General features: G+C 60.3%; 427 protein-coding genes, 5 tRNA genes, 7 pseudogenes and 1 riboswitch (1 of these 440 only partly in view). Of the genes and pseudogenes, 253 read left to right on the top strand and 186 right to left on the bottom strand.

The annotated features are described in order from the left end of the window. Positions 1-408: 408 nt before the first annotated feature. The 6 genes and pseudogenes from AB4N64_RS20135 to AB4N64_RS20110 form a co-directional block, all read right to left on the bottom strand. Positions 409-1,353 (bottom strand): chromosome segregation protein SMC, encoded by a 945-nt coding sequence (locus tag AB4N64_RS20135; protein ID WP_460117771.1) that lies wholly within the window; start codon positions 1,351-1,353, stop codon positions 409-411. A 93-nt stretch (positions 1,354-1,446) separates the two neighbouring features. Continuing rightward, a pseudogene (locus tag AB4N64_RS20130) lies at positions 1,447-2,871 on the bottom strand (DUF927 domain-containing protein); the annotation flags it as partial. Next, positions 2,868-3,038, bottom strand: a pseudogene (locus AB4N64_RS20125) (helix-turn-helix transcriptional regulator); the annotation flags it as partial. The pseudogenes AB4N64_RS20130 and AB4N64_RS20125, both read right to left, overlap by 4 nt. Before the next feature lie 85 nt (positions 3,039-3,123). Beyond that, positions 3,124-4,044 carry a hypothetical protein gene (locus AB4N64_RS20120; RefSeq protein WP_460117769.1) on the bottom strand — a complete coding sequence of 307 codons (921 nt, stop codon included), beginning with the start codon at positions 4,042-4,044 and terminating at the stop codon, positions 3,124-3,126. A gap of 244 nt (positions 4,045-4,288) precedes the next feature. Next, positions 4,289-5,530 (bottom strand): tyrosine-type recombinase/integrase, encoded by a 1,242-nt coding sequence (locus tag AB4N64_RS20115; RefSeq protein WP_064392086.1) that lies wholly within the window; start codon positions 5,528-5,530, stop codon positions 4,289-4,291. Positions 5,531-5,694: 164 nt separating this feature from the next. Continuing rightward, positions 5,695-5,779: transfer RNA gene (locus tag AB4N64_RS20110), tRNA-Leu, on the bottom strand. Positions 5,780-5,886: 107 nt separating this feature from the next. On the opposite strand from AB4N64_RS20110, the gene queA reads away from it, so the two are divergent. The 6 genes from queA (at position 5,887) to AB4N64_RS20080 (ending at position 11,986) form a co-directional block, all read left to right on the top strand. Continuing rightward, a complete protein-coding gene (gene queA, locus AB4N64_RS20105; RefSeq protein ID WP_460117767.1) occupies positions 5,887-6,936 on the top strand; it encodes a tRNA preQ1(34) S-adenosylmethionine ribosyltransferase-isomerase QueA in 1,050 nt (349 codons plus the stop codon). A gap of 14 nt (positions 6,937-6,950) precedes the next feature. Further along, the gene (tgt, locus tag AB4N64_RS20100) at positions 6,951-8,066 is read left to right on the top strand and encodes a tRNA guanosine(34) transglycosylase Tgt (RefSeq protein ID WP_162130405.1); all 1,116 of its coding nucleotides are present in this window, start codon (positions 6,951-6,953) and stop codon (positions 8,064-8,066) included. A gap of 43 nt (positions 8,067-8,109) precedes the next feature. Continuing rightward, positions 8,110-8,448 (top strand): preprotein translocase subunit YajC, encoded by a 339-nt coding sequence (gene yajC / locus AB4N64_RS20095; protein ID WP_007916913.1) that lies wholly within the window; start codon positions 8,110-8,112, stop codon positions 8,446-8,448. Between the two features lie 63 nt (positions 8,449-8,511). Beyond that, positions 8,512-10,380, top strand: coding sequence for a protein translocase subunit SecD (secD, locus tag AB4N64_RS20090; RefSeq protein WP_460117765.1), 1,869 nt, complete (start codon positions 8,512-8,514; stop codon positions 10,378-10,380). 9 nt (positions 10,381-10,389) lie between these two features. Next, a complete protein-coding gene (gene secF / locus AB4N64_RS20085) occupies positions 10,390-11,304 on the top strand; it encodes a protein translocase subunit SecF (RefSeq protein WP_460117763.1) in 915 nt (304 codons plus the stop codon). 133 nt (positions 11,305-11,437) lie between these two features. After that, complete coding sequence (locus tag AB4N64_RS20080) at positions 11,438-11,986, top strand: glycine zipper 2TM domain-containing protein (RefSeq protein WP_371049206.1); 549 nt, start codon at positions 11,438-11,440, stop codon at positions 11,984-11,986. Positions 11,987-12,248: 262 nt separating this feature from the next. On the opposite strand, the gene suhB is transcribed toward AB4N64_RS20080, so the two are convergent. Continuing rightward, positions 12,249-13,067, bottom strand: coding sequence for a type III secretion system regulator SuhB (gene suhB, locus AB4N64_RS20075; RefSeq protein WP_007941397.1), 819 nt, complete (start codon positions 13,065-13,067; stop codon positions 12,249-12,251). Positions 13,068-13,213: 146 nt separating this feature from the next. Between suhB and trmJ the strand changes: the two genes are divergently transcribed. The 21 genes from trmJ (at position 13,214) to AB4N64_RS19970 (ending at position 32,205) form a co-directional block, all read left to right on the top strand. Beyond that, positions 13,214-13,984: a tRNA (cytosine(32)/uridine(32)-2'-O)-methyltransferase TrmJ gene (gene trmJ / locus AB4N64_RS20070; protein WP_460117761.1), complete on the top strand. Its 771-nt coding sequence runs from the start codon at positions 13,214-13,216 to the stop codon at positions 13,982-13,984. A 3-nt stretch (positions 13,985-13,987) separates the two neighbouring features. Continuing rightward, on the top strand, positions 13,988-14,767 hold the full coding sequence (cysE, locus tag AB4N64_RS20065) for a serine O-acetyltransferase (protein WP_460117759.1): 780 nt from the start codon (positions 13,988-13,990) through the stop codon (positions 14,765-14,767). Positions 14,768-15,042: 275 nt separating this feature from the next. Continuing rightward, positions 15,043-15,534 carry a Fe-S cluster assembly transcriptional regulator IscR gene (iscR, locus tag AB4N64_RS20060; RefSeq protein WP_192302621.1) on the top strand — a complete coding sequence of 164 codons (492 nt, stop codon included), beginning with the start codon at positions 15,043-15,045 and terminating at the stop codon, positions 15,532-15,534. Between the two features lie 51 nt (positions 15,535-15,585). Further along, positions 15,586-16,800: an IscS subfamily cysteine desulfurase gene (locus AB4N64_RS20055; protein WP_460117757.1), complete on the top strand. Its 1,215-nt coding sequence runs from the start codon at positions 15,586-15,588 to the stop codon at positions 16,798-16,800. An 82-nt stretch (positions 16,801-16,882) separates the two neighbouring features. Beyond that, positions 16,883-17,269: a Fe-S cluster assembly scaffold IscU gene (gene iscU, locus AB4N64_RS20050; RefSeq protein ID WP_003443374.1), complete on the top strand. Its 387-nt coding sequence runs from the start codon at positions 16,883-16,885 to the stop codon at positions 17,267-17,269. Between the two features lie 33 nt (positions 17,270-17,302). Then, positions 17,303-17,626 carry an iron-sulfur cluster assembly protein IscA gene (gene iscA / locus AB4N64_RS20045; RefSeq protein ID WP_028620147.1) on the top strand — a complete coding sequence of 108 codons (324 nt, stop codon included), beginning with the start codon at positions 17,303-17,305 and terminating at the stop codon, positions 17,624-17,626. Between the two features lie 8 nt (positions 17,627-17,634). Then, complete coding sequence (hscB, locus tag AB4N64_RS20040) at positions 17,635-18,156, top strand: co-chaperone HscB (protein WP_460117754.1); 522 nt, start codon at positions 17,635-17,637, stop codon at positions 18,154-18,156. Positions 18,157-18,207: 51 nt separating this feature from the next. Next, complete coding sequence (gene hscA, locus AB4N64_RS20035) at positions 18,208-20,070, top strand: Fe-S protein assembly chaperone HscA (protein WP_460117752.1); 1,863 nt, start codon at positions 18,208-18,210, stop codon at positions 20,068-20,070. 2 nt (positions 20,071-20,072) lie between these two features. Continuing rightward, positions 20,073-20,414 (top strand): ISC system 2Fe-2S type ferredoxin, encoded by a 342-nt coding sequence (gene fdx / locus AB4N64_RS20030; protein ID WP_368557202.1) that lies wholly within the window; start codon positions 20,073-20,075, stop codon positions 20,412-20,414. A 14-nt stretch (positions 20,415-20,428) separates the two neighbouring features. Beyond that, positions 20,429-20,629 (top strand): Fe-S cluster assembly protein IscX, encoded by a 201-nt coding sequence (iscX, locus tag AB4N64_RS20025; protein WP_368557203.1) that lies wholly within the window; start codon positions 20,429-20,431, stop codon positions 20,627-20,629. 88 nt (positions 20,630-20,717) lie between these two features. Next, the gene (gene ndk, locus AB4N64_RS20020; protein ID WP_192302616.1) at positions 20,718-21,143 is read left to right on the top strand and encodes a nucleoside-diphosphate kinase; all 426 of its coding nucleotides are present in this window, start codon (positions 20,718-20,720) and stop codon (positions 21,141-21,143) included. 29 nt (positions 21,144-21,172) lie between these two features. After that, complete coding sequence (gene rlmN, locus AB4N64_RS20015) at positions 21,173-22,315, top strand: dual-specificity RNA methyltransferase RlmN (protein ID WP_460117749.1); 1,143 nt, start codon at positions 21,173-21,175, stop codon at positions 22,313-22,315. A gap of 14 nt (positions 22,316-22,329) precedes the next feature. Next, a complete protein-coding gene (gene pilW, locus AB4N64_RS20010) occupies positions 22,330-23,088 on the top strand; it encodes a type IV pilus biogenesis/stability protein PilW (protein WP_460117747.1) in 759 nt (252 codons plus the stop codon). Beyond that, positions 23,088-24,125, top strand: coding sequence for a RodZ domain-containing protein (locus tag AB4N64_RS20005; RefSeq protein WP_460117745.1), 1,038 nt, complete (start codon positions 23,088-23,090; stop codon positions 24,123-24,125). The genes pilW and AB4N64_RS20005 overlap by 1 nt, the downstream gene beginning before the upstream one ends. A 3-nt stretch (positions 24,126-24,128) precedes the next feature. Continuing rightward, positions 24,129-25,238, top strand: a complete 1,110-nt coding sequence (gene ispG / locus AB4N64_RS20000) for a flavodoxin-dependent (E)-4-hydroxy-3-methylbut-2-enyl-diphosphate synthase (protein WP_460117743.1) — start codon at positions 24,129-24,131, stop codon at positions 25,236-25,238. 32 nt (positions 25,239-25,270) lie between these two features. Further along, positions 25,271-26,560: a histidine--tRNA ligase gene (gene hisS / locus AB4N64_RS19995; protein ID WP_460117741.1), complete on the top strand. Its 1,290-nt coding sequence runs from the start codon at positions 25,271-25,273 to the stop codon at positions 26,558-26,560. A 41-nt stretch (positions 26,561-26,601) separates the two neighbouring features. Further along, positions 26,602-27,243: a YfgM family protein gene (locus AB4N64_RS19990; RefSeq protein WP_460117739.1), complete on the top strand. Its 642-nt coding sequence runs from the start codon at positions 26,602-26,604 to the stop codon at positions 27,241-27,243. Next, complete coding sequence (gene bamB / locus AB4N64_RS19985) at positions 27,236-28,387, top strand: outer membrane protein assembly factor BamB (RefSeq protein ID WP_460117737.1); 1,152 nt, start codon at positions 27,236-27,238, stop codon at positions 28,385-28,387. The genes AB4N64_RS19990 and bamB overlap by 8 nt, the downstream gene beginning before the upstream one ends. A 280-nt stretch (positions 28,388-28,667) precedes the next feature. Further along, a complete protein-coding gene (gene der / locus AB4N64_RS19980; RefSeq protein ID WP_460117735.1) occupies positions 28,668-30,137 on the top strand; it encodes a ribosome biogenesis GTPase Der in 1,470 nt (489 codons plus the stop codon). 140 nt (positions 30,138-30,277) lie between these two features. Continuing rightward, positions 30,278-31,426: a pyridoxal phosphate-dependent aminotransferase gene (locus AB4N64_RS19975; RefSeq protein WP_460117733.1), complete on the top strand. Its 1,149-nt coding sequence runs from the start codon at positions 30,278-30,280 to the stop codon at positions 31,424-31,426. Continuing rightward, positions 31,414-32,205: an amidohydrolase gene (locus AB4N64_RS19970; RefSeq protein WP_460117731.1), complete on the top strand. Its 792-nt coding sequence runs from the start codon at positions 31,414-31,416 to the stop codon at positions 32,203-32,205. Before AB4N64_RS19975 ends, AB4N64_RS19970 begins: the two co-directional genes overlap by 13 nt. A gap of 175 nt (positions 32,206-32,380) precedes the next feature. Here the strand turns inward: AB4N64_RS19970 and leuA are convergent, their stop codons facing one another. From leuA to xseA, 3 genes are all read right to left on the bottom strand, one after another. Next, positions 32,381-34,060, bottom strand: a complete 1,680-nt coding sequence (leuA, locus tag AB4N64_RS19965; protein WP_460117729.1) for a 2-isopropylmalate synthase — start codon at positions 34,058-34,060, stop codon at positions 32,381-32,383. 459 nt (positions 34,061-34,519) lie between these two features. Next, positions 34,520-35,341, bottom strand: a complete 822-nt coding sequence (locus AB4N64_RS19960) for a peptidoglycan DD-metalloendopeptidase family protein (protein WP_460117728.1) — start codon at positions 35,339-35,341, stop codon at positions 34,520-34,522. Between the two features lie 3 nt (positions 35,342-35,344). Further along, on the bottom strand, positions 35,345-36,724 hold the full coding sequence (gene xseA, locus AB4N64_RS19955; RefSeq protein ID WP_460117726.1) for an exodeoxyribonuclease VII large subunit: 1,380 nt from the start codon (positions 36,722-36,724) through the stop codon (positions 35,345-35,347). Positions 36,725-36,787: 63 nt separating this feature from the next. On the opposite strand from xseA, the gene AB4N64_RS19950 reads away from it, so the two are divergent. From AB4N64_RS19950 to guaA, 4 genes are all read left to right on the top strand, one after another. Continuing rightward, positions 36,788-37,555, top strand: coding sequence for a sulfite exporter TauE/SafE family protein (locus tag AB4N64_RS19950; RefSeq protein ID WP_460117725.1), 768 nt, complete (start codon positions 36,788-36,790; stop codon positions 37,553-37,555). 154 nt (positions 37,556-37,709) lie between these two features. After that, entirely contained in the window at positions 37,710-38,258 is a 549-nt protein-coding gene (locus AB4N64_RS19945) for a sugar ABC transporter ATPase (protein WP_460117723.1), read from the top strand. A gap of 129 nt (positions 38,259-38,387) precedes the next feature. After that, on the top strand, positions 38,388-39,857 hold the full coding sequence (guaB, locus tag AB4N64_RS19940; protein WP_460117721.1) for an IMP dehydrogenase: 1,470 nt from the start codon (positions 38,388-38,390) through the stop codon (positions 39,855-39,857). A 126-nt stretch (positions 39,858-39,983) separates the two neighbouring features. Further along, a complete protein-coding gene (gene guaA / locus AB4N64_RS19935) occupies positions 39,984-41,561 on the top strand; it encodes a glutamine-hydrolyzing GMP synthase (RefSeq protein ID WP_460117719.1) in 1,578 nt (525 codons plus the stop codon). A gap of 95 nt (positions 41,562-41,656) precedes the next feature. On the opposite strand, the gene AB4N64_RS19930 is transcribed toward guaA, so the two are convergent. Continuing rightward, a complete protein-coding gene (locus tag AB4N64_RS19930; RefSeq protein ID WP_460126813.1) occupies positions 41,657-41,968 on the bottom strand; it encodes a hypothetical protein in 312 nt (103 codons plus the stop codon). Between the two features lie 95 nt (positions 41,969-42,063). Continuing rightward, positions 42,064-42,954, bottom strand: coding sequence for a LysR family transcriptional regulator (locus AB4N64_RS19925; RefSeq protein ID WP_460117717.1), 891 nt, complete (start codon positions 42,952-42,954; stop codon positions 42,064-42,066). Between the two features lie 132 nt (positions 42,955-43,086). Between AB4N64_RS19925 and AB4N64_RS19920 the strand changes: the two genes are divergently transcribed. Beyond that, on the top strand, positions 43,087-44,184 hold the full coding sequence (locus AB4N64_RS19920; RefSeq protein ID WP_460117716.1) for an aldo/keto reductase: 1,098 nt from the start codon (positions 43,087-43,089) through the stop codon (positions 44,182-44,184). Between the two features lie 14 nt (positions 44,185-44,198). Here AB4N64_RS19920 and AB4N64_RS19915 read toward each other — a convergent pair whose 3' ends face one another. Next, positions 44,199-44,696, bottom strand: a complete 498-nt coding sequence (locus tag AB4N64_RS19915; RefSeq protein ID WP_460117715.1) for a lipocalin-like domain-containing protein — start codon at positions 44,694-44,696, stop codon at positions 44,199-44,201. Between the two features lie 109 nt (positions 44,697-44,805). Here AB4N64_RS19915 and AB4N64_RS19910 point away from each other — a divergent pair, with 109 nt between their 5' ends. Continuing rightward, entirely contained in the window at positions 44,806-45,705 is a 900-nt protein-coding gene (locus tag AB4N64_RS19910) for a LysR family transcriptional regulator (protein ID WP_460117713.1), read from the top strand. A 39-nt stretch (positions 45,706-45,744) separates the two neighbouring features. Here the strand turns inward: AB4N64_RS19910 and AB4N64_RS19905 are convergent, their stop codons facing one another. The 5 genes from AB4N64_RS19905 to AB4N64_RS19885 all read right to left on the bottom strand — a co-directional run bounded on the left by AB4N64_RS19905 (position 45,745) and on the right by AB4N64_RS19885 (position 56,060). Next, entirely contained in the window at positions 45,745-47,028 is a 1,284-nt protein-coding gene (locus AB4N64_RS19905; RefSeq protein WP_460117711.1) for an MFS transporter, read from the bottom strand. A gap of 40 nt (positions 47,029-47,068) precedes the next feature. Then, a complete protein-coding gene (locus tag AB4N64_RS19900) occupies positions 47,069-48,208 on the bottom strand; it encodes a mandelate racemase/muconate lactonizing enzyme family protein (RefSeq protein WP_460117710.1) in 1,140 nt (379 codons plus the stop codon). A 287-nt stretch (positions 48,209-48,495) separates the two neighbouring features. Then, positions 48,496-52,785: a membrane-targeted effector domain-containing toxin gene (locus tag AB4N64_RS19895; RefSeq protein ID WP_460117708.1), complete on the bottom strand. Its 4,290-nt coding sequence runs from the start codon at positions 52,783-52,785 to the stop codon at positions 48,496-48,498. Positions 52,786-52,983: 198 nt separating this feature from the next. Next, the gene (locus AB4N64_RS19890; RefSeq protein WP_460117706.1) at positions 52,984-54,339 is read right to left on the bottom strand and encodes a membrane-targeted effector domain-containing toxin; all 1,356 of its coding nucleotides are present in this window, start codon (positions 54,337-54,339) and stop codon (positions 52,984-52,986) included. 23 nt (positions 54,340-54,362) lie between these two features. Beyond that, positions 54,363-56,060, bottom strand: a complete 1,698-nt coding sequence (locus AB4N64_RS19885; protein ID WP_460117705.1) for a dermonecrotic toxin domain-containing protein — start codon at positions 56,058-56,060, stop codon at positions 54,363-54,365. A gap of 196 nt (positions 56,061-56,256) precedes the next feature. Here AB4N64_RS19885 and AB4N64_RS19880 point away from each other — a divergent pair, with 196 nt between their 5' ends. After that, positions 56,257-57,630 (top strand): multicopper oxidase family protein, encoded by a 1,374-nt coding sequence (locus AB4N64_RS19880; protein ID WP_460117703.1) that lies wholly within the window; start codon positions 56,257-56,259, stop codon positions 57,628-57,630. Then, positions 57,630-58,127, top strand: coding sequence for a tRNA adenosine(34) deaminase TadA (gene tadA / locus AB4N64_RS19875; RefSeq protein WP_460117701.1), 498 nt, complete (start codon positions 57,630-57,632; stop codon positions 58,125-58,127). Before AB4N64_RS19880 ends, tadA begins: the two co-directional genes overlap by 1 nt. A 44-nt stretch (positions 58,128-58,171) precedes the next feature. Here the strand turns inward: tadA and cmoB are convergent, their stop codons facing one another. From cmoB to AB4N64_RS19835, 8 genes and pseudogenes are all read right to left on the bottom strand, one after another. Continuing rightward, entirely contained in the window at positions 58,172-59,128 is a 957-nt protein-coding gene (gene cmoB, locus AB4N64_RS19870; protein ID WP_460117699.1) for a tRNA 5-methoxyuridine(34)/uridine 5-oxyacetic acid(34) synthase CmoB, read from the bottom strand. Continuing rightward, positions 59,125-59,904, bottom strand: coding sequence for a carboxy-S-adenosyl-L-methionine synthase CmoA (gene cmoA, locus AB4N64_RS19865; protein WP_460117698.1), 780 nt, complete (start codon positions 59,902-59,904; stop codon positions 59,125-59,127). Before cmoA ends, cmoB begins: the two co-directional genes overlap by 4 nt. A gap of 74 nt (positions 59,905-59,978) precedes the next feature. Next, positions 59,979-60,614: a lysoplasmalogenase gene (locus AB4N64_RS19860; protein ID WP_460117696.1), complete on the bottom strand. Its 636-nt coding sequence runs from the start codon at positions 60,612-60,614 to the stop codon at positions 59,979-59,981. A gap of 2 nt (positions 60,615-60,616) precedes the next feature. Continuing rightward, entirely contained in the window at positions 60,617-61,009 is a 393-nt protein-coding gene (locus AB4N64_RS19855) for a protease inhibitor I42 family protein (protein ID WP_460117694.1), read from the bottom strand. Between the two features lie 129 nt (positions 61,010-61,138). Beyond that, complete coding sequence (locus tag AB4N64_RS19850) at positions 61,139-61,549, bottom strand: hypothetical protein (protein WP_460117693.1); 411 nt, start codon at positions 61,547-61,549, stop codon at positions 61,139-61,141. A gap of 176 nt (positions 61,550-61,725) precedes the next feature. Then, positions 61,726-64,143 (bottom strand): endopeptidase La, encoded by a 2,418-nt coding sequence (gene lon, locus AB4N64_RS19845; RefSeq protein ID WP_460117691.1) that lies wholly within the window; start codon positions 64,141-64,143, stop codon positions 61,726-61,728. A gap of 248 nt (positions 64,144-64,391) precedes the next feature. Continuing rightward, positions 64,392-66,803 carry a glucose/quinate/shikimate family membrane-bound PQQ-dependent dehydrogenase gene (locus tag AB4N64_RS19840; protein WP_460117689.1) on the bottom strand — a complete coding sequence of 804 codons (2,412 nt, stop codon included), beginning with the start codon at positions 66,801-66,803 and terminating at the stop codon, positions 64,392-64,394. 94 nt (positions 66,804-66,897) lie between these two features. Then, positions 66,898-68,279: pseudogene (locus AB4N64_RS19835) on the bottom strand (carbohydrate porin). A gap of 283 nt (positions 68,280-68,562) precedes the next feature. Here AB4N64_RS19835 and AB4N64_RS19830 point away from each other — a divergent pair. Together AB4N64_RS19830 and AB4N64_RS19825 are read left to right on the top strand one after the other, a co-directional pair. Beyond that, positions 68,563-68,793, top strand: a complete 231-nt coding sequence (locus tag AB4N64_RS19830; RefSeq protein ID WP_460117687.1) for a VF530 family protein — start codon at positions 68,563-68,565, stop codon at positions 68,791-68,793. Positions 68,794-68,795: 2 nt separating this feature from the next. Further along, positions 68,796-69,428, top strand: a complete 633-nt coding sequence (locus AB4N64_RS19825; protein ID WP_460117685.1) for a Pr6Pr family membrane protein — start codon at positions 68,796-68,798, stop codon at positions 69,426-69,428. Between the two features lie 57 nt (positions 69,429-69,485). Here the strand turns inward: AB4N64_RS19825 and AB4N64_RS19820 are convergent, their stop codons facing one another. Together AB4N64_RS19820 and AB4N64_RS19815 are read right to left on the bottom strand one after the other, a co-directional pair. After that, a complete protein-coding gene (locus AB4N64_RS19820; protein ID WP_460117683.1) occupies positions 69,486-70,271 on the bottom strand; it encodes a siderophore-interacting protein in 786 nt (261 codons plus the stop codon). Then, the gene (locus AB4N64_RS19815; protein ID WP_460117681.1) at positions 70,268-70,837 is read right to left on the bottom strand and encodes a PadR family transcriptional regulator; all 570 of its coding nucleotides are present in this window, start codon (positions 70,835-70,837) and stop codon (positions 70,268-70,270) included. Before AB4N64_RS19815 ends, AB4N64_RS19820 begins: the two co-directional genes overlap by 4 nt. A gap of 466 nt (positions 70,838-71,303) precedes the next feature. Here AB4N64_RS19815 and AB4N64_RS19810 point away from each other — a divergent pair, with 466 nt between their 5' ends. The 5 genes from AB4N64_RS19810 to AB4N64_RS19790 all read left to right on the top strand — a co-directional run bounded on the left by AB4N64_RS19810 (position 71,304) and on the right by AB4N64_RS19790 (position 77,040). Next, entirely contained in the window at positions 71,304-71,804 is a 501-nt protein-coding gene (locus AB4N64_RS19810) for a CS1 type fimbrial major subunit (RefSeq protein ID WP_460117679.1), read from the top strand. A gap of 119 nt (positions 71,805-71,923) precedes the next feature. Further along, positions 71,924-74,443, top strand: coding sequence for a TcfC E-set like domain-containing protein (locus AB4N64_RS19805; RefSeq protein WP_460117678.1), 2,520 nt, complete (start codon positions 71,924-71,926; stop codon positions 74,441-74,443). Positions 74,444-74,492: 49 nt separating this feature from the next. Further along, entirely contained in the window at positions 74,493-75,248 is a 756-nt protein-coding gene (locus AB4N64_RS19800; RefSeq protein WP_460117676.1) for a molecular chaperone, read from the top strand. Between the two features lie 5 nt (positions 75,249-75,253). After that, positions 75,254-75,742 carry a CS1 type fimbrial major subunit gene (locus AB4N64_RS19795; RefSeq protein WP_460117675.1) on the top strand — a complete coding sequence of 163 codons (489 nt, stop codon included), beginning with the start codon at positions 75,254-75,256 and terminating at the stop codon, positions 75,740-75,742. A 44-nt stretch (positions 75,743-75,786) separates the two neighbouring features. Further along, positions 75,787-77,040 (top strand): hypothetical protein, encoded by a 1,254-nt coding sequence (locus AB4N64_RS19790; protein ID WP_460117673.1) that lies wholly within the window; start codon positions 75,787-75,789, stop codon positions 77,038-77,040. Positions 77,041-77,043: 3 nt separating this feature from the next. On the opposite strand, the gene AB4N64_RS19785 is transcribed toward AB4N64_RS19790, so the two are convergent. Together AB4N64_RS19785 and AB4N64_RS19780 are read right to left on the bottom strand one after the other, a co-directional pair. Next, on the bottom strand, positions 77,044-80,160 hold the full coding sequence (locus AB4N64_RS19785; protein ID WP_460126811.1) for a transglycosylase domain-containing protein: 3,117 nt from the start codon (positions 80,158-80,160) through the stop codon (positions 77,044-77,046). Between the two features lie 154 nt (positions 80,161-80,314). After that, positions 80,315-81,940, bottom strand: coding sequence for a glucan biosynthesis protein D (locus tag AB4N64_RS19780; protein WP_460117672.1), 1,626 nt, complete (start codon positions 81,938-81,940; stop codon positions 80,315-80,317). Positions 81,941-82,355: 415 nt separating this feature from the next. Between AB4N64_RS19780 and AB4N64_RS19775 the strand changes: the two genes are divergently transcribed. Further along, entirely contained in the window at positions 82,356-82,541 is a 186-nt protein-coding gene (locus AB4N64_RS19775; RefSeq protein WP_460117670.1) for a hypothetical protein, read from the top strand. 67 nt (positions 82,542-82,608) lie between these two features. Here the strand turns inward: AB4N64_RS19775 and AB4N64_RS19770 are convergent, their stop codons facing one another. From AB4N64_RS19770 to AB4N64_RS19735, 8 genes are all read right to left on the bottom strand, one after another. Then, positions 82,609-84,090, bottom strand: coding sequence for an APC family permease (locus AB4N64_RS19770; RefSeq protein ID WP_460117668.1), 1,482 nt, complete (start codon positions 84,088-84,090; stop codon positions 82,609-82,611). Positions 84,091-84,317: 227 nt separating this feature from the next. Then, positions 84,318-85,742, bottom strand: a complete 1,425-nt coding sequence (locus AB4N64_RS19765) for a gamma-aminobutyraldehyde dehydrogenase (RefSeq protein ID WP_460117666.1) — start codon at positions 85,740-85,742, stop codon at positions 84,318-84,320. Between the two features lie 83 nt (positions 85,743-85,825). Continuing rightward, positions 85,826-86,635, bottom strand: a complete 810-nt coding sequence (locus AB4N64_RS19760; RefSeq protein ID WP_460117664.1) for an ABC transporter permease — start codon at positions 86,633-86,635, stop codon at positions 85,826-85,828. Then, positions 86,625-87,572, bottom strand: coding sequence for an ABC transporter permease (locus tag AB4N64_RS19755; RefSeq protein WP_460117663.1), 948 nt, complete (start codon positions 87,570-87,572; stop codon positions 86,625-86,627). Before AB4N64_RS19755 ends, AB4N64_RS19760 begins: the two co-directional genes overlap by 11 nt. Before the next feature lies 1 nt (position 87,573). Then, a complete protein-coding gene (locus AB4N64_RS19750; RefSeq protein ID WP_460117661.1) occupies positions 87,574-88,608 on the bottom strand; it encodes an ABC transporter ATP-binding protein in 1,035 nt (344 codons plus the stop codon). 248 nt (positions 88,609-88,856) lie between these two features. Continuing rightward, positions 88,857-90,008, bottom strand: a complete 1,152-nt coding sequence (ydcS, locus tag AB4N64_RS19745; RefSeq protein WP_460117660.1) for a putative ABC transporter substrate-binding protein YdcS — start codon at positions 90,006-90,008, stop codon at positions 88,857-88,859. Positions 90,009-90,118: 110 nt separating this feature from the next. Next, positions 90,119-91,606, bottom strand: coding sequence for a gamma-aminobutyraldehyde dehydrogenase (locus tag AB4N64_RS19740; protein ID WP_460117658.1), 1,488 nt, complete (start codon positions 91,604-91,606; stop codon positions 90,119-90,121). Between the two features lie 100 nt (positions 91,607-91,706). Continuing rightward, on the bottom strand, positions 91,707-92,621 hold the full coding sequence (locus tag AB4N64_RS19735; protein WP_460117656.1) for a LysR family transcriptional regulator: 915 nt from the start codon (positions 92,619-92,621) through the stop codon (positions 91,707-91,709). A gap of 236 nt (positions 92,622-92,857) precedes the next feature. Between AB4N64_RS19735 and AB4N64_RS19730 the strand changes: the two genes are divergently transcribed. From AB4N64_RS19730 to AB4N64_RS19655, 16 genes are all read left to right on the top strand, one after another. Next, on the top strand, positions 92,858-93,541 hold the full coding sequence (locus tag AB4N64_RS19730; RefSeq protein ID WP_460117655.1) for a tellurite resistance TerB family protein: 684 nt from the start codon (positions 92,858-92,860) through the stop codon (positions 93,539-93,541). A 113-nt stretch (positions 93,542-93,654) separates the two neighbouring features. Continuing rightward, the gene (locus AB4N64_RS19725; protein ID WP_460117653.1) at positions 93,655-95,277 is read left to right on the top strand and encodes a methyl-accepting chemotaxis protein; all 1,623 of its coding nucleotides are present in this window, start codon (positions 93,655-93,657) and stop codon (positions 95,275-95,277) included. Next, a complete protein-coding gene (locus AB4N64_RS19720; protein ID WP_460117651.1) occupies positions 95,277-95,807 on the top strand; it encodes a chemotaxis protein CheW in 531 nt (176 codons plus the stop codon). The genes AB4N64_RS19725 and AB4N64_RS19720 overlap by 1 nt, the downstream gene beginning before the upstream one ends. After that, entirely contained in the window at positions 95,804-97,063 is a 1,260-nt protein-coding gene (locus tag AB4N64_RS19715; RefSeq protein ID WP_460117649.1) for a CheR family methyltransferase, read from the top strand. The genes AB4N64_RS19720 and AB4N64_RS19715 overlap by 4 nt, the downstream gene beginning before the upstream one ends. Further along, positions 97,060-97,743: a chemotaxis protein CheW gene (locus AB4N64_RS19710; RefSeq protein ID WP_460117647.1), complete on the top strand. Its 684-nt coding sequence runs from the start codon at positions 97,060-97,062 to the stop codon at positions 97,741-97,743. The genes AB4N64_RS19715 and AB4N64_RS19710 overlap by 4 nt, the downstream gene beginning before the upstream one ends. Next, positions 97,740-100,007 carry a response regulator gene (locus AB4N64_RS19705; RefSeq protein ID WP_460117645.1) on the top strand — a complete coding sequence of 756 codons (2,268 nt, stop codon included), beginning with the start codon at positions 97,740-97,742 and terminating at the stop codon, positions 100,005-100,007. Before AB4N64_RS19710 ends, AB4N64_RS19705 begins: the two co-directional genes overlap by 4 nt. After that, a complete protein-coding gene (cheB, locus tag AB4N64_RS19700) occupies positions 100,004-101,014 on the top strand; it encodes a chemotaxis-specific protein-glutamate methyltransferase CheB (protein WP_460117643.1) in 1,011 nt (336 codons plus the stop codon). The genes AB4N64_RS19705 and cheB overlap by 4 nt, the downstream gene beginning before the upstream one ends. Before the next feature lie 45 nt (positions 101,015-101,059). After that, positions 101,060-102,064 (top strand): diguanylate cyclase domain-containing protein, encoded by a 1,005-nt coding sequence (locus AB4N64_RS19695; protein ID WP_460117641.1) that lies wholly within the window; start codon positions 101,060-101,062, stop codon positions 102,062-102,064. 131 nt (positions 102,065-102,195) lie between these two features. Further along, positions 102,196-103,291 (top strand): peptide chain release factor 2 gene (gene prfB / locus AB4N64_RS19690; protein WP_099093329.1). Its coding sequence is split into 2 segments (ribosomal slippage): positions 102,196-102,267 and positions 102,269-103,291, totalling 1,095 coding nucleotides; the frame shifts between segments, so codons are not numbered across the junction. A 112-nt stretch (positions 103,292-103,403) separates the two neighbouring features. Then, complete coding sequence (lysS, locus tag AB4N64_RS19685; RefSeq protein ID WP_460117639.1) at positions 103,404-104,906, top strand: lysine--tRNA ligase; 1,503 nt, start codon at positions 103,404-103,406, stop codon at positions 104,904-104,906. 123 nt (positions 104,907-105,029) lie between these two features. Beyond that, positions 105,030-105,731 (top strand): TetR/AcrR family transcriptional regulator, encoded by a 702-nt coding sequence (locus AB4N64_RS19680; protein ID WP_460117637.1) that lies wholly within the window; start codon positions 105,030-105,032, stop codon positions 105,729-105,731. Between the two features lie 22 nt (positions 105,732-105,753). After that, on the top strand, positions 105,754-105,888 hold the full coding sequence (locus tag AB4N64_RS19675; RefSeq protein ID WP_460117635.1) for a hypothetical protein: 135 nt from the start codon (positions 105,754-105,756) through the stop codon (positions 105,886-105,888). After that, positions 105,885-106,439, top strand: coding sequence for a hypothetical protein (locus AB4N64_RS19670; RefSeq protein ID WP_460117633.1), 555 nt, complete (start codon positions 105,885-105,887; stop codon positions 106,437-106,439). The genes AB4N64_RS19675 and AB4N64_RS19670 overlap by 4 nt, the downstream gene beginning before the upstream one ends. A 33-nt stretch (positions 106,440-106,472) precedes the next feature. After that, positions 106,473-107,750 (top strand): flavohemoglobin expression-modulating QEGLA motif protein, encoded by a 1,278-nt coding sequence (locus AB4N64_RS19665; protein WP_460117631.1) that lies wholly within the window; start codon positions 106,473-106,475, stop codon positions 107,748-107,750. Between the two features lie 143 nt (positions 107,751-107,893). Next, a complete protein-coding gene (locus AB4N64_RS19660; RefSeq protein ID WP_460117629.1) occupies positions 107,894-108,808 on the top strand; it encodes an alpha/beta hydrolase in 915 nt (304 codons plus the stop codon). Further along, positions 108,805-109,134 (top strand): hypothetical protein, encoded by a 330-nt coding sequence (locus AB4N64_RS19655; protein ID WP_460117627.1) that lies wholly within the window; start codon positions 108,805-108,807, stop codon positions 109,132-109,134. The genes AB4N64_RS19660 and AB4N64_RS19655 overlap by 4 nt, the downstream gene beginning before the upstream one ends. Positions 109,135-109,189: 55 nt before the next feature. Here AB4N64_RS19655 and AB4N64_RS19650 read toward each other — a convergent pair whose 3' ends face one another. The 4 genes from AB4N64_RS19650 to AB4N64_RS19635 all read right to left on the bottom strand — a co-directional run bounded on the left by AB4N64_RS19650 (position 109,190) and on the right by AB4N64_RS19635 (position 112,758). Further along, positions 109,190-110,611: a metallopeptidase domain-containing protein gene (locus AB4N64_RS19650; RefSeq protein WP_460117625.1), complete on the bottom strand. Its 1,422-nt coding sequence runs from the start codon at positions 110,609-110,611 to the stop codon at positions 109,190-109,192. Between the two features lie 211 nt (positions 110,612-110,822). After that, complete coding sequence (locus AB4N64_RS19645; protein WP_460117624.1) at positions 110,823-111,617, bottom strand: OmpA family protein; 795 nt, start codon at positions 111,615-111,617, stop codon at positions 110,823-110,825. Between the two features lie 45 nt (positions 111,618-111,662). After that, entirely contained in the window at positions 111,663-112,073 is a 411-nt protein-coding gene (locus AB4N64_RS19640) for a DUF4398 domain-containing protein (RefSeq protein ID WP_460117622.1), read from the bottom strand. Between the two features lie 340 nt (positions 112,074-112,413). Further along, positions 112,414-112,758 carry a pilin assembly protein gene (locus AB4N64_RS19635; RefSeq protein ID WP_460117620.1) on the bottom strand — a complete coding sequence of 115 codons (345 nt, stop codon included), beginning with the start codon at positions 112,756-112,758 and terminating at the stop codon, positions 112,414-112,416. Between the two features lie 214 nt (positions 112,759-112,972). Between AB4N64_RS19635 and ppc the strand changes: the two genes are divergently transcribed. The 7 genes from ppc (at position 112,973) to AB4N64_RS19600 (ending at position 120,285) form a co-directional block, all read left to right on the top strand. Continuing rightward, positions 112,973-115,603, top strand: coding sequence for a phosphoenolpyruvate carboxylase (gene ppc, locus AB4N64_RS19630; protein WP_460117618.1), 2,631 nt, complete (start codon positions 112,973-112,975; stop codon positions 115,601-115,603). A 288-nt stretch (positions 115,604-115,891) separates the two neighbouring features. Continuing rightward, positions 115,892-116,539: an adenylate kinase gene (gene adk, locus AB4N64_RS19625; RefSeq protein WP_460117616.1), complete on the top strand. Its 648-nt coding sequence runs from the start codon at positions 115,892-115,894 to the stop codon at positions 116,537-116,539. Positions 116,540-116,632: 93 nt separating this feature from the next. Then, positions 116,633-117,307, top strand: a complete 675-nt coding sequence (gene tsaB / locus AB4N64_RS19620) for a tRNA (adenosine(37)-N6)-threonylcarbamoyltransferase complex dimerization subunit type 1 TsaB (protein WP_460117614.1) — start codon at positions 116,633-116,635, stop codon at positions 117,305-117,307. A 259-nt stretch (positions 117,308-117,566) separates the two neighbouring features. Beyond that, on the top strand, positions 117,567-117,872 hold the full coding sequence (locus AB4N64_RS19615; RefSeq protein WP_460117612.1) for a hypothetical protein: 306 nt from the start codon (positions 117,567-117,569) through the stop codon (positions 117,870-117,872). Beyond that, positions 117,872-118,732 (top strand): DUF72 domain-containing protein, encoded by an 861-nt coding sequence (locus AB4N64_RS19610; RefSeq protein WP_460117610.1) that lies wholly within the window; start codon positions 117,872-117,874, stop codon positions 118,730-118,732. Before AB4N64_RS19615 ends, AB4N64_RS19610 begins: the two co-directional genes overlap by 1 nt. Positions 118,733-118,765: 33 nt before the next feature. After that, the gene (locus tag AB4N64_RS19605; RefSeq protein ID WP_460117608.1) at positions 118,766-119,587 is read left to right on the top strand and encodes an isocitrate lyase/PEP mutase family protein; all 822 of its coding nucleotides are present in this window, start codon (positions 118,766-118,768) and stop codon (positions 119,585-119,587) included. A 2-nt stretch (positions 119,588-119,589) separates the two neighbouring features. Further along, positions 119,590-120,285, top strand: coding sequence for an extensin-like domain-containing protein (locus AB4N64_RS19600; protein WP_460117606.1), 696 nt, complete (start codon positions 119,590-119,592; stop codon positions 120,283-120,285). Between the two features lie 3 nt (positions 120,286-120,288). Here AB4N64_RS19600 and AB4N64_RS19595 read toward each other — a convergent pair whose 3' ends face one another. Beyond that, entirely contained in the window at positions 120,289-120,909 is a 621-nt protein-coding gene (locus AB4N64_RS19595; RefSeq protein ID WP_460117605.1) for an energy transducer TonB, read from the bottom strand. Between the two features lie 93 nt (positions 120,910-121,002). On the opposite strand from AB4N64_RS19595, the gene AB4N64_RS19590 reads away from it, so the two are divergent. Continuing rightward, a complete protein-coding gene (locus AB4N64_RS19590; RefSeq protein ID WP_460117603.1) occupies positions 121,003-121,785 on the top strand; it encodes a class I SAM-dependent methyltransferase in 783 nt (260 codons plus the stop codon). A 39-nt stretch (positions 121,786-121,824) separates the two neighbouring features. On the opposite strand, the gene AB4N64_RS19585 is transcribed toward AB4N64_RS19590, so the two are convergent. Beyond that, the gene (locus AB4N64_RS19585; protein ID WP_460117602.1) at positions 121,825-122,478 is read right to left on the bottom strand and encodes a TetR/AcrR family transcriptional regulator; all 654 of its coding nucleotides are present in this window, start codon (positions 122,476-122,478) and stop codon (positions 121,825-121,827) included. A 94-nt stretch (positions 122,479-122,572) separates the two neighbouring features. On the opposite strand from AB4N64_RS19585, the gene AB4N64_RS19580 reads away from it, so the two are divergent. From AB4N64_RS19580 to AB4N64_RS19570, 3 genes are all read left to right on the top strand, one after another. After that, on the top strand, positions 122,573-123,673 hold the full coding sequence (locus tag AB4N64_RS19580) for an efflux RND transporter periplasmic adaptor subunit (protein WP_460117600.1): 1,101 nt from the start codon (positions 122,573-122,575) through the stop codon (positions 123,671-123,673). A gap of 6 nt (positions 123,674-123,679) precedes the next feature. Then, positions 123,680-126,745, top strand: coding sequence for an efflux RND transporter permease subunit (locus tag AB4N64_RS19575; protein ID WP_460117598.1), 3,066 nt, complete (start codon positions 123,680-123,682; stop codon positions 126,743-126,745). A gap of 102 nt (positions 126,746-126,847) precedes the next feature. Then, positions 126,848-128,194, top strand: a complete 1,347-nt coding sequence (locus AB4N64_RS19570) for a Fic family protein (protein ID WP_460117596.1) — start codon at positions 126,848-126,850, stop codon at positions 128,192-128,194. A gap of 45 nt (positions 128,195-128,239) precedes the next feature. Here AB4N64_RS19570 and AB4N64_RS19565 read toward each other — a convergent pair whose 3' ends face one another. From AB4N64_RS19565 to plsB, 3 genes are read right to left on the bottom strand one after another with little or no spacing between them, the layout of a single operon-like run. Beyond that, complete coding sequence (locus tag AB4N64_RS19565) at positions 128,240-128,929, bottom strand: DUF4197 domain-containing protein (protein WP_460117594.1); 690 nt, start codon at positions 128,927-128,929, stop codon at positions 128,240-128,242. A 26-nt stretch (positions 128,930-128,955) separates the two neighbouring features. After that, a complete protein-coding gene (locus AB4N64_RS19560; RefSeq protein WP_460117592.1) occupies positions 128,956-129,354 on the bottom strand; it encodes a YbaY family lipoprotein in 399 nt (132 codons plus the stop codon). Positions 129,355-129,405: 51 nt separating this feature from the next. Further along, a complete protein-coding gene (gene plsB / locus AB4N64_RS19555; RefSeq protein ID WP_460117590.1) occupies positions 129,406-131,910 on the bottom strand; it encodes a glycerol-3-phosphate 1-O-acyltransferase PlsB in 2,505 nt (834 codons plus the stop codon). Between the two features lie 234 nt (positions 131,911-132,144). Here plsB and AB4N64_RS19550 point away from each other — a divergent pair, with 234 nt between their 5' ends. After that, positions 132,145-132,354, top strand: a complete 210-nt coding sequence (locus tag AB4N64_RS19550) for a cold shock domain-containing protein (protein WP_192302536.1) — start codon at positions 132,145-132,147, stop codon at positions 132,352-132,354. 100 nt (positions 132,355-132,454) lie between these two features. Here the strand turns inward: AB4N64_RS19550 and AB4N64_RS19545 are convergent, their stop codons facing one another. From AB4N64_RS19545 to AB4N64_RS19530, 4 genes are all read right to left on the bottom strand, one after another. Further along, positions 132,455-132,832 (bottom strand): hypothetical protein, encoded by a 378-nt coding sequence (locus AB4N64_RS19545; protein WP_460117588.1) that lies wholly within the window; start codon positions 132,830-132,832, stop codon positions 132,455-132,457. Between the two features lie 75 nt (positions 132,833-132,907). Beyond that, complete coding sequence (locus AB4N64_RS19540) at positions 132,908-133,717, bottom strand: putative RNA methyltransferase (RefSeq protein ID WP_460117586.1); 810 nt, start codon at positions 133,715-133,717, stop codon at positions 132,908-132,910. Further along, a complete protein-coding gene (gene dapE / locus AB4N64_RS19535) occupies positions 133,717-134,868 on the bottom strand; it encodes a succinyl-diaminopimelate desuccinylase (RefSeq protein ID WP_460117584.1) in 1,152 nt (383 codons plus the stop codon). The genes AB4N64_RS19540 and dapE overlap by 1 nt, the downstream gene beginning before the upstream one ends. Before the next feature lie 211 nt (positions 134,869-135,079). Beyond that, positions 135,080-137,671: a glycosyltransferase gene (locus AB4N64_RS19530; protein WP_460117582.1), complete on the bottom strand. Its 2,592-nt coding sequence runs from the start codon at positions 137,669-137,671 to the stop codon at positions 135,080-135,082. Positions 137,672-137,889: 218 nt separating this feature from the next. On the opposite strand from AB4N64_RS19530, the gene tcdA reads away from it, so the two are divergent. Beyond that, positions 137,890-138,699, top strand: a complete 810-nt coding sequence (gene tcdA / locus AB4N64_RS19525) for a tRNA cyclic N6-threonylcarbamoyladenosine(37) synthase TcdA (protein ID WP_460117580.1) — start codon at positions 137,890-137,892, stop codon at positions 138,697-138,699. Between the two features lie 124 nt (positions 138,700-138,823). Here the strand turns inward: tcdA and AB4N64_RS19520 are convergent, their stop codons facing one another. From AB4N64_RS19520 to AB4N64_RS19505, 4 genes are all read right to left on the bottom strand, one after another. Then, positions 138,824-139,228, bottom strand: coding sequence for a SufE family protein (locus AB4N64_RS19520; RefSeq protein WP_460117579.1), 405 nt, complete (start codon positions 139,226-139,228; stop codon positions 138,824-138,826). After that, on the bottom strand, positions 139,225-140,430 hold the full coding sequence (locus AB4N64_RS19515) for an aminotransferase class V-fold PLP-dependent enzyme (protein ID WP_460117577.1): 1,206 nt from the start codon (positions 140,428-140,430) through the stop codon (positions 139,225-139,227). The genes AB4N64_RS19520 and AB4N64_RS19515 overlap by 4 nt, the downstream gene beginning before the upstream one ends. Positions 140,431-140,586: 156 nt before the next feature. After that, a complete protein-coding gene (gene dapD / locus AB4N64_RS19510) occupies positions 140,587-141,621 on the bottom strand; it encodes a 2,3,4,5-tetrahydropyridine-2,6-dicarboxylate N-succinyltransferase (protein WP_460117575.1) in 1,035 nt (344 codons plus the stop codon). Positions 141,622-141,653: 32 nt separating this feature from the next. Beyond that, the gene (locus AB4N64_RS19505) at positions 141,654-142,016 is read right to left on the bottom strand and encodes an ArsC family reductase (protein WP_460117573.1); all 363 of its coding nucleotides are present in this window, start codon (positions 142,014-142,016) and stop codon (positions 141,654-141,656) included. 171 nt (positions 142,017-142,187) lie between these two features. On the opposite strand from AB4N64_RS19505, the gene AB4N64_RS19500 reads away from it, so the two are divergent. Then, positions 142,188-143,819 carry a Na+/H+ antiporter gene (locus tag AB4N64_RS19500; RefSeq protein ID WP_460117571.1) on the top strand — a complete coding sequence of 544 codons (1,632 nt, stop codon included), beginning with the start codon at positions 142,188-142,190 and terminating at the stop codon, positions 143,817-143,819. 112 nt (positions 143,820-143,931) lie between these two features. On the opposite strand, the gene dapC is transcribed toward AB4N64_RS19500, so the two are convergent. The 3 genes from dapC to map all read right to left on the bottom strand — a co-directional run bounded on the left by dapC (position 143,932) and on the right by map (position 148,822). Beyond that, the gene (dapC, locus tag AB4N64_RS19495) at positions 143,932-145,131 is read right to left on the bottom strand and encodes a succinyldiaminopimelate transaminase (RefSeq protein ID WP_460117569.1); all 1,200 of its coding nucleotides are present in this window, start codon (positions 145,129-145,131) and stop codon (positions 143,932-143,934) included. Between the two features lie 144 nt (positions 145,132-145,275). Continuing rightward, the gene (locus AB4N64_RS19490) at positions 145,276-147,978 is read right to left on the bottom strand and encodes a [protein-PII] uridylyltransferase (protein ID WP_460117567.1); all 2,703 of its coding nucleotides are present in this window, start codon (positions 147,976-147,978) and stop codon (positions 145,276-145,278) included. A gap of 61 nt (positions 147,979-148,039) precedes the next feature. Continuing rightward, a complete protein-coding gene (gene map / locus AB4N64_RS19485) occupies positions 148,040-148,822 on the bottom strand; it encodes a type I methionyl aminopeptidase (protein WP_460117566.1) in 783 nt (260 codons plus the stop codon). Between the two features lie 372 nt (positions 148,823-149,194). Here map and rpsB point away from each other — a divergent pair, with 372 nt between their 5' ends. The 23 genes from rpsB (at position 149,195) to ispD (ending at position 175,302) form a co-directional block, all read left to right on the top strand. Then, positions 149,195-149,932: a 30S ribosomal protein S2 gene (rpsB, locus tag AB4N64_RS19480; RefSeq protein ID WP_460117564.1), complete on the top strand. Its 738-nt coding sequence runs from the start codon at positions 149,195-149,197 to the stop codon at positions 149,930-149,932. A 189-nt stretch (positions 149,933-150,121) separates the two neighbouring features. Beyond that, entirely contained in the window at positions 150,122-150,985 is an 864-nt protein-coding gene (tsf, locus tag AB4N64_RS19475) for a translation elongation factor Ts (protein ID WP_460117562.1), read from the top strand. 209 nt (positions 150,986-151,194) lie between these two features. Next, positions 151,195-151,938, top strand: a complete 744-nt coding sequence (pyrH, locus tag AB4N64_RS19470; RefSeq protein WP_024779012.1) for a UMP kinase — start codon at positions 151,195-151,197, stop codon at positions 151,936-151,938. After that, a complete protein-coding gene (frr, locus tag AB4N64_RS19465; protein ID WP_460117561.1) occupies positions 151,935-152,492 on the top strand; it encodes a ribosome recycling factor in 558 nt (185 codons plus the stop codon). The genes pyrH and frr overlap by 4 nt, the downstream gene beginning before the upstream one ends. A 13-nt stretch (positions 152,493-152,505) precedes the next feature. Further along, entirely contained in the window at positions 152,506-153,261 is a 756-nt protein-coding gene (uppS, locus tag AB4N64_RS19460) for a polyprenyl diphosphate synthase (RefSeq protein ID WP_460117559.1), read from the top strand. Next, positions 153,261-154,067: a phosphatidate cytidylyltransferase gene (locus tag AB4N64_RS19455; RefSeq protein WP_460117557.1), complete on the top strand. Its 807-nt coding sequence runs from the start codon at positions 153,261-153,263 to the stop codon at positions 154,065-154,067. Before uppS ends, AB4N64_RS19455 begins: the two co-directional genes overlap by 1 nt. Then, complete coding sequence (gene ispC / locus AB4N64_RS19450) at positions 154,064-155,254, top strand: 1-deoxy-D-xylulose-5-phosphate reductoisomerase (protein ID WP_460117556.1); 1,191 nt, start codon at positions 154,064-154,066, stop codon at positions 155,252-155,254. Before AB4N64_RS19455 ends, ispC begins: the two co-directional genes overlap by 4 nt. Positions 155,255-155,307: 53 nt before the next feature. Further along, positions 155,308-156,660 carry a sigma E protease regulator RseP gene (gene rseP / locus AB4N64_RS19445; RefSeq protein WP_460117555.1) on the top strand — a complete coding sequence of 451 codons (1,353 nt, stop codon included), beginning with the start codon at positions 155,308-155,310 and terminating at the stop codon, positions 156,658-156,660. A 74-nt stretch (positions 156,661-156,734) separates the two neighbouring features. Then, positions 156,735-159,110 carry an outer membrane protein assembly factor BamA gene (gene bamA / locus AB4N64_RS19440; protein ID WP_460117553.1) on the top strand — a complete coding sequence of 792 codons (2,376 nt, stop codon included), beginning with the start codon at positions 156,735-156,737 and terminating at the stop codon, positions 159,108-159,110. A gap of 44 nt (positions 159,111-159,154) precedes the next feature. Then, positions 159,155-159,658 (top strand): OmpH family outer membrane protein, encoded by a 504-nt coding sequence (locus AB4N64_RS19435; protein WP_368557317.1) that lies wholly within the window; start codon positions 159,155-159,157, stop codon positions 159,656-159,658. 2 nt (positions 159,659-159,660) lie between these two features. After that, positions 159,661-160,716: a UDP-3-O-(3-hydroxymyristoyl)glucosamine N-acyltransferase gene (gene lpxD, locus AB4N64_RS19430; protein ID WP_460117551.1), complete on the top strand. Its 1,056-nt coding sequence runs from the start codon at positions 159,661-159,663 to the stop codon at positions 160,714-160,716. Positions 160,717-160,824: 108 nt separating this feature from the next. Further along, the gene (gene fabZ, locus AB4N64_RS19425) at positions 160,825-161,265 is read left to right on the top strand and encodes a 3-hydroxyacyl-ACP dehydratase FabZ (RefSeq protein WP_110966659.1); all 441 of its coding nucleotides are present in this window, start codon (positions 160,825-160,827) and stop codon (positions 161,263-161,265) included. Then, positions 161,262-162,038 carry an acyl-ACP--UDP-N-acetylglucosamine O-acyltransferase gene (gene lpxA, locus AB4N64_RS19420; protein ID WP_460117549.1) on the top strand — a complete coding sequence of 259 codons (777 nt, stop codon included), beginning with the start codon at positions 161,262-161,264 and terminating at the stop codon, positions 162,036-162,038. Before fabZ ends, lpxA begins: the two co-directional genes overlap by 4 nt. A 2-nt stretch (positions 162,039-162,040) precedes the next feature. Then, complete coding sequence (lpxB, locus tag AB4N64_RS19415; RefSeq protein WP_460117547.1) at positions 162,041-163,171, top strand: lipid-A-disaccharide synthase; 1,131 nt, start codon at positions 162,041-162,043, stop codon at positions 163,169-163,171. Positions 163,172-163,182: 11 nt separating this feature from the next. Beyond that, a complete protein-coding gene (gene rnhB / locus AB4N64_RS19410) occupies positions 163,183-163,809 on the top strand; it encodes a ribonuclease HII (protein ID WP_460117546.1) in 627 nt (208 codons plus the stop codon). Positions 163,810-163,886: 77 nt separating this feature from the next. After that, entirely contained in the window at positions 163,887-167,408 is a 3,522-nt protein-coding gene (gene dnaE / locus AB4N64_RS19405; RefSeq protein WP_460117544.1) for a DNA polymerase III subunit alpha, read from the top strand. Positions 167,409-167,545: 137 nt separating this feature from the next. Then, positions 167,546-168,493 carry an acetyl-CoA carboxylase carboxyltransferase subunit alpha gene (locus AB4N64_RS19400; protein WP_368557323.1) on the top strand — a complete coding sequence of 316 codons (948 nt, stop codon included), beginning with the start codon at positions 167,546-167,548 and terminating at the stop codon, positions 168,491-168,493. 134 nt (positions 168,494-168,627) lie between these two features. Continuing rightward, positions 168,628-169,956: a tRNA lysidine(34) synthetase TilS gene (tilS, locus tag AB4N64_RS19395; RefSeq protein ID WP_460117542.1), complete on the top strand. Its 1,329-nt coding sequence runs from the start codon at positions 168,628-168,630 to the stop codon at positions 169,954-169,956. Positions 169,957-170,230: 274 nt separating this feature from the next. Next, positions 170,231-171,862, top strand: coding sequence for a CTP synthase (locus AB4N64_RS19390; RefSeq protein ID WP_460117540.1), 1,632 nt, complete (start codon positions 170,231-170,233; stop codon positions 171,860-171,862). Positions 171,863-171,867: 5 nt separating this feature from the next. Further along, positions 171,868-172,713 carry a 3-deoxy-8-phosphooctulonate synthase gene (gene kdsA, locus AB4N64_RS19385; RefSeq protein ID WP_460117538.1) on the top strand — a complete coding sequence of 282 codons (846 nt, stop codon included), beginning with the start codon at positions 171,868-171,870 and terminating at the stop codon, positions 172,711-172,713. 157 nt (positions 172,714-172,870) lie between these two features. Then, a complete protein-coding gene (eno, locus tag AB4N64_RS19380) occupies positions 172,871-174,160 on the top strand; it encodes a phosphopyruvate hydratase (protein WP_460117536.1) in 1,290 nt (429 codons plus the stop codon). Positions 174,161-174,319: 159 nt separating this feature from the next. After that, positions 174,320-174,598 (top strand): cell division protein FtsB, encoded by a 279-nt coding sequence (gene ftsB / locus AB4N64_RS19375; protein ID WP_008028992.1) that lies wholly within the window; start codon positions 174,320-174,322, stop codon positions 174,596-174,598. Next, positions 174,595-175,302 (top strand): 2-C-methyl-D-erythritol 4-phosphate cytidylyltransferase, encoded by a 708-nt coding sequence (gene ispD, locus AB4N64_RS19370; RefSeq protein ID WP_460117534.1) that lies wholly within the window; start codon positions 174,595-174,597, stop codon positions 175,300-175,302. The genes ftsB and ispD overlap by 4 nt, the downstream gene beginning before the upstream one ends. A 162-nt stretch (positions 175,303-175,464) precedes the next feature. Here ispD and AB4N64_RS19365 read toward each other — a convergent pair whose 3' ends face one another. Next, positions 175,465-176,364, bottom strand: a complete 900-nt coding sequence (locus AB4N64_RS19365; RefSeq protein WP_460117532.1) for a LysR family transcriptional regulator — start codon at positions 176,362-176,364, stop codon at positions 175,465-175,467. Between the two features lie 107 nt (positions 176,365-176,471). On the opposite strand from AB4N64_RS19365, the gene AB4N64_RS19360 reads away from it, so the two are divergent. From AB4N64_RS19360 to rpoS, 8 genes are all read left to right on the top strand, one after another. After that, complete coding sequence (locus tag AB4N64_RS19360) at positions 176,472-177,584, top strand: S-(hydroxymethyl)glutathione dehydrogenase/class III alcohol dehydrogenase (protein WP_460117530.1); 1,113 nt, start codon at positions 176,472-176,474, stop codon at positions 177,582-177,584. 91 nt (positions 177,585-177,675) lie between these two features. Then, a complete protein-coding gene (gene fghA / locus AB4N64_RS19355) occupies positions 177,676-178,521 on the top strand; it encodes an S-formylglutathione hydrolase (RefSeq protein WP_460117528.1) in 846 nt (281 codons plus the stop codon). A gap of 43 nt (positions 178,522-178,564) precedes the next feature. Continuing rightward, positions 178,565-179,038: a 2-C-methyl-D-erythritol 2,4-cyclodiphosphate synthase gene (gene ispF / locus AB4N64_RS19350; protein WP_010462780.1), complete on the top strand. Its 474-nt coding sequence runs from the start codon at positions 178,565-178,567 to the stop codon at positions 179,036-179,038. Next, the gene (truD, locus tag AB4N64_RS19345) at positions 179,035-180,093 is read left to right on the top strand and encodes a tRNA pseudouridine(13) synthase TruD (protein ID WP_460117526.1); all 1,059 of its coding nucleotides are present in this window, start codon (positions 179,035-179,037) and stop codon (positions 180,091-180,093) included. The genes ispF and truD overlap by 4 nt, the downstream gene beginning before the upstream one ends. After that, positions 180,081-180,830 (top strand): 5'/3'-nucleotidase SurE, encoded by a 750-nt coding sequence (surE, locus tag AB4N64_RS19340; RefSeq protein ID WP_460117525.1) that lies wholly within the window; start codon positions 180,081-180,083, stop codon positions 180,828-180,830. The genes truD and surE overlap by 13 nt, the downstream gene beginning before the upstream one ends. Positions 180,831-180,868: 38 nt before the next feature. Further along, on the top strand, positions 180,869-181,504 hold the full coding sequence (locus AB4N64_RS19335; RefSeq protein ID WP_371049381.1) for a protein-L-isoaspartate(D-aspartate) O-methyltransferase: 636 nt from the start codon (positions 180,869-180,871) through the stop codon (positions 181,502-181,504). A 211-nt stretch (positions 181,505-181,715) separates the two neighbouring features. After that, positions 181,716-182,573: a peptidoglycan DD-metalloendopeptidase family protein gene (locus tag AB4N64_RS19330; protein WP_460117523.1), complete on the top strand. Its 858-nt coding sequence runs from the start codon at positions 181,716-181,718 to the stop codon at positions 182,571-182,573. Positions 182,574-182,678: 105 nt separating this feature from the next. Continuing rightward, a complete protein-coding gene (gene rpoS / locus AB4N64_RS19325; protein WP_460117521.1) occupies positions 182,679-183,686 on the top strand; it encodes an RNA polymerase sigma factor RpoS in 1,008 nt (335 codons plus the stop codon). Positions 183,687-183,911: 225 nt separating this feature from the next. Here rpoS and AB4N64_RS19320 read toward each other — a convergent pair whose 3' ends face one another. The 3 genes from AB4N64_RS19320 to mutS all read right to left on the bottom strand — a co-directional run bounded on the left by AB4N64_RS19320 (position 183,912) and on the right by mutS (position 187,493). Then, entirely contained in the window at positions 183,912-184,049 is a 138-nt protein-coding gene (locus AB4N64_RS19320; protein WP_460117519.1) for a hypothetical protein, read from the bottom strand. A 410-nt stretch (positions 184,050-184,459) separates the two neighbouring features. Further along, positions 184,460-184,783, bottom strand: a complete 324-nt coding sequence (gene fdxA / locus AB4N64_RS19315; RefSeq protein WP_123465120.1) for a ferredoxin FdxA — start codon at positions 184,781-184,783, stop codon at positions 184,460-184,462. Positions 184,784-184,925: 142 nt separating this feature from the next. After that, complete coding sequence (mutS, locus tag AB4N64_RS19310) at positions 184,926-187,493, bottom strand: DNA mismatch repair protein MutS (protein ID WP_460126808.1); 2,568 nt, start codon at positions 187,491-187,493, stop codon at positions 184,926-184,928. 210 nt (positions 187,494-187,703) lie between these two features. Here mutS and AB4N64_RS19305 point away from each other — a divergent pair, with 210 nt between their 5' ends. The 24 genes and pseudogenes from AB4N64_RS19305 (at position 187,704) to recX (ending at position 205,339) form a co-directional block, all read left to right on the top strand. Beyond that, positions 187,704-188,438 carry a LexA family transcriptional regulator gene (locus AB4N64_RS19305; protein ID WP_460126806.1) on the top strand — a complete coding sequence of 245 codons (735 nt, stop codon included), beginning with the start codon at positions 187,704-187,706 and terminating at the stop codon, positions 188,436-188,438. Between the two features lie 519 nt (positions 188,439-188,957). After that, a complete protein-coding gene (locus AB4N64_RS19300) occupies positions 188,958-189,158 on the top strand; it encodes a Com family DNA-binding transcriptional regulator (protein ID WP_460117517.1) in 201 nt (66 codons plus the stop codon). Beyond that, positions 189,155-189,718 carry a DUF642 domain-containing protein gene (locus AB4N64_RS19295; protein WP_460117515.1) on the top strand — a complete coding sequence of 188 codons (564 nt, stop codon included), beginning with the start codon at positions 189,155-189,157 and terminating at the stop codon, positions 189,716-189,718. The genes AB4N64_RS19300 and AB4N64_RS19295 overlap by 4 nt, the downstream gene beginning before the upstream one ends. Positions 189,719-189,818: 100 nt before the next feature. Next, entirely contained in the window at positions 189,819-190,166 is a 348-nt protein-coding gene (locus AB4N64_RS19290) for a phage holin family protein (protein WP_368557338.1), read from the top strand. A 20-nt stretch (positions 190,167-190,186) separates the two neighbouring features. Further along, on the top strand, positions 190,187-190,711 hold the full coding sequence (locus AB4N64_RS19285; protein ID WP_460117513.1) for a hypothetical protein: 525 nt from the start codon (positions 190,187-190,189) through the stop codon (positions 190,709-190,711). Positions 190,712-190,714: 3 nt separating this feature from the next. Continuing rightward, positions 190,715-191,326, top strand: coding sequence for a phage baseplate assembly protein V (locus tag AB4N64_RS19280; RefSeq protein WP_460117512.1), 612 nt, complete (start codon positions 190,715-190,717; stop codon positions 191,324-191,326). Positions 191,327-191,336: 10 nt separating this feature from the next. Next, positions 191,337-191,669, top strand: coding sequence for a phage baseplate protein (locus AB4N64_RS19275; RefSeq protein ID WP_460117510.1), 333 nt, complete (start codon positions 191,337-191,339; stop codon positions 191,667-191,669). Beyond that, a complete protein-coding gene (locus tag AB4N64_RS19270; protein ID WP_460117508.1) occupies positions 191,666-192,661 on the top strand; it encodes a baseplate J/gp47 family protein in 996 nt (331 codons plus the stop codon). The genes AB4N64_RS19275 and AB4N64_RS19270 overlap by 4 nt, the downstream gene beginning before the upstream one ends. After that, positions 192,658-193,293 carry a phage tail protein I gene (locus AB4N64_RS19265; protein ID WP_460117506.1) on the top strand — a complete coding sequence of 212 codons (636 nt, stop codon included), beginning with the start codon at positions 192,658-192,660 and terminating at the stop codon, positions 193,291-193,293. The genes AB4N64_RS19270 and AB4N64_RS19265 overlap by 4 nt, the downstream gene beginning before the upstream one ends. Beyond that, a pseudogene (locus tag AB4N64_RS19260) lies at positions 193,294-194,499 on the top strand (phage tail-collar fiber domain-containing protein); the annotation flags it as partial. 284 nt (positions 194,500-194,783) lie between these two features. Next, positions 194,784-195,485 carry a tail fiber assembly protein gene (locus AB4N64_RS19255; RefSeq protein ID WP_460117504.1) on the top strand — a complete coding sequence of 234 codons (702 nt, stop codon included), beginning with the start codon at positions 194,784-194,786 and terminating at the stop codon, positions 195,483-195,485. 95 nt (positions 195,486-195,580) lie between these two features. After that, positions 195,581-195,790 carry a hypothetical protein gene (locus tag AB4N64_RS19250; RefSeq protein ID WP_460117503.1) on the top strand — a complete coding sequence of 70 codons (210 nt, stop codon included), beginning with the start codon at positions 195,581-195,583 and terminating at the stop codon, positions 195,788-195,790. Between the two features lie 2 nt (positions 195,791-195,792). Continuing rightward, complete coding sequence (locus AB4N64_RS19245; protein ID WP_460117501.1) at positions 195,793-196,959, top strand: phage tail sheath protein; 1,167 nt, start codon at positions 195,793-195,795, stop codon at positions 196,957-196,959. Further along, on the top strand, positions 196,959-197,465 hold the full coding sequence (locus AB4N64_RS19240; RefSeq protein WP_460117499.1) for a phage major tail tube protein: 507 nt from the start codon (positions 196,959-196,961) through the stop codon (positions 197,463-197,465). Before AB4N64_RS19245 ends, AB4N64_RS19240 begins: the two co-directional genes overlap by 1 nt. Positions 197,466-197,656: 191 nt before the next feature. Next, complete coding sequence (locus tag AB4N64_RS19235) at positions 197,657-198,226, top strand: phage tail assembly protein (protein ID WP_460117497.1); 570 nt, start codon at positions 197,657-197,659, stop codon at positions 198,224-198,226. Positions 198,227-198,354: 128 nt separating this feature from the next. Then, positions 198,355-200,412 (top strand): phage tail tape measure protein, encoded by a 2,058-nt coding sequence (locus AB4N64_RS19230; protein WP_460117496.1) that lies wholly within the window; start codon positions 198,355-198,357, stop codon positions 200,410-200,412. Beyond that, positions 200,412-200,795 carry a phage tail protein gene (locus AB4N64_RS19225; RefSeq protein WP_460117494.1) on the top strand — a complete coding sequence of 128 codons (384 nt, stop codon included), beginning with the start codon at positions 200,412-200,414 and terminating at the stop codon, positions 200,793-200,795. The genes AB4N64_RS19230 and AB4N64_RS19225 overlap by 1 nt, the downstream gene beginning before the upstream one ends. Next, positions 200,788-201,000: a tail protein X gene (locus tag AB4N64_RS19220; RefSeq protein WP_460117492.1), complete on the top strand. Its 213-nt coding sequence runs from the start codon at positions 200,788-200,790 to the stop codon at positions 200,998-201,000. The genes AB4N64_RS19225 and AB4N64_RS19220 overlap by 8 nt, the downstream gene beginning before the upstream one ends. 9 nt (positions 201,001-201,009) lie before the next feature. Continuing rightward, positions 201,010-202,062 carry a phage late control D family protein gene (locus AB4N64_RS19215; protein ID WP_460117490.1) on the top strand — a complete coding sequence of 351 codons (1,053 nt, stop codon included), beginning with the start codon at positions 201,010-201,012 and terminating at the stop codon, positions 202,060-202,062. Continuing rightward, positions 202,059-202,622 carry a glycoside hydrolase family 19 protein gene (locus AB4N64_RS19210; RefSeq protein ID WP_460117488.1) on the top strand — a complete coding sequence of 188 codons (564 nt, stop codon included), beginning with the start codon at positions 202,059-202,061 and terminating at the stop codon, positions 202,620-202,622. Before AB4N64_RS19215 ends, AB4N64_RS19210 begins: the two co-directional genes overlap by 4 nt. Continuing rightward, entirely contained in the window at positions 202,604-203,140 is a 537-nt protein-coding gene (locus tag AB4N64_RS19205; RefSeq protein WP_460117486.1) for a lysis protein, read from the top strand. Before AB4N64_RS19210 ends, AB4N64_RS19205 begins: the two co-directional genes overlap by 19 nt. Before the next feature lie 80 nt (positions 203,141-203,220). Then, complete coding sequence (locus tag AB4N64_RS19200; protein ID WP_460117484.1) at positions 203,221-203,721, top strand: CinA family protein; 501 nt, start codon at positions 203,221-203,223, stop codon at positions 203,719-203,721. An 83-nt stretch (positions 203,722-203,804) separates the two neighbouring features. Continuing rightward, positions 203,805-204,863, top strand: coding sequence for a recombinase RecA (recA, locus tag AB4N64_RS19195; protein WP_460117482.1), 1,059 nt, complete (start codon positions 203,805-203,807; stop codon positions 204,861-204,863). Between the two features lie 8 nt (positions 204,864-204,871). Next, positions 204,872-205,339: a recombination regulator RecX gene (gene recX, locus AB4N64_RS19190; protein WP_460117480.1), complete on the top strand. Its 468-nt coding sequence runs from the start codon at positions 204,872-204,874 to the stop codon at positions 205,337-205,339. 41 nt (positions 205,340-205,380) lie between these two features. Here recX and AB4N64_RS19185 read toward each other — a convergent pair whose 3' ends face one another. Continuing rightward, positions 205,381-206,499 (bottom strand): LOG family protein, encoded by a 1,119-nt coding sequence (locus AB4N64_RS19185; RefSeq protein ID WP_460117479.1) that lies wholly within the window; start codon positions 206,497-206,499, stop codon positions 205,381-205,383. 336 nt (positions 206,500-206,835) lie between these two features. Here AB4N64_RS19185 and AB4N64_RS19180 point away from each other — a divergent pair, with 336 nt between their 5' ends. Then, positions 206,836-207,030, top strand: a complete 195-nt coding sequence (locus AB4N64_RS19180) for a hypothetical protein (RefSeq protein ID WP_460117477.1) — start codon at positions 206,836-206,838, stop codon at positions 207,028-207,030. 1 nt (position 207,031) lies between these two features. Here the strand turns inward: AB4N64_RS19180 and AB4N64_RS19175 are convergent, their stop codons facing one another. Beyond that, positions 207,032-207,457 (bottom strand): PA3611 family quorum-sensing-regulated virulence factor, encoded by a 426-nt coding sequence (locus tag AB4N64_RS19175; RefSeq protein ID WP_460117475.1) that lies wholly within the window; start codon positions 207,455-207,457, stop codon positions 207,032-207,034. Between the two features lie 186 nt (positions 207,458-207,643). On the opposite strand from AB4N64_RS19175, the gene AB4N64_RS19170 reads away from it, so the two are divergent. The 3 genes from AB4N64_RS19170 to AB4N64_RS19160 all read left to right on the top strand — a co-directional run bounded on the left by AB4N64_RS19170 (position 207,644) and on the right by AB4N64_RS19160 (position 209,674). Next, positions 207,644-208,387, top strand: coding sequence for a tRNA-uridine aminocarboxypropyltransferase (locus AB4N64_RS19170; RefSeq protein ID WP_460117473.1), 744 nt, complete (start codon positions 207,644-207,646; stop codon positions 208,385-208,387). A 197-nt stretch (positions 208,388-208,584) separates the two neighbouring features. Continuing rightward, positions 208,585-209,235: a response regulator transcription factor ErdR gene (gene erdR, locus AB4N64_RS19165; protein WP_460117471.1), complete on the top strand. Its 651-nt coding sequence runs from the start codon at positions 208,585-208,587 to the stop codon at positions 209,233-209,235. Between the two features lie 76 nt (positions 209,236-209,311). Then, the gene (locus tag AB4N64_RS19160; protein ID WP_460117469.1) at positions 209,312-209,674 is read left to right on the top strand and encodes a diacylglycerol kinase; all 363 of its coding nucleotides are present in this window, start codon (positions 209,312-209,314) and stop codon (positions 209,672-209,674) included. Here AB4N64_RS19160 and AB4N64_RS19155 read toward each other — a convergent pair. Next, the gene (locus tag AB4N64_RS19155) at positions 209,671-210,597 is read right to left on the bottom strand and encodes a LysR family transcriptional regulator (RefSeq protein ID WP_460117468.1); all 927 of its coding nucleotides are present in this window, start codon (positions 210,595-210,597) and stop codon (positions 209,671-209,673) included. The genes AB4N64_RS19160 and AB4N64_RS19155 overlap by 4 nt on opposite strands. Positions 210,598-210,733: 136 nt before the next feature. Between AB4N64_RS19155 and fpr the strand changes: the two genes are divergently transcribed. After that, positions 210,734-211,513 (top strand): ferredoxin-NADP reductase, encoded by a 780-nt coding sequence (gene fpr, locus AB4N64_RS19150; protein WP_003184787.1) that lies wholly within the window; start codon positions 210,734-210,736, stop codon positions 211,511-211,513. 176 nt (positions 211,514-211,689) lie between these two features. On the opposite strand, the gene tsaA is transcribed toward fpr, so the two are convergent. From tsaA to rimO, 6 genes are all read right to left on the bottom strand, one after another. After that, complete coding sequence (gene tsaA / locus AB4N64_RS19145; RefSeq protein ID WP_460117465.1) at positions 211,690-212,385, bottom strand: tRNA (N6-threonylcarbamoyladenosine(37)-N6)-methyltransferase TrmO; 696 nt, start codon at positions 212,383-212,385, stop codon at positions 211,690-211,692. A gap of 166 nt (positions 212,386-212,551) precedes the next feature. Then, positions 212,552-213,322, bottom strand: coding sequence for an SDR family oxidoreductase (locus AB4N64_RS19140; RefSeq protein ID WP_460117463.1), 771 nt, complete (start codon positions 213,320-213,322; stop codon positions 212,552-212,554). A gap of 172 nt (positions 213,323-213,494) precedes the next feature. Continuing rightward, positions 213,495-213,962: a YehS family protein gene (locus AB4N64_RS19135; RefSeq protein ID WP_460117462.1), complete on the bottom strand. Its 468-nt coding sequence runs from the start codon at positions 213,960-213,962 to the stop codon at positions 213,495-213,497. A 73-nt stretch (positions 213,963-214,035) separates the two neighbouring features. Continuing rightward, positions 214,036-214,746, bottom strand: a complete 711-nt coding sequence (locus AB4N64_RS19130; protein WP_460117460.1) for an rRNA pseudouridine synthase — start codon at positions 214,744-214,746, stop codon at positions 214,036-214,038. A gap of 148 nt (positions 214,747-214,894) precedes the next feature. Next, positions 214,895-215,368 (bottom strand): GNAT family N-acetyltransferase, encoded by a 474-nt coding sequence (locus tag AB4N64_RS19125; RefSeq protein WP_460117458.1) that lies wholly within the window; start codon positions 215,366-215,368, stop codon positions 214,895-214,897. 111 nt (positions 215,369-215,479) lie between these two features. Next, positions 215,480-216,817 (bottom strand): 30S ribosomal protein S12 methylthiotransferase RimO, encoded by a 1,338-nt coding sequence (gene rimO, locus AB4N64_RS19120; protein WP_460117456.1) that lies wholly within the window; start codon positions 216,815-216,817, stop codon positions 215,480-215,482. A 275-nt stretch (positions 216,818-217,092) separates the two neighbouring features. Between rimO and AB4N64_RS19115 the strand changes: the two genes are divergently transcribed. Beyond that, on the top strand, positions 217,093-218,994 hold the full coding sequence (locus AB4N64_RS19115; RefSeq protein ID WP_460117454.1) for a potassium transporter Kup: 1,902 nt from the start codon (positions 217,093-217,095) through the stop codon (positions 218,992-218,994). Between the two features lie 423 nt (positions 218,995-219,417). Beyond that, positions 219,418-219,708, top strand: coding sequence for a type II toxin-antitoxin system Phd/YefM family antitoxin (locus AB4N64_RS19110; RefSeq protein ID WP_460117452.1), 291 nt, complete (start codon positions 219,418-219,420; stop codon positions 219,706-219,708). A gap of 187 nt (positions 219,709-219,895) precedes the next feature. Here AB4N64_RS19110 and AB4N64_RS19105 read toward each other — a convergent pair whose 3' ends face one another. From AB4N64_RS19105 to AB4N64_RS19080, 6 genes are all read right to left on the bottom strand, one after another. Next, the gene (locus AB4N64_RS19105) at positions 219,896-220,195 is read right to left on the bottom strand and encodes a DUF3077 domain-containing protein (protein WP_460117450.1); all 300 of its coding nucleotides are present in this window, start codon (positions 220,193-220,195) and stop codon (positions 219,896-219,898) included. A 511-nt stretch (positions 220,196-220,706) separates the two neighbouring features. Beyond that, entirely contained in the window at positions 220,707-221,996 is a 1,290-nt protein-coding gene (locus AB4N64_RS19100) for a virulence factor family protein (RefSeq protein WP_460117448.1), read from the bottom strand. Continuing rightward, positions 221,996-224,638 carry a bifunctional lysylphosphatidylglycerol flippase/synthetase MprF gene (gene mprF / locus AB4N64_RS19095; RefSeq protein WP_460117446.1) on the bottom strand — a complete coding sequence of 881 codons (2,643 nt, stop codon included), beginning with the start codon at positions 224,636-224,638 and terminating at the stop codon, positions 221,996-221,998. Before mprF ends, AB4N64_RS19100 begins: the two co-directional genes overlap by 1 nt. Continuing rightward, positions 224,619-224,879: a hypothetical protein gene (locus AB4N64_RS19090; protein WP_460117444.1), complete on the bottom strand. Its 261-nt coding sequence runs from the start codon at positions 224,877-224,879 to the stop codon at positions 224,619-224,621. The genes mprF and AB4N64_RS19090 overlap by 20 nt, the downstream gene beginning before the upstream one ends. A gap of 35 nt (positions 224,880-224,914) precedes the next feature. Next, a tRNA-Met gene (locus AB4N64_RS19085) sits at positions 224,915-224,991 on the bottom strand. A gap of 194 nt (positions 224,992-225,185) precedes the next feature. Beyond that, positions 225,186-225,262, bottom strand: a tRNA-Met gene (locus AB4N64_RS19080). A 301-nt stretch (positions 225,263-225,563) separates the two neighbouring features. Between AB4N64_RS19080 and dinB the strand changes: the two genes are divergently transcribed. Then, entirely contained in the window at positions 225,564-226,625 is a 1,062-nt protein-coding gene (gene dinB / locus AB4N64_RS19075; RefSeq protein WP_460117442.1) for a DNA polymerase IV, read from the top strand. 100 nt (positions 226,626-226,725) lie between these two features. Here the strand turns inward: dinB and AB4N64_RS19070 are convergent, their stop codons facing one another. From AB4N64_RS19070 to AB4N64_RS19055, 4 genes are all read right to left on the bottom strand, one after another. Then, on the bottom strand, positions 226,726-227,679 hold the full coding sequence (locus AB4N64_RS19070; protein ID WP_460117440.1) for a hypothetical protein: 954 nt from the start codon (positions 227,677-227,679) through the stop codon (positions 226,726-226,728). A gap of 17 nt (positions 227,680-227,696) precedes the next feature. Next, complete coding sequence (locus AB4N64_RS19065; RefSeq protein ID WP_460117438.1) at positions 227,697-229,412, bottom strand: proline--tRNA ligase; 1,716 nt, start codon at positions 229,410-229,412, stop codon at positions 227,697-227,699. Positions 229,413-229,555: 143 nt separating this feature from the next. Next, positions 229,556-231,115 carry an AmpG family muropeptide MFS transporter gene (locus tag AB4N64_RS19060; protein WP_460117436.1) on the bottom strand — a complete coding sequence of 520 codons (1,560 nt, stop codon included), beginning with the start codon at positions 231,113-231,115 and terminating at the stop codon, positions 229,556-229,558. Positions 231,116-231,157: 42 nt separating this feature from the next. Then, positions 231,158-231,511: an MGMT family protein gene (locus tag AB4N64_RS19055; RefSeq protein WP_460117434.1), complete on the bottom strand. Its 354-nt coding sequence runs from the start codon at positions 231,509-231,511 to the stop codon at positions 231,158-231,160. Between the two features lie 163 nt (positions 231,512-231,674). On the opposite strand from AB4N64_RS19055, the gene AB4N64_RS19050 reads away from it, so the two are divergent. Then, a complete protein-coding gene (locus AB4N64_RS19050; RefSeq protein WP_460117432.1) occupies positions 231,675-232,682 on the top strand; it encodes a DUF481 domain-containing protein in 1,008 nt (335 codons plus the stop codon). A 120-nt stretch (positions 232,683-232,802) separates the two neighbouring features. On the opposite strand, the gene AB4N64_RS19045 is transcribed toward AB4N64_RS19050, so the two are convergent. Then, positions 232,803-233,012: a cold-shock protein gene (locus AB4N64_RS19045; RefSeq protein ID WP_002554837.1), complete on the bottom strand. Its 210-nt coding sequence runs from the start codon at positions 233,010-233,012 to the stop codon at positions 232,803-232,805. A gap of 352 nt (positions 233,013-233,364) precedes the next feature. On the opposite strand from AB4N64_RS19045, the gene dcd reads away from it, so the two are divergent. Next, entirely contained in the window at positions 233,365-233,931 is a 567-nt protein-coding gene (gene dcd / locus AB4N64_RS19040; protein WP_192302454.1) for a dCTP deaminase, read from the top strand. Between the two features lie 103 nt (positions 233,932-234,034). Continuing rightward, positions 234,035-234,244: a hypothetical protein gene (locus AB4N64_RS19035; RefSeq protein WP_017336784.1), complete on the top strand. Its 210-nt coding sequence runs from the start codon at positions 234,035-234,037 to the stop codon at positions 234,242-234,244. A 92-nt stretch (positions 234,245-234,336) separates the two neighbouring features. On the opposite strand, the gene pdeM is transcribed toward AB4N64_RS19035, so the two are convergent. The 10 genes from pdeM to AB4N64_RS18985 form a co-directional block, all read right to left on the bottom strand. Further along, positions 234,337-235,002, bottom strand: a complete 666-nt coding sequence (gene pdeM / locus AB4N64_RS19030; protein WP_460117430.1) for a ligase-associated DNA damage response endonuclease PdeM — start codon at positions 235,000-235,002, stop codon at positions 234,337-234,339. Beyond that, positions 235,002-237,488: a ligase-associated DNA damage response DEXH box helicase gene (locus AB4N64_RS19025; protein ID WP_460117428.1), complete on the bottom strand. Its 2,487-nt coding sequence runs from the start codon at positions 237,486-237,488 to the stop codon at positions 235,002-235,004. Before AB4N64_RS19025 ends, pdeM begins: the two co-directional genes overlap by 1 nt. Before the next feature lie 205 nt (positions 237,489-237,693). Next, complete coding sequence (locus AB4N64_RS19020; RefSeq protein WP_368557388.1) at positions 237,694-238,458, bottom strand: ABC transporter ATP-binding protein; 765 nt, start codon at positions 238,456-238,458, stop codon at positions 237,694-237,696. Between the two features lie 13 nt (positions 238,459-238,471). After that, positions 238,472-239,590: a succinylglutamate desuccinylase/aspartoacylase family protein gene (locus AB4N64_RS19015; protein WP_460117426.1), complete on the bottom strand. Its 1,119-nt coding sequence runs from the start codon at positions 239,588-239,590 to the stop codon at positions 238,472-238,474. 9 nt (positions 239,591-239,599) lie between these two features. Beyond that, a complete protein-coding gene (locus AB4N64_RS19010; protein ID WP_460117424.1) occupies positions 239,600-240,310 on the bottom strand; it encodes an ABC transporter permease in 711 nt (236 codons plus the stop codon). Then, the gene (locus tag AB4N64_RS19005) at positions 240,307-241,035 is read right to left on the bottom strand and encodes an ABC transporter permease (RefSeq protein ID WP_460117422.1); all 729 of its coding nucleotides are present in this window, start codon (positions 241,033-241,035) and stop codon (positions 240,307-240,309) included. The genes AB4N64_RS19010 and AB4N64_RS19005 overlap by 4 nt, the downstream gene beginning before the upstream one ends. Positions 241,036-241,091: 56 nt before the next feature. Continuing rightward, on the bottom strand, positions 241,092-241,874 hold the full coding sequence (locus tag AB4N64_RS19000) for a transporter substrate-binding domain-containing protein (RefSeq protein ID WP_460117420.1): 783 nt from the start codon (positions 241,872-241,874) through the stop codon (positions 241,092-241,094). Positions 241,875-242,080: 206 nt separating this feature from the next. After that, positions 242,081-243,769: an ATP-dependent DNA ligase gene (locus AB4N64_RS18995; RefSeq protein WP_460117418.1), complete on the bottom strand. Its 1,689-nt coding sequence runs from the start codon at positions 243,767-243,769 to the stop codon at positions 242,081-242,083. Next, positions 243,766-244,788: a ligase-associated DNA damage response exonuclease gene (locus tag AB4N64_RS18990; protein ID WP_460117416.1), complete on the bottom strand. Its 1,023-nt coding sequence runs from the start codon at positions 244,786-244,788 to the stop codon at positions 243,766-243,768. Before AB4N64_RS18990 ends, AB4N64_RS18995 begins: the two co-directional genes overlap by 4 nt. 193 nt (positions 244,789-244,981) lie before the next feature. After that, positions 244,982-247,432 (bottom strand): penicillin acylase family protein, encoded by a 2,451-nt coding sequence (locus AB4N64_RS18985; protein WP_460117414.1) that lies wholly within the window; start codon positions 247,430-247,432, stop codon positions 244,982-244,984. 171 nt (positions 247,433-247,603) lie between these two features. On the opposite strand from AB4N64_RS18985, the gene AB4N64_RS18980 reads away from it, so the two are divergent. Continuing rightward, a complete protein-coding gene (locus AB4N64_RS18980; RefSeq protein ID WP_460117413.1) occupies positions 247,604-248,161 on the top strand; it encodes a cysteine hydrolase family protein in 558 nt (185 codons plus the stop codon). A 184-nt stretch (positions 248,162-248,345) separates the two neighbouring features. Here AB4N64_RS18980 and AB4N64_RS18975 read toward each other — a convergent pair whose 3' ends face one another. The 4 genes from AB4N64_RS18975 to AB4N64_RS18960 are packed head-to-tail and all read right to left on the bottom strand — an operon-like array spanning position 248,346 to position 250,077. Continuing rightward, a complete protein-coding gene (locus tag AB4N64_RS18975; RefSeq protein ID WP_460117412.1) occupies positions 248,346-248,561 on the bottom strand; it encodes an SEC-C metal-binding domain-containing protein in 216 nt (71 codons plus the stop codon). Further along, positions 248,558-249,052, bottom strand: coding sequence for an LEA/WHy family protein (locus AB4N64_RS18970; RefSeq protein ID WP_460117411.1), 495 nt, complete (start codon positions 249,050-249,052; stop codon positions 248,558-248,560). Before AB4N64_RS18970 ends, AB4N64_RS18975 begins: the two co-directional genes overlap by 4 nt. A gap of 46 nt (positions 249,053-249,098) precedes the next feature. Next, the gene (locus AB4N64_RS18965) at positions 249,099-249,575 is read right to left on the bottom strand and encodes a YchJ family protein (protein ID WP_460117410.1); all 477 of its coding nucleotides are present in this window, start codon (positions 249,573-249,575) and stop codon (positions 249,099-249,101) included. Between the two features lie 4 nt (positions 249,576-249,579). Continuing rightward, positions 249,580-250,077 (bottom strand): DUF6231 family protein, encoded by a 498-nt coding sequence (locus AB4N64_RS18960; RefSeq protein ID WP_460117409.1) that lies wholly within the window; start codon positions 250,075-250,077, stop codon positions 249,580-249,582. Positions 250,078-250,266: 189 nt separating this feature from the next. Between AB4N64_RS18960 and AB4N64_RS18955 the strand changes: the two genes are divergently transcribed. From AB4N64_RS18955 to AB4N64_RS18940, 4 genes are all read left to right on the top strand, one after another. After that, positions 250,267-250,962: an OmpA family protein gene (locus AB4N64_RS18955; protein WP_460117408.1), complete on the top strand. Its 696-nt coding sequence runs from the start codon at positions 250,267-250,269 to the stop codon at positions 250,960-250,962. Positions 250,963-251,051: 89 nt separating this feature from the next. Continuing rightward, positions 251,052-251,771 carry an OmpA family protein gene (locus tag AB4N64_RS18950; RefSeq protein WP_460117407.1) on the top strand — a complete coding sequence of 240 codons (720 nt, stop codon included), beginning with the start codon at positions 251,052-251,054 and terminating at the stop codon, positions 251,769-251,771. A 147-nt stretch (positions 251,772-251,918) separates the two neighbouring features. Next, entirely contained in the window at positions 251,919-252,197 is a 279-nt protein-coding gene (locus tag AB4N64_RS18945) for a DUF1145 domain-containing protein (RefSeq protein ID WP_460117406.1), read from the top strand. Then, a complete protein-coding gene (locus tag AB4N64_RS18940) occupies positions 252,190-252,948 on the top strand; it encodes a collagen-like protein (RefSeq protein ID WP_460117405.1) in 759 nt (252 codons plus the stop codon). The genes AB4N64_RS18945 and AB4N64_RS18940 overlap by 8 nt, the downstream gene beginning before the upstream one ends. A 371-nt stretch (positions 252,949-253,319) precedes the next feature. Here the strand turns inward: AB4N64_RS18940 and AB4N64_RS18935 are convergent, their stop codons facing one another. After that, positions 253,320-253,784, bottom strand: coding sequence for a CopD family protein (locus tag AB4N64_RS18935; protein ID WP_460117404.1), 465 nt, complete (start codon positions 253,782-253,784; stop codon positions 253,320-253,322). Between the two features lie 366 nt (positions 253,785-254,150). On the opposite strand from AB4N64_RS18935, the gene dinG reads away from it, so the two are divergent. From dinG to pdxH, 5 genes are all read left to right on the top strand, one after another. After that, positions 254,151-256,295 carry an ATP-dependent DNA helicase DinG gene (dinG, locus tag AB4N64_RS18930; RefSeq protein ID WP_460117403.1) on the top strand — a complete coding sequence of 715 codons (2,145 nt, stop codon included), beginning with the start codon at positions 254,151-254,153 and terminating at the stop codon, positions 256,293-256,295. A gap of 95 nt (positions 256,296-256,390) precedes the next feature. Continuing rightward, on the top strand, positions 256,391-258,871 hold the full coding sequence (locus tag AB4N64_RS18925) for a beta-agarase (RefSeq protein WP_460117402.1): 2,481 nt from the start codon (positions 256,391-256,393) through the stop codon (positions 258,869-258,871). 153 nt (positions 258,872-259,024) lie between these two features. Continuing rightward, complete coding sequence (locus AB4N64_RS18920) at positions 259,025-260,170, top strand: serine hydrolase domain-containing protein (RefSeq protein ID WP_460117400.1); 1,146 nt, start codon at positions 259,025-259,027, stop codon at positions 260,168-260,170. A gap of 113 nt (positions 260,171-260,283) precedes the next feature. Further along, positions 260,284-261,381: an OmpA family protein gene (locus AB4N64_RS18915; RefSeq protein WP_460117398.1), complete on the top strand. Its 1,098-nt coding sequence runs from the start codon at positions 260,284-260,286 to the stop codon at positions 261,379-261,381. A gap of 24 nt (positions 261,382-261,405) precedes the next feature. Next, positions 261,406-262,053 carry a pyridoxamine 5'-phosphate oxidase gene (gene pdxH, locus AB4N64_RS18910; protein WP_460117397.1) on the top strand — a complete coding sequence of 216 codons (648 nt, stop codon included), beginning with the start codon at positions 261,406-261,408 and terminating at the stop codon, positions 262,051-262,053. Positions 262,054-262,058: 5 nt separating this feature from the next. Here the strand turns inward: pdxH and AB4N64_RS18905 are convergent, their stop codons facing one another. After that, positions 262,059-262,295: a hypothetical protein gene (locus AB4N64_RS18905; RefSeq protein ID WP_460117396.1), complete on the bottom strand. Its 237-nt coding sequence runs from the start codon at positions 262,293-262,295 to the stop codon at positions 262,059-262,061. Between the two features lie 167 nt (positions 262,296-262,462). Between AB4N64_RS18905 and AB4N64_RS18900 the strand changes: the two genes are divergently transcribed. Next, entirely contained in the window at positions 262,463-262,927 is a 465-nt protein-coding gene (locus tag AB4N64_RS18900; RefSeq protein WP_460117395.1) for an outer membrane lipoprotein, read from the top strand. A gap of 152 nt (positions 262,928-263,079) precedes the next feature. On the opposite strand, the gene nhaA is transcribed toward AB4N64_RS18900, so the two are convergent. Then, a complete protein-coding gene (nhaA, locus tag AB4N64_RS18895; RefSeq protein ID WP_460117394.1) occupies positions 263,080-264,270 on the bottom strand; it encodes a Na+/H+ antiporter NhaA in 1,191 nt (396 codons plus the stop codon). Positions 264,271-264,505: 235 nt separating this feature from the next. Between nhaA and AB4N64_RS18890 the strand changes: the two genes are divergently transcribed. Further along, positions 264,506-265,603, top strand: coding sequence for a PLP-dependent cysteine synthase family protein (locus AB4N64_RS18890; protein WP_460126804.1), 1,098 nt, complete (start codon positions 264,506-264,508; stop codon positions 265,601-265,603). A gap of 116 nt (positions 265,604-265,719) precedes the next feature. On the opposite strand, the gene AB4N64_RS18885 is transcribed toward AB4N64_RS18890, so the two are convergent. The 3 genes from AB4N64_RS18885 to AB4N64_RS18875 all read right to left on the bottom strand — a co-directional run bounded on the left by AB4N64_RS18885 (position 265,720) and on the right by AB4N64_RS18875 (position 268,753). Continuing rightward, the gene (locus tag AB4N64_RS18885; protein WP_460117393.1) at positions 265,720-267,333 is read right to left on the bottom strand and encodes an NAD(P)/FAD-dependent oxidoreductase; all 1,614 of its coding nucleotides are present in this window, start codon (positions 267,331-267,333) and stop codon (positions 265,720-265,722) included. A 95-nt stretch (positions 267,334-267,428) separates the two neighbouring features. Continuing rightward, on the bottom strand, positions 267,429-268,094 hold the full coding sequence (locus AB4N64_RS18880) for a COG3650 family protein (RefSeq protein WP_460117392.1): 666 nt from the start codon (positions 268,092-268,094) through the stop codon (positions 267,429-267,431). Between the two features lie 59 nt (positions 268,095-268,153). Beyond that, the gene (locus tag AB4N64_RS18875; RefSeq protein WP_460117391.1) at positions 268,154-268,753 is read right to left on the bottom strand and encodes a short chain dehydrogenase; all 600 of its coding nucleotides are present in this window, start codon (positions 268,751-268,753) and stop codon (positions 268,154-268,156) included. Between the two features lie 105 nt (positions 268,754-268,858). Here AB4N64_RS18875 and AB4N64_RS18870 point away from each other — a divergent pair, with 105 nt between their 5' ends. After that, positions 268,859-269,767: a LysR family transcriptional regulator gene (locus tag AB4N64_RS18870; RefSeq protein WP_460117390.1), complete on the top strand. Its 909-nt coding sequence runs from the start codon at positions 268,859-268,861 to the stop codon at positions 269,765-269,767. Positions 269,768-269,842: 75 nt separating this feature from the next. Here the strand turns inward: AB4N64_RS18870 and AB4N64_RS18865 are convergent, their stop codons facing one another. The 5 genes from AB4N64_RS18865 to AB4N64_RS18845 form a co-directional block, all read right to left on the bottom strand. Beyond that, positions 269,843-270,544, bottom strand: coding sequence for an ABC transporter ATP-binding protein (locus AB4N64_RS18865; RefSeq protein ID WP_460117389.1), 702 nt, complete (start codon positions 270,542-270,544; stop codon positions 269,843-269,845). After that, positions 270,545-271,312, bottom strand: a complete 768-nt coding sequence (livG, locus tag AB4N64_RS18860) for a high-affinity branched-chain amino acid ABC transporter ATP-binding protein LivG (RefSeq protein ID WP_460117388.1) — start codon at positions 271,310-271,312, stop codon at positions 270,545-270,547. After that, positions 271,309-272,562, bottom strand: coding sequence for a high-affinity branched-chain amino acid ABC transporter permease LivM (locus AB4N64_RS18855; protein WP_460117387.1), 1,254 nt, complete (start codon positions 272,560-272,562; stop codon positions 271,309-271,311). The genes livG and AB4N64_RS18855 overlap by 4 nt, the downstream gene beginning before the upstream one ends. Further along, positions 272,559-273,482, bottom strand: a complete 924-nt coding sequence (gene livH / locus AB4N64_RS18850; RefSeq protein ID WP_060753800.1) for a high-affinity branched-chain amino acid ABC transporter permease LivH — start codon at positions 273,480-273,482, stop codon at positions 272,559-272,561. The genes AB4N64_RS18855 and livH overlap by 4 nt, the downstream gene beginning before the upstream one ends. A gap of 228 nt (positions 273,483-273,710) precedes the next feature. Then, complete coding sequence (locus AB4N64_RS18845; RefSeq protein WP_460117386.1) at positions 273,711-274,838, bottom strand: branched-chain amino acid ABC transporter substrate-binding protein; 1,128 nt, start codon at positions 274,836-274,838, stop codon at positions 273,711-273,713. A 339-nt stretch (positions 274,839-275,177) separates the two neighbouring features. On the opposite strand from AB4N64_RS18845, the gene AB4N64_RS18840 reads away from it, so the two are divergent. Further along, a complete protein-coding gene (locus AB4N64_RS18840; protein WP_460117385.1) occupies positions 275,178-275,483 on the top strand; it encodes a DUF2288 domain-containing protein in 306 nt (101 codons plus the stop codon). Positions 275,484-275,758: 275 nt separating this feature from the next. On the opposite strand, the gene AB4N64_RS18835 is transcribed toward AB4N64_RS18840, so the two are convergent. After that, entirely contained in the window at positions 275,759-277,957 is a 2,199-nt protein-coding gene (locus AB4N64_RS18835) for a hypothetical protein (protein WP_460117384.1), read from the bottom strand. A gap of 197 nt (positions 277,958-278,154) precedes the next feature. Here AB4N64_RS18835 and AB4N64_RS18830 point away from each other — a divergent pair, with 197 nt between their 5' ends. Continuing rightward, entirely contained in the window at positions 278,155-279,051 is an 897-nt protein-coding gene (locus tag AB4N64_RS18830; RefSeq protein ID WP_460117383.1) for an NAD(P)-dependent oxidoreductase, read from the top strand. On the opposite strand, the gene AB4N64_RS18825 is transcribed toward AB4N64_RS18830, so the two are convergent. Then, positions 278,942-281,218, bottom strand: coding sequence for a putative bifunctional diguanylate cyclase/phosphodiesterase (locus tag AB4N64_RS18825; protein WP_460117382.1), 2,277 nt, complete (start codon positions 281,216-281,218; stop codon positions 278,942-278,944). The two genes, AB4N64_RS18830 and AB4N64_RS18825, sit on opposite strands and share 110 nt — an antisense overlap. A gap of 144 nt (positions 281,219-281,362) precedes the next feature. Then, positions 281,363-281,728 carry a YkgJ family cysteine cluster protein gene (locus tag AB4N64_RS18820; protein ID WP_460117381.1) on the bottom strand — a complete coding sequence of 122 codons (366 nt, stop codon included), beginning with the start codon at positions 281,726-281,728 and terminating at the stop codon, positions 281,363-281,365. Between the two features lie 275 nt (positions 281,729-282,003). Between AB4N64_RS18820 and AB4N64_RS18815 the strand changes: the two genes are divergently transcribed. Further along, positions 282,004-283,353, top strand: coding sequence for a spinster family MFS transporter (locus AB4N64_RS18815; protein ID WP_460117380.1), 1,350 nt, complete (start codon positions 282,004-282,006; stop codon positions 283,351-283,353). Positions 283,354-283,506: 153 nt separating this feature from the next. Here AB4N64_RS18815 and rapA read toward each other — a convergent pair whose 3' ends face one another. Then, on the bottom strand, positions 283,507-286,353 hold the full coding sequence (rapA, locus tag AB4N64_RS18810; RefSeq protein ID WP_460117379.1) for an RNA polymerase-associated protein RapA: 2,847 nt from the start codon (positions 286,351-286,353) through the stop codon (positions 283,507-283,509). Positions 286,354-286,573: 220 nt separating this feature from the next. On the opposite strand from rapA, the gene AB4N64_RS18805 reads away from it, so the two are divergent. The 3 genes from AB4N64_RS18805 (at position 286,574) to ccoM (ending at position 287,457) form a co-directional block, all read left to right on the top strand. Next, positions 286,574-286,915: an aspartate-semialdehyde dehydrogenase gene (locus tag AB4N64_RS18805; RefSeq protein WP_460117378.1), complete on the top strand. Its 342-nt coding sequence runs from the start codon at positions 286,574-286,576 to the stop codon at positions 286,913-286,915. Between the two features lie 118 nt (positions 286,916-287,033). Beyond that, the gene (locus tag AB4N64_RS18800; RefSeq protein ID WP_460117377.1) at positions 287,034-287,198 is read left to right on the top strand and encodes a hypothetical protein; all 165 of its coding nucleotides are present in this window, start codon (positions 287,034-287,036) and stop codon (positions 287,196-287,198) included. A 142-nt stretch (positions 287,199-287,340) separates the two neighbouring features. Beyond that, entirely contained in the window at positions 287,341-287,457 is a 117-nt protein-coding gene (ccoM, locus tag AB4N64_RS18795) for a cytochrome c oxidase subunit CcoM (RefSeq protein ID WP_460117376.1), read from the top strand. A gap of 267 nt (positions 287,458-287,724) precedes the next feature. Here the strand turns inward: ccoM and AB4N64_RS18790 are convergent, their stop codons facing one another. Both AB4N64_RS18790 and AB4N64_RS18785 read right to left on the bottom strand, forming a co-directional pair. Further along, a complete protein-coding gene (locus tag AB4N64_RS18790) occupies positions 287,725-289,200 on the bottom strand; it encodes an inorganic phosphate transporter (RefSeq protein ID WP_460117375.1) in 1,476 nt (491 codons plus the stop codon). A 375-nt stretch (positions 289,201-289,575) separates the two neighbouring features. Beyond that, positions 289,576-289,776: a hypothetical protein gene (locus AB4N64_RS18785; RefSeq protein WP_460117374.1), complete on the bottom strand. Its 201-nt coding sequence runs from the start codon at positions 289,774-289,776 to the stop codon at positions 289,576-289,578. A gap of 670 nt (positions 289,777-290,446) precedes the next feature. On the opposite strand from AB4N64_RS18785, the gene pcaR reads away from it, so the two are divergent. The 7 genes and pseudogenes from pcaR to pcaD all read left to right on the top strand — a co-directional run bounded on the left by pcaR (position 290,447) and on the right by pcaD (position 296,725). Beyond that, the gene (pcaR, locus tag AB4N64_RS18780) at positions 290,447-291,289 is read left to right on the top strand and encodes a pca regulon transcriptional regulator PcaR (protein WP_368557436.1); all 843 of its coding nucleotides are present in this window, start codon (positions 290,447-290,449) and stop codon (positions 291,287-291,289) included. 218 nt (positions 291,290-291,507) lie between these two features. Next, positions 291,508-292,365: a CoA transferase subunit A gene (locus AB4N64_RS18775; RefSeq protein WP_460117373.1), complete on the top strand. Its 858-nt coding sequence runs from the start codon at positions 291,508-291,510 to the stop codon at positions 292,363-292,365. Further along, positions 292,365-293,144 carry a CoA-transferase subunit beta gene (locus tag AB4N64_RS18770; RefSeq protein WP_460117372.1) on the top strand — a complete coding sequence of 260 codons (780 nt, stop codon included), beginning with the start codon at positions 292,365-292,367 and terminating at the stop codon, positions 293,142-293,144. Before AB4N64_RS18775 ends, AB4N64_RS18770 begins: the two co-directional genes overlap by 1 nt. Next, complete coding sequence (gene pcaF / locus AB4N64_RS18765; protein ID WP_460126802.1) at positions 293,141-294,346, top strand: 3-oxoadipyl-CoA thiolase; 1,206 nt, start codon at positions 293,141-293,143, stop codon at positions 294,344-294,346. Before AB4N64_RS18770 ends, pcaF begins: the two co-directional genes overlap by 4 nt. A 115-nt stretch (positions 294,347-294,461) precedes the next feature. Continuing rightward, positions 294,462-295,766: an MFS family transporter gene (locus AB4N64_RS18760; protein ID WP_460117371.1), complete on the top strand. Its 1,305-nt coding sequence runs from the start codon at positions 294,462-294,464 to the stop codon at positions 295,764-295,766. 69 nt (positions 295,767-295,835) lie between these two features. Continuing rightward, a pseudogene (locus AB4N64_RS18755) lies at positions 295,836-295,922 on the top strand (hypothetical protein); the annotation flags it as partial. 11 nt (positions 295,923-295,933) lie between these two features. After that, positions 295,934-296,725, top strand: a complete 792-nt coding sequence (gene pcaD / locus AB4N64_RS18750; RefSeq protein ID WP_460117370.1) for a 3-oxoadipate enol-lactonase — start codon at positions 295,934-295,936, stop codon at positions 296,723-296,725. A gap of 130 nt (positions 296,726-296,855) precedes the next feature. Here the strand turns inward: pcaD and emhC are convergent, their stop codons facing one another. The 3 genes from emhC to emhA are packed head-to-tail and all read right to left on the bottom strand — an operon-like array spanning position 296,856 to position 302,638. Further along, positions 296,856-298,316 (bottom strand): efflux RND transporter outer membrane subunit EmhC, encoded by a 1,461-nt coding sequence (emhC, locus tag AB4N64_RS18745; RefSeq protein WP_460117369.1) that lies wholly within the window; start codon positions 298,314-298,316, stop codon positions 296,856-296,858. Beyond that, a complete protein-coding gene (gene emhB, locus AB4N64_RS18740) occupies positions 298,313-301,477 on the bottom strand; it encodes an efflux RND transporter permease subunit EmhB (RefSeq protein ID WP_460117368.1) in 3,165 nt (1,054 codons plus the stop codon). Before emhB ends, emhC begins: the two co-directional genes overlap by 4 nt. Before the next feature lie 3 nt (positions 301,478-301,480). Continuing rightward, positions 301,481-302,638 (bottom strand): efflux RND transporter periplasmic adaptor subunit EmhA, encoded by a 1,158-nt coding sequence (emhA, locus tag AB4N64_RS18735; RefSeq protein ID WP_460117367.1) that lies wholly within the window; start codon positions 302,636-302,638, stop codon positions 301,481-301,483. Between the two features lie 265 nt (positions 302,639-302,903). Between emhA and emhR the strand changes: the two genes are divergently transcribed. Then, positions 302,904-303,536, top strand: coding sequence for an efflux system transcriptional repressor EmhR (gene emhR, locus AB4N64_RS18730; RefSeq protein WP_460117366.1), 633 nt, complete (start codon positions 302,904-302,906; stop codon positions 303,534-303,536). Positions 303,537-303,831: 295 nt separating this feature from the next. Here emhR and AB4N64_RS18725 read toward each other — a convergent pair whose 3' ends face one another. Genes AB4N64_RS18725 through AB4N64_RS18715 form a run of 3 tightly spaced genes read right to left on the bottom strand, consistent with a single transcriptional unit; the run spans position 303,832 to position 306,393 of the window. After that, positions 303,832-304,881 (bottom strand): alkene reductase, encoded by a 1,050-nt coding sequence (locus tag AB4N64_RS18725; RefSeq protein WP_460117365.1) that lies wholly within the window; start codon positions 304,879-304,881, stop codon positions 303,832-303,834. 21 nt (positions 304,882-304,902) lie between these two features. Beyond that, positions 304,903-306,066: an MFS transporter gene (locus AB4N64_RS18720; RefSeq protein ID WP_460117364.1), complete on the bottom strand. Its 1,164-nt coding sequence runs from the start codon at positions 306,064-306,066 to the stop codon at positions 304,903-304,905. 24 nt (positions 306,067-306,090) lie between these two features. Further along, positions 306,091-306,393 (bottom strand): ArsR/SmtB family transcription factor, encoded by a 303-nt coding sequence (locus AB4N64_RS18715; RefSeq protein ID WP_460117363.1) that lies wholly within the window; start codon positions 306,391-306,393, stop codon positions 306,091-306,093. A 169-nt stretch (positions 306,394-306,562) separates the two neighbouring features. Between AB4N64_RS18715 and AB4N64_RS18710 the strand changes: the two genes are divergently transcribed. Then, positions 306,563-307,141, top strand: a complete 579-nt coding sequence (locus AB4N64_RS18710) for an acyl carrier protein phosphodiesterase (protein WP_460117362.1) — start codon at positions 306,563-306,565, stop codon at positions 307,139-307,141. Between the two features lie 117 nt (positions 307,142-307,258). Here the strand turns inward: AB4N64_RS18710 and AB4N64_RS18705 are convergent, their stop codons facing one another. Both AB4N64_RS18705 and olsB read right to left on the bottom strand, forming a co-directional pair. After that, on the bottom strand, positions 307,259-308,050 hold the full coding sequence (locus AB4N64_RS18705; RefSeq protein ID WP_460117361.1) for a lysophospholipid acyltransferase family protein: 792 nt from the start codon (positions 308,048-308,050) through the stop codon (positions 307,259-307,261). After that, entirely contained in the window at positions 308,050-308,805 is a 756-nt protein-coding gene (gene olsB / locus AB4N64_RS18700; protein WP_460117360.1) for an L-ornithine N(alpha)-acyltransferase, read from the bottom strand. The genes AB4N64_RS18705 and olsB overlap by 1 nt, the downstream gene beginning before the upstream one ends. Before the next feature lie 155 nt (positions 308,806-308,960). Here olsB and AB4N64_RS18695 point away from each other — a divergent pair, with 155 nt between their 5' ends. The 5 genes from AB4N64_RS18695 (at position 308,961) to AB4N64_RS18675 (ending at position 313,266) form a co-directional block, all read left to right on the top strand. After that, complete coding sequence (locus AB4N64_RS18695; RefSeq protein ID WP_460117359.1) at positions 308,961-309,848, top strand: acyl-CoA dehydrogenase; 888 nt, start codon at positions 308,961-308,963, stop codon at positions 309,846-309,848. Positions 309,849-310,029: 181 nt separating this feature from the next. Continuing rightward, positions 310,030-311,124: a serine hydrolase domain-containing protein gene (locus tag AB4N64_RS18690; RefSeq protein WP_460117358.1), complete on the top strand. Its 1,095-nt coding sequence runs from the start codon at positions 310,030-310,032 to the stop codon at positions 311,122-311,124. After that, a complete protein-coding gene (locus AB4N64_RS18685) occupies positions 311,121-311,450 on the top strand; it encodes an amidase (RefSeq protein ID WP_460117357.1) in 330 nt (109 codons plus the stop codon). The genes AB4N64_RS18690 and AB4N64_RS18685 overlap by 4 nt, the downstream gene beginning before the upstream one ends. 57 nt (positions 311,451-311,507) lie before the next feature. Continuing rightward, positions 311,508-312,107, top strand: a complete 600-nt coding sequence (locus tag AB4N64_RS18680; protein WP_460117356.1) for a YceI family protein — start codon at positions 311,508-311,510, stop codon at positions 312,105-312,107. Position 312,108: 1 nt separating this feature from the next. After that, positions 312,109-313,266, top strand: coding sequence for a phospholipase D-like domain-containing protein (locus tag AB4N64_RS18675; RefSeq protein WP_460117355.1), 1,158 nt, complete (start codon positions 312,109-312,111; stop codon positions 313,264-313,266). A 172-nt stretch (positions 313,267-313,438) separates the two neighbouring features. On the opposite strand, the gene bglX is transcribed toward AB4N64_RS18675, so the two are convergent. After that, entirely contained in the window at positions 313,439-315,730 is a 2,292-nt protein-coding gene (gene bglX / locus AB4N64_RS18670) for a beta-glucosidase BglX (RefSeq protein ID WP_460117354.1), read from the bottom strand. A 248-nt stretch (positions 315,731-315,978) separates the two neighbouring features. On the opposite strand from bglX, the gene AB4N64_RS18665 reads away from it, so the two are divergent. From AB4N64_RS18665 to AB4N64_RS18650, 4 genes are all read left to right on the top strand, one after another. Then, positions 315,979-316,587, top strand: coding sequence for a LemA family protein (locus tag AB4N64_RS18665; RefSeq protein ID WP_460117353.1), 609 nt, complete (start codon positions 315,979-315,981; stop codon positions 316,585-316,587). 91 nt (positions 316,588-316,678) lie between these two features. Then, complete coding sequence (locus tag AB4N64_RS18660; RefSeq protein WP_460117352.1) at positions 316,679-317,428, top strand: TPM domain-containing protein; 750 nt, start codon at positions 316,679-316,681, stop codon at positions 317,426-317,428. 28 nt (positions 317,429-317,456) lie between these two features. After that, positions 317,457-318,074, top strand: coding sequence for a TPM domain-containing protein (locus tag AB4N64_RS18655; RefSeq protein ID WP_460117351.1), 618 nt, complete (start codon positions 317,457-317,459; stop codon positions 318,072-318,074). A 227-nt stretch (positions 318,075-318,301) separates the two neighbouring features. Further along, positions 318,302-319,519 (top strand): class I SAM-dependent methyltransferase, encoded by a 1,218-nt coding sequence (locus tag AB4N64_RS18650; RefSeq protein ID WP_460117350.1) that lies wholly within the window; start codon positions 318,302-318,304, stop codon positions 319,517-319,519. 146 nt (positions 319,520-319,665) lie between these two features. On the opposite strand, the gene AB4N64_RS18645 is transcribed toward AB4N64_RS18650, so the two are convergent. After that, positions 319,666-320,556 (bottom strand): DMT family transporter, encoded by an 891-nt coding sequence (locus tag AB4N64_RS18645; protein WP_460126800.1) that lies wholly within the window; start codon positions 320,554-320,556, stop codon positions 319,666-319,668. 280 nt (positions 320,557-320,836) lie between these two features. Here AB4N64_RS18645 and AB4N64_RS18640 point away from each other — a divergent pair, with 280 nt between their 5' ends. Both AB4N64_RS18640 and AB4N64_RS18635 read left to right on the top strand, forming a co-directional pair. After that, complete coding sequence (locus AB4N64_RS18640) at positions 320,837-321,418, top strand: DJ-1/PfpI family protein (RefSeq protein WP_460117349.1); 582 nt, start codon at positions 320,837-320,839, stop codon at positions 321,416-321,418. Positions 321,419-321,431: 13 nt separating this feature from the next. Beyond that, positions 321,432-321,737, top strand: coding sequence for a ribbon-helix-helix domain-containing protein (locus AB4N64_RS18635; RefSeq protein ID WP_460117348.1), 306 nt, complete (start codon positions 321,432-321,434; stop codon positions 321,735-321,737). Between the two features lie 183 nt (positions 321,738-321,920). On the opposite strand, the gene AB4N64_RS18630 is transcribed toward AB4N64_RS18635, so the two are convergent. Further along, the gene (locus AB4N64_RS18630) at positions 321,921-322,940 is read right to left on the bottom strand and encodes a DUF4917 family protein (RefSeq protein ID WP_460117347.1); all 1,020 of its coding nucleotides are present in this window, start codon (positions 322,938-322,940) and stop codon (positions 321,921-321,923) included. Between the two features lie 156 nt (positions 322,941-323,096). On the opposite strand from AB4N64_RS18630, the gene yiaY reads away from it, so the two are divergent. The 10 genes from yiaY to AB4N64_RS18580 all read left to right on the top strand — a co-directional run bounded on the left by yiaY (position 323,097) and on the right by AB4N64_RS18580 (position 332,008). Continuing rightward, entirely contained in the window at positions 323,097-324,245 is a 1,149-nt protein-coding gene (gene yiaY / locus AB4N64_RS18625) for an L-threonine dehydrogenase (RefSeq protein WP_460117346.1), read from the top strand. Between the two features lie 70 nt (positions 324,246-324,315). Beyond that, positions 324,316-325,224: a LysR family transcriptional regulator gene (locus AB4N64_RS18620; protein WP_460117345.1), complete on the top strand. Its 909-nt coding sequence runs from the start codon at positions 324,316-324,318 to the stop codon at positions 325,222-325,224. A 175-nt stretch (positions 325,225-325,399) separates the two neighbouring features. After that, positions 325,400-326,593 carry a CaiB/BaiF CoA transferase family protein gene (locus tag AB4N64_RS18615; RefSeq protein ID WP_460117344.1) on the top strand — a complete coding sequence of 398 codons (1,194 nt, stop codon included), beginning with the start codon at positions 325,400-325,402 and terminating at the stop codon, positions 326,591-326,593. Next, complete coding sequence (locus tag AB4N64_RS18610; protein WP_460117343.1) at positions 326,590-327,516, top strand: hydroxymethylglutaryl-CoA lyase; 927 nt, start codon at positions 326,590-326,592, stop codon at positions 327,514-327,516. The genes AB4N64_RS18615 and AB4N64_RS18610 overlap by 4 nt, the downstream gene beginning before the upstream one ends. Before the next feature lie 78 nt (positions 327,517-327,594). Then, a complete protein-coding gene (locus AB4N64_RS18605) occupies positions 327,595-328,926 on the top strand; it encodes an MFS transporter (RefSeq protein ID WP_460117342.1) in 1,332 nt (443 codons plus the stop codon). Between the two features lie 30 nt (positions 328,927-328,956). Continuing rightward, positions 328,957-329,088 (top strand): hypothetical protein, encoded by a 132-nt coding sequence (locus tag AB4N64_RS18600; RefSeq protein WP_460117341.1) that lies wholly within the window; start codon positions 328,957-328,959, stop codon positions 329,086-329,088. A gap of 95 nt (positions 329,089-329,183) precedes the next feature. Then, on the top strand, positions 329,184-329,801 hold the full coding sequence (locus AB4N64_RS18595) for a LysE family translocator (RefSeq protein WP_460117340.1): 618 nt from the start codon (positions 329,184-329,186) through the stop codon (positions 329,799-329,801). A gap of 3 nt (positions 329,802-329,804) precedes the next feature. Continuing rightward, positions 329,805-331,154 (top strand): sensor domain-containing protein, encoded by a 1,350-nt coding sequence (locus AB4N64_RS18590; protein WP_460117339.1) that lies wholly within the window; start codon positions 329,805-329,807, stop codon positions 331,152-331,154. 116 nt (positions 331,155-331,270) lie between these two features. Then, a complete protein-coding gene (locus AB4N64_RS18585) occupies positions 331,271-331,429 on the top strand; it encodes a KGG domain-containing protein (protein WP_460117338.1) in 159 nt (52 codons plus the stop codon). Positions 331,430-331,504: 75 nt separating this feature from the next. After that, positions 331,505-332,008: a DUF4142 domain-containing protein gene (locus tag AB4N64_RS18580; RefSeq protein WP_460117337.1), complete on the top strand. Its 504-nt coding sequence runs from the start codon at positions 331,505-331,507 to the stop codon at positions 332,006-332,008. Between the two features lie 60 nt (positions 332,009-332,068). On the opposite strand, the gene AB4N64_RS18575 is transcribed toward AB4N64_RS18580, so the two are convergent. Then, positions 332,069-332,479 (bottom strand): low affinity iron permease family protein, encoded by a 411-nt coding sequence (locus AB4N64_RS18575; protein WP_460117336.1) that lies wholly within the window; start codon positions 332,477-332,479, stop codon positions 332,069-332,071. 141 nt (positions 332,480-332,620) lie between these two features. On the opposite strand from AB4N64_RS18575, the gene tam reads away from it, so the two are divergent. Continuing rightward, on the top strand, positions 332,621-333,391 hold the full coding sequence (gene tam, locus AB4N64_RS18570) for a trans-aconitate 2-methyltransferase (protein ID WP_460117335.1): 771 nt from the start codon (positions 332,621-332,623) through the stop codon (positions 333,389-333,391). A 626-nt stretch (positions 333,392-334,017) separates the two neighbouring features. Here the strand turns inward: tam and AB4N64_RS18565 are convergent. From AB4N64_RS18565 to AB4N64_RS18510, 12 genes are all read right to left on the bottom strand, one after another. Continuing rightward, positions 334,018-334,308 carry a DUF3077 domain-containing protein gene (locus AB4N64_RS18565; protein ID WP_460117334.1) on the bottom strand — a complete coding sequence of 97 codons (291 nt, stop codon included), beginning with the start codon at positions 334,306-334,308 and terminating at the stop codon, positions 334,018-334,020. Between the two features lie 539 nt (positions 334,309-334,847). Continuing rightward, positions 334,848-334,921, bottom strand: a tRNA-Gly gene (locus tag AB4N64_RS18560). A gap of 138 nt (positions 334,922-335,059) precedes the next feature. Then, complete coding sequence (locus AB4N64_RS18555; protein WP_460117333.1) at positions 335,060-335,944, bottom strand: alpha/beta fold hydrolase; 885 nt, start codon at positions 335,942-335,944, stop codon at positions 335,060-335,062. 314 nt (positions 335,945-336,258) lie between these two features. After that, a complete protein-coding gene (locus AB4N64_RS18550) occupies positions 336,259-336,951 on the bottom strand; it encodes a pseudouridine synthase (protein WP_460117332.1) in 693 nt (230 codons plus the stop codon). Positions 336,952-337,007: 56 nt separating this feature from the next. Further along, positions 337,008-337,202, bottom strand: coding sequence for a cysteine-rich CWC family protein (locus AB4N64_RS18545; RefSeq protein WP_460117331.1), 195 nt, complete (start codon positions 337,200-337,202; stop codon positions 337,008-337,010). Between the two features lie 6 nt (positions 337,203-337,208). Continuing rightward, positions 337,209-338,696: a sensor domain-containing diguanylate cyclase gene (locus AB4N64_RS18540; RefSeq protein WP_460117330.1), complete on the bottom strand. Its 1,488-nt coding sequence runs from the start codon at positions 338,694-338,696 to the stop codon at positions 337,209-337,211. Between the two features lie 141 nt (positions 338,697-338,837). Continuing rightward, on the bottom strand, positions 338,838-342,518 hold the full coding sequence (uca, locus tag AB4N64_RS18535) for an urea carboxylase (protein ID WP_460117329.1): 3,681 nt from the start codon (positions 342,516-342,518) through the stop codon (positions 338,838-338,840). Between the two features lie 318 nt (positions 342,519-342,836). After that, the gene (locus AB4N64_RS18530; RefSeq protein WP_460117328.1) at positions 342,837-343,478 is read right to left on the bottom strand and encodes an urea amidolyase associated protein UAAP2; all 642 of its coding nucleotides are present in this window, start codon (positions 343,476-343,478) and stop codon (positions 342,837-342,839) included. An 11-nt stretch (positions 343,479-343,489) separates the two neighbouring features. Continuing rightward, a complete protein-coding gene (locus AB4N64_RS18525; RefSeq protein WP_460117327.1) occupies positions 343,490-344,215 on the bottom strand; it encodes an urea amidolyase associated protein UAAP1 in 726 nt (241 codons plus the stop codon). 13 nt (positions 344,216-344,228) lie between these two features. Beyond that, on the bottom strand, positions 344,229-345,017 hold the full coding sequence (locus AB4N64_RS18520) for an ABC transporter ATP-binding protein (RefSeq protein WP_460117326.1): 789 nt from the start codon (positions 345,015-345,017) through the stop codon (positions 344,229-344,231). Continuing rightward, positions 345,014-345,829 carry an ABC transporter permease gene (locus AB4N64_RS18515; protein ID WP_460117325.1) on the bottom strand — a complete coding sequence of 272 codons (816 nt, stop codon included), beginning with the start codon at positions 345,827-345,829 and terminating at the stop codon, positions 345,014-345,016. Before AB4N64_RS18515 ends, AB4N64_RS18520 begins: the two co-directional genes overlap by 4 nt. Before the next feature lie 15 nt (positions 345,830-345,844). Next, the gene (locus AB4N64_RS18510) at positions 345,845-346,912 is read right to left on the bottom strand and encodes a putative urea ABC transporter substrate-binding protein (protein ID WP_460117324.1); all 1,068 of its coding nucleotides are present in this window, start codon (positions 346,910-346,912) and stop codon (positions 345,845-345,847) included. 60 nt (positions 346,913-346,972) lie between these two features. Beyond that, a riboswitch (guanidine-I (ykkC/yxkD leader) is annotated at positions 346,973-347,073 on the bottom strand. Between the two features lie 338 nt (positions 347,074-347,411). On the opposite strand from AB4N64_RS18510, the gene AB4N64_RS18505 reads away from it, so the two are divergent. Then, complete coding sequence (locus tag AB4N64_RS18505) at positions 347,412-347,861, top strand: hypothetical protein (RefSeq protein ID WP_460117323.1); 450 nt, start codon at positions 347,412-347,414, stop codon at positions 347,859-347,861. A 308-nt stretch (positions 347,862-348,169) separates the two neighbouring features. After that, the gene (locus AB4N64_RS18500) at positions 348,170-348,397 is read left to right on the top strand and encodes a hypothetical protein (protein ID WP_460117322.1); all 228 of its coding nucleotides are present in this window, start codon (positions 348,170-348,172) and stop codon (positions 348,395-348,397) included. A 34-nt stretch (positions 348,398-348,431) separates the two neighbouring features. Here the strand turns inward: AB4N64_RS18500 and AB4N64_RS18495 are convergent, their stop codons facing one another. Then, on the bottom strand, positions 348,432-349,544 hold the full coding sequence (locus tag AB4N64_RS18495) for an enoyl-CoA hydratase/isomerase family protein (protein WP_460117321.1): 1,113 nt from the start codon (positions 349,542-349,544) through the stop codon (positions 348,432-348,434). Positions 349,545-349,676: 132 nt separating this feature from the next. On the opposite strand from AB4N64_RS18495, the gene ung reads away from it, so the two are divergent. After that, positions 349,677-350,369, top strand: coding sequence for a uracil-DNA glycosylase (gene ung / locus AB4N64_RS18490; protein ID WP_460117320.1), 693 nt, complete (start codon positions 349,677-349,679; stop codon positions 350,367-350,369). 151 nt (positions 350,370-350,520) lie between these two features. On the opposite strand, the gene AB4N64_RS18485 is transcribed toward ung, so the two are convergent. Genes AB4N64_RS18485 through AB4N64_RS18470 form a run of 4 tightly spaced genes read right to left on the bottom strand, consistent with a single transcriptional unit; the run spans position 350,521 to position 354,564 of the window. Beyond that, positions 350,521-351,561 carry an AbrB family transcriptional regulator gene (locus AB4N64_RS18485; RefSeq protein WP_460117319.1) on the bottom strand — a complete coding sequence of 347 codons (1,041 nt, stop codon included), beginning with the start codon at positions 351,559-351,561 and terminating at the stop codon, positions 350,521-350,523. Then, the gene (locus tag AB4N64_RS18480) at positions 351,554-353,068 is read right to left on the bottom strand and encodes a tripartite tricarboxylate transporter permease (RefSeq protein WP_460117318.1); all 1,515 of its coding nucleotides are present in this window, start codon (positions 353,066-353,068) and stop codon (positions 351,554-351,556) included. Before AB4N64_RS18480 ends, AB4N64_RS18485 begins: the two co-directional genes overlap by 8 nt. Position 353,069: 1 nt before the next feature. After that, a complete protein-coding gene (locus tag AB4N64_RS18475) occupies positions 353,070-353,528 on the bottom strand; it encodes a tripartite tricarboxylate transporter TctB family protein (RefSeq protein WP_460117317.1) in 459 nt (152 codons plus the stop codon). 58 nt (positions 353,529-353,586) lie between these two features. Continuing rightward, positions 353,587-354,564, bottom strand: coding sequence for a Bug family tripartite tricarboxylate transporter substrate binding protein (locus AB4N64_RS18470; protein ID WP_460117316.1), 978 nt, complete (start codon positions 354,562-354,564; stop codon positions 353,587-353,589). Positions 354,565-354,969: 405 nt separating this feature from the next. Between AB4N64_RS18470 and AB4N64_RS18465 the strand changes: the two genes are divergently transcribed. Both AB4N64_RS18465 and AB4N64_RS18460 read left to right on the top strand, forming a co-directional pair. Further along, entirely contained in the window at positions 354,970-355,641 is a 672-nt protein-coding gene (locus tag AB4N64_RS18465) for a response regulator (protein WP_460117315.1), read from the top strand. After that, entirely contained in the window at positions 355,634-357,019 is a 1,386-nt protein-coding gene (locus AB4N64_RS18460; protein ID WP_460117314.1) for a sensor histidine kinase, read from the top strand. The genes AB4N64_RS18465 and AB4N64_RS18460 overlap by 8 nt, the downstream gene beginning before the upstream one ends. Positions 357,020-357,031: 12 nt before the next feature. Here AB4N64_RS18460 and AB4N64_RS18455 read toward each other — a convergent pair whose 3' ends face one another. Together AB4N64_RS18455 and ygfZ are read right to left on the bottom strand one after the other, a co-directional pair. Then, complete coding sequence (locus AB4N64_RS18455) at positions 357,032-357,853, bottom strand: HDOD domain-containing protein (RefSeq protein WP_460117313.1); 822 nt, start codon at positions 357,851-357,853, stop codon at positions 357,032-357,034. 34 nt (positions 357,854-357,887) lie between these two features. Beyond that, positions 357,888-358,829: a CAF17-like 4Fe-4S cluster assembly/insertion protein YgfZ gene (ygfZ, locus tag AB4N64_RS18450; RefSeq protein ID WP_460117312.1), complete on the bottom strand. Its 942-nt coding sequence runs from the start codon at positions 358,827-358,829 to the stop codon at positions 357,888-357,890. A gap of 149 nt (positions 358,830-358,978) precedes the next feature. On the opposite strand from ygfZ, the gene AB4N64_RS18445 reads away from it, so the two are divergent. Both AB4N64_RS18445 and AB4N64_RS18440 read left to right on the top strand, forming a co-directional pair. Next, a complete protein-coding gene (locus AB4N64_RS18445) occupies positions 358,979-359,233 on the top strand; it encodes an FAD assembly factor SdhE (protein ID WP_003184348.1) in 255 nt (84 codons plus the stop codon). Further along, a complete protein-coding gene (locus AB4N64_RS18440) occupies positions 359,217-359,669 on the top strand; it encodes a protein YgfX (protein WP_460117311.1) in 453 nt (150 codons plus the stop codon). Before AB4N64_RS18445 ends, AB4N64_RS18440 begins: the two co-directional genes overlap by 17 nt. On the opposite strand, the gene nadB is transcribed toward AB4N64_RS18440, so the two are convergent. Then, positions 359,638-361,254 carry an L-aspartate oxidase gene (gene nadB, locus AB4N64_RS18435; RefSeq protein ID WP_460117310.1) on the bottom strand — a complete coding sequence of 539 codons (1,617 nt, stop codon included), beginning with the start codon at positions 361,252-361,254 and terminating at the stop codon, positions 359,638-359,640. The two genes, AB4N64_RS18440 and nadB, sit on opposite strands and share 32 nt — an antisense overlap. Before the next feature lie 553 nt (positions 361,255-361,807). Here nadB and rpoE point away from each other — a divergent pair. The 4 genes from rpoE to AB4N64_RS18415 all read left to right on the top strand — a co-directional run bounded on the left by rpoE (position 361,808) and on the right by AB4N64_RS18415 (position 365,573). Further along, positions 361,808-362,389, top strand: a complete 582-nt coding sequence (rpoE, locus tag AB4N64_RS18430) for an RNA polymerase sigma factor RpoE (protein ID WP_003172477.1) — start codon at positions 361,808-361,810, stop codon at positions 362,387-362,389. A gap of 31 nt (positions 362,390-362,420) precedes the next feature. After that, a complete protein-coding gene (locus tag AB4N64_RS18425) occupies positions 362,421-363,008 on the top strand; it encodes a sigma-E factor negative regulatory protein (protein ID WP_460117309.1) in 588 nt (195 codons plus the stop codon). Between the two features lie 8 nt (positions 363,009-363,016). Further along, positions 363,017-363,973, top strand: coding sequence for a MucB/RseB C-terminal domain-containing protein (locus AB4N64_RS18420; RefSeq protein WP_460117308.1), 957 nt, complete (start codon positions 363,017-363,019; stop codon positions 363,971-363,973). A gap of 175 nt (positions 363,974-364,148) precedes the next feature. Then, on the top strand, positions 364,149-365,573 hold the full coding sequence (locus tag AB4N64_RS18415; protein WP_460117307.1) for a DegQ family serine endoprotease: 1,425 nt from the start codon (positions 364,149-364,151) through the stop codon (positions 365,571-365,573). Positions 365,574-365,737: 164 nt separating this feature from the next. On the opposite strand, the gene AB4N64_RS18410 is transcribed toward AB4N64_RS18415, so the two are convergent. Continuing rightward, positions 365,738-367,171 carry a M48 family metalloprotease gene (locus AB4N64_RS18410; protein ID WP_460117306.1) on the bottom strand — a complete coding sequence of 478 codons (1,434 nt, stop codon included), beginning with the start codon at positions 367,169-367,171 and terminating at the stop codon, positions 365,738-365,740. A 98-nt stretch (positions 367,172-367,269) separates the two neighbouring features. Between AB4N64_RS18410 and AB4N64_RS18405 the strand changes: the two genes are divergently transcribed. Both AB4N64_RS18405 and AB4N64_RS18400 read left to right on the top strand, forming a co-directional pair. Next, on the top strand, positions 367,270-367,509 hold the full coding sequence (locus AB4N64_RS18405) for a sulfurtransferase TusA family protein (RefSeq protein WP_028621876.1): 240 nt from the start codon (positions 367,270-367,272) through the stop codon (positions 367,507-367,509). Positions 367,510-367,540: 31 nt separating this feature from the next. Further along, positions 367,541-368,611: an AI-2E family transporter gene (locus tag AB4N64_RS18400; RefSeq protein ID WP_460117305.1), complete on the top strand. Its 1,071-nt coding sequence runs from the start codon at positions 367,541-367,543 to the stop codon at positions 368,609-368,611. 114 nt (positions 368,612-368,725) lie between these two features. Here the strand turns inward: AB4N64_RS18400 and AB4N64_RS18395 are convergent, their stop codons facing one another. Then, on the bottom strand, positions 368,726-369,199 hold the full coding sequence (locus AB4N64_RS18395) for a peroxiredoxin (RefSeq protein WP_460117304.1): 474 nt from the start codon (positions 369,197-369,199) through the stop codon (positions 368,726-368,728). 10 nt (positions 369,200-369,209) lie between these two features. Then, the gene (locus AB4N64_RS18390; RefSeq protein WP_460117303.1) at positions 369,210-369,770 is read right to left on the bottom strand and encodes a glycine cleavage system transcriptional repressor; all 561 of its coding nucleotides are present in this window, start codon (positions 369,768-369,770) and stop codon (positions 369,210-369,212) included. Between the two features lie 328 nt (positions 369,771-370,098). On the opposite strand from AB4N64_RS18390, the gene dapA reads away from it, so the two are divergent. From dapA to AB4N64_RS18350, 8 genes are all read left to right on the top strand, one after another. Next, on the top strand, positions 370,099-370,977 hold the full coding sequence (dapA, locus tag AB4N64_RS18385) for a 4-hydroxy-tetrahydrodipicolinate synthase (RefSeq protein WP_460117302.1): 879 nt from the start codon (positions 370,099-370,101) through the stop codon (positions 370,975-370,977). A gap of 17 nt (positions 370,978-370,994) precedes the next feature. Then, a complete protein-coding gene (gene bamC / locus AB4N64_RS18380) occupies positions 370,995-372,110 on the top strand; it encodes an outer membrane protein assembly factor BamC (RefSeq protein ID WP_460117301.1) in 1,116 nt (371 codons plus the stop codon). Between the two features lie 4 nt (positions 372,111-372,114). Then, positions 372,115-372,873, top strand: coding sequence for an MBL fold metallo-hydrolase (locus AB4N64_RS18375; RefSeq protein WP_460117300.1), 759 nt, complete (start codon positions 372,115-372,117; stop codon positions 372,871-372,873). 28 nt (positions 372,874-372,901) lie between these two features. Continuing rightward, positions 372,902-373,615 (top strand): phosphoribosylaminoimidazolesuccinocarboxamide synthase, encoded by a 714-nt coding sequence (gene purC, locus AB4N64_RS18370; RefSeq protein ID WP_110966859.1) that lies wholly within the window; start codon positions 372,902-372,904, stop codon positions 373,613-373,615. An 83-nt stretch (positions 373,616-373,698) separates the two neighbouring features. Beyond that, positions 373,699-373,788 (top strand) — tRNA-Ser (locus AB4N64_RS18365). Positions 373,789-373,982: 194 nt separating this feature from the next. Further along, entirely contained in the window at positions 373,983-374,177 is a 195-nt protein-coding gene (locus AB4N64_RS18360; protein ID WP_460117299.1) for a hypothetical protein, read from the top strand. A 113-nt stretch (positions 374,178-374,290) separates the two neighbouring features. Beyond that, positions 374,291-374,473: a hypothetical protein gene (locus AB4N64_RS18355; protein WP_460117298.1), complete on the top strand. Its 183-nt coding sequence runs from the start codon at positions 374,291-374,293 to the stop codon at positions 374,471-374,473. A 103-nt stretch (positions 374,474-374,576) separates the two neighbouring features. Further along, on the top strand, positions 374,577-375,284 hold the full coding sequence (locus AB4N64_RS18350) for an SOS response-associated peptidase family protein (RefSeq protein ID WP_460117297.1): 708 nt from the start codon (positions 374,577-374,579) through the stop codon (positions 375,282-375,284). A 32-nt stretch (positions 375,285-375,316) separates the two neighbouring features. Here AB4N64_RS18350 and AB4N64_RS18345 read toward each other — a convergent pair whose 3' ends face one another. After that, entirely contained in the window at positions 375,317-375,649 is a 333-nt protein-coding gene (locus AB4N64_RS18345; protein WP_460117296.1) for a type II toxin-antitoxin system HicB family antitoxin, read from the bottom strand. Continuing rightward, positions 375,646-375,816 (bottom strand): type II toxin-antitoxin system HicA family toxin, encoded by a 171-nt coding sequence (locus AB4N64_RS18340; RefSeq protein WP_460126798.1) that lies wholly within the window; start codon positions 375,814-375,816, stop codon positions 375,646-375,648. Before AB4N64_RS18340 ends, AB4N64_RS18345 begins: the two co-directional genes overlap by 4 nt. Here AB4N64_RS18340 and AB4N64_RS18335 point away from each other — a divergent pair. The 4 genes from AB4N64_RS18335 to AB4N64_RS18320 all read left to right on the top strand — a co-directional run bounded on the left by AB4N64_RS18335 (position 375,752) and on the right by AB4N64_RS18320 (position 378,048). After that, positions 375,752-376,009, top strand: a complete 258-nt coding sequence (locus AB4N64_RS18335) for a hypothetical protein (protein ID WP_460126899.1) — start codon at positions 375,752-375,754, stop codon at positions 376,007-376,009. The genes AB4N64_RS18340 and AB4N64_RS18335 overlap by 65 nt on opposite strands. A gap of 372 nt (positions 376,010-376,381) precedes the next feature. Continuing rightward, the gene (locus AB4N64_RS18330) at positions 376,382-376,573 is read left to right on the top strand and encodes a YegP family protein (RefSeq protein WP_368557531.1); all 192 of its coding nucleotides are present in this window, start codon (positions 376,382-376,384) and stop codon (positions 376,571-376,573) included. A 125-nt stretch (positions 376,574-376,698) separates the two neighbouring features. After that, complete coding sequence (locus AB4N64_RS18325) at positions 376,699-377,625, top strand: LysR substrate-binding domain-containing protein (RefSeq protein ID WP_460117295.1); 927 nt, start codon at positions 376,699-376,701, stop codon at positions 377,623-377,625. 57 nt (positions 377,626-377,682) lie between these two features. Further along, complete coding sequence (locus tag AB4N64_RS18320) at positions 377,683-378,048, top strand: 5-carboxymethyl-2-hydroxymuconate Delta-isomerase (RefSeq protein ID WP_460117294.1); 366 nt, start codon at positions 377,683-377,685, stop codon at positions 378,046-378,048. A 2-nt stretch (positions 378,049-378,050) separates the two neighbouring features. Here the strand turns inward: AB4N64_RS18320 and AB4N64_RS18315 are convergent, their stop codons facing one another. Then, the gene (locus AB4N64_RS18315) at positions 378,051-378,986 is read right to left on the bottom strand and encodes a LysR family transcriptional regulator (RefSeq protein ID WP_460117293.1); all 936 of its coding nucleotides are present in this window, start codon (positions 378,984-378,986) and stop codon (positions 378,051-378,053) included. Positions 378,987-379,072: 86 nt separating this feature from the next. Beyond that, on the bottom strand, positions 379,073-380,257 hold the full coding sequence (locus tag AB4N64_RS18310) for a cyanate transporter (RefSeq protein WP_460117292.1): 1,185 nt from the start codon (positions 380,255-380,257) through the stop codon (positions 379,073-379,075). A 424-nt stretch (positions 380,258-380,681) separates the two neighbouring features. Here AB4N64_RS18310 and AB4N64_RS18305 point away from each other — a divergent pair, with 424 nt between their 5' ends. The 5 genes from AB4N64_RS18305 to AB4N64_RS18285 all read left to right on the top strand — a co-directional run bounded on the left by AB4N64_RS18305 (position 380,682) and on the right by AB4N64_RS18285 (position 386,502). After that, entirely contained in the window at positions 380,682-382,064 is a 1,383-nt protein-coding gene (locus tag AB4N64_RS18305) for a glutamine synthetase family protein (RefSeq protein ID WP_460117291.1), read from the top strand. A 169-nt stretch (positions 382,065-382,233) separates the two neighbouring features. Next, positions 382,234-383,883 (top strand): phosphoethanolamine transferase, encoded by a 1,650-nt coding sequence (locus tag AB4N64_RS18300; RefSeq protein WP_460117289.1) that lies wholly within the window; start codon positions 382,234-382,236, stop codon positions 383,881-383,883. Between the two features lie 143 nt (positions 383,884-384,026). After that, positions 384,027-385,160 (top strand): ribonuclease D, encoded by a 1,134-nt coding sequence (gene rnd / locus AB4N64_RS18295; RefSeq protein WP_460117288.1) that lies wholly within the window; start codon positions 384,027-384,029, stop codon positions 385,158-385,160. Beyond that, a complete protein-coding gene (locus AB4N64_RS18290; protein ID WP_460117287.1) occupies positions 385,157-385,450 on the top strand; it encodes a YcgL domain-containing protein in 294 nt (97 codons plus the stop codon). Before rnd ends, AB4N64_RS18290 begins: the two co-directional genes overlap by 4 nt. A 119-nt stretch (positions 385,451-385,569) precedes the next feature. Beyond that, positions 385,570-386,502: a D-2-hydroxyacid dehydrogenase gene (locus AB4N64_RS18285; RefSeq protein WP_460117286.1), complete on the top strand. Its 933-nt coding sequence runs from the start codon at positions 385,570-385,572 to the stop codon at positions 386,500-386,502. A gap of 144 nt (positions 386,503-386,646) precedes the next feature. On the opposite strand, the gene AB4N64_RS18280 is transcribed toward AB4N64_RS18285, so the two are convergent. Continuing rightward, positions 386,647-387,240 carry a nitroreductase family protein gene (locus tag AB4N64_RS18280; RefSeq protein ID WP_460117285.1) on the bottom strand — a complete coding sequence of 198 codons (594 nt, stop codon included), beginning with the start codon at positions 387,238-387,240 and terminating at the stop codon, positions 386,647-386,649. Positions 387,241-387,395: 155 nt separating this feature from the next. On the opposite strand from AB4N64_RS18280, the gene AB4N64_RS18275 reads away from it, so the two are divergent. Then, positions 387,396-387,845: a YcgN family cysteine cluster protein gene (locus AB4N64_RS18275; RefSeq protein ID WP_460117284.1), complete on the top strand. Its 450-nt coding sequence runs from the start codon at positions 387,396-387,398 to the stop codon at positions 387,843-387,845. Positions 387,846-387,863: 18 nt separating this feature from the next. Next, positions 387,864-389,093: a hypothetical protein gene (locus tag AB4N64_RS18270; RefSeq protein ID WP_460117283.1), complete on the top strand. Its 1,230-nt coding sequence runs from the start codon at positions 387,864-387,866 to the stop codon at positions 389,091-389,093. Positions 389,094-389,270: 177 nt separating this feature from the next. Here AB4N64_RS18270 and AB4N64_RS18265 read toward each other — a convergent pair. The 4 genes and pseudogenes from AB4N64_RS18265 to AB4N64_RS18250 form a co-directional block, all read right to left on the bottom strand. Next, positions 389,271-389,647: pseudogene (locus tag AB4N64_RS18265) on the bottom strand (YgaP family membrane protein). A gap of 86 nt (positions 389,648-389,733) precedes the next feature. Beyond that, a complete protein-coding gene (locus AB4N64_RS18260; RefSeq protein WP_095171660.1) occupies positions 389,734-390,204 on the bottom strand; it encodes an RNA methyltransferase in 471 nt (156 codons plus the stop codon). Positions 390,205-390,392: 188 nt separating this feature from the next. Beyond that, positions 390,393-390,764 carry a YajD family HNH nuclease gene (locus AB4N64_RS18255; RefSeq protein WP_007944009.1) on the bottom strand — a complete coding sequence of 124 codons (372 nt, stop codon included), beginning with the start codon at positions 390,762-390,764 and terminating at the stop codon, positions 390,393-390,395. 49 nt (positions 390,765-390,813) lie between these two features. Beyond that, positions 390,814-391,500, bottom strand: a complete 687-nt coding sequence (locus AB4N64_RS18250) for a spermidine synthase (protein ID WP_460117282.1) — start codon at positions 391,498-391,500, stop codon at positions 390,814-390,816. Positions 391,501-391,593: 93 nt separating this feature from the next. Here AB4N64_RS18250 and AB4N64_RS18245 point away from each other — a divergent pair, with 93 nt between their 5' ends. Then, positions 391,594-391,887 (top strand): hypothetical protein, encoded by a 294-nt coding sequence (locus AB4N64_RS18245; protein WP_460117281.1) that lies wholly within the window; start codon positions 391,594-391,596, stop codon positions 391,885-391,887. Here AB4N64_RS18245 and AB4N64_RS18240 read toward each other — a convergent pair. Continuing rightward, on the bottom strand, positions 391,884-392,357 hold the full coding sequence (locus AB4N64_RS18240; RefSeq protein WP_460117280.1) for a Crp/Fnr family transcriptional regulator: 474 nt from the start codon (positions 392,355-392,357) through the stop codon (positions 391,884-391,886). The two genes, AB4N64_RS18245 and AB4N64_RS18240, sit on opposite strands and share 4 nt — an antisense overlap. A 192-nt stretch (positions 392,358-392,549) precedes the next feature. Then, positions 392,550-394,589, bottom strand: coding sequence for a S9 family peptidase (locus AB4N64_RS18235; protein ID WP_460117279.1), 2,040 nt, complete (start codon positions 394,587-394,589; stop codon positions 392,550-392,552). Between the two features lie 125 nt (positions 394,590-394,714). Here AB4N64_RS18235 and AB4N64_RS18230 point away from each other — a divergent pair, with 125 nt between their 5' ends. Genes AB4N64_RS18230 through AB4N64_RS18220 form a run of 3 tightly spaced genes read left to right on the top strand, consistent with a single transcriptional unit; the run spans position 394,715 to position 396,570 of the window. Then, positions 394,715-395,212 carry an MFS transporter gene (locus tag AB4N64_RS18230; protein ID WP_460117278.1) on the top strand — a complete coding sequence of 166 codons (498 nt, stop codon included), beginning with the start codon at positions 394,715-394,717 and terminating at the stop codon, positions 395,210-395,212. A gap of 24 nt (positions 395,213-395,236) precedes the next feature. Beyond that, positions 395,237-396,013 carry a class II glutamine amidotransferase gene (locus AB4N64_RS18225; protein WP_460117277.1) on the top strand — a complete coding sequence of 259 codons (777 nt, stop codon included), beginning with the start codon at positions 395,237-395,239 and terminating at the stop codon, positions 396,011-396,013. 11 nt (positions 396,014-396,024) lie between these two features. After that, complete coding sequence (locus AB4N64_RS18220; protein WP_460117276.1) at positions 396,025-396,570, top strand: DUF2937 family protein; 546 nt, start codon at positions 396,025-396,027, stop codon at positions 396,568-396,570. A 111-nt stretch (positions 396,571-396,681) separates the two neighbouring features. Here AB4N64_RS18220 and AB4N64_RS18215 read toward each other — a convergent pair whose 3' ends face one another. Further along, the gene (locus tag AB4N64_RS18215; protein WP_460117275.1) at positions 396,682-397,596 is read right to left on the bottom strand and encodes a LysR family transcriptional regulator; all 915 of its coding nucleotides are present in this window, start codon (positions 397,594-397,596) and stop codon (positions 396,682-396,684) included. A gap of 199 nt (positions 397,597-397,795) precedes the next feature. Between AB4N64_RS18215 and AB4N64_RS18210 the strand changes: the two genes are divergently transcribed. The 3 genes from AB4N64_RS18210 to AB4N64_RS18200 are packed head-to-tail and all read left to right on the top strand — an operon-like array spanning position 397,796 to position 400,172. Beyond that, a complete protein-coding gene (locus tag AB4N64_RS18210) occupies positions 397,796-398,548 on the top strand; it encodes a 5-oxoprolinase subunit PxpA (RefSeq protein WP_460117274.1) in 753 nt (250 codons plus the stop codon). Then, a complete protein-coding gene (locus tag AB4N64_RS18205; protein ID WP_460117273.1) occupies positions 398,545-399,249 on the top strand; it encodes a 5-oxoprolinase subunit B family protein in 705 nt (234 codons plus the stop codon). Before AB4N64_RS18210 ends, AB4N64_RS18205 begins: the two co-directional genes overlap by 4 nt. Then, the gene (locus AB4N64_RS18200) at positions 399,246-400,172 is read left to right on the top strand and encodes a 5-oxoprolinase subunit C family protein (protein WP_460117272.1); all 927 of its coding nucleotides are present in this window, start codon (positions 399,246-399,248) and stop codon (positions 400,170-400,172) included. The genes AB4N64_RS18205 and AB4N64_RS18200 overlap by 4 nt, the downstream gene beginning before the upstream one ends. A gap of 93 nt (positions 400,173-400,265) precedes the next feature. On the opposite strand, the gene AB4N64_RS18195 is transcribed toward AB4N64_RS18200, so the two are convergent. Both AB4N64_RS18195 and AB4N64_RS18190 read right to left on the bottom strand, forming a co-directional pair. Further along, a complete protein-coding gene (locus AB4N64_RS18195) occupies positions 400,266-401,444 on the bottom strand; it encodes a vWA domain-containing protein (protein ID WP_460117271.1) in 1,179 nt (392 codons plus the stop codon). Between the two features lie 24 nt (positions 401,445-401,468). Continuing rightward, a complete protein-coding gene (locus AB4N64_RS18190) occupies positions 401,469-402,314 on the bottom strand; it encodes an AAA family ATPase (RefSeq protein ID WP_260522592.1) in 846 nt (281 codons plus the stop codon). Between the two features lie 236 nt (positions 402,315-402,550). Between AB4N64_RS18190 and AB4N64_RS18185 the strand changes: the two genes are divergently transcribed. Together AB4N64_RS18185 and AB4N64_RS18180 are read left to right on the top strand one after the other, a co-directional pair. After that, positions 402,551-402,745: a DUF4160 domain-containing protein gene (locus tag AB4N64_RS18185; RefSeq protein WP_460126796.1), complete on the top strand. Its 195-nt coding sequence runs from the start codon at positions 402,551-402,553 to the stop codon at positions 402,743-402,745. After that, the gene (locus tag AB4N64_RS18180) at positions 402,733-403,236 is read left to right on the top strand and encodes a DUF2442 domain-containing protein (protein WP_460117270.1); all 504 of its coding nucleotides are present in this window, start codon (positions 402,733-402,735) and stop codon (positions 403,234-403,236) included. Before AB4N64_RS18185 ends, AB4N64_RS18180 begins: the two co-directional genes overlap by 13 nt. Here the strand turns inward: AB4N64_RS18180 and AB4N64_RS18175 are convergent. Further along, complete coding sequence (locus AB4N64_RS18175; protein WP_460117269.1) at positions 403,233-404,309, bottom strand: AsmA family protein; 1,077 nt, start codon at positions 404,307-404,309, stop codon at positions 403,233-403,235. The two genes, AB4N64_RS18180 and AB4N64_RS18175, sit on opposite strands and share 4 nt — an antisense overlap. 126 nt (positions 404,310-404,435) lie before the next feature. Between AB4N64_RS18175 and cysK the strand changes: the two genes are divergently transcribed. Further along, entirely contained in the window at positions 404,436-405,410 is a 975-nt protein-coding gene (cysK, locus tag AB4N64_RS18170) for a cysteine synthase A (protein ID WP_460117268.1), read from the top strand. Positions 405,411-405,615: 205 nt separating this feature from the next. Beyond that, positions 405,616-406,554, top strand: coding sequence for an aspartyl/asparaginyl beta-hydroxylase domain-containing protein (locus AB4N64_RS18165; RefSeq protein WP_460117267.1), 939 nt, complete (start codon positions 405,616-405,618; stop codon positions 406,552-406,554). Between the two features lie 948 nt (positions 406,555-407,502). Here the strand turns inward: AB4N64_RS18165 and AB4N64_RS18160 are convergent. The 4 genes from AB4N64_RS18160 to AB4N64_RS18145 all read right to left on the bottom strand — a co-directional run bounded on the left by AB4N64_RS18160 (position 407,503) and on the right by AB4N64_RS18145 (position 411,634). Then, entirely contained in the window at positions 407,503-408,444 is a 942-nt protein-coding gene (locus AB4N64_RS18160) for a LysR family transcriptional regulator (RefSeq protein ID WP_460117265.1), read from the bottom strand. Positions 408,445-408,508: 64 nt separating this feature from the next. Continuing rightward, positions 408,509-410,035 (bottom strand): tripartite tricarboxylate transporter permease, encoded by a 1,527-nt coding sequence (locus tag AB4N64_RS18155; protein WP_460117264.1) that lies wholly within the window; start codon positions 410,033-410,035, stop codon positions 408,509-408,511. Next, positions 410,032-410,565: a tripartite tricarboxylate transporter TctB family protein gene (locus AB4N64_RS18150; RefSeq protein WP_460117263.1), complete on the bottom strand. Its 534-nt coding sequence runs from the start codon at positions 410,563-410,565 to the stop codon at positions 410,032-410,034. Before AB4N64_RS18150 ends, AB4N64_RS18155 begins: the two co-directional genes overlap by 4 nt. 52 nt (positions 410,566-410,617) lie before the next feature. Beyond that, positions 410,618-411,634, bottom strand: coding sequence for a Bug family tripartite tricarboxylate transporter substrate binding protein (locus AB4N64_RS18145; protein WP_460117262.1), 1,017 nt, complete (start codon positions 411,632-411,634; stop codon positions 410,618-410,620). Between the two features lie 376 nt (positions 411,635-412,010). On the opposite strand from AB4N64_RS18145, the gene AB4N64_RS18140 reads away from it, so the two are divergent. The 6 genes from AB4N64_RS18140 (at position 412,011) to AB4N64_RS18115 (ending at position 419,455) form a co-directional block, all read left to right on the top strand. Further along, complete coding sequence (locus AB4N64_RS18140; RefSeq protein WP_460117261.1) at positions 412,011-413,351, top strand: MFS transporter; 1,341 nt, start codon at positions 412,011-412,013, stop codon at positions 413,349-413,351. Then, positions 413,344-414,300, top strand: a complete 957-nt coding sequence (locus AB4N64_RS18135) for an amidohydrolase family protein (RefSeq protein WP_460117260.1) — start codon at positions 413,344-413,346, stop codon at positions 414,298-414,300. The genes AB4N64_RS18140 and AB4N64_RS18135 overlap by 8 nt, the downstream gene beginning before the upstream one ends. Then, complete coding sequence (locus AB4N64_RS18130; protein ID WP_460117259.1) at positions 414,297-415,301, top strand: 4-hydroxythreonine-4-phosphate dehydrogenase PdxA; 1,005 nt, start codon at positions 414,297-414,299, stop codon at positions 415,299-415,301. Before AB4N64_RS18135 ends, AB4N64_RS18130 begins: the two co-directional genes overlap by 4 nt. A gap of 326 nt (positions 415,302-415,627) precedes the next feature. Continuing rightward, a complete protein-coding gene (locus tag AB4N64_RS18125) occupies positions 415,628-416,803 on the top strand; it encodes an L-rhamnonate dehydratase (protein WP_431756532.1) in 1,176 nt (391 codons plus the stop codon). Positions 416,804-416,855: 52 nt separating this feature from the next. Further along, entirely contained in the window at positions 416,856-417,851 is a 996-nt protein-coding gene (gene araD1 / locus AB4N64_RS18120; protein ID WP_460117258.1) for an AraD1 family protein, read from the top strand. 23 nt (positions 417,852-417,874) lie between these two features. Next, a complete protein-coding gene (locus AB4N64_RS18115) occupies positions 417,875-419,455 on the top strand; it encodes an aldehyde dehydrogenase (NADP(+)) (RefSeq protein ID WP_460117257.1) in 1,581 nt (526 codons plus the stop codon). Positions 419,456-419,584: 129 nt separating this feature from the next. Here AB4N64_RS18115 and AB4N64_RS18110 read toward each other — a convergent pair whose 3' ends face one another. Together AB4N64_RS18110 and AB4N64_RS18105 are read right to left on the bottom strand one after the other, a co-directional pair. Then, positions 419,585-420,472 (bottom strand): DMT family transporter, encoded by an 888-nt coding sequence (locus AB4N64_RS18110; protein WP_460117256.1) that lies wholly within the window; start codon positions 420,470-420,472, stop codon positions 419,585-419,587. Positions 420,473-420,544: 72 nt separating this feature from the next. Continuing rightward, positions 420,545-422,170, bottom strand: coding sequence for a methyl-accepting chemotaxis protein (locus AB4N64_RS18105; RefSeq protein WP_460117255.1), 1,626 nt, complete (start codon positions 422,168-422,170; stop codon positions 420,545-420,547). 412 nt (positions 422,171-422,582) lie between these two features. Between AB4N64_RS18105 and aceK the strand changes: the two genes are divergently transcribed. From aceK to AB4N64_RS18090, 3 genes are all read left to right on the top strand, one after another. Then, a complete protein-coding gene (gene aceK / locus AB4N64_RS18100; RefSeq protein WP_460117254.1) occupies positions 422,583-424,301 on the top strand; it encodes a bifunctional isocitrate dehydrogenase kinase/phosphatase in 1,719 nt (572 codons plus the stop codon). An 83-nt stretch (positions 424,302-424,384) separates the two neighbouring features. Then, positions 424,385-428,281, top strand: a complete 3,897-nt coding sequence (gene hrpA / locus AB4N64_RS18095) for an ATP-dependent RNA helicase HrpA (RefSeq protein WP_460117253.1) — start codon at positions 424,385-424,387, stop codon at positions 428,279-428,281. A gap of 333 nt (positions 428,282-428,614) precedes the next feature. Beyond that, complete coding sequence (locus AB4N64_RS18090; protein ID WP_460117252.1) at positions 428,615-429,736, top strand: beta-ketoacyl-ACP synthase III; 1,122 nt, start codon at positions 428,615-428,617, stop codon at positions 429,734-429,736. A gap of 122 nt (positions 429,737-429,858) precedes the next feature. Here the strand turns inward: AB4N64_RS18090 and AB4N64_RS18085 are convergent, their stop codons facing one another. After that, a complete protein-coding gene (locus tag AB4N64_RS18085; protein WP_460117251.1) occupies positions 429,859-431,175 on the bottom strand; it encodes a putative porin in 1,317 nt (438 codons plus the stop codon). A 283-nt stretch (positions 431,176-431,458) separates the two neighbouring features. On the opposite strand from AB4N64_RS18085, the gene AB4N64_RS18080 reads away from it, so the two are divergent. Next, complete coding sequence (locus AB4N64_RS18080; RefSeq protein ID WP_460117250.1) at positions 431,459-432,583, top strand: GNAT family N-acetyltransferase; 1,125 nt, start codon at positions 431,459-431,461, stop codon at positions 432,581-432,583. 14 nt (positions 432,584-432,597) lie between these two features. On the opposite strand, the gene aqpZ is transcribed toward AB4N64_RS18080, so the two are convergent. The 5 genes and pseudogenes from aqpZ to AB4N64_RS18055 all read right to left on the bottom strand — a co-directional run bounded on the left by aqpZ (position 432,598) and on the right by AB4N64_RS18055 (position 437,882). After that, complete coding sequence (gene aqpZ, locus AB4N64_RS18075; protein WP_460117249.1) at positions 432,598-433,293, bottom strand: aquaporin Z; 696 nt, start codon at positions 433,291-433,293, stop codon at positions 432,598-432,600. Between the two features lie 302 nt (positions 433,294-433,595). After that, complete coding sequence (locus tag AB4N64_RS18070) at positions 433,596-435,428, bottom strand: ABC transporter ATP-binding protein (RefSeq protein WP_460117248.1); 1,833 nt, start codon at positions 435,426-435,428, stop codon at positions 433,596-433,598. Between the two features lie 149 nt (positions 435,429-435,577). Beyond that, a complete protein-coding gene (locus AB4N64_RS18065; RefSeq protein WP_368557584.1) occupies positions 435,578-436,135 on the bottom strand; it encodes a peptidylprolyl isomerase in 558 nt (185 codons plus the stop codon). Positions 436,136-436,138: 3 nt separating this feature from the next. After that, positions 436,139-436,944, bottom strand: a pseudogene (locus AB4N64_RS18060) (alpha/beta fold hydrolase). Between the two features lie 14 nt (positions 436,945-436,958). Further along, positions 436,959-437,882 (bottom strand): LysR family transcriptional regulator, encoded by a 924-nt coding sequence (locus tag AB4N64_RS18055; protein ID WP_460117247.1) that lies wholly within the window; start codon positions 437,880-437,882, stop codon positions 436,959-436,961. Positions 437,883-437,932: 50 nt separating this feature from the next. Here AB4N64_RS18055 and AB4N64_RS18050 point away from each other — a divergent pair, with 50 nt between their 5' ends. From AB4N64_RS18050 to AB4N64_RS18040, 3 genes are all read left to right on the top strand, one after another. Next, complete coding sequence (locus tag AB4N64_RS18050) at positions 437,933-438,247, top strand: 3-phosphoglycerate kinase (protein ID WP_460117246.1); 315 nt, start codon at positions 437,933-437,935, stop codon at positions 438,245-438,247. Between the two features lie 162 nt (positions 438,248-438,409). Continuing rightward, a complete protein-coding gene (locus tag AB4N64_RS18045) occupies positions 438,410-439,009 on the top strand; it encodes an FMN-dependent NADH-azoreductase (protein WP_460117245.1) in 600 nt (199 codons plus the stop codon). A 314-nt stretch (positions 439,010-439,323) separates the two neighbouring features. Continuing rightward, a complete protein-coding gene (locus tag AB4N64_RS18040) occupies positions 439,324-440,190 on the top strand; it encodes a carboxylate/amino acid/amine transporter (protein ID WP_460117244.1) in 867 nt (288 codons plus the stop codon). A 109-nt stretch (positions 440,191-440,299) separates the two neighbouring features. Here the strand turns inward: AB4N64_RS18040 and AB4N64_RS18035 are convergent, their stop codons facing one another. Beyond that, positions 440,300-441,598, bottom strand: a complete 1,299-nt coding sequence (locus tag AB4N64_RS18035) for a mechanosensitive ion channel family protein (RefSeq protein WP_460117243.1) — start codon at positions 441,596-441,598, stop codon at positions 440,300-440,302. A gap of 192 nt (positions 441,599-441,790) precedes the next feature. On the opposite strand from AB4N64_RS18035, the gene AB4N64_RS18030 reads away from it, so the two are divergent. Further along, positions 441,791-443,137, top strand: coding sequence for a DEAD/DEAH box helicase (locus AB4N64_RS18030; protein WP_460117242.1), 1,347 nt, complete (start codon positions 441,791-441,793; stop codon positions 443,135-443,137). 51 nt (positions 443,138-443,188) lie between these two features. On the opposite strand, the gene AB4N64_RS18025 is transcribed toward AB4N64_RS18030, so the two are convergent. Beyond that, positions 443,189-443,464 (bottom strand): hypothetical protein, encoded by a 276-nt coding sequence (locus AB4N64_RS18025; RefSeq protein WP_460117241.1) that lies wholly within the window; start codon positions 443,462-443,464, stop codon positions 443,189-443,191. A 120-nt stretch (positions 443,465-443,584) separates the two neighbouring features. Here AB4N64_RS18025 and AB4N64_RS18020 point away from each other — a divergent pair, with 120 nt between their 5' ends. After that, positions 443,585-444,013, top strand: coding sequence for an Sbal_3080 family lipoprotein (locus tag AB4N64_RS18020; protein ID WP_460117240.1), 429 nt, complete (start codon positions 443,585-443,587; stop codon positions 444,011-444,013). Beyond that, on the top strand, positions 444,010-444,426 hold the full coding sequence (locus AB4N64_RS18015) for a DUF2846 domain-containing protein (protein ID WP_460117239.1): 417 nt from the start codon (positions 444,010-444,012) through the stop codon (positions 444,424-444,426). The genes AB4N64_RS18020 and AB4N64_RS18015 overlap by 4 nt, the downstream gene beginning before the upstream one ends. 64 nt (positions 444,427-444,490) lie before the next feature. On the opposite strand, the gene AB4N64_RS18010 is transcribed toward AB4N64_RS18015, so the two are convergent. Then, the gene (locus AB4N64_RS18010; RefSeq protein ID WP_460117238.1) at positions 444,491-445,225 is read right to left on the bottom strand and encodes a DUF899 domain-containing protein; all 735 of its coding nucleotides are present in this window, start codon (positions 445,223-445,225) and stop codon (positions 444,491-444,493) included. 177 nt (positions 445,226-445,402) lie between these two features. On the opposite strand from AB4N64_RS18010, the gene AB4N64_RS18005 reads away from it, so the two are divergent. After that, positions 445,403-445,792, top strand: coding sequence for a transcriptional regulator (locus AB4N64_RS18005; protein WP_460117237.1), 390 nt, complete (start codon positions 445,403-445,405; stop codon positions 445,790-445,792). A gap of 113 nt (positions 445,793-445,905) precedes the next feature. On the opposite strand, the gene AB4N64_RS18000 is transcribed toward AB4N64_RS18005, so the two are convergent. From AB4N64_RS18000 to AB4N64_RS17990, 3 genes are all read right to left on the bottom strand, one after another. After that, positions 445,906-446,775, bottom strand: coding sequence for a DUF6279 family lipoprotein (locus AB4N64_RS18000; protein ID WP_460117236.1), 870 nt, complete (start codon positions 446,773-446,775; stop codon positions 445,906-445,908). Between the two features lie 65 nt (positions 446,776-446,840). Beyond that, the gene (locus tag AB4N64_RS17995; protein WP_460117235.1) at positions 446,841-447,563 is read right to left on the bottom strand and encodes a TorF family putative porin; all 723 of its coding nucleotides are present in this window, start codon (positions 447,561-447,563) and stop codon (positions 446,841-446,843) included. 189 nt (positions 447,564-447,752) lie between these two features. After that, entirely contained in the window at positions 447,753-447,932 is a 180-nt protein-coding gene (locus AB4N64_RS17990; protein ID WP_460117234.1) for a hypothetical protein, read from the bottom strand. A 356-nt stretch (positions 447,933-448,288) separates the two neighbouring features. Between AB4N64_RS17990 and AB4N64_RS17985 the strand changes: the two genes are divergently transcribed. Both AB4N64_RS17985 and AB4N64_RS17980 read left to right on the top strand, forming a co-directional pair. Further along, a complete protein-coding gene (locus AB4N64_RS17985) occupies positions 448,289-449,125 on the top strand; it encodes a CvfB family protein (protein WP_460117233.1) in 837 nt (278 codons plus the stop codon). 44 nt (positions 449,126-449,169) lie between these two features. Then, the gene (locus AB4N64_RS17980; protein WP_460117232.1) at positions 449,170-449,559 is read left to right on the top strand and encodes a DUF2177 family protein; all 390 of its coding nucleotides are present in this window, start codon (positions 449,170-449,172) and stop codon (positions 449,557-449,559) included. A gap of 2 nt (positions 449,560-449,561) precedes the next feature. Here the strand turns inward: AB4N64_RS17980 and AB4N64_RS17975 are convergent, their stop codons facing one another. Further along, the gene (locus tag AB4N64_RS17975) at positions 449,562-450,743 is read right to left on the bottom strand and encodes an MFS transporter (RefSeq protein ID WP_460117231.1); all 1,182 of its coding nucleotides are present in this window, start codon (positions 450,741-450,743) and stop codon (positions 449,562-449,564) included. A gap of 104 nt (positions 450,744-450,847) precedes the next feature. On the opposite strand from AB4N64_RS17975, the gene ptrR reads away from it, so the two are divergent. After that, positions 450,848-451,741: a putrescine utilization regulator PtrR gene (gene ptrR, locus AB4N64_RS17970; protein WP_460117230.1), complete on the top strand. Its 894-nt coding sequence runs from the start codon at positions 450,848-450,850 to the stop codon at positions 451,739-451,741. Between the two features lie 139 nt (positions 451,742-451,880). Next, on the top strand, positions 451,881-452,009 hold the full coding sequence (locus tag AB4N64_RS17965; protein ID WP_257737111.1) for a PA1414 family protein: 129 nt from the start codon (positions 451,881-451,883) through the stop codon (positions 452,007-452,009). A 97-nt stretch (positions 452,010-452,106) separates the two neighbouring features. Here the strand turns inward: AB4N64_RS17965 and AB4N64_RS17960 are convergent, their stop codons facing one another. From AB4N64_RS17960 to AB4N64_RS17945, 4 genes are all read right to left on the bottom strand, one after another. Then, positions 452,107-452,358 carry an acyl carrier protein gene (locus AB4N64_RS17960; RefSeq protein WP_460117229.1) on the bottom strand — a complete coding sequence of 84 codons (252 nt, stop codon included), beginning with the start codon at positions 452,356-452,358 and terminating at the stop codon, positions 452,107-452,109. Between the two features lie 44 nt (positions 452,359-452,402). Continuing rightward, positions 452,403-453,128 (bottom strand): MBL fold metallo-hydrolase, encoded by a 726-nt coding sequence (locus AB4N64_RS17955; protein WP_460117228.1) that lies wholly within the window; start codon positions 453,126-453,128, stop codon positions 452,403-452,405. An 85-nt stretch (positions 453,129-453,213) separates the two neighbouring features. Further along, positions 453,214-454,593, bottom strand: a complete 1,380-nt coding sequence (locus tag AB4N64_RS17950) for a sodium:solute symporter family protein (protein WP_460117227.1) — start codon at positions 454,591-454,593, stop codon at positions 453,214-453,216. A 77-nt stretch (positions 454,594-454,670) separates the two neighbouring features. Then, positions 454,671-455,616: the 3' portion of a purine-cytosine permease family protein gene (locus tag AB4N64_RS17945; RefSeq protein ID WP_460117226.1), read on the bottom strand. The gene runs 560 nt beyond the window's last position; the window shows 946 of its 1,506 coding nt (coding positions 561-1,506); its start codon lies beyond the right edge, outside the window — the gene reads right to left on this strand; its stop codon occupies positions 454,671-454,673.

The raw sequence follows: 455,616 nt of genomic DNA, 5'->3' as shown, positions 1-455,616 counted from the left end.
GGATCCATATTACACACTGGCCAGAAGTAAGCGCTACATGGAGAACCGAACGTCGTTATCAAATGATTTGGGACTGGGAGTCTAAGTTGTATAAAGGGAGCCGCTTTCGTGGTGGAAAGTAAACGTACCGGCATGAGCGGAAAGTGGTGCGAGCTGAGGGGGAATGCCAATTTAATCAAAAGCCTGACTCTGAGAAGGGTGCGACTGAACCCTTCTCAGGTAAGGTAAATCACATCGTAAACCACGGTCTCGACGGACTATGTTCGTCGCTGGAGTTGACCTTCGATGTGCGCCATTTCTGCTTTAATCGCCTTAATGGTGAGCGTTTGTATCGGACTGGTTTTGCCCGTCCCTGCGCTGATGGTCTTCAGCAGGGCATTGAGGTGCGCCTTCCGAGTTTTGAGCGTGTCAGACCAACTGGCGCTGTTCTGTATCGGCTTTTTCATTGCGTTCGTCCTTAGGTTGTTCCAGGTTGCTCATGAATTCAGGTTGGTGCGGTGTCGGTATGCCGTCGAGCAGGATTAAGTCCCGCGCGCGGTATTGGCGGGAGCGAGCTGATAGCTCTTCCCATGTCCACCTCCCAAAGTTCTCGCCTTGCTCTGGAACCACCAGCTTCATGAGTCCAATCTGGTCGCGGCCAAGAAGGTTGTAGTTCGCCCACAGTTTTCCGCCCGCCTCAAACAACGCTTTAGCAGCCTCGTTCCACTTCTCTTCAAGCACTGTTTGCGAGAGCAACAGGGCGGTACGCTCCATCTCTTCATGCTTTGCCTGAGCCTCTGCGATGTATTTATCTACGGCGACCAGCTCCTGCTCCAGCGCGGCCATGATCAAGTGTTGCCGACGGTTATGTTCGGCGGCAGTTGTCAGGTTCTTTGCGGCCTTTTGTGCGTCGGCGTTCGCGGTTTTCTCGCCTTCGGTATCGCCCCATGCAACGGCCTGCGCGTACGCAGTGGCAGCGTCCGTTTCGGCCTGACGGGCTTTGGCCATATCCTCTTCCGCTTGTTGTTGAATCTGCTCCAGGCGGGTGCTGAGGCTCTGGCGCTTTTCGTTCAGCTCCTGCTCATCAGCCTTCCAGTTATCCATTGCCTCGATGTAAGACGTCATCAAGGATTCGCAATTGGCGAGGTTTTCACTGCGACTGATCCTCCGATCCAAAAGGTCAGCATTGAGATTGCGCGAATCGAAATTCCGTTTCAGCTCGTTGTACTTGTCGCGCAGTTCGCGCTCCTGAGTCGGCTCGATGGTTTCCTCACTTTCCAGCACCGCCTCAAGGGGCAGCAGTTCGGCGCGCAGTTGTTCTGCCTCGCTGCGCAGACGGTCGCGACGGTCTTTCAGGTCTTGAATCTCGTTCATGTGTTTAGTCTCTGTTCAATTCGATTGTGGGTTGGTTGATTGGCTGGCGAGGCCGGGATTTAGCCGGCGCTACCTCGATCAGCAGAGGTGCCATCAGGCAGCCCGAGCCTCGCTCTCATCCATTCCCGGAATCGTCTTCACGATGTAGCAACGTTGCGTGCCCAGACCGGGTAACCGGATCAGGCTCGACGCCTTACCATCCTTGCCCGGCTCCAGAACACCTCGCTGCAACAGTTCCTTGTTCACCGCGTTGATGTTCATGCCTCGGAAAATCTCCGAGCGCCATAATTCGGGGAGCACGTAGTAAGTGTTGGTGGTGTGCAGGGAATCCCCCAGACCGTGCTCCAACGTCTTACGAAAACCGAGTCGGTCGATAGTGCGCGGACCGTGTTCGTCGATCTTTGCCGCCGTCGATTCCCAACGCGTGAAGCGGCTTTCACCGAAGCGCTCGATGATCTGTCTAAGTCGCGCCACGATTGCATCGCCCTCGAAGTTACCGGCGCCGCCGCGCTCGTTCATCCATGCGTTGAGGCACACGCGAGCAGCGGTGGTGGCGGTTCCGTCAGGCCAGCCGGTGATTCCCATCGCGGTGGCCAGCTCGCCTGCTGCAGCGGCGAGACCGAAGCGAGCAGCGGCACGGTGCGCTTGTCCACTGGCCGATGCTGGTAACGACTGGGCAATAAAACCTTCCAGCGTGCGGCGAAGGATGGCGGACCATCCGTGGCGCTTGCCGGGTTCACATAGCGCCGTCAGGAAGGCAGTGAGTGGTGTGCCGTAGTACTTCGCTACGCGAGCCTTGAGCGCGTCGGACAGGGCTGCGGCATCTTCAAAACCGTTAAGCGTGTCGAACATGCCGAGGCCTTTGCTGGCATCGGCAGGAACGGCAAGCATGCGTACTTCCATACCCGCTTTCAGTTCCTTGTTGGCTTCGGCCATGTGCTGGGCCAAGGTCTTCTCGCCGGTGGAGAGAAACAACAAGCGCCACTCTTGTACCTGTCGGCCAGCTTGCCCTCGATCGTTGGCGCGTGCCTTGCCGGTGCCGTTGCCGAGCATGTACACCGTTTCGCCGATGATGCGCGGGTCACACATGCCGATTTCATCCAAGACCAGAAGGCCGTCCGAATGCGCGGCGGCGATGGATTCGAGAGCGTTGTCAGTGGAACGCCAGGAACGCACCAAGCGTGGTCCACCGTATATCGAGGCGGCAACTTGCAGGTGCGTGGTCTTGCCGCCGGAGCTGTCGCCATACAGATGAAAGCCGCCTGATTCATGGCCGAGCATGTGCAGCAGCGGCCCTGCGAAGGCCACTCCAACGACAAATGCCAAACGATGGTTACCGACGCAAAGCGCGCCAATCTGCTCCTGCCATTGCTCAAGCGTGCCCGCTTCGCTGATAGGCGGAAGTTGGGAACCGGCCTCGTAGAAGTGCAGGTGCTCGCTGTGCGCGCCTACCTGCTGCTCGGGCAGTAGAAAGGCGGTGTCATGCCAGCCCAAGCGGGTGACCAGTCGTGCCCGTTGCTTAATTTTACGGGGCGCGGAAAGCCGCTTTCAGCGCACTGCATAAGCTTGTAGATGGTGGGGCGAGCTAAGCCAATGATGGCCATGACCTCAGATATTCTGATCAGGGTCGTGGCTGGGTCGCGATGAGAAAGGGAGTTTGTTTCAGTAGCAATAGAGATAGTCATAGTCGTGCCTTTATGGTGAGAGACAGGCACAGACTAGGGGGCGAAAAAAAAGCAAACATGGTTTGCTTTTTGTGAACTTGAAAAATTATCGAGGAATAAATCCACCTTTCCTTAAGTGCTTCCTAACGGTCGGCGCAGATGCTTTGCCCTGCGCGACTATCGTTTTGACTAGCTCGGTTTCGGATATTTTTGGATTGCTGGATATTTGGCTTCTCGCGGCTGTACTAATTTCCTCGAAAAGTTTGTGGCTGTTTTCCTGCTTTATTGCGCCTGGATTTCTATTCGCCTTTCCAGCAGCTTGGGCTCTTGCTGAAGCTTTAGCCGCAAAGGCCTTATCCAAAGCACTTCTTAGAAAACTTGATGCCGCGAAATCGTTACGCAGACCATCGCTGAAATCAGCCTGTTGATAGAGAGAAGCTAGCATCAAGATCTTGGAGGCCTCGCCATTGAAAATGGCGAAGTCTTCCCGAGCAATGATTTCTGAGCTGCTATCTCGTCTTCGCGCTCGGTTTACGAGTGCAAGGTACTGCTGAGGATCAGTTTGTCTTAGCTGCTCTATCAGATCGACATCCAAGTCGTATAGAGATAGCTCTAAATCAAATAGCCAGTTTGCAAGGGCTTCGACCGCCTGAACTGCTTGTATGAGAGCGTAAGTCGCTACGAGCTGAGTGTCGCTTACCGGATGATCAATCCCGAGGAAGCGGCGGACGACTCTCGGTAGTGACGTGGTTTCGGAAAAACTGAAGTGCTCTTCAATTGTGGTGCGGAGATGAAACATTGCTTTTGTCACTGAATCAGCACAATCAGCATACCGACCATCCTCTAGCCAGAAGAAGGTTGCGTTATCGACACACGCAAAAGCGTCGCGAAAGCTCTCAGCAAAATGGCTATACAACGCTAGCTCGCGGACGGCTTGCTCGACCTCCTCAAGATCCCAAAGAAGACTGGTCACATCTGCTCCGGCGATTTCAAGTTCCAGATCTCTGGTGCCAAGTGTGTGTTCCATCAGAGCGCCCCTCGCCCCCACAAAGTATGACTGACCCTGCGAGCAATGCCCTGGTAAGAGGTTGCCGACAGGGAGCATGTGGCTCCGTGTCCGTTACACACCCCGCCGACGTAACACGCGGTTGATGGGGGCGTCAGATACGGTGTAACTCGATATAAGTTCAACGTTTTCAATGGGTTGATGTGGGGCGTTACACGCGTAACACCGGTTACACCGGTTTTAGGTGGGGTGCGTGTTTTTGCTCTCATACAACCTTTCCAAACTGTACCTGCGATACATTCCCTGCCTCTAATGCATCAAGATGATTCGCGTACCACTGCATCATTTTTACGCGTTGCTCAAGATATTGGGCTTTGTTGTACACGCCTGAGATTCCTTCTTCTTTGTGAGCAAGCTGTGCCTCAACATGTTCTTTCGGCCAACCATGTTCTCGAAGCAATGTGCTCGCTGTATGGCGAGTTCCATGCCCAACAAGGCGCCCCTTATAGCCAATGGTGGCGAAGACCTTGTTGATCGTGTTTTCACTGATGGTTGGATTTTTCGCTCCGACTCCGGGGAATAGCCAACGACTCCGTCCGGTTAAGCAGTGCAGCTCTTTAAGCGCAGCAACAGCTTGGTGAGGAAGGGGGCATACGAAATCCCGACGCATCTTCATCTTGGCGGCTGGTGTGGTCCAAATGGCTTTATCAAGGTCGAACTCCTTCCATTCAGCCAGGCGGACCATCCCCGGCCTTGATGCAGTCCATACACAAAGCCATGCAGCAGTGCGGGCCGTCAGCCTACTTGGAGTGTTTTTGAGTGCTTGGAGAAATTCAGCCAGCTCAGGCTCCAGCAGATGTGGGTGCTGTTGAGTCTTTGGGGCTTGGGCCGCAATATCGCGAAGGCGACTGCCAGGATCGTTTTCGGTAAGACCCAAGCCGATGGCCCGCCCGAATATCTGATTTATCCATGTGCGGCACTTCTCTGCCACGTTGTGTGCGTCTCGGGCTTCGATTGATGCTTGGAGTTCTGCGCAGTCGGTACGGGTTATTTCGTCTAGCGGCTTATCTCCCAGTGCCGGGAGTATGTCTTTGTCGAGGTAGGTGCGGATTTTGTTGAGAGTGGAGGGTGCGAGACCCTTTTCCTCTTTTGCCTTCAGCCAGGCATCAGCGGCAGCTCGAAAGGTACGAGTCTTGGCCGCGTCGATAGCAGCTTTCGCTGATCTCTTCTGTTCAAGTGGGTCGGCACCGCTACTAACTACTTTGCGTAGATCAGCGGCTTTGTCTCGTGCCAGCGCGCCACTTACTTCCGGGTAACCCCCGAGCCCCATCCAAGCCCAATTGCCCGCCGGACGTTTGTAGCGAAGTTGCCAAGACTTGCCTCCATCAGGTTTGACCCTGAAATAGAGGCCGTTTCCGTCCAGCTCTCGGTATTCCTTTGATTCCGGCTCCAATCCCGCGAGTGTCGTGTCAGCGAGAGGGCGGCGCTTGATGTCTGCGCGCTTCATCCTTGTATCCCAAAGTTCGGTATTTTTCTCAGGATACAAGCAGGGATACAGGGATACAACGGATAGGGGGAGACTGGCATAAACAGACAAGCACAAAAAAACCGGCCAAGTGGCCGGTTTCTCTGGGTCTGAAAGTCTGATAGAGACTTTCAGATACTGCTATATGGTGCCCCGAGGGAGACTCGAACTCCCACTCCTTTCGAAAACGGATTTTGAATCCGCCGCGTCTACCAATTCCGCCATCAGGGCTCAATGGCGGCGAAGTATAGAGAGGTGAATACCGCTGGTCAATCAGGTACATGGAGAATTTTCGATAATTCCGCTAGACTTCCCGGCCCTGCTAGACGAACCCCATCATGCGTGTTTCCGACTTTACTTTTGAGCTCCCCGATTCGCTGATTGCCCGCCACCCGTTGGCCGAGCGTCGCAACAGCCGGCTGCTGACCCTCGATGGGGTCAGCGGTGCCCTGGCACACCGTCAATTCACTGATTTGCTCGAGCATTTGCGCCCGGGCGATTTGATGGTGTTCAACAATACCCGGGTGATTCCGGCGCGGCTGTTTGGCCAGAAGGCGTCTGGCGGCAAGCTGGAGATTCTGGTGGAGCGGGTGCTCGACACCCACCGCGTGCTGGCCCATGTGCGCTCCAGCAAGTCGCCCAAGCCGGGGTCGACGATTCTCATCGACGGCGGTGGCGAAGCGCAGATGGTGGCGCGCCATGATGCGTTGTTCGAGCTGGCATTTGCCGAAGACGTGTTGCCGCTGCTTGATCGCGTGGGGCACATGCCGTTGCCTCCTTATATAGACCGCCCGGATGAAGGCGCCGACCGCGAGCGTTATCAGACGGTGTACGCCGAGCGCCTGGGCGCGGTGGCGGCGCCGACGGCGGGGCTGCATTTTGATCAGCCGCTGCTGGAGGCGATTGCCGCCAAGGGCGTCGAGACGGCGTTCGTGACCTTGCACGTGGGGGCAGGGACCTTTCAGCCGGTGCGGGTCGAGAAACTCGAAGACCATCACATGCACACCGAATGGCTGGAAGTCGGCCAGGACGTGGTGGATGCCGTGGCGGCCTGCCGCGCTCGCGGTGGGCGAGTGGTGGCGGTGGGGACCACCAGCGTGCGTTCCCTGGAAAGCGCCGCGCGCGATGGCGTGCTCAAGCCGTTCAGTGGCGACACCGACATCTTTATCTTCCCGGGCCGGCCGTTTCATGTGGTCGATGCCCTGGTGACCAATTTCCATTTGCCCGAATCCACGCTGTTGATGCTGGTTTCGGCGTTCGCCGGTTATCCCGAAGCCATGGCCGCCTACAAGGCCGCCGTTGAGCATCAATACCGCTTTTTCAGCTACGGTGATGCGATGTTTATCACCCGTAACCCCGCACCACGTGGCCCCGAGGACAAAGAATGAGTCGCCAATGTCGTATGTCGTTTGAGTTGCTGGCCACCGACGGCAAGGCTCGTCGGGGTCGCCTGACCTTCCCCCGTGGCACCGTCGAGACCCCGGCCTTCATGCCGGTGGGCACCTACGGCACGGTCAAGGGCATGCTGCCGCGTGATATCGAGGCCACTGGCGCCGAGATCATCCTGGGCAACACCTTCCACCTGTGGCTGCGCCCGGGCACTGAGGTGATCAAGAAGCACGGCGACCTGCACGATTTCATGCAGTGGAAAGGCCCGATCCTGACCGACTCCGGCGGTTTCCAGGTGTTCAGCCTGGGCGCCATGCGCAAGATCAAGGAGGAGGGCGTGACCTTCGCCTCCCCGGTCGACGGCGCCAAGGTGTTCATGGGCCCGGAAGAGTCGATGCAGGTCCAGCGCGACCTGGGCTCCGACATCGTCATGATTTTTGACGAATGCACGCCGTACCCGGCCGACGAAGACGTCGCGCGTGTCTCCATGGAGCTGTCGCTGCGTTGGGCCCAGCGCTCCAAGAACGCCCATGGCGACAACACCGCCGCGCTGTTCGGCATCGTGCAGGGCGGCATGCACCAGGACCTGCGCATGCGCTCGCTCGAAGGCCTGGACAAGATCGGCTTCGATGGCCTGGCCATTGGCGGTCTGTCGGTGGGCGAACCCAAGCATGAAATGATCAAGGTGCTGGATTATCTGCCGGGCCAGATGCCCGCTGACAAACCTCGTTACCTTATGGGCGTTGGCAAACCGGAAGATCTGGTTGAGGGTGTGCGCCGCGGTGTGGACATGTTCGATTGCGTGATGCCAACCCGTAATGCCCGCAATGGGCATCTGTTCATTGATACTGGCGTGCTGAAGATCCGTAACGCGTTCCATCGCCATGATGATTCGCCGCTCGATCCGACCTGCGATTGCTATACCTGCCAGAACTTCTCCCGCGCTTATCTGCATCATCTGGACAAGTGCGGCGAAATGCTGGGGAGCATGCTCAATACCATCCATAACTTGCGCCATTATCAAGTGCTTATGGCTGGTTTGCGCGAGGCTATTCAACAGGGTACATTGGCCGCCTTTGTCGATGCCTTCTACGCCAAACGCGGGCTACCTGTTCCGCCTTTGGACTGAGTTTTCTGACCCCAAGATTCAACATTTGCAACTGGAGTGCTAAATGAGCTTTTTTATCTCGAATGCCATGGCTGACGCTGCTGCACCGGCTGCTGCCGGCCCAATGGGTGGCGGTTTTGAGTGGATTTTCCTGGTCGGCTTCCTGGTCATCTTCTACCTGATGATCTGGCGTCCACAGGCCAAGCGCGCCAAAGAGCAGAAGAACCTGCTGAGCAGCCTGCAAAAGGGTGACGAAGTCGTGACCACTGGCGGCATCGCCGGCAAGATCACCAAAGTGGCCGACGATTTCGTGGTTCTGGAAGTTTCCGACACCGTGGAAATGAAGTTCCAGAAAGGCGCCATCGCCGCCACCCTGCCCAAGGGCACGCTGAAAGCGATCTAAGTTTCAACTTCTACTCAATCGACGGGGCGCGCAAGGCGCCCCGCGTTCTAAACGGGCGGCGTGATGCTGAACAAATACCCTCTGTGGAAATACATTCTGATCCTGGCGGTGCTAGCGATCGGTCTGATTTATTCCGCTCCCAATCTTTATCCTGATGACCCGGCCATTCAGATCAGTGGTGCCAGCACGGCGTTGCAGGTCAATCAGGCTGACCTGGACCGCGTGAGCACGGCGCTCAAGGAATCCGGGATGGCGGTCAAGGCGACTTCGCTGACAGCCGGTGGCAAGGGCGGCTTGATTCGCCTGGTCAAGGCTGAAGACCAGTTGCCTGCCAAGGATGTCGTACGCAAGGCGCTGGGCGATGACTACGTCGTGGCCCTGAACCTGGCACAAACCACCCCGCAATGGCTGCGCAGCCTTGGCGCGCACCCGATGAAGCTGGGTCTGGACTTGTCCGGTGGTGTGCACTTCCTGCTGGAAGTGGACATGGAGAAAGCCCTCGATGCCCGCCTGAAAGTCTACGAAGGCGACGTCAAGAGCCTGTTGCGCAAAGAGAAACTGCGTTATCGCAGCCTGCCGCAACTCAACGGTGCCATTCAGCTGGGTTTTGCTGACGAAGCTTCCCGCGAACAGGCCCGTGCACTGATCCGCAAGAGCTTTACCGATTTTGACATCGTGCCGGCCGACCTCAATGGTCAGGCGGTACTGCGTCTGGCGATGACCCCGGCCAAGCTGGCGGAAATCCGCGAATACTCCATCAAGCAGAACTTGACCACGGTACGTAACCGCGTCAACGAGCTGGGTGTTGCCGAACCGATCGTCCAGCGCCAGGGCGCCAACCGCATCGTGGTTGAGCTGCCGGGCGTGCAGGACACCGCAGAAGCCAAGCGTATCCTCGGCAAGACGGCCAACCTGGAGTTCCGTCTGGCCGCTGAGCCGGGTGCTTCCAAGGCCACTTCCGAAACCTTCGAGTTCCGAGAAGGCAAGCGTCCGCCAGCCCAGATCGAGCGTGGCCTGATCATCACCGGTGACCAGGTGACTGACGCCAAGGCCGGCTTTGGCGAGCACGGCACGCCAGAAGTGAACATCCGTCTGGATGGCCACGGTGGTGAGCTGATGAGCCGCGCAACCCGCTCCAACGTCGGCCGCAGCATGGCGGTGATCTTCATCGAGCAGCGCCCTGTCACCACTTACACCAAGCAAGTGGTCGATGGCGTCGAGAAAGACGTGGCGGTGCAGACCTTCAAGGAAGAGAAGAAGATCATCAGCCTGGCGACCATTCAATCGCCACTGGGTGCTCAGTTCCGTATCACCGGCCTGAACGGCCAGGGCGAATCGTCCGAGCTGGCACTGCTGCTGCGTGCCGGTGGTCTGGCGGCGCCGATGTACTTCGCTGAAGAGCGCACCATTGGCCCAAGCCTGGGTGCCGACAACATCACCAAGGGTATCGACGCGTCCCTGTGGGGCATGCTGTTCGTGTCGCTGTTCATCATCGCCATCTACCGCTTCTTCGGCATCATCGCCACGGTCGCGCTGGGCGTGAACATGGTGTTGCTGCTGGCGCTGATGTCGTTGCTGGGCGCAACGCTGACCCTGCCGGGTATCGCCGGTATCGTGTTGACCATGGGTATGGCGGTCGACGCCAACGTTCTGATCTTCTCGCGGATTCGTGAAGAGATCGCGGCGGGCATGACCGTTCAGCGGGCGATCAACGAAGGTTTCAGCCGGGCATTCACGGCGATTCTCGACGCCAACCTGACCACCTTGCTGGTGGGCGGTATCCTGTTCGCCATGGGCACCGGTCCGGTCAAGGGCTTTGCGGTTACCATGTCCCTCGGGGTTTTGACTTCGATGTTCACGGCCATCATGGTCACTCGCGCGATGGTCAACTTGATCTTCGGCGGTCGTGACTTCAAGAAGTTGTGGATTTAAGGGGCTGCCATGTTACGTACAATCAACTTCATGGGCGTCCGCAACGTTGCGTTCGGCGTCACAGTGTTCCTCACCCTGCTGGCGTTGTTCAGTTGCTGGCACAAGGGCATGAACTGGGGTCTGGACTTCACCGGCGGTACGCTCATCGAGCTGACCTACGAGCGTCCGGCTGACGTTACCAAGGTGCGTGAGCAGTTGGTTTCGTCGGGCTACCACGAAGCCATCGTGCAGAACTTCGGTGCGACCACCGACCTGTTGGTGCGCATGCCGGGTGAAGACCCGCAACTGGGCCATCAGGTGGCGGAAGCGCTGCAGAAGGTCGGCGGCGATAACCCGGCGACCGTCAAGCGCGTCGAGTTCGTGGGCCCGCAGGTGGGTGAAGAGCTGCGCGACCAGGGCGGCCTCGGCATGCTGATGGCGCTGGGCGGCATCCTGATCTACCTGGCGTTCCGCTTTCAGTGGAAATTCGCGGTCGGTGCCATCGTGTCGCTGATCCACGACGTGATCGTGACCATCGGTATCCTGTCGTTCTTCCAGATCACCTTCGACCTGACGGTGCTGGCGGCGGTACTGGCGATCATCGGTTACTCGCTCAACGACACCATCGTCGTATTCGACCGGGTTCGTGAGAACTTCCGTGTACTGCGCAAGGCCAGCCTGATCGAGAACATCAACATCTCGACCACGCAGACCCTGCTGCGCACCATTGCGACCTCGGTGTCGACCTTGCTGGCCATCGCTGCGCTGTTGTTCTTCGGCGGTGACAACCTGTACGGCTTCTCCCTGGCGCTGCTGGTGGGTGTATTGGCGGGTACTTACTCGTCGATCTATATCGCCAACGTGGTGCTGATCTGGCTGAATCTGAGCTCCGAAGACTTGATCCCGGCGGTGAACACCGAGAAGGAAGTCGACGACCGTCCTTGAGTGGCTTTGCAGACCAAGGCTGACCTCAGCGGTGTGATCAAAAAAAGGCGCGAGTTGAACTCGCGCCTTTTTTTATGCTCCAAGGCTGGGAGAAGCGCGGGCGCGTCCCGCATGTGATGGTCAGGAGGTTCATGTGAACAAGTCGTTACTGGTTGGTGCGGTATTGGGTGCTGTCGGTGTGACTGCCGGGGGTGCTGTTGCCACCTACAGCCTGGTTAAAAGCGGCCCTGAGTATGCGCAAGTGCTGGCCGTCGACCCGGTCAAGACCCAGATCAAAACCCCACGTGAGGTCTGCAAGGACGTCACCGTCACCCGGCAAGCGCCGGTGAAAGATCAACACCAGATCGCCGGTACGGTGGTGGGTGCGCTAGCTGGTGGCCTGCTGGGCAACCAGATCGGCGGCGGCACCGGCAAAAAGATTGCCACCGTGGCCGGCGCAGTCGGCGGCGGCTATGCCGGCAACAAGGTGCAGGAAGGCATGCAGGAGCGTGACACCTACACCACCACTCAGACTCGCTGTAACACTGTGAATGACATCAGCGACAAGGTTGTGGGTTATGACGTGCGTTACTCGCTGGACGGCAAGGAAGGCAAAGTGCGCATGGATCGTGACCCTGGGAACCAGATCCCTGTGGACAAGGAAGGCAAGCTGATCCTGTCGCAGGCGCAGCCTGGGCAGTAAGGCTCAGAGTTGGATCGAAGGGGGGCACTCCATTGGGGTGTCCCCCTTTTTTTGTGCCTGGAATTTCATTCTGAATCCACCGCAAATCCCCTGTAGGAGCGAGCTTGCTCGCGATGGTCGTCAACGATAACGCTGGGAATCTGATGCCCTGCGGTGTCTGAGCCACCATCGCGAGCAAGCTCGCTCCTACAGGGGGAGGGTGTGGGGATTTGCGGGCATAAAAAAAGCACCCCGAAGGGTGCTTTTTGGTATCGCGGGAAGCTTAGCGCTTCAGCGATGCCGGCAGGTGCGGCTGGATGGCGGTCAGCACGGCTTTGAAGCATTTGGTGTTGCCGGCAACGACGTGGCCTTTTTCCAGGAAGTCGTGACCGCCGGTGAAGTCGCTCACCAGGCCGCCGGCTTCCTGGATCAGCAGGGCGCCTGCTGCCATGTCCCACTCGGACAGGCCCGACTCCCAGAAGGCGTCGAAACGGCCTGCAGCCACGTAGGCCAGGTCCAGGCTGGCGGAACCTGCGCGGCGGATGCCGGCGGTCTGGCCAACCAGGGCGCGGAACATGCCCAGGTAGTTGTCGAGGTTGTCCATCTGGTCGTCACGGAACGGGAAACCGGTACCCAGCAGGGCGCCGTCCAGGCTGGTGCGGCCGCTGACGCGCAGGCGACGACCGTTCAGTTGGGCGCCACGGCCACGGCTGGCGGTGAATTCTTCCTGGCGAACCGGGTCCAGAACAACGGCGTGTTCCAGGCGACCACGGTATTTGCAGGCGATGCTGACAGCGAAGTGAGGGATGCCGCGTAGGAAGTTGGTGGTGCCGTCCAGCGGATCGATGATCCACAGGTATTCTTCGCCTTCGATCCCGGTGCCGGCGTGCAGGCCGGTCTCTTCACCCATGATCGAGTGGTTCGGGTAGGCCTTGCGCAGGGCATCGATGATTTTCTGTTCGGCAGCGCGATCCACCTCGGACACGTAGTCCTTGGCGTCTTTTTCGTCAACCTTGATGGTATCCAGGCGCTCGATGGAGCGGAAGATCAGTTCACTGGCGCTGCGGGCGGCGCGCAGCGCGATATTCAGCATGGGCTGCATGGATGTGTCACCTAAGGTTGTTAAAGAAAGCCGCGCATTCTATCAGAAACTTTCTACAGGTGAAGGTCAGTAATCGCATTCATGGCTTAACGGTCGCTTGGGCTGTAGTATTTGCCTCCCGATTATCGTGTTCGAGAGCGCCTCCCTTGCTGCAAAACATTCGTGTCGTCCTGGTCAATACCAGTCATCCAGGCAATATCGGCGGGGCTGCGCGTGCCATGAAAAACATGGGGCTGTCGCGGCTGGTGCTGGTCGAACCACGCGTGTTCCCGCATCACGAGGCCGACGCCCGTGCTTCCGGTGCCGGCGATATCCTTGAAAAAGCGCAAGTCGTCGCCACGTTGGAGGATGCCCTGGTCGGCTGCAACTTGGTGCTGGGCACCAGCGCCCGCGACCGTCGCATCCCCTGGCCGTTGCTGGATCCTCGCGAGTGCGGGACGAAAGTGGTCGAGGAAGCCGGGCAGGGCGCAGAAATCGCCCTGGTCTTTGGTCGTGAAGATTCCGGCCTGACCAATGAAGAGCTGCAGCGATGTCATTATCACGTGCACATCCCATCCGACCCTGAGTTCAGTTCGCTGAACCTCGGGGCGGCGGTGCAGGTGTTGAGCTATGAAGTGCGCATGGCCTGGCTCGCGGCACAAGGGCAGCCGAGCAAGGTCGAGAAGGAAGAAGTGGCTTCGGTCAAAAGCGCGGAGCTGGCGACCATGGACGAGTTGGAGCGATTCTATGAACACCTGGAGCAGACCCTGGTGGCCATCGAGTTCCTCGACCCGGAAAAACCACGGCACTTGATGGCGCGCCTGCGTCGGTTGTACGGACGCAGCTCGGTCAGCCGGGCGGAAATGAATATATTGCGTGGCATCCTCACGGAAACCCAGAAAGCGGCCCGTGGCGAGCTTCTTAAGCGGAAGGATTGAAAGATGTTCGAGCGTTTGCGTGAAGATATCCAGAGTGTTTTCCATCGTGACCCGGCGGCGCGTAACGCTTTTGAAGTCCTGACCTGCTACCCGGGCATGCATGCCATCTGGATTCACCGTTTGTCTTCGGTGTTGTGGCGTGCGGACCTGAAATGGCTGGCGCGCCTGGTGTCGAACTTTGGTCGTTTTTTGACCGGGATCGAGATCCATCCGGGCGCCAAGGTCGGCCGTCGATTCTTTATCGACCATGGCATGGGCATCGTGATCGGCGAAACCGCCGAGATCGGCGATGACGTGACGATTTACCAGGGTGTGACCCTGGGCGGCACCAGCTGGAACAAGGGCAAGCGTCACCCGACCCTGGAAGATGGCGTGGTGGTGGGGGCGGGCGCCAAGGTGCTCGGCCCGTTCACCGTGGGCGCCGGGGCCAAGGTCGGTTCCAACGCCGTGGTGACCAAGGCAGTACCGGCCGGGGCGACCGTGGTCGGCATTCCGGGACGGATCATCGTCAAGTCGGACGAAGAACAGGACGCCCGGCGCAAGGCCATGGCCGAGAAGATCGGCTTCGATGCCTATGGCGTTGGCGGCGAAGACATGCCGGACCCGGTGGCGCGCGCCATCAACCAATTGCTCGATCACTTGCAAGCCGTCGATGGTCGCCTGGAGGGCATGTGCGGTGCGCTGACCGAACTGGGCAGCAACTATTGTGCGAAAGACCTGCCTGAGCTGCGTGAAGAAGACTTCGCATGCGTGAAGGACAAGGACCAGACCCAGGCGAGCTGATCACCACCAGCCTGTAGGAGCGAGCATGCTCGCGATGGAGTCTCCGGCACCGCTGGGTGTCAGGTGTCCAGCGTTATCGTTGGCGACCATCGCGAGCCTGCTCGCTCCTACAGAGGAATGGGTTGAGCATTCGCTGGCCCTACACCCCCAGCCTTTGCTATGATTTGCGCGCTGTTTTGCGGGTAAACCTGACTAAAGTACTAGGTCTTATAGTTGACTTAAATACTCGGGAATTGCATACTCGCCTCAATTCCGAAACTCCGTGGTAACTGTCCATGCGACTGACTACAAAAGGCCGATACGCCGTGACCGCCATGCTTGACCTGGCGTTACATGCGCAGCACGGGCCTGTGTCCCTCGCCGATATCTCCGAGCGCCAAGGCATCTCCCTGTCCTACCTCGAACAGCTTTTTGCCAAGTTGCGCCGCAGCAATCTGGTGTCGAGCGTGCGGGGTCCGGGCGGCGGCTACCAACTGTCCCGCGACATGCAGGGCATCCAGGTGGCCCAGGTGATCGATGCGGTGAACGAATCGGTGGATGCCACCAAGTGCCAGGGCCAGGGCGATTGCCATTCCGGTGACACCTGCCTGACTCACCACTTGTGGTGCGACCTGAGCCTGCAGATTCACGAATTTCTGAGCGGTATCAGCTTGGCTGATCTTGTCACTCGCCGTGAGGTACAAGAAGTAGCCATGCGTCAGGACCAACGCCGTTGCAACAGCAAGGCGCCACGCCTGGACAAGATTGAAGCGTCCGCCGTCGAATGACAGCCATTAGAGCTAACGGCGTGCCAGCCAGCCTGATTTAGGAGAAAGTCCATGAAATTGCCGATTTACCTTGATTACTCTGCGACCACCCCGGTTGATCCGCGTGTTGCGCAAAAAATGAGTGAATGCCTGCTGGTCGACGGAAACTTCGGTAACCCAGCGTCCCGCTCCCACGTGTTTGGCTGGAAAGCCGAAGAATCGGTCGAAAACGCCCGTCGCCAAGTGGCTGACCTGGTCAATGCCGACCCGCGTGAAATCGTCTGGACTTCCGGTGCCACCGAGTCCGACAACCTGGCAATCAAGGGTGCGGCACATTTCTACGCCACCAAAGGCAAGCACCTGATCACCTCCAAGATCGAGCACAAGGCTGTCCTGGACACCATGCGCCAACTGGAGCGTGAAGGTTTCGAAGTGACCTACATCGAACCTCAGGAAGACGGCCTGATCACCCCGGCGATGATCGAAGCCAACCTGCGTGATGACACCATCCTGGTTTCGATCATGCACGTGAACAACGAGATCGGCACCGTCAACGACATCGCGGCCATCGGCGAGCTGACCCGCTCCAGGGGTATCCTGTTCCACGTCGACGCCGCACAGTCCACTGGCAAGGTCGATATCGACCTGCAGAAGCTGAAAGTCGACATGATGTCGTTCTCTGCCCACAAGACTTATGGCCCTAAAGGCATCGGCGCGCTGTACGTGAGCCGCAAGCCTCGCGTGCGCATCGAAGCGACCATGCACGGCGGCGGTCACGAGCGCGGCATGCGTTCGGGCACCCTGGCGACCCACCAGATCGTCGGCATGGGTGAAGCGTTCCGTGTGGCCAAGGAAGACATGGCTGCCGAAAACGTGCGCATCAAGGCCCTGAGCGACCGTTTCTTCAAACAGGTCGAAGGCCTGGAAGAGCTGTACGTCAACGGCAGCCTGACCGCCCGCGTTCCGCACAACCTGAATCTGAGTTTCAACTACGTTGAAGGCGAATCGCTGATCATGGCCCTCAAGGACCTGGCGGTTTCCTCCGGTTCGGCCTGCACCTCGGCCTCCCTGGAGCCTTCGTACGTGCTGCGCGCCCTGGGCCGCAACGACGAACTGGCACACAGCTCGATCCGTTTCACCTTCGGTCGTTTCACCACCGAAGAAGAAATCGACTACGCCGCGCAGAAAGTCTGCGAGGCCGTTACCAAGCTGCGCGCACTGTCGCCGCTGTGGGACATGTATAAAGACGGTGTCGACATTTCGAAAATCGAGTGGGCGGCACACTGATTTCAAGTCGCCGCGAACCAGCCCCGCGACCGATGTTCCGGGGCCCAAAGAGCGACTCTCTGATGAGTGAGGAATAAGTACCATGGCTTACAGCGAAAAGGTCATCGACCACTACGAAAACCCGCGCAACGTCGGCAAGATGGACGCGGAAGATCCGGATGTTGGCACTGGCATGGTCGGCGCCCCGGCGTGCGGCGATGTGATGCGCCTGCAGATCAAGGTCAACGAACAAGGCATCATCGAAGACGCCAAGTTCAAGACTTACGGCTGCGGTTCGGCCATCGCCTCCAGCTCCCTGGCGACCGAGTGGATGAAAGGCAAGACTCTGGATGAAGCAGAGACCATCAAGAACACTCAGCTGGCCGAAGAACTGGCCCTGCCGCCAGTGAAAATTCACTGCTCCGTACTCGCCGAAGACGCCATCAAGGCCGCCGTCCGCGACTACAAGCAGAAGAAAGGCTTGATCTGATTTTCCAGGTTTGCGACGAGTAAGGAGTCACCGATGGCTATCAGCATGACAGAAGCGGCTGCTCGACACGTGCGACGCTCCCTCGACGGGCGCGGCAAAGGTGAAGGGATTCGTCTGGGTGTTCGCACCACAGGCTGTTCCGGCCTTGCCTACGTGCTGGAGTTTGTCGACGAGGTGGTTGCGGAGGATCAGGTTTTCGAGAGTCACGGCGAGAAAGTGATTATCGATCCCAAGAGCCTCTCGTACCTTGACGGTACCGAGCTCGATTTCGTCAAGGAAGGGTTGAACGAAGGCTTCAAGTTCAACAACCCCAACGTGCGCGGTGAATGTGGCTGCGGCGAAAGCTTCAACATCTGAGGCTTGTCGTGGGTACTCCTTGTCATTTCGCTTTATTCGACCTGCAACCGAGTTTCAACCTGGACCTCGATCAGTTGGCTACGCGCTACCGTGAGTTGGCGCGCAATGTTCACCCGGATCGTTTTGCGGACGCTTCCGAGCGCGAGCAGCGCCTGGCGCTGGAGCAGTCGGCAAGCCTCAATGAGGCCTACCAGACGCTCAAAAGCCCTCCCAAACGCGCGCGTTACCTGCTCGCGTTGAACGGTGGCGAGCTGCCGCTGGAAGTCACGGTGCATGATCCGGAGTTTCTCCTGCAACAGATGGAGTTGCGCGAAGAGCTTGAAGACCTGCAGGACAGCGCCGATCTAGCCGGTGTTGCCGCGTTCAAGCGTCGCCTCAAGTCCGCCCAGGAAGAACTGAACCAAAGTTTCGCCGCTTGCTGGAACGATGCCGAGCACCGCGAGCGCGCCGAGCGCCTGATGCGACGCATGCAGTTCCTCGACAAGCTGACCTACGAAGTGCGCCAGTTAGAAGAGCGCCTCGACGATTAACCCAGTGCCGCTCCGGTCGCACGCCTGATATACAGATAAGTCCTGATCACGATGGCCCTACTGCAGATCGCCGAACCCGGCCAAAGTCCTCAACCGCACCAGCGTCGCCTGGCTGTGGGGATCGACTTGGGTACTACCAATTCGCTGGTCGCTGCATTACGCAGTGGTCTTTCCGAGCCGCTGGCCGATGCTGACGGGCAGGTCATCCTGCCGTCCGCCGTGCGCTACCACGCCGACCGCGTCGAAGTCGGCGAGTCGGCCAAGCTTGCCGCCTCTGCCGATCCGCTGAACACCGTGCTGTCGGTCAAGCGCTTGATGGGTCGTGGTCTGTCCGACGTCAAGCAATTGGGCGAGCAACTGCCGTATCGCTTTGTCGGCGGCGAGTCGCACATGCCGTTCATCGATACCGTGCAGGGTCCAAAAAGCCCGGTCGAAGTCTCCGCCGATATCCTCAAGGTGCTGCGCTTGCGCGCCGAGGCCACCTTGGGTGGTGAATTGGTCGGTGCGGTGATCACCGTGCCGGCTTACTTCGATGACGCTCAGCGCCAGGCCACCAAGGACGCGGCGAAACTCGCCGGCCTGAATGTGCTGCGCCTGCTCAACGAGCCGACCGCTGCTGCCGTGGCGTATGGCCTGGATCAACATGCCGAAGGCCTGGTCGCGATCTACGACCTGGGCGGCGGCACCTTCGATATTTCCATTTTGCGCCTGACTGGCGGCGTCTTCGAAGTGCTGGCCACCGGTGGCGACAGCGCCCTGGGTGGCGATGACTTCGACCACGCCATCGCTGGCTGGATCATCACCAGTGCCGGTTTGTCCGCGGACCTCGATCCGGGCGCGCAACGCAATCTGCTGCAAACCGCTTGCGCGGCCAAAGAGGCGCTGACCGATGCGGCGTCGGTTGAAGTCGTCTATGGCAACTGGAAGGCCGAACTGACCCGCGAAGCCTTCAATGCGCTGATCGAGCCGATGGTCGCCCGCAGCCTCAAGGCCTGCCGACGCGCCGTGCGTGACTCCGGTGTGGAGCTGGAAGACGTGCACGCCGTGGTCATGGTCGGTGGCTCCACCCGCGTACCTCGTGTGCGTGAAGCGGTCGCCGAAGCCTTTGGTCGTCAGCCGCTGACCGAAATCGATCCGGATCAAGTGGTGGCCATTGGGGCCGCGATCCAGGCCGATACGTTGGCTGGCAACAAGCGCGATGGCGGCGAATTGCTGCTGCTCGACGTGATTCCGTTGTCCCTGGGGCTGGAAACCATGGGCGGCCTCATGGAGAAGGTGATTCCGCGCAACACCACCATCCCCGTCGCCCGTGCCCAGGACTTCACTACCTACAAGGATGGCCAGTCGGCCATGGCGATTCACGTGTTGCAGGGCGAGCGGGAGTTGATCAGTGACTGCCGTTCCCTGGCGCGTTTCGAATTGCGCGGCATTCCTTCCATGGTGGCGGGTGCGGCGAAAATCCGCGTGACCTTCCAGGTCGACGCCGATGGCCTGCTCAGTGTTTCGGCCCGGGAAATGGGTTCGGGCGTTGAAGCCAGCATTCAGGTCAAGCCGTCCTACGGTCTGACCGACGGCGAAATCGCCAAGATGCTCAAGGATTCGTTCCAGCACGCCAATGATGACAAGGTCGCTCGTGTGTTGCGTGAGCAGCAGGTCGACGCCCAGCGCCTGATCGAGGCGGTGCAGGCTGCGCTTGAGGCGGACGGCGAGCGTCTGCTCGATGCCGAGGAGCGCATGGTCATCGACATGCAGGTGCAGGAACTGACCGAACTGATGAAAGGCACCGATGGTTATGCCATCGAGCAGCAGACCAAGCGTCTGTCGCAAGTGACCGACGCCTTTGCCGCCCGCCGCCTGGATTCGACGGTGAAAGCCGCGCTGGCGGGGCGCAACCTGAATGAGATTGAGGAATAACGATGCCGCAGGTCATTTTTCTGCCACACGAAAAGTTTTGCCCCGAAGGCATGGTTGTGGAGGCTGAGCCCGGTACGTCTATCCTCGATCTGGCCCATGAGCACCATATCGAGATGGAAAGTGCCTGTGGTGGCGTCTGCGCCTGCACCACCTGTCACTGTATCGTTCGCGAAGGGTTCGATTCGCTGGAAGAGGCGGATGAGCTCGAGGAAGATTTCCTCGACCGCGCGTGGGGCCTGGAAGCGCAATCGCGCCTGGCCTGTCAGGCCATTGTCGGGACTGAAGACCTGACCGTCGAGATTCCGAAATACTCGCTCAACCACGCCGCCGAAGCGCCGCACTGATTCAAGGAACTATCATGAGTCTCAAGTGGACTGATGTGCTGGAAATTGCTATCCAGCTGGCTGAAAGCAAACCTGAAGTTGATCCAATGTCGGTCAACTTCGTCGATCTGCGTAAATGGGTGATGGAATTGCCCGAGTTCGACGACAAGCCTGAACATTGTGGCGAAAAGATCCTCGAGGCCATTCAGGCCAACTGGATCGAAGAACGCGACTGAGCCACGCTGCAGGTTAGGCAATACCCAAGAACCCGCGTATAATTCGCGGGTTTAATTTTTCACAAATTACCGTTTCTGGAGTTACACCATGGCTGTTCAACGCACTTTCTCCATCATCAAGCCTGACGCCGTTGCTAAAAACGTGATCGGCGAGATCACCACCCGTTTCGAAAAAGCCGGCCTGCGCGTTGTAGCTTCGAAACTGAAGCAACTGTCCAAAGCCGAAGCTGAAGGCTTCTACGCTGAGCACAGCGCTCGTGGTTTCTTCGGCGACCTGGTTGCCTTCATGACCTCCGGTCCGGTTGTCGTTCAGGTTCTGGAAGGCGAAAACGCCATCGCTCGCAACCGTGAGCTGATGGGCGCTACCAACCCTAAAGAAGCGGCTGCCGGCACTATCCGTGCTGACTTCGCTGAATCGATCGACGCCAACGCTGTACACGGTTCGGACTCCGAAGCCGCTGCTGCTCGCGAAATCGCATACTTCTTCGCAGCTACTGAAGTAACCACTCGCTAAGCATTGGCTTAAAGAGTGAAGGTGAATCCATGACGACATCGACTGTAAAAACCAACCTGCTGGGGCTTACCCAGCCGGAAATGGAGAAATTCTTCGACTCAATCGGGGAGAAGCGTTTCCGTGCCGGTCAGGTAATGAAATGGATTCACCACTTTGGCGTCGATGATTTCGACGCCATGACGAACGTCAGCAAGGCCCTGCGCGAAAAGCTCAAGGCTGTTGCTGAAGTTCGCGGCCCCGAAGTGGTCAGCGAGGACATCTCCAGCGACGGCACCCGTAAATGGGTGGTGCGCGTGGCGTCCGGCAGCTGCGTCGAGACCGTGTACATTCCCCAGGGCAAACGCGGCACCTTGTGCGTTTCGTCCCAGGCAGGCTGTGCCCTGGATTGCAGTTTCTGCTCCACCGGCAAGCAAGGCTTCAACAGCAACCTCACCGCCGCCGAAGTCATCGGCCAGGTGTGGATTGCCAACAAATCCTTTGGCAGCGTCCCGGCGACCGTCGACCGTGCCATCACCAACGTGGTGATGATGGGCATGGGTGAGCCGCTGCTGAACTTCGACAACGTCATTGCGGCCATGCACCTGATGATGGACGACCTGGGCTACGGCATTTCCAAGCGCCGCGTGACCCTGTCGACCTCCGGCGTGGTGCCGATGATCGATGAGCTGTCCAAGCACATCGACGTCTCGCTGGCGTTGTCCCTGCACGCACCGAATGACGCATTGCGTAACCAATTGGTGCCGATCAACAAGAAATATCCGCTTAAGATGTTGCTCGAATCCTGTCAGCGTTACATGTCCGCCCTCGGCGAGAAGCGTGTGCTGACCATCGAGTACACCCTGCTCAAGGACGTCAACGACAAGCTTGAGCACGCCGTGGAAATGATCGAGTTGCTCAAGAACATTCCGTGCAAGATCAACCTGATTCCGTTCAACCCGTTCCCGCATTCCGGTTACGAGCGTCCGAGCAACAACGCGATTCGTCGTTTCCAGGATCAGCTTCATCATGCAGGTTTCAACGTCACCGTGCGCACCACCCGTGGTGAGGACATCGACGCCGCCTGCGGTCAATTGGTAGGGCAGGTGCTGGATCGCACCCGTCGCAGCGAACGTTATATTGCCGTGCGCGAATTGAGCGCCGACAGCGATATGGCGCAAAACGCCGCGAAATAATAGAGAGGATCTCCATGTCCCTGCGCTTCGCGCTGCTTGTGCTGTTGGCCAGTCTTTGCACTGGCTGCGTCCTGTCGGGCGATTACAACCCGATGAAGACCAGCAAGGGGCGTGACGAGGCGCGGGTTGCCTATGTGCAATTGGGCCTGGGCTACCTCCAGCAGGGCATGACCGAGCGCGCCAAGGTGCCGTTGAAGAAGGCGCTGGAGCTGGACAGTTCGGATCCGGACGCCAATGCGGCGCTGGGGCTGGTGTTCCAGGCCGAACGGGAGCCGGAGCTGGCGGACGAGCACTTTCGCAAGGCGCTGTCGGCCAGCCCCAAGGACGCACGAATCCTCAATAACTACGGCAGTTTCCTCTACGAGCAGAAGCGCTTCAAGGAGGCGTACGAACGCTTCGAACAAGCCGCCGCCGATACCTTGTATCCTGAGCGATCGCGGGTGTTCGAGAACCTGGGGATGACCGCTTCCATGATGGGCCAGCGTGAGTTGGCCCAGCAGCAACTGGATAAAGCCCTGCGTTTGAATCAACAACAACCCCGTGCCTTGCTGGAAATGGCTGAGTTGTCTTACGAAGATAGGCATTATGTGCCGGCGCGTGACTACTACGACCGTTTCAGCCAGCTCACCGAGCAAAATGCACGTAGTCTGTTGCTTGGCGTTCGGTTGGCAAAAGTATTTGAAGATCGCGACAAGGCCGCCAGTTACGGCCTGCAACTCAAACGACTCTATCCCGGTACGCCGGAATATCAGCAATACCTGTCGGAGCAATGATGAAAGCGGCGCATCCTGAAGTTGTAGCAGCGAATCGCGTTAACCCCGGTGAGACTTTGCGCCAGGCCCGCGAAAGCAATGGCTGGTCGCTGGCCGAAGTGGCCCTCAAGCTCAACCTCACGGTTACCTCATTGAGCAACCTTGAAGCAGGCGCTTTCGACAAGCTGCCTGGGCATACTTTCGCTCGCGGTTACATTCGCGCTTATGCCAAATTGCTGGGCATGGACCAGACCGTTCTGGTCCAGCAGTTCGACCAATCCACCGGCACCGACTCCCAAGGCAGCAGTGTCCACGCCTTGGGGCGAATCGAAGAGCCGGTGCGGGTTTCCCACACCATTTTGCGTATCGTCAGCCTGTTGCTGCTGATCGCCGTGATCGGCGGCGGTTTTGTCTGGTGGCAGGATCAGACATCGCTGCGCACCAAGGACCTGATCAGCCTGACCCCGGAACACGTTGAAGTCGAAGGCGCGGACGGCACTACTCAGATTCACCCGCTGGACGAGCCGGAAGACCAGGCTGTTGCCGAAGCCCAGACTGACAACTCCACCGCCCTTGCATTGCCGCAAGCCGAGACCTCGGCTCAAGCGCCGGCAGAAGCGGCAACCCCTTCCGCTGAGCCGACTGCTCCGGTTGCGCCAGCAGCGCCGGCCCCTGCCGCACCGACACACAACGCTGCACCAGCGGTCACCACGCCGGTTGCGCCTGCTCCGACCGCTCCAGTGGTCTCGACGCCGCCTGCGACGGCTGCGGTGACGCCGACCATTCCAGCCCAGACAGCCGCTGCCACCACCGCAGGCCAGGGTCAGGTGCAACTGCAATTCACCGCCGATTGCTGGACGCAAGTCACCGATGGCGCAGGCAAGGTGCTGCTCAGCGGTCTCAAGCGTAAAGGCGACAGTGCCAGCCTCAGCGGCAAGCCACCGTTTACCGTGCGTCTGGGGTATGCCCGTGGCGCGCAGGTCAGCTACAACGGTCAGTCGGTTGATGTCACTCCGTTCACCAGTGGCGAGACTGCTCGCCTGAAGTTGGGTCAATAAGTCATGCACGGCGAATCTCCAATCAAACGTCGCGAATCACGCAAGATCTGGGTGGGTAACGTGCCCGTGGGCGGCGATGCGCCTATCGCTGTGCAAAGCATGACCAACAGCGACACCAACGACGTAGCGGCTACCGTCGCCCAGATCAATCGTCTGGAGGCCGCTGGCGTCGACATCGTGCGCGTGTCCGTGCCGGACATGGATGCCGCCGAGGCGTTCGGCAAGATCAAACAACTGGTCAAAGTGCCATTGGTGGCCGACATTCACTTCGACTACCGCATTGCCTTGCGCGTGGCCGAACTGGGCGTCGATTGCCTGCGGATCAACCCCGGCAACATCGGTCGTGAAGACCGTGTGCGTGCGGTGGTCGATGCCGCCCGCGACCGCGGCATTCCGATCCGCATCGGCGTCAATGCCGGTTCGCTGGAAAAAGACCTGCAAAAGAAATACGGCGAGCCGACCCCGGCCGCGCTGGTCGAGTCTGCGCTGCGTCACGTCGAGCACCTGGAACGCCTGAATTTCCAGGACTTCAAGGTTAGCGTGAAGGCCTCCGACGTGTTCATGGCCGTCGAGGCTTATCGCCTGCTGGCGAAGGAAATCGTCCAACCCTTGCACCTGGGCATCACCGAAGCCGGTGGTTTGCGTTCGGGCACGGTGAAATCCGCGGTGGGCCTCGGTATGCTGCTCGCCGAAGGGATTGGCGATACTATCCGCATCTCGCTGGCCGCTGACCCGGTCGAGGAAGTGAAAGTCGGGTACGACATCCTCAAATCGCTGCACCTGCGTTCCCGTGGCATCAACTTCATCGCCTGCCCGAGCTGCTCGCGGCAGAACTTCGATGTGGTCAAGACCATGAACGAACTGGAAGGACGTCTTGAAGACCTGCTGGTGCCGCTGGATGTGGCGGTGATCGGTTGCGTGGTCAACGGGCCGGGCGAAGCCAAGGAAGCCCACGTGGGCTTGACCGGCGGCACGCCGAACCTGATTTACATCGACGGCAAGCCGTCGCAGAAACTGACGAATGACAATCTGGTGGATGAGCTCGAACGCTTGATCCGCGAGAAAGCGGCCGAAAAGGTCGAAGCTGACGCTGCGCTTATCGCGCGCGGCTGAGCCCGACGGCCCAACGAATTTAAGGATTGATAGTGAGCAAGTCTCTGCAAGCCATTCGTGGCATGAACGACATCCTGCCCGAACAGACTCCCCTGTGGCGTCACTTCGAAGGCACCGTTGCGCGCCTGCTGGATAACTACGGTTACAAGCAGATCCGCATGCCGATCGTCGAGTTCACCGAGCTGTTCAAGCGCTCGATCGGCGAAGTGACCGACATCGTCGAAAAGGAGATGTACACCTTCGACGACCGCAACGGCGATTCCCTGACCCTGCGCCCTGAAGGCACGGCGGCCTGCGTGCGTGCCGTGCTCGAGCACGGCATCACCGGCGGTGGCCAAGTGCAGAAGCTGTGGTACATCGGTCCGATGTTCCGCCACGAGCGCCCGCAAAAAGGCCGTTATCGCCAGTTCCACCAGATCGGTGTCGAAGTGTTCAACCTCGACGGTCCGGACATCGACGCCGAACTGATCGTATTGACCTGGCGCCTGTGGGGCGAGCTGGGCATCCGTGATGCGGTCAAGCTCGAACTCAACAGCCTGGGCACCAGCGAGTCCCGTGGCCGTTATCGCGAGGCGCTGGTGGCGTTCCTGTCCCAGCACATGGACAAGCTCGACGAAGACAGCCAGCGTCGTCTGAAGACCAACCCACTACGGGTCCTGGACACCAAGAACGCTGACACGCAGGCCATCCTGGTCGATGCGCCGAAAATGGCCGACTACCTGGACGACGAATCCCGCGCGCATTTCGAGGGCCTCAAGGCTCGTCTCGATGCAGCCGGCATTCCGTATGTGATCAATCCGAAGCTGGTACGCGGGCTGGATTACTACAGCAAGACCGTTTTCGAATGGGTCACCGACCAGTTGGGCGCCCAGGGCACCGTGTGTGCCGGCGGCCGTTACGACGGTCTGGTAGAGCAGATGGGCGGCAAGCCGACCCCGGGCGTAGGTTTCGCCATGGGCATCGAGCGCCTGGTGCTTCTGCTGGAAACCCTGGAGCAGATCCCGCAAGAGATCTCCCGCCAGGTCGACGTTTACCTCTGCGCCTTCGGTGAAGAAGCCGAATTGGCTGGGCTGAAACTGGCCGAGCGTGTGCGTGATCAACTGCCCAACCTGCGCCTGCAAGTGAATGCCGGCGCCGGCAGCTTCAAAAGCCAGTTCAAGAAAGCCGACAAGAGCGGTGCGCTGTTTGCATTGATTCTCGGTGACGACGAAATGGCCCAGCAAGTGGTAGGTTTCAAACCCCTGCGTGGCCAGGGCGAACAACAAAGCATTGCCTGGGATGCGCTTGCCGCACACCTGGCCACCTGCGTCGTGCAGGGTTGAAGCTGTCTAAACAGCCGATTTAGCGATTAAGGAGTATTGGGGTGTCGAGTACCGAAGACGAACAGCTGGCGGATTTGAAGGACTGGTGGTCACGCAACGGCAAGCCCCTGGTCACTGGCGGCCTGTTGGCGCTGGTCATTGTGTTCGGCTGGCAGGCTTTTCAGAAGTATCAGAGCAACCAGTCGCAAGGCGCTTCGGTGCTCTATCAGCAATTGCTCGAAACCACGCTGACGCCTGACGGCAAACCGGATGCGGCACGTGTTTCGGACCTGGCCGGCAAGCTCAACAGCGAATTCGGCGGCAGTGCCTACGCGCAGTATGGCAGCCTGTTCGTGGCGAAAGTCGCGGTCGACAGCGGCAAGCTGGACGACGCAGCCAGCGAGCTGAAAGCCATTGTTGCCAAACCCGCCAACCCGGCACTGGGTGAAATCGCCCGTCAGCGCCTGGCGCAGGTGCTGGGTGCGCAGAACAAGGCCGATGAAGCCCTGAAACTGCTCGAAGGCGATGCCGACAAGTCGTTCCTGGCCACTCGCGAAGAGCTCAAGGGCGACTTGCTGGTGCAGCTGGGTCGTACCGACGAAGCGAACACGGCGTATCAAAAAGCCAAGGCGGCACTGTCGGATGAAGCGGCAGTCGGTGGCCTACAAATCAAGCTGGACGACCTGGCCAAAGGGGATGCGTGACGTGATCCGTTGGAAACATGCAGCATTGCTGGCTCTGGCCATTCTGGCCGCGGGTTGCAGCAGCAACAGCAAAAAAGAATTGCCACCGGCTGAACTGACCGACTTCAAAGAAGAAGTGGTTTTGCAGAAGCAGTGGAGTCGTTCGATCGGTGACGGTCAGGGCGAAACCTACAACATGCTCGTTCCGGCAGTTGAAGGCAGCACTATCTACGCCGCCGACGTAACGGGCGTGGTGGTGGCGATGGACCGCATGAACGGTGATGTCATCTGGAAAAAAGATCTCGAACTGCCTGTTTCCGGCGCCGTTGGCGTGGGTTACGGCTTGCTCCTGATCGGTACGACCAAAGGCGAAATCGTTGCGCTGGATTCGGTCAACGGTGAAGAGAAATGGCGCGCTCGCGTGTCCAGCGAAGTACTCGCGCCACCGGCCAACAACGGTGACGTTGTCGTGGTGCAGACCCAGGACGATCGCGTGATCGGCCTGGACGCCGCTACCGGTAACCAGCGCTGGTTGTATGACAGCACTCCGGCGGTCCTGACCCTGCGCGGCACCAGTGCGCCGATCGTCACCAACCGCATGGCGGTAGCCGGTCTGTCGACGGGTAAAGTCGTCGCCCTGGACATTTCCAACGGCGTGCCGGTATGGGAACAACGGGTTGCGGTTCCACAAGGTCGTTCGGAACTGGAACGCGTGGTGGACATCGATGGTGGCCTGCTGCTGTCCGGCGGTACGTTGTATGTTGCCAGCTACCAGGGTCGCGTAGCGGCCATCGACCTGGAAAGCGGCCGTCCGCTGTGGCAGCGTGATGCTTCCAGCTACGCCGGCCTGGCCCAGGGTTTCGGTAACGTCTATGTCAGCCTGTCTTCGGGCACGGTAGAAGGCATCGACGAGCGTTCGACCACCGCGTTGTGGAGCAACGACGCTCTGGCTCGCCGTCAACTGTCGGCGCCGGAAGTGTTCTCCAGCTACGTTGCAGTGGGTGACCTGGAAGGTTACCTGCACCTGCTGAGCCAGGTCGACGGCCGTTTCGTTGGTCGCGAGCGTATCGACAGCGACGGCCTGCGTGCCCGTCCGCTGGTGGTAGATAACATGATTTATGTGTATGGCAACAGCGGCAAACTGGAAGCCCTGACCATCAAGTAACAACTATGCTTGGGGGTGATACCCCAGGCGGCTATACCTGTCGGCACGACTGTAGCTGTAACTGTCACTGCAGGAGCGAGCTTGTCGAGGCGTCGAACCGTCGCGATGGACGTCAGGATAATGCTGGCGTCCTGGATGAACGCGGTGTCTGTGCGTTCATCGCGAGCAAGCTCGCTCCTACAGGTACAGGGATCGCAGGCGTGCCGGGGAAGCCCACGAGCACCAGCCGCTGCCTAGCAGCGGCTTTTGTATTTTCTGAAATAACGAAGTGGAGAGCCGCATGGTTCCCGTAATCGCCCTGGTGGGTCGACCGAACGTCGGCAAGTCCACCTTGTTCAACCGCCTGACCAGGACTCGCGACGCCATCGTCGGCGACTTGTCCGGTCTGACCCGTGATCGCCAGTACGGTGAGGCCAAGTGGCAAGGGCGTTCCTACATTCTGATCGACACCGGCGGTATCTCTGGTGACGAGCACGGTATGGACGAAAAAATGGCCGAGCAGTCGCTGCTGGCCATTGAAGAAGCGGATGTTGTCCTGTTTCTGGTCGACGCCAAGGCGGGTTTCACCGCCGCCGACCAGATGATCGCCGAGCATCTGCGCAAGCGTAACAAGCGTTCTTACGTGGTAGCCAACAAGGTCGACAACATCGACCCTGAGATGGCCCGCGCCGAGTTCGCCCCGCTGGGCATGGGGCACGCGATCCCGATCGCCGGTGCCCACGGTCGCGGTATCACGCAGATGCTGGAAACAGCCCTGAGCGACTTCCCGAAAGACGATGACGAGCAGGAAGAAGGTGAGGAAGAGGAAGTAGCCGAAGGCGAAGAAGCCAAGCGCATTCCTGGTCCGAGCGAAAAAGACGGGATCAAGATCGCCATCATCGGTCGCCCGAACGTCGGCAAGTCGACGCTGGTCAACCGTATGCTCGGTGAAGATCGGGTCATCGTCTATGACCAACCCGGCACCACTCGCGACAGCATCTACATTCCCTTCGAGCGTAACGAAGAGAAGTACACGCTGATCGACACCGCTGGTGTGCGCAAGCGCGGCAAGATCCACGAAGAAGTCGAAAAATTCTCCGTGGTCAAAACCCTGCAGGCGATCAAAGACGCCAACGTGGTGATCTTCGTCATGGACGCCCGCGAAGGCGTGGTGGACCACGACCTCAACCTGCTGGGCTTTGCCCTGGAAGCGGGTCATGCGCTGGTCATCGCGATCAACAAGTGGGACGGCATGACGCCGAGTGAACGTGATTTCGTGAAGATCGAGTTGCAACGTCGGCTGTTCTTCGTCGAATTTGCCGACATCCACTTCATCTCGGCGCTGCACGGCACGGGCGTGGGTAACCTGTACGCCTCGGTACAGAACTCGTTCAAGTCGGCGGTGACCCGCTGGCCAACCAGTCGCCTGACCCAGATTCTCGAAGACGCGGTCACCGAGCACCAGCCGCCGATGGTCAACAGCCGCCGGATCAAGCTGCGTTATGCCCACTTGGGTGGCGCCAACCCGCCGATCATCGTGATTCACGGTAACCAGATCGAGAAGGTACCGAAGTCTTACGTGCGCTACCTGGAAAATACTTATCGCCGTGTCTTGAAGCTGGTCGGTACGCCGATTCGCATCGAGTTCAAGGGCGGTGAGAACCCGTACGAAGGCAACAAGAACTCGCTGACCGACCGCCAGGTCAACAAGAAGCGTCGTTTGATGTCGCACCACAAGAAGGCTGACAAGAAGCGCCGCGATAAGAAATAGGGGCAGCTTCGAGCGGCAAGCTTCAAGTGAAAGCAAAAGAGGGTCCTCAGCGGGGGCCCTTTTTTGTGGGTGGGACTTTGAGGCTTGACCGCTTGCGGCTTGTCGCTTGAAACTTGGGGCTCACCTGCCGAGGCCCACCGATGATCACCAGTAAGTTGCCGAATGTCGGCGTCACTATTTTCACGCAGATGTCTCAGCTCGCGGCGCAGACCGGGGCGATCAACCTGTCCCAGGGTTTCCCCGATTTCGACGCACCGCAGGCGTTGTGCGATGCGGTCGGCCGGCACATTGCCCAAGGCCATAACCAATATTCGCCCATGACCGGTTTGCCGGCGCTGCGTCAGCAGGTATCGGCCAAGATCGCTCGCAGCTATGGCGTGGCTGTCGATGCCGACGCCGAGGTGACCATCACCCCCGGCGCCACCCAGGCGATCTTCTGTGCGATTCAGGCAGTTATCCACAGCGGCGACGAAGTGATTGTGTTCGACCCTGCCTACGACAGCTACGAGCCGTCGGTGGAGCTGGCCGGCGGCCGTTGCGTGCACGTGCAACTGGGCCTGAATGACTTTTCCATCGACTTTGAACGGCTCGCGGCAGCCATCACCCCGCGCACTCGCATGATTGTGCTGAACACGCCGCACAACCCGAGCGGTGCGTTGATCAGTCGTGCCGAGTTGGACCAGTTGGCGGACCTGATTCGTGATCGCGATATCTATCTGGTCAGCGATGAAGTCTACGAACACCTGGTGTTCGATGGCGTGCCCCACGTCAGTGTGTTGAACCATGAAGAGCTCTATCAGCGCGCCTTCGTGGTCAGTTCGTTCGGCAAGACCTATCACGTTACCGGTTGGAAAACCGGTTATGTGGTCGCGCCGCCGGCCCTCACGGCAGAGCTGCGCAAGGTCCATCAATACGTGAGCTTCTGCGGCGTGACGCCGCTGCAATTCGCCCTCGCCGATTTCATGGCCGAGCACCCGGAACACATCGATGAGTTGCCGGGCTTTTATCAGGCCAAGCGCGACCTGTTCTGTGATCTGTTGACGCCGTCGCGTTTCAGCTTCACCCGGGTGACCGGCACCTACTTCCAATTGGTCGATTACTCGCAGATTCGCCCGGACCTCAATGACGTCGAGATGTCGTTGTGGATGACCCGCGAGCACGGCGTGGCGAGCATCCCGATCTCGGTGTTCTACCAGACCCCACCGCAAGGCCAGCGCGTGGTGCGCTTGTGCTTTGCCAAGCGCGAGGAGACCCTGCGAGAAGCAGCGGCAAAACTATGCGTGATCTGAGTGCATTGCCCAACCTGAACATTGCGCTGATCCAGACCACCCTGGCCTGGCATGACCGGCAGGCGAACCTCGATCACTTCGAACTGTTGCTGGAGCAGGCACGGGGTGCGGACCTGATCATCCTGCCCGAGATGTTCACCACGGGTTTCTCGATGGAATCTGAAACACTCGCCGAAGCGGAAAACGGCCCCACCAGCAAATGGCTGCGCGCCCAGGCCGCAAAGCTCGATGCTGTGATCACTGGGAGTGTGATCGTTCAGGCTGGCGACGGCAGCCATCGCAACCGGCTGCTGTGGGCTCGTCCGGACGGCGAAGTCTGGCACTACGACAAGCGCCACTTGTTCCGCATGGCGGGGGAGCACAACCACTACACCCCAGGTGAACGCCAGGTGCAATTCGAGCTAAAGGGTTGGCGGGTGCGGCCCCTGATTTGCTACGACCTGCGCTTCCCTGTGTGGAGTCGCGATGCCCAGGACACCGATCTGTTGTTGTACACGGCGAACTGGCCGGGAGCCCGGCGCCAGCACTGGAATCGCTTGCTGCCGGCCCGTGCGATTGAAAACCTGTGTTATGTGGCAGCGGTGAACCGCATTGGCACCGATGGCAAGGGCTTTGCCTACACCGGCGACAGCCAGGTGCTGGACTTCCAGGGAGAAACCTTGCTCAGCGCCGGGGATGCGGATGGCGTGTTCAAGGTGGTGCTGGATGCGGCAGAGCTGCAGGCGTACCGGACTCGGTTTCCAGCGAATCTGGACGCTGACACGTTCGAATTCACCTGAGATTCTGGTTGTCTGACGGGCCGCCATCGCGGGCAAGCCCGCTCCTACAGGTTATATGAGTACCCTGTAGGAGCGAGCTTGCTCGCGATGAGGCCTTCAAGGCCACCGAAATCACCCGCCCAACAAAAAGGCCCCAAGGTTCACACCCAGGGGCCTTTTGTATTACAGCGACTGCTTACGCCGCCTTCGCCTCAGTCTGGCTCAGCGAACGGTTCAGCGCGCTGAACAGTGCCTTGAAGCTGGCCGTGGTGATGTTTTCATCGATGCCAACGCCATGCACCGCGCGCTCGCCGTTCACCCGCAGTTCGATGTAGGCCGCCGCCTTGGCGTTGGTGCCCGCGCCGATGGCGTGTTCGTTGTAGTCCATGATCTCCACCGGTACCGGCAAGCCGGCCACCAGGGCTTCCAGTGCACCGTTGCCCTTGCCGCGCCAGTGCAGATTGGTCTCGCCCTGGCCTTTGCTGGACACTTCCACTTCCACGGCGCTGTGACCGTTTTCCTCCTGCAGGCGATGGCTGACCAGCGCATACGGAGTGTTGGCCTGCAAGTATTCGCTGTGCAGCAGACCGTGGATTTGCTGGGCCGTCATTTCCAGGCCCAGGCGATCGGTTTCGCGCTGCACGACCTGGCTGAACTCGATCTGCATGCGACGTGGCAAACTGATGCCGTATTCCTGCTCCAGCAGGTAGGCGATACCACCCTTGCCCGACTGGCTGTTGACGCGGATGACCGCCTCGTAGCTGCGACCGATGTCGGCCGGATCGATCGGCAGGTACGGCACTTCCCAGAGGGCGTCCGGTTTCTGCTGGGCGAAGCCCTTGCGGATGGCGTCCTGGTGCGAGCCGGAGAACGCGGTGTGAACCAGGTCGCCGACGTACGGGTGACGTGGGTGCACCTGGATCTGGTTGCACTCTTCGACGACCTTGCGCACGCCGTCGATGTCGGAGAAGTCCAGCTCAGGATTCAGGCCCTGGGTGTACATGTTCAGTGCTACGGTGACCAGGTCGACGTTACCGGTGCGCTCGCCGTTGCCGAACAGGCAGCCTTCGACGCGATCGGCGCCGGCCATCAGGCCCAGCTCGGTGGCTGCAACGCCAGTGCCACGGTCGTTGTGGGTGTGCAGGCTGATGATCACGCTGTCACGACGGTTGATGTGACGGCCGAACCATTCGATCTGGTCGGCGTAGATGTTCGGGGTCGCGCATTCCACGGTGGCCGGCAGATTGAGGATCATCTTGTGCTCAGGCGTCGGGTTCCACACCTCGATCACCGCGTCGCAGACTTCCTTGGCGAATTCCAGTTCGGTGGCGCTGAAGGTTTCCGGCGAGTATTCGAACGTCCACTCGGTTTCCGGCTGCTGGGCGGCGTATTTGACGAACAGCTTGGCCGCGCTCACGGCGATTTCCTTGATGCCGTCCTTGTCCTGGTTGAAGACGATGCGACGGAAGGAAGGGGAGGTGGCGTTGTACAGGTGAACGATGGCTTTCTTCGCCCCGCGCAGGGACTCGAAGGTGCGCGCGATCAGGTCTTCACGGCCCTGGGTCAGCACCTGGATGGTGGTGTCGTCCGGGATGTGGCCGTCTTCGATCAGAGTGCGCACGAAGTCGAAGTCGGTTTGCGAAGCGGCCGGGAACGAGGCCTCGATTTCCTTCACGCCGACCTGCACCAGGGTTTTCCAGAAGCGCAGTTTCTTCGCCGCGTCCATCGGTTCGATCAGCGACTGGTTGCCGTCACGCAGGTCGGAGCTGCACCAGATCGGCACCTCGGTGATGGTTTTCGACGGCCAGGTGCGGTCCGGGAGGTTGATGGCCGGGAACGCGCGGTATTTCGAAGACGGGTCTTTGAGCATGCTCATCGCAGTAATCCTTGTTGTGTGGGCCGAGAAGAGGCGGCCTGCCCGGTGGAACTGTTCTTGGGGAAAAGCGTAGGACGAGGCGTCGCGATTCAGCCCGGCAGTCGTGCGCTGACTAGGCACAGGCTGCGGTGCTGGCGAAGCTGAATGAGGGTGTGAGAGGTTTTCATGCCCTCAACCCTAACCGCGAGGGGAAAGGATGGCAAGCAGTGGAAAAAAATTGGGATAATTTCTGCTTTTAGGGTTTTTGTCGCGATTTTATCGCGGCTTGGAGGGTTTGGGGCGTGGATGATTGCGCTGATGATCTGGCGTCCGCAATTTGGTTTTTGCGTGAGCCTGCAGGCCTCATCGCGGGCAAGCCCGCTCCTACAGTGGTCGGTGGTGGGCACAACTCTTTTGTTCACCCGGCCCCCCTGTAGGAGCGAGCTTGCTCGCGATGAGGCCTGCAAGCTCACCCACAAACTAAGGCTGGAAAGCCCCAATAAAAATCGCCGGATCCACCCGCGCATCATTCAGGCTGACATTCCAGTGCATGTGCGGCCCGGTCGCTCGCCCGGTAGCCCCGACCTTGCCCACCACGCCACCGCGAGCCAGCTGTTGGCCGACCTTCACGTCGATTTTCGACATGTGGCAGAACATGCTGATGAAGCCCTGGCCATGGTCGACGAACACGGTGTTGCCGTTGAAGAAGTAATTGCCGATCAGGATCACCTTGCCAGCGGCCGGGGTTTTGATCGGTGTGCCGGCGGGCACCGCGAAATCCAGGCCGGAGTGCGGGTTGCGTTCTTCGCCGTTGAAGAAGCGGCGCACGCCGAACTTGCTCGACAGCGGGCCGTTGACCGGCTTGTCCAGCAGCAGGTTGCTCGGTGTGTTCGGGCTGAAGGTGCGATAGGCGGCAATCTGCTCGGCCAGTTCGCGCTCGATGCGCTTGAGGTTGCTCTGGTCTGGATTGACCTGCTGGGTGTTCTTCAGGGTGATGCGCTGTTCCGGGTACTTCTTGCTGCCAACGCTGAAGTTGAGGGTGCGACCGCCGCTGCTGATGGACTGTATGCCCGGCTTGACCGTCAATGGCACACCGACGATGGCGCGCCAGTTGTCCTGTTCCTTGACCACCAGTACCGGTTTGCCCTGATAACTGGCGGTTGGTGTCGGCGCAGCGGTGCCCAGATCGATCACGGCCACGCCGCCCGGCACCGGTTTGTTCAACAGGCGGGTGATGTAGCTGTCGGCATGGGCGTTGAAGGTCAGGCACAGCAAGAGCAGCGAAGCTAAAAAGCGCGGCATGGATCAGTCCAGTAAAGAAAGGGTGACGGGCGTCAGGTGATTGTCTTCGACCCGCACTTGCAGTTCGCCTTCGCCGAGTTTGGCTTTCAGGCGCTGGCCGTTGTGGGTTTGCGCGGCGTTGCGGATGGCATTGCCGCGCTCGTCCAGCAGAATGCTGTAGCCACGGCCCAAGGTCGCCAACGGGCTGACCACGTGTAGCGTCTGCATCTGCGCGTGCAGTTGTTGACGGCGATCCTTGAGCCCTTCGCGCATGGCCCGAGGCAAACGTTCGGCGAGGCTGTCCAGGCGTTGGCGCAGCATCGCCAGCTGGCGTCCTGGGTGTTGCCCGGCGAGGCGGGTTTCCAGGCGCATCAGCCGTTCGCGACGGGTATTGAGGCTGCGCTCGAAGGCGCGGCGCATGCGCATGTCCAGATCATCCAGGCGCTGAGCCTGCTGGCGAAGGCGTTCGCCAGGGTGGCGCAGGCGGCGGGAAACGCCTTCGAGGCGCAAGCGCTCACGCATCAAGCGGTCGCGCATGCGCATCACCAGCCGGCGATGCAGGCTTTCGACCTGACGCACCAGATGGCTGGAGTCCGGGGCGAGCAGCTCGGCGGCAGCCGACGGCGTCGGGGCGCGAACGTCGGCGACGAAGTCGCTGATGGACACATCGGTTTCATGGCCGACGGCACTGACAATTGGCGTCACGCAGGCACCCACGGCGCGGGCCACGGCTTCTTCGTTGAAGCACCAAAGGTCTTCCAGCGAGCCGCCGCCACGGGCCAGGATCAAGGCATCGAAACCACGGGCGTCCGCCAGCTTCAGCGCGCGGACGATCTGCGCGGTGGCTTCGCGGCCTTGCACGGCGGTGGGGATCAGCGTCAATTGCACCTGCGGCGCGCGGCGGCGGAATACGCTGATGATGTCGCGAATTACCGCGCCGGTGGGCGAGCTGATGATGCCGATGCGTTGCGGATGCGCGGGCAGCGGCACCTTGCGTTCGGCACTGAACAGGCCTTCGGCGCTGAGCTTTTCTTTCAGGGCATCGAAAGCCAGGCGCAGCGCACCGTCACCGGCGGGTTCCACGGTGTCGAGGATCAACTGATAATCGCCACGGCCTTCGAACAGCGAAACCTTGCCGCGCACCTTCACCGCCAGGCCATCCTTCAACGCCTGGCGCACGCGCTGTGCGTTCTGGCGGAACAATGCGCAACGCACCTGGGCGCCGCTGTCCTTGAGGGTGAAGTACACGTGCCCGGACGCCGGGCGGGCGAGGTTGGAGATTTCGCCTTCGACCCAGATATTGCTGAACACATCTTCCAGCAACACCCGCGCGCGGCCATTGAGCTGGCTGACGGTCAGGACTTCCCGGTCCAGGCCGAGTCTTGCAAAGGGATCTTTAATCATGGGCGCAGTTTAAAGGATTCGCTGAACGGGTAAAGTAGGCGCCGAACTCAAGGATGACACCCAATGAATCTGCTCGAACTGTTACAGCAATGGCCCTTCGGCCTCACGGATTGGCTGGTGATCGGCCTCGGCATTGCCCTGGCCTACATCGTGTTCGGCATCGCTGGTTTTGGCACCGCGCTGGTGGCAGGGCCGATTCTGATTCTGTTCATGCCGTTGTCCAAGATCGTGCCGTTGCTGGTGCTGCTGGATTTCATCGCGGCATTCGGCAACTTGCTGCCTTCGCGCAGGGATGTGGCACGGCCCGAGTTGCTGCGGCTGCTGCCGTGCATGGCGATCGGGTGCACGCTGGGGGTAATTTTCCTGCTGAACCTGCATTCTGATGTGTTGCTGCTGTTGATGGGGCTGTTCATCAGTGCCTACGCCATTTACAGCCTGTGGGTCAAAGCCCGCCCGGCCGAGCTCTCGGCCGCCTGGGCGGTGCCGATGGGCACGATCGGCGGGATGTTTGGTGCGCTGTTCGGCAGTGGCGGGTTTCTCTACGCGATCTACCTCAACAGCCGCCTGTCGAAAGAAGCCGCGCGGGCCACCCAGAGTGCGCTGATCAGTTGCAGCACCGTGGTTCGGTTGAGTCTGTTCGTCGTCGCGGGGGTGTATGCCGAGCTACGCTTGTTGGTGTTGGCGGTGTGCTTGCTGCCGGCCATGGCGCTGGGCTTGTGGATCGGGCGACGGCTGACCATGCGCCTGTCCCGCGAGGCGTTCGTGCGGCTGGTGACCTGGTTGGTGCTGGCCAGCGGGATTGCCTTGATCGGGCGGTACCTGAGCACTTGACCTCTGGGTGTCAGGGATTAAGCTGCCGGCCTTTAGGGCCTCATCGCGGGCAAGCCCGCTCCCACAGGTTTTGTGAACGCCGCTGAACCCTGTGGGAGCGGGCTTGCCCGCGATGGCGTCAGTCCGAACACTGCAAATGCGCCAGGCCCACCCCATGAACTCCCAAAGCATCATCGTCCCGAAAATCTCCACCTTGCCGGTTCACGAGCCCCGGGCTCGGGCAATCGTGCGCTGGCTGGTGCGCAAGAACATCATCCACGAAGAGTTGACCACCTGTGGGCGTACCGGCAACCGCATGGGGCACGCCATTGCCGAGGGGGCCCGCGCCGTGGTGCTGCACCCCGAGGCGCTTCCGTTTGGCGAGCCGGTCAATGGCCTGGAGATCGTCACCAAACGCTGCATTTACACGCCGGCCAAGGGGTTCCTGGGGGAGGCGGGCTGCGCCGAGTGCCGCCAGGAAGTCGGCGAGGCGCTGTTCGAAAGCCTGGAAGACTGGATGCCGGGGCGCACCGATAACTTCACCTGCCCCGAATGCGGTCATGAAGACGACATCAATGGCTTTCTGTTCCTGCAGGAATGCGGGTTTTCCAACCTGGGTTTCATCTTCAACAACTGGGCCGAGGCCGGGTTCAAGCAAAGCTTTCTCGACGAGTTTGCCGACTGGCTGGACCAGCCTGTCAGTTGCGTCAAGGTCGAGCTCTAAACAGGCGCTTTGGGCCGGGAAAAGCTCCGTCGATCACCACATCGAATATAGACAGAGTTTTACATTGAACAGGGCAGGGTGTCTGACTATAATGGCGCGCTTCCATTTTCCCGCTCGGGAGCCCCCGCGATGCTGCGTATCAGCCAAGAAGCTCTGACATTCGACGACATTCTCCTAGTGCCCGGTTATTCCGAGGTGCTTCCTAACGAAGTCAGTCTGAAGACCCGCCTTACCCGTGGCATCGAGTTGAACATTCCTCTGGTTTCTGCCGCCATGGACACCGTTACTGAAGCCCGTCTGGCAATCGCCATGGCTCAGGAAGGTGGCATCGGCATTATCCACAAGAACATGACCATCGAGCAGCAAGCTGCTGAAGTGCGCAAGGTCAAGAAGTTCGAAGCCGGCGTTGTCAAGGACCCGATCACCATCGAGGCAGATGCCACGGTTCGTGACCTGTTCGAATTGACCCGCCTGCACAATATTTCCGGCGTACCGGTGCTGCACGATGGCGACCTGGTCGGCATCGTCACTTCCCGTGACGTGCGTTTCGAAAGCCGCCTGGACGTCAGCGTCCGTGAAGTGATGACGCCGAAAGAGCGCCTCGTCACGGTCAAGGAAGGCGCCAACAAGAACGACGTTCGCGAGCTGCTGCACAAGCACCGCATCGAACGCGTCCTGATCGTCGACGACAAGTTCGCCCTCAAGGGCATGATGACCGTCAACGACATCGAAAAAGCCAAGGCTTACCCGCTGGCCAGCAAGGACGATCAAGGTCGCCTGCGCGTAGGCGCTGCCGTCGGTACCGGTAAAGACACCGGTGACCGCGTTGCCGCCCTGGTCAATGCCGGTGTGGACGTGGTGGTGGTCGACACCGCCCACGGTCACTCCAAAGGCGTGATCGACCGCGTTCGCTGGGTCAAGCAGAACTTCCCTGACGTGCAGGTCATTGGCGGCAACATCGCCACCGGCGCTGCCGCCAAGGCCCTGGCCGAAGCCGGCGCTGATGCGGTCAAGGTCGGTATCGGCCCTGGCTCGATCTGCACCACCCGTATCGTCGCCGGTGTCGGCGTCCCGCAAATCAGTGCCATCGCCAACGTTGCCGCTGCCCTTGAAGGCACTGGCGTTCCGTTGATCGCCGACGGCGGCATCCGTTTCTCCGGTGACCTGTCCAAGGCCATCGTTGCCGGTGCCTCCTGCGTGATGATGGGCTCGATGTTCGCCGGTACCGAAGAAGCACCGGGCGAGATCGAACTGTTCCAGGGCCGTTCGTACAAGGCTTACCGTGGCATGGGTTCGCTGGGCGCCATGTCCCAGGCTCAAGGCTCCTCCGACCGTTACTTCCAGGACTCCTCGGCCGGCGCCGAGAAACTGGTTCCGGAAGGCATCGAAGGCCGTGTGCCTTACAAGGGCACCCTGAGCGCGATCATCCACCAGTTGATGGGCGGCCTGCGTTCCTCGATGGGCTACACCGGCAGCGCCGACATCGAGCAGATGCGCACCATCCCTGAATTCGTGCGGATCACCGGCGCAGGCATGGCCGAGTCGCACGTACACGACGTACAGATCACCAAGGAAGCGCCAAACTACCGGGTCGGCTGACGCCTCCAGCTAGAAGCCACAAGTTACAAGCTGCAAGCGGTGCTGTGTTTGTGCAGCCACCGCGCAGCCTCCGATTACTTGCAGCTTGCAGCTTGAAGCTTGCAACTGCTTTGAGAGTTTTTTTCCATGGCCCTCGATATTCACGCTCACCGCATCCTGATCCTCGACTTCGGTTCCCAGTACACCCAACTGATCGCCCGCCGCGTGCGCGAAATCGGCGTGTACTGCGAACTGCATCCGTTCGACATGGACGACGAAGCGATCCGCGAATTCGCGCCAAAGGGGATCATCCTCGCGGGCGGCCCGGAATCGGTACACGTGGCCGATAGCCCACGCGCACCACAGGCCGTCTGGGACTTGGGCGTACCGGTTTTCGGCATCTGCTACGGGATGCAGACCATGGCCGAGCAACTGGGCGGCAAGGTTGAAGGTTCCGAGCTGCGTGAGTTCGGTTACGCCCGTGTCGACGTGGTCGGCAAGAGCCGCCTGCTGGATGGCATCGAAGACCACATCGACGCCGACGGCCTGTTTGGCCTCGACGTGTGGATGAGCCACGGCGACAAGGTCACCAAAATGCCTGGCGACTTCCACATCCTCGCCAGCACCCCAAGCTGCCCGATCGCCGGCATGTTCAGCGACGAGCGCGGCTACTATGGCGTGCAATTCCACCCGGAAGTGACTCACACCAAGCAGGGCGGTCGCATCCTGTCGCGCTTCGTCCTCGACATCTGCGGCTGCGAAGCCCTTTGGACCCCGTCGAAAATCGCAGAAGACGCCATCGCCCAGGTGCGCGCTCAAGTGGGCACCGACAACGTGCTGCTGGGCCTGTCCGGCGGTGTCGACTCCTCGGTCGTTGCTGCATTGCTGCACAAGGCCATCGGCGACCAGTTGACCTGCGTGTTCGTCGACAACGGCCTGCTGCGCCTGCACGAAGGCGAGCAAGTGATGGCCATGTTCGCCGAGAACATGGGCGTCAAGGTCATCCGCGCCAACGCCGAAGACCAGTTCCTGAACAACCTGGCCGGCGAAGCCGACCCGGAGAAGAAGCGCAAGATCATCGGCCGTACCTTCATCGATGTGTTTGATGCCGAATCCTGCAAGCTGGACAACATCAAGTACCTGGCGCAGGGCACCATCTACCCGGACGTGATCGAGTCGGCTGGCGCCAAAAGCGGCAAGGCCCACGTGATCAAGTCGCACCACAACGTGGGTGGCTTGCCGGAAGAAATGAACCTGAAACTGGTCGAGCCCCTGCGCGAACTGTTCAAGGACGAAGTGCGTCGTCTGGGCCTGGAACTGGGCCTGCCGTACGACATGGTCTACCGCCACCCATTCCCGGGCCCGGGCCTGGGCGTGCGTATCCTGGGTGAAGTGAAGAAGGAATACGCCGACCTGCTGCGTCGCGCCGACCACATCTTCATCGAAGAACTGCGCAAGGCCGATTGGTACCACAAGGTCAGCCAGGCTTTCGTGGTGTTCCAGCCCGTGAAATCGGTAGGCGTGGTCGGCGACGGCCGCCGTTACGCCTGGGTCGTGGCCCTGCGTGCGGTGGAAACCATCGACTTCATGACTGCCCGTTGGGCACACCTGCCTTACGAATTGCTGGAAACCGTCAGTGGCCGCATCATCAACGAAATCGAAGGCATCTCGCGCGTGACGTACGACGTGTCGAGCAAGCCGCCGGCGACGATTGAGTGGGAATAACCCGCAGCGCTGCATGAAAGAACCGGCTCCGGCCGGTTTTTTCATGCCCGCGTAAAGTGCGACTTCTTGCGCAGCAGCGGCATGCTATGAGCGGTCTACCGGCGACCTTCGCACACGGGTGATTCGCCAATGCGGCCTTCTTTGCACAGGTCAATGTTATCTGTGCGCGAGAACCCGGCGTCCTTCATGCAATAGAACCGCGTGAGTACCTGGTCAATCGGCGTCTTGTCTCCCGTCCCCACCAGGTTGGTATAACCACAGGCGGTCATGGCGCTCTTGACGCCGTCTTGCGAGACTCCGCTTTTTTTCCAACTGGTAAATTCCGGCGGCGGCGGTTGAAAGCCCCTGCCCGTGCAGCCAACCAGTAACAATGTGCAAAAACTTATCAACAGCGTCCTTGTGAACATGGTGTTCTTCCCTAGGATCAGTGTGGCATCGGCCGACGGGTCAATCCCTGTCGGCGTGCCCATCAAATGGTGGGCGTTGAATCGCTGGTGGAAAATCATCGCTGATCACGGATGTATTCAAGAAAAGCCCGCACGGCTGCGCTTGGGTGTCGCCGGCTTGGGTAGTACAGGTACCAGCTCGGTAGCGTCTGCTGCCAGTCGTTGAGCAATTCGACCAGCCTGCCGTGCTCGATGTCTTCACGCACATAATCCTCGAACAGGTGGGCGATTCCCGACCCGGCCAGCGCGGCCTGGCGTTCCTGATGCGCTGAACCCAGCGTCAGCCGGCCCTCGGGGGCGATTTCCACTTTGTCGTCATCCTTCTCGAATGTCCACGTCACCAGGGTACCGCCGGGGAAACGGCGACGGATGCAGTCGTGTTGCAGGAGATCTTGCGGAACCTGCGGCTGACCGCGCTGCTGGAGATAATCGGGCGCGGCCACGATTGCATAGCGCAGGGCCGGGCCCAGGGGCACGGCGATCATGTCCTGAGCGAGCTGGTTGCCAAAGCGAACGCCGGCATCAAAACCTTGTTCCACGATATCGATGATCGCGGCATCGCTAACGATCTCAATGTTGACCTCCGGGTAGCGTTTCATGAACTCAAAGGCCAGGGGACACAGCACGTGATCGGCCGCCGGCCCCGGCGCATTGATGCGCACGGTGCCGGAGGGGCGCTCGCGAAGCTGATTGAGGTCGTCCACCGCCGCTCTTATTTCGTGTAAAGCGGGCCCCAGTCGCTGCAGAAGTTGCTCGCCCGCTTGAGTCAGCGCGACGCTGCGTGTGGTTCGGTTCAGCAGCCGGATGCCCAGCGCTTCTTCGAGGGCGCTGATCGATTGGCTGATGGCGGATGACGAAACACCCCTGCCCAGCGCTGCGGCTCTAAAACCACCCGAGCGAACGACGTCCTCGAGGATTTCCAGGCTGTCCAGGCGTAATGGCGGCATTGTTAAGGCCTGCTTATCAAGTTGATCTATTTTGATCAGCTTATCTGTGCAGTCGATGTGTGTCACTTATAGGCAAACGGCAAGCGGGCGCAAACGTGTCCCGTGCATGAAGACACAACAGGAGACTGACGGATGAGTGAACAACAGCAGCCCGGCCTTCATCGGCGCGGCTTCATAGGGGCCATGGGTGCAGGCGCCACACTACTGGCGGCAACCCGCTTGTTTCCCGCCGAGGCTCACGCTCAGGCCCCAGCAGGTTCGCCGGTAGCGGCGGCCGCCACACCTGTGCGGACCCGCACGATTGCGCGAACCCAGCAGACGCTGACTTCGCTTGGCCTGGGCACGTTCCTGACGTTTGACGCTCGCCCGGGTGGCGACCGCAGCCATCTACGCGAAGTCTTCCGGCGCTATGTCGCGGGCGGTGGTCGAGTGGTCGACACGTCGCCCCTCTACGGTTCGGCGGAAGTCTCGGTGGGGGCGTTTCTGGCCAGCACACCACAGGCCTCCGAGATCTTCATGGCCAACAAGATCTGGTCGACCGGCGAATACCTCGGCGACGAAAGCCATGCAGTGGCAAGTTTCGAGCAGTCGAGGCTGCGTGTCTGGCGCGATACGATCGACCTCATGCAGTGCCATACCCTCATCAATGCACCGGTAATCGTCCCGCTCATGCAGGCGTGGAAGAAGGAAGGTCGCATTCGCTACGTTGGTGTCACCCACCACGAAGCCGGGGCGCAGGATCAGCTTGCCCAACTGGTTGAGGGAGGCGGTGTCGATTTCGTCCAGACGAACTATTCGATCTTCGACCGCAGCGCCGAGCGGCGCCTGCTGCCAGCCGCCGCAGCCCATGGCGTCGGCGTCTTCATCAATCTTCCGCTCGAGAAGGCGCGCCTGATGAAGGTGGTGGAAGGGCGTCCGCTGCCTGCCTTCGCCCGGGAGTTCGAAGCCGCGACCTGGGCGCAGTTTTTCCTCAAGTGGGTCATGGCCCATCCGGCGGTCACGACGGTATTGTGTGGCACATCAAATCCTGATCATGCCGAAGATAACGTGCAGGCCATGTACGGCCCCTTGCCGGACGAGGCGATGCGCCGGCGCATGGTGCAGCACATGGAGACTATTCCAGGTTTTTCGCAAATAGGCCGGATGCCCTGGTACCCGGGCAAGGATGACCAATACCAGGGGCTGATCCGTGGGGCCCAGGCCAATGCGCGCGCTCGTAGCTCGACGTGAGCCCATCGCTGGCCTCACTTGACCCGCTGGAATTCGATCTGGATTGCAGTGCCCTCCGGGCGTCGAAAGTGTTCGGTCATGCGATCGCCATTCACCACCAGTGTGAGCTGCTCGCGGGTGCGGGTGCTGCCGACCCAGTTGGGAAACGTCGCCGCTTGGACGTGATTGCCGCTGAACTGACCTTCTTCATCGACGGTATAGGTGCCGAAGAAGCCGATACTGCCTGACATCGCCCTGCGGTTCTCCTCATCGGTTCCTTCGCCCCGGGCATCGGAGGCAAAGCGCGGGGTGCTGGCATCGGTCAGCACTTCGATGAAATGCATGTCCGCGGTGAACACGAGAAGACCGTTGGGCCTCTCGCCATACGCAGGGATATTACGGCCACCGGGATCGATCGTTGCCGAAACCACTCTCCAGGTTCCAACCACCTGGTTTTTTGCTGCTGTCTGCGCGAATGCGGGGAGAGCCGGGAGACAGATGACGAGTGCGAAGATGGCTGAACGGATGAGCATGAGCAGGTCCCTGGTCAGTTCGTTGTGGGTAGTGCTCCTCACGTTAAATCAGTTCGAAGGGTGGTATAAGACGGCCAATATGAGTTGAGCTGGTGAGGATATTTCACGAATGCCCCGTCCAAGCCTGAATGATTTGGCGGCATTTGCTGCCGTAGCGAGCCACCGCAGCTTTCGCAAGGCGGCGGACGCGATGGGCGTGTCACGCTCGGCACTCAGCCACGCTGTGATCGGGCTGGAGGAAAAACTGGGCATACGGTTGCTCAATCGTACGACGCGCAGCGTGTCGCTGACCCCGGCGGGATCGCAGCTGCTCGCACGACTCGAGCCGGTGCTCCAGGACCTCGATCAGGCTTTGGATACGCTGTCTGACGCCCGCGGAACGCCCAGCGGCCATTTACGGATCAATGCGAACAAGAGTGGGGCGCGTATCCTGTTGCGGGATGTCGTGCCCCGTTTTCTGGACCTGTACCCTGAGGTTGAACTCGACCTTGTCTCGCAAGGCCAGCTAGTCGACATCGTGGAGCAAGGTTTTGATGCCGGCGTTCGCCTTCTCGAGACAGTCCCTCAAGACATGATTGCCGTCAGCTTCGGCGGCGACGTGCGTTTCATCGCCGTCGCTGCTCCCGCCTATCTGCAAGACCGTGGCATTCCCGAAACGCCCGACGATCTCCAGGCGCATTCCTGCCTACGCCAACGTCTGCCGGGTGGAAGGCGCTATCGGTGGGAGTTTTCCCGACGCGGCGCGCACGTGACGGTCGATGTGCCCGGCAACCTCACGCTTGATGACAACGATCTGCTGGTGGAAGCGGCGGCGGCTGGACGCGGCATCGCCTACGTGCCGGAACACTTTGCGCAGCCTGCGCTGAAGGCGGGGCGACTGGTGACGGTTCTGGCGAACTGGTGCCCGCCGATACCTGGGCTGGCGCTTTACTACCCGCGCAATCGGCACATGCCATCACCGTTGCGTGCGTTCATCGACCTCTTGAAAGAGGCCGATGAACAGCGATGAATGCGCCGTCTGCCGTCGTCTTTGGGTGACTCGAAATGCTCAGTGCACCGCCGCTGCCGCAGCCGGGCCCTGCTGACTCTGCCCCCGCACCGCCAACACCACCACCAACATCCCCAGGCCACAGACCGCCGCCGAGATGATGAAGGCCACGTTGTAGCCGCCGCCGTACTGGACGACCAGCCCGGTCAGCGTGGGCGCGATGATGCCGGCCAGGTTGGCCAGCAGGTGGACGAAGCCACCGGTGCCGCCGACGCGGTTTTTCGGCACGATGTCCTGAATCAGGGCCCAGCAGATTTGCGGGGTCACGAACAGGAACACGCTGGAAATGGTGATGCACGCCACGGCCATGCTCAGCGAAGTCACCTGGGTGGTGATCAGCACGCAGGTGGCGGCGACGCCAAGGCCCAGGATGAGCATGATTTTACGGGCAAGGATGACGTTGTTGAGCTTCTTGGTCAGGGCATCGGTGAGGAAGCCGCCGCCGAGGAAGCCCACCGCCGCACCGAGCCACGGGATCACGCCGATGATGCTCATGCTCTTGATGTCCAGGTGCTGGTAGTCCATCAGGTAGCTGGGCAGCCAGGTCAGGAAGAAATACAGCACGTAGTTGAAGCAGAAGAACGCGGTCGCGACGGCCAGTACCGGTATGGAAAAAATGTAGCTGAACAGGCTGCGGCCTTCTTCGACGTTCTCCACCAACACTTCTTCGCGCCCGGCACGGATCAGTTCACGTTCGGCCTGGGAGACACTCGCGTGCTGGTCCGGGGTGTCCTTGAAGATCATCAGCCAGGCCAGTAGCCACAACGCGCCCAGCACGGCGATGACCACGAAGGAAATGCGCCAGCCGAAGTTGAACGCCACCAGCCCGACCACGGGACCAGCCAGAGCTGCGCCCAGCGGTTGCCCGCAGTTGGTGAAGCCCAGGGCGCGTCCGGCTTCCTGGCGTGGGAACCAGTTGGTGATGGCCTTGTTGGTCGTGGTGCCCATCGGCCCCTCGCCCATGCCAAACAATACGCGGAAGATCAGCAGTTGCAGGTAGCCGGTGATGACGGCGGTCAGGCCGCAGAACACCGACCAACTGCCGGCGGCCCAGGCGAACACCTTTTTCGGCCCGTACTTGTCCGCCGCCCAGCCGCCGATGAAGCACAGCGCGCAGTAGCCGAAGAAAAACGAGCTGAAGATGAAGCCCATTTGCGCATCGTCGATGTGCAATTCGGTCTTGAGCAGTGGCGCGACGACCGAGAGGGCCGCGCGGTCGAGGTAGTTGAGCATGCCGGCGAAAAACAGCAGGCCGGCAATGTTCCAGCGGTAATAGCCTTTCATTCTTTTATGGCCTTTATTATTGACAGAAAACAGGGATGGCTCAGTCGATCAACGTACGTTCCAGGCAGTAGTCTTCGAGCACTTGCAGGTCCGGGTCGAAGCCCAGGCCGGGGGCGGTTGGCAGTTGCATGTGCGGCTTGAAGGCCAGGGCAGGGTAGAGCAGGCGTTCGAACTCGATGAAGGGCACTTCCACCGCCACATTCGGCGGCAGCAACGTGCACAGGTGCGCCACGGCCAAAAGGCCTGGGCCGAAGTAGAAGCAGTGCGGCACGACTTTCACGCCATGCTGTTCAGCGAGGGCAAATACCTGAAGCATGGCGCCGATGCCACCGATTTTCGCCACGCTGGGTTGCACCACATCGATGGCTTGTTGTTCGAGCAAGGTCTTGATGCCCTGTACTCCGGCAGCATTCTCGCCCGCGGACAACGGCACGCCTTGTTGACGCACCTGTGCCAGTCCGGCGACGTCATCGGGCGGCCAGACCGGTTCTTCCAGCCAGGTCAATTCCAGGGTTTTCAGGCGTTCGGCGATTTCGCTCGCTTCGGTAACCGACCATGGGCAATTCACGTCCACCATCAACTCGCCCGCAGAGACAGGCAGAGCCCTGCGAGCGGCGGCAATCGCGTCGACGTGGGTTTCGTGCAGTTTGATCTTGCGAAAGCCCAGATCGCGGGCGCGGCTGACCTGGCGATAGACCTCGTCGGGATCGTTGCCGTAGCTGACCAGGCTGGCATACAGCTCCAGCTTGCGAGGCGTGCCGCCCAGCAGTTGATGCAGCGGAGCGCCGGCCACCTGGGCCGCGAGGTCCCACAGGGCGATGTCGATACCGGAGAGGGCGTAGACCATGGCACCGGTCGAGCCGAAACCATGCACGGCGCGGCGGACCTTTTCCATCGTCTGCTCGCGATGCTCCAGCGAAGTGCCGATGAACATCGGGCCGACCACGGCCGTCAACGCCTGGAACGTCACCGGATTGGAGCCGTGTCCGAACGCTTCACCCCAGCCTACCAGCCCGGTGTCCGTGGTGACTTTGAGCATCAGGCTTTGCATGCGCTGATGGCTGGGCGAGGCGGCATTGAAGGCGTCGTCGTCCTTGGCCTGGCCGTGGTTTTGCCGCTGGCTGGCGCCCGTACTGAACGGGATGCTGATGCGGATAACTTCGATACTGCGAATGATCAAAAGTCGCTCCTTGCCCATTTTATTAAAATTGTGGGTCTGTCATGAAGCACAGGTACGTCATCGTACAACATAGAAAATGACAGTGAAACATTTTGTGACATCGCATTTTGCCTGCAGCGGGAGGCTCTAGCACGGGGCAGGGGGCTTTGGTGTAGGAGCGAGCATGCTCGCGATGGCCGTCCAGACACCGCTGGCATCCAGACAACCAGCGTCATCGTTCACCACCATCGCGAGCATGCTCGCTCCTGCAGAGGGGGGCGATCTGTGCGGCATCCGTGCGTTGCGGATCAGCTCGCTTCGGTCAGTTTCAGTTCTTCCAAAGTCCTGCGCAGTGCTCCCATGTTGGAGAAGCGTTTTTCATGCAGTGATAGCCACGCCGGGCGTTGAATATAAAAATGCCCGGACTCATACCAGATAGGCGTTTTCACGATCACGCCATCACGCCCACGGTGTACGAGAAAAACGCGGTCCGGTCTGCGTTGGAGGGTGTACATGCCGGGGCGGCTCAGTAACTGTTCGAGCTCCTCGTCCGTTCGGCTCAGCCATGGCGTTTCCATCTGTAATCGGAGATCGCTTTTCACCGTCCCCTCCGGCTTGCCCGTGATATCGATATAGGTTCTGCCAGGATCAGGTTCAAAGCCGTGCGACTGGCCCTTGCCCACATCTTCGATGCGCAGCCCCAGCGCATTCTCCAATTCACTGACCCCAGGCACACCTTCAAATGTACTGGCGTGGGAGTTCCCCACTAGCGACACCCATTTGCCTGGCCCGCGAGTCGTCAGGTCGGCGTCGATGACGGTCTGGGCGTAGAAATTCATCATCGCCTGGCGTGTGGTCTTTTGCAGGCCCTGCATGCCGTTCAGCCGGTAACTGGCCATGCAGTCGATGGCCTGGACCCGGACGCCGTAGCGGGTGGCTTCCCTCACCAGTTCGAGGAAGTTGAAGGTGAGTGACGGATCGGTCATGTGGCCCGTATCCAGGCTCTGCAGGTACATTTCAAGGTCCCTGGGCATGACGCCGCTCCTGGCAAAACTGTCCAGTGACGCCTGGTGAAAGTCAGTGAGCAAATGCTCCATGTAGAGTGTTTTCACACCCTTGCGGGCCATCAGTTCCATATTTTCGATCAGCCACTGCTTGCTGCCGATGTCGGCATGACTCTCACCAATGACCAGGCCGTCGTAATGCACCAGCCACCACTCGATGAACGATTCGGCATTCCAGGCGGGATCGATCGGCGGCAGCGGTGGTCGCTTGGCCAGGACCAGGTCGGCGAAAAACGCTTTGGTCGCCTCAAACAAGCGTCGACGTGAAGCCTGGAAGACCGACAGTGAGGAGCCTTCTTCGTCAAGTTCAGCAAAAACATCCCCCAGCAGTCTCCCGTCTGGGTTGTTGACGGCGTCCTTGAGACTCCCGCGAAGCTCCCGTGGAATCTCGTAGGGTGAGGTAAACAGCGGATTATCGGGCAGCTCGATATCCGGGTTCGGCACCTGGCCCGTACCTCCGGCAGCCGGCAGCGGCTTGATGTGCGGCTCTGCAGCCAGGGGATCGATGCGCACATGCGCTTGGGTCAGGCCTTCGTCTCCCAGCGCCAGGGCCAGTTCATTGAGGCTGGCGTAGCGACGTCCGCTGACCAGCCTCCACCGTGGACGTATCAGGAAATATCCACCGGCATCGCGCTGCAACGGTGTGCGCACCAGAGTCCCGTCACTGCTGCGGTGGATCAGGGTTGCATTGTCTTCAATCATGAACATGCCACTTCTGGGCAAGGCTTTCTCGACCGTCTTGAACGTGACAATGGGTGTGTTGGCTTCCACTTGCAGGCGCAGGTCGCCCTTGAGCAGGTCGATAGCGCGATCCAACTCATCGAGCACTTCTCTTCCTGGATCGACGGTCAACCCGGCAGCGCCGGTGGGCACGTCTTCAATGCGCAACGAGACGGCGCCCCTCAGCTTGCCGATGCCCGCGACGTTGTAAAGGCTACCGGCGCGATCGTCATCCACCAGCGCCACCCAGCGATTGGCCCCTCGTGCGGTCTGGTCGGCGCGGATGGTTTCGTCCGAAAAGTAGTTCAGCATTTTCCGGGCACTGGCGTCCGTCGTGCGCTCCATGCCTGGAAATCGCCGGCTGGCCATGCAGTCGATGGCTTGCACGCGAATGTGGTTTTTCTGCGCGGCCGTCACCAGCTCGATGTAACTGTGGGGGCCGGCCGGATCGGTGCCCATCTGCAGGTCCATGGCCTTCAGCGAATCTTCCAGCGTTGGGGACATTTCGCCGATCTGGTGGAACAGATCGAGGTCGGCCTGGTGGAAATCGGTCATCAGGCGATCCACGTACAACGTCCTGACCTTCTGCTTGTTCAGCACTTTGAAGTTCTTGATGAGGAGGCGTCGGGCGGTGGTGCTGGCGTTCGGCTGCCCGAGCACCAGGCCAGGCCCATCCTTGAGCACGCCTTTGCTCAAGTCGGCAAAGGTGGTCGACGATTTTACGGCAGGCACTGCCGGCCGCGCGGGCAAGACGGGGTCGCGATAGAAGCTGCTCGCGTCGGCATAAAGGCGACGACGCAGCGATTTGAAGTTCTGGTAAAGGCCATCGGTTTCAGGCCCGATGTCCAGTGGGAAATCATCGGTACGGGCCTCGGCCACGGGTCGCAGTTCGGCTTTTACCGATTCCGCCACGTCGTAGGGCATGGGTTCTGTGGCGATTTCCGGCAGCGGTGTGGTCGTATGCCCCCAGGGCCAGTCGCCGAAGATCTTCATGCCGCCGCGCAAGCCGGGGCGGGCGACCGGCTCCCATTTCAACGCTTCGTTCAGGCGCACCGGCACATTGCGATAAAACGAGTAGGGGTGCACCGGGTCGATGATCACCCACCCACGCATCTGCTCGACATAGCGCACCTCGTAGAAGGCATCGGCGCCGGCGCGGCGCATCAGGATGTAGGTCTTGCCGGACGGTGTCCTGAAGATTTCCTGGAATTTGGGGTTGTCGGCCTCCAGGAGAGTCGGTTCGGTGAGGGTGGTTTTGAACGAGTCGAGGAAATTCTCCGGTGCCTTGGGCAATACTTGCGTCGGTGCGATATCCTCGATCGGCGGCAGCGGAGTACGCGCCTTCGCCGCTTCAAACAGTAGCGCCTCTTCCTCTTCTATGAGCACCGAGGTCTCGGCAATTTCCGGCAGGGCGCCTTCACCCGCCAGGAACGTGGCGTTGAACAGCGTGTCGATGGCGGTGAAGATTGCCGCGGTCACTGCTGACTTGCGCGCGCCCGGTGTCTTGCCGTTGACCGCCTGATCGATCTCCAGTCCGACGTTGGCGATGCCCGCACCCACCACCGCCAGCGCGACTGGCCAGCCCACAGCGGCCATCGGACCAAACATCTTGTTAAAGGCGTTCAGGTAACCGATCCACAGTTTTTTACGCAGCTCGCCATTGGAGTGCAGCATGAACTCGGCGTCGCTGATCATGCGCGCATGGGTCGCGTACCCCAGGAACGTGAAGGCATCGCCTTCCACCGCTTCGGCCGACAGTGCGACCAACTTGTGATCATTGGTGTGCCAGGTTGTGGTCAGCAGATCGAGCACATGGGTGAGGCCGACGTTCTGGTTGTTTGGCTCACTCAGTATCTTTGCCGCGAGTGCCGCGCCCGGGTTCAGTATTTCAAGCCACTCAAGCTTTGCACTCTTGCGCGAGGAGGTGTCCCCCGTAATGTCGTGATCGGCAACCTGGAAGTGCGCCATGAAACGCTTGCGACCGGACGGCGTCTTGATTTTCGACAGGATCCACCAGTGCACATGGCGGTCGGACTGCAAGGCATGCACGCCCCAAACTTCGCCAGGGGTGTAGATCATTTTCCTGCCATGGGCGTCGACGATGCACAGGATGTCGGTGGCGATGAAGTCGCCGACTTTCAACAGGCTGATGCGTACGCCCTTGGCAGGTGGTGCTTGCTCTTCGAGCATCTGGCGCGTCACAGGCCAACGGACGTTGCCGGCCACGGCGTTGACGGCCGTCCGGAAGTTATCGTCGGAAAGCCGCCCGCTTTCACGGTCCTCCATGGCCTTGGCGAGAAAAGTACATTTGGCCAACATGCGGAACGTCTTGCGGTGGTTGTACCAGAACGCCTTGATCTTTTTCCGGTACTTGTCGGCGAAGTTGAGGTCCCAGAACACCTTCAGCACATCCTTGGCGTGCAAACGTATTTCGTTGGTCTGGTCGTAATTGCCGGCGTCCGGGCCGTCGGTGTAGAAGCCGGCGTCGGAGTCGAGCAGGTCGGCGTTGTCCTGGTCGTGCACGCTGAATCGCTGGATGACCAGTTGCGGCAGGGTCATCGATTCGCGGGGGACTTCAACACGATGCTCCCAGCCGGTGAAGGTCAGCGGGCTACTTTGCGCGGCGTGAAATCGATGGAAGTAAACCTGTTCGGGTTCCAAGTGGCTGAGGTGGTGTTCGGCAAGAATATCCCGGGAGATGGCGCAGGCCATTTCGTACATGTCGGGGCAGGAGGCGACGAGTGTCGGAACCAGTTGCTTGAGCGCCTCTCTGTCGGCGGAATTGGGCAGTGCATCGTCTTTTGGAGTGTCCACAGGCTTTCCTTGATCGTGGTGGGTTGAAAACAGCCAGGATCATTTCAGGCGCAAGGGTGAGGGGTCTGTCAGAAGACAGGGCAGTGCGATGTCGGAACATGGATGGTATGCGTACGAAAAAACCGCAGCGTGCGAGCGCATCGTGAACCCGCGCGGGTCGATGTGGCCCGCGGGGGCATCGATAGGCTGACGGCCAGATCAGCTCGGGATGCGACTCTGCAACACCATGCCCATGCCGTTCAGCGCCCGCGACAGCAGCTCGACGGAAGGAAACGGAACGCCGCTGACCTCTGTCCATGCGGGGCGGATGATGCACAGGTTACCGTGCGCCAGTGGCTCCACGGCGGTGTGGACGATGGAGCCCTCGCCGCTGCGATGGACGAGGGTGTATGCACCTTCGGCTTTCTGGAACAGGTACATGCCCTTGCGGAACAGCAGGCGTCTGATTCGCTCTTCGGTCCAATTCACCGGCGACGCTTCCACTTGCAGGCGCAGGTCGCTGTAAAGGATGTCGGTCCTGCCCTTGAACACGCTGGTCACGGAGGGGCCGCGATCCATTTCAATGCCGGGATCGATTTCCAGGCCATGCCCTTGTCCTGGGTCCACCTCCTCAATGCGTACGCCCAGGCCTCCTTCCAACTCGCTGAGGCCTGCCATCCCCCTGAACGTGTTGGTGCTTTGCGCTCCGGTCAGTACCAACCATTTCCCGGCGCCATTGAGCACCCTGTCCGAGAACATGATTTCGCTCGCCAGGTGGTTGGCCATCATCTGCTCATCGTGGGGGATCATGGCGACGGGTTTTCGATAGTTGGCCGCGCAGTCCAGAGCCTGCACGCGGATACGCTGGGCTCGGGCTGCCTTGACCAGCTCCAGATCATTGAAGCGCCCAGCCGGATCGGTGCCCAGTTGAGTCAGGTATTTTTCCAGGTCCTCGGACATCACGCCGGTGTTGAAATATTGATTGAGGTCCTCCTGGGCAAAGTCGGCGAGCAGGCGCCGCATGTAGATGGTTTTCACGCCCTCGGCGGCCAGCGTTGGCATGTCCTTGATCACCAGTTTCATGCTGGTGATCCGGTCAAGTGTTTCGCCGATGACCAATCCGGGAAAGGCGCTGAACGTGCGCTTGATCAACGTTGTGAACGTCATCGAACTGTCGACCGCCGGAATGTGCGGACGTGAAGGCAAAGAGCGCCAGTCGAGGTTCTGGTAGAAACGCCGTGCGGACGTCAACAGCGACTGGTGTTTCTGGGCGAAGTTAAGTGCGTAGCGATCCTGGGAAAGCAATTCGCCGCTGGGGCCTCTCTGTATCCGGACGTGGGTTTCAGGGAGGTCCAATGCCCAGCGCTTCAAACCGTACGCTTTATAGGGATCGACGTCGTAGGACGTCACAATTCGTCTGGGTCCGGTGGAAATGGGCGGCAGAGCGCTCGAATGGGGTTGTTCCGGGGCGGGCGGTGCGGGCTGGGCGGCTGCTTGTTCAGTCAACTCCAGTTCGACCACGCAGGCGGTCTTGCCCATGCATTGCCCACCGGCCGCCAATCGCAGTTTGGGCATCCGTTCCCATTGTCCTTCGGCATTCAGGCGCACGGGCAGGGAGTGGATAAACTGGTTGGGCCGGGTCGGGTCGACGATCGCCCAGTAACCGCCCCCCTGGAGTCGGGGAAGTAGCGCACGTAGTAGGCGTTGTCGTTGATCATGATGGCGTACGGCGGGTCGCCATCGAGCTGATAGATACCCTGGAATTTACCGGGTTCGCTGACGGGCGTCTTGCTGTCCAGCAGTTCGTTGGTTTGAAATTTTTCCGGTATGTCGGTGCGCGAAGCCGGCTTCGGCGACGGCGCTTCTGCGGCTGTTGGCAGCCCTTCGGATGGTTTATCGGGCACGGCCGATTCGTCCGGGGTTCGTGACGACTCGGCGTACTCGTCCCACTCTGCCGCTTCCGCCGCATCGACCTCGGCACCGACCTCCGCCACCGACCCGACACCCTTGAGAAACGGCAGATTGAACAGCGCGTCGATGGCATTGAAGATCGCCCCGATCACGCCTTCCTTGCGCTCACTGGCGGTCTTGCCGGTTACCGCCTGATCGATATTCAGGCCCATGCTGGCAATGCTCGCGCCAATCACCGGCAGTGCCACTGGCCAGCCCACCGCGGCCATCGGGCCGAACACCTTGAGGCCGGCGCTGAGGTAACCGATCCAGAGTTTCTTGCGCAGATCGCCATTGGAGGTCAGTGACAGGTTGGCTTCTTCGGTCATGGCGTTGCGGGTCGAGTCGCGGAGCCAGCCAAAGGCGTCCCCGGTAATCGTCTGGTCTTTCTGGTTGATCAGGTGATGATCGGAATGGCCCCAGGTGCTTGTCAGGCGATTCATCAGGTCGACGAGGTTTTCGCTGATGGCCTGGCGTTCCGCCAATGGGAAATGAGTCATGAGGGCTCGGCGAGCGGATTCATCGTTCATTTGATTGAGGATCCACCAGTGCAGGTCCGAGGGTGTCTCGAACACCTGCAAAGGTGTGTCCTCACCCGGTACATAGAGAATCTGCTGGCCCTTGGCATCGATGATTCGCAGGATATTCGTGGCGGCGTGGCCGGCGATATCCAGGGCGGCGACGCGCAGGTACGAGACGGGTGACGCATCGGCTTGCAGCATTTTCAACGTGGCCGGCCAGGTGATCGGACCGATCACCGCCTCCAGCGCCATGTTGCAATCTTCGAGGTTCAATCGCCCGCTCTCATGGGCCTCGATGGTTTTGCCCAGGAGCGTGCATTTGGTCAGCGTGCGGAAGTCACCGGCGTAGGCGTCCCAGAAGGCATGCAGTTTGTTGCGGTAAATGTCACTGAAGTTGAGGTCCCAGAAGTGCTTGAGCACCTCATTGCCATGCAGTGGCACTTCATTGCTGGCGTCGAAGTTTTCCACCTCGGGGCCTGCGGTGTAGAAGCCGCCGTAGGTGTCCAAAAGGTCGGCGTTGTCCTGGTCGGTAGCGCGGAATCGGTAGATCACCAGTTGCGTGAGGGTCAGGGATTCGTAGGGTTTTTCGCCGTAATGCTGCCAACCGGTGAAAGACGACGCCAGACTTTGTGCGGTCTTGAACCGGTGGAAATACACCTGATCGGGGTCGAGATCATGGATGCCGTATTTCACCAACAGGTTGGCGGCAACTTCGTGGGCGGTATCGTGCAGGCTCGGGCAAGTCCGGACCACATGGGCGGCAATCGCCTTCAGGGCCGCCTTGTCGGCGGCATTGGGCAAGGGAGGGGTCTGGTCAGTGTTCATTGACTCGGTGCCTTGAGAATAGGGACCTCGAGGGTGAACCCTTCAATTGTCGCCGGGGCGGTACATATGTACCGCACAGACGTGCGCACATGCGTCCATCCGCCGCGCTGCCCTTACCGTTTCGCAACCGCAGGTGTATCGTATTCGCCTTTTGCAGGCCGCTGGGTTTGCGCTGGACGTTAAGGTGGTTGAGTTCATGTCTTTTACCCGTCGCCAAATCCTCGGTGGCCTGGCCGGTCTTGTTGTCGTTGGTGTCGGTGCGGGCGGCGCCTCGCGTTACTGGCTGGGCAAGATGGCCGATGCCGACGCGGGTCATGACTACGAGTTGATCGCCGCGCCCCTGGATGTGGAGCTGGTTGCCGGGCACAAGACTCCGGCCTGGGCGTTTGGCGCATCGGCGCCGGGCACCGAGTTGCGCGTGCGCCAGGGCGAATGGCTGCGGGTTCGGTTTATCAACCATCTGCCGGTCGCTACCACCATTCACTGGCACGGCATCCGCCTGCCGCTGGAGATGGACGGCGTTCCCTATGTGTCCCAACTTCCGGTGCTGCCGGGCGAATACTTCGACTACAAATTCCGTGTGCCCGACGCCGGCAGTTACTGGTATCACCCTCACGTGAACAGCAGCGAGGAACTGGGGCGCGGGCTGGTTGGGCCGTTGATTGTCGAAGAGCGCGAGCCGACCGGGTTCAATTACGAAAAAACCGTGAGCCTGAAGAACTGGCACGTCGATGAGCAAGGCAATTTCGTCGAGTTCAGCATTCCCCGTGAAGCCGCCCGTGGCGGTACGGCCGGGCGTCTGGTGACCATCAACGGTGTGCCATCGCCGGTCATCGACTTGCCGGCGGGGCAGATTACACGGGTGCGCCTGCTCAACCTCGACAACACCCTGACCTATCGCCTGAACATTCCCGGCGTCGAAGCGAAGATCTACGCCCTGGACGGTAACCCCATCGAACCGCGCCCGCTGGGCAAGGAATACTGGCTGGGACCTGGCATGCGCATTTGCCTGGCGATCAAGGCGCCGCCGGCCGGCGAAGAGTTGTCTCTGCGCAACGGCCCGGTGCGTTTGGGCACACTGCGCTCGGTGGCCAACAATGACGAACCGACCACCTGGCCACCGGCACTGCCGGCCAACCCGGTAGCCGAGCCGGACCTGGCCAATGCCGAGAAACTCAACTTCAATTTCGAGTGGGTCGGTTCGGTGTCGGTCAACGTCGACAACAGACCGCCGAGCCTGTGGCAAATCAACGGCAAGGCCTGGGACATCACCGACAAGACCTGTGCTGACCGGCCGATTGCCAAGCTTGAAAAGGGCAAAAGCTACATATTTGAATTGAAGAACCTGACCCAGTATCAACACCCGATTCACCTGCACGGCATGAGCTTCAAGGTCATCGCCTCGAACCGGCACAAGGTGATTCCGTATTTCACCGATACCTATCTGCTGGGCAAGAACGAGCGTGCACAGGTGGCGCTGGTGGCGGATAACCCGGGTGTGTGGATGTTCCATTGCCATGTGATCGACCACATGGAAACCGGCCTGATGGCCGCCATCGAGGTGGCGTGATGCGTCAGATTCGACCTGCTGCGATCATCGATCGCAGCCGTGACCGCGACTTCATGCGTGAAGCCCTGGCACTGGCCGAACAAGGCGCGGCGCTGGGTGAGGTGCCGGTGGGCGCGGTGCTGGTGCAGGACGGTGAAATCATCGGCCGTGGCTTCAATTGCCCGATCAGCGGCCACGACCCCAGTGCCCACGCCGAAATGGTGGCGATCCGCGCAGCGGCGTTGGCTGCCAGCAACTACCGGCTGCCGGGCAGTACGCTCTACGTGACGCTGGAACCGTGCAGCATGTGCGCCGGGCTGATCGTGCATTCGCGCATTGCGCGGGTGGTGTACGGCGCGCTGGAGCCCAAGGCCGGGATCGTTCAGAGCCAGGGGCAGTTTTTTACCCAGGGCTTCTTGAATCACCGGGTGCTGTTTGAGGGCGGGGTGCTGGCAGAGGAGTGTGGGGCGGTGTTGAGTGAGTTCTTCAAGGCGCGACGGGCCAAATCGGCAGATTAGAAAACTGACACCGCTCCCACAGGGTTACTGGTTGTTTTCAGAACTTACTTTTTAGCCACTATGACCGCCCGCATCGGCGCCGGCAGCCCTTCGATCGTTTTGCTGTGATCCTCAGGATCGAGGAAATCGCTGAGCGACTGGTACTTCATCCACTCCGTCCCGCGCTGTTCCTCGACCGTGGTCACGCTCACATCCACGCACTTCACATCGCTGAAACCGGCACGTCGCAGCCACAATTCCAGCGCCGGCACGGACGGCAGGAACCACACGTTGCGCATCTGTGCGTAGCGATCTTCCGGTACCAACACCTGATGCTTGTCGCCTTCGACCACCAGGGTTTCCAGTACCAGTTCACCGCCCTTGACCAGGCAATCCTTCAGCGCCAGCAAATGCTCGATCGGCGAGCGGCGATGGTAGAACACGCCCATGGAAAACACTGTATCGAAACCTTCCAGGTTCGCTGGCAAGTCTTCGAAAGGAAACGGCAGGTGCCAGGCATTGGGTTGCGACAGGTAACGCTGCACCGCCTGGAACTGGCAGAAGAACAGCCAGTTCGGGTCGACGCCGATCACGCTGTCGGCACCGGCGCCGAGCATGCGCCACATGTAATAGCCGTTGCCGCAGCCGACATCGAGGATGCGCTTGCCCTTGAGATCCAGGTGCGGAGCGACCCGCGACCACTTCCAGTCCGAACGCCATTCGGTGTCGACGTGCACGCCAAACAGATCGAACGGTCCCTTGCGCCATGGCGACAGGCCCATCAAGGCGCTGCGCATCTGCGCGCGGGTGGCGTCGTCGCAATCGGTATCCAGTTTCAGGCCATTGAGCAGGTCGACTTTGCTGGGCTGGATGTTCGGCAGGGCATCCAGCGCACTCTGCCAGCGCTCCAGGTCGCCGTGACCCTTTTCCATTTTCTTGTCGAGTTGCGCTTGCAGGGTGTTGGCCCATTCGGCCAGCGGTGTACCCGCCAGATGGCGGGCGAGGGGGGACAGATCGATCATGGCAAGGCAATCAACGAGGCAAAGTTAAGGCACTGGAACCACGGCACGACTTTCGAGAACCCGGCAGCCAGCAGGCGTTCGCGGTGTTCTTCGAGGCTGTCGGGCTTCATGACGTTTTCGATGGCGCTGCGCTTCTGGGCGATTTCCAGTTCGCTGTAGCCGTTGGCGCGTTTGAAGGCGACATGCAGGTCGGTGAGCAGCGCGTGCTCCTGCTCGTCTTCAAAACGCAGCTTTTCCGAGAGAATCAGGGCGCCACCGGGCAGCAGCGACTGGCGGATGCGCGCGAGCAACTCGGTGCGCTGCGGCCGGGCAATGAATTGCAGGGTGAAGTTCAGCGCCACCACTGAGGCTGGCTGGAAGTCGAGAGCCAGAATGTCGCCTTCGATTACCTCCACCGGCAACAGCTCCTGGAACATCGAGTCCTGGCCGTTGAGGTATTCACGGCAACGCTCGACCATCGCCGCGGAGTTATCCACAGCGATGACGCGGCAACCGTCGGTGCGCACATGGCGGCGCAACGCCTGGGTCACGGCGCCGAGGGACGAACCGAGGTCGTAGAGCACACTGTTCGGCTGGGCGAACTGCGACGCGAGCACGCCGAGGTTTTCGACGATGGTCGGATAACCTGGCACCGAGCGCTTGATCATGTCCGGGAACACCCGCACCACGTCCTCGTTGAAGGCGAAGTCGGGCACCTGGGCCAACGGCTGGGCGAATAGGCGATCGGGTTCTTTGCTCACGGCGGTTCCGGCGGTGTCGGTGGAAAAGGCCGGCATTTTAGCCAAGTTGGCGTGGGGATGCGCGGTTTGTCTGATAAACCGCCGGGAATGGTGTGGTGCGAATACAAGAGCTATCGCGGTTTGTGTGCAAACGCCGAAGCCGTGATGCCCCACTGCCCCAGCCAGTAACTGAGGATGATCACATACGGCGCGGCGTTGAACGGCGCAACGAAGCGGTTGATGCCGATCACGCTGTCGGAAAACACGAACGCCACGGCGCCGCCGGCTGCCAGTAATGCCGAACGCCTGGGCACGTCGGTGCCCAGGCGGGCCAAGGCGCGCCACAGCATGGCGCTGATAGCCACGCCGTAGACGATCACTGGCACGGTCAGTGGGCCCAGGCCGTTGGCCAGCAGGATGCCCAGCAGGACCGCGCCCACCACGAGGGCGAAGATCAACGGCAGCAGCGCCAGCCGACGGCAATCGCTCAGGTAAGCCTTGAGGTACGCCAGATGCGCGACGAGGAACGCCCCGAGGCCGAATACGAACAAATCCCCCGGCCACGCCAGCAGCACATCGCCGAGCAGCGAGAAGATCAGGCCCAGGCTGATCCAGCGTCGATAATCGCTGGGCGGCGCGTCGTGCAGCCAGCCGAGCAGGGCGAGCACCGGTAACGGCTTGACCAGCAGGCACAGCAGTGCGGCATGCACACTGAGGCCATAGAGAAAGGTCACTGCGCCCATCAACGCCAGAATCAGCCAACCCATGATCAGTTGACCGAAATTGCGCAGTCAAAGCTGTCCACCGGCAACACTTCCGGTGCCCAGGGTTGTTGCGAGGTCAGGCGCAACCGCCCGGTGCCCGCGGCAAAAGCCTGGAACCGCCAGGTCGAAACCCCGGCAGCCCCCACCACGCCGGCATCTTCAGGGTTGCGATACACCTCTGGCCCCAGCGCGCGCAGCACGCCCCCGGCCGAATCCTGGATGGCCCAGCGATAGCCCGTGGTCGGGTTGCTCGGCAGGCTCAGGATCAGGTTTTGCCCGTTGCTCATCTTCACCGGGCATTCGCTTTGTTTTTCCACTGTCACGTTCTGTTTGGGCTGCGAAGCGCAGGCGGCCAGCAGGGCGAGGGCGAGGGGGACAAACAGGCGGCTGGGGGACATAAGGGCGGAGGCTCCGGCGTTCACGACGAACGGCGAGCATAACTTAAGATGAGACAAATTGTGACAGCGTCGCCCGGTGAAGACTATTCCCTGCCTGTGCAGGCAATAGTCTTCAAGTGTCTGCGACTTCTAACTCTCCGTAATGTCAACGTTGCCCAGGACATCGATGAGTTTGCCCGAGCGATCAAGCAGGTCTGCATGGAAGCCAATTTTGTAATTGCCTTCATGGAACTCAACGGTGAACGTACCTTTTTCAATGGTAGCGCGGGTCACTTCTACGTTATCTACACGCTGGGAATACAATACCGTTTGGATTCCATCGGGGCCTGAGGGAAATTCGTGTTTCCCGTTGGGAATGTCCCGGCTTGTGATGATGTAGAAAACTCGATGATCGTGGTCAGTTGGATTGGCGCGATAGGTTCCGGAAAAGTGTTTTTTGCCGTCAGGATCTGTATAGACCTGGACCTGAGTCGCGTTGAAGTCTGGCTCCGGGGGCAGTTTGGCGGTGAACGTTCCGGAATTTTTGGTGGTTGCGACCATTTCATTCTCCCTGCATGACGCTGATTGATGAGCTGAACGACGTTCGTCACCAGTATCTGGAAGCAGTTGGAGAAGCGTTACTATCAGAACTGACAGTTTTTAGAACGATTGGTTGTTTAGGTCGCGTGAATGGATGAGAAGGCGCTGTAAACAAGAGATCTACAGCGCCTTCAACGTTAGAACAGGACTTTCGCCACATCCGCAAACCGCTTGGCGAAATGCACCGTAATCCCTTCCTTCAGGTAATCGGGCAACTCTTCGAAGCTGCCACGGTTGGCCTCTGGCAGGATCAATTCGAAGATCTTCTGCCGACGCGCCGCGATCACTTTTTCGCGCACCCCGCCAATGGGCAGGACATGCCCGGTGAGCGTCAGTTCGCCGGTCATGGCCACGCCTTTTTTCGCCGGTTGGTTGCGTGCGAGCGAGAGCAGGGCGCTGGCCATGGTCACACCGGCACTCGGACCGTCCTTGGGGGTGGCGCCTTCCGGCACGTGCAGGTGAACGAAGGCTTCGTCGAAGAACTTCGGATCACCGCCAAACGACTTCAGGTTCGAGCTGATGTAGCTGTAGGCAATTTCCGCCGACTCCTTCATCACGTCACCCAACTGCCCGGTGAGCTTGAATCCTCGGTTGTGCGTGTGAATGCGTGTGGCTTCGATCGGCAGTGTGGCGCCGCCCATGCTGGTCCACGCCAGGCCCGTGATGACGCCGGTGCCGGACAATACCTGTTCGTTACGAAACACTGGGTGGCCCAGCGACGCTTCGAGGTCTTTCGGGCCGAGCTTGATCACCGCCTTCGGATCGTCGATCAGCTTCATCACCGCCTTGCGCACCAGCTTGCCCATCTGCTTTTCGAGCTGGCGCACACCGGCCTCACGGGCGTAACCGTCGATCAAGGTTTTCAAGGCGCTGTCGCTGATCGACAGGCTGCCCTTCGAAACACCGGCCTTTTCCAGCAGCTTGGGCCACAAGTGGCGCTTGGCAATGGCAACTTTTTCTTCGGTGATGTAACCCGACAGGCGAATGACTTCCATGCGGTCGAGCAACGGGCCGGGGATGGAATCCAGGGTGTTGGCGGTGCACACGAACAGCACTTTGGACAGGTCCAGGCGCAGGTCGAGGTAATGGTCGAGAAACTCGACGTTCTGCTCCGGGTCCAGCGTTTCCAGCAGCGCCGAAGCCGGGTCGCCCTGGTAGCTCTGGCCCATCTTGTCGATTTCGTCGAGCATGATCACCGGGTTCATCACTTCAACGTCTTTCAACGCCTGGACGAGTTTGCCCGGTTGCGCGCCAATGTACGTGCGCCGGTGGCCCTTGATCTCGGCTTCGTCGCGCATGCCGCCGACACTGAAGCGGTAGAACGGCCGCCCCAGGGACTCGGCGATGGATTTGCCGACGCTGGTTTTGCCCACGCCCGGCGGACCCACCAACAGCACGATGGAACCGCTGATCTCGCCCTTGTAGGCGCCAACGGCGAGGAATTCGAGGATGCGATCCTTGATGTCGTCGAGCCCGGCATGGTGTTTGTCCAGCACCTTGCGCGCGTGCTTGAGGTCGAGTTTGTCATCGCCATATACCCCCCACGGCACCGAGGTCGCCCAGTCGAGGTAGTTGCGGGTGACGGCATACTCCGGCGAGCCTGTTTCGAGGATCGACAGCTTGTTCATTTCCTCCTCGAGGCGTTTTTGCACCTGCGCCGGCAACACCTTGCCTTCCAGGCGCTGCTCGAACTGCTCGATGTCGGCGCTACGGTCGTCTTTGGTCAGGCCGAGTTCCTGCTGGATGACCTTGAGCTGTTCCTTGAGGAAAAATTCGCGCTGGTGCTCGCCGATCTTGCGGTTTACCTCGGCGGAAATCTCCTTTTGCAGACGCGCGACTTCGACTTCCTTGCGCAGCATCGGCAAGACTTTTTCCATGCGCTTGAGCATCGGCACGCAATCGAGCACTTCCTGCAACTCGCTGCCGGTCGCCGAGGTCAGCGCAGCGGCGAAGTCAGTCAGGGGCGAGGGGTCGTTGGGGCTGAAGCGGTTGAGGTAATTCTTCAGCTCTTCGCTGTACAGCGGGTTGAGCGGCAGCAGTTCCTTGATCGCGTTGATCAACGCCATGCCGTAGGCCTTGACCTCGTCGGTCGGCTCGCTCGGCTGGTGCGGATACTCGACTTCCACCAGGTAGGGTGGACGATGGTGCTTGAGCCAGGTCTTGAGGCGTACGCGAGTGAGGCCCTGGGCAACGAATTGCAACTTGCCATTTTCGCGGCTGGCGTGGTGCACCTTGACGAGCGTGCCGTACAGCGGCAAGGCGGAAGTGTCGAAGTGGCGCGGGTCTTCCTGGGGCGTGTCCATGTAGAACAGGGCCAGGGAGTGATGGTCGGACTTGCTCACCAGATCCAGGGTTTCGGCCCAGGGTTCTTCGTTGACGATGACCGGCAACACCTGGGCCGGGAAGAACGGGCGGTTGTGGATCGGGATGATGTAGACCTTGTCCGGCAGGTTTTGGCCAGGCAACGCGAGGCCTTTGCCGGCCGTACGGCTCGGGGCATTTTCTGGATCAGCGTATTCGCTCAGGTCTTCGGGAAAATCTTGCTGGTCGCTCATTGGGACACCTGCGCAATGGGTATGGGTCTTAGATGGGGCAGGTTAATGGTGGTTTCAATGATACCTGGGTGTTAATTCGGCCCCGCCCCCTCTAGGAGCGAGCTTGCTCGCGATGGCGGTGCATCAGTCAGCGAACATGGCGCCTGACACACTGCCATCGCGAGCAAGCTCGCTCCGACAGGGGATGGGGTGACAATAAAAAAGGCGACACCCCTGAGGGTGTCGCCTTTGTTTATTGCCGCTACAGCTTACTCAGCCAATTTGTAAGCAATAACATAGTCACCTTGCTTGGTGCCCAGCGAACCATGACCACCCGCCACGACCAGCACATATTGCTTGCCGTCCTTGCCGGTGTAGGTCATCGGTGTGGTTTGCGCACCGGCGGGCAGGCGGCCTTCCCACAATTGTTTGCCGTTTTTCACGTCATAAGCGCGCAGGTACTGATCGAGGGTGCCGCTCAGGAAGCCCACGCCACCGGCGGTGGTGAAGGTGCCGCCCAGGCTGGGTACGCCCATGCTCAACGGGATCGGTACCGGCGAGCTGTCACGCACGGTGCCGTTCTTGTGTTTCCACAGCACTTTGGACGTGGTCAGGTCGATGGCAGCCACATAACCCCAGGCTGGCGCCTGGCATGGCAGGCCCATTGGAGAGAGCAGCGCTTCCAGCACCACACCATAAGGCGCGCCCTTGTTCGGCTGCACGCCTTCGGTTTCGCTTTTGCGCGGGCCTTGGGCTGCAATCTCTGCCGCCGGGATCATCTTCGATTTGAACGCCATGTAGCTAGGGTTCACGAAGGCGATCTGACGGATCGGATCCACCGAGATACCACCCCAGTCGAACACGCCGAAGTTGCCTGGATACACGATCGACCCCTGCAGCGACGGCGGGGTGAACGGGCCTTCATAACGCATGGATTTGAAGTCGATCCGGCAGATCAGTTGGTCAAACGGCGTCACGCCCCACATGTCGTGCTCCTGCAGCGGTGGCGGCATGAGGTTCAAGTCAGACTTGGGCTGGGTCGGCGAGGTGTGATCCCCTTCGACTGCGCCTTGTGGCACCGGCACTTCGTTGATCGGCACAATGGCCTGGCCCGTGCTGCGATCGAGCACGTAGATGCTGCCTTGCTTGGTGGAGGCCAGTACTGCTGGCTTCACGCCGTCAGCGGTTTTCAGGTCCATCAGGGTAGGCTGGCCACCCACGTCCATGTCCCACAGGTCATGGTGGGTAAACTGGAAGTGCCAGCGCACCTGGCCGGTGGCGATGTCGAGGGCGGTCAGGCCCGCGGCATGCAGCTCCGATTCGGGCGTGCGGGCACCCCCGAACTGGTCCGGGGTCTGGTTGCCCATCGGCAGGTAGAGCATGCCGAGTTTTTCATCGACGGCAAACATGGACCACATGTTCGGCGAGTTACGGGTATAGGTCTTGCCCTCGGCAATCGGCGTGGTGTCGTCCGGATTGCCGCTGTCCCAGTTCCACACCAGCTTGCCGGTGTGCACGTCGAATGCGCGGATCACGCCGCTCGGTTCGTCGGTAGAGACGTTATCGGTGACGTGGCCGCCAATCACGACCAGGTCCTTGGTGACGGCTGGCGGCGAAGTGGAGTAGTAACCACCGGCGGCGAACCCGCCGATGTTGGCGCGCAGGTCGACCTGGCCGTTGTCACCGAAGTCTTCGCACATCTTGCCGGTGTCGGCGTTGAGGGCGATCAGGCGGGTGTCGGCGGTCGGCAGGAAAATCCGGCGTGGACAGGCGTTGGCTGCCGGCGCAGGGCTGGCGCTGCCGGTAGGGCTCTGCTCGGACGCATAAACAGCGTCATCGTGGTAGGACACGCCACGGCAGGTCATGTGCGCCCAACCCTTGAAGTTCGCCGCATTCTGCGTCGACAGCTTCGGATCGAAACGCCAGATTTCCTTGCCGGTGTCCGGGTCCAGCGCGATCACCTGGCTGTGCGGCGTGCACACGTAGAGCATGCCGTTGACTTTCAGCGGGGTGTTTTCGGCGGTGGTTTCGCCCGGGTCATTCGGCCCCGGCAAGTCGCCGGTGCGATAGCTCCAGGCCTCGACCAGCTTGTGCGCATTTTGCGGCGTGATCTGCGCCAGAGGCGAATAGCGATCACCATGGGCGCTGCGACCGTATGAATTCCAGTCACCGTCGGGCATTGCCGGGGCGGTGTTAACCATGCCCGCAACGCTGTCGCGGTCCAGTTGACCCTTGATTTCACCCGGGTTGGTGAATTGGCTGGCCAATGCGGTTACGCCTGCCAGCACCACGGCGACGCCCAACGCGCCCGTGCCCAACGGCGCTGCGCCCTCACGCAGGATCGGGCGACGGAACCAAGGCAACAACATGACGATGCCCAGGGCAAACAGCAGCGCCAAACGCGGCACCAGTTGCCACCAGTCGAGACCGACTTCCCACAAGGCCCACACGGTGCTGGCAAACAGCACCAGTGCATACAGGCCCAATGCCGCACGGCGCGCCATGATCAGCAGCACCCCGGTCAATGTCAGGCCAATACCGGCCAGCAGGTAATACAGCGAGCCGCCGAGCAGGCTCAACTTGATCCCGCCGGCCAGCATGGCCAGGCCCATTAGTAGAAGCAGTAGGCCGAGCAGCGTCGGTAGCAGACGGCCTCGACTCAAAGCACCATCAGTGCTCATAGTGTGATTCTCCGTAAGGTTTCATGTATTCCTTCGCAGGTTCACTGTAGATGACGATCCCACGAAGGCATTGGTTCAGTTGCAAGGGCGATGGTTAGAACGACGACTGGATCTTGATCCCGCCAATCAGCGCGTCGTCGACCTTGTCCACGCCACCGGGGTGGCGGATGTATTGCAGATTTGGACGCACGGTCAGCCAATTCGTGACGTGCACGCCGTAATAGAGCTCGGCGCTGTACTCGGTGTCTTGCGGGGGCAGGAAGGACGGGTCGTCGTAGTCGTACACCGCCCGTGCCTCGTTGTGAGCTTCGGCATTCTTGCGATAGGCCGGGTTGACGTGAACCCGTGCCAGGGCAAACCCGATGTCGTCTTTGGTGCGAGCATCAAACAGGCCCTTGTAGACGACCCCCCCTGGACATAGTTGTCGATGGCGTTGGTCTTCTTGTCATGCATCGTGCCGTTGGCGAAGACGCTCAGGCCGCGAGAATTATCGCTGGCGCGGCGGGTGATCTGCTGCTGCACGCCCAGCCACACGCCATGCTTGCTCGAAGCGCTTCGGTAGGCCTCGCCGCTCAGTGCCGCTGGCTGACCGTTGCGGTCCTTGTAGGCGTCCGTGGCATTGGCATTGCTGTAGTAGTAACCGGCGCGGTATTCGCCCGGCAGGCCATTGAGTTTCGGCGTCCACACCAGCTCCACCGGCAGGATCGCGCCCTGAGTGCCGCTGCCGCTGAGTTTGAAACCGTTGCCGCGATCGAGGTTCGACGGGTTTTGCTCATAGGCGCCGACTTGCGCATACAGCTCGGGCGTCAGGTGATACTTGACCCGCATCGCCCACTGGCTGACGGGCCAGTTGTACCAGATGCCGCCCACCCAGTTGCCGACCTGCGAGCCGCAGAACGCCAGGTTCTGGAAATCGCAGGGGAAGCTGTTGAAGTCCTCGCCTTCACCAAACCGGCCGACCTTGATGTCGAGCTGCTGGTCGAAGAATTTCTGCTGGTACCACATCTGCGTCAGGCGCCAGGTTTGTCCGCGGCCCCAGACTTCCTGGGCCGACGTGAAACCGCCGACCCGTGGATCGTTGATCCTGTCATTGCTGATGTTGTTACCGCTGCGTTCGGTGATGGTCAGCTGAAATTCTGCGTCGCGCCAACCCAGGATTTTCTGCAGGTCCAGATGTGCGCCCAGACCGAACTGATCGCTATAGCGGGCAGTGCGATCGTGGTCGTAGCCACCGTGCAGATTGCTGCCCATTTCGCCGGTGTAATCGAGTTTGAAGTCGTAGCCTTTTTCCGAAAGCTCGCTGCGCGTGCCGTTCCAGTCGCCGAGCATCCAGGGGGAATCGTTATCGAAGGCGGGTGCGGCCTGAACACACGTGGCAAGGCTTAGGGCGCCAAGGCCTGTTATCAGGCTCAAGGTGTTTTGATGGCTGACGGGCGCGAAGACAGCGCTGTCTCGCAAAAATCGAAAATAAGGCATGGGAAGTTTCTAGATCTTTTTCTGGGGATGAACTGCGAACCGCAAGGATGCAACGCGAATGGATGAAGCGTTTCAGCTTTTCGGGCGCAAGGATAATGTTCTGTTACAAATAGAGAAAGGCCTTTTCCCGACATGAATTCTTTCGAAATCGGTAACAGTGTCGCGCGGCGATATGTCGCGCTTCACCTACATTTAATCCATGGCGCCACACAAGTCTTCCACCCGGACAGGCCCTCGGCTAAGGTGCGCGACTTTCCACTCATTCATTGCTCGAAGGCCCGGCATGACCGAACAGAACAACAACCCGCTGCACGGCGTGACCCTGGAGCAAATCCTCAACGTGCTGGTTGAACACTACGAATGGTCGGGCTTGGCCGAGCGCATCGACATTCGCTGTTTCAAGAGTGATCCAAGTATCAAGTCCAGCTTGACGTTCCTGCGCAAAACGCCGTGGGCGCGGGAGAAGGTCGAACGCCTGTACGTGAAGTTGATGCGTACCAAGCGACCGATCTGAACATGCTTAAATCACCGGCTTTTGTGGCGGTAGCCGCTTGCCTGGGCTGGGCCGGGCTGAGCATCCAGATGTACCTGATCTTCCACTCGCGCTGGACACTGGGCGCCAGTCTGCTCGGTGGGTTGGTCAGCTTTTTCAGCTACTTCACCGTCATTACCAATACGCTGGTGGCAACCGTCCTGACCTGTCATCTGAGCGCTCGCGAATCAGCGGCCAGACGCTGGTTTCTGCAACCGGGGGTCAGCAGCGCGATTGCCGTGAGCATTGTCATCGTGGGCGTGGCCTACAACGTCTTGTTGCGCCATCTGTGGCATCCCGAAGGCTGGCAGTGGGTGGCGGATGAGCTGATGCATGACGTGATGCCGTTGCTGTTCCTGGTCTGGTGGTGGCTCTGCGTGCCCAAAGGCACCTTGCGATTGCGGCATATTGGGCTGTGGGTGATCTACCCGGTGGTGTATTTCGCGTATGTGCTGCTGCGTGGGCATTTGCTGGCTGTTTATCCGTATCCCTTCATCGATGTCGACAGCCTGGGTTATCCACAGGTGTTTCTGAATGCGGGGGGATTGCTGGTGGGGTTTTTGGTGATATCGCTGGTGTTGATCGGGGTGGATCGATGGCGGGGGCGGGTTTTGTAGTTTCTGGGCAATAGCCATCGCGAACGGGCTCGCGATGGGTTCCAGCCCTATAACCGGTCACTCTTCTTCAGAGTCATCCAGCCGCCAATACCCCACGGCCTTCAAGAACTGCTCATCCACCCCATGCTCATCCAGCAGCACTCGGCGAATCTGTCGTGACGCCTTGCTCTCGGTGGCGACCCACGTGTACAGGCTGCCGCTGGGGATTTGCAACTGCTTCACGGTGGCCAGCAGATTATCCTTGCCACCTTCGCGCAACACCCAGATCACGTTGACCTGCGCCGCGCTTTCCAGCTTCTGCTGTTCGGCGCCGCTCTCCACTTCGACCACCACCAGCGCCCGGCGATTGGCCGCCAGGCCTTCCAGGCGACGGGCAATGGCGGGCAGGGCGGTTTCGTCGCCGATCAGCAAATAGCTGTCGAACATGTCCGGCACAATCATCGAACCCCTGGGCCCGCCGATGTGCAGGAACTGTCCGGGCCGGGCCTGTTCCGCCCAGGTCGAGGCAGGGCCATCGCCGTGCAGCACAAAGTCGATGTCCAGTTCCAGGGCGTCGAGGTCGTAGCGGCGTGGCGTGTAATCACGCATCGCGGGCATCGGCCCGTTGCCCTTGCCGGCGCCCAACACCAGGGTTTCCAGGGCGGCTTGCTCGGCTGCGTTCTGCGGGAACAGCAGTTTGACGTGATCATCAGCGCCCAGGCTGACGAACCCCGCGAGTTCCGGCCCACCCAGGGTAATGCGACGCATGCGTGGTGTCAGGTCAACCACGCGCAGCACTTGCAGGCGACGGCGTTTGATGTCGTGCATGACGCGGTGAATGGATTGTTCGATCACTTGGGTCATTCGGTGTTCTCCCGTATGGACGCCACGGCAGGGCCGTCGACAATGGCTTTGGCGGTGTCATTGAGCAATGCGGAAACCCGCAGGATTTCTTCCGGGCTCCAGCGCCCGTGATGCAGTTGCAACGCATGGCGCAGGTTATGCACAGCCTCGTGGATCTCGGCCGGCCGATCATGGCCGCGCAATGATCGCTTGCTCACATCGATGCGCATGCGCACGCCTTCCAGGGCAATCGCCTGCTCGCTTAAAGACAAACGTCCGGCGTCGGTCACGCTGTAACGTTTTTTTCCGCCTTCGGCATCGCCCTGGATCATTTCGCTTTCTTCCAAAAACGTCAGGGTCGGGTAAATCACGCCCGGGCTGGGGCTGTAGGCGCCATCGAACATGCCTTCGATCTGGCGGATCAGGTCATAGCCGTGGCAGGGCTGTTCGGCGATCAATGCCAGCAGCAACAGCTTGAGATCTCCCGGGGCGAACACTCGTGGGCCGCGACCGCCGCGTTCGCGGCCGGGGCGTTTTTCAAAACCGTCGCCAGGATGTTCGCGATGGGGGGAATGATGGTCTCTCATGGTGTTTTCTCTCTTCATTTCTAGATACAACGTAAGATATATCTTAATGATGGGCAATCAGTTTTTTTCCTAGCCGATGGACCTCACGACGAGCGGCACGGCGCAGACAACCCTGCGACTTGACCCCGTGCCTGAGGAAAAAACTGTGGACGAAAACCTGTTTAAAGTGGGCGATAAGCAAACTTTAGTTAAACAAGTTGTTAGTTAAAGTTTCAAGAGGGGTCGCGGTTAATGTTGTGTGTAGGAAGACGGCTTTATAAATAGTGGGTTTATATCGTATTTCATGTTTTCAACAAGTGAATTGGTGCAGCTAACTACACGCTTGGATGAAATTTCCTACTTACTTGTGATCTGGGATGGATGATCATGCGCACCGTTGAAAGTTGGGCTATGGCGCGCTGCAGTGAGCCGTTAACTGGTCTGACTTTTAATCAGAAACTTATCCTTCCCAAACAGGTGTTGAGTAATGTTCAGAAAAATTCTAGTCGGTACTCCATTGGTTGTCCTGGCACTGACTTCCTCCATGGCTTTTGCTATCGGAGAAGCGCGCCACTCCGTGAATATTGTCGCGGCAGTTCCATCCAGTGTTTTCTATGTGGTGCCTGTGGACCCCAGTTTGATCGACAAGGATCAGCGTCTGCATTTCGATCCGATCAGTGAGCAATTGAGCACGCTGCGTGCGCAGTTCGATACCAAGAACACCAACGGTTCGATCGAGGCGATGCTTGAAAGCGAGGCCTTCTTGTCAAACGGGGTTGTCGCAGAGAAGATCCCACTGGTCGTCACGTTTAACAACGTTGCTTTGAATCATACCGCGGCAGTGGAAGTTCTTAGTGACGCCGAGTCGACGCCAGGCAAGCGTGTGGATTTTGTCGTTACACCGACCAAACCAACAGGTGGCTATAAACCTGGCGATTACACGGGCGTAGTTGCCATGCGTTTTGACGCAGTACTTCCCACTCCATGATGTGAATCAAGCCTGATTGGACTGGGTTCCATTTGGCACACTTGACCGGTCGACGGGTTATCGCACCTGTCGACTCGGATGTTTACCGTCTCAATATCCAAAATACCGAGTATTCGTTCATGTTCCCGATGACTCCCATCGCGACTGCGCTCGCCTTTATGTTTTGCGCAGGTGCATTGGCTGCGCCCAACAATGGCACGACGCCCCGCAGTCTACTGGCTCAGGCCGAAGGTTTACCGGCGGACTTCGAAGAACACTTTTTTGATGTGCCCCTGGCCGTTCGCGTGGAACTTGATCAGCAATTGATGGGCGAGGCGATGATTGTGTTGTCTCGAGATGATCGCGTCACCCTGCTTGATTTTGCCGATGTCGCTGACAGTCAGGTGTCGGCTGGCCAGCGGGAAATCTGGGCCACTTACCTTAAGCAAGGTATCGCGCTGGGTGCCTGTGAAGGTAATTGCCCGGAGCAGATGGTGGCTGCGCATTACAACCTGAACAATTCCCTGCTCTCGATTGCAACGGCAAACGCCGAGCGCAATACGCAAGACAAGCGTTACTACGAGCTGCCCGAGGGCGGCAGCAGTGGGCTGATCGTGCGCAATCAGTTGAATATCAACGGCGGTCAGGAGCAAGACACGGGCGGACGGTTGGGTCTGGAGGCAAGTGGCAGCCTGGGCAACTGGACCCAGAGCGTGAATGTCCAGTTGGCACGGCAAGGGGGCTCGGACGACAAGCTCCATCATGCAGTACACGAGCTTTACAGCCAGCGTGAACTGCAAGGCAGCTTTTTGCGCCTGGGCTATTTCACGCCCAACTCCGAGGGCTTGGCCCGCCAGATCCGTACATTCGGGGCCAGCCCGGACACTGCTGCCGGCCTGATGGTTGGAAGCTCCGACAGTCTGGCGATCAACAGTCCGAAACCAAGCATCTATCCCCTGTACGTCACGGCCAACCGTCAAGCCTCGGTGGAAATCCTGCGCAACGGTACGTTGATCAATAGCCAGGCGGTAGAGGCTGGCTTGCAACCCCTGGATACACGTTCTTTACCGGGAGGGATCTATGAAGTGGAAGTGCGCCTGATCGAAGATGGGCAGATCACCTCCACAACCCGGGAATTGGTGTACAAGCCCACCAACTGGCACAACCAGGACAGCCGCTGGCGCTACAACCTGTTCGCCGGTCGTGAAAGCAAATTGCTCAGCAACTGGGAGGAGCAGGATTCCGGCGACATGACCGCAGGTGCCGCGTTCAATTACCTTCTGCATCCACGGGTCATTCTGGGTGTATCGGGGCGCCGGGTGCGCGAAAGGATGCAATACGGCACGTCGGTCGACTGGACCCTGGCCAGCCACACGAGCCTGTTCGCCAACGTCTACCAAACCGAGGACCACGGAACCGGGCTCGATGTGCAGGCGATTTACAGTTATGGAATCGGCAGTATTTTCCTGACCCACAACCGTAGCTGGCTCGACACCACCCGAACTTACGAAAGCCTTTCGGACGGTACCCGAGTGCGTCAGCGAAACGTTTTTGTCGGTCGCACGAGCAGTTCGTCGGTGTCGCTCAATCACCGGGTCAGCAGCAAAAGTTCGGTCAACGCACGGGTGTCGCACAGCGCCGGAAATGTCGACGGCACGGGGGTGGACCTGGGGTGGACCCAGCGAGGCTCATTGTTTGGCAGCGATGCCAACTGGCGCTTTTCGGTGTTTGATCGACCGGGCAGTTTCAGCAGCGGCGACAAGCGCAACCGCGGCGTCGATCTAAGCGTCAGTGTGGCGCTGGGAGGACCGGGTGAGCAGTGGTCCGGCAGCATCGGTACACGCACGTCCCGCGACGGTGGTCGTGACCACAACGCCACTGTCAGTTACCGCAAGGACTTGCAGGGGCATGTGCTGCAAAGCGTGTCAGCCACGGCACTCGCCGATACCTATGGAGCCGGCCTTTCCGGCACCGCGAATTTCGCCAACGACGCACTCAATGGTGATGTATTCCTCCAGCGTTCTTCCTTCAACGACAAGTTCGCCGGCGGTTTGAATCTGGACAGCACCGTAGCGGTCGGTGGCGAAAAAATCGTCATGACCAGCCAGAGCCATGGGGCAGGGGCGGGGATGATCGTCGACGTTGAATCGGATGTCGATGGCATCGCGCTACGGGCCGACGATTCGAGCGGTGGCAGTACGAGCCTGCGACCGGGGCGCAACTTCATCCCGATGACCGCTTACAAAAGCAGCGTGGTGAGCTTCGACTTCGAGGGTAACCACCCACCGGCAGCGAGCATCCAGCCGCCGCGCAGCCTTTACCACTTGAACAAGGGTGGCGTCGGTTACCGCAAGATCACCGTCAACAAAACCCTCACCGTTCTGGGACGCCTGATCGATCCCCAGGGCAGGCCGCTCAAGGGCCATCACGTGATCAATCACGCCAGCCGCGGAGTGAGCGAGGTCGATGGCTTCTTTTCAATGGAAATGCAGGCCGGTTCGCCGACGCTGGAAGTTCGCCATGGCGATCAGTTGTTGTGTCAATTGCGCCTCGACACCGCCAATGCGCGCAAGGAAGACAACGTGTTGATGATCGGGGATCAGCGCTGCTCCGCGGATACGTTGGCGGACGCAACCTACAGCGACGCAAGCGCCGGTTGACCCGTGCGCAAAACACTCTTCGATAAAACTCTTTATCAGGTTGAACATGATGAAACGCTGGTTGGCAATCCTTGGCTTTACCCTTTTACCGCACGTCGTCCTGGCAGGGCCTCAGATAAATGTCGGCGTGGTGTTCGACTACCTGGATGGCGATAAAAGTACCTACCTGAAACGGTTATTCAACAGCGGGGACAGCACGGCATTCGTGCGCGTCAACATTCTCGAAATTCTCTACAACGAGGATGGCACCGCTCGGGAAGTTCCGTTGACCAACCAGGCGGGTGCCGTCGCTCGCGACGGTCTGATGGCCAGCCCCGCACGATTGATCGTGCCAGCCAATGGCGTGCAGGGCACGCGTTTGCTGTACATCGGCGAGCGGGATAAAGAACGTTATTTTCGCGTGCGCTTCGTACCGGTCGTTCCCGAAAAGGAAGATGAGTTCGCGGTGTCTGCCGAAGAGCGCGAGCAATACAGGAAAGGGTTGTCGGCGGGGATCAATGTGTTGGCGGGATACGGGACGATATTTTTCGTTCGACCTTCCAATACACGATTTGACAGTGTGATCACGGATGCGCCTGGCAAGTACGCGATTCGCAATGATGGCAACTCGGTCGTGATCATCGACGAATTCAAGGATTGCGCTTCGAAAAGCGAAAGCGACTGCCAACCCACTACCAAACATCACATTCTGGCGGGTCGAACGTTCCAGTTCGACAAGCAGGCCGGCCGTGAGTATCGGTTCACTCTCATTGAAGGGACCGTGTCGAAAAAGCTTGAAGTCAAGGGCCAGGTCAACCGCGAGTGAACAACATGATCAAAGCGATTAAAGCGGTGACGGCCTTGATGGTGCTGACGCTGGCCAGTACCAGTGCGTTTGCCATCAGATTCAGCGAGAGCTTCTACGTCTCGGTCACCTTGCCGACGTCCGCGTTTCACGTGATACCCGCCGACCCTGACTGGATTCACCTGGAGCAACGGCTGCACTGGAACCCGATGACTTCCAGCTTCAGCGTCCTGCGCAAACAGTTTGATGTGAAGAACGAAAACGGTGCGATTTCCGCGCGGCTGTCTTTTGAGCCGTATTTGAGTAACGGCCGGGACCGTGACGACATCGCACTGAATGTCACCTTCAACGACAAGCGACTCACCCTGGACGCGCAGGAAGTCATTACCGAGGCCGATGGTCGTGCCGGCAAACGGGCAGCCCTGGAAATCGCGGCTGCAAAACCCCCGGCGGGTTATCAGCCCGGAAATTACTACGGCAGCGTTCACCTGCTGTTTGAAGCCATCGTCCCTTGATCATTGGGAAAATCGGGTCGCATTGGCGGCTGAATGGAACCTGCATGAACCAGTTCAATAGATGTAAACCACGGATCCACCCTTTTATAAGCGCTTGGCTGCTGGTGTTTTCGGCCAGTGTCAGTGCAATGTCACAGGACATAACCGCCAGGTTCATCCCGGATCCGGCCAACCCCATGAGGAATGAATTTGTTAATACCACGCCCCAGAGTGGTGTATGTGAGTGGCATGGTCCTGCGATCCCTCGGTGCAAGGCCGAAGGTATTTTCTCTATTCGGGTCAATGATTTTTTCGCCGAGAGCAATGGAACGATTCGCGCAAATCATGCAAACCCTCGGGAAGGGGCGATGTGGAAAGTGCCCTCGGAGTGGCGCGACTTGCAGGTTACCCATCGCGAGACCGGCGAAGTCGAGACGGTTCAAGTCCGCATTGCCGGCATCGGCCATCGCTGGAACCTCAATCGCCCCCCTGGGGTAGGCGCCTGGCAGTTGCCAGATGTTCACTGGTCTCATCAGTGGCGAGACGCGCCGAGTCCTTGCAGGGGCATCAACTATCTGGCGGCGGCGACCAGCTTCGCGTTGTTTTTCTGGATCGTTCCCGAAAACGCGGGGGTCTGCCATCGGACACCCGGCCTGGACATTCCGAAGCTCTGGTACAGCTCTCTGGAATACGCCTACGCGATCAAGACGCCCAAACCGCTGACCATGTCTACGGGACAGTACACGGGGAGCATCACCTACAGCATGGGACCGATGGGGGACTTTGATTTTGGTGATGTGATGATTCCCAGGGACAAAGAGTTCATCTTCAACTTCATCCTCGATGTGCAGCACTCGCTCGACATCAAGATTCCACCTGGCGGTCATCGAGTGGAACTGGTCCCTCAAGGCGGCTGGCAGGGGTGGTTGAACCAGGGGCGCAAGCCAGTGCGACTGTTTCGTGACCAGACGTTCAATATTTCGTCTTCCAGCCGATTCAAGATGCACCTGGAATGTGGATACTCCACGGGCGGCAACACCTGTGCCTTGTTGGAGCCCAACTCCGGCCACGCCGTGCCGCTGAATGTCAGTGTCTCCTTGCCTAACGGGCTGGTGGATGCCACGCAGCAGCCGGTCAATCGCCGGCCTCTATTGGTCGATGGCAGTGGCACGCCGCTCATCCAACCGACTTTTTACGTTGATCGAAAGCCGGGCACCTTGCACTTCGAAATCGTCAGGGAGCAAGTCGAGCAAATGCTCACTGGCGAAGAAAAAACCTACTCCGGCAACGTCACCGTCGTCTGGGATTCTGAAGTGTAAGACTCATCGTTGTGAGACCTGCAACGGGAGGCATTGCGTATGGGCACCCGGCTGCAGGTAAGCGTTAAGGATCGGCGCCATGCCCTTGAGTACCTGGACCGGCAGCGCAGAAGTGAATTTGTAGGTTTCGGCGCTGCGCCCGGGTACGAAAGCCGTCAATGTGCCGAAATGGCTATCTCCAATGTAGAACACGAACGTTGCGGTGCGGTTGACCGACTTCGAACTGATGATCCGCCCCCCTGAACCAAATGATTCGATGCGGTTATCCCCGGTCCCGGTTTTTCCACCCATGGCCAGGGATTTGCCGTCTGGCGTCATGAAGGTGCCAGCCACCCTTTTCGCCGTGCCCGCATCCACCACCTGGGACAACGCCTCGCGCATCGCGGTGGCGACCTCCGATGGCATCACCCGCTTGCCGACGTCCGGGTCATTGATCAGTTTGGTTTCATAAGGGGTGTTCGCTGCAAAGTGCAGGCTATCGATGCGTAGCGTCGGCATGCGTACGCCGTCGTTGAGGATCGTACCGATCAGCTCGGCCAGCGCCGCCGGACGGTCGCCGGAACTGCCGATGGCGGTCGCCAGTGACGGCACCAGGTGATCGAACGGATAGCCGACTTTCTGCCAGCGCTGGTGAATGTCCAGGAACGCTTCGATTTCCAGCATGGTACGGATTCGATTGTCCCGGGCGCCCTTGTGCCGGCTCTTGAACAGCCAACTGTAGACTTCCTGACGTTCGAACTGGCTCGCCTTGACGATCTCGCTCCATTTCGCGTCCGGGTGGTTGAGCAGGTAACCCATCAGCCACAGGTCCAGCGGGTGCACCTTGGCGATGAAACCCTGGTCCGGCAGGTCGTAAATGCCGGGGCTGTAGTTTTCGTACAGACGTTGCAGACGATCGTCGGTGAGTTTTTCGGTGAGCTTGGTGCCGCTGAGGTGCGAGCGTACGAAGCTGTTGAAGCTTTCCTGGCTGGCTTGCGGCAACAGATAGCGATGCACCGCCGCCATGCGGATAGGGGTCGGGCGCATGCCATCAAGGAAGGTTTCCAGGCGTTCCTGGGTGTCCTTGTTCTTGTACTTTTTCCAGAACCGCAGCAGGAACGAGGTGCCTTCGCGGTCGGCGAAGGAGGCCAGGTATTCCTGGCGTCTTGGGTCGCGGTCATCCTTTAACAGCTCGGCGCTGCTGCTGGGTCCAGAGTAAGTGGTGTAACGCACCAGGTCGCGCATCAGGCGAATGAACGGCAGGTTGATCGATTCACGCAGGGCATCGCGCAGGGTCGGGTTGCGTCCGTTGTCCTCCTTGCGAAAGTTGTTGAACACGTGAAGCCCGCCACCGGTGAAAAAGGCTTCGCCGGGGCTGGCGGAGTATTTACGATCCAGTGCGGCACCGAGCATCGCCGGCAGGTTGCGGTCCTTGTTCTGGATCAGGTAGTCGACGGCCCAGCGGCTCAGGCGATCCTGTTCCGGAACTTCGAGTTTCTTCAGGTCCGCAACGCTCATCTGGGCGTATTTGTCATGCAGCTCGGCGATGATTTGCAGGTAGGTGGTGAGCACGCGCATTTTGGCGGTGGAGCCCAGCTCCAGCTTGCTGCCTTCGTTGATGTCGAAGGGCTGGTCTGTACTGTCGGTCTGGATCCGCACTCGCGAGCCATCCGGGGTCAGCTCGAACAGGGTAAAACTGTAGCGCACTTGCGTGGTGCTGGTGGGGGTGAGCAGGCGTTCGCCCATCAGTCCGATTTGCGTCGCGAATTCAGGGTCCGAGAGGTGCTTGAGGTACTCGGTGGTCTGCGCCTGCAAGTCGCCCTGCAAGGTACTGGTGGCCGAGAGGTCGAGACGATCGAGGTCGTACAGCGGGCGATTGAGCAGCCCGCCCAGGCGGCTGCGCGCGACGCTGATGCCTTTGTTGGTTTCGATGGGTTGAATGGTCGGCTGGGTCTGCCAATCGCGGTAAGTCACCTTGCTGGCCAATGCGGCCGCTGCGAACTGCGCATCGATCACGTTGTTCTGCGCCAGCAGGCGAATATGGCTGTCGGTCAGGCTGGCCAGTTCATCCCGGCCTTTGGTCAGGTAATGGGAAGGGCGACGCTGGGCGATCATCAAGGACAGCATTTCGCGCAGGGCCAGGCCTTTCTCCGCCATGGTCTTCGGATCCGTGTCAGCGCTGGCCAGCCGTGCGTTGGCCTCATTGAAGTCAGCGCCATACCAGACGCGCAACCCTTCGGCCATGCCGTGTACCTCGCCGTGGCCTGGTACGGCGGACAGCGGCACGCTATTGAGGTAATCGCGGACCACGTTTTTGCGCGCCTCAAGCGTGTTGGGCCCAGCCTGGTAAGCGCGAACACTGGCGGAAATCATCTGTCGGATTTTTTCCCCGCCCGACACCGTCAGCCCGTCGGGCGAATGGCGGTATTTTTCCAGTTGAGTGGCCAGCGTGCTACCGCCGGCGGACTGCCCGGGCATATGCAGCATTTTCGCCACCTGCGACCAAGCGGCCATGCCGAATCGCGGCCAGTCGACGGCGGGGTTGGCCCTGGGCAGATCAGGGTCGAGCAGGAAGCGGTTTTCGATGAACAACAGGCTGTTAACCACCACGGGGGGAATGGCGTCGAAGCTTGCATAGAGTTGTTGTGGGTACTTGTACTGGAACAGGGGGGTTGCCCGGCAATCGGTGATCAACAACCCAGCCTGGATTTTCTCGGGGTAAGGCACGAAAAAGCCTTTGTCGCTGTAATCCATCAAGGCCTGGGAAAACCGGGTCTGGGCAGAAATGACGTAATCGCGCTTGATCAGTCGTGGCAGGAACTCACCCAGCGAGCTGTAGCCCAGGCGCAGGTCGAAAGGCCCGGCGCCTGGGTAGCGGATGGCGTCGGTGGGGCCCGGTTGCAGTTCATAAGTCAGGGTTGCGGCGAGTTTGCTGGCTTCACGGGATTGAAACTTCGACGTGCGCATTTCCCTGATGGCCGCCAGCCCTAGCGCAATCAGGATAATCAGCAGCAGTAAGAAAAACGCCTTCCATCCATGTCGGGTACGACTGCGACGGGGTTTTTCAGGCAAAGGCGCTTCATCCACACGTTCGGTCGGAACCACATTTTTACTCGAATCGGTTTGCCACAACGCGCCCATAGTCGATTGATCCATTCACGCAGATTGATCGGACTTGTCTGAAGCTTAGTCGGTGGTTGGCGATGGTGAAAAAATTGTGGGGACGGGAGATGTTGCTGAAGCTTGTGGGAGCGAAGGTTCTACGCCTCGCTCCCACAGGCTATTGCGGTAATTGTCAGGTGTACTTGCGCTTGTCCGGTGCCGGTGGGAAGTACTGATACAACCAGGTCTCGCTCAGCGTCCGCTCGTTGGTGCGGATGAACAGGCGCAGCTCAACCGGGTCGACGCTGTCGGTGGTCGGGTACCAGTCGAACAGAATCCGGTAACCCTTGATGTCGTCGAGCACCAGCACGCTGAAATCCTTGACCTCGCCGTTGGAGCAGGTGACGACCGGCTCGATCCCGGTGCCGTCCGGCAATCGTTCCAGCCCGCCACCGGTGAAGTCCACGGCAAACCGGCGTGCCCAGACCGGCGGGTAATGCTCGCCCGGTGCCCAGCCCTCGGTGAAACCGCCCATGCCTGAACGGGTCGCGTGCACCCGCGCCAACGGTGTGCCGACAGGCGGCAGCGCGCTCCAGTACAGTTTGTAGCCGTAATTGAGCGAATCACCGGCCGCCACCGGTTTTTTCGGGGTCCAGAAGGCGACGATGTTGTCCATGGTCTCGCCAGTGGTAGGGATCTCCAACAAGTCGATCGAGCCTTCGCCCCAGGCGGTTGTGGGTTCTACCCACAGGCTCGGGCGCCGGCTGTACCAGTCCACCGTGTCCTGATAGCTGGCGAACTCGTGATCGGTTTGTACCAGGCCGAAACCTTTCGGGTCTGTGTCGGAGAAGGCGTTGAACTGCAGGGTCGCCGGGTTGTTGAGCGGGCGGCAGATCCATTCGCCGTTGCCGCGCCACATCGCCAAGCGATCGGAGTCATGGATCTGCGGGTGAATGGTGTCGCACATGCGCCGCTCATGGGTTCCGCAGCTGAACATGCTGGTCATCGGCGCGATACCCAGTTGATCGATGGCGGTACGGGCGTTGATGTGGGCGTCAATTTCCATCACCACGCGCTCGGCCTGGCAATCGATATCAAAACGATAGGCACCTGTCGCGCTGGGCGAGTCGAGCAGGGCATAGACCACGAACCGCGTGCTATTGGCGTCGGGGGTCTCGAACCAGAACTTGGTGAAGTCGGGAAACTCTTCGCGCTTTTTGGCGTAGGTATCGACCGCCAGCCCGCGCGCCGACAAGCCGTATTGGCCAGTGGCGTCTACCGCGCGGAAATAACTGGCGCCGAGGAACGACACGACATCATGCCGGTCCAGCTCCGGCGCCTTGAACAGCTTGAAGCCGGAAAACCCCAGGTCACCCTTGAGCTGCTGGGTATCAACCGAAGTGTTTTCATAGTTGAACAGCGAAGGGCGGAAATGCACCTCTCGCGCCTGTCGCGACTTGGGGTCGACGCTGTACATGCGCACCGGCTGCTTGAACCCCATGCCCACGTGGAAAAACTGCACATCCAGCTGACCTTTGAGGTCTTTCCACAGGGAATGATTGGCGTCGTAGCGAATGGCGTTGAAGTTTTGCGGCGTCATGGTTGCCAGGGTCGGTGGCAGCACCTGCTTGGTGTCCTGATACCCCTTGCCAGCCAATTGCTTGGCCTGGGCTTTGAGCCAGTCGAAATCAAAGGTTTGAGCCTCGCCATCTGCCGTGGCATTACTCGCCCAGGCCCGGGCGGCGATTAGGCCAGAGGCAGACAGACCGGTGTAGGCAGCGATGGCCATGGACGCTTTGAGCAAATTCCTGCGGTGCATAAATACAACCTGTCGTGAGCAATCCCGTGCCGTTCCTGGCGCGTATTGGATCAAAAATGGGGTTCGGACATGCCTTCGGCCAAACGCAGCGGACTTAGAACAGATGCCAAATAGCTTAAACGGTTCGCTGGAAGAGCAAAATTGCTTGATGTCAGAGCGATGGCCCTGCAATGAAACAAGACATTTCCGGGTAACGTTTCCCACAGAGACTTCTGAATTACAGGGCATTTCTGCTTTTTTCGACTAATTACTCTAAAAACCACTTTTCAGCGCCCGGATAGTTTCTATTCTATGGACATGACCGGTTTCTGCCCTCAGGCCGGTGGGATTCAGTTGGCACAAGGAGGCGGCTGAAAAAGGGAAGGGCGATGCGGTAAGTGCAGTTTTCTTTGACGTTAAGAGAAGGACATCGTCCATGTCGAAAGTACAAGGCATCACCGAAATCTTGGGAATCTTCCCTTGCCTGGGTATCGGGCGGCGAAGGCGGCGTCTCAATTCCGAGGAATTGAAACTGGTGGAGCGCTATCGCGAGCTGTCGGAGACCGACCGGATTGCCATGCGGTATCTGGTGGACGCGATGAGGAGTGTTTCGCGGTTTTGAGCAGGTGAAGCGACAACGGGGCTGACCGTGAGGTCGGCCCCTTTTTGTTTTGGGAATTTATCGATGCTTAGCGACCCACCTTCCACGCATCCCCCGCTGGCGCGGTCCCGTGGTCATATGGCTTGCCAATCCACATGTACAGCAAGCCCAGGCCGATCACGATGGCGGTACTCAGTACCATGGCGTAGTTGATGTACCACTCGGCGTCCGGGGTTCGCGGCCAGGCCATATTGACGATAGCGCCGATGCCATAGACCAGGGCGCCGATGTTGACGAGCCAGCCCCAGGCGCCGAGGGTGAATTTTCCGCTGGGTTTCCAGCCCTTCGCCCGTGCATAAAGGGCCGCAAGGACGATCATCTGGAACGCCAGGTAGATCCCGATGGCGGCGAAGCTGACGATGGTGGCGACAGCGTCCTGCAGGAAGAAACCGAGAATGATGATCAGTGCCGGCAGTACGCCGGAGACGAACAGCGCGGCCACGGGGACCTGGGTGTTGGGCGAGATTTTTTTCAGCACCCCGCTGCCGATGACCATTTCATCGCGGGCGTAGGAGTACAGCAGACGACTCGCCGCCGCTTGCAGGCTGATGACACAGGAGATGAAGGAAATCATCACCACGCCCATGACCATTTTCGAGCCGACCGGGCCGAAAGCGTTGCCAAGGATGGTGCCGACCGGGTCCTTGTCGGTGCCGTCGATCACCGCCCGCATGTCCGGCACGGCGAGGATCAGCGCCAGGCAGGCGAACATCGCGGCGATGCCGCCGATGTAGATGGTCATGCGCATGGCCACTGGGATCTTCTTGCTCGGGTTCGGGGTTTCCTCGGCGACATCACCGCAGGCCTCAAAGCCGTAGTACAGGAACATCCCCGCCAGGGACGCGGTGAGGAATGCTGGCAGGTACGAGCCGTTGATGCTGATGTCGAAGGTGTTGAAGAGCACGCTGATCGGCTGATGGCGCTCGAAGATCAGCAGGTACACACCCACGATCACCGCGCCGATCAGTTCGCAGAGAAAACCGAACATGGCGATGCGCGCCAGTGTCTTGGTGCCGCTGAGATTGACCAGGGTGGCAAACAGTGTCAGCACCAAGGCGATGACGATGTTGGTGTTGTTGCTCGGCTCGAAGCCCATCATTGCAGCGAGGTAAGGGCCGGCGCCGACCGCTACGGCAGCGATGGTCACACACAGGGCGATGGAGTAAATCCAGCCGACCATCCACGCCCAGCGTTTGCCCACCAAACGCCGGGCCCACGGGTATACGCCGCCGGAAATCGGAAACTGCGAAACCACTTCACCGAAAATCAGGCACACCAGCAACTGGCCGCAACCGACCAGCAGGTAGGCCCAGAACATCGGTGGCCCGCCGGCCGCCAGGCACAGGCCGAACAGGGTATAAACCCCAACGACCGGAGAGAGGTAGGTAAAGCCCAGGGCGAAGTTTTCCCATAGGCTCATGCTTCGGTTGAAGTTGGAGGTGTAACCCAGTTGGCGAAGTTGCTCGGCATCGCTGTCAGCAGCGCTCGAGAATTCAGGTTGTGCACTCATGGTGTGTTAGCTCCGCAAAATCGGCAGATTTCGGTTGGCCGAACCCATGGTGGGGCCGAGAGGGCGCCGCCAGGGTCAGTGGTTATTGTTTTTGTGGCTGTGGAGCCTGGTGGAGCCTAATGCCGGTTTCTGCCCTGAAACCGAGGTGAATTCATCGCGGGCAAGCCCGCTCCCACATGGGGTACGGTGAACCTGTGGGAGCGGGCTTGCCCGCGATGCTTTTGTACTTAATGCTTGAACATCACATGCCGAACCACGGTGTAGTCCTCCAGCCCATACATCGACATGTCCTTCCCGTACCCGGACAGTTTCTGACCGCCATGGGGCATTTCGCTGACCAGCATGAAGTGGGTGTTCACCCAGGTGCAGCCGTATTGCAAGCGGGAAGACAGGCGATGGGCGCGACCGACGTCGGCGGTCCACACCGAGGAAGCGAGGCCGTAATCGGAGTCGTTGGCCCAGGCCAGCACCTGCGCTTCATCGGTGAACTTGGTCACCGACACCACCGGCCCGAACACCTCGCGACGGACGATCTCGTCGTCCTGCTGCGCATCGGCCAATACCGTTGGCTCGAAAAAGAAGCCATTGCCTTCCACCGCTTTACCACCAGTGATCAGGCGAATGTGCGACTGTGCCACGGCGCGCTCGACAAACCCGGTCACCCGGTCGCGATGTTGTGCGGTGATCAGCGGCCCGAGTTCGGTCGCGGGATCATCCTGCAAACCGTATTTGATGCTGCTGACCGCCGCCCCGAGTTTCTCGACGAATTTCTCGTAGATGCCAGCCTGCGCGTAGATACGGCACGCGGCAGTGCAGTCCTGGCCGGCGTTGTAGAAACCGAAGGTGCGGATGCCTTCCACGGCGGCGTCGATGTCGGCGTCATCGAAGATGATCACCGGCGCCTTGCCGCCCAGTTCCATGTGCATGCGTTTGACACTGTCAGCGGTGCTGGAAATGATGTTCGAACCCGTGGCAATCGAGCCGGTCAGCGACACCATGCGCACTTTGGGGTGAGTGACCAATGGGCTGCCGACCGTTGGCCCACGACCAAACACCAGGTTAAGCACGCCAGCCGGGAAGATCTCCGATGCCAGTTGCGCCAGGCGCAGGGCGGTCAGCGGGGTTTGTTCCGACGGCTTGAGCACCACGGTATTACCGGCGGCGAGGGCCGGGGCGATCTTCCAGGCGACCATCATCAGTGGGTAGTTCCACGGTGCGATGGAAGCGATCACACCCACCGGATCACGGCGGATCATTGAGGTGTGTCCAGGCAGGTATTCACCGCCAGCCGAACCGCTCATGCAGCGGCTGGCGCCAGCGAAAAAGCGGAACACATCGGCAATCGCCGGGATCTCATCGTTCAACGCGGCGCTGTAGGGCTTGCCGCAATTGTCCGATTCCAGCTTGGCCAGCTCTTCGCCGTGGGCTTCGATCGCATCGGCGAGTTTGAGCAACAGCAGCGAACGGTCCTTCGGCGGCGTTTGCGACCAGCTGTCGAACGCCGCATCGGCGGCCCGCACGGCAGTATCGACCTGGGCTTCGCTGGCTTCATTGATCTCCACCAGCACGCGGCCCAGCGCCGGGTTGAATACCGGTTGAGCGGGGCCTTCGCCGTCGAGCAGTTGGCCGTTGATCAGGAGTTGGGTTTGCATGGCATTGTCCTCTTCACAATTTTTGTTTTTCCTGAAGAAACCGGCTTTCATTGTGCGACCCGGTTCCTCCAGTTGGAATCGAGTTACTTCCCACCACTCCCCGCCACGCTCTCACCCCCACGAGTCAGGTAGTAGGCGCCGAGAATCGGCAGCATGGTCGCGATCATGACCAGCATCGCCACGACGTTGGTCACCGGCACATCCCGAGGGCGGCTGAGCTGGTTGAGCAGCCACAGCGGCAGGGTGCGTTCATGACCGGCGGTGAAGGTGGTGACGATGATTTCGTCGAAGGACAGTGCGAACGCCAACATGCCGCCCGCCAACAATGCCGAACCGAGATTGGGCAGGATGATGTAACGGAAGGTCTGCCAGCCATCGGCACCGAGGTCCATCGACGCCTCGATCAGGCTGTGCGAAGTACGACGCAGCCGGGCGATGACGTTGTTGTAGACGATCACCACGCAGAAGGTCGCGTGGCCCACGATGATGGTGAACATGCCGGGCTCGATTCCCAGCGACTTGAAGGTCGCCAGCAACGCGATCCCGGTGATGATCCCTGGCAAGGCGATGGGCAGGATCAGCATCAGGGAGATGCCCTGTTTACCGAAGAAGTCCCGACGGTATAGCGCCGCCGATGCGAGTGTGCCGAGCACCATGGCAATCAAGGTGGCGATGGCGGCGATCTGCAGCGACAGCTTGATCGCTTCCAATACATCGGGACGCGAAAACGCGATGCTGAACCACTTCAGGGTGAAGCCCTTGGGCGGAAAGCTGAACGCGGCGTCCTCGGTGTTGAAGGCATAGAGGAAGATGATCAGGATCGGGAAATGCAGGAACACCAGCCCGCCCCAGGCAGCTATTTTCAGGCCGATAGACGCTTTATCAGAGTGCATCGAAGGCCCCCAGTCGTTTGACGATGGTCAGGTAGATGGCGATCAGCACAATCGGCACCAGGGTAAAGGCGGCGGCCATTGGCATGTTGCCGATCGCACCTTGCTGGGCGTACACCATGCTGCCGACGAAGTAGCCGGGCGGGCCCACCAGTTGAGGCACAATGAAATCGCCCAGGGTCAGGGAAAAGGTGAAGATCGAACCGGCTGCGATGCCCGGCACCGACAGCGGCAGGATCACCTGCATGAAGGTCTGGCGCGGCTTGGCGCCGAGGTCGGCGGAGGCTTGCAGCAGCGACGGCGGCAGGCGTTCCAGCGATGCCTGGATCGGCAGGATCATGAACGGCAGCCAGATGTAGACGAACACCATGAAGCGCCCCAGGTGCGAGGTGGACAAGGTGCTGCCGCCCACGCCGGGAATGCCCAGCACGAACTGCAACAGCGGCTCCAGGCCCAGGTGTTGCACGAACCATTGCGCCACGCCGCCCTTGGCCAGCAGCAAGGTCCAGGCATAAGCCTTGACGATGTAGCTGGCCCACATCGGCAACATCACTGCGATGTAGAAAAACGCCTTGGTCTTGCCGGTGGTGTAGCGCGCCATGTAATAAGCAATGGGGAATGCGACGATGGCGCTGGCGATCGACACGACGATGGCCATGCTCAGGGTGCGCAGGATGATGTCGAAATTCGACGGCTGGAACAGTGCTGCCAGATTCGCCAGGGTCAGGTCCGGGGTGACCGCCATGGTGAAGTCATCGAAGGTGTAGAAACCTTGCCACAACAACACCAGCAGCGAGCCCAGGTAGATCGCGCCGAACCACAACAGCGGCGGCACCAGCAGCAGCGACAGGTAGAAATTCGGCCGCCGATACAGCAGGTTGGAGAACCTGCGCAGCGGCGAGCCACTGCCCGGAGTTTGAGTGATTGCCACGCTGTTCATCTCACACCCCGCCCGCGGTGTCGTGCAACGGGATCATCGCTTCACGGGCCCAGCGTGCGCTGATGCGTTGCCCGGTCTGGTGCTGGGCGCTGACGTCCAGCCACTGATTGTTCGCTTGGCTGATGTTGAGGGTCTGGCCGTTTTCCAGCTTCAATTCGTAGCGGGTGGCGCTGCCCTGGTACTGGATGTCGTGGAGCAAACCGCTGACTTCGATTTCATGGCTGGCCAGCGGGCCTTCGGCGAACCGCACGTGCTCGGGACGGATCGAAAACGGCTGTGGATTGCCGCTGAGTTGTGTGGCCAGGTCACCGCGAATCACGTTTGAGGTGCCGACGAATTCTGCGACGAAGGTGGTCGCCGGTTTCATGTAGAGGTTGCGCGGCGTGTCGACCTGCTCGATGCGACCCTTGTTGAACACAGCCACGCGGTCGGACATCGACAGCGCCTCTGTTTGATCGTGGGTAACGAAAATGAAGGTGATACCGAGCTGGCGTTGCAGCTTTTTGAGCTCACTCTGCATTTGCTCGCGCAGCTTCAGGTCGAGGGCACCCAGGGGTTCGTCGAGCAGCAGTACCCGAGGGCGATTGACCAGCGCGCGCGCCAGGGCCACACGCTGGCGTTGACCGCCAGAAAGCTGCACAGGTTTGCGCTGACCATAGCCACCCAAGGCAACCATCGCCAGGGCTTCTTCGGCGCGGCTGTTGCGTTCACTTTTGCCAACGCCTTTGACTTTCAAACCATACGCCACATTGTCCAGCACGTTCATGTGCGGGAACAGCGCGTAGTCCTGAAAGACGGTATTGACGTCGCGTTCATAGGGGGGCAGTCCGGCGGCTTCCTCGCCGTGGATGCGGATGGAGCCGGCGCTGGGTTGTTCGAAACCGGCGATCAGGCGCAAACAGGTGGTTTTGCCCGAGCCGGAAGGGCCCAGCATGGAAAAGAACTCGCCGTCCTGGATGTCGATGGAAACCCGGTCTACGGCTTTCACTTCGCCGAACAGACGGGAAACGTTGGTGAATTGGACTGCAAGCGTCATGGTGCGGTGCTCCAAAAAGCGGAGGCCGTTGCAACGGCCCTGCCTGGACTTCTGAAAAAACGGTCGTTCGACAATCAGCTTTTGCTTTTTGATAAGCGTCAATCACAGAAAGTCGTTTCGGGAGCGTAGCGAGCGGCGATCAGCCGTGTCCGGCCAGCGCGCAGCCCCCGGAGCGTACTTCAGTACGTGAGGAGGCGAGCACTGCCCGGGCGCGGCTGGTCGTCGCGCAGTAGCTACCGGAATGACTTTTAGCGGCCGCCCATGATCGCGATGTAGTCCTGGGTCCAGCGGCTGTACGGCACGAACTTGCCGCCTTCAGCCTGTGGGGTTTTCCAGAAGGCGATCTTGTCGAACTGGTCGAAGCCGTTGGTCTTGCAGCCCTCGGCGCCAAGCAGTTCGCTCTCCTTGCACGCCGCGGGCACCGCTGGCAGCGAGCCGAACCAGGCGGCTACGTCACCCTGCACTTTGGGTTGCAGCGACCAGTCCATCCACTTGTAGGCGCAGTTTGGATGCTTGGCATCGGTGTGCAGCATGGTGGTGTCGGCCCAACCGGTGGCGCCTTCTTTCGGGATGGTCGAGGCAATCGGCTGCTTCTCGTTGACCAGGCCATTGACCTGATACGGCCAGGCGCCGGAGGCGACCACGCCTTCGTTCTTGAAGTCACTCATTTGCACGGTGGTGTCGTGCCAGTATCGGTGGATCAGCGGCTGCTGGGCGCGCAACAGGTCGAGCACGGCCTTGTACTGCGCTTCGGTCAGTTCGTAGGGGTTCTGGATGCCCAGTTCCGGCTTGGCTGTCTTGAGGTAGAGCGCCGCGTCGGCGATGTAGATCGGACCGTCGTAGGCCTGCACACGGCCCTTGTTCGGTTTGCCGTCCGGCAGGTTCTCGGCGTTGAACAACACACCCCAGGTGTCAGGCGGGGACTTGAACACATTGGTGTTGTACATCAGCACATTCGGGCCCCACTGGTACGGGGTGCCGTAGGTCTGTTTGTTGACCACGTACCACGGTGCATCCTTGAGGCGTGGGTCGAGGTTCTTCCAGTTCGGGATCAGCGACGTGTTGATCGGCTGCACACGCTTGCCGACGATCAGGCGCAGCGAGGCATCGCCGGAGGCGGTCACCAGGTCGTAACCGCCCTTGGCCATCAGGCTGACCATTTCATCGGAGGTGGCGGCGGTTTTCACATTGACCTTGCAGCCGGTTTCCTTCTCGAAACCGGTTACCCAGTCGTAGGCCTTGTCGCTTTCGCCACGCTCGATGTAGCCCGGCCACGCCACGATGTCCAACTGGCCCTCGCCAGCACCAACGGCCTTCAATGGTTCGGCCGCCTGGACGCCGACACTGGCCAGCAACGCGGTAGTGATTGCACTCAGCAGTGCGGTCTTGTGCATGAACATGGAATACCCCTGGTTTTTTTAGATTGTTGTTAAGAGTAGCTGTCAGCTTCGAGCCGCAAGCTGCAAGACACAGCGGTCCGCTTTTCAACTTGACGCTTATAGCTTGTAGCTCAAAGCTCCCGTCCATGGCGGGCCATGATGTGCCGCACCACGCTGTAGTCCTGGAGCGAATCGCTGGACAGGTCTTTGCCGTAGCCCGAGCGTTTCAGGCCGCCATGGGGCATCTCGCTGACCAGCATGAAATGGCTGTTGATCCAGGTGCAGCCGTATTGCAACCGGGCCGCGACCTGCATCGCCTTGTCCAGGTTCTGGGTCCAGACCGATGACGCCAGGCCGTATTCGGAATCGTTGGCCCAATCCACCGCTTGTTCCAGCCCTTCGAAACGGGTGACGGTCACCACCGGCCCGAACACCTCGCGCTGGACGATTTCATCGTTCTGTTTGCAACCGGCCAGCAAGGTCGGCTGATAGTAGAAGCCGGCGCCGGAATGCACGGCGGCACCGGTGACACGCTCGATGTGCGGCTGGCCCAGAGCGCGTTCAACGAAACTGGCCACGCGGTCACGTTGGCGCGTGCTGATCAGTGGACCGATTTCGTTGTCGGCGTCGCGTTTGCCGGCAAAGCGCAGGCTGCTGACCGCCGCGCCGAGTTCGGCCACCAGCCGGTCGTGAATACCGGCCTGCGCATAAATGCGGCACGCGGCTGTGCAGTCCTGGCCGGCATTGTAGTAACCGTAGCTGCGTACACCCTCGACCACCGCTTGAATGTCGGCATCGTTGCACACGATCACCGGCGCCTTGCCGCCAAGTTCCAGGTGCGTGCGCTTGAGGGTTTTCGCGGCGGCCTGGAGGATTTTCTGTCCGGTGACGATATCGCCGGTCAGCGACACCATGCGTATTTTTCCGTGACTCACCAGATGGCTGCCGACCCCGTCGCCGCCACCGCATATGATGTTGATCACGCCAGGCGGCAGGATCTCCGCCAGCACAGGCGCCAGAGCCAGAATTGACAGTGGCGTATGCTCGGACGGCTTGAACACCAGCGTGTTACCGGCCGCCAGGGCCGGGGCGATTTTCCACGCGGCCATCATGATCGGGTAGTTCCACGGCGCAATGGATGCAACGACACCGATGGGATCGCGACGCACCATGCTGGTGTAGCCGGGCAGGTATTCACCGCTGAGCTGCCCGGTCTGGCAGCGCACGGCACCGGCGAAAAAGCGAAATACGTCGACGGTGGCGGTCAGGTCGTCCTGACGGGCCAGGTGCAATGGCTTGCCACAATTGAGCGACTCGAGACGGGCGAGCAGGTCAGCCTGTTTTTCCACGGCGTTGGCGATGTCCAGCAGCAGGTTGGCGCGTTGCTGCGGCGTGGTCCGTGACCAACTGGCAAAGGCACGATTCGCTGCCAGGATGGCGGCTTCGACTTGTTCGATACTGGCTTCGGCGATGTGGGTCAATACCTCGCCGGTGGCAGGGTTGAGGATGGGCTCGACAAAACCTTGCCCCGCGACCAATTCGCCATCGATCAACAACGCGGTGAACAACGGAGTCTGCGCGCCAGCCATCTTTCGGGTTCTCTTTTCTTGTGTGGCCATGGGACTCCCTGTGACTGGGGCCGGCCGTCTTTATAGATGAATCAAGACTAGTGCCCGGGCCCGAGGTCGACAAATACTAAATACTGAAGGTGGCGTTCGATTAAATAGATGGCTTGCGTCCGCCGTGAGGTTGTTCCCGGGCGACGGTCAGGAAAGGGTCAACCAGCGCCGGTCTTGCGGTGCCTCGGCGCCAAGCCAGGCCGACGTCGAGGGTCTGGCTCAGGTCGGCGATGGTCCGTGCCTCGATGATGTCCCCCTCCAGCGACCACGGCCTGTAAGTCATGTCCGGCTGGATCGAAACGCCCAGGCCCGCCGCCACCAGGCTTCGCACCGCTTCGGTCGAAGCGGTTTTGAGGGTGATGCGCGGTTGCAGCGAGGCCGCCGACCACATGCGCTGGGCGTTGCGGTCCATCTCGTCGACGTTCAATTGAATCAATGGCTCGCGCGCCACGTCGGCGAGGTTGATGCTGTCGTGCTCCAGCAGCGAATGCTGCGCCGGCAGCCATAGTCGATGGGGTGAGTGAGTCAGCACTTCCGTCTGTAAGGCATGACGGTCTTCGAGGTTGGACAGGATCAACACGCCGACATCGATTTCACCACTGACCAGCAAGTGCTCGATGTAGGGCCGCTCGTCCTCCATGACGCGAATTTCGACGTTGGGGTAGGCTCGCTGGAAGCGGGTGAGCAAGTCGGCGAGGTAGTAGCCGGCGACGAGGCTGGTCACGCCGACGATCAACTGGCCGGCTACCTGGTCGGTGCTTTGTTGCAGGCTGCGCTTGGCGTTATCGACCGTTGCCAGAATCAGGTGCGCCTGGCGCAGGAATTGGTGACCCTGGTGTGTGAGCGTCATGCCCTTGGCGTGACGATTGAACAGACCCACGCCGATTTCCTGCTCCAATTGCTGGATGGCCAAGGTCAGCGTCGACTGGGAAATGAACGCTGTTTGCGCGGCCGCAGAGATCGAGCCGGTCTCTGCCACGGCAATGAAGTGACGAATTTGACGCAAGGTCATCATGAGGTGTGTACCGGGTGGGCGGTTTTTATCGATTTCCTCGAGTGTATATCGTTTTATTAGATGACATCCCGGTAGGAGCGAGCTTGCTCGCGATGGGGCCAGGCGAGGCACCGGACGCCAGGGGCCAGCAACGCGAGCGGTCCGAGCAACATCCCGAAGCACTCCCATCCACCGTGGTTTCGGTGTTTCGATCTAGTCTGGGAGCCTTCTTGCGTTACTCACTGGAGGCGATAAACATGAATACACGTGGATTGCTCGATCAATTGCTCCGGTCCGGCCAGGATCTGCTGCAGAAAAAGACCTTGGGCGCTCAGGGCAAGGCGTCCGCAGGTGCACTGGGCGGCATGCTGTCGGGCGCGGGCGGCAGTGCGTTGGCGGCCGGTGCCCTGGGGCTGTTGATGGGCAACAAGAAGGTGCGCAAGGTCGGTGGCAAGGTCGCCCTTTATGGAGGGCTTGGGGTGTTGGGGTTGATCGCCTACAAGGCGTTTGGCATCTGGCAGGCAAAGCAGGGCGTTGCTTCGGGTTATCAGCCGCAAACCGTGGACCGCTTGCCGGCGGCCCAGGTGGAACAGCACAGTCAGGCGATTCTCACGGCGCTGGTGGCCGCTGCCAAGGCGGATGGGCATGTCGATGAACGTGAGCGCGAGTTGATCGAAGGCGAATTCACCCGCCTCGACACTGATCGGGAGTTGCAGCACTGGCTGCATGCCGAGCTGAACAAACCCCTGGATCCCGCCGACGTGGCAAGCGCCGCCAGTACGCCGGAAATGGCGGCCGAAATGTACATTGCCAGCGTGATGATGGTGGATGAGGAGAGTTTCATGGAGAAGTCCTACCTGGAGGAGCTCGCTCGCCAGTTGCAACTGGCTCCCGGCCTCAAGGCCGAGCTGGAAAACCAGGTTCGTCAGGTCGCCCTGTAGCGCCCGCAGCCCCTTGGTTCGCCAGGATGAGACGTACTGCGCATCTGTCTTATAAATGACACACCGCCCTCGGCTATACTCCCCAGCATTTGAAGTGGCCCCGAGGACTGACTGTGAAGAACTGGACGTTGCGCCAACGCATCTTGGCGAGTTTTGCGGTAATTATCGCCATCATGTTGCTGATGGTCGTCGTCTCGTATTCGCGGTTGTTGAAGATCGAGGCCAGTGACGCCAGCGTTCGTGACGATGCGCTGCCGGGGGTGTACTACAGCTCGGTCATTCGGGGGGCTTGGGTCGACAGTTATCTGCAGATCCAGGAGATGTTGGGGCTCAAGGAGGCGCAGGGCTTCAGCGCTGAAGACACCGCCTTGTTCAAGGGTTTTGATGCCCGTGTGCAGGAGGCGATGGCCGACTATCGTGCCACCGTCACCACGGATGAGGACAAGCTCGAATTCGCTGTCTTCGAAAAGCTCCATGCCGATTACGGCAAAGCCCTGGAGAGCGTGATCGACTTGCGCAGGCGTAATCAGGAAGCCGACGCGATCAAGTTGTTCAACGAACAACTGACCCCGGCGTGGAAGGCCGGGCGCATGAAACTCAATGACATCCTGCGGCAAAACAAGGTCGTCGCCGATCAAGACATGGCCAACATCGACGACGCCGTGGCCACCGCGAAACTCATCATGGGCATCTCCCTGCTGGTCGCGGTGCTGGCTGCCGCCCTCTGTGGCCTGTTGCTGATGCGCGCGATCATGGCGCCGATGAATCGCATCGTCGAAATCCTCGAGATCATGCGTACCGGCGACCTCAGCGGACGCTTGAACCTGGAGCGCAAGGACGAATTCGGTGCAGTCGAAACCGGCTTCAACGACATGATGGCCGAACTCACGTCGCTGGTCTCCCAAGCCCAGCGCTCATCGGTACAGGTCACTACCTCGGTGACCGAAATTGCCGCCACGTCCAAGCAGCAGCAGGCGACTGCCACTGAAACAGCCGCCACGACGACGGAAATCGGTGCGACCTCGCGGGAAATCGCCGCCACCTCCCGTGACCTGGTGCGCACCATGACCGAAGTCTCCACCGCCGCCGATCAGGCCTCGGTGGCTGCCGGCTCCGGGCAACAAGGCCTGGCGCGGATGGAAGAGACCATGCACTCGGTGATGGGCGCCGCGGACCTGGTGAACGCCAAACTGGCGATCCTCAACGAGAAAGCTGGCAACATCAACCAAGTGGTGGTGACCATCGTCAAGGTCGCCGACCAGACCAACCTGTTGTCGTTGAACGCGGCCATCGAAGCGGAAAAGGCTGGGGAGTACGGCCGTGGTTTTGCCGTGGTTGCCACCGAGGTGCGTCGTCTGGCGGACCAGACCGCCGTGGCCACTTACGACATCGAGCAGATGGTGCGCGAGATCCAGTCGGCGGTCTCGGCCGGGGTCATGGGCATGGACAAATTCTCCGAAGAAGTGCGCCGTGGCATGTACGAGGTGCAGCAGGTTGGCGAGCAACTGTCACAGATCATTCATCAGGTGCAGGCGCTGGCGCCACGGGTGCTGATGGTCAACGAAGGCATGCAGGCCCAGGCCACCGGTGCCGAGCAGATCAACCATGCATTGGTACAACTGGGTGATGCCAGCAGCCAGACGGTCGAATCCCTGCGTCAGGCCAGTTCCGCCATCGATGAACTGAGCCAGGTAGCCGTCGGGCTGCGCAGCGGCGTTTCGCGATTCAAAGTCTGATGAGCGAACTCACGGCCAAACGCTCTGCCGTGAAACCGGCGACATTGTTCCTGGTCTTTCACATCGGCAGTGAACGCTATGCCCTTCAAGCGACCGAGGTCGTTGAAGTGCTGCCGCGCCTGCCGCTCAAGCCAATCGCGCAAGCGCCAGATTGGGTGGCCGGGATGTTTGGCTATCGTGGTGCGGTGGTGCCGGTGATCGATCTCAGCGCGTTGGCCTTCGGCGTGGCAGCCCAGGCGCGCACCAGCACCCGTCTGGTGCTGGTCAACTATTGCCCGCAGGAGAGCGCGCAATCGCACCGGCTCGGGCTGATTCTGGAGCAGGCCACCGATACCCTGCGCTGCAACCCGGCAGATTTTCAGCCCTATGGCTTCGACAACCGCCAGGCGCCCTACCTCGGACCAGTCAGGGAGGATGCCCAGGGATTGTTGCAATGGGTCCGGGTTGCCGACCTGCTGAATATACACGTTCGCGAGCTGCTGTTTCCGTCACCGCCACTGGACCTGGGCCTGCTTGAGGAGCACCCGTGAACAGCGACCAACGTTTTTTTGATTTTCTCAAGGAGCGCATCGGCCTTGATGTGACGTCGGTGGGACCTGCGATCATCGAGCGTGCGGTACGCCAACGCACCACGGCATCGCGCGCTGAGACGGCCGATGAGTATTGGCAGACCCTGCAAGGCTCGCGAGAAGAACAGCAGGCGCTGATCGAAGCGGTGATCGTGCCCGAGACCTGGTTCTTCCGTTACCCGGAGTCCTTTGCGACCTTGGCAAAACTGGCGGTCAAGCGTCTGGAGGAGATCAACAACCTTCGCGCTCTGCGGATTCTCAGCCTGCCTTGTTCCACTGGTGAGGAACCCTATTCCATTGCCATGGCCTTGCTCGATGCGGGGCTCAAGCCCCATCAATTCAAGGTTGAAGGCATGGACGTCAGCCCGCTGTCGGTGGAAAAGGGGCGGCGCGCGCTTTACGGCAAGAACTCCTTTCGCGGCCAGGACCTGGCCTTTCGCGAACGGTACTTCTGCCCTGAAGGCGAGGGTTACGGCCTTGATGAGCGGGTGCAGGAACAGGTGCATCTAAAGGTCGGCAATCTGCTGGATCCAGCATTGCTGGTCAACGAGGCGCCTTATGACTTCGTGTTCTGCCGAAACCTGCTGATCTATTTCGATCAACCGACCCAGCAGCAAGTGTTCGAGGTGCTCAAACGCCTCACTCACGTCGATGGCGTGCTGTTCATCGGCCCGGCGGAAGGCAGCCTGCTCGGGCGGTTCGGCATGCGATCAATCGGTGTTGCGCAGTCCTTTGCGTTCAGGCGTCAGGCTGCACCTGAACCCACTCCCACCTTTGCGCCAACACCGCCATTGCCGGTGCGGCAACCGGTGCGCCCTGTGGCGCCGCCTGTTCGCAGCCGTCCTTTCGCGTCGGTGACGCCGCTGCCGGTGAGCAAGGCGGCCAACCCCGATGCTGCGGCGCTGTTGGCCAACATCGCGGCGCTGGCCAACGAAGGCAGGGGCGCCGAGGCCAAGGCTGCCTGCGAGCTGTATCTGCGCAGCCATGAACCGGTGGCTCAGGTGTTTTACTGGATGGGGCTGCTCAGCGATGTCGCCGGCAGTGGTCTGGAGGCTCAGGGTTTTTACCGCAAGGCCCTGTATCTCGACCCGCAGCACCCCGAGGCATTGATGCACCTGGCGGCCTTGCTGCAATCCCAAGGCGATACCGCCGGTGCCCGACGATTGCAGGACCGCGCCGCTCGCAGCGAGCGCGCAGACAGTGAGCGCAAACGATGAGTGCCACCGACGGCTTTAGCCTGACCCACGAAAACGCCCAGGCCATCGACGATTGCTGGAACCGGATTGGCATACACGGCGATAAGTCCTGCCCGTTGCTGGTCGAGCACATCCATTGCCGCAATTGTTCGGTCTATTCGGCGGCGGCCACGCGCCTGCTGGACCGCTATGCGTTGCAGCAGGAAGATCGCGGGCACATCAGCGCCGTGGTCGAGAGCGAGGTCAAGACCCGTTCGCTGCTGATGTTCCGTCTCGGCGAGGAATGGCTGGGACTGGCCACTCGCAGCCTGGTGGAAGTGGCGCCGCTGCAAACGATACATTCGCTGCCCCATCAGCGCTCGCGGGCCTTGCTCGGCGTAGCCAACGTGCGCGGTGCGCTGGTGGCCTGCCTGTCGTTGGTGGAGTTGCTGGGGCTCGACGCTGCGGGCAGTGTGGCGAACGGCGCGCGGGTGATGCCGCGCATGTTGATCGTCGCGGCTCACGGCGGGCCGGTGGTGGTGCCGGTGGATGAGGTGGACGGCATCCATGCCATTGACGAGCGCACGCTCGATGCGGCCTCCCGTTCCGGGGCTCATGCCAATGCCAGGTACACCCGTGGCGTGTTGCAATTCAAAGGTCGCAGCCTGCGCTGGCTGGATGAAGAACAGCTGCTGTCCGCCGTGACCCGGAGCCTGACATGACCCCCGAACAAATGCGCGACGCCTCTTTGCTGGAGCTGTTCGGCCTGGAAGCCGAGGCCCAGACCCAGGTGCTCAGCGCCGGTCTGCTGGCGCTCGAGCGCGATCCGACCCAGGCCGATCACCTCGAGTCGTGCATGCGCGCGGCTCACTCGCTCAAGGGCGCGGCGCGTATCGTGGGCATCGACGCCGGTGTGAGCGTCGCCCATGTGATGGAAGACTGCCTGGTGAGTGGGCAGGAAGGCCGTCTTTACTTGCGTCCCGAACACATCGATGCGCTGTTGCAAGGCACCGATTTGTTGATGCGCATCGCCACGCCCGGCCATGCCCCGACGCCTGTGGAAATCGAGAGCTACGTGGCGCTGATGGCGCGGTTGCTGGATCCGCTGGCCCCCGCCGCACCTATCACTGCGCCAGCTTCTGCGATTATCGCTGAACCCCTGCCGCCCGAGCCCGTCATCGCAATGCCCCCGGAGCCTGTCGCGACGCCACGTAAGACCAAGCGCACCACCGAAAACGGTGAGCGGGTCCTGCGCGTCACGGCCGAGCGCCTGAACAGCCTGCTCGACCTGTCGAGCAAATCCCTGGTGGAAACCCTGCGTCTCAAACCGCACCTGGCCACGATGCAGCGCATGAAACGCATCCAGAACAACGGTCTGCGCGCACTGGAAAACCTCAACGTTCATCTCAAAGACCACGACTTGAGCCTGGAGGCGAGAGAGGCGCTGGAAGATGCCCGCCGCCTGTTGGCGCAATCCCAGCAACTGCTGGTGGAAAAGAACGCCGAGCTGGACGAGTTCGCCTGGCAGGCGAGTCAGCGGGCACAAGTGCTGTACGACACTGCACTGGCCTGTCGTATGCGTCCGTTCGCCGATGTGCTCAGTGGTCAGGTCCGCATGGTCCGCGACTTGGGCCGCAGCCTGGGCAAGCAGGTACGGCTGGAAATCGAGGGCGAGAAAACCCAGGTTGACCGCGACGTGCTGGAGAAACTCGAGGCACCGTTGACGCACCTGTTACGCAATGCTGTCGATCACGGCATCGAGTCGCCAGAACAACGGCTGCTGGCGGGCAAGCCGCAAGAAGGCCTGATTCGGTTGCGAGCGTCCCATCAGGCCGGTTTGCTGGTGTTGGAGCTGAGCGACGATGGCAATGGAGTCGACCTGGAAAAGGTCCGCCGCAGTGTGGTCGAGCGGCAATTGTCACCTGCGGAAACCGCTGCCCAGTTGAGCGAAGAAGAACTGCTGACATTCCTGTTTTTGCCGGGGTTCAGCCTGCGGGACAAGGTCACCGAAGTGTCCGGTCGCGGTGTCGGCCTGGATGCCGTCCAGCATATGGTTCGCCAGTTGCGTGGGGCGGTGGTGCTGGAACAGACGGCGGGCGAGGGCAGTCGCTTTCATCTTGAAGTGCCGCTGACACTGTCGGTGGTGCGCAGCCTGGTGGTGGAAGTCGGTGATGAGGCGTACGCGTTCCCGCTGGCACATATCGAGCGCATGTGCGACCTGGAACCCTCGGACATCGTGCAGGTCGAGGGCCGTCAGCACTTCTGGCATGAAGGCCGGCATGTCGGCCTGGTGGCCGCCAGCCAACTGCTCCAGCGCCCGGCCAGCCAGAACGATCAGCAGACCCTCAAGGTCGTGGTGATCCGCGAGCGCGATGCGGTCTACGGCGTGGCAGTCGAGCGGTTTATCGGCGAGCGCACGCTGGTGGTCCTGCCGCTGGACGAGCGGCTGGGCAAGGTGCAGGACATTTCTGCTGGCGCCTTGCTCGATGACGGTTCGGTGGTGCTGATCGTCGACGTCGAGGACATGCTGCGTTCGGTGGACAAACTGCTCAACACCGGTCGCCTGGAGCGGATCGCCCGGCAGGGAAACCAGGCGGTTGAAGTGGCCCGCAAGCGCATCCTGGTGGTCGATGATTCGCTGACGGTGCGCGAGTTGCAGCGCAAGCTGCTGATCAATCGCGGTTACGACGTGGCGGTGGCGGTCGACGGGATGGATGGCTGGAACGCCCTGCGTTCGGAGTCGTTCGATCTACTGATCACCGACATCGACATGCCGCGCATGGATGGCATTGAACTGGTGTCTTTGCTGCGCCGGGACAATCGACTGCAATCGCTGCCGGTCATGGTGGTGTCGTACAAGGACAGGGAAGAGGACCGACGTCGTGGACTGGACGCTGGAGCCGACTATTATCTAGCCAAAGCCAGTTTTCATGACGATGCCCTGCTTGATGCAGTGGTTGAGCTCATCGGAGGAGCAAGGGCATGAGGATCGCAATCGTCAACGATATGCCCCTGGCGGTAGAGGCGCTGCGTCGCGCACTCGCGTTCGACCCCGCCCATGAAGTGGTCTGGGTGGCCGCCAATGGCGCCGAAGCGGTGCAACATTGTGCGCGAAATACCCCGGACCTGATCCTGATGGACCTGATCATGCCGGTCATGGACGGCGTCGAGGCCACTCGGCGGATCATGGCTGAGTCACCGTGCGCCATCGTGATCGTCACCGTCGACCGCCAGCAGAACGTGCATCGGGTGTTCGAGGCCATGGGGCATGGGGCTCTGGATGTGGTAGATACCCCCGCGCTGGGTGCCGGTAACCCTCAGGAGGCTGCCGCACCTCTACTGCGCAAGATCATGAACATCGGCTGGCTGATTGGCGACCGCGTCAATCGCGAACGCCAGACGCCAACCCCATCGCGCGGCAGCCCCTCGCGTCAGCGCCTGATTGCCATCGGCTCCTCCGCGGGCGGGCCGGCGGCGCTGGAAGTGCTGCTCAAGGGCTTGCCGCGGGATTTTTCGGCGGCGATCGTACTGGTGCAACACGTCGACCAGGTGTTTGCTGCCGGTATGGCCGAATGGCTCAGCAGCGCCAGCGGCCTGAATGTGCGCCTGGCCCGCGAAGGTGAGCCGCCCCAGCCTGGTGCCGTACTGCTGGCAGGCACCAATCATCACATTCGCCTGCTGAAAAATGGCACGCTGGCCTATACCGCCGAACCGGTCAACGAAATCTATCGACCCTCGATCGATGTGTTTTTTGAAAGCGTGGCCAGTTACTGGAATGGTGACGCAGTAGGGGTTTTATTGACCGGAATGGGGCGCGATGGCGCCCAGGGGCTTAAACTCCTTCGTCAACAAGGTTACCTGACCATTGCTCAGGACCAACAAAGCAGTGCGGTGTATGGCATGCCGAAGGCGGCCGCGGCCATCGATGCCGCCGTAGAGATTCGCGCCCTGGACAAGATAGCGCCGCGTTTGCTGGAGATTTTCCCTAAATGACTACATTTCGCAGCACTTCTGGTCCAGATGATCAGGTGACCGCATATGAATGATCTACAACTCGACGACTTCAAGACGGGTGACGAAAAAGCAGCGATGGTCCTGCTGGTGGATGATCAGGCCATGATCGGCGAAGCCGTTCGCCGGGGGTTGTCGAGCGAGGAAAACATCGATTTCCACTTTTGTGCCGACCCGCACCAGGCGATTGCCCAGGCGGTCCGCATCAAGCCAACCGTGATCCTTCAGGATCTGGTCATGCCCGGTCTTGATGGCCTGAGCCTTGTGCGCGAGTACCGCAATCATCCGGCCACCAAGGACATTCCCATCATCGTCCTGTCGACCAAGGAAGACCCGCTGATCAAGAGCGCGGCGTTCGCGGCCGGGGCCAACGATTACCTGGTCAAGCTGCCGGACAACATCGAACTGGTCGCGCGTATCCGCTATCACTCGCGCTCCTACCTCACCCTGCTGCAACGGGACGCGGCCTACCGCGCGTTGCGAGTCAGCCAGCAGCAATTGCTCGACACCAACCTGGTGCTGCAACGCCTGATGAATTCTGATGGCCTGACCGGGCTGTCCAACCGCCGTCACTTCGACGAGTATCTGGAACTGGAATGGCGGCGTGCACTGCGTGACCAGAGTCAGTTGTCGCTGCTGATGATCGACGTGGACTACTTCAAGTCCTACAACGACAACTTCGGCCACCTCGAGGGTGACGAAGCCCTGCGCAAGGTCGCCAACGCAATTCGCGACGCCAGCGCCCGCCCGTCTGATCTGCCGGCCCGTTATGGCGGAGAGGAGTTCGCGCTGGTCCTGCCCAACACCTCACCGGGCGGCGCCCGACTCGTGGCGGAAAAACTGCGTCAGACCGTGGCCGGGCTGAAAATTCCGCACATTGCGCCGAGCGAAGGGGCCAGCCTGACCATCAGCATTGGCCTGTCGACCCTGACGCCGCAGCCCGGCGGCGATTGCCGGCAACTGATTTCGGCGGCGGACAAGGGGCTCTACCAGGCCAAGCACAATGGCCGTAACCAGGTCGGCATCGCCTGAACCTCACCTTTCTCCCCCCACAAACTCTGTGGGGGAGAGGCGGGCGTTTTCGGCCAAGCGGACTGCCGCTGGCAGTCGTTTGGCGTTATACTCGCCGGCTTTCAAAAGTTCGCCTACGAGTGCTGCCCGCCATGGAAATCAACCCGATCCTGAACACTATCAAGGACTTGTCCGAGCGCTCCGAAACCATTCGGGGGTATCTTTGACTACGATCAAAAGCATGAGCGTCTGACCGAGGTCAATCGCGAGCTTGAAGATCCGAGTGTCTGGAACAAACCTGAATACGCCCAGGAGCTGGGCCGCGAGCGTTCAGCGCTGGCGCAGATCGTTGATACTCTCGACGAATTGAACGCGGGCCTGGCCGATTGCCGTGACCTGCTGGACATGGCTGTCGAGGAAAACGACGAAGGCGCGGTGGGCGATGTCGTCGCCGAGCTGGCCCGCCTTGAAGAAAGCCTCGCCAAGCTCGAATTCCGCCGTATGTTCAGCCACGAAATGGACCCGAACAACGCCTATCTGGACATCCAGGCCGGTTCCGGTGGCACCGAAGCCCAGGATTGGGCGAACATCTTGCTGCGCATGTACCTGCGCTGGGCCGACAAGCGCGGCTTCGACGCGACCATCATGGAACTGTCAGCGGGTGAAGTCGCCGGCATCAAGGGCGCGACCGTTCACATCAAGGGTGAATACGCCTTTGGCTGGCTGCGTACCGAGATCGGCGTGCACCGCCTGGTGCGCAAGAGCCCGTTCGACTCCGGCAACCGTCGCCATACGTCCTTTTCTGCGGTGTTCGTTTCCCCGGAAATCGACGACAAGGTGGAAATCGAGATCAACCCGGCAGACCTGCGCATCGATACCTATCGCTCGTCCGGTGCCGGCGGTCAGCACGTAAACACCACCGACTCGGCCGTACGTATCACCCACGTACCGACCAACACCGTGGTCAGCTGCCAGAACGAACGTTCCCAGCACGCCAACAAGGACACCGCCATGAAAATGCTGCGGGCCAAGTTGTACGAGCAGGAAATGCAGAAACGCAACGCCGCTTCCCAGGCGCTGGAAGACACCAAGTCGGATATCGGCTGGGGCCACCAGATCCGTTCCTACGTACTCGATGCTTCGCGGATCAAGGATCTGCGCACTAACATCGAACGCAGTGACTGCGACAAGGTGCTCGACGGCGACATCGACGAATACCTGGAAGCCAGCCTGAAGTCCGGGCTGTAAAGATGAGTAACGCTGGCTGCTGATTCACCGCAGCCCATGTGGGAGCGGGCCTTGCCCGCGATCCCCGGCCGCAGGCTGGGGACAATGAACCTGTGATGGAATTTCTAAAGACATGAGCGACCTTCAACTCGACCCGCAAGCCCTGCAACAGGAAGAAAACTCCCTGATCGCCCTGCGCAAGGAAAAGCTGGCTGCCGAGCGCGCCAAGGGCAACGCCTTCCCGAACGACTTCCGCCGTGACAACTACTGCGAAGATTTGCAGAAACAGTACGCGGACAAGACCAAGGAAGAGCTGGCGGAGGCTGCAATCCCGGTCAAGGTTGCCGGTCGCATCATGCTCAACCGTGGCTCGTTCATGGTGATCCAGGACATGTCCGGTCGCATTCAGGTCTACGTCAACCGCAAGACCCTGTCCGAAGAAACCCTGGCCGCCGTGAAAACCTGGGACCTGGGCGACATCATTGCCGCCGAAGGCACCCTGGCGCGTTCCGGCAAGGGTGACCTGTACGTTGAAATGACGAACGTACGTCTGCTGACCAAATCCCTGCGTCCGCTGCCGGACAAGCACCACGGCCTGTCCGACACCGAGCAACGCTACCGCCAGCGTTACGTTGACCTGATCGTCAACGAAGACGTGCGCCAGACGTTCCGCGTGCGTTCCCAGGTTATTGCGCACATCCGCAGCTTCCTGATGAAGCGTGACTTCCTGGAAGTCGAAACGCCGATGCTGCAAACGATTCCTGGCGGCGCGGCGGCCAAGCCGTTCGAAACCCACCACAACGCACTGGACATGGAAATGTTCTTGCGCATCGCGCCTGAGCTGTACCTCAAGCGCCTGGTGGTTGGCGGGTTCGAAAAAGTGTTCGAGATCAATCGCAACTTCCGTAACGAAGGCGTTTCGACTCGTCACAACCCGGAATTCACCATGTTGGAGTTCTATCAGGCGTACGCTGACTACGAAGACAACATGGACCTGACCGAAGAGCTGTTCCGTGAGCTCGCGCAATTGGTTCTGGGCACCACCGACGTGCCGTATGGCGACAAGGTTTTCCACTTCGGCGAGCCGTTCGCGCGTCTGTCGGTGTTCGACTCGATCCTCAAGTACAACCCCGAGCTGACCGCTGACGACCTCAACGACATCGACAAGGCGCGTGCCATCGCCAAGAAAGCCGGTGCCAAGGTGCTGGGCTTCGAAGGCCTGGGCAAGCTGCAGGTCATGATTTTCGAAGAGTTGGTCGAGCACAAGCTGGAGCAGCCGCACTTCATCACCCAGTACCCGTTCGAAGTGTCGCCGCTGGCGCGTCGCAACGACGACAACCCGAACGTCACCGACCGTTTCGAGCTGTTCATCGGTGGTCGTGAAATCGCCAACGCCTATTCCGAGTTGAACGACGCGGAAGACCAGGCCGAGCGTTTCATGGCGCAGGTGGCCGACAAGGACGCCGGCGACGACGAAGCCATGCACTACGACGCCGACTTCGTTCGCGCGCTCGAGTACGGCATGCCGCCGACCGCGGGTGAAGGCATCGGTATCGACCGTCTGGTGATGCTGCTGACCAACTCCCCGTCGATCCGAGACGTGATCCTGTTCCCGCACATGCGGCCACAAGCGTAAATGGAAGCCGCCTCTGAACCAGGCGGCTTTTTTTTGCTACGGACAGGCGGCAGCTGCAAGCTTCAAGCGCAAAGCTGCAAGCCAGCTCCGTGCGTTTTGAACTTGTAGCTTGGAGCTTGAAACTTGTCGCCTCGTTCTTCCGATATCGCCACTGCGGTCGCCGAAAGTGTTCAGTACCAGGGGCGCAAGGCCAGCCGCCAGGGCAGTGAGCAGCGTCGTCAGGACATTCTGGATGCGGCCATGCGCATTGTTGTGCGCGACGGCGTGCGTGCCGTTCGCCATCGTGCGGTTGCGGCGGAGGCCGCTGTACCGCTCTCGGCCACCACTTACTATTTCAAGGATATCGACGACCTGCTCACCGATACCTTTGCTCAATATGTGGAGCGCAGCGCGGCGTTCATGGCCAAGTTGTGGGTGAACAACGAAGGTTTGTTGCGAGAGATGGTGATCAGCGGCGACGGCAGCCCCGAGTCACGCTCGCAACTGGCGGACGATATTGCGCGGTTGATGGCCGACTATGTTCATCGTCAACTGATCAACCGACGTGAACATTTGATGGCTGAGCAGGCGTTCCGTCAGGAGGCGCTGTTGAACCCGCGCCTGGCCGAATTGGTGCGCTCCCATCAGCAGATTCTCCTGCAGGGTTCGTGTCAGCTATTTGAGGTATTGGGCTCCCGGGAACCACTGCAGGATGCCAAAGTGTTGACGGCGATTATCGGACGGATGGAATATCAGGGTCTGCTCAACGAAGCAGAGCCCGATGCCGAAACCGAAATGCTCGGCATACTCACGCGTTATATGCATTTGGTGCTCGCTTCGGTTTAATCCCTATCCTGTAGGAGCGAGCATGCTCGCGATGGACGTCAACGATTACGCGGGCAGCCTGACACCCAGCGGTGTCCAGTCGTCCATCGCGAGCATGCTCGCTCCTACAGATGGACGGGGGAGAGAGGCGCACATTCCACAATGGAGTATCGAATGAAAGCCTGGCGCGTGGTTGTGATTGCCTTGTCGTTCCTGCTGCTCAGTGGCTGCCTGGTGACCTTCAAGGAGCCACTGCCTGCGAACGACCCCGCGCCGAAGGGCATGCTTGGGAAATGGACCAGCACCAACGCCTGGGGAGAGCCGCTGAGTCTTGAGCTGACGCGTGTCGGCGATAATCGCTATCAGGCAGTCAGCTACTTCAAGGCACGGCCCCGGGAACGCGAAGCCTATCCTTTCACCGTTTCGCGGCATGGCAGTCGCTGGTACCTGTCGGCGAAGGTGCCCGCGCAGTTCGGTGGCCACTTCACCATTGCCGGTTTCGAAATCACCGACAAAAATGAACTGGTGGTCTACAACCTCGACCTTGAGCAGATCAAACAGGCCCTGGGGCAGAAAGTCCTTAGCGGCGAAGGGTTCCAGACCGACGATGGTGACGGTGTGTTGATCACCACCGGCATGGACCAGGTCTTCGCCTACCTCGACGATCCGGCCAATTCCGATGTGTTCGTCGAGGCCGTGCGCTACCAGCGTCAAGCCAAAGCCAAATAACCCAGTACGCAACGGTTTCTACAGGAGTTTCGGGTGGACGATTACCAGCAAACGATCCGTGTTTTGTCCGATCGCATCGTTCTGGCGCAGACGCCGATCCGCGTCCTCGATGCGGTGAAGTGGGACGAGAACATCCGCAAGGGTTTCCTCAAGGCCAAGGGCAAGGAAATGCCGGCGGTGGACCGCGACTACTACCTCAATCGGCCGCTGTCATTCGATTCGAGCAAAGTGAAACTGGAATTCCAGAACATTGAGCGCGACATTACTCGCCAGCTCGGCCAGTTCAACCCGGTCGGGCAGATCATGCGGCGTATGTGCAAGGAGTACCGCATGGTGGTGCGCATGCTCGAGGCACGTGGCACCGAGGATTTCGGCCTGATTTCCCAGGAGCTGTACGGCGCGGCGTCCGATGCGTTTCATGCGGGTGACCCGACACTGTCCGACCTCGGCCTGATGCTCTCCGACTACCTCAACAACATCGATGGCCGGGGCGACTTGAAGGACGAACCGAAAGTCCTCACCGCCAAGGACGCCGTGAACCTGTTACAAACCCGTTTGAGCAGGGTGTTTGGCGAGGCCGAGGAAACCATCCGGGTGTTCGAGTCCGACGGCATTGTCGCGGACGCGGCGGCGGGCGCCGACTACATCAAGATCCGCACCGACGCCATGTTCAACGAGCGTGATGTGCGCGCCCTGGAAGTGCACGAAGGGCTGGTGCACGTCGGCACTACGCTCAACGGGCTGAACCAGCCGATCTGCACCTTCCTGTCCAAGGGCCCGCCCTCGTCGACGGTGACCCAGGAAGGCCTGGCGATCCTCATGGAAATCATCACGTTCGCCTCCTACCCGAGTCGCCTGCGCAAGCTGACCAACCGCACCAGGGCCATTCACATGGTGGAGGAGGGTGCGGATTTCCTGCAGGTTTTCGAGTTCTTCCGTGAGCAGGGCTTCGAGATGGCGGAAAGCTACGGCAACGCCAGTCGGGTTTTCCGTGGTTCGGTGCCCAATGGGCTGCCATTCACCAAAGACTTGTCCTACCTCAAGGGCTTCATCATGGTTTACAACTACATTCAGTTGGCCGTGCGTAAAGGTAAGCTGGAGCAAGTACCGCTGCTGTTCTGCGGCAAAACCACCCTGGAGGACATGCGGACCTTGCGTCAGCTGGTCGACGAAGGTCTGGTGGTGCCGCCCAAGTACCTGCCCGAACAGTTCCGCGACATGAACGCGTTATCAGCGTGGATGTGTTTCTCCAACTTCCTCAACCACCTCAGCCTGGACCGGATCGAGGCGGATTACTCGAACATTTTGTGATTTCTTCACACCCTGTAGGAGCGGGCTTGCCCGCGATGACTGACTAACATTCAGCACGCCACTTGGCTGATACATTGCGATCGCGAGCAAGCTCGCTCCTACAGGGAGCGGTTCCAACCCATTTCATTGCGAGGTTCCAACGGATGAGAATCCTCGGCATCATCTGCCTGCTCCTGACCCTCGGCGGTTGCAGTTCGCTGCTGTTCTATCCCGAACCCGGCCAGTTGTTCACCCCGGAAAAAGCCAAGCTCGAATTTCGCGACGTCACCTTGACCACCGCCGACGGCCTCAAGCTGCACGGCTGGTGGCTGCCGGCGAAAGAAGGCGTCGAGGTCAAGGGCACGGTGCTGCATCTTCACGGAAACGGCGGCAATTTGCCGATGCATTTGGGGGGCAGTTACTGGCTGCCGGAGGAGGGTTATCAGGTCCTGCTGATCGACTATCGCGGTTACGGATTGTCTGAAGGCCAGCCAAGCCTGCCGGCGATTTACCAGGATATCGATGCCGCGTTCAAGTGGCTGGACGAAGCGCCACAGGTTCGAGGAAAACCACTGGTCCTGCTCGGTCAAAGTCTCGGTGGCTCGATGGCAGTGCACTACCTGGTCCAGCACCCCGAACGACAAAAGCAGCTCAAGGCGTTCGTCCTCGACGGCGTGCCCGCCAGTTACCGCAGTGTCGGCCAGTTTGCGCTGAGTCATTCCTGGCTGACCTGGGCTTTCCAGGTGCCGTTATCGTGGCTGGTGCCTGACGGTGACAGCGCAATCAACTCCATGGCGCAACTCAATGGTGTGCCCAAGCTGATCTATCACAGTATCGACGATCCGATCGTGCCTCTTTCCAACGGCATTCGACTATATCAAGCTGCGCCGCCGCCACGCGTGCTGCAACTGACCCGAGGCGGGCATGTACAGACTTTCGCCGACCCGGTTTGGCGCAAAGTGATGCTTCGTTATCTCGACGATCCGCAACATTTCAACGGCCTGCGTCGGTTGGGGGAAATCCCCAACTACCCGGCCCCCGAACATTCAAAAGATGAACCACCAGAGAGTCCGCAATGAGTGAAGAACGTAACGCCATCCCGCTGATCATCACCGGCATCTGCACCATCCTCGGCACTGTCGGGGCGCTGTGGTGGTACGGCTACCTGCACTTTGCCAAGCCGGAGGATGCGTTGCTGCTCAGCGACTTCACCATGCTCAAGACCGTGCCGGGTGAAGACTACAAGGTCTCCCTGCAACCGGCCGCGCAAGTGGCGCAGTGCATTGATGGCGTGCTGGTGATGTTCGACACCGAACAGAAAGGCCTGACTGGCGTGCTGGTCAACAACAAGAAACAGGCCGTGCGCTGCATGGGCCAGGAAACGCCGCAGAAGCTGGAGCCGTAAGGGCTGCTCTGCCCCTCTTGGGGGACGAAGAGGGGGAGGCGCGGTGGGTCGTTGGTCAGGGCACGACTTCAAAATTGCGGAAAGTGGCGAGCGACGCGCTGCTACCCATTGTTTGCCATGCCTGCGCATTGTATTTCCCGGATATCAACTCGGGCAGTGTGGCGGCCCAGTTGCCGTGGGCATCGGCGCTCACCTTGATGTCTTTCCAGTTGCTGCTCCCTGCCACTCTGTAGGAAAGGTTGATGAGTGCGCCGGGGCGACTTGTGCCTGAAAAAACAACAGGGCTGGACACCGGTGCCGCGCCCGCCGCCGGTACTCGTATGGTGGGCGCACTGAGGGCAGAAGCGCATCGAGTCAGCGTACTGCCCACGGACACTGCAACGACTGCGCCGCTGTTGATGGCCGAGCAGACTTCAATGGTCGTGCCCGTTTCGTCATCGCGAAAACGCTTGCCGCCGACAAACGTTGGATCTGCCGTCGAGCTTGTTTCCGGTGTGCCATCAACCTGGGTGTTATCCACGCTAGCGGCCATTGTGGTGTATCTGATCCATACGCCGTTGACCCGGTTATCGTCCACCGGGAAATGGTCAAACGGGGTCGGGGCACGGAATTCCATCGCCAGTTGCGCGGGTTTCAGTCCAGGTCGATTGATGAGGTAGAGCTGCGCCCCTGGCGCGCCAAGTTTTGTCAGGCGATAAAGCCCACTCTGCGTAATCACTGCCGTTTGCGCATTGTCCAGCCAAGCCGAATACCAGCGGTTATTGGCGGGGTATAACGTTCCTCCCCCGGAGACAGAGTCGCCCGTGTCACCGTAAGAAATGGGGGTACACCCCGTCGGCGCTGTAACTGTGTCTCCTGCTCTCGGGCATTGGGTAAACGTAGTTCCGTGGGAATAACCCAGGCTGTGCCCGAATTCGTGCTTGTACACGTGAGGGCTTCCCGGCTGACCGTATACGCCAATGAACCTGCCCGGCTTCCACGCAGATGCGTTACCACCGCATTGGATGACACTGATGACAAAATCGAATGTGTCGGCATCCAATCCGTTCGCCCTGGCGGCCTTGTGGCCTTCCTCGGCGGCAAGATTGATGGGCATGGGCGATCCAGTCTTGCAAATCTCCGGCATGGGCCCCGAGGTGTGCTGGATCACCTGTCCGGTGAGTGTCATTTTGCCGCCTGATGCAGCGCTGACGTAGGACTGCAATGAATCGGGGTCCGGGGATAGGGTGTGTTTTTTAACCAGCTCATAGTTCAGCAGGCTGCCGTCCTGCCAATGCGTAACGGTGACCAGCATGGTTTTCGTGCCGACATTTGGGCGCTGATTGACCTCCGGTTTCGGTAGCGGAACGTCGCTGGGAATGAAGTCCCTTTCGTCGTACGTAAACTCGGTTTCGGGAAGAGGCGGTCTGTCGACGTGTATGCAGCCAGTCAGGATCAACGTCGTATACAGGGTTGATAAAACGATCCGCGCTCGCATGGCTGAGCTCCTGGTTGCATGTCACCGATGGGAGTGTCAGTGATACGTCCAATAACCGGGTTCGCCTACTGTCACAAATGACAGGTGACGACCAGCGGTAGGTTCCTACCTGAATGTCAGCTCACCTCTGCACATAGACTCGTCGAGTGATATCAAACAAAAAGCCCCGCCTGATCAAGTCAGGCGGGGCTTTTTGATTTGCGCCGGTACGTTACTGAGCGTTGGCACTCACTGCCGAACGCGGCATCACCGGCTGGTTGTCGTTGGAAATGGTGACTTCCACGCGACGATTCATCGCACGGCCTGAAACGGTGGAGTTCTCCGCTACCGGGTATTCCTTGCCGTAACCCTGGGCGACGATGCGCGCAGGATCAACGCCCATCTTAACCAGCGCAGTGCGCACGGAAGCCGCGCGACGCTCGGACAGCGACTGGTTGTGCGATGCGGTACCGGTGCTGTCGGTGTAGCCTTCGACAATCACCTTGCGATCAGGGTTTTCCTGAAGGTACTGCGCCAGTTTGTTGATGTTCACCAGACCGCTGGATTTCAGGTCGGCGCGGTCGGTGGCAAACAGCACATCACCGAAGGTCACGAGCGTACCGCGATCGGTCTGCTTGGCGTTGAGGCTGTCCTGCAACTGTTTGATCTGCTGATCGCGCGCATCCAGGCGGGCTTGGGCGCGTTGGGCCGCAGCGTTTTTCAGATTGGCTTCAGCCGTGCGCAGGGCAATGGTCTGCTTGGCAACTTCGACACGCTGGTTGGTCAGGTAGGCCAACTGGTCGACCTTGCTCTCGTCTTCGCGGTCCAGATAAGCCTTGTCGGCCTTGTCCAGGTAGTCGCTGGCTTCCTTGGTTTCAAGCGCCGCCACTTTGCTTGCCTGGGGGTTGGCTTGCAGGCCGCTGTAATTGGTACGGGCCTGTTCAAGGTTGGCGTTCGGCGGGGTGGAGCAAGCGGCCAGTGCAACGCTGGCGGCCAGGAGGGCGGGGATCATCAATTGATTACGCATGGTTTCGTCCTTTTAAGTCGAGAAAGAAGTACGTCGAAGCGGCGCTTACTGCACGGTGCGCTGGCTTTCCTGACGCAGTTCCTGAACCCCTTTCTGAGAGTCCTTCACCGCCTGCTCGGCCTTGACAGCCTGGGCTTTGCGCTCGGCTACACGAGCGTCCCACTCGGCCTGTTCAGCAAGCATGCGAGCCTGGTCGTACTTCTTGTCGTGCATGGCGATTTCAGCTTGCTTGAGCTTGTCCTGCGCGGCCTTCATTTCCACCGCGGCGAACTCGGTGCCGCCGGCGCTGACGGCATTGTTTACCGCCGATTCGGTCACGGCGTATTGCTCGGTTGGCGGGTTACCGGCACAACCGGCCAGGACCAGGCTGCTGCCGATGGCCAGTGCAGCCAGCTTGAAGCTGCGCAGAGGGTTGGATGAGGACTTGGCAGTGATTTTCATGGTCTTCAACTCCATTGGGATAACTCCTGAACAACTGAAAATCCATCCTGGGTGTGGAGCCGCAACCAACATTTCGAGGCGTTTTAAAACGGCCGTCCCAGGCGTGGTTACTGGTTACGACCGAAGGCATTTTTTAAAAGTTCAGAGAAGATGGCCCGTTGCCCAAAAAAACTTTGACCGAGTGAACAGGGCTCTAAAACGGGAACTTTGGCGGCATGGCGGGGTATCCGGACCCTGTAGGAGCGAGCATGCTCGCGATGGAGGATCAGGCGACGCGGGAAATCTGATGCCCCGTGTCATCGTTGACGACCATCGCGAGCATGCTCGCTCCTACAGGAAGGGAGTCAAAGAAAAATCAGTGCTTCTGCTTGTCACCACCCGACGCCAGGTCCTGTAGATGCCGACGGGAAAGGGCGAGAAAACGCGGGGTCGGACCGACGTCTTCGTACAACGGATCACCTTCCTCGTCGGTAGCGACCACGGTCGAGCCCTTGACGTACGGGAAGCTTTTTTCCAGCTCCTCAAGAGCGGCGCCTATCAGTTCGCCGAGCAATTCTTCGGGGTGCCGTTTGGGGTACATGTCTACGATTGCCGCCAGTCGCGCGGCGGCTTCCACATCCAGGTGAATCGAGTAGCGGGTGTCAGTCAGATGTCCCTTGCCAGTTTCTTCCCAATGTTGGGCCAGCTCGCGGATTTTCATAAATACCTCTATTGCGCGCCTGCTCGCAGCAGGCCAGTAAGTGTCCGGTCGTGACCGGCGAAAGCCGTGATACGGCTTACTCTTAAGACTAGCTGTTGCGCTTAAGGTTTAAAGTCCCTTCGTCGTCTGCTTGTAAGTAGCGCTTTGCGGCGGCACTCTTGGTGCACAAAGCAGCTCATTGCAAGACCCTGGATCTTTCGCTGGAGAACGGCTGATGACTGATATTGATGCACGCTTGCGCGAAGATGTTCACCTGCTGGGCGAACTGTTGGGCAACACCATTCGTGAACAGTACGGGGATGGTTTTCTCGAAAAGATCGAGCAAATCCGCAAAGGCGCCAAGGCCGATCGGCGTGGTTCCATGGACGAGGAACTGAGCGCAAGCCTCAACCAGTTGAGCGAAGACGAGTTGTTGCCGGTGGCGCGGGCGTTCAACCAGTTTCTCAACCTGGCGAACATCGCCGAGCAATATCAACTGATTCACCGTCGAGATGATTCGCAACCCGCACCGTTCGAGGCGCGAGTGTTGCCCGAGTTGCTCACCCGCCTGCTTGCCGAGGGCCATGGCGCCGAATCCCTGGCGCGGCAATTGGGACGACTGGAAATCGAGTTGGTGCTGACCGCCCACCCCACGGAAGTTGCGCGCCGGACACTGATCCAGAAGTACGATGCCATCGCTGCGCAACTCGCGGCCCAGGATCACCGCGACCTGACCAGCGCCGAACGTGAGCAGATTCAGTCAAGGCTGCAGCGACTGATCGCCGAAGCGTGGCACACCGAAGAAATTCGTCGCACCCGTCCGACGCCGGTGGACGAAGCCAAATGGGGCTTCGCAGTGATCGAGCATTCGCTGTGGCACGCGATCCCGAATTATCTGCGCAAGGCCGACAAAGCCCTGCAAGACGCGACCGGCCTGCGTCTACCGCTGGAGGCCGCGCCGATTCGATTTGCTTCATGGATGGGCGGTGACCGCGACGGCAACCCCAACGTCACCGCCGCCGTGACGCGCGAAGTGTTGTTGTTGGCACGGTGGATGGCCGCTGACTTGTACGTGCGCGATATCGACCAGCTCGCCGCCGAGCTGTCGATGCAACAGGCCAACGATGCGCTCAAGGCCAAGGCCGGCGACAGCGCAGAACCTTATCGGGCCGTGCTCAAGCAATTGCGCGAGCGGCTGCGCGCCACTCGCAACTGGGCGCATGCCGCCCTGACCAGCGCGACACCGCCGCCGGCTGATGTGTTGCAAAACAACCGCGACCTGCTCGAACCGCTAGAGCTTTGCTTCCAGTCGCTGCACGAGTGCGGCATGGGCGTGATCGCCGATGGTCCATTGCTCGATTGCCTGCGCCGGGCGGTGACCTTCGGCCTGTTCCTGGTGCGTCTGGATGTGCGCCAGGATTCGTCGCGCCACTCGGCGGCGATGACCGAAATCACGGATTACCTGGGCCTGGGTCGCTTCGAGGACTGGAGCGAGGACGAGCGCATCGCCTTCCTGATGCGTGAGCTGAACAATCGTCGACCGTTGCTGCCCGCACATTTCAAACCGTCGGCCGACACTGCCGAAGTGCTTGCCACTTGCCGGGAAGTGGCTGCCGCGCCGGGTGCATCGTTGGGCTCCTACGTGATCTCCATGGCCGGCGCCGCTTCCGATGTGCTGGCCGTGCAACTGCTCCTCAAAGAAGCCGGTGTGTTGCGGCCGATGCGCGTAGTGCCGTTGTTCGAAACCTTGGCTGACCTCGACAACGCCGGTCCGGTGATAGAAAAACTGTTGCTGTTGCCGGGTTATCGCGCGCGCCTGCAAGGGCCGCAGGAAGTGATGATCGGTTACTCCGACTCGGCCAAGGACGCCGGCACCACGGCTGCCGCGTGGGCGCAGTACCGGGCCCAGGAGCGTCTGGTGGACATCTGCCGTGAACAACAGGTCGAGTTGCTGTTGTTCCACGGTCGCGGCGGCACCGTCGGCCGTGGCGGCGGACCGGCGCACGCGGCGATTCTGTCGCAGCCGCCCGGTTCGGTGGCCGGGCGTTTCCGCACCACAGAGCAAGGGGAAATGATTCGTTTCAAATTCGGCCTGCCGGACATCGCCGAACAGAACCTTAACCTGTACCTCGCCGCAGTGCTCGAGGCGACCTTGCTGCCGCCCCCACCTCCGGAGCCCGCCTGGCGCCACTTGATGGATGAATTGGCGGCAGACGGTGTCAGCGCATACCGGGCCGTGGTGCGGGAAAATCCGCAGTTCGTCGAGTATTTCCGTCAGTCCACCCCGGAGCAGGAATTGGGGCGCCTGCCACTCGGCAGTCGTCCGGCCAAGCGGCGAGCGGGCGGGATCGAAAGCTTGCGGGCGATTCCATGGATCTTCGGCTGGACCCAGACCCGCTTGATGCTGCCGGCCTGGCTCGGCTGGGAAGCGGCGTTGAGCAAGGCGCTCGAGCGCGGTGAAGGCGAACTGCTGGGGCAGATGCGCGAGCAATGGCCGTTCTTCCGCACACGCATCGACATGCTCGAGATGGTGCTGGCCAAGGCCGACACCGACATTGCCCGCTCCTATGACGAGCGGCTGGTCGAGCCGGACCTGTTGCCATTGGGTGCGCAGTTACGCGACCTATTGTCGCAGGCGTGCTCGGTCGTCCTCGGGTTGACCGGTCAGTCGCAACTACTGGCACATAGCCCAGACACCTTGGAATTCATCCGCTTGCGTAACACCTACCTCGACCCGCTTCATCTATTACAAGCCGAATTGCTGGCGCGCTCGCGGCGCCAGGAAGTGGCGCTGGACAGCCCGGTGGAGCAGGCGCTGCTGGTGTCTGTGGCGGGGATTGCCGCCGGTTTGCGCAATACCGGCTAGAGTTTTTGCTGTGGGCACGGGTATCCGGCGCAGGCGTCGGATGCCCGTGTCTGGCTGCGCAAAAAATGCGGTCAGGCGACAGTTAATGATGGGGTTGCGACTTGGGGAACCGCGCCAAAAGGACGCAGCAGACAGCGGTTTCTCCGACTTTCGGCGGCTTGTGTGGGCGCAGCCTGCTGTGTATCTTGATCAGCCTTTGGCCGTTTGGGCGGTCACGACCCTATTTTTGAGATTGGCCCCACGAGGCGAATCTGACGTTATCTATATAAAAAATTGAGGAGCACATCGATGCGCGTCATTCTGCTGGGAGCTCCCGGGGCCGGTAAAGGTACTCAGGCTAAGTTCATCACCGAGAAATTCGGCATTCCGCAAATCTCCACTGGCGATATGCTGCGTGCGGCGGTCAAGGCCGGCACCGAGCTGGGCATCAAGGCCAAGAGCATCATGGACGCCGGCGGCCTCGTCTCCGACGACCTCATCATCGCACTGGTCAAGGACCGCATCGCCCAGTCCGACTGCGCCAACGGTTTCCTGTTCGACGGTTTCCCGCGCACCATTCCCCAGGCTGAAGCCCTGGTGACGGCTGGTGTGGAACTGGACGCGGTGGTCGAAATCGCCGTTGAGGACGAAGAAATCGTCCAGCGTATCGCCGGTCGCCGTGTACACGAGGCAAGTGGCCGCGTGTACCACATCGTCTACAACCCGCCGAAAGTGGCTGGCAAGGACGACATCACCGGTGACGAACTGGTGCAGCGCAAGGACGACACCGAAGAAACCGTGCGTCATCGCCTGTCGGTCTACCATTCGCAGACCAAACCGCTGGTGGCGTTCTACCAGAACCTGTCGGCGGCCAATGGCAAGCCGAAGTACAGCCATATCGAAGGTGTGGGTTCGGTCGAAGCGATCACTGCCAAGGTGCTTGCGGCCCTTAGCTGAAAAGTCTGATCAGCTGCATCATCCACGGCCCGCTTGCGGGCCGTTGTTGTTTATACTGGCGCACTTTTTCTGACTCTCTTTACGGATACATCGATGAGTACCTTGCTGGCCCTGGACACCGCGACCGAAGCTTGCTCCGTTGCCTTGCTGCACGACGGCAAAGTGACGAGCCATTACGAGGTGATCCCGCGCCTGCATGCGCAGAAACTGCTGCCGATGATCCAGCAATTGCTCGCCGACGCCGGGACCACGTTGCAAGCGGTGGACGCCATCGCGTTCGGTCGTGGGCCTGGCGCCTTCACCGGGGTGCGCATCGCCATTGGTGTGGTGCAGGGGCTGGCGTTTGCCCTGGACCGGCCGGTGTTGCCGATCTCCAATCTTGCGGTGCTGGCGCAGCGCGCCTATCGCGAACATGGCGTCAGCCAGGTTGCCGCCGCCATCGATGCGCGCATGGATGAAGTGTATTGGGGTTGCTACCGCGAAACGGCGGGGGAGATGCGCCTGGTGGGCGCTGAAGCCGTGTTGCCGCCGCAAGTCGCGGCGTTGCCGGCCGATGCCAGCGGCGACTGGTTTGGTGCGGGCACCGGTTGGGGTTATGCCGAGCGCATTGCCGTGGACCTCATTGGTCAGGATGCGGGCATGTTGCCCCATGCCCAAGACTTGCTGGCCCTGGCCCGATTCGCCTGGGAACGTGGGGAAGCGATCGTGGCGGATGAGGCGCAGGCGGTTTATCTGCGGGACAAGGTGGCGACGCCCAAGGCGCGTTGATTCGCGGGTATCGAGGCGGCCTCTTCGCGAGCAAGCCCGCTCCCACAGGTTTTCAGTCGGGCACAGGATGTGTGTTCGCATCGATCCCTGTAGGAGCGGGCCTGCCCGAGATGGCTATCTAATAGCAAACGCGTCAATCGTCGTTTTATAACCTTGGTTTTAAACCTTTTGTCTTTTCTGTGTTCTAGTTATCACTCGGCTGTTTGCGAAGTGCACTAAGTGCCACTAGACTGCCATCATTGATACCGAGCATGACATTATGCGCATAGACGGCCTTTCCACTCCTTCGTATCCCATCAAGCGCAAGCCTCGCAAAGGGCGTGTGGTTGAGGACGAGTCCGTCGATATCGAAGGCGAGCTGGAAATCCCTTCCGAGGAGCAAATGGCTGCTCGCGCTGCCAAGGCTACCGCGCAACGTCTGAGCAACCTGCCGGCCCGTCAGCAAGACATGATCTACCACCGCGCCATGAGCAAAAGCGTGGCGATGGCCCTGGCCAGTTACCTCAGCACGGCGGGCTTCGTCGATTGGGATGCGGATGTGCTGGGGCTCGACCTGTACATCTGATGCGGCTGCCCTACTTCATCGGCTGCCCGTCCTGGAGTGAAAACGCCTGGCGCGATTACCTTTATCCCCAGGACGCCAAACCCGCCGATTTCCTCGGCCTCTACGCTCAAGTCTTCAATGCCGTGGAAGGCAACACGACGTTCTACGCGAGCCCGGCTGCCAGCACCGTGCAGCGTTGGGCCGAGACCATGCCGGAACACTTCCGCTTCACCGCCAAGTTCCCGGGCGACATCAGCCACGGCGGTGACCTGCGCGACCAATTGACCGCCACCGAGACCTTCCTGCAACTGCTCAGCCCCTTGGGTGACCGGGTCGCGCCGCTGTGGTTGCAGTTGTCGAAAAGCTTCACGCCGCAACGTTTGCATGAGCTGGCGGCGTTTATCGATGCGGTGGATCGGCCGTTGGCCATCGAAGTACGACATGACGCGTTCTTCGCCAAGGGCGATGCCGAGCGCAGCCTCAATCGCTTGTTGCTGGACCGTGGTGTCGAACGCATCTGCCTCGATCCGCGTGCCTTGTTCAGCTGCACCTCGACCGAGCCTGCGGTGATCCACGCGCAATCGAAGAAGCCCAGGGTTCCTCCGCGCCCGGCGGCTTTCACACAATGGCCGCAAGTGCGTTTCATCGGCCATCCGCAACTGGAAGCCAACGACCCGTTCCTGGTGCCTTGGGTCGAGAAAATCGCCCTGTGGATCGAAGAGGGGCGCACGCCCTATATCTTCCTGCACACCTCGGACAACGTGTTCGCGGCGAAACTGGCACAGCGGTTCCACGCACGGCTGATGGAGCGTTTGCCTGGCCTCCCGCCGCTGCCTGAGCTATACAGAGAACCCGCCGCCGAACAACTTGGCTTGCTCTGAGGCGGATCCGTTCCCCTTTCCAGGAGCCTGCCAATGGATGCGCAAACCCGTCGAGCCCAGGCGTTCAAAGCACTGCACGAACGCAACGAGGCTTTTGTCATCCCCAACCCGTGGGACGCCGGCTCGGCAAAAATGCTCGCCAGCCTGGGTTTCGAGGCGCTGGCAACCACCAGTGCCGGTTATGCCTTTTCCCGTGCCCGTCCCGATGGTGGGCTGACGCTTGAGCAGACCCTGGAGAATGTCCGAGCGATCGTCGCCGCTACCGATTTGCCGGTGGCGGTGGATCTGGAAAACGGTTTTGCCGACGACCCGGTCGAATGTGCGCAGAGCATCTTGCAGGCGGCCGCCGCTGGCGCGGTGGGAGGCTCGATCGAAGATGCTACAGGTCGCCCGGATACCCCCATCTACTGTTTCGATCATGCGGTGGCCCGGATCGAAGCCGCTGTGGCGGCGGCCCGCAGCCTGCCGTTTACGTTCATGGTGACTGCCCGGGCCGAGAATTTCCTGCGCGGCAATCCCGATCTGGACGATACGATCCGCCGCTTGCAGGCCTTTTCCGAAGCGGGCGCGGATGTGCTGTACGCGCCGGCGTTGCGCAGCCCTGAAGACGTGTTGGCCGTGGTGCGCGCCGTGGCGCCGAAGCCGGTCAACGTGTTGATGTCCGGCGGGTTGAAGCTCACGGTCCAGCAACTGAGCGAAATGGGCGTCAGGCGAGTCAGCGTCGGTTCGGCGCTCGCCCTGGCGGCGTTGGGTGAATTTTATCGTGCGGCTGAAGAGATCAAGACCTCGGGCACATTCACGTTTACCTCGCGGTCCATGCCCTACGCACAGGCCAATCAATTGTTCGAAGGCTGACGATGCGGTTCTTGCAGGTGCTGTTGGTGCTGGTGTTGATGGGAAGCGCTGCGTCGTTGAGTGTGTGGCGTGGCTGGATCGCGCTGCCGCCGCAGTGGAATCCTTGGGCACCACTGGACGTGAAGGCCGAACCGAACCTGCTGACCCGCTATAAGCTGATGCGCCTGCGAGACGATCCACAGCTTTGCGCCCAGGCCCTGGACAGTTCCGGCCTGCGCGTGGCGCCCCAGGCCGACAGCCCGGACGCCAAGTGTCCTCTGACCGATGCCTTGCGGGTGCAGGGTGGTGATGTGGCGCTGAGCAGCAGTTTCCTGGCCAGTTGCCGACTGGCGGTGTCGTTTGCCCTGTTCGAGCACCACGCACTGCAACCGGCGGCTCGGGCGGTCTATGGGCAAGCCGTCAACCGCGTCGATCACCTCGGCAGTTTTGCCTGTCGCAATGTCTATGGGCGCGAGAATGGCCGACTCAGTCAGCATGCCACCGCCAACGCCCTGGATATCGCCGGTTTTCGCCTGGCCGATGGCCGCACGATCAATGTACTCAAGGATTGGCCGAAGGATAATCAAGACGCACGCTTTCTACGCCAGGTCCGTGATGCGGCGTGCGACGTGTTCAGTGTGGTGTTGAGCCCCGATTACAACGCCGCCCATCGCAATCACTTTCATCTGGATGTCGGGCCGTGGTGGGTGTGTCGCTGAAATTTACGCGGCGATGCGCAGGTTCTGCAGGACGATCGGGCGTGCCCAACCGATATCAAAATCGAAGTTTTTCTGCTGCTCCGCCAGTTCTTCAGGCGGGTACGGCGGGAACGGTTTGTCCAGCAGGTCCAGTTCGAACTCGGCGATTGGCAAATGCAGCGGACGCGGTTGAGCGGCGGCGCCAGGAACCGGCAGCGCTTGACCGTTGGCCAGTACGATAGGGCGAACCCAACCGCTTTCGAAGTCCTGCTGTTTCTGTTGCGCGACGATTTCATCCGCCGGGAACGGTGGGAATGGTTTGTCGGCCAGGTCCATTTCGAACTCGGCAATCGGCAGGAACAATGGCTCGGGTGGCTTGACCTCGGTTTCCGTGACGTTGCATTCACGCTGGGCAATGATGTGCGCCAACAGCTCGCTGCCAACCGTGGGCTCCTCCGAGCTCTCTAGGTCGACCGGCGGAAAGTCGAGAGAAGCCGGCACCACATCGCCCGACTGCTCGGCCAGCGCCTGGGCAAAAAAATCTTGCCACAGGTGACTGACGCCGCTCAGTGCCTGGGAATTTCGCAGGCCAAAATCGCCGTAGGGCGAGATGTAGCCAATCGATGTGGGTTGAATGTTGGACATTTTTTTCTGTAGAGGCTCGGCTCTGGCAAAATGCTCGTTAGTGTTGTTATCGGCCGATTCTGCCGATCATTAATTTTTTGAGCGTGTTTTCCCATGATTGAGCAACCGGCGGCGTGCCGCATCCATGTCGAAGCCCTCGATACGGCGTTCCAGCCACAGGCCGAGCAATGGGCCGAGCGCCTGGGCTTGCCCCTGAAAGTCACTGAAGGTGAATTCGCCTTGCAGGTTGGCGAGCAGGGGTTGCAGTTGCAACAACTCGGACCGGATGCGCCCGGTCCGGTGCGGGTGGATTTCGTCGAGGGAGGCGCGGCCCACCGTCGCCTGTTCGGCGGCGGCACCGGGCAAATGATCGCCAAGGCGGTTGGCATCGCCCAAGGCGTGCGTCCGCGGGTGCTGGATGCGACGGCAGGTCTTGGCAAGGACGCATTCGTGCTGGCAAGCCTGGGTTGTGAAATGAGCCTGATCGAGCGTCAGCCGTTGATAGGCGCGTTGCTGGAGGATGGCCTGGCGCGGGGCGCGGAGGATTTCGACGTGGCGCCGATCGTGGCGCGCATGCGCCTGCTCAAGGGCAACTCCATCGACGTCATGCGCAACTGGGAAGGCGAGCCGCCGCAGGTGATCTACCTGGACCCGATGTTCCCTCACCGGGAGAAAACCGCGCTGGTGAAAAAGGAAATGCGCCTGTTCCGCCCCCTGGTGGGTGATGACCCGGACGCACCGGCCTTGCTCGAAGCGGCACTGGCCCTGGCCAGCCACCGGGTAGTGGTCAAGCGCCCACGAAAGGCGCCGTGCATTGCCGGGCCGAAGCCGAGTCATGCTTTGGATGGGAAATCCAGTCGGTATGACATTTATCCCAAGAAAGCGCTCAAGCTATAAGCTGCAAGCTGCAAGCGGGCCTTAGCTTGCCGCTTGCAGCTAACCGCTCGCCGCTGCCTCCCTCCCATAAGCCCGCATGAACAACCCCACCACCTCCTGCACATGCGCCTCCGCTGCTTCCCCGGTCAGGGGTTCGCCACAGCCGTACAACAAGCGGAAATTCCCCGCGCCCTTGAGCAGGCAAAAGAAATGCTCGGCGGCATTGCGCGGTTTGTCGATGCGCAGGGCGCCGCTCTGATCCACTTTGGCCAGTAGGCGCTCCATGCCCAGCAGCATCCGCTCCGGGCCGGCTTCGAAGAAAATCTGCGAGAGTTTCGGGTCCTGGCTGCCCAGCGTCATCATCAAACGGTGCAGGTTCACTGACTCATCGCTGTTGATCAGGTGATGAAAGCCGCGGGCGATGTTCAACAGCACCGATTCCACGGCGATGCCGTCCGGTAATTCGAAAAACAGCGGCGGCAGCTGTTCTTCGCACTTGGCCACCACCGCAGCAGAGAACAGTGTCTCCTTGTCGTTGAAATGGCTGTAGACGGTGAGTTTTGACACGCCCGCTTCTCCCGCCACAGCATCCATGCTGGTGTTCGCATATCCATTGCTCAGAAACAGGGTTTTCGCCGCATCAAGGATCGCCTGACGTTTAGCCAGATCCTTGGGACGGCCCGGACCGATGGATGCTGAGGGATTGTTCGACATTATTCGCTTTTATTACTGGACTGGTGAGTTTGCTATTAATAACATACTGGCCAGTATAATTATTCCAAGCACCATTGGCGAAAGGTCACTCACCATGTACCGCTATGTCGCATACCTCGCATTGCCAGCCAGCCTGGCGTTTTTATTGTCCGCTTGCGGGCATGAGGAGGCGCCCCAGGTCACCGTCAGACCGGCCATGGTGGTTCAGCCAGAGCCTTCGGTGCAGGCGCTGGAGAGTTATCCCGGTGAAGTGCGGGCTCGCTATGAGCCAGAGTTGGCTTTCCGCATCGGCGGCAAAGTCAGCCGACGACTGGTCGAGGAAGGGCAGCGGGTCAAGGCCGATCAGCCGCTGGCGGAACTTGATCCCCAGGACGTTCGCCTCCAACTGGAAGCGACTCGCGCCCAGGTTGCTGCGGCCGAAGCCAACCTGAACATGGTGCGCGCCGAGCGTGACCGTTACAAAACCCTCATGGATCGCCAGTTGGTCAGCCGTTCGCAATATGACAATGCGGAAAACCTTTACCGATCCGGTGAAGCGCGCGTGAAGCAGATCAAGGCCGAATTCAACGTCTCGAACAATCAAGCCAGCTATGCGGTGCTGCGTGCGCCCCAGGATGGCGTGGTCGCCAAGCGTTCGGTGGAAGTGGGGCAGGTGGTCGCTGCCGGCCAGACCGTTTTCACGCTGGCCACCGATGGCGAGCGCGAAGTGCTGATCAGTTTGCCGGAACAGAATTTTGGTCGCTACAAGGTCGGACAACCCGTATCGGTGGAGCTGTGGACCCAGCCGGACCAACGCTTTAGCGGGCGAATTCGCGAGCTGTCACCAGCGGCCGATCCAAAATCCCGCACGTTTGCTGCGCGCATTGCTTTCACCGCTGGCAAAGTTCCCGCCGAGTTGGGCCAAAGCGCCAGGGTCTTTATCCAGACCGCCGATGTCGTGGCACTGTCGGTGCCGCTGTCGGCCCTGACCGCCGAAAACGGTGCCACCTACGTGTGGGTGCTCGGTGCCAATAACACTTTGAAGAAATCCCCGGTCCGGGTCGGTGCATTCGGCGAGAAAAGCGTGCCGGTGCTCGAAGGCTTGAATGCCAGTGATTGGGTGGTGGCGGCTGGTGTCCATGTGCTTCACGACGGGCAGCAGGTGCGTCCGGTGGATCGCTCCAACCGCGTGGTCAATCTGGCGGATAAGGAGTAATCCCCGATGGGCTTCAATCTTTCCGAATGGGCGCTGCGTAATCGCCAGATCGTACTGTTCCTGATGCTGCTGCTGGCGATAGTCGGCGCGCTTTCCTACACCAAGCTCGGTCAGAGCGAAGACCCGCCGTTCACCTTCAAAGCCATGGTGATCCGTACCATGTGGCCCGGCGCCACTGCCGAGGAAGTGTCTCGCCAGGTCAGTGAACGCATTGAAAAGAAACTGATGGAAACCGGTGAGTACGACCGGATCGTGTCGTTTTCCCGGCCGGGCGAATCGACTGTGACGTTCGTGGCCCGGGACTCCATGCACTCGGTGGATATTCCCGAGCTCTGGTATCAGGCACGCAAGAAGATCAGCGACATTCGCCATACCTTGCCGCCGGGTATCCAGGGGCCGTTTTTCAACGACGAGTTCGGCACCACTTTTGGCAACATCTACGCGCTGACCGGTGAAGGATTCGATTACGCGGTGCTGAAGGACTACGCCGACCGCATCCAGATCCAGCTGCAACGGGTCAAGGATGTCGGCAAGGTCGAGCTGCTGGGGTTGCAGGACGAAAAAATCTGGATCGAGCTCTCCAACGTCAAGCTCTCCACCCTGGGTCTGCCGTTGGCTGCGGTGCAGCAGGCGATCGAAGAGCAGAATGCGGTGTCCACGGCCGGTTTCTTCGAAACCAGCAGCGAACGACTGCAACTGCGGGTCTCGGGAAATTTTCAGACGGTTGATGAGATCAATAACTTCCCGATCCGGGTCGGTGATCGTACGTTCCGCGTATCGGATGTCGCCACGGTTCATCGCGGCTTCAATGATCCGCCAGCACCGCGCATGCGCTTCATGTCCCAGGACGCTATCGGTCTGGCTGTGGCCATGAAGGACGGGGGCGATATTCTGGTGCTGGGCAAGGCGCTCGAAATCGAGTTCGCCCGCATCCAGAAAAACCTCCCGGCCGGTATGCAATTGAGCAAGGTGTCCGACCAGCCCGCTGCCGTGAAAACCGGCGTCGGAGAGTTTGTCCGTGTACTGGTCGAAGCGCTGGCCATCGTCCTGCTGGTGAGTTTTTTCTCGCTCGGGGTGCGTACCGGCATGGTCGTCGCGCTGGCGATTCCGCTGGTGCTGGCAATGACATTCGCCTGCATGTATTACCTGGGCATCGGCCTGCACAAGATTTCTCTCGGCGCACTGGTGCTGGCGCTGGGCCTGTTGGTGGACGACGCGATCATCGCCGTGGAAATGATGGCGATCAAAATGGAACAGGGCTTCGACCGGGTCAAGGCGGCGAGTTACGCCTGGACCAGTACCGCGTTTCCGATGCTCACCGGGACACTGATCACGGCCGCTGGGTTCCTGCCTATTGCCACCGCGCAATCGGGGACCGGCGAATACACCCGTTCGATCTTCCAGGTGGTCACCATCGCGTTGCTGGCGTCGTGGATCGCTGCCGTGGTGTTCGTGCCGTACCTGGGGGAAAAACTCCTGCCGGACCTGGCGAAAATTCACGCAGCCAAACATGGTGCCGGCCAGCCCGATCCTTACGCCACTCCTTTTTACCAGCGCGTCCGGGGGTTGGTGGAGTGGTGCGTGCGCTGGCGAAAAACGGTAATAGTGGCCACGGTGGTGTTGTTCATTGCCTCCATTGTGTTGTTTCGTTTTGTGCCGCAACAGTTCTTCCCGGCTTCAGGGCGACTGGAGTTGATGGTCGACCTGAAACTGGCCGAGGGCGCATCGCTGAGCAACACCGCCGAAGAAGTCAAACGCCTTGAAGGCTTGCTGAAAGATCACGCCGGCATCGACAACTACGTGGCCTACGTTGGCACCGGGTCGCCGCGTTTCTACCTGCCGCTGGATCAGCAGCTGCCGGCGGCGAGCTTCGCCCAGTTCGTGGTGCTGGCCAAGTCCATCGAAGAACGTGAGACCCTGCGCACCTGGCTGATTGAAACGCTCAACGAGCAGTTCCCGGCCCTGCGCTCGCGCGTGACACGCCTGGAAAACGGCCCGCCGGTGGGTTATCCAGTGCAGTTCCGGGTCACTGGCGAACACATCGAGGAAGTCCGTGCCCTGGCCAGGAAAGTCGCGGCCAAGGTCCGCGAAAACCCCCATGTGGCCAACGTCCACCTGGACTGGGAAGAGCCGAGCAAAGTGGTTTACCTGAACGTCGATCAGGATCGTGCACGCGCGCTGGGCGTGAGCACCGCCAACCTGTCGAAGTTTTTGCAAAGCTCGCTGACCGGTTCCAGCGTCAGCCAGTACCGCGAAGATAACGAGTTGATCGAGATCCTGCTGCGCGGCACGGTGCACGAGCGCACCGAGTTGTCGTTGCTGCCAAGTCTTTCCGTGCCGACCGACAACGGTCGCAGCGTGGCGCTGTCGCAGATCGCCACGCTGGAGTACGGCTTTGAAGAAGGCATCATCTGGCACCGCAACCGCCTGCCCAACGTCACCGTACGTGCCGACATCTACGGCAAGGAACAACCGGCGACCCTGGTGCAACAGATCATGCCGACGCTGGATCCGATCCGCGCCGAATTGCCCGACGGCTATCTGCTGGATGTCGGCGGCACCGTGGAAGATTCTGCCCGAGGACAGAACTCGGTCAAAGCCGGCGTGCCATTGTTCGTCGTTGTTGTGCTGACGTTGCTGATGCTGCAACTGCGCAGTTTCTCACGCACGGCGATGGTGTTTCTTACAGCACCCTTGGGCCTGATCGGCGTGACCCTGTTCCTGATGGTGTTCCGTCAGCCGTTCGGCTTTGTCGCCATGCTGGGGACCATCGCTTTGTCGGGGATGATCATGCGCAACTCGGTGATCCTGGTTGACCAGATCGAACAGGACATCGCCGCCGGGCTCAAGCCGTGGCAGGCAATCATCGAAGCCACCGTGCGCCGCTTCCGGCCGATCGTGTTGACCGCGCTCGCCGCCGTGCTGGCGATGATCCCGCTGTCACGCAGCGTGTTCTTCGGTCCGATGGCCGTGGCCATCATGGGCGGCCTGATCGTCGCCACGGCGCTCACGTTGCTGTTCCTGCCAGCCCTTTATGCCGCGTGGTTTCGAGTAAAAAAAGAGCCGACGTGACCGCCGCTCCTACAAATGTTTCAGAAACCTCTGATATTGAGTCAAAGAGGTCCGAATGCTGTACTCAAGCCTCGGTTTCATGAGGTTTTGAGACAGCATTTGATGAAAAGACCACCGTTGTTGAAAGGACCCATCGATCCGGTGTTCGACCTGTTGGGGCGGTCGCCCCACAAGGAGCGCCTGACGGATTACCTGTCGCTGCTCATGCCCCTGGACGAGCAGGGACGCTATCGTCCGTTCGACGAGTTGCGCTACCGCTGGGCTCCGGGTCTGGATTCCCACCTCTGCTGGGCACTGGTCAAGAAGGCGCGGGCTGCGCAGTACTCCCGCCTGTTGCCCTTGGGCGAGCCGCTTCAATGGGGACACTACCTGCTCACGCCGTTGGCGCAGAAGGCGATCTCTGCGGTGGACCGGCAAGCGACAACAGCAGCACTGGAATTCATGACCAGTCAGATCGGCGAGCATGCGCATTTCAGCTACCTGCTCAATGATTTGATCGAAGACGAAGCCATCAGCAGCAGTCAGCTCGAAGGTGCAGCGACCACCACGCGGGTGGCCAAGGACATGCTCAAACGCAAACGCCAGCCGCGAACACCGGATGAGCGGATGGTGATCGGCAATTACAAAATGATGAACTACGCCTGGGAGAAGCGCGATGAGCCGCTGAGCATCGAGCTGATTTCAGCCATGCACCGGGTAGGCGTCGAGGGTATCGATGACGCCCAATACTCGCCCGGGACGTTCAGGAACAACGATGAGGTGGTGGTGCAGGACGGTGAGGGCAACACCGTGCATGTCCCGCCACAGGCAGCGGGTCTGGTGTCTCGATTGCAAAGGTTGGCCAACTGGATCAACCATTGCCACGACGACCCGGAGCAGGCGGATTATCTTCATCCGCTGATCAAGGGAATCGCACTGCATTTTGCATTGGGCTACGAGCACCCTTTTCGCGACGGCAACGGCCGGGTCGCCCGTGCGCTGTTCTACTGGTTCATGTTCAAGAATGATTTTTCTGCCTTTCGCTATATTGCGATCAGCATCCTGCTGCGCAATGCGCCGGTGAAATACGGGCGCTCATATCTGAACAGCGAGGCGGACAATCTCGACCTGACGTACTTCATCGACTTTCAATGCTCGGTCATTTTGCGGGCCGTACGGGGTTTCGCACAGGCTTATCGCGAAAGCCTGGCGTACGCCGACCGCTTTGACGACTGGTTGCTGGCGTCCGGTTTTTTTCACCGGTTGACCGAAAAACAGCGAGCTGTTTTCCAGGTGGCGAAGAGTGGAATGGCCAAGGAGTTTACGGCCGTCAATGTGAAAGAGAACCTGGACTGCTCTTACAACACGGCAGCGGCAGCGCTGAATGGTTTGGTCGAGTTGAATGTGTTCGAGAAACGCAAGATCGGGCGCGAGTGGGTGTTCTTCCTGCGGCCCGGTGGGGGAACTTGAGCAGGAGCGAGTGAACTCGCTCCTGCAGTTGGGTTTCGAGGGTGCTTAGAGGGTACCGAATACCTTCTTCGCCAGGCTGGTCGCGGCGGCTGCCGGGTTTTTGCGGATGGTTTCTTCCTGTTTGCCGATCATCTCGAACAAACCGTTGAGCGCCTGCTCGGTTACGTAGCTTTCGATGTTGGCGCTCTTGGCATCCACGACGCCCATGGTCGCCGCCTGGCCAGCGAACGAGTTGTACTGTTTGGCCAGACCCACCTGGTCGGTGGCCTGCTTGACGATCGGCAGGAACTTGGCGCGGATCTGCTCGCGGCTGGTCTTGTTCAGGTATTGGGTGGCCGAGTCGTTGCCGCCGCTCAAGATGCCCTTGGCGTCTTCGACGGTCATCTTTTTCACTGCATCGACCAGGATCGGCTGGGCCTGTACCACTGCCGTTTCCGCTGCCTTGTTCATGCTGGTTTCCAACTGTTCGACCTGCTCACCCATGCCGAACTGTTTCATCTTGCTGGCAACCTTGCCCAGCTTGCCCGGCAGTTCGATCTTCACATCAGGGTTGTTACTGAAACCGCCCGGCGTGCCGAGTTGTTTTACGGCCAGTTGCGCGCCCTGGGTGAGGGCGTCCTTGAGGCCGCCGCTGGCGTCTTGCTGCGACAGGTCACTGAGCGACAACGCCATGGCGCTGGCGCTGATCATCAAACCTGCGCACAGGCCGGCGAAGCGAAGGGTAGGGCGGAGCATGGCAACTTCCTTTTGTAAAAAGACACTTAGCGGGCCGCGTCGACGCGAACCCTCACAGGTTGGGGATCGGAACCGTCCAGTCGCACGGCGTGATTCTCGGTGGTGATGAACAACAGTTTGCCATCAACTTCGATGCGAGCGTTGATCGAGTAACGATGATTAGGTTCGACCTTGAGTGGGTCGTAGTTCAGGCGAAAGGGCAGTGGCACTTGGCCTTTGACCGGGCCTCGCTGTTCGTCGAGGACCTTGGCCGGGGCGTCGGCGAGCGAAATGTCCTGCAGGCTCACGCTCAGGACCGCCGTGGGAGGCAGGGCAATGCGTTGCAGGTAAAACACTTCGCCATCGAGTGACGCCTTTGGCGCCGGGGTCGGGTGTTGGCAGGCGCTCAACAATACGGCGGCTGCGATCAGGGGCAGTTTGTTCATCGGACGATCTCCGTATCAAGGGTGCCAGCGGCAACTGGCACCCTGTTCAATTTAGACGCTTTGTTCGGCCCCAGCGGTTTGATCGGCTGCATCTTCACTGCGATGCAACGCCACCTGGCGGATCGACAGGCGAATTTCCGCCGGCAGCACACGCTTGGCCGCACCTTCGGCCAACTCGCCGAGCAACTCGTGATAGCTCAGCTTACCGGCCGCGTCGCGCCGCAGCACATCCAGGTCGAGCATCGTCTGGATGAAGTGGCGGAACAGGCTCTTGTCGAAAAATTCAGGCGCGTTCAGGCCATGCAGGATCGACAGGCGCTGGGCCATCACGGTGCACAGGTCTTCCAGTTCTTCGGCGCTGATGCTGTTCTGGCCGCTGTTGAGCAGCAGCGAAACGGTCATGTAGAAGCGTTGCAAGGTCTGGGCGATGCTTTTGGACAGCAGGGTCAGCAGCACGAAATGCCGCGAACTCGGTGCCGGGCGCAGGTAGACGTTATTCTCGAAGCGCAGCAGGCCTTGCTCTACAAACGCCTCGAGCCATTGATCGACCACTGCATCCAGCTCGTCCAGCGACCAGCGAATGAACAGCTCCGATTGCAGGTATGGATACAGCGCACGGGTGTAGCGCAGGATTTGCTCGCGGCTCATGCGCGACGTGCTCTGGAAGAAGCTCGCCAGCAATGACGGCAACGCGAAGATGTGCAGGACGTTGTTGCGGTAGTAGGTCATCAGGACGGCATTTTGCTCGTCCAGGTACAGAATCTTGCCCAGCGCGTCGCTCTGTTCGGACAACAGGTCCATGTCTTTCACGTGCTGGATCAGCGCACGACCATCGCCTTCGGGCAGGGTGGTATGCGGCGAATAAGGCACCTTGCGCAGCAGCGCCAGATACAGGTCCAGCACCCGCGCCATCGCACGGTCGTCCAGCGCCAGGCGGCTGGTGGACAGCAGGGCCAGTGCCACCAGGTTGACCGGATTGATCGCCGCCGCTTCGTTGAGGTGCTGCGCGACTTTTTCGCCGAGGCGGTTGGTGGTTTCGTTGAGCCAGGCCGGTTTGAACTGCGGGCCCAATTCCTGTTGGCGCCAGTCTGGCTGTTCGCTGTCGAGGAATTCGGCGAGTTTGATCGGTTCGCCGAAGTTCACCGCCACCTGGCCAAAGCGTTGCTTGAGGGCGCCGATGACTTTGAAGATGTCAAAGATCGATTCTTTTTTCTTGCTGGCGCCGCGCAACTCGCCAAGGTAGGTCCGGCCTTCCAGTACGCGCTCGTAGCCGATGTACACCGGCACGAACACGATGGGCATGCGCGAAGAGCGCAGGAAGCTGCGCAATGTAATCGCCAGCATCCCGGTTTTAGGTTGCAGCATGCGCCCGGTGCGCGAGCGGCCACCCTCGACGAAGTACTCCACCGGGAAACCCTTGGTGAACAGGGTGTGCAGGTATTCATTGAACACCGAGGTGTACAGGGGATTGCCCTTGAAAGTGCGGCGCATGAAAAACGCCCCGCCGCGCCGCAGCAGGCTGCCGATCACCGGCATGTTGAGGTTGATGCCGGCAGCGATGTGCGGCGGCGTCAAGCCGTTACGGAACAACAGGTAGGACAGCAGCAGGTAGTCGATATGGCTGCGATGGCACGGCACGTAGATCACTTCGTGCCCCGGCGCAACCTGTTGCACGCCTTCGATGTGGTTGACCTTGATGCCGTCGTAGATCTTGTTCCAGAACCAGCTCAGCACCACTTCCAGGAAACGGATCGCGGTGTAGGTGTAGTCCGAGGCAATCTCGTTGGCATAACGCAGGGCCTGGGCCTTGGCTTTCTCCTCCGATAGGTTTTCGCGCTCGGCCTCGTCAAGGATCGCCTGTTTGACCAACGGCTGATTGATCAGGCCTTTGACCAGATTACGACGGTGGGAAATGTCCGGGCCGATCACCGCCGCCTTGAGGTTGCGAAAGTGCACGCGCAGGACGCGTTGGGCCATGCGCACGGTGCGCTCGTGGCCCTTGTTGTGCTCGATCAGCTCGCGAAGGTGAATGGGGGCTGAGAATTGCACGCGGGTCTTGCGGCCCAGCACGATGATGCTGAGCAGCCGACGCAGTCGCCCGGTGACCGCCCAGCTGTCGGCGAACAACAGCTTCCACGGGCTCGACTCGCTGTCCGGCGACTGGCCCCAGAACACGCTGACCGGAATGATCTGCGCGTCTTCGGCAGCGTTCTGGCTGAGGGCGCTGACCAGGCGGGTCAGGGTGGGCGGCGCGCCGCGTTTATCCTGGCGGCCGAGCCAGTCCGGGTCCGGCGTCAGGTAAAAGAACGCGGCCGGCTCCAGCAGGTTGCCCACCGAGACCGGCAGTACCGGACGGGGCAAACCGGCCTTTCTGCACTCGGTGTCGACCACGGCGAGGTCGGTCAGCGAAGGGTTTTGCAGGACGTAGAACACCGGACGACTGCGGTCGAGATTGAGAGTGAACGACGACTGGTTGATGGTTTCGGAGCGAACCCAGAGATAAAGCAGTCGGCGCAGGGTGCCAAACACAAGACGGCGAAACGGGGAACGGGTCATACGGCTTCTGCGTGAGGAAATAAAAACGAGCATATGCTCGGATGGCCGATAGTGTGCCGTATTCGCCTAAAATCGGCAAAAAAGCGGTCAAGTAAACTTCTTTTGAGAGTTTCCATGTGTGTCATATACTCGAGGCTCCGTCGCGCTGCCTTCATTAGGCCATCATGTGCGACCGGTGTTCCCGAGGCTTTCCTGCGAAAAGCCCGTTCAATAATAAAAAAGGAGTATGAACAGATGGCAACACGTGAAACCGGCAGCGTGAAGTGGTTCAACGATGCCAAGGGGTATGGCTTCATCCAGCGCGAGAACGGCGTGGATGTGTTCGTGCATTACCGCGCGATCCGTGGCGAAGGCCACCGTTCGCTGACCGAGGGTCAACAGGTCGAGTACGCGGTGGTGGAAGGGCAGAAGGGATTGCAGGCTGAGGATGTGGTGGGGTTGTAGGCTTTAGCCTCAAGCCTCAAGCCTCAAGCCTCAAGCCTCAAGCTGCAAGCAGATTGGCTTGGGGCTTGGGGCTTGCAGCTTGCAGCTTGCAGCTTGCAGCTCAGGCGGTACGCCAGACAATCTCTTCTTCACCATCGGCACTGATGCGAATCCAGCGATCGGCCGATTCCTCACCTTCTTCCTCGACCCAGCTACCCGGCGCGCAACGCACTTCGACGTTCAGCGCGGCAAACGCGGCGCGGGCGCAGGCGATGTCGTCGTCCCACGGGGTCTGGTCACTTTCCAGGTACAGGCTGTTCCATTTGCCGACGGCTTTGGGTAGCCAGGTCACCGGCACGTTGCCGGCCTTGCACTTCCAGGTCTGGCCCTTCTGCACCCAGTCGCTGCACGGGCCCAGTGCTGCACCGAGCCAGGCTGCAACGGTCTTGTGGTCGACGTCGGCGTCTTTCAGGTAAATCTCGATATCGGGTTGGCGCATGGATGTCCTCACTGCGGGTCTGAAAAATCCATTCGCGGATTCAGTTGGCCTCAAGCCGTTGCTCAAGGCCCAATATTATTGAAGTACAAAGTAATCGTAACGCATCGACACCGTGACCTCGAACGGTTCAACCTGTTCGATCACCGCTGCTCGGCGTTCGGCGCTCGCGCGCCAGCCGTGGGGTGTCATGGCCAGCAGGTTCGCCCGGTCCTGGCCACTGGCAAGGGTCAGCTTGAATTCCAGGGTTTCGCTGTGGTCCAGCGCCATGCCCTCGGGCACCAGAGCCAGATGCTTGTCGTCGGTGTACTCGCGCACTTCGTCATACAGGCGTTCGCGCAGCTCCATCAGGTGGCCGCTGGTAGGGCCGACCTTCATCAGGCCGCCACCACGACTGAGCAGGCGTTTGGCCTCTTCCCAATCCAGCGGGCTGAAGACACTGGCGAGAAACTGGCAGCTCCCCGAGGCCAGCGGCACCCGCGCCATGCTGGCGATCAACCAGGTCAGCTTGGGGTTACGTCTGCAAGCACGTTTCACCGCTTCGCGCGAGATGTCCAGGGCGTAGCCGTCGGCATCGGGCAACGCATCGGCGATCTGCGCCGTGTAGTAACCCTCGCCACAACCGATGTCGAGCCAGCGCTGCGGCGCGTAGTGCCCCGCCAGTTCGGCCAGACGCTTGGCAACCGGCGCGTAATGGCCGGCGTTGAGAAAGTCGCGCCGGGCCTCGACCATTGCCTGGTTATCCCCAGGGTCGCGGCTGTTCTTGTGCTGCACCGGCAACAGGTTCAGGTAACCCTGTCGAGCACGGTCGAAACGATGCCCGGCGGGGCAGGCCACGCCGTTGTCCACCGCGTTCAGCGGTTCGTTGCAAATCGGGCAGGCGAGCATCAGGCGAGCAACTTGACGAGGGTCTGGTAGTAGATTTCGGTCAGTACATCGAGGTCGGCGGCCAGCACACGTTCGTTGACCTGGTGGATCGTCGCGTTGACAGGCCCCAGCTCGACCACTTGCGTGCCCATGGTGGCGATGAAGCGTCCGTCGGAAGTGCCACCGCTGGTGGATGCCCTGGTTTCACGACCGGTAATGTCCTTGATGCTTGCCGATACGGCATCCAGCAGGGCACCCGGCTCGGTGAGGAATGGCAGGCCCGACAGCGCCCAGTCGATGTGCCAGTCCAGGCCATGCTTGTCGAGGATGTCGGCGACGCGTTTTTGCAGGCCTTCGACGGTGGACTCGGTGGAGAAGCGGAAGTTGAACACCGCCACCAGGTCGCCCGGGATCACGTTGGTCGCACCGGTGCCGGAATTGACATTGGAAATCTGGAAGCTGGTCGGCGGGAAGAAATCGTTGCCGTGGTCCCAGTGCTCGGCGGCCAGTTCAGCCAGGGCCGGAGCGGCGAGGTGAATCGGGTTCTTCGCCAGGTGCGGGTAGGCCACGTGACCTTGCACGCCGTGCACGGTCAGCTTGGCGCCCAGGGAGCCGCGACGACCGTTCTTGACCACGTCACCGACCAGAGTGGTGCTCGACGGTTCGCCGACGATGCACCAGTCCAGACGCTCCTTTCGCGCAGCCAGGCGTTCAACCACGGCCTTGGTGCCATGGTGCGCCGGACCTTCTTCGTCGCTGGTGATCAGGAACGCGACCTTGCCCTTGTGATCCGGGTAGTCGGCGACGAATCGCTCGGCGGCTACCGTCATGGATGCCAGGCTGCCTTTCATGTCAGCCGCACCACGGCCGCAGAGCATGCCGTGCTCATCGATAACGGCGTTGAACGGGTCGATCTGCCAGGCGGCCACCGGGCCGGTCGGCACCACATCAGTGTGACCGGCAAAGCACAGCACCGGGCCATCGTGTTTGCCGTGGGTGGCCCAGAAGTTATCCACATCCTCGATGCGCATCGGTTCCAGCTGGAAACCGGCATCGCCCAGGCGCTGCATCATCTGCTTCTGGCAATCGGCGTCGACAGGGGTCACGGATGGACGGCGGATCAGGTCGATGGCCAGTTGAAGGGTCGGCGAAAGGTCGGCGTGGGCCGTCATGAAAAACTCCGGAAGCGGTATATGTGGGAGCGGGCTTGCCCGCGATTGCGGTGGATCGGCCAACATAACGGTTGAATGTTGCGCCGCCATCGCGAGCAAGCCCGCTCCCACAGGTATTGGTTCAGGCCATAGCCTGCAAGGCACGCAAAATGGCGGTTATCTTAAAGCAAAACGGCGGCCATTGGCCGCCGTTTAGTCCTTCGGCGAATAATTAGACTGCCGGCGCCACTTCGACTTCGGCGGCCGGTTTAGGCAGCGAGGACAGGAATGCCATGATCAGCGCCGCCACGTAGGGCAGTGACTGCACGAGCAACATGGCCACCCAGAAACGCATGTCATTGCTCGGCAGGCCATTCACCAGGAAGATCCCCAGTGCCGCGCCCCACAACAGCAGCATGATGAACACCTCTTCACGCGCTTCCGAGATTGCTACCCAGAAGCCATGGTTGTCGGCATTTTTCGGCGTACGGAAGAACGGAATGCTGCTGGTGAAGAAGCCATACAGCACCGCTTTCGCGATCGTGTGCGACAACGCGAGTCCGGCCAGCGCGGCGCAGAATGCATCCTTGAGGTTCACCCCTACGGCGCGGCGGTACAGGAAGATGATCTTGCCGACCTTGAACACGAACAGCGCCAGCGGTGGGATTGCGAAAATCAGCAACGGCGGGTCGACCCGTTGCGGCACGATGATCATCGCCGCCGACCACAGCAAGGCGCCCACGGTGAAGAAGATGTTCATGCCATCCGCCACCCACGGCAACCAGCCCGCCAGGAAGTGATAGCGCTGGCCACGGGTCAGCTCGGTGTCCTTGCCGCGCAGCAAGCTGGCGGTATGACGCTTGATGATCTGAATCGCCCCGTAGGCCCAGCGGAACCGCTGTTTCTTGAAGTCGATAAAGGTATCGGGCATCAAGCCTTTGCCGTAGCTGTCGTGGTAATACGCCGCCGACAGGCCTTTCTCGAACACCCGCAGGCCCAACTCGGCATCTTCGCAGATGCACCAGTCGGCCCAGCCCAGTTCCTCGAGTACTGAACGGCGAGTCATGGTCATGGTGCCGTGCTGGATGATCGCGTCGCGGTCGTTGCGGGTGACCATGCCGATGTGGAAGAAACCCTTGTATTCCGCGTAGCAAAGCTTCTTGAAGGTGCTTTCGTTCTGGTCGCGATAATCCTGGGGCGATTGCACCACCGCGATTTTCGGATCGGCGAAGTGCGGCACCATGTGCTTGAGCCAATTGGGGTCGACGCAGTAGTCCGAGTCGATCACCGCAATCACTTCGGCGTCCTTGGCGGTGTGCGGAATCAGGTAATTGAGGGCGCCGCCCTTGAAACCGGCCAGCGGCGCGACATGGAAGAACTTGAAACGCGGGCCGAGGGTTTCGCAGTAGTCGCGCACCGGTTCCCAGACCGCCGGGTCCTTGGTGTTGTTATCGATGATCAGGACTTCGAAATCCGGATAGTCGAGGTTGGCCAGCGCATTGAGGGTCTGTTTGACCATGTCCGGTGGCTCGTTGTAGCAGGGCACGTGAATCGACACTTTCGGGCGGTAGCTCGAATCACCGACCACTGGCAAAAACTCCCGCCGGCGTTTGTGAATCCACACCGCCTCTGCCAGTTCATGGGCCTCGGTGAGCAACACGATAAACACCCCTAGAGCGCCGAGTGCCAGCAAGAATCCGACCGTCAGGCTGAACCAGGTGCTGTATTGCTGGCTGTAGTCGTAACCGATCCACACCAGCACCGAACCGCACAGGAAGGCGATGAACGTCAGGAAGGTCCGGCCACGCTGGCGCAGGGCCGAGCCGTCGATCATCAGCAAGGTCAGTGAGAGCAGCGCCAGCACCACCGAACCGATGGCCAATACCCGCCATTGCGGGATCGCCACCACCGGGCCTTCGAAGTTGAATTTTTGCTGGCGTGCGGCGTTGAACACGCCCCAGTAAGCGCCCACCGAGCCTTCGTCACTGGCCTTCCACGGCTGGTCGAACGCTTCGATCACAAAATAGTTGAAGCCTTGGCGGTTGAGCTTGTTGACCAGGGTACGCAGGTAGATCGCCTGGTCTGCTGGCGATGCATCGGCACCGCCACGCATGCGGCCGTTGCTCGGCCAGCCCACCTCGGACAGCAGCAGCGGTTTTTTCGGGAACATTTTTTTCAGGTCGCGGGCGCGATCAAGTACGAACTGCCCGGCCTTGTCCATCGGGATGAACTCCCAGTACGGCAGCACGTGGGCGGCAATCAGGTCGACGTGTTTGGCCAGTTCCGGGTTTTCTTCCCACACGTGCCACTGTTCGGAAGTCGTGACCGGCACCTTCACGGCGGCCCGCACGCGATCGAGCAGTACGCTGAGTTCTGCTGCGGTAATTTCCTTGCGGAAGATCGCCTCGTTGCCGACCACCACGCGCACGACGCTGCGCGAGGAATTGGCGATTTCGATCGCTCGGGTGATTTCCCGTTCGTTGCGTTCCTGGTCCGGGCTGATCCAGATGCCCAGGGTCACGCGCAGGCCGAATTCCTCAGCGAGCTTGGGAATGTCTTGCAAGGTGCCATCGACTGAGTAAGTGCGGATGTTGTCCGTCAGCTTGCTCATGATCTCCAGGTCACGGCGCATCTGATCGTCGTTCGGGTACTGTTCTTTTTGTGGGAACTGGCCTTGTTGGAACGGCGAATAGGAGAAGCCGGAAATCTGTTCGGGCCAGTTGGGGGTGGTGACCGGGCGATTGATCAGCGCCCAGAAGCCGGTGAACAAGGCCGCGATGGCGAGCACCACAACCAGGTTGAGTCCAAATTTACGCGATGACATAGCTATTTCAGGTTCCGGAGGCTGTGGAACGGAGGAACGGTCGGCAGTGCACCGAGGGGGCGCATCCTACACCGTGCTTCCCCAAGCCGTACAACAGACGGGGAAAAGCCTGATATTGGGCAATCCTGTTTCGCATTAGTTCTGACACTTGTCGTTTGCCTCTTAAAACTTGCTGCTGCGAAGCCCTATAATGCGCGCCGGTTTTTGAGGTAACGGTCATGAGCACAGAAGATCCACGGTTTGCAGGCATTGCCCGGTTGTACGGCATCGACGGTCTGGAGCGCCTGCGTGCGGCCCATGTGGCGATCGTCGGCGTCGGCGGCGTCGGTTCCTGGGCGGCGGAAGCCATGGCCCGTTGCGGTGTTGGCGAGATTTCGCTGTTCGACCTCGATGACGTCTGTGTCAGTAACGCCAACCGGCAACTGCACGCGCTGGACAGCACCGTGGGTAAACCCAAGGTTGAGGTCATGGCCGAACGCCTGCGCGGGATCAACCCCGATTGCACGGTGCATGCCGTGCCTGATTTCGTCACCCGCGAGACCATGGCCGAATACATCACGCCGAACATCGATTGCGTGATCGACTGCATCGACAGCGTCAACGCCAAGGCGGCACTGATCGCCTGGTGCAAGCGCCGCAAGATTCAGATCATCACCACGGGCGGGGCCGGTGGGCAGATCGACCCGACGCTCATTCAGGTCTGCGACCTCAACCGAACGTTCAACGACCCGCTGGCCTCGAAAGTGCGCTCGACCTTGCGCCGCGAGTACGGCTTCTCGCGCACCGTAACCCGTCATTACAGCGTGCCGTGCGTGTTTTCGACCGAACAACTGCGCTACCCGAAACCCGATGGCAGCATTTGCTTGCAGAAGAGTTTTGTCGGTGATGGCGTCAAGCTGGACTGCGCCGGTGGCTTTGGCGCGGTCATGATGGTGACGGCGACGTTCGGCATGGTCGCGGCGACCAAGGCGGTGGACAAGATCGTAGCCGGGGTGCGGCGGCCGGCGGATCGGGTTAAGCAGGTCTGAGCGCAAACGCCTCCTGTAGGAGCGAGCATGCTCGCGATGGACATCAACGATGACGCTGGGCTCCTGATACCCCGCGGTGCCCTGACCTCCATCGCGAGCATGCTCGCTCCTACAGAGATAACGGTCAGCCCGCCAACTCATTCATCCGCTGCAACACCGCATTCAAGCCATTACTGCGCGAAGGTGATAGCTGGCGGCTCAATCCCAGCTGATCGAACCAATCCGGCAAATCCACTTGCCGTAGCTCATCCGCCGATAACCCGTTGACCCGCGCCAGCAACAACGCCACCAGGCCACGGATCAGCCGGGCATCGCTGCTCGCGGTGAATTGCCAGTGGCCATCGTGCAGCGAGCCCACCAGCCACATCAAGCTTTCACAGCCGTGGACGCGGTTGGCGTCGATTTTGTCCTCATCGCTCATGGCTGGCAGGCGGTCGCCCCATTGCATCAACAGGCGCGCACGTTGTTCCCAGCCCGCCGCGCCCTGGAAGGTTTCCAGGGCGGTAGCAGCGTCCGGCGGGAGGCTCATCGCAGCAACTCCAAAGCCTGGTCCAGCGCGGTGAAGAACCGCTCAAGGTCCTCGGAATCGTTGTACATCGCCAGGGACACCCTGATGGCGCCGGCCAGCTCGAAGCTTTTGAGCAACGGCATGGCGCAGTGGTGACCGGCGCGCACGGCAATGCCTTGTTCCGTGAGCAAATGCGCGAGGTCAGCGTTATGCACGCCCTCCACGACAAAGCTCGCCAGTGCCAATTGCGGCTTGCCCAGCAGGCGCACGCCGTCGCGCGCTTCAAGGCCTTTGAGCAGGCAGTCATGCAATGCGGCTTCATGGGCCGAGACGGCCTGCTGATCAAGGCCTGCGAGGTAATCCAGGGTGGCGCCCAGGCCGATCACGCTGGAAACCGGCGGCGTGCCGGCTTCGAATCCCAGCGGGGCAGGGCGAAAGCGTGCGTGCTGGTAATCCGCATCCAGTACCATTTCACCGCCGAACTGCCAGTGACGCAGGTGGCTGAGTGCATCTTCGCGCGCGAACAGCACCCCCAGGCCATCCGGTCCGTAGAGTTTATGGCTGGAAAACACATAGAAGTCGCAACCCAGCGCCTGCACGTCGTGGCGGCCATGGACCACGCCCTGCGCGCCATCGACCACGGTCAACGCATCGTGTGCCTTGGCCATCGCCAGCAAGGCGGGCAGCGGTTGCCAGGCGCCTAATACGTTGGACAGCTGACTGATGGCCAGTAAACGGGTTTGCGGACCGATCAACGAGGCAGCGGCGTCCAGGTCGATCAAACCGTCGGCATCCAGCGGCAGGATCACCAGTTTAGCGTCACGACGCTGGGCCAGTTGCTGCCAGGGCAGCAAGTTGGCGTGGTGCTCCAGGGCGCTGACGACAATTTCATCGCCCGGATTGAAAAGGTGCTCCAGGCCGTAGGCCAGGAGGTTCAGCGCAGAGGTCGCGCCATGGGTAAAGATGATCTGCCCGACACCGCCGGCATTGAGCCAATGGGAGACCTTGCGGCGGCTGTCCTCGAACGCCTGGGTCGCATGCGCACCTGGGAGATGCTGAGCACGGTGCACGTTGGCGGCGCCATTGGCGTAGTAATGCGCAAGGGCGTCCAAAAGGGCTTGAGGCTTCTGCGTGGTGGCGGCGTTGTCCAGATAGGTCTGGTCCTGCCGTTGCAGAGCGGCGATGGCCGGAAAATCGGCGCGCCAGGGGGAGAGAATCATCATGCTATGAAGCCCTGCCGGAAAATACGCCTCTCCCCTGTAGGAGCGAGCATGCTCGCGATGGTCGTCAACGATAACGCGGGGTATCAGGTAGCCAACGTTGTCTGGGCGTCCATCGCGAGCATGCTCGCTCCTACAGAAGAGGAACGAGCGTGACGCTTAGTTGTGAGCGTGCAGCGCTTCGTTCAGTTCGATCGCCGATTTGTGGGTCTTGCATTCCACGGCGCCGGTTTCCGAATTACGGCGGAACAGCAGGTCGGTCTGGCCGGCCAGTTCACGGGCTTTCACCACTTTGACCAGTTGGTTCTGCTCGTCCAGCAGCGCCACTTTGGTGCCAGCGGTAACGTACAGGCCCGACTCGACAGTATTGCGGTCGCCCAATGGGATACCGATACCGGCGTTGGCGCCGATCAGGCAGCCTTCGCCGACCTTGATCACGATGTTGCCGCCGCCCGACAGGGTGCCCATGGTCGAGCAACCGCCGCCCAGGTCCGAACCCTTGCCGACGAATACGCCCGCCGAGACGCGGCCTTCAATCATGCCCGGACCTTCGGTGCCAGCGTTGAAGTTGATGAAGCCTTCGTGCATCACGGTGGTGCCTTCACCCACATAGGCGCCCAGGCGCAGACGCGCAGCATCAGCGATACGCACGCCGGCCGGTACCACGTAGTCGGTCATTTTCGGGAACTTGTCGACCGAGAACACTTCCAGCAATTCACCGCGCAGGCGGGCTTCGAGTTGGTGTTCGGCCAGTTCGGCGAGGTCGATCGCGCCCTGGCTGGTCCAGGCGACGTTCGGCAGCAGCGGGAACACGCCGGTCAGGTTCAGGCCGTGGGGCTTGACCAGGCGGTGGGACAACAGGTGCAGCTTGAGGTAAGCCTCAGGCGTGGAGGTCAGCGGTGCGTCTTCGGCCAGGATGGTAGCAACCAGCGGCTTGTGGCTTTCGGCCAGGCGGGTCAGCAGGGCCGCTTGTGCCGCGTCCACGCCTTTGATGGCTTCGGCCAGTTGCGAGGCTTGTGCATTGGTGAAGGCGATGGCCTGGTTGCCGTCGGTGTAGCCCAGAACCGGCGCGATGGCCGCGATCAGGTCAGCCGAAGGGTTGAGCAGTGGCTGGGCGTAAAACACTTCCAGCCAGGCGCCTTGACGGTTTTGAGTGCCGACGCCGAAGGCCAGGCTGAACGCAGTAGTGGACATGTAAATACCTCTAGAAAAATGGACGGGCAGGCTTACTTGAGCGCTGCCGCGTAGATATCTGGCTTGAAGCCAATCAGGGTTCGGTCACCGAGATCGAGCACAGGGCGCTTGATCATCGAGGGTTGAGCGAGCATCAGTTCGATGGCTTTCGACTGGTCGAGATCGGCTTTGCGTTCGTCGTCGAGCTTGCGAAAGGTCGTGCCTGCACGGTTCAACACCACTTGCCAGCCGTGCTCGTTGCACCACTGGGTCAGGTGTTCACGGTCGATTCCGGCCGTTTTGTAATCGTGGAAGTCATAGCTGACAGCGTGTTCATCGAGCCAGGTGCGCGCCTTTTTCATGGTGTCGCAGGCCTTGATGCCGAAAAGGTGCAACGTTTTACTTGAAACGGTCAAGGAATTGCCCCCTTTACAGGTGCTGGAGAAAAAAGGTGAAGGATTATGCCATGACCGGACGGTTCTGCGGCGCTTGAGGGATAACGTGCGACATTGGTGTAAAGGTCAGACGTTAGTCTAAGCGGCTAATATGGCACTTCTATGCTGTCGATTGTCCGGGAACCCCGCTTTATGCAAACCGCCTACACCGTCCTGATCCTGTTGATGCTGGTCAGCGTTTCGCGCCTGGTCGGACGGGTGATTCCACTGCCCCTGCCGCTGGTGCAGATCGCCGCCGGCGCCTTGCTTGCCTGGCCGACCCTCGGGCTGCATGTGGCACTGGATCCTGAGCTGTTCCTTTTCCTGTTCCTGCCGCCGCTGTTGTTCTCCGACGGCTGGCGCATGCCCAAGCGCGAGCTATGGCGGCTGCGCGGGCCGGTCCTGACTCTCGCCGTTGGTCTCGTGCTGTTCACCGTGGTGGGCGCCGGTTATTTCATTCACTGGTTGCTGCCGACCATCCCGCTGCCAGTGGCGTTTGCCCTGGCCGCGGTGTTGTCGCCGACGGACGCCGTGGCCGTGTCGGCCATTGCCCAGAATCGTTTACCAACACCGTTGATGCACATGTTGCAGGGCGAGGCCCTGATGAACGATGCCTCGGGTCTGGTGACGTTCAAGTTCGCCCTCGCGGCAGCGCTCACGGGTGTGTTTTCACTGGCCGATGCCAGCGTCACCTTCGTGTTGGTGGCCATCGGTGGTCTCGCCGTCGGGGTGGCGTTGAGCTGGCTGGTCGGGCGCTTGCGCTCGTGGATGATTGCGCGGGGCTGGGACGACCCGGCGACTCACGTGGTGTTCATGTTGCTCCTGCCGTTTGCCGCTTACGTACTGGCCGAGCGGCTCGGCGCTTCGGGCATCCTGTCGGCCGTGGCGGCGGGAATGATGCAGAGCTGGCTCGACTTGTTGCCGCGCCAGACCAGCACTCGATTGCTCAACCGCAGCGTCTGGTCGTTGCTGGAGTTTGCCTTCAACGGCCTGATCTTCCTGCTGCTCGGCCTTCAGTTGCCAAACATCATCAAAGCCGTGGTCAGCCATGAAACGTCCGTTTGGCCGACGCTGCTCTACCGTTGTTTTGACGTGGTAGCGATCTTCCTGGTCCTGCTGGTGTTGCGTTTCGTCTGGGTGCAGAGCATCTGGCGTCTGTCGGGATTGTTGCGGCGCTGGCGTGGCAAGGGCGAAATGGTCAATGTGCCGACGGCGCGGTCGTGCTGGTTACTGACGGTGGGTGGCGTGCGCGGTGCGGTGACGCTGGCGGGCGTGATGTCCGTGCCGATGTTGATGGCGGGGGTGGCGTTCCCGGAGCGCGACCTGCTGATTTTCATCGCCGCCGGGGTCATTCTGCTGTCGTTGATTGCGGCCTGTATCGCCCTGCCATTGCTGTTGCGCGGCATCGCCATAAGCCCCGACGATCAGCGTCGCAACGAAGTGCGCGATGCCTGGCGCAAGACTGCCGAAGCAGCGATCCATGCGCTTGAGGCCGAAGAGGCCAAACCCCAGGACGCGGCCGAGGCGGCGCTGGCCGCCGAAGTGAAGGCGCGGATCATGTCCGAGTATCGCCATCAACTGGAAGTGTTCAACGATTCGGCAGAAGCCCAGGCACTGGCATTCCAGATGGACTTGCTGGAGCGGCGGCTGCGATTGAATGCGCTGCGGGCACAACGGCTGGAGTTGTACAAGCTCAGGCGTCATCACCAGATCGGTGATGACGTATTGCGAGAGGTGCTGGGGGAGTTGGATTTGAGCGAGGCCAATCTCGGCCAGGTCAAATAGCGTGCCTTCCCTGTAGGAGCGAGCTTGCTCGCGATGCGGTGGACCAGTCGACCTGTGTATTGACTGATACGCCGCCATCGCGAGCAAGCTCGCTCCTACAGGGGGCGGTGGCTTACTTGCGACGCTGGATGAAATCGCGAATGCGCTCGGCCGCCTCGACGCATTCCGCCAGCGGCGCAACCAGTGCCATGCGGACACGGCCGGCGCCCGGATTGACGCCATCGACGTCGCGCGACAGATAAGAACCCGGCACCACGGTGACATGCTCCTGTTCGAACAGGTCACGGCAGAACGCGGCGTCATTACCGGCTACGTTTGGCCATAGGTAGAAGCTGCCATCCGGGCGCTGCACGTCCAGCACCGGGCTGAGGATTTCCAGGACAGCGTCGAATTTCTCACGATACAGCGCCCGGTTGGCGCGTACGTGCACTTCGTCGTTCCAGGCCGCGACGCTGGCCAGTTGCGTTTGAACCGGCATTGCGCAGCCGTGGTAGGTGCGGTACAGCAAAAAGCCCTTGAGGATGTCGGCGTCACCGGCAACGAAGCCCGACCGCAGGCCCGGCAGGTTGGAACGCTTGGACAGGCTGTGGAACACCACGCAGCGCTTGAAGTCGCTGCGACCCAGTTCCGCGCAGGCGCTGAGCAGCCCCGGCGGCGGGGTTTGTTCGTCGAAGTACAGCTCGCTGTAGCACTCGTCTGCGGCGATCACGAAGTCATGCTCGTCGGCCAGGGCGATCAGCTTCTTCAGGGTTTCAACCGGGATCAGCGCGCCGGTCGGGTTGCCTGGCGAGCACAGGAACAAGATCTGGCAACGTTTCCAGATGTCCGGGGATACCGCGTCGAAATCCGGATTGAAGCCGTTTTCGTCCAGGCACGGCAGGTAATGCGGCTTGGCGCCTGCGAGGAACGCGGCCCCTTCGTAGATCTGATAGAACGGGTTCGGGCTGACCACCAACGCATCGTCACCCCGGTTGACCACCGTCTGAGTGAATGCGAACAACGCCTCGCGCGTGCCGTTGACTGGAAGCACGTGGCGCGCCGGGTCGAGCCAGCCCGCCGGAACGTTGAAGCGTCGCTCGCACCAGGCGGCGATGGCTTCACGCAGTTCCGGGATGCCGAGGGTGGTCGGGTATACGGCCATTTTTTCCAGGTTGCTGGCCAGGGCTTCGGCCACGAAGCTCGGTGAGCGGTGTTTGGGCTCACCGATGGACAGGGCGATCGGGCGCTTGTCCGGGTTTGGCGTGACGCTGCCGAGCAGGGCGCGGAGCTTCTCGAACGGGTAGGGCTGCAACTGGGACAAGGCGTTGTTCATCGGTCGATCTCGTTCTATGGCATTGCCCCTTCATGTAGGAGCGAGCTTGCTCGCGATGGCGGTGTATCAGTCAAAATACCGGTGACTGACCCACCGCCATCGCGAGCAAGCTCGCTCCTACAGGAGGCGTGGCGGTCTTTAAAGTCAGATACTGATACGCGAAAGCTTGATATCCGGTTCCTGGTTGACGCTCAGTTGCTCGACGATCGCATCCTGCAAACGGCTGCACAGCAGCGGGTCGGACAAAGGCTGGTTGTTGGCGTCGGTGATGAAGAACACGTCTTCCACCCGTTCGCCCAGGGTCGCGATCTTGGCGTTCTGCAGCGACAGGTCGAACTCGAGGAAAATCGTACCGATGCGTGCCAGCAGGCCGGGGCGATCCGGGGCGCTAAGTTCCAGCACGGTCACTGGCCGCTGGGCGTCGTTGTGGATCGTCACCTGTGGCGCGAAGGCGAAGTGCTTGAGCTGACGCGGCACGCGGCGCTGGATGATCGTCGGGTAGTCGTCCGGATTTCGCAGGGCATCGGTCAGGCCGTCGCGGATCTGCTTGACCCGCGCCGGGTTGTCGCCGATCGAGTCGCCGTCAGTATCGAGCACGATGTAGGTGTCGAGGGTGAACTGGCTGGTCGAGGTGATGACGCGGGCATCGTGAATGTTCAAGTTCAACTGGTCCATCGCGGCCACGGTCACGGCAAAGAAATCGTGCTGGTCCGGGGCATAGATGAAGATCTGCGTACCGCCCTCGAATTCGCGCTGGGTGGTTTCCTTGATCAACACCAACGGGCCGCCGTCGGCCGGCTGTTGCAGGATTGCATCGGTGTGCCAGGCGACGTCGCCGGCGGTGTGGCGCAGGAAATAGTCATCGCCCAACTGCGCCCACAACTGTTCGACATCGTCCGGATCGGTGCCGCCGCGCACCAGGATGTCGAGGGCAGCGCTTTGTGTCTGGCGAATCTGCTCCTCGCGGTCGACCGGGTTTTCCAGGCCACGGCGCAAGGCACGCTTGGTTTCGGTGTAGAGCTGGCGCAACAGGCTGGCTCGCCAGGAATTCCAGAGCGTCGGGTTGGTGGCGTTGATGTCGGCGACCGTCAGCACATACAGGTAGTCGAGATGGGTCTCATCACCCACGATCTGCGCAAAATCGTGGATCACTTGCGGATCGGACAAGTCCTTGCGCTGGGCGGTGGTCGACATCACCAGGTGGTTCTGCACCAGCCAGACGATCAGGCGACTGTCCCACACCGGCAGTTGATGGCGCTGGCAAAATGCCTCGGCATCCACCGCACCGATTTCCGAATGGTCGCCGTGACGACCCTTGCCGATGTCGTGATACAGGCCAGCAAGGTAGATCAGCTCGGGCTTGGGCAGCTTGCCCATGAGCTTGCTGGCGAGCGGGAATTTTTCCGACACCTGGGTGTACTGCAACTTACGCAGGTGTTTGATCAGGTTCAGGGTGTGCGCATCGACCGTATAGATATGAAACAGGTCGTGCTGCATCTGTCCCACGATGAAGCCGAACTCCGGCAAGTAGCGTCCGAGAATGCCGTAACGGTTCATCCGTCGTAGATTGCGGTGAATGCCGATCTTGCACTTGAACAGCTCTATGAACAGGCTGGTGTTGCGAATGTCGTTACGGAAATCATCGTCGATCAGGTGGCGATTTTCCCGCAACAGGCGAATCGTGTCGGCGCGCACGCCTTTGATTTCCGGCTGCTGGGCCATCAGCACGAAGATCTCCAGCATGGCAAATGGCGTGCGGCGGAACACGTTGTCGTTGCGTGCCTCGATATAGCCGTCGTGCAGCTGGAACCGTGCGTTGATCGGTTGCGGTGGCGCCTCATCTTCCGGGGCGAGGATCACTTCTTCGAAGTGCTGGATGATCAGGTCGCTGAGCTGGGCGATGCTCATGACCACCCGGTAATACTGCTGCATGAAGTTTTCGATGGCCTGCTTGGCGTCGTCGCCTTCAAACCCGAGCAGTTTGGCAATGGTGCGCTGGTGATCGAACAATAGGCGATCTTCGGCGCGTCCGGCGAGCATGTGCAGCGCATAGCGCACTTTCCACAGAAACTCCTGGGATGAGGCCAGCAGCGCGTTCTCGCTTTCCACCAGGAAGCCTTCGCCAGCCAGCGCTCGAAGGTTCAGGGTGCCGTATTGGCGACGCGCCACCCACAAAATGGTCTGGATATCGCGCAGGCCGCCGGGCGAGCCCTTGACGTTCGGTTCCAGATTGTATTCGGTGTCGAAGTACTTGTGATGGCGGGCCTTCTGTTCGGCATGCTTGGCCAGAAAGAAGTCCTTGCTCGGCCACATGTGCTCGGTGCTGGTGACATCCAGCATGCGTTGGCGCAAACGCTCGGGGCCAGCAATCGTGCGGCTTTCCATCAGGTTGGTGATAACCGTCAGGTCGGCGCGTGCCTCGATGGCGCATTCGTCGACGGAGCGAACGCTTTGACCGACTTCCAGGCCGATGTCCCACAATAGCGTGAGAAAACGCTCGATGGAGTCCCTGAAAACTTCGTGGTCGGCACTGTCCAGCAGGATCAGTAAATCGATATCGGAATAGGGGTGCAGCTCGCCTCGACCGTAGCCGCCAACCGCGACCAGCGCGATATCGGCGTCTTCACTCCAGTCGAACTGCTCCCAGGCCTTTTGCAGGATGTTATCGACGAACCAGGCACGATCCTCGATCAGCCGGCGAATCTCCCGACCTGCACGAAAACGCCCGTCGAGTACCTCGCGAGCCTGGCGGATCGCCTTCTTGAAAGCCGCGATCGGGCTGGACTTCAGGGCCAGTTCAGCCTGGAACTGGCCACGGTCGAAGAGTTCGGGGTCCACCTGCGGCATCGATTGGCTTTCCTTTCTATAAAGGCTGTCTATAAAGGCTGTCTATTGAGGCTGGGAGGGATCAGCCGGAAACGCGGGCGATGGTGTCATCGCTGCGCAGGGTGAAGATCTCGTAGCCGGTCTCGGTCACCAGCAGGGTGTGTTCCCACTGGGCGGAGAGCTTGCGGTCCTTGGTGATCGCAGTCCAGCCATCGCCCAGCACCTTGGTGTCGGCCTTGCCCTGGTTGATCATCGGCTCGATGGTGAAGGTCATGCCCGCTTGCAGTTCCATGCCGGTGCCCGCACGGCCGTAGTGCAGGATCTGCGGCTCTTCATGGAACACTTTGCCGATGCCGTGGCCACAGAACTCGCGAACCACCGAGAAACCGTTCTTTTCAGCGTGCTTCTGAATGACTTCACCGATGTCGCCCAGGCGGCAGCCGGGTTTCACGATCTCGATGGCCTTGTACATGCATTCCTGGGTCACTTGCGACAAGCGCTCCGCCCACACCGGTACGGTGCCGACGTGGAACATGCGGCTGGTGTCGCCGTGGTAGCCGTCCTTGATGACAGTGACGTCGATGTTCAGTGTGTCGCCATCCTTCAACGGCTTCTCGTTGGGGATGCCGTGGCAGACCACGTGGTTGATCGAAGTGCAGATCGACTTCGGGTAGCCCTTGTAGTTGAGCGGGGCGGGAATGGCCTGCTGCACATTGACGATGTAGTCGTGGCAGATGCGGTCCAGTTCCTCGGTGGTGATGCCCGGCTTGACGTGCTCGGCAATCATTTCCAGCACATCGGCGGCCAGTTTGCCGGCGACACGCATTTTTGCGATGTCCTCGGGGGTTTTGAGGGTGACGGTCATACAGGCTCTCTCTACGCTCGATGGCGCTTGCTAACACGGAATGGGCAATGTGCGATGAAGTCCGCTGCCCTGAAAAACCCGATTCTACCAGACGATCAGCGCAAACCTGCGTCTGAGTAAATCGCATCTCTTTATAGATAGGCGCATTCCTGAGCGATTCCAAGGGGCTGCGAGCGGGTGCGCGTCAGGAATCGAGAATCCGGGTTCCGTTTTTGCAAGGCTTGTGATATAAAATGCGCCGCTTTCCGGGGATACCCCGAAAGGCTTAAATCCACACACGTGTCGACACGATGACCTGGGTGCCTTCAGCTGATGCTGCTGGTTGGTCATTGGGATACGTGGAGGCCAAACCCGACTTATTAAGGAACTATCATGTCCCAAGTCAACATGCGCGATATGCTGAAGGCCGGTGTGCACTTCGGTCACCAGACCCGTTACTGGAACCCGAAAATGGGTAAATACATTTTCGGCGCGCGTAACAAGATCCACATCATCAACCTTGAAAAAACCCTGCCAATGTTCAACGAAGCTCTGACTTTCGTAGAGCGCCTGGCCCAGGGCAAAAACAAGATTCTGTTCGTCGGCACCAAGCGTTCCGCTGGCAAGATCGTTGCTGAAGAAGCAGCACGTTGCGGTTCGCCGTACGTCGATCACCGCTGGTTGGGCGGCATGCTGACCAACTTCAAAACCATCCGTGCTTCCATCAAGCGTCTGCGTGACCTTGAAGTGCAAGCCGAAGACGGTACTTTCGCCAAGCTGACCAAGAAAGAAGCGCTGATGCGCACTCGCGATCTTGAGAAGCTGGATCGTTCCCTGGGTGGTATCAAGGACATGGGCGGTCTGCCAGACGCTCTGTTCGTTATCGACGTTGATCACGAGCGCATCGCGATCACCGAAGCCAACAAGCTGGGCATCCCGGTTATCGGCGTAGTCGATACCAACAGCAGCCCGGAAGGCGTTGACTACATCATCCCAGGCAACGATGACGCCATCCGCGCCATCCAGCTGTACATGGGTTCGATGGCTGACGCTGTAATCCGTGGTCGCAACAACGTTGGCGGCGGTACCGAAGTTTTCGTTGAAGAAGCTCCGGCAGCTGCAGCTGAGTAATTGACGCCCTGGCGTTGACTCAGTAAGCAAAAAGGGGGCTTGGCCCCCTTTTTGCCACCTCGAAAACCATTTGTCGGCGCCCACTGCCTTATTTGTAACGTGCGGCAGCTAACAAGGGTGGTTCGGGAAGAATTGAACGCCCGTTCGATCGGGTGGAATGGTTGAAAACCTATCCAAGAGGAATTTGAAATGGCAGCAATTACTGCGGCGCTGGTCAAAGAACTGCGCGAGCGTACCGGCGAAGGCATGATGGATTGCAAGAAGGCCCTGGAAAAGGCCGACGGCGACATCGAAAAAGCCATTGATGACATGCGTGCTTCGGGCGCCATCAAGGCTGCTAAAAAGGCTGGCAACGTTGCCGCTGAAGGCGCAATCGCCATCAAGGCTGACGACAAGTCTGCCGTACTGCTGGAAGTGAACTCGCAGACCGACTTCCTGGCCCTGCAAGACGACTTCAAGAACTTCGTTGCAGCCAGCGTTGAAAAAGCTTTCGCTGACAAACTGACCGACGTAGCTCCGCTGATCGCCGCTCAAGAGTCGGCTCGTGAAGCCCTGGTGGCCAAAGTTGGCGAAAACGTCAACATCCGTCGCCTGATTCGCGTTGAAGGCGATGTGGTAGGTACCTACCTGCACGGTAACAAAATCGGTGTTGCGGTTGTCCTGAAGGGCGGTGACGTTCAGCTGGCCAAGGAAATCGCCATGCACGTTGCAGCAAGCAACCCTGAGTTCCTGCTGCCATCGCAGGTTTCGCCAGAAGCCATCGAGCGTGAAAAAGCTGTCTTCCTGCAACTGAACGAAGACAAGATGAAAGGCAAGCCAGCCGAAATCGTCGAAAAGATGATCGCTGGTCGTATCACCAAGTTCCTGGCTGAGGCCAGCCTGGTTGAGCAGGCGTTCGTCATGAACCCAGAGCTGACCGTTGGCGCCCTGGCCAAGAAAGCCGGTGCTGAAATCGTTTCCTTCACCTACTTCAAGGTTGGCGAAGGCATCGAGAAGCCAGTTGACAACTTCGCTGAAGAAGTTGCTGCACAACTGGCTGCTGCCAAGCAGTAAGACGGTTTTTTAACTGTCGCCCAGAAGAGGCTGCCCGCTCACGCGCGCAGCCTCTTTTCAGATGGGGGCCAGATTTTTATTGGTTTCCCTTTGGAACTGGCTTACAAAGCCATGTTCCGATGGCGCTGAAGCAGCGCCAATCAGAGTGAACAGCCAGCTGTAAACAGCTCGCAAAGAATTTTTTACATACGCCGCAGGAGAGATTCGCAATGGCTCAGCAGGGCAGTGGTTATCAGGCTCGCTATAAACGCATTCTACTCAAGCTCAGCGGCGAGGCCCTGATGGGCTCGGAAGAGTTCGGGATCGATCCGAAAGTCCTGGACCGCATGGCGCTGGAAGTCGGCCAACTGGTCGGTATCGGCGTTCAGGTCGGTCTGGTGATCGGTGGTGGCAACCTGTTTCGCGGCGCGGCATTGAGCGCGGCGGGCATGGATCGCGTCACGGGCGATCACATGGGCATGCTGGCCACTGTGATGAATGCCCTGGCCATGCGCGACGCGTTGGAGCGTGCCAATATCTCGGCCATCGTGATGTCAGCCATCTCGATGGTTGGCGTGACCGACCACTACGACCGTCGCAAGGCCATGCGTCACCTCAATGCCAAGGAAGTCGTCATTTTTGCGGCCGGCACGGGCAATCCGTTCTTTACTACGGATTCTGCCGCCTGCCTGCGCGCGATTGAAATCGATGCTGACGTCGTGTTGAAGGCGACCAAGGTCGATGGCGTCTACACTGCCGATCCATTCAAGGACCCGCATGCCGAGAAGTTCGATCATCTGACCTACGATGAAGTACTGGATCGCAAGCTGGGTGTGATGGATCTGACGGCTATTTGCCTGTGTCGCGACCACAAGATGCCGTTGCGCGTATTTAACATGAACAAGCCCGGCGCCCTGCTGAACATCGTGCATGGCGGCGCTGAAGGCACCCTGATCGAGGAAGTCCAACAATGATCAACGAAATCAAGAAAGACGCTCAAGAGCGCATGCAGAAGTCGGTCGAGTCCCTGTCCCACAACTTCGGTCGTATTCGTACCGGTCAGGCGCACCCGAGCATTCTGGAAGGCGTGATGGTGCCTTACTACGGCGCTGACACCCCGATCAAGCAAGTGGCGAACATCACCGTCAAGGACGCGCGTACCCTGCAGGTCGTTGCTTTCGAGCGCAACATGCTCGGTGCCGTCGACAAGGCCATCGGCAGTGCCGGCCTGAACCTCAACCCGACCAACCTGGGTGAGTTGCTGCTGATCTCCATGCCCGCCCTGACCGAAGAAACCCGCAAGGGCTTCACCAAGCAGGCCCGTGATGTCGCTGAAGATGCCCGTGTTGCCGTGCGCAACATCCGTCGCGACGCCAACAGCCAGCTCAAGGATCTGGTCAAGGAAAAGGAAATCAGCGAAGACGAAGAGCGTCGCGCGACTGGCGAGATCGATGATCTGACCAAAAAGTTCGTAGCTCAAATCGACGCTAACCTGGCGCTGAAAGAAAAAGACCTGATGGCCGTTTAAGGGTCGCTTTTTCATGGAAAAGAACAAGCAGGTTGCGCCGTCCGCAGTGCCGCGCCATGTCGCGATCATCATGGATGGCAATAATCGCTGGGCGAAAAAACGCTTTATGCCGGGTGTTGCCGGGCATAAAGCGGGAGTGGATGCAGTTCGCGCCGTTATTGAGGTCTGCGCCGAGGCCAAGGTCGAGGTGTTGACCCTGTTTGCCTTCTCCAGTGAGAACTGGCAGCGTCCGGCCGATGAAGTCAGTGCGCTGATGGACCTGTTTTTCAAGGCCCTGCGCCGTGAGGCCAAGCGCCTGAACGACAATAACATCAGTCTGCGCATCATTGGCGATCGCTCGCGCTTTCATCCGGAGCTGCAGGCGGCTATGCGTGAGGCTGAGGCCATGACGGCGGGCGCCAATCGCTTCGTCCTGCAGATCGCTGCCAATTACGGCGGTCAGTGGGACATCGCGCAAGCCGCACAGCGTCTGGCTCGGGAAGTTCAGGCTGGCCATCTGCGTCCGGACGACATCACACCCGAACTGTTGCAAACCTGCCTGGCGACCGGTGACCTTCCGTTGCCGGACCTGTGCATTCGCACCGGTGGCGAGCACCGCATCAGCAACTTCCTGCTGTGGCAGCTCGCCTATGCCGAGTTGTATTTCTCCGACCTGTTCTGGCCGGACTTCAAACACGACGCCATGCGCAATGCGCTGGCCGATTTCGCATCTCGCCAGCGCCGCTTCGGTAAAACGAGCGAGCAGGTCGAGGCTGGAGCCCGGGTTTAATGCTTAAACAACGAATCATTACCGCACTGATCCTGCTGCCGATTGCCTTGTGCGGATTTTTCCTGCTTCAGGGGGCAGGCTTTGCACTGTTCATTGGCCTGGTCGTGACTCTCGGTGCCTGGGAGTGGGCGCGCCTTGCCGGTTTTACCGCTCAATCGATGCGCGTCGCTTTCGCGGCGGTGGTCGCGTTGATGTTGTTTGTCATGTACATCCTGCCGGGGATGGCGCCCTGGGTGTTGGGCGCTTCGGTGCTGTGGTGGGGCGTGGCAACCTGGCTGGTGCTGACCTATCCACGTTCCAGCGAACATTGGTCCAGTGCCGCCTGCAAGCTGGTGATCGGTTTGCTGATCCTGCTGCCGGCCTGGCAAGGCCTGATCCAGATCAAGCAGGAGCCTTTGGGTAACTGGTTGATCATGGCGGTGATGGTGCTGGTCTGGGGGGCTGACATCGGTGCCTATTTTTCCGGTCGGGCATTTGGCAAGCGCAAGCTCGCGCCTCAGGTCAGTCCTGGCAAGAGCTGGGAGGGTGTGTATGGTGGCCTGGCATTGAGCCTGGTTATCACCTTCGTTGTCGGGCTGGTGCGTGACTGGAGCTTCGCCCAGATCATCATGGGCCTGCTCGGTGCCGCTGTGATTGTATTTGTCTCGGTGGTGGGCGACCTCACCGAAAGCATGTTCAAGCGCCAGTCCGGGATCAAGGACAGCAGTAACCTGCTGCCAGGACATGGTGGTGTGCTCGATCGCATCGACAGCCTGACGGCTGCAATCCCTGTCTTCGCCGTACTGTTGTGGATGGCCGCGCCATGAATCGTCCCCAGCAGATCACTGTACTGGGTGCGACGGGCTCGATCGGCCTGAGCACGCTCGATGTCATTGCCCGCCATCCGGACCGTTATCAGGTTTTCGCCCTGAGCGGCTTTGCTCGCCTGAGTGAGTTGCAAGCACTTTGCGTACTTCACGCGCCGCAGTTTGCCGTAGTGCCTGAGCCGGATGCGGCCCGAGTCCTGCAGGAAAACCTGCGTGCAGCCGGTTTGACTACGGTGGTGCTGGTGGGTGAGGAGGGCCTGTGTCAGGTTGCTTCCGATCCTCAAGTCGATACGGTCATGGCCGCGATTGTCGGTGCGGCGGGTTTGCGTCCTACGCTGGCTGCGGTGGAGGCGGGCAAGAAGATTCTCCTGGCCAACAAGGAAGCCTTGGTCATGTCCGGTGCGCTGTTCATGCACGCGGTACGCAAGAGCGGCTCGGTACTGCTGCCGATCGACAGCGAGCACAACGCGATTTTTCAATGCATGCCACGGGATTTTTCCCGAGGCCTTGGAACCGTCGGGGTGCGCCGGATATTGCTGACGGCCTCCGGCGGTCCGTTCCGGCAGACGCCTTTGGCTCAATTGTCCGATGTTTCTCCCGATCAGGCCTGTGCCCATCCGACGTGGTCGATGGGGCGCAAGATTTCCGTGGATTCGGCGAGCATGATGAACAAGGGGCTGGAGCTGATCGAGGCCTGCTGGCTGTTCGATGCCAAGCCGTCCCAGGTTGAGGTCGTGATACACCCGCAAAGCGTGATTCATTCGCTGGTGGACTATGTGGACGGTTCTGTTTTGGCGCAGTTGGGTAACCCCGACATGCGCACGCCGATCGCCAACGCGCTGGCCTGGCCGGAGCGCATCGATTCCGGTGTGGCGCCGCTGGACCTGTTTGCGGTGGCGCGACTGGACTTCGAGGCGCCCGACGAGGATCGTTTCCCTTGCCTGAGACTGGCCCGCCAGGCAGCCGAGGCCGGCAATAGTGCGCCGGCGATGCTCAATGCGGCCAATGAAGTGGCTGTCGCGGCGTTTCTGGACGGGCGGGTTCGCTATCTGGAAATCGCGAGTATCATCGAAGAAGTGTTGAATCTCGAGCCTGTGGTTGCGGTGGATGATCTCGAGGCGGTGTTCACGGCTGACGCGAAAGCGCGAACCTTGGCACGTCTCTGGTTGAGTCGGCACGGGCGATGAGTGTCATCCGGCATCGAGTCGGATCGCGCTGGATAGGAATGCGGAGAAAGTAGATGAGCGCACTCTATATGATTGTCGGCACCCTGGTAGCGCTGGGTGTGCTGGTTACCTTTCACGAGTTCGGCCACTTTTGGGTCGCGCGTCGCTGTGGGGTCAAGGTGCTGCGCTTCTCCGTGGGCTTCGGTATGCCGCTGTTGCGCTGGCATGACAAGCAAGGCACTGAATTCGTGGTCGCTGCGATTCCTTTGGGTGGCTACGTCAAGATGCTTGACGAACGCGAAGGTGAAGTGCCGGTCGATCAGCTCGATCAGTCGTTCAATCGCAAATCCGTCCGTCAGCGCATCGCCATCGTTTCGGCCGGGCCGATCGCCAACTTTCTGTTGGCACTGGTTTTTTTCTGGGTGCTGGCGATGCTCGGCAGCGAGCAGGTGCGTCCGGTCATCGGCGCGGTCGAGCCTGCAAGTATTGCCGCCAAGGCAGGTTTGGCCCCGGGCCAGGAAATCGTCGCCATTGATGGCGAGCCGACATCGGGCTGGGGCGCGGTGAATCTGCAGCTGGTTCGTCGTCTTGGCGAGAGCGGTACGCTCAAGGTGCTGGTTCGCGAGCAGGGCTCCACCACTGATACGCCTCGTGACTTGGCGTTGGACAGTTGGCTCAAGGGCGCGGATGAGCCCGATCCAATCCGCTCCCTGGGTATTCGCCCATGGCGTCCGGCCTTGCCGCCGGTCCTGGCTGAAATCGATCCAAAAGGCCCGGCGCAGGGTGCAGGCCTGAAGACCGGTGACCGCTTGCTGGCCCTTGATGGCAAGGCCGTCGATGACTGGCAGCAGGTCGTCGACACCGTTCGTACGCGTCCGGATACCAAGATTTTGCTGCGCGTCGAGCGTGATGGTGCTCAAATCGACGTCCCTGTGACACTGGCCGCTCGCGGGGAGAGCAAGGCACCCAGTGGTTACCTGGGCGCCGGGGTGAAAGCGATCGACTGGCCGCCGGAAATGATCCGCGAGGTCAGTTATGGGCCTCTGGCCGCGATCGGCGAGGGTGCTCGTCGTACTTGGACCATGAGCATACTGACGCTCGATTCGCTTAAGAAAATGTTGTTCGGCGAGCTCTCGGTAAAAAACTTGAGTGGACCGATAACCATTGCTAAAGTGGCGGGCGCTTCTGCCCAGTCGGGCGTCGCTGATTTCCTGAATTTCCTTGCTTATCTGAGTATTAGCCTGGGGGTTCTGAATTTGTTGCCCATTCCTGTACTGGATGGGGGGCATTTGTTGTTCTATCTGATCGAGTGGGCGCGTGGTCGTCCCTTGTCGGATCGGGTACAGGGTTGGGGGATACAGATCGGCATCAGTTTGGTGGTCGGGGTGATGTTGCTTGCCTTGGTCAACGATTTGGGTCGTCTGTAACACTTCGCTGAATTGCGAATCTGCCGCATTTTGCGGCAGTTTGTTTATTGCCAGTTGGAATAAGAAAGGACTTCATGAAACGTCTGCTGCTAACTGCGGTTTTCTCCGTATTGATGATCGCCGAAGTTCACGCCGAGTCCTTCACCATCTCTGATATTCGCGTCAATGGCCTCCAGCGGGTCTCCGCGGGTAGCGTCTTTGGTGCATTGCCGTTGAACGTCGGTGAACAGGCTGATGATCGTCGCCTGGTGGAGTCCACTCGCGCGCTGTTCAAAACCGGGTTCTTTCAAGATATCCAGCTGGGCCGCGATGGCAACGTCCTAGTCATCACGGTAGTCGAGCGCCCGTCGGTCGCCAGTATCGAGATCGAAGGTAACAAGGCGATTTCCACTGAAGACCTGATGAAAGGCCTCAAGCAGTCCGGTCTGGCCGAAGGTGAAATCTTCCAGCGCGCGACCCTCGAAGGCGTGCGTAACGAGCTGCAGCGTCAATATGTCGCCCAGGGCCGCTACTCGGCTACCGTCGACACCGAAGTGGTACCGCAACCGCGTAACCGTGTCGGCCTCAAGGTCAACATCAACGAAGGCACCGTTGCTGCCATCCAGCACATCAACGTGGTGGGCAACACCGTTTTCCCCGATGAAGACCTGATCGATCTGTTCGAACTCAAGACTACCAACTGGCTGTCGTTCTTCAAGAACGATGACAAGTACGCTCGTGAAAAACTGTCCGGTGACCTGGAACGTCTGCGTTCCTACTACCTGGACCGTGGCTATATCAACATGGATATCGCTTCGACCCAGGTGTCCATCACCCCGGACAAGAAGCACGTCTACATCACCGTCAACGTCACCGAAGGCGAGAAGTACACCGTTCGTGACGTCAAGCTCAGTGGCGACCTGAAAGTGCCTGAAGACCAGGTCAAGTCGTTGCTGCTGGTGCAGAAAGGCCAGGTGTTCTCGCGCAAGCTGATGACCACCACCTCCGAACTGATCACCCGGCGCCTGGGTAACGAAGGTTATACCTTCGCCAACGTCAACGGCGTGCCTCAGCCTCACGATGACGACCACACCGTAGACATCACTTTTGCCGTCGATCCGGGCAAGCGTGCCTACGTCAACCGCATCAATTTCCGTGGCAACACCAAGTCCGAAGACGAAGTGCTGCGTCGTGAAATGCGTCAGATGGAAGGCGGCTGGGCTTCGACCTACCTGATCGATCAGTCCAAGACCCGACTTGAGCGTCTGGGCTTCTTCAAGGAAGTCAACGTCGAAACCCCGGCGGTTCCAGGCGTCGATGACCAGGTCGACGTGAACTACAGCGTTGAAGAGCAGGCTTCCGGTTCGATCACTGCCAGCGTCGGTTTCGCCCAGAGTGCCGGTTTGATCCTCGGTGGCTCCATCACTCAGAACAACTTCCTCGGTACGGGTAACAAGGTCAGCATCGGCTTGACCCGCAGCGAATACCAGAGCCGCTACAACTTCGGTTATGTCGACCCCTACTGGACTGCCGACGGCGTGAGTCTGGGTTACAACGCCTTCTATCGCACCACTGACTACAAAGACCTCGACGTCGACGTTGCCAGCTATGCCGTAGATAGCCTGGGTGCGGGCGTGAGCGTCGGTTATCCGATCAGCGAAACGTCGCGCCTGACCTTCGGCCTGACAGCGCAGCAGGACAAGATCAAGACGGGCCTGTACACCGTTGACGAGATCTTCGACTTCGTTAACAAGGAAGGCGAAAACTACCTGAACTTCAAGGCGTCGGCCGGCTGGTCCGAGTCGACCCTGAACAAAGGTGTACTGGCGACCCGTGGCCACTCCCAAAGCCTCGTACTGGAAACCACGACGCCTGGCAGCGACCTGTCGTTCTTCAAACTCGACTACCGTGGCCAGTTGTTCCAGCCGCTGAGCGACAACTACACCATGCGCCTGCACACCGAGCTGGGCTATGGCGATGGCTACGGTTCGACCGATGGCTTGCCGTTCTATGAAAACTACTATGCTGGTGGTTTCAACTCGGTTCGTGGCTTCAAGGACAGCACCCTGGGTCCTCGCAGTACGCCGAGCCGTGGTACCAATCCGGGCACCGCGTTCGACCCGGACCAGGATCCCCTGCCATTCGGTGGTAACGTGTTGATCCAGGGCGGTGTCGAGGTGCTGTTCCCTCTGCCGTTCGTCAAGGATCAGCGCTCCCTGCGTACCTCGGTATTCTGGGATGTGGGTAACGTGTTCGACTCGCAGTGCAAGGACACCACCAATGCAAACGGTTCGTCGTCCAACACCAAGTGTAATGACATCAGCTTGAGCAACATGGCCAGTTCTGTGGGTGTGGGCGTGACCTGGGTCACCGCACTGGGGCCTCTGAGCTTCGCGTTGGCCATGCCAATCAAGAAACCGGATGAAGCTGAAACTCAAGTGTTCCAATTCTCCCTCGGCCAGACGTTCTAAGCGTCTGACCCAAGATAACGACAACGGATTTGTAGGAGTGCATCGTGCGTAAGTTGACTCAATTGGTTCTGCTGGCTTCCGTACTGGTCGCAGGCCCGGCGTTTGCCGACATGAAAATCGCCGTCCTGAACTATCAAATGGCGCTGCTGGAGTCTGACGCGGCCAAGAAATACGCCGTTGATGCCGAGAAGAAGTTCGGTCCGCAACTGACCAAGCTCAAGACACTGGAAAGCAGTGCCAAAGGCATCCAGGACCGTCTGATGGCCGGTGGCGACAAGATGCAGCAAGGCGAGCGCGAGCGCCTGGAGCTTGAATTCAAGCAAAAGGCCCGTGACTTCCAGTTCCAATCCAAGGAGCTGAACGAAGCCAAGGCCGTTGCTGACCGTGACATGCTCAAGCAGCTCAAGCCGAAACTGGATAGCGCAGTCGAAGAGGTCATCAAGAAAGGTGCTTATGACCTGGTCTTCGAGCGTGGTGCAGTGATTGATGTCAAACCTCAGTACGACATCACTCGCCAGGTTATCGAGCGCATGAATCAGCTGAAGTAATCATGACAGCGACTATAAAGCTCGGCCAATTGGCCGAGTTCCTCGGCGCCACCTTGCGTGGCGACGCAGAGAAGCAAATTACTGGGCTAGCCACTTTGCAAGAGGCTGGCCCAGCTCAGTTGAGCTTTCTGGCAAATCCTCAATACCGTAAATACCTGACGGGCAGTCGGGCCGCAGCGCTGTTGCTGAAGGCTGCTGATGCCGAAGGTTTTGCGGGTGATGTGCTTATCGTGCCCGATCCTTATCTGGCGTACGCACGGATTTCCCATCTGTTCGACCCCAAGCCCAAGGCAACTGCCGGGGTTCACCCGACGGCGGTCGTCGCGCCGGATGCAGTGGTTGACCCCACCGCCAGCGTGGGTGCCTTCGCTGTTATCGAAAGTGCCGCGCGTATAGGTGCCGACGTGACCATCGGGGCGCATTGCTTTATCGGTGCGCGCAGCGAGGTTGGTGAGGGTGGCTGGCTGGCCCCGAAAGTCACGCTTTATCACGACGTGCGCATAGGCAAGCGTGTGGTGATTCAGTCGGGCGCAGTGCTGGGTGGCGAAGGCTTCGGCTTTGCCAACGAGAAAGGTGTCTGGCAGAAAATCGCCCAGATTGGTGGTGTTCTGGTAGGTGATGATGTGGAGATCGGCGTCAATACCGCTATCGACCGCGGAGCACTGGCCGATACCATCATTGGTAATGGCGTGAAGCTCGACAACCAGATCCAGATCGCCCACAACGTGCAGATCGGTGATCACACCGCCATGGCTGCCTGTGTGGGGATTTCCGGCAGCACCAAGATCGGCAAGCATTGCATGCTGGCGGGTGGCGTTGGGCTGGTGGGACACATCGAAATTTGCGACAAGGTTTTCATCACCGGGATGACCATGGTGACCCATTCGATTACCGAACCGGGTTCCTATTCTTCCGGTACGGCCATGCAGCCGGCTGCCGAATGGCGCAAAAGCGCGGCACGCATCCGCCAGCTTGATGACATCGCACGCCGGCTCAAGCAACTGGAAAAGCGAACAGGGGAAGTGACCCCTGGCAGTAATGCTTCATCAGATGCCTGATACCATTTCCACATCAAGTGCATACGGCCGCTAGACTGCCTCCTTGATTTGCTAGAGGAACGCGCGTCAGTCGCGCGTTCCCAATCTTTACATAGGCTTCCCCCCGACATGATGGACATCAACGAGATTCGCGAATACCTGCCTCACCGTTACCCGTTCCTGCTGGTGGATCGGGTCGTGGATCTGGATGTGGAAGAGAAGCGCATTCGCGCCTACAAGAATGTCAGCATCAACGAACCGTTCTTCAATGGCCACTTCCCCGCGCACCCAATCATGCCGGGCGTGCTGATCATCGAAGCGATGGCACAGGCTGCCGGTATCCTGGGTTTCAAAATGCTCGACGTGAAACCGGCCGACGGCACCCTGTATTACTTCGTGGGTTCCGACAAGCTGCGCTTCCGCCAGCCAGTGTTGCCGGGCGACCAGTTGATCCTGGAGGCCAAGTTCATCAGCTGCAAGCGCCAGATCTGGAAATTCGAATGCCAGGCCTCGGTTGACGGCAAGCCCGTCTGCTCGGCTGAAATCATCTGTGCGGAACGCAAGCTATGAGTTTGATTGACCCTCGTGCAATCATCGATCCGACGGCCGTACTGGCCGACGGCGTCGAGGTTGGCCCTTGGTCGATCATCGGCGCAGGTGTGGAAATCGGCGAGGGGACAGTCATTGGGCCACATGTGATCCTCAAGGGCCCTACCCGGATCGGCAAACACAACCGCATCTACCAGTTTTCCTCGGTGGGCGAAGATACGCCTGACCTGAAATACAAAGGCGAAGAAACTCGCCTGGTGATTGGTGACCACAATGTCATTCGTGAAGGCGTGACCATTCACCGTGGCACCATTCAGGACCGTTCGGAAACGACCCTGGGTGATCACAACCTGATCATGGCCTATGCCCACATCGGCCACGATAGCGTCATTGGCAATCACTGCATCCTGGTCAACAACACTGCATTGGCTGGGCACGTGCACGTGGAAGACTGGGCGATCCTGTCCGGTTTTACCCTGGTTCACCAGTACTGCCACATTGGCGCCCACAGTTTTTCCGGCATGGGCACGGCCATTGGCAAGGACGTTCCAGCCTACGTCACCGTGTTTGGCAACCCGGCTGAAGCGCGCAGCATGAACTTCGAGGGCATGCGCCGCCGTGGTTTCAGTGAAGAGGCGATCCACGCTCTGCGCCGTGCCTACAAGGTGGTGTATCGCCAGGGCCTGACGGTTGAGCAGGCGCTCGCCGAGTTGACCGAGCCTGCTGCCCAGTTCCCCGAAGTCGCAGTGTTCCGCGATTCGATCCAGTGCTCGACCCGCGGCATTACCCGCTGACCATGGCTACTCTGCGTATTGCGCTGGTGGCCGGTGAGGCTTCCGGTGACATTCTGGGTGCTGGTCTCATGCGTGCGCTCAAGGCTCAACATCCGCAAGTCGAGTTCATAGGCGTTGGCGGTCCGCTGATGCAGGCCGAAGGCCTGACTTCGTACTTCCCGATGGAGCGTCTCTCGGTCATGGGCCTGGTGGAAGTGCTCGGTCGACTGCGCGAGTTGCTCAAGCGCCGCAAGCAATTGATCGCCGACCTGATCGCCGCGAAGCCGGATGTGTTCATCGGCATTGATGCCCCGGACTTCAACCTCAATATCGAACTCAAGCTGCGTCAGGCCGGGATCAAGACCGTGCACTACGTCAGTCCGTCGGTGTGGGCATGGCGACAGAAGCGCGTGCTGAAGATCCGCGAAGGCTGCGACCTGATGCTGACGCTGTTCCCGTTCGAAGCAAAATTCTATGAAGAGAAGGGCGTCCCGGTGCGCTTTGTCGGGCATTCCCTGGCCGATGCGATTCCGTTGGAAGCCGATCGTGGCGCCGCACGTGCAGCACTGGGTTTGCCTGACGGCCCCCTGGTTGCGCTGATGCCTGGCAGTCGCGGTGGCGAAGTGGGGCGTTTGGGGGCATTGTTCCTCGACACCGCCCAGCGCCTGCGCGCCATGCGTCCGGGTGTACGGTTCGTGATGCCTTGCGCCAGCCCGGAGCGCCGCCAGCAACTGGAAGCGTTGCTGGTGGGCCGTGACCTGCCACTGACCCTGCTTGATGGCAAATCGCATCTGGCGTTGGCCGCCTGCGACGCGGTCTTGATCGCATCCGGCACCGCAACCCTTGAAGCGCTGTTGTACAAGCGGCCGATGGTTGTTGCCTATCGTCTGGCGCCGCTGACGTTCTGGATTCTCAAGCGCATGGTCAAGAGTCCCTACGTGTCGTTGCCGAATCTGTTGGCCCAGCGTCTGCTGGTGCCCGAGTTGTTACAGGACGATGCCACGGTCGAGGCGTTGGCCCAAACGCTCTCGCCGCTGATCGAAGGTGGCGAAGAGCAGACCCGCGGTTTCGACGAAATTCACCGGACCCTGCGTCTGGATGCCTCCAACCAGGCTGCGGACGCAGTGCTGAAACTGATCGGCCAAGGACAATGACCAGGAAAAACATGCAAATGGGTCTGGATTTTACCCTGGTCGCCGAAGTCGAAGACCTGGTGGCCGGCGTTGATGAAGTCGGCCGCGGCCCCCTGTGCGGTGCCGTGGTCACGGCGGCGGTGATTCTCGATCCGAACCGTCCCATCCTCGGGCTGAACGATTCGAAGAAGCTCACCGAAGCGCGCCGCGAAAAGCTCTACGACGAAATCTGCGAGAAGGCCCTGAGCTGGTGTATAGCGCGCGCCGAAGTCGAAGAAATCGACGAGTTGAACATTCTCCATGCCACCATGTTGGCGATGCAGCGTGCGGTCGAAGGCCTGCACATTCAACCAAAACTGGCGATGATTGACGGTAACCGTTGCCCGAAGTTGTCCATGCGTGCTGAAGCGGTGGTGCAGGGCGATGCCAAGGTGCCGGCCATTGCGGCAGCATCGATCCTGGCCAAGGTCAGCCGGGACCGTGAAATGGCAGCGTTCGAACTGATTTACCCGGGGTATGGCATCGGTGGCCACAAAGGCTATCCGACGCCCGTTCATCTGGAAGCGCTGTCGCGCCTGGGGCCGACCCCCATCCACCGTCGCTCGTTCGCCCCTGTGCGATCGGCGTACGAGGCACGCGAAAGCCTGATCGAGAGTTAGTCACGAGGCTGATTTTTTTTGCCAAGGCCCGGTACAATCCGGGCCTTGTTGTTTTTACGTTTCTGGACAGGATCACTATGCCGGCTTCATTCGTTCACCTGCGCCTGCACACTGAATTTTCCCTGGTCGACGGTCTTGTGCGGATCAAACCGCTGGTCAAGACCCTGGTTGCCATGGGCATGCCTGCCGTCGCGGTGACCGACCAGAACAACATGTGTTCCCTGGTCAAGTTCTATAAAAACGCCATGGGTGCGGGGATCAAGCCGATCTGCGGCGCCGACTTGTGGCTGGCGAACAAGGACCCGGATGCCCCGCTGAGCCGCATCAGCCTGTTGGTGATGAACCCGCTGGGTTATCGCAACCTGACCGAGTTGATCTCCCGAGGCTTTTTAGATGGCCAGCGTAACGGCATGGTCATCGTCGAGCGTGAGTGGGTAGCAGAGGCCAGTGAAGGCCTGATCATGCTGTCGGCGGCGAAAGAGGGCGAGATCGGACAGGCCCTGGTCAGCGGCAACCCTGAAGAAGCCGAAGCCCTGGCGCGCGAATGGATGGCGGTATTTACGGACCGCTTCTATCTGGAAATCCAGCGCACCAATCGTGTCAACGATGAAGAGCAATTGCACGGCGCGGTGGCATTGGCCGATAAACTCGGCGCGCCTCTGGTGGCGACCAACGATGTGCGCTTCATCAAACAGGGCGACTTCGAAGCTCACGAAACCCGGGTCTGCATCGGCGAGGGGCGTGCGCTCGACGACCCTCGGCGCTCAAAGAACTACAGCGACCAGCAGTACCTCAAAAGCGCCGAGGAAATGGCCGAGCTGTTCAGCGACATACCCGAAGCGCTGGAAAATACCGTCGAGATTGCAAAGCGCTGCAACATCGACGTGAAGCTGGGCAAGCACTTCCTGCCAGACTTTCCTACCCCCAATGGGATGGGGATTGACGATTACCTGCGCCACGTTTCCTACGAAGGCCTGGAAGAGCGTCTGGCGGTGTTGTGGCCCAAGGACACCACGCCCAACTACGAAGAGAAGCGCCAGGTCTACCTCGACCGCCTGAAATTCGAACTGGATATCATCATCCAGATGGGGTTCCCCGGTTACTTCCTCATCGTTATGGACTTCATCAAGTGGGCCAAGAACAACGGTGTACCGGTGGGCCCGGGCCGGGGATCGGGCGCTGGATCGCTGGTGGCCTACGTGCTGAAAATCACCGATCTCGATCCGCTGGCCTATGACCTGCTGTTCGAACGTTTCCTCAACCCGGAACGGGTTTCCATGCCCGACTTCGACGTCGACTTCTGCATGGACGGGCGCGACCGGGTGATCGAGTACGTGGCGGATGCCTACGGTCGAAACGCGGTGAGCCAGATCATCACCTTCGGCACCATGGCCGCCAAGGCGGTAGTGCGAGATGTGGCGCGGGTGCAGGGCAAGTCCTACGGCCTGGCGGATCGCCTGTCGAAGATGATTCCGTTCGAAGTCGGCATGACCCTGGAGAAAGCCTACGAGCAGGAAGAAATCCTCCGTGATTTCCTCAAGGTCGATGAAGACGCCAAGGAAATCTGGGACATGGCGCTCAAGCTCGAGGGCGTCTGCCGTGGTACCGGTAAACATGCCGGTGGTGTGGTGATCGCGCCGACCAAGCTCACCGATTTCTCACCGATTGCCTGTGATGAAGAAGGCGGCGGCCTGGTGACCCAGTTCGACAAGGACGACGTGGAGGCCGCCGGCCTGGTGAAGTTCGACTTCCTTGGCTTGCGGACTCTGACGATCATCAAGTGGGCGATGGAGACCATCAACCGCGAACAGGCCAAACAAGGCCTGGATGACCTGAACATCGATTTCATCCCGCTCGATGACAAGAAAACCTACGACCTGCTGCAAAAAGCCGAGACCACGGCGGTGTTCCAGCTTGAATCGCGGGGCATGAAGGAGCTGATCAAAAAGCTCAAGCCCGACTGCCTCGAAGACCTCATCGCATTGGTGGCGCTGTTCCGTCCGGGCCCTTTGCAATCGGGCATGGTGGACGACTTCATCAACCGCAAACACGGTCGCGCCGAGCTGGCCTACCCGCATTCGGACTACCAGTACGAAGGCCTGAAGCCGGTACTGGCACCGACCTACGGCATCATCCTGTACCAGGAACAGGTGATGCAGATCGCCCAGGTCATGGCCGGCTACACCCTCGGCGGCGCGGACATGCTGCGTCGAGCCATGGGTAAGAAAAAACCCGAGGAAATGGCCAAGCAACGCGGCGGTTTCATCGAGGGTTGCGCCAGCAATAATATCGATGCCGACCTGGCCGGTAACATTTTCGACCTGGTGGAAAAATTCGCCGGTTATGGCTTCAACAAATCCCACTCCGCCGCTTATGGTCTGGTGTCATACCAGACTGCATGGCTGAAGACGCACCACCCGGCGCCTTTCATGGCGGCGGTGCTCTCGGCGGATATGCACAACACCGACAAGGTCGTGACCTTGATCGAAGAAGTGCGCAGCATGAAGTTGCGCCTCGATGCGCCGGATGTGAACGCGTCGGAGTTCAAATTCACCGTGAACGACGAGGGCCGGATCATTTATGGCCTGGGGGCGATCAAAGGGGTGGGTGAAGGCCCGGTCGAGGCAATCACCGAGGCTCGGCAGGATGGTCCGTTCAAGGACCTGTTCGACTTCTGCGCCCGTGTCGACCTCAAGCGCGTCAACAAACGGACCCTTGATGGTTTGATTCGTAGCGGTGCCCTGGATCGTCTGGGCCCCTACTTCCACGACGAGGTGAAAGCCTATCAGGCAAACATCGACCGTAATCGCGCGGTGTTGCTGACGGGCCTGGAAGAGGCCATCAAGGCCGCCGAACAAACCGCCAGGACCCACGACAGTGGGCACGCGGACCTGTTCGGCGGGTTGTTTGTCGAGGAAGACTCCGATGTCTACGCCAATCATCGCAACGCCAAGGAACTGACCCTCAAGGAACGGCTCAAAGGCGAGAAGGACACGCTGGGCCTGTACCTGACCGGGCATCCAATCGACGAATACGAAGGCGAGATCCGACGGTTTGCCCGTCAGCGCATCATCGACCTGAAGCCCGCGCGCGACACCCAGACCGTGGCGGGCATGATCATCGCCCTGCGGGTGATGAAAAACAAAAAGGGCGACAAGATGGGATTCATCACCCTGGACGATCGCTCGGGTCGCATTGAAGCCTCGCTGTTCGCCGATGCGTTCCATTCGGCGCAAGCGCTGTTGCAGACCGATGCAATGGTGGTGGTCGAAGGTGAAGTGAGCAACGACGACTTCTCCGGTGGCTTGCGGCTGCGGGTCAAGCGGGTGATGAGCATGGAAGATGCGCGCACCAACCTGGCCGAAAGCCTGCGCCTGAAAGTCCAGACCCAGGACCTCAAGGGTGATCAGCTACGCTGGTTGGGCGACCTGTTCAAGCGTCACCGCGGTGCGTGCCCGATCACCATGGAGTACACCAGCCCCGATGCGAAGGCTTTGTTGCAGTTTGGTGAAGGCTGGCGGATAGACCCGGCGGATGCGTTGATTCAAGCCTTGCGTGACCAGTTCGGGCGAGACAACGTCTTCCTCCAATACCGATGACGGGCAGTGCCATCACTTTGCCCTGATCCAAACCGATTTTTAATCTCGACCTGAACGCGCCTCTCCCTTAAGGTAGGGCGCGAATAGACAACCGGCCGGCCCAAGCTCTCTTGGTGGTCGACCCAAGACGGACGCCTATGAACCCGAATTTTCTAGATTTCGAACAGCCGATCGCCGACCTGCAAGCCAAGATCGAAGAGTTGCGCTTGGTCGGTAACGACAATTCGCTGAATATCGGCGATGAGATCTCCCGCCTGCAGGACAAAAGCAAGACCTTGACCGAGGACATCTTCGGCAAGCTGACCAGCTGGCAGATCGCGCGTCTGGCGCGTCACCCCAAGCGCCCGTACACCCTGGACTACATCGAGCACATCTTCACCGAGTTCGACGAGTTGCACGGCGACCGTCATTTCTCCGACGACGCTGCCATCGTTGGCGGTGTCGCCCGTCTGGATGACCAGCCGGTGATGATCATCGGTCACCAGAAAGGCCGTGAAGTGCGCGAGAAGGTTCGCCGCAACTTCGGCATGCCGCGTCCGGAAGGCTACCGCAAGGCCTGCCGCCTGATGGAAATGGCCGAACGCTTCAAAATGCCGATCCTGACCTTCATCGACACCCCGGGCGCCTACCCTGGGATCGACGCCGAAGAGCGCAACCAGAGCGAAGCGATCGCCTGGAACCTGCGCGTCATGGCTCGCCTGAAAACCCCAATCATCGCCACCGTGATCGGTGAGGGTGGTTCCGGTGGTGCACTGGCCATTGGTGTCTGCGATCAGTTGAACATGCTGCAGTACTCGACCTACGCCGTGATTTCCCCGGAAGGTTGCGCATCGATTCTGTGGAAAACCGCCGAAAAAGCACCGGATGCCGCCGAAGCCATGGGTATCACTGCCGAACGCCTCAAAGGCCTGGGTATCGTCGACAAGGTCATCGGTGAGCCATTGGGTGGCGCTCATCGCGACCCAGCCGCTGCCGCCGCCTCGATCCGTGCCGAACTGAGCTCGCAACTGGCGATGCTCAAAAAGTTCGATAACGAGGCACTGCTGGCCCGTCGTTATGAGCGTCTGATGAGCTACGGCCTGTAACAGGCTTGGCTTCATCCCTGTGGGAGCGGGCTTGCTCGCGATGGCGGTGTGTCATACAACATCTGTGTTGATTGATACACCGCCATCGCGGGCAAGCCCGCTCCCACTTTTGTTTGGTGTATGCACAGATTGATATGAGCCAGCCCATGCCTGATTTAGCCACCCGGCTTCTGCGCACTCTCGCTCCGTGGCGCAATGCCGCAACCTGGCGCATCGCCTTCTCCGGTGGCCTCGATTCCACCGTTCTGCTGCACCTGCTGGCTGCGCTGGCTCAATCCCATTCTTTGCCGCCCCTTGCGGCCATCCACATTCATCACGGGCTTCAATCCGTCGCCGATGCCTGGCCGCAACACTGCCAGTGGGTGTGCGACGGCCTGAGTGTGCCTCTCCAAATCGTCCGTGTTCAGGTCCAGCCTGGCGCCAGTCTCGAGCAAACGGCCCGCGACGCTCGGTATGCCGCGTTTATTGAGGCCACCCTGGCTGATGAGCTGCTGCTGACCGGCCAGCACCGTGACGATCAGGCCGAAACCCTGTTGTTCCGCTTGTTGCGCGGGGCGGGGGTCAGGGGGTTGTCCGGGATGCCGCGCCAGCGTTCGTTGGGGCAGGGCAATCTGCTGCGCCCGCTGCTCGATGTCTCGCGAGCGGAACTGGAGGCTTACGCGCTCGAGCATCACCTGAGCTGGATCGAAGACCCCTCCAATCAGGATCGGCAATACTCGCGCAACTTTCTGCGCCACCAAGTGATTCCCCTGATGTCCGAACGCTGGCCGCAGGCAGTGGCGAACATGGTCCGCAGCGCGGCGCATCTGAGTGAAGCCCAGGCCTTGCTGGATGAACTGGCGCTTATCGACCTGGCGCAGGTGAGCACCGTCGGTGAATTCGATTGGCTCGGTGTGCCTTCGCTTGAGTTGTCGCCGCTGGCATCGCTGTCCGAGGCTCGCCAGCGCAATGCCCTGCGCCATTGGCTCGGTGCGCGGACACGCCTGCCGGACACTGACCATTGGTCGGGTTGGCAGGATTTGCGCGATGCCTCAGGTGATGCCCATCCGGTATGGCGACTGGCTGACGGTGAACTGCATCGGGCGGGAGGACGGATCTGGTGGCTGTCGGGAGGTTGGCTAAGTCCGCCATCGGCTGTCGGGGACTGGACTGATCCTTCGCAGCCCCTGCCGTTGCCGCATAACGGTACGCTGATGTTCGCGGGCCCGGCGCCTGAGGGTCCCCTGCAGATTCGCTATCGGGAAGGAGGGGAGGTGATGCGCCTGCCTGATCGCGGTCACCGGGATTTGAAGCGCTTGCTGAACGAGCGAAGTGTTCCTGGATTTGTCCGTGGCAGATTGCCGCTGCTGTATGGCGGCGAGCATTTGTTGGCGGTGGCCAGCCTGCCGGGGTTGAACGGCCATGCGCAGGCCGGTTGGCTTTTGCATTGGCAGCCACCTGGCGAAGATCAAGGTTTGAGCTGAAAGGGGCTTTCCGGTAGACTACGCTCCCTTCTTGATACAACTTCTGTGGATTCGCCTGAATTGCAGGAGTTGCCGATTACCAAGCAGTCTTTGCTGGGCGATTCCAAAAAATGTGTAGCGAACAACGAACCGGAGTTTCATCTCCCGGTCTGTCACAACGCGGCGGTTTTTTTGAAAGGTGCACTGTGATTAATGCAGGTGATCGGGGGCTTCGGCCTTCCTTCGCTTTCCCCGGCGGCTCGGACCGCTTTAACGCAGACTTCTAGGGTTTTTCATGACGCGCTACATATTCGTCACGGGCGGTGTTGTTTCTTCTTTGGGGAAAGGCATTGCATCGGCATCATTGGCGGCCATCCTGGAGGCGCGGGGGCTTAAGGTCACCATGCTGAAGCTGGACCCGTACATCAACGTCGACCCGGGCACCATGAGCCCGTTCCAGCACGGCGAAGTGTTCGTCACCCATGACGGCGCCGAGACCGACCTGGACCTGGGCCACTACGAGCGGTTCATCCGCACGACCATGACCCAGAACAACAACTTCACCACCGGCCGTGTCTATGAGCACGTGCTGCGCAAAGAGCGCCGTGGTGATTACCTGGGCGCGACCATCCAGGTCATTCCGCACATTACCGACGAAATCAAACGCCGGATCATCAAGGGCGCTGGCGATGCCGACGTGGCGATGGTCGAGATCGGTGGCACCGTGGGTGACATCGAATCCCAGCCGTTCCTCGAAGCCATCCGCCAGTTGCGTTTCGAAGTCGGCGCCAAGCGCGCGATGCTGATGCACCTGACCCTGGTGCCGTACATCGCCACCGCCGGTGAAACCAAAACCAAGCCAACCCAGCACTCGGTCAAGGAACTGCGTTCCATCGGCCTGCAACCTGACGTGCTGGTCTGCCGCTCCGATCACCCGATCGACGTTTCCTCGCGTCGCAAGATCGCGCAATTCACCAACGTTGAAGAACGTGCGGTGATCGCGTTGGAAGACGCCGACACCATCTACAAGATCCCGGGCATTCTGCACTCGCAAGGCCTGGATGATTTTGTCGTCGAGCGTTTCGGCCTGCAATGCGGTGGTGCCGATCTGTCCGAGTGGGACGCCGTGGTCGATGCCAAGCTCAACCCGGAGCACGAAGTCACCATCGCCATGGTCGGCAAGTACATGGAACTGCTGGATGCCTACAAATCGCTGATCGAAGCGATGAGCCATGCCGGTATCAGCAATCGCACCAAGGTGAACCTGCGCTACATCGACTCCGAAGACATCGAAAACCAGGGTACCGCGCTGCTCGAAGGTGTCGACGCGATCCTGGTTCCAGGCGGCTTCGGTCTGCGTGGCGTGGAAGGCAAGATCACCGCCGTTCAGTACGCTCGCGAGAACAAGGTCCCGTACCTGGGTATCTGTCTGGGCATGCAGGTGGCGGTGATTGAGTTCGCTCGTAACGTCATGGGCTGGAAAGACGCCAACTCCACCGAGTTCGATCGCACCAGCGGTCATCCGGTCGTGGGTCTGATCACCGAGTGGGAAGACGCCACCGGCGCCGTCGAAACCCGTACCGAAACCTCCGACCTGGGCGGCACCATGCGCCTGGGTGCCCAGGATTGCCTGCTCGAAGCCGGCTCGAAGGTTCACGACTGCTATGGCAAGGACGTGATCGTCGAGCGTCATCGTCACCGTTACGAAGTGAACAACAACCTGCTGCCGCAAATCATGGAAGCGGGCCTGAAAATCTCCGGCCGTTCCGGTGATGGTGCGCTGGTAGAAGTGGTCGAGGCTGCGGATCACCCATGGTTCGTCGCTTGCCAGTTCCACCCTGAGTTCACCTCGACGCCTCGCGACGGTCACCCGTTGTTCAGCGGTTTCGTCAAGGCTGCCTTGGCTCAACACCAGAAGAAGGCTTGAACCTTATGGCGCAGAAGATCATCCGTGTAGGCGATATCGAGATTGCCAACGACAAGCCAATGGTGCTGTTCGGTGGCATGAACGTGCTGGAAAGCCGCGACATGGCGATGCAGGTCTGCGAAGAGTACGTAAAGGTGACCGAGAAACTCGGCATCCCTTACGTATTCAAGGCCAGTTTCGACAAGGCCAACCGTTCCTCCGTGACCTCTTACCGGGGCCCCGGCCTGGAAGAGGGCATGCGGATTTTCCAGGACATCAAGCAAGCCTTTGGCGTGCCGATCATCACTGACGTGCATGAACCTGAGCAGGCCGCGCCCGTCGCTGAAGTCTGCGACATCATCCAGCTGCCGGCCTTCCTGTCGCGCCAGACTGACCTGGTGGTCGCGATGGCCAGGACTGGCGCGGTGATCAACATCAAGAAAGCCCAGTTCCTCGCCCCTCAGGAAATGAAACACATCCTGAACAAGTGCGTGGAAGCGGGTAACGATCAGTTGATCCTCTGCGAGCGCGGTTCGAGCTTCGGCTACAACAACCTGGTCGTCGACATGCTGGGTTTCGGCATCATGAAGCAGTTCGAATACCCGGTGTTCTTCGACGTGACCCACGCGCTGCAAATGCCCGGTGGTCGCTCCGACTCCGCTGGCGGTCGCCGTGCCCAGGTCACCGACCTGGCCAAGGCCGGCATGAGCCAGTCACTGGCTGGCCTGTTCCTCGAGGCCCATCCGGATCCGGATAACGCCAAATGCGACGGCCCTTGCGCCTTGCGCCTGGACAAACTGGAGCCATTCCTGGCCCAGCTCAAGGCTTTGGACGAACTGGTGAAGAGTTTTCCGACGGTAGAAACCGCGTAATCCTCAATTCTCCGGTATCGTATCGCACGATTTAACGCTCAGGCCCTCGGGCCTGGGCGTTATCGTCCGCAAGTCTGCCCCGCTGCACATCACTTGCCGACGGTAGAAGTTTTCCTCTAGCTGCGTCGTTTTCGTCAACTTTGGAGTGTTTACAACAATGGCTAAAATCGTCGACATCAAAGGTCGTGAAGTTCTCGACTCCCGTGGCAACCCCACCGTGGAAGCGGACGTGCTTCTCGATAACGGCATCATCGGTAGCGCCTGCGCGCCGTCCGGTGCTTCCACTGGCTCGCGTGAAGCGCTCGAGCTGCGTGATGGCGACAAGAGCCGTTACCTGGGCAAAGGCGTCCTGAAAGCCGTTGCCAACATCAACGGCCCGATCCGCGACCTGCTCAAGGGCACCGATCCAAGCGACCAGAAAGCGCTGGACCTGGCGATGATCAAGCTCGACGGCACCGACAACAAAGGTTCTCTGGGCGCCAACGCTATCCTCGCCGTTTCCCTGGCCGCAGCCAAGGCCGCCGCCCAGGACCAGGACCTGCCACTGTACGCACACATTGCCAACCTGAACGGCACCCCGGGAGTCTACTCGATGCCGGTTCCGATGATGAACATCATCAACGGCGGCGAGCACGCCGATAACAACGTCGACATCCAGGAGTTCATGGTTCAGCCGGTTGGCGCCAAGTCTTTCTCGGAAGGCTTGCGCATGGGCACCGAGATTTTCCATCACCTCAAAGCCGTGCTGAAGGCCCGTGGCCTGAGCACTGCCGTGGGTGACGAAGGTGGTTTCGCACCGAACCTGGCGTCCAACGAAGACGCGCTGAAAGTCATCTCCGAAGCCGTGGCCAACGCCGGTTACAAGCTGGGCACCGACGTGACCCTGGCACTGGACTGCGCCGCCAGCGAATTCTACGAAGACGGCAAGTACAACCTGTCCGGCGAAGGCCAGGTGTTCACCGCTGAAGGTTTCGCCGATTACCTCAAGGGGCTGACCGAGCGTTACCCGATCATCTCCATCGAAGACGGCCTGGACGAATCGGACTGGGCAGGCTGGAAGATCCTCACCGACAAGATCGGCGAGAAGACCCAACTGGTCGGGGACGACCTGTTCGTCACCAACACCAAGATCCTGAAAGAGGGCATCGATAAAAAGATCGCCAACTCGATCCTGATCAAGTTCAACCAGATCGGCACCCTGACCGAAACCCTGGAAGCCATCCAGATGGCCAAGGCTGCTGGTTACACCGCCGTCATCTCGCACCGTTCGGGCGAAACCGAAGATTCGACCATCGCCGACCTGGCGGTGGGCACTTCGGCTGGCCAGATCAAGACCGGTTCCCTGTGCCGTTCCGATCGCGTCTCCAAGTACAACCAACTGCTGCGTATCGAAGAGCAGTTGAACGGCAAAGCCAAGTACAACGGCCGCAGCGAATTCCGCGGCTGATGTAAAAAAACAACGGATTATGTCGAAAAACTCGCTACAACGAGGTTTTAGGCACTAATCTGATGCCTTGAAAGCACAAGCCTGGATCATCCAGGCTTCGTGCTATCAGACCTTTTGTTTTGTTATGGCTGTCTTTTTTCACTGGATACCCGGATTTCGATGCGCAGTCCCAATTGGTTGTTTCTCGTCTTGCTTCTGCTGCTGGCTGGCCTGCAATACCGCCTATGGGTGGGAAACGGCAGCCTGGCGCAAGTGGCCGAGCTGACTCAGCAGATCGCGGATCAGCACGCTGAAAACGAAGGGTTGCTGGAGCGCAATCGGGTGATGGACGCCGAAGTCAGTGAACTGAAAAAAGGCATGGAGACCGTTGAAGAGCGGGCTCGTCATGAGCTGGGCATGGTCAAGGACGGTGAAACCCTTTACCAGTTGGCTCAATGAGCATCCCACTACCGGCCTTCTGGGCCGTGATTCCTGCCGCGGGCGTTGGCGCCCGTATGGCCGCGGACCGTCCCAAGCAATATCTGCAATTGGGCGGGCGCACAATTCTCGAACACAGCCTTGGCTGTTTCCTTGATCACCCGGCCCTCAAGGGGTTGGTGGTCAGTCTTGCTGTCGACGATCCCTACTGGCCCAACCTCGCTTGCGCCGGTGATTTGCGCATTCAACGGGTTGACGGTGGCGCCGAACGTTCCGGCTCGGTGCTCAATGCCTTGTTGCACTTGCATGCACTGGGCGCAGGCGATGAAGATTGGGTGCTGGTACACGATGCCGCACGGCCCAATCTAAGTCGTGACGACCTGGACACGTTGTTGTCCGAGCTGGCTGACGATCCGGTCGGTGGCCTGCTGGCGGTTCCGGCTCGCGATACCCTCAAGCGTGTCGACAAGCACGGTCGGGTGGTTGAAACCGTGGATCGCAGCGTGATCTGGCAGGCGTACACGCCGCAGATGTTCCGCCTTGGCGCGCTGCATCGGGCCTTGGCCGACAGCCTGGTGGCGGATGCGGTGATTACCGATGAAGCATCGGCCATGGAGTGGGCGGGGCAGGCTCCGCGGCTGATCGAAGGCCGTTCAGATAACCTCAAGGTCACTCGACCCGAGGACCTGGAGTGGTTGCGGCAGCGGTGGGCTAACAGGTACTGATTGTGTGGCTGTGGTGTCAGGTCTGCCGCCATCGTCGGAACGCCGCCCGGAGCAAGCTCGCTCCTACAGGGCTCGCGTCGAACTCAACTCTGTAGGAGCGGGCTTGCTCCGGGCGGCGTTCCGACGATGGCGTCGGTCCTGCCAACCCAATATCCTGCTGACTCACTCCCCCCGATATTCAGGCCGCTGCGCCAACCCTTCCTTCAAGTAATCCACCAACTTGCGCACCTTCGGCGACAGATGCCTTTGCTGTGGATAGAGCGCCCAAACCGCCGTGTTCGGAGGCTGATGCGCTTCGAGCAATGAAATCAGCGCACCACTTTTCAGGTGCTCAAGCACGTAATAGTCCGGCAACTGACACAGCCCCACCCCCTGCAGCGTCGCATCCAGCACGGCTTGCCCGCTGTTGCAGCGCCAGTTTCCCTGTACACGCTGCGAAAACTCCCGCCCGTTCTGCTCCAGTTGCCAGAGGTCCGAGCTTCCGACCAGGCAGTTATGGCGGCTCAATTCCGAAAGGCTATGTGGGCGACCGTAACGTTCCAGGTAGGACGGCGAGGCGCACAGGTACATGCGTCGCGGCGCCAGTCGCGTGGCCACCAGGCGTGAGTCCTGCAAGCGGCCGAGGCGGATCGCCAAGTCCAGCCCTTCATGGACAAGGTCGAGCTGACGGTTGCTCAGTTCGATGTCGATGCGCAGTTGCGGATACAGGCCCATGAAGCGCGTGACCAGCGGCACGATGAAGCGCTCGCCGTAGGCCACGGCGCAGGTCATGCGCAGCATGCCCTTGGGTTCGCTGGTCAGATCGCCGACCGCACGCAGTGCTTCTTCGCGGCCATCCTGCAAACGCTGGCAATGTTGCAGGAAGGTTTGCCCGGCCTCGGTCAATGTGACACGGCGAGTGCTGCGGTAGAGCAGGCGAGTTTGCAAGCGCTCTTCGAGTCGTACGATCTGGCGACTGATGTGGGAAGAAGAAACTCCGAGCCGCTCGGCGGCCGCCGTGAACTGGCTGCACTCGGCAACGGCCACAAATTCGTCGATGCCTTCCCAGCGATTTTCAGACATCTGCGATTATCCCTATAGGGCAATAATGTTTTGCTTTTGTCTGGATTATTCACTGTAGTGCAGTGGATTACACTGACTGTCTCGTTTTTATTCACTGGAGCATTCACATGATCAAGTCCCGCGCCGCCGTAGCCTTCGAGGCCAAGAAGCCCCTCGAAATCGTCGAAGTCGATGTCGCCATGCCCAAGGCCGGTGAAGTGCTGCTGCGCGTAGTGGCCTCCGGTGTTTGCCACACCGACGCCTACACCCTGTCGGGCGCTGATCCGGAAGGTATCTTCCCGTCGATTCTGGGCCATGAAGGTGGCGCCGTGGTCGAAGCCATTGGTGAAGGCGTGACTTCCGTCGCCGTGGGCGATCATGTCATTCCGCTGTACACCCCGGAATGCCGCCAATGCAAATTCTGCCTGTCGGGCAAAACCAACCTGTGCCAGGCGATTCGTGCGACCCAGGGCAAGGGCCTGATGCCGGACGGTACTTCGCGTTTTTCCTACAAAGGTGAAACGATTTTCCACTACATGGGAACCTCGACTTTCTCCGAGTACACCGTGCTGCCGGAAATTTCCGTGGCCAAGATTGCCAAGGAAGCACCGCTGGAAAAAGTCTGCCTGCTGGGTTGTGGTGTGACGACGGGCATCGGCGCCGTGTTGAATACCGCCAAGGTGAAACCAGGTGATACCGTGGCGATTTTTGGTCTCGGCGGCATCGGTCTTTCCGCCGTGATCGGCGCGGTCAAAGCCAAGGCGGCACGGATCATTGCCATCGACATCAACCCGGCCAAGTTCGAAATCGCCAAACAATTGGGTGCAACCGATTGTGTAAACCCGAAAGACTTCGACCGTCCGATCCAGGAAGTCATCGTCGACATGACTGACGGCGGCGTCGACTTTTCCTTCGAGTGCATCGGCAATGTGCAACTCATGCGCGCGGCGCTCGAGTGCTGCCATAAGGGCTGGGGTGAGTCGGTGATCATTGGCGTGGCCGGTGCCGGCCAGGAGATCTCAACCCGTCCTTTCCAACTGGTGACCGGTCGCGTTTGGCGCGGTTCGGCATTCGGTGGGGTACGCGGCCGGACCGAGTTGCCAAGCTACGTGGAAATGTCCGAAACCGGCGAAATCCCGCTGGATACCTTCATCACCCACACCATGGGCCTGGAAGATATCAACAAGGCTTTCGACCTGATGCATGAAGGAAAAAGCATCCGCTCCGTCATTCATTTCTAAGAAGCAGCCGTGAGCGACAGGCTGCAAGCTGCAAGTGAGGGCGTCTCTGCTTGCAGCTTCCGGCGTGTGGCTTGCTGCTGGGAGAGCATTCATGAATCTAGAAAATATCTCCTGCCAGAAAAGCTTCGGCGGCTGGCACAAGCGTTATCGTCATCGCTCTGAAACGCTTGGATGCGACATGGTATTTGCCGTCTACCTGCCGCCGCAGGCGGAGCAAGGGGGCAAGTTGCCGGTGTTGTACTGGTTGTCCGGCCTGACCTGCACCGATGAAAACTTCATGCAGAAGGCCGGCGCCATGCGCATGGCGGCCGAACTGGGGCTGATCATCGTTGCGCCGGACACCAGCCCGCGCGGCGCCGATGTGCCGGGTGATCCGGACGGTGCCTGGGATTTCGGTCTCGGTGCCGGGTTCTACCTGAACGCCACGCAGGAACCCTGGTCGCGACACTATCGGATGCATGACTATGTCGTGCAGGAATTGCCTGCCTTGGTCGAAGCGCATTTCCCAGCGTCGGACAAACGCGGCATCAGCGGTCACTCCATGGGGGGGCATGGAGCGTTGGTCTGCGCGCTGCGCAACCCGGGGCGTTACCTCTCGGTGTCGGCGTTTTCACCGATCAACAATCCGATGGACTGCCCATGGGGACAGAAGGCCTTTTCCCGATATCTGGGAGAGGACCGTTCCAAGTGGCGGGAGTGGGATGCCTGTGCGTTGATCGCCGAGGCTGGTGAGAAGCTGCCGCTGTTGGTGGACCAGGGTGATCGCGATGATTTCCTGAGCAACCAGCTCAAGCCTGAGGCGTTGCAGCAGGCAGCGAAACAGGCGGGTCATCCCCTGACGTTGCGCCTGCAACCGGGCTATGACCATAGCTATTTCTTCATCGCCAGTTTCATCGACGACCACTTGCAGCATCACGGACGCGCCCTGAACGCCTAATGCAGGTAGAATCACGCCCTGACAAAAATCGGGGCGTTTTTTTATGCGTATTGGCCACGGCTATGATGTGCACCGTTTCGCTGAAGGCGATTTCATTACACTGGGCGGCGTGCGCATTGCACACGGCTTCGGTCTGCTCGCCCATTCCGACGGTGACGTCCTGCTGCACGCCTTGAGCGATGCCCTGCTTGGCGCGGCTGCGCTGGGCGATATCGGCAAGCATTTCCCCGATACAGACCCTACATTCAAGGGCGCCGACAGCCGCGTGCTGTTGCGTCACGTTGTCGCGTTGATCCACGCCAAAGGCTGGAAAGTCGGCAACGTCGACAACACCATCGTTGCCCAGGCACCGAAAATGGCCCCGCATATCGAATCGATGCGCGCGCTGATCGCCGCGGATCTCCAAGTTGAACTGGACCAAGTGAACGTGAAAGCCACCACCACTGAAAAGCTCGGTTTCGTCGGTCGTGAAGAGGGCATTGCCGTGCACTCCGTTGCCCTGTTGCTGCGCGCATGAACGAACTGCAATTGCTTGGCCCCCGGGCCTATGGTGACGCCCTCGGTACGGCGGTGTTGAAGGCTATCGCCGAAGATTTCCAGGTCGATGAAGTCCTCGATATTCCCTTGAGCGGCGACGGTGAACACCTATGGATCTGGGTGGAAAAACGCGGCTTGAACACTGAAGAAGCCGCGCGCCGTATCGCCAAGGCTGCCGGTGTGCCGTTGCGTACTGTCAGCTATGCCGGGCTCAAGGATCGTCAGGCCTTGACCCGCCAATGGTTCAGCGTGCAACTGCCTGGCAAGGCCGACCCTGATCTGTCGGCGGCCGAAAACGATACCCTGAAAATCCTCAAGACCAGCCGGCACAAGCGCAAGCTGCAACGGGGTGCGCACTCGGCCAACGGCTTCACCCTGCGCCTGACGCAGTTCGACGGGGACAAGGCCGCCATCGAAGAACGCCTGCAGCGGATCGTCAACCAGGGCATCCCCAATTATTTTGGTGCCCAGCGTTTTGGCTTTGACGGCGGCAATGTGGTCGATGCCCGTGGCTGGGCTGCACGCAGGGCATTGCCAGAGCAGCGCAATGTGCGTTCGCGCCTGCTCTCCGCCGCTCGCAGCTTTCTGTTCAACCAGGTACTGGCGGCGCGCGTGGCGGATGGCACCTGGCAGCGGGCGCAGGTGGGTGACTTGCTGGCGTTTACCGACAGCCGCAGTTTTTTCCCGGCAGGAGAGGCCGAGTGCAGTGACCCGCGACTGGCCATTCTGGACCTCCACCCGACCGGCCCTCAGTGGGGCGAAGGTGACTCGCCGGCGGCGGGCGCTGTCCATGAACTGGAACAGGCCATCGCCGCGCGCGAAGCGGACTTGCGCGATTGGTTGATTAACGCCGGTATGAGCCACGAACGTCGCATCCTGCGGCTGCCCATTAGTGGGTTGACGTGGCATTATCCCGAGCCTGACATTCTGCAACTGGAATTCGTCCTGCCGGCCGGATGCTTCGCCACCGTATTGGTGCGTGAACTCGTCGATCTGGTGCCAGCAGGGCAGACGGACAGCCCATGCGTATTCTGATTTCTAACGACGATGGGGTAACCGCACCCGGTCTCGCCGCGCTTTATGCTGCGCTGGCGGATTACACCGAATGCGTGGTTATCGCCCCGGACCAGGACAAGAGCGGTGCCAGCAGTTCGCTGACGCTGGACCGTCCGTTGCACCCCCAAACATTGGCGAACGGTTTTATCAGCCTCAATGGCACCCCCACCGATTGCGTGCACCTGGGCCTCAATGGCCTGCTGGAACGTGAACCGGACATGGTGGTTTCCGGCATCAACCTGGGCGCCAACCTGGGGGACGACGTGCTGTATTCCGGCACGGTGGCCGCGGCCCTTGAAGGTCGGTTCCTGGAGCGTCCTTCGTTTGCCTTTTCGCTGGTTTCCCGACAGGTCGAGAATCTTCCTACTGCCGCCTACTTTGCACGCAAACTGGTGCAGGCCCACGCAGAGCTCGAGCTTCCACCGCGTACGGTATTGAACGTGAACATTCCCAATTTGCCGCTGGATCATATCCGTGGCATCCAGTTGACCCGTCTCGGCCATCGCGCCCGTGCGGCGGCCCCTATGAAGGTCGTCGACCCGCGTGGCAAATCCGGATACTGGATCGCTGCAGCCGGCGATGCCGAGGACGGTGGTGCCGGCACTGATTTCCATGCGGTGATGCAGGGCTACGTATCCATCACGCCATTGCAGCTGGATCGCACCTTCAATGATGCCTTCCGCAGCCTCGATGGCTGGCTGGAGGGACTGCACTGATGGCTCGTGAACAAGACCCGATGCACCGCGGCATCGGCATGACCTCGCAGCGCACGCGCGAGCGTCTGATACAGCGGTTGTACGAAGAAGGCATCAGCAACGCCAAGGTGCTGGAAGTGATACGTCGCACGCCGCGTCACCTGTTCGTCGACGAAGCGCTGGCGCACCGTGCCTATGAAGACACGGCGTTGCCGATTGGCAACAACCAGACGATCTCTCAGCCTTACATGGTGGCTCGCATGAGCGAGCTGTTGCTGGAGGCGGGGCCGCTGGACAAGGTCATGGAAATCGGCACCGGGTCGGGTTATCAGACCGCGATCCTGTCACAACTCGTCGAGCGGGTGTTCTCCGTCGAGCGCATCAAGGTGTTGCAGGATCGCGCCAAGGAGCGACTGCTCGATCTCAACCTGCGCAACGTAGTGTTCCGTTGGGGCGATGGCTGGGAAGGGTGGCCAGCGCTGGCGCCGTACAACGGCATCATTGTGACTGCGGTGGCTACGGATGTGCCGCAGGCATTGCTCGATCAGTTGGCGCCGGGAGGACGACTGGTCATTCCGGTTGGCTCAGGCGAGGTCCAGCAATTAATGCTGATCATCCGCGAGGAGCACGGGTTTTCCAGGCGAGTTCTGGGAGCGGTACGTTTTGTCCCGCTGCTCAACGGGCCACTGGCCTGAGCATTTGTTCAAGCGTGCTGAATTCTCTTCGATGGCCTCTGTCTTACAGCAGCATCGATCGGTTAAACGGGATTCAACGGCAGGCAGCAAACGTGTGCGCGAGGCCAACTCGATCCATTAAAGGTAAAGCCTGCACGGCCCGTTATACTTGCGACACTTCATGCCGCAACATGGCATTCCAACATTTCAGCCAGCACAAAGGGAGCGGCGGGTGAGTCTCACAGTCATAGCGCAGCGTATGGGTAAAACGAGCTTTCAGCGCCTGGTGACTGGCCTTGTCTTGAGCACCTTGCTGGTCGGTTGTTCCAGCAATAAATCCAGCGATGTGCGTGTCGTCGATCGCAACAATGCCGCCGCCCAGCGTCCGGCTGTGACCACGGGCCAGTATGTGGTTCGACCCAAAGACACCCTGTTCTCCATCGCATTTCGCTACGGTTGGGACTACAAGGCTCTGGCGGCGCGCAACAACATTCCTGCGCCATACACCATTCACCCAGGTCAGACGATTCGCTTCGACGGGCGCACCGGATCAACGCCGGCACCGGTCGCGGTCACGCCCGTTTCAGCACCGTCGTCGTCCAGTAAAACCACGGTCATTCGACGCCAGCCAAATGGCGCAACGACGACCACGACGGTGGTATCACCGTCTGTCGCAAACAAGCCTGCACCTGCTCCGATCCCCGCTCCAGGCCCGGCCCCGACCGGCTGGGGGTGGCCTTCTAATGGCATTTTAATTGGAAAATTCTCTTCAAACGGTAGTTTGAATAAAGGAATTGATATCGCCGGAGATTTGGGACAGCCTGTTTTAGCTGCGTCTGATGGGACGGTGGTGTACGCCGGGAGTGGCTTAAGGGGCTACGGCGAATTAGTCATCATCAAACACAGCGATACCTACGTCAGTGCCTACGGTCACAACCGCAGGCTGTTGGTTCGGGAGGGGCAGCAGGTCAAGGTCGGACAGACAATTGCCGAAATGGGGTCAACGGGTACGGACCGGGTGAAACTGCATTTTGAGATTCGCCGACAAGGTAAACCAGTAGATCCGCTGCAGTTCCTGCCACGTCGTTGATTTGTTTCCAGCCTGTTCCATCACGTAGAGGGAACAGGCTCCAGCGTTGCCAAGGATAAAGGCGCCGCTCGAGCTTGAGGTCGAACTCACCAAAGGACTATAACAATGGCTCTCAGTAAAGAAGTGCCGGAGTTTGACATCGACGATGAGGTTCTCCTGATGGAGACCGGCATCGGTATGGATTCGATGTCGAATGATGAAGGGGCGGCTCCACCTTCCGTTCGTGCCAAATCCAAACACTCCGCAACGTTGAAGCAACACAAATACATTGATTACACGCGTGCGCTCGATGCCACGCAGCTGTATCTCAATGAAATCGGCTTTTCCCCTCTGCTGTCCCCCGAAGAAGAAGTTCACTTTGCACGCTTGTCGCAAAGTGGTGATCCGGCTGGACGCAAACGCATGATTGAAAGCAACTTGCGGCTGGTGGTGAAAATCGCCCGTCGCTACGTCAATCGTGGCTTGTCGCTCCTGGACCTGATCGAAGAGGGCAACCTCGGACTGATCCGGGCGGTGGAGAAGTTCGACCCCGAACGTGGATTCCGCTTTTCGACCTACGCAACCTGGTGGATTCGTCAAACCATCGAGCGCGCAATCATGAATCAGACCCGGACCATCCGGTTGCCGATCCATGTGGTCAAGGAACTCAACGTGTACCTGCGGGCCGCACGGGAACTGACGCAAAAGCTCGATCACGAACCCTCACCCGAAGAAATCGCCAACCTGCTGGAAAAACCGGTAGGAGAGGTCAAGCGCATGCTCGGCTTGAATGAGCGGGTTTCTTCGGTCGACGTCTCGCTGGGTCCGGATTCTGATAAAACCCTGCTGGACACCCTTACCGATGAGCGCCCGACCGATCCGTGCGAACTGTTGCAGGATGACGACCTGTCACAGAGCATTGATCAGTGGCTCTCGGAGTTGACCGACAAGCAGCGCGAGGTGGTGATACGTCGCTTCGGCCTGCGCGGTCATGAGAGCAGCACGCTGGAAGATGTAGGCCTGGAAATAGGTTTGACCCGGGAACGGGTCCGGCAGATCCAGGTGGAAGGCTTGAAGCGCCTGCGTGAAATCCTGGAAAAGAATGGCCTGTCGAGTGAGTCGCTGTTTCAGTAAGCGAGTCGCTTGAGCTGTCAGCCAAAAAGCCCCGAATTGATCGGGGTTTTTTTATGCCTGCTGCCCAGATACGAGCAAGCTTGCTCGCGATGGATGTCCAGGCTCCGCTGGGTGTCAGGCCGCCCGCGTCATCGTTGACGACCATCGCGGGCAGGCCCCGACCCTGTAGGAGCGAGCTTGCTCGCGATGGATGTCCAGGCACCGCTGGGTGTCAGGCCGCCAGCGTCATCGTTGACGACCATCGCGGGCAGGCCCCGACCCTGTAGGAGCGAGCTTGCTCGCGATGATTGCAAGGGCACCGCGCAGTGCCAGGCCGCCAGCGTTATCGTTGACCACCATCGCGACGGTTCGACGCCTCGACATGCTAGCTCCTACCGGTCACCTTTTCAGCGTCGCCTTGTACGCTTTTGCTTACTCTGTCGTAAGTGTTCGTTATTTTTACACCTTGGCGGATGCCTATCGAGCTCGTGTTCGAACGCTATCTGATTGAATAGGCAGGACATTTACAAAAAAGCGCTCGCCATCAGTCTCTCTGGCGAACTGCCCGGGCCGGTTTGCGTCCATCGGGGAACGCTCTAGTATCGGGGCTGTGTCGACGGACTGACACGCCCTTCACGGACGAGGGGAATGGACATTGCTGGATGCAATTCATCAGGATGATGAAAAGGAACACAGGGAATAGGGAAAAAATGTGGGCGGGTCAAACCGCCCCTTTTTTTGTCTGCAGAAAAGCAAAAAGGCCCGCAAGGGGCCTTTTCGGGAGCGCGGGGCGATCAGCGCTCGAGATCCTTGATCTTGCCTTTGACGCCATCCCACTCTTCGGCATCAGGCAGGGATTCTTTCTTCTCGGTGATGTTCGGCCAGACTTCGGCCAGCTCAACGTTCAGCTGAATGAATTCCTGCATGTCTTCCGGGACTTCATCTTCGGAGAAGATGGCCACGGCTGGGCATTCTGGCTCGCACAGGGCGCAGTCAATGCACTCATCCGGGTGAATCACCAGGAAGTTCGGGCCTTCGTAAAAGCAGTCCACCGGACAGACTTCTACGCAGTCGGTGTACTTGCACTTGATGCAGTTGTCGGTGACGACGAAGGTCATTTCTAATTTTCTCCTCAGGCGGCGGCAGCGGACCCCTTCACGTTGGGGTCGCCAGGTTCGGGAGCGATAGTCTGCAGACCAGGCTATTAGCCTGCAGCATCCCGAACCGCGCGAGATTCTAACAGCTTGAAGGCGAAGTGCGTTAGATCCGTGTCTTCAGTGTATAGAGCATTTCGAGCGCCCGACGCGGTGTCAGGTCGTCCAGATCCAGTTTCGCCAGTTCATCCAGCACCGGGTGCGGCAGGCTGGCGAACAGATCGCTCTGCTGCGGCGCGACCGGTTTGCCCTTGACGGGCTTGGGGGCTTCATGGGGCAGCGCGGTGGCTTCCAGGCGTCCCAAATGCTCACGGGCGCGCACGATCACTTCGCTCGGAACCCCGGCCAGCTGGGCCACTGCCAGGCCATAGCTCTGACTGGCAGGGCCGGGCAGCACGTGGTGCAGGAACACGATACGCTCGTTGTGCTCGGTGGCATTGAGGTGCACGTTGGCCACCAGCGGTTGGGCTTCCGGCAGCACCGTCAGCTCAAAATAGTGGGTGGCGAACAGCGTGTAGGCACGCAGTTGGGCGAGACGTTCTGCCGCAGCCCAGGCCAGGGACAGGCCGTCAAAAGTACTGGTACCGCGACCGACTTCGTCCATCAGCACCAGGCTACGATCGGTGGCGTTGTGCAGGATATTTGCGGTTTCGCTCATTTCGACCATGAAGGTCGAACGACCACCGGCCAGGTCGTCACTGGAACCGATCCGCGTGAAGATCCGATCCACCAGCGACAATTCGCAACTGGCCGCCGGTACGAAGCTGCCAATATGGGCCAGCAGCACGATCAGTGCGGTCTGGCGCATGTAGGTGGACTTACCACCCATGTTCGGGCCGGTGATCACCAGCATCCGCGTATTGTCATCAAGGCTCAGGTCGTTGGCCACGAACGGCGTGGTCAGTACCTGCTCGACCACCGGGTGACGACCCTGGCTGATGCGCATGCACGGCTCGTCAACGAAGCGCGGGCAGTTGAGGTCAAGGTTGAGCGCGCGTTCGGCGAGGTTGCTCAGCACGTCGAGCTCGGCCAGCGCCGCCGCAGTGTCTTGCAGGGGCGGCAATTGGGCGATCAGGTCTTCGAGCAGGGCTTCGTAGAGCATCTTCTCGCGGGCCAGCGCACGGCTCTTGGCCGACAGCGCCTTGTCTTCGAAGGCCTTGAGTTCCGGCGTAATGAAGCGCTCGGCGCCCTTGAGCGTCTGGCGCCGAATGTAGTCCGCCGGCGCCGACTCGGCCTGCTTGCTCGGCAGTTCGATGAAGTAGCCATGAATGCGGTTGTAGCCGACTTTCAGATGCGACAGGCCGGTGCGTGCCTTTTCCCGGGCTTCCAGGTCGATCAGGAATTGCCCTGCGTTCTCGCTCAGCGATTGCAGCTCGTCGAGTTCGCTGTCGTAACCGGTTTTCAGTACGCCGCCGTCCCGGATGACCGCCGGCGGGTTGTCGATGATGGCTTTTTCCAGCAAGGCCGCCAGTTCCGGGTAGGTGCTGGTGGTTTTTGCCAGTTGGATGATGTGCGGCGTGTCCAGTTCGGCCATCGCAACCTGCAACTCGGGCAGGGCACCCAGCGCATCGCGCAGGCGGGCGAGGTCGCGAGGACGGGCGTTGCGCAGGCCGATGCGCGCGAGAATCCGTTCGATGTCACCGATTTCCTTCAGCTGCGGTTGCAGCCTTTCGAACCGGTAGCCATCGAGCAGACAAGTGATCGAGGTCTGGCGCGCCAGCAGCACGGTCAGGTCGCGCAACGGACGGTTCAACCAGCGGGTGAGCAAGCGGCTGCCCATCGCGGTCTGGCAACGGTCGACCACCGATTGCAATGTGTTGTCTCGCCCGCCGGACAGATTGACGTCCAGTTCCAGGTTGCGACGGCTCGCACCATCGAGCACCACGGTGTCGTCCAGGCGCTCATGGCGCAGGCTGCGCAAATGGGGCAGGGCGGTGCGCTGGGTTTCCTTGGCGTAGGCCAGCAGGCAACCGGCGGCGCCGATGGCCAGGGTCAGGTTCTCGCAACCAAAGCCCTTGAGGTCCTGGGTGGAAAACTGCTGGCAAAGGCTTTTCAGTGCCGAGTCGCGCTCGAAGTCCCACGGTGCACGGCGACGAACCCCACGACGTTTTTCCGCAGGCAAATCCTTCGGCCAATCATCCGGGATCAACAGCTCCACCGGGTTGATCCGTTCCAGTTCCGCCAGCAGGTTTTCCCAACCCTTGATTTCCAGCACCGAGAAGTTGCCGCTGGTGATGTCCAGCACCGACAGGCCAAACAGGCGCTCGTCGCCCAGTACCGCCGCAATCAGGTTGTCCCGACGTTCATCGAGCAACGCTTCGTCACTGATGGTGCCCGGCGTGATGATGCGCACCACCTGTCGTTCGACCGGCCCCTTGCTGGTGGCCGGGTCGCCGACCTGCTCGCAGATCACCACCGATTCGCCCAGCTTGACCAGTTTCGCGAGGTAACCTTCCGCCGCGTGGTAAGGAATCCCACACATCGGAATCGCCTGGCCGGCCGACTGCCCGCGGGCGGTCAGGGTGATGTCCAGCAATTTGGCCGCCTTCTTCGCGTCTTCGTAGAAGATCTCGTAGAAATCGCCCATGCGATAGAACATGAGCTGGTCTGGATGCTGGTTCTTCAGGCGCCAGTATTGCTGCATCATCGGCGTGTGCGAGGACAGATCGGACAGTGCTTTATTCATCGGGTATCAGACAGATTCGTTCAAAGGTGTGGGGTAAGGGCGGGGCATCGGCCCGGCTTTTGCGCGATGGGCGCAAGGTTACCATGGGCAGTCGGCCCGACGCAGGCATGAAAGCCTCGGGAAACATATCCATCGTTATGCACTTCTTATGCAAAACAGCATTTGTCTTCGCAAAAAAGATCAAGCACTATGCGCGATATGCAAAAACGCAATGTTTCTACCGTATTAAGAGCGCTGCTCGACCAGCACGGGATCTCCCCCACGGAGCTTCACCGTCGGACCGGCGTGCCTCAATCCACACTGTCGCGAATTCTCAGCGGCAAGATCGTCGACCCTTCGGACAAGCACATCTCGAAGATCGCCGAGTACTTCGCCGTGAGCACCGACCAGCTTCGAGGGCGCGTGGATGTTGCTTCCTCCACGAGTGCCGGGCGCGATGAATTGCATTCGGAACTCAAGGACATAAGTCTGTGGGACGACGATACCCCCGTCGATGACGACGAGGTCTCGGTCCCCTTTCTTCGCGAGGTTGAATTGGCTGCGGGATCAGGAAGATTCGTCATCGAAGAAAGCGAGCGCTCAAGCCTGCGATTCGGCAAGCGCAGCCTGCGCCACAATGGCGTGCAGTTCGACCAGGCCAAGTGTGTCACCGTGCGTGGCAACAGCATGTTGCCGGTGCTGCGTGACGGCGCCACCGTGGGCGTCAACGCTGGCAAGAGCGGTATCGGCGACATCGTCGATGGCGATCTTTATGCCATCAACCACAACGGCCAATTGCGGGTAAAACAGCTGTATCGCCTGCCGACCGGCATTCGCCTGCGCAGCTTCAATCGTGATGAGCATCCGGATGAAGACTACAGCTTCCAGGAAATGCAGGAAGAGCAAATCGTCATCCTCGGTCACGTCTTCTGGTGGGGCATGTACGCCCGCTAACCCGACCCCTGTTAGATAAATCCCGCCATCTGGTGGGTTTTTTTTCGCCTGTCGGAAACCGTCAACGCCTTTGCCAGCAAGGCTTTCATGCATTCGCGCAAATCTAATGCATAAATAAATGCATTTGTGCATTGACTGTATATGCATCCATGCATATTCTTCGTCTCAAGCCGCTCGACAAAGCCGGCTCGAAACGAAGCTCTTTAGTTCCACCACAAGGCAGCGATGAACCGGCCTCAACGGTTCAGAGGGTTGGCAACTGACCCGGGTGTGCAGCGTAAAGCACCAAAAGCAGTTATCCGGCGGGCAGGGACCGCGGTCGGAAAAACAATTTGAATGGACCCGTACCGCGCCAGTCGCGCCGAAAGGTCAACCAGGAGCAAAGGAAGGCGAAGGATCGCATTACTGAAAATGCCTGGCGTTCTGCCAGGCATTTTTGGAATGCCAACCCTGCGTCAGGTTTGAACCCCGAGCGGCCCTGCGAAAGGAAGGCTCGGGCAAGCATCAAGGATCAGGACGATGTTGAAAGATTACCGATGTGGGCATTGCCAAAGACTTCTCGCCCGGATGGCCGGGCGTGCAGAGCTCCAGATCAAATGTTCCCGATGCGGGACGTTGAATCATGTGAGGGCCACGTGCCCCGAGCGATCGCCTGTGAGCGACACAACCGCTGCTTCGGCGGCAACAACCCCTCTCTCTCACTCACAGGTGAAATCATGACTATCTGGAAAAAACTCACGGCGCCATTGCTGGCCGCCACTGTACTGCTGGGCTGCGCGGCCAATGCCTTTGCAGCCAACCTGCTGGTCAACGGCAGTTTTGAACAACCAGGCTGCGGCAGCGTCGTCGGCTGCGTGCTCGACACGCCGGCAAAGGCCAACTTCATTCCCGGCTGGACGACCTTCCTGTCGGGGGTCGAGTACGTCCGCAATCCTTCGGACGGCGAGGTGGGCGTGGACCTGGCCAACTTTATCTACGGCAACGGTGGCGGCATCCAGCAGAACTTCGCCACCGTCGTTGGCGCCAAGTACCGGGTGACCTTCAGCTTGGGCAACTCGCAATACGCCAATCGGACCGGCGAGGGGGTGGTCCAACTCAAGGTTGCGGGCCAAACCGCTTCGTTCGATACCCCGAGTGCAAAGGGTGTGGGCACCACCTGGGCCACCTACACCTACGACTTCACCGCGGTGACCCCGCAGACGACCCTGGCGTTTTCCAACGAACAGAATCCGGACATCCACTTCGCTTTCCTCGACAACGTCATTGTCGAGCGTCTGTAACCCCCGTTCAGTGGTTTGCACGGACTGAGGGCAGTGCCGTTGGCTCGGCGCTGCCTGGCAGTCATTCGCTGAACGCCTCAACACTCCCGGGAGGCGTGACATGACAAACGAGCAACAAGCGTTGTTGGACTTGCCGATCTGGCTGGTCATCGTGCTCGCCTTGCTGGGTGGGGTGTCCGGCGAGATGTGGCGCGCCGACAAAGAGGGCGCTCGCGGCTGGTCGTTGCTGCGGCGCCTGGCCCTGCGCTCCGGCGCCTGCATGATCTGCGGGGTGTCGGCGTTGATGCTGCTGTATGCGGCCGGCCTGTCGATCTGGGTGGCCGGGGCGTTCGGTTGCCTCACCGCGATGGCCGGTGCCGACGTCGCCATCGGCCTCTACGAGCGCTGGGCGGCCAGGCGCATCGGCGTCTGCGAAATCCCCCCGCCGGACTCCCGTCCGGATCAGTAAACCGACACAGGAAGTCACTTATGTCCATCGACATCGACAAGCCGTCGCAGTTGCTGCTGGCCATCGCGCAAACCCTCGGGGCGGCTGCCTCGGGTTTGAAGGTCGCCAGCCGCCATGACTTCGACGCAACCTTCGACCAGGCCTGGGCCCTGATCGCCGTCGAAGGCAATACCTTCGGCAATCGCGCCAATGACGGTCGGATCGCCCATGTCCTGACGGTTTCACTGCAAGTCGTCACGGCGCCGACGCTGGACGATCCCGGTTTGGCCGCCTGCGATCTCGCCAGCGTGCTCAAGGGGTTGATCACCGATAACCGCTGGGGTTTGGCGCGCAGCCAATGCGACCTGCCCGAAAACATCAACGCCTCGCCGTCGATCTTTCTCAACGATGCACTGGAATATTCCGCCTGGACCCTGTCGTTCAACCAGACGCTGTACCTCGGTGCGCTGCTGTTGGACGACCCGCTGGGCATCCCAAAATTCGCCAGGACCTGGGAAGTCTCGAACATCGACGACCCGGACCAATACACCGAGCTGGAGGACTGAGCCATGTTTGATGCGCTTTTACGCCAGCAGCTTGGCCCGATCATCGAGCGTCTGGCCGAGATGGAGACGGAGCTGGAGGACCTTTACCGGCGCACCGACAGCCTGTGCCGAATCGGCGTTTGCCAGGAAGTCGATGCCGCCAGCAACACCTGCAAGGTCAGCCACGGTGAGTTGCTGACCCCGGCGATTCGTTTTTTCAACCCCAGCGCCGGGGCACAAAGCGAGTCGCGGATTCCCACGGTCGGCGAGCAATGCTTGCTGCTCAACCATGGCGGCGGTGCGGGTGGCGCGCAATCGGTGGCGTTGTTCGGGCTCAACGGTAACCAGTTTCCTCCCGCCTCGACCCAGGCTTCGCTGACGCGTCGGCTTTATTCGGACGGGACGGAAAGTGGCTACGACGACGCCCATCATGCCTTGCACTGGAAGAACGGCCCGGCGGCGTTCAGTGGCTCTCGTGAAGCGCTCGAGTTGAACCTCGGCCCCGCGAGCCTGCTGATCACTCCCCAGGTCATCGAGTTGCAACTGGGCGCGGTCGGCTTGCGACTCGACGCTTCCGGTGTGCACCTGAGCGGCCCGGTGGTGGATCACCAGGGCCGCGTCATCAGTACCGCATAAAGAGTCTCCCATGATCGGAATCGATAGAAACACCGGGGCGTCGGTCGACGATTGGCCGCAGTTTGTGCAGCGCGCCACCCGGGCACTGACCACGCCTTTGGGCACCCGGCAGAAGCGTCCGCTGTATGGCTCGCTGATCCCGGGCCTGCTGGGTCGCAACCTCGGCGACGACCTGTTGCTCCTCGCCCAGAGCCACGCGGCGCAGGCCTTCTACAACGAACACAACGGCATCGATGATTTCCAGCCGCAGGCGATCGTCGCCAGCCGTCGCGGCGCGGGGCTGGTGTTGCGCTTTGCAGGCACCTGGAACAACCGACAGCAAACCTTCGAGGTGGTGACATGAGCATGTTGATCCCTGGCCAGAACCAGTTGGCCGAGCCTTCGATCGTCACGGTGCAGGCGTTCGAAGACTTGCTCGCCGAGTTCAAGACGTTTGTCGTCGAGTACGTTGGCGCCCGCTCACCGCAAACGGCGGCAAAGCTCAAGATCAGCCTGGAAAACGAAAGCGAGTTGCTGACCCTGGCGCTCGAAGCCTTTTGCGTGCGGCTGCAATTGCACCAGCGCAAATACAACGCCCGCATCAAGCAGATGCTGGCCTGGTGGGCAACCGGCAGCAACCTGGATGCCCGGCTCGCCGACATGGGGCTGGAGCGGCAGTTGCTTGACCCTGGCGATCCTCAGGCCTTTCCACCGGTATTGGCGCAGTACGAGAGCGACGATGACGCCCGGTTGCGTTACTACCTGGCGCCCCATGCACCGGCCGCCGGTTCGCGCATGCAGTATCGGCGCGAGGTGTTCACCCTCGGTGAGCGTCCGGTGGTGAGGGTCGATACCCAGGCACCGGGCGAGGTGACGGTGACGTACAGCTTCGAGCCGGACGGATTTGCGGCGCAGGTCAAGGATGGCAATGGACGCCGTACGGCGCCCGGCGAGGTGATGGTCACGGTACTGGCCCGGGAGGGCGACGGCTCGGCCTCCGACGCGTTGCTCGACGGTGTTCGCCAGCACTTCGCCCGTCCGGATGTGCGGCCGGAAACGGACCGCGTCACGGTGCAGGGTGCGCACATCCACAACTACAGGATCCGCGTGGTCGCGAGGATTAATCCCGGCCCCGATTCGGGGTTGACCAAGCTCGCTGCGCAAGCGCAACTGCGGGCGTATGCGCAAAGCTGTCATCGCCTGGAGGGGCGGGTCGATCCGAGCTGGATCGATTACACGCTGCACAGTGCCGGGGCAGTTCAAGTGGAGATACTCGAACCGCTGGAGCCGATCGTGACCACGGCGTTCGAAGCCCCTTACTGCACCGCTGTCGAGGTCGAGGTGCTGCCGTTATGAGTGACGAACAAACTCGCGCGAGCCTGTTGCCTTCCAACAGCTCAGCGCTGGAAAAAGCCCTGGATATCGGCTTTTGCGTACTGCTTGAGCGCATCGCACCGCCGTTTCCCGAGCTGATGAATCCGGCGCAAACGCCTTTTGCTTTTCTGCCGTACCTGGGCGCGGATCGTGGTGTCAGCGAATGGAGTTCCGAAGCGGCTGAGGCGGAAAAACGCCTGACCGTGGAGCTGGCCTGGCCCACGGCACGGGCGGCCGGGACGCGACAGGCGCTGGAAAACGCGGCCAAGGGCCTGCGTTTAAGGCCCGAGGTACAGGCCTGGTACGAACAGACGCCGATGGGGCCGCCGTACAGTTTTTCTGTGCGTGCATTCACCGAACAACCCTACAGCGCCGAAATCGATGCTCGCCTGGACCGTCGCCTGGCGGACGCCAAGAGCGAGCGCGACGTGTTGTCGGTGTCGGTCGGCCTGAACGCCTTCGGCAACCACGTCATCGGCGCCGCCACCGTGTGCGGCGAGCTGACGACGGTTTATCCCGTCGTTATCGAAGGGCTCGAAGTGTCGGGCGAAGCCTTCATGGCTGGCGCGCTTTACACCGTCGAAACCTCCACCATTTATCCACAGGGGTCCTGAATGGCCGACTATTACACCCTGCTCACCAACGCAGGAATTGCCTACGAAACCGCCTGCAAGGCGGCGGGCGTGCCGATCAAGTTGTCGCAAATTTCCGTCGGCGACGGCGGCGGCACCGTCTACAACCCGGCAGCCACTGCCACCGCGCTCAAACGGGAAGTCTGGCGCGGCCCCATCAACGCCTTGTTCCAGGACGAGAAGAACCCCAGTTGGCTGCTCGCCGAAGTGACCATCCCGCCAGAGGACGGCGGCTGGTATGTGCGCGAAGCCGGGATCTGGACCGACAGCGGCATCCTCTACGCCATCGTCAAATACCCGGAGTCGTTCAAACCGGTGCTGGCCACATCGGGCTCGGGCAAGGAGTTCTACATCCGCTCGATTTTCGAGACCAGCAATGCCGCCAACGTTACGCTGCTGATCGACGACACCGTGGTCAAGGCGACCCGGGCGTGGGTGATGAGCTACCTCGCCGAGGAACTGGCCAAGCTCGACGGCAAGCAATCGGTGCGTGTGGCAACCACCGACAACATCGTGCTCAGCGGTGCGCAGCAAATCGACGGCGTCGCGGTGGTGTCCGGACAGCGGGTGCTGGTCAAGGCACAAACCACGGCGAAGGATAACGGTATTTATATCGTGGCCAATGGCGCGTGGTTGCGTGCGGCTGACGCCAACACCAACGCCAAAGTGACCCCCAGCCTGACGGTGGTGGTCGAGGAGGGCGCGGTCCACGGCGACTCGTTGTGGCACCTGGTGACGAACGGACCGATTGAACTGGGCACGACGGCACTGGTGTTTGAAATGCTGGCGGGGCGGACCGGGATTCAAGCGGGGACGTACAAGAGCCTGACGGTGGATAAGTATGGTCGGGCGATTGCCGGTGACAATCCGACCACCGTCGCGGGTTACGGGCTGACCGATGTCTACACCAAGGCACAGGTCGAAGCCTTTGCGCTGAGCGTAGCGGGGGACCGGGTAGGTGAAGTCACGCACTTTGCCATGGCCGCGCCGCCTGCCGGTTTTCTGAAGCGCAATGGCGCGGCGGTTTCGCGAACGACCTATGCGGCGCTGTTCGCCCGTATCGGCACGTACTACGGGGCAGGTGATGGCGCCACGACGTTCAACTTGCCGGATTCCCGTGCACACTTCGATCGGGGTCTCGATGACGGTCGTAACGTCGACCCTGGCCGGGCGCTCGGCAGTGCACAGGCGAGTCAGAACGCTGCCCACGCACACACCGCCAGTGCGGCGGTGGCGGGCGCGCATACGCACGGTATCTGGATCAACCTGGATCGGGGGCCTGGGACCGAAGGCAATGCAGTCTGGGGTGACGAACCTTGGTATGGGTCGGCGGGAACGACCACCAGTTCCAACGGTGATCACACCCACGCCATCACCATCGCCAGTTCCGGCGGCACGGAAGCCCGGCCACTCAACACGGCTTTTCTTGCCTGTATCAAATACTGATCAGCATCCTAATGGAGGTTTTGACAATGTCAGACGTACGCACGGCCGATATAGGCGAAGTGTCGTGGTGGCTCGCGGAACAAGTGACACCACCGACCATCTGCAATGTGCACCCGGTGACTGCAGAGTTCCTGGGCACTGCACCTGCCGACCCCAGCCCGCTGGAGCCCCACGTTTGGTTGATTCCTGCCCACGCTTACCGATGCGATCCGCCCGCGCCTGAGCTGGGTCACGTTGCCGTGAAGGTGGCGGGTGATGGCTGGAAGCAGGTGGCCGATCACCGCGGCCAGACCGTCTATAACACGGCTACCGCAGAAGCTTTTACCTGGGAGCAGTTGGGCGACTTGCCCGATGATTTCACCCTCGAAGCTCCGGTCACCCGGTTTGATAAATGGCAGGTCGACCAATGGATCGTCGATGAGGCCGCAACCACGCGCGCACTGAAGAACAGGGCCACACGCAAAAAGGCCCTCTTGACCCAGCTCGGCGCGAACATGATCGCCACGTTGCAGAACGCGCTCGACCTCGGCATCGCCAACGATACCGAGGTCGCCCATCTCAAGGCATGGAAAATCTACGGCGTAGAACTCAATCGTGTCGAAACCATTGAGCGGGTGCCTCAGGACAGTGAATGGCCGACCAGTCCGAACGATGCTCTGGCGACTCACTGGCTCGTTTCCCAGGGATTTGACGATCCCCCCCTGGAGAGCTTCATCGTTTCCGGATAACGCCCCGCACTGTCGGGGCGTTTTCTTTTCCCCTGCACCCCTCACACCCCTAAGCCCCCTTTCCAGGGGGCTTTTTCATTCATGGAGAAACACCCATGGCAGAACGCCAAACCTACACCGTACTGCGTCCATTCCCCACCGGGGGTGGTCATTGGTCGAGCATCGGCCAGCAACTGAGTCTGCTGGGCGTCGAGGCCAACGCGTTGCTGGGCGCCGGTCGCCTGGAGCTTGCAAAAACCGAAGCCGCCGAATCGGCTTCTCCGTCCACTGCGGCGAAAAAAGCCGCTGCCAAGAAGGCTGAATAACCATGGCTGAGATTTTGAACTTCGAACACAACGGCATTACCGTCAATGCCAGCGAATCTCCCGAGGCCATGGGTGGCCTGGGTGACAACGTCATCGGCCTGATCGGCACCGCGCCGAAGGCCGACCCGCTGATCCCGCGCAATGCGCCGTTTCGCATCAACAGCTTCACCACCCAGGCGCTGCTTGACCCGACGGGTGCCGAGGAAGGCACGCTGTATCACGCGGTGTTCCAGATCCTCAAAGTGGTCAAGGTGCCGGTCTACGTGGTCATCGTCGAAGAGGGCGCGACCCCGGCCGACACGCTGAATAATGTCATCGGCGGAATCGACCCGCTGACCGGACGCAAGCTCGGCCTCGCTGCGTTGGGTGGCGTAGCCGAAGACCTGACCATCATCGGCGCGCCGGGCTTCACCGCCAGCAAAGCCCTGGCCGGGGAATTCGCCTCGTTTGGCAAGCGCATCAAGGCCCGTGTGGTGCTCGACGGCAAGGATGTCGCGGTGGCAGACCAAGTGGCTTACAGCCAGGAGCTGGGCGGCGCGGAGCTGGGTTTCGATCGTTGCCTGCTGGTGCACAACATGCCGTCCGTGTACTCCAAGGCGGCGAAGAAAAACGTGTTCCTGTCGCCGTCGAGCCTGGCTATCGCCGCGCTGGCCAAGGTCAAGCAGTGGGAGAGCCCGGGCAACCAGGCGACCTTCGCCGAAGACGTGTCGCGCGTCGTCGAATACAACATCCTCGACACGTCCACCGAGGGCGACCTGCTCAACCGCTACGGCATCAGCTACTACGCCCGCACCATTCTCGGCGGCTTCTCGTTGCTGGGTAACCGCTCGGTCACCGGCAAGTTCATCAGCTACGTCGGCCTGGAAGACGCGATCAGCCGCAAGCTGGTCAAGGCCGGCCAGAAAGCCATGGCGAAAAACCTGACCAAGTCGTTCATGGACCAGGAGGTCAAGCGCATCAATGACTGGCTGCAAACCCTGGTCGCCGACGAAACCATCCCCGGCGGCAGCGTGTACCTGCACCCGGAACTCAACAGCGTCGAGAAGTACAAGAACGGCACCTGGTACGTGGTGATCGACTACGGCCGCTACGCGCCGAACGAACACATGATCTATCAACTCAACGCCCGTGACGAAATCATCGAGCAGTTCCTGGAGGACGTTCTCTAATGTTTACCAACCGCGTAAGACAGGCCATCGCGGCCACCCTGCAAGGCCTGCCGTTGTCGGCGACGGTGGAAAGCTTCACCCCGCCGAAGATCGAGTTCGCAATGGAAACGATGACGGGCGGGCGATTCATCGGCGAGGAAATGGTCAAGAACGGCGCGGTGCTCAGCGCCACGCTGGCCCTGCAAGGCATGGGACCGGAAGTCATGCTGGCGCTAGGGGTGAAACTCGGTGACGACATTCTGCTGAACGTGCGTGAAGCCGGTCAGGATCAGGATGGCAATACCTGGTTCACGTACCACACCGTCGGCGGCAAGCTGAAGTCCCTGGCCGAAGCCGTGATGAAGATGGGGGACAAGCCAGTCACGACCCTTGAACTCTCCTGCCGCACCTATAACCGCCTGGAAAACGGCATCCCGGTGATCGACATCGACGTACGCACCCAGAAGTTCGTGCTCAACGGCGTCGACATCCTTGGCGATGCTCGCCGGGCAGTGTTGTTGCCTTAACCCTCAGTACCCACACGGACAAAACTGTGGGAGCGGGCCTGCTCGCGATGTCGCCGTGTCAGGCGCCTTCAATGGTGGCTGATCGACCGCTATCGCGAGCAGGCTCGCTCCCACAAGGATCTTCCCACAAGGGATCTTCCTGCAAAGAATCCCCCATAAGGTCCGGTTCTTCTTCACCCAGGAATTCTCCCATGACATGGACACCTCCCCTCCACACCCTGCTATCGCCGATCACCGCCGACGACGGTACTCAGATCGAACAGATCACCCTCAAACCCCTGCTATACGCCGCACAAAAAGAAGCCCTGGCCCGCGCCGGCGATGATGAAGACGATCAGTTTTTCGAGCTGGCGCTGCTGGCCACCGGGTTGTCGGTCAAGGAGCTCGACCAGCTCAAGCGCCCGGACTACGTGAGCATCGCGCAATACGTGCACGATATGTCGACGCGGCCGACGTCGTACTTTCTCGAGCCCGTGGGCGACGCTGAGCTTGATGCAGTGACACTGCTGCAACCGCTTGCTGTTGCGGGCCGCACGCTGGCTGAGCTGAATCTGGAAATGCCGGTCCTGCGTGCAACCAAGGCGATGAAAAAACTCAAGACACCCAAGGAGCGCGCGGAATTCATCACCGCCCACTGCACCGGCCTGATGATCCCTGACCTGGCCCTGCTCACCGTGCCGGACTGGACGCAATTACAGGGGCGCATCGACGATTTTTTAAACAAACCGGCGGCCTTCTTTCAGAGCGCGACATCGAAGTAATCCTCGATGTAGTGCCGCTCATTTACCCGGTAAGTGAGGCACAGATTCTGGAGTGGGACGTCGGCAAGGCGTTGCGCCGCTACGACATCGCGATCACTCGCCTTGGCGTCAAACAGGAGTAGAGCGGGATGGCAGACAGTAAATACCCGCTGTCGGGCGCTGCGATGAACAGCATTTTGCTTTCGCAAGCCGACGGCACGAGCGGGTCGACAGGGCTGGACAGCTTCAAGGATCCGTTGTCGCAGTTGAGCCTGGACTTGACCATGGCCAGCCTGGACATCCGTTTGTTGATCACGGAGCAGGGAAAGCTGCGTGAAGCCCTGGTGTCGTTGAGTCTGGCCCTGTCGACGCAGCACTCGCTGCTCAAGGCCAGCGTGGCTTCACCTGCGCCAGGTGCGGAGCCAAAGTCGGCACTCAAGGCTGAGGTCGAACAGCGCTCGCCACCGGCCGATCTGCGTTCGGCGATGGCGATGCATACGGTCATGATCGATCTCAATCAAAAATTGCAGTTGGACCCGGATCAACTGCAAGCGATGTCTGAAGACAACCTGAAGCTGGCCGCCGATAAACAGACCGCGTCCAGCGGTGCGACCGGTGTGCAACTGGCGCAGGCGCAACTGGCAGCGGTCGATGCAGGGCTGGTCCGGGACGTCAGTCCACAGGACTTGCGCCAGGTGCTGGCGGATTTCGCGCGCGACAGTACCTTGATGGCGTCGGCCTACCGGATCGACATCAAGGAAGCTGGCGCGATCATGAGCGGTTGGCGCACCACGCTGGGCCTTGATCGCGAGAAAAGTCTCGAGCTGGGGAACGCGGCCAATCGCCTGGGCACCAGCGTCAGGTTGAATGCGGCTGTGACGGACATCGGCGCCGTCGTACAGCGCGGCGGCGAGGCCGGCCTGGCGGCGGGCATGGCGCCGCAGCACCTGGCCGCTATCGCAGCCGCCTTGCTGGATGCTTCAGTGGGCAAGGACGAGGCGGCTGCTTCGTTGAAAACCCTGGGCACGACAATGGCCAAGGGTGGCAACGTGACGGCAGGGCAGCGAACCGCCTGGGCACAACTGGATATCGAACCGGGTGCTCTGGCCGCAAGAATGCGCACGGACGCGCCAGGCGCCATCAAGGATGTGGTGGCGGGGCTCAAGAACCAATCGATCGAACAACAGGGGGCGTTGATCAAGACGCTGTTTGACGGCGATGCGGGCATCAGCCAGTTGGTCAAGACGCCGCAGGTACTGGACACTGCCTTCAGCGTAGCGTCCGGCGAAGGTTCGATGGCCCTGACGGCTCAAGGCCGGGGGAACACGTCGCAAGCGCGCTGGAACGCCCTGGATGCGAGTTTGACCCGCCTCGATACGGCCATTGCCAGCGCCATGAGACCCTTCGACGACCTGGCAATGATCAGTGTCGACCTTGTCGTGAGCGGCTTCAGTTCGGTGGTGGAAACCCTGCCGAAAGTCGCGGCAACATTGACGTTGCTCGGCGCTGCGCTTGCGACCCCGCTGCGCACGACGATCGTGAAAAAGCTGGCGTCGGTGACCTACGCCACGACCACCCAACTGTCGAAACCGGATGTGGACATCCTGGCACCTTCGGGAGGGCCGCCAAACCCTCGTCCAACCCTGCGCAACCGGCTGACGATTTCCAGGGCCAGGGCCCGCACGTTCACCGGGAGGCTGGGGGCGCCGCTGGCGCTGGCGAGCGCCGGTTATGAGGGGCTCAAGGCCTTGCAGGCAGGTGATTACAAGGGGGCTGCCGGTGCCGCCGGGTCCGGTGTTGGCGGGCTGGCGGGTGGTTATGCCGGTGCTGCAACCGGCGCCTTGATCGGCAGTTTCATACCCGTGCTGGGTACCGCCGTGGGCGGCATTATTGGTGGCTTGGTGGGCAGCTACTACGGCAGCAGCCTGGGAGAGGCTGCCGGGAAATCCGTCTACACCGCTGCGGATCGACTCAACTCGCCGGACCAGGTCAGCAAGGAGCTGACCAGCGCGGCGGCAGACAATCGCCCCGTCAACTATTCCCCGGTGATTCAGCTCAATGGCGCCGATCCGACAGACTCCGAGCGCTTGATCGAGAAAATCATGACCCATCTGCGCCAGCATTTTAACGGTGAGTTCATGCCGTTGATGATGAGTAACCCACTCGCCGTGCGCAGTGACGCGGCCTTGACCGATGGAGGTACGTGATGCGTCAGCAAATGGCGTTGGGCAGTTTTATTTTCGGCCTGTCGCGAAACTTCGTTTACAGCACGTTGGCACGCACTTCGGACGGCGGCTGGAAGACGATCGACATCCTCACCAGCAAACCCAAATCCAGCCAGATCGGCCAGGGGCAGCAGACTTTGACGATCACCGGCAGAGCGATGTACGCGACGGCGATGGACCGGCTCGATGAATTGCGGGAATTGCAGGCGTTGCGCATTCCGCTGCCCCTGGTTGATGGCATCGGTCGCAACTGGGGTTTGTGGCAGATCGCGAAGGTCACCGAAAACCAGGAGAGCGTCATTGATGACGGCACGGCCATGGTGATCGGTTGGGTGATTGAATTGACGGAGTTCGCCAATGCGTAGAGTTCGAAGTATTGCCGGTGACTCGGTAAACCTGTTGTTGTACCGCGAGCTGGAACGCTGTGACGATGCCGCCGAAGAAGCGCTGTGGCGCCTTAATCCGATGCTCGCTGAGCACCGGGCGGTATTGCCGGCGGGGGTGTGGATTGTGCTGCCGGAACCGGGCTCCAGACCCGCCATCGGTGCACCGGTATCGGCCTGGGATTAAGGAGGCGCTATGTCACTGGGTTTCACTCCCGCAGTGGAGATTTATGGGGCGAACGCCGCGTTGCTCAACGAGCGCCTGATTTCCTGGCAGCACGTCGATGCCGCCGGCATCGAGTCCGATCAACTGACCCTGAGCCTGGACCTGGAAGGGCTCGAAGGCTTGCCCAGTCTTGAGGGAAAAATCGGCCTCAGGGTCGGTTATCTGGAATCGGGCCTGATCGACAAAGGCCAGTTCGTCGTCACGCGGCGTACGCCCACGCTGTTTCCCCTGCGCCTGACGCTGGTGGCCACGGCGGCGCCCTTCAGTGCGGCGGACCAGACCGGGTTCAAGCAGCGACGCTCGGTCAGTCACGGGCCCACCACGATGGGGGCGTTGTTTCGCCAGTTGACCTCACACCACGGGTTTTCGCCTCGGGTGGCTCCGGATCTGGCGCTGATCAAAATTGAACACGTCGACCAGTCCAACGAAACCGACATGGGTTTCCTGACCCGGCTGGCGCATCTTCACGACGCCGTCGCCAAACCGTTCAACGAGCTGTATGTGCTGGCGCGCCGGGGGCAGGCGAAATCGCTGTCAGGCAAGGTGCTGCCCGACGTTCAATTGTCGGTGACTTCCAATAATCGGCCAGGTGACCATGCGTTCACGTCGGCGACACTCGATGAAACCAGTCGGGCCAAGTACCAGGGCTGCAAGACGCGTTGGTGGGATGCGGCAGCCGGCAAGATGCGAGTCGAAGAAAGCGGCCTCGCGCCGTTCAAGACCGTTCGCCAGCGTTATCACAACGCGGACGAGGCGCGGGCAGCCGGTGAAGGCGAGGTGCGCAGGATGATGCGAGAGGCATTGAAGGTGAAGATCGAATGCCCGGGTCACCCCGGGTTGGCCGCCGAAGGATTGGTTCTGCTCGACGACACCTGGCCGGACTTCATGCGCGGACGCTGGTCGATCGACAAAGTCATGGCCAGTGGCAGCCGGCAGCAAAGCTATCGCTGCAGCATCGAGGCGACCTGCCTGGATGCGCGCTCGGAGCCGGGTTTGGCGTCTATCGACGCGGTGACACGATGAACATTACGCAAACACAGCTCCAAGCGATCATGCCCGACGCCCGCGATCAAGCGGGCGTTTTTATTTCCGTGCTCAACGCCGCCATGAACCGTTACGACATCGCCAGCCCCAAGCGCATGGCGGCGTTCCTGGCGCAGGTCGGTCACGAGTCCGGGCAATTGCATTACCTGCGCGAACTGGGCAATGAGCAGTATTTGAGCCGGTATGACACGGACCCTCTGGCCATGCGGCTGGGCAACACCCCAGCAGCCGATGGCGACGGTCAAAAGTACTGTGGCCGAGGCCTGATCCAGATCACCGGTCGCCGCAACTACCTGCAATGCAGCCAAGGGTTGTTTGGCGATGAGCGTCTGCTGGCTCGGCCGGAACTGCTGGAGCAAGCGCAATGGGCTGCACAATCCGCTGCGTGGTACTGGGCGCAAAACGGACTCAATGAGCTGGCCGACCGTGACCTGTTCAACAGCATCACCCGGCGCATCAATGGTGGCCTGAACGGCCTGCAAAATCGCTTGCAACTGTGGGCGCGGGCGAGGGCGGTGCTATGCCAACCTTCGGTTTGATGCCGTTGTCGTGGCGAGTGGCAGGCATTGGGCTGGTGCTGGCGATTCTTGTTGGCGGACCGGTGGCGCTGGCCTGGCGTTACCAGGATGCGCGTTACGCCCGACAACTTGCGCAGCAGGCGGGTGTGTATGCCGAATCACTCAACCAACTGACCCAGGCCGCCGCCGCCCGACAACAGGCTGAACAGGAAAAACGCCAGGCGCTCGAGCAGCAATTGACGAGCAGCGAACACACCCACTACCGAGCATTGAGCGATGCCCAACGTGATCAGGATCGCCTGCGCGATCGTCTTGCCACTGCTGATGTGCGCCTGTCAGTCCTCCTCGAGGCCGCCGACGCTGGCGCAGGCTGCGCGATGCCCACCACCTCCGGCACCGGCCGCGTGGATCATGGCCCCCCACGCGCCCGACTTGACCCGGCGCATGCTCAACGAATTATCGCCATCACCGACGCCGGCGACCGCGCGCTGATCGCGTTGCAGGCTTGTCAGGCGTATGTCCGCGCATTGATCCGCTAACATTTGGATCGACCCTGTCACTTGCAAGCGTGAGGCGCTCGTGTACGGTAGGTCTCATTGCGCCCCATCAGGAGAAGCCCGTGAAAGTAATCACCCAACTGGCCGCCGACCTTGGCAGGCAATTGCAGATCCTCAACGCCCATGTCTCCACCGCCGAGTCCTGTACCGGTGGCGGGATCGCTGAAGCGATCACTCGCATTCCCGGCAGCTCGGCATGGTTCGAGGCCGGATACGTCACCTACTCCAACCTGCAGAAAAACCTGCAGTTGGATGTGCCGGTGGAGTTGTTCACCACTGTGGGGGCGGTCAGTCGTGAAGTGGTCGAGGCCATGGCCAGGGGCGCACAGGTAAAAAGCCGGGCGTTTTTTTCCGTGGCGGTCAGCGGTATTGCCGGGCCGGATGGCGGTTCGCCAAACAAACCGGTGGGCACCGTGTGGCTGGCCTGGGGCGTGGGCGAGCGAGTGTTCAGCGAGTTGCAACACTTCCCCGGTGATCGCGATGAAGTCCGCCGACAAACGGTGAAGGCCGCGCTAGAGGGGCTGCTACGGCATGTCTCGGCAGAAATCTCAAATCAGGGGTAGGCGAGCCTGAATCCCTGTGGAATAATACTGGCTACTTATACAGGTGTTGGCCGTCAGGCCTTATTGATTACGTGAGGACTTTAATGGACGACAACAAGAAGAAAGCCTTGGCTGCGGCCCTGGGTCAGATCGAACGTCAATTCGGCAAGGGTGCCGTAATGCGTATGGGCGATCAAGACCGTCAGGCGATCCCATCCATCTCCACTGGCTCTCTGGGTCTGGACATTGCACTCGGCATTGGCGGCCTGCCAAAAGGTCGTATCGTTGAAATCTACGGTCCTGAATCTTCCGGTAAAACCACACTGACCCTGTCTGTGATCGCCCAGGCTCAAAAAGCCGGCGCCACCTGCGCGTTCGTTGACGCCGAGCACGCCCTCGACCCTGAGTACGCCGGCAAGCTGGGCGTCAACGTCGACGACCTGCTGGTTTCCCAGCCGGACACCGGCGAGCAGGCCCTGGAAATCACCGACATGCTGGTGCGTTCCAACGCCGTTGACGTGATCATCGTCGACTCCGTGGCAGCATTGGTGCCAAAGGCTGAAATCGAAGGCGAAATGGGTGACATGCACGTGGGCCTGCAAGCCCGTCTGATGTCCCAGGCGCTGCGTAAAATCACCGGTAACATCAAGAACGCCAATTGCCTGGTGATTTTCATCAACCAGATCCGTATGAAAATCGGCGTGATGTTCGGCAGCCCGGAAACCACCACCGGTGGTAACGCGCTGAAGTTCTATGCATCGGTTCGTCTGGACATCCGTCGTACTGGCGCGGTGAAAGAAGGTGATGAAGTCGTCGGTAGCGAAACCCGCGTCAAGGTTGTGAAGAACAAGGTCGCTTCGCCGTTCCGCCAGGCTGAGTTCCAGATTCTTTACGGCAAGGGCATCTACCTCAACGGTGAGATGATCGACCTGGGTGTGCTGCACGGTTTCGTCGAGAAATCCGGTGCCTGGTATGCCTACAACGGCACCAAGATCGGCCAAGGTAAAGCCAACTCGGCCAAGTTCCTGGCGGATAACCCGGAAATTGCGGCGACCCTCGAGAAGCAACTGCGCGACAAACTGTTGTCTACCTCCGTGGTAGCGGATGCCAAGGCATCTGCGGTCAAAGAGACCGAAGACGATCTGGCCGACGCTGATATCTGATTGATCCGATGACCGCCGTACTCGATACACTCGTCGCGGTGCGGCGAACCGCAATGGACCTGCTCGCGCGACGCGAGCACGGTCGGGTTGAGCTGACGCGTAAACTGCGTCAGCGCGGCGCCCTCCCTGAAATGATCGAAACAGCGCTCGACCGGCTAACGGAAGAGGGCCTGTTGTCCGAATCCCGTTACCTCGAAAGCTTTGTCTCCTACCGTGCCCGATCCGGTTACGGCCCCTTGCGGATTCGCGAGGAGCTGAGTCAGCGTGGCCTGCAACGTAACGATATCGAACAGGCATTGCGCGAGAGCGGTATCGACTGGCAGGAACAACTTCAAGATACCTGGCGACGCAAATTTTCCGGGCATTTGCCGATAGACGTGAAGGAGCGTGCCAAACAAGGCCGCTTCCTGAGTTATCGGGGGTTTTCCATGGACATGATCAGCCGCTTGTTCAGCGGTCGAGGGATGGACGATTGAATGAAACGGCTCGCTAGTGATAGCGGGCCGTTTTTTTTGCCTCACGTCACCTTCAAGGGTTCGCGGGTGCGCTGTGGAGCCAGGGGTGTGGACTGGGCCCAGTTTTCCGAGAGGTTGATGTAGTCCACCAGCTCCCGTAGTCGACCATGATTGCGCGCATTGAAGGTGAACGTCAGGCGCGCCAGGTGGCTGAACTGCGCGTCGTCCTGTTCTTCACCGCTGTAGGCGTGCTGGTGGAAGTGATCGCTCAGGCACAAGTCGGCGAAGGCGTGTTGCATGTGCTCCATCGCTTCGTCGCTGAGGGCGTGGTTCATGCGGATCACGAACTGATGCTTGAGCCAGCGGGTGGAGTGGAAGTTGCTGTAGAACTGGTTGATATGCTCTACCGCCTCTTCGACGGTGTAGACCAGGCTCACCAGCTTCAGGTCGGTGGGCAGGATGTAGCGATTTTCCTCCAGTTGATGACGGATAAAGTCCAGCGCGCCGTTCCAGAACTGGCCGCCTGGCGCATCCAGCAGCACCACCGGAACCAGCGGGCTTTTACCGGTCTGGATCAGCGTCAGCACTTCCAGCGCTTCATCCAGGGTACCGAAACCGCCAGGGCACAGGACCAGCGCATCGGCTTCCTTGACGAAGAAGAGCTTGCGGGTAAAGAAAAAGTGGAAGGGCAGCAGGTTGGTGGTGCCATTCACGGTAGGGTTGGCATGTTGCTCGAAGGGCAGGGTGATGTTGAATCCAAGGCTGTGTTCCAGCCCCGCGCCTTCGTGCGCTGCTGCCATGATGCCGCCGCCTGCGCCGGTAATCACCATCAGGTCAGAGCGGGCCAGTGCGGCGCCGAGTTCCCGGGCCATGGCGTATAGCGGGTGTTCCACCGGAGTACGGGCCGAGCCGAAAACCGTGACTTTACGCCGCCCCCGGTACTGTTCGAGTACACGGAACGCCTGCTCGAGTTCACGCAGGGCCTGCAGAGTGATTTTGGCGTTCCAGCGGTTGTGGTCTTCCTGGGCCATGCGCAGCACAGTCAGGATCATGTCGCGGTAGATCGGGAGGTTCGGGCTGTTGGGTGAAACCAGGCTGAGTTGTTCTTCGACCTTGCTGACGAGGTCGTGGCCGCTTTCTGCGAAATGACGGTTCAGGAGGTCATTCGGTTGGTAAGGCATCAATGTCTCCTTCCATTCAGGCAGTGTTCCTTGGGTAAAGGCGCATCGCAAGGCGTCAATCGGGCAGCCCCCCTCGCCGCCCTTGATATGAATGTGGATAGAGTGAATCTAGACCCTCGCGATGGATTGCGCTGCTTGATCATTGCGCCGCAAAGTCTTTCCTGGCAACCGCTTATTGAATAATTGCAAGGTGCTATCACCGCTCGTCCGAACGTGCGCCGAGTGTTGAAGGGTCTGATTTACTAAATTACAGGTGTGACACGACAACTTTGCGTCAAAGGCAGGGCGCGCGATACGAGCGGGTGAGGATTTCAAAGTGCATGGAGGCGGTAGACCATGACCAGAATCATTCTGGAGATCGATACGCAACTGTATCGATTATTGGAGTCGTCGGCCGAGACCCATCATTTGAGTCTCGAGGAGGAGTGTTACCGACGTCTGGAGGGCGGGGAACGACGGTCTCAGTATTTGCAGGCCCTGGTCGCAGAATTGCGCGCCGAGGACGAGCAGCGGCGCGCCAATTCTCGATGAATCACTTTTTCTTCGCAGGCGCGGCTTTCGGGCAATCCGATTCCTGGAAGCTGGCCGAGCCGACCGGACGGTTGGTTTTCACCTCGGTGAAGTCGTAACGCATGACTGCGCCCTTGGCCATCAGCTTGCGGAACCCCGGGTTGTTGCAAACCGAGGAGCCAAGCTGGAAATACACAGTCTTGGGGTCGGACCGCATCTTCTGGGCGTGGCTGCTCTGCACGCTCAAATGGTTGATCAGCACGTTGCCTTCGGCGGTATAACCCTGATCGAGAATGTCTTCGTTGATCGCCCGAGGCGTGCCGACGCTGCTTTGTGCGGCGACGTTGCGCAGCTCTCGGTTGAGATTCTGCTCACTCAAGGACGCAGCCTGAGCGTTGAAGGACGCCGCCAGCACAATGGCTGCGGTGGGAACGATAAGGCGCAACATGAAACTCTCCTGTTCAGTGACTGGTGCTTCGACCCGTCACGTGACTGTGCGTTCAGTGGCCGCGAATTATAGGGGAGGTGGTTGTTCCCGGTACAGGCTTGCGCGGGCGGCTCTGATAAACTGCCAGCCTTTCCTGCCCCGAGTACCGTTCGTGACGATTTTCCCTGTTTGCCGGTCTTGCCCACGATGAATCACGCCCCCAACGCCGTAGCCCGCTTGCGCGACCAGCGCGAGGAGGAGGGCATCAAGCCACTTCAGGCCCGTGGCTGGCGTGCGCCACGTTGCCATGACTGCCGGGTGATCGTGAGTCATTGTCTGTGCGCCTGGCGACCGCAGGTCCAGACCCGTTCCGGCGTGTGCCTGATCATGACCAACAAGGAAGTGTTCAAACCGAGCAACACCGGGTGGCTGATCGCAGACGTGGTGCGCGACAACCATGCATTTATCTGGTCACGCACCGAGCCCGACCCGCAACTGCTGGCATTGCTCGCAGATCCGCAATGGCAACCGTATCTGGTGTTCCCGGGGGAGTATGTCGAGCCGCAACGGGTGACCAACACGGTCGAAGTCGATAGCACCCGGCGGCCGTTGTTCATCCTGCTGGACGCGACCTGGACCGAGGCACGGAAGATATTCCGCAAGAGCCCGTATTTCGACGCGCTGCCGATTCTCAGCCTGCTCCCTGAAAAGATGTCGCGTTATCGCCTGCGCCGCTCCACCCGCAGCGAGCATCTGTGCACGGCCGAAGTGGCGGCCTTGTGCCTGGAACTGGCAGGCGATGTCGATGCCGCATCGGCGCTGAGCGCCTATTTCGACGTGTTCAGCCAACATTACCTGGATGCCAAGCACCAGTTGGAAATGAATGTCGGCACACCGGCCCATGCGGAGCTGATGCCCTTCGTGCCGAACAGCGCCGCTGCCACTGGTTGATTGTCGCCCATACTGCAAAGAACTGTAGCGCCCAGGCACCTTGACCACCCCGGTTTCGCTGGGCATGCTTGGCGCCGATCAGGATGCGGCACGCCGCATTTTTACGTGAACGGTCACGTATTCGGCGCCGAACGCGCCCTGTGGGTGCAGCTCCGTGGTTGTGCCTTAGTTGTTAGAAGAACAGGATCATTTGAAAAATGGCCACATACGAAATCCTGATTGCCGATGACCACCCGCTTTTTCGTAGCGCCCTGCACCAGGCGTTGACCATGGGCCTTGGCCCGAATGTGCGCCTGGTGGAAGTGGCCAGTATTGCCGAACTGGAAACCCGCCTCGATGAAAAATCCGATTGGGATCTGGTGCTGCTGGACCTGAACATGCCGGGTGCCTACGGATTTTCCGGGTTGGTACTGCTGCGTGGCCAGTACCCGCAAATTCCGGTGGTGATGGTCTCGGCCCAGGAAGAGGCCTCGATCATGGTCAAATCCCGTGAGTTCGGCGCCAGTGGCTTCATTCCCAAGTCCAGTGACCTGAGCGTGATTCAGAAAGCCGTACGGGCGGTGCTCGATGGCGATGTATTCTGGCCGCCCCAGGCATTTGAAGCGGTCAGCGTTTCCGAAGAGGCGAAAGCCGCGAGTGAAGGCTTGGCCAGCTTGACGCCCCAGCAGTTCCGGGTGCTGACCATGGTTTGCGAAGGGTTGCTGAACAAGCAGATTGCCTACGAACTGAGCGTGTCCGAGGCGACGATCAAGGCTCACGTGACGGCGATTTTCCGTAAGCTGAATGTGCGGACCCGCACCCAGGCGGCGCTGCTTCTGCAACAACTTGAGTCAATTTCGAGCCCGTGAGGCGTGGCGTCTTCACGCTTTTTTGACTTGGGTTGAACTAGCTTCTCCACTCTTTTTTTGGTCAGTTGCCACGCTTATGTCCCCTTTTAAAGGCCAGACCGGCCTGAAACGCATCCTGAACGCCTCCGGTTACTCGCTGGACGGCCTGCGCGCCGCTTTCACCGGCGAAGCCGCTTTTCGCCAACTGGTGCTGCTCAATGTCATCCTGATCCCGCTTTCGTTCTTCCTGAACGTCAGCCGTGTCGAGCGAGCCGTGTTGATTGCAGTGTGTCTATTGGCCTTGATCGTCGAGTTGCTCAACTCGGCGGTGGAAGCGGCCATTGACCGCATCTCCCTTGAGCTGCACCCCTTGTCCAAAAATGCCAAGGACATGGGCAGTGCAGCCCAACTGGTGGCGCTGACCATGATCGCGCTGGTGTGGGGTGTGATCCTGCTCTAGGCGATGGGCGGCAAAACGATCTCGTCGCTGCGCTGAACACCTGCAGTGAAGGCGCGGCACAGGTCGAGGAATTCACGCATTGCCGAAGTCTGGTATTTCTGTTTGTGCCAGATGAAATAGAACTGCCGAGCCAGGTCCAGGTCCGGGGTCTCCACGGGCACCAGGCTGCCGCGGCGAAACGCGTCGCGCAGCGCCAGGCGTGAGATACAGCCAATTCCCAGTCCGGACTCCACTGCGCGCTTGATGGCCTCGGTATGCTCCAGCTCCAGGCGGATGTTCAGAGCGCTGCGGTGGTGGCGCATGGCCTGGTCGAAGGTCAGCCGCGTCCCGGAGCCCTGCTCGCGCAGAATCCAGGCCTCAACGCTGAGCTCTTCCATGGTCGCGGTGCCACGGATCGCCAGGGGATGCTGTGGGGCGCAGAACACCACCAGTTCATCTTCGACCCAGCTTTGCACTTCGATATCCGGGTGGTTGCAATCACCCTCGATTAGACCCAGATCAATTTCATAGTGCGCGACCTGTTGCACAATGTTGGCAGTGTTCTGCACGTGCAGCTTCACCTGGCTCTCCGGATGGCGCTGCATGAAGCTTCCGATGAGCAAGGTGGCGAGGTAGTTGCCGATGGTCAGTGTCGCGCCGACCGCGAGCGAGCCGAATCCCGACTTGCCGTTGAGCAAATCCTCGATCTCCTTTGATTGGTCGAGCAGTGCTACCGCTTGTGGCAGCAACTGTTTACCGAGTGCGTTAAGGCTCAGCCGTTTGCCGGCTCGGTCGAACAGCTGGCAGCTTGACTGACGCTCCAGCTCGGTGATTGAGGTGCTCGCCGCCGATTGCGAGAGATTGAGCAGGCCCGCAGCACGGGAAACGCTCTCCTGCTGGGCGACGGCAACGAAGACTTGAAGCTGACGGAGAGTAAATCGCATATCTATATAACCGATAACCCTTATCTTAATAATCCAGTTAACAGATATTGTCGTCGCGATTAGAATACGTTGCAATTGCGCACAGCACTTTCGCCAACGCTTCAGGCGCAGACCCATCTCCAGGAGTCCCACGTACATGAGCAACATGAACCACGAGCGTGTCCTCAGTGTTCACCACTGGAACGACACTCTGTTCAGCTTCAAGTGCACCCGCGATCCGGGCCTGCGCTTCGAGAACGGTCAGTTCGTGATGATCGGCCTGCAACAACCCAACGGCCGCCCGCTTATGCGTGCTTACTCGATCGCCAGCCCGAACTGGGAAGAGCATCTGGAGTTCTTCAGCATCAAGGTGCCTGATGGCCCGCTGACTTCCCAGTTGCAGCACCTGAAGGAAGGCGACGAGATCATCATCAGCAAGAAGCCTACCGGCACGCTGGTACTGGACGACTTGAAGCCTGGCAAACATTTGTACCTGCTCAGCACCGGTACTGGCCTGGCGCCGTTCATGAGCGTCATCCAGGACCCGGAAACCTACGAGCGTTTCGAAAAAGTGATCCTGTGCCACGGCGTCCGTTACGTCAACGAAGTCGCCTACCGCGAATTCATCACCGAGCACCTGCCACAGAACGAGTTCTTCGGCGAGGCGCTGCGTGACAAGTTGATCTACTACCCGACCGTGACCCGCGAGCCATTCGAAAACGAAGGCCGCCTGACCGACCTGATGCGCAGCGGCAAGCTGTTCCGCGACATCGGTCTGCCACCGATCAACCCGCAGGACGACCGCGCCATGCTGTGCGGCAGCCCGAGCATGCTCGACGAGACCAGCGAAGTGCTCAACAGCTTCGGTCTGACCGTTTCGCCGCGTATGCGCGAGCCGGGTGACTACCTGATCGAGCGTGCGTTCGTCGAGAAGTAACAGTCGCAGCATCCCGAAACCCGCGTTGCCTCACGGTAACGCGGGTTTTTTTATGCCCGTTCGGCCCTGTAGGAGCGAGTATGCTCCGGGCGGCGTTCCGACGATGGTGGACCAGGCACCGCAGGGTGTCAGGCAGCCAGCGTTATCGTTAACGACCATCGCGAGCATGCTCGCTCCTACAGGGCGGGAACGACTTCCAGCACTCGAATCATCTCCGGCGTCGGGTAATGCCAGCGCACATCCACGTCCCAGAATTGCGCGCCGTATTCGCGCTCGGGGGCGGGCGTCTGGTAGGCCGGCCGTGGGTCCTGCGCCAGGCATTGCTCGATCAGCTCGGTCAAAGGCTCTGCCAGCCGCTGCGCATGGCCGTGGGCCTGTTGCAGCGCGTTCTCTGTCCACTCTACGGCAATCAGTCGCGGTGCTTCGCTGGCGATGCGGTTGCTGGCACCGTCGATGATGTCCGCGTAAGGCACATACGGCTTGATGTCGAGGATCGGCGTGCCATCCAAGAGGTCGATACCCGATATCCACAGGCGGTCGGCCTCGACCTTGTCCAGCTTCACCACCGATTGGCCGATGCCATTGGGCCGATGCGTTGCGCGCGTCGCGAACACCCCCATGGACTTGTTACCGCCCAAGCGAGGAGGGCGGACTTTCAGCCGTGGCTTCTCTTCCAGGGCCTGATGGAACAGGAACAACAGCCACACATGGCTGACCTGCTCCAGCCCTTGCACCGCATCCCCCTGGTCGAAAGGTGCTGCCAGTTCCAGCACGCCACGGGCGGCCGGGGCCAGTTGTGGCTGGCGCGGGATAGCGAATTTCTCCTTGAAGCAGGAGCGCACGAAGCCGATGGGGGAAACGCTGTAGGTCATGGGGTTGTGGTTCGGGGGAAATTGAGTTGGGGATGATAACTCACATGACCTCATGATCGACGTTGGCTGGAAGGGCCTCTTCGCGGGCAAGCCCGCTCCCACAGTTTCTGTGCCCGCCAAATAACCCTGTGGGAGCGGGCTTGCCCGCGATGGGCGCCCCCGAAACTTAGAGACTGAACCCTCCATCCAACGGAATGATGTTCCCGGTCATGTAAGCCCCCGCCGTACTTGCCAGGCTGATCGCCAATGCCGCCATCTCTTCCTCTCGGCCCCAGCGCTTCATCGGAATCAGCGCCGTATCCTCGGCCAGCGCCTGCTCATCATTGCCGATGTGCTGGGTCATCTTGCTGGGGAAGCGCCCCGGTGCGATCACGTTGACGTTGATGTGCTGGCTCACCAGCTCCCGCGCCAGAATCCGCGACAACTGATGCAAGGCCGCTTTGCTCGGTCCGTAGGCGTAGGCCTCTTCACCAAAGGAAGAGATTCCGGCCACCGAGCCAATGTTGATGATCCGGGCGGGATTCTGCGTCGATCCGCCCTTGCGCAACAGCGGCAGCAATTGCTGGATGCAACTGAACACTGACGTCACGTTGAGCTGCATGACCTTCTCCCACCCCTTGACCGGGTAACTCTCCAGTGGCGCGCCCCAGGTCGTGCCGGCGTTGTTCACCAGAATGTCCAGATGGGTGATTTGCTCCTCCAGATGCGTTGCCAGTTGCTGTACGCCTTGCTCGGTGGCGAGGTTGGCGGCCACACCGTGGCACTTGCCAAAAGCGCCCAATTCGTCAGCGGTTTGCTGGCACGCCTCGGCATCCCGGGCGCAGACATACACGGTGGCGCCGGCCTCGACAAAAGCCTTGGCGATCATCTTGCCGATACCACGGGTGCCACCGGTCACGAGGGCGGTGCGGCCTTGCAGGGAAAAGTACGGGTGCATGGCGAATCCTGAGAGCTGAGGGTCAGTACACCCTAGTCGTCAGCCGCGTGCAGCGCAGGGACTATTTTTGCGCGGAATGGGGGGGCCATTCGGCCCAGCTGCAAGCTTTAAGCTTCAAGCCGCAAGAACACGCTTGCAGCTTGCAGCTTGCAGCTTGCAGCTTAAGGCTGCCTTACGCTCTCACGCGCAGCGTGAGCCCCTTGAGAAAGTTGCGCAGCAACTGGTCGCCACACGGGCGGTAGTTGGTGTGGCCGAACTTGCGAAACAGCGCGCTCAGCTCCGGCTTGGACACCGGGAACTCGGCGGCCTTGAGGATGGCGTGCATGTCATCCTCCTTGAGCTCGAACGCCACGCGCAGCTTTTTCAGGATGATGTTGTTGGTGACCGGTACTTCGATCGGCTGCGGCGGACGGCTTTCGTCCTTGCCACGCTTGAAGATCACCAGACCGTCGAGAAAGTGCGCCATGACCTCGTCCGGGCAGCGAACGAAGCCTTCTTCGTCTTCTTCCTTCTTGTCCAGGTACGCCTTCAGGTCATCAAGCGCCACGTCCATGCCGCCAAGCTTGATGATCTCGATGACTTTCTTGTCGCTGATGTCGAGCATGTAGCGCACGCTGCGCAGTACGTCGTTGTGAATCATGGTGTGCAATCCTGATATCGGCAGTGGGCAGCGCGCTTGAGGCGGTGCCGGAATGTTGGGGGCTTGAGAAGTGTTAGAACTTCTCTTTGCCCGACAGGTAACGCCATTGGCCCAGCGGCACTTTGCCGATGGACACGCCGCCGATGCGAATACGGCGGATGGCGACAGCCTTCAGGCCAACGGCCTGACAGAACAGGGCGATCACGCCCGGTTGGGGGTTCTTCAGGGCAAAGCGCAGGCGGTTTTCGTTCTGCCAACTGGCCTTGACCGACGGCAGTTCCTTGCCTTTGTAAGTCAGGCCGTGCTGCAAGCGGTTCAGGCCGTGCTCGATCATGTCGCCTTCGACATCGACCACATATTCCTGTTCGATCTTCGCGGCGTCGGCAGTGAGCTTGCGCAGGATTTTCCAGTCCTGGGTAAACACCAGCAGGCCGCTGGCATTGGGTTGCAAGTCGGCGCTGGCGGTCAGGCGCAGAAAATGCCCGCGCAAGGGTCGTTTGCCGAAGCGATGTTCTGCGCTCAGGGTCTCGGCGCCCAGGGTCGCCATGGCGGTTTCCACGTCCATGCCCGGTTCGACGTTGAGCAAGAGGGTCACTGGTTCCGGCGCCGTGGCCTTGGCCTCGGGGTCGAGCACAACGGTCTGGGTGCCGACCTTGAACTGCGGCTCATCGATGACCTCGCCGTCCACGGTGACCCAGCCGCCCTCGATGAACAGCTCAGCCTCCCGACGGGAGCAACCGACCAGTTCAATGAGGCGTTTGGAGAGGCGAATCGGGTCAGTCATGACAGGGCCGTAACAAAAAAGGGGTGGGCATTGTACCTGCCTTTTGTGGGAGCGGGCTTGCTCGCGATGGCGGTAGTGCAGTCAATTGATTCGTTGAATGACACAGCGCTATCGCGAGCAAGCCCGCTCCCACAGGGGAAACCGTGTGTCAGGCCTTGCGCGTCAGTTGCTCGGGCTGGCGCAGTCGCATGTGCAGCAGCGGGTACGGCTGCCCCATGCCATCGACCTCGGAGCGGCCAATCACCTCGAAACCCTGCTTGACGTAGAACCCCAGCGCTTGCGGGTTCTGCTCGTTGACGTCCAGCTCATCGGCGTTCAGGTGATCCAAGGCGTAGCGCAGCAACTGCTTGCCCAGGCCCTGGCCACGGTGCGCCGGGTCGATGAACAGCATTTCGATCTTGCCTGCCGCAACCCCGGCGAACCCGGTGATGCGCTGGCGTGAATCCCGGGTGCAGATCAACATCACCGCGTCGAGGTAGCGGGTCAGCACCAAATCCTTCAACAGCTCGATGTAGCTGTCGGGCAAAAAATCATGGGTGGCGCGGACAGAGTCTTCCCAGACTCGGGTCAACTCCAGGTAATCACTTTGTTTCGGCGTGTGGATGACCGAATGTTGGCGCATGGCCAGAGGCCCCTTTGGCAGTGGAGAGTGCGTGTCCTTTCTCTCCATACGATAGCCGTAAAAAAGCCCCGCATCTCGTGCAGAGAGCGGGGCTTTTCGACTTTTTTGCGCTTAGATCTGTTCGGCCCAGAGGTCGTACTCGTCGGCGTCGGTGACTTTGCACCAGACCTTGTCGCCAGGCTTGAGGTTGCTGCCGTTGTCGATGAAGACGTTACCGTCGATTTCCGGGGCATCGAAGAAGCAACGGCCGACTGCGCCTTGCTCGTCGACTTCATCGACCAGCACTTCAATTTCACGGCCGATGCGCATTGCAAGGCGCGCCGAGCTGATGGCTTGCTGGTGTGCCATGAAGCGCTCCCAACGATCCTGCTTGACCTCGTCCGGAACGATTTCCAGGTCCAGGTCGTTGGCCGGGGCACCGTCCACCGGCGAATACTGGAAGCAGCCGACGCGGTCGAGCTGGGCTTCGGTCAGCCAGTTGAGCAGGTACTGGAAGTCCTCTTCGGTTTCGCCGGGGAAGCCGACGATGAAAGTCGAGCGGATGATCAGGTCCGGGCAGATTTCACGCCAGTTCTTGATACGCGCCAGGGTCTTGTCTTCGAAGGCTGGACGCTTCATCGACTTCAGTACTTTCGGACTGGCGTGCTGGAACGGGATGTCCAGGTACGGCAGGATCTTGCCGGCGGCCATCAGCGGGATCAGCTCGTCGACGTGCGGGTATGGATAAACATAGTGCAGACGTACCCAGACACCGAGGGTGCTGAGGGCTTCGCAGAGTTCGGTCATCCGGGTTTTCACCGGCGCGCCGTTCCAGAAACCAGTGCGGTATTTCACGTCGACGCCGTAGGCGCTGGTGTCTTGCGAAATGACCAGCAGCTCCTTGACCCCGGATTTGACCAGGCGCTGGGCCTCGTCGAGCACGTCACCCACCGGACGGCTGACCAGCTTGCCGCGCATCGACGGGATGATGCAGAAGCTGCAGCTATGGTTGCAGCCTTCGGAAATCTTCAGGTACGCGTAGTGGCGTGGGGTCAACTTGATGCCTTGTGGTGGCACGAGGTCGATCAGTGGATTGTGGTCCTGTTTGGGTGGCACGACTTCGTGCACCGCGTTGACCACTTGCTCGTACTGCTGCGGACCGGTCACTGCCAGCACACTTGGGTGCACGTTGCGGATGTTGCCTTCTTCCACGCCCATGCAGCCGGTGACGATCACCTTGCCGTTTTCCTTGATGGCTTCGCCGATCACTTCCAGCGATTCGGCCTTGGCCGAGTCGATGAAGCCGCAGGTGTTGACCACCACCACATCAGCATCCTGGTAAGTGGACACGACGTCATACCCTTCCATGCGCAGCTGGGTCAGGATGCGCTCGGAGTCGACCAGTGCTTTCGGGCAACCCAGGGATACGAAGCCAACTTTTGGATTCGCTGGCGCAGGAGTGGTGGACATGTCTAACCTCGGTATAGGTGCTGCCCGGCCTTCAGGGCGGGCGACAGACGGGCGCTTGGGCGCCTCTGATCAAAAAGTGCGCAATTCTAGCGATGGTACGCGCGCTTGACCAGCTTTATGCAGGGAAAAACGACGAGTGCTGCGCTATGCTTCGCGCCTTTACGCTTTAGCGATTTTTACAGTCAAGAAAACGTCTGTAACAACACGTAAAATATCCGATGCTGCATGCAGGGCATGGCGCTTCTTCGGTTCAGTCTGGGTTTTAGGGGTGGTGGATGGGGCAGGCAAGTACTCACGCGGCAGACGCCGGGCATTCGGCCGCAAAGCCGATCGGCATGTTGGTTGCGGCAGTCGGGGTGGTTTACGGCGATATCGGTACGAGCCCGTTGTACACCCTCAAGGAAGTGTTTTCCGGAGGCTATGGCGTACCCGTCACCCATGATGGCGTGTTGGGCATCCTCGCCCTGATTTTCTGGTCGCTGATCTGGGTCGTCTCGATCAAGTACATGATGTTCGTCCTGCGTGCGGACAACCAGGGCGAGGGCGGAATCATGGCCTTGACCGCCCTGGCTCGTCGGGCGGCGGCCGGGCACCCGAAGCTGCGCACCTTGCTGGTGGTCTGCGGCTTGATCGGTGCGGCGCTTTTTTACGGGGACAGCATGATCACCCCGGCGATTTCCGTGCTGTCGGCGATTGAAGGGCTGGGGCTGGCCTTCGATGGCATCGACCACTGGGTGGTGCCGCTCTCGCTGATCGTGCTGGTGGCGTTGTTCCTGATCCAGCGCCACGGTACGGCGCGCATCGGCATCCTTTTTGGGCCAATCATGGTCACCTGGTTTGTAGTGCTGGGGGCGCTGGGCGTCTACGGGATCCTGCAATACCCGCAGGTGTTGGAGGCAATGAACCCGATATGGGGCGTGCGGTTCTTCATTGTCCATCCAGGCATGGGTGTAGCGATCCTCGGGGCGGTGGTGCTGGCGCTGACCGGTGCCGAAGCGCTGTACGCCGACATGGGCCACTTCGGCCGCAAGCCGATTGCCCGTGCCTGGTTCATCCTGGTGCTGCCGGCGCTGGTGCTCAACTACTTCGGTCAGGGCGCATTGCTGCTCGGTGATCCGGAGGCGGCGCGCAACCCGTTTTATCTGTTGGCGCCGAGCTGGGCGCTGATCCCGCTTGTCGGCCTGTCGACCCTGGCCACGGTGATTGCCTCGCAGGCGGTGATTTCAGGCGCCTTTTCCCTGACCCGGCAAGCCATTCAGCTGGGGTACATCCCGCGCATGCACATCCAGCACACTTCAAGCGCCGAACAGGGCCAGATCTACATCGGTGCGGTGAACTGGTCGCTGATGGTGGGCGTCGTCCTGCTGGTGCTCGGCTTTGAATCGTCCGGTGCCCTGGCCTCGGCCTATGGCGTGGCGGTGACCGGGACCATGTTGATGACGACTATCCTGGTATCCGCCGTGATCCTCTTGCTGTGGAAATGGCCACCGCTGCTGGCGGTCCCGTTGCTGCTCGGTTTCCTGCTGGTGGACGGCCTGTACTTCGCCGCCAACGTGCCAAAAATTGTCCAGGGCGGCGCCTTCCCGGTGATTGCCGGTATCGCCCTGTTCATATTGATGACCACCTGGAAGCGCGGCAAGCAGCTGCTGGTGGAGCGTATGGACGAAGGCGGGCTGCCTTTGCCAATCTTCATTGCCAGCATCCGTGTGCAACCTCCGCACCGCGTCCAGGGCACCGCCGTGTTCCTCACGGCTCGCCCGGACGCCGTGCCCCACGCGCTGTTGCATAACCTGCTGCACAACCAGGTGCTGCACGAGCAGGTGGTGCTGCTGACCGTGGTCTACGAGGACATCCCACGAGTGCCGCCCACCCGGCGCTTCGAGGTCGAAGCCCACGGCGAAGGCTTCTTCCGGGTGATCCTGCACTTCGGCTTCGTAGACGAACCGGACGTGCCGCAGGCGCTGAAGTTGTGCCACCTCGAAGACCTGGATTTCAGCCCGATGCGCACCACCTACTTCCTGAGCCGCGAAACCGTCATCGCCTCCAAACTGGAAGGCATGGCCCGCTGGCGCGAGGGCTTGTTCGCCTTTATGTTGAAGAACGCCAATGGCAACCTGCGCTTCTTCAACCTGCCGCTGAACCGGGTGATCGAGCTGGGGACGCAGGTGGAGATGTAGCGCTTGCTCCCCAACAAAAAGCCCCCGTTGCCTCATCGGTAACGGGGGCTTTTTGTTGGGTGACGTACATTCCCTGTAGGAGCGAGCATGCTCGCGATGGTCTTCAACGATGACACGGGCAGCCTGATACCCCGCGGTGCCCCGGCCTCCATCGCGAGCATGCTCGCTCCTACAGGGAATGGGATCGAACCGAGACTATCCCGTCAAAAACAAGCGCAACAGACATCAAAGTGCCCCAAAAGCGAGATTCGGAGTTGGCCTACAAGGTCCTGGGGCGTCATCCGATATTTTGATGTCGGAAATAAACGCACCCTTCGTTGCGCCCATGCAACCTCGGACGTCTCGCTTGCGATGCGCGATATTCAGCGCGATACTCTATGCATAATTGTGAGTGGTAATTCGCGTAAGCAAAGAGAGGCAAACATGACGGCATTACTAGAGCGCGCGGACCAGGCCATATCGGTCACTGCGATGGTCAGGGGGTTCAGCGCAAGGCTCAAGGACATCTCCAGCCGCGCCACAGAGCGCCTGGTGATTTTCAAGGACAACCAACCAGCGGCGGTCATCATCAACGTCGATGCCTATCAGGAAATGCTCGACGAACTTGAAGACCTTCGGATTGAGGCCGCAGCGAGGGAACGGCTCAGCGGTTTTGACCCAGCCAAGGCAGTCAGCCATGACGCGATGCGGGCACGGTACGCCAAGAAGGAATGAGGTTCAGCAAAACCCAAAGCCCCCGTTGCCGAATAGGTAGCGGGGGCTTTTGTCGTTCGGTGAGGCTCTCTGTAGGAGCGAGCTTGCTCGCGATGGAGGTCCCGGCACCGCGGGGTGTCAGATTGCCCGCGTTATCGTTGACGACCATCGCGAGCAAGCTCGCTCCTACAGGGGAATCGATCAGCCGTTATTTTTGCGTTTCGTCTTTTTTGCGTGCAGGCGAGGGCGTCAGCACTTTCACCACATCATCCACCAAGGCTTTGCTCATTTGCGCCAGGTAATGCGCGGCCCAGGCGTGTCGGTCGGAATCTCGGGCGTAGGCGGCGTCTTCGGTCAGGCCCTTGGCGAGGAACAGGAAATCGGAGGCCATGGACAGTGCGTCGCTCAAGGGGACGTCGCGGGTGACGTGGAACAGGGGTTGGTTGGCGCAGTAGATGAGGGGCGTCAGGCCGATGGTTTTGAGTTCTGTGGGTGAAGGCTTGCTCATGTGAATCTCCTAAGCTGAGAGAGCCGCCCCATTCGTTTCCAAGCAAATGGGTGGCAGCTATGCGCAGGTTGGAAACCGGGAGCTTAGGAAACCGGCACGTCCGAAGACGTCCCACGCACAGCCGCCATGAGAGAAGATCGCAGACGCGAAGGTCTGTCGTCATGCAGGGCACGTTGTTGCTTAAGCTAGTCGGGTTTCCAAGCCCGATCGCTGAAACGTCAGCGACGAACCGAGACTATCCCGTCAAAAACAAGCGCAACAGACATCAAAGTGCCCAAAAAGCGAGATTCGGAGTTTGCCTACAAGGTGCTGGGGCGTCATCCGATATTTCGGTTTCTGAATAAATCAAACACAACAAAAAGCCCCCGCTGCCGAGCTGGCAAGCGGGGGGTTCCTCTGTAGGAGCGAGCTTGCTCGCGATGTCGGCCCAGGCACCGCGGGGTGTCAGGTCGCCCTCGTCATCGTTGACGATCATCGCGAGCAAGCTCGCTCCTACAGGGGGTGGAGCGGATTACTCTTCGGCCACCTTGGTCTGGCGCTTCTCGATCACGTCGACGAGGCGTTGGGCCAGTTTCGGGTAGTTTTCGTCGAAGTGGTGGCCTCCAGGCAGTTTGATCGCTTCGCCCACGGCGGTTTTGTCGGTGCAGCCGCTTTCGTCGGTTTCTTCTTCGCCGTAGATGCACACCACTTTTTCAGCCGGCAGCTTGGCCATTTCCGGGCCGGTGGCGGCTTCTTTACCAGCGTTGCCGAGCCAGCCTTCGACTTCGATTTCGAAGCTGCCGGTGCGGGCGAAGGCCAGCAGGATGATTGCATCGACGCGCTGCTGCTCCGACTCCGGCAGGCGGTTGTAGATGGCGGGCAGGACGTCGGCGCCGAAGGAGTAGCCAGTCAGGATGAAGCGCTTGGTGCCCCATTTCTGCCGGTAGTGCTGCATCAGTTCGGTCAAGTCCAGGGCGCTTTGCTCCGGGCTCTTGTGCTGCCAGTAGTAGCGCAGGGTGTCGATGCCGACCACCGGATAGCCGATCTTGGCCATTTCGCCGGCCACGTCGCGGTCCAGGTCGCGCCAGCCGCCGTCGCCGGAAAGGAACAGGGTGACGGTGTCTTTCGCCTGGCCGGCCGGTACTTCGACCACTGGGATCTGCAGGCCGCCGGCTTCCTTGTCGCCGCCAACGAGGATTTTGCGCAGTTCGTTGTTCAGCACTTGCGGCAGGTTGATGTCGTAGTCGCTGATGCTGGTTTCTGCGTTCGGTTGATCGCGCACGAAGCCCGCGCTCGCGTCGTCCGGGTTGTCGTTCCACGCCACCAGCCAGTGGCCGTGGGAGGCACTTTTCGGCAGCAGGTGCGTGCAGCCGGGTTTTTCCAGCGCCAGATCAACGGAAACGGCCTGGGCCTTGTCGTCTTTCTGTTCCGACAACCAGCGCCAGGCCAGCACGGCGCCGGGGCCAATGCCGCTGACCAGGGTCGCTGGGCCCTTGAGCTCGCGCAGGCCCGTTTGCAGGGCGCGGCTTTGCAGCAGGCATTCCTTGGGCAGGATCACCTGGACGATCTGCGCCGAGCCGCTGCGGCTGAGCGTGGTCAGTTGCTTGTCGTTGAGTTTCTGTTCTTCGGTCACCGCCACCAGCACTTGTGCGCGGGGCGTGTTGCCGGGGATGACGCGGGTCAGGACGGTCCCGTCGGCCGCAGTCAGTTGTTCGAGGGTCGGTTCTGGCGCCGGGCGTTTGAGGTACCAGTATCCGCCACCGAGGATCAGGGCCAGCACGATCAGCGTGCCCAAAACGTAGCGCAAGGAGCGTTGAATCATCAGCGTTTCACCAATCCAGTCAAGCCGCCCGCAATCAGGGCGGCAGTGTCGGCCAAGGCTACCAGCGGATCGAGTCCGGCGGGTACGGCCATATAACGGGGTTCCCAGTCAGGCTGGAACTTGTCTTTGAAGCGGCGCAAGCCTTGGAAATTGTAGAGCTGCTCACCACGGCGGAAGACCATCGAGCCCAGGCGCTGGGTCAGCGGTGCACCGCGACGGGGTTGCAGCCCCGACAGGGGAACCATGCCCAGGCTGAAACGCGCGTATCCGTGACTCTTATAATGTTGGATCAGGCCGACCATCATGAACTCCATGGTCAGCTTGGGGGCGTCGGGGTGGGCACGCATCAGGTCGAGGCTGGCCAAGTCATGGCCGTAGGTCTCGAGCAGGTTGGCGAATGCCACCGGGCGCCCTTCGAAGCGAATCACCGCGACGCGGAAATATTTGAGGTAGTCATCGCTGAAACGACCGAGGGAGAACCCTTTCTCGCGCACGTTCTTGCCGGTCAGCCAGGCATCGGAAATCACCTTGAGCTCATCCATCGGCGCCTGGCCCGGTTCGAAGATTTCCAACGACAGGCCGTCGCGTGTGCCTCGGTTCCAGGTGTAGCGCAGGTCCTTCATCTCCTTGCCCTTGGCTTCGAGATCGAAGCGCTGCAGATCGACCCGGGCTTCTTCACCGAGCTTAATCGCGGTCAGGCCGATGTCCATGTAGTACGGCAGGTTCTCCGCACGCACCTGATAGAACACTGGACGAGCGTGGTGCAGGTCGCACAGGTCGCGGAACTGCCAGATCATTTCCGCCCGTTGCTGGGTCGGGCCGATCGGGTCGTACAGGGCCACCAGGCTGCGCCCGCGACGGGCATACATCAGGAACGCCTCGTCGTTGGGGTGGAACAGCAACGCCTTGTCACCGGTCAGCGCCAGTCCGCCGTCCGGTTGGGCCGAGGCCATGAGGATTTTGTGTGCACGTTCCAGTTCTTCAGACGTCGGCAGGTGGATGATCGGGCGCGCGGTGCGCAGTAGCCAGGTCAGGGAAACGATCATCAACAGCACAGCGGCGCCAAGCAGCGATCGCAGGCCACGGGGGGCGTCGGCGTCGAGGGTGAACTGCCACCACAGTTGATGGCTGTAGGGCACGTCCTGGTAGGCGAACAGCAGCAGCCAGATCGAAGCGCCGAGCACGCACAGACTTGCCACCAGAAACAGCGGTGAAAACGGCAATTCGGTCAAGCGACTGGGGCGATAGAAGGAGCGGCGAAATACACCGAGCAGTGCGGCCGTCAGGGTCATCAGGCTGGCTTCTTCCCAGTCAAAGCCCTTGAGCAGCGACAGCACCGCACCCACCAGCAACAGAATGGTGGTCAGCATCCACGCGGCGGACAGACGCCGCCGCAGGCCTTGGGCGAGCAACAGGCATAGCACCCCAACCAGGCTGGCACCGAAGTGCGAAACATCGACCAGTCTGTGCGGGATCAGAAAACCGATGTGTTCCAGGCGCGTGTCGATTTCCGGGGTCACGCCGGAGAAGAGGAGCACCACGCCAGACAGAAATACCAGCACCGCGAGGATGGGGGCCGCCAGGCCGGACGCTGCGCGCAAGGACTGGCGGGTCTGGAACAGGCGCTGACCTTCGTTGATCAACAGCAGAAGGCTCGCCACCAGCAATGGCAACACCACGTAGATCAGGCGATAGAGCAGCAGGGCGGCGGCCAGCGGCGCGGCGCCGAGTTTGTCGGCGAACGCGGCCAGCAGGATAGCCTCAAACACGCCAACGCCGCCGGGGACGTGACTGAGTACCCCGGCAGCGAGTGCCAGCAGATACACCAGCAGGAACGCACCGAAAGGCGGCGCCTCCGGCAGTAACAGATAGAGCACCGTCGCGGCGGCGGCCACGTCGAGCGCGGTAATGACCAGTTGCAGGAAGGTCAGGCGACGGCCGGGCAAGCGCAACGTACGGCGGCCGATCTTGACCAGCAGGCTGTCCCTGAAAGGTTGCTCGGCAAGGCGACGGCGATAAACTCCAATGGCCAGTACGCAGAAGAGCAGCAGAACCGCGAGGGCAACCGAACCGAGCAGAGTCTGGGACAGACCCAGGGCCGTGGAAGCACCTGACAGGTTGCTCAATGTGGCCAACGCTGCCAGCGGTGGTAACGCGCAGCCGAGAGAAAGACTGGCAAACAGCGTCATGCGCGCGACATCTGCCGCGCCCAGGCCATGACGCGCGTACAACCGATAGCGGACCGAGCCGCCGGAGAGCATCGACAGGCCGATGGCGTTGCCGATGGCGAAGGCCGTGAAGCCGCCCAGCGCAAGGATGCGTGGTGCCAGCGTCACACCGGCATATCGGCTGGCCGACCATTCGTAACCCAGCAGAATCACGAAGCCCACCGCAGTCGCCGCGAATGCACCCAGTAAAGCAGGTTTGGGGATATCGAGAATCGAATCGTGCAGAGCGTACAGATCGAGTTCGCTCAGCAGGTGGCGACAGGCAATCAGCGCGATCGCGAACAACAGCAAGGTGATCGCCAGGCCGATCGGCTGACGATACTTGCTGACCAGATCAAGCAGGCGCAAACGCTCGGCCTTGATAGGTTGTGTCGCGGTGACGGGGTCTTGTGGATCAGACGAGTTGGCGCGCATCAATCACCTCTTGGATTGTGCGCGACAGGATGGGGGTATCCAGCCAAGTAACCAATCCCTGTAGAAAAAAATAATCACAAATTTTAACGCTTCTCACCGCTGTTCGGCGATGGCGTGTCATCTGGCTTACACGTTGGACCTGCACATCAGGATAGCCTGATCCCAGCAGGGCGTTATCGGTGAGCGCATCATAGAAGAATGACAGGTCATTGTTGCGAAAGGACTTTTTCAACAGACACAAAAAAGGCCACTCTTTCGAGTGGCCTTTCTTGATGTTGGTTGCGGGAGCCGGATTTGAACCGACGACCTTCGGGTTATGAGCCCGACGAGCTACCAGGCTGCTCCATCCCGCGTCTGTGAGGCGGCATTCTATAGAAGAACGACAGGGTGTCAACCGTTAATATGCCGCTGAGTCAAATAAGTGCTGAAAAGCGGCAAACGGTCGCAGGGCTGGCTTAAGTTTCGGAATCAGAACGATTTATCGTGTAGGGCAGAAAACAGGCGCGCACAAAAAAGGCCATTCTTTCGAATGACCTTTTTTGATGTTTGGTTGCGGGAGCCGGATTTGAACCGACGACCTTCGGGTTATGAGCCCGACGAGCTACCAGGCTGCTCCATCCCGCGTCTGTGAGGCGGCATTCTACAGAGGAACGCGGGTGTGTCAACCCTCAAGCAATAAAAAACCCGTTTTGGTTCAATTGGTTAGCTTGGCTGGTAAACGGTGTTAAGGGCGCAGGGGCCGCAGGAGCAAGGGTTTCAGCTCTATTGGTGGCGATCTTTTGATTGAAAAAATAAATTCATCTGCGAATTTTCCCACCGATCAGAAAGAACATTCAGACTACTGGTGCTATATACAGTTGTCGGTGAGATACTGCCAACCCGTGAGGCCTTGTCTTCTTTTCTCCGCCATGAACACTGCTTTTCCATGACTCAGCGAAAAATCATCCACGTCGATTGTGACTGCTTCTACGCCGCCATCGAGATGCGTGACGATCCGCGCCTGGCCGGCAAACCCCTGGCGGTGGGTGGCTCGGCGGATCGGCGCGGGGTGATTGCCACTTGCAACTATGAGGCCCGGGCCTATGGCGTGCGCTCGGCCATGTCGTCCGGACATGCGCTGAAGCTTTGTCCAGACCTGACGATCGTCAAGCCCCGTATGGACGCCTACCGGGAAGCGTCGAAGGAAATTCACACGATCTTTCGCGATTACACCGATCTGATCGAACCGCTTTCCCTGGATGAGGCTTATCTGGACGTGTCCGACAGCGCCCACTTCAATGGCAGTGCCACGCGTATCGCCCAGGACATTCGTCGACGGGTTTCCAACCAGTTGCACATCACGGTCTCGGCGGGCGTTGCGCCCAACAAGTTTTTGGCCAAGATTGCCAGCGACTGGAAGAAACCCAATGGCTTGTTCGTCATCACACCCGATCAGGTCGATGACTTTGTCAGTGGATTGCCCGTCAGCAAGTTGCACGGCGTCGGTAAAGTGACCGCCGAAAAACTGAGCCGCCTGGGTATTGTCGATTGTTCTCAACTGCGCGAATGGGACAAGTTGGCCCTGGTGCGCGAATTCGGCAGTTTTGGCGAGCGACTGTGGAGCCTTGCCCGAGGGATTGATGAGCGGTTGGTACACAACGACAGTCGGCGTCAGTCGATCAGCGTCGAAAACACCTACGACACGGACTTGCCGGATCTTAAGAGCTGCCTGGCCAAATTGCCCGAATTGATGGAAACACTGGCCGGACGCATGGCGCGGATCGACAGCAGCTATCGACCGGGCAAGCCGTTCGTCAAAGTGAAGTTTCATGACTTCACTCAGACCACCATGGAACAGGCCGGGGCAGGGCGGGACCTGGGCAGTTTTCAGCTGTTGCTGACCCAGGCATTCAATCGCGGTGGCAAGCCCGTGCGGTTGTTGGGGATTGGAGTGCGGCTGGAGGATTTGCGGGGCGGTTTTGAGCAGATGGAGTTGTTTGAACGGTAGACTTGCGGTGCTCTTCGGGGCCTGATCGCGGGCAAGCCCGCTCCTACAGGTTTCACCGATCTCCTGTAGGAGCGGGCTTGCCCGCGATGTTTTTTAGGGGTTAGTTAACCCCAGGATCCGCCACCAACCGCCCACCATCCCTGGCCAGTGACTTCATGAACTCGGTCTGCAATTCGGGATCGTTGCGCGTCAGTTCAATTAGGCTCTGCTCCAGCTCGCTGGCTTCTTCTTCCAGGCCCAGCTCCGACAGGCGCTTGACCCGGTGCACCCACTGGCTCACTTCACCGTCTTCGAGGTCGTCGTAAATCAGCCCGTGGGCTTCCAGCAGCTTGCCGCGCAGCGAACTGCTGACAGCCAGAGACGAGTCGGTGTGGACGTCGTCCTGGCTGTCTTCGACGCTGATCAGCAAGCGCGTCAGGTGATTGATGTCGCGCTCGGCGAACGGGCTGTCCAGCAGGTTCAGGCGCAATACGCCGTTCTTGTCGGTACTGAGCTCGAACGTTTCCTTGCCCGCCTTGACCTCAACGGGGCGCTCGCTCCACGGCAGGCTCGAGTACTCGGTGCGCTTGTCGCGCTGGACTTCGTCGATGCCGGCGAGGTTCTGCTGCGCCCGGCCATGGGACGGCGCATTCATGAACGGGTTGAGCCCGGCGATGCCGTAGCTGAACCAGTCCTTGGTAACACTATCAGGCAGGTTGCCGAGGGCGAACACGTTGACCACGTTCGCGCCGACGCCGGCCACCACAGCCACCGCGCCCAACGGAATCTCGTAGACTTCCCGCCAGGGCTGGTAAGGCGTGTAGCGATCGTAACGCCGCGTCACTTCGAACTCGGTGACTTCGAAGGTCTTCTGCTCGTGGATCTTCACCCGGCGTTGCGGCAGCTCAAGCACCTTGGGCTCACCGACATCGATCTGCAGGCGGTGGTCGAGCAGTTTGCGCTCGACACGTTCCTCGTGCTCGCTGCGTTGCGACATGTGGTTGGCACAGCCGCTGACCAGCAGGGCGCCGCACAGGGCGGCGCCACCGAGGCCTAAGGTGTTTCGCTTGAACATGACGTCTCTATCTGGTTTCAGCGGCGGATACGGGCCTGAAGGAACGACAGCACGTCAGCGACCGGCAGCGCTTGCGGCTCGGCCTCGGTACGGCTCTTGTATTCCAGGTTGCCTTCGGCGAGACCGCGGTCACTGACCACGATCCGGTGAGGAATGCCGATCAGCTCCATGTCCGCGAACTTGATGCCCGGGCTGGTTTTTTTGTCGCGGTCGTCCAGCAGCACTTCGAAGCCGGCGGCGGTCAGTTGCGCGTACAACGTGTCGGTGGCTTCGCGAACCTGCTCTGTTTCGTAGCGCAGCGGTACCAGGGCGATCTGGAACGGCGCCAGGGCGTCGCTCCAGATGATCCCTTTGTCATCGTTGTTCTGCTCGATGGCGGCGGCGACCACGCGGGATACGCCGATGCCGTAGCAGCCCATTTCCAGGGTCACCGGCTTGCCGTTCTCGCCCAGCACTTCGCACTTCATCGCCTGGCTGTACTTGTTGCCCAGCTGGAAGATATGTCCGACTTCGATGCCGCGTTTGATTTCCAGGGTGCCCTTGCCGTCCGGGCTTGGGTCACCGCTGACCACGTTGCGCAGGTCGGCCACGGTCGGAACCGGCAGGTCGCGCTCCCAGTTCACGCCGAAGTAGTGCTTGTCGTCGATGTTCGCGCCAATACCGAAATCGCTCATCAACTCGACGGAGCGGTCGATGATGATCGGCAGTGGCAGGTTCAACGGGCCGAGCGAGCCGGCGCCGGCGCCAATGGCGTCACGCAGTTCGGCATCGCTGGCCATGACCAGCGGGCTGGCCACGCCTGGTTGGTTGGCGGCCTTGATTTCGTTGAGTTCGTGATCGCCGCGGATGATCAGCGCGATCAGCTTGCCTTCTTCTTCGGCGTGCACGATCAAGGTCTTGATGGTCTTTTCAATCGGCAGATTGAATTTTTCCACCAGTGCGGCAATGGTCTTGGTGTCCGGGGTGTCCACCAGACGCAGCTCTTCGGCTGGCGCTGGGCGGGATGTTTCCCGTGGCACGGCCTCGGCTTTTTCGATGTTCGCCGCGTAGTCGGAACCGTTGCTGAACACGATGTCGTCTTCACCGGACTCGGCCAGCACGTGGAACTCGTGGGAGCCGGCGCCGCCGATGGAACCGTTGTCCGCTTCAACCGGACGGAATTTCAGGCCCAGGCGCGTGAACACGTTGCAGTAGGCCTGGTGCATGCGGTCATAGGTGACCTGCAGCGACGCCAGGTCTGCGTGGAACGAATAGGCATCCTTCATGATGAATTCGCGGCCGCGCATCAAACCGAAGCGTGGACGGATTTCGTCACGGAATTTGGTCTGGATCTGATACAGGTTGATCGGCAGCTGCTTGTAGCTGCTCAACTCGTTGCGCATCAGGTCGGTGATCACTTCTTCGTGGGTCGGGCCGGCGCAAAAGTCACGACCGTGGCGATCCTTGAAGCGCAGCAGTTCGGGGCCGTATTCTTCCCAACGACCGGATTCCTGCCACAGCTCAGCCGGTTGGGTGCTCGGCATCAACACTTCCAGCGAGCCAGCGGCGTTCATTTCTTCGCGCACGATGGCCTCGACCTTGCGCATCACTCGCAAGCCCATCGGCAGCCAGGTGTACAGGCCGGAGGCGAGTTTGCGGATCATGCCAGCGCGCAGCATCAGCTGATGGCTGATCACGACCGCATCGGAAGGCGTTTCTTTCTGTGTGGCAAGCAAAAATTGACTGGTGCGCATGGTTGGCCGCTATCGATTGCTGATGACGAGAAATGACGGGGCATTGTACGGGCGTGTTCCGCTGACGTACAGGCGTACGGTCGCTGGCATGGCGGGCGGCCGGGAATCTGCGCGCCCGTTGCAATGCTTGTTGCGTATAAGCCTCAGGATTCTTCTGCGACTTGCGTGGGGGCGGGCTCGGGCGTAGGTGTCGGACCTTCGCGGCGGCTCTCCTGGAACCAGTGCAGGGCAATCAAAACCAGCGTCGGAACACCGAGCAGCGCGGTGATCAGGAAGAAATTGTGATAACCGAACTTTTCCACCATGACCCCTGAGTAACCACCGATCAGGCGCGGCAACAGCAACATGATAGAGCTGAGCAAGGCGTATTGAGTGGCGGAGAACTTGAGGTTGGTCAAGCTCGACAGGTAGGCGACGAATGCCGACGTCGCCAGGCCCGAGCTGAAATTGTCCAGGGAAATGGTCACGATCAGCATGTTCAGGTTGGCGCCCATGTCGGCGAGCATCAGAAACAGCAGGTTGGTCGCCGCTGACGCAGCGCCGCCGATGAACAGGATCGGCAGGATGCCGAATCGCACGATCAGCAGGCCGCCCATGCCGGCGCCGACGAGGGTCATGATCAGGCCGAAGATCTTGCTGACGCTGGCGATCTGATCCTTGGTGAAACCCTGGTCGATGTAGAAAACGTTGGCCATCACGCCCATGACCGTGTCCGACATCCGATACGTGGCGATCAGCCCGAGCAGCAGCAGCGCTTGCCAGCGGTAGCGCAGGATGAAGTCGTTGACCGGCGTCAGTACCGGCGCGAGGCCACGGCGTCCCATGGATGACAGGCACAGGGCGGTGAGCGTGACGTAGAGGATGGCACGCAGGAACGCGCGATCTTCGAGCAGCAGGTCGAGCACGCTGACACCGCCGAACAGCACACTGGCGAAGTCTGTGTTGTACAGCTGCGTAAAGGTTGCCGGCACGGAAACCAGCAGCACGATCAACACGAAGACCGAGGCCAGTTGATGCACGAAGCTGTAGCGCCCGGCCTGAAGTTGTGTGCGTAACGGCACCGGCGGCTCGCGCATGAACAGCGAGGTCAAAAGCGCCGGCACCATCAGTGCGCCAAACAGCAGGTAAGTGCCGGCCCATGCCGAGTGCTTGTAATTGAAGCCCGTGGAGCCAAAACCCTCGGCAAAGTACAGCGCACCGGCCGTAGCCAGCAGTGCCGCCACTCGATAACCGGACATGTAGCTGGCAGCGAGCGCAGCCTGGCGGCTGTCATCGGCGATTTCCAGGCGATAGGCGTCGACTGCAATGTCCTGCGTCGCCGAGGCAAAGGCCACGACTACTGCGATGGCGATCAACCAGGAGAGGTGTTTTTGTGGGTCGCAGAATCCCATGCCGATCAGGCCCAGGATCACCAGCGCTTGCGAGAGCACCAGCCACGAGCGTCGACGGCCGAGTTTGCCGAGCAGCGGCAGGCGCCATTGGTCGAGGAGCGGCGACCAGACCCATTTGAAGGCGTAGGCCAGGCCAATCAGGCTTGCATAGCCGATGGTTTCGCGAGCCACACCGGCTTCACGCAACCAGACCGACAGCGTCGAAAACACCAGCATGTAAGGCAGGCCGGCGGCGAAACCAAGCAACAGCAGCACAAGTGTCGAAGGGCTGGCATAGGCAGCAAGCGCGGCGCGCCAGGTTTTACGGGGCATGGGCTGAAGTCTGCCTCAAAATTCGGAAACAAAGCGCGCACTCTAACCGCTGTGCTCTACCGGGCGCCAGCCATGACGCTGAATATCAACACGATTATTCAGGACACTGATGCCTTCGTCGCGTAATCGTGCCCGCTGTTCATCACCTGAAGGGCTGCCCGCAGGAAGGCTGATCCGGCCGCCCGCGCCCATCACCCGGTGCCAGGGTAGCTTGGTGTCAGCGGGCAGTTGGCTCAAGGTCCGGCCGACCCAGCGCGCCGCGCGTCCCAGCCCTGCCAGCTCAGCAAGCTGACCATAACTCACCACTTTGCCCTTCGGGACTTGAGCCAGAGTCAGATAGAGCGCCGTGCGTCGGATTTGCGCAGCGCTTTCGGTTTCGGCGGTGGGTTCGGCCACGTCGTGCTTCCTGAAAAAGATTCACATCACCGTTCGTAGGGTAATGCGCTGATCGGCAATTGAGAAATGAACTCAATAGAAAACGTCGGGTCAGTCGTTGCTAGGGTCTTATCCCTGCGGATAATGCCGACTTTTTTCGCAAACTTGAGCCTTTATTTTGCTTATGGTTTCCAGAACTCTGCTGTGCCTCGCTGTCCTCGGTGCTTCCACACCCCTGCTCGCCGATACCGTCTGGTTAAAGAATGGTGACAAGCTGAGCGGCAAGATCACCTTGTTCGATGGCGGCAAACTCTTGATCCAGACCGAGTACGCCGGAGCGGTGCCGATCGACTGGAAACAGGTGAAAACCCTGGAGAGCGATCAGCAATTGCTGGTCAAGCAGGACGCCTACACCGGCGAGAAAGCCAAGTCGCTGAAGTCGGCGGAAGACGGCAAGGTTACCCTCGCCAACGGCGATGGACCGAAGACCGTTGAATTGGCGAGTATCCAGCAAATCCTCAAGCCCAAGCCTGTTGTCGAGGACCTGGTGTGGAAGGGCAACATCGACGCGGCGCTGGATTACCAGCGTGCCGAAAAAGACACCGATGACTACGACATCGACTTCAAGACCACCGCACGTCATGGCCGTTGGCGTCATATCGCCGAAGGCGAATACAACCGCGAGTTCCAGGATGACGTGGTGACCACGGACAACTGGCGCGCCGAATACTCCCTGGATCGCTTCCTCACCGACAAATGGTTCTGGCAGGGCAGACTTGTCTACAAGCGTGACAAGGTGGAAGAGCTGTCGCGCCAGCGCACCGTCGGCACAGGTCCTGGTTACCAGTTCTGGGATGATGAACTGGGTGCGTTCTCGCTCGGTTCGCTGATCAACCGCACCGACTATCAATTTGATGATGGCAGCAAGGAGAACTTCTACTCCGTGGCCATGAAGTGGGACTACAACCGCTACCTGATTGGCAAGAAAGTCGAGTTCTTCACCAACGGCGAAGTGGGCAAGCCTCTGTCCGGCGTGGCCGAATACGCGCTGGATGCCGAAATGGGCCTGCGCTACAAGGTCACGGACTGGGCGTCGCTCAACCTCAAGGCCGAGCGTGACATCATCGACGGCACCAATGACGCCGATCTGGACAAGACACGTTACACGGCAGGGTTTGGCGTGACCTGGTAGGCCACTCAAACAAAAAAATCGCGACCCAATGGTCGCGATTTTTTTTTGCCCGACGAAAACACTCGAGCACAAAAAAGCCCCGCTTTTGAGGGCGGGGCTTTTTACTAAAGCAAGGACAAGTTAGATAACTTGTACTTCTTCAGCTTGCATGCCTTTCTGACCGCGGGTAGCGATGAAAGAAACCTGTTGGCCTTCTTTCAGGCTTTTGAAGCCGTCGGATTGGATAGCTTTGAAGTGAACGAACAGGTCGTCACCGGATTGTGGAGTGATGAAGCCGAAGCCTTTTTCATCGTTGAACCACTTAACGGTACCGGTTTGGCGATTAGACATGGTGTAACTCCTTGAACAAAGATAACTGCGACTCAGGAAGAACCCTGGTCGAGACTGAGTGCAAAGAGCAGGAAAAATTCTTGTAGATGGTTGGATCGAAATTCAACATATCGTGTAGAGATTCTCAGTGACACAAGCAGCACAGTGGCGCCACCTTAACCCTTTTTCTGGAACGTGCCAATGCTTCTTGCGAAGGTTTCTGGGTTTTCGTGACTGACGGTGCGCCGCAATGGCGTAATGCCCCCACTTTTGCACTGGATCGCCGAGAATTGCGCCCGGACTTTGAACCCGGGGCGCGGCCCCGGTAAGATGCCGGACAGATTTTTCACCCTCGCTATTTCAGGACATCGCCATGAGCATCAAATCGGACAAGTGGATTCGCCGCATGGCGCAGGAACACAACATGATCGAGCCTTTCGTCGAGCGCCAGGTGCGCGGCGAGAGCGACAGTCGGGTGATCTCCTTCGGCGTGTCCAGCTATGGCTACGATGTGCGCTGCACCAATAAATTCAAGGTGTTCACCAACATCAACTCGGCCATCGTCGACCCGAAGAACTTCGACGCCGGCAGCTTTGTCGACATCGAAAGCGATGTCTGCATCATCCCGCCGAACTCCTTCGCGCTGGCCAGCACCGTCGAATACTTTCGCATCCCGCGCAACGTATTGACCATCTGCCTGGGCAAGAGCACCTATGCCCGCTGCGGCATTATCGTCAACGTCACCCCGCTGGAACCGGAGTGGGAAGGTCACGTAACCCTCGAGTTCTCGAACACCACCAACCTGCCGGCGAAAATCTACGCCAACGAAGGTGTGGCGCAGATGTTGTTCCTTGAATCCGACGAAGAATGCGAAGTTTCGTACAAGGACCGTGGCGGCAAATATCAGGGCCAACGCGGTGTAACCCTGCCGCGCACCTGATCCTTTCGTCCAGTTCGCGGGAATTCCTGAGCGGGTAGACACTCTATTGGGTGTACTGCCCGGCGCTCGCACAGTGCGCCGGGCCTTTGCTCAGGAGTGCTCTATGAAGATCGATCCGCGAATAAGTGCCGAACTGGCAAGGCTTGAGCCCAATCAGGTTGGCGTTTTGGCCTGGTCCTTATTGGCACATCCTCCGATCAGCATGGCAGGGGGCATCCCCGGTCAGCCTGACCCCGACACACCCAATGAACAACCCACCGAACCGGGTGAGCCAACACTGCCGGATGAGCCGCCGCCTGCGCCTGTGGCGTAGCCGCGCCCTGTAGGAGCGAGCTTGCTCGCGATAGCGGAGTGTCAGTCAGCGTGGATACTTCTGACATATCGCTATCGCGAGCAAGCTCGCTCCTACAGAGAACCACCGACGGGCCATATCTCGTTATCGCCGATGACGAATATTCGACTCCGTTCATCCCGCTCCACCTGATAACCCCCGGTAAAGGCGCCAAACGCCGGCAGCAGGCTGACGCATTCGCCAAACCTGAAGCACGCCAGTCGCAAGCGCTGTCGGCCACGTCCCTGGAGTCGATACACCGGATGCACATGACCGGCCAGCACATGCCGTTGGGGATGGGGTGTGGGCTCATGTTGCAGGGCAAACGGACCCAACAACATCGGCTCCGGCACCACGCGAATGTCCAGTGAAGCCGGTGGGTCGCCCGCCCGTTTGTCGTGGTTGCCGCGAATCAACGTCATCGGCAGGTCGCGGTGTCGTGCGCGCCACAGAGCCAGGGCGCTGATTGTGGCGTCGGTATGGGAGCCGGGGCCGTGGAGGAAATCCCCGAGGAAAATCAACTGGCGACACGGCAGGTCGGCCAGGAGCGCATCGAGCACGGCGATGTTGCTTGAAGTGGTCCCCTGGGGCACCGGCTGGCCGAGGCTGCGATAGGCGGCGGCCTTGCCGAAGTGGACGTCGGCAATCAGCAACGCCTCCTGTGCCGGCCAGTACAGGGCTTTTTCCGGCAGCAGCCATAGTTCCTCGCCAGCCAGTCGTACGGGGTAGGGCGTGTTCATCAGGCTTTTCCGGTCTCGGCAGTTTTCTCAAGGTCGCTGACCATGCGTCTTATGCGGTCAGCGAGTTTTTCCGAGCTCATGCTCTCGCGCATGCGTTCCACCAGCAGAGGGAAGCCGAGGGGCGTGGGGCGTTTGACTGCATGCACATCGAGTCGCAGGCGACTGATGTGCGTCAGCGTCTGTTCCAGGCGGTCGATATCCAGTTCATTGCGCAGCACTTCTTCCCCGGCTTGCGCCAGCAACAGGTTGCCTGAGTCGTATTGCTTGAACACTTCATAGAACAAGCCGCTGGAAGCCTGGACCTGACGCGTGCTCTTGGGCGCACCGGGATAGCCGGCGAACACCAGCCCGGCTATCCGCGCGATCTCGCGAAATCGCCGCAGCGCCAGCTCACCGGCGTTCAGGCTGGCAAGCACGTCGTGCAGCAAATGGTCGGGACTGAGCAGGGACGAATCAAGGAAACGTGACCATTCCACATAGGTCGCGCTCAGCAGCTCCAGTCCGTAATCATTGACCGCAATGGAAAACGTCACGGGCTGCTGCTGGCTGACGCGCCACGCCAGAAGACTGGCCAGCCCCAGGTGTACCTGGCGTCCGGCAAAGGGGTAGAGAAACAGGTGCCAGCCTTCGCGTGATTTCAGGGTTTCGGCCAGCAGACTATTTGTAGTCGGCAATCCTGACCAGCGTTGTTGCACCTCCAGCAGTGGTCGCAATGCCTGCATTTCCGGGCCACTGAACTCGCCTTGCGCCGCAGCACTGAAGCGTGCGACCACCGCCTGCGCCAGTTCGTTGGAAAGCGGCATGCGCCCGCCGTTCCAGCGCGGCACCGCGGCTTTCTTCACCGTGCTGCGCTTGACGTAGGCGGTCATGTTTTCCACGCGCACCAGTTCCAGCAGGCGCCCGGCAAAGAGAAAGCCGTCACCGGGTTTGAGCCGGGCGATGAAACCTTCCTCCACGCTGCCCAGTTGCTTGCCGCCACCGCCCTTGCTCCAGAACTTCAGATGGATGCTTGCGTCGCTGACAATCGTGCCGATGCTCATGCGATGGCGCCGAGCCAGTCGCGCATCCGGTACACGCCAGACGCCCTGTTCATCCGGTTCGGCCCGGCGGTAATCCGGATAGGCTGTCAGGGAAAGCCCGCCGTGACGTACGAACGCAAGCGCCCAAGCCCAATCTTCGCGGGTGAGGTCGCGGTAAGCCCAGGCCGTTCGAACTTCTTCGTACAGCTCATCGGGCAGAAATCCACCGCCCAGCGCCATGCTGACCAGATGTTGCACCAGCACATCCAGTGGTTTATACGGCGATTCCCGAGGCTCGATGCGGCGCTGCGCGACGGCGTCCTTTGCCGCGGCGGCCTCTATCAGTTCCAGGCTGTGGGTGGGCACCAATGTCACCCGTGACACTCGCCCCGGTGCATGGCCAGAGCGGCCCGCCCGCTGCATGAGGCGCGCCACGCCTTTGGCGGAACCGATTTGCAGCACCCGTTCCACCGGTAAAAAATCTACACCCAGGTCCAGGCTGGAGGTACAAACCACGGCTTTGAGCTGACCGTTCTTGAGCGCCCCCTCCACCCAGTCGCGGGTCTCCCGTGACAACGAGCTGTGATGCAGGGCAATCAACCCGGCCCAATCCGGTCGTGCGTCCAGGAGCGCCTGGTACCAGATCTCTGATTGCGCGCGGGTGTTGGTGAACACCAGGCTGCTGGGGCTCGATTCAACCTCTACCACGACTTGGGGCAGCATCTTCAAGCCAATGTGGCCGGCCCAGGGGAAGCGCTCGATGGCGGGCGGCAAGAGGGTGTCGACCTGCAACGTCTTGCTGCTCTGGCCCTGCACGCTGACCCCGCCACCCTGTGGGATCAAAACCTGTTCGGCGTGGGCCTGATTGCCGAGCGTCGCGGAAATGCCCCACACGATCAGTTGCGGGTTCCACCGCCGCAGACGGGCGAGAGCCAGTTGCAACTGAACGCCGCGCTTGTTGCCGAGCAATTCGTGCCACTCGTCAACCACGACCATGCGCAAGGTCGATAAGGCGGTGTGCGAGTCAGCGCGGGCCAGCATCAGCGTGAGGCTTTCCGGTGTGGTAATCAGCACAGTGGGCAGGCGCCGGCTCTGGCGTGCACGTTCACTGCTGCTGGTATCGCCTGTGCGCAGGCCGACGCTCCATGCAATCTGCAAATCCGCCAGCGGCGCTTCCAGTGCCCGGGCGGTGTCGGCGGCCAGAGCGCGCATGGGCGTGATCCACAGTACCGTCAGCGGTTCGGCCGGTGGTTTGCGTTTACGGGGTTTTTCCACGGCAGCGAGGGCAGAGGCGAATCGGTTGAGCGCGGCGAACCACACTGCGTAGGTTTTACCGGCGCCGGTGCTGGCGTGCAGCAATCCCGACTGGCCCTGTTTGACGGCGGCCCACATTTGTTTCTGAAAGGCGAAAGGCTTCCAGCCGCGAGTAGTGAACCAGTGCTTTGCGTAGTCGGGGGAGGTTCCCATGCCGGCGGCGTGTGCTCTGAAGGTGTTCTTTCAGAGACCGCGGGGGGTGGAGGGTGGTTCTACTAAAGTTGTGATGAGGCACAGGATCCTCTGTAGGAGCGAGCATGCTCGCGATGGAGTCATTGACACCGTTGGGTGTCAGGCAGCCAACGTCATCGTTGACGAACCTTCGCGAGCATGCTCGCTCCTACAGGGGGGAGTGTGTTTATTTTAGGTTACCGCTGAGAAACTGCTTCAACCGTTCACTCTTCGGATTGCCCAGCACTTCTTCCGGCGCGCCTTCTTCCTCGACCAGTCCCTGGTGCAGGAACAGCACCTGGTTCGACACCTTGCGGGCGAAGCTCATTTCGTGGGTCACCATGATCATGGTGCGGCCTTCTTCGGCCAGGCCCTGGATCACCCGCAGCACTTCACCGACCAGCTCCGGGTCGAGGGCCGAGGTTGGTTCGTCGAATAGCATCACTTCCGGCTCCATGGCCAGTGCGCGCGCGATGGCCACCCGTTGCTGCTGGCCACCAGACAGGAACGCTGGATACTGGTCCGCTACCCGTGCGGCCAGGCCAACCTTGTCGAGGTAGCGGCGGGCACGTTCCTCGGCTTCCTGCTTGCTGCAACCCAGCACCCGGCGCGGGGCCATGGTGATGTTTTCCAGCACGGTCATGTGGCTCCACAGGTTGAAGTGCTGGAACACCATGGCCAGGCGGGTACGAATCCGTTGCAGTTCATCGGCGTCCGCCACGTGCATGCCGTGGCTGTCCTTGACCATGCGGATGTTCTGGCCGTCCAGGGTCATGGCGCCGTCGTTGGGCTGTTCGAGAAAGTTGATGCAGCGCAGAAAGGTACTTTTGCCCGAACCGCTGGCGCCGATCAGGCTGATGACGTCGCCGGTGTTGGCCTTGAGCGACACACCCTTGAGCACCTCATGATCGCCATAGCTTTTGTGCAGGCCTTCAATGGTCAGTTTGTACATGGAGCAGGCATCCTCAAGGCGAAAGTAGGTAACCGCTGCGGTAGGCTTCGGTGCCCGCGACATGGGCGATCACCATGCCGGCAGTGGCCATGCGCCGCAGTGAACGGGCGTACATCAGCCCGGCGATGGTGCAGTGAACAGGGATAACGCGATCGGTGATCGGGTCGATGATCTCGGCGATCAGTTGCCCGGCTTCCAGGTATTCCCCCGGCATGGCCGTGAACACCAGTAAGCCGCCAGCCGGCGTTGCCACGGGTTCCACGGCCGCCAGTGGCGTGGCCGGGTACGGCAGCTCCGGCAGGGGCAGCGGTTCGCCGGCAATGGCGCCGAAATGAATCAGGTAATCGAGCAGCGCCTGGCAGTCGAGACTGGCCAGCGGGTGATTGACGTCACCCTGGCCGCGCAGCTCGACGGTCACGCTGAAGCTGCCCATGGGTATCTCGAAGCGCTCGCCGAAGCGCTCTTGCAATTGCCACCACAGCAGGGTGAAGCACTCGTCGAACGACTGGCCGCCAGAGTCGGTGGCCAACAGGCTGGCTTCCGAGCCGATATAGCGCGCCAGGGGTTCGACCTTCGGCCAGGCCTGCGGCGTGGTGTAGAGATGCGCGACCGCCTCGAAGTCGCAATGCAGGTCGAGCACCATATCGGCGTCGCAGGCCAGGCGTTGCAGGACCAGTCGTTGCGATTGCAATTGGGTGCTGGCGCTTTGGCGGTCCAGGGCACTGCGCAGGCTGCCGCGGATCAGTTCGAGGTTGCGCTGGGGATCGTCGCTGAGCTGGTCCTCGATTTCATTGCCGACTTCCTCGCTCAAATCAACGAACCAGCGGTTGAAGTTCTGACCGCTCTCCAGCTCGTAGCGGCCTAACGGTACGTCCATCAGGATTTGTTCCAGGCCGACCGGGTTGGCCACTGGCACCAGCACGATTTCGCTGCGCAGGCGGCCGGCGGCTTCAAGCTCCGCCAAGCGCTGCTTGAGGTGCCAGGCGACCAGCATGCCGGGCATTTCATCGGCGTGCAGGGACGCCTGGATGTAGATTTTGCCGCTGGCCGCCTGTGGGCCGAAGTGAAAGCTGTGGATCTGGCGTGCGGTGCCCGGCAGCGGTGCCAGCAGGTCATGGGTCTGGTGGTGCATGTGCGTGTCCTAGTGGGTCGGCCCGAGAAAGGCCAGCCATCGGCGTTCGGCGAGGCGGAACAGGCCGACCAGCGTAAAGGTGATCGCCAGGTAAATCAGCGCGGCGATGCCGAACGACTGGAAGGTCAGGAAGGTCGCCGAGTTGGCGTCCCGCGCGACCTTGAGGATGTCCGGGATGGTTGCGGTGAACGCCACGGTGGTCGAGTGCAGCATCAGGATGACTTCGTTGCTGTAATACGGCAGCGAACGTCGCAGGGCCGACGGCATGATCACGTAGGCATACAGCTTCCAACCGGTCAGGCCGTACGCCTTGGCCGCTTCGACTTCGCCATGGTTCATGCTGCGGATTGCCCCGGCGAAAATCTCCGTGGTGTAGGCGCAGGTGTTCAGGGCAAAGGCGAGGATGGTGCAGTTCATCGCGTCGCGAAAGAAGCTGTCGAGCAAGGGCTGCTCGCGCACGGCGGCCAGGCTGTAGATGCCGGTGTAGCAGATCAGCAACTGGATATACAGCGGCGTGCCTCGGAACAGGTAAGTGTAGAACTGCACCGGCCAGCGGATGTAGAAGTGGCTGGATACACGGGCGATGGACAGCGGAATCGAGACGATGAAACCGATGAAAATCGAGGCGCTGAGCAGCCACAAGGTCATGGCGAGGCCGGTGATGTTCTGGCCGTCGCTATATAGGAAGGGTTTCCAGTATTCCTGCAGGAGTTCGATCATCGTACAGCCTCCCGAGTACCGGCGGCGTAACGGCGTTCCAGCCAGCGCAGGACCATGTTCGAGGCACTGGTGATCACCAGGTAGATCAAGGCGGCGAGCACCAGGAAATAGAACAGTTGATAGGTGCTTTTACCGGCGTCCTGCGCGGCCTTGACCAGATCGGCCAGGCCGATGATCGAGACCAGTGCGGTGGCCTTGAGCATCACCATCCAGTTATTGCCGATACCTGGCAGGGCGTAGCGCATCATCTGCGGGAACACCACGATCCAGAACCGCTGGCCGCGCTTGAGTCCGTAGGCAACGGCGGCTTCGACCTGGCCCCTTGGCACTGCGAGGATCGCGCCACGAAAGGTCTCGGTGAAATACGCGCCATAGATGAAACCCAGGGTCAGGACCCCGGCGCTGAACGGGTTGATCTCGATGTATTCCCATTCCATGTAATCGGTGAACGAGGTCAGCCAGGTTTGCAGGCTGTAGAAAATCAGCAGCATCAGGACCAGGTCCGGTACGCCGCGAATCAGGGTGGTGTAGCACTGGGCAGGCAAGCGCAGCAGTTTGACTTTTGACAGCTTGGCACTGGCGCCCAGCAGGCCGAGTAATACGGCCACCAGCAGCGACATCGCTGACAATTTGATGGTCATCCAGGTGCCTTCCATCAGCAATGGACCGAAGCCCTTGAGGCTGAAGGCTGAGAGCCCCAGATTTTGTAGGAGGTTTTCGAACATAAATCAGCAACCTGATCGGAAGAAAAAAGCGCCCATCGCGAGATGGGCGCCTGGCATTATTTGCCGCTGTACAGATTCAGATCGCCAAAGTGTTTCTTCTGGATGGTGGCGTAGGTGCCATCATCGTGTAACGCTTTGATACCTTTATCCAAAAGCGCTTTCAGCTCGGTGTTACCTTTCTTAATGCCGACAGCGGTTTTGGAAGGCAGAAGTTCGTTGTCGACTGCCTCGCTGACGTCATAGTCGGCACCCTGCGGCGACTTGAGGAAGCCCAGTTCGGCTTGCAGCATGTCCTGGATCCCGGCGTCGAGACGGCCGGAGGTCAGGTCGGCATACACCTGATCCTGGTTCTGGTAGGCCTGGGTTTTCACACCGGCCTTGTCCAGCACGGCTTTGGCGTAGGCTTCCTGGATGGTGCCTTGCTCGTAGCCGACGGTTTTGCCCTTGAGCGAGGCGACGTCTGCCGTGACGCCCGAACCTTTCTTGAACACGTAGGCGGTTGGGCCGGAGAACAGCTCGCTGGAGAAGTCGATGACTTTTTCGCGGGCAGGGGTAACGGTCATCGACGAGATCACACCGTCGAATTTATTGGCCTTGAGGCCCGGAATCATGCCGTCGAAATCGCTCTCGACCCACTTGCACTTGACCTTCAGCTCGGCGCAGATCGCGTTACCCAAGTCGATATCGAAACCTACCAGGCTGCCGTCAGCCGCTTTCGACTCGAATGGCGCGTAGGAAGGGTCAACACCGAAACGCAATTCCTTGTATTCCTTGGCCAGCGCGGAGCCAGCCGTTACGCACAACGCCAGTGCAGACAGGGTCAGCAATGCTTTTTTCATTATTCAATCCCTAAGAACCAATATGAGCGCTTGTGGCGCAGAATTATTGTTACTGGAAGCGTAAGACCTAATGAAAGTAGCAATTTCCGAACCAGAGTGGCGAACAAGCGTTTAAAAGGCTTTTCAGGAAATTGCCGGATGGGATTAGTGCACGAAAATGGGCGTCGTGAATAGGGTGCACCGTTTTGGGGTGGGGATGTCGGCGGTCAGGCCAACAAATCCTGCAACGTCCCCAGATTGTCAGCCTCTTCGATGGTCTTGTCCTGACGCCAGCGCAGCATGCGGGGAAAGCGAACGGCGATGCCGCTCTTGTGGCGCTTGGACAGGGCGATGCCTTCGAAGCCCAACTCGAACACCAGGCTGGGTTTGACGCTGCTGACAGGGCCGAACTTCTCGATCGTGGTCTTGCGCACGATGCTGTCGACCTGGCGCATTTCTGCGTCGGTCAGCCCCGAGTAGGCCTTGGCAAAAGGCACCAGTGTGCGTTCGCTGGCGTCGGGCGGACCGTCCCACACGGCGAAGGTGTAATCGCTGTAGAGGCTGGCGCGGCGACCATGGCCGCGTTGGGCGTAGATCAGCACCGCATCGACGCTGAACGGGTCGACCTTCCATTTCCACCAGGTGCCCATGTCCTTGGTCCGGCCAACGCCATACAGCGCGTCGCGGGCCTTGAGCATCATGCCCTCGACGCCGAGACTGCGGGAGGCTTCACGTTGGCGGGCGAGGTCGAACCAGTCTTCGCCGGTCAGCACGGGGGAAGGCAGCAGCACCGGGTTATTGCACTGGACGATGACCTGTTCCAGTTGCGCGCGGCGTTTGGCTTGAGGTTGGTTGCGCCAATCCTCGCCCTGCCATTCCAGTAAGTCGTAGGCGAGAACCACCACCGGCACCTCGTCGAGGATCTTTTTGCCCAGGGTCTTGCGGCCGATGCGCTGCTGCAGCAGGGCGAACGGTTGCACGGCGGGTGCGGACGGCGCCGCTGGATCGAAGGCGTCCTCGGTTTCGGGCCGGGTGGTTTTCCACGCCACGATCTCTCCGTCGATCACCGTGCCGTCGGGCAAGCCATGGACCAGGCTGTCGAATTCGGGAAAGCGTTCGGTCACCAACTCTTCACCGCGCGACCAGACCCACAACCGCCCCTCGCGCTTGACCACCTGGGCGCGGATGCCGTCCCACTTCCATTCCACCTGCCACTGGCTGGCCGGGCCGAGCAGGGCTTCGAACTGTTCGACGGGTTGCGACAGCGCGTGTGCCAGGAAAAACGGGTAGGGCTGGCCGCCGCGCTGGGCATGTTCGTCGACGGATTCGGCGGCGATCAGCTTCAGGTAACTGGCTGCGCTCGGACGGTTTGACAGGTCGGTGTAGCCGACCAGCCGCTGGGCCACGCGTTTGCTGTCCAACTGCGCCATCGCCGCCAGGGCGCGGGTGACCAGCAGCTTGGAGACACCCACACGAAAGCTGCCGGTGATCAATTTGATGCACAGCATCAGGCTCGGGCGATCCAATTGTGCCCAGAGCGAGGGCAGGCGCTCGGCAAGTGTTTCAGGGGTTTCACCGCGCAGCGGCAGCAGTTTTTCCTCGATCCACAGCGCCAATCCATCGGTGGAGCTATGAGGTGCCTCGGGCAGGACCAGCGAGATGGTCTCCGCCAGATCGCCCACCGCTTGGTAACTCTCCTCGAACAGCCACGGCGACAGGCCGGAGTAGGTGACCGCCAGCTCGCGCAGGACGCGCACGGGCACCAGTTGCCGAGGTCGGCCACCCGACAGGAAGTACACCGCCCAGGCGGCGTCTTCAGGCGCGGCGTGCGCAAAATAGCGCTGCATTGCCGCAAGCTTGGCGTTGCTCGACGTCGTGGCGTCGAGGTCGGCGTACAGCTCGGCAAACGCTTTCATGGCAGCGCCTCGGCGGTGGTTGACTGTTCTTCTTCATCGTCACCGTATTCGGTGTTGAAGCCCTGCGCATCGAGCCCCTGCTCGCGCAGGTGGCGGACCAGCACGCCAATCGATCCGTGGGTCACCATGACCCGCTCGGCGCCCGTTTGCTCGATGGCCCAGAGCAGACCGGGCCAGTCGGCGTGGTCGGACAGCACAAAGCCGCGGTCCACGCCACGTCGGCGCCGTGTACCGCGAAGGCGCATCCAGCCACTGGCAAAACCATCGCTGTAGTCGCCGAAACGGCGCATCCAGGTGCTACCCCCCGCCGAAGGCGGCGCGAGGACCAACGCCTTGCGCATCATCGGATCGTTTTTCTGGACTTCGCCGGCGTAGATCGTCGGCGGGATATGGATGCCCCCTTCGCGATACACACGGTTCAGTGGCTCGACGGCGCCATGCACCAGGATCGGGCCGAGGCTGGCATCGATGCCGTGGAGAATCCGCTGGGCTTTTCCGAACGAGTAGCAGAACAGCACGCTGGCCTTGTCCTGGGCGGCATTGGCCTGCCACCACTGATTAATCTCGGCGAAAATTTCTGCCTGGGGTTGCCAGCGATAAATCGGCAAGCCGAAGGTCGATTCGGTAATGAAGGTGTGGCAGCGTACCGGTTCGAACGGAGCACAGGTGCCGTCCGGTTCGATCTTGTAATCACCGGAGGCCACCCAGACTTCACCGCCGTATTCCAGGCGTACCTGTGCTGAGCCGAGCACATGGCCAGCGGGATGGAAGCTCAAGGTGACGCCGTGATGTTGCAACTGTTCGCCATAGGCCAGGGTTTGCAGGTCGATGTCCTGGCCCAGTCGCGCACGCAGGATGCCCTCGCCGGGCGCGGCGGCCAGGTAGTGCTGGTTGCCGCTGCGAGCGTGGTCGCCGTGGGCGTGGGTGATGACCGAGCGCTCGACCGGCCGCCACGGGTCGATGTAGAAATCCCCGGCCGGGCAGTACAAACCTTCGGGACGTGCGATGACAAGGTCCATGGAGTGACCACGATGGAGGACTTGTTAGCTAAGAGGCGGGGGTGGGGCGGGAAGTTCTATCGGGATTTTCAGGTGACTGTGCTGCACCTGTGGGAGCGGGCTTGCCCGCGATAGCGTTAGGTCAGTCAACATATTCGTCGCTGACACATCGCTATCGCGGGCAAGCCCGCTCCCACAGAAGGGGGGGTACAGCTCACTTACCAGGCGTCAACGTCAGCCGCTTCGTCCCGTACACCTTGTCGAAGTTCTGCGGTTGCATCGGCAGGCTCATGTATTGGCCCTTGAGCCACGGGTCCACGCTATCGAGGTAGTGCGGGCTGGCCGGGTTGCCGGATTGGCCGGTTCCGTTCTGGCCCATCAGCGGTTCGGCCTGGCCGAAGTCGACGATAAAGCGCATGGCCGGAGCCTGCGTGGTGTTGAAGTCTTCACCCCAGGCGAACGCCGCCATGTTCAGCGTGGTGTGGTCGCCGCCGGCGGCGACGGGGCCACGCACGGTCTGGCCGCTGGCGTTCTTCCATTCGTAGCGGTGCAACTTGCCCCACTGCCAGGCCCTGCGATCACCGCCCAGTTGGCTGTCGCCGGCGCTGATGGCCGCCGCCAGGCTGCGGGCGAGAATGGCCGGTTTGTCTTCTTTCTGTGGTGTGCGGGTGTCATCCCAGAAAGGGCTGTCTTCGCGGCCAAGCAGGTGGTCGGCCTGGGCGGCGTAAGACAACTTGCCATTGGCAATGAAGGCTTTCCACGCAGGGCTGGTTGGCGAGCCGAGCTCATCGAGGAATATCTGCTTGGCGCTTTCCTGCAGAAACAGCTCGTAAATCGCCGCATCGGCGGAGGTCGGTGTGAGCTTGCCGTCGAACGCCATCAACCGGCCCAAGGCTTCGCGAGCCTTGCCACGATCCGCTTCCGGCAAGGCCTCGATCGCCTGTTTCAGCGGCTGGGCCATGCCCGGTGCGCTGAACATCTGCTTGAGTTTCGCGGCGAAAGTGGTGGTCTGGTCATATTGCATGGCGATCACGCTGCGGCTGTCGTGTTTGCCCACGCCGGCCAGTTCCGCCAGGCGCTCACCACGCTCCGGAGCCGCCCAGGAGTTGGACAACTGCATGCCATAGCCGTGAGGAATCACGCGCTGGTTGGCTGTGCCGAGCCAGCCTTGGGCAGGGTCCTGATCGTAGGGGTGCAACATCGGATCGGCGTAACCGTCCCAATCGTAGCGTCCTTCCCATCCCGGCGAGGGCAGCAGGCCTTCGCCTTCGCGGCGATTGGGGTAGCGGCCGGTCACTTGCCAGCCGATGTTGCTGGCGTCGGCGAACACCAGGTTGAGCGTGATCGCCCGGATTTCCCGGCTGGCGTCCGACGCTCTCTCGACATTCTGCGCCCGGGACAGGTCGAAAAATGCATCCAGGGATTTGTCATCGGCAAAGCTCGGCGTCTGCAAGGCCAGGCCGAAACCGTTGCCCAACGCGGTGCCCTGGGCACTGTTGAGCAGCGGGCCGTGGCGTGTTTCATACACCGCTTCGCGGATTGGCCGCTGACCTTTGACGAAATAGGTTTCGTTGCGAACAATCACCGGTTGCCATTTGCCGCCGGCTTCGTAGGTCAAGCTGTTGCCCTGGCGTCGGATTTTTTCCAGGAACAGGTCCTGGTTGTCGCCCATGACCGACGCGGTGCTCCACGCCACCTTGCCGTTGAAACCACCCAGTACCATCGGCAAACCGGCAATCGTCACGCCGGAAGCCTGATACTTCGGTGAGCGAATCTGCACGTAACTGAACAACGATGGCACGCCCAACGGGCCGTGGCTGTCGCTGGCCAGCAGGCTCTTGCCACTGCGGCTGCGTTGCGGCGCGATTGCCCAGTTGTTGGACGAGGTGGCACCCAGCAGATTCAGGCTGGACAGTTGGCCGGTGGCTTTGTCGAGTTCGGCGAGTCCAGCAATTGCCCCGTTGAGCTTGAGGCCCTTGAGTTTTTCCGCTTCGGCGTCTGGCAGTTTTTCGTCAGGGGCGGACGGCGTGAGCCATGGCAGTTTGTCGGTAGTCAGCGATTGGGCGAGTACCAGTGAGGCGATTTCCTCGGGCAAATTCGCCGACTGGCTGAAGTTGAGCAGACAGAAGATCAGCGCCGAATCTTCAGGTTTCCAGTATTCGGGCTTGTAGCCGCTGGTCGCGAGGTCTGCCGGTAGATTGTCGCGGTAGCGGAACAGGTAGGCGTTGACCCCGCGGGCGTACACCTCGAAGAAGCGTTTGAGCCGCGGCGAAGAGGCCTTGTACAGCTCATCGGCACTTTTCTTCAGGTTAACGGCGCGCATGTAGCGGTCGGCGTCGAGCAGATCGGCACCGGACATTTGCGCCAAACGACCCTGGGCCAGCAGGCGCAGGGTGACCATTTGCGTGATGCGATCGCTGGCGTGCACGTAGCCGAGGGCGAACAGCGCATCGTGGAAGCTGTTGCTTTCGATCAGCGGCATGCCCATGGCATTGCGGCGCACCGAAACGTTCTGCGCCAGGCCCTTGAGCGGTTGCACGCCAACAGCGGGCACCAGGCTGTCCTGGGCGTTGAAAGTCTGACACCCGCTGAGGCTCAGGACACCGGCCACTGCTGCGGCAACGCCGAACCGGGGAAGAAAATGTGTAAGGGCTGGCGAGGCCATGGCAAGGCTCCTGCGGGGGTAGCGTCAGTAAAGGCGCTACGTTAGTGAGCAGGAGGTGACCGCGCAAGCGGGGCAGCGGGTTATTTCAGGATTTGTCGGACGAATGCTTGCCTGTGGCGGGGGTTGGTGCTCAAGTGCCGGACATTCAAGACCTTGCGTGGGGAAATCGGCATGGAACTCAAGGCTGACGCAGCACTGATCATCATCGATCAGCAGAAAGGCATTCTGGAACCACGGCTGGGGCGGCGAAACAATCCCCAGGCTGAAGAGCGCATGCTGGAACTGATCGGGGCTTGGCGGCGTACCGGGCGGCCGCTGTTTCATGTGCAGCATTTGTCGCGTTCGCCCGATTCGGTGTTCTGGCCGCAGCAGCCGGGGGTGGAGTTCCAGCCGCGCTTTGCGCCACTGGCGGGTGAGCAACTGATCCAGAAGCAGGTGCCGGATGCTTTTTGTGCTACCGGGCTGGAGGCTCGCTTACGCGAGGCGGGGATCGAGCAGTTGGTCATCGTCGGTGTGGCGACGAACAACTCGGTGGAGGCCACTGCGCGAACGGCCGGGAACCTGGGGTTTGACGCGTGGGTGGCGCACGATGCGTGCTTTACCTTCGACAAGGCGGATTACTTCGGCCAGCTACGCAGCGCTGAGGAAGTGCATGCGATGTCGTTGGGGAATTTGCACGGGGAGTATGCGACGGTGGTGGGAACTGCGCAGATTTTGGCTGCTGTCTGAATGTGGTGGTGGTTGTCAGGCCGCCTTCGCGAGCAAGTCGAATCGTCGCACCGCCGCTCCCACAGGGATTGATGGTGTACACAAAATCTTTGATTAACACCGAACCCTGTGGGAGCGGCGGTGCGACGATTCTACTTGCCCGCGATAGCGGTCTAACCGGCGAAGCAATCCTCGGCCCGAAGCATCAAGCCCCGTGGCACTTCTTGAATTTCTTGCCATTGCCGCAAGGGCAAGGGTCGTTGCGACCGACATCTTTCAGGGCGTTGCGTACAGGCTCCTGGGGAGCGTGGTTGCAGTGCGGGCCGTGGACGTGGACGTGGCCATGGTCGTGATCATGGTGATGGTCGTGATCGTGATCGTGGTTGCAATCAGGGCCATGAACGTGGGGTTGCTGGGTCATCGGGTGTGCTCCGGAATTAAATCGGCGGGGATTATCACGCCATTGCGCGCCAGGTGCACGTAGTGCGCGATGAATAAACCGGTTTCCAGCTCACCTTCCAGTCGATAGGGGATGGCCTGGTCGGATTTTTCCAGCAGTTTCACCAGTTCGCGCACCTTGGGCCACAGGTTGGTGCGAATCGGCACCTTGAAAAATCCGCTGCGCTTTGGGCCCACGGTAAACCAGTGCTCGTGCTCGCCTTCCGCCAGCAAAATGTTGCCCAAGTGTATGCGGTATTCGAGACCCCGGACGGTCAGGTCATTGTCCGCGGGGTTGTCCACCCGAAAATACAGCTCGAAGCGTTGCTGCATCAGCCTGGCCTGGACGACTTCGACCTTGACCAGGTGCACCGCAGGGTCCGGCGCGTCGTCGCCGAACCACGACGCGCAGCCGCCAAGCCCAAGCAGCAGGGGCAAGGTGAACAACAACTGTGCGAACCGATGGCTGATCATGGTGGCATGTCTCCCTTGAGCCCCAGTCTAGTTCGTCATCGATCACTCAACTGGCAAAATACCCCGCGCAGCATTTCTTGAACTTCTGCCCGCTGGCGCAGGGACAGGTATCGTTGCGGCCCGCCTTGAGCGTCACGGTGGGATCGATGAAGTACCAGCGCCCGGCGTTTTGCACGAATGAAGAACGCTCGCGATGACTGTGTTCACCGCTGCCGTCATGCCAGCGTGCAGTGAACGTCACGAAAGCGTGTTCCGGTTGACCACCGAACACCTCGGAGCTTTCGACCTCAAGACCCAGCCAGGTGCTTTGCGCGCTCCAGTCACTGATCGATTGTCGGTCCAGTCCCGACTGTTGTGCGGCCAGAGTGGTCGCCACCAGGTAATCGACCAGGCCCAATACGTAGGCGCTGTAGCGCGAACGCATCAAGGCCTCGGCGCAGGGGGCCGGGTGGCCGGCGTGGAAGTGGCCGCAGCAGGCGTCGAGGAGTGTGCCGCTGCCACAAGGGCAAATGGATGTACTCATTGCGTTACCACCAGTATTTCCCGAAGTTTTCCGGATTGGCCCAGAAGCGAGAGTTGAGCCAGTCGGGGACTTGTTTGTAATCAAGCAGATCGTAGGTGAACAAGGTCAGCACCTGTTCGTCGCGCTGGAAGCGTTCGCTGGCTTGCAGGGCCAGGGAGAAAAAGTCGGTGTCCTGCCAGCCGCTGGCGGACACATCGGCGATCACCGCCAGGCGACTGGCATTGAGGTTGCGAATCCCCCCGAGCAGATTCAGACCGTCGCGCTTGGGTAAATGTTCGAGGCAATCGACCACCAGCGCGAGGTCGAAACGACGTGCTGCCAGTTCGGCCGGCAACGGTCCGGGCGCGGCGTGGGCAATGCAGGTATCCGGGTGCGCGAGCCGGAAGGCCTCAAGCGCCGGGAACTCGCTGGCGCCGATCACCAACAGGCGCAGCGGGGCATAACGATCAAGCAAAGCGGCCAGCGCCTGCTGCGGCGTGCGCGAAGAGATTGCTGCAGTCATCAAAGATCCTCAATCAGAATGCCAAGACTAGCGCGCCCAAAGGCCCAGATATAGAGCGGCCAGACGCCACATGGGGCGACCTGCCGTGAATACGGGACAAAACTGCAATGGCCTATTGCTGGCGGAGATTAAAACTCGGGTCTTTACTCCCTGAATCGGTTCTAAGCCGATCCTTCAGGAGAAAACTAGATGAGCATAGTTCGGACAGCACTACCCTTGGTTCTGCTAACCAGTGTGTTGACTGGTTGCGCAGGTTTGCAGAAAACCGACTGGCCGACCTGTGCGGCTGTCGGCGGTGTCGTGGGCGCGGGGCTGGGCGCGACGGAGAGCTCGGCCTGGGCCGGCTACGGTGCCCTGCTGGTTGGCGGTACGGCCGCAGCTTATTGCTGGGTACATGGTGATGGCGACGAGGACGGTGATGGCGTGCCGGACAGCCGTGACAAGTGCCCGGGTACGCCTCGAGGCGTGAAAGTCGATGCCGATGGCTGCCCACCACCTGTGCCTGCGCCAGTGGTTGAAGAAGTGGTTGTGGTCAAGGAAGAAACCATTGTCATCCGTGATGTTCACTTCCAGTTCGACAAAGCCACCCTCACGGGTGCTGACAAACAAGTCCTGGATAAGGTCGCCACTCGCCTGAAACAGGAAAACAGCAGCGCTCAATTGACCGTGACCGGTCACACCGACAGCGTCGGCAGCGATGCCTACAACCAGAAACTGTCGGATCGCCGCGCACATTCGGTGGTGGAGTACCTCGTCGAAAGTGGTGTGCCACGCAGCAGTTTCGTGTCTGTGACCGGTGCGGGTGAGAGCCAGCCGGTAGCCGACAACAAAACCGCTGACGGCCGTGCACAGAACCGTCGCACGGAAATCAAAATCAACCGCTGAACCCCTCGCATCCGCGGCTTGTGCAGTCGCGGATGCGGGTCTTTACTCCTGTGTAGCCGGCATCGGCCGGTAACACAGGAGCTTTCCATATGAGCGTACTCATTCGGACCGTCTTGCCGGTCATGCTGCTTGGCAGCCTGCTGACCGGTTGCGCCACTCACAGCGATGGCACTGCCCCCCTCAACCAACGCACCTGGCCGATCTGTAGCCTCATCGGCGGGCTGGTGGGTGGCGGCTTGGGCGCCATTGAAAGTGGTGGGTGGGCGGCGGGTGGTGCGGCGCTCGGCATCTTGAGCGGCGGCCTTATCTGCTACGCCCAGGACGGTGACGAAGACGGAGACGGCGTATTCGATCGGCGCGATCGTTGCCCTGACACACCGTCCAACACCCCAGTCGATCATCGCGGCTGCCCGTTGCCGCAATACCCTGCCAGCCAGAAACCGGCCGAGCCTGCTCCTGTGGAAGTCATCACCCTGAGCGATGCCGGTGCCGTGTTGTTCGCCTTCGACAAGGCCGACCTGACGCCGGCGGCCCAGGATCAACTCGATCAAGTGATGCCCAGGTTGCAAAGCCCTGACGTGAAGACCATCAAGATCATCGGGCACACCGACAGCAAGGGTTCTGACGCCTACAACCAGGCGCTGTCCGAACGCCGGGCCAGCAGCGTGGCGGCTTACCTTTTGGGCATGCACATTGCGCCGGAGAAAATCACCAGTGAAGGTCGCGGCGAGAGCGAACCGGTCGCCGATAACGAAACGGACGAGGGCCGGGCGAAAAATCGCCGGGTGGAATTGCACCTCAATCGCTGAGGCCCGCGCTAGAGCCGTCGGATCGTTCCTACAGGCGATTCGACGGCCATCGTGCAATCTTCATGAAGTATTTTCCATTGCCCTCTGGCTTATCCCGCGTGGAAGCCGTTACTGTGCGCAAAAGAATAATTCTCACCGGAGGAGCGTATGAAGGTGTTCTGGGGGCTGGGGAAGCTGTTGACCCTGCTGTTCTGGGCGGTGGTGCTGGTCAATGTGTTGACCCCCTTTGTCTATCCGTTGCACGTACTGGTCAATCTGGCCGGCGGCTTGCTGGCGGCCCTTCATCTTCTCGAGGCGGTATTCTGTTTTCGCAGCCTTCGCGGTCGTACCCACCCCTGGCGCGATCGACTGAAGATCCTCTTTTTTGGTGTTTTTCACCTGCAAACCATTCCGGCGCCCGCCGAAACTAAGGCTTCCCATGCGTAAACTCTGTCTGCTTGCCGCACTTATCAGCCCGTTCGCCTGTGCCCAGGTGGTCAGCGTCGAAACCAACTCCCTGATGCGCCTGCCCAACGCCACCAGCACGTTGAAGCTGGAGCGCCTGGAGGTGGCCGATTACGGTACTTTGCTGGTGCCTTCCAATGTCACCGAAGTCAGTGTGGATGAACTGCATCTGGGGCGTGAGGCGCGGATTGCCATTGTGCCCGGCGAAAACGCCCTTGAATTGAAGGTCAATCGCGCGCAGCTGTCCGAGGGCAGTCAGATCACCGCACGTGGCGCTCCGGGTACTTATCAGAAGGCGGCCCGGGCAGGGCGTAATCTGAATCTGCAGATCAAGACGCTGGACGCGCCGCTGCTGTCGGTTGATGCCCGTGGCGGTACCGGGGCTCCGGGGTTTGTCGGGCTCGATGGCGCCAATGGCCAGGCTCCGGGCTGCACCTGGGGGCAGGCGGGTCGCGGGTCCGATGGCAGCAACGGCAGTGACGGGCAACCGGGCGCGCCGGGTGCACTCGTTCGCCTGGCCCTGCCGCAGGATTACCCGGCCGAGCGGATCAAGGTTCAGGTCGACGGCGGTGCCGGCGGCTTGGCCGGGGCTGGCGGCAAGCCGGGGGCGGGTGGCAAGGCCAAGGGCTGCCTGATCTACAAGACCGATGGTGGCAAGAACGGCAAACCAGGGGTGGATGGACAGCCTGGCGTGGCGGGCGCTGCGGGTTCGGTGACGGTGCAGCGGTTGTAATCCGCGGGGTGTACCTGTCTGGGAAGGCTGGATCTGTGGGAGCGGGCTTGTCGAGGCGTCGAACCGTCGCGATGGTCGTCAACGATGACGCTGGCCACCTGACACCCCGCGGTGCCCCGACCACCATCGCGGACAAGTCCGCTCCTACAGAAATCAAAATCGGCGCGCTTGCTCGCGATGGTCGTCAACGATGACGCTGGCCACCTGACACCCCGCGGTGCCCCGACCACCATCGCGGACAAGTCCGCTCCTACAGAAATCAAAATCGGCGCGCTTGCTCGCGATGGTCGTCAACGATGACGCTGGATCCTGACACCCCGCGGTGTCTGGTCGTCCATCGCGAGCAAGCTCGCTCCTACAGGGGGGCGGTATTAGAAGGTCGGTCTGGCCGCGGCAATCGCCACCAGCACCAAACCGACAATCAGGTTGATCCCCACCAAGCGGCGAATCCTCCCCAGCACCGCCGCGCCTGCCGGCCAATCCTGTGCCGCCACTGCCGTACGCAGCTCTGGCAACATCAACGCCTGTATGCGGATGAACAACGCGGTCATCACCAGATACAGCCCCATCATGATCTGCACATAACGCGGCGCTGCCTCGAAACCGCTGTATTGCAGATGGATCATGCCCACGCCGCTGATCGGCAGCAGCACGACCGCGACCCAGACCCAGCGGAAAAAACCTTGAAACACTTCTACCCACAGCTTCAGTCGGGCAGGGCCTTCCAGGGCCTTCACGGCGGCGGGGCGCAGGACCATCCAGGCGAAGAACATACCGCCGACCCAGACCAGGGCGGACAGGACATGCAGGGTGTAGACCAGGCTAAAAGGTGTCATTCGGGTACTCCGTTCTGCGCGGGATTGATTAGCGGGGTATGATAGCGACCGATTTGGGGGCGTTCTCCACTAATTTCCCCGTCGCGCCGGGTCTGCTGTTGTGCAGGGCAAGGCGCGAGAAGCGTGGTTTGGTCATTCCAAATAAGCTTCGAGCAACGCAGCCCTGCGCAACAGCAGACCCGGCCCTTCGGGTTGTGCCTTAAAAAGGGCCAGGCTGCGTTGCAGGCCTTGGAAAGGGAGCAACCATTCCCCGCGGCCTGCGCCTTGCCTGGCCCGTTTTAAGGCGACAACGCGGCGGGGAAATCAGTGGAGAACGCCCCCAAAACCACTGAAAATTTATCCAGCGTTTTTAGCGCCCGACAATTCATGATCAGCACTGAACTCAAAACCACGATCCAGGGCGCCTATTCGCGTTTTCTCGAAGCCAAGAGCCTCAAGCCGCGCTACGGCCAGCGCCTGATGATCGCCGAAGTCGCCAAGGTGCTCGGTGATATCGACACCGACGACGAAGGCCGGCGCAGTGGCGAACCCGCGGTTGTCGCGGTGGAAGCCGGCACCGGTACCGGTAAGACCGTGGCTTACAGCCTGGCCGCGATCCCGACCGCCAAGGCCGCCGGTAAACGCCTGGTGATCGCCACCGCGACCGTCGCCCTGCAGGAGCAGATCGTCTACAAGGACCTGCCAGACCTGATGCGCAACAGTGGGCTGAACTTCAGCTTTTCGCTGGCCAAGGGCCGTGGCCGCTACATGTGCCTGTCCAAGCTCGACATGTTGCTCCAGGAAGGCCATGCGCAAACCGCCACGGCGCAGCTGTTCGAGGAAGAAGGCTTCAAGATCGAGGTGGATGAGGCCAGTCAAAAGCTGTTTACCAGCATGATCGAGAAGCTCGCGGGCAATAAATGGGACGGCGATCGCGACAGTTGGCCCAACGCCCTGGAAGATGCCGATTGGGCGCGCCTGACCACCGATCACAGCCAGTGCACCAATCGCCATTGCCCGAATTTTGGCCAGTGTGCCTTCTACAAGGCCCGCGAAGGCATGGGCAAGGTCGACGTGATCGTCACCAACCACGACATGGTCCTGGCCGACCTGGCCCTGGGCGGCGGCGCGGTATTGCCCGATCCGCGCGACACCCTCTACGTGTTCGACGAAGGTCACCACCTGCCCGACAAGGCCATCGGCCACTTCGCCCACTACACGCGCCTGCGCTCCACGGCCGACTGGCTGGAGACCACCGCCAAGAACCTCACCAAGCTGCTGGCGCAACACCCGTTGCCCGGCGACTTGGGCAAGTTGATCGAACAGGTGCCGGAGCTGGCCCGGGAGATCAAGACCCAACAACAATTCATGTTTACCGCGTGCGAACAAGTTGCCGATTTCAAGCCCGGCGAAGACGTCGAGGGCCGAGAGCGACCGCGTCATCGCTTCACCGGTGGGGTGATCCCCGAGCACATGCGCGAGATGGGCATCGAACTGAAAAAGGGCTTTGCCCGTTTGACCGACCTGTTCACCCGGCTTACCGATCTGCTCAAGGAAGGCATGGACGGCGAGGTCAACATTGGCATCGCCAGTAATCAGGCCGAAGAGTGGTATCCGTTGTTCGGCAGCCTGTTGTCCCGTTCCTCGGGCAACTGGGAGTTGTGGACCGCGTTCACCGTCGAAGACCCGGAAGACAACCCGCCAATGGCGCGCTGGCTGACCCTGGCCGAAAGCGGTTCGCTGTTTGACATCGAGGTCAACGCCAGCCCGATCCTCGCGGCGGAGATGCTGCGGCGCAACCTGTGGAACGTGGCCTATGGCGCGCTGGTGACCTCGGCAACCCTGACGGCACTCGGCACCTTCGACCGCTTCCGCATGCGCGCTGGCCTGCCAAAGAAGGCCGTGACGGCAGTGGTCCCAAGCCCTTTCCACCATGCCGACGCCGGCGTGCTGCGAGTACCGAACCTCAACGCCGACCCCCGTGATGCGGCGGCGCACACCGCAGCGATCATTCGCGACCTGCCGGAGTTGGTGGAAGGTTCACGCGGTACGCTGGTGCTGTTTTCCTCGCGTAAACAGATGCAGGACGTGTTCGATGGCCTTGACCGTGACTGGCGCAAGCAAGTGTTCATTCAAGGCAACCTGTCCAAACAGGAAACCCTGAACAAGCACAAGGCACGGGTCGATGGTGGCGATTCCAGTGTGCTGTTCGGTTTGGCGAGTTTCGCCGAAGGTGTCGACCTGCCTGGCGCCTACTGCGAGCACGTGATCATCGCCAAAATCCCGTTTTCGGTGCCCGATGACCCGGTCGAAGCGGCATTGTCCGAATGGATCGAAGCGCGGGGCGGCAATCCGTTCATGGAAATATCCGTGCCCGACGCCTCGCTGAAGCTGGTCCAGGCCTGCGGCCGCCTGCTTCGTACGGAAGAAGACCGGGGTACCATTACCTTGCTCGACCGGCGCCTGGTCACCCAACGCTATGGCAAAGCCATCCTCAATGCATTGCCGCCTTTCCGTCGTGAAATTTCCTGAAGACCCGGTGGGCAAATCTGCCCGCCGTGTTGTCTATCTCTCTGTCATCGCTTTTCCACTGGCCTTCATGGGTCGTTAGGGAGAACTTCGTTCTTATGATCCGCCGTTCGTTGCCCGCTGTATTCGCCGTACTCCTTGCCACCCCCGTTTGGGCGGCATCAGCCGGCCAGCAGACGCTGTTCAACTTTGTCCGTCCCGCCGATGTGGTACAGGTGGTGACTCAGGACGCCAGCCTGCCGCAATCGAATGCCGAGCAGACGCCGGAAGGCGAGGTGCTGCGGCGGGTTACATTCAATCCGGCGGCGCAACCGACGCTGCGCCTGACGCCGCAAACCGGGGCCTGGGATTGGTCGCAGTCGGGGATGATGAGCCTGCGGATCCAGAGCGCGATGAACTGGGCCGTGACCGTCTACGTGAAAATCCAGAGTAACAATGGCCAGACATTGGTCAGTCGCGTCGACCTGCCAGCCGGCCCGGCGCAGACGCTGCTGGTGCCGTTGCAACCGAGTACGCCGCTGAACCTGGGCATGAAGGCCGGTCCACCCATGCCGATGACCATTGACGGCCAGCGCGTGTTGCTCGCCAGCAGTACCGGTGAACTGGATCGCAGTCAGGTGGTGTCGGTAAGCCTGTCGATGGATCAACCCAAAGCTGCGCAGAGCATCCTGCTGGAACGTTTCGGGGTGCAGGATGGCGAGGCCGTGATTCAAGCTGCCTACGGCGCACTGGTGGATATCTACGGGCAATCGACCCGGGCCCGGTGGCCGGAAAAAATCAGCAGCGACGAGCAGCTCAAAAGCGCCCTCGCCAAGGATCAGCAACAGATCGGGACATGGCTGGCCGAGCGTCAGAAGGCTGCGCTCGATAAGTTCGGCGGTTGGACCAAAGGCCCGACGTTTCACGCCAGCGGTTTTTTCCGCAGTGAAAAACGCGAGGGCCGCTGGTATCTGGTGACGCCGGAAGGGCACCCGTTCTATTCGCTGGGCGTCAACACCGTAGCGCCGGATGTCAACCAGACCTACGTTGCCGGCCGCGAGTGGATGTTCGAATCGCTGCCCAAACCTGACGAGCCACTGGCCAGTCATTACGGGGAGGGCAACAACCAGGGCGGTAATGGCGCCGACCAGGGCCGTGGTTACAACGCAGGCCGCTGGTATGACTTCTACGGCGCCAACCTGCAGCGCCTGTATGGCAACCCTTGCGCGCCGGCCAGTGACACCAAGGCCGGGGTCGCCGAAGCGGCCAAGGCCGATGCGGTGCAAGCGTCCACCGAGAAAGCTGTCGAGCAGCCTGTGGTCCCGTCCGCCAGCGAATCCGGTGTGGCCGAAGCCGCCAGGACGGGCGCCGAGGACGCGAGCCGCGCCAAATCGGTTGAGCCCTGCACCGCCGTGATTGATCAAAAGCGCTGGGCCAGCGACACCCTGGATCGCCTGCAAGCCTGGGGTTTCAACACCCTTGGCAATTGGAGCGCTCCGGTGCTGGGCAACGCCGATCGCGTGCCCTACACCTTGCCGCTGTCCATCGTCGGCGATTACGCCAGCATCAGCACGGGAGCCGACTGGTGGGGTGGGATGCCGGATCCGTTCGACCCGCGTTTCGCCATGGCCACCGAGCGTGCCGTGGCGATCGCCGCTCGCGATCATCGTGACGATCCATGGCTGATCGGTTACTTCGCCGACAACGAACTGGCCTGGGCGGGGCCCGGCGATGATCCCAAAGCCCGTTACGCGCTGGCTTATGGCACCCTGAAATTGACCACCGACGTCCCGGCCAAACGGGCATTCCTCAAGCAACTGCGCGATAAGTACCGCAACCAGGCTGGCCTGTCGAAAGCCTGGGGTATAGAACTGCCCGCCTGGGAGTTGATGGAAGACCCCGGTTTCGAACCGCCACTGCCGAGCGCTGAGCACCCGGAAATCGAAAACGACTTCAAGTATTTCCAGAAGGTCTTCGCCGAAACGTACTTCAAGACCATCTCCGACTCGCTGAAATGGCACGCCCCGAACCAGTTGTTGCTGGGCGGTCGCTTCGCCGTCAGTACCCCGGAAGCCGTGGCATCCTGCGCGAAGTATTGCGACGTGTTGAGTTTCAACATGTATACCCTGCAACCGCAGGACGGTTATGACTTCGCCAGCCTGCGCAGCCTCGACAAGCCGGTGCTGATCACCGAGTTCAATTTCGGTTCGGCCGATCGCGGTCCGTTCTGGGGCGGCGTCACGCAGTTGTCCAGGGAGGAAGATCGCGGACCGGCTTACGCCCATTTCCTCAAGCAGGCGCTGAGCGAGCCGTCGATTGTCGGCGTGCACTGGTTCCAGTACCTCGACCAACCGGTAACTGGTCGCCTGCTGGATGGCGAGAACGGACACTTTGGCCTGGTAGGCATTACCGATATTCCGTTCCAGGGCTTTGTCGACAGCGTGCGCAAAGCCAACCTGGCGGCCGTCGATCAGTTGGGCAAGGAGGCAGAAAAGCTCAAATCCGAAGCGGACAAGGCCAGTCATGATGCCGAGGGGGGGCGCCAGGGCGAGGCCAAGGGGGCAGGGCATGCCGGCGGGCATTCGGGGAATGGGCATTAAGGCCTGAAACCGATCTGATCGTTCCCAGCGGAGCGTGGGAACGATCACAACCCCACCCCCAAACCGACCGCCCAGCCCAACCCTGTTCCCAAAACCCTCAATGGCTGGAACAATGCCGGCCAGTTTGTTCAAGGTATGTCCGAGGAAGGCAGGGTGCAGATTCAGGGTCATTACGAACTCCGGTTCGAAGCGGTGCGTGAAGCGTTTGCCGCGTTGTTCGACGATCCCCAGGAGCGTGGTGCGGCGCTGTGTATCCAGGTTGGCGGCGAAACGGTCGTTGATCTCTGGTCCGGTACTGCCGACAAGGACGGTCTGGAGGCCTGGCACAGCGACACCATCGCCAACCTGTTTTCCTGCACCAAGACCTTTACGGCTGTCACCGCTCTGCAACTGGTCGCCGAAGGCAAGCTGCAACTCGACGCGCCGGTTGCCCGCTATTGGCCCGAGTTCGCGGCGGCCGGCAAGGAGTCGGTGACCCTGCGCCAGTTGCTCTGCCATCAGGCCGGCCTGCCAGCGTTGCGCGAGCTGCTGGCCCCGGAGGCGTTGTACGACTGGCAAACCATGGTCGATGCCCTGGCCGCCGAGACGCCCTGGTGGACACCGGGAACCGCGCACGGGTATGCCGCCATCACCTATGGCTGGCTGGTGGGCGAGTTGCTGCGTCGTGCCGACAATCGCGGACCCGGAGAGTCAATCGTGGCCCGCGTGGCCAAACCCCTGGGGCTGGATTTTCACGTCGGTCTGGCGGATGAGGAATTCCATCGTGTGGCCCACATCGCCCGTGGCAAGGGCAATGTCGGCGACGCCGCAGCCCAGCGCCTGCTGCAAGTGACGATGCGCGAACCGACGGCCATGACCACGCGGGCTTTCACCAACCCGCCATCGGTCCTGACCAGCACCAACAAGCCCGAGTGGCGGCGTATGCAGCAACCGGCGGCCAACGGCCACGGCAACGCGCGTAGCCTGGCCGGTTTTTATGCGGGATTGCTCGATGGCAGCCTGCTGGAAAGCGAAATGCTCGAGGAGCTGACCCGCGAACACAGCATCGGTGAGGACAAGACTTTATTGACCCGGACCCGTTTTGGCCTGGGATGCATGCTCGATCAGCCTGACGTGCCCAACGCAACCTACGGGCTTGGTCCGCGGGCGTTTGGCCATCCGGGCGCCGGTGGCTCCATCGGTTTCGCTGACCCGGAACACGATGTCGCCTTCGGTTTTGTTACCAACACGCTGGGGCCATACGTTTTGATGGATCCGCGCGCGCAGAAACTCGCACGGGTACTGGCCACTTGTCTGTAAAACACGCTCACGGGTTCCAGGGCCGGAACCCGGAGGCCTTTATGTTCTCCAATCGTCTGTTTATCCGGGTCCTGCCGGCCTGTTTTTCATGATCACTTTTTTGTGGATATCCAATGTCATTCAATAAAACCACCCTCGCAATGGCCCTGTGCGTCGCAGTCACCGGTTGTGCACAGAACCCAAAAAATGATTCCGACGGCGGCAGTTGGTGGTCGTTCGGCTCCTCGGACAAAGTCGCGTCGAAAGAGCCGGCTCCTGCTCCGGCCCCGGTAAAACCGGTTGCCGCAGCCCCGGTGGCGAAGGCCGAAAGCTCCAACCCTTGGTACTGGCCGTTTGGTTCCGAAGAGGCCCTGGACAAGAAACCCGAGGTAAAACCTGAAGCCAAACCGGTGGAAGTGGCCAAGGCCGAGGCCGAGTCCAGTGGCAAGTGGTGGTGGCCTTTCGGTGGCAAAGAGCAGAGTACGGCCAAGGCTGTGCCGATGCCCGACCCGAAAGTGACCCAGGCCTGGCTCGACGATTACGAGCCGCGCTTGCGAACCGCGATCAAGGACAGCAAATTGGAATTGGAGCGCCGTGAGGATGTGCTGGTGATCACCGCGCCGGTCGAAGGCTCGTTCAACCCGGACCGTCCGGCGATGTTGTTGCCAGTGACCCTGGGCCCGTTCACTCGCGTGGCGAAAATTCTCGAAGTTGATCCGAAAACCGCGGTGTTGGTCCTCGGCCACAGCGACACGTCGGGTGTCGCTGCAGCCAACCAGAAACTCAGCCAGGAACGCGCGCAAGCGGTGGCGGCAATCTTCCGTCTAAGTGGCTTGCAGCGTGATCGCCTGATGCTGCGCGGCATGGGCAGCGACGCTCCGCGTGCGGCCAACGACAGCGTAGAGGGCCGTGCCCTTAACCGTCGTGTTGAAATGTTGGTGACACCGCAAAACACCATGGTCGCGCTGCTGAGCAAATACAACATGCCAGCCCCGGCACCGGTCAAAATGGTTGCGGCCCAGGACGTCAAGCCAGTGGCCAAGCCTGTCACTCCGGCACCAGCCACGAAGAAAGCCGACGTGCCAGCCACGAAAAAGGCGCCGGCCAAGAAAGCCGCTGCCAAGGCACCCGCCAAGAAAGCGCCGGCTAAAGCGCCCGCGAAAAAGACCACGCCGGCCAAGGCGGCCACCACTGACAAGAAAGTCGCCGCTGCTGATGCGGTAAAAAAGTGATTCGTTAATCAAAAGGAATGCGCCATGACCCAGGGCCTGGCTGATATGCGTCGCGATTACACCCGTGATGGCCTGACCGAGGCGCAAGCCCCGGCCGAGCCGTTTGCGCTGTTCCACCAGTGGTTTGCCGACGCGGTGAAAACCGAGCAGGCGCCGGTGGAAGCCAATGCCATGACCCTGGCCACCGTCGACACGGACGGCCGGCCGCATTGCCGCATTCTTCTGCTAAAGGGCCTGGACGAGCAGGGCTTCACGTTTTTCACCAACTACGAGAGCGCCAAAGGTCAGCACCTGGCCGCGAACCCGTTTGCGGCCATGACTTTCTTCTGGCCGGCCCTGGAGCGCCAGGTGCGCATTGAAGGGCGGGTGATGAAGGTTACGCCCGAGGAGTCGGATGCCTATTTCCAGGTCCGGCCACTGGGCAGCCGCCTCGGTGCCTGGGCTTCTCCGCAAAGTCGGGTGATCGCCGATCGTGGCGAACTCGAAGCGTTGCTCAGGAGCACCGAGCAACGCTTCAGCGATACGCAGCCTCATTGCCCCGAACACTGGGGTGGTTATCGCCTGCTGCCGGAACGCATCGAGTTCTGGCAGGGCCGTTCGAGCCGTCTGCACGATCGTATAAACTACCGTGCGCAGGGCGCCGACTGGATTCTTGAACGTCTGGCACCCTAGGCAGTCTACCGACCGGGATAGTCTGCCGCAGCGGCTTCCAGCCATTGGGGCAGGTCTCGACGCTTGATTTTCTGTGTCTGGGCGTTAGCCAGTTGCTGGAGCATGAAGAGTTTCTTATGCTCGTCGTCACCTGCCAGCGACAGCGCGAGATCACGGTCCATCCAGCGTTTGATCCTTACGTATATCCACCAGTGGAAATACAGACCGGCGACGGTGGTGACGACAATGATGAAGTAATCCATGGCATTCCCTGGTTGAGCGGCGCATATTCGGCCAAATGCCGCTACGGTATGCAAAGTGCGTGGTCACGCTGTACCTGGCCTGAATCAAACCCATTTTATCCGGGCCATGCCGTGACATGCGTCAAGCTGCGGAGTTTAATGAATACTTGTCCTTTGGAGTTGATGCTATGCGTAAGTCTGTTCTGCTAATTGCTTCCTTTTCCACGATGGCGATGTTGCTCACTGGCTGCCAATCGAGCTTGACCGGTGACTCCTACTCCCGTGACGAAGCGCGTCGCGTGCAGACGGTTCGCATGGGCACCATCGAAGCGCTGCGTCCGGTGAAAATCGAAGGCACCAAGACCCCTATCGGCGGCATCGCCGGTGCAGCGGTGGGTGGTGTCGGTGGCAGCGCCATTGGCGGCGGCAAGGGCAGCATCGTCGCTGCCGTCATCGGCGCAGTGGCCGGTGGCCTGGTGGGTTCTGCCGCCGAAGAAGGCCTGACCCGCACCCAGGGCGTGGAAATCACCGTGCGCGAAGACGACGGCAGCATGCGCGCCTACGTGCAACAGGTTCAGGAAAATGAAGTCTTCCGTGTGGGCGAGCGCGTACGCATCGCAACCGTGGACGGCACCAGCCGCGTGACGCACTAAGCGCACCTGCGGGTCACTAAAAACCCCGATCAGCGAGAGCTGGTCGGGGTTTTTTACTTCTGTTTTTTACTGCCGGTTGTTGCGACTGATCGTTCCCCGCTCTGCGTGGGAACGATCATCAAAAGGGGTTCATCCGATGAGGCGGCGCGCCATTACGAGGACGACACCACCGCGTTCCTGCGACTCGCGGCCGCCGTCATCGAATAACCGATCAAGGCTGCCAGGATCGAGCCGGTGAGAATCCCCATGCGGTCCATGCCGGCGTATTCGCTGGCACCGGGGACGAAGGCCAGGGACCCCACGAACAGGCTCATGGTGAAACCGATGCCGCAGAGAATCGCCACACCCAGTACCTGCCCCCAGTTGGCGCCCTGGGGCAGGGCGGCCATGCCGGATTTTACGGCGAGCCAGGTCAGGCCGAACACGCCGATGGTCTTGCCCAGCAGTAGCCCCAGTGCGATGCCCATGGGCACGTAATGGGTGAAACTTTCGACGGTCACGTCACTGAGCGACAGGCCGGCGTTGGCGAAAGCGAACAGCGGCAGGATGCCGTAGGCGACCCACGGATGCAGGGCGTGTTCCAGTGTCAGCAGCGGGGAGGGCTCGGCATTTTTTGTGCGCAGGGGGATGCAGAAGGCCAGGGTCACACCCGCCAGTGTGGCGTGAACACCGCTCTTGAGCACACACACCCACAGGATCAGGCCGATGATCATGTACGGTCCCAGCTTGACCACGCCAAGGCGGTTCATCGCGATCAATGCGACGATGCAGGCAGCCGCCAGCGCCAGGGAAAGGGTCGACAGGGCGCCGGAGTAGAAAATCGCAATGATGATGATTGCGCCCAGGTCATCAATGATTGCCAGGGTCATCAGGAACAGCTTCAGCGACACCGGTACCCGCTTGCCGAGCAGGGCCAGGACGCCGAGGGCGAAGGCAATGTCGGTGGCGGTCGGAATCGCCCAGCCACTGAGCGCAGCGGGATTGTCGCGATTGAGAAACCAATAGATCAGTGCCGGTACGACCATGCCGCCGATGGCCGCCGCCCCGGGCAGCACAATCTGCGAGGGTTTCGCCAGTTGGCCATCGAGCACTTCGCGCTTCACCTCCAGGCCGATCAGCAGGAAGAACAATGCCATCAGGCCGTCGTTGATCCACAGCAGCAGAGGTTTGGCGATCTTGAGTGCGCCGATCTGTACGACCACGGGGGTGTCCAGCAAACCGTTGTACAGCCAGGACAGGGGCGAGTTGTTGATGATCAGGGCCAAAACGGCGGCCGCAATCAACAGCAGGCCGCTGGCAGCTTCCAACTGAAAGAAACGGGTGAAGGTGCTACGCAGAGGCAAGGTCGCTCTCCATCGAATAATCAAAAAGGTGGCACACCCTAACCCGTACCGTTAGTTGTTAAAACAAAAGTTATATTCTTTTTTGTTATATGCGGGTGGGGCATGAACCGGCGACACGGACTTGAGCCTAGCAGTTGCCCGAGGTATTGAGGCTCAGCTGTATCTGTGCGCGATGTCGGATATTTCCTAAGCTTGCGGGCTGAGCCTTGCGACAAGGCCGCCTTGACGAGAAGCCATCATGAGCGACAACCGACAGTGGGTCCGGGAAGCGATTCGAATCATCGAAGCCGACTTCCAGCGCAGCGCCGACACGCATCTGATCCCATTGCCCCTGCCGGGTTATACGGGCATCGAGCTGTATTTCAAGGACGAATCCAGCCACCCCACCGGCAGCCTGAAGCATCGGCTGGCGCGCTCGTTGTTCCTGTATGCGTTGTGCAATGGCTGGCTGAAACCGGGTGCGCCTGTGATCGAAGCGTCCAGCGGTTCGACGGCGATTTCCGAGGCGTACTTCGCCCGCCTGCTTGGCTTGCCGTTCATTGCGGTGGTGCCGGCGAGCACTTCCAGGGAGAAGATCGCGCAGATCGCCTTCTACGGTGGCAAAACCCACCTGGTTAATGATCCGACCCAGATCTATGCCGAGTCCGAGCGCCTGGCCCGCGAGCACGACGGCCACTTCATCGACCAGTTCACCTACGCCGAGCGCGCTACCGACTGGCGGGCGAACAACAACATTGCGGAATCGATCTTCCATCAGATGCGCTTCGAGCGGCACCCCGAGCCGAGCTGGCTCATCTCCAGCCCCGGCACCGGGGGCACCACCGCCACGCTGGGCCGTTACGTGCGTTACCGCCAGCACAACACCCGCGTGCTGTGCGCCGATGCCGAGCGTTCAGTGTTTTTCGATTATTACCAGACGGGCGATGCCAGCCTGCGCCTGGACCATGGTTCGCGTATCGAAGGCATTGGTAGGCCGCGGGTCGAGGCGTCGTTCCTGCCCAAGGTCATCGATGCGATGGTCAAGGTGCCGGACGCCCTGTCCCTGGCGGCCATGCATTACCTGGCCGAGCGGCTGGGGCGACATGTCGGTGGATCGAGCGGCACCAATCTGATCGGCGCGTTGATGGCGGCGCAGCAGATGGCGACGGCGGGAGAGTCGGGGTCGATCGTGGCGATCCTGTGCGACAGCGGCGAGCGTTATGCCACGACTTACTACGATAAGAAATGGCTCACGGCCGAGGGCTATGAATTGACTGGGTTGATAGCGGCGGTGGCGGCGGCGGTCGAGCGCGGGGAAGCGCTGCCGGCGAGTGTGTTGCGAGCGAATATCTGATTGAAACCCCTGTAGGAGCGAGCTTGCTCGCGATGGCGGTGGGGCAGTCAGATTGATTTCGACTGATACACCGCCATCGCGAGCAAGCTCGCTCCTACAGGGGGATTTGTGTTGTGTCAGGAGGCCAGGCCCAGAATATCCCGCGCCACCGCCTCGGCGATGCGAATGCCGTCCACACCTGCCGACAAGATCCCGCCGGCATAACCTGCGCCTTCGCCCGCCGGGAACAGGCCCTTGACGTTCAGGCTCTGCATCGACTCGTTGCGGGTGATGCGCAGTGGCGACGAGGTGCGGGTTTCGATGCCGGTCAGTACCGCGTCATGCAGCGAATACCCGCGGATCTGTTTCTCGAACGCAGGCAGGGCTTCGCGGATCGCTTCGATGGCAAATTCCGGCAAGGCCAGCGCCAGATCGCCCAGCGCGACACCGGGTTTGTACGACGGTTCGACACTGCCCAGCGCCGTGGACGGTTTGCCGGCAATGAAGTCGCCGACCAGTTGCGCCGGGGCTTCGTAGTTGCTGCCGCCGAGCACATACGCGTGGGACTCCAGACGCTCCTGCAACTCGATACCCGCCAGTGGCCCGCCCGGGTAATCGACTTCCGGGGTGATGCCGACGACGATCCCGGAGTTGGCGTTACGCTCGTTGCGCGAGTACTGGCTCATGCCGTTGGTCACGACCCGATTGGGTTCTGACGTGGCAGCGACCACGGTGCCGCCCGGGCACATGCAGAAGCTGTAGACCGAACGACCGTTCTTGGCGTGGTGCACCAGTTTGTAGTCGGCGGCGCCAAGCTTCGGGTGACCGGCGTACTTGCCCAAACGCGCGCGGTCGATCAGCGATTGCGGGTGCTCGATGCGGAACCCCACCGAGAACGGCTTGGCTTCCATGAACACGCCGCGACCATGGAGCATGCGGAAGGTGTCGCGGGCGCTGTGACCCAGCGCCAGGATGACGTGTTTGGAGTGAATCTGCTCGCCGCCGTGCAGTTCGACGCCGACCAATCGGCCGTCCTCGATCAGCACGTCCGTTACCCGCTGCTGGAAGCGCACTTCGCCGCCCAGCGCGCGGATTTCCTCGCGCATGGTTTCCACCACGCCGGTCAGGCGGAACGTACCAATGTGCGGCTTGCTGACGTAGAGGATTTCTTCCGGTGCGCCGGCCTTGACGAACTCGTGCAGGACTTTGCGGCCGATGAATTTCGGGTCCTTGATCTGGCTGTAGAGCTTGCCGTCGGAGAAGGTCCCCGCGCCGCCTTCGCCAAATTGAACGTTGGACTCGGGGTTGAGCACACTTTTGCGCCACAGGCCCCAAGTGTCCTTGGTGCGCTGGCGCACATCGGGGCCACGCTCGAGGATGATCGGCTTGAAGCCCATCTGCGCCAGCAACAGGCCAGCGAAAATCCCGCAGGGGCCGAAGCCGACCACGACCGGGCGTTGCTCGAGATCGGCCGGCGCGTGGCCGACCATTTTGTAGCTGACATCCGGCGCCACATTGACGTTACGGTCATCGGCGAACTTGCGCAGCAGCGCGGCCTCATCCTTTACGGTGAGGTCGATGGTGTAGATGAAGCACAGTTCGGAGGACTTTTTGCGCGCATCGTAGCTGCGCTTGAACAAGGTGAAATCGAGCAGGTCATCGCTGGGGATACCCAGGCGCTGGACGAGGGCCAGGCGCAGGTCTTCATCGGGATGGTCGATTGGCAGCTTGAGTTCGGTGATTCGTAACATGGCGGGATCCGGTTCGCGGGGCGCACAACTGCGCCAGGGCGTTTGAAGGCCGCGATTATAAGCCTCAAAGGCGCCATCCCGTGAGGCTTAAACGATCAGTCGTTGCGCGATCCGCCGAAATACCCGCAGCCCCGTTGGACCTGGCCGTCGATACGCAACTCGGCGCTCATGTGCTGAACGCTGCCGGTGCTGCTGTCGACGCAGCGTTGCGGCGCGACCCACAGTTCCATGTGCTGGCCGTTGGCTTCGGTGCTGAGGTTGAAGCGACCGTCGCCCAGTTGCTCTTCAACATAGGGAACTGCCAGGGGCGGTTGCCCTGCGCGATCGATGACCATGCCTTTGCCGCTGACCTTCACGTTCCATTCCGGGCCGTGACCGGCGGCACGCAGGATCAGCAGTTTGAAGTTCGGATCGTCGCAGGCAACGCCCGAACGCTCGACGCGGTACAACTGCACCAGGTCCAGCCGGCTCTCGCCACCGCTGGCGACGACCTGCCCACGCACATCGGCGAACAGCTTGCCTTGGGCATCGGCCAGGCTTGCGGCTTCCTGCAGGATGCTGGTGCCGCCGATGTCGTTGACCACCAGGATGCGTTGCTCATTGCACGGCTGGAACACCAGTTTGCCATCGAGCGCCGTCAGTTGGCCCTGCATTCGGGTCTGACCCACGTGAGAAGCACCTTCCTGTGGTCTTTCGAGTAACTGGCAGGCGGCGAACAATGGAAGCAGGGCAACGAGGACTAAGGAACGGGCGACACGCATCTTTGGCTCTCCAGACAAGTGCCGCCACGTTACTCAGCCTGACCGTTCATCACAAGGGCTCAGCCCACATGAAAGGTCTGACCCGTCTGAAGGCCTTCCACGCTTTTGGCGTAGGCAAGCGCCACCTCGGCTGCCGGAGCCGGCTTGTAGCCGCGGAAGTACGGCGCGTATTTGCCCATGGCTTCCAGCAGTACGGTGGGGCTGACCGAGTTCACCCGCAGGCCACGCGGCAGTTCAATGGCGGCGGCGCGCACAAAGCTGTCGAGGGCACCGTTGACCAGGGCGGCTGAAGCGCCGCTGCGGATCGGGTCGTGGCTGAGCACGCCAGTGGTGAAGGTGAAGGAGGCACCGTCGTTGGCAAACTCACGACCGATCAGCAGCAGGTTGACCTGGCCCATGAGTTTGTCCTTGAGGCCCAGGGCAAAGCTTTCTTCGCTCATTTCAGCGAGCGGGGCGAAGGTCACGTTGCCGGCCGCGCAGACCAGTGCGTCGAACTTGCCGGTCTTTTCGAACAGCTTGCGAATCGAGGCGCTGTCGCTGATATCCACCTGCAAGTCACCGCTGGTGCGGCCGATGCGGATGATTTCGTGACGCTCGGACAACTCTTTGTCGACAGCCGAACCGATGGTGCCGCCGGCGCCGATCAGAAGAATTTTCATGGGGGTGATCCTCGTGTGGGTTGAAAGTGGTTTCAGTTTAGAGTGGTTTTTTCTGCGGATAAGCGCGCTAATGGGCAACCTTTGGTTTTCTATTGGAAACAATCCATGAGCGAAATGGACGATCTGGCGGCGTTCGCGGTGTTGATCGAGGCGGGCAGCTTCACGCTGGCGGCGCAGCAACTGGGCTGCAGCAAGGGGCAGTTGTCCAAGCGCATCAGCTTGTTGGAGTCGCGCTTCTGCGTGGTGCTGCTGCAACGCACCACGCGCCGCCTGAGCCTCACGGCGGCGGGCGCGGCGCTATTACCGCAGGCGCAGGCACTGATGGTGCAGGTGGAACGGGCACGTCAGGCATTGGCGCGGCTGAAGGACGACATCGCCGGACCCGTGCGTATGACCGTCCCGGTTTCCCTGGGCGAAACTTTCTTCGATGGCTTGTTGCTGGAGTTTTCCCACCAGTACCCGCAGGTTCAGATAGAACTCGACCTCAGCAATGACTACCGGGACTTGTCCCGCGAGGGTTTTGACCTCGCGGTGCGTTCCGAGGTGGGCAATGACGAGCGCCTGGTGGCGCGCCCATTACTGGCCTGGCACGAACTGACCTGCGCCAGCCCGGCCTACCTCGAACAGCATGGCGAACCGCTGTTGCCGCAGGATCTGGCGCAACATCGCTGCCTGCTCAACAGCCACTACAGCGGCCGCGAAGAGTGGCTCTATCACCAGCAGCACGAGTTGCTGCGGGTGCGTGTCTCGGGACCGTTTGCCAGCAACCATTACAGCCTGCTCAAGAAAGCTGCTCTGGCGGGAGCGGGGATTGCACGGTTGCCTTCTTACCTGTTGCAGGAGGAATTGGCTGACGGGCGTTTGCGCTGGCTCTTGCGGGAGTTTCAGACACGGCGCATGCCGATGTATCTGGCGCACCCCTATCAAGGCGGGTTGCCGAAGAGGACCCAGGTATTGGCGGATTACCTGATTGGCTGGTTCAAGAGGAGTGGGGAGGCGTTGGATCGGTTGTAGCCATTTAATCGGTGAATCCCCCCTGTGGGAGCGAGCAAGCCCGCTCCCACAGGGGGCGTTGTTCAGCGCAGCCGCTTATCCCCCCAAGTACGCTTCGCGCACTTTCGGGTCGGTCAGCAGCGCTTCCCCGGTGCCTTGCATCACCACACGGCCGTTCTCCAGAACGTAGGCACGGTCAGCGATTTTCAGCGCCTGGTTGGCGTTTTGCTCGACCAGGAACACCGTCACGCCATCTTTGCGTAGCTGTTCGATGATGTCGAAGATCTGCTGGATGATGATCGGCGCCAGGCCCAGCGAGGGCTCGTCGAGCAGCAACAGCTTCGGCTTGCTCATCAGCGCGCGGCCGATCGCGAGCATTTGCTGTTCGCCACCGGACATGGTGCCGCCGCGTTGGCTGAAGCGCTCCTTGAGGCGCGGGAATAGCTCCAGGACCTTGTCCATCTGTTCCTGATAGTCGCCCTTGTCGGTGAAGAATCCGCCCATGGACAGGTTTTCTTCGACGGTCAGGCGAGCAAACACTCGACGACCTTCCGGCACCACCGCGATGCTCTTGCGCATGATCTGCGACGAACTCTGGCCGACGAGTTCTTCGCCCAGGTAGCGGATGCTGCCGCTGTGAGCCTGCGGCGAACCGCAGAGGGTCATCAGCAGGGTCGACTTGCCCGCGCCGTTGGCACCGATCAGGGTGACGATTTCACCCTGGCGGACTTCGACGTTGACGCTGTGCAGGGCCTGGATCTTGCCGTAGAAGGTGGAAACGTTTTCGAACTGCAGCATTTACGCTTCCCCCAGGTAGGCTTTGATCACTTCAGGATTGTCGCGGATCTGTTGTGGCGTGCCATCTGCCAGGGGCGTGCCCTGGTTGATCACGACGATATGGTCGGAAATGCTCATGACCAGTTTCATGTCGTGTTCGATCAGCAGCACGGTCACGTTGTGCTCTTCACGCAGCACACTGATCAGCGCCTTGAGGTCTTCGGTTTCCTTCGGGTTCAGGCCGGCAGCCGGCTCGTCGAGCATTAGGATCCGCGGACGGGTCATCATGCAGCGGGCGATTTCCAGGCGACGTTGCTGACCGTAGGCCAGGGTGCCGGCCGGACGGTTGGCAAACTCGGTCAGGTTGACCTTGTCCAGCCAGTACGCGGCGAATTCCATCGCCTCGCGCTCGCTCTTGCGGAACCCCGGAGTCTTGAACAGCCCCGACAGGAAGTTGGTATTCAGGTGGCGGTGCTGGGCGATCAACAGGTTCTCGACCGCCGTCATGTCCTTGAACAGGCGCACGTTCTGGAACGTACGCACCACGCCCTTGAGCGCAATATTGTGGCCCGGCAGCGCCTGGATGGGCTCGCCGTCCAGCAGGATGGTGCCGCCGCTCGGTTTATAGAAACCGGTCAGGCAGTTGAACACTGTGGTCTTGCCGGCACCGTTGGGGCCGATCAGGGCAACCACTTGTTTCTCTTTCACGGTCAGGGCCACGCCATTGACCGCCAGCAAACCGCCGAAGCGCATGCTCAGGTTTTCAACTTTAAGGATCTCGCGGCTCATTTGCGCAGCTCCATGTGAGGACGTTGCATGGGCAGCAGACCTTGAGGTCGCCAGATCATCATCAGCACCATCAGGGCGCCGAACATCAACATGCGGTACTCACTGAACTCGCGCATCATTTCCGGCAACAGGATCATCACCACGGCAGCCAGGATCACGCCCAGTTGCGAGCCCATGCCACCCAGCACGACGATGGCGAGGATGATCGCCGACTCGATGAAGGTGAAGGACTCCGGGGTCACCAGGCCCTGACGGGCGGCGAAGAAGCTGCCGGCGAAACCGGCAAACGCAGCGCCCAGGGTGAACGCGGAGAGTTTGATGATGGTCGGGTTCAGGCCCAGGGCTCGGCAGGCGATCTCGTCTTCGCGCAGGGCTTCCCACGCGCGACCGATCGGCATGCGCAACAGGCGGTTGATCACGAACAGCGCGGCCAGGGCGAGCAACAGCGCAACCAGATACAGGAACACCACCTTGCTCACCGGGTTGTAGGTCAACCCGAAGTACTCGTGGAAAGTCTGCATGCCTTCGGCGGCGGAGCGGTCGAAGCTCAGCCCGAAGAACGTTGGTTTTGGGATGTTGCTGATCCCGTTCGGGCCACCGGTGAGGTCGGTGAGGTTACGCAGGAACAGACGGATGATTTCACCGAAACCCAGCGTCACGATGGCCAGGTAGTCACCGCGCAGACGCAGCACCGGAAAGCCCAGCAGGAAGCCGAAAGTGGCCGCCATCAGGCCGGCGATCGGCAGGCAGATCCAGAAGCTCCAGCCGAAGTAGTGCGACAGCAGCGCGTAGCTGTAGGCACCCACTGCGTAGAACCCGACATAGCCCAGATCGAGCAAGCCAGCCAGGCCGACGACGATGTTCAGGCCCAGGCCCAGCAATACGTAGATCAGGATCAGGGTAGCGATGTCCACCGCGCCGCGAGAACCGAAGAATGGCCAGACCAGCGCCACCACGATCAGGCCGATGATGATCCAGCGCTGGGTGCGCGGCAGGGTCAGGAACTGGCTGACCTTGGGCGACACCAGCGGACCACGGTTGGAGCGAAACAGTGCACCGACCTGTTGAGTGAACAGGACCCGCAGGAACATCAGCACCGAGCACAGCGCGATGATGGTCAGCGTGACCGGACCGGTGCCATGCACTTCAAGGTTGATCCCGACGATGCTCAGCTTGAGACCGAGGACGGGGAATGCGACGGCCCAGACCAGCAAGGCACTGAACAGCGCTTGTTTAAAATACTTGTTCATACTTTTTCAACCTCCGGACGGCCCAGGATGCCGGTCGGCCGGAACAACAGAACCAGGACCAGGAGACCGAATGCCACGACGTCCTTGTATTGGTCGCCAAAGATGTCGGCACCGAACGCTTCGGCTACCCCCAGCACCAGCCCGCCGAGCATCGCGCCCGGGATACTGCCGATGCCACCCAATACCGCTGCGGTGAAGGCCTTGAGGCCCACCAGGAAACCGGCGTTGGGGTTGATCACGCCGTATTGCATGCTCAGCAGCACCGCAGCGACAGCCGCCAGCGCCGCACCGATCACGAAGGTCAGGGCGATGATGTTGTTGGTGTTGATGCCCAGCAGGTTGGCCATCTTGATGTCTTCGGCACAGGCGCGGCAGGCGCGACCCAGGCGGGAGCGAGAGATGAACAGCGTCAGGCCAAGCATGGCGACCAGCGTCACTACGAAGACCAGGATCTGCATGTAGGAAATCAGGACTTCTTCAGCGCCACCCGGGCCGAAGGAGAAGCTCCCCGGAATCAGGTTGGGGATGGATTTGTCCTTGGAGTCCTGGGACAGCAATACAGTGTTCTGCAGGAAAATCGACATGCCGATGGCGGAAATCAGCGGGATCAGACGGTTGCTGCCACGCAAGGGGCGATACGCAACACGTTCGATACTGTAGCCATAGGCACTGGTAACAACGATCGACGCGATGAACGCGGCGGTCATGAGCAGCGGCAGCGAGTGGATACCCATCATGGCCAGCCCGGCAAGGGCGATGAAGGCCACGTAGGAACCAATCATGTAGACCTCGCCATGGGCGAAGTTAATCATTCCAATGATGCCGTAAACCATTGTGTAGCCAATGGCTATCAACGCATACGTGCTGCCAATGGTCAGTCCATTAACCAGCTGTTGGAAAAAATGATAGATCTCAGGCATTACAGCGCTCCTAAAAACCCGATACGCATTTCACTGGTGGAGTCATGTTCCGGCCCATTGCTGTGTTCTTCGAGCACATTTGCACGGGGCGTTTGCCAGCGAACCGCTGGTGACGGTTTTAAGATTTTCAGGTGAACCAGCGCCCGGATCGCGGGTGTCTGGCCCATAAACCTCGTAAAACAAAGCCCACTGCTTGCACAGTGGGCTTCTCGATCGTTGGAGCAGGTCTTACTGAGGGGAAACTTCGGTTTTCGGCTTGCCGAAATGCCATTCGTAGACCACGAATTTGAAGTCTTTCAGGTCGCCCTTGGCATCAAACGACAGCTCGCCGGTAGGGGTCTTGAACGTGCCCGCGTGGATGGCTTCTGCCACTTTGGCGGTGTCTTCGCTCTTGGCGGACTTGATGCCTTCGGCAATCAGCTCGACAGCGGAGTAGGCCGGGAATACGAACGGACCGCTTGGATCCTTGCCGTCAGCCTTGATGGCGTCAACGATGGCCTTGTTCTCGGGATCAGCGTCGAACGACTTAGGCAGGGTGACCAGCAGGCCTTCGGAAGCGTTCTGGGCGATTTGCGAGATGGAATCGTTGCCGACGCCTTCCGGACCCATGAACTTGGCGTTCAGGCCTTTTTCCTTGGACTGACGCAGGATCAGGCCCAGCTCTGGGTGGTAGCCGCCGTAGTAGACGAAGTCGACGTTGGCTTGCTTGAGCTTCTGGATGATCGAGGAGAAATCTTTGTCACCGGCGTTCAAGCCTTCGAAGACGGCGACTTTCACGCCTTTGCCTTCCAGGGTTTTCTTGACTGCGGTGGCGATGCCTTCACCGTACTGTTGCTTGTCGTGCAGGACGGCAACGGTTTTCGGCTTGACGTGGTCGGCGATGTAGTTGCCTGCGGCCGGGCCCTGGGCGCTGTCCAGGCCGATGGTGCGGAAAATCAGCTTGTAGCCACGGGTGGTGATGTCCGGGCTGGTGGCAGCCGGGGTGATCATGATCACGCCTTCGTCTTCGTAGATGTCCGAAGCTGGCTGGGTGGAGCTGGAGCACAGGTGACCGACTACGTACTTGACGCCGTCGTTGACCACTTTGTTGGCCACGGCTACCGCTTGTTTAGGGTCGCACGCGTCGTCGTATTCCTTGGCTTCAAGCATCTTGCCGTCGACGCCGCCCTTGGCGTTGATATCCTTGATGGCTTGTTTGGCGCCGACGAACTGCATGTCGCCGTACTGGGTCACAGGGCCGGTTTTAGGGCCGGCGATACCGATCTTGATGGTGTCAGCTGCGAACGAATGGCTGGCAACCCCGGCCAGAACCATAGCGGCAAACAGTTTGGAAATCTGCTTAGTAGCCTTTGTCATAGTGCTCCACTCTTACTGTTGTAATTTTTATAGTCCTGGCGCCGAAGCAGCAGAACCGGGTCGGATATTTACGCCATCCTCCGGAAAATGCCCTCGGCAACTGTACCGGTACAGTGTAGAGCGCCGATTGTCAGCCTGGGAAGCTGGCGTCGGGGGGCAAAATCAGAGGGTGTCGCGTTTATGAAAGAAAAAGACAGAAATGCGGCGGGGCTTACAGCTGTTTAAACAGCAATCCTTGGCGCTCCTGCAGTTTTCAATCGGCGATGCATTTGCTTCCGGGTTTTTCTGCCAGACCACCGACGTTATCATTCATGTCGATTTCTTTTCCGGACAGGACCCATGACTGAAGAACCTAGCACCCTCTATGCCAAGCTGCTTGGTGAAACCGCATCTATTTCGTGGAAAGAGCTGGAGCCCTTCTTCGCCAAGGGTGCCCTATTGTGGGTCGATCCTGAGCTGGATTTGATCGCAGCGGCCGAGGCCGTGGCCACGGATGATGGCGAGAAAGTGGCTACCTGGCTGGCTGCTGACCAAGTCGCCAAGCTGTCTGAAACGCGGGCTCTGGATCTATTCGAGCGTGATCCAGCGTTGTGGGCGGTGGTGGTTTCGCCGTGGATTATGATCCAGGAAAGGGCGGCGAAGTAATACGTCGCACTTTATTGGTGCGTTGTATTTCGGGAAGAAAGTGTGTAGCCGAGTAGCGTGATGGCATGTTGCCGTGAAGAAAGGCCACAGCTTCACGGTGACGTAAACGTAACGGGCACAGTTGAGGAGGCGGGTTGAGGGCTGCTTAATTGTTTCTGAATGTTGTTAATTCGTTGAATTCAAGGGCCTCATCGCGGGCAAGCCCGCTCCCACAGGTTTTCTGTGAACGACACAAAACCCTGTGGGAGCGGGCTTGCCCGCGATAGGCGCGCCGCTTAGTGCGCAGTTTTGCCCGTGTGGTTATTCAGCGAAATGACCTTGGTCTTGCCAATACGGTGACGGTAAATCTCGCGCAGGTACTTGATCGCCTTCTTCACGCAATCACGCGACAGGCGAATGTCGTTGATCGAGACGAACTTCTCCTTGTCGTTGATCAGCTCACGGTACTTCTTCTCGTACATTGGCTTGATCGCGTACCAGTTGGTATCGAGGATCTTCGCCGGGTTCTCGAACTCGTTGAGCAGGTCGTCGATCATCCCTTCGTTGAATTCATCCTGGGTAATGAAATCGAGGATCGAGTTGTCCAGGGTTTCGTCGAAGCGGTACGGGTTCTTGGCGAAGCAGCGCTTGATGAACGCCACGATCAGCGTCAGGAAGTCGTCCGACAGGCACGGGCTCTTGGCAATCAATGTCGTCAGCGACAGGTTGGCCGAAGCGCCGATCACCAGCGCGTAACGTTTGAGCGTGGTGTTCGGGAACAGGCTGTTGAGATGAGTCTTCAACCGGTTCAGGTCCATGTAGGACAGCTTGTAGTCCTTGGGCAGGGAGACGATCGACACCACCGATGAGCAGTTCTTGAAGAAGTGCAGGTCGTGTAGCGCGGCCGCGTCGTAACCGGAATTCTTGTACTGCTCGAGCGAGGCACGGTAGCGCTTGGATTCGATCGGCAGCAGGCTGATACCTTCGATGGCCTGGGTCACTTTGTTGAAGTGCGGCAGGTCGATGGAGCGGAAGAACAGGTCGTCGATGTTCAGGCGCTGTGGCTCTTTTTCGAACACCTTGAATTTATCGCTGCTCGGCGGCGGGGTTTCCGGGACCACAGACTCGGCGTAGGCAATCGCCACGGGGCCGGCCAGACTCATGAACAGGTCGTTGGCGTCCAGGCGAATGGTTTCGCCGATGTCGATGCCGGCGCGACGGAAATAGTTCTGGTCGTAGTCGGTGGTGACCGCCTGCGCCGTCAGGATGTTGAAGATCTGCTGCGAGATGTACTGGTTCGCATGCTTCTCCATCGCGTTGACGTCGATGTTCTGGATGTTGCCGTCATCGTTTTCTTCGGCGTAACGCATGATGTCGTTGGAGATCAGCATCATTGCGTTCCATGGGCGGATGCGGCCCATGACACTGGCTTCACTGCTGTCTTCGTTAGCGAAGTTGTAAGAGAAGTCCCACTCTTCCGACAGGTATTTACACAGCAGGCGACCGGCGTTGATGTGCAGTGCCTCGGACATTTCGCTGCGGTGATCGGAAATGTTCGGCAGCACGCAGATGCCGCTGGTGAAAATGGGTTCGAATACAAACGAATGACCGCTCTTGCCGTCGTGTTCGTCCATCGGCTTGGTGTCGAACGTCTTGTTCATGTACGAATGCTGCTGGGCGAGGCCGAACTCCGAAGCCATGCCCGAACCGGTACCGCCACCGGCGCTGAAGATCGAGAAGTACAGGCGCGACTGGTTGGCCTTGATACCGCAGCTGTCGATCAGGTACGAGTGAATCATCTTCCAGTCTGGACTGGAGAAACGCTGGGTGTCCTTGTTCAGGATGATCTTGGCCAGGTACTGGCCGAGGATCGGCGCGTTACCCGCACCGCCGGCGTGAACCTCCGACAGGTCCATGATTTTCATTTTGCTGTAGTCGCGCAGGAAACCGCTTTTTTCGCCCTTGCGGGAGAAGCGGATGCGACCGGCGATGTCTTTGTCGAGGTCGCCGAGCATGACCAGCGGCTCGACGAGGAACACTGGCTTGGTGGCCTTGTTCGGAATCAGTCGCAGGCTGGAGCGGATCCATTGCGCCGGGCTGTAGCCTTTTTCGGCGTGGCGTTTGTCCGGCGACAGGCGATCTTCGTTGTTGAATTCATTGAGGTAGAACTTGCGGGCGTTGTACACCAGCTCCGCGACATCCAGCGCAATGTTCGAACCGCAGCGGCCGAGGCCGATCAGGCACACCGACGGAAATTCCTGGGTGCTGTACTGTTCGCTGTCGCCTTCCAGATGCGGCGGACGTGGGAACACCAGGTCGCGCAGGCCATCGAGGTTGTCGAGGATGCGGTCGGTATTGGTCTCGGTGAAGTAAAGGTACTGCTGGGTAGCCAGTGGGCGCGACGGCGTCAATGGTTTCGACGGTGCGGGGCTGTTGGCCGCTGGGCTGGGCGTCAGATCGGATATGGCGGGAGCCGGGTTATTTTTGGAAGTCATTGTGCGCCATGTACCTGGGCTGGTCGGTAGGGCGGCGGATTGCGCCGGACCGTCACGGTTGGGTTCTCGCGTCTTTATTCAGCGCGTCATTGGCCCAAGCATCAGGGGTTTGGCCTGAGCATCGCTCGGGGGAAATCCTTTCCTAGTCATGATGAATCGGCCAATATTCGGCGATCTTTAATCGAAAAGAAGGCTAAATGATGTCAACCCTACCATCGTTGGGCTTCGCCGGAATTGGCCTGATGGGGCTGCCAATGTGCCGGCGTTTGCTGGCGGCGGGGTATCCGCTGACCGTGTGGAACCGCAACCCGGCGAAGTGTACGCCGCTGGTCGAAGCCGGCGCGCGACACGTTGCCACACCGGCCGAGCTGTGCAAGCACGCCGATGTGTTGATGACGTGTCTGGCAGACACGGCGGTGGTGCGGCAGGTGGTGTTTGGTCCGGAGGGTATTGCCGAGGGTGGGAAACGTGGCCAGTTGCTGGTGGATTTTTCCAGCCTTGAGCCCACCGCGACGCGGGAAATGTCGGCGCAGTTGGCCGAACAGACGGGCATGGGTTGGCTCGATGCTCCGGTGTCTGGCGGAGTGGTCGGTGCCGAGGCGGGTAGCCTGGCGATCATGGTCGGCGGCACGGCGGCGGATCTTGAGCGGGTCAGGCCGGTGTTGCTCAGCCTTGGCCAGCGTGTCACCCATATGGGCGACGTTGGCGCTGGGCAGGTGACCAAGGCGTGCAATCAAATGATCGTGGCCTGTAATGCCCTGGTCATTGCCGAAGTCGTGGCGCTGGCAGAGCGCTCAGGTGTAGAGGCGGCCCTGATTGCCGAGGCGCTGGCGGGTGGCTTTGCCGATTCCAGACCTTTGCAGATCCTGGCGCCGCAGATGGCCGACAGCCGTTTTGAACCGGTGAAATGGCATGTGCGCACGCTGCTCAAGGACCTCGACACCGCAGTGAAATTTTCCCGCGAACAGGGCTCGGCCACGCCCATCAGCGGATTGGCCGCACAACTGATGCGCCTGCATGGGAGCCAGGGTTTTTTGGAAAAGGATCCGTCGACGTTAGTGCAGATGTACCGTGAGCCAGGGTCAGAGGACTGAAGGCGTGGCCGTGCTGGCGCTGGTCGATGTCGTTCAACACCTGGCGCAGCTCGGTGAGCGGCACCGGGCGGGCGAGCAGATACCCCTGCACCAGATCGCACCCGTTACGCTCGAGGAATGCATATTGTTCGGGAGTTTCCACGCCTTCGGTCACCACCTGTAAGTGCAGGGTGTGGGCCATGACGATGATCGCCTGGACGATTTCCATGTCCTGGCTGGCCTTGGGGATGTCTTGAATGAACGATCGATCGATCTTCAGCGTGTTCAGCGGCAGGCGCCGCAGGTAGGCCAGGGACGAGTAACCGGTGCCGAAGTCGTCGATCGACAGCGAAACACCGATTGCGCGAATCTGCCTCATCAACACCAGTGACTCGGTGATGTTGTCCATCAGCGCGTTCTCGGTCACCTCCAGTTCCAGCCGCTGTGGTGCGACCCCGGCCGAGCGTAGTGCGTGTTCGATTTCATCGGCCAGGTCTTCCCGGGCCAGGTTGAGCGGTGAGCAATTGACGGCAATGTGCAGGGCGTCGAAGCCCTGGCTCGACAACTCGGCGAGGTCCTCGCAGGCTTTGTGCAGGACCCAGTTGTCCAGCTCGGCGATCAGGCCGTTGGCTTCGGCGATGGCGATGAAACGATCCGGTGTCAGCAACCCATGCGCGGGATGTTGCCAGCGGATCAGCGCTTCAAGCTTGGTGACCTGGCGGCTTTTCAGGCCATAAATCGGTTGGTAATGCAGCATGAGTCCGGTGTTTTCGCGCAGGGCATGACGCAGTTCTTCTTCGAGCTGCAAATCCAGTGAGGCCCGACTTTTCAAGTTGGGGTTGAAGAAATTCAGGCCGTTACGGCCGCCGCCCTTGGATTGGTAGAGCGCCAGGTCAGCGTGCTTCAGCAGTTCTTCGCAGGTCGTGCCATCCTCGGGAAACAGGCTGATGCCGATGCTGGTGGTCATGACCATGCGCCGTCCGGCCAGTTCGATTGGCTCCTTCATTTTCAACATGATGCGCTGCGCCATATGCCGCGCCTCCTCGCGATCGCGCAGGCTGATGAGCAGGCAGAACTCATCGCCGCCGAAGCGCGCCACCACATCCTCCTGGCCGCGCACCGAACCTTTGATGTGGCTGGCCATGACGGTGAGCAATTCATCGCCGGCAGCATGGCCCAGGCTGTCGTTGATACGCTTGAAGTGGTCCAGGTCGAGGAACATCACCGCAAGCATGCCGCCCTCCGTGGTCTTCTGAAGCAACTTCTCGGCGAAAATCTGGTTGAAGCCTCGGCGGTTGATCAGACCAGTCAGGGCGTCGTAGTTCGCCGCGTGTTGCAGCGACAGGCGTGCCTCATCCAACTGGCCCAGCAGTGTGTTGACCCGCAGCAGGTCGCGGTCCTTGTGCTGCAGTTTCTTGTCCGACAGTGCAGCACTGATACTGCTGCCGATGATCAGCAAGGCAATGACCGCCACTGTGATGCCCAACTGCTGGTGACTGTTGTCAGCGGCCAATTCCACGGGGCTGTCGGCGGGGAGTACCAGAGTGAAAGCGGTCATGCCTGTGAAATGCATGCTGATGATGCCCGCCCCCAGGACCAGGCTGGCGGTGAGTTTGATCAGTTGATGTTGCGAACCGTCACGCAGGCGACTGGATATCAACAGGGCGGCAAAACTCGCACCAATGGCGATCACGATGGAAAGACCGAACAGCAACGGTTGGTAGTACGCCACTGCGTTCGAACGCATGGCCGACATGCCCAGGTAATGCATGGTGGCGATGCCCAGGCCAATGCAGATCGAGGCCTGCACGTATTGCCTGATGCTCAGGCGCGGGTGGCTGAGGGTGTACATCGCCAGCCAGGAGGCGAACAGGGCGATCAGTAGCGAGGCCAGCGTGATCGGCAGTACATAACGAATCTCGATGGGCGCCTGGAACGCCAGCATACTGATGAAGTGCATGGCCCATATTCCGCCAGCCAGGCAACCGGAGCCGACCCAGCGCCAGATTCTTCGGGACGCAGGTTTGTCCGCGTGAGCGATGCGCTCGGCCATGTCCAACGTCGCGAAACTGCCGGCGCAGGCGACCAGAAATGCCAGCAGGACCAACAACGGATCATGGAAGCAATCGAGAATGACCTGCCCGCTCTCAGGCAGTGCAGAAGTGAAGTGCAGGCTCAGCCAATCCATTGCATGCCCCATGTATTCTCCCTGACCGGCGCAAGGACGCCGGTGAATTCAGGGAGTATAGAAGGCATGCGAAACCAGCAAGGCGTGATGGCACTTTGGTTTCTAAGATTTTGGAATAGAGCCAATAACCATTCGTGCTGAAGATCAGGCGCTCTGCGCCACGATCAGGTGAGCTGGAGCTTCAAGCGGCAGCAAGCCGAAAGCCGCGCGTGCCGCGTCGCAGTCGGTGTTGACCTGGCCATCGACCCAGGAGGCCTCGAATTCCCGGCAAGGGCTCGAGCGCTGTTCATAGATCGTACATTTCACTTCGCTGCCCACTTCTCCCTCCAGGCTGATGCAGCGTGGGCTTTTGCAGTTGGTGCCCAGCATCGCGACCCGGCTCGGGGTGATCTGCTCGACAAGTTCATCGGGCACTGTCCCCCCTGATGAAGCGCATTCACCCCAAAAAAAAGACACGCGAAAATGTGAACAGCAGGCACCGCAATTCAAGCACGGACTGGCTTCGGACATGGGTAGTCATCTAAGGAGGAGTGGGGAGGTCGCCGGGAGGGCCGACGAGAGCGCTATTCTAGGCTTCGCCAGCCACTTGAACAGGGGGTGGCAGAGGTATTTTTAAACGGCTGGACGTGCGGTCAATGCCGGCGCTTGCTCCCTGTGCACATTGTGCCTGGTTGCCATGAACGGGTATCAGCCTTACGAATAATTACAGACAGTTGTGGCAGGCCTGTCTAGATTGCAGTTTCCGGGGGAAGTGACGCCCCAATAACAATAAAAGAGACGGACCCATGCAGAACTCGACCCAAGCGGCGAATGCCTGGCGCATTCTGTTCCTGCTGTTCCTTGCGAATCTATTCAACTTCTTCGACCGCACCATCCCGGCCATCATTATCGAGCCGATCCGCATGGAGTGGAGCCTCAGCGACTTCCAGTTGGGGATCATTGGCACCGCATTCACCATCGTCTATGCCATTGCCGGCCTGCCCCTGGGGCGCATGGCCGACACCGGTTCGCGCGCCAAACTGATGGGCTGGGGCCTGGCCGCATGGAGCGGTCTGACCGCAGTGAACGGTATGGTGGGCAGCTTCTGGACTTTCCTGCTCGTGCGCATGGGCATCGGCATTGGTGAGGCCAGTTATGCGCCCGCCGCCAATTCACTGATCGGCGATCTGTTTCCCGCCCATCGCCGGGCGCGAGCCATGGGCATTTTCATGCTCGGTTTGCCATTGGGCCTTTTGCTGGCGTTCTTCACCATTGGCTGGATGGTCAAGGCGTTCGACAGCTGGCGCGCACCGTTCTTCATCGCGGCCGTGCCGGGGCTGCTCCTGGCGGTGTTCATGTTCTTCATCAAGGAGCCAAAACGCGGCGCTGCGGAAAGCGTACAGGTCTCGCAGGGGCCCGTGGACCGGCCAATCCGTCGGGTGCTGGCGGTGCCGACCTTTCTGTGGCTGGTCATGGCGGGGTTGTGTTTCAACTTTGCGACCTACGCGTGCAATTCCTTTCTGGTGCCAATGCTGCAGCGTTACTTCCTGATGCCGTTGCACGAAGCCGCCGTGGCAACCGGCGTCATCGTGGGCGTCACCGGGCTGATCGGCCTTACCCTGGGCGGTTGGGTCGCGGACAAGATTCACCAGCGGGTGGCGAGCGGACGCCTGCTGTTTGCCGGGTTCAGCCTGATCATCTCGACCCTGTGCACCGCTTGGGCGCTGCATGCCGGACGCATTGAAATCGGCGTGTTCGTGGCCGTGTTCAGCGTGGGCTGGCTGTTCGCCTACAACTTCTACACCTGCGTGTACACGGCCATCCAGGACGTGGTCGAACCGCGCTTGCGGGCGACGGCCATGGCGTTGTTCTTCGCTGGGTTGTACCTGCTGGGCGGTGGTTTGGGGCCAGTGGTCGTGGGCGGCCTGTCCGATCACTTTGCCCATTCGGCCATGCTGGCAGCGGGTGCCGAGCAGATGACCGAGGCGTTCAAGGCCGTCGGCTTGCATGATGCGATGTATTTGATTCCGGTGGCGTTGTTCCTGACGATGGTGTTCCTGTTCATGGCTTCGCGGTGTTTTGTGCGTGATGCCAAGCGGATGAAGGAGGGGTTGCAAGGGGTGGCCAATCCCGAGGTCGAAGGCGTCACGGCCTGACCCCCTGTAGGAGCGAGCTTGCTCGCGATGGCGGCTCAGACACCGCTGGGTGTCAGGCAGCCAGCGTCATCGTTGACGACCATCGCGGGCAAGCCCGCTCCTACAAACAAAAATGCCCGCATCGCTGCGGGCATTTTTGTGGGGGAGGGAGGGTTAGCCCGCTACCAGTACCCGGATCGCTTCCAGCCGAAGCGCCGCCTTGTCGAGCATCGCCAAGCCTTGCTCGCGTTGATTGCGCAAGGCAACCAGTTCGCTGTCCCGCACGGTCGGGTTGACGGCTTGCAGCGCAGTCAGGCGCGCCAGTTCTTCATCGGTATCGGCGGCCAGGCGACGTTTTGCCTCGGCGACACGCTCGGTGTGGCGCGGCAGGATTTTCTCTTCGCCGGCGTTGATCCGTGGCGTCAGTTGGTCGCGCTGGGCCTGGATGAACTTGTTGGCGCTGGCACGCGGTACGCTTTCCAACTGGTCGTTGAGGGTTTCAAACGATACCCGGGCTGAAAGGTCGTTGCCGTTGGTGTCCAGCAGGCAGCGCAGGGCGGCCGGTGGCAGGTAGCGGCCCAGTTGCAGTGAACGCGGGGCAACCACTTCGCTGACGTAGAGCAGTTCGAGCAACACGGTGCCCGGTTTGAGCGCCTTGTTCTTGATCAGTGCCACGGCGGTGTTGCCCATGGAACCCGACAACACCAGGTCCATGCCGCCTTGCACCATCGGATGTTCCCAGGTGATGAACTGCATGTCTTCGCGAGACAGCGCCTGGTTGCGGTCGTAGGTGATGGTCACGCCTTCGTCATCGCCCAGCGGGAAACTGGCGTCGAGCATTTTCTCGCTCGGCTTGAGGATCAGCGCGTTCTCTGAATGGTCTTCGCTGTCGATACCGAAGGCATCGAACAGGGTTTCCATGTAGATCGGCAGGGCGAACTGGTCGTCCTGTTCGAGAATCGCTTCCACCAGCGCTTCGCCTTCGCCAGCACCTCCGGAGTTGAGCTCCAGCAGGCGGTCACGGCCGGTGTGCAGCTCGGCTTCGAGGCGTTCGCGCTCGGCCCGGGCTTCGTCGATCAGCGTCTGCCACTCGCCGTCGTCGGCATTTTCCAGCAGAGGCAGCAGGCGCGGGCCGAACTGATGCTGCAAGGCGTTGCCGGTCGGGCAGGTATTGAGGAATGCGTTCAGGGCTTCGTGGTACCACTGGAACAGGCGCTCTTGAGGGCTGGTTTCCAGATAGGGCACGTGCAACTGGATGGTGTGTTTCTGGCCGATCCGGTCGAGACGGCCGATGCGCTGCTCCAGCAGGTCCGGGTGCGACGGCAGGTCGAACAGCACCAGGTGGTGCGAGAACTGGAAGTTGCGACCTTCACTGCCGATTTCCGAACAGATCAATACTTGCGCGCCGAATTCTTCGTCGGCGAAATAGGCGGCGGCGCGGTCGCGCTCGAGGATGTTCATGCCCTCGTGGAACACCGTGGCCGGGATGCCGGAGCGCACGCGCAGGGCGTCTTCAAGGTCCATCGCGGTTTCGGCGTGGGCGCAGATCACCAGCACTTTGGTGCGCTTGAGCATCTTGAGCGTGTCGATCAGCCACTCGACGCGTGGGTCGAATTTCCACCAGCGTTCTTCTTCGTTGGCGTCCGGTTGGGCCTGGAAACTGACCTCCGGGTACAGCTCGGCGTGATCGCCCAGTGGCAGCTCGAGGTATTCGTCCGGCGACGGCAGCGGGTACGGATGCAGTACGCGCTCCGGGAAACCCTGCACAGCGGCGCGGGTGTTGCGAAACAGCACGCGGCCAGTGCCGTGACGATCGAGCAGCTCGCGCACCAGGCGGGCGCTGGCTTCGGTGTCGCCATCGTTGACCGCGGTCAGCAGGGCCTCGCCCTCGTTGCCGAGGAAACCCTGGATGGTCTGGTGTGCTTGAGGCGACAGGCGACCCTTGTCCAGCAGTTCCTGAACCGCTTCGGCCACCGGGCGATAGTTATCGCTCTCGGCGCGGAAGGCGTGCAGGTCATGGAAACGGTTCGGGTCGAGCAGGCGCAGGCGGGCGAAGTGGCTGTCCTGCCCGAGTTGCTCTGGAGTGGCGGTGAGCAGCAGTACGCCGGGAATGACTTCGGCCAATTGTTCGACCAGGGAGTATTCGGGGCTGACCTGGTCTTCGTGCCAGACCAGGTGGTGAGCTTCGTCGACCACCAGCAAGTCCCAGCCGGCGGCGAACAGCGCGTCCTGGGCCTTTTCGTCGTCAACCAGCCACTCAAGCGCCACCAGCGCCAATTGGGTGTCTTCGAACGGGTTGGTGGCATCGCTTTCGATGAAACGCTCTTCGTCGAACAACGCGACCTGCAGGTTGAAACGGCGGCGCATTTCCACCAGCCACTGGTGCTGCAGGTTTTCCGGAACCAGGATCAGCACGCGGCTGGCACGACCCGAGAGCAGTTGGCGATGGATGACCAGGCCGGCTTCGATGGTCTTGCCCAGACCCACTTCATCGGCCAGCAGAACCCGTGGCGCGATACGGTCGGCGACTTCACGGGCGATGTGCAACTGGTGGGCGATCGGTTGTGCGCGCACGCCACCCAGGCCCCAGAGCGAGGACTGCAACTGACGGCTGGTGTGTTCCAGGGTGTTGTAGCGCAGGGCGAACCAGGCCAGCGGGTCGATCTGCCCGGCGAACAGGCGATCGCTGGCCAGGCGGAACTGGATGAAGTTCGACAGCTGGGTTTCCGGCAGGGTGACTGCTTCGTTTTGCGCGTTGAGGCCGTGGTAAACCAGCAGGCCGTCGACGTCGTCGACTTCCTGTACGGTCAGTTTCCAGCCTTCGAAGTGGGTGATGGAGTCACCGGGCGAAAACCGCACACGGGTCAGGGGCGCATTCCGAAGCGCGTACTGGCGAGTCTCGCCAGTGGCCGGATAGAGCACGGTCAACAAGCGGCCGTCCTGTGCCAGAACGGTGCCTAAACCCAACTCTGCTTCGCTGTCACTGATCCAGCGTTGCCCCGGTTGATACTGCTGCGCCATGCTGCCTGACTCCCACCTTGAAAAAGCGGGCTATCTTAACGGAATGAGGGCTGGAGGGCCAAAGGACTCTCGGAAAAACTCACTGTCTCACCTTAGTTCAATACTTGATACGCCCGTAGCTCGGGGCACTTGTGAGTGCCAATCGGGTCACAGTTTGCGACCGATGGCTCAAGTCGCCATCCCCGCAGCCGAAAACCCGATGACAGGAGACAATAAAATCATGCTGCCACCGATGCTTCCCTTGAGTGCCGTGCCGGTTACGTCACAGCACGACCCGATCCGCCAGCGACCGGATATCCCACCCGTGGTGCCGGTGCAGGAAAGCTCCAACGAAAGTACCATCGACCTGCAGCAACGAGACCCTGAGGAAGCGGCTTATCAGTTGCGCGAGGAACAGCGCCGCAAGCAGGAGCAACAGCGCCGTCGCCAGGAAGCCGATGAATTTCCTGAGGAACACCTGGCGATCCCCGGGGTCGACCTCAACGCTGACAACACCGTACCGGTCAAGCCGTTGATCGAGGACGAGCCGCGTCAAGGCATGTGGGTCGATATCCAGGTCTAGCCGGTGGTAGCCGTCCAATTCGCATCCGGTATCGAGTTCGGGCAATAGACCACTGGCCATGGGCCTCGCCAGAACGCATTATTGGCGTAACGACACTTCACATGATGCGCTGAACGCCATGAGCCAAGACGACAAGTTGATCGACCTGAATGCCGAACGTGCCAAGCGCGTGCACGATCTCAACGAAAAACGCCTGAATGAAGTCCGCCAGGCATTCGAGCAGGCAATGCCGTTGGGAAAAACCGGCAAAAAGAAACCGAAGAACAAGCCGAAAAAGCGCTAATCCCCCCGTATTTATTGATGTAGGTCAGTTTCCTCCCTCCTTTGCGCCCAACCTCGGGCGATATTGATCCCGGTCAATTTCCTCCCCTGCCTGATTGGTTAACTTAGACCCATCGCAACAAGGCAAGCGCAGGAGGCCAGTCATGTTTTTCGACAACGTGGTGTTCGCCGGGGTGCTGACTGTCAGCCTCATGGTCTGTTTTTTTGCAGGGTTTGGATTTTTTATCTGGAAAGACGCACACAAGCGGAAAAAACCGTAGTTCTTTCTTGATGCAATGAGCACGCAAGGCATTTTGGGCAACTTCGGTTGCCCTTTTTTTTTCCTAAGAAATTTGCTGCTCGCGCTGCCCCCTGTAGGAGCGAGCTTGCTCGCGATGGCGATTAATCAGTGACGTATAGGCTGACTGACACACTGCTATCGCGAGCAATCGAGCGTCGACCGGCTGCTCCTACAGGTGCGGTGTCGCACTGTAGAAACAAAAAAGGCGCGAACCTCTCGGAACGCGCCTTTTTCATTGCAGCATCTATCAGCTAGCCAGCGCCTTCGACGCCAGCCAGAACAGACCGGCCGACAAGCCTACGGTCGCTGGCAGGGTCAGCACCCAGGCGAGCAGGATGGTCTTGACCGTGCCGCTTTGCAGGCCGGCCTTGTTGGCGACCATGGTGCCAGCCACGCCCGAGGACAGCACGTGAGTGGTAGACACCGGCAGGCTGAAGATGTTGGCCATACCGATCAGGCTCGCGGTGGTGATCTGCGCCGACATGCCCTGGGAGTAGGTCATGCCTTGCTTGCCGATCTTCTCGCCGATGGTCAGTACCACGCGTTTCCAGCCAACCATGGTGCCCAGGCCCAGGGCCAGTGCTACCGCAAGGATCACCCAGAACGGTGCGTATTCGGTGGTGGCGGTCAGGTCCTTGCGCAGTTTGTCCAGGTCCGCTTTTTCACGCGGGGCCAGGCCTGGTAGCTTGCTGACTTTCTTGGCGGTGTCATCCAGGCACAGCAGGTAGCGACGTACCTCGATACGGCTTTCCGATGGCAACGAGTGGTAATCCGCTACACCCTTGAGAGTATCGAGCAGGGCGTTGATGGTCGGTTCGGTCTGTTGCGGATTGCAACGGAATTTCTCCGGCAGATCGCCTTCCACGCTTTTGCCCAGGGCCAGGAACTCACCCAGGGTATCGCCGTTGCGCTTGTAGAACTGGCTCAGGTGCAGGGTGGCGTCGCGAGTCCGTTCGATCTGGTAGGTGGTGCTGCCCAGGTCGAGTACGAATTGCGCCGGGACGATACCGATCAGCACCAGCATGATCAGGCCGATGCCTTTCTGGCCATCGTTGGAACCGTGTACGAAGCTCACGGCCATGGCCGAAATCACCAGGACCAGGCGGTTCCAGAATGGCGGATGCTTCTTGTCGTCGAGCTTGCGACGCTGTTCCGGCGTCTTGTGCATCTTGGACAGCGGGCGCCACCATTTCAGACCGATGAGGATCAGGGCCGCGACCAAAAAGCCGGCCATGGGCGAGAACACCAGGGACGCACCGATATCGATCGCTTTCTGCCAGTTAACGCCATCGGCCAGCGGGATGTCGTTGATCAGGGCGTTGGCCAGGCCGACACCGAGGATCGAACCGATCAGCGTATGGGAACTGGAGGCCGGGATACCGAAGTACCAGGTGCCCAGGTTCCAGGCGATCGCGGCAGCCAGCAACGAGAACACCATCGCCAGGCCGTGACCGGTATTGACGTTGATCAGCAGCTCCACCGGCAACAGGTGGACGATGGCGTAGGCCACGCCGACGCCGCCCAGCAGCACACCGAGGAAATTGAATACACCGGAAAAGAACACCGCCAGGTGTGGCGGCATGGCTTTGGTGTAGATAACGGTGGCAACCGCGTTAGCGGTGTCATGAAAGCCGTTGATGAACTCGAACGCGAGGACAAAGGTGAGGGCGAGCAAGAGGCTCACAAGCACCCAAGCATCCAGTCCGGTGAATAAATCGATCATGAAGGTTTTCTGACCCGGTCATAAGGGGGCGCGATTATGCCAGAAAAGACGGGTAATCGATGCACTAGCTGCTCATCGGTAACATTCTTCATTGATTTTTTTTGTCACATTGCCCCGGGGTTGGCGCGTCTGCAGGGTTGCTCAAGCTCTTGAATTTCCGGGATTACCGCGCAAAAACAGGGGTTTCACACACCGTTGCGGGCGGTGTAAAGGCTTGTATGAAATATCTGAGAAGGGGGCCAGACGTAAGCCAATTTCTCACCAGATAGATGAGATGACCGCTGCCCGCTCGTAGCGGGCGCGAATGGCAACATCAATGCACGCCGCTTTCAACGGTTGCAAATGCAGGCCCCGAAAGGACCCAGGCCGAAGGGCTTATGGCTCTTCGGGTCTGAGTTCCTTTTCCATCTTCTGCAGTTCCTGGTTAAAAGCTTGATCCTGAACGGTGGCGCGTTTACGCCATGGTTTGCGTTCTGGCTCGGGCTGAGCGGCGTAAGTGGTGATTTCTCCGCCGTAAACTTCCTTGTAACGTTGTTCCTGGCGCTCTAATTCGGCGCGCAGTTCTTCTTTCGTCACAGTGCTACCTGTATGGGTTGAGATGGATTCTGGTAAATCGCGCTGCATCCAATGTATCGACCGCGCTCGGTGAAAAATCAGTGCCGGGGTCGGCATTGTTTCAAGGCACGGCGATCAATACTTCCATGTTGCAGGCGGCCACGGCACCAGAGCAAAACAGCTGACGTAGCATCAATTTCCTGATTAGCGAGCGCGCTGGCGGGACATTCGCGAATGAGCGTCAGGCACTGCTTTGGGTAACGGCGATTGAACATCGAGTTACCGGTGGCGGAACCGGCCAATCAGAAAAGCCAGTCGCCACTGACCTGCATTATAGCGACCGATTTGAAGAACACTATCGCCAAAGAGTTAAAAATGGATCTTGATGTGTGATGGGCTTTATAACTTGAAACTCTTTGCGTCCAATGTCCGCGATGTCTTTCTGACGCCATTAAGCTGTTTAACTTCAGACATTATATGAGGGGCTTTAATTCCCTTATCAAGGGCGAACAAGTGCATGTAAGCGAACGGCGAAATCCGGCTGGACACGCCCGGTTCACACGTTGAGGTCGATTGCGATTATCGGGCGACGGTTCGATAATCGCCCAATCGTAATGGGGGATGGCTTGTGCGAGAGGCATCGAGCCGCTTGTAATAGCCGTCGCCGAGCCGCGTGGGAAAAAGACCCGATATGAATGATCAACTGCGCAACTCCTTCGCTTCCGTAGCGCCGCCGATTGTTGCGTCGCCCGCCAAGCGGATTCAGGCCATGACCGGCGATCCCGACTTCATGACGTCCCTGGCCCGTGGCCTGGCCGTAGTGCAAGCGTTCCAGGAGCGTAAACGGCACCTGACCATTGCCCAGATCAGCCACCGTACGGAAATTCCCCGCGCTGCCGTGCGACGTTGCCTGCACACCCTGATCAAGCTCGGCTACGCCACCACCGACGGGCGCACGTATTCGCTGTTGCCCAAGGTGCTGACCCTGGGTCATGCCTATCTGTCCTCGACGCCCTTGGCGGTGTCGGCCCAGCCCTACCTGGACCGCATGAGCGAGCAACTCCACGAGGCCTGCAACATGGCCACGCTGGAAGGTGATGACATTTTATACATCGCCCGGTCGGCGACGACTCAGCGCCTGATTTCCGTTGATCTTTCCGTGGGCGGGCGCCTGCCGGCCTATTGCACGTCCATGGGCCGCATCCTCCTGGCAGCGCTGGACGACACTTCCTTGCGTGAATACCTCGACCACGCTGACCTGCAAGCCAAGACCAGTCGAACCCTGCACACCCCCGAGGCATTGCTCGAATGCCTGCAAGAAGTCAGGCAACAAGGCTGGTGCATCGTCGACCAGGAACTGGAACAGGGCCTGCGCTCCATCGCCGTACCGGTTTACGACGCTTCCGGCCAAGTGGTGGCGGCACTCAACGTCAGCACGCATGCCGGACGAGTCAGTCGAAGCGAGCTGGAACAGCGTTTTCTGCCGGGGCTGCTCGCGGCCAGCCGCAACCTTAGCGCCCAGTTATTTGCGTAGGTCGGTTCAGCGCATTTGTCCTGTCGCCTGCGCCGGGCGGCGTTCCGAGGTGCTTTTAAAGGATCAGTAGCAAGGTAACAATCTGTTCGATAAACGAACACTTAGTCGATTATCGGATTGTTTGGCTTTTTAGGCAGGCTTAACCTTCAGTCATCCGGCGCGCGCATCGCGCCTTGTTCATCCACTGTCGGTTCAAACAAAAACGGGAGCCTGCCCCCATGGCTGAAATCCTTTCGCTGCACGACGCGGTGAAGCAATTCGTCAACGACGGCGATACCGTCGCGCTCGAAGGCTTCACTCACCTGATCCCTACGGCGGCCGGTCATGAAATCATTCGTCAAGGCAAGAAAGACCTGACACTGGTTCGGATGACGCCTGACCTGATCTACGATCAACTGATCGGCGCCGGTTGCGCTCGCAAGCTGATTTTCTCCTGGGGCGGCAACCCGGGCGTTGGCTCCCTGCACCGTCTGCGTGATGCCGTCGAGAAGCAATGGCCACACGCTTTGGAAATCGAAGAACACAGCCACGCCGACCTGGCCAATGCCTACGTGGCTGGCGCTTCCGGTCTGCCGTTTGCGGTGCTGCGTGCCTACGCCGGCTCCGACCTGCCGAAGGTCAACCCGCTGATCAAGTCCGTGACGTGCCCGTTCACTGGTGAAGTGCTGGCGGCGGTGCCTTCGGTTCGGCCGGACGTCACCGTGATCCATGCGCAGAAAGCCGACTGCAAAGGCAACGTGCTGCTCTGGGGCATCCTCGGCGTGCAGAAGGAAGCGGCCTTGGCGGCCAAGCGCTGCATCGTCACCGTGGAAGAACTGGTCGATGACCTGAATGCGCCGATGAACGCCTGTGTCTTGCCGACCTGGGCCTTGAGTGCTGTCTGCCATGTGCCCGGTGGCGCTCATCCGTCTTATGCCCACGGCTACAACGAGCGCGACAACCGCTTCTATCAGGCCTGGGACCCGATTGCCCGCGATCGTGAAACGTTCACCGCGTGGATCAACGAGTACATCCATGGCTGCGCTGACTTCAGCGAGTTCCAGGCCAAGCTGGCCGCTGCTTCGGAGGCGAAGTAATGACTTACACCACCAATGAAATGATGACCGTCGCCGCTGCCCGTCGCCTGAAGAACGGTTCGGTGTGCTTTGTCGGCATCGGCCTGCCCTCCAAGGCGGCCAACCTGGCACGGCTGACGTCTTCGCCCGACGTGGTCCTGATCTACGAGTCGGGACCGATTGGCGCCAAGCCAAGCGTGTTGCCGCTGTCTATCGGTGACGGTGAGCTGGCGGAAACCGCCGACACCGTAGTCCCGACCGGTGAGATTTTTCGCTATTGGTTGCAGGGCGGGCGCATCGACGTCGGCTTTCTCGGCGCGGCGCAGGTCGACCGCTTCGGCAACATCAACACCACGGTGGTGGGCGACTATCATCAGCCGAAAGTACGCTTGCCGGGTGCCGGTGGCGCGCCGGAAATCGCCGGTTCCGCCAAGAGTGTGCTGATCATCCTCAAGCAGTCGGCGCGTTCCTTCGTCGACAAGCTGGACTTCATCACTTCCGTTGGCCATGGCGAAGGCGGTGATTCGCGCAAACGCCTCGGCCTGCCGGGCGCAGGTCCCGTGGGCATTATCACGGACCTGTGCATCATGGAACCGGAGGAGGGGACCAACGAATTCGTAGTCACCGCGTTGCACCCGGGCGTGACCCGCGAACAAGTGAGCGCCGCTACCGGCTGGCCGATCCGTTTCGCCGACACTGTCGAGGTCAACGTCGAACCTAGCGCGGTGGAGCTGCAGGCGCTGCGTGATCTTGAGGCTCGCACCGCAGCCGCCCACGGCCAGGCACCCGGAGAAGCATAATGCGCGACGTTTATATCTGTGACGCGATTCGTACCCCCATTGGCCGTTTCGGCGGCGGCTTGGCGGCGGTTCGCGCCGATGACCTGGCTGCCGTGCCGATCAAGGCCCTGATGGAACGCAACCCGTCGGTAGACTGGACCGCCGTGGACGAGGTGTTCCTCGGCTGCGCCAACCAGGCCGGCGAAGACAACCGCAACGTGGCACGCATGGCACTGCTGCTGGCGGGCCTGCCGGACAGCATTCCGGGTGTGACCCTCAATCGCCTGTGCGCTTCGGGCATGGACGCGATCGGCACGGCTTTCCGCGCCATCGCCAGTGGCGAAATGGAGTTGACGATCGCCGGGGGCGTCGAATCGATGTCCCGCGCGCCGTTCGTGATGGGCAAGGCCGATGCGGCGTTTTCGCGCAACATGAAGCTGGAAGACACCACCATCGGCTGGCGCTTCATCAACCCCCTGATGAAAGCCCAGTACGGTGTCGATGCGATGCCGCAAACCGCTGACAATGTGGCAGACGATTATCAGGTGTCCCGCGCCGATCAGGACGCGTTCGCCTTGCGCAGCCAGCAACGCACCGCTGCCGCCCAGGCGGCAGGTTACTTCGCCGAAGAAATCGTCGAAGTACGAATTGCCCACAAGAAGGGTGAGACCGTGGTCAGCCAGGACGAACATCCGCGCGCCGACACCACCCTGGAGGCGCTGAACAAACTGAAACCGGTCAACGGCCCGGACAAGACAGTCACCGCCGGTAACGCTTCAGGCGTTAACGACGGCGCGGCGGCGTTGATCCTGGCCTCGGCCGAAGCCGTGAAGAAACACGGCCTGACACCCCGCGCCAAAGTGCTGGGCATGGCCAGCGCCGGTGTGGCGCCGCGTGTGATGGGCATCGGCCCGGTGCCGGCGGTGCGCAAACTCACCGAGCGCCTGGGGGTGGCGGTCAGCGATTTCGACGTGATCGAACTCAATGAAGCCTTTGCCAGCCAGGGGCTGGCGGTGCTGCGTGAGCTGGGGATTGCCGACGACGCTCCCCAGGTCAACCCGAACGGTGGCGCCATTGCCCTGGGCCATCCGCTGGGCATGAGCGGTGCGCGCCTGGTGCTGACGGCGCTGCACCAACTGGAAAAGAGCGGTGGCAAGAAAGGTCTGGCGACCATGTGTGTCGGTGTTGGCCAAGGTTTGGCATTAGCCATCGAACGCGTCTGACGCTCGGCATCGGGCACGCCAGCTCACACAGGGTTTTAATCGCCTGGCCAATTGAGGAACGGGGGTGTTGCAAAGTGTGTCTAGACTTTCAATGTCCCCAAAGAGTGAACAAACAATGACTATCCCCTCAGCGACTACTGAGCACTACACCGGCGAAGAGCGCAGCAAACGGATTTTTGCGATTGTCGGTGCTTCGTCGGGCAATCTCGTCGAATGGTTCGATTTCTACGTCTACGCCTTTTGCGCGATCTATTTTGCCCCGGCGTTCTTCCCCTCGGACAACCCCACCGTGCAACTGGTGAACACCGCAGGCGTGTTCGCTGCCGGCTTCCTGATGCGCCCGATTGGCGGCTGGATTTTTGGTCGTGTCGCTGACAAGCATGGTCGCAAGAATTCGATGCTGATTTCGATTCTGATGATGTGCTTCGGCTCGCTGCTCATTGCCTGCCTGCCGACCTACAGCAGCATTGGCGTATGGGCACCGATCCTGCTGCTGTTCGCCCGTTTGCTCCAAGGGTTGTCGGTGGGGGGCGAGTACGGCACCACGGCCACCTACATGAGCGAAGTCGCGCTCAAGGGCCAGCGCGGTTTCTTTGCTTCGTTCCAGTATGTGACGCTGATTGGCGGGCAACTGCTGGCCGTGTTGGTGGTGGTGATCCTGCAGCAGTTCCTCAGCGAAGATGAACTGCGTGCCTACGGCTGGCGTATCCCGTTCGTGGTCGGTGCGTTGGCGGCCTTGATCTCGCTGTTCCTGCGCCGCTCCTTGAAAGAAACCACCAGCAAGGAAATGCGCGAGAACAAGGATGCCGGCAGCATCGCGGCGCTGTTCCGCGATCACAAGGCGGCGTTCATTACCGTGCTTGGCTACACCGCCGGTGGTTCGCTGATTTTCTACACCTTCACCACCTACATGCAGAAGTACCTGGTCAACACCGCCGGCATGCACGCCAAGACCGCCAGTTACATCATGACCGGTGCGCTGTTCCTTTATATGTGCATGCAGCCGTTCTTCGGCATGCTCGCCGACAAGATCGGCCGACGTAACTCGATGCTCTGGTTCGGCGCACTGGGTACGCTGTGTACCGTGCCAATCCTGTTGACTCTGAAAAGCATCAGCAGCCCGTTCCTGGCCTTTGTGTTGATCACGTTGGCGCTGGCCATCGTCAGCTTCTACACATCGATCAGCGGGCTGGTGAAAGCCGAGATGTTTCCGCCAGAGGTGCGCGCACTGGGCGTCGGCCTGGCGTACGCGGTGGCCAACGCGATCTTCGGCGGCTCGGCGGAATACGTGGCGCTGAGCCTGAAGGCCGGTGGCATGGAAAACTCCTTCTACTGGTACGTTACGGTGATGATGGCCGTGGCATTCCTGTTCAGCCTGCGTCTGCCGAAGCAGGCGAAATACCTGCATCACGACCTTTGATCCATCTGCGTGGGCCTTCAAGGCCCACGCTTTCAGTAACGGCCTATGAACCAGCGACCGGCCAATCAATTGCGATGCCTGCTGGACCCTGCCCATTACCTCGGCCACGCGCGCGCCTGGGCCGAGCTCGCGGTGGCCGAACATTCTGCTGCCTGAAGGAGATTGCTGTGGCTTTCGTACAACTCGCCGATGGCGAACTGCATTACCAACTCGATGGGCCAGTGGATGCACCGGTGCTGGTGCTGTCCAACTCGCTGGGCACCGACCTGCACATGTGGGACGCGCAGATCGCCGCGTTCACCGAGCACTTTCGTGTGTTGCGCTTCGACACCCGTGGCCACGGCCAGTCGCTGGTGACGCCGGGGCCGTACAGCATCGAACAGCTGGGGGCTGACGTGCTGGCCCTGCTGGATGCCTTGCACATCGAAAGAGCGCATTTCTGCGGGCTGTCGATGGGCGGCCTGATCGGTCAGTGGCTGGGCATCAATGCCGGCCATCGCTTGAACAAACTGGTGGTGTGCAATACGGCGGCGAAGATCGGCGATCCATCGATCTGGAACCCGCGAATCGATACCGTACTGCGCGACGGTGCGGCCGCCATGGTCGCCTTGCGCGATGCATCGATTGCGCGCTGGTTCACCCCGGACTTTGCCGAGGCCCACCCGGCGACGGCGAAAAAAATCACCGACATGCTTGCCGCCACGTCGCCGCCAGGTTATGCCGCCAATTGCGCAGCGGTGCGCGATGCCGATTTCCGTGAGCAACTGGCCTCGATCAAGTCGCCGCTGTTGGTCATCGCGGGCACTGAGGATGCGGTAACTCCGCCGTCCGGTGGGCATTTTATCGAGGAGCATGTCCCAGGTGCCGAATACGCCGAGTTCCACGCGGCGCACTTGTCCAACGTTCAGGCCGGTGACGCGTTCAGCGAGCGGGTCATGGCGTTCTTGACGGCCCGTTGAGGGGCGATTTGTAGGCTAAAAACAACGTGGGGTTGAATCGCGGGATGAGCCCGGCGCTACCCCATAAAGACTTTCCCACGGACAACAAAAAGCCCACCAAACGGTGGGCTTCATGCATCTCAGCGGTCTATCAGAACAACCGCATCTTCGGCGCTTCTTCCTTCAACGGCTCAACCTTCGCCGTCTGCTCGTTCCAGCCACCGCCCAGTGCCTTGTACAGGTTCACGGCACTGGTCAGTTGCGCCAGACGATCGGTGATCAACGCCTGTTCGGCGCTGAACAGCTGACGCTGGGCATCGAGGAAGGTCAGGTTGCTGTCGACGCCAATGCGATAACGACGCTCGGCCAGGCGGTAGTAATCCTGGTTGGCGGTGACGAAATCACGTTGTGCCTGCAACTGCTCGGTGTAGGTCTGGCGGGCGGCCAGGCCATCAGCGACTTCCTGGAAGGCCGTTTGAATGGACTTCTCGTAGTTCGCCACGCCGATGTCTTTCTGGATCTTCGAGTAATCCAGGCTGGCGCGCAGGCTGCCGGCGTTGAAGATCGGCAGGTTGATCTGCGGCTGGAACAGCCAGGTGCCCGAGCCGCCCTTGAACAGGCCCGACAGGTCCGGGCTCAGGGTCCCGGCATTGGCGGTCAGGCTGATGCTCGGGAAGAACGCTGCGCGTGCCGCGCCGATATTGGCGTTGGCCGCTTTCAGGTTGTACTCGGCTTGCAGGATGTCCGGACGACGTTGCAGCAGGTCCGACGGCAAACCAGGCGGTACGTCGCTCAGCAGATCGTCAGACAGCGGCTTGCCTTCTCGCAGATTGGCCGGAATGGACGTGCCGAGCAGCAGCACCAGGCTGTTTTCATCCTGGGCGACCTGGCGAGTGTAACGGGCCAGTTGCGCACGGGCGTTTTCCACCGAGGTGCGCGACTGCGCCAGGTCCAGCGCCGAGGCGACGCCCACTTCGTTGCTGCGCGAGGTGAGCTTGTAGCTCTCCTCGAACGCACCCAGGGTGTCCTGAGTCAGCTTGCGCAGTTCTTTATCGGCCTGCCAGGTCAGGTAGGCATTCGCCACACTGGCCACCAGGCTGATTTGCGTGCTGCGACGGCCTTCTTCGGTAGCGAAGTACTGTTGCAAGGCTTGTTCGCTCAGGCTGCGAACCCGACCGAACAGGTCAAGTTCATAGGCGCTGATGCCGACGGTGGCGGAGTAGGAACTGGTGATCCCCGCCTGACCGGTCTGCGATGCGTCCGCCGGAACCCGCTGACGGCTGCCGGTGGCGTTGGCGGAAACGGCCGGGTACAGGTCGGCACGCTGGATGCGGTACTGCGCGGCGAACGCATCGATGTTCAGTGCCGCGACGCGCAGGTCGCGGTTGTTTTCCAGGGCAACCTGAATCAACTGTTGCAGGGCCGGGTCATGGAAAAACTGCTTCCAGCCTTGCTCCGCAGCTGCCTGGGCAGGCGCCTGGGCCGGCGAGTACGCCGGACCTTGCGGGTACTGAGCCTCAACCGGCGCTTGTGGCTGCTGGTAGTCAGGGATCAGCGAGCAGCCGCTCAGCACGAAGGCGGCGACTGCGATGGAGAGTAGCGACTTGCTCATTGGCCAGCCTCTTTGGAAGATTCGAATGCAGCGTCCTGGTCGGCGATCTTGCGCTGGCCAATGGACGATACGGCGACGAAGAACAACGGGACCCAGAAGATCGCGAGTACGGTGGCGGTGATCATACCGCCAATTACCACAGTACCGATTGCATGTTGGCTGCCGGAGCCCGCACCCGTGGAAATCGCCAGCGGTACAACGCCGAGGATAAACGCCAGCGAGGTCATGATGATCGGGCGCAGCCGCATGCGGCAGGCTTCGATCGCCGCATCGGCGAGGCTGCGGCCCTGCTCATGCAGTTCCTTGGCGAATTCGACAATCAGGATGGCGTTTTTCGCCGCCAGACCGATGGTCGTCAACAGGCCCACCAGGAAGTACACATCATTGGACAACCCGCGCAAGCTGGTGGCCAACAGGGCACCGATAATCCCCAGCGGTACCACGAGCACCACCGCAATCGGGATCGACCAGCTTTCGTACAACGCCGCCAGACACAGGAACACCATCAGCAACGACAGGGCGAACAGCGCCGGTGCCTGGGAACCTGCCAGGCGTTCTTCATACGACAGACCGGTCCAGGAAATGCCCACGCCCGCTGGCAGTTTCTTGGCAATGGCTTCGACTTCTGCCATGGCTTCACCGGTGGAATAACCCGGTGCCGGGGCGCCGAGGATTTCGACCGCTTCCACACCGTTGTAGCGCGACAGCTTCGGCGAACCGTAGATCCACTCACCCTTGGCGAACGCCGAGAACGGCACCATGGTTCCGGCGCTGTTGCGCACGTACCACTTCTGCAGGTCTTCAGGGCTCATGCGCGAGTCCGGCTGGCCTTGTACGTACACTTTCTTCACCCGACCGCGGTCGATGAAGTCGTTGACGTAGCTACTGCCCAGGGCAATCGACAGAGTGCTATTGATGTCGGCGATGGTAATGCCCAGGGCACTGGCCTTCTCGTCATCGATTTCCAACTGGTATTGCGGTTCGTCGTTCAAACCGTTCGGACGCACTTGCGTCAGCACCTTGCTCTGGGCCGCCATGCCCAGGAACTGATTGCGTGCTTCCATCAGTTTCTGGTGACCCAGACCGGCACGGTCCTGCAGGAACACGTCGAAACCGGTGGCGTTACCCAGCTCCAATACCGCAGGCGGTGCGAAGGCGAACACCATGGCGTCACGGAAGGTGAAGAAGTGCTGTTGGGCACGGGCTGCCACCTTGAACACGCTGTTGTCGGCGTTACGATCACCCCATGGCTTGAGCATGATAAATGCCATGCCGGAGCTCTGGCCACGGCCGGCGAAGTTGAAGCCGGTCACGGTAAACACCGAGTTCACGGCATCACCTTCACCACCATCCTTGCCTGGTCGCAGCAGGTACTCACGCATCTGGTCCACGACCACTTGTGTGCGCTGGGCAGTGGAACCTGCCGGTGTCTGCACCTGGGCAAACAGTACGCCCTGGTCTTCCTCGGGGAGGAACGAGGAAGGAATGCGCATGAACAGCCAGATCATACCGATGACGATGATTACGTAGGCCAGCAGGTAGGGCGCCTTGTGACGCAGGATGTTGCCGACGCCACGCTCGTAGCTGTTCACGCTGCGGTCGAAGTTGCGGTTGAACCAGCCGAAGAAGCCGCGCTTGGACGTGCCGTGATCACCTTTGGCAACCGGCTTGAGCATGGTCGCGCACAGGGCCGGGGTGAAGATCAGGGCAACCAGCACCGACAGGGCCATGGCCGAGACGATGGTGATGGAGAACTGCTTGTAGATCACACCGGTGGAACCACCGAAGAATGCCATCGGCAGCAGTACCGCCGAGAGCACCATGGCAATACCGACCAGGGCGCCCTGAATCTGACCCATGGATTTTTTCGTGGCTTCCTTGGGTGACAGGCCTTCTTCGCTCATCACCCGCTCGACGTTTTCCACCACGACGATGGCGTCGTCCACCAGCAAGCCGATGGCCAGCACCATGCCGAACATGGTCAGGGTGTTGATGCTGAAACCGGCTGCGGCGAGGATGCCGAACGTACCCAGCAATACCACCGGCACGGTCATTGTGGTGATGACCGTGGCGCGGAAGTTCTGCAGGAACAGGAACATCACCAGGAACACCAGCACGACGGCTTCGACCAGGGTTTCAACCACGCTCTCGATCGAGGCGGTCACCACGGGCGTGGTGTCGTACGGGAACACCACTTCCATCCCTTGCGGGAAGAAGGGCTTGAGGTTATCGATGGTGGTACGCAGGGCTTTTGCCGTGTCGAGGGCGTTGGCACCGTTGGCCAGTTTTACCGCCAGGCCGGAAGCCGGCGCGCCGTTGAACTGGGCGTTGATGCTGTAGTTCTCGCCACCCAGACCGACGTCCGCGACGTCCTTGAGGCGTACCTGCGAGCCGTCCTTGTTGACTTTGAGCAGGATCTTGTCGAACTGCTCTGCGGTCTGCAGACGGGTCTTGCCGATGATCGTCGCGTTCAACTGGGTGCCGGGCAGGGCAGGCAAGCCGCCGAGTTGGCCGGAAGACACCTGGACGTTTTGCGCGGCGATGGCGGTCTTCACGTCGACCGGGGTCAGGTTGAATTTGTTCAACTTGGCCGGATCGAGCCAGATGCGCATGGCGTACTGCGAACCGAACACCTGGAAGTCACCGACACCGGCGGTCCGGGAGATCGGGTCCTGCATGTTGGACACGATGTAGTTGGACAGGTCGTCCTTGGTCATGCTGCCGTCGCGGGAGACCACGCCGATCACCAACAGGAAGTTCTTCACGGCCTTGGTGACGCGGATACCCTGCTGCTGCACTTCTTGCGGCAGCAACGGGGTGGCGAGGTTCAGCTTGTTCTGGACCTGGACCTGCGCGGTATCGGAGTTGGTGCCTTGCTCGAAGGTCGCGGTGATGGTCATGGTGCCGTCGGAGTTACTTTCCGAAGACACATAACGCAGGTTGTCGATACCGTTGAGCTGTTGCTCGATGACCTGCACCACGGTGTCCTGCACGGTTTGCGCGGAGGCACCCGGGTAGGTCACGGAAATGGCGATCGCCGGAGGCGCAATGCTCGGGTATTGGTTGATCGGCAACTTGAGGATCGATAGAGCCCCGACCAGCATGATCACCAGGGCAATGACCCAGGCGAAAATCGGACGGTCGATAAAAAATTTCGACATGGTTTACTCCCCTTTGCCGCTGGAAGCCTTGTCAGCTGCCTGAGCGGGGGCCGGGTTCTTCGCGCCGACGTTGGTCGCTTCGCTGGCTTTGACTTCAATGCCAGGTTTGACGTATTGCAGACCTTCGGTGATCAGACGATCGCCGGCTTTAAGACCGTCTTCGATCAGCCACTGGCTGCCGACGGTTCGGCTGGCCTTGAGCTGACGCAGTTCGACCTTGTTGTCGGCGCCGACGACCATCGCGGTCGGGCTGCCCTTGAGGTCACGGGTCACGCCTTGCTGCGGCGCCAGGATCGCCGCGCTGTTCACGCCGGCTTGCAGCTGCGCATGGACAAACATGCCTGGCAACAGCGTGTGATCCGGGTTCGGGAATACGGCGCGCAGGGTCACGGAACCGGTGGTCTGGTCAACCGAGACTTCGGAGAACTCGAGCTTGCCGTCCAGTTTGTACTGGCTGCCATCCTCGAGAGTGAGCTTGACCGCCGCTGCGTTGTCCCCGGATTTCTGCAGGCGACCGCTTTCCAGGTCGCTGCGCAGCTTCAGCAATTCCACCGAGGACTGGGTGACGTCGACGTAGATCGGGTCCAGTTGCTGGATCACCGCCATCGCATCGGTCTGACCGCTGGTGACCAACGCGCCTTCGGTCACGCTGGAGCGGCCGATACGGCCGGTGATAGGCGCATAGACCTTGGTGTAGCGCACATTGATCTGCGCGCTTTGCAAGGCGGCTTCCGATTGCAGGCGATTGGCCAGGGCGGTGTCGTATTCCTGGCGGCTGACGGCCTGTTCGTTGACCAGTTGCTTGTAGCGATCAGAGATCGATTTGGTCTGTTGCAGGTTGGCTTCGGCGCTTTTGAGCGTCGCCTCATACACAGCCGGGTCGATCTGATACAGCTGCTGGCCAACCTTGACGTCGCCGCCTTCCTTGAACAGGCGCTTGAGAATGATGCCGTTGACCTGTGGGCGAACTTCGGCGATGCGGTAGGCGCTCGTGCGTCCCGGCAAATCCGAGGTCAGGGTGAAGGCTTGAGGTTGCAGGGTGACGACGCCGACCTGAGGCGGTGGAGCGGCGGGCGCCGCCTCTTCCTTTTTACAACCGCTGAGCAGCGATGCAAGGGCGACGGCGGCGACCAGAGCGGTAACAGCTGGCTTGAATTGCATGAAAATCCTCGGGTCAGGCGCGCAAATTGCGCACAGGAAATGTGAAAGGTAAAAAAATCGGCGCTGAGTGGATAAGTAGCTTGCTAAGAAATATACTTACGTTCATGGTTGTTTGTAAATACCTTTGGTGCGTATCCTAGCCCTTACAAAAGCTGTTTCAAAGCTCGAATTTGTAGGTCGGGGACGACGCCCAAGAGCGCTCGCCCCTATTTATTCAGCGCCTGTTCAAGCACTGCTGAAGCACCCTGATTGAGGTTGTACTGCCATGGTCCGTCGTACCAAAGAGGAAGCTCAGGAAACCCGTAGCCAGATACTCGAAGCGGCCGAGAAAGCCTTTTACGAGCGGGGCGTTGCGCGCACCACACTGGCCGACATTGCGACCCTGGCCGGCGTGACGCGCGGCGCCATTTACTGGCATTTCAGTAACAAGGCGGACCTCGTGCAGGCCATGCTCGATACGCTGCATGAGCCGCTGGATGAAATGGCCAAAGCCAGCGAAAACGAAGATGAACCCGACCCTCTGGGCTGCATGCGCAAGCTGCTGATTCATTTGTTTCATCAAGTTGCGCTGGACCCGAAAACCCGGCGCATCAATGAGATTTTGTTTCATAAGTGCGAGTTCACCGATGAAATGTGCGACCTGCGCCAGCAGCGGGTGGACGCCTGCCTCGAATGCAATGTACGCATCGGCCTGGCGCTGCGAAATGCTGTGAATCGCGGGCAACTGCCGCAGGACCTCGACACCGTGCGTGCCGCGATCAGCCTGCATGCGTTCATTGATGGCATCCTGTATCAATGGTTATTGGCGCCCGACAGTTTTCAACTGCACACCGAGGCCGAGCGTTGGGTCGACACCGGGCTGGACATGCTGCGCCTGAGCCCCAGCCTGCGCAAATGAAACAAAATTCGTGATGGGGTGCTGTTATATACGGCCGATGGCCATGTTGACAGCCGGTAAGCGGCGTATTTTGTTGGAAATTTGTGTCGCTTTGCCGCGCCCCGCACTACGCATCCCCTGTAGTAGCGAGCATGCTCGCGATGGTCGTCAACGATGACGCTGGTATCATGATGCCCCGCGGTGTCCGAGCTACCATCGCGAGCATGCTCGCTCCTACAGGGGAGGGCACAGCTTCAAACAATTAAAAAAGCCCCGGCTCTTTCGAGTCGGGGCTTTTTGCGTTACGGGTTCTGCCTTACAACGTCGGGTAGTCGATGTAACCCACCGGCCCTTTGCCGTAGAACGACTCTGGGCGCGGTTCGTTGAGCGCCGCATCGGCCTTCAGGCGCGCCGGCAGGTCCGGGTTGGCGATGAACGGGATGCCAAAGGCCACCGCGTCGGCTTTGCCGCTCGCCAGCCAGGCGTTGGCGCTGTCCTTGGTGAAGCGTTCGTTGGCGATATAAGGACCGCCGAACGCTTCCTTGAGGGTCGGGCCAAGGCTGTCGGCACCTTCCTGCTCACGGGAGCAGATGAACGCGATGCCACGCTTGCCCAGCTCGCGAGCCACGTAGGTGAAGGTTTCCGCCAGGTTGTCGTCGCCCATGTCGTGAGAGTCGGCGCGTGGCGCCAGGTGCACACCGACACGGCCCGCGCCCCAGACGTCGATCGCGGCGTCCGTGACTTCGAGCAACAGGCGGGCACGGTTTTCCAGGGAACCGCCGTATTGGTCGGTGCGCTGGTTGGTGCTGCTTTGCAGGAACTGGTCGAGCAGGTAGCCGTTGGCGCCGTGGATTTCCACGCCGTCGAAGCCGGCGGCCTTGGCGTTTTCCGCCCCAGTGCGATAGGCCTCGATGATCTCGGCGATTTCATCGGTTTCCAGGGCGCGAGGGGTTGGATAGTCGGCCATTGGACGCACCAGGCTGACGTGGCCCTTTGGCTGGATGGCGCTTGGCGCAACCGGCGCTTCACCGTTCAGGTATGACGGGTGGGATACCCGGCCGACGTGCCACAGTTGCAGGAAGATCTTGCCGCCTGCGCCGTGGATCGCCTTGGTGATGTTGGTCCAGCCACGCACCTGGTCGTTGGACCAGATACCCGGGGTGTCCGGGTAGCCGACGCCCATCGGGGTGACCGAGGTGGCTTCGCTGAGGATCAGGCCCGCCGAAGCACGTTGCACGTAGTACTCGGCCATCAGCGCGTTGGGCACGCGACCTTCGTCGGCGCGGCAGCGGGTCAGCGGCGCCATGATGATGCGGTTGGACAACTCGACGTCGCCGAGTTTGATTGGATCGAAAAGAGTCGTCATTTGAAAATCCTTCGTTAGGTATCAGTTAGTAGCAGCCAGCTCGGGATTACCGTTCTGGCGGAAAGTGATCAGGGTGGCCAAGAGGGCGAGTACTGCCAGAGCAGCGGCCGCGAGGGGCACGTTGGCCAGGCCGAAACCGTGGGCGATGACGCTGCCGCCGACCCAGGCACCCAAGGCGTTGCCGACGTTGAAAGCGCCGATGTTCAGGGTCGATACCAGGTTGGGTGCGGCCTTGCCGTAGGTCACCACGTTGACTTGCAGGGCGGGCACTGCGGCAAAGCACGCGGTGGCCCATAGGAACAGGGTGATCTCGGTGGGGATCAGCGCGACGCTGGTCCAGGTCAGCACTGTGGACACCACCGCCATGGTGATGAATACCCCGATCAACGTGGCGGCCAACCCCTTGTCTGCCAGCTTGCCGCCGATGATGTTGCCGACAGTCAGGCCCAGGCCGATGAGCACCAGGGTCCAGGTCACGCCGCGAGGCGAGACACCGGTCACTTCGCCCAGCAACGGCGCGACATAGGTAAACAGGGTGAACACCGACGCGGCGAAAAGCGCGGTCATGCTCAGCGACAGCCAGATGCCAGCGCCTTTGAGGGCGCGCAGTTCGGCGCGCATGTCGAGTTTTTCTTCGTCGCGCTTGGCCGGCAGGAATCGGATCAGGCCAATCAGCGCAATCACGCCGATCACGGTCACCGCCCAGAAGGTCGAGCGCCAGCCGGCTTGTTGTCCGAGCGCCGTGCCCAGCGGCACGCCGAGGACGTTGGCCAGGGTCAGGCCGGTGAACATCAGGGCCACGGCCGAGGCGCGTTTGTTGGCGGGCACCAGGTTGGCGGCCACCACCGAGCCAATACCAAAAAAAGCGCCGTGGCACAGGGCGGTAATCACACGGGCGAACATCAGCACGTTGTAATCAGTGGCCAGGGCGCATAACAGGTTGCCGATGATGAAAATGCCCATCAACGCGACCAGTGCAGCCTTGCGCGGCAATTTGGCGGTGGCCAGTGCCATGAACGGCGCACCGATGGCCACGCCCAGGGCGTAGCCGGTCACCAGCCAGCCGGCGCCGGGGATCGACACACCGAGGTCGGCCGCCACTTCGGGCAGCAGGCCCATGATGACGAACTCGGTGGTGCCGATGGCGAAGGCGCTCAAGGCCAGAATGAGTAGCGAGAGGGGCATTGTTGATTCCTTGACCCTGAAGGTTCAGAGCTCTTTGCTGAAGGCGCTGAGGAAGGCCTGGATGGTTTCCTCGTTGCGTTTGAAGAAGTGCCACTGGCCGACTTTGCGGCTGCTGATCAGGCCGGCGCGTTGCAATGTCGCCAGGTGCGCGGACACCGTGGACTGCGATAAACCGCAACGTTGATCGATCTGCCCGGCGCAAACGCCATGTTCATTGCTGTGGCTTTGGTCAGGAAATTCGACGGAGGGATTTTTGAGCCAGTGCAGGATGTCTCGCCGTACCGGGTGAGCCAGGGCTTTTATTATTTCGTCGAGGTCAATCTTCATGGCTTGGGGCCTGTCATGTGTAAAACGTTATATCGCGATGAAGCGAAATTTAAATCGTTACATCGCGATATACAAATATGATTTTGTTCTGGCGAACGCATATTTCGCTATATCGGGTTATAACGATATGAGGTGTCAGGGCAACACCGGGCGGTGCTAAGCTGCGCCCATGAACTATCTCGCACATCTTCACCTCGGTGGCCAGCGTCCCGGTCAATTGCTCGGCAGTCTGTATGGCGATTTCGTCAAGGGGCGGCTGCAAGGGCAATTTGCGCCGGAGGTCGAAGCGGCTATCCAATTGCATCGTCGCATTGACGTGTTCACCGACCGCCATCCGCTGGTGGATGTGGCGCTGTCGCGCTTTACACTGACCCGCAGGCGCTACGCGGGAATCGTGTTGGACGTGTTTTTCGATCACTGCCTCGCGCGGGACTGGGCTTCGTACGCCGACCGGCCGCTGGAGCTGTTCACCTCAGACGTGTACAGGGTGCTGTCCAGTGAGCGGCAATTGCCCGAGCGTCTGGCGCGGATTGCGCCGTACATGGTGGCGGATGACTGGCTGGGATCGTACCGCGAGTTCGAAGTGATGGAGCAGGTGCTGCGGGGGATTGCGCGGCGGCTGACACGGCCGGAGGAACTGGCGGGGGCGATGCACGAACTGCGCGAGTTGTATGAGCCGTTGAGCGAGGATTTCCGGCTGTTTTATCCGCGGCTGCAGGAGTTTTCAAAGATCTCACAGACAGCCTAGGTACCTGTGGGAGCGGGCTTGCCCGCGATGGCGGTGTATCAGTCAAAGAGTTGTCGACTGGTCCACCGCTATCGCGGGCAAGCCCGCTCCCACAGGGTTCCAAGTGTATTCAAAAAATCAAGCCGCGATGGCGGGGCGCATCGGCGCTCGTTGAGTTTCCGGGATCGTCCCGAACAATGCCTTCTGCACCGCTTGCTGCGCTTCGAACGCCAACACGGCGCGTTCCCGGTTTTCGCAGGCGATCGGCTTGAGCAGGTGAATCTCCACGTCGCCGCGATCGTTGGCGAACAGGCGCATCAAGTGCGAGAGCAGATCGTCGTCACCAATGAAAGGGGCCAGCGAGCATGCCTGGCCTTCACGCAGATAACGGATGGCCACCGGTTGCAGCTTCACCTTGGAATCGATGGCCGCCGACAGCAAGCGGCCATGGAAGGTGCGAAGCGAACGGCCATCGGTGGTGGTGCCTTCCGGGAACATCAACAGCGGATGGGCCTGTTCGAGGTGGCGGGTCATCTGCTTGCGGATCAATTGACTGTCACCCGAGCCACGACGGATGAACAGGCTGCCAGCCTTCGCCGCCAGCCAGCCCGCCACCGGCCAGGTACGGACTTCGGCCTTGGACAGGAACGACAGCGGCGCGAGCATGCCCAGCAGCGGGATGTCGGTCCAGGACACGTGGTTGCTGACCCAGAGCATCGACTCCTTTGGCAACTCCCCGTGTACGGTCACGCGAAAGGGCAGGGCGTTGCTCAGGCGCGCCATGAAAAAGCGCGACCAGCGCTGTCTGCGAACCATGGAATGCGCCATGCCCAGGCGTTCGAACATTCCGAAGACACTGGCCATGCCCAACCCCAGCGTTACAACCCCCAACACGCGCGCGATTCGCGCGTACACCCGTAGGCGGCCCATCACACGGCCGCCTTGAAGTGCTTGGCATAACGCGGGCAGAGTTCGTCGCGCTTGAGCAGGATGAACACGTCGGCCACCTGGAAGTCCTCGTCCCAACACGGCTCGCCACAGATTTTCGCACCCAGGCGCATGTAGGCCTTGAGCAGTGGCGGCATTTCGGCAATCACGTTGGATGGGATGTCCAGGGATGGTAGCGGGTTCTTCGGTTCGGCGCGCAGGTGTTCGGTGCACAGGTAGCGTTCACGCAGGCGTTGCATGATCGCATGCGCCTGGACGCCGCCGTCCTGCATCGGGATGCTCGCGCACCCCATGAGATAGCTGTAGCCACCCTCGTTCAGCACTTCGGCCAGTTCTCCCCAGAGCACGGCGATGGTGCCGCCGTTGCGGTAAGCCGGGTCGACGCAAGTACGGCCGATCTCCAGGATCGGGCCCTTGAGGTGAATGAGGCCATGCAGGCTGAACTCTTCTTCGCTGTAAAACTTGCCCAGGCTGCTGGCTGCCGTGTGGTCAAGGAGGCGGGTGGTCGCCACCAGGCGCCCGGTGTTCAGGTCGCGTACGCCGATGTGGGCGCAGTGAACATCGTAATCATCCATGTCCAGACCCAGCTCCGCGCCTTTGAGCTTGGCGTCGAATTCGCCGCTGAACACGTTGAAGCGCAAGGCCTGGGCTTCCTGCAGGGCTTTTGCGCCGACCAGGCGTTCGGCTTGCAGGCGGCGTTCATTGCCGGTGCCGTTGATGCGGGCAATCTGAGTCATGGCGAATCTCCGTGCGGGCTGCTCACCCGTCTTTGGGTTACAGCGGATCGACTTTCTTTATCCAGCCTTGTTGTGCAAAGTCAGGCTATGTAGCCCCGGTGTCATCGCCGTTAAGCTTTGGTGATGCTTATATGACAGCCCACAAGGAGCCTCTTATGCCCTGGCAAACCCTGTTGCAACGCCGTGATCGCTGGCCCGCCAATCCGGACCTGGCGGAGGGTTTTGCGAACCTGTTGCTTGAGTTGAAAGCCGTCACACCCTTTGAACTGGCGGTGGCCGGTGGGCGCCTGATGGCGACACCAGGGCTGGCATTTCTGGTGGGCTACCAGGCGGCCCTGCGCATGCTCTGGCCGAGCGCACCGCAGAGCTTGGGCGCTTTGTGTGCCACCGAGCAGCGCAGCCTGCGCCCGGCCGATATGCAAACCCGCCTGAGCGAACTGCGGCTGAGCGGACGCAAGGACTTCGTTACCGCCGGTGATGCCGCCGACTGGCTGCTGATTGCTGCTCGCAGCGAAGAGCCCGGCGACGATCCGCGCCTGAGCCTGGCGGTGGTTTATGCTGGCGAGGCCGGCGTGCAAGTGGAAAAACTGCCGCCGATCCCGCTGATGCCCGACATCAGCCATGGCCGCCTGCTGCTGGATAACGCCCTGTGCGAACTGCTTGCAGGGGATGGCTGGGACGCCTACGTCAAACCGTTTCGCACCCTCGAAGACATCTATGTGCTCAGTGCCATGACCGCTTGGTTGTATGGCGTGGGCCAGGACAGCGACTGGCCGCAGGCACTGCAACTGCGCTTGCTCGCGCTGCTGGCCGGCTGCAGTGAAGTCAGCCGCCAGGCGCCCGACAACCCCGCCGGGCATGTGTTGCTGGGCGGCTTGTTTGCACAGTTCGACGCGCTCAAGGCCGAAGTGAACCAGGCCCTGGCCGACGGACCGCCAGAGTGGGCCGCGATGTGGCAGCGCGATCGGGCGGTGATGGAGTTGGCGGCGGGCGCGCGGGGGAAGCGGTTGGCCAAGGCTTTGGCTGGATCTTCGCTGGATTGACCGGCCCCATCGCGGGCAAGCCCGCTCCTACAGGTTCAGTGGTGTTCATAAATTTTGTGAACATCCCAAAACCCTGTGGGAGCGGGCTTGCCCGCGATGGCGGCCTAAAGACTGACAAATATTCCAAAACTGTCATCAACCTCAGCTAGCCTCACCACGCCCATTCCCCAGAGCCCCCGCCATGTTCAAAGGCGTGTCCCTGTTGTTCCTGTTGCTGGTGAGCCTTACCGCCCAGGCCGAAACCTGGCCCGGCGAGCAATGGTCCACCACACCAACCCCCGGCGGCCCGGCCCTTCAAGCGCTTGAAGCCTACGCTTTCCCACCTCGCGACGACGTCAGCAGAAAGGGCGTTCGCACCGACGCTTTGCTGGTGATCCGCGATGGGCGATTGATCTACGAACGCTATGCGAGCCCCACCACCGTCGACACCCCGCACCTGACCTGGTCGATCAGCAAGAGCCTGATGGCCACGGTGCTCGGCGTGGCCTACGCCGAGGGTCGGTTCAAACTCGAGGATCCGGCAGCGAAGTTCTACCCACCGCTGGCCGGGCACCCGAAGCTGACCCTGTCCGACCTGTTGCACTGGGCTTCTGGCCTGGACTGGCAGGAGGATTACGAATACGCGCCGCTGAAGTCCTCGGTGGTGGCAATGCTCTACACCCGTGGCCATCAGGACATGGCACGGTTCACCGCCGAGCATGACGCGTATGCGCCACCTGGCCAGGCCTTCCGTTACTCCAGCGGTGATAGCAACCTGCTGGCGGCGGCATTGAAAACCATCGTCGGCCCGGCCCGATATGCGGACTATCCCTGGACCGCGCTGTTCGAACCGCTGGGCATCCGCCATGCCGTGTGGGAAACCGACGCCACCGGCACCTTCGTCGCCTCATCCTACGCCTACCTCACGGCCCGCGATCTTGCTCGCGTCGGTCTGTTGATGGCCCGCGACGGTCGTTGGGGTGACCGGCAATTGCTACCCGCGGACTGGGTGGCCTTCAATCGCCAGCCATTCGCACGTTACCAGGCCCACCAGGACGAAGCGGTGCCGGGCGGCCACTGGTGGCTCAACCGTGATGCGGACGGCGCGGCGCGTCCGTGGCCCGATGCGCCGCCAGACACCTTCGCCGCACTCGGCCATTGGGGCCAGGCGATGTACGTGATTCCCAGCGAGCGCCTGGTGATCGTGCGCTACGGCGATGATCGCGACGGCCGTTATCGCCACAACGAATTGCTCAAGCGAGTGCGCCAGGCTTTTGCCGGGACGGTGCAACCATGAAGCGTCGCCATTTTGTTCGCCGTCGACCGTTTACCGCAGTGGGGGCGTTCCTGCTGATCGCCTTGCTCGGCTGGATCTGGCAGGAGCGTGTGGCGTTGTGGGCTTTCCCCGACATCATCAGTGCCTACACCGCCAAGGAATATTGCTCGTGCCGTTATGTGATGAACAACGACGCGCAGTATTGCCGGGGTTATGTGAAACAGTGGCTGCCCGTCAGCGGTTTCACCGATGATTCTGCTGCCAAACGTGTCTCGGTCGAGGGCCTTGGGCGCAGTAACAGCGCGCAATGGCTGGGCGAGCGCCAGGGTTGTCGCTTGAATCCTTGAGCAACCGGCTCGTGGGCGGTTATGGTTCGTGCAGGTTTATCTGCCCCACGAGTCTTTATGTTCAAGCGGTCACTCTGCAAAGTCTGTAAAACCCTCGCCGTCGTGCTGTTGGTGGGCGCCACGTTCTCGGCCCAGGCCAACTGGTATCTGGACGGCGAGTCGTCGCGGCTATCGTTCGTCAGCACCAAGAACGCCAACATTTCCGAAGTCCAGCGGTTCCTGGTACTGCATGGCAAGGTCAGCCCCAAGGGCGTGGCCGAGGTCGAGGTCGAGCTGGATTCGATCAACAGCGGCATCCCGTTGCGCGATGAGCGCATGCGCAAGGATCTGTTCGAGATCGAGCGGTTCCCCGAAGCGCTGATCAGCGCGCAAATCGACTTGGGGCCGATCAACGATCTGGCCAACGGCGCCCAACTCGAACTGCGCCTGCCGGTCACCGTCAACCTTCATGGCAAGCAACATCAATACAACGCCGAGCTGCTGGCTACCCGGCTGGATGACCGGCGTTTCCAGGTGGTGACGCTTGAACCGCTGGTGATCAACGCGGCGGATTTTGACCTGGCGCCGGGCTTGGAGTCCTTGCGCAAGGTCGCCGGTTTGTCAGCCATCAGTCTGTCGGTGCCGGTGGGTGCGGTGCTGATCTTCACGGCGCGCTGACATGCAAGGCGCGATTTTCCCCTGGCGCGATGGCAATCGCTTCGAACTGCTGATCGACGGTCCGCAGTTTTTCCCGCGCATGCTGGTCGCCATTGCCCGCGCTGAGGAGCAAGTCGAGCTGGAGTTATATCTGGTAGAGGCGGGCGAGTGCGCCGAGGCGATGGTCCAGGCGTTGGTCCAGGCCGCCGAACGCGGTGTACGGGTTCGCTGCCTGTTCGATGATTACGGCAGCCTCGCCTTCACCCTGATTCTGCGTCAGCGATTGATGGCGGCAGGTGTGGAGTTGCGTTTCTACAATCGCCTGAGCTGGCGGCGCTGGGTGGGCAATTTCTATCGCGACCATCGCAAGTTGTTGCTGGTCGATCAATGCCTGGCGGTGGTGGGCGGGACCGGGGTCACTGATGAGTTCTGGCTGCCGAGTGAAAACACCAGCCAATGGCACGAGGTGATGGTGGAAATCACCGGTCCGCTGGTGATCGACTGGCAGTTGTTGTTCGATCGCCAGTGGATCGCCAACCGCCATCGGCGTGCCTGGCGACCGTCGGCGCATTTCGGTCTGCCGCGACTGCCCCGGGTGCCATCGACGGGCGAGGGCATGGGGCGCGTGGCCTACGCCGACGCCCGCCAGCACCGGGACATCCTGCAGTCGCTGGTACGCGCCCTGAACAGCGGCCAGCGGCGTGTCTGGCTGGCGACGCCGTACTTTCTGCCCACCTGGAAAGTGCGCCGCTCATTGCGCCGCGCGGCCGGTCGCGGCGTCGATGTGCGTCTGTTGCTGACTGGCCCGCGCACCGATCACCCGTCCGTGCGTTACGCCGGGCATCGTTACTACCCGCGCCTGCTCAGGGCCGGGGTGAAAATCTTCGAATACCAGCCCTGTTTCCTGCACCTGAAAATGGTGCTGGTGGATGACTGGGTGAGCATCGGCTCGTGCAACTTCGACCACTGGAACCTGCGCTTCAACCTGGAAGCCAACCTCGAGGCGCTGGACCCCAGCCTGACCCGGGCGGTGGTGGCCAGTTTCGAGAGCGATTTTGCGAAGAGCGAGGAAGTCAGTCTGCAGGACTGGAAACGCCGGCCGTTGTGGCGGCGGGTCAAGCAGCGGGTTTGGGGATGGGTGGATCGGGTGGTGGTGAATCTGTTGGATCGGCGGGGGTAGGGCTAACGCCAGAAATCTTCAGTTGGAAAACCACTGTGGGAGCGGCGGTGCGACGATTCGACTTGCCCGCGATGGCGGCTGAGCAGTCAACACAGATGTTGAATGTGACGGCCTCATCGCGGGCAAGTCGAATCGTCGCACCGCCGCTCCCACAGGTTTGGTTTAGACCGAGTTAGAGCAACTCAAAACTCTGCTGCGTCACATCCTGCGAGTCCAGGCCGATCTGCACATTGAACTTGCCCGGCTCGGCCGCGTACTTGAGCTGGCTGTTGTAGAACTTCAGGTCATCCTCGCTGATGCTGAAGTGCACGACTTTCTGTTCGCCGGCCTTGAGCATGATTTTCTGGAAGTTCTTCAGCTCCTTGATCGGGCGGATCATCGAGCCGGTCACGTCCTGGATGTACAGTTGCACCACGGTCTCGCCGTCACGCTTGCCGGTATTTTTCACCGTGACGCTGGCGTCGAGCTTGCCGGACTTGTTCAGGGTGGTCGCTGACAGCGCCATGTCGCTCAGGCTGAATTCGGTGTAGCTCAGACCGTAGCCGAATGGGAACAGGGGGCCAGTAGTGTCATCGAAATACTGCGAGGTGTAGTTGCCCGGTTTGCCCGGCGTGAATGGCCGGCCAATGCTCAGGTGGTTGTAGTAGGTCGGAATCTGCCCCACGGAACGCGGGAAAGTGATCGGCAGCTTGCCCGACGGGTTGTAGTCGCCGAACAGTACGTCGGCAATGGCGTTGCCGCCTTCGGTGCCGCTGAACCAGGTTTCCAGGATGGCGTCGGCCTGCTGGTTTTCTTCGAGCAGCGACAGCGGACGCCCGTTCATCAGCACCAGCACCAACGGTTTGCCGGTGGCTTTCAGCGCGCGGATCAGCTCACGCTGGTTTTGCGGGATGTTCAAATCGGTTCGGCTCGATGATTCGTGGGACATGCCACGCGACTCACCGACGGCAGCGACCACCACATCAGCGTCTTTGGCGGCTTTTACCGCTTCGTCGATCAGCACGTTCGCCGGGCGTGGATCATCCACCACTTCCGGGGCATCGAAGTTGAGGAAGTTCAGGTAATCGAGAATCTTCTTGTCGCTGGTGATGTTGGCGCCACGGGCGTAAATCAGGTTGGCCTTGTTGCCAATCACGTTGCTCATGCCATCGAACAAGGTCACCGATTGCGCCGGACGACCGGCAGCCGCCCAGCTGCCCATCATGTCGATGGGAGCCTTGGCGAGTGGGCCGACCAGGGCGACTTTCGCAGTTTTCTTCAGCGGCAGGGTTTCGTTTGAGTTTTTCAACAGCACCTGGCTGCGCCGGGCCACCTCACGGGCATCGGCGCGGTGCAGGCGGCTGTCGGCGTAGGTGTCGGCCGGATCATCCTCGGCCTTGCCGATGCGCAGGTACGGGTCCTTGAACAGGCCCATGTCGTACTTGGCGTCGAGCACCGCACGCACGGCGTTGTCGATGTCGCTCTGCTGGATTTCGCCGGACTTGAGCAGCCCCGGCAGTTCCTTGCCGTACAGGGTGTCGTTCATGCTCATGTGGATGCCGGCCTTGATCGCCAGCTTTGCCGCCTCGCGACCATCGCGTGCAACGCCGTGCTTGATCAGCTCGAAGATCGCGCCGTGGTCGCTGACCGCCAGGCCCTTGAAGCCCCATTCCTTGCGCAACAGGTCGTTCATCAGCCAGGTGTTGGCAGTGGCTGGCACACCGTTGATCGAGTTCAGTGCGACCATCACTCCGCCAGCGCCGGCATCGATGGCGGCGCGGTAAGGTGGCAGGTAGTCCTGGTACATCTTGACCGGGCTCATGTCGACCACGTTGTAGTCGCGACCGCCCTCCACTGCGCCATACAGGGCGAAGTGCTTGACGCTGGCCATGATGCTGTTGGCAGCGTTGGCACCGGTGCCCTGGAACGCCTTGACCATCACCCCGGCGATGCGCGACACCAGGTAGGTATCTTCGCCAAAGCCTTCGGAGGTCCGGCCCCAACGCGGGTCACGGGAAATGTCGACCATCGGCGCGAAGGTGATGTCGAGGCTGTCAGCCGCAGCTTCTTCGGCGGCAACGCGCCCGGAGCGGCCAATGGCGTCCATGTCCCAGCTTGACGCCAGCGCCAGCGGGATCGGGAAAATGGTGCGGTGGCCGTGGATCACGTCATAGGCGAAGAACATCGGGATCTTCAACCGGCTGCGCATGGCCGCATCCTGCATCGGACGGTTTTCCGGGCGGGTGATCGAGTTGAACGTGCCGCCGATGTTGCCCGCGGCGATTTCCTTGCGGATCAGCTCCCGGGGCATTTCCGGACCGATGCTGATCAGGCGCAACTGGCCGATTTTTTCATCGAGGGTCATCTGCTTCATCAGGTTGCTGATGAAGGCGTCCTTGTTCTCCAGCGGCGGGGGAGTCGTAGCGGCCAATACGTTATGACTGGCCAGGCTGACGAGCAGTCCCAGCAAACACAGCTTCTTCATGAATAGTTTCCAGGGCCTAAACGGCAGTGAATGCGCGCCGATCGGCCAAAATTTAGGGAGTGGCTATTGTTGTTCAGGTAATGTTGTTCAGGTAAATGCAGCAAACTTCTGCAGTGTTTTTGTATTGGAGCATCTTTTAGCCCATTGGCTCGATGCATTCCAGTGTGGCGGGAGATTATGCCCGAAGAGTCGGTCAGAAGGTCGCTGGTTGATTTTTCAATGGACGATACAACGGAGCGTCAAATCAAATGAATGTTCAACGAACCACCCGAGCGAGCCTGCGCGTCGCCGCCCTGATCTGGCTGACCAGCCTACTGGCCGGCTGCGGCATCAACAACATCCCCACCCTCGACGAACAGGCCAAGGCCGCCTGGGGCCAGGTGCAGAACCAGTATCAGCGCCGTGCCGACCTGATTCCAAATTTGGTGGAAACGGTCAAGGGCTATGCCAAGCACGAAGAGGAAACCCTGACGGCGGTGATCGAGGCCCGGGCCAAGGCCACCTCAATTCAGGTGGATGCCAGCACCCTGGACAATCCTGAACGCCTCAAGCAGTTCCAACAGGCTCAGGACCAGTTGACCGGCGCCCTGAGTCGTTTGATGGCGGTGTCCGAACGTTATCCTGATCTCAAGGCCAACCAGAATTTCCTGGCGCTGCAATCGCAACTTGAAGGCACCGAAAATCGGATTGCCGTGGCCCGCCGTGATTTCATCCTGGCAGTGCAGAAGTACAACACCGAAATCCGTACCTTCCCGGGGCGCCTGTGGCACACCGTGATGTACAGCGATTTGCCGATCCGTGAAACGTTCGAAGCCACTACTCCAGATGCGGACAAGGCGCCGCAGGTGAAATTCTAGGAAGTAGCCACACAAGCAGCGCAGACGACTCAGCCCGCTTTGACTTGTCGCTCGCAGCTTGAAGCTTGCCGCTGCTCTTATGAGGTTGCCAATGCGCGTGTTGAAAGTGGGCCTGGTGCTGTTGTTGTGGGTGTTGGCCCTGACGGCCCGGGCCGAGTTGAGTTTTCCGGCTTTGACCGGACGGGTGGTGGACAACGCCCAGATGATCGAGCCGTCGGTGCGCGAGCAGTTGACGCAACAGCTTGCGGCCCACGAAAGCGCCACGGGCGAGCAGTTGGTGGTGGTGACAATCCCCAGCCTGCAGGGCGCCGAGATCGCTGATTTCGGTTATCAGTTGGGCCGCCATTGGGGTATCGGCCAGAAGGACAAGAACAACGGTGCGCTTTTGATCGTTGCTCGGGATGACCGCAAGTTGCGCATCGAAGTGGGTTATGGCCTGGAAGATCGCCTGACCGATGCGCAGAGTTCGGTGATCATCAATCAGGTGATTACCCCGGCGTTCAAGGCCGGCAATTTCAGCAAGGGCATCAGCGACGGGGTCGCCGCCATGCTCGTGGTGCTGGGCGGCAGCCCGCTGGATGAGCCGTCGACGATCTACGAGTCGAACAGTGGGCAGGACGACTTCGTTGCCCGTCATCCAGGGATCTTCGTGTTTCTGGTGATGCTGTTCATCCTGACCCTCTTTGTCTTGCAGATGCTCGGCATCCTGCCGGCCGGCCGGGGTGGCTCGGGTGGCTCTGGGGGTGGTTTCGGCGGTGGTGGTTTTGGTGGCGGTGGAGGCGGGGGCTTCAGCGGCGGCGGAGGCAGTTTCGGAGGCGGCGGTTCGTCGGGCGGCTGGTGATAACAATAAATGATGAGCACTTCTAGACATGGCATTACTGACTGAACACGAACAACGCAAAGTCGCCGAGGCGATTGCCCGGGTCGAGCGCGACACCGACGCCGAACTGGTGACGGTGCTGGCAGCCCGCGCCGATGACTACGCGTACATCCCGTTGCTGTGGGCCAGCCTGTTGGCACTGGTGGTGCCGGGTGTCGTGCATTACCTGACCGGCTGGCTGACGATGCACAGTCTGCTGCTGGTGCAATGGGGCACCTTCATTGTGTTATGCCTGCTGTTGCGCCTGCCGAAGATCACCACCCACCTTGTGCCCCGCAAGGTCCGCCATTGGCGCGCCTCGAACCTGGCGCGCCGGCAGTTCCTGGCGCAGAACCTGCACCACACGGTGGGCAGCACCGGCATGCTCATTTTCGTCTGCGAGGCTGAGCGTTATGTGGAGATCCTGGTGGATGAAGGAATTTCCAGTCGGCTGGACAACCAGCATTGGGAATCCATCGTCGCAGCGTTCACCCAGCAGGTGAAACAGGGGCAGACTTTGCAGGGCTTCGTCACCTGCGTCGAGGCGTGCGGCGAGTTGCTCAAGGTGCATGTGCCGGTTACCCATGTGCGCAATGAGTTGCCGAATCGTTTGGTGGTGCTGGGCTGAACCGGATTTTATAGAGGATCCAATCCCTGTGGGAGCGGGCTTGCCCGCGATAGCGGTAGGACAGTCACCAACATTGTTGAAGGTCAGATTGCAATCGCGGGCAAGCCCGCTCCCACAGGTGAAGCCAAATTCGACAGGCCATTCGTAAATAACTGCGTGTCCTGCGCCGCCATCCCCCCTAAAATGCCCTCCATTCCCGATTCTCCGCGACCGAGGCCGTTTTTTTCATGTCTGTTACCGCCACACCCGCCAGCCTCGCGCCGGACCATCACGCCCAGTTCATCGACCTGCTGCAAGGCAGCCTCGACGCCAACGCCTTTATTAAACTGGTGCTGGCCAAGCACGTCGGCAGCGAAACCGACCTGCAACGGGTGATCATCAAGCAGCTGACGGTCAAGGATCAGCCCTGCCTGTCCTTCGTCTACCGCTACAAGACGCGAGATATCACCAAGAACCTGCCGTTGGCCGAAGGTGTGGCGAGCATTGCCGAGCTGTTGCCGGCTTCGTTCAAAAATGCACATTTATTGTCACTGACTGACGAAGCCCAGCTCGAATACAGTAAAAAGGGCAAGTCTTCACTGTTCAAGAGCAAACCTCAGCAATTGCGTGAAGTGCCGTCTACCGGTCACAACCGTGAAAAAAATCGCTTTCTGGACCTGACCCGGCCGTTTCTCGCCGACCTGGGCGTGACGAACAGCAAGCACGAGCTGATCCCGGCGATGTCGCGCAAGTGGAAGCAGATCAACAAATTCATCGAAGTGTTCAGTCATGCGCTGACGTCGTCCCCGCTGGCGCTGGATCAGCCGGTGCGGGTGGCCGATTTCGGCTCGGGCAAGGGCTACCTGACGTTCGCGATCCACGACTACCTGCGCAACACCCTCAACGCCCAGGGCGAAGTGACCGGCGTCGAGCTGCGTGAAGACATGGTCACCCTGTGCAACGCCGCTGCCGCAAAGCTGGAGCATCCCGGTCTGGTGTTCAAGTGCGGTGACGTGCGCAGTGTGGCGCCGAGCGAGCTGGAGGTGATGATCGCCCTGCACGCCTGCGACATCGCCACCGATTATGCGATCCACACCGGCATTCGCTCCGGCGCGTCGATCATCATGTGCTCGCCGTGCTGCCACAAGCAGATCCGCCTGCAAATCCAGAGCCCGGTGCTGCTCAAGCCGATGCTGCAATACGGCCTGCACCTGGGCCAGCAAGCCGAAATGGTCACCGACAGCCTGCGTGCGTTGTTCCTCGAAGCCTGCGGCTACGAGACCAAGGTGTTCGAATTCATCTCACTGGAGCACACCAACAAGAACAAGATGATCCTGGCGGTCAAACGCCCGGAGCCGGTCGACACGGCGCAGTTGTTGGTGAAGATTCAGGAATTGAAGGATTTCTATCACATCAGCGAGCATTGCCTGGAGACGTTGTTGCGAGCGGATGGTTACCTGAACTGACTGGCTGATACCCCCCTGTGGGAGCGGGCTTGCCCGCGATGGAGGCACAGACACCGCTGGGTGTCAGGCAGCTAGCGTCTTCGTTGACGACCATCGTCGGAACGCCGCCCGGAGCAAGCTCGCTCCTACAGGTTCAGGGGATCGGGTCAGGTAGTGGCGACGGGGGTGGGTCTCACCGCCGTCCTGCGCCCCAACATCACCGTGACGATCACCCCCACCGCAAACACCCAGGTGATCGGCTCGACGTGTTCGCCAAAGAACAGTGCCGAAAACGCGATGGTGAAGAAGATCTGCAGCAGTTGGATCTGACTGACCCGGGCAATGCCGCCCATCGCCAACCCGGCGTACCAGGCAAAAAAACCGATGAACTGCGAGAACAGCGAAACGTACCCGAACGCCCACCAGGTTTTCGCCGAGACTTCGCCCTGATGTTGCAGCGCCAGGTACAGCACGGGTCCGATCAGCAGGGGTGTCGACAGTACCAGCGCCCAGCAGATCACCTGCCAACCGCCCATCTCCCGGGCTAATCGGCCACCTTCGGCGTAACCCAGCCCACCCAGGCCAATGGCTCCGATCATCAGCAAATCACCGGCTTGAATGCTGCCTGCGCCGCTGATCAACGCGTAACCCAGTACCAACGCACTGCCCAGCGCAGCGCAGGCCCAGAAGGCTTTCGATGGGCGTTCATGAGACAGCCATGCGGCGTACAGCGCCACGCACAGCGGTTGCAGGCCGTTCACCAGGGCCCCATGGGAGGCCGGCAGGGTTTGCATGGCCCAGGCCGAGAGTACCGGGAAACCCAGGATCACCCCGGCGATCACCAGGCTCAGGCCTTTGACCTGTTGCCACGTCGGCCACTTCTCCCGGCGCCACAGCAACAGCAACGCCGCCGGCACCGCCGCGAACAATGCACGACCGAGGCCGTTCAGCAGTGGATGCAGTTCCTGCACCACGACCCGGGTGAAGGGCAGGGTGAGGCTGAAGATGATGACGCCGAGCAGGCCGAGGGCCATGCCGGTGTTTTCGCGCGAGGACATGATGAAGGACCAGGGTTCGGGGGTGGCAGGTAAGGTCTCCATCTAGCCATAAACCTGGGGGTTTACCCTGTTACAGCTAGGCACAGAGTTATCCGTACAGTTTGAGGACGCCATCGCGGGCAAGCCCGCTCCTACATTTTGGAATGCATTCTCCTGTGGGAGCGGGCTTGCTCGCGATGAACGATGACGCGGTCCAGGGTAGTAACAGGCTATTACCCACCCCGCTGGATAACGACTACCTTCAATACTCCCAAGCATTCCCCCCAGAGGAGTTCTCCCCATGGCTGCCAAGAAAATCCTGATGCTGGTCGGCGATTACGTCGAAGACTATGAAGTGATGGTGCCGTTCCAGGCGTTGTTGATGGTCGGCCACACGGTGCATGCCGTCTGCCCCGACAAAACCGCTGGCCAGACTGTGCGCACGGCAATCCATGACTTTGAGGGCGACCAGACCTACAGCGAAAAGCCTGGCCACCTGTTTGCACTGAACTTCGATTTCGCCAAGGTGGCCGAGGCTGACTACGATGCGCTGGTGATCCCAGGCGGTCGTGCGCCGGAATACCTGCGGTTGAACGAAAAGGTCCTGGAGCTGGTACGCGCCTTCGACAAGGCCGGCAAACCGATCGCGGCGGTGTGCCATGGCGCCCAGTTGCTCGCGGCGGCGGGGATTCTCGAAGGTCGCGAATGCAGTGCGTACCCGGCCTGCGCTCCAGAAGTGCGTTTGGCGGGCGGCACGTTCATCGACATCGCGGTGACGGATGGCCACGTTCAAGGCAATCTGGCCACGGCGCCTGCCTGGCCGGCGCATCCGAACTGGCTCGCCGGTTTCCTCCGGTTGCTGGGCACCAAAATCACGCTGTAACGAGGGCTTCTCCATGTGCGAGCTGTACGTCAAGGCTGACCCGATTCTCTACGAGTCACGCTCGCGCTCGTTGCGCATCTGCGGCGTGGTGACCACGCTGCGCCTGGAGAATCAGTTCTGGGACATCCTCAGCGAAATCGCCGAGGTCGACGGCATGACCACCAACCAGTTGATCACCAAGCTGTATGAAGAGGTGATGGACTATCGCGGCGAAGTGGTGAATTTTGCATCGTTCCTGCGGGTCAGTTGCACGCGCTACCTGAGCCAGCGGCGAGTGCCGGTGCCTGAGCTGGCGGTGGTGCGGTCTGGGGTCAAATAGCCGAAATCGAGTCGACCCCATCGCGAGCAAGCCCGCTCCCACAAGTGGTTGAGTGTTCGCATCTCTCTGTGGGAGCGGGCTTGCTCGCGAAAGCGGTGTATCAGTCAATGAAGATGCCAACTGACCGTTTGCCTTCTTTGAAACGCTGCCCGGAGACAAGCCCGGTTTCACAGTTGATCGAGATTAAACCTCCACCGGCACCGCCAGCTCCGGATGACCCAGCGCATGGGTCTTCGAATCGAAGAAGCGCAACTCTGACCCCGTTCTTTCGAACACCTTGGCGTAATGGCGCTTCTGGTGCTGGATGAACGCCTGGCTGCGGGGATAGATCGAAATCGCCACCAACGCCGGTTTCGCGTGGCGCAGCGCATCGATGAGATGCTGATCCTGCTCATTCAGCCCGTGCCCGAAAATGCACAGGCCTGCGTCTTGCTTCATCAGCTGGTCAAGGCAGAACGACAGGTAGTCCGAGCTGCGAATCGTCTTGAGCTTGTCCGCGCTCGTCCCTTCGTTGACGAAGAGCGGCACATCGTCCAGCGTCTTGATCGTATTGTTGATCGCGAAGCTGCCCAGTAGCGTGCCTTCGGTCGAGGTCATCCTGCGCGCGGTGCCGTCCTGGTTGCGCACCAGGTGCAGGCCACCGTGCAGGTACAGCACGCGGGTTTTATCGGTGGCGGTGGCGCTCAGGTCGAAGCCCGGCTCCGTGCCCTGGAACAGATCGGTGAGGGTGTCCGGCTGATGCTGGATCGCCCAGTGGGTCAGCAGGTCGTAATTGGTGGTGAACACTGACGAGTAGCGGCTCAGCTCCTGGTTGATCGTCGCCAGCGTGGCCGGCTCCACCAGCCGCCATGGGATGTGCACCGCGTGGACGCTGTTGATCAGCGCTTCCTTGATCGCGTAATAGCGATTGCGCGGCGCGGCGGAGCTGACAGCCAGGGCTTTGTTCACCCGGCTGGTGGTTTTCAGCGCGCCCAGTACCTGCTCGAAGCTGCGGGTCTGCAGCGCGTCGAATACGCTCAGTTCGGAGGCGCTCAGAGGCTTTTCCTCGACAGTGCGCGCATTCTCGAACAGTGAGTCGTAGCCGAAGTCGTCCCATACCGCGCGGCTGGCGCCGTTGCCCAGCAGCAGGCCGCTGATGGAGGTGCTGGCGCGCAGGGCGTTCCAGTCTTCTAGTTGGGCATCGACATCCTGGAAATCGGTCATTGCGGTGCTCGTTTCAAAAGCCAAAGGTCAGATGGGTGGCGACTTTATCACGACCGGTCCTTGAGCCAGATCAAGTCAATCATTGGCCAATCGGCGGATTCTTCAGGTTACCGCCGAATCGAACAGGCGAAACGGCCCAGACCTGGAGACTCGTTCATGAGCAGCACCTTTTTCATCCCCGCCGTGAATATCATGGGTAACGGTTGCCTCGACGAAGCAATGGACGCCATCCGCAATTACGGCTACCGCAAGGCGCTGATTGTCACTGATGCCGGGCTGGCCAAGGCTGGGGTGGCAGCAATGATCGCCGAGAAGCTGGCGCTGCGCGATATCGACTCGGTTGTTTTCGATGGCGCCAAGCCCAACCCAAGCATCGCCAACGTTGAAAGCGGCTTGGGCCTGCTCAAGGAAAGCCGTTGTGATTTCGTGGTGTCCCTGGGTGGCGGTTCGCCCCACGACTGCGCCAAAGGCATCGCCCTGTGCGCGACCAATGGTGGGCAGATCCGCGATTACGAAGGCGTGGATCAGTCGACCAAACCACAATTGCCGTTGATCGCCATCAACACCACCGCCGGCACCGCCAGCGAGATGACCCGTTTTTGCATCATCACCGACGAGTCCCGCCACGTGAAAATGGCCATCGTCGACCGCAACGTCACGCCGCTGCTGTCGGTCAATGACCCGGCGCTGATGATTGCCATGCCCAAGAGCCTGACGGCCGCCACCGGCATGGACGCGCTCACCCACGCCATCGAGGCCTACGTGTCGACGGCGGCGACGCCGATCACCGACGCCTGCGCGTTGAAGGCCATCACCCTGATCAGCAACAACCTGCGCCTGGCTGTGCGCGACGGCAGCGACATCGGCGCACGGGAGAACATGGCGTACGCCCAGTTCCTGGCGGGCATGGCGTTCAACAACGCGTCCTTGGGTTACGTGCACGCCATGGCTCACCAACTGGGCGGTTTCTACGACTTGCCCCATGGCGTGTGCAACGCCGTGCTGCTGCCCCATGTGCAAAGCTTCAATGCGATGGTCTGCGCCGACCGCCTGACCGATGTCGCCCACGCAATGAGCGCCGACATTCGTGGCGTCACCCCGGAAGAAGGTGCCCAGGCCGCCCTCGCAGCCATCCGCAGTCTGGCGAAGGACGTCGAGATTCCTGCCGGCCTGCGTGCCCTCGGTGCGCGTCTCAACGACATCCCGACCCTGGCCAGCAACGCCCTGAAAGACGCCTGCGGTCTGACCAACCCACGGGCGGCGGATCAACGGCAGATCGAGGAAATTTTCCTCAGCGCGTTTTGACCCGCGCGCGGTTCGGGTGCAAAGGACGCTATGCTGCGTCCTCGCCCGAGCCGAAATCGCCGAGTCCCCGATGCTGCAAAAAAGCCTGATCCGCCGCCTCGACCTGATCACTCTCCAGTTGTTTGTCGCCGTTCACGAAGAAGGCACGCTCACCCGTGCTGCAGCTCGTGAAGCCATCGCGGTGTCGGCGGCGAGCAAGCGGCTGATGGAATTGGAGGAGGCGTTTGGCATCAGTCTGTTCGTGCGCCAGGCCAAAGGCATGACGCTCACCCCGGCCGGGGAGACGCTGTTGCATCATGCCCGGCAGATGTTGTTCAACGTCGAGAAAATGGGCCTGGAACTGGGTGAGCACAGCCACGGCGTTCGCGGTTATGTCCGGATGCTCGCCAACCTGTCGGCGATCATCCAGTTTTTGCCGGAAGACCTGCGCGACTTTTCCGAACGCCATTCCCAGGTCAAGACCGACCTTGAAGAACGTCCCAGCAGCGGGGTGATCCAGGGTGTGCTGGATGGCGTGGCGGACCTGGGCATCTGTTCCAGCGACAGCGACGTCAAGGGCCTGCACAGCGTGTTGTATCGCGAGGACCAGTTGGTGGTGTTGATGCTGCCGAATCATCCGTTGGCCCATCACACCCGCCTGGCATTCGCCGATACGCTGGACAGCGATTACGTCGGCCTGCACTCCGCCAGCTCCATCAACATGCGCACCCACGCCGCCGCGCGCCACGCTGGCAAAGTGCTGCGCCTGCGTATTCATGTGCCGGGTTTCGACGCGATGTGTCGCATGGTCCAGGCGAACATGGGCCTGGGGATCATGCCGCAGAAAGCCTACGAATTGTTCGGCCGGGCGCTTGGCCTGCATGCCGTGCCGTTGACTGATGATTGGTCGCACCGGGCGTTGATCCTGGTCGTGCGCGATGAGGCGAGGTTGTCGCCGGTGAGTCGGTTGTTGTTTGAGCATTTGCGGGGGCAGGCCTGATTTTTGGGTTGGATTTCCCGGCCCCTTCGACTTGCTCGCGATGAGGCCCTGAGGCCGGAACAATCCTCCAGAGCGTTCGCATTTCACGAACGCCCCTTGCCAACTGAAGGTTGGATTCCTGGCGCCACCGTCCTCTAGCCTTGGAGCCAATTCCAAGAACAAGAGGTACCCCGCGATGACTGCCCCTTTAAGTGCAATCAAAGTGATCGAAATCGGCACCCTGATTGCCGCGCCGTTTGCCGCGCGCATGCTCGCCGAATTCGGCGCCGAGGTGATCAAGATCGAAGCCATGGGTCAAGGTGATCCGTTGCGTAAATGGCGCAAGCTGCACCAGGGCACTTCGTTGTGGTGGTACCTGCAATCGCGCAACAAGAAATCCCTGGCACTGAACCTCAAATCCAGTGAAGGCATCGACCTGGTCAAGCAACTGGCGAGCAGCGCCGACGTGCTGATCGAAAACCTGCGCCCGGGAGCCCTCGAAAAGCTCGGCCTGGGCTGGGACGTCCTGCACGCCCTCAATCCCAATCTGACCCTGGTGCGCATCTCCGGTTATGGCCAGACGGGCCCTTACCGTGACCGTCCGGGGTTTGGCGCCATCGGTGAGGCCATGGGCGGCATTCGCTACACCACCGGTACGCCGGGTTCGCCACCAGCACGAGTGGGCGTCAGCCTCGGCGATTCGCTGGCATCGTTGCACGCTGTGATCGGCGCCCTGATGTCGCTGTTGCGGGTCAAGACCGGGCAGGGCGGCGGGCAAGTGGTCGATGTATCGCTGGCCGAAAGCGTGTTCAATGTCATGGAAAGCCTGGTGCCGGAATACGACATGCTTGGCCATGTGCGCGAGCGCAGCGGTGGGGCCTTGCCGGGCATCGCGCCATCCAACACCTACCTGACCGCCGACGGCGCCTATGTGGTGATCGCCGGCAACAGCGATCCGATCTACAAGCGCCTGATGGAAGTGATCGGTCGTCGCGATCTCGCCGACGCGCCGGAGTTCGCCCATAACGACGGACGCGCCGCCCGCAGCAACATGCTGGACGCCGCCATTAACCATTGGACCAGCAGCCTGCCGATCGACGACGTGCTGGCGGCCCTGGAAGCGGCCGAGGTGCCGGCCGGGCGCATTTATTCGGTGGCCGACATCGTGGCCGACCCGCACTATCGGGCGCGGGACATGCTGCTCAACGCCGACCTGCCCGGTGGCCTGCAGGTGAAAATGCCAGGCATCGTGCCCAAACTCTCCGAAACCCCGGGTGGCGTTAACTGGTCCGGGCCGAGCCTGGGCCAGCACACCGACGGGATTCTGGCCGGCCTGGGCCTGTCCGAACTGGACATCGAACGCTTGAAAACCCTAGGGGTGGTGCAATGATCACTGACTTTTCGCAAACCCTGGTCGTCCAGGAAGTCTCGCCCCGCGACGGCTTGCAGATCGAACCGACCTGGGTGGAAACCGCCGACAAGATCGCGTTGATCGATCAGCTGTCGCTGGCCGGTTTCAGTCGCATCGAAGCGGGTTCATTCGTGTCGCCCAAGGCCATCCCGGCCTTGCGGGATGGCGAAGCGGTGTTCACCGGCATTGCCCGGCAACCGGGGGTGATCTACGTCGCCCTGATCCCTAACCTCAAGGGGGCACAACGGGCGCTGGCAGCAGGCGCCGATGAACTGAACCTGGTGATGTCCGCGAGCCAGACGCACAACCTGGCGAACATGCGCATGCGCTGCGAAGACTCGTTGGCAGCGTTCGGCGAAATCGTCCAGTTCGCAGGTAGCACCCCGGTGCGCCTCAACGGCAGCATCGCCACCACGTTCGGCTGCCCCTTCGAAGGCAAAATCGATGAGGACCGTGTGCTGCACATCGTCGACGCCTATCAGGAACTCGGCATCACCGGCATCACCCTGGCGGACACCACTGGCATGGCCAACCCGCGCCAGGTCGATCGCCTGGTGCGGCGTGTGCTGCAACGCGTGGCCGCCGCGGACTTGACCCTGCACTTCCACAACACCCGCGGCCTGGGCCTGTGCAACGTGCTGGCCGCTTACGAGGGCGGTGCCAGGCGCTTCGATGCCGCCCTCGGCGGCCTGGGCGGCTGCCCGTTTGCGCCGGGCGCTTCGGGCAACATCTGCAGCGAAGACCTGGTGAACCTGTGCGACGAAGTCGGCATCCCCACGGGCATCGACCTGCCTCTGCTGCTCAAGTTGTCACGCGGTCTGCCAGCACTGTTGGGGCATGACGTGCCGAGTCAACTGGCCAAGGCCGGACGCAATTGCGACCTGCACCCGATACCGGCCTGATCGACGACCCTTTCAAGCCTCACAACCAGACAACAAAAACAATCGGACACCCACGGGAAGTCCGCCTGGAGAAACACTATGAGCCTCAATGTACTGGAGGCGGGCATGAGCCCGTCCGTCAATCACGACGCAGAAAAAGCCCTGGTCAGCAAAGTCGCGTGGCGACTGATGCCGTTGATCATGGTCTGCTACCTGTTCGCATTCTTCGATCGTATCAACATCAGTTTCGCCAAGTTCCAGTTGCAGGCCGACCTGAGCCTCAGTGATACCGCCTATGGCCTGGGCGCCGGACTGTTCGTGGTCGGCTACGTGATCTTCGAAGTGCCGAGCAACATGATGCTGTACAAGGTCGGCGCGCGGCGCTGGATCGCGCGGATCATGATGTCCTGGGGGCTGGCCACCGCACTGATGGTGTTCGTCACCAGCGAATGGCAGTTCTACGCGTTGCGCTTCCTGATCGGTGCGATGGAGGCCGGTTTCGCCCCTGGCGTGCTGTATTACCTCACGCTGTGGTTCCCGCAGCATTATCGTGGGCGCATTACTTCCATGTTGTTCCTTGCGTCTGCGTTCGCCGGGCTGGTCGGCGCGCCATTCTCCGGGCTGGTGTTGCAGCATCTGGATGGTGTGATGCAGATGCGCGGCTGGCACTGGCTGTTCCTGCTCGGCGGTGTGCCGTGCATCGGCCTGGGTGTACTGGTGCTGACCCTGCTCAAGGACCGCATCGAAGACGCCCACTGGTTGACGCCTTCGGAGAAAACCCTGCTGGCCAGCCGCATTGCCCACCATGAACCGCACAAGAGCGGCGGCTCTTTGCTCGCGGCGTTGCGCATTCCCGGCTTCCTGACCTTGGGTTTGATCTACTTCCTGATCCAGGTGGCGTCCTACGGCCTGAATTTCTGGGCGCCGCAACTGATCCGCAGCGCCGGCACCGAGAGCCCGGTGATGATCGGCCTGTTGACGGCGATTCCGTACATCTGCGGGGCGATCAGCATGGTGGTCATCGGACGCCTGTCCGACGCAACCGGCGAGCGCCGCAAGTTTGTCGCTGGCCTGGTCGCGGTGGGCGCTTTGGGCTTCTTCTGCGCCGGGATCTTCGCCAGCCACACGACTTTCCTGATTGTCGCACTGGGGCTGCTGGGGGCGGGGATCGTCGCGTCCATCCCGAGCTTCTGGACCTTGCCGCCCAAATTGCTGGCCGGGGCGGGTGCGGGGGCCGCTGGCGGGATCGCGGTGATCAACACCCTCGGCCAGTTCGGCGGCATCGTCAGCCCGGTCATGGTCGGGCGCATCAAGGACCTGACAGGCAGCACCACGCCGGCGCTGTACGTCATCGGCGTCTGCGCGCTGATCGCCGTAGCACTGCTGCTGTGGGGGTTGCCGCAGAAGCTGCGTACGCTCGATAAGATCTAAGGCACGCATAGAACCGCTGTAGGAGCGAGCATGTCGAGGCGTCGAACCGTCGCGATGGTCGTCAACGATGACGCTGACTGCCTGACACTCAGCGGTGTCTGTGCCTCCATCGCGACGGTTCGACGCTTCGACATGCTCGCTCCTACAGGTGAAATGCGTTAACCGCAGCGAAGTTCTTCGACGAGCAGTGAGTCGGTTTTCCGTGACCTGATATAGACTTGCCGCCACTCACTGATCAGTTCAAAAGGACTCCTCCGATGACCCCCTCGCTGCTGATGGCCGTTCTCGCCTCGGGTTTCATCTATGGCATTACGCCAGGTCCCGGTGTGCTTGCGGTGTTTGGCATTGGCGCGGCACGGGGGCGACGGGCGGGGGCGGGGTTCCTGTGCGGGCATTTGCTCGGCGATGTGATCTGGTGCAGCACGGCGTTGATCGCGATTGTCGGTGCGCGGGAAATCGGCAGTACCGCTTTTGACGTGTTGGGCGTGCTCAGCGGCCTGTACCTGTTCTGGCTGGGCATGCGCGCGGTGCGGGCCAAACGCAGCAGCGTCGAGGCGCCTCAGGGGCCTGGCGTGCTGTTCGGCCTGACCAACCCCAAGGCGTACCCAGTGGCGGTGGCGACGTTTACAGCGCTGCTGTCGAGTCGGGCCGAGCTGCTGAACTGGGCGATGTTGCCGTGGCTGATCGTCCTGAGCTTTGTCGGAGGTCTGATCGCCTACGCTATTCTCGTGGGCATCGTTGGTGCGCGGCAGGTGCGCAGTTTGTATCAACGTCATGAGTTGCTCATCACCCGCTTGTGCGGGGTGATGTTCATCGGTTTTGCCATCAACGCTCTCCTGCACGCGCTGCCGGGACTGATGCCGAACAAGGCTTGAAGCATGACAACCAGAAACCCGGCGCCGCAGGCGAGTTACTTCGATCTTTTGCTGGATGCCGTTTGTGCCGTCGACAAGCAAGGCCAGTTTGTTTTTGTCAGCGCGGCGTGTGAGCGCATTTTCGGATACACCCCCGACGAGCTGATCGGCCAGCCCATGATCGAATTGGTGCATCCCGCCGACCGCCAGCGCACCCTCGATGCCGCGCGGGAAATCATGGGCGGAGATCCCAAGCTCAATTTCGAGAACCGCTACGTGCGCAAGGATGGCCGCGTGGTGCATATCCTCTGGTCGGCGCGTTGGTCGCAGGTCGATCAACTGCGTATCGCCGTCGCCCGCGACATCACCGAACGCAAGCAGGCCGAGTCCCGGCAAGCGGCGTTGTACGCGATTTCCGAGGCAGCCCATGCGGCCGAGGACTTGCTGGCGCTGTTCAAACGCATCCACCTGATCATCGGTGAATGGCTGCCAGCGCTGAATTTCTCCGTTGCGCTCTATGACGAGCACTGTGCGCAGATCAACTTTCCCTATCACGTCGACGACCACGAACACCAACCCGAGCAGCCCGGAACGGTCACCGGGCAGTTGTGCGCCGAAGTGATCCGCACCGGCCAGCCGATCTTGCTGACGCCGGGGCAGCAGGGTACCCCGCAAGGCTTCGAACGACTGGTCGAAGGCCAGCAATCGCCGTGCTGGCTGGGCGTACCGTTGAACTCACAGAACGGCACCATCGGGGCGCTGATCGTCAAAAGCGTGGCCGGCGGCGAACGCTACACCGAGCAGGATAAGGAGATGTTGCAGTTCGTCTGCGCGCAAGTGGCGACGGCGATCGAGCGCAAGCAGTTGCACGCCCGGCTGCAACGCATGGCCCAATACGATCAGTTGACGCAATTGCCCAACCGCGAATTGCTGCGCGATCGCCTGAAAGCCTCCCTGACCCAGGCCCGTTTGGACGGTGGGCGCATGGCGTTGCTGTATGTGGATCTGGACCGCTTCAAGGAGGTCAACGACACCCACGGTCATGCGGTTGGTGACATGCTGCTGCAAGCCGTGGCCAATCGCCTCAAGGGCTGCGTGCGCGAGACGGACACCGTGGCGCGCATAGGCGGAGATGAGTTCGTGGTGTTGCTGCACAGTATCCAGGCGGCTAAAGACGCTGAGAGTGTCGCCGGCAAGATACGCCTGGTCCTGGCGCAGCCATTGCGCCTGGACGGCCACAGCCTCAACATCCAACCGAGCATCGGTGCTGCCATCTTCCCCGAGCACGGTATCGAGGAAAAGCAATTGTTCCGCCATGCCGACGAGGCCATGTACAACGCCAAACGACAACATCACCTCGATTACAAGATGTGATCGTTGCCCGCCGTTCGTCGCATCCCTCCTGTTTTTTCTAAACCTTTGTCGTGATGAAAATTCTCACATTAGGCGGGCTCCTGCTCGCCGCGATCATCACCAAGAGGTAGAGAATCATGCCTAACTCAAGAAACTCGAACTCAGGAAATTTCGCCAACGATCGAACGAAGGCGTCCGAAGCGGGTCGCAAAGGTGGGAAAACTACCACCACGACCGTCGATAAAGAACCGTCGAAACCCGAGACGGACCGCAAAGGCGGTCAGAAATCCAAGTAGTGATTGTGGGTAGTTTTGATTGAGAGACGGGAGCGAAAGCTCCCGTTTGAATGTTCACAAGAGGAGGGCGCGACCATGAGCCGGATGGCCACCCGAGTACGCAACGCCGGTTTTGCCACATTAGTGGGCCTGTGTGCCAGCAGTGCCTTTGCCCAGTCACCTGCCGAATTCATCAACGACGCATCCGCCAAAGGCATGGCCGACATCGAAACCAGTCGCATGGCGCACCAGAAGTCCGAGTCCAGAGAGGTCAAGGACTACACCATTGTCGTCATCAACGACCGCACCACGGCCAACCAGCATCTGGCGAAAATCGCCAAACAACTGGATTTGCCAGTGGCGCCACGGGAAGAAGTGGTCGACAAGGCCAAGGCCCTGATGCCAGAAGTGAAAGAGGGCGATACCTTCGACCAGGCCTACGCCGCCAGTCAGGTCCAGACCACCGAGGAAGCGATTGAGCAGCTGCAGCAGCAGGCGCAAACCACCGACATCCCGGAGATCAAGGCCTACGCCGAAGAAACCCTGCCCAAACTGCAAAACCACCTGCAGATGGCCAGGGCGTTGCAGGCGAGTCGTTAACCCTGTGGGAGCGAGCAGGCTCGCTCCCACAAGACCAGGGCGCACATGGCGCCTGCGCCCTCAGCAATCATTCAAATCAATCTTCTTCTTACTCGTCTCAGCCAACCCTGCCAACGCATGCACCTCGCCTTCGCCCATCTTGCGATAGTGCTTGCGCAGCGCCTCGAGTTGCTCCAGATCGAGCAGCTCCAAGCCCAACATGGCGTTCTGCGCTTCCTTGTTCACCCGCAGCAGTTCATCGATTTTCAAGTGCAGAATGTCCGTGTCCCGGTTCTGCGTGTTCTGAATCAGGAACACCATCAGAAACGTGATGATCGTCGTCGAGGTATTGATGATCAGTTGCCAGGTGTCGTTGTAATCGAAAATCGGCCCGCTCAACCCCCACAACCCAATCAATATCAAAGCGCCCATGAATGTCTTGGGGCTGCCGGCCCACAGGGCTAGCTTTTGCGAGATTTTTGCGAATTTCATTGCCGTGTTCCTTATTGGGATGCGTCTGAAAGTGTGACAGCGCGGGCGGCATGAAAATTCTGCTTACATTTGAGTCGGGTAGGGTAGAGGGCGCTCGACAAGGTATGGTAGCGAATCGCTCGTGCATAACAGGAGAACACAATGACCTGGTCCGCCAAACAGTACGTCGCCTTCGAAGATGAACGCACCCGCCCGGCTCGCGACTTGCTCGCGGCAATCCCGACCGCGCAAGTGCGTACGGCCATCGACATCGGTTGCGGCCCGGGTAATTCCACCGAGCTGCTGGTCGAACGTTTCGAGGGTGCCACGGTGCGCGGCGTCGACAGCTCTAGCGACATGATCGAGGCGGCGCGCAAGCGGCTGCCACACTTAGCGTTCGACACCGTCGACATCGCCAACTGGAACGACAACACCCAGTTCGACGTCATCTTTGCGAACGCGGTGCTGCAATGGCTGCCCGACCACGCCACATTGCTGCCGTCGCTGGCCGCACGCCTGACCCCAGGCGGCAGCCTGGCCATCCAGATGCCCGACACCCTGAACCAGCCGTCCCATCGCCTGATGCGTGAAATCGCCGCCGACGGCCCATGGGCCAGCAAACTGAGCGACGCCAGCGCGCAACGCACCCAAGTGGCCGCCGCAAGCGACTACTACGCCATGCTCAAACCTCATTGCAGCCGCGTCGATGTCTGGCACACCACCTATCACCACCCCCTGGCGGGCGGTGCGGCGGGCATTGTCGAGTGGTTCAAGGGCAGCGGTTTACGGCCGTATCTGCAACCGTTGAGCGAGGCCGAGCAAGCGCAGTACCTGGAACGCTACCTCGCCGCCATCGAGCAGGTCTATCCAACCCTGGACGATGGCTCGGTGCTGCTGCCATTCCCGCGCCTGTTCATCGTCGCGACCCGCTGAAAACTCAGCGGTCCTTCCGCCGGGTGCTCAGGTACTCGAAAAGAAATGAAGCAAAGCCGAACAGCCCGATGATTGAAATGATCATGAGCCCCAACTCTGAGTTATCCATGCTGATCTCGGTGTGGAAGGTGAGCGGGCAGGGTAGGGGCGTTTTGGACGGAATTGGCGTGGGGTTACGGATTCTTTACTGGGGGACGGGCATCTATACGCAAGCTATATGAGGAGCCGTGAGAAAAAGCGTATTTAGATTTTTTTTGGGTCGTTTTCATGTGCTCAGACGCGGTGCAGCGTAGGTTTTCACGAATCAAAACGTTAACGCGTGATGAAATTTGATAATAAATCGGTGATTTCACTCGAAAACGTTAACGCTAACGAAGCTTTTTGAAACGACATGGATTTGACATCTGCGACACCCCTGTTCAAAGATCACCGCAAGAGCGCGAAATCTGTTGCCTTGCAGGGCGATAGCAGACGTAGGTACCTCAGCGACGCTGCAACATCGGTGTAAGGTGAGACCTCTTCATCCCATTTCCTGAGGATGCAAATATCAGGATTCAAATGTAAAAGGGCAGCCTCAAAGCTGCCCTTATTCTTTGGCTACCCAAAAGACCTTGGGTGTCGCCTTTTCACTGCTGACCGTCGGTCTTCATCGGCGGCCATCGGCTCAGCACTTTCTGCACATCATCGATAACCGCCTTGCTCATCGACGTTAAATGATGCGCGGCCCAGGCGTGGCGGTCGCTGTCTCGGGAATACGCGGCGTCGACGGTCAGCAGCCTGGCCAGGTGGAGCAGATCCGCTACTTGCTCCAGGGCATCGACGATGGGCACACCGCGGTTCACTCGGAACAGCGGTTCGTTATTGCAGTAGTGGAAAGGGGTGAGGCCGATGGTCGTTAGTCTGGGGTCGTCGCTCATACGTCACCTCCGTTCGAGAATCCGCTCAAGGTTTGATCGGCGTTTTGGGAGGGCGCGGTTGGATTGGTTTCTTTTGGAGCGGGTGTTGGCTTGGGCATAGATGGAACTCCGATGCTATTCGAAAGGGACCATCGCCATCTCGCTACCAAACGGAGGGTGGTGGCCATACGAAGGTTGGTAGACCGGGCATCGGAGCCGGCGCCCCGGAAGGAGCCCTGCGCATGGCCACCATAAGATGCGACCCAGAGAAGGGCCGAAACAGGTGACGCTATGCGTCGATGCGGAGGGTCTACCAAACCCCGATCACTGGTTTTGTCAGCGACGGAAAAACGATAAAACCCAACCCAAAAACGCACAAGCCGGCGGATTCTCACGTACCCGTAGGCAACGACGCAAGGTGTTGTAGCTTTCACGAGGTGTCTGAGGGGGGCTTAAACAGAAGTATTTGAGGCAAATCCCGGGCACAAAAAAACCGGCCATCGGGGCCGGTTTTCTCGACTTGCATCCCCCGTCATTACGACGTGGGAACCTGATCTGAGTGGAGCGGGTAGAGGGAATCGAACCCTCAACTAAAGCTTGGGAAGCTTTCGTTTTGCCACTAAACTATACCCGCTCAGAGCGGGTGACTTTGTACCAGATGTGCGCTCGGAAATGAAGTTTTTCTTTTGTCTTGTACGTCAGAAATCGAGTCGCGGCTATCGCGAGCGAGCTCGCTCCTACAGAGGGCAGAGCTGCTCGCGATGGCGCTGGGTCAGATGGCAAATGCAGAGTGCTCCTGTACGAAGTGGTAACGCGTTCGGCTGGTTTGTGCCTCAGGCTTGAGGAAACCCAGCAACGCGTTGCGACTGTCTCGGCAGGCTGCTTTGTGTTCCATGTCGAGGAAGTGGCCGGTCGCTTCCACCGTGCTGAACGTGGCATGTCGCACGTGGTTGCCGAACAGGCGGGCGTCGCTGGCTGAGGTGTACTCGTCCCATTCGCCGTTGAGGAACAGCACCGGCACGTCGATTTTTTTCGCCGCATTCAAGTAGCACTGCCGATCATTGTGCAGCACGTCGTTGATGTGGAAGTGCATCTGCCCGTATTCGTGCTCGGCCAGGGAGCTGACGTGGCGGTAGTTGAAGCGCTTGAACAGCGACGGCAGGTGTTTGCCGATGGTGTCGTTCACCAGGTGTCCGACGCGGTCGCGGTCGCAGTTGCCCAGGTGTTCGACGCCGCGCTCCAGGTAGTCGAGCATGTGCGCGTTGATCACCGGGGAGAACGAGCTGATCACGGCTTTTTCGATGCGCCGTGGCCGCTGCGACAACGCAGTCAGGGTCGCGGCGCCTCCCCAGGAAAATGACAGCACGTGTTCGGCTGCGAAGTGGTCGATCAGTTCCAGGAGGATCTGCCCTTCGATCTCCTTGGTCAGCATTTTCTCATGCCGATTGTGGGCTTTTGACTTGCCCGCGTAGGGCTGGTCGTAGCACACCACGTTGAATTGCGGATGCAGGTTTTTCACGGTCTGTGCAAACGACGCAGTCGTGGCCATCGAGCCGTTGACCAGAATAATGGTCTTGTCTGCGGCGTCTGCGCGATAGAACTCCGTGTAAACCCGATACTGACCCTGTATATCCAGCACAGCGATTTCTGGCCTCATGTCATAAGACTCCTGGCAAGCGGGTATGCGCGCAAATGAGATTGCACGAGCTTTGTGACAGGTAGGCATATGCCTGGAATTTTGCGGGCCCATGTCGATCCATTGCAGTCCGGTCGACGGGTGTTGTTATTGGCGGGCAGTCTGCCGGTCTGAGGCGGAGCCTTGTGGCTCTCTAACCGACAAAAAGTTTCTTGGATGTACGCGGTGACTCATCGGTCACATTTCGGCCGACGTCCTGATTCAAGCAGGGGACCTGTGATCGCGCAAGTGCCGTTGGTAAATTGTTCGACAACATCTGCTGAGCGGTCGTCTGCTTAGATCAATTGAATCTCTTCGGTGCGCAGGGCGCGGTACTCGCCCGGTTTTAGCGCAGGATCGAGCACCAGCGGGCCCATGGATTCGCGGTGCAGGCGCAGCACTTTGTTGTCGAAGTGGCCGAACATGCGCTTCACCTGGTGATAACGACCTTCGACGATGCTCAGGCGCGCAGACTTCGGCCCTAGAAGCTCCAGTTGCGCCGGTTGGGTGGTGAGATCTTCGAACGCAAAGTACAAGCCCTCCGTGAATTTCAGCGCGTATTGCGGACCGATCACCTCTTCGGTCTCGACGTAGTAGACCTTGGGCAGTTTGGTCTGCGGCTGGGTCAGGCGCCGTGACCAACTGCCGTCGTTGGTGATGATCATCAGGCCGGTGGTGTTGAAGTCCAGGCGGCCGGCGATGTGCAGGTCGTTCGTGTCCTGCTCAAGGATCAGGTCAAGCACGGTGGGGTGCTGCGGGTCGCGGGTGGCGCTCACGTATCCGGCGGGTTTGTGCAGCATGAAGTAGCGCGCCGGCTTGCCGCTTTGCAGCACCTCATCATCGACTTCGACACGACTGAATTCCAGCACCTGGGCGTGCGGGTCGCTGACGATGTGTCCGTCAATGCGCACGCGCTTTTCCACCAGCAACAGGCGAACCTGCTTACGGTTGAAGCGTGGAAGGTTGCTGAGGAAACGGTCAGCGCGCATGAGTGGGGACCGACAGGAAAGGGGCGCGCATCTTACGTGATTGGCCGCGCGACCGCTTAGAGCTGCGCGTCGACCTGCGCACAGCGCGGGCACAGGCAGGACTTGTCGCGCACCTCGGCCGGCAGCGCTTCGAGGACCGCAGGGTCGATGCTGACGCCATAGCACCAGCAAGGTCGATCGGCGGTGCGCGGGTCGGCCAGGGTGCAGTCGTTGGCGGCGCCGCAGGCTGGGCAGAATTCAGGTTTGTTCATGTCAGGTCATGCATAACTGGTGTGGGGCATTTCGGCGCAGGTGCGGTTTCTGCCCGATTGCTTGGCGCGATACATCGCATGATCGGCCCTGGAGATCAAGGTATGCAAGGTTTCATTGGGTTGCAGGGTGCTGAGGCCGATGCTGACGGTCAGCTGCAAGGAGTGACCGTTGTAGGCATAACGCTGTTGTTCGACATGCTGGCGAATTTTCTCGGCGATCTTAAGACCTGTCTCACCGTTGGTGTCCTTGAGCAGCACGATGAATTCTTCGCCCCCCCAGCGGCAAACGATGTCGGCGTGGCGCAGGCAACTTTCCAGATCCCGGGCGAAACCGGACAGTACCTGATCACCGGCCAGGTGACCGTAGGTGTCGTTCAATGCCTTGAAGTGGTCCAGGTCCAGCAGCATTGCGGTGAGCGGTTGCGGTTCGCGGTGGGCTTCCTGCAGGGCTTGTGCCGCCAGCAGGTCGAAGCCACGACGGTTGGGCAACTCGGTCAGGCTGTCCAGTGTCGCCTGGGTCTGGATCCTGCCCTGATAGCGGCCAATGACCCGGTTGAGCAAGGCCAGCACGCTTAGCGTCACCACCAGGCAGATCAGCAGGTTGAGGTACAGCGATTTGCGGATATCACTCAGGGCACCGTCTTCGCGTTTGTCGACGAACAGGTACCAGTTCAGCTCCGGAATGAATCGCACGTTGAGGAAATGTCCCTGGCCCTGGCCGGAATATTCGTAGCTGCCGCTGTGCGGGTTGGGCAACTGGCTGACCAGGCCCTTCATGCTTTCGAGCTCGCTGAGTGTTTGGCCAATATGTGCGCCTTGCGGGCCTCCCTCGGCGCCAGTCAGTACCAGTCGCCCGAAGTTGTCGACGAAAAACACGCTGCGCTGGTAACGCTGCTGGTATTTGTCGATCAGCTTGATCACCGCATCCACCGTCAGCCCTACGCCTGCCGCGCCGATGAAACGGTTGTTGTAGTCGTAGACTTTGTAGTTGATGAAGAAGGTCAGGTTGTCGCGGTTGGCCAGGTCCGGGTCGACGTTGATTTCGTAAGGATCGGCCATGTCTCGCACGCGGAAATACCAGGCGTCGCGCGGCTCATCGACCCGGACCTGCTTGAGCACGCCTTGGGCGTGGTAGTAGGTCAGTGTGGCATTGGAGACAAAAAACGCGGTATAGGCACCGTAGTGGGTCATGACCTCGTTGAGGTAGCGGGTCATTTGCTCGGGGTTCTGTTCGCCACCCACCACCCAGTCGCGCATGAAGGTGTCGCGGGACATCATCGACGAAATCAGGATCGGTCTGACAAGGTCTTTCTGGATTTCCGAGTACACGGTGTCCGAGGTAAGCGGCAGTTCGGTGTTGACGATGCTGTCGCGTATCGAGTCGCGCGAGGCGTAGTAGCTGAGCAAGGAGGTGGCGAGGAAGCCAGCACCCAGTAGCGCGATCAGCGTGAGAACCAGCGAACGTTGCATATACAGCGGCGAGTGAAGCGGCATGGCAAATCCGTTGGCAGTGACCCCGTGAAGAGCATTCTAGTGGCACTGCGGTGAAAAAACTGCGGGATTTGCAGGGTGAATCGGCACGGATCAGGTATGAACGATCCGTGCCGACGAGTGAGTGATGCGTCCGATCGGGTTTCAATCGAGTTGCAACACCACGACTCGCTGTCCGGCCCGCACCGCCGAGCCCGGTTGCACCCGGATCTCGCGCACCACACCCGCCATCGGCGCCAATAGCGGGATTTCCATTTTCATCGACTCCAGAATCACCAGCACCTCACCGGCCTCGACACGGCTGCCAACCTGCACTTGAACCTGCCAGAGGTTACCGGCGATGTGGCTGTCGACGCTCATTTCGCCGCTGGACAGCGTGGCCTCTTCGGTGGCGTCGGCCACCGCTTCCTCACTCTCGAAATGTGCCTGCCCACTGGCGATCCAGCGCTCGCGCTCGGCGTTGAAGGCGCCTTGTTGCTGCGCGCGAAACGCGGCGATGGTCTCGGCTTCCTTCGCCAGGAATGCCTGGTAATCGGCGAGGTTCAACTGGCTGTGTTCGATGTCCAGATCGAAACGTCCCAGGGGGAAATCTCGACGGATGCGCAGCAGTTCTTCGGCGCTCACCGGGTAGAAGCGGATCTGGTCGAAGAATCGCAGCAGCCACGGCTTGCCTTCGAAGGCTGCGACGTCGCGGTAGCGGTTCCACATCTGCAGGGTTCGACCGACGAACTGATAGCCACCGGGGCCTTCCATGCCATACACGCATATGTAGGCGCCGCCGATACCCACCGAGTTCTCTGCGGTCCAGGTCCGGGCCGGGTTGTACTTGGTGGTCACCAGGCGATGGCGTGGGTCGAGCGGGGTGGCCACCGGCGCACCGAGGTACACGTCGCCCAGCCCCATCACCAGGTAGCTGGCGTCGAACACCGTGCGCTGCACTTCATCGAGGTTCGGCAAGTCGTTGATGCGGCGGATGAACTCCAGGTTGCTCGGGCACCAGGGCGCGTCCTTGCGCACGGTGGTCATGTACTTCTCGATGGCCAACTGGCAGGCCGGGTCATCCCAGGACAGCGGCAGATGGACGATACGCGAGGGCACTTGCAGGTCCCTGGCGGCGCACACCGCGTCCCATTCACCGGCGACGATGCCCAGCAGGTCGGCCAACGGCAGTTGCTCGGGTTGGTAGTGCACTTGCAGCGAGCGGATACCCGGGGTCAGGTCGATCACGCCGTGCAGGTGTTTGCTTTCCAACGCCTGCATCAGGGCATGGGCGCGAAAGCGCAGGACGAGGTCGAGTTCGGGGGCTCCGATTTCCAGCAGCAGGTGAGTGTCGCCGGACAGCCGTGCGACGAGGCGAGTGTCGGCCTGGCCGATGTCCAGCACGATAGGCGATACCAGCTTCTCTTCTGAACCACGGCCCTGTAGGAGCGAGCTTGCTCGCGATAGCGGTGTAACAGGTAAAGAAGTGTTGGCTGACAAGCCGCCATCGCGACGGTTCGACGCCTCGACAAGCTCGCTCCTACAGGTGGTGTTCCAGTTCAGGGCGAGGGCTCGCGCGGTGGCGAGATCAACCGGCAAAAACTGCACCTTGTCCCCCGCCTTGAGTTGCCCCAGCTGCCAAAGGTCCGCCTCGATCACCGTCACCGGACACACGAACCCGCCGAGGCTCGGGCCATCGGGGCCGAGGATCACTGGCATGTCTCCAGTGAAATCCACCGCGCCAATCGCGTACGGGTTGTCGTGGATGTTCGAAGGATGCAGACCCGCTTCGCCGCCATCGGCGCGCACCCACTCCGGCTTCGGCCCGATCAGGCGCACACCGGTGCGGCTGGAGTTGAAATGCACCTCCCACTGGGTGTCGAAGAAGGTGCCGATGTAATGTTCGGTGAAATATTCCGGCGCGCCGTGGGGGCCGTAGATGACGCGGATCTGCCGGACGGCCGGCAATGGCGTGATCTGTTCTGCGGCCAGTTGTTGCCCGGTGCTGCGATCGCTCAGGGCCGGCACATGCAGCACGTCGCCGGCACGCAAGGCGCGACCGCCGTGGCCGCCAAACTGGCCGAGTGTGAAGGTGCTTTTGCTCCCCAGATAGTCGGGCACTTGCAGGCCGCCGCGCAGGCACAGGTAGCTGCGCGCGCCGGCTCCGGCCAGTGTGCCGAGGCTCAGGGTGGCGCCTGCCGGGATCAATAATGCCGTGTTCATCGGCACCGTTTCACCGTTCAACGTCAGCGGGATTTCGGCGCCGGTCACCGCGACCACGGCGTCGCAATTGAAGCGCAGCAACGGCCCGCTCATGGTGATTTCCAGTGCGGCAGCGCCTTCTTCATTGCCCAGCAGCCGGTTGCCCAGACGCAGCGCGCGGCTGTCCATCGGCCCTGACGGCGGAACGCCTACGGCCCAGTAACCGAGGCGACCGGGGTAGTCCTGGACGCTAGTCTGGGTGCCGGCGCTCAGCACTTCGAAGGTGTTGGCGTGGTAGTGCAGGTTTTCAAGGCAGCGGGTCCAGGGCTGGCCGCTGGCGAACGGTGCATCGAGCACAATCTGCCGAAGGTAATCGCGGTTGGTTTCCACGCCGTAGAGCACGCTGTCGCCCAGGGCCTGATGCAGGTCGGCACTGGCTTGCTCGCGGGTCGGCGCCCAGCAGATGACCTTGGCGATCATCGGGTCGAAATACGGCGGGATCTCGCAACCGGCCTCCACCCACGTGTCGATGCGCAGTCGTTTGCCGTCGGCCGTCGGGAAATTAACGGCCGTCAGCAGACCCGGGCTCGGCTGGAAATCGCGACCTGGATCTTCGGCATACAGGCGCGCCTGAATGGCATGGCCCTCGGCCTTGAGGCCCTGGTGCAATTCGTTCAATGGCGGCAAATCACCGGCCGCCAGTTCGACCATCCAGCGCACCAGGTCAACGCCCCAGACTTGTTCGGTGACACCGTGTTCCACCTGCAACCGGGTGTTCACTTCCAGGAAGTAAAAACGCTGGTCTTCGCTGTCGAAGACGAACTCCACGGTGCCGGCGCTGCGGTAGTTCACCGCTTTCGCCAGTTTGATCGCCGCCGCGCACAGCTCATCCGCCATGCCGTCTGGCAGGTTCGGCGCCGGGGTTTCTTCGAGGACTTTCTGGTTGCGCCGCTGCACCGAACAGTCGCGCACGCCGAGGGCGATCACCTCACCGCGACCGTCGCCGAACACCTGCACTTCGAGGTGGCGAGCGCGCTGGATGTATTTCTCGATGAACACACCGGCGTCGCTGAAATTGTTCTGGCCGAGGCGTTTGACCGCGTCGAAGGATTCGCTCAGTTCGGCGGCGTTGCGGCACACGCGCATGCCGATGCCACCACCGCCGGCAGTGCTCTTGAGCATCACCGGGTAGCCGACCTGTTCACCCGCGCTCAGCGCCGCGTCGAGGCTGTCGAGCAGTTCGGTGCCTTCGAGCATCGGTACGCCGTGCCGTTTGGCCAAGGCGCGGGCGGTGTGCTTGAGACCGAACACCCGCAGTTGTTCCGGCGTCGGTCCGATGAAGGCGACACCTGCCGCTTCGCAGGCCTCGGCGAATGCGGCGTTTTCCGAAAGAAAACCGTAGCCGGGGTGGATGGCCGTGGCGCCGCTGGCCTTGGCGATGGCGAGGATTTTTTCCACGGCCAGGTAGGTGCCGGCCGCCGCGCCTTCACCCAGGCTGTGGGCTTCATCGGCTTGCAGGATGTGCAGGCTCGCAGCGTCAGCTTCGGAGTACACCGCCACGCCACCGACGTGCAGTTCACGCAGGGTGCGCAGGATGCGGCAGGCAATCGCGCCACGGTTGGCAATCAGGACTTTTTCGAACATGGCATAACCCCCGGAGGCGATTGCACATCAGCCTCGACCTGGGATGCGGGCCGTCCCGCAGTTTTTCGATCAGCGCCGGGGTCGTCCCTGGCGGGGAAATCACAATCTCCAGAACACCATCAATCCCTGTGGGAGCGGGCTTGCCCGCGATCAGGGTGTGTCAGGCAGAAATGAGGTATCAGATGTACCGTCATCGCGGGCAAGTCGAGCCGTCGCACCGCCGCTCCCACAGTGGAGAGTGGCGCTTTCACTTTTTCAGGCACTGCCCCGACCGCGCCTGGCACAGCGCAAACAACCACCGCCGCAACCGCATCAGTTTCAGTTCCATACCAGCAGCTCCGCAGGCGTCGGGTTGTAGGCATTGCACGGGTTGTTCAATTGCGGGCAGTTGGAGATCAGCACGATCACGTCCATCTCGGCCCGCAGGTCGACGTACTTGCCCGGTGCAGAGATGCCGTCTTCAAAGGTCAGGCCGCCGTCGGCGGTGACCGGTACGTTCATGAAGAAGTTGATGTTGGGGCCGATGTCGCCTTTGCCCAGGCGGCCGTCGTGCACGCAGGCGCGCAGGTAGTTGTCGCGGCAGCTGTGCATGTAGCGTTTTTCCAGAGCGTAGCGCACGGTGTTGCTCTCTTGCGCGCAGGCGCCGCCGAGGGTGTCGTGGCGGCCGCAGGTGTCGGCGACGATGGTCAGCATCGGTTTGCCGAGGTTGGAATACAGCACGCTGCCGGTGCTCAGGTACACACTGTTCTGCCGGCGCAGGGTGCGTTGCACGTCGTAGCGTTCCCTGGGGTTGGCGACGCTGTAGAACAGGGTATCGACGGCCTGGTTGCCCTCAAGGTCGAGAATGCGCAGGGTCTGGCCGGCCTTGACCTCCATCAGCCAGGGTTCGCCGGCGGGGATGGTGGCGCGGTACACCGCTGTTTCCGGAAGCTTTTGGGCGGTAGCGATTGCGAGTGACATGGCAGCGATCCTCAGGCGAACAGGCGGTCGGTGTTGATGAAGCCGCGCTCGTTTTCCGGGCGCGAAGTGCGGCAGTGTTCGGCGACACTGGCGTCGGCGTTCATCCAGGTGAGCTTCAGCGGTTTGGGTGCGTACTGCGGCGACGGGTCCATGGGGTGCTGCAACGCGGTCAGCACCACCAGGGTGTCCATCGGCGCATACAGCTCGATGTAATCGCCGGCCTTCGAGTTGCCTTCGATGAAATGGAAACGCCCGGCGTCATCGACGTTGACGCGGCTGAACAGGTTGAGGGTCATCAGCAGGTCCGACAGCCCCAGGCCCCACTTGCCCAGTTCCACCAGCAGGTTGTCGGTGCCATTGCGGAAGAAGCCGTTGCGCAGTTCCTGGTAACGACCGGCGCCGTACTTGTGTGCCACTTCCTCAGCGCACAGCACGCCACCGAAGCTGTCGCTCCAGCCGCAGGTGTCGACGGTGATCGCTGCCAGCACCCGACCCATGTCCGAATACAGGCAGTGGCCACTTGTGAGCTTGGCGGTGTGCTGGCATTTGAGGCTGTCGGGCAGGTTCAGGCGCTCGGTTTTTTCGTTGGCGTTGAGCAGCGTCAGGCTGACGTTGGCGCCGCCGCGCAGGTCGGTCAGGCGCAACAGTTGGCCGCGTTTCAAAACAAAGGAGCGATGGCCGCCGCCGGGCAGGGTTTCTTCGGCGAACGGTGGGAACAGTTGAATCGAATCAGTCATGGCAAAATTCCTCTCAAGCGGTACGAAGCGCGCCTGCCAGTGATTGTGGCAAGGCGTCGACGGCGGCGCGTTGGGCGCGGCGGTCGCTGTTCAAAGGGATGTCGTAGGTGATGCGTGCGCCATAGGCGCTGGGGGCGTGCGGGTCGAGGCGAACCTTGTCGAACACCAGCAGGCGTGTGCCCAGGCTGAAACCTTCGGACAGGTCATGGGTGACCATGAACACCGTGAGTTGCGTCTCGCGCCACAGCTCCAGAAGCAGGGCATGCATGTCCTTGCGGATGCCGGGGTCGAGCGCGCCAAAAGGTTCGTCGAGCAGCAACACCCGGGGTTTCATGATCAGCGCCTGGGCGATGGCCAGCCGTTGTTGCATGCCGCCGGACAACTGCGCCGGGTACTTGTCCAGCGCGTGGCCGAGGCCGACTTTGTGCAGCAACACCGAAGCCTGTTCGCGAGCGTCTTTTTTCGCACTGCCAAACAGCCGTCCGAGCAAGGGCGAGCGCGGCAGTTCGAGGCCGAGCGTGACGTTGTCCAGCACGGATAAATGCGGGAACACCGAGTAGCGCTGGAACACCACGCCACGGCTCGCGTCCGGCTCGCTGGCCAGGGCCTGGCCATCGAGCAGGATCTCGCCACGACTGGCGCGTTCCTGGCCAAGCAGCAGGCGCAGGAAGGTCGACTTGCCGCAACCGGAGGCGCCGACCAAAGTGCAGAACTCACCCTCGCTGACGTTCAGGTTCAAGCCTTCGAGCACCACTTGGTCGGCGTATTGCTGCCAGACATTCTTGACGGTGATAAAGCTCATGCTCGCGCTCCTTCATACCAGGGAAACGCGCGCTGGGTCAGGCGCTTCAGGCCCCAGTCCATCAGCCAGGCTAGCAGGGTGATCCACACCACGTACGGCAGGATCACATCCATCGCCAGGTAACGACGCACCAGGAAGATCCGGTAGCCCAGGCCATCAGTCGAAGCGATAGCCTCGGCGGCGATCAGGAACAACCACGCCGAACCGAGCATCAGTCGCAGCGAAATCAATAGCCGTGGCAGCAATTGCGGCAGCACCACACGCAGCATCAGGGTCCAGGTCGAGGCGCCGAGGGTCTGGGCCTTGATCAATAACTCCACAGGGATTTCCCGCGCCCGTTGTTCCAGGTCCCGCGCGAGGGCCGGGGTGATGCCGATCACGATCAGCATCACCTTCGAGAGCTCGCCCAGCCCGAACACGATGAACAGAATCGGCAGGATCGCCAGCGGCGGCACCATCGACAGCACCGTCAGCAGAGGCGACAACGGCGCACCGAACAGCGGCAGGGTACCGGCGGCAATGCCCAGGCACAGTGCTGCCAGCGCGCTGATGCCCAGGCCAATGGCCAGGCGTTGCACACTCGAACCGGTGTCCTGCCACAACAGATATTCACCGGTGCGCGTGTCGGCGGTGAACGCCAGGCGCTTGACCGCATCGACCATTTGTACGGCGCTGGGCAGCAACTTGTCGTTGGGGTTTTCCGTCAGCCGTTCGGCCGAGCCCATGAAGTAGGCGAACAGCACCAGGGCGAACGGCAGGATCACCAGCAACAGGCGACTGGCGCGATCCGGGTGACGATTGATCAGGCGCATGGCCAGGTCCTCTTCTTACAGCTTGGCGTCGGCGGCCATTTGCACGTAGCTGGGGTCGAAGCGCAGCTTGAGATTGCCTTTGTCACCACTCGTCACGCCGTTGGCGAAGGCCATGCCGACCGCGCTGGTGTCTTTCGCGCCTTCACCCAGCAGGCCGTGCTGGAAGGAGAACTCGGCGACCCGGCGCATGGTTTCGGGCAGTTGTTTGCTGGTGGCGAAGGCAAGCGCTTCCTGCGGGGTGGCGAACAGCTTGGTGGTGTCCAGTTGCGCCTGGAACCCCGGGAGGTCGGTGCCCGAGGCCTTGGCCATGTGCTCGAGCGCAACCTTGCTGGCGGCGTTCTTCGCGTTCATCAACTCAACCACTTCGAACCAGGCGCCGGTCAGGGCCTTGCCCAGGGCGGGGTTGTCCTTGAGGGTGGCGCTGTTGACCACCATCATGTCCATGATTTCGCCGGGTATCTGGCTGGAATTGAACACTTCGGTCACACCAGGCTTGGCCTTGATGTCCGAGAGCATCGGGTTCCAGGTGGTCACGGCGTTGACCTGATCGGTGTTGAAGGCGGCGGAAATGTCGGCGTCGGACGTGTTGACCACTTTCAGGTCTTTCTCGGTGAGGTCCACCGAGTCCAGCGCACGGGCCAACAGGTAGTGCGACACCGACAGTTCAACCAGGTTGACGTCCATGCCCTTGAGGTCGCTGACCTTCTTGCCTTCGCCCTTGAGCACGACGCCGTCGTTGCCGTTGGAGAAATCGCTGACGATCAGGGCGGTGCTGTCGACGCCACCGGCGGCCGGAATGGTCAGGGCATCCATGTTAGTCATGGTGCAGCCGTCGAACTGGCCGGCGGTGTATTGGTTGATCGATTCGACGTAGTCGTTGAGCTGCACCACATCGATCTTGATGCCGTACTTCTTCGCCCACTTATCGACGATGCCCTGGCTGCCGGCGTATTCCCATGGCATCCAGCCGGCGTAGATGGTCCAGCACACGCTGAAATGGTCTTTTTGGGCGGCTTGCGCCTGGAAACTCACGACGGCGGCGAAGGCGGCGGCAAGCAGGGCGGGTAAACGAAGCTGGGGCATGGTGGTTCTCCAGTTGATCATGGGCGGACAGGACGGCAGCGGCACCGTGAACGGTGGCTTGTCTCCCGGGCTTTTGTCCCGCCGTGTAACCTCAACTGGAGGTCGCCAACTCTCGGACCAGCCACTCGTATCAACGAGCCGGAACCCTAGTCAGCCATTTGCAAATTGTGGTGCCGCGAACCTGTGATGACTTCCTGCACGGGTTTGCTAAAGCGAGAGGCGTGCCAAGTTGTGACGGGCCTTCTGGCACGCGGGATTGAGGCGGGCCGACACGGTGGGGGAATGATGCTTTGCGTCGTGATGGTGCGCGCACGCACCGGCATGCAGCACATGAGCCCGTGCCGAAGATGAAAAACCTTTCATCGGACAGATGTTTCAAGTTGTTGCCGGGCCGCACCAGATTTCGGAATCGATGTCTGATGTTTCGACAGCTCCCGAATAATGGGCTGTCGCTCGCCAGCGTCGCTGGTGTGGCTCACTCGCGGTCCAGGAGGCCGCCATGTATCGCCGACTACTTCTCATCGCTGTGCTTGGATTGTCTGTAGGTGCCTGCGTGCCTTATGCCGATGGCGGGGGGCGTTACTACAGTTCCGAGGTCTATTCATCCCCGGCGTACTATTCCGGCGGCGGGGCCTATTATTCCAACGGCGGCTACTACTCATCACCACGCCGCTACTATGCGCCGCCTGCGCGGTATTACCAGCCGACGCCGCGCTACTACACCCAACCTCGGGTCTACCAACCGGCCCCGCGTTATTACCAGCCTTCACCACGAAACGATTATCGCGCGCACCAGAGTTGGGACAACCATAGCCGCAGCGGCTGGGACAACCGCAACCGCGGTGGGTGGAGCAATGACTACCGGGGCGGTGGTCGCGATGGCCATCGGGGTGGGCGAGGTGGTCATGATGGGCGGGGCGATCATGACGGACGGGGTGGGCATCGGTAATTGCCTTTGACAAATGTTTGATAAAACGGCGCGACCAGCGCCGTTTTTTTGCCTACATGAAATTTGAGGCTCCTTATCTCCTTCTCCTCGGAGCTTCGACGAACCCTCCTACATTTTCCCCTCTGCAAGTTTGTTAGCGTTCAGGCAGTCGCGTGAATATTCAGGGAGGGGAGGCGTCATGATGCCTGGATTGCTGATGGGATGGCTTTTATTGGCACAGGCAATCAGCTTCTCGCCTGTTGCGGCGGATGAAGTGGTCATCGAGTGAGCAACTGCGATTGAGACAGGGCACTGCGTGGGTTGAGAGCGTGACTCGGCACAATCACGCTCTACCCCTCCAGCGGATGCAGTATTCAACGGTCGATCTCACCTGGGGGACTGCGCAAAAAGTCCGTATCGTACTGACCGATGCCACCGATCTGAACAGCTCTGGCATCGAGATCATTGAGTTCGTGGATGGTGCAAGCATTGGCCTTGATCAGATCATCGCTGCCAGCCAACTCAAGCCGTTGCGCAATCCTGCTCGTCCGCGATAGGCCTGATGACGGCGCTATCGCGAACAACACCCCATCAAAGCTCCGAAAGATCCGCCAACGGATGCCGCCCCTCCCAGACCTTGTGGAAATGCGCCTCTACCACCGCCTCCGGCACCGTATTGATATCCGACCAATGCCAATGCGGTTTCTGATCCTTGTCGATCAACCGTGCGCGCACCCCTTCGCTGAATTCCGGATGACGGCAGCAGTTGAGACTCAAGGTGTATTCCATCTGGAAAACCTGGGCCAGTGACAGGTGTCGGGCGCGGATGATCTGTTCCCACACCAGGTGCGCGGTCAGGGGCGAACCTTCGGTCATGGTCCGGGCGGCGCGGCTGAGCAGCAGGTCGCTGCTGTCGCGATGTTGACTGATGGCCTTCCAGGCACAGCGCACGTCGCTGACGTCCAGCAGTTCGTCGATCTGCTGGCGACGAGGCAACCATTGGGCCTCGGGCATTTGCGCCGTTGCTTCCTGCTGCAAGGCCTTGAGCAAACTGTTGAGCTGCATCGCGGTCTGTTCCTGCCAGTTCAGTTGCAGCAAACCGTCAATCAATGCCTGTTGCTGCTCATCGAGCAGGAAACGATCAGCCAGGCCGAGGTCAATCGCATCGCGGCCGTTCATGTGCGCGCCGGTCAAACCGAGGAACAACCCGAGCTTGCCAGGCAGGCGGGACAGGAACCAACTGGCACCGACGTCGGGGTACAAGCCGATGCTGATCTCGGGCATCGCCAGGCGACTGCTGGGTGTGACGATGCGAATGTTGGCGCCTTGCAGCAGGCCCATGCCGCCGCCAAGCACATAGCCATGGCCCCAGCAAATCAGGGGTTTGGGATAGGTGTGCAGGTTGAAGTCCAAGCGGTATTCTGCCGCAAAGAAGTGCGCGACCAAGGGCGGCACTTCGCCGGGGTGTGCGCGACAGGCTTCGACCAGGCTGCGCACATCACCGCCTGCGCAGAAGGCCTTGGCGCCGTTGCCGCGCAGAAGGACGCAGACGATCTGCGGATCCCTGGCCCAGGCGTCCAGTTGGTCTTGCAGGGCGTTGATCATTGGCAGTGACAGGGCGTTCAGGGATTTCTCGGCGTCCAGGCTGGCGATGCCCAGGCGTGCGCCGTCGGTGCCGGTGAGTTCTTCGAAGTGCAGGTTCATCGTGACCTCGCTCGGGAATTTGAGGGTTAAGTATGATCGCTGTGTGGGAAAGTGCCGGATCTGCGTCAGATCAATTGACAAGCGCGATGGGCTTTCCTAGGGTTCGCCCCATTGTTTTTGCCGGGTGCATCCATGACTGCTGACGACCGTATCAAACTCGAACCGAGCTGGAAGGAGGCACTGCGTGCTGAGTTCGACCAGCCCTACATGGCAGAGTTGCGCAATTTCCTGCAACAGGAGCGCGCGGCCGGCAAGGAGATCTATCCACCGGGCCCGCTGATTTTCAACGCCCTCAATTCAACGCCACTGGACAAGGTCAAGGTTGTCATCCTCGGCCAGGACCCGTACCACGGCCCGGGCCAGGCCCATGGGCTGTGCTTCTCGGTGCAGCCGGGCGTGCCGGCGCCGCCGTCGCTGGTTAACATCTATAAAGAACTCAAGCGTGACCTGAACATCGACATCCCCGGCCACGGCTATCTTCAAAGCTGGGCCGATCAGGGCGTGCTGATGCTCAACACCACCATGACCGTCGAGCGCGCCAACGCCAATGCGCACAAGGACAAGGGCTGGCAGTTTTTTACCGATCGGATCATCGAAGTGGTCAGCGAGAAACAGCCGCATCTGGTGTTCATGCTGTGGGGCTCCCATGCCCAGAGCAAACAGAAGCTGATCGATGCCACCAAGCACCTGGTGCTGACCTCGGTGCACCCCTCGCCGCTGTCCGCCTACCGAGGCTTTCTCGGTTGCGGGCATTTCAGCCGGACCAACAAGTTTCTTGAGCAGAATGGCGAGACGCCGATCGAGTGGCGGTTACCGCCGCTTTAGGAGCGAGCATGCTCGCGAAGGAGGTTCAGACGCCACGGGGCATCAGATTTCCCGCGTTATCGTTGACGACCATCGCGGGCAAGCCCGCTCCCACAAGAGCACTGCTGACCCTGGAGGAGCGGGCTTGCTCGCGATGGATTCACCCAGGTTTTCAGTCCGAAGCGCTATCCCGATTCCAATACCGAAACAACGGCTCCGCCAGAAACAGCACAAACAGCAACCGCATCACCTGCATCGCCGTCACCAGCGGCACCGACAACTGCAAGGTCTCCGCGGTCAGGCTCATCTCCGCGATCCCGCCGGGCATCATGCCCAGGGTCAGTGAGCGCAGATCCAGATGGGTCAGTGCGCTCAACCCCAATGCCGCCGCCGTGGCGATCAGCATGGTCAGTACGGTGCCAATCAGCGTCCGCCCCATGAACGACGGAGCACGGCGGAAAAACTCCCGGTTGAAGTGACAGCCCAGACCGCTGCCGATCAACCACTGGCCGATCTGGCTGCCGCCGTTGGGCAGGCCGATGTGCAGATCCCAACCGATACTGACCGCCGCACTGACCAGCAGAGGGCCAAACAACCAGGGGTTGGGCTGTCGAAGACGTTCCCACAGCCAGGCCGCTAAAGCGCCGGCCGGGAAAAGAATGGCCAGCCACCACCAGTTGACGGCGGCAGGATGCAGCACCGGTGCGCCGTCACCCAGCAAATACTTGAAGGCAGCCGGTACGCACAACACGACCACCAGCACCCGTAGGCTCTGGCCGGCCGCGACACGGCTGAGCACCGCGCCGTTGCGTGCGCCGAGGTTGACCATCTCACCGGAACCGCCCGGCATGCTGGAAAAGAATGCGGTGGCGCGATCTTCACCGGTGCGCCGCATCAGCCAGACGCCGACCACGGCGGACAGGCTGGTGATCAACGCACCGAAGAAGATCAGACCGAAGTGGCTCATGACCTGCTCGATCACCACGGGGGTGAAGTGCAGGCCAATGCCAATCCCGACCACCCACTGGCCGCACTTGCGACCGCCGGGGATTTCCGCCAACTGCCATGGCGTGAGGCACCGCACCAGGATGATCGCGAGTAACGAGCCGACCATCCAGGGCAGCGGCCAGCCCACCAGGCTGGCCAGGTAACCGCCCAGCGCGCCGACGAGCGGCGTACCCCACCAGGCGTTGAAGGACGTTCGATCAGACATCGGCTACCGCGCGACGAGCGACCACACGCTTACGCCAGATACGCAGCAGTGGCAGCGACAGCATCAACACGGTCAGTACCCAGACACCCATGGTGATCGGACTTGACCAGAGGATTTCCAGCGCACCGTTGGAAATCGACAGGGCGCGGCGCAGGTTCTGCTCCATCAGGCCGCCCAGGATGAACCCCAGCAGGACTGGCGACAGCGGGAAGTCCAGCTTGCGCAGGATGTAGCCGAAGATACCGATACCGACCATCAGGAACAGGTCGAACGTGGTCGCATGGACGGCGTAGACGCCGATCCCGGTAATGATCGCGATCACCGGCACCAGGGCCCAGTTCGGCACGGCGAGAATGCGGGTGAAGATGCGGATCATCGGGATGTTGAGGATCACCAGCATGATGTTGGCGATGAACAACGATGCGATCAGGCCCCAGACAATGTCCGGTTGCTGTTGGAACAGCAGCGGGCCGGGCGTGATGTTGTACAGCGACAGGGCGCCGATCATCACAGCAGTGGTGCCCGAACCCGGAACGCCAAGCGTCAGCATCGGTACCAGCGCACCGCAGGCCGAAGCCCCGATGGCGGTTTCAGGTGCGGCCAGGCCACGCATGTCGCCCTGGCCGAAGGTGCCCTTGGCGCCCGCGATGCGTTTTTCGGTCATGTAGGCCACGGCGCTGGCCAGCGTTGCGCCTGCGCCGGGCAGTACGCCCATGATGAAACCGAACAGGCCGCAACGCAGGTTCACGATGAACACCGCCGACGCTTCCTTGAAGTTGAACATCATTCGCCCGGTGGCTTTCACCGCCTCTTGGCCGCGATGGGTTTTTTCCAGCAGCAGGAGGATTTCGCTGATGGAGAACAGGCCCAATACCAGCACCACGAACTGAATGCCGTCGGTGAGGTGAATGTTGTCCCCGGTGAAGCGGTACACGCCGCTGTTGGCGTCGATGCCGACCGTCGACAGAAACAGGCCGATCAACGCCGCAATGAAGGTTTTCAGCGGTCGATCACCGGCCATGCCGCCGAGGCAGACAATGGCGAATACCATCAGTACGAAATATTCCGCCGGTCCGAAGGCAATCGCCCATTTCGCCAGCAGCGGCGCAAACAGCACCATGCCGCAGGTGGCAATGAACGCACCAATGAACGAACTCCACGCCGACAGCGACAGCGCCACACCGGCCAGGCCTTTGCGAGCCATCGGGTAGCCGTCGAGGGTGGTCATCACGGTAGACGCTTCGCCGGGAATGTTCAGCAGGATCGAGCTGATCCGCCCGCCGTATTCGCAACCCAGGTACACCGCCGCCAGCAGGATCAGTGCCGACTCCGGTGGCAGACCCAGTGCGAAGGCGATCGGGATCAGCAACGCCACGCCGTTGATCGGACCCAGGCCCGGCAACAGGCCGACGACCGTACCGATCAGGGTGCCGCACAGTGCGGTCACCAGGTTGTAAGGGCTCAGCGCGACGCCGAAACCCTGGCCCAAATAGCCAAAAGTATCCATATCAGTTCTCCAGGACGTCGAGCAGGCCAAGCGGCAGCGGCACGTCCATCAACTTGTCGAACAGCAGGTAGAGACCGATTGCCATCAGCGTGGTGACCACGACGCTAGGCAACCAACGACCGCCATACAGGCGCGCCATCGGGATACCGATCAACATGCTGCTAAGAATGAAACCCAGCGGCTCGAACAGCCCGGCGAAGATCAGCAGCAGCACCACGCAGATGCCGATCTTGTTCAGGGTTTCACGGTCCAATTGCGGGTCGTCTTCACTGTGCACGATCGGTGTCGGCCGAATCACCATGTACACCAAGGCAAGGCTCATCAGGCCGAGCATCAGCAACGGGAAGGCACGGGGTCCTACGGGTTCATAGGAAAAAGCCGCTTGATACGGCCATGCCATCAGCGCCAGGCCAACACAGACCAATAGCAGCACCGAGGCAAAAATACGTTGAAAAAGCATGGCAAGCTCCTGGGCCGCGGCCCCGTCGAACGGGGCCGCAACCGCTAGACAGAGGCGATCACTGAATCAGGCCGAACTCTTTGGCCAGCACTTTGTAGTCCGCGACCTGCTTCTTCACGTAGGCGTCCAGTTCCGGGCCAGTCATGGCAAACGGGAACAGTTCACGCTGATCGCGCAGCTTGGCGAACTCGTCGGACGCCAGCAGTTTGTCGAAGGAGTCTTTCCACCAGGCGTAGTCTTCATCGCTGACTTTTGGCCCCAGGTAGAAGCCGCGAACCACTGGCCAGACGATGTCGTAGCCTTGCTCCTTGGCGGTTGGAATGTCTTTCATTTCCGGCTCGTCCAGGCGCTTGTCGGAGAACACGGCCAGCAGGCGCATGTCACCGCTCTGGATGTGCGGCATGGAGTCGGAGATGTCAGTACTGCCTACCTGGATGTGACCACCGAGCAATGCGGTGGCGATCTCGCCGCCGCCTTCGAGGGCGACATAACGCAGGTCGCGCGGGTTGATCCCGGCAGCCTTGGCAATCAACGCGGTTTGCATCCAGTCCTGGCTGCCCACGGTGCCACCGGAACCGATGACAACGGAGCTAGGATCTTTCTTCAGTGCCTGAACCAGATCGTCCAGGGTCTTGTAGGGTGAATCGCTCTTCACCGCGATGGCACCGTAGCTGGTGCCGACCGCTGCCAGCCAGCGCACGGCATTTTCATCGAAGCGGCCGAACTTGCCTTGGGCCAGGTTCAGCAACGAGCCGCTGGACCACGCCACCAGTGTGCCGGCATCGGCCGGACGCTGGGCAACGACCGCGTTGTACGCCACGGCGCCAACGCCACCGGGCATGTACGTCACGCGCATCGGTTTGGTCAGCAGTTTTTCGTTGACCAGCGCGCTCTGCGCCAGTTTGCAGGTCAGGTCGAAGCCGCCGCCGGGCGAAGCCGGAGCAATGCATTCCGGGCGTTTGGGTTCGGCCATCAATTGGCCGGCAAACAGCATGCAACTGGCGGCGAGGGCGAAACGGCGCAGTGAGCGATTCATGGTTATCTCCACGGGAATTGTTGTTTTTGGGGATGTTTCAGGTGCGGCGATTTCGCGAGGCGCAGCCGAGATCGGTGCTGACACGCGCAAACAATAGGGTTCGGACAAAGGAGGGCGGCGTAGAAGCCTGAAGCTGTTTTGACAGCATGGCGCGATACCTCGGTTATTGTTCTTATTGGCGAAAACGCTTCGTGGCGTTTTTCGGGCGCTGCATTCAAAAGCGAGAAGCAATCGATGATAGGAATGGTCTGGCAGAAACATTCCGTAACTTGACTCTAACCAGCGAACCTTTCGCTAACCTTTCAATTGGCTTTCACCAGGCTTTCACTGTTTTTAGGGCTTCACAGCGACGGATGCGGCGGTAAACTCCGCGCGGTCGAACATCCCTGAATGAGGTAAAAATCCATGCGTGTTCTGCTCGTCGAAGACCACTTGCAGCTTGCCGAAAGTGTCGCTCAGGCGCTCAAGAGCACGGGACTGACCGTGGACGTGCTGCATGATGGCGTGGCCGCAGACCTGGCGCTCGGCAGCGAGGACTACGCCATGGCGATTCTCGACGTCGGCTTGCCACGCATGGATGGTTTTGAAGTGCTGGCGCGTTTGCGCGCACGCGGCAAGAACCTGCCGGTACTGATGCTGACGGCCCGCAGCGACGTCAAGGACCGGGTTCATGGCCTTAACCTCGGCGCCGACGATTATCTGGCCAAACCTTTCGAATTGACCGAGCTTGAGGCCCGGGTCAAGGCCCTGTTGCGCCGCAGCGTGCTCGGTGGCGAACGCCAGCAAACCTGCGGTGTGCTGGCTTATGACGTGGATACTCGCCGTTTCACCCTCGGCGATGAACTGCTGACGTTAACCTCCCGTGAGCAGGCGGTGCTCGAAGCGCTGATCGCCCGTCCGGGGCGGGTGATGAGCAAGGAACAGTTGGCCTCCCAGGTGTTCGGCCTGGATGAAGAAGCCAGCCCCGACGCCATCGAAATCTACGTTCACCGGTTGCGCAAGAAACTCGACGGCCAGCCGGTTGCCATCGTGACCTTCCGTGGGCTGGGCTACCTGCTGGAAAGCCGTGATGCATAAGCCCAGCAGTCTGCGCTGGCGGTTGCTGTGGAACCTCGCGCTGTTGCTGGTGGTGTTGATGCTGGCCAGTGGTTTGAGCGCCTATTGGAACGGGCGCGAAGCTGCTGATACTGCGTACGATCGGACCCTGCTCGCCTCGGCGCGAACCATCGCCGCCGGTGTGTCCTCGCGCGATGGCACCCTCAGTGCCGATGTCCCTTATGTGGCCCTCGATACCTTCGCCTACGACAGCGCCGGGCGGATTTTCTATCTGGTCAACGACATCAATCAGAAGCTGATTTCCGGCTATGAGAATCTGCCGCCACCGCCGCCGGGTACGCCTCGCACCGATGATTATCCAGCGCTGGCACGCTTCTACAACGCGACTTACCAGGGGCAGAACGTGCGGGTGGTCAGCCTGCTCAAACCGGTCAGCGAGCCGAACATGAACGGCATGGCAGAAATCCGCGTGGCTGAAACCGATGAAGCACGTGTCAGCATGGCTCGCAGTCTGGCGGCCGATACCCTGCTGCGTTTGGGTATGCTCGCGGTCGGTGCGCTGTTGATGGTGTGGTTTGCCGTGAGTGCTGCGTTGCGTCCACTGGAGCGATTGCGCACGGCGGTAGAGGAGCGGCAACCCGACGACCTGCGGCCGTTACCGCTGGTGGAAGTGCAGCACGAATTGTGGCCGCTGGTGCGAGCGCTCAATCACTTCACCGAGCGCCTGCGCGGACAGTTTGAGCGCCAGGCGCAGTTCATTGCCGACGCCGCCCATGAACTGCGCACGCCACTGGCGGCGCTCAAGGCGCGGTTGGAACTGGGGCTGCGTGCTCACGACCCCGAGACCTGGCGCACCACCCTGGAAACGGCGGCCCAGGGCACGGACCGCTTGACCCACTTGGCCAACCAGTTACTTTCGTTGGCGCGGGTCGAAAACGGTGCCCGAGCGATTGCCGAGGGTGGCGCGCAGTTGCTGGACCTGAGCCAACTGGCCCGCGAACTCGGCATGGCCATGGCGCCGCTGGCCCACGCCCGTGGCGTCGCGTTGGCGCTGGAGGCAGATGAACCGGTCTGGCTGCGCGGTGAGCCAACGCTGTTGAATGAGCTGCTGAGCAATCTGGTGGACAACGCCCTGGCCCACACGCCACCGGGCGGCAATGTAATCCTGCGGGTTTCGGCACCTGCGGTGCTGGAAGTCGAGGACGATGGGCCAGGAATCCCTCTGGAAGAGCGCGACCGAGTGTTCGAGCGCTTTTACCGGCGCAACCAGCAAGTCGCCGGTTCGGGGTTGGGGTTGGCGATTGTCGGTGAAATTTGCCGGGCGCACCTGGCGCAGATCAGCCTGCATGATGGCGAGCAGGCGGGGCTGAAGGTGCGGGTGAGTTTTATTGCCGGTTAAAGGCGCGGCAGATCAATAGAACATCGACCTCGATTCTTCGAGCTCGTCGCACATGGCCTTGTTTTGTGGGTCAATCCCCAGCTTTTTGAACGCCGGCACGCTGAACGCATCGATCCGAGCGATTGGGTGATCGGTGTCCTTGTAGCAATACAGGCTGGCGACCTGCACCAGGTCCACATAGTCGACGTGGCCGGACTCGCGCTTGAAATCCAGGTACAACAACGGGACCTGTACCAGCATGTCTGGAAACTCCCAGACCCGCAGCAGCTTTTCGCCCAACACCGGGTGGATATGGTCAATGACGTGGTTCAGGCTGACCGGGTCGGACAGCAGCTCGTAGTGATCTTCGGCGTAGGTCAGGATGGGCAATACGCCAATCTGATGCACCAGCCCGCCGAGTGCGGCCTGATCGGGCTTGAGTTGCGTGTAACTGCGGCACAGCGCATAGCTGACGCCGGCGATCTCCAGGCTTTTGCGCCAGACGTCGCGCATTTTTTTCTCCACCACTTCAGAACTGGCGTGAAAAATCTGCTCCATGACCAGGCCAATCGCCAGGTTGCTGCTGTAGTTGACGCCCAGGCGAGTAATGGCCGTGTGCAGGTCAGTGACTTCCTGTGTGGCGCGCAGCAGCGGGCTGTTGACCACCTTGATCAGTCGCGCAGACAGCGCGGCGTCACGGCCGATCACCTTGCTCAGGTTACTGACACTGATTTCCGGATCTTCAGCGGCCTTGCGAATTTGCATGGCCACTTCCGGTAACGTTGGCAGAACCAGGTCATCGTTATCGATGGCCTCAACCAAATCCTGTTGGATCTTATCCGCCAGCTCACTCATTTCTGTTCTCTAGGTGTTGCGACAAGTGTTGCCGTTAACGCTGGATTTCGCGATCGCGATCCAAATCGTACGGCAGGTCGAGCAAGTGCAGGGCTGGCCCATCGAGTGCGCCCAGATGGATGTCACCGCTTTCTGCCGCTTCGGCTTGCAGCACGGCCAGAAGTTCAATGCTGTTCTCGGTATTCGCGGCAATCACGACTTCGCCAATGGAACTGTTGTGGGTCGCAGAATACAACGCGACGCCAGGTTCCGGTAACTGATCGGCTGCGAGGCTCAAGCGATACAAGCGGCGCTTGAGTTTGCCCAGGTACTGCATGCGCGCGACGATTTCCTGGCCGGTGTAGCAACCCTTTTTGAAACTGACGCCACCGACCGCCTGAAGGTTGAGCATCTGCGGAATGAACAGTTCGCGTGTGCCGGCCATGACCTGGCCGATCCCTGCGCGGATCTGGCCCAGCAGCCATTGGTTGAGATCACCTTCGGCCAGCAGGGCGGCCAACTGGCCCTTGATGGCGTCAGCCTGATCGGCGGCCACCCAGAGTTCGGCACGTTGCGGTGAAACGCGAATGGCGATCAATTGACCATTACGCGCCACGCTGTCGGTCTCGGCTGACAGTTCCACGCCCAGGCCGATCAGGGCGGCATCGCCCTGGTCGAGGCCGAAGCGCACCCAGGCGGCGCTTTCATCGGTCAGCTTCGACTTGGAGAACACGGCATACTTTTTCAGGTCCGCCAGCTGTGGTTCCAGCAACTCACTGGCCATGGCCATGAGCACGCCGTCGCCTTGCAGCAGGATGCGGAAGCTCGATTGCATCCGACCCTTCTGCGTGCAACGGGCGCCGAGACTGGCCCGGGCGTCGCTCAGGTAATTGAGGTTGCAGGTCAACTGGCCTTGCAGGAACTTGGCGGCATCGGCGCCGCGGACCGCGAGAACGCCTTCGTGAGAGAGGGTGCAGAAAAAAGCAGAATCGGCCATGGGACATCGCAGGGTGAAAAGTCTGAGGGACATCATAAGGGCGCGCCCATGAAATGGATAGTTCACAAAAGGTCGAGGGAGACCGACCAAAGCCGACTGTTCGACGCAGGCCAGGTCTGTATACTTGCCGCCTATTTGAGGAGCGCTCCATGGTCGAAGATGTTGAACTCAATCGCCTCTACTGGCATAGCCGTCGCGGCATGCTTGAACTTGACGTGTTGCTGGTGCCATTCGTGAAGGAGGTCTATCCGCACCTCAACGAGGTGGATCGCGCCTGCTACGTCAGGTTGCTCGAATGCGAAGACCAGGACATGTTCGGCTGGTTCATGGAGCGCAGTGAATCCGAGGATCCGGAGCTTCAGCGCATGGTTCGCATGATCCTGGATCGTGTCCAGCCCAAGTAAGACCTTCGAATGCCGCTGGCATGCCTCACGGCAGTTGCTGGCGGCGTATTTACTGGCCCAGCTGTTCGCGCTGGGTGCCTTGTCCCTTCTCGACATACCGCTCTGGGCCAGTTTGCCGGCTGCATTGTGCTGCCTGGTTCACGGAGTCTGGGTTTTGCCCAGGCAGATACTGCTGACACATGCTCGAGCCTTCTGCGGCTTGCGTCGCGATGCCGATGGCTGGCAGCTGTGGAACCAGGCGCAGGGCTGGCAGGCGGTGCAGCTGCGACCCGATAGCCTGGCGTTGCCATTGATCGTGGTGCTGCGTTTTCGTCTGCGTGGTGAGCGGCGGGTGCGGGCGATTTGCGTTCCCCGGGACTCGCTGGCGTCGGATCTGCACCGACGCCTGCGAGTGCGCCTTACCTTCAGTCGACGTAGGTGGGCGGCACCAGAATAGTGTCCAGCGCCACCGGCAGCATGTTCGGATAGTCGAGGGTGTAATGCAGACCGCGGCTTTCCTTGCGTTCCATGGCTGAAAGGATCATCAGCTCGGCTACCTGGGCCAGGTTACGCAGCTCGATCAAATCGCGGCTGACCTTGTAGTTACTGTAGAACTCGTCGATTTCGTCCAGCAACAGCTGCACGCGGTGCTGCGCCCTTTGCAGGCGCTTGTTGGTGCGCACGATGCCAACGTAGTCCCACATGAAGCGCCGAAGCTCATCCCAGTTGTGGGCGATGATCACGTCTTCATCCGAGTCGGTCACCTGGCTGGCGTCCCACACGGGCAGGGCGACGGGCATGGAGATCTGCGGCAATTGCTCGAGAATGTCCGACGCCGCTGATCGCGCATAGACGAAACACTCCAGGAGCGAATTACTGGCCATGCGGTTGGCGCCATGCAGGCCGGTGAAACTGGTTTCGCCAATCGCATACAAACCCGGCACGTCGGTGCGACCCTGTTGGTCGACCATCACGCCGCCGCAGGTGTAATGCGCGGCGGGCACCACGGGGATCGGCTGTTTGGTGATGTCGATGGAGAACTCGAGGCATCGCTCGTAGACGGTCGGGAAGTGGGCCTTGATGAACGATTCCGGCTTGTGGCTGATGTCCAGATAGACACAATCGATGCCGAGCCGCTTCATCTCATGGTCGATCGCCCGGGCGACGATATCCCGTGGGGCCAGTTCTGCGCGCGAGTCGAAACGCTGCATGAAACGCTCGCCATTGGGTAGCTTCAGGTGTGCGCCTTCGCCCCGCAGCGCTTCGGTGACCAGAAAGCTCTTGGCTTGCGGGTGATACAGGCAAGTGGGGTGAAACTGGTTGAACTCCAGGTTCGCCACCCGGCAACCGGAACGCCAGGCCATGGCGATGCCATCGCCGCAGGCGCCGTCCGGGTTACTGGTATAGAGATAGACCTTGGCGGCGCCGCCAGAGGCAAGGATCACGAAGCGCGCGCCGTACGTGTCGACTTCGCCGGTGCCGCGATTGAGCACATAGGCGCCGAGGCAACGATCGCCTTCCAGGCCCAGGCGCTTCTGCGTGATCAAATCGACAGCGACCCGCTGTTCCAGCAGCTCGATGTTGGGTCGTTGCCGGGCTTTGTCGAGCAGGGTCCGAAAGATTGCCGCACCCGTCGCGTCGGCCGCATGAATGATGCGCCGGTGGCTGTGGCCGCCTTCACGGGTCAGGTGAAACTCGAAACCGCCGTCCTCGTTGCCGGCATGATCATCACGGGTGAACGGTACGCCCTGGTCGATCAGCCATTGAATCGCTTCCTTGCTGTGCTCGACGGTAAAACGCACAGCGTCTTCATGACACAGTCCGCCGCCGGCATTGAGAGTGTCATCGACGTGGGATTCGACGGTATCTGTGTCGTCCAGAACCGCAGCGACGCCGCCCTGGGCCCAGAACGTCGAACCATTGGCAAGGTCGCCTTTGCTCAATACGGCAATGCGCAAATGACCGGGCAAGGTCAGCGCAAGGCTCAAACCGGCAGCGCCGCTGCCAATGACCAGAACATCGTGTTGAAACTGTTGGCTCATTTCAGGATTCCGCTCAAAGCGACCCGGGTCGGGTAGGCGCCAGACTTGCCTGGGCGAGTCGGGCAGCCACACAGCCCACTAGTATATAGAGGGGGGAGCGGCACAATAGCCGGGCATACATGGCATTGTGAAACTACAGTGACAGGATCAGTCTGACGGTTCGTCGGACGATTTTGCGCTCCATTCGGCGGCCAGGCGACTGTATCGTGGATTTAACAGAATTTTTCCACCCAGGGTTGCACAATATCCGAGTTGCACTGTTACAAATAATTGGAACTTTTGCCAAAGGCTCAAGATCAATAGTCCGTTGCCTGAATCAAGGGACAGCGTCGGCGCCAGTGCGGGATTGCGGTTGGATCCACATTGTCGAATTCGATGACAAGATAATTCGCGCGGCCGGGGTACACCCGAGCTGCGCTTTTCGTGCGTGCCAGTTCAGAGCCCGCAGGAAACTTGCTTGGAGGGGAGAACTTTTGCGAAAAGCCCGAGTCTATGTTTGCAAGTCTGGCCGATTAGCCATGCAAGCTTCCTCCGAGCGTATCGAGGAGAGTTCATGCTAACCCAGGAAGAGGATCAGCAGCTGGTCGAACGCGTTCAGCGCGGCGACAAGCGGGCTTTCGATCTGCTAGTGCTGAAATACCAGCACAAAATTCTCGGGTTGATCGTGCGTTTTGTGCACGACACCCATGAAGCCCAGGACGTGGCGCAGGAAGCCTTCATCAAGGCATACCGTGCACTTGGAAATTTTCGCGGGGACAGCGCGTTTTATACGTGGCTTTACCGCATCGCCATTAACACGGCGAAAAACTATCTGGTTTCACGCGGCCGTCGGCCGCCGGATAGCGATGTCAGTTCCGAGGATGCAGAGTTCTACGATGGCGATCATGGCCTCAAGGATCTCGAGTCGCCAGAGCGGGCTTTGCTGCGAGATGAGATCGAAGGCACCGTCCATCGGACCATTCAGCAACTGCCAGAAGATTTGCGTACGGCGTTAACTTTACGTGAATTTGATGGTCTGAGTTACGAGGACATTGCGAGCGTCATGCAATGTCCGGTGGGTACCGTGCGCTCCCGGATTTTCCGCGCTCGGGAGGCCATCGACAAAGCCCTGCAGCCGTTGTTGCAGGAAAACTAGAGACAGCGGCGACAGCCAAGAGAGGAACGCCATGAGTCGTGAAGCCCTGCAGGAATCGCTGTCCGCAGTGATGGATAACGAAGCGGACGAATTGGAATTGCGTCGGGTATTGAATGCCATTGACGATGTTGAAACCCGTGAGACCTGGGCTCGTTATCAAATCGCTCGGGCAGCGATGCACAAGGATCTGCTGCTTCCACGTCTGGACATCGCTGCGGCAGTTTCCGCTGCGCTGGCTGATGAAGCCGTGCCGGCAAAAACTTCCCGTGGTCCATGGCGCAGCCTGGGTCGTCTGGCGGTTGCAGCATCGGTAACCGTTGCCGTTCTGGCCGGTGTCCGCCTGTACAACCAGGACGAAATTGCCGGGGTCGAGCTGGCCCAGCAGTCCACTCAGCCGGGGCTGGCCGTTCCTCAGGTCAAGGGTCCAGCTGTATTGGCAGGCTATACTGAAAGTTCGGAAGCACCTGGCCCTATGGCCAACGGCGTGTTGCAAGGTCAGCCGGGCTGGCACGACCAGCGGTTGCCTGGTTACTTGCGCCAACATGCTCAACAGGCTGCAATGAAAGGTACTGAGAGCGCGCTTCCATACGCTCGTGCCGCAAGCTTGGAAAACCGTTAAGGAGGATCATGCGCGCCATACCTCTACTTTCGCTTCTGCTCGGTGGCTGGTTCATTGTTCCAGCCCACGCCGATGATGCTCAGGACTGGTTGACCCGTCTTGGGAAGGCCGAGCAACAGCAAAGCTTTCACGGTACTTTTGTTTACGAGCGTAACGGTAGTTTTTCTACCCATGATATCTGGCATCGCGTCCAGGATGGCAAAGTCCGTGAGCGGATCCTCCAGCTCGACGGCTCTGCCCAGGAAGTCGTACGTGTTGATGGGCATACTCAATGCGTCAGCGGCCTGATGATGGCGGGGCTTGGGGACTCTCCCAATTCCGCCGCTCGTACACTCGATTCTCAAAAGCTTAAAAACTGGTATGACCTTGCCGTCATTGGCAAATCGCGCGTGGCCGGGCGACCGGCCGTGATCGTGTCCCTCAAACCGCGTGACCAGCATCGCTACGGATTTGAGCTGCATCTGGACAAAGAAACCGGCCTTCCCCTCAAATCGTTGCTGCTCAACGACAAGGGGCAGTTGCTGGAGCGGTTCCAGTTCACCGAACTGAACACCGCCGATGTGCCTTCCGACAACGACTTGCAGGCCGGCCCGGATTGCAAAGCCGTCGCTGCCGAGAGTGACAAGGCTTCTGCGGTCAAGACCGCGCAAAGCTGGCGTTCGGATTGGTTGCCCGCAGGCTTTGAACTCACCAGCAGCACATCGCGAAAAGACCCCGAGACCAAGACTCAGGTCAGCAGCCTGATGTATGACGATGGTCTGGCGCGTTTTTCGGTGTTTCTAGAGCCTTTGAATGGCGCTGCTGTGGTTGATACTCGTACCCAGCTCGGCCCGACTGTCGCCGTCTCACGACGCCTGACCACCCCAGATGGCGACATGATGATCACGGTGGTCGGTGAGATCCCCATCGGTACCGCAGAACGGATCGCGCTCTCCATGCGCACCAACGCCACCGCGACCCAGTAGTGAGCCGGTAGCGAAATGTTTGGTGAGCATTTCCGTTTGCAAATCCCCCTGATTTTTTTTATAGGTCAGAGCCTCACGGCTCTGGCCTTGTTTGTTGTTCCCCGAACACCGGCGTATCGTTCCCGGTGTTCCTTGATCCATATCGCTTAACCATGCTCGTCTTACCGGGAGCCGTATGTCGATACCACGCTTGAAATCTTACCTCTCCATTTTCGCGACTGTGCTGGTGCTCGGTCAGGCGGTGGCAGCCCAAGCTGTCGAACTGCCTGACTTTACCCAACTGGTGGAGCAGGCCTCACCTGCCGTCGTGAACATCAGCACCACGCAGAAACTGCCTGATCGTCGAGTCAGCGAGCAGATGCCGGACCTTGAAGGTCTGCCGCCGATGCTGCGCGAGTTCTTCGAACGCGGCATGCCACAGCAGCGCTCGCCGCGCGGTGGTCGTCAGCGTGAAGCCCAGTCGCTGGGTTCGGGCTTCATCATCTCGTCTGATGGTTACATCCTCACCAACAATCATGTGATCGCCGATGCTGACGAAATCCTCGTTCGTCTCGCCGACCGCAGTGAGATGAAAGCCAAGTTGATCGGCACCGATCCACGTTCCGACGTGGCCTTGCTGAAAATCGAAGGCAAGGATCTGCCAGTGCTGAAACTGGGCAAATCCCAGGACCTGAAGGCTGGTCAGTGGGTCGTCGCAATCGGTTCACCTTTCGGATTTGACCATACCGTGACCCAAGGTATCGTCAGTGCGGTTGGCCGCAGCCTGCCGAACGAAAACTACGTGCCTTTCATCCAGACAGACGTGCCGATCAACCCGGGTAACTCCGGTGGCCCGCTGTTCAACCTGTCGGGCGAAGTGGTGGGGATCAACTCGCAGATCTACACCCGTTCCGGTGGCTTCATGGGCGTATCGTTCGCCATCCCGATCGACGTGGCGATGGACGTTTCCAACCAGCTGAAAAGCGGTGGCAAGGTCAGCCGTGGCTGGTTGGGCGTGGTGATCCAGGAAGTGAACAAGGATCTGGCCGAGTCGTTCGGTCTCGATAAACCAGCCGGTGCGCTGGTTGCACAGATTCAGGACGACGGTCCGGCGGCCAAGGGTGGCTTGCAGGTCGGCGACGTGATTCTGAGCATGAACGGCCAGCCGATTGTCATGTCTGCCGACCTGCCGCATCTGGTCGGCGCGTTGAAGGCCGGTGCCAAGGCTAATCTGGAAGTCATCCGCGAAGGCAAGCGCAAGAATGTCGAGCTGACGGTGGGTGCTATCCCGGATGAAGACTCAGAGAAAGCCACTCTGGACAAATCGAAAGCCGAGCGCAGCAGCAATCGCCTGGGCGTGTCCGTGGCCGAACTGACCGACGAGCAGAAGAAATCCTACGACCTCAAAGGCGGTGTGATGATCAAGGAAGTCCAGGACGGCCCTGCTTCGCTGATCGGCCTGCAACCAGGCGACATCATCACTCACCTGAACAATCAGGCGATTGGTTCGGCCAAGGAGTTCACCGACATCGCCAAGGCGCTGCCGAAGAACCGTTCTGTGTCGATGCGCGTCCTGCGTCAGAATCGCGCCAGCTTCATCACCTTCAAACTGGCTGAATAAACCGGTTGTTGGCTGAACGAAAAACCGCCTCGAAAGAGGCGGTTTTTTTTTGTCCCTGTAGGAGCGAGCTTGCTCGCGAAGGTCGTAAACGATAAAGGGGGGTATCTGATATCCCTCGGTGTCTGTGATTCCATCGCGAGCAAGCTCGCTCCTACAGGGGGCGTTTAGCCCATCATGTCCTTGATCATGCGCTCCTGCTCCATCAGCTCCCGTTGGCGTGCGTCGATGCGCGACGACAACGGGAAGTTGGTGCCGGCCTTGCGTTTGGCGAAGTCCAGTTGCTGGATGGCCTGGCGGTAGTCTCCGACCAGGGCAAAGTACTCGGCGCGAGCCTGATGCAGGCCGATGATGTTTCCAGACAGGCCACGGGTTTCCGCCACCATGTACCAAATGTCCGGATCGTCGGGGCGAGTCTTCAGCAGGCCTTCCAGCGCCTTCTCGGCGTCGGGTGCACGGTTCTGCTTGAGCAACAGATCGACACGCGTCTGATTCAGCGGGTAGTTGCCGGGATACTGGGTGAGCATCCGCTCAACCCGGCTCTGGGCGTCCGGCAGGCGATTGTTGGTGATGTCCAGGTCGATCTGGGCGAGGTTGTAGATGATCTCGTTCGGCGACTTGGCCAGCAGCAGCTTGAGATTTTCCCGTGCCTCATTGAGTTGGCCGCCCTTGATCTGCGCGATGGCCAAGCCGTAGCGTGCGACATCGTTTTTCGGGTTTTCGTCCAGCTGGGCGCGGAAGCGTTTTGCGCCCAGGCCAGGGGTTTCTTCGTAGATCAACTGGACCCGTGCCCGAATCAGCTGATAGCGCATGCTGTCTTCGATGCCGCCCGGCTTGGCTTGCTCGGCACGGTTACGGGTGTCGGCAATACGCGATTCAGTGACCGGGTGAGTCAGCAGGAATTCCGGAGGCTTGGCGTCGAAACGATACTGACGCGACAGACGCTCGAACATGGTCGGCATCGAGCGGGGGTCATAACCGGCCTTTTCCAGATTGAGGATGCCGATACGGTCGGCCTCCTGCTCATTCTGGCGCGAGAAGCGGCGTTGTTCCTGGATTGCAGCGGCCTGCGTACCGGCAATGGCGGCGATGCCGGCGTCGCCAGCCCCCGCCGCCGCAATCACGATGCCGGCCAGTAGCGCCGCCATCATTGGCACTTGCATGCGTTGCTGGGCTTCGACGCCCCGAGCGAAGTGGCGTTGTGACAAGTGCGCCAGTTCGTGGGCGAGTACCGAGGCGTATTCGCCTTCAGTCTGGGCATTGAGGAACAGACCGCCGTTGACGCCGACAATCCCGCCTGGCGCGGCGAAGGCGTTGAGTTGCGGACTGTTGATCAGGATGAACTCCAGGCGCCGGTCGTTGAGCTGGCTGGTTTCCGCCAGGCGGTAGACGCTGGTTTCGACGTAATCCTTGAGCTGCGGATCGTTGAGTTGGGCCACTTGACTGCGCAGCAGTGCGAGCCAGGCACGACCCAACTGGTGTTCCTGTTGTGGCGAGACAATGGCAGAGCTGGCGTCACCGAGTGACGGCAGGTCGTCGGCGAAGCCCGGTGAGGCGAGCAGGCAAGCGAGCGTCAGCAGGGTAGGGCGCAAAAAAGTCATGCACAAAGCCTTAGTCGACAAAGTCCTTACTGTAGCCGGACAGGCCGCTTCGGACCAGATATTCTAAGCCGCTCGACCACTGTCCCCGGAATAGCGCAATGACCGATGCTGTAGCCCATGATGCCGAACTGGATGCCAGCGGCCTTAATTGCCCGTTGCCGCTGCTCAAGGCCAAGCTGGAGCTCAACCGCATGGCCAGCGGTGCGGTGCTCAAGGTGATCGCCACTGACGCGGGGTCACAGCGTGACTTTCGCACCTTTGCCCGATTGGCCGGTCACACCCTGCTGCGTGAAGAAGATGAAGCGGGCGTTTACCGTTACTGGTTGAAAAAAGCCTGAAAACCGCTGCGTTCCTTGTTAAGGATTATTGATGTTCAAAGTGTTGCGCGACTGGATTCAGCGTTACTTCTCCGATGAAGAGGCGGTGGTGCTGGCGGTCCTGCTGTTTCTGGCGTTCACCGCCGTGCTTACCCTAGGCGGCATGCTGGCGCCGGTGCTCGCAGGGATGGTGCTGGCGTATCTGATGCAGGGGTTGGTGGTCGCGCTGGAGCGGCTGCGGGTGCCGGGTGGCGTGGCCGTGGGCTTGGTATTCGCCCTGTTCATGGGCGTACTGCTGGTGTTCATCGTGGTGGTGGTTCCGTTGCTTTGGCATCAGTTGATCACGCTGTTCAACGAGTTGCCGGGGATGCTCGCCAAATGGCAGTCGCTGCTGTTACTGCTGCCTGAGCGATATCCGCACCTGGTGTCTGACGAGCAAGTGTTGCAGGCCATCGAGGTGGCGCGGGGCGAGATCGGCAAGTTCGGTCAATGGGCGCTGACGTTCTCGCTGTCGAGCCTGCCGCTGCTGGTCAACATCATGATCTACCTGGTGCTGGTGCCGATCCTGGTGTTCTTCTTTCTCAAGGATCGGGAAATGATCGGGCACTGGGTCCGTGGCTATCTGCCCCGCGAGCGCACGTTGATCACCCGGGTCGCGCATGTCATGAATCGCCAGATTGCCAACTATATTCGCGGCAAGGTCATCGAGATCCTCATCTGCGGCGGCGTGACTTACATTGGTTTCGTCGTGTTGGGGCTCAACTACGCGGCGTTGTTGGCGCTGCTGGTGGGCATTTCGGTCGTGGTGCCTTACGTGGGCGCCGTAGTGGTGACCGTGCCGGTGCTGCTGATCGCCTTGTTCCAATGGGGGTGGAGCGATCAGTTCATCTATCTGATGGCGGTCTACGGGATCATTCAGACGCTGGACGGCAACGTGCTCGTGCCATTGCTGTTTTCCGAAGCGGTCAACCTGCACCCGGTGGCGATCATCTGCGCGGTGTTGTTGTTTGGCGGGCTTTGGGGGTTCTGGGGGGTGTTCTTTGCGATTCCCCTGGCGACCTTGTTCAAGGCTGTGCTGGATGCCTGGCCGAGGAAGGAGCCGGCGGTGGCGCCGTTGCTTTGATTCTGCGGTGAGGCTGCTGGCCTCATCGCGAGCAAGCTCGCTCCTACAGGGGAATGCGATCAACTGTAGGAGCGAGCTTGCTCGCGATAGCGGTGTCCGCAGGACGCCGCTAAATCAGGCTTTGTTCAAAGCCTGCGCCGCCGCCAAAACAGCATCCACATGCCCCGGCACCTTCACGCCACGCCATTCCTGGCGCAACACACCGTTCTTGTCGATCAAAAAGGTGCTGCGATCCACGCCCAGGTATTCCTTGCCATACAGCTTTTTCAGTTTGATCACATCAAACAGCTGGCACAGCGCCTCTTCCTTGTCACTGATCAGTTCGAAGGTGAAGCCCTGCTTGGCCTTGAAGTTCTCGTGGGATTTGAGGCTGTCGCGGGACACGCCGAACACTTCGGTGTTGGCGGCTTTAAAGGCCTCGAGCTGGTCGCGAAAGCCCTGGCCCTCGGTCGTGCAGCCTGGTGTGCTGTCCTTGGGGTAGAAATAGATCACCACCTGCTTGCCCTTGAGGCTGGCCAGGTTGATGGTCTGCCCGCCGGTGGCAGGTGCTTCGAAGTCGGCAACCGGTTGGTCGATGGCTACGGCCATAAAAGCTTCCTTACATTGGGTTCTGTGGGCGCCATGGTTCGATCAGGGCATCCAGGTTCAGCGCATCGGCGAAATCCAGGAACTGGTCGCGCAACCAGCTGATTTGCACGCCGGCCGGCAGCGTCACGGTAAAAGTGGCGTTGAGCATGGTACCGCCAGTCTGTGGCGCCTGGTACGTGTCGCAGGTCAGGTTTTCCAGCTCGACGTTGTGGTCCATGAAGAACTGGCACAGCTCGTTGATGATGTCCGGCCGATAGGCCGAGCTGACGTAGGCGACGTAAGGCAGGGCCTGGGGACGGTTTTCCAGGGCGGCACTGCGCACCACGTTGACGGTGAAGGCGTGCCGTTTGGACAGCACAGGAAGCAGGCCTTCCAGGCGTGCCAGGGCGTCCCAGCTACCGGAAACTTCAAGGACCAGCGCACTGCATTCGCCGTGGCGGGTGAGACGCGAGGTGACCACGGCGCAGCGGTTTTCATGGCTGGCGCGGCACAGGACGTTCGTCAGCTCCATGGGGTTGGCGCCGAGGGCACTGATGACAAGGAATTGTTCGCGAACTGTGGGGGTGGACATGCAGCGTTCCTAAAACGATGAGCGGTCGGGACTTCCAAAGGCTTTTTTGACCGGGGCGAGCCTGTATATGCAAACTCGGAAAAACCGAGCCCCAGGGTTGCAACGTGCTCCGGTATGGCGGGAGCGGGGGCTGGCAACGCTGGATCGGGGCTGGAAATGCCGAAAATGGAGGCTGGAACCCGGCGTGCGAGCTTGTCAGTAACGATCAAAGTCTGAAGGGTAGCGAAAAGCGGCGCCAAGGGGAATGGCGGCAGCGCAGTACTTCGCTTGTGCAAGCATCTTGGCGCCAGTACCATTACGGCTCTCTTTTTCCGGCAGGAGCGGTTGCATGATTGCGGGCAGTATGGTGGCACTGGTCACACCAATGGATGCACAGGGTCGTCTCGACTGGGACAGCCTGAGCAAACTGGTGGACTTTCACCTGCAAAACGGCACCCACGCCATCGTGGCGGTCGGCACCACAGGTGAATCGGCGACGCTCGACGTCAACGAACACATCGAAGTGATCCGCTACGTGGTCAAGCAGGTGGCAGGGCGCATTCCGGTCATTGCCGGCACTGGCGCCAACTCGACCCGCGAAGCCATCGAACTGACCACCAACGCCAAGACCGCTGGCGCCGATGCCTGCCTGCTCGTAACACCGTACTACAACAAGCCGACCCAGGAAGGCCTGTACCAGCACTTCAAGGCCATTGCCGAAGCCGTCGACATCCCGCAGATCCTCTATAACGTGCCTGGCCGTACCGCGTGCGACATGCAGGCCGAGACGGTCATCCGCCTGTCGACCGTGAAAAACATCATCGGTATCAAGGAAGCCACCGGCGACCTGGACCGCGCCAAAGCCATCATCGACGGCGTCAGCAAAGATTTCATCGTGCTGTCGGGTGACGATGCCACGGCGGTGGAACTGATCCTGCTGGGCGGCAAGGGCAACATCTCGGTCACCGCGAACGTCGCCCCACGCGACATGGCGGACCTGTGCAACGCGGCACTGAAAGGCGATGCCGTGACTGCCCGGGCGATCCATGAAAAGCTGATGCCGCTCAATAAAACCCTGTTTATCGAATCCAACCCTATCCCCGTGAAATGGGCGCTGCATGAGATGGGCCTGATGCCGGACGGTATCCGTCTGCCGCTCACCTGGCTCAGCGCGGCCTGTCACGAACCGCTGCGGCAGGCCATGCGCCAGTCCGGCGTCCTGGTTTAATTGAGGAAGCATTACGCATGAAGCGATTGGCCGGACTTTCCGCACTTGCCTTGATTATCTCCAGCACCAGTGGCTGTGGATGGATCTGGGGCCCGGAAGGTTATTTCCGCGACCGTGGTAGCGACTACCTGGAAGCGCAACAGACTGCACCTATGCAATTGCCACCGGACGTGACGACCGCCAAGCGCCTGGATCCGCTGTTGCCGATCCCGCGCAACGTGGCCGACGACACCGCCAAGGGCGAGTACATCGTCCCTCGTCCGCAGCCGCTGTCCGCCGCGGCTGATGCCAGTGCCTACTCGCTGCAGAAAACCGGCGACTCTCGCTGGATCGTGGCTCAGAACCCACCGGCCGAAGCCTGGCCAGTGGCTGTTCAGTTCTTTCAGGACAACGGTTTCCGCCTGGATGAACAGCGTCCGCAAACCGGTGAATTCACCACCACCTGGCAGCGTTCCGATGAGCTGTCCGCGGCTATCGGCAAACGCTTGAGCGCCGCCGGTGTCGCTGCTGACAGCGAAACCCGCGTGCGGGTGCGCATCGAGCCGGGCGTGCAGCGCAACACCAGCGAAATCTATGTGGTGAGCGCCGAACGTCCCGCCGGCAGCACCGCTGATGTGGAATTCACCAACCGTTCGGTCAACACCGGCCTGGACGCAGCCTTGGTCGACGACATGTTGGCGAGCATGAGCCGTATCTCCGAGAAGGGCGGTTCGGTGTCCATGCTGGCTTCCCGTGATTTTGACGCACCAAGCCGTGTCAGCCTGACCGAAGACGGTAGCGGCAACCCTGTCCTGAACGTCGGCAACGACCTGGATCGTGCCTGGTCGAGCGTGGGTCGTGCACTGGAGCAAGGCGAATGGCGCGTTGAAGACATCAACCGCAGCCTGGGCCTGTACTACATCAACTTGTCCGAAAAGGCCGAGAAGAAAGACGACAAGCCTGGTTTCTTCAGCAGTCTGTTTGGCAGTGGTCCAAGCAAGGAAGAGATCGAAGCCCGTGCCGAGCGTTATCAGGTTCGCCTGAGCAAGGTCGGCGAAAACGTCGAAGTCACCGTCGAGAAAAACATCAACACCGTGGCGCCGGCTGACGTGGCGCGCAAAGTGTTGAGCGTGATTCAGGACAACTTGGGCTGATCACATGCGTTTTGCCGTTCTCGGCAGCGGTAGCCAAGGGAACGGCACGCTGATAGCCAGCGCTGAAACCTATGTGCTGGTCGATTGTGGTTTCTCCCTGCGGGAAACCGAAAAACGCCTGTTGCGCCTGGGTGTAAATCCGGCGCAACTGAGCGCGATACTCGTGACCCACGAGCATGCCGACCACGTGCATGGCGTGGGTTTGCTGTCTCGGCGCTACAATCTGCCTGTCTACCTCAGTCGCGGGACCTTGCGCGGGATGCGCAAACCCATTGAGCCTGCGGGCTTGCTGGCAGGTGGCGAGCAACTGCAGATCGGTCACCTGAACGTCGATGTCATTGCCGTGGCTCACGATGCACAGGAACCGACGCAATATGTGTTCAGCGATGGTGAGCGCCGCTTCGGCCTGCTGACCGACCTGGGCTCCTACTGCAACAAGGTGCTGGACGGCTATAGCGACCTCGATGCGTTGATGATCGAGGCCAACCATTGCCGGGACATGCTGGCTCGCGGTCACTACCCCTACTTTCTCAAGCAGCGGGTGGGCGGCGAACTGGGACATTTGAACAACCACCAGGCGGCATTCCTGGTGGCCGAGTTGGGCTGGCAAGGCCTGCAACACCTGGTCCTGGCCCATCTGAGCAGCAAGAACAACCTGCCGCAGCTGGCCCGGCAATGTTTTGTCGACACCCTCGGGTGCGACCCCGACTGGCTGCAACTGGCCGATCAAGATTCAGGGCTCGACTGGCGACACATCGCCTAGCCCATCTACTTAGCAAGCGGAGCCCATCATGGAAAAACGTGAAGAACTCTACCGCGGCAAAGCCAAATCGGTTTACAAGACCGACGACGCTGACCGTCTGATCCTGCTGTTTCGCAACGACACCTCGGCGTTCGACGGCAAGCGCATCGAACAGCTCGACCGCAAGGGCATGGTGAACAACAAGTTCAACGCCTTCATCATGCAAAAGCTCGAAGCTGCCGGCGTGCCGACCCAGTTCGACAAGCTGCTGGGCGACAACGAGTGCCTGGTCAAGAAGCTGGACATGATCCCGGTCGAGTGCGTCGTGCGTAACTACGCCGCCGGCAGCCTGGTCAAGCGCCTGGGCGTCGAAGAGGGCATGAAGCTCAACCCTTACACCTTCGAGCTGTTTTTGAAGGACGACGCCAAGGGCGACCCGTTCATCAACGAATCCCATGTCGTGGCGTTCGGCTGGGGCACCGCCGAGCAACTGGCGCGCATGAAGGAACTGTCGCTTAAGGTCAACGAGATCCTGAGCAAGCTGTTCGACGACGCCGGCCTGCTGCTGGTCGACTTCAAGCTTGAGTTCGGCGTGTTCAGCGACGGCTCGATCGTCCTGGGCGACGAATTCAGCCCGGACGGCTGCCGCCTGTGGGACAAGGACACCAAGAAGAAGATGGACAAGGACCGCTTCCGCCAGGGCCTCGGTGACGTTATCGAAGCCTACGAAGAAGTCGCCAACCGTCTGGGCGTACCGCTTTAATCGACGCAAGCATCTGATAGCACGGAAAAATTTCGCTTGGGGGGTTCGCTTCCGACGAAAGTGTTGTTATGATGCGCGCCGTTGGAGAGATGCCAGAGTGGCCGAATGGGACGGATTCGAAATCCGTTGTACCTTCGCGGGTACCTAGGGTTCGAATCCCTATCTCTCCGCCATTACATAGAAAAAGCCCCGTAGCTGAGAAGTTACGGGGCTTTTTTGTTTTTGGTCAAAGTCACAGTTTACGTTCTGCCTTACGCGACTCCCGGAATTTGCCCACAAAATCGACTGGCGTCACCCGCTAGCCTGGTTTAGGTGGGGGATGAATACTCGCTGCGTATCAAAGGACGACTGCCCAGGAGGATGGCCCGTGCTACAAAACGATCGCGAGAATCTGGAGCTGGATAAGCTTCAGGTCGAAATTCGAAAGCTCCTGATTGAATCCCGTAAGCTCACGGCTGAGGAGTCCAAGCTAAGGCAAGAAACCATCTGGTATCCGTTCGCGGTTGGAGCAGGTGTGGTGACTGCGATCGCCGCAGCAGTTGGCTTTTGGAGTAAAGTCTGAAAACCGGATTCGCAAGGGCAGTAGGGACACTTCATTTAAACTTCTTTACTGCATCGCCATCCGCGCAATCTTAGTGCGCAAGATATGGTCTTCGCTTTCCAGGGAATATGGACATGTCAGCATCAAGTAATAACGCCAGTATTGAGCAATTACACCGTGAGGTGGCGGCTTTGGCCGAGGATATGCGCAATCCTGCTCCAAATCCGCTTCGCGCAGCCATGATTCCATTCGCCCTCGGCGCGGCGTCAGCCCTGATCACCTTTGTAGCCATCTGGCTGTTGGCAAAGCTGATCTGATCCCGGCCACTGAACAGGCGCTGCCATCCAACGCAACAAATCACTCCCAACCGCGTCCAAACTCCAGCAGGCCCAGCAATCAGCCAGGCAGGAGAACCCTCCCATGTGCGGACGCCTTTCCCAGTATCACGGCATTCATGATTTTGTTGCTGCGCTGAGCATGCCCAACCCGCTGGTCAACAATGTGGGCGACCAACCGCTTGATCACTACAACGCGGCGCCAACCACGCAGTTGGCGCTTTTCCATCAGGAGAGCTGCTCCCTGCACGCGGATAGGGTGCGCTGGGGGTGGCGGCCGCATTGGGCCAAGGATCGAGCTGCGCCGATCAATGCCCGAGTGGAGAAGGTGGCTCACGGTCCTTTTTTCCGGGCGATATGGCCGCACCGCGCGATCATTGCGATCAATAGCTGGTTTGAATGGGTGGATGAGGGAGGGCCGAAGAAGCAGCCCTACCTGATTCGGCGTCGGAACCGGGGGGTCATCCTTTGTGCCGCCATTGCTCAGTACCCGAATGCCGAGCACGGGCCCAGCGAGGACGACGGTTTTGTGATCATCACCGCCGACAGTGAAGGCGGGATGGTGGATGTTCACGATCGGCGCCCGGTGTCGCTGTCTGCGCAACTGGCCAGGGAGTGGTTGGACCCCGCCACACCGATGGAGAGAGCGGAGCAGATGGCATTGCTGCAGGGCGAGCCGACTGAGGCTTTTGAGTGGTTTCAGGTGGATCGCGCAGTGGGGAATGTGCGCAATCAGGGCCCGCATTTGATAAGGCCGGTGGAAGACGGTCCTCTAAGCGGCAGTCTGTTTTAACTCCTATCAGAGGGGGCGCGTCAGTCGTGCGATCAAGCATGCGCCTCACGATCAATGACGTCACTCACCCACTGATTGATGCTTTTATGAGCCAATTGCGCTTTTACAGCGACTGTCGCATGCAGTGCTGGCGCCAAGCGCAGACTGAGCTTGCCCGAGTACGGCTTTTGAGGCTCTCGCCCGAGCTGGGCGCAAGTTTGCAGATAGTCGGCGACTGCCTCTTCAAAAGCTGCTCGCAGCTCGCTGACCGACTCCCCGTGAAAGCCTACAACGTCGCTGATTCCTGCGATGTGGCCAACGAACAGCCCGTCTTCGTCGCTGTATTCGATACGGGCTGCGTAGCCGTTGTAATTCATCACGTTCACGGGGTCACTCCTGCCTGGTCAAGAAAAGTTCGGGCGTCACGTACTTGATAGGGTTTAGCTTCTTTATCCGGATGGGGTCGATGAAAAGTCGCGACCACACCATTGAGCTCAAACCTCACACGCGATCCATTGCCTTCGATGGTTCTGGCACCTGCTGCAACAAACAAAGATTCGATCCGCGTCCACTCCAAGGTGGAAGGCGACGGCCGTGAAAATACCGCTTTGAGTGTACTCAGTTGCTTATTATTCATGGTATCAAATAATGATATCGCTTTAGTGGATTGGCAGCGAATCGAAAGACTGCTGATGCACGAATCCAAAACCGCAAAAAATGCCGCTTTACCCTTCTCTGGAAAATGACATTTCGTGCGCTGGAATTGACGCTTGAATTGGTGGTGCTCATGGTATCGAGCAAGGCTATTCAGGGGGTGTAGGCAAAGTCTGGAAGCTACGTGAGGTACGTCTGTTGAGTTGGCCAGCGGAGGGATGCGGCAGGTGAGCAGGTAAAGAGCACCGGACAGCCACATTCCACTGTAAGAAAAGGAAGCTGATCACTTGGTATGGATTACGCAGTCAAGTAGCCGAAATGACTGACGCCCCGGTTCATTGGGCGCCACGCAAATCACTGCGCTTTCAGCGAAATATCCCCTGACACTCAATCCCTCCACCATCCACCCACCTCATCTACTCTGGTTTCGCATCACAGGTCTCAACCATCGCAAGGAGCGAACCATGTATTTCGAGATTTACCGGCAAACCCGTGGCATCCCCCAGACGGGCAGGGGCCAGTGGCGGTGGCGCTTGAGGGCGGCGAACCATGAGACGATTGCCAGTGGCGAGTCGTACGTGAACAAGGCCGATTGCGTGCATGCCATCAACCTGATCAAAGGGACGCACGATCAGACGCCGCTGAAGGAAATCTAGAGAACTGTCGACGAAGCTGTTCAACCGGAGCAGCTTCAATTCAACCTGCAAATTGCTTCAGTCGCATAGACGCCACTTGCACCCGCTACCTAAACTGTCGGCAGACGGGAGATCGGGGACAGTGGATGAATCGTAATGAGCTACGCAAGGCCGACATCAACCTCATGGTGGTGTTCGAAACCTTGATGCATGAGCGCAATGTCACTCGGGTGGCGGAGAAGCTGTTTCTGGGTCAGCCGACGATCAGTTCGGCGCTCAATCGCTTGCGCACGATGTTCAATGATCCGTTGTTCATCCGGGTAGGCCATCGCATGGAGCCCACGGCTCGAGCCGAGGAGCTCATCCAGTACCTGTCGCCGGCTCTGGATTCGCTGTCGGTAGCCTTGAGCCTGACCCATGATTTCGACCCTGCCAGCAGCACCATGACTTTCCGTATCGGCCTGTCCGACGATGTCGAGTTCGGCCTTTTGCCACCCTTGCTGCGCGCCCTGCGCCAGGAAGCGCCGAAGGTGGTGTTTGTGGTGCAGCATGTCGATTACTGGCGGATTCCCGATTTGCTGGCCTCCGGTGACATCACCGTTGGCATCAGCCAGACGCGTGGCCTGCCGGCCAATGCCAAGCGCAAGCTGCTGCGGCACATCCAGCCCAGCATCCTGCGCGCCGATGCGTCCGACACGCCGTTGACCCTCGACGAGTATTGCTCACGCCCACACGTGCTGGTTTCCCACACGGCCAACGTCAGTGGTTATGCTGACGAGTGGCTGGCAGAGATCGGTCGTACGCGCCAGGTGGTGCTCTCTGTGCCGCAATACAGCTCGTTGCCGGCCCTGCTCGCCGGGACGGACCTGATTGCCAGCCTGCCGGATTACACGGCGACAGCCATGGCTGCTTCCGGTCATTTGTTCGTCGAGCCGTTTCCCTTCAAGACACCCACCCTCGATCTTTCGATGGTCTGGCTGAGCCATGTCGATACCGACCCGGCCGAGCGTTGGTTGCGGTCCCGACTGGAGGCGTTCATGAGTGAGCGCTTTGAGTCAGCGATCCCTCAGTAAGCCAGACAACTCTGTGATATATGTACGACCTTTCTCAATAAGATCAGGAACCACGACATGCCTCACCTGCACATGGAATACACCGCCAACCTGCCCGAGCTGAATGCCGATGTGGCGCTGCTGCGGTTCAATAATGCGCTGGTGGCTTCCGGTCAGTTTGGCGCCGAGTCCGATATCAAGAGCCGTGCGGTGAAAGTCGAAACGTTCAAGGTCGGCACCGCGTTGAATGAGCGGGCGTTCGTGTATGTGAATCTTGCGCTGTTGAGCGGCCGCTCGCCGCAGATCAAGAAGCAGTTGTCGGAAGCCCTGCTGGCGGTGGCTCAGGACCTGGGGCCTTGGCCAGCGGGTGTGGAAGTCCAGTTGGCGGTGGAAATCGTCGATATGGATCGAGAGACCTACAGCAAAGTCCTCATCAGTCACTGAGTTCAGCCGAGGTCCAGTTCGGCGCAGGCCTGCAACACCTGTTCACGCAGCCACGTGTTGGCTGCGTTCTGCTCGACATGAAGGCTCCACTGCATGTCGAGAGTGAAACCCGGCAAACCTTCGGGGGCTTCGCAGTGAATGAACGCGTCGTCGTTGGCCAGCAATTGCTGGATGCGGCGGGGCATGGCCAGGATGTAGTCGGTGCCGACGATCAGTTTCAGTGCCGCCCCATAACTGTTGGCGCGTGCTACGACGTGCCGTGTGTGCGCCTGCTGGGCCAACCAGCCGTCGACCATGTTGGTGGTGGAGATCCAGGGTGTCGGAAACACATGCCGGTACCCGGCGAAAGCCTGCAGGCTCAAGCGCGGCGCCAGCGGCTTGATGCTGCTATCGAAGACACACACCAGTTCATCCTCCAGCAACGTTCGCACGTTCAGGTCGGTGTGATGCCGGTGAAAGTTCGGACCAAAGCCAATCACCAGGTCGAGACTGCCTTTGCGTAATGCATCGGCGGGGATGTCGCTTTCAAGCTTCTGCACGTTGATCACCACGGGGAGATCGGCAAAAGCAAAACGCTTCAACAGGCGCGGCAGAATCAACTGTTCGAAGTATTCCGGTGCGCAGATATTGAAGGTGACCGGTTGCCGCGCGGGATCGAAGGCTTCTGTACCGGTATGACATAAATTGATGCTTTCGAGGATTTTCAACACGTGGGCATACATGCTGCTGGCTTTGCCGGTGGGCTGCATGCCCGTGCGGGTGTTGATGAACAGCTCGTCCGCGAAGCCAGTGCGCAGCTTTTTCAGGCAGTAACTCACGGTGGACTGGCTGACGCAGAGCGTTTCGGATGCATCGGTGACGCTGTTTTGCTCATACAGGGCGACAAACACCATGAGGTCTTGCATGTCGAGCTTTCTGAGCTGGTTACTGTTAAGCATCCATTCGTCTCGCTGGGATCCATGCGCTGGATCCTAGCGGAACGAGGATGTCGAGAGAATGCCCTGTAGGTGTTTTCACCGCCGTATCAATGAATATGGCGGGCGTAGTGCCTTGGGTTGAATCGCACGGCCATGAGTATCATCAGCGACACGACGCCAGTGAGTGACCACCAGGCCCATTCGAAGCTACCCAGTTGATCGCGGATCACGCCCGCAATCAGCGGTGAGACACCGGCGATCAGATAACCGATGCCCTGGACGAAGGCCGTCAGTGCGCCGGCCTGTTGCGGGTTGTCCAGGTGATCCATCGACACGATCAGGCTCATGGGAAACAGCCCACCGATGCCCAGCCCCAGCAGGCAAGGCCACAACAGGCTCAGGTGCTGAGGACTGAGAATCAGGCCTATGAACCCTGCAATGATCAGCGCCAACAATGCCATCAGCACCCCGCGTCGGTCTCGGCTGCGATTGGCGATGACGGGCGCCAACAGGCCCGACACCACCTCCATGGCGGTCAGGAAGCCCAGCAGCAGCCCAGCGTTCTGCTCGCTCCAGCCTTTTTCTACGTAGTACGGTGCCAACCAGGCCAGTACACAGGTGTAGGACGCCGTCCCCAGGCCAAAAAAGATGGCGAGCAGCCACGCGCGGGAATTGGCGAAGCACGAACCGTTTTGTCGCGCGGGAGCGGGCAGCGCAGGCACTGTCGAGCGTTGACCCAACCAGAACACCAACGCCAATAGCGCCAACACGGCCCAAATCGCCAGTCCCATGCGCCAGCTATCGAAACGCATCATCACCAGTGGGGAAAAAGACGCCGCAATGGCTGCACCGCCCATGATTGACGTGACGTACAGGCCCATGCAGACGGCAACGTTGTCACTGAATCGCGACTTGATCAGTGCCGGCATCAACGCCTGGATCAACGCGATGCCGACGCCGGCCATTATGGCGCTGATGATGAGTTCGAGTGCGGAATCGAGAAAAAGGCGAGATGCCGTCGCCAGGCCAATGATCAGCAGCGACACCACTACGGTACGTTGCTCGCCAAAACGTTGGCTGATGCGCAGACCAAGAAACATCGCCAACCCCATGGCCATGACCGGCAGCATGGTCAGCAGCGAGGCGAGGCTGAAGCTCAGGGCGATGTCGCCGCGAATCGTCGAGAGCAGCGGGCCGACAGCGGCCATGGAGGGGCGCAAGTTAAGCGCGACGAGCATGATGGTGACCATCAGGAGGAGGGCGGGGCGAGACGTGGCGCGGATGTTTTCCATGGTCGAACCTTGATGGGCGAGAACGGAATTACATGCGCCAGGGGCTTGGGCCGCAAATCAGAAAGTCCGGGGTGGTATTTAGAAATTAAATACCGTCCCTGTGGGAGTGGGCTTGCTCGCGCCATCTTCGGTGTATCCGGAATGTTTAGCCATCTGACAACCAAGGTTCTTCAAATCCCGATTTAACTGCTGATCCCGGCATGTGACGCTGCTGAGCATCTGTTTACTGCGGTCTTCCCTATGGACGGTTGTCCGGACGCACTCCCTTCCGAACTCGCCTTCTGGGCGTTGTGGCATTGTCGTCACGCGCGCCCGCCGGACTCCTGCCTTTCCCGTTAGAAAATCCTACAGGTCCCGTGTGATGCACCGGGATCAAATCGGCAGCGCGTGTGCGTCTGCCTGACGCGGAAACAAGAGAATGCCCATGAGTTGTGCCCGAACCTCCTTCGCCGCCCCGGAAGAAGCCCTGACTTTTCTGCAACAGAACCCGGATATCGAGATGTTCGAGTTGTTCATCCTCGACAACAACGGGGTGCCGCGGGGCAAGTTGCTGCATCGCGATGAATTACTGCCGATTTACGAAAGCGGACGTCCCTTGCCCAGCACGATCCTGGGACTGACCATCAACGGCGAAGACGTGGAAAACTCCGGGTTGGTCTGGGATGTCGGCGATATCGACTGCCGGGCCTACCCGATCAGTGGCAGCCTGACGCGCATGCCGTGGCGCTTGATGCCGACGGCGGCGGTGCAGGTCAGCATGCACCCGACCGAGGGCATGCCGGCGACCATCGCCGACCCCAGGCACTTGCTGGCGAAGGTGATTGAAGGCCTGCAAGCCGACGGCTATTACCCGGTGATGGCTGCGGAACTGGAGTTTTATCTGCTGGACCAACAGCGTGACAGCCACGGTCGGCCGCAACCGGCGCGAGATGTCGATGGCGGGCGGCCGCGAGGCACGCAAGTCTACGGGTTGCGTGAGTTGGAGCAGATCGAGCCGTTCCTGGCCGATTTGTACAGCGCCTGCAAACTCCAGGGCATCCCGGCACGCACGGCGATTTCCGAGTACGCGCCGGGGCAAGTTGAAATCACCCTTGAGCATCGAAGCGATGCGTTGCAGGCGATGGATGAAGCTGTGCGCTACAAGCGCCTGGTCAAGGGGGTGGCGCACAAGCACGGGATGACAGCATGCTTTATGGCCAAGCCCTTCGATGATCTGGCGGGCACCGGCATGCACATGCACGTCAGCCTGGCGGATCGCGAGGGCAGGAACCTGTTTGCCAGTGAAGCTGCAGACGGGACACCGCTGCTCAGGCATGCGGTGGGCGGCATGCTTGCGACTTTGCTGGACTCTTTATTGCTGTTCTGCCCTAACGCCAACTCCTACCGCCGCTTCCAGACCAACAGCTACGCGCCGCTCGCCGCCACTTGGGGCGTCGACAATCGCACGGTAAGCCTGCGGGTCCCGGGAGGCCCGGCGTTCTCGCGACACATCGAGCATCGCATTTGCGGCGCCGATGCCAATCCGTATCTGGCCGCTGCGGCGATCCTGGCAGGTATCCATCGCGGCCTCCGTGAACAGTTGGACCCGGGCGCGCCAGTGGAAGGCAATGGCTACGCCCAGGCGACGAAACTGCTGCCCACCGACTGGCTGACCACCCTTCGCGCGCTGGAAGGCTCGAGCTGGGCGCAGGGGGCGTTCGGCAGCGAATTTCTCGGCGTTTACCTGGCCGTGAAACGGGCCGAGTACCGACAGTTCATGGGAGAAGTTGGCGAACAGGATTGGCGTTGGTATCTGAACCAGGCCTGAATCATTCTCAAATACCACCAGAGTTCATTGCAAATTATTGAGGCCAACTAATCGTTGGCTTCTTTTTCACAAAAAATTGATGGATGGCTGCCCAGAATTGAAGCCGTCGCGATAAATGAAATTTTCACATTTATCGACGGCATCTCTTTCAAGGAAATAGTCGATCATCATGTTGAAGTTCAAAGCCGTGCGCCCTGAATGGGTGACACTGATTGCCAGCGCCTTTCTGTTATTGGGTTTCAACTCTGTACTCTGGCAGCACCTGTTTGAAATCACCGCGACCGACGCTCAGGGCCTGGCGATGCGGGCGGCGTTTGGCGTGATGATCCTGGCGGCCTTCAACATTGTGCTGACGTTGTTGGCGTTCCGGCCAGTTCTTAAACCGCTGTTGACGTTTCTGTTCATGGTCAGCGCGGGCGTGGCTTATTTTATGGCGCAATACGGGGTCATGATCGACACCGGCATGTTGCGCAACTTTGCTCAAACCAATGCAACGGAAGTGCGTGATTTACTCTCGTTAAAGATGGCTGTTTATATTGTTTTGCTGGGTATATTGCCGTCGTGGTTGCTCTGGAAGACACCGGTTAGTTATCGCCGCTGGCATCGGGAGTTGCTGAGCAAGGTCTTGGTCAGTGTGGCCTCGATAGCGGTGATTGGCGGCATTGCACTGGTCAACTATCAGGGGCTTTCTTCGCTGTTTCGCAATCACCACGAATTGCGCTTGATGGTGGTGCCCAGCAACTATGTGGGCGCTTCGATCAGCTATTTGCGCGAACAGGTCGCCTCGGCCCAGCAACCCTTCGTGAAGATCGGGGAGGATGCGCAGAAAAACCCGGTCTGGCAGACCCATGGCCGAAAGTCCCTGACTGTATTGGTTGTGGGCGAAAGTGCCCGTGCCGAGAATTTTGGCGTGCTGGGGTACAAACGTGATACCACGCCTCAACTGGACAAGCAGGCAGGCCTGATCGCGTTTACTGATGTGCATTCCTGCGGCACGGAGACAGCGGTATCGGTGCCGTGCATGTTTTCCAACATGGGTCGCAAGGATTACAACGCCAGCAAGGCAAAAAACGAAGAAGGCCTGTTGGATGTGCTCAAGCGCGCGGGTCTGGATGTGATCTGGCGTGACAATCAGTCGGGCTGCAAAGGCACGTGTGATCGAGTCACGCTCGAGGATGTCAGCAATTTGAAAGACCCGGCACTGTGCGCCAACAGCGAATGCCGCGATGAAATTCTCTTGCAGGGTTTGCAGCACTTCATCGACACCCTGGATAAAGACACCGTGCTGGTGTTGCACCAGATGGGCAGTCACGGGCCGGAATATTTCAAGCGTTATCCAAAAGAGTACGAACGGTTTACCCCGGTTTGCGAAAGCAATGCCCTGAACAATTGCAGTCGCGAGAGCATCGTCAATGGCTATGACAATACGCTGGTGTACACCGATCATGTGCTCTCGACCCTGATCGACCTGTTGCGCAAGAATCAGGACAAAGTCGATACGGCCATGCTGTACCTGTCAGACCACGGCGAATCGTTGGGCGAATATAACTTGTTCCTCCACGGCACGCCCTACATGATGGCACCCGAACAACAGAAACACGTGGCCATGTTGGCCTGGTTTTCCGACAGCTATCAAAAATCGTTCTCGGTCGACACCCATTGCTTGCAACTGAGCCGTGACAAGCCGTTGAGCCAGGACAACCTGTTCCACTCAATGCTGGGCCTGCTGGAGGTCAGCAGCAAGGTCTACAACCACGACCTGGATATGTTCTCCGGCTGCCGTGGGGCTGTGATCGATGGCGTTCTGGCCAAAGAGTGACCTTCCTACAACGCAGGTGACGTCCCTCCATCAGGCAATTCTTGCCATTAGGTAGGCTTTTTCGCTAAAGCTCTTGTTCAGTGGATGCGCGGAAATCGCCGGGGGCGATATATACTGCGCGCCATTCTTCAAGGGAGAGCCGTGTGGCCATCGATATTCACTGGATTCGCGACAACGATAGCCTCGCCCGGTTTTGCGCCGAGTGGCAGCAGCTGCCCTACGTTGCACTCGACACCGAATTCATGCGGGTCGACACCTTTTATCCGATCGCCGGCCTGCTGCAGGTCGGCGATGGCGTACGCGCTTATCTGATCGATCCGTTGACCGTCGACAACTGGAAGCCCCTGGCCGCATTGCTGGAAAACCCGGCGGTGGTCAAGGTGTTGCACGCCTGCAGCGAAGACCTCGAAGTGCTGTTGCGTCTGACCCGAAGCCTGCCGGCCCCGCTGTTCGACACGCAGTTGGCCGCCGGTTACCTGAACCTCGGGTTTTCCATGGGATATTCGCGGCTGGTGCAGGAAGTGCTTGGTATCGAGTTGCCCAAAGGTGAAACCCGTTCCGACTGGTTGCAGCGTCCGCTGTCCGAGACCCAAATCAGCTATGCCGCTGAAGACGCCTTGCACTTGGCCGAGGTATTCGTACAACTACGTCCAAAACTGTCTGACGAGAAATTTGCCTGGGTTCTGGAGGATGGCGCCGAGCTGGTGGCCAATCTACGTCGGGAGATCGATCCGTACGAGGTCTATCGCGATGCCAAGCTGGCGTGGAAGCTTTCCCGCGCTCAGCTCGCCGTGCTGCGTGAGCTATGCGCCTGGCGCGAGCGTGAAGCCCGTGCCCGTGACCTGCCGCGCAACCGAATCATCCGTGAGCACTCGCTGTGGCCCCTGGCGCGCACGCAACCGGACAACCTGGGTGCTCTGGCGAAAATCGAAGACATGCACCCGCGTACCGTACGCCAGGACGGTGAGTTTCTGCTTGATTTGATCAAGCGCGCTGGCAGTGTAGCGCCCGATCAGTGGCCGCCTGCCGTGCCGGAGCCCCTGCCGGTGGAGGCCGCCGCGCTGCTCAAACAGTTGAAAGCCATCGGCCAGGCCGAGGCCGAGCGTCTGGCCATCGTGCCAGAGTTGATGTTGCGCAAGAAAACCCTGGAAGCCTTGCTCAAGAGCGGCTTTCCCAACGGTCCTTATCAATTGCCTGATTCGCTGCGTGGCTGGCGCCGCGAATTGATGGGCCAGGCGCTGCTCGACAGCCTGGACAACGCCGGAGAACAGCCTTGAAACGTATTTGTTCCATCTACCGCAGTTCGAAAAGAAACGAAATGTACCTGTATGTGCTCAAGAGCGATGCCCTTGAGCGCGTACCGGAACCTTTGTTGGCCGCGTTCGGCAAGGCCATCCACGCGTTCGATCTGGTGCTGAGCCCCGAGCGCAAGCTGTCGCGCGAGGACATCAGCGTGGTCCTGGAAAACCTCGACAAACAGGGCTACCACCTGCAAATGCCTCCGGCCGAAGACGAGTACATCGAGCATTTGCCCGAAGAATTGTTGCGACGCAACGACCCGGTGTGACCGGCAGACAGGCTCTGTTCAGAGTCGGCGTGAAATACTGGAATGATTTTGGCGATGGCCAGGCCAGGGGACGAGGCTTCCTTGGCGGCCGTCTGCACTGCTTTTGAAAGGTTTGAAACATGCGCGTTCTGATTGCCGAACACGACCACGCTATATATGCCCAATTGTTGCGCCAGGCCGCACCCGATCTCGAAGTGCTGACCAGCGGCGATTCGGCCGAGCTGGCGCGTCAGGCCGCCGAATGCCCGATCTGGCTGGGGCAGCCTGATCTGCTGGCCACCCTGTTACGCCAAGGGCACAAGCCGCAATGGCTGCAGTCGACCTGGGCTGGTATTACGCCACTGCTGGCCGACGGCCTTTCACGGCACTATCGCCTGACCCGCGCGGTAGGCATTTTCGGTCAGGTCATGGCCGAATATGTACTCACCTACATGCTCGGCCACGAACGTGAAGTGCTGCCGCGCCTGGTCAGTCAGGTCGAGCGTAAGTGGGACAGCCGCCAGGGCCAGAGCCTGGCAGGACGCAAAGTGTTGATCGTTGGCACCGGCGACATCGGCCAAACGGTCGCAGAGTTTCTGCTGCCGTTTGGCGTCGAGTTGTATGGTATCGCCAGCGAAGCACGGGAGCAGGCACCCTTTATCGAAGTGGGCGCGCTGGGCGACTTGCCACGTCTTGTCGGTGAAGTGGACTACGTGATCAACCTGCTGCCTAACACGCCGAACACCCATGATCTGTACGATGCCGCTCTGTTCAAGCGATTCAAGTCGACCGGTTTGTTCATCAACGTCGGACGCGGTGTGGCGGTGGTCGACGCAGACCTGGTGGAAGCGTTGAAGGAAGGACATCTGGCGGGCGCGGTGATCGACGTCTGCCGTCAGGAGCCGCTGCCGCAGCGTCACCCGTTCTGGACGGCCTGGGGCTTGCTGCTGACCGGCCACAGCTCGGCGCCAACGTCACCGACGATGATGGTCAAGCTGTTCATCGAGAACCTGCGCGCGTATCACGCGGGCGAGGCGCTGCGCGGGGAAGTGGATTTCAATCGCGGATACTGACACCCCGCCCCCTGTAGGAGCGAGCTTGTCGAGGCGTCGAACCGTCGCGATGGTCGCAAGAACAGCGCCGGGTGTCAGATGCCCAGCGTTATCGTTGACATCCATCGCGAGCGTGCTCGCTCCTACAGGGGAGGGTGGTGTTTGTTAGAGGGTGAAATCGCCTTCAGCTACCGTTTCACTCAACGGCCGGCGCGGGCTGGGCACTTCACGCGCTTGCAGGTACTCCGCCAGCGTCGCCTTGTCGCCCAGCTTGCCCACGGCCACCGCCGCGTGCAGCGCGTAACCTTCAGGAATGTTCAGCTCCTTGCGGGTCAGCTCCTGATCGAAACCGGCCATGCCGTGGGTGTGCCAGCCGCTGATACTCGCTTGCAGTGCCAGGTGGCCCCAGGCGGAACCGGTGTCGAAGGTGTGCCACAGGGCCGGGGTTTCTTCGCTGGCGCCGGGTGCGACGAAGGTGGTCTTCGAGATCACGATCACCAGCGCTGAAGCGTGTTGTGCCCACGCTCGGTTGAATTCGTTGAGCAGGCCCAGGTAACGCTCCCAGTTCGGCGTATCGCGACGGGCGTAGAGAAAACGCCATGGCTGCGAGTTGTAGGCCGATGGCGCCCAGCGTGCGGCTTCGAAAAAGCTCAGCAGGGTTTCTTCCGGGATGGCTTCGCCGGTGAAGGCGCGAGGCGACCAGCGATCGGTGAATTGCGGGTGAATGGCATAATCGGCAACGCGTGGAGTGGCACTCATGCAGGGTTTCCTTGGGATCGAAGCGACAGGCAAAGCTACTTGCCGACGCACTCACTGACAAGTCCCGTTGTACCGGTAGTCGCCAATGCTTGGCCCGCACGGCGCCGGGCACTAGACTGGCGGCCTTTTCACCACCTGATGTTGATGCTTGAGCCATGGCCGCCAAAGTCGAACCGTTCTGGATACGTAAAACCCTCGATCAGCTCGATCAGCAGGAATGGGAATCGCTGTGCGACGGTTGTGGGCTGTGCTGCCTGCAAAAGCTCGAAGATGAAGACGACAACAGCGTTTATTACACGCGTATCGCCTGCAAATTACTGGATTTGAAAACCTGCCAGTGCAGCGATTATCCCAATCGCCGCAAATCCGTCCCCGACTGCATTCAACTCACGCCGGGCAAGGCCGATGAATTCAAGTGGCTGCCGCCCACTTGCGGTTATCGCCTGGTCAGTGAAGGCAAGGATCTGCCGCTGTGGCACCACCTGGTGTGTGGCGATCGCGACGCCGTGCACCACGAACGCATTTCCCAGTCCGGGCGCATGCTCGCCGAAGGCAGCGTGGCTGAAGAGGATTGGGAAGATCATCTGATTTTCCGCGCAGGTTAGTGTGAACAAGGAGGGTGTATGGCTGTGGGATTGCGCCTGGCGCTGGCCGTCGGGCTGGTGGCCCTGAGTTCGTCGGTGTGGGCGGCGAAGAAGGTGGATCTGGATTACCACGTGCGCCTGCTCCCGCAAAGCGATCAAGCGGAAGTTCGCCTGACTCTGGCCCAGGGCTCGACGGTGCGCAGCCTGGATTTTGATCTCGGCGACGGCAGCCACTACAGCGACTTCAAGGCCGACGGCCAATGGCAGCTCACGCCTGGCCAGCAAGCGCGCGGTGTCTGGCGTCCGGCTGCCGACAAGGCCAGCCTGACCTACCGCGTACGCATCAGCCACAGCCGCAAGAATGGCAGTTTCGACACCCGCATGACGCCAACCTGGGCGCTGATGCGTGGCGATGATCTGGTGCCTGCCGCCCGGCTCGATCAGCAGGACGGCATCGAGTTGGTATCACGCCTCGAATTCGAATTGCCCAGCGGTTGGAAAAGCATCGAAACCGCATGGCCGCGCATTGGCAAGAACAAATTCCGCATCGACAACGTCTCGCGCCTGTTCGACCGACCCACGGGCTGGATGCTCGCCGGCCACCTGGGCAGCCGTCGAACTCGGCTGGGGGAGACCGAAGTCACCGTCGCTTCGCCCCAGGGCCAGGGTATGCGCCGAATGGACGTGCTGACGCTGCTCACCTTCGTTTGGCCGCAAGTGCAGGCGGTGTTCCCGCGCCACCCGAGCAAACTGCTGATAGTCGGCGCCAATGACCCCCTGTGGCGCGGCAGCCTGGCAGCCCGTGAATCGATCTACCTTAATACGCGTCTGCCGCTGGTCAGTGAAAGCGGGAGCAGCGCGCTCGTGCGCGAATTGGTCCAAGTGTTCGGACGGGTCAACGATACCCATCGCAGCGACTGGATCAGCGAGGGGCTGGCCGAGTATTACGCGATCGAGCTTGTGCGGCGAGCGGGCGGGATCAGTGATGAGCGCTACGAAACCCTGCATGCCCGGCTGGTCAAGGACAGCCAGAAAGTCACCACGTTGCGCGATGCCCAGGCCAGCCCGGCGCAAGTGGCGAAGGCGGTGTTGCTGCTGCAAGAGCTGGATCGCGAAATTCGCCTGAAAACGCGCAACAAGCGTTCGCTGGATGATGTGATGCGCGGGGCGATGCGCCTGGAGAGTGTGGACACCAAAGCGTTCGTGCAATTGTCCGAGAGCGTGATGGGTGAGTCGTCGAGGGTGCTCAATACCGAATTACTTCAATAACCCTGTCTCCCGGTCCCCCCGTCCCCTGTAGGAGCGAGCTTGTCGAGGCGTCGAACCGTCGCGATGGTGGCTCAGGCACCGCTGGCATTCAGACAGCCAGCGTCATCGTTGACGACCATCGCGACGGTTCGACGCCTCGACATGCTCGCTCCTACAGGGGAGTGGGGGAACGCTGGGTCAGGCCCCAGCTTTAGGCGACTTCAGCGAATCATTGCCCGTCACGGTCGCCGTGCTGGTCGCCGCCTCGGCATTGGCTTTCAGCCGGCCCAACTCTTCTCCGGCCCGCTCGATCTTCGCCCGCACGTTGTTCATGTCCTGACGACTTTTTTCCAACAGGCTCTTGGCAGAACTGTGCCCTGTGATGCCACGTGCCAACGCCACGCCGCCGATGGCCACCTGGATCAGGCCGAGGATACCGCCGCGACGCAGGCCCTTGCCGACCATCACCGCCCCCCCGCCAACGACCCAACACGTTCCCAACCGTGAACGTTTTTATCGGAGGGGCTCTGGAACGGGGTGGATTCGATGCGCTCGACGCGTTTGAGTTCGCTCATGATCTGTCTCCTGGCAGGTTTGACTGTTTCAGATAACTAAGCTGACTGCCTGGGCGGGCGGCTTGTTCCATCGGATACGCAGCGGTTCAGCGAAATTTCGGACCCGAGCGGGTATTCAGGCCTTTGGCCATGCGGTCGTAGAGCACGACGTTGACCGTGGCCGCAAGATTCATGCAACCGGTGGTCGGGATGTAGACCACGTCTTCGCACCAGTCACGGATCTCTTTATCCAGTGAGCCGTCTTCCGGACCAAAGATGTAGAGGGCACGATCCGGATGGGTGTATTCCGGCAACGAGCGAGCCCCTTCCACCAGTTCCACGGCAACCGGTACACAGCCCAGCGGCAGAATTTTTTTCAAATCGTCGATGCCGATCAACGGAATGTCGTAATGCACACGCTTGGTGTCGGTGACGAAGTCGGCGGCGCGCTCGTAACGCTTTCCGGTATAGAACACGGATGCCACGCCATAGCAGCCGGCGGCGCGCATGACCGAACCGACATTTTCCGGTGATTTGGGGTTATACAAACCAATGCAGCTGTACCGTTTGTCTGCCACGAGCGGGGTGCCTTCGGGAAAAAACGGCGATTATACGGGGATTGGGGGAGGGGTGTCGGGTTGAGATTTGTGATGAGTTTGCCGGCCTCATCGCGAGCACCCTCGCTCCTACAGGGGGCTTGTCGTTCACAAATCCACTGCAGAAGCGGGCTTGCCCGCGATGAGGCCAGATCGGCCAGCGAAAACCTTCAGTCTTCCTTCTTCATCAACCCAGCCAACGCCGCAAACGGGTTGTGCGTCGCTTTGGCGATCTTCGGCGTGCTCAGCGAGCCTTCGCCGAAATACTGCTGGTCGGTGTAGCGCGAGTGCTCATTGTCGTGGCAGTACAGGCACAACAGCTCCCAGTTCGAGCCGTCCTGCGGGTTGTTGTCATGATTGTGGTCACGGTGGTGCACGGTCAGTTCGCTCAGGCGCTTGCCGGAAAACTCACGGGCGCAGCGGCCGCACACGTGCGGGTACATCTTCAGGGCCTTGTCGCGGTAACCCATTTCCTTGTCGCGCTGGTTGTCGGCGAGGATGCGGTCCAGTTTCGACGTGTTGGTAGGGGTGGACGAACTCATGGGTTCACCTTTGTAAAAAGACTAATGACGGTTATGGATGCAGTTTAGCTCAGCCCTTGAGCTTCTCGGCAACCCAGATGGTATGGCGGGTGCCCTTGTTACCGTGGGCGAAGACCTGCACTTCCTCGGCTTTGAAACCGGCTTTCCTGAGCTTGTCGGAAAACAGCCGGTCGGCGCTGGCCGACCACACCGCCAGCACGCCCTTGGGCCGCAGGGCCTTGGCGCAGGCACTCAGGCCACTGGCGGAGTAGAGCCAGCTGTTGGCACGCTGGGTCAGGCCTTCCGGGCCGTTGTCGACGTCGAGCATGATGGCGTCGAACCCTTGGGGCTCGGCTTGCAGCACCTTGGCAACGTCCTCCATGCGGATCACCGTGCGAGGATCTTGCAGGGGGTTGCCGGCCTTTTCGCCCAGCGGCCCGCGGTTCCACTCCACCACGCCAGGCACCAGTTCGGCGACCACCACTTCGGCATTTTTGCCCAGGTGCTTGAGCGCCGAAGCGAGGGTGAACCCCATGCCCAGGCCACCGATCAGCACTCGCGAATTCGGACGTCCGGCGACTTTGCGGCAGGGAATCTCGGCCAGCGCATCTTCGGAGCCGTGCATGCGCGTGTTCATCAGTTGCCCGCCATCCCCGCCCTGGATCTTGATGACAAAGTCCTCGCCGTATTCGAACAGGCAAAGGGCTCCGCCGTTGCCAGGAATAGGGGCGGTGTCGAGCAGGACGAAACGTTTCATGGGGTTCTCTTGAGAAGAATGGGCATTGGTGAAAGCAAACGAGCGCAGTTGGGAGTAGCCTGCAAGCAGACAACAAGGTTAACGGAGCCCTTGATGAAGCGCATCATTCTAACGATCATCGCACTGGCCGCGCTCTCGATAACTGCAGTGTCCGCTCAGGAACTGCAAGCCATTCCGACCACGCCTGCGCCACTGCCTGGGTCGCCCGGCACTGCGACGCCGACACCGTATCCGCAAATTACCCCCAACAGCATTCCCAAGTCGGGGCCCGGCAGCGGCGGGGCCCCATTGCTGCCGCCGATCCTCCCGCCGACTCCACCCGCCAGGGATCAGCCGGTGCCGGGGATCGAGCCAAACGTACCCAAGGTTAAATCGCCGGGGGGTTAGACCTGTTGCGAAAGGAGCTGACCGTCGGCCATGCGCAGGCGCTTGGACAGGGAAACGGCCAAGGCGCGGATGATCTTGGCGGCGATCTTCGGCGCGTCATTGAGCATTTTTTCCAGTGAATCCTTGCCAAGGTTGAGCAGTTGGCAGTTGCTCGCGGCCACGCAACTGGCGGAGCGGCGTTCGCCATCGAGCACGGCCATTTCGCCGAAGGCCCGACCGCTGCGCAGGGTGGCCATGGTCACTCGCTGCCCGTCGCTGTTGGTTTTCTGCACTGCCACCTGGCCGGTGTGGATGATGCACATGAAACTGCCGGCATCGCCTTCCTGGAAAATCACTTCGCCCTCGGCCACCGTGCTGATGCTGAAATAGCCGGATGCCGCCGCAAAGTCGGCGGGCAGCAATTGAGCGAACAAGCCACAGTCCATCAGCCAATCGCGGATTTCATTGTTCAACAAGGTCGGTTCTGACATGTGATCACGGTCTTTTTATTGTTGCTGATATCGATTCCACGCCCCCCTGTAGGAGCGAGCTTGCTCGCGATGACGGTATACCAGTCAATATTTATAGTGACTGACACACCGCTATCGCGAGCAAGCTCGCTCCTACAGGGATCTTCGTAGCCACGGGATTTCGTTTATGACCCGTCCTGGCGGCCAAGTTCCTCAGGCAATGCCCAAAACCGCGAAAACAAATGCGTATTCGAGTGCTACGTCACGCAATCCCTGGTATCGGCCGCTCATCCCGCCATGGCCCGCGCCCAGCTCAGTCTTGAGCAGCAATAGGTTGTCGTCGGTTTTGGTGGCGCGCAGTTTGGCCACCCACTTGGCGGCTTCCCAGTATTGAACGCGGCTGTCGTTGTAGCCGGCGATCACCAGCGTTGCCGGATACGCCTGTGCGGTGACGTTTTCGTACGGTGCGTAAGCCTTGATCCGATCATAGACTTGTGGCTCCTGAGGATTGCCCCACTCGTCGTATTCCGTGACGGTCAATGGCAAGTCCGGGTCGAGCATGGTGTTGAGCACGTCGACGAACGGCACTTCGGCAATCGCTGCGCCAAACAGGTCGGGGCGCATATTGAGCACCGCGCCGATCAGCAAACCGCCCGCGCTGCCGCCGCTGATTGCCAGTTGAGGCGAGGTGGTGTAGCCATTGGCAATCAAGTGCTCGGCACAGGCGATGAAGTCGTCAAAGGTGTTGTGCTTGTGTTCCTGCTTGCCGGCGCGATACCAGGCTTCACCCAATTCCCCACCGCCGCGCACGTGGGCAATGGCAAACGCTACGCCGCGATCGAGCAGGCTCAGGCGTGCGTGGGAGAACCACGGGTCGAGGCTCTGGCCGTAGGCACCGTAGGCGTAGAGGTACAGCGGCGTAGGTTTGCCCAAAGCGTCGCGTTTGACCACCAGGCTGATCGGCACTTGCGTGCCGTCCGGTGCGGTCGCCCACAGTCGCTGGCTGACGTAGGCGTCGGCATCGAACGGACCGAGTACCGGGGTTTCTTTCAAAACGGTCTGGTCGCCGTTGACCAGGTCCAGTTGGCGAATCTGCGCCGGGCGATTCAGCGCCTCGTAGCGCAGGCGGATGCGCTCGCTTTCAAATTCCAGGCTGTTTTGCACGTGCAGGCTGTAGGCAGCATCCGGCAATTGAACCCGATAACTCGGCAAATCCTGTGGGTGCACTTCGATGATCGGTAGGCCACCTTCGCGCAGGCTCAGGGTCATGGCCCCGACATTGAGGCTCATGCCTTCGATCATGGTGCTGTCGCGATGCGCGATGAGCAGGCGCCAGTCGGCTTCGGTGGGTGCCACGCCGGTATCGACAGCGGTGTACAGGGCGTAGTTGATGCCGTCGCGGTTGCTTCGAATGAACCATGTCCATTGACCGTCGAGCACACCATGATCGACGTCGTACTCATGGTCTTCAACCCGTGGTGCGATGCAGCTGAACGGCTGCTGCGGCTGACAGGCGTCGAGCACCCAGATTTCGCTGGTGGTCTTGCTGCCCAGGGCCAGGAACAATTGCTGTTCGGAGCTTGCGCGGTAGCAATGCAAGAAGAAGCGGCCGTCGGGCTCATGGAACACTTCTTCAGCCGCTGTGCCATCCAGTCGATAACGATACAGCTTGTGCGGTCGGTGCGTGTCGTCCAGTTCGCCAAAAAACAGCGTCAGGCTGTCGTTGGCCCAGGTCATGCTGCCGTCGCAGTCCTGGAACTCCAGTTCGCTGACACGACCGTCGGATAATTCCTTGACGAACAGGGTGTAAATCTCATCGCCTGTAGCATCGACGCTGTAGGCCAGGCGCTGGTGATCCGGGCTGATGCTGAAGGTGCCGAGGGAAAAGAACCCACCGTTGGCCAGCTCGTTCGGATCCAGCAGCAGTTGTTCGCGGCTTTCGTCCAGTTGCAGGCTATCGTCGTCCGGGCGCGGGCACCGATAATGGCGAGCGTACTCGTCGCCGGCGGTGGTGCGTGTGTAATACAGGTACGGGCCCCACGGTGACGGCAACGACAGGTCCGTTTCCAGGATCCGGCCCTTGATCTCTTCGAACAGGGTCTCGCGCAACCCGGCCTGATTGGCGGTTTGCGCTTCCTGATAGCTGTTTTCCGCTTTCAGGTAGTCGAGGACCGCGTCGGTGTCGCGTTCCTGCAGCCAGGCATACGGGTCAGAGCCTGGGGCTGTGTGGGCGATGGGGGCGGATTGAGACATGAATGGTTCTCGAAGAGTGCACGAAATAGGGTTTTGCAACCTGTGGGAGCGCGTATGGCCTGGTATTGGGACAAGCCGGACGTGCAAAAAGTCGTTACTATAAGCCCCTATTTGCTTGCCTTGCCATGGACACCATGACCGAGAACGACTATCTGATCGCTTGGGGCCTTTATGCCTTCGCCGCTTTGGGCTGCCTGTTGGTGTGGATGCGCATTACCCGTTGGATGTGGCGCTGGCTGCGAGAGCCCCTGCGGGTGTTGGGCGCAGTGCTGTTGTTCAGCCCGACGATCATCGACCCGGTGAAGGAAAAAGTTGCCCCGGCCATCGCCATCACCACCCTGGACCTCGCGTTCAAGGTCGGTAACAACGCATGGCGCGCCATCTCCGACCTGCTCATGTACGGCATGATTGCCTTCGGTATCTATCTGGTCTTCGTTGCGATCCGCTTCCCCATCGAGCGTAACGCCCGCGCTCGCAAGGAACGGGCGGAGGCCGCGAAGGCGGCAGCCCGCGTCGACGAGCCGGACGACGACCAACCGTTCGGCGGTGCAGGAGATGACCGTTATGGTCGTCCGCCAGTCCCGAGCAACCCGCAGCGTATGCGGGTCGAACCGCGTTTGTAACCCTGCCTTACAGAGAGTCCGAGCATGTGTGAGTTATTGGGCATGAGCGCCAATGTCCCGACCGATATCGTGTTCAGCTTCACCGGGTTGATGCAGCGCGGCGGGCGTACCGGCCCTCATCGTGATGGCTGGGGCATTGCATTCTACGAGGGGCGCGGCCTTCGCCTGTTCCAGGATCCGGCGGCGAGCAGCGAGTCGGAAGTCGCCAATCTGGTGCAGCGCTATCCGATCAAGAGCGAAGTGGTGATCGGGCATATCCGCCAGGCCAACGTCGGCAAGGTCTGCCTGTCCAACACCCACCCGTTCGTGCGAGAGCTGTGGGGGCGAAATTGGTGTTTTGCGCACAACGGCCAGTTGGCGGATTTTCAATCGACCACCAGCTTCTACCGCCCTGTTGGCGATACCGACAGCGAAGCGGCGTTCTGCGATTTGCTCAACCGCGTACGCGCCGGGTTCCCCGAGCCGGTGGACGTCCAAGCGTTGCTGCCGGACCTGGTGGCCGCTTGCGCCGAATACCGCAGCAAAGGCGTATTCAATTGCCTGCTCAGCGACGGCGATTGGCTGTTCTGCTACTGCTCCACGAAATTGGCGCAGATTACCCGTCGCGCACCGTTTGGCCCGGCGCGCCTGAAAGATGTCGATGTGATCGTCGACTTCCAGGCCGAGACCACGCCCGACGACGTGGTGACGGTGATCGCCACCGAACCTTTGACCGAAAACGAAACCTGGACCCGCTACGAGCCGGGCCAATGGAGCCTGTGGCGACGTGGTGAATGCGTCAGCCAAGGCAAGACCGAATAAAGGACGCTCTCATGTTGCTCAGTTATCTACGGCTGGTGTTGTTCGCGGCGGGCCTGTTGATTGGTGTCCAGGTGCCAGGCTTCATCAACGACTACACCAAGCGTATCGAAGCGCACCTGATCGAGGCGCAGACCAGCCTCAGCGGTTTTCAGAACACCGCCAACCAGTTCTTCAAGGGCGACATGCAGGCGCTGGTCGCTCATTACCGCGCCAGCGAAGACCCGATATTTCGCAGCGACGCCGACAGCCTGAGCCACCTGCTGACCCGCCAGGTGGCGCTGGATAAACAGTTCCAGGCCATGCAGGGGCCCTGGTACGTGCGTTTCCTGCAAGTGGTACTGGCCGCCGACCCGGATATCCGCAAGGAAACCTGGAACGGCTACAGCTATCAGATCCTGCTGACGCCCGAAGCGATGATCTGGGGCATGAGCGGTGCGTTGCTGTTGTCGTTCGGCATCGAGTGCCTGTTCCGCCTGATCGATTGGGTGGTGCTGGGCGGCCGACGCCTGCGCCAGAGCCGGCCGATCGAAGACCGGGATGTGCGTGGGTTGCAGTGAAATAGTCCCTGTAGGAGCGAGCTTGCTCGCGATAGCGGTCAACCAGCCACACCATGGGTGACTGACAAACCGCTATCGCGAGCAAGCTCGCTCCTACAGGGGAGGGTCACTTCAGCGTGCCAGCACGACGTAGTTATCCCCCACCCGACTCGCGTAGTCCGTCAGCACCCGCTGACACAACGCCACAATCTCCTCGACCCACTCCACCCCGGTGCGCCACGACACCACCACCTGCAAATCCGGCGGCCGTTGGTCGATGGCCAGCAGGGTCAACTCCCCGCTCGCCAGCTCTTCGGCTACCAGCACGGGTGGCAACGCCGCGATGCCAAAACCGTCCCGCAGCAGCCGGGTGATCGCCGACACCGAGTTCACGCAGTTCAGCTTGGGCGTCATCACACCGTTGGCCTGCATCAGCGCGAGCACTTGTTGATGCGGGTGGGAGTTTTTCGAGTAGGTGATGATGCGTTCGTTGCCGAGGTCGGCGACACCTGAATACGCTCGGTTGTACAGGGAATTGCTGGCGGCGATCCAGCCCATCGGGTGGCTGGCCAATTCCAGGCTGCGCACGCTTTCCTGTCGCAACAGATCGGTTTGCAAGGCCACATCGAGAAAGCCTTTTTGCAACTGATCGCAGAGGTTCAGCGAGGTATCGGCCACCAGTTCGATTTCCACCAGCGGGTACAGCTCGGTCATCTGCGCGACCAGGGGGCTCAGCCAGGTGTGGATGACGGTGTCCATCACGCCGATGCGCACCCGGCCGACCTTGCTGGAGCGCGTCTCGATCGACTGTTTCAGCGCCTGCATGGTGTCCATCATCTGCTCGGCGTGCTCAAGTACCTTCAAGCCTTCAGGCGTCAGGCTCACGCCGCGCGAATCACGCAGGAACAGCTTCACGCCCAGCTCACTCTCGAGTACGGCAATGCGACTGGAAATCGAGGCCTGGGTGGTGAACAGCTTGTCTGCAGTCAGGCGAAAACTCTTGAGTCTGGCGACCCAGACGAAGGTCTCGAGAAACTTCAGGTTCATGGGGGTTGCTCGGGGGGGATAAATTTTTCTTATGTCTGGAACAGGATTTAATTAGTTGGACGCGACAGGGCAGTGCGCCCAAAAATCACCGCATCCGGTTCTCACGATAGGCGTCGTCGGGGCTCAGGACAATACCCGTAAAATCAGCGCGAAGATTTGCCCGCCGTTGAAAAGAACAAAGCCAACAGGAGTGTTCACCGTGAGCCGTCTGCTATTGAACTGCGATATTGGCGAGAGTTTCGGTAACTGGACCATGGGTCTGGACGCCGAGGTCATGCCCTTCATCGATTGCGCAAACATTGCCTGCGGGTTCCACGCAGGGGACCCGAGCATCATGCGCAAGACCGTCAGCCTGGCGCTGAGTAACGGCGTGCAGATTGGCGCGCATCCTGCCTATCAGGATTTGGTGGGGTTTGGCCGGCGTTCCATGGTGTACACCGCGCAAGAACTGCAAGACATCCTGCATTACCAGATCGGCGCTCTCGATGGTCTGTGCCGGGCGCAGGGTGGACGGGTGAGCTACGTCAAACCCCACGGCGCGATGTACAACGACATGATGGCCAACCCTGCGCAATTGCGTGCGGTGCTACAGGCTGTTGCAGCCTACGACTCGACATTGCCGTTGATGCTGATGGCCACCCGCGACAACAGCGCCGCGCAGCAATTGGGCGATGAATACGGTGTGACCCTTTGGTTTGAAGCCTTCGCCGACCGCGCCTACGACAGTGCCGGCCGGTTGGTTTCGCGGCAACTGCCGGGTGCCGTGCACCACGATCCGGAAACGATCATCACCCAGGCCTTGAAGATTGCCCGTGGCGAGCCGCTTACCGCCAGCGACGGCAGCGCCCTGCACTTGAGGGCCAACACCCTCTGCGTCCACGGCGACAACGCCAGTTCGGTGGCGGCGGTGCAACGGATTCGTGAAGCCCTTGATCAGTTGGGGGCATCATGAAGCTGCGCATCGAAGGCGTCGCACTGGATTGCCTGATGGTGCGCCTGTTCGACGAAATCGCCGAAAGCAACATGCCGTGGATGCTCGCTGCCAGCGACAACCTGCGTGCAGCATTTGCCGGACAGCTCATCGACCTGGTGCCGTCCTACACGACGCTGATGGTGCATTACGATCTCAATGCCTTGAGTCCTGCGCAGGCTCGAGAGCTGATCGCCGAGGCGTTGATCGATCTGTCACCCAATACCCGCAGCAGTGGCCAATGCCATGTGTTGCCGGTGTGGTACGACCTGAGCGTCGGTCCGGAGTTGAGCCTGTTGGCCAAGCGCAGCGGTTTGACAGTCGAGGAAGTGATCTGCCGTCATAGCGAGCGTGAGTACCAGGTGTTCGCGCTGGGTTTCGCACCAGGCTTCGCTTTCATGGGGCTGGTGGAGGAAGCGCTGGCCGCGCCGCGCCTGAATACCCCGCGCAAGAAGGTCGCGGCGGGGAGCGTCGGGATCGCCGAACGGCAGACTGCCGCTTATCCGGCTGTCTCTCCAGGTGGCTGGAACCTGATCGGTCGCACACCGGCCCGATTGTTCGACCGCGATCGCGAGGGGTACAGCCTGATGCAGCCGGGTGACACCGCGCGGTTCGCCCCCATCAGCCATGCCGAGTTCATCAACCTGGGCGGTGACGACACGCCGTTGGAGGTTCAAGCATGAGCCGGCTCTCAATCGAAGCGAGCACGCCATTGTGCCTGTTGCAGGACGCCGGTCGATTCGGTGTACGCCACCTGGGCGTGACCCAAGGCGGCGGGTTGGATTGGCGTTCGATGTCGTGGGCCAACTGGTTGTTGGGCAATGCTTTGGGGGCCGCCGTCATCGAAATCACCCTGGGCGGATTTACCGTGGGAGCCGAAGAAGATTGCCTGCTGGCTTTGGCGGGGGCGGATCTTGGCGCACAACTGGACGGTCAGGCGCTGATGCCTTGGCGCAGTTTCAAGATGCGCAAAGGCCAACGTTTGCAGTTCACCCAGCCGCTATTGGGCGCGCGGGCTTATCTCGCCGCACCGGGCGGATTTGAGGCACCGCGGGTGCTGGGCAGTTGTGCCACCGTAGTGCGTGAAGAGCTGGGCGGGCTGGATGGCAGAGGGCATGCGTTGGTCAAGGGCGCGTCGTTGAGCTATCACGCCGATGCGCCGTTGCTGGTACGGGAGGTGCCAACCGGACAGGTGCCGGATTTCAAACTCGATGCGCCACTGGATGTGATCGTGGGGGCGCAGATCGGTGAGTTCAGTGGCCAAAGTCTGTTCGATGCATTCAACAGCCCCTGGACACTCGACAGCCGTGCCGATCGCATGGGCATGCGCCTGCTGGGTCCGGCGTTGGCTTATCAGGGGGAACCGATGATTTCCGAAGGTATTCCGCTGGGCGCGGTGCAGGTGCCGCCAGACGGTCAGCCAATCGTGTTGCTCAACGATCGCCAGACCATCGGGGGTTATCCACGCCTTGGTGCGTTGACGCCGCTGGCGTTGGCGCGGCTGGCGCAGAGTCTGCCGGGAGCGCAGGTGCGGTTACGGCCGGTGGTGCAGGAGGTTGCGCATCGGGAGCAGGTTGAATACCTGCGGCGTTTTTCCGATAGCTAAAAGCATCGCGGGCAAGCCCGCTCCTACAGAGGTTTGCTGAGCATCTGTAGGAGCGGGCTTGCCCGCGATGGCGCCACATCAGGCACCACAAAACTACTTGGAAAGAAACCGCATTCCTTCCTCCAGCCCCCGCAACGTCAGCGGGTACATCTGGTCCTCGATCAAGTCCCGCACGATATTGGTCGAGGACGTATAACCCCAGGTATCTTTTGGATACGGGTTGATCCAGATGAGTTTTTTGTACTTCTCCATGAACCGCTGCATCCACACGTAACCGGCTTCTTCGTTCCAGTGCTCGACGCTGCCGCCGGGCTGGGTAATTTCGTACGGCGCCATGGCAGCGTCACCGATGAAGATCACTTTGTAGTCGGCCCCGTACTTGTGCAGCAGGTCCATGGTCGAGGTGCGCTCGGAAGTGCGGCGCATGTTGTTCTTCCACACCGATTCATAAATGAAGTTGTGAAAGTAGAAGTACTCCAGGTGCTTGAACTCGGTCTTGCAGGCCGAGAACAGTTCCTCGCAGGTTTTCACGTGTGCATCCATCGATCCGCCAATGTCGAATAGCAGCAACAGCTTGACCGTGTTGCGGCGCTCCGGACGCATCTGGATGTTCAAAAGGCCCGCATCCTTGGCGGTGTGATCGATGGTGCCATCGATGTCGAGTTCTTCCGCTGCGCCCTGACGGGCGAATTTGCGCAGGCGGCGCAGGGCGACCTTGATGTTTCGGGTGCCCAGTTCCACCGAGTCGTCGAGGTTCTTGTACTCGCGCTGGTCCCAGACCTTGACCGCCTTGCCCTGTCGCTTGCCGGCATCGCCAACCCGGATACCTTCCGGGTTGAAGCCGCCTGAGCCGAACGGGCTGGTGCCACCGGTGCCGATCCATTTGTTGCCGCCGGCGTGGCGTTCCTTCTGTTCTTCCAGGCGTTTCTTGAATTCTTCGATGAGTTTGTCCAGGCCACCCAGCGACTGGATCGCCGCCCGCTCCTCATCGGTCAGCGAGCGCTCGAATTCCTTGCGTAACCAGTCTTCCGGGATCAGCGCCTGGAGGTGGTCGTCGAGTTTCTCCAGGCCGTTGAAGTAGGCACCGAAGGCGCGGTCGAACTTGTCGAAATGCCGTTCGTCCTTCACCAGGATCGCCCGGGCCAGGTAATAGAACTCGTCCATGTCGGCGAAGGTCACGCGCTGTTTAAGCGCGTTGATCAGGTCCAGCAGTTCGCGAACCGAGACCGGCACCTTGGCGGCGCGCATTTCATTGAACAGGTTGAGCAACATGGCGTCGGCCCCTTTTACACGTGCTTAGCGAGTGCCGCGACGGCTCATGAAAGCCAGACGCTCCAGCAATTGCACGTCCTGTTCGTTTTTCACCAGGGCCCCGGCCAGCGGCGGAATCGCCTTGGTCGGATCACGCTCGCGCAGTACCGCTTCGCCGATGTTGTCGGCCATCAGCAGCTTCAGCCAGTCCACCAGTTCAGAGGTCGACGGTTTTTTCTTCAGGCCCGGCACCTTGCGCACATCGAAGAACACGTCCAGCGCTTCGCTGACCAGGTCTTTCTTGATGTCCGGGTAGTGCACGTCGACGATTTTTTGCAGGGTGGTGCGATCCGGGAACGCGATGTAGTGGAAGAAGCAGCGGCGCAGGAAAGCGTCCGGCAGCTCTTTTTCGTTGTTGGAGGTAATGATGATGATCGGCCGCTGCTTCGCCTTGATCGTCTCGTCGATCTCGTAAACGTAGAACTCCATCTTGTCGAGTTCTTGCAGCAGGTCGTTGGGGAACTCGATGTCGGCCTTGTCGATTTCATCAATCAGCAGGATCACCCGCTCCTCGGATTCGAACGCCTCCCAGAGCTTGCCTTTTTTCAGATAGTTACGAACATCGTGGACCTTTTCGTTGCCCAGCTGCGAATCACGCAAGCGGCTGACTGCATCGTATTCGTAGAGGCCCTGATGCGCCTTGGTGGTCGACTTGATGTGCCAGGTGATCAGCCTGGCGCCAAAGGATTCTGCCAGTTGTTCGGCCAGCATGGTCTTGCCGGTGCCCGGTTCACCCTTGACCAGCAGCGGGCGCTCCAGGGTGATGGCGGCGTTCACCGCCAGCTTCAGGTCATCGGTGGCGACGTAGGCCTGGGTGCCTTCGAACTTCATCTGCTAATCCTCGAACGGTAAAGCCGGCCTGACGGGCAGGGGCGGGGCGCAATAATCAAGTCCCCGACTATAACGCGCAGGCCGGTCGACTGGGAACGCAGACGGCTTATTCAGTCTCTGAATGGAGCGTCACATCTTGACTCAGTCTCGGCGGCTTGCCAGTATTGAGATATCGCCATTTTGGCGATAGCTTGCGCCTCATGTCTACTTAATATCGATTTCGAGATACATACCGTATTCAACTGCGCGAACGAGACTATCCGCCACCCCATGTCCACCTCGTCGGTGGCGGGCTGGATGTCGTGCTCAGCCTTGAACCCGTCAAAGTCACGATGGGCCTGGCACCGCCTCTGATTATCAAAGAAGCCCTGGATGGGGTCCGCGCCCATCAGGCGCAACTGCTGGAGGAGTGGAAACGATGTTACCCATGAAACGGCCAAGGTTGTCTGCCGTGAAGGCTTTGCCCGACAACCGCCTGGCGCTGACGTTTATCGATGGACAGCAACTGACTCTCGACCTGAACCGTGATCTGCTGGCCTTTCCAGGGTTGCAGCCGCTATTGGCGCCGGGGGCATTCGAAGGGGCTGCCCTTGGCGATGATGGCTGGAGTGTGGAATGGCCCGAACAGGACATCCAGATCGGCGCAGACACGCTGTATCTGGATGCGCTGGCGCAGAACGCCACGGACGAAAATACCCGAATTTTCATCGACTGGCGTGCCCGCACGGGCCTGCCGCTCAATCAGGCGGCGCAGGCGCTGGGGGTAAGCGCCCGCAGCATCAGTCGCTACAGCAGCGGTCGTGAGTCGGTGCCTCGATCCTTGGCGCTGGCATGCCTGGGCTGGGATTTTCTACAACAGCAGGCAAACGCAGCGCGCGTGGCCGAGGACTCCGGTCGTTATACCGTGAGGCCCAAACCTTAACCCGCATCAGGCTTGGGGCGCTCATAGCGGGCATTGAAGGCCTGGATGAAACCATTGCGCAGAATCTGCAGAAACGCCTGGAATGCGCTGATATCTTGCCGGTGCACGTTGCCACTCAATTCGACGCGCGTTGCAAACTGATTTTTGCCCTGATTTTTCAGTACCGTCTCCGAGCCGCCGACAATGGCTTCCCAGATGGAGCGGAATAAACCCTTGTCCTTGTTCTCCACGTCCTGCTGCCAGTTGAACACATCAACGTCCTTCAGAAGAGGTTTGATGTACCCGGTCAATTGGGCCTTTTTCGCTTGCGCCTCGATCACTACATCTCCGTGGCCGGCGTTGAAATCGAACTTGCCGTAGGCTGATGCAAAATCGTTCATGCGTTTGAGTTCGATGTCCTTGGCGCGCAGACGGAATTCGAAGTCTTCAAAGTTGCTCAGGGGATCGAACGTGGCGGTGGCTTCCAGCGGTGCATGTCCCAACAGCAACGCTTTGCCTTCGAAACTCGCGTCGCGCCTGCCATCCTTGTCGACCACATTGGTCAGGTTGTAGAAACTCGCATTCACCTGTGTCGCGTTCATGTTGACGGGCGGCTTGGAATTGAAATTGCGGAAGCTGATCTTGCCGTCGTAGATGCGCACTTCATCCAGCGTGATGGGCAGAAGCTTGCCCAGTTGCTCACGCCAATCGGTGCCTTCACCTGTCTGGGAGTTCTGTTTGTTGGGCCCGCCATCGACGAAGTTGACTTGCGGGTTGAAGAACTGCACCTGCGCGACCACCGCATGCTCATAGATCAGCGAATGCCAGCTGACGGCAAGGTCAATCAATGGTGCATCGACGAAGGGCACCGGGACCTTGCCATCGACCTTGACGATTTTCAGGCCGTTGATCTTGTAGGCGCCGCGCCACCACGCGAGGTCCACATCAGTCACCTGGCCACGGTAATCGCCCATGTCGGCGAGTTTTCCATTGAGATAGTCGCGCACCATGTAGGGCAGCGCGATGTGCAAGGTAATCAGGCACACAATGAGGCCAACAAGTATCCACAAGGGCCAGCTGTAGCGACGTTTCATGATGGTAAATCCCTGGCGATGTAATGCATTGACTCCGATGGCCGGCGGACGTTCGACCTGACTGGACGAGCACCGGCAACAGGCATACCGTGATGGGCTAATCAACGCTGCATCAAGGACCCGGTCATGAGTCGTATTTTTGCTGACAACGCCCACTCCATCGGCAATACGCCGCTGGTGCAAATCAACCGCATCGCGCCGCGCGGCGTGACCATCCTGGCCAAGATCGAGGGGCGCAACCCGGGTTATTCGGTCAAGTGCCGGATCGGCGCGAACATGATCTGGGACGCTGAAGGCTCCGGCAAACTGAAACCGGGCATGACCATCGTCGAGCCGACTTCCGGCAACACTGGCATTGGTTTGGCGTTTGTCGCGGCAGCACGAGGCTACAAGCTGATCCTGACGATGCCATCCTCCATGAGCATCGAACGTCGCAAGGTGCTCAAGGCGCTGGGCGCCGAACTGGTGTTGACCGAGCCGGCCAAAGGTATGAAAGGCGCCATCGAAAAGGCGACTGAAATCGTCGCTGCCGACCCGTCCCGGCACTTTATGCCCGCGCAGTTTGAAAACCCTGCCAACCCGGCCATTCATGAGAAAACCACGGGTCCGGAAATCTGGAACGACACCGACGGCGCTGTCGATGTGCTCGTGGCCGGCGTCGGCACCGGTGGAACCATCACCGGGGTTTCGCGGTATATCAAGAACACTCAGGGTAAACCGATTCTGTCGGTGGCGGTCGAGCCAGTGGTATCGCCTGTGATCACCCAGGCATTGGCGGGCGATGAAATCAAGCCGAGCCCGCACAAAATCCAGGGGATCGGTGCAGGGTTTGTGCCGAAGAACCTCGACCTGTCGATAGTTGACCGGGTCGAGTTGGTCAGCGACGAAGAGTCCAAGGCCATGGCCCTGCGTTTGATGCAAGAGGAAGGGATTCTGTGTGGCATCTCCTGCGGTGCAGCGATGGCCGTGGCAGCGCGTTTGGCCGAAACCCCGGAAATGCAGGGCAAGACCATCGTGGTGATTTTCCCTGACTCCGGCGAGCGTTATCTGTCGAGCATGCTCTTCAGTGACCTGTTCACCGAGCAGGAAACCCAGGCCTAAGCGCTACCGTCGCCTGTAGGGCAGGGGCTGATCACCGTCAGCCCCTGTTCAGGAGGTTTATGTTAACCAGGGTTTGTTACGCAATCCTCAACACTGAATGTTGAATCAGTCGGGTTTTTTCAAAGGTCTTTAGCGCTTATCATGGCTGGCTGCCACGTCGGGTACATGGCGTTGCGCAAAGTTGCTTATTTTCAAGGAGTTGTCGATGACCTTTTCCTTTGCCGTGAAAGCGTCGCTGTTATTGCTGTTTCTGGGCAGCACGCTATATGTGCACCTGCGCGGCAAGGCGCGCTTGCCGGTCTTGCGCCAATTCGTCAACCATTCGGCGCTGTTTGCGCCTTACAACGCCTTGATGTATCTGTTTTCCGCCGTGCCTTCGCGGCCTTATCTGGATCGCAGCAAATTCCCTGAACTGGACGTGCTCAAGGACAACTGGCAGGTGATCCGCGATGAAGCGATGCACCTGTTCGACGAGGGGTACATCCGTGCCGCCGAGAAGAACAACGACGCGGGCTTCGGTTCGTTCTTCAAGAAAGGCTGGAAGCGTTTTTACCTCAAGTGGTACGACAAACCCTTGCCGTCGGCCGAAACCCTCTGCCCGAAAACCGTGGCGCTGGTCAGTAGCATCCCCAACGTCAAGGGCGCCATGTTCGCGTTGCTGCCAGGCGGTAGTCATCTGAACCCGCACCGCGATCCATTTGCCGGCTCCCTTCGTTACCACCTGGGCCTGTCGACGCCAAACTCCGACTACTGTCGCATCTTTGTCGATGGCCAGGTGTACGCCTGGCGCGATGGCGATGACGTGATGTTCGACGAGACCTATGTGCATTGGGTGAAGAACGAAACCGAGCAGACCCGGGTCATCCTGTTCTGCGACATCGAACGCCCCTTGAGCAACCGCCTGATGACCAGCATCAACCGACGGGTTAGCGCTTTCCTGGGACGCGCCACGGCGCCGCAGAATCTTGACGATGAGCGCGTGGGTGGCATCAACCAGGCGTATGCCTGGAGCAAGCGTTCCAGCGACAAGATCAGTGGTGTGGTCAAGCAGTTCAAGCGCCGCCACCCCAAAGCCTACCGTGTACTGCGGCCGGTGTTGGCCGTCGTGGTGTTGACGTTGCTGGGGTACTGGCTGTTCGGATGAATGCGCCCGTGCAATGAAAAAACCGTTCCCTGGGAGCGGTTTTTTTTGCCCATTTTCAGGGGCGGCCGGCGAGCAGATTGGGTTCTTCGCCTACGATGCCCGTGACGAGTAGTTGAAGAAGGCGGCGTTGGCTCGCCGTCAGTTCTCCCGCCATTGCTTTGCTTTGCGCAACATGAGCGCTTTGCCTTGTGGAAGATTTTTTGATTGTTCTGCGCATATTCCCTCCACCGCTGGTCATCAATTGAACAGTCTTCAAAATACAAGGTTCTCCAAAGTTTTGACAAGTCGGCCTTCTCGATCGTACTCAAAGCCAAGCTGCTGATAGATTGAAACCGCACCTGCTCGTGGCTCCTGAATTTCGAGCAAACGAGCACCCATGACCTGCGCGTATTGCTCAACGACTATCATGGCGAGAGTTGCAACACGTCCCTTCAAAGGGTGTGCGCTCCTCGGACTCCCTTCCAATCTCACGATACGGATTCGTTGCCGGCTGTTATTTGGGTTCGCGAAACAAAGCCCACACAGCTCGGCGTTGAACCAGATGGCAAGGTCCAGACCCAGCGGCTCCCGTGCCTTCCACTCGATGACCTCATGCCATGAGAAATGTGGATCCTCCCACCGGTCAAAAGCACTTAATGCTTGCCTGTCAATTGGCTCAAAACGCACATTCGATAAGTCCACAGCCGCAGAGCCAGCTCTGACGTGAAGAAGTTGAACAACGCTCGAAACAGCCTGTTTTCTCGCCTGTGATTTGTACAGCTGATACCGAAGATAAGCCCGTTCCCTTGGCATGTGATCCTGTGCATTCCCTGTCCTCGCTGGACGCTGCCGTGAATCCCAAGCCTAGGTAACTGTGCGCGTTACGTCTTTACTGGCCCTTTGTCCAAGTCATTGCAATTGTTGTCAGCCGCTGGATCGTCGGCTTGGCGCATGGCGCCAGGCCTTTTTTTATTTGCTCAGGGCATGCTCGGCCCGCACCGAATTCATGAACGCCTGCATGGCCGACGATTGAATGCGATGGCGCCGGGTGATCAAGCCATACGGCGGCAGTCGTGCTTCGAATTTGATCGGCAGCACGGCCAGCAGATCCCGGCCGGGGTAGTCCTCGACCACTGAAACCGGCGTGACGCCAAGCATGTCGGTCTGCTGGATCAATGACAGCAAGGTCATGATCGAGGTGGTTTCGACGATGCTGCTGGGTATGTCGACTCGCGCATTGTGAAACACTTGATTGATGATCGCGCGCATGGGGCTCGGTTGCTGTTGCAGCACCCAGGTCATGTTCTGCAGCTCCGCCCAGCTCAGGTGTTTTTCTTTGGCCAACGGGTTCTGCGCACTGGCAATCACGCACAGTGCCTCTTCGCCAAGGCTGTCGAACAACAACTCCTCGGTCCGCGCACCGGCGGGGATGCGCCCGAGGACGATGTCGAGCTGGTCCTGCAACAGGGCCTGGACCAGCACGTCGCTGGTGTCGACCTGAATGCTCATCGACAGTCGCGGATGGCTCTGTTTCAAGGTGGCGATGGTGCGGGTCAGCAAGCCCGAGGCCAATGCCGGAATGGCCCCGACGGCCACTCGTCCCAGGTTGCCGGATTCGAGGGCGACCAGTTCTTCGCGCATGCCGCTCAGCTCCGCAAAAACCATGCGCGCGTAATAAATCACGGTCTCGCCGAACGGGGTGGACCGCATGCCCCGGGGCAGACGCTCGAACAGCTCGACGCCCAACAGGTCCTCGGCCTCGTGCAGCATTTTGGTCGCTGCCGGTTGAGTCATGCCGATGTGATCGGCGGCGCGGCGCAATGAACCGAATTCCTGCAACGCCAGCATCAGCCGCAATTGGCGCAGTCGCAGTCGGCTGTGGATCACATTGGCTTCAGGAATTCTTGTCATGGACGACACTCGCAGAAAAGACTGCGGCAAGCCTGACAATAAATGTCAGGCATTGCCAGCATCACTACACCGATTTGGTCTTGCCGACAGGGGATTTACGCAGCCCGAGCACGCTGGCCAGTGCCTTGGAAATCAGTGGCCAGAACAGCATCAGCAGGGCGGCGGTGGTCAGGCTGCCCACCAGTGGGTTGGACCAGAAGATACCAATGTGACCGTCGGAGAACAGCATCGACTGGCGGAATGCATCTTCCGCCTTGTCGCCCAGCACGGCGGCCAGAATCAGGGGTGCAATCGGATAGCCCAGCTTTTTGAACAGATACCCGAGTGCGCCAAAGCCCAGCATCAGCACCACGTCGAAGAACGAGTTGTGCACCGTGTAGGCACCGATGGCGCAAACCATGATGATGATCGGTGCAATCACCGAGAACGGGATACGCAGGATCGAAGCGAACAGCGGCACCGTAGCCAGCACCACGATGAGGCTTACCACGTTGCCCAGGTACATGCTCGCGATCAGGCCCCAGACGAAATCATGCTGTTCGACGAACAGCGTCGGGCCAGGGTGCAGGCCCCAGATCATCAAGCCGCCAAGCATCACTGCCGCCGTGGCCGAGCCCGGAATGCCCAGGGTCAGCATCGGCAGCAGGGCGCTGGTGCCCGCCGCGTGGTCGGCGGTTTCCGGGGCGATCACCCCTTCGACTTCCCCTTTACCGAAGTTTTCGCGATTTTTCGAGAAGCGCCGCGCCATGCTGTAGCTCATGAACGAGGCTGCCGTCGGGCCGCCGGGGGTGATGCCCATCCAGCAACCCACCAGCGTGCTGCGCACAATCGTCCACCAGTAGCGCGGCAGTTTCGCCCAGGTCCGCAGGATGACCATGGGTGTAATCCGGGCACGTTCGCCACGGAACACCTGACCTTCTTCGACTGTGCAGAGGATTTCGCCGATGCCGAACAAGCCGATCACCGCCACTTCGAAACTGATGCCAGTCATCAGGATCGGCTGGTCGAAGGTCAGGCGCAGGTTGCCGGAGACGGTGTCCATGCCGACGGCCGCCATGGCGAAACCGATCATCATCGCCACCACGGTTTTCAGCGGCGGGTTTTTGCTCATGCCAATAAAGGTACAGAACGCCAGCAGGTACACCGCGAAGAACTCCGGTGAACTGAAGGTCATGGCAAACGCGGCGATCTTGGTCGACAGGAAGGTCAGCAGCAACACCCCGGCCAGTGCGCCGATCAGCGCGGAGCTGAACGCGGCGGTCAGGGCTTCGGCGGCACGACCTTCACGGGCCATGGGGTAGCCGTCGAACGTCGTCGCCACCGATGAGGGCTCGCCGGGTATGTTGAACAGGATCGAGGTGATCGAGCCGCCGAACAGCGCGCCCCAATACATGCACGACAGCAGGATGATCGCCGACACCGGCGACATGGTGAACGTCAGCGGCAGCAGCAACGCGACGCCGTTGGGGGCGCCGAGGCCGGGCAACACGCCGACCAGAATGCCCAACAGCACGCCGACCACCATCAGGCCGATGTGGCCCGGTGTGAGGATCAGGTTCATGCCTTGCAACAGGGAATCGAATTCGCTCATTTGAAGTGTCTCCAGGCCATGGCAATCCAGTCGCCCAGGGGACCTGCATCCAGCGGGACCTTGAACCACAACGCGAAAATCAGATAACTGGCCAATGCAGCGCCGAGGGACACGCAGGCAATCATCCACTTGCCGTAAGGCTTGGCGCGGACCTTGTCACGAGACATGAACCAGGCAATAAAGCAGGCCGAAGCCACATAGATGCCGGTAAACGGCATGGCGGCGACGAACAGGGCAATGGGGATGAACACCGACAGCACTTGCTTGAACGCGCTGCGGCTGACGAAGGCAATGTTCAGTGCTTGCCAGCGCACCAGGGTCAACACGCCGTTGGCCACGCTGGCGGCGCACAGCATCAGGCCGATGTAGAAAGGAAAATACCCCGGTTCAGGGCCGGCATCACCCCAGCCGATACCTTGTTCGACGCTGCCATACATCACCACCGCGCCGATCAGCGCAGTGAAGAGGGCCAGGCCGAGCTCGACCCAGCGGGTCCCGACCAGTGCCGGTGAATCCGAAGAATGGGACATGAAGACACCTCCAGAGGCGACGGCCGTGCCCGGGGGTACGGCCGTCACAGACTCAGTTTTTCAGCCAGCCGGCTTCCTTGAACACCGGGGTGACGCGGGCGGTGTCTTTTTCGATATAGGCGGCCAGTGGCTCGCCCTCCAGAAAGGTCGGCACCAAAGCGTTTTGCTTCACGTAAGCCTTGAACTCGGGCGTCTCGGTGACCTTACGCATCAGCTCGACATAGAACGCGCGCTGCTCGGCAGTCACTTCGCCGGGCATGAACACGGTGCGCGGGAAACGATACTGGTCGATGCCCAAGCCCTGTTCGTGACAAGTCGGAACGTCGGCCCACGACTTGTCGCCGGCGACCTTCTCGGTGTAGTTCATGCGTTCCCGGCTGAACACGCAGAGCGGCTCGACCTGATCGCCACGCCATTGGCTGATGCTTTCAGCGGGGTTGTTGACGTTAGCGGCGATGTGTTTGCCCGCCAACTGCGTCGCGGCTTCGCTGCCACTCTTGAACGGGATGTACACCAGCTTGCTGTTGTTGGTCTGGTTCAGGAGCAGGGTCAGGGTCTGGTCGACGTCCTTGGACTGGCTGCCCCCCATGCGCATCTTCGAAGGATCGGCCTTGGCCGCTTCGTAGAAACCCTTGGCGTCCTTCCACGGCGCGCCCTTGTAGCTCCAGAGAATGAAGTCATCCTCGGCCACGGCGGCGACTGGGGTCAGCTCCTGCCATTGGTAGCCAAGCTTGGACACCAGTGGCAACAGGTAGATGTTGTTGGTGCCGATCACCAGTTTTTCCGCATCACCCTTGTTCATTTTCAGGTCGAGGAAAGCCTCGGCTCCGTTTCCACCGCCCTTGTTAAGGACGATGGTGTTCACATCGAGCAGCTTGTGAGTGGTGATGATCGACTGAATCAGACGGCCGAGTTGATCGGTGCCGCCACCGGGGCCGCCGGCCACGACGATCTCGACGTTCTTGTCCGGTTGCCAGGCGGCATGGGCGAGGGCGGGCAGGGCGCCTGCAGCCACCAGCGTACAGCCAAGGAACAGACGGGAGGTGCGACGGACGAATGCATTTCGCATTGGAAGGGCCTCGTTTTTGTAGTTGTTATGAGTGACTTGTCGGTGCTCGAGAGCTGCAAGCCTGGCCCGAGTGTGGGAAGGCGCCGCTCTCGCGTCTAGTCAAAACAATACATATACCGATAGCCTGGGGTTATCGCTCGCTTGGACACGAATTGTGACAGTTATCGAATGTGCCGTTCCAGAGCGGTTTAAGGGTATTTTGTCGGTAACGTGACCGGGTTGAAAGGTCGTTGAAAGCGGGATCTGCCATAACCCGTGGCTATCGCCGTATTTCCAGGTTTGATTAGACGGTTATCGCTGAGCCTTCGATAGTGCTCACCGAGCCGTCCAGAAGCGGCACGCTGTACCACAAAAATAATAAGTCGAGGTAAGCACCATGGCTCGTCCCAGTGCGTCCCTGCATCTGCCCGAAGCCGATGCCCAAACCGCCGTATCAGCCGCACCGCGGGCAGGTACCACCAAGGCCAGCAACGTACGCTGGAAGATCTTCGCGATCATCTTCGCGTTGACGATGGTCAACCTGATCGACCGGGTTTCGCTGTCGATTGCGATGCCGACCATCGCCGCCGAGTTTTCACTGTCACCGAGCACACAAGGGCTGATTCTCAGCAGCTTCTTCTGGGCCTACGCGCTGTTGCAGATTCCCGGCGGCTGGATGATCGATCGTTTCGGACCGCACCGGGTGATCAGTTGGTCTACGGGCCTGTGGGGGACCTTCCAGGTGCTCGCGGCGTTTGCCACCGGCGGATTGTCCTTGCTGTTCGCCAGGGTTGCACTGGGTGCCGCCGAGGCGCCGTTGTTCCCGTCGGGCGGCAAGCTGATTTCGCTGTGGCTGGCACCGAGTGAGCGCAGTCGCGGTGCGGTGCTGATGGACAGCGGCAGTCCGTTGGGTGTTGCGCTTGGCGGGCTGATCATTGCCTACCTGATTGCCACCCTGGACTCCTGGCGCCTGGCCTTCCTGATCGCCGGTATCGCCACGCTGGTGCTGGGCTGGGTGGCGTGGCGCTATTTACGCGACAACCCGGCCACTCACCCGCAGGTGAATGCGCAGGAGCTGGAGAAGATCAATGCAGGGCGCGCGACACCGGCCGCCGAAGCTGCGCAGATGTCGGTCAAGGGTCTTGGGATCGCTGCACGTTCCCTCAGTGGTCTGCTGGTCGGTCGCGCCAGTTGGGCGATGGTGTATTTCGGTTTGCTGACCTGGGGGCCGAGCTACCTGGCTCAGGCCCGTGGTTTTGATATCAAGGGTATTGGCGCGGCGACGTTCGTCATTTTCATCTGCGGTGCGTTGGGCTCTTTGACGGGTGGTTTTCTCTGCGACGCGCTCATCCGCAAGGGCGTTCGTCGAGGCGTGGCGGTCAAGGGGCTGCTGGCATTTTCCGGTTTGATCGCGCTCGGCGCGTTCCTGTTGCTGCCGACCTTGAGCGATCCTTTTGCGGCGGTGGCGCTGTTGGCCATGACCGCATTTTTCCTGATGTGGGGCAGCCTCTACTGGAGCTTCCCGGCGTTGCTGGCAGCGCCAGCGCGTGTCGGCCTGATTGGCGGCGTAATGAACATGGCCGGCAGCGTTGGTGGTATCGCGGTACCGATCCTGGTGGGTGTGATTCTGCAAATGGCCGGCGGTTTCGCGCCGGTGCTGGCTTTCTTCGCGGTATGTTCGGCGGTGTTTGTACTGGCAACGCTGTTCATCAGTCTCGACGAGGTGCGCCATGGTTAAGATGTACGACGGCCTGATCATCGATGCCCATCATCATTTCTGGGACCCGACGATCAACCCGCATCCGTGGCTCGCCCCCGAGGCCAACATTGCGTTTCGCTACGGGGACTACAGCGCGATCAAGCGGCGCTATTTTCCCGACGATTACTTCGCCGATGCCGGTGCACACAAGGTCGTGCAAACGGTGTACATCGAAACCGAGTGGGACCCGCAGGACCCGATTGGCGAGACCCGTTTCATCGAGCAACTGGCGGCCCGTTACGGCGTGCCGAATGCGGTGGTGGCGCAAGCCTGGCTCGATCACCCGGATGCCCTGGCCGTGCTCGCCGAGCAAGCGTCGTTCAAGTGTGTGCGCAGCGTGCGCCACAAGCCCGGTGGGCCGACATCCCCCGCGCAGGTCGGCCATGTGCGCAGCCTGATGAGTGATGAACATTGGCGCCGCAGCTACGCCGCCTTGCAAGGCCTGGGGCTGCACTTCGATTTGCAGACGCCCTGGTGGAACCTGCACGAAGCCGAGCGCCTGGCCCGGGACTTTCCCGGCACTACGCTGATCCTCAATCACGCCGGTTTGCCCAGCGACCGCAGCGCTGAAGGCCTGGCCGGCTGGCGTCGGGCGATGGCGCGGCTGGCCGAGTGGCCGAACGTGCAGGTGAAGGTCTCTGGCCTCGGCCTCAAGGGCCAGGCGTGGCGGGCGAAGGACAACGCGTGGATCGTGCGCGAAGTGATCGCCATGTTTGGCACTGGTCGCGTGATGTTCGCCAGCAACTTCCCGGTGGACAGCCTGTGTGGCTCGTTCGATGACATTTACAGCGGTTTCAAATCCATCGTTGCTGACCTGCCCTGGGCCGATCAGGAGCGACTGTTCTACAGCAACGCGCAGCGGGTGTATCGCTGCGAGCCGTGCGCCATCGACCGCACGCGACCTGAATCCTTGAGGAGTGAAGCATGAGAAAGACAACCATCGCCATGGTCCTGGGTGATCCTGCCGGCATCGGCCCGGAGCTGATCGCACGCCTGCTCGCAGAACCCCAGGTGCGCAGCCAGGCCAATGTGATCCTGATTGCCGACGAAGCGGAAATGCGTCGTGGCATGCGCCTCGCCGGCCAGGAATTTCCCTACCGTCGCGTGGAGTCGCTGGAGCAACTGGCGTTCACCGACGACACGCCGCTGTTTTATGATTTTCGTGGTGACACCCTCGGCGAATTCCCGCGCAGCGAAGCCAGTGTCATCGGCGGTCGCTACAGCCTCGATACCCTGGAAAAGGCCCTGCGCCTGACCGAAGCCGGCACCACCGACGCGGTCTTGTTCGGGCCGCTGAACAAGACGTCATTGCACATGGCCGGGATGGCGCACAATGACGAACTGCACTGGTTCGCCGAGCTGCTGGATTTCCACGGGCCGTTCTGCGAGTTCAACGTGCTCGACAATCTGTGGACCTCGCGGGTGACCTCGCATGTGGCGTTGGCCGAAGTGCCGGGGATGCTCACGCAGCAGCGAGTGGTGGAGGCGATCCAGTTGATTGACACCGCGCTCAAGCGCAGTGGCCTGGAAAAACCGCGTATCGGCGTCTGCGGCCTCAACCCGCATAACGGCGACAACGGCTCGTTCGGCCGTGAAGAACTGGACATCATCGGCCCGGCCGTTCGTACCGCACAGGCCTCGGGTATTGCCGCCGAAGGGCCGTACCCGGGCGATACGATTTTTCTCAAGGTCCAGGGCGATGCCAGTGCCTTCGATGCCGTGGTGACCATGTATCACGACCAGGGCCAGATCGCGATCAAGCTAATGGGCTTCTCCCGTGGCGTGACCGTGCAGGGCGGCTTGCCGATCCCGATCACCACCCCGGCCCACGGCACCGCCTTCGATATCGCAGGCCAGGGCAAGGCCAACCCCGGCGCCATTCGGCAGGCCTTCGAGATTGCGTGTCGGATGGGCAGTAACCGCCACTGATGACGGTTTTCATCTCAAGTTAAATTCCTGTGGGAGCGAGCCTGCTCGCGATGATGGCTGTACAGGCACCTTTATGGTGACTGACAGTCCGCTATCGCGAGCAGGCTCGCTCCCATAGTTTTTTATCCTGGCACCTGATAACCCGATCCACGCAATAACCGCTGGTACCTATTTCCCCAGGTTATCGATGGATGCGCATAAGTGATTATCCGCGCTCCCCGGCGGCTGGCTAAAGTCGCTCCATCGAATGCCTGGAAGCCGCCACACGAGCGGTTTCGTGCACGCGACTCAACAATTACAAGAAGCGCCAGCAAGGAACTGAATTCATGAAAATCAAAGCGATCCGTACCCGCGTATTCGAGTGGAAAGGCAAAGTCGTTCCTCCTCAGGCGCACTTCTGCACCAATGCCAGCGACATCCTGTTCGAGCGTGGCGACGCCATGGGCTCGTTCCGGTTCCACGGTTGGCTGGTGGTGGAAGTCGAGACTGACACCGGTCTCGTCGGGATCGGCAACTGCGCCCTGGCGCCGCGTGTGGCCAAGGAAATCATCGACACCTATCTGGCTCCCATCGCTATCGGCGAAGACCCCTTCGACAATGAGTACATCTGGCAGAAAATGTACCGCCAGAGCCACGCCTGGGGGCGCAAGGGTATCGGAATGGCGGCGATCTCGGCGATCGACATCGCGATCTGGGACATCATGGGCAAGGCCGTCAACAAGCCGGTATTCAAGCTGCTGGGCGGACGTACCAAGGAAAAGATCTGGACTTACGCCTCCAAACTCTACGCCAACGACAACCTCGACCTGTTCCTCGAAGAGGCCCAGGGCTATCTGAACCAGGGTTTCACCGCGTTGAAAATGCGCTTCGGCTATGGCCCGAAAGACGGTCCGGCGGGCATGCGCAAGAACATCGAACAAGTGCGCGCCCTGCGTGAACTGGCAGGTCCCGATGTGGACATCATGCTTGAGTGCTACATGGGCTGGACCCTGGAGTACGCCCGCCGCATGCTGCCCAAACTCGCCGAATTCGAACCGCGCTGGTTGGAAGAACCGGTGATCGCCGATGACATCGAAGGTTATATCGAGCTGAAGAAGATGGGCATCATGCCGATCTCCGGCGGCGAGCACGAGTTCACCTCCTACGGCTTCAAGGACCTGCTGGAACGTCGCGCCGTCGACGTGATCCAGTACGACACCAACCGCGTCGGTGGCATTACCGCCGCGCGCAAGATCAACGCCATGGCCGAAGCATGGTCCGTGCCGGTGATCCCGCACGCCGGGCAGATGCACAACTACCACCTGACCATGTCCACCACCGCCTCGCCGATGGCCGAGTTCTTCCCGGTGTTCGACGTCGAGGTTGGCAACGAACTCTTCTACTACGTGTTCAAGGGCGAGCCGCAGCCGGTCAACGGCTACATCCAGCTCGACGACAACAAGCCGGGCCTGGGCCTGGAAATCTCCGATGAGTACCTGAGCGACTTCAACATCATCGAGTGACCTTCAGGCGTCGCTCACGGGCGGCGCCGTCCCTGACCCAGAGGAGAAAGACATGCGCCTGATTCAATTCGAAAACACCCAGGGAGCGCGCCAGGTCGGCGTGGTCGAAGGTTCCCGGGTGCTGGTGTTGAACGACACCCGCAGCACCCGTGAACTGGCACTCGCGGCCATCCGCGGCCAACGCAGCCTGCAGGAGGAAGTGGCCCAACGTGGTACCCAACCGGGCCCCGACTACGCCCAGTTGTTGCAGCAGGGCAAGGTCCTGCCGCCGCTGGACCACGAAGACCCGGCCCACTGCCTGATCAGTGGCACCGGCCTGACCCACCTGGGCAGCGCTTCAGCGCGGGACAAGATGCACCAGCATGACGGCGCGGTGGAAGCGGGTATGACCGACACGATGCGCATCTTCAAATGGGGCCTGGAGGGTGGCAAGCCGGCAGACGGGCAGATCGGTGCGCAACCCGAATGGTTCTACAAGGGTGACGGCAGCATCGTCGTGCGCCCCGGCGCGGACTTTCCGGTGCCGCCGTTTGCCGAGGACGCCGGTGAAGAGCCCGAGCTGACGGGTCTCTATGTGATTGGCGATGACGGCCTGCCATACCGCGTCGGTTTCGCGCTGGGCAACGAGTTCTCCGATCACGTCATGGAGCGCCGCAACTACCTGTATCTCGCACATTCGAAACTGCGCAGTTGCTCCTACGGTCCCGAGTTGCGCGTCGGCGAATTGCCTCGGCATCTGGCCGGCACCAGCCGCATTGTGCGCAATGGCGAAACCCTGTGGGAAAAGGAGTTTCTCAGTGGTGAAGACAACATGTGCCACAGCCTCGCCAACCTCGAATTCCATCACTTCAAGTACGCGCAGTTCCTGCGTCCCGGCGATGTTCACGTGCACTATTTCGGCACCGCCACGCTGTCGTTTGCCGACGGGGTCAAAACCCAGCCGGGTGACTATTTCCAGATCAGCCTCGACGAGTTTGGCGCGCCACTGGTCAACGGTATCGGTGAATCTGCCCAGCCTCTGCCGATCGGGCAGGTGCGCACGCTTTAAGTCGGCTGACCAAGGAAATCTTCATGACCTCAATACTCGGACACAACTACATCGGCGGGCGTCGCAGCGCCAACGGCAACGTGCAGTTGCAGAGCCTCGACGCCACCACCGGTGAGCCGCTGCCCGCCCGATTCTTCCAGGCCAGCGAGGCGGAGGTGGATGCCGCCGCCAAAGCGGCTGCGGCGGCCTATCCGACCTATCGCAACCTGAGTGCGCAAAAGCGCGCGACGTTCCTCGACGCTATCGCCGATGAAATCGATGCGCTGGGTGATGAGTTCGTCGCCACCGTGTGCCGCGAAACCGCGCTGCCCGCTGGGCGCATCCAGGGCGAGCGTGGCCGTACCAGCGGTCAGTTGCGCCTGTTCGCCAAGGTGCTGCGTCGCGGTGATTTTTATGGGGCGCGGATCGACCGTGCCTTGCCGGATCGCCAACCTTTACCGCGCCCAGACCTGCGTCAGTACCGCATCGCCCTGGGGCCAGTGGCGGTGTTTGGCGCGAGCAACTTTCCGCTGGCCTTTTCCACGGCTGGGGGTGACACCGCTTCAGCCTTGGCCGCCGGTTGCCCGGTGGTGTTCAAGGCCCACAGCGGGCATATGGCGACCGCAGAGTGGGTCGCCGACGCGATCACCCGCGCCGCCGAACGCACCCGTATGCCCGCCGGCGTGTTCAACATGATCTTCGGTGCGGGGGTCGGTGAGTGGCTGGTCAAACACCCGTCTATCCAGGCTGTGGGTTTTACCGGGTCGCTCAAGGGCGGCAATGCGCTGAGCCACATGGCCGCGACTCGGCCGCAGCCGATCCCGGTGTTCGCCGAGATGTCGAGTATCAACCCGGTGTTCCTGTTGCCCGAGGCGCTGAAGGTGCGCGGCGAACAGATCGCCGCACAACTGGCAGGTTCGGTGACGTTGGGCTGCGGTCAATTCTGTACCAATCCGGGGTTGGTCATTGGCCTGCGCTCGCCGCAGTTCAGCGATTTCCTCGCAGCGTTTTGCGCGCAGATGAATGAGCAACCGGCGCAGACCATGCTCAATGCCGGCGCGCTGGCCAGCTACAACCGTGGTGTGGGCGAACTGCACGAACATCCGGGGCTGACACACCTGGCAGGCCAACCGCAGCAGGGCAATCAGGCGCATCCACAGGTGTTCAAGGCCGATGTCAGCCTGTTGCTCAAGGGCGACGAGCTGCTTCAGGAAGAAGTGTTCGGGCCGACCACCATCGTCATCGAAGTCGAGGATCAGGCACAGCTCGCGGCGGCATTGCATGGCTTGCGCGGGCAACTGACGGCGACGCTGATTGGCGAGGCCGATGAGTTGCTGGAGCACCGCTGGCTGGCCGAAGTGTTGCAGGAAAAGGTCGGGCGGATCCTGTTCAATGGGTATCCGACCGGGGTCGAAGTCTGTGATGCGATGGTGCATGGCGGCCCGTATCCCGCGACCTCCGATGCCCGAGGGACATCGGTGGGGACACTGGCAATCGATCGTTTCCTGCGCCCGGTGTGCTTCCAGAATTACCCGGATGCGATGTTGCCCGAGGCGTTGCAGGACAGTAATCCGCTGGGGATACGGCGGTTGGTGGATGGGGAGATGACTGATCAGGCCTTGTAGCGTCTGAGCGGGCTTCATCGCGGGCAAGCCCGCTCCCACAGGGTTTGGTGTTGAACACAGATTTTCTGTACACACCGAACCTTGTGGGAGCGGGCTTGCCCGCGAAGGCGTCAGCAGCTTCAACAAAAATCACCTGGCGGGAGCAGGCTTCAACACCAACCACAACGCCGCCGCAATCAACACCCCGCCATACACATGCGCCATCGACAGCGGCTCATCGAGAAACATCGCCCCCCACAACACACCGAACGGCGGTATCGCGAAGGTCACGGTGGACGATTTCACCGGGCCGATCGAGCTGAGCAAGCGGAAGTAAATGATGTAGGCAAACGCCGTGCACACCAGTCCCAGTCCGAGCAGCGACAGCCAGACATTCCAACCGCCCCAGCTTGCGGGTGGCTGGCTGAGTGCGCTGTAGCCGAACAGTGGTAGCAGGAACAAGGTTGCCCCGAGCATGCTACCCAATGCAGACAGACGACTGTCGAGCCCACCGGCCTGATCGAGCCAGCGCCGCGCGAGGAACCCGGCGAAGCCGTAGCAGGTGGTCGCGAGCAGGCAGGCGATGGCGCCCATCAGCAGCGGCAAGTCGAACGCCACCGGGCCGGCGCGGGTCAGCACGCCCACACCGAACAGGCCGAGGAAGACCCCACCCAGTTTGGCGGCGCTGAGTCGCTCACTGAAAAACAGCCCGCCGATCAACACCCCCATCAATGGCGTGGTGGCGTTGAAAATCGCCGAGTAACCGGCGGGCAGCACCTGAGCAGCCACCGAATACAGCGTCGCCGGAATGCCGGAGTTGATCACCCCGAGCAGCATCACGGTTTTCAGCTTGCCCTTGAAGTCCCAGCGCACGCGCAACAGGCCGAGGATCACCAACAAGCCGACCGCGGCAATCGACACACGGAAAAAAGCCGTGGGGATCGTGCCGATCACCGGGGCGATGATGCGCATGAACAGAAAGCTTGCACCCCAGATGGCCGCCAGCAACAGCAGACGTACAAGATCGACAGGGCTCACGGTGCACTCCTTCCATTGATGGGGGCGAGAGTGTTGCCGAGAGCCCTGTCGATGGCAACCGAAAAACCGGCATCAAATTACAAAGCGCGTCACCAGGCCGTTGAGGTCGATGGCCAGGCGCGAGAGCTCCTGGCTGGCAGCCGAAGTCTGGGTGGCGCCGGCGGCGGTCTGGGTCGACAGGTCGCGGATGGTCACCAGGTTCTGGTCGACTTCCCGGGCCACCAGTGCCTGTTGTTCGGCGGCGCTGGCGATGACCAGATTGCGTTCGTTGATCTGCGAAATCGACGCGGTGATTTTCTCCAGTGCATTGCCCGCGCTGTTGGCCCTACGCAAGGTTTGGTTTGCATGCTCGGCGCTGCTTTGCAAGGCACCGACCGTGGCCCCGGTGCCTTGCTGGATGTTGGTGATCATCTGCTCGATTTCTTCCGTGGAGTTCTGCGTACGTTGCGCCAGGGAACGCACCTCGTCGGCGACCACGGCAAACCCACGTCCTGCTTCCCCTGCCCGTGCCGCTTCGATGGCCGCATTGAGGGCCAGCAGGTTGGTCTGTCCGGCAATGCCGCGAATCACTTCCAGCACCTTGCTGATGTCCTGCGCCTGTACCGCCAGCCCCTGTGCCTGTTCCGAGGCGCCCAGCACTTCGCTGACCAGTCCCTGGATGGCGGTGATGGTTTCGCTCACCTGTACGTGCCCGTGCTTGCTGTCCTCGTTCGACGCCTGGGACGCCTGGGCACTGGACACGGCGTTGGCGGCCACTTCGTCCACGGCGGTGCTCATTTCGGTAACGGCGGTGGCAGCCATTTCGATCTGGTCGTTCTGCTGTTGCAGGCCACGGGTGCTTTCCTCCATCACCGAGCTCATTTCCTCAGCGGCGGATGCCAGTTGCCTGGCCGAATCGCTGATGCCGCGAATGGTCAAGCGCAAGCTGTCCTGCATGTCGGACAGGGCCGAAAGCAGCAACGCGGCTTCGTCCTTGCCGTCGCTGACGATCTGGCCGCTGAGGTCGCCGTCCGCAATTCGGCGTGCGGCACTCAGTGCATGGTTGATCGGCGTGGTGATGCTGCGAGTCAGTGCCCAGGCCAGTAGCAGGGTGGCGAGCAGGGCGATGACGATGATCGAACCAACGATCCATTGGGCGCGCTCGTACAAGGATTGCGCGGCATCGGCGGCGGCATCGGCACCCTGCTGATTGAAACTGATTATCGACTCGAGCGTTTTATCCACCAGACTGCCTTGCGCGCTCAGCTCTGCATTCAGGTGTTCGAACGTCTGGCTCTCGTGGCCGGCGTCCAGTCTGGCGACGATTTGATCGACGAGCGACAGGTACTTGGCCACGCCTTGCTTCAGGTTGTCGAGCATGACGCGTTCCTGATCGCTTGAGAGCAGGGCGGCCTGTTCATCAAAGCGCTTGAGCAAGGCCTGGCGCTTGTCATTGATGATGCTTTTGCTTTTTAGCTTCACTTCATTGAAGGCGGTGGTCCTCATCCGCAATGACTCCAGGCGGATGGCGGAAATGTCGGCCGCGCTGTCGTGGACGCTTTCGCTGCTTGGCATCCAGGTTTCTTCAATCACCCTGGCGCTTTCGCGCAGGGTGGCCATCTGACCAATCCCGAACAGTCCGACCAATACCAGAAGGGTGGCCAGAACGGCAAAACTCAAACTCGCACGCAAACCGATGCGCAGGTTCCTTAACGACATAAGGTGCTCCTTGGGCTGATAAAAAGAGGATGTCCTCGTAGCCCGAGGATCTTGTTTTAGGCAGGTAACGGCGGCGTATATATCAAAGTGCCATCATTTTGGTAAGGCCAATCAGGGCAGGTGTCGAGACCTCCTACGCGGGTGAGCGAAACCTGCAAAGGTGTGCATCCATGAAGACGGGAGCGTTGGATTGGATCCGAAAGCCACGTCGCTCGCGGCTTGCAGATGAATCGATTCATCTTGTGGAAATGACGCGCGGGTCATTTTTCTGACCAAACGGTCGAGTTAAATAAATCCGAAAAACATCGGCAAGCGGATTGATGGCGTGGCAGTCATCGCAAAAATTACGCTTCTCCTGCACCGGGTTCACTGGCTAAGCTCAGGTCTTCCGAATTCCCGTAGAGGTCTCATCATGGTGCAGCAATGGCCCGCCGCCGATATCGCCCGAACCGTCCTCGATGGGTTCGACGATTACCGCGAGCATTTTCGCCAGATAACCGACGGCGCCAGGGCGCGGTTCGAGCAGGCGCAGTGGCAGGCGACCCAGGAGGCTTCGGCGGCGCGGATCAACCTTTACGAGGAAAAGGTCGCCGAGACGGTCAAGCGTTTGCGCACCGCCTTCGACAGCGAAACCCTGGATGTGAGCTGCTGGCCGCTGGTCAAGAACGCCTACATCAGCCTGATCGACCTGCGCTTCGACGATGAGCTTTCGGAGACCTGGTACAACTCGATCTTCTGCGGACTCTTCAGCCATGACCTGATCAGCGACGGTTGCATGTTCATCCACACCACCCGGCCGAGCCTGCGCCGGGCCCGCGCGGCGCAAACCCGAATCTACAAACCCCAGGGGAATCTGTCAGAAATGCTCGCGAGCATTTTTGCCGACTACCGTTTCAGCGAGAATTACGCCGACCTGCCGGGGGACCTGCGCCGTCTCGAAGCGCAATTGCGCGAAAACCTGCCGGATTGGGTGTGCAAGGACCCTGACCTGAGCGTCGAGCTGTTTTCCTCGGTGCTGTACCGCAACAAGGGCGCGTACCTGGTAGGGCGCATCTTCACCGCCGATGAGCAGTGGCCGCTGGCGATTCCGCTGCTGCACCTGGAAGGGCGTGGCATCCAGATCGATGCGCTGATCACCGACGAAGCCGATGTGTCGATCATCTTCTCTTTCACCCGTTCGTATTTCATGGTCGACGTGCCGGTGCCGGCGGAGTTCATCGGTTTTCTCAAGCGTATCCTGCCGGGCAAGCACATTGCCGAGCTGTACACCTCGATCGGTTTCTACAAGCACGGCAAGTCGGAATTTTACCGGGCACTGATCAATCACCTGGCCAATACCGACGACCAGTTCATCATGGCCCCCGGCGTACGTGGCATGGTGATGAGCGTGTTCACCCTGCCGGGTTTCAACACCGTGTTCAAAATCATCAAGGACCGGTTCTCTCCCTCGAAAAACGTCGACCGCGCCACGGTGATTGAGAAGTACCGTCTGGTGAAAAGCGTCGACCGCGTCGGGCGCATGGCCGACACCCAGGAGTTCGCCGACTTCCGTTTCCCGCTGAGCAAGTTCGAACCGGCGTGCCTGGAAGAATTGCTGGAAGTGGCGCCGTCGACGGTGTCGGTGGAAGGTGACACCGTGCTGATCCGCCACTGCTGGACCGAGCGACGCATGACCCCGCTGAACCTGTACCTGGATAACGCCAACGAAGCACAGGTGCGCGAAGCGCTGGAAGACTACGGCCTGGCCATCAAGCAACTGGCGGCGGCCAACATCTTCCCCGGTGACATGCTGCTGAAGAACTTTGGCGTCACCCGCCATGGCCGCGTGGTGTTTTATGACTACGACGAGATCTGTTTCCTGACCGAAGCCAACTTCCGCCACATCCCGGCGCCGCGCACCCCCGAGGACGAGATGGCCTCGGAACCCTGGTATTCGATCGGGCCGCTGGATGTATTCCCGGAAGAGTTTCCACCGTTCCTGTTCGCCGATTCAGGGCAACGCAAGCTGTTCGATCAATTGCATGGCGAGTTGTACAACGCCGATTACTGGAAGGGCTTGCAGGAGGCGATTCGGGCGGGGAAGGTGATTGATGTGTTTCCGTATCGTAGACAAGCAGCGGCAAGCGATTAGCTGCAAGCTGCAAGCCGTTTGAAGCTTGCAGCTGCATCTCTGTTACCCTTGCAGCTTTTAGCTTATCGCTTGCGGCTGCATTAATGACCATCGACAAACTGCTGAAAAACCTCGATCACGCCATGCTCGCCGACCGTCACCGGCTGCGGCGGCAGTTGCTTGAGCTGCGCAAGAAACCCGATGAGGCCAAGCTGGCTCAGTGGGTGACACGCCTGCAGGCGTCCTGTGATCAGGTGCTGGCGCGCAAGGCCAGCCTGCCGGTGATTCGTTACGACGACAGCCTGCCGATTGCCGCCAAGCGCGATGAGATCAAGAAGGCCCTGGAACAACACCAGGTGCTGATCATCGCCGGCGAAACCGGCTCGGGCAAAACCACCCAGTTGCCGAAGATCTGCCTGGAAATCGGGCGCGGGCAACACGGGCTGATTGGCCACACCCAGCCGCGCCGGATCGCTGCGCGCAGCGTCGCCAGCCGGGTTGCCGAGGAACTGGGTACGCCGTTGGGCGCGCTGGTCGGTTATCAGGTGCGTTTCGAAGACCAGAGCGACGCCAATACGCTGATCAAGCTGATGACCGACGGCATCCTGCTGGCGGAAACCCAGAACGATCGCTATCTGGAACGCTACGACACGATCATCGTCGACGAAGCCCACGAACGCAGCCTCAACATCGATTTCCTGCTGGGCTACCTCAAGACCCTGCTGCCCCGTCGCCCGGACCTGAAAGTCATCATCACCTCGGCCACCATCGACCTGGAGCGCTTCTCCAAGCACTTCGACGATGCACCCATTGTCGAAGTCTCGGGCCGTACGTTCCCGGTGGACACCTGGTACCGCCCGCTGACCCTGGAACAGGACGAAGAGGGCAATCGCGTTGAGGACGACCTCACTGTGGATCAGGCGATCCTCGCCACCCTCGACGAAATTGCCGCGTATGAGCGCAGCGAGCGCCGCAGCCCTGGCGACGTGCTGGTGTTCCTGCCCGGCGAGCGGGAGATTCGCGACGCCGCCGACATGCTGCGCAAGGCCCAGCTCAAGCACACCGAAATCCTGCCGTTGTACGCACGGCTGTCGCCAGCGGAGCAGCAGCGGATATTCCAGTCGCACCCAGGTCGTCGCGTGGTGCTGGCAACCAACGTCGCGGAAACCTCCCTGACGGTGCCGGGCATTCGCTACGTGATCGACAGCGGCACCGCGCGCATCAGCCGCTACAGTTACCGCGCCAAGGTTCAGCGCCTGCCCATCGAGGCGATTTCCCAGGCCAGCGCCAACCAGCGTAAAGGGCGGTGCGGGCGGGTCGAGCCAGGGATCTGCGTGCGCCTCTACAGCGACGAAGATTTTCTGGGTCGCCCGGAATTCACCGACCCGGAAATCCTGCGCACCAACCTCGCGGCGGTGATCCTGCAGATGCTGCATCTGCGCCTCGGTGAAATCACGGCATTCCCGTTTATCGAACCGCCGGATGGCAAGGCCATCAGTGACGGTTTCAACTTGCTGCAAGAACTCTCGGCAGTGGACCGCAACAGTCAGTTGACGCCGCTGGGTCGCCAGTTGGCGCGCCTGCCGGTGGACCCGCGCATGGGGCGCATGCTGCTGGAAGCGGCGAAGCTGGGAAGTTTGCAGGAAGTGCTGATCGTCGCCAGCGCCATGTCGATCCAGGACCCGCGCGAGCGTCCGCCAGAACGTCAACAAGCGGCGGACCAGGCTCACGCGCAATGGAAGGATCCCGATTCGGACTTCGCCGCGCTGGTCAATCTTTGGCGTGGATTCGAAGAGCAGCGCCAGGCATTGACGGCCAGCCCGCTGCGCAACTGGTGCCGCAAGAATTTTCTCAACTACTTGCGCCTGCGCGAGTGGCGCGACTCCCACCGTCAGTTGAGCCTCATTTGCCGCGACCTGCAATTGAGCCTTAACAAAGAACCGGCGGATTACCCGAAATTGCACAAGGCGGTATTGGTCGGCCTGCTCAGCCAGATCGGCCAGAAAACCGAGGACGGCGATTACCTCGGCGCCCGTCAGCGACGTTTCTGGATTCACCCCTCGTCAGGCATCGGCAAGAAGCGCCCGCAATGGCTGATGACCGCCGAACTGGTGGAGACCACCAAGCTCTACGCGCGCATGGTGGCCAAGATCGACGCCGACTGGATCGAGCCGCTCGCCGGGCACCTGATCAAGAAAAACCACTTCGAACCGCATTGGGAGAAGAAGCGCGGGCAGGTCGTAGCCTACGAGCAGATCACGCTGTTCGGGCTGATCGTGGTCGGTCGTCGGCCGGTGCATTTCGGCCCTGTGGACCCGGTGGTGTCCCGCGAGTTGTTCATCCGCGAAGGCCTGGTGCGCGGCGAAATCCAGTCCAAGGCCAAGTGCCTGGCGGCGAATGCGCGCCTGCTCGAACAGCTCGACGAACTGGAAGCCAAGGCCCGTCGGCGTGACATCCTCGCCGACGAGGAAACCCTGTACGCGTTCTACGATGCGCGGCTGCCGGCGGAGATCCACCAGACCGCGACCTTTGACAGTTGGTACCGGGTCAACAGCCAGAAAGACCCACAGCTGTTGATCATGCGCGAAGAGGATGTGCTGGCCCGCGAAGCCAGTGAAGTCACCGCGATGCAATACCCCGACACCCTGCACATCGGTGATCTGGAACTGGCGCTCAGTTACCACTTCGAACCCAATCACCCACGCGATGGCGTGACCTTGCGCGTGCCGGCGCCGCTGTTGCCGATGCTGCCGCCGGAACGCCTGGAATGGCTCGTGCCAGGGTTGATCGAAGCCAAGTGCATTGCCCTGGTGCGTAACCTGCCCAAGGCCTTGCGCAAGAACTTCGTACCGGTGCCGGACTTCGTCAAGGCGGCGTTGCAGCGCATGACCTTTGCCGAGGGCTCGCTGCCCCAGTCGCTGGGGCGCGAGCTGCTGCGCATGACCGGCGCACGGGTCAGCGATGAAGCCTGGGCGGAAGCGGCGCAGCAGGTCGAAAGTCATCTGCGAATGAACCTGGAAATTGTCGATGGCCAGGGCAAGTTCCTCGGCGAAGGACGGGATCTGGCGGAACTGACGGCGCGTTTTGCCGAAGCCAGTCAGGCCGCTCTGGCGGTGCCACAGACCGCGAAAAGCCAGCAGCCGGTGAAGGCGAAAGTGTTCGCTGCGGTGGCGGAAAAAACCCAGCAGAAGATCGCCGGACTGTCGATGACGGTCTATCCGGCGTTGGTGGAAGAGGGCGGTACGGTCAAGGAAGGGCGTTTCTCGACGCCGGCCGAAGCCGAGTTCCAACACCGCCGCGCCTTGCAGCGTTTGCTGATGCAGCAACTGGCGGAACCGGCGAAGTTCCTGCGCGGCAAGTTGCCGGGGCTGACCGAGCTGGGCCTGCTGTACCGCGACATGGGGCGTGTCGATGCACTGGTCGAAGACATCCTGCTGGCCAGCCTCGACAGTTGCATCCTCGACGGCGAAGACCCGTTGCCCCGGGACGGTGCGGGATTGGCGGCGCTGGCCGAACGCAAGCGTGGCGCCTGGACCGAGCATGCCGAGCGCGTGGCCAGGTTGACCCTGGACATTCTCAAGCTCTGGCACGGCCTGCAAAAGCGCTTCAAGGGCAAGATCGACCTGGCGCAAGCCGTGGCCCTGAACGACATCAAGCAGCAGCTCAGCCAACTGGTGTACCCGGGCTTTGTCCGCGAAACACCGATGCAGTGGCTCAAGGAGCTGCCGCGTTACCTCAAGGCCATCGAGCAGCGCTTCGAGAAGCTGGGCGCCCAGGTGCAGAAAGATCGGGTCTGGAGTGGTGAACTCTCGGCCCTGTGGAGCCAGTACCAGACCCGTGCCGCCAAACACGCCCAGGAAGGCAAGCGTGATCCGCAGCTTGAGTTGTATCGCTGGTGGCTGGAGGAATACCGGGTGTCGTTGTTCGCCCAGCAGTTGGGGACCAAGGTGCCGATCTCCGATAAGCGCCTGAACAAACAGTGGACGCAAGTCGAAGCGTAACCGCCGCCCTCTGTAGGAGCGAGCTTGCTCGCGATGGACGTCAACGATGACACGGGAAGCCTGACACCCCGCGGTGTTCTCACGCCCATCGCGAGCAAGCTCGCTCCTACAGGGCTGGTGTTTGGCGGGTTACCGGCAAAACACGCCAAAACCTGCCATTTATGGCAAACTTCGCGACCATAAACGCCGGTTTCGTGACCCAGTGCCTTCGCACGGGTCGGATGTCGGAATAAAGCGATGCCAGGTTTGCGTCCCCTGGAGGGGAATAGACCCTTTATGTATTGGTACGTCGGTGCCAATGCTTTCTGCCTGAATCAATTTCGAGAAACGACCATGCATAACGTCGTCATCAGCGGCACCGGCCTGTATACCCCGGCCAACAGCATTTCCAACGAAGAGCTGGTGCAGTCTTTCAATGCTTACGTCGCGCAATTCAACGCGGACAACGCAGACGCCATCGCCCGCGGCGAAATCCAGGCGTTGACCGAATCCAGCGCCGCCTTCATCGAAAAAGCCTCCGGGATCAAAAGCCGCTTTGTCATGGACAAGGAAGGCATCCTCGACCCGCAACGCATGACGCCCCGTCTGCCGGAACGCTCGAATGACGAGTGGTCGGTGCTGTGCCAGATGGCGATCGGTGCTGCCGAGCAAGCCTTGCAACGCGCCGGCAAGACTGCTGCCGACATTGACGGCGTGATCGTCGCCTGCTCCAACCTGCAACGGGCCTATCCGGCCATCGCCATCGAAGTTCAGGAAGCGCTGGGCATCGAAGGTTTCGGTTTCGACATGAACGTGGCCTGTTCCTCGGCCACTTTTGGTATCCAGGCCGCTGCCAACAGCATCCAGTTGGGCCAGGCCCGGGCGATCCTGATGGTCAACCCGGAAGTGTGCACCGGTCACCTGAACTTCCGTGACCGCGACAGCCACTTCATCTTCGGCGACGCCGCCACCGCAGTGATCATCGAACGGGCTGACCTGGCTACGTCCCCGTATCAGTTCGACATCGTCAGCACCAAGCTGCTGACCAAGTTCTCCAACAATATTCGCAACAACTTCGGCTTCCTTAACCGCGCCGCCGAAGAGGGCATCGGCACCCGGGACAAACTGTTCGTGCAGGAAGGTCGCAAGGTGTTCAAGGAAGTCTGCCCGATGGTGGCCGAGCTGATTGGCCAGCACCTTGCCGAGAACCAGCTCAATGTCGCGGATGTGAAGCGCTTCTGGCTGCACCAGGCCAACCTGAGCATGAACCACCTGATCGTCAAGAAGCTGCTGGGCCGCGACGCCACCGAACAGGAAGCTCCGGTGATCCTCGACACCTATGCCAACACCAGTTCCGCAGGTTCGGTGATTTCGTTCCACAAAAACCAGGACGACCTGGCCTCCGGCTCGCTGGCAGTGCTCAGCTCGTTTGGTGCCGGTTATTCGATTGGTAGTGTGATTTTGCGCAAGCTGTGATCGTTTGGGCCAAACGCAAAAAACCTGGCGCTGCTGTATCGGACGGATGATGGGGACCGATACGGCAACGCCAGGTTGTAAGATGCGCCTCGGGCTTCCTTGCCCGAGTCGTGGAGCGGGTATCAGAACTTCGCTTCAGCATCCAGTTGCAGGGTGTTGATCTTCGAGTCCCGCAGCGTGGCGTTGGTGTAGTCCGAATCAGCCATGAAGTACGTCGCGCCCAGGGCAAAGTTCTTGTCCAGGTCGTAGCTCACTTTCAGCTTGCTGCCGCGCGAACCGGTGAAACCGTTGGCGAAGTCCGAGTCGGTGAAAGCACCCACCACGGCGTTACGCTGTACGTCGCGGTAGTTGTAGTCGATACCGAAGCCGTAGACCTTGGTCTTGGCGCCGACCAGCCAGCCCATGTCCTGATCGTTGCTGGCGTCTTTGTTGTTGACCACCTGGCCGTACAGCGACAGTGGCATTGGCAGACCGCCGATGTCCAGTTGGCCGAAGCCTTCGTACAACTTGAACTGTTCGTTCGCGGTGTTGCCGTTGATGGCCAGGCGGCAGCTGTTGGCAGTACAGGTGTTGCTGATGTCGTTGTCGTTGTCGTAGGCGTAGATACTGCCGCCCAGGGTCATTTTCAGGTTGTCGGTGATCGCAAAGCGTGCACCCAACTGGCCGGCGTACAGGCGCAGGTCGTGACGGAACTGTTTGCCGTCGCCGTCGACGTTGTCCTTTAGGGTGTAGTGACCGGCGCTGCCGAACAGCTCGGTGCTGCCGCCCAGCGGGTATTTGTAGGAAGCCGACAGGCCTTCCGGGCTGATGTCGCTATCCCAGATGATGTCGCCCATGCTCACCCATTGCTGCGGCATCTTGCCCGCTACGAGGTGCAGGTTCTTGATGGCGTCCGGGTGGTAGTCGACGTAACCCTGATCCAGCCAGATGTCTTTCTTGGTGAAGTTGTTGTCCAGGCTCTGGTTGGTCGAGCGTGGATCGTTGTCGCTACCGGTGGCGATACGGATACCGGTATCGACTTGCGGGTTGATCTCGGTGTAGGCACCCAGGCGTACACGGATACGCTGACGGTCCTGGTCACCGGAGTTGGAAACGCCGTCGTTCTTCACGGTTTCCTGACGGAAACGTACGTCACCCTTGAACTGGGTCTTGGCTGCCCACGCCAGTCTCTGGTCGAAGGAGCTCAGCTCGTTGGTTTTCTTTGCGGTCGCGGCGATCTGCTCGTTGGTCTCTTGCTGAGCCTGGCGAGCGATCTGCTGTTCTTTCTGATCACGGGCCAGTTCGGCTTGCAATTCGCTGTACTGGGCATTGGTAATCGAACCGTTAGCCTTGAGCATGTCCAGCAGTTTGGCGTCGACTGCGGCGCTGGCCGGTACACTCATGGCCAACAGCAGGCCGCCACACAGGGCTGCCGCAGTTTTCGTGGAAGCAAGACGCATATCAATCTCCGAAGGGTGAGAGAGGATGATCGGGTCATCCAGGGCACAACCGACCGTTGAAGGACGGAAAACAGTGACCGGGTTAGAACCCGGCGCTCTAAAAACTGGCGCCAGTATCGCGATGGTTTATGACAAAGCAGTGGCAATGTGATGGCGTCTCGATGACGTTTTGTGGGCTTTTTGAACTTTGCTTCAGCGCCTTTGTCGCTCGATCGCGAGGTGTGGAATGAGTGCCGATAAGCGATACTTGCGAGGCTCTGGCCCGCGAAGTGGAGAGGATTTGATGCCGTTGAAACGTCTGCAAAAACTGTCTGAAATAGCCCCGCCTACCTGGGACGCTCTGGTGCCGGAGAGTCAGCCGTTTCTGCGCCATGCCTTTCTCAGCTCACTGGAGGACAGTGGCAGTGTCGGTCCTCATTCGGGATGGCAGCCCGAGCATTTGCTGCACATGGACGGTGAGCGGCTGATTGCCGCATTGCCCAGTTATCGCAAGTGGCATTCCTACGGCGAGTACGTGTTCGATCACGCCTGGGCGGACGCTTGCGAGCGGGCCGGCATCGACTATTACCCGAAGTTGTTGACCGCTGTGCCCTTCAGCCCGGTCAGCGGTCCGCGCCTGCTGGCGGGGTCGGTCGAAGACGGTTTTGAGTTGCTCAAGAGCCTGCCCGGTTACCTGGAAATCGAAGGGCTTGGCAGTGCGCACATCAATTTCACCGACCCGTTCACCGACGCCGCACTGGCCGAGCAATCCGGGTGGTTGCAACGCATTGGCTGCCAGTATCACTGGCAGAATCGCGGTTATGGCGATTTCCAGGACTTCCTCGACGTGCTCAGTTCGCGCAAGCGCAAGCAGATGCGCAAGGAGCGCGAACAAGTGGCAGGGCAGGGTTTCGACTTCGAGTGGCTGGAAGGTCGGGAGCTGGATGAGGCGCAGTGGGATTTCATCTATGCCTGCTACGCCAACACCTACGCGGTGCGTAGGCAAAGGCCTTATCTGACCCGGGAATTTTTCAGTCTGCTGGCCGAGCGCATGCCGGAGGCGATTCGCGTGGTGTTGGCCAAACAGGGCTCACGGCCGGTGGCCATGGCCTTCAGCCTGGTGGGGGGGGACAGTTTTTACGGGCGTTATTGGGGCTGCCTGGCGGAGTTCGACCGCCTGCATTTCGAGACCTGCTTCTATCAAGGAATGGACTACGCGATCGCTAACGGCTTTCAACGTTTTGACGCTGGAGCCCAGGGTGAACACAAGTTGATCCGCGGCTTCGAGCCGGTGATCACCCATTCCTGGCATTACCTTCGTCATCCGGGCCTGAACGCCGCGGTCAAGGATTTCCTGCAACAGGAGCGCCTTGGCGTATTGGCCTATGCCGAGGAGGCGAGGTCTGCCTTGCCCTATCGACAAGGCTGATCCTCGCCCGGGGTTCAGGAATCTTCTTTACCCAGCCATCGATACGTCACGCCACCCATGACCGCGCCGAGCAGCGGCGCCACCCAGAACATCCACAACTGCGCGATGGCCCAGCCGCCGACAATCAATGCCGGGCCGGTGCTGCGGGCCGGGTTGACGGAAGTGTTGGTGACGGGAATCGAGATCAGGTGGATCAGTGTCAGGGCCAGGCCAATGGCAATCGGTGCCAGTCCGGCCGGTGCGCGTTTGTCGGTGGCGCCGAGGATGATCAGCACGAACATCGCCGTCATCACCAACTCGCAGACAAACCCTGCGGCCATCGAGTACTTGCCGGGGGAATGTTCGCCGTACCCATTGGAAGCGAGGCCGGCAGAGAGGTCGAAACCTTCCTTGCCGCTGGCAATGTAGTAGATCAAGCCGGCAGCGATGATCGCACCGATGACTTGGGCAATGATGTAGGCCGGCAATTCCCGTGCGGGAAACCGGCCACCCACGGTGAGGCCCACCGACACGGCGGGGTTCAGGTGGCAGCCGGAAATGTGGCCGATCGCGAAGGCCATGGTCAGCACTGTGAGGCCAAACGCCAGGGCTACGCCCAGCACCCCGATGCCCAGCGGAGAAGACGCGGCCAACACCGCACTGCCGCAACCCCCCAACACCAGCCAGAACGTACCTAACAACTCAGTGACTGAACGTTTGAACAGAGACATGAGCGTGTCCTTGATAGCGTGCTATCGAGACTGTATCGAGTAATGCATCCTGCAGACTTACGACAGGTTCATCTCCAGAACCTGTGGTGAGTACAGCACGATTTATGCGGATTTCCAGCGGCGATAAAAAAACCGCCAGGCCCCGCGGTTGGCGGGCTGTGGCGGTTTATTTGGTCGGGCGAGGAGCCCTGTAGGAGCGGGCTTGCCCGCGATTACGGTGTATCAGTCAACGATTCTGTTCAATGACCCACCGCAATCGCGGGCAAGCCCGCTCCTACAGTGGATTGCGGTGTCCTACGAGATCAATCAATCCCCACAAACCCACCCGTCTGGTGCTGCCACAACCGCGCATACAACCCGCCATGGGCCAGCAGTTCGGCATGGGTGCCGGTTTCGGCAATGCGGCCTTTCTCCAGTACCACCAGGCGGTCCATGCGGGCGATGGTCGAGAGGCGGTGGGCGATGGCGATCACGGTCTTGCCTTGCATCAGGGTTTCCAGGCTTTCCTGGATCGCGGCTTCGACCTCCGAATCCAGCGCCGAGGTGGCTTCGTCCATGATCAGGATTGGCGCATCCTTGAGCAGCACCCGGGCGATGGCGATCCGTTGGCGCTGGCCTCCGGAAAGTTTGACCCCCCGTTCACCGACATGGGCATCGAAGCCTGTTCGGCCTTCGGCGTCTGAAAGCAACGGGATGAACTCGTCGGCGCGGGCCTTGTGCACCGCTTCCCACAACTGCGCATCGGTGGCATCGGGCTTGCCATAAAGCAGGTTGTCGCGGATCGAGCGGTGCAGCAGCGAGGTGTCCTGGGTGATCATGCCGATACGCGCGCGCAGGCTTTCCTGATCGACCTCGGCGATGTTCTGGCCATCGATGCTGATGCGCCCGCCCTCTACGTCGTAGAGACGCAGCAGCAGGTTGACCAGTGTGGACTTACCCGCACCGGACGGGCCGATCAGGCCGATTTTCTCACCGGCCTTGATCGTCAGGTTGAGGCCGCCAATGACCCCTTTCTGTTTACCGTAGTGGAAGTCCACCTGCTCGAAGCGCACTTCGCCGCGCGGCACGACCAGCGGCTTGGCGTCGTCGCGGTCGGTGACGGCGATCGGTTGCGAGATACTCTGCAAACCGTCCTGGACCATGCCGATGTTTTCGAAGATGCCGGTGACCACCCACATGATCCAGCCGGACATGTTGACGATGCGGATTACCAGGCCGGTAGCCAGGGCGATCGCGCCGACGGTGATCAGTGACTGCGTCCATAACCACAGGGCGAGGCCGGTGGTGGTAACGATCAGCAGGCCGTTGAGACTGGTGACGACCAGGTCCATGCTGGTGACCACACGCCCGGCGAGCTGTGCCTTGACCGTCTGTTCGTCAATGGCTTCCCGGGCGTATTGCTGTTCGTAGTTGGTGTGGGCGAACAGCTTCAGCGTGGTGATGTTGGTGTAGCCGTCGACGATGCGGCCCATGAGTTGGGAGCGTGCGTCCGAGGATACCACCGAGCGTTCCTTGACCCGTGGCACGAAGTAGTAGAGCGCGCCGATGTAGGCGGCGATCCAGCACAGCAGCGGGATCATCAGGCGCCAGTCGGCCTCGGCGAATAGCACCAGTGAACTGATCGCATAGATCAGCACGTGCCACAGGGCATCGACTGCCTGCACGGCGGAATCGCGCAGGGAGTTGCCCGTTTGCATGATGCGTTGGGCGATGCGTCCGGCGAAGTCGTTCTGGAAGAAATTCAGGCTCTGCTTGAGCACGTAGCTGTGGTTCTGCCAGCGGATCAGGCTGGTCATGCTCGGGCTCAGGGTCTGGTGCACGAGCAGGTCATGCAGGCCGACGAACACCGGGCGCAGGATCAGCGCCACGACCGCCATCCAGGCCAGTTCAAGGCCATGATCCTTGAAAAAATTGACGTTGGGCGTGCCCTGGGCCAGGTCGATGATGCGGCTCAGGTAGCTGAACAGCGCCACTTCAATCAAGGCGCCGAACAGGCCCACGGTCAGCAGGACCGCGAAGCTTGGCCAGACTTGTTTGAGGTAGTGGACGTAGAAGGGGAAGACACCGTCCGGCGGAGTGGCCGTCGGGGCGTCACGGAAGACATCGATGAGCTTTTCAAAACGGCGATAAAGCATTGGTTCTCCGCCCGGTAGAGGGCTTTTCCCGGAACTTCTGTAGGAGCGAGCACGCTCGCGATGGTGGTCAACGATTACGCTGGCTGTCTGGATGCCTGCGGTGTCTGGGCTACCATCGCGAGCATGCTCGCTCCTACAGTAAAGGGGGCTTAATCGATGCGCTTGGCCGACTTGATGTACACCGGGTCAGCCGGCACATCCTTCATGCCGCCGCGCACGGTGGTAGGTGAATTGACGATGATGTCGACCACATCCATGCCCTTCACAACCTTGCCAAACACGGCGTAGCCATCACCCTGGTCCAGGAAGTCGTTGTCCTTGACGTTGATGAAGAACTGGCTGGTGGCCGAATTCGGGTTCGAAGTACGTGCCATGGACAGCGTGCCACGCACGTTGTGCAGGCCGTTTTTCGATTCGTTCTGGATCGGTGCCTTGGTTTCTTTCTGCTGCATCTGTTGAGTGAAACCACCGCCCTGGACCATGAAGCCCGGAATCACACGGTGGAAAATCGTGTTGTTGTAGAAGCCACTGTCGACGTACTCAAGAAAGTTTTTGGTACTGATCGGCGCCTTGACCGGGTCCAGTTCGATTTCGATCTGGCCGTTGGTGGTTTCCAGCAACACGTGTGGCGCCTTGGCCGGTGTGGCGGCCATCAGGTTGGCGGCAAACAGAACGGAGCCGGCGACGAGGGCGATTTTTTTCAGCATGGGTCAGTGATCCTGATTGGGGTGGTATCGACTGCGGTGAGAAACTCGAGCAGGGTTTGGTTGAAGCGTTCCGGTTGATCCAGCGGTGTGGCGTGGCGCGAATCGGCGATCACCACCAACCGCGCATCGGGCAGCAGTTTGACGTAATTCTCTTTCAGCGCGACCGGTGTGTAGTCACGGTCGGCGCTGACGATGAGGGTTGGACAGGACACCTTTGACAGTCGTTCCTGAACACCCCAGCCAACGATGGCATCGAAGCTGGCGAGATAAGCATGTTTGTCATTTTTTGCCCAGCGCTCGGCCATCATTTGCCGCAATTGGGCTTGTTCCGGTTTTGGGAACAGCTTGGCGCCAAGGGCCTTGCCGATGGTGCCCAGGCTCAGCATACGCATCAGGCTCCAGCGTTTGAACCACTGCCAGTAATCGTCGCGGCTGCGCAGCTTGACCTCGGGTGCGCTGTTGACGATGCACAGGCTCTTGAGCAAGGACGGGTGGTCCACCGCCAGTTGAAAACCGATCATGCCGCCCATGGACAGACCCACATAGTGCACGGGCCCGAGGTCCAGATGCTCGATCAAGGCGACCAGGTCGGCGCTGAATCCGGCGATGCTGTAGCGCTCGCGGGGTTTGTCCGAACGTCCGTGACCGCGTACGTCTGGCACGATCACCCGATAACGGGCCGAGAGTGCCGGGATCTGTTTTTCCCAGTCCAGGGTGCTGGAACCCAGGCCGTGGACCAGCAGCAGTGGAGCGCCGTGGCCATATTCCTCATAGTGCAGGTGGCAACCTTCATGTTCGAAATAGGCCATCGGTTCACTCCGTGTCAGGCTTGTTCGGGGGCGGCGAAGGGCGCGTCCAGCGGCGCGGTGTCGAAATTGCGCAGCAGGTCGATGAGGATTTGCGTCGCCGGACCCAGCGGTTTGTCCTTGTTCGAATACAGGTAGAAGCTCGGGTTACGGCTGCCGCCCTGATCCAACGGTAGCAGCTTGAGCGAACCTTCCTTGAGTTCCCGTTCGATCATGTGCCGTGGTAACCAGGCGAAACCCAGTCCGCTGCTGACAAACGTCGCGGCAGTGGCCAGGCTGCCGACGGTCCAGCGCTGTTCGGCACCCAGCCAGCCGACGTCTCGCGGCTGTTGGCGACCGGAGTCGCGGATCACCACTTGCATCTGGCTTTCCAGGTCCTGGAAGCTCAATTCACGGTTCAAGCGATGCAGGGCATGCTCGGGGTGGGCGACGGCGATGAATTCGACGTCACTCAGTTCCGCCCCCAGGTAACCCGGAATACTGAAACTGGTAATCGCCAGGTCAGCCACGCCTTCGAGCAGCACCTCCTCTACGCCCGACAGTACCTCTTCGCGCAGACGCACTCGACAGCCACGGCTTTGCGGCATAAAGGCAGTCAGGGCACGGACGAGGCGTGCGCTCGGGTAGGCGGCGTCCACCACCAGCCGTACTTCCGCTTCCCAGCCCTGTTCCATGTGGTGCGCCAGGTCTTCGAGCTGGCTGGCCTGTTTCACCAGTTGCCGGGAGCGGCGCAGCAGCACCCCGCCGGCTTCGGTGAGCACGGCCTTGCGCCCATCGATACGCAGCAGCGGCACGCCGAGCTGATCCTGCATACGGGCGACGGTGTAGCTGACGGACGATTGCGAGCGGTGCAGCGCTTCGGCGGCCTGGGCGAAACCGCCGTGGTCGACCACGGCCTGCAACGTTCGCCATTGATCAAGGGTCACGCGGGGCGCTTTCATGTTGAGCTCCTCTTGTCCTAAGCTGGCGGTCCCTTATTGGAGACTGCCGAATGAGAAAATTCTGTTTCGTGCTGCTGGCGATCTTGCCGTTGACGGCGTTTGCCTACCCGATCGACGTACAAAAACAACTGAACGGCATGAGCATCGACTACAACGCCAATGACACGGATACCGACATTGCCTCCATCCAGGTCAACAATTACGGCGACGTCGACGCCTCCTGCAAGGTGGTCTTCAACAATGGTCCGGAGGCGCCGCGTACCCGCAGCATCGAAGTGGCCGCCGGCAAGCACAAGACCGCTACCGCCAAGTTCAACCGGTCCATCATCAAGATGCGCATCAAGCTCACCTGCACCCCGAAATAACATCAGGTTCCGGTGGGGACCGATGGTCCCCATAGGGCATGGACAGCTTATAAACGAATTTATTGATGGGTTGTAGCAGATATTTGCGCTTTTTCATCGATATGACTCTGTTTAACCTTCACTCCATCGACTTACAGCATTCTCAGATGGAGGCTACATCCCATGTCCCGCGTTCTGATCATCGAAAGCAGCGCCCGCCAGCAAGACTCGGTATCTCGTCAACTGACCCAGACTTTCATCAGCCAGTGGAAAGCCGCGCACCCGCAGGATGAGATCACCGTCCGCGACCTGGCCATCAACCCGGTGCCGCACCTGGACATCAACCTGCTGGGTGGTTGGATGAAATCGGCCGAGCAGCGCAACGAGATCGAACAAGCTTCCCTGGAACGCTCCAACGAGCTGACCGATGAAGTGCTGGCCGCCGACGTACTGGTGCTGGCCGCGCCGATGTATAACTTCGCGATCCCGAGCACCCTCAAGGCCTGGCTCGACCATGTGCTGCGTGCCGGCGTGACCTTCAAATACACCGAGACTGGCCCGCAAGGCCTGCTCAGCGGCAAGCGTGCCTATGTGTTGACGGCTCGCGGCGGGATCTACGCCGGTGGCCCGGCCGATCATCAGGAACCGTACCTGCGTCAGGTGATGGGCTTCATCGGCATCCATGACGTGACCTTCATCCACGCCGAAGGCATGAACCTGGGGGGCGACTTCCAGGAGAAAGGCTTGAACCAGGCCAACGCCAAGCTGGCCCAAGTGGCCTGAGCCGTTAATCGCCAGATAATCACCGGATGGTCTAGTGACCTGGCGAATCCCCTTCAAGGTTTCACGCGCATCGAACCTCCCTTTGCACTTTTTGCTCCTGAGTGCTACCGCCCGATTGAACGCTTAGCGAGATCGGGCTTTTTTTTGCCTGGGATTTTGTGAGCACCCCAACCCTCTGTAGGAGCGAGCTTGCTCGCGATGACGGCGTGTCAGGCAATTTTGATTTGCTGATACACCGCCATCGCGAGCAAGCTCGCTCCTACAACTTCAGGGCAAAACCCGCTATCGTCGCCGCCATTCCAAATGAGGCGAACATGGGCTATCTACTTTTTGTCACGCTGATCCAGGCGTTTTCCTTCAGCTTGATCGGCGAATATCTGGCCGGGCACGTCGACAGTTACTTTGCGGTGCTGATCCGGGTGCTGCTGGCAGGGCTGGTATTCATTCTCCTGACGCGCTGGCGCTCGGTGGAGCCAGCCTTCATGCGCGGCATGCTGCTGATCGGGGCGTTGCAGTTCGGCGTGACCTACGTCTGCCTGTACCTGAGCTTCCGGGTGCTGACGGTGCCGGAAGTGCTGCTGTTCACTATCCTGACGCCGCTGCACGTGACCTTGATTGAAGACGCGCTCAATCGACGCTTCAATCCCTGGGCGCTGATTGCCGCATTGGTCGCGGTCGCGGGCGCTGCAGTGATTCGCTATGACCGCATCAACCCGGACTTCTTCATGGGGTTCCTGTTGCTGCAATTGGCCAACTTCACTTACGCGGCGGGCCAGGTGCTGTACAAACACCTGGTGGCACGTCACCCCAGCGACCTGCCGCACTACCGGCGTTTCGGTTATTTCTACCTCGGCGCCCTGGCGGTGGCATTGCCGGCGTTCCTGCTGTTCGGCAAACAGAACTTCCTGCCCGAAGCACCCTTGCAATGGGCCGTGCTTATTTTCCTCGGCCTGGTCTCCACCGCGCTGGGCCTGTATTGGTGGAACAAGGGCGCCTGCCTCGTCAACGGCGGCACGCTGGCGGTGATGAACAACCTGCACGTGCCCGTTGGGCTGCTGCTGAACCTGCTGATCTGGAATCAGCATGAGGAACTCGGGAGGCTGTTGTTGGGCGGGACGGTGATATTGGCGGCGGTGTGGATCAGTCGGTTGGGGATACGCAAAACTGCCACTGCACACTGAACCAACTGTGGGAGCGGGCTTGCCCGAGATTGCGACTTCAGATCCAACATTTGTGTTGGCTGATACATCGCTTTCGCGAGCAAGCCCGCTCCCACAAGGGGACTGAGTTTTACATCAAGTGTTTTTCAGGCTCAGGAAGATGACTCGCCCCCAACACCGCCGGCAACAACCCGGCCCTTAGATCCCCACCACTGGGCTGCTGATACAGGCTCAAGCCAAACTCCGGAAGCACCGCCAGCAGGTAGTCGAAAATATCCCCCTGAATCCGCTCGTAATCGGCCCACACCGTGGTGCGGGTGAAGCAATAGATTTCCAGCGGGATGCCCTGGGCCGTGGTCTGCAGTTGGCGCACCATGCAGGTCATGTTTGGCGCAACCTCCGGGTGGCTTTTCAAATACGCTAATGCGTACGCGCGGAATGTACCGATGTTGGTCATGCGCCGGCGGTTGGCCGACATGGCCGCGACGTTGCCCTGGGCCTCGTTCCAGGCCTTGAGTTCGGCTTGTTTTCGATTGATGTAGTCGGTCAGCAGGTGCACCTGGGAGAGTTTTTGTTCTTCGTCGTCGCGGATGAAGCGTACGCCGCTGGCATCGATGAACAGGCTGCGCTTGATTCGGCGGCCACCGGATTGCTGCATGCCGCGCCAGTTGCGGAACGACTCGGACATCAGGCGCCAGGTGGGGATGGAGACGATGGTTTTGTCGAAGTTCTGCACCTTGACGGTGTGCAGGGTGATGTCCACCACATCACCATCGGCGCCGACCTGCGGCATCTCGATCCAGTCGCCGACGCGCAACATGTCGTTGCTGGTCAGTTGTACGCTGGCGACGAAGGACAGCAGCGTGTCCTTGTAGACCAACAGGATCACCGCCGACATGGCACCCAGGCCCGACAGCAGCAACAGCGGCGAGCGGTCGATGAGCGTGGCGACGATGATGATCGCGCCGAACACGTACAAGACCATTTTCGCCAGTTGCACGTAGCCCTTGATCGAGCGGGTGCGGGCGTGTTCGGTGCGGGCGTAGATGTCCAGCAGTGCGTTGAGCAGGGCACTGAGGGCCAGCATCATGAAGAGAATGGTGAATGCCAGCGCGACGTTGCCGAGGAAGGTCAGGCTGGTCTTGCCCAATTCCGGCACCAGGTGCAGGCCGAACTGGATCACCAGCGGCGGCGTCATCTGGGCCAGGCGATGAAACACCTTGTTCTGCAAAAAGTCGCTGACCCAGTGCAAAGCCGGTTGGCGCGCGAGCATTTTGGTTGCATGCAGAATCAGGTAGCGCGCCACTCGTCCGAGGACCAGTGCCACCACCAGCAACGTCAGCAGGCCGAGGCCCGAACGCAGGAGCGGGTGCTGGTCGAGCGCTCCCCAGAGGTCCTGAATGTTGATCCAGAGCTGTTGAATATCCATAGGTAAACCGGTTCTTCTGTAGGACGCGTCGAGGTAATTAGAGCATTTAAGGTGCTTTCAATGACAATTGGGGACAAACAACGCAACACAAAAGCCACTGTTTACTGTCGATTTCGTAAAGAAACTCGGCCTTGGCGCTCGAAACCGGTAACCTATGCCGCTGATTTTCTGCATTTCTTCGAGGTAGCACCCGTGTTTTCCGAATTCGCCCTGCACGAACGCCTGCTCAAAGCCGTGGCCGAGCTTAAATTTGTCGAGCCTACGCCTGTGCAAGCAGCGGCCATCCCGCTGGCGCTCCAGGGGCGTGACCTGCGGGTGACGGCGCAAACCGGCAGCGGCAAGACCGCCGCTTTCGTTCTGCCGATTCTCAACCGCCTGATCGGCCCGGCGAAAGTCCGGGTCAGCATCAAGACCCTGATCCTGCTGCCGACCCGTGAGCTGGCGCAGCAGACCTTGAAGGAAGTCGAACGCTTCTCGCAGTTCACCTTCATCAAGTCCGGTCTGATCACCGGCGGGGAAGACTTCAAGGTCCAGGCCGCGATGCTGCGCAAGGTGCCGGACATCCTGATCGGTACGCCGGGACGGATGATCGAGCAACTGAACGCCGGCAACCTCGACCTGAAAGAGGTTGAAGTGCTGGTACTCGACGAAGCCGATCGCATGCTCGATATGGGCTTTGCCGACGACGTGCAGCGTCTGGTGGACGAATGCCCGAATCGCCAGCAAACCATGTTGTTCTCCGCCACCACCGGTGGTTCGGGCCTGCGCGAGATGGTCGCCAAGGTTCTGAACAACCCTGAGCATTTGCAGCTCAACGCGGTCAGCCAACTGAACGAAACCACCCGTCAGCAGATCATTACCGCTGACCACAACCAGCACAAAGAGCAGATCGTCAATTGGTTGCTGGCCAACGAGACCTATCAGAAGGCCATTATCTTCACCAACACCCGGGCCATGGCCGACCGCATTTACGGTCGCCTGGTGGCGCAGGAATACAAGGCGTTTGTCCTGCACGGTGAAAAAGACCAGAAAGACCGCAAGCTGGCCATCGACCGTCTGAAGCAGGGCGGCGTGAAGATCCTCGTGGCCACCGACGTTGCTGCCCGTGGCCTGGATGTGGACGGCCTGGACCTGGTGATCAACTTCGACATGCCGCGCAGCGGCGACGAATACGTTCACCGCATCGGTCGCACCGGCCGCGCCGGCAACGACGGCCTGGCGATCTCGCTGATTTGCCACGGCGACTGGAACCTGATGTCGAGCATCGAACGCTACCTCAAGCAGAGCTTTGAGCGTCGCACGATCAAGGAAGTCAAGGGCACCTACGGCGGACCGAAAAAGGTCAAGGCCTCGGGCAAGGCCGTCGGCGTGAAGAAGAAAAAGACCGACGCCAAGGGCGACAAGAAAAAAACCGCCGCCAAGACCCCGACCAAACGCAAGAGCGTCAACCGACCGAAGGCCGAAGCGCCGTCGCTGGTCAGCAAGGACGGCATGGCGCCGCTCAAGCGCCGCAAGCCTGAGGCGTCCGCCGCCGAATAATCACCCCATAAAAAAACCGGACATATGTCCGGTTTTTTTATGCGCGGGCGATCAACCTTCGGCCTTCTTCTCTGCCGAACCCAGCTCCTTCAAACGCTGGTCGATCAACTGGCACTTATCCGGCAAATCCGCGCTGGCCGTGCCCAGATCCATCTTCTGCAACTCGTCGTTGATCTCCTTGGCCTTGGCCGGGTTCTGCTCGGTCAGCCTGGTGACTTCCCTGGCGAGCTGTTCGCGTTTGGCGGTGGCTTCCTCGGGGGTGCAGGCCCAGGCGGGCAGGGCGCAGGCAAGGGTGGCGGCGAGGGTGATCTTCAGCAGGGTTTTCATGGGGTGGCCTCGGTTCCGTTTGGGCAGTTATCCGGTTGAGGGCCCCGGCAGTGGGAAAGTTCCGCACCATCCATTAGTATGCGGCATCACTTTGATATCACGCTGTTTCAGGGATTGGAAATGCTTCGCCGAGTTATCACGACAAGTCTTCTACTGGCCCTGGCCGGTTGCACCAACGTTCAGGTCGAGCCCATCGCACCTTCGTACAACATTTCCCAACTGTGCATCGAGGAAAACCCGAAAGTGGTGGTGGGTGACTTCGTCGACGGCGTGCAAACGCTGTTGCGCCAACACCACATCGACAGCCGCCTGTATGTCGCGCCGGCGCCTGCCAGTTGCGAATATCGACTGACGTACACCGCCATTCGTTCGTGGGATTTCACCGCTTACCTGTCCGATGCCAGCTTGCGGCTGTACAAGGGTGACCAGCAGATCGGTTACGTCAAATACAACCTGACCAATAATGGCGGTCTTTCCCTGTCGAAATTCGGTTCGGTCGAGGAGAAGATGGCACCGCTCATCAACCAACTGCTGGGGCAAGCCAAATGAGCAAGGCAATCAAATATGGATCGGCCCTGTTGCTCCTGCTGTTGCTGACCGGTTGTGGTCACACCCGCTCCAGCCAACCCTTCTTCGAACCGCCTGCGCTCCCTGAGGGCAAGGGACGGATCTACATGATGCGCACCCAGGTGATCCAGGGCAGCTTCTACGACAGCGTGTTCAGCATCAATGACAGCGCGGTGGTCGGGCTCAACGAGCAGACCTATTCCTGGGTGCTGGCAAGCCCCGGGATCCACAAGGTCTCCGCTGGGCAAAAACCTGTCTACCTCAACCTGCTGGTCGAGCCGGGCAAGGAGTACTTCGTCGAGTACACCCAGGAGAACAGGGTTGAAATGGTCCGGCTGCGCGACAAGGATGGCAAGTCCATGGTCAAGCGCTATGGGTACATACCGGTGAAGTAACGGCGCAGGCCGATGCGACGGGCGACCCTCGGGTCGCCCGTTTTCGTTTGCGGTCCAGGGCGATCTACCCGCCGTGGCAGCAGCTCGAAGACGCCTTGTCGTCGTAGCGATCGTGATGCCGCACCCATTCCATGATTTCCTCCTCGTTGCGGCCCTTGGGCGTCAGGTCGAGGAAGTTGTAGGCGCCGACCAGCAGGTCGAGGCCGCGGGCATAGGTGGAGTAGGTGTGGAAGATTTCCCCGGCGTCGTTGCGATAAAACACGCTGAGGCCCGGAAGCTCTTCTTCGGCACCGTCGGATTTTTCGTAGTTGTAGGTGGCCGTGCCGGCGGCCACCTCTTCCGCTCGGGCCGAGACGCCAAAGTCGTAGTTGAAATCGCAACCGGTTGACGAAACCCAGTCGAACTTCCAGCCCATACGCCGCTTGAACGCCTGAAATTCGGCCAGCGTTGCGTGGGAAACCGCCACGACCGCGATGTCGTGATGGGCCAGATGCTGATTGGCGCCGTCGATGTGGTCGGACAGGAACGAGCAACCAGGACAGCCTTCGTCCCAGCCTTCGGCGAACATGAAGTGGTAGATGATCAACTGGCTGCGACTGCCGAACAGGTCCGCCAGTTTCAGGTCGCCATCGGGGCCCTGGAAGCGATAGTCCTTGTCGATTTTCACCCAGGGCAGGGAACGCCGTTCGGCGCTGAGCTTGTCCCGTTCGCGGGTGAAGGCTTTTTCGCGGGCCAGGTGTTGTTTGCGGGCGGCGAGCCATTCTTCTCGCGACACCACGGGGTGGTTCTGAATGTCCATCGAGGTTTCTCCTGCGCAATGCTGGGAGGGGACTGACGTAGCTTAGTCGTTCAAGCCCCGCGTCAATCGACATACCGCCGGTCGGTAGTGACTCAGTACCAGGCTGAACGGCTGATCACGCTGCCGGTCACAACCAAAGAAGGCCATCACAATCACGGGCTTTGGAGGTTGAACAGGATGACGACTTATAACTGGGATCTGATCGAACGCCTGCTGCACGAAGTGCAGAACGGCGCACCGAGTTTTACGCCAAGGCCATATGCCGAACAATATGCGGCCGAGAAGGCCACGGAAGGCGAGCCGACGGAAAACCTCGATCACCTGAAGGCAGTGGCGGGCGAATACGAAAAGTTGCTGCTGGAGCGCGGGTACATTGAGCCTCGTCCCGAGGAAGAGGGCGGCAGCGGGTCGAACTATATTCTGACGATGCGTGGCTCAAGACTGTTGAGCCTGATCGACAGCAGCATCCCCGGTAACGATCACCCACGGCAAGTGCTGGATGACCAGGAAGATGCGCTGGATGAGGTGACGTTTGATGAGGTGGCGTCGAAGGCGCAGATTGCCTGACCCCCTGTGGGAGCTGGCTTGCCAGCGATGGGGCCGTCACATTCAACAGTTTTGTTGGCTGATCGGACGCTACCGCTGGCAAGCCAGCTCCCACAATTCCTGTGGCCGGCTTGCTAACCTTGGCTAGCCGCCCTCAGGCACTTCAACTCGTTAAAGTCCTTGCGTACCCCTTCAATTTTCTTCTGCAAGCGCTGGCGCTGGGCCGGCGTGCTTTCGGCCATCAGGTCCACGATCAGGCTGCGGGCCTGGGCTTCGGTATCGGCGTAAGCCTTGCGGTAGTCGGCGGTCCACAAGCTTTCGCGATTGACCAGCAGGGTTTCGATGCGTTGTGGGAATTGTGGGCTCTGGCGCTGTGCCACTGCCGCACTGAATTGCTTTTGCCAGTGGGCACGGTTGGCGATCCATTGAGTGTTCTGATCGCCAAGGGCGTTCGACCAAGTGACCACGCGTTGCTGCTGTGTCGGGCTGATCGGCCCGAGCCAGTCATTCAGGCGTTTTTCCATGCGCTCGCTTCGCTCCTTGATCTGTTGATCGAGGGGCGGCTTCAAGTACTCCTGTTGGCGTTTGCGCAGGTCTTTGGCGAACGCTTCGTTCATTTCCGCCACTTGCTTGTCATCCAGTCCCCGCAACAGCTCGACGGCTGAAGGCGTGATTTCCCGCGCCGTCTGGGCGATCGCCTGTTTGGCTTCCTGGGTCCGTGTTTGCAGGGCGGCGTCGGTGACCTGGTTGGTGGCTACCATCCCTTGCAGGCGGTCCAGCCAGTCGAGGTAGCCGGGCAGTTGGGTGGTGCAGTGCCAGCTCAGATGCGCTTTCAGGCGTTCGTTGAACCAGCCTTTCTGCTCGCCGTTCATGTCCAGGTAATCGCTGAGCGTCCATGGAATGATCACATCGAGATTGCGATAGGCCAGGCCCACGCGGCTGCAGGCGCCGAGGGCGAGACTGAAGGTGATGATAACGGCGAAGCACTTCAACCAGCGTGACATGGGCGAGTCCTTGCGAAAGCCTGGGTTTTCATGTGAACGCAAGATGAGCCTGCCAGTTCAGCCGATCAATAGAACGTGCGTTCAGCCTTGAGGGTGACCAGGCCGTCGCATTGTCCGTTGCGCCCGGAATAGGCACTGCAATCGCTGCCGCTGAGGCTGGAGTCGCTGTAGATCAGGTCGAGGTCGATGCCCATGAACGGTCGGGAAAACTTCAGCGACCAATCGTTGAAACTACTGACATAACCGCCGTCCACCGAGACCGGGGTGTTGAGCTGGTGGGTAGTGTATTTGAGGCTTATCCCGATACCGAACGGCTGGTTGCCACTCAGGTCGGCGAAGAGTGTGCTGTTCTGTTTGTCCGGGTCGTTGCTGAATGCCGCGCCGAAACGGCTGCCCAGCAGGGTCAGGCCACCAAAGAACTCATGGGAGTCGAGGGTCTCTACTTTCGGGTAGCTGTAATGAATCATTCCGACTTCATAGCCCAGGGTCTGATCGAAGGGTTGTTTAAAACCCATGTAGGAATCGACTTCGAGGTTGTTGCCCTCGCTCAAGCCCATGCTGGGAGACCACTGGCCCGCGTAGAAACCGCTGTCGTGGCTCAGGTCAAGGCCGCCGTGGAACGAGCCGGTGGCCGAAGGCTTGACCAGCCCTTGCGCCATGCTGCGGCTCGGCGTGGTGCCCAGTTTGAGGTCGAAGTCTCCCAGTTCACGCTGGAAAACCTGCGCGTTGGCAAGCGAACACCAGAGCAGGTTGCCGAGCAGGAAAAAGAGGGCTTGAGCATGCGTCACTCCATGACTGCGGAGATTCGAGACGAAAACCTGATCAAATGCTTGATCTAGACGCGTGCAAGCATAACGGCGAATGCTCGGCATCGATGGCCGTTCGTCGATTTTTGCGCTGATTGAAGGGTGTTGGGGGAGGGTGCAGTCCAAGCGCTTCGAAGCTCAAAGCGCTCAGGGACTCGATGTCGCGGGGAATTACTTCTTGCCCAAGGAGATCTGCTTGGACGGGGCGAAGGTCTGGCCGCTCACGCCTTTGGCGATTTGCTGAATCTCGCCACCGGATTTGAGGAAAGCGGCAATCTGGTCGTTGATCGATTCGCTGGTTTCAACGGCTGGAGCTGGCTTAACTTTGCTTTGGGATGCTTTTACGCGCATGGCGGCCAATCACCTGTAGGAATTTAATTTGGCCAGCCATCGTACACGAATGACCGGATAATTGCTTGCCAAATATCCATTCGATAACCATCAGCGTTCTGGTGAGGCACCTTAGTTGTGCATAAATATCCCCCTAAGCTGCTGTTTTAAATACGAACATCAGTAATGTTCTACCTGTGGTTGACCGGATCGGTCCGGCGAATGATTTCATGGCGTCCTGACGAGTGGCCCAACGGGCGCAATCCAGACCACGAAAATGAAGGCCTCAGCGAAATTTTCTCGGGTCGCTGAAGAGGGGATCAGGCGCCGTCTGCAAAAACGGGTAGAATGCCGCCCAAGCAATGAGGGTATTGGAAATGGCTTTAGTCGGGCGTTACAACAGTTTGCAAGTGGTTAAACACACTAACTTCGGTTTATATCTGGACGGCGGTGCGGACGGCGAAATACTTTTGCCTAATCGTTATATCCCAAAGGATATTCCGAGTGAAGATGAAGACTGGCTCAATGTTTTCGTTTATTTGGACAGCGATGACAAACTTATCGCAACTACCGAGAAGCCGAAAGTTCAAGTTGGTGAATTCGCCAGTTTGAAAGTTGTTGAAGTCAACAGCATCGGCATTTTCCTCGATTGGGGGCTGCCGAAGGACCTGTTGCTGCCATTTTCCGAAGAAAAGCGCCAGATGACCGCCGGCGATTACGTGGTGGTGCATGTCTACCTCGACAAGCACACCCGACGCATCACCGCGACCGCACGGCTGGACCGTTATCTGGACAAGACATCGGCAAACTACGCGCCAGGTCAGGAAGTTGATTTGCTGGTTGCCGAAGCCACCGACATGGGGTTCAAGGCGATCATCAACAACAAGCACTGGGGCTTGATCCACAAGAATGAGATCTTCAAGTTCATGCGCTCCGGCATGAAGGAGAAGGGTTTTATCAAGGAAGTCCGGGCCGATGGCAAGATCAGCCTGAGCCTGCAGCCGGTCGGCCAGGAAGCGGCCACGAGTCTCAACGCGAAGATCCTCGCCAAGTTGCGCGAGAACAGCGGTAGCCTGGCGGTCAGTGACAAGAGCGATCCGGCGTTGATCAGCAGCTTGTTCGGCGTCAGCAAGGGCAACTTCAAGAAAGCCATTGGTGCGCTGTACAAGAATGGCCAGATTGTCATTCATGCCGACCGCATTGAACTAAGCTGACGTCGAACCGGCCCCATGTAGGTGGCTTACATGGGGACGTTGTGATGAAAAAGGCGCTGCTTGCGTACGTCACCAGCCTGCTGGTGTTGCTTGTGCTCGACGGGCTGTGGCTCGGCGTGCTGATGGCCTCGACCTACCGGGGGTTGTTGGGGCCGTTGATGCTCGAACAGCCGCTCCTGATTCCTGCGGCGATGTTCTATCTCCTTTATAGCGTCGGTTGCGTGGTGCTTGTGATATTGCCGGCGACCTACTGGCGGCGTGCGGCGAGTCATGGCGCCTTGTTGGGGCTGGTCGCCTATGGCACCTACGACCTGAGCAATTGGGCGACGCTGCAGGGCTGGTCGATGCCTTTGGTGTTGATGGACATGGCGTGGGGGACGGTAGCGACCACGGTGGTCTGTACCCTGGGTTATTGCGCCGCGCGCAAGGCCTGATCTCAACGCTGAGCCGTGGATGCGCCGTTGTTTGTGCAGAGTCCCCGCCCAGTACTGACCGAACCGAACGCCAAGCCTCCGGCCACGAGCAAGCCGCTACCCGCGATGATCAGCGCCGGTTGCAGACCCCCACTGAAATAGCTGCTCGAGGCGGCGAGCAATGGCCCGGCGAGCTGGCCGACGGCGAAGCACGCGGTCAACAGCCCGGCATTACGCTGGGTGGCGTGGGGCGCCAGTTCCCGCGAGCGTTGCATCACCAACTGCATGCAAGCCAGGAACGGCGAGCCGCACAACAGCACCCCCAGCGCCAGGCCCAGACCGCTTCCCAGCAGGCAGGCAAACACGCCTGCCGCCTGCAACCACAATGTGGCCATCAACCAATGGCGTGTGGCGTCGGGGTTGTGTCGACGCAGGCTCACAAGCACCACGCCCAGGGCCGATGCCAGGCCAAAGCACGGCCAGAACAGATCCGCCTGCCACTTACCGTGGAACTGCGCACTGGCCATTTGCGAGAGGAACGTCGCCGGGATGATGTAGCCCAGGCCGTACAAGGCGTAGATCATCCCCAGGCGACCGATGCCTTGATTGCCCAATTGGCCGGCGTTCGGTGCAGCGGTGACGCTGGTGGCCGGGCGCGGCAGAAACGGCAGGATCAACAGCAGCATCACCAGGCCGACCGCCGCATACACCAGCCACAAGGTGGCAGAGGTCTGCCCCAGAAGGTTCGAACCCAAGGCCAGCAGTCCTGTCAGGAAAATCCCCAAGCCCGGTCCGGCAAAAACCAGCGCACCCAGTCGTGGACGGCCGGCTGCGGCGGCGATTGGCTGGCTCAGTGCGGTAATCATTACCAACACCCAGGCGCTAGCCACGCCAGTGCCGAAACGCAGCAGCAGGTGAGACCAGAAACCGTTGGCCCAGAACGATGCAAGGGTCAGCACTACACACAGCCATAAGCCGCCGAGCAAGCGTTGGCGGACTTGCGCGGGGCGACGGCAGAACATCGCGTCCACGGCACCGACGAAATAGCCCAGGTAGTTGGCGGCGGCGATCAGTCCGGCCGCCGTCAGGTCGATCTGCCCTTCACTGAGCAGGTGCGGCATTTGCGGGGTAAGGGCGAAGCGCCCGATGCCCATGGCCATCATGAGCGCGATAAAGCTGGCGAGTAAGCGAATCAGGGGCGACATGGTCTGGGATTCCTGTAGAGGATCATTGACCGTCAGGCTAGGACTGATTGACTTTCTTTAAAAATGAATAATAGTGAGTAACTTGTTCTGATTTGGAGAATGGCGTGGAATTTAGCCAGTTGAGGATTTTTCAGGCGGTGGCCGAGGAAGGCTCGGTCACCCGCGCCGCCGAGCGTTTGCACCGAGTACCTTCGAACCTTTCGACCCGGCTAAAACAGCTTGAAGAACAGCTCGGCGTAGAACTCTTCCTGCGCGAGCGTCAGCGCTTGCAGCTATCACCTGCAGGAAAAGTCTTGCTGGATTACACCGCCAGACTGTTCAGCCTGCATGACGAGGCTCAGGCGGCAGTGCAGGGCGGGCAGCCGGCGGGAGACTTCGTGCTCGGGACGATGTACAGCACCGCCGCGATCCACCTGCCAGGACTGCTCGCCCGCTATCACCGCACGTACCCGGCAGTGAACCTGCAAGTGCAGGCGGCGCCCAGCGGCGAACTGCTCGAAGGTTTGCTTAGCGGTCGCCTCGACGCGGCGCTGGTGGACGGCCCGCTGGAGCTGGCCGGGCTCGACGGCATACCGTTGTGCCACGAACGGCTGGTGCTGATCAGCGAAGCCGATCACCCGCCGGTACACAGTGCGCTGGATGTGCAGGGGCGGGCGGTGTTCACCTTTCGCCAAGGCTGTTCGTACCGCATGCGCCTGGAAGCCTGGTTTGCGCATTATCACGCGACCATGGGCCGGGCGATGGAGATCGAGTCTTATCAGGGCATGCTCGCCTGCGTGATCGCCGGTTCCGGAGTGGCGTTGATGGCGGAGTCGATGCTCGCCAGCCTGCCGGGGCGCGAGAGCGTCGCCGTGCACCCGTTGACCGAGCCGTTCGCCAGTGCGACCACCTGGCTGATGTGGCGCAAGGGCATGGTCGGAGCCAACCTGAATGCGTGGATTGAGCAACAGCAGATGGACTTTCCAGAGGCTGCCATTCCCGTGAAGGCTACGGCTTGAACGATCGGTCAGGTATTTGGATCAATTCAGTAACAGATCATTGCGGATTTTGCTGCACATTGCGTAGGACTTCGGACTATTATCAGTGCGAAGGGGCTGCGAAATTTCAGCCACCCGGTATTACCCTGAAGGGGGCACCATGAAAGAGAAAATCCAGAACTGGCTCCATGACCTCGGTGTAGCACTCGGTTTGATCGAACCACCGATGCAACCTGTGCCGATCCGTACGGACGACGAGCAGCGTCGACGCCAGCAGCGCCGCCGGTAATTGCGACCGATAGGCAGTTGCTGTAGCCACTAGCGAGCACCGCGAGGCCAGTGCCGCTTCGGGCGCCGGGCAGCAGGGCGCTGTCGAAGGTGCCCGGTCAATGCCGTCCGATGGCAATCAAAAACCGGCTCAAATCATTCGCCGTCCTGGCGGTCTTGAGTATCCGGTCTTCTTCTGCGGTAAACGCCGTCAGGCCCAATTCATCTTCCAGATGAAAGATCAGGTCTTCGATATCGGCTTTATCCAAACCCAACTCCGCCAGACTGGTGTGATCGTCGAAGTCCTCCTGGTCTTCCAGCAATCGGCTGATGAAGCGATGCACGGCGGCACGCACGGCAGCTTTTTTCATAACGGTTCTTCAACACGTTGTTGGTGCATTGAGTACAGCAGCCTTCACTCGTGCGAGCGCTGCCACTCGTCAATCATGTGCCGTAAATGTTCCCCGGAAAAACTGCCGAAATGGCCACCGTGTACCGTGCGGATGGGCAACGTGCGCAGCCGTTGCAAACTGCGGGCGTAGTCGTCGAGGTTGGAGTGGTAGGCGTCTTCGATCAGTGGTCCGTCGTAGATGATGTCACCGCTGAAGAGGGTTTCGCTGGTGGCTTCATACAGGCTGATACCGCCTGGTGAATGGCCGGGCGTGTGCAGCACCTGCAGGACGCGATTGCCCAGGTCCAATACGTCGCCTTCTTCGATTGTGCCGGTGGCTGGCGCAGCCTTGACCCGATATTCGGCGTAACACAATGGGCAGTCGGGGTGCGCTTCGAACATGTCGTCGCCGACGAAGGCGCGGCTCAAATCGTTTTCGCCGTCAGGCGTCGCGAGGATGTCGGCTTCGGCGGGATGCACCAGGCGTTCGGAAAATTCATGGTGGCCGGCGATGTGATCGAAATGGCAATGACTGGCCACCGCCACCAGTGGCCGCTCGGTTATCCACGGCAACTGTTCGCGCAGGCTGACCAGGCCGGAACCGCTGTCGAGCAGCAAGTCCTTCTCGCGGCCCTGGATGTGCCAAAGGTTGCAGCGGTAAAAGGGGCGTATCCACGGCTCATGAATCAGGCGGATGCCGTCGCTGAGCTGTTTGACTTCGAACCATTGATTGCGGGGAACGATTTTCATCTAGGGTTTTCTCCGGACGAAAAAAAACGAGTGTGGCAACCGACGCCACACTCGTCGAAGAAAGCATCGTAACTTTATGTTCAGCCTAGATGGCGCTGGCCACCACTGCCGGGCGGCGGGACATCAGGCTCACCACCACAAAACTCACCAGGCCTACGGCCAGGCTGTAGTAGATGGGGGTGTTGGCGTCCAGACCGTCCTTGAACATGAACAGCAACGCGGTGGCAAAACCCATGCCCATGCTGGCGATGGCGCCGCCAGTGGTTGCACGCTTCCAGAAGATGGCCCCCATCAACGGGATCAACATGCCGCCCACCAGCAGGTTGTAAGCCAGGGTCAGGGCGCTGATCACATCGTTCACTACCAAGGCGATACCCAGCACGACCACACCGGTCAACAGGGTCACCAGACGGTTGAGGCTCAGGCTCGATTGCTTGCCGCCGCGCAGTTTGGGCAGCAGGTCTTCACTCAGGGTGGTGGCGGCCGCGAGCAGGCCCGCGCTGGCAGTGGACATCATCGCGGCGAGTGCGGCGGCGATCACCAGGCCACGGATGCCGTCCGGCAGGGACAGTTTGACGATGGCGGCGAACGCATTGTTGACGTTGTCCAGGTCCGGGATCAGCACGTGCGCAGCCATGCCGATCAGGGCGCAGGCCAGCCCGTAGAGGATGCAGTAGAGACCCGCAGCGGTGCCGGCGTATTGCGCGACCTTGGCGGTCTTGACGGTGAATACCCGTTGCCAGATGTCCTGACCGATCAGGATGCCGAAGAAGTAGATCATGAAGTAGGTGATGATCGTGTCCCAACCGATGGTGGTGAAGCTGAAGCTCGCCGCCGGCAGTTTGGTCACCAGTTCATCCCAGCCGCCGACGCGGTACAGGCAGATCGGCAAAAGGATGAACATCAGGCCGACAGTCTTGATGATGAACTGGACGATGTCGGTCAGGGTCAGTGACCACATGCCGCCGATGGCCGAATAGACCACCACCACGCCACCCCCGAGCAGTACCGAGATCCAGAAGGGCAGGCCGAACAGCACTTGCAGCACGGTGCCGATGGCCAGGATCGAGGTCACGCCGATCATCAGTGCGTACGCCAGCATGATCACCGCGCTCGCTGAGCGGGCCATCGGGTTGTAGCGCTTTTCCAGCACCTGCGTCACGGTGTAGATCTTGAGTTTCAACAGCGGTTTGGCGAGGAACAGGTTCAGCGCCACGATCCCGCAACCCAGTGCGGCGCACAGCCAGAAGCCGGAGATGCCATGCACGTAACCCAGGCGCACGGTGCCGACCGTGGAAGCGCCGCCCAGTACCGTGGCCGCCATGGTGCCCATGTACAGGGTTGGGCCGAGGTTGCGTCCGGCGACCAGAAACTCTTCGTTGGTCTTGGCCTTGCGCATGCCGAAGTAGCCGAGAACCAGCATCGCAGCGGCGTAAATGAGTACGACGAATAAATCCAATGCCATGATGGCGTGTCTCCGATTGTCTTTTTTATGGTGAAACAAAGTTCTTTTGGCGAGCACCGCTCCTACAAGGGAAGGTTTCAGGCCACCTGACGCAACGCAGTATCCGCAGCCGCACCCTTGCTACGAACATCCCCCGGCCCGTACACCGCTGCCGGTTCCGGGAACAGACTCAGCAGCACCAGATACACAACCGACGCCAGGCCCAGGGTGACCGGCAGACTGATGTCGATGCCGTCTGCCAGGTTGCCGAGCACGCCGACGAATTGCCCGGGCAGGTTGACAAAGCACAGACCCACCAGTGCGCTCGGGATCCAGGCACCCAGCCCGCGCCAGTTCCAGCCGTGGGCGAACCAGTAACGGCCACCTTTTTCCCCTCGAGTGAACACTTGCAGGTCATCCGGGCAATAGAAGCCCCGACGCACCAGAAGGCCGATGATCATGATCACCATCCATGGCGTCGTGCAGGTGATGATCAGCACGGCGAAGGTCGACACGCTCTGCACCAGGTTCGCGGCAAAGCGCCCGATGAAGATGAAGACAATCGACAGCACCCCGATCAGCAGCGTCGCCTTGACCCGTGACAGCACGCGCGGGAACACACTGGACATGTCCAACCCGGTGCCATACAGCGAGGTGGTGCCGGTGGACATGCCGCCAATCACTGCGATCAGGCACACCGGCAGGAAGAACCAGCTCGGCGAAACGGCCAGCAGGCCACCGACGTAGTTGTTGGCGGCAATGTAGTCCGGCGCCTTGATCGCGACGATAGTGGCGGTGGCGAGGCCAAACAGGAACGGGATGAACGTGGCGACTTGCGCGAACACCACGGCCAGCATGATCCGGGCCTTGGGGGTGTGGCGCGGGATGTAGCGTGACCAGTCGCCGAGGAACGCACCGAAGGAAATCGGGTTGCTCATTGCTACCAGTGCCGCGCCGATGAACGCTGCCCAGAAGCCCGGTTGACCCAGGTTCACGGTGCCGGCGTAGTTCACATCGAAAGGACCGGCGAAGGCGAAGACGCCC

It is taken from the genome of Pseudomonas sp. S2_C03 (genome assembly GCF_054668405.1).
Note: the sequence above shows the minus strand (reverse complement) of the source record. Positions and strands in the feature narration are given on the sequence as shown.

Coding starts and splice junctions, on each gene's coding strand:
- AB4N64_RS20135 (WP_460117771.1), bottom strand. CDS start 1,353: ATGAACGAGATTCAAGACCTGAAAGACCGTCGCGACCGTCTGCGCAGC.
- AB4N64_RS20120 (WP_460117769.1), bottom strand. CDS start 4,044: ATGGAACACACACTTGGCACCAGAGATCTGGAACTTGAAATCGCCGGA.
- AB4N64_RS20115 (WP_064392086.1), bottom strand. CDS start 5,530: ATGAAGCGCGCAGACATCAAGCGCCGCCCTCTCGCTGACACGACACTC.
- queA (WP_460117767.1), top strand. CDS start 5,887: ATGCGTGTTTCCGACTTTACTTTTGAGCTCCCCGATTCGCTGATTGCC.
- tgt (WP_162130405.1), top strand. CDS start 6,951: ATGTCGTTTGAGTTGCTGGCCACCGACGGCAAGGCTCGTCGGGGTCGC.
- yajC (WP_007916913.1), top strand. CDS start 8,110: ATGAGCTTTTTTATCTCGAATGCCATGGCTGACGCTGCTGCACCGGCT.
- secD (WP_460117765.1), top strand. CDS start 8,512: ATGCTGAACAAATACCCTCTGTGGAAATACATTCTGATCCTGGCGGTG.
- secF (WP_460117763.1), top strand. CDS start 10,390: ATGTTACGTACAATCAACTTCATGGGCGTCCGCAACGTTGCGTTCGGC.
- suhB (WP_007941397.1), bottom strand. CDS start 13,067: ATGCAGCCCATGCTGAATATCGCGCTGCGCGCCGCCCGCAGCGCCAGT.
- cysE (WP_460117759.1), top strand. CDS start 13,988: ATGTTCGAGCGTTTGCGTGAAGATATCCAGAGTGTTTTCCATCGTGAC.
- iscR (WP_192302621.1), top strand. CDS start 15,043: ATGCGACTGACTACAAAAGGCCGATACGCCGTGACCGCCATGCTTGAC.
- AB4N64_RS20055 (WP_460117757.1), top strand. CDS start 15,586: ATGAAATTGCCGATTTACCTTGATTACTCTGCGACCACCCCGGTTGAT.
- iscU (WP_003443374.1), top strand. CDS start 16,883: ATGGCTTACAGCGAAAAGGTCATCGACCACTACGAAAACCCGCGCAAC.
- iscA (WP_028620147.1), top strand. CDS start 17,303: ATGGCTATCAGCATGACAGAAGCGGCTGCTCGACACGTGCGACGCTCC.
- hscA (WP_460117752.1), top strand. CDS start 18,208: ATGGCCCTACTGCAGATCGCCGAACCCGGCCAAAGTCCTCAACCGCAC.
- fdx (WP_368557202.1), top strand. CDS start 20,073: ATGCCGCAGGTCATTTTTCTGCCACACGAAAAGTTTTGCCCCGAAGGC.
- iscX (WP_368557203.1), top strand. CDS start 20,429: ATGAGTCTCAAGTGGACTGATGTGCTGGAAATTGCTATCCAGCTGGCT.
- ndk (WP_192302616.1), top strand. CDS start 20,718: ATGGCTGTTCAACGCACTTTCTCCATCATCAAGCCTGACGCCGTTGCT.
- rlmN (WP_460117749.1), top strand. CDS start 21,173: ATGACGACATCGACTGTAAAAACCAACCTGCTGGGGCTTACCCAGCCG.
- pilW (WP_460117747.1), top strand. CDS start 22,330: ATGTCCCTGCGCTTCGCGCTGCTTGTGCTGTTGGCCAGTCTTTGCACT.
- AB4N64_RS20005 (WP_460117745.1), top strand. CDS start 23,088: ATGAAAGCGGCGCATCCTGAAGTTGTAGCAGCGAATCGCGTTAACCCC.
- ispG (WP_460117743.1), top strand. CDS start 24,129: ATGCACGGCGAATCTCCAATCAAACGTCGCGAATCACGCAAGATCTGG.
- bamB (WP_460117737.1), top strand. CDS start 27,236: ATGCGTGACGTGATCCGTTGGAAACATGCAGCATTGCTGGCTCTGGCC.
- der (WP_460117735.1), top strand. CDS start 28,668: ATGGTTCCCGTAATCGCCCTGGTGGGTCGACCGAACGTCGGCAAGTCC.
- AB4N64_RS19975 (WP_460117733.1), top strand. CDS start 30,278: ATGATCACCAGTAAGTTGCCGAATGTCGGCGTCACTATTTTCACGCAG.
- AB4N64_RS19970 (WP_460117731.1), top strand. CDS start 31,414: ATGCGTGATCTGAGTGCATTGCCCAACCTGAACATTGCGCTGATCCAG.
- leuA (WP_460117729.1), bottom strand. CDS start 34,060: ATGAGCATGCTCAAAGACCCGTCTTCGAAATACCGCGCGTTCCCGGCC.
- AB4N64_RS19960 (WP_460117728.1), bottom strand. CDS start 35,341: ATGCCGCGCTTTTTAGCTTCGCTGCTCTTGCTGTGCCTGACCTTCAAC.
- xseA (WP_460117726.1), bottom strand. CDS start 36,724: ATGATTAAAGATCCCTTTGCAAGACTCGGCCTGGACCGGGAAGTCCTG.
- AB4N64_RS19950 (WP_460117725.1), top strand. CDS start 36,788: ATGAATCTGCTCGAACTGTTACAGCAATGGCCCTTCGGCCTCACGGAT.
- AB4N64_RS19945 (WP_460117723.1), top strand. CDS start 37,710: ATGAACTCCCAAAGCATCATCGTCCCGAAAATCTCCACCTTGCCGGTT.
- guaB (WP_460117721.1), top strand. CDS start 38,388: ATGCTGCGTATCAGCCAAGAAGCTCTGACATTCGACGACATTCTCCTA.
- guaA (WP_460117719.1), top strand. CDS start 39,984: ATGGCCCTCGATATTCACGCTCACCGCATCCTGATCCTCGACTTCGGT.
- AB4N64_RS19930 (WP_460126813.1), bottom strand. CDS start 41,968: ATGTTCACAAGGACGCTGTTGATAAGTTTTTGCACATTGTTACTGGTT.
- AB4N64_RS19925 (WP_460117717.1), bottom strand. CDS start 42,954: ATGCCGCCATTACGCCTGGACAGCCTGGAAATCCTCGAGGACGTCGTT.
- AB4N64_RS19920 (WP_460117716.1), top strand. CDS start 43,087: ATGAGTGAACAACAGCAGCCCGGCCTTCATCGGCGCGGCTTCATAGGG.
- AB4N64_RS19915 (WP_460117715.1), bottom strand. CDS start 44,696: ATGCTCATCCGTTCAGCCATCTTCGCACTCGTCATCTGTCTCCCGGCT.
- AB4N64_RS19910 (WP_460117713.1), top strand. CDS start 44,806: ATGCCCCGTCCAAGCCTGAATGATTTGGCGGCATTTGCTGCCGTAGCG.
- AB4N64_RS19905 (WP_460117711.1), bottom strand. CDS start 47,028: ATGAAAGGCTATTACCGCTGGAACATTGCCGGCCTGCTGTTTTTCGCC.
- AB4N64_RS19890 (WP_460117706.1), bottom strand. CDS start 54,339: ATGCCCAAACTGCGATTGGCGGCCGGTGGGCAATGCATGGGCAAGACC.
- AB4N64_RS19885 (WP_460117705.1), bottom strand. CDS start 56,060: ATGAACACTGACCAGACCCCTCCCTTGCCCAATGCCGCCGACAAGGCG.
- AB4N64_RS19880 (WP_460117703.1), top strand. CDS start 56,257: ATGTCTTTTACCCGTCGCCAAATCCTCGGTGGCCTGGCCGGTCTTGTT.
- tadA (WP_460117701.1), top strand. CDS start 57,630: ATGCGTCAGATTCGACCTGCTGCGATCATCGATCGCAGCCGTGACCGC.
- cmoB (WP_460117699.1), bottom strand. CDS start 59,128: ATGATCGATCTGTCCCCCCTCGCCCGCCATCTGGCGGGTACACCGCTG.
- cmoA (WP_460117698.1), bottom strand. CDS start 59,904: ATGCCGGCCTTTTCCACCGACACCGCCGGAACCGCCGTGAGCAAAGAA.
- AB4N64_RS19860 (WP_460117696.1), bottom strand. CDS start 60,614: ATGGGTTGGCTGATTCTGGCGTTGATGGGCGCAGTGACCTTTCTCTAT.
- AB4N64_RS19855 (WP_460117694.1), bottom strand. CDS start 61,009: ATGTCCCCCAGCCGCCTGTTTGTCCCCCTCGCCCTCGCCCTGCTGGCC.
- AB4N64_RS19850 (WP_460117693.1), bottom strand. CDS start 61,549: ATGGTCGCAACCACCAAAAATTCCGGAACGTTCACCGCCAAACTGCCC.
- lon (WP_460117691.1), bottom strand. CDS start 64,143: ATGAGCGACCAGCAAGATTTTCCCGAAGACCTGAGCGAATACGCTGAT.
- AB4N64_RS19840 (WP_460117689.1), bottom strand. CDS start 66,803: ATGAGCACTGATGGTGCTTTGAGTCGAGGCCGTCTGCTACCGACGCTG.
- AB4N64_RS19830 (WP_460117687.1), top strand. CDS start 68,563: ATGACCGAACAGAACAACAACCCGCTGCACGGCGTGACCCTGGAGCAA.
- AB4N64_RS19825 (WP_460117685.1), top strand. CDS start 68,796: ATGCTTAAATCACCGGCTTTTGTGGCGGTAGCCGCTTGCCTGGGCTGG.
- AB4N64_RS19820 (WP_460117683.1), bottom strand. CDS start 70,271: ATGACCCAAGTGATCGAACAATCCATTCACCGCGTCATGCACGACATC.
- AB4N64_RS19815 (WP_460117681.1), bottom strand. CDS start 70,837: ATGAGAGACCATCATTCCCCCCATCGCGAACATCCTGGCGACGGTTTT.
- AB4N64_RS19810 (WP_460117679.1), top strand. CDS start 71,304: ATGTTCAGAAAAATTCTAGTCGGTACTCCATTGGTTGTCCTGGCACTG.
- AB4N64_RS19805 (WP_460117678.1), top strand. CDS start 71,924: ATGTTCCCGATGACTCCCATCGCGACTGCGCTCGCCTTTATGTTTTGC.
- AB4N64_RS19800 (WP_460117676.1), top strand. CDS start 74,493: ATGAAACGCTGGTTGGCAATCCTTGGCTTTACCCTTTTACCGCACGTC.
- AB4N64_RS19795 (WP_460117675.1), top strand. CDS start 75,254: ATGATCAAAGCGATTAAAGCGGTGACGGCCTTGATGGTGCTGACGCTG.
- AB4N64_RS19790 (WP_460117673.1), top strand. CDS start 75,787: ATGAACCAGTTCAATAGATGTAAACCACGGATCCACCCTTTTATAAGC.
- AB4N64_RS19785 (WP_460126811.1), bottom strand. CDS start 80,160: ATGGGCGCGTTGTGGCAAACCGATTCGAGTAAAAATGTGGTTCCGACC.
- AB4N64_RS19780 (WP_460117672.1), bottom strand. CDS start 81,940: ATGCACCGCAGGAATTTGCTCAAAGCGTCCATGGCCATCGCTGCCTAC.
- AB4N64_RS19775 (WP_460117670.1), top strand. CDS start 82,356: ATGTCGAAAGTACAAGGCATCACCGAAATCTTGGGAATCTTCCCTTGC.
- AB4N64_RS19770 (WP_460117668.1), bottom strand. CDS start 84,090: ATGAGTGCACAACCTGAATTCTCGAGCGCTGCTGACAGCGATGCCGAG.
- AB4N64_RS19765 (WP_460117666.1), bottom strand. CDS start 85,742: ATGCAAACCCAACTCCTGATCAACGGCCAACTGCTCGACGGCGAAGGC.
- AB4N64_RS19760 (WP_460117664.1), bottom strand. CDS start 86,635: ATGCACTCTGATAAAGCGTCTATCGGCCTGAAAATAGCTGCCTGGGGC.
- AB4N64_RS19755 (WP_460117663.1), bottom strand. CDS start 87,572: ATGAACAGCGTGGCAATCACTCAAACTCCGGGCAGTGGCTCGCCGCTG.
- AB4N64_RS19750 (WP_460117661.1), bottom strand. CDS start 88,608: ATGACGCTTGCAGTCCAATTCACCAACGTTTCCCGTCTGTTCGGCGAA.
- ydcS (WP_460117660.1), bottom strand. CDS start 90,008: ATGTTCATGCACAAGACCGCACTGCTGAGTGCAATCACTACCGCGTTG.
- AB4N64_RS19740 (WP_460117658.1), bottom strand. CDS start 91,606: ATGGCCACACAAGAAAAGAGAACCCGAAAGATGGCTGGCGCGCAGACT.
- AB4N64_RS19735 (WP_460117656.1), bottom strand. CDS start 92,621: ATGATGACCTTGCGTCAAATTCGTCACTTCATTGCCGTGGCAGAGACC.
- AB4N64_RS19730 (WP_460117655.1), top strand. CDS start 92,858: ATGAATACACGTGGATTGCTCGATCAATTGCTCCGGTCCGGCCAGGAT.
- AB4N64_RS19720 (WP_460117651.1), top strand. CDS start 95,277: ATGAGCGAACTCACGGCCAAACGCTCTGCCGTGAAACCGGCGACATTG.
- AB4N64_RS19710 (WP_460117647.1), top strand. CDS start 97,060: ATGAGTGCCACCGACGGCTTTAGCCTGACCCACGAAAACGCCCAGGCC.
- AB4N64_RS19705 (WP_460117645.1), top strand. CDS start 97,740: ATGACCCCCGAACAAATGCGCGACGCCTCTTTGCTGGAGCTGTTCGGC.
- cheB (WP_460117643.1), top strand. CDS start 100,004: ATGAGGATCGCAATCGTCAACGATATGCCCCTGGCGGTAGAGGCGCTG.
- AB4N64_RS19695 (WP_460117641.1), top strand. CDS start 101,060: ATGAATGATCTACAACTCGACGACTTCAAGACGGGTGACGAAAAAGCA.
- lysS (WP_460117639.1), top strand. CDS start 103,404: ATGAGCGACCTTCAACTCGACCCGCAAGCCCTGCAACAGGAAGAAAAC.
- AB4N64_RS19675 (WP_460117635.1), top strand. CDS start 105,754: ATGCTCGCGATGGACGTCAACGATTACGCGGGCAGCCTGACACCCAGC.
- AB4N64_RS19670 (WP_460117633.1), top strand. CDS start 105,885: ATGAAAGCCTGGCGCGTGGTTGTGATTGCCTTGTCGTTCCTGCTGCTC.
- AB4N64_RS19660 (WP_460117629.1), top strand. CDS start 107,894: ATGAGAATCCTCGGCATCATCTGCCTGCTCCTGACCCTCGGCGGTTGC.
- AB4N64_RS19655 (WP_460117627.1), top strand. CDS start 108,805: ATGAGTGAAGAACGTAACGCCATCCCGCTGATCATCACCGGCATCTGC.
- AB4N64_RS19650 (WP_460117625.1), bottom strand. CDS start 110,611: ATGCGAGCGCGGATCGTTTTATCAACCCTGTATACGACGTTGATCCTG.
- AB4N64_RS19645 (WP_460117624.1), bottom strand. CDS start 111,617: ATGCGTAATCAATTGATGATCCCCGCCCTCCTGGCCGCCAGCGTTGCA.
- AB4N64_RS19640 (WP_460117622.1), bottom strand. CDS start 112,073: ATGGAGTTGAAGACCATGAAAATCACTGCCAAGTCCTCATCCAACCCT.
- AB4N64_RS19635 (WP_460117620.1), bottom strand. CDS start 112,758: ATGAAAATCCGCGAGCTGGCCCAACATTGGGAAGAAACTGGCAAGGGA.
- ppc (WP_460117618.1), top strand. CDS start 112,973: ATGACTGATATTGATGCACGCTTGCGCGAAGATGTTCACCTGCTGGGC.
- adk (WP_460117616.1), top strand. CDS start 115,892: ATGCGCGTCATTCTGCTGGGAGCTCCCGGGGCCGGTAAAGGTACTCAG.
- tsaB (WP_460117614.1), top strand. CDS start 116,633: ATGAGTACCTTGCTGGCCCTGGACACCGCGACCGAAGCTTGCTCCGTT.
- AB4N64_RS19615 (WP_460117612.1), top strand. CDS start 117,567: ATGCGCATAGACGGCCTTTCCACTCCTTCGTATCCCATCAAGCGCAAG.
- AB4N64_RS19610 (WP_460117610.1), top strand. CDS start 117,872: ATGCGGCTGCCCTACTTCATCGGCTGCCCGTCCTGGAGTGAAAACGCC.
- AB4N64_RS19605 (WP_460117608.1), top strand. CDS start 118,766: ATGGATGCGCAAACCCGTCGAGCCCAGGCGTTCAAAGCACTGCACGAA.
- AB4N64_RS19600 (WP_460117606.1), top strand. CDS start 119,590: ATGCGGTTCTTGCAGGTGCTGTTGGTGCTGGTGTTGATGGGAAGCGCT.
- AB4N64_RS19595 (WP_460117605.1), bottom strand. CDS start 120,909: ATGTCCAACATTCAACCCACATCGATTGGCTACATCTCGCCCTACGGC.
- AB4N64_RS19590 (WP_460117603.1), top strand. CDS start 121,003: ATGATTGAGCAACCGGCGGCGTGCCGCATCCATGTCGAAGCCCTCGAT.
- AB4N64_RS19585 (WP_460117602.1), bottom strand. CDS start 122,478: ATGTCGAACAATCCCTCAGCATCCATCGGTCCGGGCCGTCCCAAGGAT.
- AB4N64_RS19580 (WP_460117600.1), top strand. CDS start 122,573: ATGTACCGCTATGTCGCATACCTCGCATTGCCAGCCAGCCTGGCGTTT.
- AB4N64_RS19575 (WP_460117598.1), top strand. CDS start 123,680: ATGGGCTTCAATCTTTCCGAATGGGCGCTGCGTAATCGCCAGATCGTA.
- AB4N64_RS19570 (WP_460117596.1), top strand. CDS start 126,848: ATGAAAAGACCACCGTTGTTGAAAGGACCCATCGATCCGGTGTTCGAC.
- AB4N64_RS19565 (WP_460117594.1), bottom strand. CDS start 128,929: ATGCTCCGCCCTACCCTTCGCTTCGCCGGCCTGTGCGCAGGTTTGATG.
- AB4N64_RS19560 (WP_460117592.1), bottom strand. CDS start 129,354: ATGAACAAACTGCCCCTGATCGCAGCCGCCGTATTGTTGAGCGCCTGC.
- plsB (WP_460117590.1), bottom strand. CDS start 131,910: ATGACCCGTTCCCCGTTTCGCCGTCTTGTGTTTGGCACCCTGCGCCGA.
- AB4N64_RS19550 (WP_192302536.1), top strand. CDS start 132,145: ATGGCAACACGTGAAACCGGCAGCGTGAAGTGGTTCAACGATGCCAAG.
- AB4N64_RS19545 (WP_460117588.1), bottom strand. CDS start 132,832: ATGCGCCAACCCGATATCGAGATTTACCTGAAAGACGCCGACGTCGAC.
- AB4N64_RS19540 (WP_460117586.1), bottom strand. CDS start 133,717: ATGCTCGCCTGCCCGATTTGCAACGAACCGCTGAACGCGGTGGACAAC.
- dapE (WP_460117584.1), bottom strand. CDS start 134,868: ATGACGGCCCACGCCGACCTTTCGCCGACCCTTCAACTGGCCATCGAC.
- AB4N64_RS19530 (WP_460117582.1), bottom strand. CDS start 137,671: ATGTCATCGCGTAAATTTGGACTCAACCTGGTTGTGGTGCTCGCCATC.
- tcdA (WP_460117580.1), top strand. CDS start 137,890: ATGAGCACAGAAGATCCACGGTTTGCAGGCATTGCCCGGTTGTACGGC.
- AB4N64_RS19520 (WP_460117579.1), bottom strand. CDS start 139,228: ATGAGCCTCCCGCCGGACGCTGCTACCGCCCTGGAAACCTTCCAGGGC.
- AB4N64_RS19515 (WP_460117577.1), bottom strand. CDS start 140,430: ATGATGATTCTCTCCCCCTGGCGCGCCGATTTTCCGGCCATCGCCGCT.
- dapD (WP_460117575.1), bottom strand. CDS start 141,621: ATGTCCACTACTGCGTTCAGCCTGGCCTTCGGCGTCGGCACTCAAAAC.
- AB4N64_RS19500 (WP_460117571.1), top strand. CDS start 142,188: ATGCAAACCGCCTACACCGTCCTGATCCTGTTGATGCTGGTCAGCGTT.
- dapC (WP_460117569.1), bottom strand. CDS start 145,131: ATGAACAACGCCTTGTCCCAGTTGCAGCCCTACCCGTTCGAGAAGCTC.
- AB4N64_RS19490 (WP_460117567.1), bottom strand. CDS start 147,978: ATGCCGCAGGTGGACCCCGAACTCTTCGACCGTGGCCAGTTCCAGGCT.
- map (WP_460117566.1), bottom strand. CDS start 148,822: ATGACCGTCACCCTCAAAACCCCCGAGGACATCGCAAAAATGCGTGTC.
- rpsB (WP_460117564.1), top strand. CDS start 149,195: ATGTCCCAAGTCAACATGCGCGATATGCTGAAGGCCGGTGTGCACTTC.
- tsf (WP_460117562.1), top strand. CDS start 150,122: ATGGCAGCAATTACTGCGGCGCTGGTCAAAGAACTGCGCGAGCGTACC.
- pyrH (WP_024779012.1), top strand. CDS start 151,195: ATGGCTCAGCAGGGCAGTGGTTATCAGGCTCGCTATAAACGCATTCTA.
- frr (WP_460117561.1), top strand. CDS start 151,935: ATGATCAACGAAATCAAGAAAGACGCTCAAGAGCGCATGCAGAAGTCG.
- uppS (WP_460117559.1), top strand. CDS start 152,506: ATGGAAAAGAACAAGCAGGTTGCGCCGTCCGCAGTGCCGCGCCATGTC.
- AB4N64_RS19455 (WP_460117557.1), top strand. CDS start 153,261: ATGCTTAAACAACGAATCATTACCGCACTGATCCTGCTGCCGATTGCC.
- ispC (WP_460117556.1), top strand. CDS start 154,064: ATGAATCGTCCCCAGCAGATCACTGTACTGGGTGCGACGGGCTCGATC.
- rseP (WP_460117555.1), top strand. CDS start 155,308: ATGAGCGCACTCTATATGATTGTCGGCACCCTGGTAGCGCTGGGTGTG.
- bamA (WP_460117553.1), top strand. CDS start 156,735: ATGAAACGTCTGCTGCTAACTGCGGTTTTCTCCGTATTGATGATCGCC.
- lpxD (WP_460117551.1), top strand. CDS start 159,661: ATGACAGCGACTATAAAGCTCGGCCAATTGGCCGAGTTCCTCGGCGCC.
- fabZ (WP_110966659.1), top strand. CDS start 160,825: ATGATGGACATCAACGAGATTCGCGAATACCTGCCTCACCGTTACCCG.
- lpxA (WP_460117549.1), top strand. CDS start 161,262: ATGAGTTTGATTGACCCTCGTGCAATCATCGATCCGACGGCCGTACTG.
- lpxB (WP_460117547.1), top strand. CDS start 162,041: ATGGCTACTCTGCGTATTGCGCTGGTGGCCGGTGAGGCTTCCGGTGAC.
- rnhB (WP_460117546.1), top strand. CDS start 163,183: ATGCAAATGGGTCTGGATTTTACCCTGGTCGCCGAAGTCGAAGACCTG.
- dnaE (WP_460117544.1), top strand. CDS start 163,887: ATGCCGGCTTCATTCGTTCACCTGCGCCTGCACACTGAATTTTCCCTG.
- AB4N64_RS19400 (WP_368557323.1), top strand. CDS start 167,546: ATGAACCCGAATTTTCTAGATTTCGAACAGCCGATCGCCGACCTGCAA.
- tilS (WP_460117542.1), top strand. CDS start 168,628: ATGAGCCAGCCCATGCCTGATTTAGCCACCCGGCTTCTGCGCACTCTC.
- AB4N64_RS19390 (WP_460117540.1), top strand. CDS start 170,231: ATGACGCGCTACATATTCGTCACGGGCGGTGTTGTTTCTTCTTTGGGG.
- kdsA (WP_460117538.1), top strand. CDS start 171,868: ATGGCGCAGAAGATCATCCGTGTAGGCGATATCGAGATTGCCAACGAC.
- eno (WP_460117536.1), top strand. CDS start 172,871: ATGGCTAAAATCGTCGACATCAAAGGTCGTGAAGTTCTCGACTCCCGT.
- ftsB (WP_008028992.1), top strand. CDS start 174,320: ATGCGCAGTCCCAATTGGTTGTTTCTCGTCTTGCTTCTGCTGCTGGCT.
- ispD (WP_460117534.1), top strand. CDS start 174,595: ATGAGCATCCCACTACCGGCCTTCTGGGCCGTGATTCCTGCCGCGGGC.
- AB4N64_RS19365 (WP_460117532.1), bottom strand. CDS start 176,364: ATGTCTGAAAATCGCTGGGAAGGCATCGACGAATTTGTGGCCGTTGCC.
- AB4N64_RS19360 (WP_460117530.1), top strand. CDS start 176,472: ATGATCAAGTCCCGCGCCGCCGTAGCCTTCGAGGCCAAGAAGCCCCTC.
- fghA (WP_460117528.1), top strand. CDS start 177,676: ATGAATCTAGAAAATATCTCCTGCCAGAAAAGCTTCGGCGGCTGGCAC.
- ispF (WP_010462780.1), top strand. CDS start 178,565: ATGCGTATTGGCCACGGCTATGATGTGCACCGTTTCGCTGAAGGCGAT.
- truD (WP_460117526.1), top strand. CDS start 179,035: ATGAACGAACTGCAATTGCTTGGCCCCCGGGCCTATGGTGACGCCCTC.
- surE (WP_460117525.1), top strand. CDS start 180,081: ATGCGTATTCTGATTTCTAACGACGATGGGGTAACCGCACCCGGTCTC.
- AB4N64_RS19335 (WP_371049381.1), top strand. CDS start 180,869: ATGACCTCGCAGCGCACGCGCGAGCGTCTGATACAGCGGTTGTACGAA.
- rpoS (WP_460117521.1), top strand. CDS start 182,679: ATGGCTCTCAGTAAAGAAGTGCCGGAGTTTGACATCGACGATGAGGTT.
- AB4N64_RS19320 (WP_460117519.1), bottom strand. CDS start 184,049: ATGTCGAGGCGTCGAACCGTCGCGATGGTGGTCAACGATAACGCTGGC.
- fdxA (WP_123465120.1), bottom strand. CDS start 184,783: ATGACCTTCGTCGTCACCGACAACTGCATCAAGTGCAAGTACACCGAC.
- AB4N64_RS19305 (WP_460126806.1), top strand. CDS start 187,704: ATGCAAAAACGCAATGTTTCTACCGTATTAAGAGCGCTGCTCGACCAG.
- AB4N64_RS19300 (WP_460117517.1), top strand. CDS start 188,958: ATGTTGAAAGATTACCGATGTGGGCATTGCCAAAGACTTCTCGCCCGG.
- AB4N64_RS19295 (WP_460117515.1), top strand. CDS start 189,155: ATGACTATCTGGAAAAAACTCACGGCGCCATTGCTGGCCGCCACTGTA.
- AB4N64_RS19290 (WP_368557338.1), top strand. CDS start 189,819: ATGACAAACGAGCAACAAGCGTTGTTGGACTTGCCGATCTGGCTGGTC.
- AB4N64_RS19285 (WP_460117513.1), top strand. CDS start 190,187: ATGTCCATCGACATCGACAAGCCGTCGCAGTTGCTGCTGGCCATCGCG.
- AB4N64_RS19280 (WP_460117512.1), top strand. CDS start 190,715: ATGTTTGATGCGCTTTTACGCCAGCAGCTTGGCCCGATCATCGAGCGT.
- AB4N64_RS19275 (WP_460117510.1), top strand. CDS start 191,337: ATGATCGGAATCGATAGAAACACCGGGGCGTCGGTCGACGATTGGCCG.
- AB4N64_RS19270 (WP_460117508.1), top strand. CDS start 191,666: ATGAGCATGTTGATCCCTGGCCAGAACCAGTTGGCCGAGCCTTCGATC.
- AB4N64_RS19265 (WP_460117506.1), top strand. CDS start 192,658: ATGAGTGACGAACAAACTCGCGCGAGCCTGTTGCCTTCCAACAGCTCA.
- AB4N64_RS19255 (WP_460117504.1), top strand. CDS start 194,784: ATGTCAGACGTACGCACGGCCGATATAGGCGAAGTGTCGTGGTGGCTC.
- AB4N64_RS19250 (WP_460117503.1), top strand. CDS start 195,581: ATGGCAGAACGCCAAACCTACACCGTACTGCGTCCATTCCCCACCGGG.
- AB4N64_RS19245 (WP_460117501.1), top strand. CDS start 195,793: ATGGCTGAGATTTTGAACTTCGAACACAACGGCATTACCGTCAATGCC.
- AB4N64_RS19240 (WP_460117499.1), top strand. CDS start 196,959: ATGTTTACCAACCGCGTAAGACAGGCCATCGCGGCCACCCTGCAAGGC.
- AB4N64_RS19235 (WP_460117497.1), top strand. CDS start 197,657: ATGACATGGACACCTCCCCTCCACACCCTGCTATCGCCGATCACCGCC.
- AB4N64_RS19230 (WP_460117496.1), top strand. CDS start 198,355: ATGGCAGACAGTAAATACCCGCTGTCGGGCGCTGCGATGAACAGCATT.
- AB4N64_RS19225 (WP_460117494.1), top strand. CDS start 200,412: ATGCGTCAGCAAATGGCGTTGGGCAGTTTTATTTTCGGCCTGTCGCGA.
- AB4N64_RS19220 (WP_460117492.1), top strand. CDS start 200,788: ATGCGTAGAGTTCGAAGTATTGCCGGTGACTCGGTAAACCTGTTGTTG.
- AB4N64_RS19215 (WP_460117490.1), top strand. CDS start 201,010: ATGTCACTGGGTTTCACTCCCGCAGTGGAGATTTATGGGGCGAACGCC.
- AB4N64_RS19210 (WP_460117488.1), top strand. CDS start 202,059: ATGAACATTACGCAAACACAGCTCCAAGCGATCATGCCCGACGCCCGC.
- AB4N64_RS19205 (WP_460117486.1), top strand. CDS start 202,604: ATGCCAACCTTCGGTTTGATGCCGTTGTCGTGGCGAGTGGCAGGCATT.
- recA (WP_460117482.1), top strand. CDS start 203,805: ATGGACGACAACAAGAAGAAAGCCTTGGCTGCGGCCCTGGGTCAGATC.
- recX (WP_460117480.1), top strand. CDS start 204,872: ATGACCGCCGTACTCGATACACTCGTCGCGGTGCGGCGAACCGCAATG.
- AB4N64_RS19185 (WP_460117479.1), bottom strand. CDS start 206,499: ATGCCTTACCAACCGAATGACCTCCTGAACCGTCATTTCGCAGAAAGC.
- AB4N64_RS19180 (WP_460117477.1), top strand. CDS start 206,836: ATGACCAGAATCATTCTGGAGATCGATACGCAACTGTATCGATTATTG.
- AB4N64_RS19175 (WP_460117475.1), bottom strand. CDS start 207,457: ATGTTGCGCCTTATCGTTCCCACCGCAGCCATTGTGCTGGCGGCGTCC.
- AB4N64_RS19170 (WP_460117473.1), top strand. CDS start 207,644: ATGAATCACGCCCCCAACGCCGTAGCCCGCTTGCGCGACCAGCGCGAG.
- erdR (WP_460117471.1), top strand. CDS start 208,585: ATGGCCACATACGAAATCCTGATTGCCGATGACCACCCGCTTTTTCGT.
- AB4N64_RS19160 (WP_460117469.1), top strand. CDS start 209,312: ATGTCCCCTTTTAAAGGCCAGACCGGCCTGAAACGCATCCTGAACGCC.
- AB4N64_RS19155 (WP_460117468.1), bottom strand. CDS start 210,597: ATGCGATTTACTCTCCGTCAGCTTCAAGTCTTCGTTGCCGTCGCCCAG.
- fpr (WP_003184787.1), top strand. CDS start 210,734: ATGAGCAACATGAACCACGAGCGTGTCCTCAGTGTTCACCACTGGAAC.
- tsaA (WP_460117465.1), bottom strand. CDS start 212,385: ATGACCTACAGCGTTTCCCCCATCGGCTTCGTGCGCTCCTGCTTCAAG.
- AB4N64_RS19140 (WP_460117463.1), bottom strand. CDS start 213,322: ATGCACCCGTACTTTTCCCTGCAAGGCCGCACCGCCCTCGTGACCGGT.
- AB4N64_RS19135 (WP_460117462.1), bottom strand. CDS start 213,962: ATGATTCACAACGACGTACTGCGCAGCGTGCGCTACATGCTCGACATC.
- AB4N64_RS19130 (WP_460117460.1), bottom strand. CDS start 214,746: ATGACTGACCCGATTCGCCTCTCCAAACGCCTCATTGAACTGGTCGGT.
- AB4N64_RS19125 (WP_460117458.1), bottom strand. CDS start 215,368: ATGCGCCAACATTCGGTCATCCACACGCCGAAACAAAGTGATTACCTG.
- rimO (WP_460117456.1), bottom strand. CDS start 216,817: ATGTCCACCACTCCTGCGCCAGCGAATCCAAAAGTTGGCTTCGTATCC.
- AB4N64_RS19115 (WP_460117454.1), top strand. CDS start 217,093: ATGGGGCAGGCAAGTACTCACGCGGCAGACGCCGGGCATTCGGCCGCA.
- AB4N64_RS19110 (WP_460117452.1), top strand. CDS start 219,418: ATGACGGCATTACTAGAGCGCGCGGACCAGGCCATATCGGTCACTGCG.
- AB4N64_RS19105 (WP_460117450.1), bottom strand. CDS start 220,195: ATGAGCAAGCCTTCACCCACAGAACTCAAAACCATCGGCCTGACGCCC.
- AB4N64_RS19100 (WP_460117448.1), bottom strand. CDS start 221,996: ATGATTCAACGCTCCTTGCGCTACGTTTTGGGCACGCTGATCGTGCTG.
- mprF (WP_460117446.1), bottom strand. CDS start 224,638: ATGCGCGCCAACTCGTCTGATCCACAAGACCCCGTCACCGCGACACAA.
- dinB (WP_460117442.1), top strand. CDS start 225,564: ATGACTCAGCGAAAAATCATCCACGTCGATTGTGACTGCTTCTACGCC.
- AB4N64_RS19070 (WP_460117440.1), bottom strand. CDS start 227,679: ATGTTCAAGCGAAACACCTTAGGCCTCGGTGGCGCCGCCCTGTGCGGC.
- AB4N64_RS19065 (WP_460117438.1), bottom strand. CDS start 229,412: ATGCGCACCAGTCAATTTTTGCTTGCCACACAGAAAGAAACGCCTTCC.
- AB4N64_RS19060 (WP_460117436.1), bottom strand. CDS start 231,115: ATGCCCCGTAAAACCTGGCGCGCCGCGCTTGCTGCCTATGCCAGCCCT.
- AB4N64_RS19050 (WP_460117432.1), top strand. CDS start 231,675: ATGGTTTCCAGAACTCTGCTGTGCCTCGCTGTCCTCGGTGCTTCCACA.
- AB4N64_RS19045 (WP_002554837.1), bottom strand. CDS start 233,012: ATGTCTAATCGCCAAACCGGTACCGTTAAGTGGTTCAACGATGAAAAA.
- dcd (WP_192302454.1), top strand. CDS start 233,365: ATGAGCATCAAATCGGACAAGTGGATTCGCCGCATGGCGCAGGAACAC.
- AB4N64_RS19035 (WP_017336784.1), top strand. CDS start 234,035: ATGAAGATCGATCCGCGAATAAGTGCCGAACTGGCAAGGCTTGAGCCC.
- pdeM (WP_460117430.1), bottom strand. CDS start 235,002: ATGAACACGCCCTACCCCGTACGACTGGCTGGCGAGGAACTATGGCTG.
- AB4N64_RS19025 (WP_460117428.1), bottom strand. CDS start 237,488: ATGGGAACCTCCCCCGACTACGCAAAGCACTGGTTCACTACTCGCGGC.
- AB4N64_RS19020 (WP_368557388.1), bottom strand. CDS start 238,458: ATGTACAAACTGACCATTGAAGGCCTGCACAAAAGCTATGGCGATCAT.
- AB4N64_RS19015 (WP_460117426.1), bottom strand. CDS start 239,590: ATGCACCACCAGACCCATGACCTGCTGGCACCGCTGCCGGGCACCGCA.
- AB4N64_RS19010 (WP_460117424.1), bottom strand. CDS start 240,310: ATGATCGAACTCCTGCAGGAATACTGGAAACCCTTCCTATATAGCGAC.
- AB4N64_RS19005 (WP_460117422.1), bottom strand. CDS start 241,035: ATGTTCGAAAACCTCCTACAAAATCTGGGGCTCTCAGCCTTCAGCCTC.
- AB4N64_RS19000 (WP_460117420.1), bottom strand. CDS start 241,874: ATGAAAAAAGCATTGCTGACCCTGTCTGCACTGGCGTTGTGCGTAACG.
- AB4N64_RS18995 (WP_460117418.1), bottom strand. CDS start 243,769: ATGAAAGCGTTTGCCGAGCTGTACGCCGACCTCGACGCCACGACGTCG.
- AB4N64_RS18990 (WP_460117416.1), bottom strand. CDS start 244,788: ATGGACCTTGTCATCGCACGTCCCGAAGGTTTGTACTGCCCGGCCGGG.
- AB4N64_RS18985 (WP_460117414.1), bottom strand. CDS start 247,432: ATGGCCTCGCCAGCCCTTACACATTTTCTTCCCCGGTTCGGCGTTGCC.
- AB4N64_RS18980 (WP_460117413.1), top strand. CDS start 247,604: ATGGAACTCAAGGCTGACGCAGCACTGATCATCATCGATCAGCAGAAA.
- AB4N64_RS18975 (WP_460117412.1), bottom strand. CDS start 248,561: ATGACCCAGCAACCCCACGTTCATGGCCCTGATTGCAACCACGATCAC.
- AB4N64_RS18970 (WP_460117411.1), bottom strand. CDS start 249,052: ATGATCAGCCATCGGTTCGCACAGTTGTTGTTCACCTTGCCCCTGCTG.
- AB4N64_RS18965 (WP_460117410.1), bottom strand. CDS start 249,575: ATGAGTACATCCATTTGCCCTTGTGGCAGCGGCACACTCCTCGACGCC.
- AB4N64_RS18960 (WP_460117409.1), bottom strand. CDS start 250,077: ATGACTGCAGCAATCTCTTCGCGCACGCCGCAGCAGGCGCTGGCCGCT.
- AB4N64_RS18955 (WP_460117408.1), top strand. CDS start 250,267: ATGAGCATAGTTCGGACAGCACTACCCTTGGTTCTGCTAACCAGTGTG.
- AB4N64_RS18950 (WP_460117407.1), top strand. CDS start 251,052: ATGAGCGTACTCATTCGGACCGTCTTGCCGGTCATGCTGCTTGGCAGC.
- AB4N64_RS18945 (WP_460117406.1), top strand. CDS start 251,919: ATGAAGGTGTTCTGGGGGCTGGGGAAGCTGTTGACCCTGCTGTTCTGG.
- AB4N64_RS18940 (WP_460117405.1), top strand. CDS start 252,190: ATGCGTAAACTCTGTCTGCTTGCCGCACTTATCAGCCCGTTCGCCTGT.
- AB4N64_RS18935 (WP_460117404.1), bottom strand. CDS start 253,784: ATGACACCTTTTAGCCTGGTCTACACCCTGCATGTCCTGTCCGCCCTG.
- dinG (WP_460117403.1), top strand. CDS start 254,151: ATGATCAGCACTGAACTCAAAACCACGATCCAGGGCGCCTATTCGCGT.
- AB4N64_RS18925 (WP_460117402.1), top strand. CDS start 256,391: ATGATCCGCCGTTCGTTGCCCGCTGTATTCGCCGTACTCCTTGCCACC.
- AB4N64_RS18915 (WP_460117398.1), top strand. CDS start 260,284: ATGTCATTCAATAAAACCACCCTCGCAATGGCCCTGTGCGTCGCAGTC.
- pdxH (WP_460117397.1), top strand. CDS start 261,406: ATGACCCAGGGCCTGGCTGATATGCGTCGCGATTACACCCGTGATGGC.
- AB4N64_RS18905 (WP_460117396.1), bottom strand. CDS start 262,295: ATGGATTACTTCATCATTGTCGTCACCACCGTCGCCGGTCTGTATTTC.
- AB4N64_RS18900 (WP_460117395.1), top strand. CDS start 262,463: ATGCGTAAGTCTGTTCTGCTAATTGCTTCCTTTTCCACGATGGCGATG.
- AB4N64_RS18885 (WP_460117393.1), bottom strand. CDS start 267,333: ATGTTACGAATCACCGAACTCAAGCTGCCAATCGACCATCCCGATGAA.
- AB4N64_RS18880 (WP_460117392.1), bottom strand. CDS start 268,094: ATGCGTGTCGCCCGTTCCTTAGTCCTCGTTGCCCTGCTTCCATTGTTC.
- AB4N64_RS18875 (WP_460117391.1), bottom strand. CDS start 268,753: ATGAAAATTCTTCTGATCGGCGCCGGCGGCACCATCGGTTCGGCTGTC.
- AB4N64_RS18870 (WP_460117390.1), top strand. CDS start 268,859: ATGAGCGAAATGGACGATCTGGCGGCGTTCGCGGTGTTGATCGAGGCG.
- AB4N64_RS18865 (WP_460117389.1), bottom strand. CDS start 270,544: ATGCTGCAGTTCGAAAACGTTTCCACCTTCTACGGCAAGATCCAGGCC.
- livG (WP_460117388.1), bottom strand. CDS start 271,312: ATGAGCCGCGAGATCCTTAAAGTTGAAAACCTGAGCATGCGCTTCGGC.
- AB4N64_RS18855 (WP_460117387.1), bottom strand. CDS start 272,562: ATGAACAAGTATTTTAAACAAGCGCTGTTCAGTGCCTTGCTGGTCTGG.
- livH (WP_060753800.1), bottom strand. CDS start 273,482: ATGCCTGAGATCTATCATTTTTTCCAACAGCTGGTTAATGGACTGACC.
- AB4N64_RS18845 (WP_460117386.1), bottom strand. CDS start 274,838: ATGACAAAGGCTACTAAGCAGATTTCCAAACTGTTTGCCGCTATGGTT.
- AB4N64_RS18840 (WP_460117385.1), top strand. CDS start 275,178: ATGACTGAAGAACCTAGCACCCTCTATGCCAAGCTGCTTGGTGAAACC.
- AB4N64_RS18835 (WP_460117384.1), bottom strand. CDS start 277,957: ATGACTTCCAAAAATAACCCGGCTCCCGCCATATCCGATCTGACGCCC.
- AB4N64_RS18830 (WP_460117383.1), top strand. CDS start 278,155: ATGATGTCAACCCTACCATCGTTGGGCTTCGCCGGAATTGGCCTGATG.
- AB4N64_RS18825 (WP_460117382.1), bottom strand. CDS start 281,218: ATGGATTGGCTGAGCCTGCACTTCACTTCTGCACTGCCTGAGAGCGGG.
- AB4N64_RS18820 (WP_460117381.1), bottom strand. CDS start 281,728: ATGTCCGAAGCCAGTCCGTGCTTGAATTGCGGTGCCTGCTGTTCACAT.
- AB4N64_RS18815 (WP_460117380.1), top strand. CDS start 282,004: ATGCAGAACTCGACCCAAGCGGCGAATGCCTGGCGCATTCTGTTCCTG.
- rapA (WP_460117379.1), bottom strand. CDS start 286,353: ATGGCGCAGCAGTATCAACCGGGGCAACGCTGGATCAGTGACAGCGAA.
- AB4N64_RS18805 (WP_460117378.1), top strand. CDS start 286,574: ATGCTGCCACCGATGCTTCCCTTGAGTGCCGTGCCGGTTACGTCACAG.
- AB4N64_RS18800 (WP_460117377.1), top strand. CDS start 287,034: ATGAGCCAAGACGACAAGTTGATCGACCTGAATGCCGAACGTGCCAAG.
- ccoM (WP_460117376.1), top strand. CDS start 287,341: ATGTTTTTCGACAACGTGGTGTTCGCCGGGGTGCTGACTGTCAGCCTC.
- AB4N64_RS18790 (WP_460117375.1), bottom strand. CDS start 289,200: ATGATCGATTTATTCACCGGACTGGATGCTTGGGTGCTTGTGAGCCTC.
- pcaR (WP_368557436.1), top strand. CDS start 290,447: ATGAATGATCAACTGCGCAACTCCTTCGCTTCCGTAGCGCCGCCGATT.
- AB4N64_RS18775 (WP_460117373.1), top strand. CDS start 291,508: ATGGCTGAAATCCTTTCGCTGCACGACGCGGTGAAGCAATTCGTCAAC.
- AB4N64_RS18770 (WP_460117372.1), top strand. CDS start 292,365: ATGACTTACACCACCAATGAAATGATGACCGTCGCCGCTGCCCGTCGC.
- AB4N64_RS18760 (WP_460117371.1), top strand. CDS start 294,462: ATGACTATCCCCTCAGCGACTACTGAGCACTACACCGGCGAAGAGCGC.
- emhC (WP_460117369.1), bottom strand. CDS start 298,316: ATGAGCAAGTCGCTACTCTCCATCGCAGTCGCCGCCTTCGTGCTGAGC.
- emhB (WP_460117368.1), bottom strand. CDS start 301,477: ATGTCGAAATTTTTTATCGACCGTCCGATTTTCGCCTGGGTCATTGCC.
- emhA (WP_460117367.1), bottom strand. CDS start 302,638: ATGCAATTCAAGCCAGCTGTTACCGCTCTGGTCGCCGCCGTCGCCCTT.
- emhR (WP_460117366.1), top strand. CDS start 302,904: ATGGTCCGTCGTACCAAAGAGGAAGCTCAGGAAACCCGTAGCCAGATA.
- AB4N64_RS18725 (WP_460117365.1), bottom strand. CDS start 304,881: ATGACGACTCTTTTCGATCCAATCAAACTCGGCGACGTCGAGTTGTCC.
- AB4N64_RS18720 (WP_460117364.1), bottom strand. CDS start 306,066: ATGCCCCTCTCGCTACTCATTCTGGCCTTGAGCGCCTTCGCCATCGGC.
- AB4N64_RS18715 (WP_460117363.1), bottom strand. CDS start 306,393: ATGAAGATTGACCTCGACGAAATAATAAAAGCCCTGGCTCACCCGGTA.
- AB4N64_RS18710 (WP_460117362.1), top strand. CDS start 306,563: ATGAACTATCTCGCACATCTTCACCTCGGTGGCCAGCGTCCCGGTCAA.
- AB4N64_RS18705 (WP_460117361.1), bottom strand. CDS start 308,050: ATGGGCCGCCTACGGGTGTACGCGCGAATCGCGCGCGTGTTGGGGGTT.
- olsB (WP_460117360.1), bottom strand. CDS start 308,805: ATGACTCAGATTGCCCGCATCAACGGCACCGGCAATGAACGCCGCCTG.
- AB4N64_RS18695 (WP_460117359.1), top strand. CDS start 308,961: ATGCCCTGGCAAACCCTGTTGCAACGCCGTGATCGCTGGCCCGCCAAT.
- AB4N64_RS18690 (WP_460117358.1), top strand. CDS start 310,030: ATGTTCAAAGGCGTGTCCCTGTTGTTCCTGTTGCTGGTGAGCCTTACC.
- AB4N64_RS18685 (WP_460117357.1), top strand. CDS start 311,121: ATGAAGCGTCGCCATTTTGTTCGCCGTCGACCGTTTACCGCAGTGGGG.
- AB4N64_RS18680 (WP_460117356.1), top strand. CDS start 311,508: ATGTTCAAGCGGTCACTCTGCAAAGTCTGTAAAACCCTCGCCGTCGTG.
- AB4N64_RS18675 (WP_460117355.1), top strand. CDS start 312,109: ATGCAAGGCGCGATTTTCCCCTGGCGCGATGGCAATCGCTTCGAACTG.
- bglX (WP_460117354.1), bottom strand. CDS start 315,730: ATGAAGAAGCTGTGTTTGCTGGGACTGCTCGTCAGCCTGGCCAGTCAT.
- AB4N64_RS18665 (WP_460117353.1), top strand. CDS start 315,979: ATGAATGTTCAACGAACCACCCGAGCGAGCCTGCGCGTCGCCGCCCTG.
- AB4N64_RS18660 (WP_460117352.1), top strand. CDS start 316,679: ATGCGCGTGTTGAAAGTGGGCCTGGTGCTGTTGTTGTGGGTGTTGGCC.
- AB4N64_RS18655 (WP_460117351.1), top strand. CDS start 317,457: ATGGCATTACTGACTGAACACGAACAACGCAAAGTCGCCGAGGCGATT.
- AB4N64_RS18650 (WP_460117350.1), top strand. CDS start 318,302: ATGTCTGTTACCGCCACACCCGCCAGCCTCGCGCCGGACCATCACGCC.
- AB4N64_RS18645 (WP_460126800.1), bottom strand. CDS start 320,556: ATGTCCTCGCGCGAAAACACCGGCATGGCCCTCGGCCTGCTCGGCGTC.
- AB4N64_RS18640 (WP_460117349.1), top strand. CDS start 320,837: ATGGCTGCCAAGAAAATCCTGATGCTGGTCGGCGATTACGTCGAAGAC.
- AB4N64_RS18635 (WP_460117348.1), top strand. CDS start 321,432: ATGTGCGAGCTGTACGTCAAGGCTGACCCGATTCTCTACGAGTCACGC.
- AB4N64_RS18630 (WP_460117347.1), bottom strand. CDS start 322,940: ATGACCGATTTCCAGGATGTCGATGCCCAACTAGAAGACTGGAACGCC.
- yiaY (WP_460117346.1), top strand. CDS start 323,097: ATGAGCAGCACCTTTTTCATCCCCGCCGTGAATATCATGGGTAACGGT.
- AB4N64_RS18620 (WP_460117345.1), top strand. CDS start 324,316: ATGCTGCAAAAAAGCCTGATCCGCCGCCTCGACCTGATCACTCTCCAG.
- AB4N64_RS18615 (WP_460117344.1), top strand. CDS start 325,400: ATGACTGCCCCTTTAAGTGCAATCAAAGTGATCGAAATCGGCACCCTG.
- AB4N64_RS18610 (WP_460117343.1), top strand. CDS start 326,590: ATGATCACTGACTTTTCGCAAACCCTGGTCGTCCAGGAAGTCTCGCCC.
- AB4N64_RS18605 (WP_460117342.1), top strand. CDS start 327,595: ATGAGCCTCAATGTACTGGAGGCGGGCATGAGCCCGTCCGTCAATCAC.
- AB4N64_RS18600 (WP_460117341.1), top strand. CDS start 328,957: ATGTCGAGGCGTCGAACCGTCGCGATGGTCGTCAACGATGACGCTGAC.
- AB4N64_RS18595 (WP_460117340.1), top strand. CDS start 329,184: ATGACCCCCTCGCTGCTGATGGCCGTTCTCGCCTCGGGTTTCATCTAT.
- AB4N64_RS18590 (WP_460117339.1), top strand. CDS start 329,805: ATGACAACCAGAAACCCGGCGCCGCAGGCGAGTTACTTCGATCTTTTG.
- AB4N64_RS18585 (WP_460117338.1), top strand. CDS start 331,271: ATGCCTAACTCAAGAAACTCGAACTCAGGAAATTTCGCCAACGATCGA.
- AB4N64_RS18580 (WP_460117337.1), top strand. CDS start 331,505: ATGAGCCGGATGGCCACCCGAGTACGCAACGCCGGTTTTGCCACATTA.
- AB4N64_RS18575 (WP_460117336.1), bottom strand. CDS start 332,479: ATGAAATTCGCAAAAATCTCGCAAAAGCTAGCCCTGTGGGCCGGCAGC.
- tam (WP_460117335.1), top strand. CDS start 332,621: ATGACCTGGTCCGCCAAACAGTACGTCGCCTTCGAAGATGAACGCACC.
- AB4N64_RS18565 (WP_460117334.1), bottom strand. CDS start 334,308: ATGAGCGACGACCCCAGACTAACGACCATCGGCCTCACCCCTTTCCAC.
- AB4N64_RS18555 (WP_460117333.1), bottom strand. CDS start 335,944: ATGAGGCCAGAAATCGCTGTGCTGGATATACAGGGTCAGTATCGGGTT.
- AB4N64_RS18550 (WP_460117332.1), bottom strand. CDS start 336,951: ATGCGCGCTGACCGTTTCCTCAGCAACCTTCCACGCTTCAACCGTAAG.
- AB4N64_RS18545 (WP_460117331.1), bottom strand. CDS start 337,202: ATGAACAAACCTGAATTCTGCCCAGCCTGCGGCGCCGCCAACGACTGC.
- AB4N64_RS18540 (WP_460117330.1), bottom strand. CDS start 338,696: ATGCCGCTTCACTCGCCGCTGTATATGCAACGTTCGCTGGTTCTCACG.
- uca (WP_460117329.1), bottom strand. CDS start 342,518: ATGTTCGAAAAAGTCCTGATTGCCAACCGTGGCGCGATTGCCTGCCGC.
- AB4N64_RS18530 (WP_460117328.1), bottom strand. CDS start 343,478: ATGTCACTCGCAATCGCTACCGCCCAAAAGCTTCCGGAAACAGCGGTG.
- AB4N64_RS18525 (WP_460117327.1), bottom strand. CDS start 344,215: ATGACTGATTCGATTCAACTGTTCCCACCGTTCGCCGAAGAAACCCTG.
- AB4N64_RS18520 (WP_460117326.1), bottom strand. CDS start 345,017: ATGAGCTTTATCACCGTCAAGAATGTCTGGCAGCAATACGCCGACCAA.
- AB4N64_RS18515 (WP_460117325.1), bottom strand. CDS start 345,829: ATGCGCCTGATCAATCGTCACCCGGATCGCGCCAGTCGCCTGTTGCTG.
- AB4N64_RS18510 (WP_460117324.1), bottom strand. CDS start 346,912: ATGCCCCAGCTTCGTTTACCCGCCCTGCTTGCCGCCGCCTTCGCCGCC.
- AB4N64_RS18505 (WP_460117323.1), top strand. CDS start 347,412: ATGTATCGCCGACTACTTCTCATCGCTGTGCTTGGATTGTCTGTAGGT.
- AB4N64_RS18495 (WP_460117321.1), bottom strand. CDS start 349,544: ATGAACCTGCACTTCGAAGAACTCACCGGCACCGACGGCGCACGCCTG.
- ung (WP_460117320.1), top strand. CDS start 349,677: ATGACTGCTGACGACCGTATCAAACTCGAACCGAGCTGGAAGGAGGCA.
- AB4N64_RS18485 (WP_460117319.1), bottom strand. CDS start 351,561: ATGTCTGATCGAACGTCCTTCAACGCCTGGTGGGGTACGCCGCTCGTC.
- AB4N64_RS18480 (WP_460117318.1), bottom strand. CDS start 353,068: ATGGATACTTTTGGCTATTTGGGCCAGGGTTTCGGCGTCGCGCTGAGC.
- AB4N64_RS18475 (WP_460117317.1), bottom strand. CDS start 353,528: ATGCTTTTTCAACGTATTTTTGCCTCGGTGCTGCTATTGGTCTGTGTT.
- AB4N64_RS18470 (WP_460117316.1), bottom strand. CDS start 354,564: ATGAATCGCTCACTGCGCCGTTTCGCCCTCGCCGCCAGTTGCATGCTG.
- AB4N64_RS18465 (WP_460117315.1), top strand. CDS start 354,970: ATGCGTGTTCTGCTCGTCGAAGACCACTTGCAGCTTGCCGAAAGTGTC.
- AB4N64_RS18460 (WP_460117314.1), top strand. CDS start 355,634: ATGCATAAGCCCAGCAGTCTGCGCTGGCGGTTGCTGTGGAACCTCGCG.
- AB4N64_RS18455 (WP_460117313.1), bottom strand. CDS start 357,853: ATGAGTGAGCTGGCGGATAAGATCCAACAGGATTTGGTTGAGGCCATC.
- ygfZ (WP_460117312.1), bottom strand. CDS start 358,829: ATGGCCGATTCTGCTTTTTTCTGCACCCTCTCTCACGAAGGCGTTCTC.
- AB4N64_RS18445 (WP_003184348.1), top strand. CDS start 358,979: ATGGTCGAAGATGTTGAACTCAATCGCCTCTACTGGCATAGCCGTCGC.
- nadB (WP_460117310.1), bottom strand. CDS start 361,254: ATGAGCCAACAGTTTCAACACGATGTTCTGGTCATTGGCAGCGGCGCT.
- rpoE (WP_003172477.1), top strand. CDS start 361,808: ATGCTAACCCAGGAAGAGGATCAGCAGCTGGTCGAACGCGTTCAGCGC.
- AB4N64_RS18425 (WP_460117309.1), top strand. CDS start 362,421: ATGAGTCGTGAAGCCCTGCAGGAATCGCTGTCCGCAGTGATGGATAAC.
- AB4N64_RS18420 (WP_460117308.1), top strand. CDS start 363,017: ATGCGCGCCATACCTCTACTTTCGCTTCTGCTCGGTGGCTGGTTCATT.
- AB4N64_RS18415 (WP_460117307.1), top strand. CDS start 364,149: ATGTCGATACCACGCTTGAAATCTTACCTCTCCATTTTCGCGACTGTG.
- AB4N64_RS18410 (WP_460117306.1), bottom strand. CDS start 367,171: ATGACTTTTTTGCGCCCTACCCTGCTGACGCTCGCTTGCCTGCTCGCC.
- AB4N64_RS18405 (WP_028621876.1), top strand. CDS start 367,270: ATGACCGATGCTGTAGCCCATGATGCCGAACTGGATGCCAGCGGCCTT.
- AB4N64_RS18400 (WP_460117305.1), top strand. CDS start 367,541: ATGTTCAAAGTGTTGCGCGACTGGATTCAGCGTTACTTCTCCGATGAA.
- AB4N64_RS18395 (WP_460117304.1), bottom strand. CDS start 369,199: ATGGCCGTAGCCATCGACCAACCGGTTGCCGACTTCGAAGCACCTGCC.
- AB4N64_RS18390 (WP_460117303.1), bottom strand. CDS start 369,770: ATGTCCACCCCCACAGTTCGCGAACAATTCCTTGTCATCAGTGCCCTC.
- dapA (WP_460117302.1), top strand. CDS start 370,099: ATGATTGCGGGCAGTATGGTGGCACTGGTCACACCAATGGATGCACAG.
- bamC (WP_460117301.1), top strand. CDS start 370,995: ATGAAGCGATTGGCCGGACTTTCCGCACTTGCCTTGATTATCTCCAGC.
- AB4N64_RS18375 (WP_460117300.1), top strand. CDS start 372,115: ATGCGTTTTGCCGTTCTCGGCAGCGGTAGCCAAGGGAACGGCACGCTG.
- purC (WP_110966859.1), top strand. CDS start 372,902: ATGGAAAAACGTGAAGAACTCTACCGCGGCAAAGCCAAATCGGTTTAC.
- AB4N64_RS18355 (WP_460117298.1), top strand. CDS start 374,291: ATGTCAGCATCAAGTAATAACGCCAGTATTGAGCAATTACACCGTGAG.
- AB4N64_RS18350 (WP_460117297.1), top strand. CDS start 374,577: ATGTGCGGACGCCTTTCCCAGTATCACGGCATTCATGATTTTGTTGCT.
- AB4N64_RS18330 (WP_368557531.1), top strand. CDS start 376,382: ATGTATTTCGAGATTTACCGGCAAACCCGTGGCATCCCCCAGACGGGC.
- AB4N64_RS18325 (WP_460117295.1), top strand. CDS start 376,699: ATGAATCGTAATGAGCTACGCAAGGCCGACATCAACCTCATGGTGGTG.
- AB4N64_RS18320 (WP_460117294.1), top strand. CDS start 377,683: ATGCCTCACCTGCACATGGAATACACCGCCAACCTGCCCGAGCTGAAT.
- AB4N64_RS18315 (WP_460117293.1), bottom strand. CDS start 378,986: ATGCTTAACAGTAACCAGCTCAGAAAGCTCGACATGCAAGACCTCATG.
- AB4N64_RS18310 (WP_460117292.1), bottom strand. CDS start 380,257: ATGGAAAACATCCGCGCCACGTCTCGCCCCGCCCTCCTCCTGATGGTC.
- AB4N64_RS18305 (WP_460117291.1), top strand. CDS start 380,682: ATGAGTTGTGCCCGAACCTCCTTCGCCGCCCCGGAAGAAGCCCTGACT.
- AB4N64_RS18300 (WP_460117289.1), top strand. CDS start 382,234: ATGTTGAAGTTCAAAGCCGTGCGCCCTGAATGGGTGACACTGATTGCC.
- AB4N64_RS18285 (WP_460117286.1), top strand. CDS start 385,570: ATGCGCGTTCTGATTGCCGAACACGACCACGCTATATATGCCCAATTG.
- AB4N64_RS18280 (WP_460117285.1), bottom strand. CDS start 387,240: ATGAGTGCCACTCCACGCGTTGCCGATTATGCCATTCACCCGCAATTC.
- AB4N64_RS18275 (WP_460117284.1), top strand. CDS start 387,396: ATGGCCGCCAAAGTCGAACCGTTCTGGATACGTAAAACCCTCGATCAG.
- AB4N64_RS18270 (WP_460117283.1), top strand. CDS start 387,864: ATGGCTGTGGGATTGCGCCTGGCGCTGGCCGTCGGGCTGGTGGCCCTG.
- AB4N64_RS18255 (WP_007944009.1), bottom strand. CDS start 390,764: ATGAGTTCGTCCACCCCTACCAACACGTCGAAACTGGACCGCATCCTC.
- AB4N64_RS18250 (WP_460117282.1), bottom strand. CDS start 391,500: ATGAAACGTTTCGTCCTGCTCGACACCGCCCCTATTCCTGGCAACGGC.
- AB4N64_RS18245 (WP_460117281.1), top strand. CDS start 391,594: ATGAAGCGCATCATTCTAACGATCATCGCACTGGCCGCGCTCTCGATA.
- AB4N64_RS18240 (WP_460117280.1), bottom strand. CDS start 392,357: ATGTCAGAACCGACCTTGTTGAACAATGAAATCCGCGATTGGCTGATG.
- AB4N64_RS18235 (WP_460117279.1), bottom strand. CDS start 394,589: ATGTCTCAATCCGCCCCCATCGCCCACACAGCCCCAGGCTCTGACCCG.
- AB4N64_RS18230 (WP_460117278.1), top strand. CDS start 394,715: ATGGACACCATGACCGAGAACGACTATCTGATCGCTTGGGGCCTTTAT.
- AB4N64_RS18225 (WP_460117277.1), top strand. CDS start 395,237: ATGTGTGAGTTATTGGGCATGAGCGCCAATGTCCCGACCGATATCGTG.
- AB4N64_RS18220 (WP_460117276.1), top strand. CDS start 396,025: ATGTTGCTCAGTTATCTACGGCTGGTGTTGTTCGCGGCGGGCCTGTTG.
- AB4N64_RS18215 (WP_460117275.1), bottom strand. CDS start 397,596: ATGAACCTGAAGTTTCTCGAGACCTTCGTCTGGGTCGCCAGACTCAAG.
- AB4N64_RS18205 (WP_460117273.1), top strand. CDS start 398,545: ATGAAGCTGCGCATCGAAGGCGTCGCACTGGATTGCCTGATGGTGCGC.
- AB4N64_RS18200 (WP_460117272.1), top strand. CDS start 399,246: ATGAGCCGGCTCTCAATCGAAGCGAGCACGCCATTGTGCCTGTTGCAG.
- AB4N64_RS18195 (WP_460117271.1), bottom strand. CDS start 401,444: ATGTTGCTCAACCTGTTCAATGAAATGCGCGCCGCCAAGGTGCCGGTC.
- AB4N64_RS18190 (WP_260522592.1), bottom strand. CDS start 402,314: ATGAAGTTCGAAGGCACCCAGGCCTACGTCGCCACCGATGACCTGAAG.
- AB4N64_RS18180 (WP_460117270.1), top strand. CDS start 402,733: ATGTTACCCATGAAACGGCCAAGGTTGTCTGCCGTGAAGGCTTTGCCC.
- AB4N64_RS18175 (WP_460117269.1), bottom strand. CDS start 404,309: ATGAAACGTCGCTACAGCTGGCCCTTGTGGATACTTGTTGGCCTCATT.
- cysK (WP_460117268.1), top strand. CDS start 404,436: ATGAGTCGTATTTTTGCTGACAACGCCCACTCCATCGGCAATACGCCG.
- AB4N64_RS18165 (WP_460117267.1), top strand. CDS start 405,616: ATGACCTTTTCCTTTGCCGTGAAAGCGTCGCTGTTATTGCTGTTTCTG.
- AB4N64_RS18160 (WP_460117265.1), bottom strand. CDS start 408,444: ATGACAAGAATTCCTGAAGCCAATGTGATCCACAGCCGACTGCGACTG.
- AB4N64_RS18155 (WP_460117264.1), bottom strand. CDS start 410,035: ATGAGCGAATTCGATTCCCTGTTGCAAGGCATGAACCTGATCCTCACA.
- AB4N64_RS18150 (WP_460117263.1), bottom strand. CDS start 410,565: ATGTCCCATTCTTCGGATTCACCGGCACTGGTCGGGACCCGCTGGGTC.
- AB4N64_RS18145 (WP_460117262.1), bottom strand. CDS start 411,634: ATGCGAAATGCATTCGTCCGTCGCACCTCCCGTCTGTTCCTTGGCTGT.
- AB4N64_RS18140 (WP_460117261.1), top strand. CDS start 412,011: ATGGCTCGTCCCAGTGCGTCCCTGCATCTGCCCGAAGCCGATGCCCAA.
- AB4N64_RS18135 (WP_460117260.1), top strand. CDS start 413,344: ATGGTTAAGATGTACGACGGCCTGATCATCGATGCCCATCATCATTTC.
- AB4N64_RS18130 (WP_460117259.1), top strand. CDS start 414,297: ATGAGAAAGACAACCATCGCCATGGTCCTGGGTGATCCTGCCGGCATC.
- AB4N64_RS18125 (WP_431756532.1), top strand. CDS start 415,628: ATGAAAATCAAAGCGATCCGTACCCGCGTATTCGAGTGGAAAGGCAAA.
- araD1 (WP_460117258.1), top strand. CDS start 416,856: ATGCGCCTGATTCAATTCGAAAACACCCAGGGAGCGCGCCAGGTCGGC.
- AB4N64_RS18115 (WP_460117257.1), top strand. CDS start 417,875: ATGACCTCAATACTCGGACACAACTACATCGGCGGGCGTCGCAGCGCC.
- AB4N64_RS18105 (WP_460117255.1), bottom strand. CDS start 422,170: ATGTCGTTAAGGAACCTGCGCATCGGTTTGCGTGCGAGTTTGAGTTTT.
- aceK (WP_460117254.1), top strand. CDS start 422,583: ATGGTGCAGCAATGGCCCGCCGCCGATATCGCCCGAACCGTCCTCGAT.
- hrpA (WP_460117253.1), top strand. CDS start 424,385: ATGACCATCGACAAACTGCTGAAAAACCTCGATCACGCCATGCTCGCC.
- AB4N64_RS18090 (WP_460117252.1), top strand. CDS start 428,615: ATGCATAACGTCGTCATCAGCGGCACCGGCCTGTATACCCCGGCCAAC.
- AB4N64_RS18085 (WP_460117251.1), bottom strand. CDS start 431,175: ATGCGTCTTGCTTCCACGAAAACTGCGGCAGCCCTGTGTGGCGGCCTG.
- AB4N64_RS18080 (WP_460117250.1), top strand. CDS start 431,459: ATGCCGTTGAAACGTCTGCAAAAACTGTCTGAAATAGCCCCGCCTACC.
- aqpZ (WP_460117249.1), bottom strand. CDS start 433,293: ATGTCTCTGTTCAAACGTTCAGTCACTGAGTTGTTAGGTACGTTCTGG.
- AB4N64_RS18070 (WP_460117248.1), bottom strand. CDS start 435,428: ATGCTTTATCGCCGTTTTGAAAAGCTCATCGATGTCTTCCGTGACGCC.
- AB4N64_RS18065 (WP_368557584.1), bottom strand. CDS start 436,135: ATGCTGAAAAAAATCGCCCTCGTCGCCGGCTCCGTTCTGTTTGCCGCC.
- AB4N64_RS18055 (WP_460117247.1), bottom strand. CDS start 437,882: ATGAAAGCGCCCCGCGTGACCCTTGATCAATGGCGAACGTTGCAGGCC.
- AB4N64_RS18050 (WP_460117246.1), top strand. CDS start 437,933: ATGAGAAAATTCTGTTTCGTGCTGCTGGCGATCTTGCCGTTGACGGCG.
- AB4N64_RS18045 (WP_460117245.1), top strand. CDS start 438,410: ATGTCCCGCGTTCTGATCATCGAAAGCAGCGCCCGCCAGCAAGACTCG.
- AB4N64_RS18040 (WP_460117244.1), top strand. CDS start 439,324: ATGGGCTATCTACTTTTTGTCACGCTGATCCAGGCGTTTTCCTTCAGC.
- AB4N64_RS18035 (WP_460117243.1), bottom strand. CDS start 441,598: ATGGATATTCAACAGCTCTGGATCAACATTCAGGACCTCTGGGGAGCG.
- AB4N64_RS18025 (WP_460117241.1), bottom strand. CDS start 443,464: ATGAAAACCCTGCTGAAGATCACCCTCGCCGCCACCCTTGCCTGCGCC.
- AB4N64_RS18020 (WP_460117240.1), top strand. CDS start 443,585: ATGCTTCGCCGAGTTATCACGACAAGTCTTCTACTGGCCCTGGCCGGT.
- AB4N64_RS18015 (WP_460117239.1), top strand. CDS start 444,010: ATGAGCAAGGCAATCAAATATGGATCGGCCCTGTTGCTCCTGCTGTTG.
- AB4N64_RS18010 (WP_460117238.1), bottom strand. CDS start 445,225: ATGGACATTCAGAACCACCCCGTGGTGTCGCGAGAAGAATGGCTCGCC.
- AB4N64_RS18005 (WP_460117237.1), top strand. CDS start 445,403: ATGACGACTTATAACTGGGATCTGATCGAACGCCTGCTGCACGAAGTG.
- AB4N64_RS18000 (WP_460117236.1), bottom strand. CDS start 446,775: ATGTCACGCTGGTTGAAGTGCTTCGCCGTTATCATCACCTTCAGTCTC.
- AB4N64_RS17990 (WP_460117234.1), bottom strand. CDS start 447,932: ATGCGCGTAAAAGCATCCCAAAGCAAAGTTAAGCCAGCTCCAGCCGTT.
- AB4N64_RS17985 (WP_460117233.1), top strand. CDS start 448,289: ATGGCTTTAGTCGGGCGTTACAACAGTTTGCAAGTGGTTAAACACACT.
- AB4N64_RS17980 (WP_460117232.1), top strand. CDS start 449,170: ATGAAAAAGGCGCTGCTTGCGTACGTCACCAGCCTGCTGGTGTTGCTT.
- AB4N64_RS17975 (WP_460117231.1), bottom strand. CDS start 450,743: ATGTCGCCCCTGATTCGCTTACTCGCCAGCTTTATCGCGCTCATGATG.
- AB4N64_RS17965 (WP_257737111.1), top strand. CDS start 451,881: ATGAAAGAGAAAATCCAGAACTGGCTCCATGACCTCGGTGTAGCACTC.
- AB4N64_RS17960 (WP_460117229.1), bottom strand. CDS start 452,358: ATGAAAAAAGCTGCCGTGCGTGCCGCCGTGCATCGCTTCATCAGCCGA.
- AB4N64_RS17955 (WP_460117228.1), bottom strand. CDS start 453,128: ATGAAAATCGTTCCCCGCAATCAATGGTTCGAAGTCAAACAGCTCAGC.
- AB4N64_RS17950 (WP_460117227.1), bottom strand. CDS start 454,593: ATGGCATTGGATTTATTCGTCGTACTCATTTACGCCGCTGCGATGCTG.